This is a genomic window from Mucilaginibacter sp. 21P (genome assembly GCF_019331605.1).
Lineage (GTDB): Bacteria > Bacteroidota > Bacteroidia > Sphingobacteriales > Sphingobacteriaceae > Mucilaginibacter > Mucilaginibacter achroorhodeus.
Map to the genome: position 1 here is coordinate 4,265,860 of NZ_CP063061.1, position 461,373 is coordinate 4,727,232.

Sequence of the window (461,373 nt, forward strand, 5' to 3'; positions counted from 1 at the left end):
GGTTATTTAAATAGCGGTTTACGTTATCGCGGTCATCAATTTGATTTAACAATGATACTGGGTTACGGAAGGTATTACCTTTTGGAAAACCGGCTTCGTAACCATTAAGGTTAAAATAGCGACCCTGATCATCAAATACCGGTACCGTAGGGTTTAGCTGTATAGCTGCACCAATTAAGCTACCATTAAAGCCGGCGTTATCAGATATAGGAGCAAACTGGTCTTTTACGTTTGAAAAAGTTGATTGTAATTCAAACTTAAGCCTGTCGTTAAAGAAAGACTGGCCACCGTTAAAACGGGCATTTAAACGCTTTAAAGCCGAGTTTTTAACAACACCCTGTTGATCGTCATAACCAACAGACGCGCGATAATTACCTGTATTATTGCCACCGCCAAAGCTCACGTTGTAGTTTTGAGAAATAGCTGTGCGGAATATTTGCTTTTGCCAGTCTGTGTTACCTCCATAATCAATACCGCCTTCAGATGCCGGCGCTGCATTTGAACCTACAGCAGCAACCGCTTTAAGGAACTCATCGCGACCAAGCAGATCATAACGGCTTGCAGTGTTAGCCAAGCTGGTGCTTGCTGAGAACTGAACGCCCTGGCCTTTGCGGCCCTTTTTAGTTGTTATCAAAATTACACCGTTAGCACCACGTGATCCGTAAATAGCAGCTGATGATGCATCTTTCAATACCGAAATGTTTTCAATATCATTAGGGTTTAAAAACGCTAATGGGTTACGTGCGGTAGAGCTACCTGCACCAACGCCATAACCACCTGCAGTAGCACCAGAGTTATCCAATGGAATACCGTCAACAACATATAATGGACCATCACCAGCACGGATTGAACCCGCACCACGAATATTAATGGTTGAAGCTGCGCCGGGCTCACCACTTGACGGAGTTACCTGCACGCCTGAGATACGGCCTTGAAGCAACTGGTCTGGCGTAGCAATAACACCTTTGTTAAAATCTTTAGGACTTAATGAAGCCACAGAACCTGTAGCATCTTTAACACGTTGCGTACCGTAACCGATAACTACAACCTCGCTTAAGTTGGTGCTTGCCGACTCAAGGCTTACATTTAATGAAGTTTGACCGTTAATTGCAACTGTAAGCGGCTTGAAACCGATGTAGCTGAAATTTAGGCTTGTTACGCCTGCAGGGACAGATAGTTTGAAACTACCATCAACACCGGTTAGGGTGCCTACCCCACCCGGGGCGCCTACCGATACGCCAATCAATGGCGAGTTGTCTTTCTTGTCGGTAACTTTACCCGTAATGGTTTTGTTCTGGGCCATGGCCGGCTGAACAAACAGGCAAGTTATAGCAAGAAAACAAAATGCGAGTAAGTGTTTAAATTGCATAGTTTGTGGTTTAATTAATAATTGGTTATATAAAGATCTTTATACAAGCGCGTGTTTTTAACGGTTACATCAAGCACCGCACCTATGCGGTAAAACCGCCCGGTACGTTTCGCCGCAATACGGCCTGATAAATTAATTTTACTAAATAATTGGTCTATAATTGAAGCGATTGGTCGCTTTAACGAAAACACGTTTTAAGAATACTTATTAAAACACCTTTTCTATATACAAATATGTAGCTCCTTTTTCCTGATAAACTATAGCCAACCCTTCTTTGAAAAAAAATATAACTTTTTGTTACTTAATATACTGATTTTTAAACACTTAATATTTATAAACACATGAAAAATATAAGCGTTTATGAACCAAAAAAGGCTTTTTTAAAGAAAAATGAGGCTTTAATAGTTATTAAAGTAACAGAAATGCTACAATTTTGAATGCGTTATTCAATGCTATCTACTGCTTTGATATCCATTATCCGTTGTTCAAATAATTCCGGATTTTTTGATTTGGCTTTAATGCGCATTTTATAAACGTAGATGGTGTTTACCGAGTATTCGAGTATCTTGGCTATTGTTTCGTTATCGCTGATGCCCATGCGGATGAGTGCAAATATCCTTAGGTCGGTATTCAATACCTCGTGCTCATGCGGCCATATCTGATCTTTCTCTTCAAACTGAGAATTAAAAACGGCAACAAAATTTGGGAAGATCTTAAGGAATATATGGTCGAAGCTGTGGTATAATGCTTCGCGCTCTTTTTTAATATTTACACCGTTGATAATTGCACGTATCTCGTCATATTTTTTGATGGAAAGCTTGGTTTCTACCGATACCTTAAGTTTTTCTATGTTAAGTATATAACCGGATATGATCTTAAAAAACTGCCCTATGTATTCTTCTTTTATCCTCGTATCCTCAACCAATTGATTATTTACACTTTTCAGGAGTTCATTCTTCTCTTCGATTATACGCTCTTTTTGCTTTAGCTTCTTTAACTGGCTGTATATCATCAACAGGAAAATGATAACCATCGATGCAAGCGCCGCTATCGCCCCCAAATAAGCAAGTATTGTTCTTTTCTCACTTTCGGTATTATTTAACTCCTCGGCAGCAACTACTGGCAGTATGGCACCTATTTGTATTTTACGTTGCCTTGCACCGTAATAGTCGGCATCGGCTTTGGCTAACTGTATAAACTCATAAGCATCTTTTACGTTGCCTGCCTTATAAAGCTGTTCGGCAAGCGTGAAAAGCGCTACCGTCTCTTTAGTAGAAGACCGCACATCTGCGATTGCCGATCGCAAAAGCATCTCCAAACCTTTCTCCTTTTCGCCATTGCTAACATATATTAAACCCAGCGAACAAGTTATCATGGCCCTAAAATGCATGGATATGGGGACGTTAGGTGCAACCAGCTTCCCTAATTCAGTAGAACCCTTTGCATTATCGTTATTGCCAATATGTTTTAACCCTTTGTAGTAAATATTTTCTGCCGAACCGGGCGCAGTTAAATTTATGGCGGAATCTATGTAGGCGTTGGCCGCCTTAATGTAGTCTGGAGTAAAATACTTATCACTATTATACTTGGCCAGATCGCTGTTACAGCGGTACATGATAAAATAATACTCCTTACGCATGCTATCACTAAGCAAACCGGAGTTTATCATTCGCATACTATCAAAGGTCTCTTTGAACATGCCTGATGAAAGCAGGATAAACCCAAGCTTTATTTGGCTGTAGTAAGCCCTGGACATATCATTAATGTAGGTACTGATGTCCCTTAACTTGTTTACGTAAACGTATGCCGAATCATACTGGTAAGATTTGTACTCCTCATATAAAGCCAACGCCAGGTTATATTGCTTAAGATGGTCGGTTATCGAGGTCTGTTCATATTGCTTTCTTAGTTTTTCGATCCGGGCTTCTTTAGCGTCGTCATACGCTTTCTTTTTGCCCAGTTCATTTTTAAGTACTTTAAGCAAACTATCTGCATGCTGGCAGTATGCCATTACAGGAGTAACAAGAAATGCAACAAGTAATAACCTGAAAAACAGTTTCATATATATAATTGGCGGCGGAAAGTAATATCTGCGTTTAAATGGTTGCAAACGGCATTTCCCAATCGTAATAATAACAAATCTGCCCCGAATTAATTCACAACAAAACGTTTTTATTAAAAAGTAAATAAAAAGGCCTGTGCCTTTCAAATTAGGCACAGGCCACTATCATGGTTGTTAAGATTATAGTAATTTCAATTGCCAGGCTTAGCGATTAGTAATCCGCAAGTATGATTATGTCATCACTTATCGGTTCAATCTTTTCGCGGCCTTTTAAAAAGCTTAAACCTACTACAAAGCTAAAACCGGCCACCTCGCCACCCATTTCTTTAATTAGTTCGCTGGTTGCGGTAACGGTGCCACCGGTGGCCAGCAGGTCGTCATGTATCAGTATCCTATCACCTTTTTGAAAAGCATCGGTATGTATTTCAATGGTGGCTGTGCCATACTCTAACTCGTAAACTTTTTGGTTTACCGAATACGGCAGTTTACCTGCCTTGCGCACCGGAATAAACGGTACACCCAGCTTTGTTGCCAACGATAAACCAAACAAGAAACCACGGCTTTCTACACCGGCAATGGCATCAATGCCCATATCTTTCACCTTCTCTGTAAACGCGCTGTTAATGTTTTCACAAAGCACTGGGTCCTTAAGTATTGGGGTTATGTCTTTAAAAATTATTCCTGGCTTTGGAAAATCAGGTATATCGCGGATAGCTGCCTTTATCTGTTGTTCTATCATTTAAAAACTAAATAAGGCTCAATTTTACGCAAAATTTGGGCATCTATAATGGCAATGTTGCTTAAATCATCCATCCCGCTGTAATTGCCGTGTTGGGTTCGATATTCGATAATGGCGTTAACTTGTTTGTAATTAAGGTATGGCATCAATCTTAATTGATCAAAGGTTATAGTGTTAATATTGATCTTGCGTACCTTCTTCGGATCAACCTTTACCTGGTTTTTCATCTCCGTATATTTCAGCTCATCAAGTCCATATACCTCTTTCAATTGCTCTTTGTCTACAAAGCCTCCTAAGCGCTGCCTGTAATTGATAATGCGCTTGGCAAAGGCGGGACCAATGTCTTCTAAATTTGTAAGCCCGGCAGAGTCTGCTGAATTAAGTTCAACTATGCCTGCGGGCTTCACTGTTTCTTTATCTATGATAATAAACGGGGCCAGTCGGGCGTAATCAACCTTGGTTAAACCATATATCTTTTGCAGGTCCTCCGCCTTACGGAAGTGACCGCCTTTAGTGGTGTAGTTTTTGATGATCTGCGCCTGTTTTGCAGTTAAGCCAAGTTTTTGCCAATCGGCGTAAGTGGCACTATTGGGGTCAAATTTAAATAAGGCTGTGGGTGTGGCAGCTTTCTTTTTTTGAGGATTTGCCTTTTCAAGTTCGGCCACGGCGGCTGCGAAAGCCTTTTCATTAATTGTAGTATCTTTGTGGAAGCCTTGATAAATGTATGGCGCTGCTAAGACCAACGCTATTATTATCAGCAATACCAACAAACCGTTCCATTCTTTTTTTGTGATGGAAAATTGCTCCTTAAGCTGCGGTTTCATGTATTGTATAAGGTTAATAAGCCGTTAAAATAGTAATTTTAAGATATTTTTAAGCGTTACCCCTAACAAATGAAAATAATAACCACCGAAGAGTTTGCTAAAGCCACTAAACTGGATAAACTGAAAATGCCCGGGCTGGCAACGCTGTTGATGGAAGTGATGAAGATAAACCAGGTTAATGAGCTTTTTGCCCAGGCACAACCCAAACAAGGCCCCGAGTTTGTGGATGCCATTTTAAAGGGTTGCGGCATCACCATTGATTTTGATGAAAGCGAATTAAAACACCTGCCAAAAGAAGGTGCCTTTATAGCCATTGCCAATCACCCTTATGGTGGTATTGAAGGTATGGTATTGCTTAAAATACTGACCATGGCACGCAGTGATGCTAAGTTGATGGCAAACTTTATCCTAAAAAAGATACCCAACCTGGCTGATTATTTTGTGGCCGTAAACCCCTTTGAGAATGTAGAACATTCATCAAGCATCAGCGGATTAAAGACCACTTTAGAGCTGTTGAACAACGGCACACCTATCGGTATTTTTCCTGCCGGTGAGGTTTCTACCTTTAAGGTAGAGAAACGTGAGGTTACAGACAGATTGTGGCACCCGGTTGTTGGCAAGATCATCGCTAAGGCTAAAGTGCCGGTTGTGCCTATCTATTTCCATGGAAATAACGGCCTGCTGTTTAACCTGCTGAGCATGATACACCCTACCCTGCGTACGGCTAAGCTACCATCAGAGTTATTTAACAAACAGGGTCATACCATTAAGCTGCGTATTGGCAAGCCGATTAAGTTTAATGACATACCTGATAACAACAACAGTGGCAAAATATTAAACTACCTACGTGCCAAAACTTACGCCCTGGGTGCCGGTTTGGAAGAGGAAAAAAAGATCTTTAATCCGCGTAATCTTTTTAAGATTAAGAAACTGCCCGAGGCGATAGTCCCTGAAACACCTGCAGAAAAACTGGAAAAGGAAGTAGAGCCGCTGCGCGAGAATTACCGCGTTTGGGTTGAGAAAAACTACGAGGTTTTTATTGTACCTACGTCAGAGATACCTTGCATTATACGTGAGATAGGGCGTTTGCGCGAGATCACCTTCCGCGAGGTTGGAGAAGGCACCAACAAAGCCACCGACCTTGATGAGTATGATATTTATTATCACCACCTGTTTATCTGGGATACCGAAGGTAAAGCCATTGTAGGCGCATACCGTATAGGCCTTGGCGACGAGATTTTCTACAGCGTTGGTAAAAAGGGATTCTATATCAACGAGCTGTTTAAACTTAAGGAGCAATTTACACCCGTATTGAAAAAAAGCCTTGAGCTTGGTCGTTCTTGGATCCGTAAGGAGTATCAGCAAAAGCCGTTGCCATTGTTCCTGCTTTGGAAAGGCATTTTAAAATATTTGATAGATAACCCACGCTACCGTTATCTGATAGGGCCGGTAAGTATCAGTAATAATTTTTCTGCGTTCAGTAAATCGCTGATAGTGGATTACGTTAACCGCAACCACTTTGACCATGATATGGCGCAACTGGTTAAGCCTCGTAAAAAATTCAAGGTTAATTTTGAGAACGTAGATACCGATGCCCTGATGGCAGCCAGCGATTCTTTCAAAGGCCTTGATGCACTAATATCCGAGGTGGAAACACACAGCATGAAGATACCGGTGTTGCTTCGCCAATACATTGGCCTTAACGCCAAGATCATCAGCTTTAACATCGACCCCAAATTTGCCGATTGCCTGGATGGCTTCCTGGTTTTAGACCTGCAGAAAGTACCGCAGGACATGCTGGAGAAGTTAGGTAAGAATTTATAAAACAAGAGAGGCGATGCATTTTGCATCGCCTCTCTTGTTTTATAGTAATCATGTCATTGCGAGCGTAGCGTGGCAATCTCCAAGGACCAGCATCGGGTCTGCCTATGAGATTGCCGCGTCGCTGCCGCTCCTCGCGATGACATTGTCGGTAAGATAAGTCTTACTATACCCTTATATAAATCTTCTTCTCATCCAATATCTTACCCACACACCAGCATATCAGCATATAGGATACAGCGAACAGCAATGAACCTATAGCGCCGGGGGCTATCTTTTGGAAGAACACATTGTTTACCCAACCTACGGCATTAGTATCGCCAACTTTTATCATCCATAAGGAGATGATCAATACCTCAGATAAAATATAGATAGCCAGTGGGTTTTTACCAACGGTGGTGAAGAACGATGTCCACTTGCCTCTGCTTGCCCTCACCTCAACGAGATAAATAAGTGCAGAGATAATAACCATATCTAAACCGGTTGTAAGCAACGTGAAAGGGCTTGTCCAAAGTTTTTTACCGATCGGGAACACCATGCCCCAGCAAAGCGCCAAGAATATGAATAATGCGCCCATTAATGTTAAACGGGCAATGGTCTCGTAACTCTTGCCCTTTTCCTGGATGAATTTACCCGCATAATACCCAACTATCACGTTTACGATTGCCGGTAAAGTGCTTAATATCCCTTCAGGGTCAAAAGGAACACCTTCCCCGTGATAAAGGTGATCATCGCCCATTACAAACTTATCCAGGTAAGTACCTGCGTTTGTCAACATACCGAAAGGTGCCGATGGGTCGCCGTAAATAAGCAGCAACACCCAATAGCCAACCAGTAAAAACGCACTGATGATAAATATGGAAGTGCGGTTCTTTACAAAATAGATAATTAGGGATGCAAAAATGTAACACAAGCCGATGCGCTGCAGTACACCTAAAATACGTGTATGGCTTATCGGCCTAAAAACCCACCCTTCCGGCGTATGGTTGAAGAACGGGAACCATGACATCAGATAGCCGATAAGGCATATTAACAGTCCTCGCTTTAATACCCGGTAGATAACATCACCGGTGCTTAGGTTGTCAAACTTTTTCATGGTAAAGCTCATGGCATTACCTACCGCAAACAAGAACGACGGGAAAACCAGGTCGGTAGGTGTAAAACCAAACCAAGCGGCGTGCTCAAGGGGTGAAAAAGGTGTTGCGCCGCTACCGGGCGTATTAACAATGATCATGAAACAAATGGTCATTCCGCGGAATACATCCAGCGCGAGAAACCGTTCGGGCTTGTGGGTCATAGTGGGTACAATAATTTATAACAGGGTAAGCAATTGGTATCACAATATATGATTTAATACTGCTGACTGCAACTTACTTTATAAACTTTTTTAAGAAGTTTATAAACCCTATCTCTCGGCAAATGTTACTATTTTTGAACGATGCTCACCATGACCAACCATACGCTTGAGAAATTGGAGCTACTGCTGAAAAGCAGCGGTTACAAGGTGAGGTATGAAAAGGGCAATTTTAAAACCAACGCCTGCCTGCTGCAGAACAGCAAGGTGGTAATGGTGAACAAATTTGCCAACCTGGAAAGTAAAATTGCTGCGGTGGCAGAGCTTGCCCGCACGCTGGAGATAGATTACAACTTGCTCGACGATAAACAAGCTGCATTTTTACACCAACTTAAACAAACCCAACTGCAGCTGTGATAATCACTTTTTTAGGAACCGGAACCTCGCAGGGTGTACCCGTTATAGCCTGCACTTGCGACGTATGCCTGTCTGCAGACAAGCACGACAAGCGCCTGCGCACCTCTATCTTGATAGAAGCCGAGGATAAAACGATCGTAATAGATTCCGGCCCTGATTTTAGATACCAGATGTTGCGTGAGCATGTAATGAAGTTGGATGCTATTGTATTTACCCATGAACATAAAGACCATGTGGCAGGCATGGATGATATACGCGCATTTAATTATAAACAGCAAAAGGCTATTGACATTTACGCTACCGAGCGTGTGCAGCAAGGCCTTAGGCGCGAGTTTTCGTACATCTTTGATAATTTTAAATACCCCGGCATACCGCAGGTAGAAATGCACACTATAGATAAGGAGCCATTCAACATCGGCAGCGTAAATCTTACCCCAATAGAGGTGATGCATTACAAATTGGCGGTTTTGGGCTTCAGGTTAAGGGATTTCACCTATATCACCGATGCAAAAACAGTATCAGATACTGAAAAGAAGAAAATAAAGGGCAGTAAAATACTGGTAATAAATGCGCTGCAGAAAGAAAACCACATCTCGCATTTTACCCTGGATGAAGCGATAGCCTTTGCAAAAGAAATAGGCGCTGAAAAAACCTATTTCACCCACATCAGCCATCGCCTGGGAAAACATGCCGACGTAAACCCACTATTACCTGCCGGCATCGAGCTGGCTTACGATGGACTTAAAATCGAAATTTAATCAACATTATTTTCATCTAAACCGCGGCCGGTTTTGTGCTGCAATTCTTCAATCCGTTTTGATGCATCTGCCTTGCTCAGCGTTTCGTCAAACTCCTCGCCTGCTTCATCAGACAGGGTTTTAAGGTAAGAGTGCTGTGCGCCGGTCATAGGTTCGTGCCCGGTTGTCCACTCATCAGGGTCTTTAACTGTATTTGATCCCTTTATGCCATTATCAAATTCTTCGTTGGTGTTATTTTTATCAGTAGCCATAAAAAATCGTTTTATTAAACAACCTGTTTCTTGGCTAATTGTTTTAGCAATATTACTTCAAAGCTATGTAAACAATATCGTTTAAAATGGCAACGTAGGGGTTGCTGCCCGATGCTTTACGTAATTGCAACCTGCCACGAACGGCCATGCGGCTACCGTTGATGGTTATAAACTGTCCATCGCTGGCTTCAAAGAAACCCTTATGCGTTTGACTATTATATAAGGGACAATCCGGAGAGAAATTTATCCAGAACGCGTGTTTAGCGGCCTTATCAGAAAAGGTGCTGTCGTTTGCAATAGCCGACAGGTTTTTCCCTTGCTGATACGTGCCTTCTACCTCTACAAATTTACCGTTGTAATATTTAAGGCTATCCATTAAATGGCGGTAAGTAGGTTTCCTGCAATTGATATCAGTGATGCAATCGCTGGTAAAAACCTGTGGCTTTTGCTTGCTGCATCCCACAGCCATCAGCACAAAAAATGCAGGTATAAGAATTTTCCAACTGCGCATAGTTAAATGTAAGTGTTTTAATCAGTTAAACACGCACGGTAACAACGGTTTTACGTGTGTAGCAATTTTGTAACAAATTGCTCATTAAACATTATCTTAACCTGCTTTAGATAATTTTGCCCAATTATATACGGAGATGAAATTTTATAGCTTAACACTGCTGGCAATGCTGGCATTCTTTACTTGTTCGGCACAAAAGGTTGTGGATACCGTTCAAAAAGTTATTCCCGGCAGGGAAAACAGCAAAGCACAGGAAAAAAAGCCTTACGTGATTCTGATCTCTGCTGATGGTTTCAGGTATGATTTTGCCAAACGCTACCATGCCGATAACCTGCTGCGCCTGGCCGGTGAAGGCGTAAGCGCATCATCAATGATACCTTCTTACCCTTCAGTAACCTTCCCTAACCACTACGCCCTTGTAAGCGGCCTTTATCCATCGCATTCCGGTTTGGTAAATAACGTTTTTTATGATCGTAAGCGTGATGATCGTTACTCCATGAACAATAAAGACAAAGTGGCTGATGGCTCATGGTACGGCGGTTCACCATTATGGGTGCGTGCAGAGCAGCAAAAAATGCTTTCGGCAAGTTTTTACTGGGTAGCATCAGAGGCAAAGATAAAAGGCATACAACCAACATATTATTACGTTTACAACGATAAAATAAACATCCACAACCGTATACAGGCAGTTGTAGACTGGCTTAAGCTGCCGGCCAATAAACGCCCGCATTTTATTACTTTTTACTTTCCGCAGGTTGACCATGCAGCACACTTGCACGGCCCGGAATCACCGGAGACTGAGCATGAAGTGCATTTTATCGATTCGGCCGTAAACGAGCTGCAAAAAGCTGTGAAAACCACCGGTCTTAAGGATGTGAACTACATTTTTGTATCAGACCACGGCATGACCAGGGTTGATGATAAAAATCCGCTCAGCATCCCGGCATCTATCGATACCTCAAAATATGTTATCTCAGGCGATGGAATCCTGGTTGAGCTTTATGCTAAAAATAAAGGCGACGTTTCAGCAACATATAACGCGCTTAAAAAAGAAGCGAAGGATTACGATGTTTACCTTAAAACCAATACCCCTGCCCATTTACACTACAGCGCTGCCGACGACTGGCAAAACCGAATAGGTGATATATTGCTGATACCACGCTGGCCCAGGGTTTTTAACATTTGGCACAGTGGTAGAGAGATCCACCCCGGCTGGCACGGTTACGACCCGGCTTTGGTAAAAGACATGCACGCTACGTTTTTTGCCTGGGGGCCGGCATTTAAAAAACATTTAAATATTGTACCTTTCCGAAATGTATCTGTATTTAACCTGGTGAGTAACATCCTTGGGATAACACATACCGATAAGATAGATGGCACTGATGACCTATCGAATAAGGTGCTTTTAAAACCAACTAAACAATAAATGAGATTTTACTTAAAACTATTGGTATTGCTTGTAGTGCCTGCGGCAACTATGGCACAAAACCCTGCAGTGGTTAAAAAACATGCCCAAACAGTTGCCAACGCGCTAATCAAAGGCGATTACCAGACCGTAGTAGCACATACCTATCCCAAAGCCATTGATATTGCAGGTGGCAAAACAAAAATGCTGCAAATGCTATCAACCGGTTTATCGCAAATGAAACAGCAGGGCTTTAGCTTTGAAAAGATAAATATAGGCGAACCAGGCAAATTCTATAAAGCCGGCAAAGAGATCCATTGCCTTGTACCGGAAACTATTGTGATGAAAACCAAGCAGGGCCGCTTCCAGGGTACCAGCAACCTGTTGGCCGTGAGCGGAGACCAGGGCAAAAGCTGGACTTTTCTTGACCTAAACCAAGGATCTATAAAGGCGGTGGACCAGATCTTCCCGAATTTTAATCATAGCCTTACTATTCCACAGCCACAGCAGCCAATTAAACTGTAAAGCTATGCAAAAGTACCATACTGCGTATTTGCTTGCCCGCCTGCCAATTGCTTTCAGCATGTTTGGCCATGGCCTGGTGCGCATTCCAAAACTGGAAAAGTTTAGCGCAGGTATGGTTAAATCTTTCGCAGATACAATGCTGCCGGCAGCGCTGGTACAACCGTTTAGTTATGTATTGCCGTTTCTTGAATTGACAACGGGGTTACTGCTGATTGCCGGCTTATTTACCCGTTTTGCTAACATATTAGGCGTGGCCATTATGCTGGCGCTGATATTCGGATCGTGCATGCAGGAACAATGGAACAGCGTTTTCACGCAGATAATTTACGGCGCTTATTTTGCGTTGTTGTACGTATTTGCAGATCATAACAAATTTTCGCTCGATAACTTATTCAATACCCATAAAACTTCAATTGCCGGATGATCAGGCTGCTTTGCCTTTGTGTTGTACTTTTTTGTTCTGTTACCACTTATGCGCAAGACACCGTATTGGTAAAACGCCTGGCAGATAAGTTTGCCAAGGCTACCTTTAACAGTGACTTTAAAACGGTGTTAAGCCTGAGCTACCCGCCGCTGGTAAAATTATCGGGAGGCCGCGATACCATGGAAAAGATAATGCAGGAACGTACTGCAGAACTAAAAGGCCGCGGTGTGATGCAGTTTGATGGTTGGGTGAATGCACCCGGCCCGTTTTACAAAACAGGCGATCAGGTTCATGTGCTTTTCCCAGAAACCGTGGTAATGAAAATGATCAACGGGAGGTACATCAGTCACTCTTACCTCTTAGGTATATCCGAAGATAAAGGCAAAACCTGGACGTTTATGGACGTTGGCAATATGCCGGCTAACGTACTGCAGCACCTGCTGCCTGATCTGAGCAGTGAGATGCAGATACCACCGCCAACTAAACCAACGTTTTTCCCGAGCCAGATCCAGTAGCACAAAACTTGCGCTTTTTAGCTTGTAAATGACAGTGGTTTGGGTGATAATTGTTTAATTTGTTTAAAACCAATAATAGCGGCATGCCCACTCCTATCCCAAAGAAGATATTCAGCCGCCGGCACCAGATATTTGCCGATTTCATGCGCGAGTTAGATAAGCATCTTGATGATATTTTGAGTGAGCGCACAACCGAGATGTTTGAGATACGCGACCTTGCCGAGATCTTACACATCCACCCTACTCATTTAACAAATACCATTAAGCAACTTACCGGTAAATCGCCGTGCTGGTATTTTGAGGATAAGCTGATGAGCATTGCCAAAGAGATGTTGCAGCAAAATATCCCGGTAAAAGAGATAGCTTTTAAACTTACGTTTGATGCATCTAACTTTACCAAATTCTTTAAACGCTTTGAAGGCATCACACCCAAAGAATATAAAGAGCGGTTGATGCTGCAAGCAGAAGTAGTTGAAGGCTGAGCATCACTTTGCGGTTAAATTTACAAACCCGCAAAATCCGTTTATCTTTGATTTTCATTAAAAATTATGGCTACAGAAGTTAAGTGCCCAAGCTGCGGACATGGCTTCCCGATTGAGGAAGTAATGGCCGAGGAATATAAACAGCAGCTAAGGCTGAAGATGCAGGATTACACCCGCCAGAAAGAAGAAGAGTTTCGAAAAAAAGAGGAGCAGTTTAGTAACCAGGCACGCCAGCAGCAGGAGCAATTTGAACAGCGCCTTGCCGGCGAGAAAAAACAGTTGCAGCAGGCCCTTGAAGAAAACCTGCGCAAAAGTATATCTGCAGATTTTGAAACGCAGTTAACCATGCTGCAAAACTCTGTAAATGCCAGTGCTGAAAAACTGAAAGAATCGCGCCAGAAAGAATTGGAGTACCTGCAACGCGAACAGGCACTTAAACAAAAAGAGGAAGAGATGGAAGTTGCCCTGCACCGTAAATTGCAGGAGCAGCGCGCTGATATTGCTGAACAGATACGCAAACAGGAAGCCGAAAAGCATAACCTTAAGGATACCGAATACCAGTTGAAGGTTAAAGAACTTGAAAAGCAACTGGAAGACCAGAAACGCCTGGCCGATGAAATGAAACGCCGGGCCGAACAAGGCTCAATGCAGTTACAGGGCGAAGCGCAGGAACTGATACTGGAAGAACAACTACGCAACTACTTCCCGTTTGATATGATAAGCGAGGTTGGTAAGGGCGTACGCGGTGCGGATTGTGTGCAAACCGTACGTAACCAATTTGGGCAGGAATGCGGGCGAATTATCTACGAAAGTAAACGCACTACCGCGTTCTCTAACGAGTGGATAGAGAAATTAAAGAAAGATATGCGTGCCATGGGGGTTGATGTGGCCGTTATAGTAACGCAATGCTACCCAAAAGGCATGGATTGTTTCGGCGAACGTGATGGCGTTTGGATCTGCAGTTTTGACGAAGTAAAAGCTGTTTCCTACATTTTGCGTGATGGCGTTATTAAGCTGGCCAATATGGCCAAGGCACAGGAGAACAAAGGCGACAAAATGCACCTGCTTTACGATTACCTCACCAGCAGCGAATTTTCTGAGCAATGGAAGGCCATAAGAGAAGGTTATATGAGCATGCGCCTCTCTATCCAAAAAGAACGCGATGCCATGGAGAAAATGTGGAAGGCACGCGAAAAGCAATTGGAAAAAGTTTTACTGAATGCCGCACACATCAAAGGATCTATTGAAGGTATAGCCGGTAATGATATGATACAGCTAAGTTTGGGCGATGAAGATGATACACTGCTTTTAGATTAGTTATTGAAATTTTGTTCTAATTAAATTTTAGCAATTAATTTTCTTAGAAATAAAAATCTTCATTAATTTTACGCATTCGATGGTATTTTAATTATCGGGATCACTAAATTATGTCTACAACTACAGGAGTTAATAAAGTCATTTTATTGGGAGAAGTCTCTTCGCTTCCCGTTACTAAAAACGCTAATCATAATACGGGCTACTGGGCCTTTACTGTTGCTACGCTGGAAATGGTTAAAAAAGGCCGCGATAAGACGGTGCACACCGAAAATCATCAGATAAAAGTTACAGCAGATATCTCACAATATGTTATTGAAAGACTGCAGCCAGGTAATAAGATCTACATCGAGGGCCGAATAGAGACATCTTCTTTTGTTGATAACAAAGGCATTAAACGTTATGATACTTGCATTATAGCAACTAAAATCGAGTTCCCTGAATTGGCTATTGCCAGCTAAGGCTGGTCGCTTTACATTTTCATAACATGGCTGTTTTGCTGAGGTTGAACAAAAACCGTAATTTTGCCGTTCATTGTAAGGAGAATTCCTTAGCGTTTTATGGCAGATATTACCACGTTGTCGCAGCAAGCCCTGCAATTATTGCAGCAGCTTATCTCAATACAGTCATTTAGTAAAGAAGAAGATCGTACTGCCGATCTGATAGAGCAAACCCTAAAAACCCACGGTGTAGGAACGCATCGTAAGCTCAACAACATCTGGGCCTGGAACAAGCATTTTGACGCGAGCAAACCAACCATACTGCTCAACTCGCATCATGATACGGTTAAGCCCAATAGCGGTTACACACGCGACCCTTACGACGCCAAAATAGAAGATGGCAAACTTTATGGCTTAGGCAGCAATGATGCCGGTGGTTGCCTGGTATCACTTATCCACGTTTTCCTGTACTACTACAACCGCACCGATCTTAAGTACAACTTTTGCCTGGCTACCACTGCCGAAGAAGAAATTTCAGGTGTTAATGGCCTCGAATTAATCATCCCTGAATTAGGTGAATTGAGCTTCGGCATTGTAGGCGAACCAACGCTGATGGAACTTGCCATTGCCGAGCGTGGCTTAATGGTATTGGATTGTACTTCATTTGGTATAGCAGGCCATGCCGCCCGTGAAGAAGGCGATAACGCCATCTACAAAGCACTGAAAGACATCGAATGGTTCCGGAATTTCCGTTTTCCTAAAGAATCGGAAGTTTTTGGGCCGATAAAAATGTCGGTGACTATTATCAACGCCGGCTCGCAGCATAACGTGGTACCTGCTACTTGCACCTTTACCGTTGATGTTAGGGTAACCGATGCTTACCGTAATGAGGAAGTATTGGAGATCATCCGCCAACATGTAAACTGTGAGGTTCGCCCTCGCAGCATTCGCTTAAAACCGTCATCGATAGATAAAAATCATCCGTTTGTACAAGCTGGTGTAGCATTAGGCCGTAAAACTTATGGTTCTCCAACAACTTCGGACCAGTCTTTATTGGATATCCCAAGTATTAAAGTTGGCCCAGGAGATTCAGCGCGTTCACACTCTGCCGATGAATTTATTTATGTGGATGAGATCGGGGAAGGCATCGAAATGTACATCAAGATGCTTGATGGGATAGTTTAACTACAGATCAATAGCTCGTGTACGTTTACGTTTTACGTAGTTGCGAATATCTAAAACGATGCCGGCGAAGAAGTAAAATACCAGTGGAAACCCTACCGCCAAAAACGACGAGTAAATAAAAAACAATCTTATTTTGGCGATAGATATATTTAAACGCTCGCCAATGTAAGTGCACACCCCAAAAGAGTAGCGCTCAAAAAAGGTGATTATCCGTTGTAGCATATCAGTTTGGCTTTAAAATTTTAATACCAACGCCGCATTGCAGGCATTTCTTGTAATTGCAGTAGCTATTTTTCAGTTCGATCACCGCTTGCGAATCAAATGCCGAGTTGATCTTGATCCCTAAGTTAACAAAATCATCTGTGATATTGTTCTGTTCAGCCGGTATATTTTCGAGCATCTTTAAAGCGCGGCTTACATAATATTGCAACTTCATGTGCTTGCCATAGCTGAAAAGAAAAAGCACAACCGTGTTCAATATTAGCGTATCAACAGAAGCAGCACCCAGGCTTTTTGATGATGCCTTACTTTCCTTACCAAAGCGATAGTGAGTTTCCCAGTATTCATTAACGCTGATATTGCTGAACAACTCGCGCATTTCCTTTACTTCTTTTATCTCTAAAACTTTCGAAAATAAGTGGCTGGACTGCAATACAAGCGCAGCAAATTGCGCCAGCCGTATTGTTGGAAAATTCTGTGGCCGCATTCGTAAGAATTTCCAGAGATGGTTCTCAACGGGCATTAAGTTGTATTTTTTGCGGAGGAAGTTGTACTCACTCTGCAAAGCTTTGGGGTAAGCTTCTTCCAATTCTCCTTCCAGAAATCCTGCCTGCCCGAAGATCAAAGCTACTACCTGCAGGGCGTTGTTCTTGTGCTTGGCCAGTATATTTTGCGGCAACGATTTGGCCAGCAACTCAAAAGGCAGGGCGTTTACTTTGAAACCGAAATTAGCTGCCAAAAATTGGTAAAATGTCTCTTCCCAATCGCCACGGTTTTGTTCGAGCGAGGCAATAACCGCTTCCGACCGCTTTTCCAATCGCTCTACCAGTATCCGCGTTAACCAGTTTTGCATGGTTATACCATCAACTGTGCTGATGCTGCCCTCGCAGGGAATAATACTTTGTTTACCAAAAACCAGGTTGTGATAGCGGTGGTGCAGGTCTGCAGGTATTCGATCTTTAAGTTCAAGCGTAGGCACACGTTTACCGTCAGCACGCATTAAAGGGATATCGTCAGTGTAAACCACGTGTAGTATCACATTATCGTACGCACTATCAGTGGTATGTCCGTGCCGCTGCCAGTCAGATGATGACAAATGCAATTCAGCATTGCCCGCCCAGGTAGTTTCCCCAACCCTGATACGCGCGTTTTGAAAATCAGGACCGGCATTTTTATTGTGCAAACCCACGGATTGTATCTCCAGCTCTTCACCCTCAGTAGTGCGCAGGTTAATGCGGTTAAACAGCCTGAACTGCCATACATAATGCAAAAAATCTTCGGTGAAAAGCATGAGGGAAGATAAGGAAAATGGAATCAGAATTTACAGGATTTTAGAATTTACAAGATAAAAAACACCTCACCAAAGCTTTTTGCTGACAGGAAACAAGAAAAAGTTATAGCGAGAAACCCAACAATACCGAAAAATGCGACATAGCGCAACGTGCGGATTGCAGAGGCAGTGCTACGGCCTAACCATTACAGCGCGTTACCAAGTAGCGACTTTTCTTTGATGACTTTTTGAGAGAAAAGAAAGTTACATCCACTAACGTTCACAAACTCCTTGACATTCCTAACGAAGCACTAACTAATTAACTATCTTCGTCAAAAACCAGTAAAGACTTATGCCAACCACCCCACCAACAACCCAAAGCCGCATCCGCTCTATTATTGGCGGCTCTTTAGGTAACCTGGTTGAGTGGTATGATTGGTACGTGTATTCGGCTTTCTCGCTTTACTTTGCGGGTGCCTTTTTCCCAAAGGGAAGCCAAACTGCGCAGTTGCTAAATACAGCAGGTATTTTTGCGCTCGGATTTTTGATGCGCCCCATAGGCGGCTGGCTGATGGGAACATTTGCCGATAAACACGGCCGTAAAAAAGCGCTTACGTTTTCTGTTTTGATGATGAGCGCCGGATCTTTAGTGATCGCCTTAACACCTACTTATAAGCAAATTAATGTAGCAGCGCCGATCTTATTGGTGCTTGCACGCATGCTGCAGGGTATTAGCGTGGGTGGCGAATATGGCACCAGCGCCACTTACCTAAGCGAAATGGCCGACAAGAAAAACCGCGGCTTTTATTCCAGCTTCCAATATGTCACCCTCATTATGGGGCAACTGCTGGCATTGGGCGTATTGGTGCTGCTGCAGCGCGTTTTCTTGACCGAAGCACAGCTACATAGCTGGGGATGGCGCATACCCTTTGCAATTGGTGCCGCATTGGCCATTATTGTAATGTATCTACGCAGAAGCTTGCAGGAATCTGCAACCTTTGATGGCGAAACTAAAAAGCCCGAATTACGCGGCACGCTAAAAGCACTCAGCCAGCACCCGCGTGAGGTTTTAACCGTGATAGGTTTAACACTTGGCGGTACTGTAGCCTTTTATACCTTTACCACTTACATGCAAAAATTTCTGGTGAATACCAGCGGTTTTGATAAGGGTGATGCAACACTCATTTCTACCCTAACACTCATTGTGTTTATGCTGTTGCAACCGTTGTATGGCTATGTTTCAGACAGGATAGGCCGCAAGCCCATGCTTAAAGCTTTTGGCATATTGGGCGTTTTAACTACTATCCCTATACTCACTTTTTTGAGCAATACCATTAATTTTTGGCTCGCCTTTGGGCTTATCACCTTCGCGTTAATGGTGGTGAGTAATTACACTTCTATTAACGCCGTTGTAAAGGCTGAGCTGTTTCCGGCGCACATCCGTGCTTTAGGGGTGGGCTTCCCCTACGCTATTGCAGTTTCCATTTTTGGTGGTACCGCAGAATACATCGGCCTGCTTTTTAAGAATTACCATCACGAGGAGTGGTTTTACTGGTATGTTACCTTCTGCATCGGTATTTCGTTAGCTGTTTACTGGCTGATGAATGATACAAAGACACACTCTAAGATTGAAGGGGAGTAGAAAAATAATGGCTATGCGATTCGCCGGATGGCGAAGTAACAATCTCATCGGAATAGCATAAAGAACCACCTATGAGATTGCCGCGTCGCTGACGCTCCTCGCAATGACATAAAGAGAAAAGTGCTAATAGCGGTCTTACTTAGATACCAATCCCGATATGACATTAATACTCAAAGCCACTATGGCAGTGTTAAATGCAAAGGATATAAGCCCATGCATCCAGGCCAGGCGGCGGATGCGGCGGGACGAGATCTCAACGTCGGAAACCTGGAACGTCATGCCGATCACGAAGGAAAAGTAAACGAAGTCGAGATAGTCGGGATCTTTCATATCGCCGGGGAAATCGAGTCCGCCAGCTTCTTTACCAGCGCGATCTTTATTATAATACAAGTGAGCATACCTCATGGTAAATATGGTATGAACCAACCACCAGGATATTACCACTGCTACCATGGCTAATATAATGTACGCTGCCGTTGTTTCCTCCGGAACGTCTTTAGATGATCTTAACAACAAGTAAATAGCCACTAAACTAACTAACGACGAGGCGAGCACCACCAAAAAAATCAGTGTGCGACTGGAATCTTCCAGACTGGCAATTTTTCTGATCTCGCGCGGGTGAGCCCCCAAAATAATCACCCAATCCAGTATAATAATGCTGGTTGCAATGCCTATCCAGGTAATTAAGGTGATCTCTGGAACCGACTTGAGATGCCTCGATAAGAAAAACGCGACCACACCTACCGCTAAGGAAATAATTAAGCGATAATGCGCATCTACACGGAAAATGATCTGTTTGTTGGGCTTGGTGCGGGTTACCATCTGGCTGATATGTGGCCTAATTTAATCTTCTTCAACGATATTGGCAACACGGCCAACCTGCCCATCTTCTAAACGTACCTTTATACCGCGCGAGTGATAGGTTGCACTGGTAAGCAGGTCTTTCACCACGCCGCGGGTAAGCTTGCCGCTGCGCTGGTCTTTTTTAAGGATGATGTCAACCTCCAGTCCGGGATATATGTCTGCTCTGTTGCGTCCGTGCATTTGCTGTGGGATTACACTGATTTTTATGATGATTTCACCGTTTTTCTAACCTAAGACTTCCTGATTCAGGCTCTTGACTTAACGAACCAACCAACTTATCGCATCCTCAACTTTTTTAAAGTCGAAGCTGTTGATCACTTTATCCATGGCTGCACTTATCTGCTCATTCTGCAGGTTGCCAATGCTGCCTTCGTGCGTATGTGCCACGGTTTTCTCAGGATCAAAGTTTCCCTGCTCTATATCCAAACCTATCTGCTTGTATGCATCTCTGAAAGGTGTACCATTCAACACTGCCTTATTAACCTCTTCCACGCTGAACAGGTAAGCATATTTGGGATCATCCAGAATATTTTTATTGACTGTGATATTTTGGAGTATGAAGTTAGCCATTTGCAGGCAATCCATCAGATCTGTAAACGCAGGGAAAAGCAGCTCTTTGAGCAATTGCAATTCACGGTGATAGCCTGACGGTAGATTGGTTGTCATCATTGCAACATCGTTTGGCAGAGCCTGCAGGCGGTTGCATTTGCCACGCATAATTTCCCAAACGTCAGGATTTTTTTTGTGCGGCATAATGCTGCTGCCGGTGGTCAAATGCTCGGGGTAACTCACAAAAGCAAAGTTCTGGCTTAAATACAAGCATTGATCCATTGCCATTTTTGCCAAAGTAGCAGCTATTGAAGACAGTGCCTGCGCAATGATCCGCTCTGTTTTACCACGCCCCATTTGGGCATACACTACATTATGGGCCATACTGTCGAAACCGAGCAACTCGGTGGTCAGGGTGCGGTTTAGCGGGAACGATGACCCGTAACCTGCTGCCGAACCAAGCGGATTTTTATTGGTGATTTTCCAGGCGGCTAAAACCATCTCCAGATCATCGACCAGGCTTTCGGCATAAGCGCCAAACCACAGCCCAAACGATGACGGCATGGCCACCTGCAAATGTGTATAGCCGGGCAGCAGAACATCTTTATGCTCCTCGCTTAGCTGTATCAGTTGTCTGAACAAACTATCCGTTTCGTTTACAACCTGCTGTAGCTGATGGCGAAAAAACAGTTTAAGATCCACCAGGACCTGGTCGTTACGTGAGCGGCCGCTGTGGATCTTTTTGCCAGCCTCGCCAATGCGGCGGGTAAGCAGCAATTCTACCTGTGAATGTACGTCCTCAACGTCATCTTCAATTGCAAAATCTCCTTCTTGTACCTCGTTGTAGATCACCTTAAGTTCGCGTTGTACAAGGGCAAGATCATCATTGTTAAGCAACCCGATCGATGCCAGCATGCGGGTGTGAGCCAATGAGCCTAAAGCGTCAAAAGCCGCCATCTGGTTATCCAGTTCACGGTCTCTGCCCACGGTAAAGCTCTCAACTAATTTATCAACATTGGTGGTTTTTTGCCAAAGTTTGCTCATGCTGCAAATATAGAATTAAATGCGGTTACCATAATTGCGAATCTAAGCAACGTAAAGGTTCTTTCGGCGATAGTAGCTATCAGCCAATTAGTTCTTCGTTAGCAATGGAAGTGAGTTGCATTTACGCCAGTGGATGTTACTTTCTTTTTTTCCGCAAAAAGGAAAGTAACCAAAGAAAACCGAGCCCAAGCGAGCTCATTGATACCAATCTAATAAACAAAATATCAATAAAACTCGCTGCTACGGTAACGCGCTACAATGTTTGTGCTGTAGCAATGCCTGTACTATCCGCACGTTACACTATGCAGCATTTTGTTCGGCGGCGTTTTGTCTGTGCTTTTGTTATTCCAAATCTGTCATGCTGAACGCATGTGAAGCATCTTATCTGCGACTTGTATAAAGTTTAGCAAATTCTTCATTATCACTCAGAATGATGGCGTTTTTAGTTATAAACATAACCCTTTGATTTTCAACCAAACAACCCCTTATCAATAAATTTAGGCCTTGGGATGTTTACATTAAGACGTTCGTTCATTTTCTTTATTACGTAATCAGCCAGTTCGGGTGAGTAGCGTTCATCGTGCTGGTGCATAAAGAACCAAACTGATTGCAAGCCTTGTTCTTTCCATTGAGCTATACGGTCTACCCATTCATCGCAACGGCTATAATCTGTTGTATGTAAACTGTTACCCACAAAACGAATGAATGCATGGGGCGTTGAAAGCATCATGTGCACGCAATCGCGGCGGCCGCTGGCATCGGTAATGATGGAGCCAATGTTCAACCTCCTGAACAGATTAAAAACTGCCTCTCGGTTTTCAGGTACAGCATACCAGTCTTTGTGACGAAGCTCTACATATACGGGCACATCAGTAGGCAAATGCTCCAGGTAAGCTGTTAATTCCGGCAGGCTTTTAGGACTAAAGTTATCGCTCAGTTGCAGAAACATAGGCCCAAGCTTTTCCTCAAAAGCCATAACGCCCTCGTAGTAGGCGGTGGTAATATCATCTGCATTTTTTAACCTGCGGATGTGGCTGATGCTTTGCGAAAATTTTGGACAAAACTTAAAATCAGGATTTGAATCTGCCTTGTTTTTCCACTTAGAGATGGTATCCGGCCCGTAAGTTTGATAAAAGGTAGCGTTCAGTTCAATACAGTTGAAATGCTTAACATATTCATCTAAAAAATTGGCATCCTTTGTTTTGGGCGGATAGATCTGGCCCACCCACTCTTTACGGCCCCATTTGGCGCAGCCTACATGCACTTGCAAAGGCTGTGAGCTATCGGCGCGGGCGAATGTTTCGGTAGTAAACGCCGGATCGGGAGGTAAAGAGAAATCGATATTCGCAAGTTCGTGCTCGGGTACGCGGCCAAATTCCATATCCAAATATTTAGGCCGAAAGATAGTAAACAAAAAAGAGATGGCCCGTAGTTGAACCATCTCTTTTATTTTATCCAGCCTCTTCCCCACCCCTCTCCAGATGAGAGTGGCTTTAAATATCAATTGTCATGCTGAACGTAGTGAAGTATCTAATCGCCGCCGCCTAACGTATAATAGATTCTTCGCTCCGCTCAGAATAACAAATGCTGAGAGGGGGCTCTTACAAAAACATCCCTCCCGATGCTTCGATGCGCTGCGCGTTTATCCAGCGGGCATCCTCGGTGCATAAAAATGCAATTACGCCGCCAATATCGTCTGGTACCCCGGGGCGACCTAAAGCTGTGATAGACGAGATAAATTCGTGCATTTGCGGGTGGCTATCGAAGGCTTTTTTGGTAAAGTCGGTTTCAACGATACCCGGTGCTACCATATTTGCAGCTATGCCGCGGCTACCCAACTCTTTAGCCAGATATTTAGTAAATACCTCTATAGCACCTTTCATGGATGCGTAGGCAGCGTAACCGGGCGTTGCAAAGCGCGTTAAACCGGTTGATAAGTTAATGATACGGCCACCGTCGGCTATGTTATTCAGCAAAGTTTGAGTAAGGAAGTAAACCCCTTTAAAGTGCACATTGAAAAGGTTATCAAAATCTTCTTCAGTAGTTTGTGCAAAAGGTGATGCTGCATCTATACCAGCGTTGTTCACCAGGAAATCGAAACTATCACGTCCCCAGGTATCCTGCAGAGTTTTTACCAACTGATCTTTGAAGCCGGCAAATGTAGATGCTTTACCTGTGTCCAATTGAAGCGCAGCGGCTGTTTGGCCTGCGGCCTGTATCTGGTTTACAACTTCTTCTGCTTCTTCTTTTTTGCTACGGTAGGTAATGATCACATCAATACCTTTTGACGCTACTTTAAGTGCGGCGTTTTTACCAAGGCCCCTGCTTCCGCCTGTTATCAATGCAATTTTGTTTGTGCTCATGTTTGTTATGTGTTTTAATACAATACAAAAGTGAGCACAAATCGTTGCTAAAAAATGGTGACAGGTACAGATAAAATGGTGAACACTACAGTATTTTATTACCGGATAGCCCTTGTCAAACCAGATTAAAAATCGTGATACAGGTTTCTGAAGCTGCTTTTAATACCGAATGTAAGCATCGTGGTCTTTTTATCTGTTTGCACATTTTTCTCCTGGCGGTACAAAGCCCCTAATTCAAAACGAAGGTTGTACTTAGGGTTTAACAAATAAGAGACTGTTCCTTCAGCATAGTATAAGTTAGTATTCAGTCCCTGGCCGATATTAGTGCTGTTTACGGTAGGTACAAGTGGTTTGGTAACATCGCGTCCGGCATTGTCAGCGGCAGTGGCATCCAGTCCGTATTTGGCGTACATCAACTGGCCCTGAAAATCAAAGCGTTTATAAGTATAGTTCATCAAGCCTACAACCTCACGGAAGTTTGCGCTAAGCGGATCACCGAGCGGTTGGCTGTAGAAAGTATATGCACTGATTACCTGCGGGCTGGAGTAAGTGTAAGGCTTAACCGCATCGTACTCCACAAGATAGTTTAAATCCTTTACGCCGAATATATCGGCACCTCTTACACCCAACTGCACACCACCTGTGTTCTTAACATTATTGTTTGCAGCATCTACGGATTTTGTACGATCGAACAGCAACTGGCCATACACTGCATGTTTATCAAATATCTTGTATTTGCCGGTAAAGCCAACCAATGCATTGCCGGGTTGTGATGATGGCCCAAGGCTGCTTGAGAATAAAATCGGGTTAACAAAGTTTACATCAAACCCGCGGCGGTTACCCTGGTCATCCGCTTCGGGGGCTATGTACCCGTTAAAGAAACCAAATGACAGGCTATTATTTACATTGTAATCTAAATAGTGAAAAACACCCCATTTGCGGCGGTTGCTGCCAAAGGTATCAAACTTCGGCAGGGTAAGATCCTGCAGATAGGTCCACATCATCATATACTGAAATTTGCCCACGTTGGCGGTTAAACGCAACAGAGGATAATTGGCGGCGAAATCTGATAACAATATTGAGCGATAACCGTCACCTATAAAGGTTTTATCCTGCCCTAAAGTGATGTTTAACTGCTGTATTGGTGTATAGGAGATAATTGCCGTTGCGTAAGAAAAATCGCGGTAAGATTTTGATAGATTACGATCATATGCCTGACCGGGTACAAAACCTTTCTTACTCACATAGTCAGTATAGTAAGCCGGGAAGGCTGCCTGATTCTCATATCCACTGGTGTAAAAAGAAAACTTTTTACCAACCGTACCACCTAATTGGAAACCACGTGTATTAGTACCTATGCGAGATGTAAAACCGAACCCAAGAGGCTTAAATAATATAGGCTGCTTGTTGGTTTCAGAAAAATCGTGACCAATTGTATTGTCCTGCAAATAATCGGCATAGAATGTCCAATCTTTGTTTCTGATATCCAGTAGATGTTCGTTAAATACTTTTCTTAAGAACCAACTTCTACGACTGCTATCCACACCCATTTGCATCAGCTGATTGTAGCGGTTGCTGATGGTGCTATCTATCAAAAACGGCCTTAGCGATGTATGCATGCTACTGCTTTTGGAATAGATATCCGCATTAAATTTTTGATAGAACTGATATGACTGCGGCAGATATACCGATTGTGCCTTGCCTGTTAAGGCAGTAAACATAATACCTGCGCAAAATGCTATGCTTTTACCTGCAAGCTTTAAGTAGTTGTTTTGCATACGCAACAAATTAAGCGTTATTTATTGTAACATTAAAATTTATACTCGTAGAGAGCCACGATATTTCAGGATTATAGAAACCACAAACAACACCTACATGGTTAAATTCTGTTAAAATTGTTAAACCATGTTAGCATTAAGTTAAAACAAGGCATTATTTATTGATATTTGCCGCAGCTAAACTTTACTGTGGCGCATGCAATACACAAAACTTAACAACTTACTTGGCTGGCTATGCTTTTTAATAGCTACCACCACCTTTATCCTTACTTTAGAACCGTCCGTAAGCTTTTGGGACTGCGGAGAATTTATATCATGCGCTTACCGTTTGCAGGTATCGCATCAGCCGGGCTATCCGCTGTTTGCCATGCTGGGCAAAGTATTTTCGCTGCTATCCATGGGCGATAATACCAAGGTGCCATTTTATACCAACTCCATGGCTGCCATTGCCAGCGGTGCTACCGTAATGTTCCTGTTCTGGACCATTACCGCACTTGCCAAAAAACTGCTTGTTGGCCGCGAAAAGGATTTTGGTAATGCACAAACCACGGTGATAATGGGCGCTGGTTTGGTAGGCGCTTTGGCTTTTACTTTTACCGATACTTTTTGGTTCTCGGCGGTAGAGACCATCGTATTTGCGCTATCTATACTTTGCATTGCAGTTGTTTTTTGGGCAATATTGAAATGGGATGCCCACGCTGATGAGCCCGGTGCCGATAAATGGCTGGTTTTTATAGCCTACGTAATGGGTTTATCCATCGGTATACACCTGCTTAACCTGTTAACCATACCGGCAATTGCTTTGGTGTATTACTTTAGGCGATATAAAAACGCCACGGCATGGAGCGCTTTCCTGGCGTTTTTAACGGGTATTGTAATACTTGGCTTCGTGCAATACGGCATCAGAGGTTATACAATCAAATTTGCAGCTTTTTTTGATCTGTATTTTGTGAACTCGCTTGGAATGGGCTTTGGCAGCGGGGCTATCGTATTCTTCCTTTTATTGATAGGTGTTATCGTGTTCGGCATTGTTTACAGCATCCGCAAAAATAAACCGGTGTTAAACCTGGCATTTTTGTGCATTGCGTTCATCTATCTTGGTTACGGCTCATTTGCCTATATCCCTATCAGGGCTACAGCAAATACCAATTTGAATAACTCGCATCCCGATAATGCTTTTACACTTTATGGCTATCTTAACCGCATCCAGTATGGCGAAAACCCGCTACTTTACGGTCAGTACTTTGATGCGCAGGTAACAGACCAGGTAGAAGGCAGTACCATCTACCAAAAAGGCGAAAAAAAATACGAAGTAGCCGGCAAAACCTTGAGCTACAAGTATGACCATAATACCATACTCCCGCGGATGTACAGCACAGACCCCGGCGACCAGGGATTTTACCGTGGCTGGGGACAGATACCCGAGGGACAAGCACCTACTTTTGCCGATAACATGAAATGGATGTTTAGCTGGCAGATATACCAGATGTATTTCCGCTATTTCCTGTGGAACTACGCAGGCCGTTACAGCGATGTTGACGGGCAGCAAAGCACCGAAAGCATTGATGGCAACTGGACTACCGGTATTTTTGACAGCGGTAAACATCTTCCACAAAATGTAACCAGCAACCCATCTTACACACCGTTGTACGGCATCCCGTTAATTTTGGGTTTAATAGGTTTGGTTTACCACGTTGAACGCCGCAAACGCGATGCGCTGGTTGTGGTGTTGCTTTGGTTTTTTACCGGCCTGGCCGTTGTATTTTACGTGAACCAGCCCTCAGTGCAGCCACGCGAGCGCGATTATTCTTATGTAGGATCGTTCTACGCATTTGCGATATGGATAGGCCTATCAGTAATTGCGCTTACGGATGGTATCCGTAAAAAGGTAGATGTTAAAAAAGCTGCTTACATTGCTACCGCAGTTTGCTTGCTTATTGCACCTGTGTTAATGGCTAAGCAAGAGTGGCGCGGTCATGACCGCTCTACCAAAATGACGGCGCATGATATGGCTTATAACTATCTTATATCTTGCCCGCCCAACGCTATTTTGTTCACCTATGGCGATAATGATACTTACTCGTTATGGTACGACCAGGAAGTTGAGGGCATAAGACCAGATGTACGCATTGTGAACCTAAGCCTGTTTAGCGGCGCCTGGTACATCCGCCAGATGCAGCGGCCTATGAACGCCTCTGCTCCGCTGCCCATTACCATGCCATATAACAAATATAAGGATGGTGTGCGCGATGTGATCTATTACAGCGATGGCGGTATCAAGGGTGCTGTGGAATTAAAAGAGATATTTGATTTTATCACATCTGACGATAAAAGCATGCAGGGCCAGAGCCAGGGAGGCGAATATGTGAACTACCTGCCAACCAAAGACTTTAAACTTACCATTAATGCCGATGATGTAATTAAAAACAAAGTGATATCTCCGGCGCAAAAAGCTCAACTGGCTGATACACTCGAGTGGAAATACACATCAAACTACATCACCAAAGATGATCTCGCGGTAATAGACATCCTGGCGCACAACAACTGGAAACGCCCTATTTGCTTTGCAACTACTGTAGGCACAAACAATTTGATGGGCTTGCAGCAATACCTGTATAAAGAAGGCTTTACCTACCGATTATTGCCGTTAAAAGCTGATACAGCTAATCACGATCAGTTAAGCAAGGTGAATGCCGATGTGATGTATGATAACGTGATGAACAAATTTAAGTTCGGCAAGTTTAAGACCGCGCGATACCTTGATCCCGAATCAACCGGCATGTTCTATCCGGTTCTTACGACTACCTTTCTTGATCTGGCTACTACGCTTTATAACAACGGCCAAAACGATAAAGCACTTAAAGTGCTGCACAAGTTTGATAATGAGTTGCCTGATGACCTGTATCCGTTTATAGACCTGGCAGGCCGTAAAATGTACCTCGCGCAGATGGCCTATAACCTGGGTGATAACAAGTTGGGTAACAAAATGGCTGTAAACATTGATAAATACTTGATGGACCAGTTCGGTTATTTTTACCACCTGTTACAAAGTGATGCGCAACGTGTGCCTTTGCGCGATGTACAGATAGGAATGCAAGTGCTTAATCATTTGGTTGAAAACACCGAGAAAGCACATCAAATTGATCTGCACAACAAACTAAATGCACAGCTACAGGATTACAGCAAGAAGTTTGCGCCTTTAATGGGTGCAGGCCAATAGCAGTTTATAAAAATCTGCGATCAGTTCAGACTGAGAATATAACTTTAGTCATGGTGAGCTTGTCGAACCACCTGTCATTGTAAAAGGTCTTCGACAAGCTCAGACTGACCCTACTTCTTGAAAGCATTAAGATGCCAATGCTTCATTTTCTTTTCTTATCCTTACGGTAAGCATTGCTGCGTTAAGCAAACTGAATATGAAACAGGTGTAATACAAACCAAAGGCAAGCGGTATAACCGCTATCTCAATAACCACAATGATGTAGTTGGGGTGCTTAATATACTTGTAGATCCCTGTTGCCACTGGCGGCGTACCAGGCACTCGGTAAATTCGGGTATTCCAGTAAGTGCCTAAATTGGCTATCACTATGGCCTTTAAGCAACAAAGCAATACAAATAATGCTATGAAATAGTAATTTGCAAAAACTTCATGACGCAGGTTATATTCCACTATCAGGCTGATGATAAAAAGCGTATGCATGGTAACCATATAAGGGTAATGATCGCGGCCGTATTCAACAGCGCCATGTTGCAGTAACCATTTTTCGTTGCGTGATGATACATACAGTTCTGAAAGGCGCTGGCATATCAAAAATGCAATAAAGATGTAGAAAGTCATTTCCGCTTAGTTTTTCATATCCAATAAAAGCATTTCGCTGCTAAAACCAGGCCCCATTGCCAGCATCAGCCCTAAGCCATCAACAAAACCTTGTTTTAAAAAGCGTTCTAACACATATAGAACTGTTACGCTGCTCATATTGCCATTTTCTGTCATAACATTGCGCGTATTAGCAAGCTGTGCTTCATCAATATGAAGTGCGCCCATGTAGGCTTCCAACACTTTGCGCCCTCCGGGATGGAAAATAAAGTTGCTGATGTCGCTTAATTGCACGCCCTGTTTTTTCAAAAACTGATCTATATCATCTTTAATGTATTTGTTGATTATAGTAGGGATATCTTTAGAAAAAACAACCTTAAAGCCATCGTCCCTAAAATCCCAACCCATCACATCAAGCGCATCATAATACAATTTACTGCTGTTGGCTTTCACAGTCAACTGTTTATTGTCTTTGTCATGATTATCGCCAGTTATAATGCAAGCGGCAATACCATCAGAAAAAAGGCTCGAGCCTATAAAGTTGCTTTTACTGTAATCATTTTTAATAAGCGTTAGCGAACAAAGTTCAACTGCCACTAATAACACTACGGCATCGGGGTTGGCTTTGGCTATAGCAGCGGCCCTGGCAACACCCGCAACCCCTCCTGCGCAACCTAAACCCCATACGGGCAAACGGTTAATATGCTCGGGCAACCGCATGTTGTTAATGATGAGGGCATCGATGCTTGGTGTGGCAAGGCCGGTTGTGGATACAAAAATGATATCCGTGAGCTGGTCTTTACTTACGCCTGCTTCCTCAAGGGCTTGTTCTGTTGCCTGTATGGAATATTGCAGTGCAATATCAATATAATCGTTGTTGCGCTGTTCAAAAGTATTGCTTTCGCCATACCATTCAATTGGCTTCACAAAATTACGGGTAATGATACCGGTGTTGTCAAAGGCCTGCAACAAGCGGTCGGCGTGTTCAACATTGCCGGCAAATAAGGCGCGGGCCTGTCCCTTTACGTCTTGCTGGGGAACTTTAAAGGGTAAATTGACGCCCGAAACGGCTTTAATATGAGGCATGTTATTTTTTTAAGGTGATTTCTACAAAGAGATACGTTTAATAACCACCTTTGGTTGACAACATTTGATAGATTGCCGTGTTTTATTTTTATACCACCACCAAATAGTAAAAAAAACCAAAATGCCGGAGCTACCCGATCTTGAAGTATTTAGCCACAACCTGCAAAAGAAACTAAAAGGTAAAATCCTTAAACAGATAACCATGCACACCGCTAAGCTAAACGTTAGCAAGCAGGAATTACAGGACGCTTTAGCAGGTAAAAAACTTACATCTGTTTATCGTGAGGGCAAAGAACTTTATTTTGAATTCGATAAGCAAACAATCCTTGCTATGCACCTGATGCTGCACGGTAAGCTATTTTTCTTTACCGGGAAAAGTGACCAAAAATACAGCATCGCTGAATTGCTTTTTGAAGACGGAGATGGACTTGTGTTAACTGACTTCCAAAAAGCTGCCAACCTCACCCTCAATCCCGAAGAAAAACAGGCACCAGATGCTTTATCAAAAGAGGCCAATGCTGATTATCTTAAAAATATCCTGGCTAAAAAGAAAACCAATATCAAAACCGTTTTACTGGATCAAAAGATCATTCGCGGCATTGGCAATGCCTATGCTGATGAAATATTGTGGGATGCCGGGATATCGCCATTTTCGGTAGCTAATAAAATACCTGATGACAAGATAAAGGCATTGATCAAGTCAGTACACTCGGTACTTACTGATGCGCAAAAACAGATCATCAAACACGATCCGGATATTATTGCCGGTGAAGTGCGAGATTTTATGCTTATCCACAATTCAAAAAAGAAGGCCAGCCCTAAAGGGGCGGAAATAAAGATCGATGCAGGCAGCCGAAAAACTTATTATACCGATGAGCAGCAATTATTTAGTTGATATACAACTATTTACAACTGCCTGTTAGCGAAAATTTTAGGCGCAACGCGCTCCGCTTATTTTCTGCAAAATTAAAACATTTAACCCAAGCCCCATGTTGGTATTGTAACAATTACAAAATAACATGGGAACATTACAACACATAGAACACCAGATATCAGCGCTTAATGACCTGATAAAAATAAACAACGACCGTATTGCGGGCTACCAAAAAGCTTTGGAAGGCACAGACGACAGCGGTTTAAAAACTGTTTTTGAAGGCTACATTGACCAAAGCAAAGGCTATGTTAATGAGCTTAACGATTACATTCATGCGCTGGGAGGATCACCTGCCGACGGTACAACACTTTCCGGCAAATTTTACCATACCTGGATGGACGTGAAATCTGCATTTACAAAAAAAGACAGCCACTCTGTGCTGGCTGATTGCGAATACGGGGAAGATGTGGCCAAGAGCGCTTATCGCAAGGCGTTGGATGATAAAGAACTTATATGGGAAGATGATAAAGTGGTTAGCCTGCTAAACAACCACATGAGTGGACTTAAGATAGCCCATGATGCCATAAAGGCCTTGCGCGATTCAGCGAAACAAGAAGCTTAAGGAAATCGAATGCAACAAGAAAGCCCGTGCAAATTGCATGGGCTTTCTTGTTTGATAACCATATGTTTTATGGTGCCGTAGGTGTTACCGGCGTGGCAGACATTACGCTATCCACAACAAATGTACTTACGCCCCTCCATGGCAGGGTATGCAAATATTCCTTGTAATGCAGTTCTAACATCGCACCGGCGCTCCTATTCAACTTATCGGCTACCTTTTCATCGGTAACAGAGAACATAAACTCGTTTGATGAAATATTGCCCTGTGTTTGCGAACGGATACCGCTTTGTATCAACCTGCCTTCGTAGGTTTTAAATAGGTAACCTTTTTTCACAAAATAGTTCATGGTGCCTGCTTTGGTACCTTCGCCAAATACAAAATAGTACCTGTAATAAAATATGCCACCGAGTACTACTATAAGCACTAAAGTAATAATGGTGATAATGCGTTTCCTGTTCATGTGTTATGTGTTTACAGCCTAACACACAGCAGCATTATAAGTTTACAAAATATTGAACCAACGAGGTAAAATCATCAAATTTCAGGTCGTAATCGTCCGTTGTGCCGAAACCGTAGCTCACAAACACGAAGGGTATTCCTGCCAAACGGCTCTGTTCACCATCGCCAGCAGTATCACCAACATAAACCGGATTTTGTAAACCGTGCTTATCCATCAGCAATTTGATGTTATGGTTTTTTGGCATGAAGTTTACGCCGTGGGCAAGCTCATCTTTTATCAGATCATCAATACCGGCCCAATCAATAAACTGGCGAATGATGCCTTTTGCGCAATTGCTGAGTATAAATAAAGGGTAATGTTCTGCCAGTTGCTTTAAACCCTCGCGCACGCCGGGGTACAAAATGCCGCCTTTCTCGCGAATGAGATTGTGGCGTCTGTCATTAACAGTGCTGTAAATGGCAACGCGCTTATCATGGTCAAACTCGGGCATCAGTATCTCTATCACTTTCTTGCCTTCCATACCCACCATACCGGCCAAAACATCACGGGTGATGGTCTTATCGATCCCCATCTCGTTAAAAACAAGGTTCCATGAATATGCATAGGTGTCAACGGCATCCCACAAGGTGCCGTCCATATCAAAAATTAGGCTATCGGGTTTCTGCATGGACGTGAAAGTAAGAAGATTTTTGGAATGGTGGACTTCTGTACGGAGAGTAAATTTTTAATCAATTCTTCGTTAGGAAAGGCAGTAGATCGTTGATCGGTGGTGGAAGTTACTTTCTTTTTTTCCGCAAAAAAGAAAGTAACCAAAGAAAAAACTCGCTGCTACGGTAACGCGTTACAAAGTTTCTTCTTTAGCAATACCTGTGCTATCCGCACGTTACACTATGCAGCATTTTTCGGTTACGTTCTGTTTTTACTATTCCTTTTATTTTATTTGTCAGCAATAAAGCTTCCGGCGAAGCGGGCAGAACAATGGTGGCCTTGCGCAGCAGCAAAAGCATAGCAATACTTGCGTGAAGCGGGCGGTATGAGCGAACAAGGTAGCGGCAAGATTTTGCAGCCAGTGGTTCTGCTGGCTTGCAGGGCAAAGGCAATATGCGTAGAGAAGCCTCTTTGCTGACTTGATCTTTGATTACTTTGTATCAAGACAAAGTAATCAAAAGCTATGGCACTATTCAATTATCAGTAAATAGTACCATAACAACAGCAATCAGTACCATTGCCTTAGGTAATAGTTCAATATCTTTGTGGTATGAATAAGGCGTTCCCGATTTATGACATTTATTCGTTGGCTGATCATCAGCATAATGATTTGTTGATAAGCCGTTTTGCGCCTTACCTTGTTAAACATCAAAACTTAACTCTGCCGCATAAACACACATTTTATCACGTAGTACTTTTTACAAAAGGCGGCGGCAAACACTCTATCGATTTTAAGTACTTTGAAATAAAGTCCTACCAGATCTATTTCATGGCACCCGGACAAGTACACCGATGGGACTTTGAGGGTGAGGTTGATGGTTATATCATCAATTTTTCGCCGGAGCTGTTTCAGTCGTTCTTACTTCGGCCTGATTATCTCGAAGGTTTTACGTTTTTTAGTGGCAATGTTGATGACGAGGTGATAAATCTGAGCAACACAACCGGCAAAGAGCTTGCAGCTTTATTTGAGAAATTGCTGGAAGAAGCAGATAGGACCAACCGCCCTGATCTTGATATGGTAAGGGCATTGATGCTGCAGTTATTTATTACGGTTGCCCGCGAGGGTTTAAAAGAAGAACACACCGGCGCACCTAACTACAATTATACACTGCTGCAGGGATTTAGAAAACTGGTTGATAAAAACTTTACAACCCTGCGGCTACCCAAAGATTATGCTGCACTCTTATACATTACGCCTAATCACCTGAATGCGCTATGTAACGATATGATCGGAATTTCTGCAGGTGAACTGATACGCAACCGGGTGATATTAGAAGCTAAACGCCTGTTGGTGAACCACAGCATGAACATAAACGAGATAGCCGGCAAACTCAACTTTGCTGATAATTCTTACTTCAGCAAATTCTTTAAAAAATATACCGGCTTTAACCCCGAAGACTTTAGAAAAAACCCCGTAGCACAATGAAAATCAACGATAAAGAGCCCAACGGGTATGTACCAATGATGGTAGGCCTGGTAAAAGCCAAATGCCCGCGTTGTCGCCGTGGCGACATATTTGCCTCACCTACTTATAGCTTTAGCGGACAAAAAATGCATGACCGTTGCTCACATTGCAACCTGTATTATGAGCGCGAACCCGGTTACTGGTATGTGGCCATGTTTGTTAGCTACGCTTTAAACGTTGCAGAGATGGTGACCTTTGCAGTTGGCCTGCATACCCTTACCGGCTCAAACTCGCCATGGTTGTATGTGTGTGTGTTACTGGGTGTGATATTTATACTTTCGCCGTTTAATTACCGGTATTCAAGGGTTATTTTGTTGTACTGGTTAACTCCTGGTTTGCATTACGAACCCGGGCGTGCTTTAGATAAGCCCGTTCAAACCCAACAAGATCGAAATGATAATTAAAGATTTACAAAGCTGCCTATCTTGTGCAGCAGATTGTCCATTTCAAAAGGTTTCGCTATAAAGTCATCGGCACCGGCATCAAGGGCACTTTGCTCAATGTCTTTACTGGCAGATATCATAATTACCGGGATATTTTTGGTTGAAGGCAACGATTTAAGTTTACGGCAAATGTCTCGCCCGTCATCGCCGCTCATCCATATATCAAGCAGAAACAGATCGGGTAGTTCTTCGCGTATATTAAGCACTGTTGAGCCATCAACGGTACTACTAACTTCGTAACCCTCAAACTCAAGAAGCATCTGAACAGCATCTACGATCCCCGGATCGTCATCGGCTATCATAATTCGTTTCGGTCTCTCGCTCATTTTCAGTCCCCTCACTTTTTTGATCTAAAAAGTGAAGGCTGGTTTAACTGTGATCAAATTATTTAGTTTTCGGTTACCACATCTTTGATAACAGGAAGTGAGAAGCAAAAAACAGACCCTTTTTCTTCTTCGCTTTCAACCCACATTTTTCCTCCTTCGCGGCGAATAATTTCGTTGGAAATGTACAATCCCAGCCCCAATCCGGGGAATGTGTGCTGGTTACTTCCGCCTACACGGTAAAACTGTTCAAAAACCTTTTCGAGCTTCTCCTTCGGTATTCCAATTCCAAAATCTTGTACAGTTACAATTACACTATCTTCTTCGCGTCGGGTACCGATAACTACCCTGTTGGCATGCGGCGAATACTTGATAGCGTTGGTTATCAGGTTGGTTAGTACTTGGCCAATTCGTTCTTTATCAGAATAAACCTGCCCGGCTTCCTCAAAATCCATCACCAAAATATGCCGGTTAGTGGTGTGCTGTATATCCTGCACAGTGTCTTGTACAACGGCATTAACATCAAACCATGTTTTGTTGAACAGTATCTTTCCGGAGTTAATTTTGGTAACATCCAGCAGGTCACCTATTAAATTGGTTAGGCGGTTCAACTGGGCATCCATCTTCATCACCATGCCCGCCTTTTTATCCTCACCCTCCTGGGTTAGCATTGCGCCAAGCACTTGTGCATAAGCCTTTACGCTGGTTACCGGTGTTTTCAATTCGTGACTGGCTATCCCAAGAAAATCATCCTTTTGGCGGGCCAGCTGCTTTTGCTCATCAATATCGGTATTGGTACCAAACCATTTCACTATCGCGCCGTCATCTGTAAAAGGCAGCGCACGCGACAAGTGCCAGCGATACTCACCTGCGCTGTTCAATAAGCGAAACTCACACTCAAATAGTTCATTAGTTGCCAAAGCTTGCAGCCATTGGGTGCTGCAACGCTCCCTATCTTCCGGATGCACCAACTGCAGCCATTTATTACCAAAGATCTCCTCAACAGGTAAGCCGAAGTAATGTTTGGTTTGGCGGTTCACATAATCGAGCATGCCGCCGGTATCAAACGTCCACAGCTGGGCGGGCATAAAATCGGTAACAAAAGCAAACTGGCTTATTTGGTCATTCAGTTCATTGTTCTTTTCCTGGAGCGCTATATCTATTTTGGTTTTCTCCGTAACATCTGTACACGAACCAACGTAGCCCGTGAATTTGCCACCAGCATCATACTGTGGGTTCCCGATGGCAATAAACCAGCGGATCTCACCATCATTGCGCTGCATCCTAAAATCTATATCATATACCCGCTGCTTGTTAAGGTCGTGTATAAATTTGCGTGCCGCACGCCCCCTATCTTCTTCTACAATAGCATTTAGCCAACCGGTGCCCAGGGTTTCTTCAATGGATTGGCCTGTCCAATCTGCCCAGGTTTTATTAACATAGGTTATTAATCCTTCGGCATCAGCGATCCACAGGGCAGTAGGCGATGCACTGGTTAACTTTTGCAGTAATTGTTCACTTTGTATCAACGCAACTTTATCGGCCAGTTCGCGCCTCAGATCACGTGCTATTGTTGCACGCCCGCGAGGTGCACCATACGTATCAAATATCATGATGGAGGTAACTTGCACCGGGATAGCCTCGCCAGTAACAAAATGCCTGAAGGTTACACGCCCGCTCCATTTACCACCTTCCAAAAGCGTGGGATTTATTTCTTCATTTAAACGCCTTGCATCATCAGGCATTAAAAACTGCGAATTGTGTGCAACCTTATTACCTTTACCTAACCCCAGCATTGCCTTACCAGAGGCGTTAACATAAGTGACGTTGCCTGATGGCTCTGAGAGACTGATAAAATCTGAAGTGTTATCTATCAACGTAATAAGGCGTCGTTGCTCATCCCGCTCGTTAATTTCCGACCCGATATCAAGCGCGGTACCTGCGAAACGGATGCAGTTACCATTCTCATTAAAATAAGCTTTACCCTTACAACGCAGCCAGCGCGTAATTTTGTCTTCGGCCCCAATTGTTCTGAATTCGATATCGTACCTTCCTTCGCCATCTGGTTTTAGCGCCTGTTGCACAGCCTCGTCAACCAAAGCCTGGTCGTCCGGATGAATATGTTTTAACAGATCGTTGTAATTGATCTCGTCATTTTTTGAAAAGCCAAACAGCTGCTTACACCTGTCATCCCACTTTACGGTATTATTTTGCGGATCAAAGTCCCATGTACCAAAACCTGCCGAATCTAAGGCAAATTGGATGCGCTCTTCGGTATCTGCCAGTTTCTGGCGTGTAAGCACCAACTCCGTAACGTCTGATGCTGTATTTAATATGCCCCAAACCTTACCTTGCTCATCTTTTAAAGGCTGATAGTTAAAGTTGAAATAAAATGTTTTTAGCTCGCCATCTATAAACAGAAATACTTTCTCTGCATTAGCTTCGTAAGGTATACCCGTTGCAAAAACATTTTTCAGGATGCCCACAAAAGGCTGGTTTTCCATTTCAGGAAGCGCTTGCAGAAAAGTTTTGCCTAAAACCGATTCATCTTTGCCCCAAACTTTTAGTATAGACTTATTTACCAGTTGAATAACAAGCTCCGGACCTACATACAGCCCCACGGGAGATGGCGATTCTTCTATAAGCGTACGGAAAATATTTTCGTTCGCAGGTAAATTCAGGTAGTTGTAATCCATCACAGTTTGCGCAGTTAAATGTCCGGGAAGGGAAAATTCAAAGAGAGATACTGCTTAAAACACAATAATAACTTTTAAAGTTGGTTTTTACAATCCATGGTTGTTTTAAAACTATAAAGAATAATTTTTAAGTTAACTATTATGTCTACTGCATTTCTTATTTAAACATAAGAGTTGTCTTTTGCGTGCGGCAATGCTATATTGGCACATATCTACCAAATAAGAACCATGAACACTAATGATAACGGTACAGTGAGCTTTAATGTTACCGATGAAGGTATAGCTACCATCAGTTTCTTTCATCCGTCGCAAAATTCGCTTCCATCCTATTTACTTAAGCAATTGGCTTATGCTGTAGAACAAGCCGGCCGTAACGCTTCCGTGCGGGTTATTGTGCTGCAAAGCGGTGGCGAACGCACGTTTTGTGCAGGTGCAAGTTTTGACGAACTATTTGAGATAAAAGATAAAAATACGGGTGCATCTTTCTTCTCCGGATTTGCCAATGTTATCAATGCCTGCCGCACTTGCGGCAAAATCATTATAGCACGTGTACAGGGTAAAGCCGTTGGCGGCGGCGTGGGATTAGCGGCGGCTGCGGATTACTGCCTGGCAACAGAAAGCGCATCCATTAAATTAAGCGAACTGGCAATAGGTATCGGCCCATTTGTAATATCGCCGGTTGTTATCCGCAAGGTAGGGTTAGCTGCATTTTCACAGCTTACCATCCGCGCAAGCGATTTCCAGACAGCACACTGGGCCTTAGAAAAAGGTTTGTTTAACGAAGTTTATGACGATATACCATCACTCAACGAAGCTGTATTATCGCTGAGCCGTAAGCTGGCATCCTATAACCCGGGTGCGCTTGCAGGCTTAAAGCAAATACTTTGGGAGGGTACCGAGAATTGGGACCAACTGCTTGCCGAACGCGCAGCTATCAGCGGGGAATTGGTGCTTTCCGAATTTACCCAGCAGGCGTTGAATGGCTTTTTGAAGAAGTGATGAGGGAGTTGGAGATTAAATAGTAAACGATAGTGTCATTGCTGTAAAGGTCAATTAATTCGGTAACAGAATTAGCTTTAAAGAATAAAGCAATATTGTTATGCGGAACATTAATAATGACCTTACGTTAAAGCGGAATTATCTGAGCAAATACCGTTTTCTGATCAGCGAATACGAGCAGGTCAAACGCAGGGAACATCCTGTTTATCGCTTTGCCAGGGATTTCTATTTGGCCCATGATACCGATGCCCGAGCGTTTTTGAAATACTACAATCTATTCAAACAATCAGGCAATGAGCTTGATCTGCTTCCGCAGAAGCGCGGGCCGAAGTACGGCAGTCGCAGGCCTTCGCCGGTTGAGGAACAGCAAGTGCTCGAATTGCGGGATAAAGGCTGCAATAAGTTCGAGATCAACAGCCAGCTCAGGCAGAAATCCAATACCTTTACACCATCGCCATCAGGTATTTACAATATTCTGAAGCGCAATGGGCGTAACCGTTTAAAACCGGTTGACAGGGAAATCAAACAAAAGATCGTCAAGGAGCGCATGGGCCAGTTAGGACATATCGATTGCCATCATTTAAGTAAAAGCGTTATACGCGGACAAAACAGAAAACTGTACCTGCTTTGCGTACTGGATGACTACAGCCGCCTGGCATGGGCACAGGTGATGACAGATATCACAGCACTCACTACGATGTTCACCGCGATGCATTGCATGCAGGCGCTCAAACGGGAGTTCGGCATCCAGATGGAGGAGATCATTGCAGACAACGGACCGGAGTTCGGAACGGCTACCAGCATGAACAAGCATAACCACCCCTTTGAGCGTATGCTGGTCGAAACAGGTATCAAAAGAAGATATATGAAACCCTACCGGCCGCAAACTAACGGCAAGGTTGAACGCTTCTGGCGGACGCTCAAAGAGGACTTGATCGAAGATACAGACTTCGATAGCCTCCAGGAGCTGGAAGATGAACTGCTTAAATACCTCGTGTACTATAACTGGGAAAGACCTCATCAGGGTATCGGTGGAAAGAAACCTATTGATATGGCTACCCTAAACAACAAAAAATAATACCTGATTCTGTTACCGAATTACCTAACCCTTACAATTGCGAGATTTCGGATGCACATCGGATTCGCGGCAATCTCATCGTTGGCAGACGAACGCGAAGAGATTGCCGCGTCGTTCCTCCCCGCATGACATTTAAAACCCAAAAGCGCCTTTTCTATCCAGAAAAGGCGCTTTCGATGTATAAAGATGAGATTACCATCTGCGGCCAAAATGGTGGCCGCGGCCGTGAAAATAGTTGTCTCTGTATACTACACGATCAACAACAACCGGGCGGCGGTAGTAACGACGGCCGTAATAAGCCGGGCGATAATAACCACCTACAACAACCGGGCGATTGTAATATACCGGCGCGGGTGCTGGCGCATAAACAGGTGCCGGATCATAATACACCGGAGCTGGTTCATAATATACGTGGCGCACCGGTAAATTAACGCCGATACCGATACTCACTTGTGCTTTTGCAAATTGTGCGCTGGCGGCTAATACAAGTGCTATAATTGAAATTCTTAAGGTTTTCATAACAGTAGTTTTTAGTTACAATTATTTTATCATTTGTTGATATGACCTTAAAAACGGGGCATGGTTTAAAAAAAGTATACTCTTTTTCAGAATATCAGTGTTCATACAACCGCAATCTGCTGCGTAAAGCACTCATTTCCTGTCGCATATCTTCTAACTTGTGTAGCAAATTATTTATGGTAGCTACACCTGCTTCATTAATTTCAAGCTGTGTGTGCAGGCGTACCATGCGTTCAAGTTTTTGTATTTCATCAAGCGGGATGCACTTGGTTTTATTTACCCTGGTAACTTTTACCAAACCAGCATCAGCCAGGTAATCAATAAAGGTGTATTCAACGTTATGGTACACGCAAAAATCGTCAACACTTATTACTTGCTCTGTTTTCATGGTTATTGTAGTTTAGCCAGTTTTTCAAATAAGTCCTTTTGTTCTGCTGTTAGTTTGGTAGGTAACTGTACGTTGTAAGTAAGATATAGATCGCCCGATTGACCATCCTTTTTATAAACCGGCATTCCTTTACCTTTCAACTTTACTTTGGTGCCGCTTTGAGTTCCCGGAGGAACTTTCAATTTAACTTTACCTGTTAGCGTATCAGCGGTGATCTCGCCACCTAAAATGGCGGTGTAAAGATCAAGCGTTATATTTTTATGCAGATCGTTACCGGTACGTTTGAACTCCGCATCTTCCGGTATGGAGAAGGTGATGTACAGATCACCTGCCGGCGAACCGTTTGAACCGGGGCCACCATGCCCTGCTATCTTAATGGTTTGTCCGTTCTCTATACCTGCAGGGATGGTTAAACGGATGTTTTTGCCGTTGACGGTAAGTGTTTGCTTCTTTGATTCCAGCACATCACGCAAGCTAAGCTGTAATTCAGCATTCAGGTCCTGCCCGCGGTAACGTGCGGATTGCCTGCTTTTGCCGCCGCCGCCGCCGAACATCGAGCTAAAGAAATCAGAAAAATCTCCACCGCCACCACCGCCAAAATCAAAGCTTCCAAAATCCTGTGCGCCGCCGCCTTCATAGGTGTAGCCCCGGTTTTGCTGCTGCTGCTTTTGAGCTTGTTCGTAAGCTTCGCCATGCTGCCAGTTTTCGCCATACTTGTCATACTTTTTGCGCTTCTCCGGGTCGCTCAAAACCTCGTTGGCTTCGTTCACTTGTTTAAACTGCTTTTCGGCCTCAGCGTCGTTAGGGTTTACGTCGGGATGGTACTTACGCGCCATTTTACGATAGGCGCTTTTTATTTCCTTGTCGGTAGCAGTTTTTGCTACGCCGAGTACCTTATAGTAATCAATAAATGCCATAGCTAATTAATGTATTACTGTAAACCTGTAAAGTGTAAAAATGTGTGTGCGTTACTGATGTTTTACATATTTTAGATAATAAACAATCAAAGTAAAGTTCGCAGTTAGAGATCATAAACTGATCAAAATGATGCCTTACTTGTGTATTAAAAATGGCAGTGCAATACGTACTATAAGTTTACCGCTACGCTTGCAACGACACTTTTAAACATATAAACCATTTCGAGTTCTCACTGTTATTCTTTATAAATACTTACAACCATGAGAACCATAACCATACCCGGTAATCCAGAAACGCTTGGCGCTATCATGATCCCGAAAACTGAAGGAGAATTTCATGACCACGAAACCGTGCGTATCGTATCATCAGACACAAATGCATCAGTGGAAAAAACTATTTTCCGCATTGTTGATGGCGGCGAGGATAAGTGGGAATTGCAGTTTGAATAAGAAAACTAAAAAAACGTTTAAATTAAAAAGGACGCAAAGTTTAAGCTTTCCGTCCTTTTTTTAAATGCAACAACAGATTTACTCTTTGGTAAACAAATATTCTTTACCGCCCTGTTTAAGCGTAAATTCTCCTTTGGCAGCCCTAAATTCCATAACGATACCCGCTTTATCAAATTCGAAAACACCTTCGGTTTTCGTGGCATCAAGCGGAAATGCCGATTGTCCGGTTGCTTGAGCAATCAAATTAGAACCATCTTTAGTGATGTTGATCTTTAACGGTATTTGCTTACTGCTGTATACGCCAATGTAATCATCCAAACCTTTGGCTACCGTAAAATTTGGCATCTCAAACGGCTCGTTAAAGCTAATGTTATAAACAGCCTGCATTACGCGTGATGGATCAAAACTACCACCATTTGATATGTAGCTTACAGCAAATTTTTGTTCTGGGAAATACGCCAGTTCAGACCGGTACGCATCTATAGCGCCGCCATGCCCATAAACTTTGCGGCCTTTAAACTGTGTAGCAAACATCGCTGAACCGTAATTATCGGTAGACGTTTTCATCAACTCCAGGCTGGCCGGCTTAATTAACTTGCCATCAAACAAGGCCACAATAAATTTATCCAGATCTGCCGGTGTTGATACCATTGATCCTGCACCGGTTGGTATGCTCATATCTGTTTCAGAGAATTTGGTCCATTTACCGCTGTAGGCATATGGTAACGCCTCATTTTTAGCGGTGTTTATTTTATCGCCGTAATAAGTGTCCTTCAATCCGATCTTATTGATTATGCGTTGCTTCACCAGCTCCGGATAACTTTTACCGCTTATTTTCTCTATGATGTAGCTTAACAGTAGAAAGTTGGTGTTGCTGTATTGGCCTTTGGTGCCCGGCTCAAAATCCGGCTTCATGGCGGTTATTCGGGCTAACATTTGCTGGTGCGTTTGCGGGCTTAGCATGTAGCTGAAATATTGCGGATCGTTGGTGAAATTATGCAATCCGCTGTGGTGGTTCATCATCATCCCGATGGTGATCTTAGCGGCGTTCGGAATGGCGGGATAAAATTTATCTAAGGTTGAGGTTACAGACAGTTTGCCTTCTTCTACCAGTTGCATTACCATTACACCGGTAAACATCTTGCTGATAGATCCAATGCGATATTTAGTTTCAGCAGTCGCCGGGATTGTTGAAGGGCTATCGATGGCAGCATAGCCAATACTTTTTTGATATACCAACCGGCCATTTTGCATAATAGCCAGGCTGCCCATGCTCCTGTTATTGGTGGCTAATAAATCTAACAGACTATCTAAACGGGGCTTGTTAACGGTTTGTGCGTTGGTTTTTACCATAGCGCCACATATTATGACAACTAATAAGAGTTTTCTTATCATGACAGGTTTTGCAGTTGGACAACAACATCAAAATTTTGTTACACTTTTTAGGAATTATCAATCTGTAAGCGGTGAATTATCTTTCCTTCAAAATCCCATCGTTATTCTTTGTTCTGCCTGCTCAAAAAATTAAAAATATCCGTTTTATCTAATAACTTTATATTTGCAAAAACCACGAGTGAAGGATGCCGGTCAAAGGAAATCAATTTCGATCTAACAGCTTTAAAGAGGAGAATCAACCACGCGAGGGCGGCGGCAGAAAACCGCAGCGCGAACGGCAGATAAGACAGGCCCAAACCGAGCGTCAGCCAATGTTCGACCTGCGCGATGGCCGCCTTATCAAGATACTGGGTTTATTTTCACTCATTTTATCGGTTTTCTTTCTTATTGCTTTTACATCATACCTGTTTACCTGGCAGCAAGACCAAAGTTATGTGTCTAAAGCCAATGGCGGCTGGAGCAATCTTTTCAAGACCACTAAAGAACTTTTGGAGAACGGTGTTGCCAACCCTATGGTTGATAACTGGCTGGGTAAATTCGGCGCGTTGCTTTCAAACCAGTTCATTTTCGAGTGGTTTGGAGTTGCATCATTCCTTTTTGTGTTCATATTTTTCATTATAGGTTACCGGCTACTATTCAAGATCAGGTTATTCTCGGTAAGTAAAATGCTGGCTTATACGCTATTTAGCATCGTATTTCTTTCGGTGGCCATTGGTTTTGTTCATGCTTTTGTATCAGATTATCCACACTTTGCTGAAGGCAACTTCGGTTTCTGGACAAACCGTTTGCTTGCAGCTCAAATAGGTCAATCCGGCACAGGTTTCTTGCTTATCTTCCTGGCGCTGGCTGTGCTGGTAATAGCCTATAATATTGATTTCAAATTACCCGCCCGTAAAAAGCGACTTAACGACGATATTGCCCCTTTAATAGCACCTGAGCCGGTTGAATTGGAGAACGAAGAAATTTCTATCCCTGTGGAGTGGCCGCGTAACGGCGCCAATAACCGTGTAAAGGACATGCTCGCCGCAGAGGCTGCCGCAAGTGCCGTTGTTGAACCTGTAAGGCAGCAACAGGTAATGCCAACGCCGGTAAACGTAAAACATGAACCTGTTACGTTAACGCCCGAGCCTACAGCAGAGCAGGAAGTTGAGGAGGAGACAGAGATACCGCTAACGGTTAATGTTGAACGCCCTACCCCGGTGATGAGCATTGAAACAAGCGACGATGATAAAGCAAAAGGACTGGTTGATACTTTTGGCATATTTGACCACAAACTGGACCTTGCATCCTACAAACTGCCTACGCTTGATCTGCTGGAGAACTACGGCACCGCCAAGATCTCTGTAGATGCTGATGAATTAGAGGCCAACAAGAATAAAATTGTTGAGACCCTTAACCATTACAACATTGAAATAGATAAGATAAAAGCTACCATTGGCCCAACGGTTACGCTTTACGAAATTATCCCTGCACCGGGTGTACGTATCTCCAAGATCAAAAATCTTGAGGATGATATCGCCCTTAGCCTTGCTGCCTTGGGTATCCGTATCATCGCGCCAATGCCTGGTAAGGGTACTATTGGTATTGAAGTACCTAATCAACACCCTGAAATGGTTTCTATGCGCTCGGTGTTAGCTACCGAGAAATGGCAGAGTAACACCATGGACCTGCCTATAGCTTTGGGTAAAACCATCTCTAATGAAGTATTCATCGCCGATCTGGCTAAAATGCCTCACTTACTGGTTGCAGGTGCTACCGGCCAGGGTAAATCGGTTGGTATCAATGCCATATTGGTATCGCTGCTTTACAAACGCCACCCTGCTGAGCTGAAGTTTGTTTTGGTTGATCCTAAAAAGGTGGAATTAACCCTTTTCCGCAAAATTGAGAGGCATTTCCTGGCTAAACTACCTGATGATGGTGATGCTATTATCACCGATACCAAGAAGGTAGTGAACACGCTTAACTCGCTTTGTATTGAGATGGACCAGCGTTACGATCTGCTTAAAGATGCACAGGTGCGTAATCTTAAAGAGTATAATGCCAAATACGTAAACCGTAAAATAAGCGATCCTGAAAAACACCGCTACCTGCCATTCATTGTGCTGGTGATAGATGAGTTTGCCGACCTGATGATGACCGCCGGTAAAGAGGTTGAACAGCCTATTGCCCGTCTGGCGCAGCTGGCGCGTGCTGTTGGTATTCACCTGGTTATTGCTACACAAAGGCCTTCGGTTAACGTTATTACGGGTACCATTAAGGCTAACTTCCCGGCGCGTTTGGCATTCAGGGTATTATCAAAAATAGATTCACGTACCATTCTTGATGCAGGCGGCGCCGACCAGTTGATCGGTCGTGGTGATATGCTTTTATCAACCGGCAGCGACCTGATACGCTTGCAGTGTGCCTTTGTGGATACGCCGGAGGTAGAAAAAATATCAGACTTCATCGGCAACCAACGCGGCTATCCTACCGCTATGTTATTGCCTGAATATGTTGGCGATGGCGAAGCCGGAAGCGGCCCTAAAGAGTTTGACCCGGATGATCGCGACTCCATGTTTGAAGATGCAGCGCGTTTGATCGTACTCCATCAGCAAGGTTCAACATCACTCATTCAGCGTAAAATGAAGTTGGGGTATAACCGCGCAGGCCGTATCATCGATCAGTTGGAGGCAGCAGGGATTGTTGGGCCATTTGAGGGCAGCAAGGCCCGCGATGTATTATTCCCTGACGAATACAGCCTGGAGCGCCACCTGGAAGAGCTTCAAAAACCGCGGGATTAAACTTATTTACCTGCCAACACTCTAAACCATTACAAAGCATAATGGTTATCAGTGTGCTTATAAATTAAAACCATACATGAAAAAGCTTTTCGCCTGCATCATATTATTTTCCGCCACCGTTACTACCGTTTTTGCCCAAAAAGATACCGAGGCAAAAACCATATTAAATAAACTCAGCAAACAGTATCGCACTTATGATGCTGTTAAAACTGATTTTACTTTGTTAGTAGACAATCAGCAAGCTAATATTAAAGAAACACAAACCGGCACGCTCGTTTCGCGCTCAAAAACCAATAAATACAAGGTTACCATTTATGAGCCGGGTACAAAAAAGGTCAACCAGGAGATCATCAGCGATGGCAAAAGCCAGTGGACTTATCTAAAGGATGCTAACGAAGTGCAGTTAAGCAACGCTGATAACAGCGAAGAAGGCTTTAATCCGGGTAAGCTTTTCACCATTTATGAGAACGGGTATAAATACATATACACCGGTTTGCAAAAAGCCGGTGGCAAAACCTACCAGGTGGTAGACCTTACGCCTACCAGCGAAAAATCGAGCTATTTTAAGGTAAGGCTTATGATAGATAAAGCTAAAAACCAGCTTTACAGCGCACAGATATTTGACAAGAATGGTAGCAAGTACACTTACACACTGCGAAGCTTTACACCTAACGTGAAAGTGAGTGAAAGCACTTTTACATTTGACAAGAAAGCCTATCCAAAAGCGGAGTTGGTAGACCTGCGATAAGTATCAGAGTAATTGCCAATTTTATATTTGACTCGCCCGGTATTTGCTTCGTTCGACCACCCTCTCTGCCGCTTGCAGCAAAGAGGGTAAGAAAAATAGCTACTTCTTTACCCTCTTTTCGCGCATCGAAGAGAGGGTAGACAATCCGCCGCCCCGGAGATGTCTGGGGTGAGTCAACTGCACAAGCGATTTAATATAGATTCATCAATTGATGAGCAAACGCATTTAGGGGTAGCTCCTAAGGAGCAAAGTCACACCCTATGTTTATAATCTACAAAGCGGTTGTCTCTACGGGACATTATCGCTTATCACAATTCCTTGCGATCTTATCCTACTTTGCAGAACATGGAAAACTTATTTCTCATAATTCAGCATTCTATTTTCGGTACTTCCTTCCTTAGCTTGATAATCTGACCTGTAGGGGCTACCGCTTTGTAGAAAACCTTGCTGAAGCTTTTTTGCTCCGTAGGAGCTACACTGCCCGAAATAGCAAGTCGAAAAGACACCTTTGCACATTTTTTTTCTAAAATATTTTCATACCACTCTTTACATCGGTACAAAAAATAGGTTTAGCTCATTTAAAGTTACTTTTTGAGGTTTCGGTTCAAAAACCCCAAAACTACCGTTGCTGAGGGCATTTCACTATATTTGGGATAAACCAAAATACCTGCAATGCATCAGATGAAAGTAACTCCGCAAACTGTTCATGATACTTTGAGCAAACATATATTAGCCGATGGTTTTGACCTTACGTTTGATATGGAACGCAGCCAGGGCGTGCAGATCTACGACGCAAAAAATAATCGTACGCTGTTAGATTTTTTTACCTGTTTCGCTTCGGTACCATTGGGTTACAATCACCCTAAAATGATAAACGACGAGGGTTTTAAAAAAAACCTGATGTTGGCGGCGTTAACAAACCCATCCAACTCAGATATCTACACCGAACAATACGCACAGTTTGTTGATACTTTTGATCGTGTTGGGATCCCTGATTACCTGCCGCATGCCTTCTTTATCGCAGGTGGTTCGCTTGCTATTGAGAATGCCTTAAAAACAGCTATGGACTGGAAAGTGCAAAAGAACTTTGCCAAGGGTTACACCGAAGAAAAAGGCCACCAGGTTTTGCACTTTGAGCATGCCTTCCACGGTCGTTCAGGTTATACGCTGAGCTTAACCAATACGCAGCCGGTGAAAACCAAATGGTTCGCCAAATTTAACTGGCCCCGGGTATCGGTACCAGAGATCCGTTTTCCGTTAACAGATGGTAATCTACAGGATCTGATAGATAGAGAGAAGCGATCTATTGCACAAATAAAACAAGCCTTCGCTGACAATAAGGATGACATATGTGCCATCATCATTGAGCCGGTACAATCTGAAGGTGGTGATAAACATGTACGCCGCGAGTTTTTAGAGCAATTGCGTGTTTTAGCTGATGAAAACGAAGCGCTCCTAATTTATGATGAGGTGCAAACCGGCGTTGGTTTAAGCGGTAAGTTTTGGCTCCACCAGCACTTTGGCGAAAAGGCACGCCCTGATATTATTGCATTTGGCAAAAAGATGCAGGTATGCGGTATTTTAGCCGGCAGGCGTGTTGACGAGGTAGAACATAACGTATTTAATACTTCATCGCGCATTAACTCTACCTGGGGCGGCAACCTGGTAGATATGGTTAGGGCTGCTAAGATCATGGAAATTATTGAGGAGGATAAACTTTGCGATAAAGCTGCCGATACAGGCGCTTACCTGCAACAGCGTTTACATGAGATAGAGGCCAAACATGGCTTGATAAGCAACGTACGTGGTAAGGGCTTACTAACCGCTTTTGATTTTGCCGACAGCGATACTCGCAACCGCTTTATGGATCATGGTTTAGCGCACCAGGTAATGTTCTTAGGTTGTGGTGATAAAACCATACGTTTTAGGCCGGCATTGATCATTGAGAAAGCAGATATTGACGCCGGATTAGATGTGATGGAAAAGATATTGCCTGCATTATAAACATTTTGTAATAATATTGCTACAAGCGCCTTTAAGTACTCTAAAGGCGCTTTTTTTGTATTGTTTGGATAATATAATCAGCGCGTATCGTTATAATAATATATCTAATAACTGCTGTTATTTTCCATCACTTTACATCGTAATATATTGAAGCGAGATTTACAATGAACAGGTATATTGAAAAATTAAAAAAACAACTAACGGAACTTGCCGAAGTTGTCAACTCTTTCCAGTCTGAAGCGGTACAGGTAAAAGTGGTAGAAAGGCTTTTGGACGAAATGATAGAGGCGGAGAAAGGTGAAGCGGAAGGGTCTGAAGTTTTCAATAAACGCGCCAGGCGTGCCGCAGCCGATCATGACGACAATGATGGCACCAACAGCCGGAAAAAACCTGGCGCAACAAAGGTTCTTAACCAGTTGCTCAGCAGCGATTATTTCCGCACACCGCATTCGATATCAGCCATAGCAGAATACTGCCGCGAAAAGTTTAATTCTGATTTCAAAACGTCGGAATTGTCAGGGATTCTTTTAAAGCTTTCAAAGGAAAACAAACTGCGCCGTGAGCGCAACCACGACAGTAACCGTTTTGAATACGTTATTGCATAAAAAATGCCACTGAAATGAGCGGCATTTTTCGTTTACAATTTATGATTAAGTTAAAAATATCCAATGAACTTCTTTGTAATTGTCGACGTTGGTGGAATAGCCGGATTTCTTCACAACAAACAACTTATTTTCTAAGTATGCTTTTTGATAAAATTTCTTTTTAGAATTATAATAAAATGTTCGAGAATCATCATTCTTCTTGTCGCTAAGAAAATCTCTTACTAACTGATCTCGAGAATTTGTTGTTGTTCTATAATCCACTTGGTATTTAGCTTCCACATTAGTAAGCGGTCCTATGTTAGCTGTGTACTTAATAAGTTTATCGCTATTGTTAAGAAAATATAGAACGGTAGCAGCAAACGTAGGATACTCAATATTCGTTTTATAGAAAGGTTCTTGAATTATTTTATAAAATCCTTTTCTCAAAGAAGCTATTCCGTTACGAAGGACGCTTTCAATCGTTTCTCCTGATCCTAAGAAAAAATTTTCAAGCTCAGGTATGCCATTGATTGTAACGTTGCCTTGGACTAAAAGGTCTATGATATTTGCAGCCCTGAACTTTTCGTTTATTGCATTTATTATTTTTGCATCCATTCCGTTGACTTTTAACAATTAAAAAAAACCGTTCCTGATTATTAATCGTTAGAAAACCTATTTCAAATCAAACAGATCATTCACCCCTAATATCTTCCTCGAAGTAAAGCCTTCGCCGTATTTGGCATTAATGCTTTTGCCGAACTCGCGGCCACGGCCGTTTATCTGGTCGATGAACTCGGGCGAAGAGATGTAGGTCTGCGGTTCATCTTTGCTATACTCCTCACTATGAAACTGCGAGCTGTAGGCATAAACGCTTTCTATCTTTTTGTCCCAAAAATCCGTTACATCAACTATGATATCTGGCTTAATATACCTGTCCTGTATAAAATGAAGCACCTGGTTTGGTCGCCATGCTTCCTGGGGCTGGCCCCTATCATCAAACGTTTCAATACGGCGCAGGCCGGCCAAAAAAGCAGAAGCCTCAACCAGTTCGTTAGCCCGACCGTGATCCGGATGGCGGTCATGGTAAGCGTTGGTGATCAGGATATCCGGCTGGTACTTGCGTATCATCGCGATCACTTTAAGCTGGTATTCTTTAGTATTCTCAAAAAAGCCATCGGGCAAAGCCAGGTTTTCTCTAACGGTAAGGCCCAATATTTCGGCAGCTTTTGCAGCTTCTTTATCACGTATCTCGGCAGAGCCGCGGGTGCCTAATTCGCCACGGGTAAGGTCGGCTATCCCAACTTTGTAACCTAATTTAACGTGCTTTAATATCGTTCCGGCGCATCCCAACTCGGCATCATCAGGGTGTACGGGTAAAACTAAAATATCTAATTTCATTTGGCAGAAGAACTTGTATTATCAGCATCGGCAGCCAGCAGGCGCTTAATGCTCTTTTTTACTTTAGATGCTGTGGGTTTAGTAAAAGGAAAGAAGAAATCGACCACGTGGCCTTCCCTATCTACAAGATATTTATGAAAATTCCAGCGGGGTTTTGCCTTTACCTTTCCGTTCGATTTTTTGTCTGCAAGGAACTGGTAAAGCGGATGCGCATGCGGGCCGCGCACCCTTATCTTTTCAAACAAAGGGAAATTGTTACCGTAATTGTGGCAAAAGGCTTCAATAGCAGCGCCCTCGAGTGGTTCCTGCTGGCCAAAATCATTTGACGGGAATGCCAGTATCTCAAAATCCTGATCGGCAAATTCCTTTTTCAGGTCAACTATATCCTGCAGTTGCGGCGTAAACCCACACTGAGAAGCGGTATTAACGATCAGAAGTACCTTGTTTTTATAGTGCGAAAGATTGACAACGTCACCGTCAATTTTCTCAACGGTAAACTGGTAGATGCTTTTACTATCCATTTAATTGTAGTTAGAAACGTATCCCACATTGTTCAGGATAGCTTCAATATCGCGCTCCTCAGAGGCGTTATAAGTCTCTTTAAGATTATGCCCAAATATGCGGGCAACTGATTGAAACAGGAATGCGTTAAAACCACCCTTTAACTCTTTAGCTAACGCAAAGCTGGTGGTACCCGTTTCGCGGCTTACCAATTTTATAAGCACTTCGCCCTGGCTTATGGTAAGGTTTTTTATGTCTTTGTTAAAAAGGTTCTTTACATCACTTTCACAGGCTTTCATCAACTCCTTCTGCTTTTTCTTATCAGCAGTAAGGGCCAGGTCGCGCTGCAACTGGATGTAGCGTTGCGCAGCAAAACGTGCATAAGGCAACACCTTCATCACATTATACTTTAACCTGCGGTAAGCCAATCTGTCAGCCTCGCTGGCAAAAATACGGGTGTCAACAATATTTACCGGCTGCGCCACAATCCAGGGCACCAGTTCGCCGTCAAGTTTGGTCATGTATACCTTAACGGTATCATTCTTGCCAAGGTGTATTGGGGCAGCAGGTTTATCATCCTGCGCCTTAGCACTGCCAAAGGCCAAACAAATGAGCAATAGCGGTAATATTAATTTCATATTTTTACTAACATACAAAATTAACGCATTTTATTTTGTTATTTTATGTTAACCGGCAATAAAAATAATTGTTGCAGGGTTATGATATTTTAAGCCAGTACACGCCAGAGAATGAAAGATTTAGTGATAGACCTTGAAGCCGAAAAGAAGGAGATATTAAAACGCTACCGTGCATTGCTGCGCGCCAGCAAATCTACCCTTCAAAAAGGCGACAAAAGACTGATAAGAAAGGCGTTTGAAATGGCTTTGGAAAGCCATAAAGACATGCGCCGCAAAAGTGGCGAGCCTTACATATACCATCCTATTGCAGTTGCACAAATAGCTGCTGAGGAAATAGGCTTAGGTACCACTTCTATTGTGTGTGCCCTGCTGCATGATGTGGTTGAAGACACCGATGTTACTTTAGAAGATATAGAGCTGGAGTTTGGTAAAAAAGTAGCCAAGATAATTGACGGCCTTACCAAAATATCCGGCGTCTTTGATACCAATAGCTCTTTACAGGCCGAGAACTTCCGCAAGATGCTGCTTACCCTTGCCGATGATGTGAGGGTGATACTGATAAAACTTGCCGATCGCCTGCATAACATGCGTACCATGGAGTTTATGCCAAGGGATAAACAATTAAAGCTATCTTCAGAAACGGTCTACCTGTATGCGCCGCTGGCCCACCGCCTGGGTTTGTACGCCATCAAATCTGAGTTGGAAGACCTATCAATGAAATACATGGAGCGCGAAACCTACCAGTTCATCAAAAATAAGCTGAACGAGAAAAAGGCAGAACGCGAGCGTTTCATCTCTGACTTTATCAAGCCGGTTCAGAAAGTGCTGGAAAGTCAGGACCTGCACGGAGAGGTTTTCGGAAGGCCAAAGTCCATCCATTCTATCTGGAATAAGATGAAGAAAAAGGCCATTCCGTTCGAGGAGGTGTATGACCTTTTTGCCATCCGTATTATTCTGGATAGCGCCCCCGAGAATGAAAAGGCAGAGTGCTGGAAGGCTTATTCTATCGTAACCGATCTTTATCGCCCTAACCCGGACAGGTTGCGCGACTGGATATCATCGCCAAAGGCAAATGGCTACGAATCGCTACATACCACCGTAATGGGGCCGCGCGGACAATGGGTTGAGGTACAGATACGCACCAAACGCATGAACGAAATTGCTGAAAAAGGTTTTGCTGCGCACTGGAAATATAAAGAATCATCAACAGATAGCGGGCTGGACCTTTGGGTACAAAAAGTGCGTGATATGCTTAAAAATCCGGACTCAAATGCGCTCGACTTTCTGGATGATTTTAAGATGAACTTGTTCAGCGATGAAATATTCATCTTTACTCCTAAGGGTGCGTTGATCCAGTTGCCTTTAAATGCCACCGCGCTCGATTTTGCCTTTGAGATACATACTGATGTTGGTGCAAGTTGTATTGGCGCCAAGGTTAACCATAAATTGGTGCCACTCAGCCACAAGCTGCAGAACGGCGACCAGGTAGAGATCATCACCTCCGGCAAGCAAACGCCTAAGGAAGACTGGCTTAACTTCGTGGTTACTGCAAAGGCTAAAGCCAAGATAAAATCGGCCCTTAAGGAGGAAAAACGCAAGATAGCCGAAGACGGCAAGGAGATACTGGAGCGTAAGATGAAGTCGATAAAGCTTACTTACAACTCAGAGAACCTGCAAAAGCTAAGCTACTATTTTAAGCTGCAATCAACCCAGGATCTGTTTTACAATGTTGCCAAAGGGCTAATCGACATTAAAGATCTGCGAGAATACCAGGCATCTGAAAAGGTGATTGAGAACAAGCCGCAGGATAAGATAGAGATCGATCAGCTGCAAAGCCTGGTTAAGAGCATTAAAACCAAAGACAGCGACATTTTGCTGATTGGTGAGGACATGCAGAAGATAGATTACAAGCTGGCTGCCTGTTGTAATCCTATACCCGGCGATGATGTTTTCGGTTTTATTACCGTTGGCGATGGCATTAAGATACACCGCACCAATTGCCCTAACGCTGCCAAATTAATGGCTAACTACGGATATCGTATTGTAAAAGCCCGCTGGACCAACCAACAAGAACTGGCTTTCTTGACAGGATTGCGCATAACCGGTATTGATGATGTTGGCTTGATCAACAAATTGACCACAGTTATCTCACAAGATTTTAAGGTGAATATCCGCTCCATTACTGTTGACAGCGATAACGGCATCTTCGAGGGATCGATAATGGTTTATGTGAACGATACCGATCACCTGGAAAATCTGATCAGAAAGCTGAACCAGGTTAAAGGCATTACCCAAGTTGTGAGGTTTGATTCGGCAGTGGAAAAAGCATCGTAGAAAGAGATACAAGAAACCGAGAGTCAATAAACAAGATAGGTTCGGTATTGAAGATCACCTATTCGTCTTGATTCTTGTAATCTTGATTCTAATTCTTTAACCACCTGATTATTGCCTCTCTTTTTAAAAATAATAATACCTTTGCATTGTTAATTTAACATTATGCCTGTACAGGAAACCATTGCTTTGGTGAAAAAAATTTTTGAGGCCTACCTTGAAAATAAGAGCCTCAGGAAAACGCCTGAGCGTTTTGCCATACTCGAAGAGATCTATTCACGAAACGATCATTTTGATGTGGAATCGCTTTACATCCACATGAAAAATAAAAAGTATCGCGTTAGTCGTGCTACTGTTTACAATACATTAGAGCTTTTGGTATCGTGCGACCTGGTTACCAAACACCAGTTTGGTAAAAACATGGCCCAGTTTGAAAAATCATACGGCTACAAGCAGCACGACCATATTATTTGTATCGATTGTGGCAAGGTGGTTGAGTTTTGCGACCCTCGCATTCAGCAGATACAAAGCATGATGGGCGACATTCTGAAGTTTGATATCAAACACCACTCTTTAAATCTTTACGGCAATTGCACCAAGCTTCGCGATGGCGGAACTTGTGACCGCAGGGCATCGTAACTAAATTCAAAAATCTTATAAAGCTTATTTTCTAATAACTAATTAATGGCTGTTGATGTATTATTGGGCCTCCAGTGGGGCGACGAAGGTAAAGGCAAAATTGTTGATGTACTAAGTAAAGGTTATGACCTTATTGCCCGTTTCCAGGGTGGGCCAAACGCAGGCCACACGCTTGAGTTTGAAGGTAAAAAATTTGTATTGAACACCATTCCTTCGGGCATATTTTTCGATAACACCCTTAACCTTATAGGCAACGGCGTGGTGATAGACCCCATCACCCTTAAAAAAGAATTAGATAAATTAAAAGATGCCGGTCATGATCTTTTGGCTAAAGGCAACCTGGTAATAGGTAAAAAGGCGCATTTGATCTTACCTACCCACCAGTTACTTGATGCTGCTTCTGAAAAGAAAATGGGCGATGGCAAAATAGGCTCTACCCTTAAAGGTATTGGCCCAACGTATATGGATAAAACCGGCCGTAATGGTTTACGTATCGGCGATATTACGCTGCCAAACTTTAAAGAAAAATACCAGAAACTGGTTGATAAACATACTTCAATGTTGCAATCGCTTTACGGCGAGGTGGCCGACTTTAGCGAGCGCGAAGCGGCTTTCTTTGAGGCTATTGAACTGATCAAAAAATTTGAACTGGTTGACTCTGAACAATTGGTAAACAACTACCTAAAAGAAGGTAAAAAAGTATTGGCAGAAGGCGCTCAAGGTACTATGCTGGATATCGACTTTGGCTCGTACCCTTTTGTTACATCATCCAATACAACTACCGCTGGTGCTTGTACCGGTTTGGGTATCGCTCCAAATAAGATTGGCGATGTTATCGGCATTTTTAAAGCGTATTGTACCCGCGTTGGTGGAGGCCCATTCCCTACCGAACTGAATGACCAAACCGGAGAAGAGCTGCGTAAGATAGGCCATGAATTTGGCGCCACTACAGGCAGGCCACGCCGTACCGGCTGGATAGATCTTCCGGCACTTAAATATGCAATCATGCTAAACGGCGTTACTCAGCTGGTAATGACCAAAGCTGACGTATTAAGCGGTTTTGATAAGATATATGCTTGTACGCACTACAATTACCAGGGCGAAACCATCGATTACATGCCTTACGATATCTGCTCTGTTGAGGCCGAGCCTGTTTTAAAGGAGATTGATGGCTGGAACGAAGATCTTACAGGTATAACCGAGCTAAACGAGATCCCTGCCAAATTGCAATCGTACATTGATTACCTGGAAGCAGAACTTGAAGTTCCGGTTAAATACCTTTCGGTAGGACCAGACAGGAAACAGACCCTGGTGTTGCACTAAGTTCTGCTACAATATTGGAAGCCTCGCATTTGCGGGGCTTTTTTGTTTGAAGACTGTGTATCAAACTTGTCATTGCGAGCGATAGCGTGTTAATATCAACGGACAAGCAACTTTAAACTACCAATCACTGGTCGAAGTTTCCAACTTCGACCTAACATATATTAATCTTTTAGCTTAACGGGCAAGGAGAATCCTTGCTACTTTATCATCTAAGTTGAAAACTTCGACCAGTGCACGTGTCTTGATTCTTGACTCTTAAATTCTTGACTCTCTTTTACGCCGGATGTGCCGAGAAGAAGATATGCGTAACCAATCTATCCAAAAGAACCAGGGCGGCGATAATAAGTGCCCCACCGGCCACCTCATTTAATCGGTGCACCAATTTGGGTGATATCTTTTCGCGAAGCTTGTTGGCATAAAAAGCCTTCACGGTATCCAGGCCAAACTGGACAATAAGAACTGTTAAGAACATCACAGCGATCTTTAATGAACGATTATGAACCCCCTCGTGATAAGCGGTACTGGCAACCCCGATAACAACCGTCCAATGGAAAAGGATAGTTGGGTTGAAAATGCACATCAAAAAGCCCTTGAAGAAGTAACCGGCCTTGTTCACTTTGGTGGGTACGGGATTCTTGTAGTCAACGTCCGATTTTTTAAAGATGTAGTAAATACCTATCGAAAACAGGATGATGCTACCGATGATACCGGCTAAGGTTTTATCGTGTGCCGTAACATCAAAGTATTGCGAACCGAAGAGAATGGCGCCAACAAAAACCATATCGCTGCATACTACACCAAGGGCAAGCGCAACACCGGCATGGAAACCCTTGTCGATGCTGGTTTTTATTAAAGCAAAAAAGACAGGGCCTGTAAGAAACGTGAGCACTAATCCAAAACCGATCCCCGAAATAATAGCGTCTATCATTATTTAGGTTTATGTTCCTAATTTGCCCTGAACTTTTAAAAAAATCAGGACACTAATATGCAAATATTAATCTGTTTAACAACAAAAGAGCTTTTGAGATTTAGATTTTGAAAATTTTAGGTTACAGACCCCGAAAAAATATTTATGTTTAGGACTTTATTTCAACCAGTTTTAAACAAACCTGATTATAGACAATGGCACAAGACAACTCCAAGAGTAATGGTTCGGCATTATATACCATTATTACTGTGTTCTTCTTCTGGGGCTTTTTAGCGGCCTCAAACGGTATTTTCATTCCATTTTGTAAAGCGCATTTTAACCTAAGCCAATTTGAATCTCAATTGATCGACTTCACCTTTTATGGTGGTTATTTTATTGGCTCTTTACTATTGTATTTTGCATCTGCAGCAACAAAAGTTGATATTCTGAACAAGATTGGCTACAAAAATGGTATCATTTATGGTCTGTTAATTTCAGCCGTAGGTGCATTGATCATGATCCCTGCCATTAACTCAGGTTCGTTTGCCTTTATATTACTTACTTTCTTCATCATTGCCTTAGGTTTCTCGTTGCAGCAAACTGCCGCAAACCCGTTTGTGGTTGCATTAGGTAGCCCTGAAACGGGTACCCACCGTTTAAACTTTGCCGGTGGTGTAAACAACTTTGGTAGCATATGGGGCCCCGTAATTGTAGGTTTTGTATTATTCGGATCGGCCTCTGCAAAGATTCCGGCTTCAGAAGTTAAGATATCATCTGTGAATACCCTGTACATGATACTTGCCGGGTTATTTATTGCGGTAGCGGCATTCTTTTGGATCTCTAAGTTACCAAGCGTAACCAGCGATGAGAAAATTGAGCCGAGTAACAAGGCTAACAAACCATTGGGAATAATCTTTGTAGCGTTCCTGTTAATATTAGCTGCTACACCATTAGCGCAAGCAACCGGTTTAGAAAAATCGTGGTTTGTTTATGCAGCGCTGTTCATCATCCTTGCAACGCTGGTAGGTTCAGCATCTGCTGCCGGTAAAAGCAAAGAAGGCGGTTGGGGCGCAATGCAATATCCGCAATTGGTTTACGGCATGCTTGCCATTTTCACCTATGTAGGTGTTGAGGTAACTATACAAAGTAACATGGGTTCGTTATTAGAATCGCCAGTATTTGGCAGCTTCAAAACAGACCAGGTAGCACCCTTCATCTCTTTATATTGGGGCAGTTTAATGATCGGCCGTTGGACAGGGGCTATCGCAGCATTCAACCTTTCTAAAACAACTAAGTTCATCCTGACTGTAGTGGTTCCTTTTGTTGCTTTTGGCGTAGTGCTAATTGTAAACAGGATAAGCGGTACTGATGTAAGCATTCTTTATCCTTATGCTATCTGTGTTGCTATCTTGGTTATTGGCTTCCTTATCGGTAACCAAAAGCCGGTACGTACGCTTGCCTTATTTGGCATATTAGGCGCTATTTTTATGGTGATAGGTTTAGTGTCTTCGGGCATGGTAGCCATATTCGCGTTCACTGCGGGTGGTTTATGCTGTTCAATCATGTGGCCGTCTATCTTCTCTTTGTCGGTAACCGGCTTAGGCAAGTACACCAGCCAGGGTTCAGCATTTTTGATCATGATGATCCTTGGCGGGTCTATCATCCCACCGGTACAAGGTATTTTGGCCGATGGTATCGGTATACATAAATCATACATTATCCCGGTTATCGGTTTTGCTTATTTAGCATTCTTTGCCTTTAAAGCAGGTGCTATTCTTAAAAAGCAAGGTATTGATGTAGATAACCTTGAAGCAGGCGGCGGACACTAAGTTTTAGTGATCAGAGATTAGTTGCTCAGAGGTTAGGTTTCCTTGCTTCATTAACTAATCTCTGATCTCCATTCTTTGATCAACTTATGAATAAACCCAGTTTCGAACATATTTTTATGAATCTGGCAACCGACCTGGCCCAACGCTCCCATTGCGTTAAGGCGCAGGTCGGTGCCGTTTTAGCGAAGGATACCCGGATCATTTCTATCGGGTATAACGGCCCCCCTGCGGGCACCCACAACTGCGACGAGGAATGGCCTGATGCAGGATGCGCCCGCGACTCTAAAGGCAGTTGCTCTCTTGCACTGCACGCTGAAGAAAATGCTATCCTTTATGCTGTTAAAAATGGCGTTAATTTAGAAGGAGCTACGCTATACACCACCCTATCGCCATGTTTACCATGCGCAAGGCTGATATTCTCCGCAGGCATTAAAAACGTTTTCTATGATAAATCATATGCCCAATACAAAGGCCTCGCCAGCGATGAAGGCGTTGACTTTCTTAACAAATTTGGTGTAAAGGCAGTGCAGTTTAAGGGGGAGTAGTTTTTCACTTTATACGTAATGTCATTGCGAGGAGCGCCAGCGACGCGGCAACCTAATAGGCAGATCTACGCGTGGTTAACATCTGAGATTGCAGCGCTATCGCTCGCAATGACACATTTGGGCTCAATGACCCAATGACAGCGCAGCAAATGACTCAATTACGAATCAACGATTCAGGCCTTCTACCCTATCCAGTGCAAATTTTAACTGTTGCTCAGGCGTAAGATCGGTGTTATCTAAGATGATAGCATCATGAGCACGTACCAAGGGACTTTCGGCACGCGTAGTGTCCTGATAATCGCGGTGAGCGATGTTTTCATAGATCTCCGCCAATGTCACATCTGGATTTTTAGGATGGATCTCGTCATAACGGCGTTTGGCGCGGACTGCAGGATCAGCGGTCATGAATATTTTAAGATCAGCGTTAGGAAATACCGCTGTACCAATATCACGCCCGTCCATTACAATGCTCTTTGATTTACCCATGCGCTGCTGTTGTTTCACCATTTCGCGGCGTACGGCCTTCAAAGCAGACACCTCGCTTACCTTTTCAGATACCGGCATCTGGCGGATCTCTTCAGATACTTCCTCATCATTAAGCGTGATATGTGTTTCATAATCGCGTGAGTGAAAATTAAGATGAATGTTCTTCAACGCTTCCTCAATCTGCTCTGAATTTTTAGTATCAATGTTGTTTCGCAAAAAATAAAGCGCCACCGCCCTGTACATAGCGCCGCTATCCACATAGATGTAGTGAAGTTTCTTAGCCAGGGCTTTAGCCAAAGTACTTTTCCCGCATGACGAGTAGCCATCAATGGCCACAACTATATTTTTGCTCATCAATTGCGAAGATAAGATTTTCAGTTTGCAGTTTATAGCTTACGATGGGCAGTTTGCAATTGGCGTTTGCAAAAGTTCCTTTTCCACAAAACAACTAATCACTAATCAACCAATCGCTATATTTATCCCCATGAACCTGAACAAAGCAGACCTGCAGCGCGAAGTGCTATACAAAACATCGCGCAGCGGCGGTAAAGGCGGCCAAAACGTAAATAAGGTATCAACTAAGATTGAGCTGCTTTTTAATATCGCAGAATCTGCTTTGTTTACCGACGAGCAAAAGGCTGTTCTGGCAGAAAAACTGCAAGCCCGATTTAATAAAGATGGCTTGGTACAGGTGATCTGTGATGAAGAGCGCAGCCAGTTCCTGAACAAAGAGATAGCATTAGAGCGGTTAGCCGCAATACTTGGCCAGGCTTTACATAAACCTAAGGTTAGGAAACCTACAAAAATGAGCAGGGCCGCTAAAGCGGCCCGTGTGGATAGTAAAAAAAGATTATCAGCCAAGAAGGCAGATCGGCGAGGCGGGTTCGGTGATTAATTAAACCTGTACATCAGCCCGATAGAGCCCCATTGATGCGTTGAATGAACCATCTGTTTGGTATCACGGGTTTGCACCACAACGCCAAGGTCAAGCACTATGCGGTTGCTGGCATAACTAACGCCAAACTGGTTGCTAAAGATAAACGGCTTTTTATCAAGCGTAATTTCCTGCGTGCCTGTAACCGGATGGTCTCTCAGCAAACTGCCTTGGGTGGTTGCATCGTAAGCAACCAGGTTGGCCATGGGCTTATAATAGAAAAACAGTTCGTGTTTATGCAATAAACGACTGTCGCCGTAATAGCTGGCCGTGCTTTGGGTGCTTACTGATTGAAAAAGCTGGTTAAAATTCCCTAACCTTAGCAACGGACCAACACCTGCCCCGGTAAAACCATTACCCAGGTTTACATATCCCGATGCGGTGATATCTACCCATGATGCTCTCGCAAGTAATTTATTTGCTTCCGCATTTAAATTAAGCTCTACATCATTCTGTATCTGGTACTGCCAGGTGTTTAGCTCATAAAAACCAAATGTGTTGTGAATGAATTTCTGAATGGCATACCCGCCCGAAGCCGGGCCAACAACACCTACCCTACCGGTAAGCTTAAGGGTGGTTTCGTTTTTGTACAGGATATTGGCTGATGCGCCAAGGTACAGGTAACCGGCAACAGGCCTATCGATATAATCTGCAGAGGGTAAACGGCCTGATTGTGCGTTGAAAATTTTTTGACCAAGTTCCAAACCAAATACCTTGTTGGCGATATTTTTATTTTGGATACGCGCTGTATCAACTGCTTTGCGATAAAAAAGGAAGAATCCATTGGTGTAATACCGGTCAGATCCCTGCGCCAGGAACGAGTCGTTATCTGATTGAAAACCTATCTCTTTAGTGCGGTTTTGTGCATGCAATGCTGCCGTAGCAAACAAACCGGCAACAGCAAGAATCATAAATTTCTTCATTTAAATCAACTGGGATAATAAACGCTAATGTAATAAAAAAAGCAGGGTAGTGTTCCCTGCTTTTTTATTCGACCAGCAATAACACTAAAGTTTAAAGCCGTATGCGATCCTTACGCCAACGGAATTAAAATTAGCTCCCCTGCTGCCATTGAGGGTTTCATACCTGGCACCGATATCTAATCCCTTGTACACCCAACCTATACCGCCCGTTGCAACTGAATTAATTTGATTTTGGTAAGTCCTTGTAAAAGCAATTCCACCCTCGCCATTAATATAAAATTGTGGTGCAAAAAAGTATTTGAGACCTGCTTTAACGGGTATTACCTGGAAATTATCATTAAATGTTTTTAGCGGCCCGGTTTTTAGATAATTGTAATAGCCCGATGTAAGCGTAAGCGTAAGCTTGTCTGTAAGTCCGTAGTTTAATCGAAGCGTACCGCCATACCCCAGTTTATTGTCCCGATTTTTGGTACCGAGAGCCAACATTGTTTCGGTGCCTACATCAAGCTTAAAGGTGCTTTTGGGTACAGACTGTGCGCGTGTTTCAACAACGCTTGAAAACAAGAAAAATGCTGCTAACGAGAAGATCTTAATGGTGTTCATAATTGTGAATTATTTATTTAGTTCGGCACAATTATAACCTGCGCAAACAAATGATTCTCAATAATTAACTTTTATTAACATAGTTAACAACTTTTAACTATTACATAATATCGGAACGGAATAAAAGCCACCTTCCGGTGGCTTTTATTTACTGAATTGCAGTAGCCTGCGGCGGTGAAGCTTTATCCTTCACCGTTAGGTCTATGGCATTCTTAACCTTTTCATTCAACAGCGCAAGTTTGATCACATCACCCATGTCTGTTACGTAATGGAACTGCAGATCGCGGATGTAATCTTCCTTTATCTCCAGGATGTCTTTCTGATTTGATCTGCAAAGGATGATATCTTTGATATTAGCACGCTTTGCTGCCAATATCTTCTCTTTAATACCACCTACGGGCAATACACGGCCGCGCAGTGTTATCTCACCCGTCATGGCAAGGTGCGGTTTTACCTTGCGTTGGGTAAAGGCCGAAACCAGTGCCGTTAGCATAGTTATACCTGCCGATGGGCCATCCTTAGGCGTTGCACCTGCAGGCACGTGCACGTGTACATCCCACTGCTCAAATAACTTGTATTCGATACCGAACTCGGCCGCATGGGCACGCAGGTAACCCAGTGCTATGGTAACAGATTCTTTCATCACATCTCCCAAACTACCGGTTAAGGTTAGCTTACCATTGCCGGGGCTTAAGCTTGCTTCGATAAACAAAATATCGCCGCCTACAGATGTCCATGCCAAGCCTGTTACCACACCGGCAACTTCGTTATTCTCGTAAAGGTCCTTATCAAATATTGGCGCACCTAATATCTTTTCGACATCTTTTTTGCTCACCTGTGTATTGTAACCTTCTTCCATGGCTATGCTTTTGGCAACCCCACGTACTACCGAACCTATTTTTTTCTCTAAAGAACGCACGCCCGATTCGCGGGTATAATCCTCTATGATCTTCTCCAGCACATCATTTTTGATGTTCACATCTTTGGCGGTAAGGCCATGTGCTTCGCGTTGCTTGGGTACAAGGTGTCGTTTGGCTATCTCGGTTTTTTCTTCAATGGTATAACCATTAACCTCTATGATCTCCATACGATCTAACAAGGCAGGTTGTATGCTGCTAAGCGAATTTGCCGTAGCAATAAACATAATGTTAGACAGATCAAAGTCCATCTCTACATAGTTATCATAAAAAGTGCTGTTCTGCTCCGGGTCTAACACCTCCAATAATGCAGAAGAAGGGTCGCCACGAAAATCGTTGCTTACTTTATCTATCTCATCCAGGATAAAAACCGGGTTGGCTGCACCAGCTTTTTTTAGCGATTGTATCACACGGCCGGGCATAGCACCGATATAGGTTTTTCGGTGACCGCGTATCTCGGCCTCATCACGTACGCCGCCCAGGGCCATGCGTACATATTTACGGCCCAATGCCTTTGCAATTGATTTTCCCAGTGAAGTTTTACCCACACCCGGAGGGCCAACCAAACAAAGGATAGGCGCTTTCATATTATGCTTAAGCTTTAATACGGCCAGATATTCGATGATACGGCGTTTTACCTTATCCAAACCAAAATGGTCTTTGTCTAATATCTTTTGAGCGCGCTTAAGGTCGAAATTGTCTTTGGTGAACTCGTTCCAAGGCAGATCGAGCAGTAATTCCAGGTAATTGATCTGTACCGAATAATCGGCTGCTGCCGGGTTGGTACGACCAAGTTTCTCCAGTTCTTTGGTGAAGTGTGTTTTTACTTCCACGCTCCACTTCTTTTTAGCCGCACGCTTGCGCAGGTTATCCACCTCCAGATCAGGCGTTGATCCGCCCAACTCTTCCTGTATCGTTTTCAGCTGCTGATTAAGAAAATAGTCGCGCTGCTGTTTATCAAGGTCTACCCGTACTTTGGTCTGTATCTGGTTCTTCAGCTCAAGCATTTGCAGATCAAGCGTTAAGTGCTCAAGTACCAGGTTCATACGGTCGCGCAGGTTCTGCGTTTCAAGCAATGTCTGCTTTGCAGTAACCTCGGCGTTCATGTTAGAGGCAATAAAGTTGATCAGGAAGGAGGTACTCTCGATGTTCCTGATAGCAATACCGGCTTCGCTCGGGATATTTGGCGATAGCTGTATAATGCTCATAGCCATATCTTTGATAGATGCGGCAAGGGCCTTAAACTCTTTATCTTCTTTTGGTTTTACTTCTTTTATAGGCTCTATCGAAGCTTTTATGTAAGGTTCGCTCTGTATCTCTTCGCCCAGCCTAAAGCGCTTTTTACCCTGTAATATAACGGTAGTGTTACCATCAGGCATTTGCAGCATCTTGATGATCAACGCTACGGTACCTACCTTGTGCAATTGCTCAAAATTTGGGTCCTCTATATTTACATCCTGCTGTGCAACAACGCCAATTAAGCGATTACCCTTGTTAGCATCGCGTATCAATTTGATGGATTTATCACGGCCTACGGTTATAGGGATAACTACTCCCGGGAAAAGCACCGTATTACGCAAAGGCAGTATAGAAACAATATCAGGCACCTGCTCATTATTCATTTCCTCTTCATCCTCTGATGACATCAGCGGAAAAAATTCAGAATCTTCATTAATGGAGGGCATTGTATTTTTAAAATCAAACGGGTCGTAACTCATTAATCACCTTTCGTGTGTATAAGTATAAATTAACGTCATAATGGCAGTTAAAGGCCAGTGTGCAAGATACAAACGTTAATTATACTGTGAACTTAACTTGCAAATATAAGGTTTCAAGAGCTGTGCCAGTATGCTTTTTTTAATAACAGTTATGAGCCATGCGTTCTACATCGCTTACTTACAGCCACTTACATAAACATACGATAATGACCAGCCCTACAGTTTTATCGCTGGGAATGAAAAAAAGTCAGTGATTTAGCATTAGGTGCTTATCATCGGGCTGTTTTGAGGCGCGGTTTCTTTTGGATCTGCTTTATGTTTTGCGAGGTCTTCGAAATACTTCTTGCGAACCACATGGGTCATTTTATGGTCGCCGGTATGGCTCCACCCTGGTGGCATAATCACATACATCACCTTGTTTTTGATGCCTGGAGCGCGGTAAACATCTTTTGCTAAGGCGATGATCTCGCCAAAATACGCATCCAAAAAGCTGTTCTTTATCATCGGCCTGCTTATGCCATATTCAATCGGGATCGTGATATCCTCCTCGTGATAAGTGCCAAAAGCCCTGTCCCAGATGTTGAGCAGATTACAAAAATTAGTATCCATGTAAACCACGTTGCGGGCATGGTGTACCCGGTGATGTGATGGTGTAAGAATGATTTTATTAAGGAAACCTAAGCGGCCATCTTTAACAATATTCTCGCCCACGTGTATCAGCGTTCCCCAAAAACCATCTATAAACATGATAACGAATAACACCGCAGGATTTACGCCCAATAAGATAGCAATAGACGTGCGTATAAAATCGGCATAAGGCGCTTCCAGGAAAAAGTGGGCATAACTTACGGCCAGGTTCATATCCTCTGGCGCATGGTGCGTGGAATGCAGGCACCAGAACAAACGGATCTTATGTGCAAGAAAGTGATACCAGAAATGGGCAAACTCCCAAATAATGTAGCTGTAAATAAACCAGTACCAGGTAAACGTAGTTTTAAAAAGAGCTAGCGGCAAAAGCCATTTAATACAGAGGCCAACCAACCCAAATGATATCACGCGGCCTACAAAGGCATTAAGCACATAGGTCCAGAAAGATACCTTGTAATTGATAACCTTAAAACGCTTGTAAAAGGCAGCGCGAATGATCTCGAATAAAAGCAGAAATGGGATAATAGGACCAAGTAACGACAGCATCCCGTCATAGGTTAAAAATTTGCTGTAATTACCGGAGCTTACAATGTCCAGCAATCCGCTCAGGTTCCAAAAACCCTTAAAGTTGTCTACTATTGCTTTTAAAAAATCCATAATCGGCCAATTGGTTGCAGCAGGCTTGCTTATATATTAACGTAATTAACTAAGAAATAACATTTAAAACAACACTTGACTGGATTATTTTAAAAATACTATACTTGCTTTTAGATGCTTTTAAGTTCAGGAAAATTGTGTGAACAAATAAATGATCAAAATTTAATTAGCACACATACTAAAATGTTTTATTGTTAGTTATTGGCTTATACGCGTAAACTAAATGAGGCTAACTGCTGTCATCTCTTTAATCCTATTTACATCCATCGAGTCATCGGCGCAAAACGCCTATGTTAAAATGGGGCAGCAGGCGTTTTTGGATGGCAACTTTAAAGCCGCTGTAAAACAGCTTGAAAAGGGCTGTATGATAGATTCTACCAACGCCAATGCCTATTGGATGCTGGGTTACTCATATTATCACAGCCAAAACTACCGCAAATCTATCACATCGTACGACAAGGTAATTTTCATTAATCCTACGGATGCATCGGCTTATTACTACCGTGCGCGCGCCAAAGGTTACATGGGTAAGGATACCTACCTGTCTCCGGCCGAGCGTGAAAAATATTTGTTAGGTGCCATCTTTGACCTCACCAAGGCTATTGCCATAGATCCCTCCGAAAAAGGTAAATGCCTGCAAACACGTGGTATTGCTTACCGCGAGTATGCCGAATTTAAGCTGCAGCCAAATACACACAGCTATGACAAGCCGAGAGCCATTAATTCTTTAAAAGCCTCCATAGCGGACCTGGAAAAAGTGATAAATGACAACCCTAACCGGGCAGATATCGCTACGCTTATAGAGCTGTCTAAAGAGAAATTGGCAACCGCCGTTGGCCATCACTAAAAATTGCCTTTTACCCGGTAATCATTAGCGCCCATTACTTTAACCTGCTGTTTTTTATCAATTGAATAATATTGGCCTGGCAGGTAAACGAGCCTCTCTGAAGTGTTGTAAAGAAAATTGTGCGTATTGTTAACAATGGTAACTGCCGTTATTTTATCTCCCTGCTTTTTGATTACGATCTGGCGCGTTTTTAATTCTGAGTCGTTAGCAGTGTAAACCGTGCTATCAGCATTGTTTTTTACCGTATAGCTATTGCGCCATGCGGGTTTATTGATATCGCTTTCTGCAAAAAGATTAAGTTCCTGCTGCCAGGCTTTAACGTGCACTTTTTTGCTTTCGCTTGTGCCATTGTGCGAAACAGACTTAGTTACTTCGGGGTCAAGTTTCACAAGCCGGGTGGCTTCCTGGTTAAAATAGCCTTTAATATCAAAGTATTTAAGCTCGGCACCGGTCTCTTTAATTTCCGGCTTGTTACAGGCGTAGCCACTGCCCAAAAGCAGCAGCACGCTTGTATTTAATATCGTTTTTCTGACGGCTTTATACCAATACATTACCGGTCATTTCTACAGGGATAGGTACGCCTAAAAGCGTAAGTACGGTTGGGGCTATATCACCTAATTTACCATCTTTTACCTGCTTTACATCGTTATCTATCACTATACATGGTACCAGGTTGGTGGTATGTGCCGTGTTAGGCGAACCATCTTCGTTTATCATATAATCGGCATTACCATGGTCGGCAATGATGATGAACGAATAACCGGTTTTTAAACCCGCTTCAACCACGGCCTGTGCGCAGGCATCGGCTGTTTCGGCAGCTTTTACCACGGCTTCAAAAACACCTGTGTGGCCCACCATATCTGTATTGGCGAAGTTTAAGCATACAAAATCAGGCCAGCCTTGCTCCAGTTCGGGGATGATGGCATCACGTATACCCTCTGCACTCATCTCGGGCTGCAGATCATAAGTTGCCACTTTAGGAGATGGCACTAATAAACGTTTCTCACCCTCAAATTCCTTTTCACGCCCTCCTGAGAAGAAGAACGTTACGTGCGGATATTTCTCTGTTTCGGCAATGCGGATCTGCTTTTTGCCTGCACTTTCTAATACCTCACCTAATGTTTTGCTTAGGTCATCCTTACGGAAAACCACCTGTACGTTTTTAAATGTCTCATCGTATGAGGTCATGGTAACGTATTGGATATCCAGCGGCTTCATATCATACTCCGGGAACTCCCTTTGTGTAAGTGCCTGCGATATCTCCCTGCCCCTATCGGTACGGAAGTTAAAGCAGATCACCACGTCGCCGTCTTTGATAACAGCCACAGGCTCGCCATCCTCATCAACCTTTACAATCGGTTTGATAAACTCGTCAGTAACACCTTCGGCGTACGACTTTTCTATCGAAGCCAAAATATCATTAGTTGGTGCGCCCTCGCCTTTAACCATCAGGTCATAGGCCAGTTTAACTCGCTCCCAGCGATTATCGCGGTCCATTGCATAATATCTTCCAACTGCCGATGCCAAACGTGCAGGCGAATCGGCAATATGGTGCTCCAGGTCGGTAATAAACTTTAATCCGGAGTTAGGGTCGGTATCACGGCCATCCAAAAAGGCGTGGATAAACACCCGTTCCAGGTTCAACGCTTTGGTAGCATCAGTCAAACCTTTTAAGTGATTGATGTGCGCATGTACACCGCCATCACTCACCAGGCCTATAAAGTGCAGGTCTTTATGATTTTCCTGCGCATATTTGAAAGCGTTAAGGATGGTCTCGTTCTGCACAAACTCGTTGTCCAGCACCGCTTTGTTGATACGGCCAAGCTCCTGGTAAACAACACGGCCTGCACCCAGGTTCATGTGGCCTACTTCAGAGTTACCCATCTGCCCTTCCGGCAAACCTACTGCCAGGCCCGATGCTTCTAACTTAGAGTTTGGATATTTAACAAGCGCCTGATCAAAGAACGGCGTGTTTGCGGCTACTATGGCGTTTGAGGCATCGTTACGACCGTAACCCCAGCCATCAAGTATAATTAATACAACTTTTTTATTATCTTCCACAATGCAAATATAAAAGCAACGTTTAAACATTAAACTTAAACATCACCTTTTTTATTGGCGGTGCAACCTTTTAGTGTTTTCAATGTCTAAATAGATCAAATGAAATTACGAAACCTGCCATTACTTACCCTCTTGTTCCTACTGCCCGCAGCAGTGAAGGCAGGCCCCATTGAAAAAATAGCCGAATTGATAAAACAGGGTAACGCCCATGAAATAGCCACTTATTTTGCTGGCAGTGTTGATGTCACCATCGCAAACGAAGCGGGTGTTTACTCAAAGGCGCAGGCGGAGATCATGCTGGATAAGTTCTTTAAAGACAACAAGGCCCATACTATTAAACTGGTGCACAAACTTGTGTCAAACGCCAATTATAACTATGCCGTGCTTGTACTTAGTACCGATAAAGGCAAATACCGCATAGCTTACACGCTTAAAGAGAACGCTAAAGTGATGGAAATCATTGAGATGCGTATTGAAGCCGAAAAAACCTAATTAATTGCTGATTGTTTTTACTTTTGAAACGCTAAAAAGTAAAAAGTTTGGACAAGGAAATTATACACAAATTTATTGTAAATGCCTTAAGCGAAGACGTTGGCGATGGCGACCATACGTCACTCGCTACCATTGAGGCAGGTACACAGGGTAAAGCTAAATTATTAGTAAAGGATACCGGTATACTGGCCGGTGTTGAGCTTGCCGAGGAAATTTTCCGTGAGGTGGACCCTAACCTTAAACTGAATATTTTTTTAAGAGATGGTGCCGAGGTAAAACCAAAAGACGTCGCGTTAGAAGTTGAGGGCGATGCCCAAAGCATTTTAAAAGCCGAGCGACTGGTGCTTAATTGCATGCAGCGTATGAGCGGTATTGCTACGCGTACCCACGACATTGTGAAGCTTTTGGAAGGCACCAATGCCAAAGTACTGGATACGCGCAAAACTACTCCTGGCTTGCGTTATTTGGAGAAATGGGCTGTGCGCATAGGTGGCGGTGTAAACCATCGCATTGGCTTGTACGATATGATACTGATCAAAGACAACCACGTGGATTATTCCGGCGGTATACGCCAGGCTATTGAGAATGCCAACAGGTACCTGCGGCAGACCGGCCGTAAGCTTGTTATTGAGATTGAGGTGCGTAACCTTGACGAATTAGAACAAGTGCTGCAAACCGGCAATGTAAACCGAATTATGCTGGATAACTTTGATTTTGATACCCTGCGCCAGGCCATCAGTATGATCAACGGGCGATACATCACAGAAGCATCAGGCGGTATCACTATTGACAATATCCGTGATTATGCAGATTGCGGTGTGGATTACATATCGGTTGGCGCGTTAACACATTCTGTAAAAAGTTTAGATCTGAGTCTTAAAGCTGTTTAAATTTCGCTGTAGTAATCTTTTTAAGGGCGGTTTTAAGAAACATCAGTAACATTATAATAACTATATTGCAGTTATTAAGGGCAAATTAATAATATTGTAGGCAGATGCTATCAATCTACTCGATTTCGGCGCTTATTCTTGCTTATCTATTCGGTTCTATACCAACAGCAGTTTGGATAGGCCAGGCCTTTTACAATATCGACGTAAGGGAATATGGCAGCGGTAACGCCGGTGCTACCAACACCTTTAGGGTGCTGGGGAAAAAAGCCGGCATACCCGTAATGCTATTAGATATATTAAAAGGCTGGACGGCCACTAACCTTGCCTACATTGTTGGCGTTGGCACAACAGGTGCTTTTCATTCCGTTGCATTTACCAATCTGCAGCTTGCACTGGGCGTAGCAGCAGTAATGGGTCATTTGTTCCCGGTGTTTGCCGGTTTTAGAGGCGGCAAAGGTATCGCAACACTTTTTGGAATGATATTGGCTATTAACCTGCCGGCCGCTTTACTCTGCGTATCCGTATTTATTGTAACATTGCTAATAACACGCTATGTGTCGTTATCATCTATATTGGCAGGTTTTATCTATCCCATCGGTGTAACATTTATTTTTCCGGTGTATGTAAAATCAGTCATAATATACGGTATGTGCATATTTATACTGGTATTAGTGACACATCAAAAGAATATTGAGCGCTTATTAAAGGGTAAAGAGTCAAAAGTTAACTTATTTAAGAAAAAAACAGCCTGACACCCTATGAAAAATCTAAAACTCACACTCGCCGCAGCCATCACAGCTGTAGGCCTTTATGCTTGTTCAACAGTTCCGTTAACAGGCCGTTCACAATTAAGCCTGGTAAGCGATAGCGAAGTAAACCCTGCCGCTGCAGCCAGTTACAGGCAATTATTGTCTGATCCCAAAACCAAAGTAGTTAGCTCCGGCTCTGACGCCCAAAGAGTAAAAGCTATAGGCGGCAGGTTGGCCAACGCCATTGAGCGCTATTTGCAGCAAAACGGTTATGCAGATAAATACCAGTTTGCCTGGGAATTTAACCTGATACAAAGCCCCGAAGTTAATGCCTGGTGTATGCCCGGCGGTAAAGTGGCCGTTTACAGCGGCATATTACCTGTAACCCGCACCGATGCAGGTTTAGCTGTAGTTATGGGCCACGAGATAGGCCACGCCATAGCACGCCATTCTGCTGAGCGTTTATCGCAGCAATTAGCCTTACAAACCGGCGGTGCAGTAGTTGGTGCAGCAACAGGTAATCAATCATCAACCACACAAACAGCCATCAATACCTTGTATGGTGTTGGCGGACAATTAGCTTTATTAAAATACTCACGCGCACAAGAGTCTGAAGCTGATCGCCTCGGCCTTACCTTTATGGCTATGGCGGGTTACAACCCTAATGAAGCTGTAGCCTTTTGGCAACGTATGGCAGCCCAAAGCAAAGGTGGCGCACAACCCGAGTTCTTGAGCACTCACCCTTCTGATGCTACCCGTATTGCCAATATACAACGGTTAATACCGGAAGCTATGAAATATTACAAACCATAATTTATAATATTTAATAAATAAAATAACAAGGCCGCGAAGTATGAACTTTGCGGCCTTTGCGTTTGATAACCCAACCTTCATTTGTACTAATGAGAAAGTCGCGCTCAACCGCTCTCCTTCGGACAAGGGTTTAGTGAGAGAGGCTTTTAAAACACTAATCCATTAAACAGGTTAATAACTGATATGGCATCTGATTCACGTTTTCTTACTGCTGAATGGCGAAACCTAATTATGCTGAATTATGAGGTTGATCCTGCCATTTTAAAACCTTACTTGCCTGCTTACACCGAGATAGACCTTTGGGAAGGCAAATGCCTGGTGAGCATGGTAGGCTTCATGTTTAAAGAAACACGTGTATTGGGTATTAAATGGCCGTGGCATGTAAACTTTGAGGAGGTTAACCTGCGTTTTTACGTGCGGCACTACGATGGCAAGCAATGGAAACGCGGGACGGTTTTCGTGAGCGAAATTGTTCCTAAAAAAATGATCGTACTTATCGCTAACAATCTTTACAAAGAACATTACCGCGCATTGCCTATGCGGCATTCGGTTACCAAGGCCGGGCCGGATCACACCAACTTTCTTTACGAGTGGAAACTAAACGAGCAATGGAATAAAATAGGTGCTACAGTGCGCAACAGCTTAAAGCCCATATTACCCGGCAGTGCGGAAGAATTTATTTTTGAGCACTATTGGGGTTACAATAAGTTAAGCTACACCAAAACCATGCAATACCAGGTTGAACACATCCGGTGGCAGGTAGCAGAAGTGCACGATTATGTTTTTGAAGCTAATATCAAAGAATTATACGGCGAAGCATTTGTGCCATATCTAAACGTTAAGGCTTTCTCCGCTTTTTGGGCCAACGGCTCAGAGGTTGCTGTAAAAGTAGCAGACAAGTTGTTTTTTGCGCCAGTGTTGCCAGATGGATGGTAACATGAAATGTGGGTCAGAGTTTGTCGAAGACCTATCAAAATCACGAGTGGTTCGACGGGCTCGCCATAACGCGATTAATCTAAGCATTCCCCAGCACCTCAAATATTGCTTTTGCTTTTAACATGCATTCATCGTATTCCTTTTCAGCATCGGCGTGGTAAGTTATTGCACTGCCTACATGGAAAGATAAGTATTGCCCGGCAGCGTTATATAGCAACGTGCGTATCACTACGTTAAAATCAAAATTCCCGTCGGGACTAAAATAACCAATGGCGCCGGAATAAACGCCGCGCTTGCTGCGTTCATAACGTTCCATCAATTGCATGGCGCTCACTTTAGGTGCGCCGGTCATGCTCCCCATAGGAAAGGTGTTTTTAATAGCCTGGATATCGCTTACATCGTCCCGCTTTTCGCATATTACGGTTGATACCATTTGATGTACCTGTGCAAAGCTTTGTATCCCATAAAGCTCTTCGGTCTTTACGGTTCCTTCTTTAGCCGAACGAGTAAGATCGTTACGGACCAGATCGACAATCATTACATTTTCCTGTAACTCTTTGGGGTGATTGCGGAGTTCTTCTATCAGGCTTTGGTCAACCAGCGCATCCTCATCACGCCGGGCGGTACCCTTGATGGGTTGTGATATCAGTTTGTTGCCGCGTTTGGCTAAAAACCGCTCCGGCGACGCACACATCACATAATTATCGCCCCATTTAAAAAAGGTTGAAAATGGCGTTGGCGAAACTGCTTTCAATTTATCATAAACAGCCAGGGGATCAATTACAGCTTCTTGGGAGTAAAACTCCTGGCAAAAATTAGTTACGTAAATATCACCGCGCGCAATATGCTGCTTTATCTGCTCTACCGATTCTATATATTCGTTTTTGGAAAAGCGTGGTTTGAAATTAATGGATTGCTGATGTTTGGCATGTACGAGTTCGAATCTCGTTCCGGACACAAACAGCTCAGCCACATCTCCGCCTTCAACCGTAACCTCGTCACCCTTAATTAAGATGATTATCTCCGGAACGAAAAAAAACAGGTCAGGAAAGTTCAGATGATCCGGATTATTTGAGTTGAGCGCTTCTATTTCATTTTTAAGGTCATAGCCAAAAAAGCCCATCAGCCAGCCGGGATTAGCGGCTTTAAAAGCTTCCAACTGCGCAAAGGAATCACCAGCACTCGCTTTCAGGTGCGCTTTAGCCCCGACAGCGATCAAAGTATCAAATTTGCCATACGCATCACTAAACTGGTGGCTATCCATATAGCAGCAGGTATCAAAACCCGCAGCCCATTGCAGGGCTTTCTGTTTAAACGAAGCGATATCGGCAACCTTAGTCATCAGCCAGCAAAAATAGTTAAGCAATGGTGAATGCGGCGTGTTGGTTGGCGTTTATTTTATGATTTTGTGATAATGTAGAGTCAGTCTGATTTCTATGACAAAAGCAAACTGATTTGATAGGGTTGCTGTTTTTTAATGACGGCAAATATTCTGTGAACGATCTTGTTCCTGACAGCGTTCAATGCGCTCATTCGGTTCTTGCCTTCAGCTACTTTACGTTGGTAGTAATGCTGCAGGTCATTTTTAAGTCGGATAGCACTCATGGCAGCCAGATGCAGTACAGATTTGATCGCTTTATCAGCATACGTTGATACCTGGTGCCGTCCCCTTATCGAAGTACCGGAACTATTAGCAAAGGGGACGACGCCACTATAACAAGCCATCTTTCTTGCCTCTGTGATCAGTTCAAAGCCTTCTGTTTTGGCAAGCATCATCCAGGACAATACTTTGCCAACTCCCGGTACAGAACGGATCAGGTTCACCTGCGTGTCCATTTTTTCATCAGCACGAATGACCATTTCGATATCTGTCTCTATCTTTTTGATCTGCTTGCCAATCAGGGCAAGTTGTTCTTGGTTCATTTTCAACAGATATTTGTATATGCCCAGGTGTTTCATCTTGGCGTAGTCATGCTGTTGTTTAAGTAGCTGAACTTTGGTTTTGATCCGGCTGTTACGCTCGGTAAGCAGGATCTTTAGTTTCTGAATGGTTTGAGAGGATGGTTTCCATTGCGGAAGCTCTGCATGGCTTTTCTTAATAAAGGCTGCTATTCTTACTGCATCTATCTTGTCGTTCTTTCCTCTGACAAGACCCAGGCTCTTTTTTAGATGCAATGGTGGTACAACAAAGATGCGATGCCCCGTTTCTTTGAATGCTTCATATAAGTTCCAATTGTAGCGACCTGTATTCTCCATACCGATGATCAGTTGTTCTTTGTAAGAACTGAAGAACTTTTTGATGCTCTTTACCTCATTCTTGATAACAAATGATAATTGCCCCTGTTCGTTACTTACACAGATATCCAATGTCGCGCTGCTCACATCGATACCAACAATTGTTTGCTTTTGCATAATTTTGTCTTGAAGTTTTATTGATCGGGATCATCAACATACTCAACTCCTTGATAATGGGTCTCCAGCCCGAATTTCTATTTGAGTTTCTTGTTGATGAAAAGGGGCAGGGTCTTCTTCAGATTATGAGCCATTAGCTCAGAGCCTAAGTCATAGTTCACCCTGCCTCCTCGCGATCTTTTATCCTACTAAAATAATTATGCAAATCTAAAGGAGCTTGTCGAAGACCTATCAACGTGACGAGCGGTTCGACAAGCTCACCATGAAACAAGTAGCGTCAGTCTGAGCTTGTCGAAGACCTGTCAGAGCGATGAGTGGTTCGACACGTTCACCATGACCAACGGAAACAAAAAATCCCTCTCCGCAAACGCGAAGAGGGATCGTATATTTATTCCCCTTTAGGGGGATAGGAGGCATTACATGTAAGCTCTCTGGTTGTTACCTTCCATCCAGTTAACAAAGGCACGGTTAACTACCTTGTTACCACCAGGAGTTGGGTAATCGCCGCTAAAGTACCAGTCACCCAGGTGATCAGGGCAGGCTTTGTGCAGGTTATCTAAAGTTTGGTAAAGCACATGCACTTCGGCTTTTATATTCGCCGGGGTAATGATCCTTGCAATGCGGTCTGATATTTCCTGATCGGTAAAGGGTGCATAAATTGCCTTCACGTAATTTTCTACGTCTTCTTTAGGCAGGTCACCGCTTGCTTTACACTTGTTGTAAACATCAATGATAACATCTTCCTTGCCCTGTTCTTTTAACAGGCTGACAGCAGCTTCAAAGGCAACGAACTCGCCCATGCGCGACATATCTATACCATAACAATCCGGGTAACGGATCTGTGGTGCAGATGAAACCACCACTACCTTTTTAGGGCCAAGGCGGTCTAATATTTTCAGGATACTTTGCTTTAAAGTAGTACCCCGTACAATAGAATCGTCAAGTACAACCAGCGTATCGGCATCGCGTTTTATCAAACCGTAGGTGGTATCATAAACGTGTGCAACCATTTCGCTGCGGTCGGCATCCTGGGTAATAAAGGTGCGAAGCTTAACATCCTTAATGGCTATCTTTTCTACACGTGGTGCAAGTGCCAAAACCTCTGTTAACTCTTCCTCGCTAATTTTATCGTCCCTATTCAGGAGCCTGTCGCGCTGATATTTTTTTATGTATTTGTGTATGCCTTCAACCATCCCGTAGAACGCTACTTCGGCAGTGTTAGGGATATATGAGAATACCGTATTTTTTACATCATTATTCACTACATCCAATATCTGCGGACATAGCAAACGGCCCAGTTGCTTACGCTCGCGGTAAATTGAGCTATCGCTGCCGCGCGAGAAATAGATACGCTCAAACGAACATGATTTTTTCTCTTTAGGTTCGCTAAACTGGTCTTCGGTTACTACACCGTTCTTTTTAACGATCAGCGCATGGCCGGGTTTAATTTCCTTAATGGCCTCAACCGGGATATTGAAAGCAGTTTGTAAAGCAGGGCGTTCTGAAGCCGCAACTACGATCTCATCATTCTGGAAATAATATGCCGGGCGGATACCTGCCGGGTCGCGCATTACAAATGCATCCCCATGGCCCATGATACCCACAATGGTATAACCACCATCCCAGTTTTTGGCAGACTTTGTTAATATTTTGGCCACGTCAAGATCATTCGCTATCATTTTACTGATCTCGCGGTTATCATTCATGCCCTCGCGTTTGTACTGATCGAACAAGCCTTGGTTCTCTGTGTCCAAAAAATGGCCTATCTTTTCCAGAACGGTAACGGTATCAGCCTTCTCCTTGGGGTGCTGGCCAAGCTCGTAAAGTTGTTGCAACAGCTCATCAACATTAGTCATGTTAAAGTTACCGGCAATAACCAGGTTACGGGTCATCCAGTTGTTCTGGCGCAGAAAAGGGTGGCAGCTCTCAATACTGTTTTTACCGTGTGTACCATAACGCAAATGGCCCAATAACACTTCGCCGGTAAAGCTTACGTGCTCTTTGAGCCATTCGGTATCAGCCATTTTTTCAGGCATCTCCTTCTGTATATCGGCAAACTTCTTCTGTATGTATTCAAAGATGTCGGCCACAGCGTTTGATGCCATCGATCGGTGTCGGCTTATATAGCGTTTACCAGGCTCTATATCCAGTTTAATGGTAGCAACGCCCGCACCGTCTTGCCCGCGGTTGTGCTGTTTTTCCATTAAGAGGTAAAGCTTGTTTAATCCGTACAGCGCAGTGCCGTACTTTTTCTGATAGTAAGAGAGTGGCTTTAGTAAGCGGATAAATGCCACACCGCATTCATGTTTAATCTGATCGCTCATGATTGGGGATGAGCACGCAAATTTACTACTTTAATTTAAATTGCGTTTAAACGCATGTCATTAAATGGTACTTTTTTATGATCTTGATAATTTGGATGGTGACCCCGGACAGATTCGAACTTTCGACCCAACAGTTAAGATACATGGCGTTGCCTGCGGCCCGCGCTATCCGCTCATACGCCTGCAGGCATTAGGCTCAGGGCCGGTATACGCTGCTATCACTAACGCAAGATTGTCTGAATCAGGATTTATAGAATTTTAGAATTGACACCATAACTAAATCAAGTACACAGGCGGCACGCGTGCGCCAGCGGAAGACCCATGAAGATTTATTTCAGAGACCTACCGCTTAGAAGGCAGTTGCTTTTCCAGCCCGTGGTTCTGCCTGATTTGCACAGCAAAGGCCTTGTGCGGCAAAGAAGCCTCTTTGCTGACTTGAATTTTTGCTTCTTTTGTTTCAAGAGGTAACTATATACAACTTAAAACATGTTAGGATGTGAAAAAAATAAACGTTAGCATATTGAAAGCGCATGGCTATTGTTAGTATTTGAAAGTTTCTTTAAAAGTAAAGGAAAATACTTGTAAAGCAATATGCGCATAATTATACAAGTACATTTAAATACTTGTGATTTATAAGCCAAAATATTTGGATATTTACTTGTAATAAAATATCTTTGATTTACAAATCAGTCGCATGTCAATAACACTACAATTAAACAACGAAGAAGTAGAAATACTACTGTCCAAGTATCTGAAAGATTTAGTGGAAATAGATGCTCAATTAAATGAGCTTGAGAAAAGAAAATCTATTGTTAAGGAAAGAATAGAGTCATTTTCAGCTAATAAAAATGTAACTATGCCGACTCTCTCTCGTCCTTCTTCTTTTTCATCAGTTAAAATTCCAAAATTTAAAGAATTAGGTTATGATTTTAGATATAATACGTTGAAAAAGAAATTAAAACGAGTATTTGAAGAGGTCGATAAGGAAATGTCTACGGGTGAAGCTTTAAAACATTATTTGGTAATGTTCCCGTCTGAAAAATCAAAAAACATCAACACATTAACGCAAAGCATTTCAAAGGAGTTAAATAATGGAGCAAGGGATAAAGTGGATTATTATAAATCAGAAATTAACAAAGATGAAAACGGTAAAACAAGGTTCGGGCTTTTGCTCAATTAAATAAAAAAAATCCTCTTGCTCAGTCGCCAAACATTACAAGAGGATTTAAGAAATATCAATTTTAAGATATAGCCCCAGTAGTTCAACGGATAGAACACGTTCCTACTAAGCTCGCGATTCTGGTTCGATTCCAGACTGGGGCTCTTTTCTTAGCTCAAAGGTAAGAAATAATTATTTGTATTGTCAAGTGTTATATTAACTACAAAATTATGTTTAAAGGACTTAAATTTACTGTTGACGGCAAGGATTATACCGGCAACATCAAAGGAGGTGTAGAAGCCATGGCGCAAAGAGCCATCGTGAAACAAATTGAAAACCGTCTTGGCTCGTTGATTAATGACGTTAAACGCGAGGGAGGGGCAATCAATTTCGATTTACAGACTAATAGATTAAGCATTAATAATTGTTCACAAGAACTTATAGACAAAATCAAAGCTACATTTTAATCGCTTTTTAATCTCCCACATCGTCTAAGTTGTTGCAGTTACTTTTCAAGAAAAGAAGTAGACCTTGCGGCAATGAGCATACTAACGTTAATTAATGGCAAATACCTAAAAAGGAGTATGCGCGAAATAAATTCGGCATTATGTTTTGGACGGATCAGTGTTCACGGTGTTCACAAGTGTTCATGGCGTGAACGTGAACACTTGTGCAGGTTTTTGTTAAATTTACATGCATGAAAATTGCCCTTGCCACGCCTCACTTCCCCAAATCAATTGCCGACGGATTAGATAAAGTACAGCAACTTGCTGCCGAAGCTGCTAAGCAGGGCGCTGTTATCGTTTGCTTCCCGGAAACGTTTATCCCCGGCTATCCGTTGATAGAAGCTGACGTACCAAAACCATCGAAAGCGGAACTTAGCGAAGCGCTTAGTAAGGTTTGCGCGATAGCAAAAGCCAATAACATTGCCATTATTATTCCAATGGATTGGTACGAGGGTGATCAGTTTTATAACGTGGCCCAGGTAATATCAGCCGAGGGCGAAGTATTAGGTTACCAAACCAAGAACCAGTTAGACCCATCTGAGGACCAGCAATGGCAGCCCGGTACCCAGCGCCATCTATTTGAGGTGGGAGGACTGAAATTCGGTATCACCATCTGCCACGAAGGTTTCCGTTACCCGGAATCAGTGCGTTGGGCAGCGCGCGAGGGGGCGCATGTGGTGTTTCACCCCCACCTAAGCGGCAGCGACGTAAAAGGCAAACAAATAACAGAATGGTGCAGCCCGGGCAGTCTGTATTACGAGAAAGCTATGATGATGCGTGCGCTGGAGAACACCATCTATTTTGCCAGCGTTGGTTACGCCATGAAATACCAGGAATCAACCTCCGCCATTATTGCTCCTGATGGTGAATGCCTTGCCTACCAGCCGTACGGTCAAGAAGTTGTAATTGTTGCTGAAATCGAACTTGAAAAAGCAACCGGCTTTTTAGGCAAACGGTTTAAGGCTGATTTGTATCAGTAATATAATTACAACCCGCTGATCGATTCAGGTTTTCAACCAGCTCAGGCTGACAATACCGGAGTCATTGATAGCCCCTCGAACCTTTATTTCTTAAGCTCGCCTTCCAACTTATGATTGCCGGTTATATTATTTACTAAATCCTACCATCTTATGTAATACGTAAGGGTTGTAAACCTTGCCACCTTTAATCACCACTTTTACGTTTCTAACTGCGCTGATATTATTAAGCGGGTTTCCATCAATAATAAGGATGTCGGCGTTTTTGCCCGTGCTGATGGAGCCTGTCTTTTGTTCAAGGCCCATCACTTGGGCCGGTATTAGCGTAGCTGTTTTCAATGCTTGTGCAGGCGTCAGTCCTCCTTCTACATATAGCTCTAACTCACGGGCCACACTAAATCCCGGGAAACCCATATCCGTACCAGCCACAACGGGTACACCGTCATCATATAACTTTTTCACCAGCACTTTCATACTATTTAACATAGGCATTAGCATGGCATGCGTGGCAGAATCTTCTCCAGTATTGGCAAATTGCGTTTGCAGTGGCAAAGGCAGCGTATAAAACGCGGGTTCCATTTTTGTAATGTCACCTTTAACATCGCGCAGGGCAAGGTCATAAACACCAATAGTTGGGTCAATTACGGTTTTGTGGTCTTTAATGAATTTAATGTTGCCCTTACTAACAGAATCATCAAAGTTGATCGAACGATCCTTATTTCGTTTCATCAGGCTGTAAACGTACTGGATATGGTTTACCATATTCATACCGGAATCTACCCCACCTTTAAGCGTCATCCCGTTAGGAATGTGGCCGGTTACGGTGAAGCCCTGCTTATGTGCCTCGTCGCATATCACCTTTAAAATAGCCGGTTTTATCGAGCTGTAAATTTTTATCTGATCAAATCCTTTTGCCTTATAAGTGTCAACGGCTTTTACGGCTTCTTCTTTTGTATCAGCTTGGATAATCCCTAACGACATAGGGCCTTTGCCATCAATGATACCGGCCATCAGTATCTTAGGACCAATGCCTTTGCCGGCATCAATCGCATTTCTAATAGCATCAATAAAACCCAGTTCGTTTCCGCAATCTCGTACGGTTGTTACCCCTGCTGCGAGGTAAGCAGGGCCCCATTCGGTCTGTTCAAAATGGGCGTGCATATCCCACAAGCCCGGCATAATGGTTTTTCCTGTAGCATCTATGACGGTGGCACCTTTAGGGATAGCGGTGCCCTTTCCCATACTGGCGATCACACCGTTTCTGAGGAGCAAAATATCACTGGGTACAGATCTACCATTTTCTACATCAATGATGTTTCCACCTTTTATAGCAATAATACCTGAAATCGCTTTTTGTGGCGATGCAGCTTTTGCAAAAGCTGCCATGCCATAACCGGCTGCGCGATTGATAAACTCAGGCAGCAGGCTTTCATATTCCTGGCGCATCATTTCGGTTTTGTCGCCTTCAGCATCAATGGTGAGAATGCAGATCAGTTTGCCATTGGCATCCGTCCAGACTAATTCATTTCCCCAAATCAATCCGCTTATGAGATACCGGTTAAAGGTTAACTGTTTGCTGTTAAAAGACAGGTTATCTGTCCCATCCTTTCTAATCTGCAAAGCACCAAAAGGCAGTGTTGTGATATTAGCCGGCTGCCTTTGCTTATTCCAATATTGCAACAACAATTGCTGCACGGTAGCCGGTGAATAACCTGCAATAGGGAAAGTATTAGGCGCAATAGTTTTAGTTTGTGATGATCCATTTACCTGCACAATAGCCGAGTTACCTTTTATGGCGATCGAGTCATTAACTGTTGAAAATCTCGAAGTATTACCTTTGATTCTGAGTTCGATAGGATCTCCAACAGGATTTACTTTAATGGTGGCCTTTAAGGGAACGGGCGAGCCCCTGTCAACAAATTTAAAATCAACCACATACTTTTTCTGATCTCTGTAATTGTAAACCTTGTAGGTTTCCTTGCCTATGTTTTGCTGAAACTTGTGAAGCAAAAATACGCCGCTATCGGCAGGTAGTTCCTGCGCATAGGTTTGACAAACGATACAAGACAAAAAGATCAGGAAAAGCAGCTTTCTCATTGCGGGTTGGGTTTAACCAAATATAAGAAAGTGGCCCAAGGTATTGATGCTGCATTTGAGAATATCGGGTAAAAAAAAGAAACGCGAAGTATCGCGTTTCTTTTCAGATATTTTGTCAAGTGCGATACATCGCGTTGCCCAAATCCTTACAATTTTTCTCCGTGCTGGCTGATATCCAGGCCAAGCTCCTCTTCTTCTTTTGAAACGCGCAATGGTGATATCATGTTGGTGATCTTAAGCAACACTACCGAACCTACAAAGGCGAATACTGAGGTTGCTATAAGTGCCACCAACTGGATCAGGAACAAATGCGTGTGACCGAAAAATAAACCATCGCCGGTTGTATTATTTGGATTTACATTCTGACTGGCAAATACGCCGGTAAGCATCATACCAACCATACCACCAACACCGTGGCAAGGGAAAACGTCGAGGGTATCATCTATAGAGGTACGTGTACGCCATTCAACTACCAGGTTACTTACCACTGCCGATATAATGCCGATGGCTAATGAATGTGGTACGCTTACAAAACCTGCCGCCGGTGTAATAGCTACCAAACCTACAACAGCGCCAATACAGGTACCCATGGCAGATGGCTTACGCCCACGCAGCATATCAAAAAATATCCAGGTAACGCCTGCTGCTGCAGATGCTGTTGTGCTCGTAGCCAGTGCAGTTACCGCCAAGTGGTTGGCGCCAAAGGCCGAGCCTGCGTTAAAACCAAACCAGCCGAACCATAATAAACCGGTACCTATCATTACATAGGTGATACGCGCGGGCGAGTGGTTTGCCTCATTACGACGCTTAAGGAACAAAGCCGACGCCAATGCTGCCCAACCTGCCGACATGTGTACGACAGTACCACCTGCAAAATCCAGCACACCTAATTTAGCTAAAATACCATCCGGGTGCCATGTGGCATGGGCCAATGGTGAGAATATGAAGATAGAGAACAGTATAAGGAAGATAATGTAAGAATTGAAACGGATCCGTTCTGCAAACGCACCGGTAATTAGTGCCGGGGTTATAATGGCAAACTTAAGCTGGTACATGGCAAACAACAACAGCGGGATGGTTGGTGCTAACTTCCAGCTGGCGTTCCCCAGCATACCCTTCATCATAAAATAAGTGGTTGGATTACCAATAACACCTCCAATACTATCGCCGAAGGCCAAACTAAAACCAAAGATTCCCCACATTACAGTAATGATAACCATACACACAATACTTTGCAGCATGGTTGATATTACGTTCTTTTTGTTAACCATACCACCATAAAAAAACGCTAAACCGGGTGTCATGATCAAAACCAGTGCGGTTGACATTAACATCCAGGCAATATCGCCGGTATTGAAGTTTGGATTTGCTGTTTTATCGAATTCAACAGACGGGAAAATAAACGTTAAAGCTAAAATAACGAGGAGTACACCAAAAGGAAAGTAGCGTTTCATGTTTAAATTGGTTTCGTTTGGTTAAAACGGCCTCAATTTATATATTTTATCAATCTAAACACAAAAAAATTTAAAATATTGAAATTTTAAAGCAGTTTGGTTAATAAATGCGGAAGAATACCAAATATAATTAGCAATAATGCAATTATAGAAGAAAAAACTACTAAATTAGTCGATTTCACAATTTCGTTAGGAACAATCTCAACCCGTTTCAGGAAAAGGTTCAAAGGAATTTTGATATAGTAGAATAAACCTACCACCGTGGTGACCGCACCGGTCGCCATTAAGGCCATTAACCAAGTGTTGTGGGTTTGCTGATAAACGTCATACACTGCAGAAAACACCAAAACCTTACCTGTAAAGCCAGCACTTATAGGGATACCGGTTAACGAGATCATTACCACAACAAAGCCAACTGATATAACCGGGTATTTAAACCCAAGTCCTTTATAATCGCTGATGTTGGTGATATCCTCGTTGTTTTCAAAGTAATTTGCCATCATTAATGCAGCAATGTTTGCCAGGCCGTATACAAAAAGGTAATAGGTTAATGCGGATAAGCCGGTAGCACTAAAAGTCACCACTGCCATTAACGCAAACCCGGTGTGCCCTATACCAGAGTAGGCCAGCATCCTTTTCACACTATTTTGCCAAAGCGCTGCAAAATTGCCCGCTATCATGGTGATGATGCCTGCGGCAGAAAGAACAATTCTTACATTAACAGCCGCCCAATTACTGGTTGTGTTGAGTACTATTAGCGGCGTAATAAAGTTAACCAGCAAAGCAAAACCTGCAATTTTAGGCAGCGTGGATAAATAGGCTGTAACAGGCGTTGCCGCCCCCTCATAAACATCGGGCACATAAAAGTGCACCGGCACCGCCGATATCTTGAATGCTATGCCCAACAAAATTAAACCGGTAGCAAATGCAGAACTTATACCACTTACATGCAAGAGCCCCTGCTGCATTTGCGAAGAAAAAATATCAAGCGTACCGGTGAACGAATAGAGCAATGAAATACCATACAACATCACCGCCGATGCTGCTGCACCAAACAACACGTACTTTAAACCAGCCTCGGTGCTTTTGGCATTGCCACTGCGGTAAGCAGCTAATAGGTACGATGCGATAGACACCATCTCTATGGCCAGATAAATGCTCAGCAAGTTAACGGCCATGATCATTACATGCAAGCCCAGCAACGACCCGGTTACTATGGAATAAAGATCGGAAAGGCCTTTAGTGTGTTGCTTTAACTTGTTGTCCCAAGTAAAAAACATCAGCAGTATAAATGCCAGGACGTCTGTGATCAGCTTAAAACTGATAGCCGGATGGTGCAACATTAGCATACCATTAAAAAGGCGAACGGTAGTATCAGCAGGCAACGTTGCCTGCTGACTTAGTACCTGTAATATCACCAGTAACATACCACCGGTAGCTACCAGGCGGCACATTTTAGCAGAGCGCTTTCCGAATAAAAGATCTGTTACCAGCACCACAACAAATAACGCGGTAAGGTAAAGCTCGGGCACAAAGTAGTGCAGGCTTTGCAGAACGTTATCCAGTTGTGTAGTGATGTTTGGTAAAAGATCTTTCATTAACTATTGTACAATTACTCCCGAGTTTTTAGGGTATTTAACCTGGTATTTTATGCGCAGCTTTTTTTCGTCCTGCGAGTTTAAATTGATTGCGTAGGACAGCTTGCCCGTTTCTTTATCCAGTTTGCCGCCGCTTACTTCCTGCTGATCTACTTCGATACCGGAATTTTGTGAGACCGGTATTTGGTCTTCGATCAGCAGATCAACTGGTTGGCTCTTTCGGTTCTTAATACTTATCAACCAATCACGTGTTTCCTTCCTGTTTGAGCTCAACGCCTGCTTTTCTGTTAGGTCTTTTTGCAAGGTACGGGTTACTATAATATTTTTATCAACGCCTAATGATAAATTAAGGGTATCGTTAGTGGCATTGACATCAATCAGGGATTTACCGATGAATGTTCCTTCAAAGAACAAGTTAGCCTCACCGGATAAGAAATTGTATTTATTCCAATCTGTTAATTGTGCTGTAAGGAAAACATCGGTACTTAATTTGGGGGCGCTGTAATATTGGTAACTTGCTTTTGTATCTATATCGTTGATAGCAACCGAATACTGTTTGCCATCACTTGGGATGCTGTATGGGTTAGCAATATTAAATTCTACATTGGTTTGATTTTCAGTTTGTTGAACCTCAACAGGGTTTGAAGCTGCGCTACTGTTGCCTTTAATCTGAATCGTCATTCCCGCTGCTTTTCCTTGCAGAGATTTCTCTATTCTCTCTGAACTATATGCCGCAACTACCACTTCGTTTAATTGATTTGCAGATGGTTGCAGAGATATGTTCATTACTGTGGATGTTACGGGCCTCTCCTGTTGTTCGTAACCTAAAAAACTATATTGCAGGATTGCGCCGCCATTTGGAATCTGTAGCGAATAATTACCGCCGGCATCTGTAACCGTGCCTATTGATGTACCTTTCACTTTCACGGAAACCCCAGGCAAAACACTTTGGTTATCTGCCACCTTACCTTGCACCCTTGTGACAGAGGACTGCTGCCCGGCATAGTACATATTGTAATTAAGAAAATAAGGTTTAAGCTCGGGTTTGCTGCCGCTGATAGTTGGGTTGCCGGTTGATAGTGTAAGCTTTATATTTTTCCAATCTTCGCCGCTTTGCTGGGTAACGTTCGCTTTATATGAAATAGAAATAGGGCTATTTACATCTTTAGCTCTGATGTCATAAGTTGGATACCAGCTTGCATTATTTACGAGGTAAGTTAACTTAAAAGCCGATTGTACAGGCGCCTTGGCACTTACTGTAACCAAAATATCGCTGGTGGCGTCGCTATTACCTTTGCTCTTTAATATATCTGCAATTTGCTTATCGTAGCGTTGTAGTTGTTTGTTTAGTTCCGATATCTGATCGTTAATGGCCTGCTCCTTCTTTTTATTTTCGGTAAGCCTTGCTGTTTGGAAATCCAGTGCTTGTTTGAGTTTCAAAACATCCAGGTTTGCGTTTTGGCCGGTGATGGTTTGGTTTTTCACCAGCATATTATATTCTTCCTGGTTAATGTTAAGTGATGCGTTAAGCAGGGTCATCTTATCATGCAGTTTTTTCTGGTCTGCCTGTAATCCTTCTATCTGCTTTTGCTTGTTCTGCAGGTTCAGGTAATTCATCTCATGCTTAACCGCCAATATGGTAAAATTACCAGCACCTTTAACCTGTATGCTTTGTACATCGATGTTTGGTGATATATTTTCAAAAACAAGCGTTGATGTACCTGCCGGGATGGTAGTCAGTGCTGTACGAGTTACCTGTGCCCCGTTTAGAAACAGTGTTACTTTTTGTACTTGAGAAATAATTTTTTGCGAATCGTCTGCTGATGCGATGCCTTTTAAAACGATTAAAAGGCAAGTGATAAGTAATAACTTCTTAGTCATGATATTCAGATTTATTACTTACAGGATGCAGTTGATCGATACTTTCCATAAACCGGTATCAAAAAATTATTTCACCTGCAAAAAGCTTACAAATGCCAGCACGGCATCGTTTATTTTACCAAATACCAATGATGGCATAATACCCAACGCTAATGCTAAAAGCGCCAAAGGCAACAAAGCGGCTGTTTCGCGGAAATTGATATCCGTTAAAGCTATTTTCCAGATCTCGCCACCTTTTAATGATACCGTGCCGAAGAACATTCTTTGCAGCGTCCATAACAAGTAGGCGGCACCTAACAGGATACCCACTGCACCGCACACCGCCATCCATTGCGGTAGCAAGCCGTTAACCGAACTTGATTTAAAAGCTCCCGCCAGCGAGAAGGCCTCTGCCACAAATGCCGAGAAACCCGGCAAACCAAGTGAAGCAAAAAAGGCGATCATCACATAAACCGTATAACGCGGCATCAGCGATGCCAATCCACGGAAGTTATAGATATCCCTATCGTGCACGCGGCCGTAAACCACACCTACCAGGAAGAACAACATCGATGATAAAAACCCATGACTGATCATTTGCATAATGGCACCGCTTACACCTTCGGCGGTAGCTGAGGCAATACCAAGCAACACAAAGCCCATATGCGATACGGATGAATAAGCGATCAACCGTTTAAGATCACGCTGCGCCAATGCGTTAAAGGCGCCGTATAATATGGAGATAACCCCTAACAACCCTACCCAAAAAGCCGATGATATAGCTGCATCAGGGAATATACCCATGCAGATACGAATTATCCCGTAACCACCTATCTTAAGCAACACACCCGCTAATACGATAGATACTGGAGTTGGTGCCTCAACGTGCGCATCGGGTAGCCAGGTATGCAGCGGTACAACAGGCACCTTTATGGCAAAAGCCACAAACAACACCACAAAACCAACAGTACGTGCAGGCATGCCCAATATAGTAGCATGACTTAATGTAGAAAACACTGAACCCTGGATATAATTTTTAGGATTCATCATGTGGATGATGTTAAACGTGTGATTGCCTGTTGCAGGATCAGTTACCGATAAGTACAAGCCAACCATTACTAACAGCATAAATACCGAGCCGAACAGGGTATAGAGAAAAAACTTAATGGCTGCATATTCCCTTCGAGCACCGCCCCACATACCGATGAGGAAGTAAAGCGGCAGTAACATTAGTTCGTAAAAAGTATAGAACAGGAAGAAATCCAGTGCGCAGAACACGCCCATCACCGCCATATCCAACAATAAGAACAATGCAAAAAAGCCTTTTAGATTACTGTTGATCTCCCAGGATGATATAGCGGCTACTACCATCACCAAAGCAGACATCACCAGTATGGTTACCGACATGCCGTCTATCCCCACAAAATAATCTATCTGCATTTTACCCATACTACCCAGATCAAGGTTTATCCAAGGCAGCTTTTGTACAAACTGAAACTGTTCTTCGTGGTTAATGCCTCCAAAACCAGCGCCTGTTTTAAAGTTAAGATAGATAACAATGCTAATCACCAGCTGCACCAGCGTTGCCGCCAGGGTAAGGTATTTAAAGCTCGCACGCATGCTCGATGGCAATATCAATACGATGATACCAAACAGTACAGGGGTAAATATAAGGAGCGATAAAAGGTTCATCAGGTCCAGATCATTTTAAAGATAAAAACAAAAGCCAGCACCAGTAACATGCTGTATAAATAATATTGCACCTTGCCACCCTGAAAACGGCGTGCAAAGTTACCTATTGCCTGCACAATGCCCGCAATTAAATGCAGTAAGCCGTCAACAATATTCCTGTCAAACCAGGCTGCGGTGGCGGCCAGCGACGTACCGATCCTGGTAAATAAATGGACAAGTCCATCTACCACCTTTTTATCAAACCAATACAGCAGGTTACTGAACCACATCACAAATTTGACGACAACACGGTTGTAAAACCTATCGATATACCATTCATTATAAGAAATTCGATAGAGCAGTCCAGTTTGCGGAAATGACCATGCATTGCGTTTGCCATACAATGCAAAAGCGGTATACATTACAAATACGGCAAGCAAGTTCACCAGTATAGGGATGATAGTATGGTAAATATTTTCGCGCACCAGGAAATTCGATGGCAGGAAACTTTTATAGATCCAGGCATCTTCGTAAAATACCGGGCTATTTGAGAATAACGGGAACAAACTACAGATTGCTAAAAACACTAACGGCGCTTTGTACAGCCAGTTGCCATCGCCCATATGGATATGGATGTGCGGATTAACTTTCTGCAACCTGAACTCACCGAAGAATACCTTAACCACCAATCGGGCTACGTAGAATGCAGTGAGTACGCTGGTTAGCAGGGCGAAATACGGTACTACAGTAAACACAGCGCTTTTACCTTCGGCCCAAACGAATGATTGTATCAGTATGCCATCTTTAGACAAATAACCCGATGTAAAAACAAAACCTACCAGTGCCAATGCACCAATAATGGTTACGATGAACGTTAACGGTAGCTTTTTGCGTAAACCACCCATGTGCAGGATATTCTGTGGATCGATATCTAAGTTGTTGTCATCCTTGATGTGTTTCATCTGGTGGATAACGATACCGGCTACCAAAAACAACAGGCATTTGAAAAACGCATGCGTTACCAAATGGAACAGCGACGAAGCGTAAGCCCCAACCCCCATGGCCAGCACCATAAACCCTAATTGCGAAATAGTTGAATATGCCAGGACGCGTTTAAGATCATTTTGGGTGAGCGCGATGGTTGCCGCCATAAATGCGGTGAAGCAACCCACGATCGCTAAAATGGTAAGTTCGCTTTCTGTAAATAATGGATAAACCCTGCCTAACAAGAATACGCCTGCCGCAACCATGGTAGCAGCATGTATCAATGCCGAAACAGATGTTGGGCCTTCCATAGCATCGGGCAGCCAGGTATGCAGCGGGAATTGCGCCGACTTAGCAGCGACAGCCAAAAATATCCCGGCAAAAGCCACATACTGCCATACCGTCGGCATAGCGCTATGCGGACCAGCCCACATACCTGCAGCAATGTTTGATAGCTGTACAAAGCCTTCTTTGCCAAATAATGCTTCAATATCAAAAGTACCAAACAAGGTGAACAGGATGATGATAGCCGTTAGGAGACCAATATCGCCTATGCGGTTCATAATGAAAGCCTTTTTGTTGGCCATCACCGCACTTTGGCGGGTAAACCAAAAACCGATGAGCAGGTATGATGAAAACCCTACCAGTTCCCAAAAGGCGTATAGCATTATCAGGTTATCTACCACAACCAGGCCCAGCATACTGAAACAGAAAAGGCTCAGGTAACGAAAGTAGCGGCTGTACCCTTCATCGTCCCTCATGTAAGCAATGGAGTAGATATGCACCGGCAAAGCGATCATTGGTACCAATAGCAGCATCAACACCGATAGGTTGTTGAGTAGTACACCAGCTTGCACTTTAGTAGCTCCAATAATGAACCAGGTAGTTTGCGCGTGTATAACAGGTGCATTCCAAACCGATAAAAAAACTTTAACAGCCAGCACTAAACTTACCACAATGGCCGTGGTTGAAACCAGCGCCGCTATTTTACTTTTATAAAAAACGAGAAGGTTCAACACAAACGCAACAAAGGGCAATGCCACCGCCCAAATGGCGAAGCTTATGGTTTGTGCATCGGTATGTGATAGTATCGGGATCAATTGTTTGTTTTCGCTTTTGCTTTTTTTGCGGCGGCTTTGGTGGTGATTACTATCACGCCTCTATAACTTGCTGGACTGTGTAGCAGCACAGCCGCCGCGCTGTCTTTCAAAACATTAACACTTTCAATATCATTAGGGTTAATGGCTTGTAGCTTAACTTTATCTACCTTTACGCCATCGATGATGTAAAGTGGATCATTGTTAGCAATTGGCAATTTGTTATCATTTGCATCAATTAATGCTTTTGTGCCTTTAGCGCCTGCTTTGGTTGCAACTAATATAACGCCATTTTTACCCTGGTCGCCGTATAATGCAGTCGCACTCGCATCTTTTAAAACACTTACAGTTTCAATATCCTCCGGCTTTAGGGCCTTAAATACCCGGCTATCTACTTTGTAGCCATCCACTACATATAGAGGGTCGTTTAACAATGATGCCGACTCACGCAACTTGATTGTAGTTGTATCCGCACTTGTGGAGTTTTTGGTTGTAACCAAAACCACACCATTTGCGCCTTCGGGGCCATACTTCGATGTTGCCTCCTTATTTTTTAAAATGGTTACACTCTTAACATTAGCGCTGTCTAAACTTTTAAGGTCACCATTATATTTTTTGCCGTCCAAAATTATCAGGGGCTTGTTATGGTCAAAGTTACCTGTTGCAGTCCCAGGCTTAGTAATTTGCGCTCTCACGCCTATCGACGCAAAAAAGCAGATCATCATCAATAATAACTTTTTCATGGTGCAGGTACTTGGTTTAATTCGATATTCAAGGTGGCCGGTATGCGGTTTTTACGAGTGCCTTTAGCCGGTGTAAAACTTACGGACGAAATATCGGCACTGTAAAGTTTAAACAGGGTAAGCAGATCGTCTTCATTTCCACCTATTAATGTTGTACCATCGCTCACTACATAATTAACGCCATCATCTTTACCACGGCGGCTGCGGATATAACGCTTGTAGGCTTTTGACATAGTGCCAAACTTGTACTGGTAAAGCTTTTTACCATACACCTTTGAGGTAACGTTAAGCGTGGTATCGTTATCCTTTGAGCCGACGAACTTTGGCTGTATAAGCGTATCTATTGCCAATATTTTTTCAGGCGCTATATCGCTTACGCTGCCAAAGGTTACTTCCTCGTTGTAAATAAATGATTTTTTTACAGGCAGTGTAGTAACGGGTTTTACCGGAGCACTTGCCATACCATTTGGCATATGCCTGGCCTTTATAAATACCGCACCGGCAGCAGCCTTAGCGCCATACATAGCACGAGCGCTTTTGCGCTTTACAACCGATACTTCTAACACGTCATTCACATTGATATCGCGCAGGTTACCTTCATAAGGCACATCATTGATCAGCACATAGGGTTTTTGTTCTCCCTCCGGAGGATCATTAAAAACCATGCGCTTGTCGGCACCCATGGTTACATATTGAAATTCTTCCTCGGGCTCGGGATCGGGCTCAGCGTAACTGCTACTGCCACCACCACGATGATGACGCCTTTTCTTGGAAGATTTTTTTACCGACAAATGTTTTGCTTTCTTTTTTGAGCTGCTTTTTTTCCGCTGGGCATCCACGCTGCCTACGGTAAACAATACAAGCAATATGATCAACAACCTTTTCATTAGTCTTTTAACTGGTTTATTTTATCAGGGTCGATGGTTTTATATCGCCGATAAACATTTAAAATTATAGCCAATGCAACTGCAGTTGTTGCAGCGGCCAACACAATGGCAAACAACGCAAAAACCTGCCCGCCATTATTTGTGCGATCAAATTTACCAAAGGCCACCAGGTTCAGTATTGCAGCATTCAGCATCAACTCAATACCGATAAGCACCTGTATTGCATTCTTTTTTGATACGATGATAAATACACCGATGCAAAACAGCAGTACGCTTACTATCATAAAATCCTGCTGGGTTATCATGCCTGGTTTGCTCCTTCCCTGCGTGACAGGTGCGCCGCGCCAACCAAAGCCACCATCAGCAAGATGGATATAACCTCAAAAGGCAGTAAGTACCGCGTCATTAAATTAACGCCTATCTCATTTATCCCTGTGCCGTTGATTGGCATAGTAGTGCCAGCCTTAACAGACTCGATTACCCATGGCAGCTGATCTACATGTGCTTTAAATATCACATTGAGCATTATCACCGCAAACAAGCCCGCCAGGAAAAAAGCCGGTGCATTACTTAAACTGATGAACTTATTCTTTTGTACCTCGATCTTGTCCAGCGCCTCTTTACCTGAAAGCATAAAGGCGAACAATATCAAAACTAAAATACCGCCAACATAGATCACTATCTGTGTTACAGCCACAAAATCGGCCAGTGTCAATACATAAAGACCCGCTAAACCAAACAGCGTGACAAAAAACATGAAAATACTTCGCACCAAATTTTTACCGGCAGCAACTACCAACGCAGAGCCGAGAGTGATAAATGCCATTAAGTAAAACAGTATTTTTATCATGCTCATGCTCCACCCTCCTTTGCTTTAAGGGCAGCTGCTTTTGCTGCGGCCTTGGCAGCCTGCTGCTCGTCAAACAAACGGCGTTTTTCTGCAGCATCCTCGGGCGACATATCAGTAAATTCATAATTAAGATCGGCCAGTTGGAAACTTGTTCGATCATACTGATTGGTCATGGTGATACACTCGGTGGGGCAAACTATAGTACACAGACCACAGTACATGCATTTGGCCATGTCTATATCAAACTTAGCCGCATACAACATCTTTTTCGAGCCATCAGAAGTTTCACCGATAACGCCCTCTGTTGATTTTATCGACTCTATATCTATGCAGTTAACGGGGCATATCTTAGCACAAAGGTCGCACACAATGCAATCGTCAATTTCAACATCCAACTGGTAGCGCCCGACCTCCGGCACAGGTAAAGCCTGTTTGGGATATTGGATGGTGTTAGTGCTTTCCTGCTGTTTAAAATAATTATTATCGGTTACAGATATAACCTTACGTTTTGAATTAGACGTAAAAAGGGTTTTCATGGTGAGGGAAAGTCCCTTCCATGCAGTTGTTAAGCCTTTTATCGTTTGTCTAATCATTTATTTGTCTTGAATCATGATGTGCCTGATTAAAGAATTACCATGATCTTCTTTTGTCTTGATTCCTGATTCTTGTATCTTAATTCTCTTCCAATCACATTACCCACAATCGCCATATCCCAGATATCAGCATACATAAAAACGCCAGCGGTGTAAGTACTTTCCAGCAAAGGTTCATGAGCTGGTCTACCCGCAAGCGGGGCAGCGTCCAGCGGATCCACATTTGCATACCCACTAATCCTAACGATTTTATCAATATCCAAAGTATTCCCCAACCTGCGCCTGTAGTCCAGTCGGCCAATTTTGCTGCGCCGATATTGGGCAAAGGTGTATTCCAGGCGCCAAGAAAAAGGATCACCCCTATCATAGATACCAGGAACATCATTGAATACTCGGCCAGGAAAACCAGCGCAAACTGAAGGCCCGTAAACTCAGTATGGAAACCGGCAACAAGTTCTGATTCTGCTTCTGGTATGTCAAACGGCGCACGGTTACTTTCTGCCAGCGATGCAATAAAATATATCACAAAAGCAACCAGTAAATGCGGCGCTTTAAAAACGTTCCATGATAAAATGCCGCCAATATGCGTAACATCCCAAAAGCCAAAAAATTTGACCTGCTCTGCCGATAGCACACCTTGCTGCATAGCAATATCCTGCAGGTTTAATGTTTGCGCCACCATCACAACGGCAATAATGGAAAAGCCTGCAGGTATTTCATAAGAGATGATCTGCGCAGCAGAGCGCATGGCGCCCAATATAGAATACTTGTTGTTTGATCCCCAACCGGCCATCAGTATGCCAAGGGTTTCTATGGAGATGATGGCAAAAACGTAATACAAACCAATGTTGATGTTGGCGGGTATTAAGCCAGGCCCCCAGGGCAATGCCACAAAACCTAAGTAAACACCGATGAAAATGATGACAGGTGCGGCTACAAACAATATCTTATCAGCAGCAGCAGGAATGATTATCTCTTTTTGAGCCATTTTCATCATATCGGCCAGTACCTGGAGGGTACCGTATTTACCGGTTTCCATAGGGCCTAAACGGTTTTGGATAAAGGCACTCACCTTACGCTCGGCATATACACCAAACATGGTAAACAGGGCCACAAAACCAAATAAACCTGCAGCTACGATAAAATATGTAAGATAAAAACTCAAGTCGGTTTGCTAAGGTTGCAAACTTACTAAATGCTATGGATAGTTGACTGTTTAGGTAGTTGTTTTTTAAACCTTATTTAGAACGTTTCTACAAAGTTGACCCTTGCCTAACACTGCCTAACATCAGTGAATGTGCTTTTGATAATACTGCCAAAAAACTCTGAGGCATGCTTATCAAATTCTGCGGTATTATCCATAGTGGTAAAAAACTGTCTGCTTCTGTCTTGTGCGAGGCGTTGTTCCATTTCCGGATGGCGATGGAGATAGTCTGCTAAACTTTGGGCAACGATGTCTCCCTGCCCAACAACCTTGATATGAGAAGGTAAATGTGCTTTTATTTTACCTTGCAGCAATGGGTAATGTGTACAGGCCAGCAAAATGGTGTCTATGTCATTTGATTGGGCCATCAACTCATCCAGATATTGCTTAACAAAGTAATCGGCACCTTCATTTTTATAATCGCCGCTTTCTATCAATGGGACCCATAACGGGCACGCTTGCTGATGCACTTTCAAGTCAGGGAAAAAGTGTTCGATCTCCAGCAGGTATGAACCGGATTGCACTGTTCCATTGGTCCCCAATACGCCAATGTGCCTGGTTTTGGTGTAATCGCCTATAACTTCTGCGGTGGGGCGTATAACGCCTAAAACGCGCTTATCAGGATGGGTTGTTGGCAGATCATTTTGCTGAATGGTACGTAATGCTTTGGCCGATGCGGTGTTACAAGCCAAAATAATAAGCGGGCAACCTTGTGCAAACATCCATTGCACGCACTCCCAGGTGTACTGATGAATAGTGTTGAAAGACCTGTTGCCATAAGGCGCCCTGCCATTATCGCCAAGGTACAGGTAATCATAAGCAGGCAACTTTTCAACTATGGACCGAAAAACGGTTAAACCACCTATCCCCGAATCAAAAATACCGATGGGCCCTTTTGCTGTCATTTGCTCAAAAATAAAAAAAGCGCCCCAATGAGGGGCGCTTTTCAAATTATTTACGCTTAAATTATTTTAAACCTAATTTAGTTTTAACAGCCGGTAAAAGATCATCAGCAGCAGGAGATACAACTAAATAGTCGTTAGTGGTATCTAATACATAACCGTAACCTTTTTCTTTAGCAGCAGCTTCAACAGCACCACGTGCTTTATCGATAAGTGGTTTACCTAACTCGCGTTGTTTAGCTTCTACTTGTTGCTGAGATGATTGTTGGTAATCTTGTAAACGTTTACCGATATCTTGCAACTCGTTCTCAGCAGCAGTACGCTGTGCATCAGTCATGGTAGCTCTTTTTTGCTGGTAAGCCTGACCTTTAGTTTGGTACTCAGTGTTTATAGCAGTAAGCTGATCAACAAATTGTTTTTGATATGCTTCAAGTTGAGTTTTGATAGTTTTGGTCTCAGGCATCATGTCAATTAACTGAGAAAAGTTAATGTGACCAATTTTAGACTGAGCCTGGGCAAAGTTGCCTGCAAATAACATCCCTGCTGCAACTAAAGCAACTTTTAGTAGTTTTTTCATTTTTGATTTTCTGTGTTTAATAATAGTTCTATTGTATAATCTTTACTTGGCCAACACACCCGGTTTTAAACCAAGGCGGGTAATAACCTGATCGCTCTTGTTGTAACGAGGGCTTGCATATAGCATAATAACCTCGCTGTTCTTGTCAAAAATCATGTCTAAATTTTCGCTCTCGGCAACAGCCTGTACAGCTTTAGACACCTTGTCCTGGATAGGTTTAATCAGCGCATTGCTTTTTTTAGACAGATCACCATCCGGACCAAAGATTTGGCGCTGGTAGTCTTTCGCTGCCTTTTCTTTATCTACGATCTCCGCTTCGCGACGTTTCCGCTGCTCAGGCGTCATTAATACCTGATCGGCCTGGTAAGCTTTGTATAACCGCTCTATCTCCTGAAAACGGCCGTCCACATCTTTTTGCCATGATTCTGACAACGCTGCCAATTGCTTCTGCGAAGAAACATATTCAGGCATATGTTTCAAAATATAATCAGAATCCACATAAGCAAAACGTTGTGCAAATGCTGCTGTAAATGCACTGAACGTAAAAAAAAGTACTAAAATTATCTTCCTCATATACGAATATGCAAAATTAATTAAATCCGCCGCTTAAGCTTTGTGAAATTGTGAAGTGGAAGTGACCTTTATTAGCATCAGGCTGGCCAGGTATAGCATCGAAACCATAACCGTAGTCCAAACCAAGCAAACCAAATATCGGTAAGAAGATCCTTGCACCCACACCCACAGAACGCCTTACGTTAAACGGATTAAACTGGCTAAAATTATCCCAAACGTTACCACCTTCAGCAAAAGCTTCCAGGAAGATAGTTGCCGATTGGCTGGCGATAACCGGATGCCTCAACTCTAATGTGTATTTGTTGTAAATGGCATTACCCTGGTTAGTGTTAGCATTTTGGTTTGAACCGATTGGAACGATAGAGAAGTTCTCGTAACCGCGTAAACCAATTATATCTGTACCCTGTAAGTACTGGTAAGTTTGCATACCATCACCACCCAATTTGAAACGCTCAAACGGAGATGTACCTACCAGTTTATTGTATTGACCCAGGTAACCGAAACGCACCTGCGACATTAATACCAACTTACCTGCTATACGGTTAAACCACTGGGCATCAAATTTCCATTTGTAATATTCCACAAAATGGTAGCGCTCCTCCGGCGTTGCAATTTTATAATTGATATTATTGAACAACGAGTACGGCGGTGTTGCCTGTATAGTTAATTTAATGTTTGAACCCTGTGTTGGATAGATAGGTGCATCAACAGAGTTACGACTTAACTCCTGGGTTAGCTTGATGTTGTACGATGTACCATTCTCTAACACGTATCCACGGTAGTTATCCAGATTGTAGTGGTCAAAGTTAAGTGAGTAGTTAAGGCGGAAATAGTTATCCGGCCAGTTTAATACCTTACCTAAAGTTACACCCACACCGTTTATACGTAACCTATTATAGTTAGGGCTCGATTTTGGATAATATTGGCCTGTAGATGATCCTTGCGTGTAAGCTGATAACGCAAAGAAAATAGGTTTTTTACCGCCTAACCATGGCTCAGAGAAAGTGAACGAAAAGTTTTGATAAATACGACCGCTCGACTGGCCACGTAAGCTCAATTTCTGACCATCACCCTTAGGCAGCGGCTTGTAAGCTTTCCAGTTAAATATGTTACGTAACGAGAAGTTGTTGAATGTTAAACCCAGTGTACCCACCAACTGGCCACCACCGAAACCACCTGAAAGCTCGATCTGGTCTGATGGTTTTTCAACTACGTTATAGATCAGATCTACCGTACCATCAACAGGGTTAATGTTAGTTGGTTTTGGTTCTGTTTTCTGCTCGTCAAAGTTACCCAACTGACCGATCTCGCGCGCACTACGTATCAAAAGCTCTTTGTTGAATTTCTGACCAGGTTTGGTACGTATCTCACGCATTACAACCTTATCGTTAGTAACATCGTTACCTTTTAATATAACGCGGTTAATGGTGTATTGCGGCCCTTCGTATATACGGATATCCAAGTCTACTGTGTCATTATAAACACGTGTTTGTACCGGATCTGCGTTAAAAGTAAGGTAACCGTTATTAAGATATAATGAAGATACATCGTCGTTATTTGGGGTAGGGCCTGTTAAACGTTTATTTAACTGATCCTCGCTAAACACCTGTCCTTTTTCTATTGACAGGATACGGGTAAGCAATTCTGCATTGTATGTTGCGTTGCCGGAGAATTTAATGTTGCCGAAGTAGTATTTAGGGCCCTCGTGAACTTTTATTCGCACGTCCACGGTTTTCTCATCATGCATGGTAACCGTATCGCTGATGATCTCTGCATCGCGGTAACCACGCTCCTGCATTTTTTCTATCAACGTTTGCTTATCCTCATCATATTTGTCCTGCTTAAATTTCTTTGAGCCGAAAATATGCCAGAATTTCTTTGGCCTGGTATTTTTAAGGAAACCACGGAGTGTACCATCAGATAACTTGCTGTTGCCTTCAAACGTAACACTATTGATCTTAACCTTACTATGCTTATTAACGGCAACATCCAGGATAACGCTGTTAGGGTCGCCCGGGTCTTTAGTTTGCTTAATGTCTACCGTGGTGTTAAGATAACCTTTCTCATTAAAGTGTTTTTTAATGATAGCGGTTGTAGTACTCAACAGGTTTTCGTTAACAATTTTACCTGTCTTGTCGTTCAGTTTTTTGTTCAGGTCTTCTATCTCACCCTTGCGTAAACCGGTTATATGCAAACGTGATAAACGCGGGCGCTCGGTAACGGCAATATCCAGGAAAATACTATCTCCTTTTATTGCGGTAATGTTAAGTTGCACATCATCAAACAAACCTTGTTTATAAAGGTCTTTTATAACTGTAGCGTTTTGCTCGCCGGGAAGATTGATCTTATCGCCCTTGTTTAGTTTTGATATGGTAAGGATAACATCTTTATCCAGATGCTGTACACCACTAACGGAAACACCACCAATAATATAATCTTTCGGATTAAGATAGCTTAAACTATCTGCCGGAATAGCGCCACCTGGAAGAGCACCACGCTGCCCGCCGCCGGATACTTGTGCCAGCGCCGCAGTGCTTATAAATGATAAGATAAGAGCAAAAAAAACTTTATTCATCCGAATATTTTAGTGGGCTAAAAATAATTTATACAGTTGTTAAAAAGTGTTAAAAGTAAAATTTAATTTACCTGTTCACTGGTTTTGCCAAATCTGCGTTCGCGTTTCTGGTAATCTAAGATGGCTTCAAAAAGGTCTTCACGCCTAAAATCAGGCCATAGTTTTTGCGTAAAATAAAGCTCGGCATACGCAATTTGCCAAAGTAAATAGTTGCTTATGCGGTATTCCCCACTTGTTCTTATTAAAAGTTCGGGGTTGGGCATACCTGAGGTGTATAAATTATCTTCAAACATTTGTTCGTTAATGTCCTCAAGCTGCAACTCGCCGCTTTGTACCTTTGCTACCAATTCCTTTGCAGCATGTACAATCTCTTCTCTTGAGCTATAACTTAGCGCCAGCGTTAAGGTTAAACCGGTATTCACTGATGTTTTTTCAATAGCTGCCTCCAGTTCTCTATGACATTTACCGGGCAACTTATCCAAATCGCCAATTGCATTAAGGCGTACATTGTTTTTCATCAGCTTGGCTATCTCCTTGTTTAAGGTAGATATCAGCAGCTCCATAATTGCGGTAACCTCAAGTTTTGGGCGGTTCCAGTTCTCGGCGCTAAAAGTATAGAGTGTTAGATACTCAACACCCAGGTCACCTGCAGCCTCAACCACATCACGTACAGAAAGCACACCGTTATGATGACCAAACACTCTTAATTTGCCCTTACCTTTTGCCCAACGGCCGTTGCCATCCATAATAACTGCAATGTGGCGGGGTACTCTCTGAAGATCAATCTGGTCTATATAACTCATTTGTTTAACGGTTTACACAGCACCGTTTATGCTGATGTACCTTTTTAACCTGTGGCATTTTACCGTCACAAGATGCACAGTAACCAATGTTATTTTTTTCAGGTGACAAAGGTAAAAACTTAGTTTGTATTATTTTAGTATGGATTAAAAAAGAAATCTGCCTTGTTTTCCACTTTCGGGCTGATAGCCAACAGTTAACGCTAACATAAAAAAAGCGCCGCAACTTTTAGTTACGACGCCTCACACATGGTTTAGGTTAAGAATCTTTTAAAATGCCTGTTTCTGTTTAAGCAGGTCGATATCAGTTTTATCGATGTTTGCTATGGCAAACTGCTGTATGTTGTTAATATTCATTTCATCCAGTGTATTGACCAGGTTTTCATAAATGGAAGTTTCGGCGGGTTTTATCACTACTATTAAGTCTTTGCCTGTGGTTTTCCGTACTTCATCCCGTACCTTAGTAATTGCGCGACGAAGGCCGCTTTTACCGTAATCGGTTATAGTTGCGGGAATCTTTGGATTTTGCGGCTCGCCCAGGTACCATACGGCTTTATTGTTGTTACCAAGGCAGATGGTCATGGTGCGGGATTGTGGTACCGCGCCACTCTCCCCTACCGGCATTACAACATCCATAGCTTTTGGTTTGCTTAGGGTGGTAGTGAGCATAAAAAAGGTTATCAGCAAAAATGCGAGATCAACCATTGCGGTAAGATCAACCCTTAGGGCTGCTTTCTTTGTGCGAACTCTGTTACCGCTTTTCTCGGGGTTTGTGTTTAGCTCGGCCATGGCAATATGGTTTTAAAGGTTAATAATTGGTTTCTTAATTATTATACCGATAAATATACCGCTTTGTTTAATAAAACAAAATATTATTTTGTTTTGTTAAGTTTTGCAGAATTTTAAATATTAGTAGTAACATTTCGATGTTACGAAAGTGTAGGAAATAGTGAGCCCGAAAAAACCATACAGATCTTTAGATTTAAAGTCACCGCGCTGCGAACCTATAATGGCCGGCCCTGCACCAACCTCGCCTGATCGGTCGGCGAGGCGTGCTGCGTTGCTGTTAGGATTAGGAAATGTACGGTATACGCCGCTTACGTCATCCAAAAAATCGGTGTTGGCGTAGCGGTAACCCAGCTCGGCACCTAATGTCCATTTACCGCCGATGTTATATTTAAAACCCGCGCCAAAGGGTATAACCAAGGTTTTTGTTCCATAAGCGGTACCCTCTGTTTCTAATGGCCGCAGATCAACCCTATTACCGTCTAACATAGCTTGCGGATTGTAGGATGTTATACCTGCCCCCAGGAAAACATATGGCGTGTAAATATTTTTGCCTGCATCGGGTATATAGCTCATAAAATGAAAATCCAATATCAGGCTAAGCTCTTTTAATTGATCAGTAAAACTAAGGTTACGCTGCCGAAATTGCTCGATGTGTGATGTGCTGTCGGCACCGCTTATTTGACCGTACACAAAATTAAGGCGAAGCCCCAGGTAGCGGTCAAAATTGCGCTTTACGAATACGCCGCCAAAGCCGCCGCTTGGCTTAAAAGGATTGTTGGTATTAAGGTCGCCTACGTAGGCAGTTGCGCCGGCACTGCCGCCAATCTCCCAGGTTTGGGAACGGGCAACAAAGCTTGTTAATAGCAATAATAGTAAGGCAGCGTATTTGCGCATTAAGTAAAGTTAATAATTACGGGCATCTAAACCCCATAATAACTTTTTCCTAAGTGTAGACAGGTAGCTTTCATTATTAAGCCTGATAAGGTTGAGCTTAAAATCGGCCTTGTAAACCCTAAACTGCATGGGTTTGTCAATGATCGCCGTACGGCTGTCACAAGATACAATATAATTATTGCCGCGATAATCCACATCTATTGATACCCGGCTTGTGTTTGGCAATACCACCGGCCTCACATTTAAATTATGAGGGGCAACCGGTGTTAGGGCTATACTATCAGACTGCGGGAAAATGATAGGACCATTACAGCTTAAAGAATAGGCGGTTGAGCCGGTTGGTGTTGAAACGATGATACCATCGCCCCAGTAGGAGTTTAAGAACTCGCCATCTAAAGCCACATGGCAGGTGATCATGGCCGAGTCATCACGTTTGTGGATGGTAATATCGTTAAGTGCAAAATTATTGTCGCCGAAGATCTTTTCATCGGAATCTATTACCAGTAGTTCACGACTATCTAATGTATATTCTTGATTTACTACCGCATGTATTGCTGCAGCGATATCACTTTTGTTGATGCTTGCCAAAAAGCCCAGGCGCCCAAAATTGATACCAATAACGGGGATGCCGGTATCGCGCACAACGCTCACCATATCTAAAAGGGTACCGTCGCCACCAAGCGTAAGAAATATATCGATATGACCTTTTAAAGCCGAGTCACAATTAAGCACGGTGAACGCCGATGTATCGATGTGGTTCTGTAAATTCTCGTTTAAAAGCGGATGGATGCAAACCTCCACATTATGTTGTAACAAGGTATCAAATACCTGCCTGATGTACGGAAATATAGATGCATCATTGAACTGCCTTCCGTAAACTGCTATTTTCATGTGTGGCTTTTGCTATAGATTGAGGTAGTTCATCAATGAATCATACCTATCCATCGAGTTATCATTGTTATCGGTAGAATTAAAGGTAGCCTTTACCTCGTAACTGTATCGCTGAAAGGTTGCCAGTATGTTTGAAACATCCTGCTTATTCACCTTCAGTGTTACTTCCATACGGGTAGAGTCTGGAAAGGTACGGGTATATGAGCTCAGGATCTGTGCATTATCAGACTCAACCACCTGCGACATGTGTGCCAATGAGTTATTCTTGATATCCACTTCAAGCACAATAATACCGCCCGGCTCTGAACAGGAAGTAAGTTTGGCAAAATACTCTGCCATGCAATTGATACTGATAAGCCCCTGATATTCTTTTTTTTGATTGAGTACAGGCACTATTGTAAGCTGCTGTTCATAAAACAAACGGATAACATCGTAGATGTGCTGCTCCTCTACCACATAAGGGTTTACAAGAGATAACGCAAGTGCACCTATCGGCGTGTTATAATCAGGCTCTTCAATCAGGTCATCTTCACTTACCAATCCCAAAAACTGGTCTTCGTTTACAATTGGCATATGGCGCACACGAAACTCTGCCATACGGTCAAAAACCTTCTGTATACTATCAGAGGTATGTACCGGGGGTATCGCGTCTTCTATAAGCTCAATTGCACGCATATATTATCGTTTTATTTTATCTAAGAAACCCTTAAGATAGGTATTAAATTCCTGAGGGCGCTCCATCATTGGTGCATGCCCGCATTTATCTATCCAGTGCAGTTCTGAGTTTGGCATCAGCTGGTTAAATTCAACAGCTACCTCCGGCGGGGTAATTTTATCATCACGGCCCCATATCAAACAAACCGGCATGGTTATCTTGCGCAGTTCGTCTTTCATGTTATGCCTAATGGCAGATTTCGCCATTGCCAAAATGCGTATAACCTTAGGCCTGTCATTTATGGTTTGGTAAACATCATCTACCAGTTCTTCGGTAGCAATTGCAGGGTCGTAAAATGTGAATTGTACTTTCTCACGCACAAAATCCTTATTCTCACGCCTCGGGAATGATCCGCCAAAGGCATTCTCATATAAACCCGAACTACCGGTTAGCACCAACGCCTTTACATAGCCAGGATGCGCCAGTACATAAATTAAACCCACATGCCCACCAAGCGAGTTACCCAACAGCGTAACATTTCTCAGCTTTTTGAATTTGATAAACTTGTGTACAAATTTAGATAATGCCCTTACACCGGTAGTAAGTATAGGCAATTCATATATAGGCAGCATTGGTATAAGCACCTTATACTCTTTACTAAATTCTTCAACAACATCGTGCCAGTTGCTTAAAGCGCCCATCAAGCCGTGTAAAAGCAAAAGCGGTTCGCCTTCACCAACTTCGATATAGCTAAATCCATGTTCTTGTCTAAGCACCAGCTCCATATAATTGTAAGTAAGTTCTATTTTATCTGTTAAGGCTTAGCCTCAACTGTTGTAAAATTATAATTATAAATACAGTTTCACACCTTTTATAGATAATTAAGCCGTTGACTTTACCCTAAAAGCTGCTTAACCACCTCAGATACAGTTTTACCATCGGCACGGCCGGCAAGCTCTTTATTGGCTACGCCCATTACCCTGCCCATATCTTTTACTGAGGTAACCTCTAACCTTGTTATCAATTCTTGTATGTAACCTTCTATCTCAAAACGCGTCATTTGTTGTGGCAGGTATGGTTCAATAACATACATTTCGGCCATTTCAATATCGTAAAGGTCTTCGCGGCCTTGTGTTTTGTATATGTCTGCAGATTCTTTACGTTGCTTTATCAGTTTTTGCAACACCTTTATTTCTGCTTCCTGTGTAAGTTCTTCGGCTGCGCCTTTTTCTGTTTTAGCCAGAAGCAGAGCCGACTTAATGGCGCGTAAGCCACGCAGCCTATCGGCCTGCTTGCTTAACATTGCCTGTTTGATATCCTGGTCTATTTGTGATATAAGTGACATGGTTCTTTAATTTTAGTCCGGAAGTCCGATAAGTCGGAAAGTCCGGATTGGGTTGTTATATATTTCTTCTTTCGGACTTTCCGACTGCGAACTTTCCGACTTACTTCTTTAAAACATTAGTTGCCGTAGCTTGTGATGTAGGCATTATTAACAGGTCATTGATGTTTACATGCGCTGGGCGCGATACCACGAACCAAATAGTTTCGGCTATATCTGCTGCCTTTAACGGTTCAAAACCTTCGTAAACCTTTTTGGCTCTTTCTTTATCTCCTTTAAAGCGTACTTCAGAAAATTCGGTCTCTACCATACCCGGATGAATAGCCGTTACCTTTATGCCGTGCGACAAAAGGTCTATCCGCATTGATTTGGTAAGCGCATCAACAGCGTGCTTGGTAGCACAATAGACGTTTCCGTTAGGATAAACTTGTTTACCGGCAATAGAGCCGATGTTGATAATATGCCCGCCGCCGTTGGTAATCATCCAGTTTGATACTAATTTGCTTACATAAAGCAAGCCTTTAATGTTGGTATCTATCATAGTGTCCCAATCATCGTAGCTTCCTGCATTAATGGGATCAAGCCCCTGGCTTAAGCCGGCATTATTCACCAGAACGCTAACCTGTCGCCATTTTGACGGTAAACTTTCCAGACTACCGAGCGTATCCTCGCGGTTACGCACATCAAATGATGATACTGCTATTTCTACGTTATATTTATCATTAAGGTGCCCTGCAACTTTCTCAAGCCTGTCTAACCGTCGGCCCGTAAGTATAAGATCGTAACCTTGCTGTGCGAAAGTATGTGCACAAGCCTCGCCAATGCCGGCGGTGGCACCTGTTATTAAAGCTATTTTTGACATAATAGATGTAACTATCGGCAGCGAAATTATGTTTTTATACCGACTTTATTTGTCTTTTTATGGTAAGGATAGTTTGGCGCAAATAATCCATTATGGTATTTGCATGATATTTGGGAAACATTTACTACCGAGATTTGATGCCGTTGGCATTTAGCCTTAACAATACATTTACTATAAATATTACACTATGGAATACAGACAGTTAGGAGGATCGGGCTTGCATGTGCCCGTGCTAAGTTTTGGAACTGCAACCTTTGGTGGCAAAGGAGACTTTTTTAAGGCCTGGGGCAATACTCAATTAGAGGACGCCAAAAAATTGGTTCACTTATGCCTTGATGCAGGTGTAAACTTCTTTGACACCGCCAACGTTTATTCTCGCGGTGTATCTGAGGAGATTTTAGGCCAGGCGCTCGAAGGATTGCGCAATCGCGTTTTGATATCTACAAAAGCAACCTTTCGTATGGGCGACGGCCCCAACGATTTTGGTTCTTCGCGCTATCATTTAACCATTTCTGTTGAAGAAAGCCTGAAACGTTTGAAAACAGACCACATTGACATTTTCCATTTACATGGCTTTGACGGCAACACCCCGGTTGAAGAAACACTGCGCACGCTGGATGACCTGATCAGCGCAGGTAAGATCCGTTATATAGCCTGTTCAAATTTCTCGGGCTGGCATTTAATGAAGTCGTTATCGGTATCTGAGCGTTACGGATGGGCTAAGTACATTGCCCATCAGGCTTACTACTCATTGTTAGATCGTGACTTTGAATGGGAACTGATGCCTTTAGGAATTGACCAAAACGTGAGCACCATTGTATGGAGTCCGCTGGCATCTGGTCAGTTGGGTGGTAAATATCGCCGCGGCCAGGAGTTGCCGAAAGATAATCGCCGCGCGCAGGGCGGCAGCCACGGACCGGAAACAGATTACGAACGACTTTATACAATTGTTGATGCCTTAGACCAGGTTGCCGAAGAAACAGGCAAGTCTGTTGCGCAAGTAGCCATTAACTGGTTATTGCAACGTCCAACGGTTGCCAACATTATTATAGGTGCCCGTAATGAGGAACAACTAAAACAAAATCTGGATGCCGTAGGCTGGAACCTGACTACGGAGCAAGTTAAAAAACTTGATGCCGCCAGCGACCGAGACCCGATCTATCCATACTGGCACCAACGCCAGGATGTAGGGTTAAATCCATTACCGAAGTTTTATTAAAATAAAGAAGGCCCTGCAAATGCAGGGCCTTCTTTTTACCCCGTCATTGCTGTAAGGGTTAGGTAATTCGGTAACAGAATCAGGTATTATTTTTTGTTGTTTAGGGTAGCCATATCAATAGGTTTTTTTCCACCGATACCCTGATGAGGTCTTTCCCAGTTATAGTACACGAGGTATTTAAGCAGTTCATCTTCCAGCTCCTGGAGGCTATCGAAGTCTGTATCTTCGATCAGGTCCTCTTTGAGCGTCCGCCAGAAGCGTTCAACCTTGCCGTTAGTTTGCGGCCGGTAGGGTTTCATATATCTTCTTTTGATACCTGTTTCGACCAGCATACGCTCAAAAGGGTGGTTCATTTTGTTTTGACTTACAGCCGTTCCGAACTCCGGGCCGTTGTCTGCAATGATCTCCTCCATCTGGATGCCGAACTCCCGTTTGAGCGCCTGCATGCAATGCATTGCGGTGAACATCGTAGTGAGTGCTGTGATATCTGTCATCACCTGTGCCCATGCCAGGCGGCTGTAGTCATCCAGTACGCAAAGCAGGTACAGCTTTCTGTTTTGTCCGCGTATAACGCTTTTACTTAAATGATGGCAATCGATATGTCCTAACTGGCCCATGCGCTCCTTGACGATCTTTTGTTTGATTTCCCTGTCAACCGGTTTTAAACGGTTACGCCCATTGCGCTTCAGAATATTGTAAATACCTGATGGCGATGGTGTAAAGGTATCGGATTTCTGCCTGAGCTGGCTGTTGATCTCGAACTTATTGCAGCCTTTATCCCGCAATTCGAGCACTTGCTGTTCCTCAACCGGAGAAGGCCTGCGACTGCCGTACTTCGGCCCGCGCTTCTGCGGGAGCAGATCAAGCTCATTGCCCGATTGTTTGAACAGATTGTAGTATTTCAAAAACGCTCGGGCATCGGTATCATGGGCCAAATAGAAATCCCTGGCAAAGCGATAAACAGGATGTTCCCTGCGTTTGACCTGCTCGTATTCGCTGATCAGAAAACGGTATTTGCTCAGATAATTCCGCTTTAACGTAAGGTCATTATTAATGTTCCGCATAACAATATTGCTTTATTCTTTAAAGCTAATTCTGTTACCGAATTAATTGACCTTTACAATTGCGAGGACCCGGCAGGCGACGTGGCAATCCTCGATACCCAGAGCGGCTCTGTATGTCGGGGATTGCCACGCTACGCTCGCAATGACAAGTTTGGTTTGATACTTATAACTCCTTTATCTTAATGTTTCGGTAATAAGCTTTGTGCCCATGATCTTGCAGGGCAATGTGGCCGGTTTTAGCCATACCATATTCAGGATGGTCTTTCCATTTGCCTTCGGCTTTGCGTTTTTGCCAGTCGGCATCCCAGGCGGTAAACTCCACGATTTTTTTACCGTTCAGCCAGTGCTCAACATGGCCTTTATTAAAAATGATCTTACTGGTATTCCATTGTCCTACCGGCATTATTTTTTTGTTGCCGTTTGCAACATGCATGGCGTAATCCGCACCGGTTTTTTGCCAGTCTTCCAGTTTATCCGGCACCCAGCCTATGTCATCTATTATCTGGTATTCGGGACCAGTTAAATATGCTGCATCATACTTCGGATCCTCAACCACATGGTAAAGCACGCCGCTGTTGCTGCCTTTATCAATCTTCCACTCCCAGGTCAACTCAAAGTTGTCGTATTCCTTATCGGTTACAATATCGCCGCCGGTATCAGTGCCTTTTACGGCGCCGAGGCAAACCAGGGCACCGTTTTCAACTTCCCAGTTTTTAACCGGGCCGGTTTTGTTAAAGCCGTGCCAGCCCGCAAGGTCTTTGCCATCAAAAAGACTTACCCATCCGTTCTTTTTGGCCTGGGCAAAACTTTGTGAGCCTGCGACACATAATAGCGCTGCAAAGCTCAAAATTTTAATATGCTTTTTCATGCTAAGCTTTCTTAATCATTTTCATGTTCTCCGGATCCCAGAGCATCGGGCTGTTCTTGTAGTAACTATCATTACACAATAAAGCTGGTGCGGCAGCGCGGTAACCAAAAACAGCATCTTCGGTAACCTTACCGTTATTGCGGATGGCAGTTATCCAGTTATTCATGTGGTCATACGGCCCACCCAGGTAGCCTTTTTCGGCATTGTAAGTAATTTCCTCAGGAGGAAGTATTTGTTTGCGAGAGCTATTGCTTTGACCTGCTTTACGTAGCTTTTCCAAATAGAATGGATCATCGGAAGCGATGGTTTTATTACGCTTAAGTGTAACACTATCCCATGTTATATCCATAGAGCCTTCGCTGCCCACTAACTTTAAGTATGTGGTACCGCTGGTGCCGTCAACGAAATTACAACGAAGGGAAAGGTTAAATGCCGGGTGAGCAGCAGTTTTACCATAATCAAACGTACCTAACAACACATCCGGCACTTCGCGGCCATCGTTCCAGTAACGCAGTCCGCCCGAAGCGTAGATCTTATTCGGCCCCATCGAATCAGTAATGAAGTGTAAGCTGCTAAAAAGGTGCACGAATAAATCGCCAGCCATCCCGGTACCATAGTCAGTATAATTTCTCCAGCGGAAGAATCTTTTTGAATCGTAAGGGCGTTTTTGTACGTTGCTTACATAAGTTTCCCAGTCCACAGTTTGCGGCGAAGCATCATCTGGTATAGGGTATTGCCAAACCTCAATGGGTGCGCGGCGTGCCCAAAAACCTTCGGCGTAATTAAGCTGACCGATAGCGCCGCTTTTTAAGAGTTCGTGTGCTTTTTCATTGCCTAATGATGATACGCCCTGGCTACCTACCTGGAATACTTTACCAGTTTCTTTTTGGGCCTTTATTACCGCAGGGCCTTCGGCAACCGAGTGTACCATCGGTTTTTCGCAGTAAACGTGTTTACCGGCGTGCATGGCATCAACAGATATTTGCTGGTGCCAGTGATCGGGCGTTGCTATAATAACGGCATCAATATCTTTACGATTAAGTATTTCCTTGTAAACCTTGGTAGTGAAAATATCATTACCCCAGCGCTTTTTAGCATCTGCCAAACGGCCATCGTATAGGTCACAAACGGCAACCAACTTTACACCCGGCACTTGCAGGGCTACAATGGTATCCTGCGTACCCATACCTCCGGCACCAATCAAGGCAATGTTTACCTGATCATTAGGACCAAACGGCTTGTATTCCTTTTTAAGGTAATAGAACGATGGCGTGTTTTTGTCGGCAGCTATAAGACTGCTGCCGGCGGCAACTGCAGCGGTGGTAGTAGCAAGCTTTTTTAAAAAGCCTCTGCGCGACGCTTCAGAATTTTCTTTCATGGTTATCAGTATAGTTTAGTTTGAAATTTAAGGTTTTAAAAGCAAGAACTGCTGAACTGTGAAGATAGAACTTTATGTTAAAAGTGCATAATCAATAGTTTATTTGGATAATTGGCGGTAGGTAAGAGTTAATTATTGCAAACTAATTTGAGTGTTGAGTACCAATGTTAAAACGGTACAAGCTACAAAAATACTTATCTTTACTGCCGAAAACATGAGCAAAACAGTAACTCCATATCAGAACCAGGCTACCAAAAAAGAACAGGTTGCCGATATGTTCAACAATATCTCTAAAACCTATGATTTTCTTAATCACTTTATGTCGTTAGGGATAGATATCATTTGGCGGAAGAAAGCGATAAACGAATTAAAAAAAGACCAGCCCAAGCTGATATTGGATGTTGCTACCGGCACCGGCGATTTTGCATTTGAGGCACTTAAATTGCTTAAACCCGAGAAGATCATCGGGGTTGATATATCTGCCGGCATGCTTGAGGTAGCTAAGCAAAAGATAGCCAAACGTGGCCTTAGTGATAAATTTGAAGTTAAACTTGGCGACTCTGAAAAGCTCCCTTTTAACGATAACGGATTTGATGCGGTTACTGTTGCTTACGGCGTTCGCAACTTTGAAGACCTTGAAAAAGGGCTTACAGATATTAACCGAGTTTTAAAACCCGGAGGCAAGGCCGTAGTGCTCGAGTTTTCTAAACCCAAGGGCTTCCCTGTTAAGCAGCTCTATAACTTTTATTTTAATTATATAACGCCGGGCATAGGCAAGCTTTTCTCTAAAGACGCAAGGGCTTACACTTATTTGCCTGAGTCTGTAGCCGCCTTCCCGGATGGAGAGGCATTTAGGGCGATAATGAACAAGGCTGGTTTTAAAGAAACCAAGGTAAGGCCGCTGCTATTTGGCATCTGCTCCATTTATACCGGCATTAAATGATAAAACTCCGGCTCCTAACCATCATTATACTGGTGTGCTGCAGCAATAAGCTATTTGCGCAAGCCTGGGGTGGGGGCGCCGACCAGAACGATCTCAGTTTCGGTTTTTTATTCTCTTATGTACAAAGCCACTTTGATGTAGTTAAAAAGCCTGATTGGCAAACGCCTTTCCGTGACCCGCAAAACAACAATGAGGCGGTGACCACATTCAGGAAGGCAATTTTTTCACCCTCGTCGCCCGGCTTTGCGGTTGGCTTTATTACCCGCTATAGATTAACCGACCATTTGGAAACAAGGGTAACACCTTCCCTCCTGTTTGCCGATAGAAAAGTGGCTTATTACTATGATAACCCGAATGAAAATGTGGTAAAATCTGTACAAACCACAACCGTTGATTTCCCGCTTCAACTAAAGCTAAAATCTGACAGGATCGCCAACATGCGGGTTTATCTTTTAGGAGGGCTCAAATATTCGCAAAGCATAGGCTCGAAGAAAGACCCAGGCGATAATATTGACCCTACAGAACGATTGCTGCGAAACGTTAAAGGATATTCTTCTTATGAGGTTGGGGCGGGCTTCGATATTTATTTCGAATACTTTAAGCTTTCGCCGGAGATCAAGTTCTCCAACTCCTTTACCAATATGCTGGTACAGGACAACACCCCCTATGCCACCCCGCTCAGCAAACTTGGTTTGCGTACCTTGATGTTCAGCCTTATTTTTGAGTAGGCAGTCGCTTCTCAAAACACACAAACTTCAATCCCGGTCTAAATTGTAAGGTGATCTCACCTTTAAATTCGTAGCCCATTTTTGGGAACAAACGTTGAGTAGCTGTATTCTGGCTATTGGTATCAACACGTAATAAAGGAATCCCCCTCTCCAATGCCAAAACTTCTGCCTGCTGCATTAGTGATGCAGCTATACCCCTGCCCTGGTAACGCGGACTAACTGCTAAACGGTGGGTAACTATCGCTTCTTCGTTGATGTCCATTCCGGCTTGTGCATATTCCGGATATTGCTCTGTAGTGATAGCTGTTACTCCGGCAATTTCATTATCAATCGCAGCGACCCAAAGCTGGATTTCGTTTATATCCTGCTCAAAAACTTGAGGGTTTGGATAGGTATCATCCCATTGCAGGTTACCGCTTGCGCGCATAACAGGTACAACCTCTTTAACCAGTTGCATTATTTGAGGGATATCGGAGATAAGGGCTAAACGAATCATACTAAGTAAAAAGTAAAAAGTCAAAATTAAAAAGTCAAAAAGCCTGGTTAATTAACGCGTCAGTGAGGAAGCCCACCTAAATCCTCTCCTTTGGAGAAGATTTAAATACCCCACCATTAGAAACCTCTCCTTTGGAGAGGGCAGCGTGAGGCCTAATGATTATGTTTTTTATGGATATCCTTCACCAGGCAGAGCTTTTTTATCTCATCAATGCGTATGGGGAAAGGAGCATATTTCAGACGGCCGCCTACCATTTCAGTTACATTATCTGAATGGGCGATAACCTCTTCCGGGTTATCACTTGCTAACAGGCGTTTATACATTCGGTAATCACCCCATTCTATATAGTACACCTCGCCGGGTAATATTTTTTTATCATTGATGATCTTTAATGCAACCCAACAGCCGTTCTCCAGGTAAGGGTACATAGAGTGCCCCCAAACCGGCAGCGCAAAATCACACTCCTCTATTCCTGGGAAGTTCATACGGCCTACAGGTAACGAATCATTGATGTCATTATACACCTCAACGCCTGATGCTGTTGCAATAATGTCATACATAGGTATCCCCTCTTCTGAACGCTGCACTACAGGTTTTTCTGCGGTTTTACGGATACCAAGCTGCTCTCCAAATTTTTCTTTAAAAATCTTGAGTTTTTCAGGATCAATATTCTGTCTGCTTTTGATGATCTCAGTAATTGAGCTTGCTGAATTAAAGCCAAGCGCTTCTGCCAATTCAGTATTATTATTAAAAGCACGGCCTCTTAATTGGTTATAAAGAATTATAAACTCCAGTGTTTCAGGTCGTACCGTTTTTATCTTGTTTGGTTTTAATGAATCTTCCATATCGAATAAAAATATTTAAAGATTTTTTCTTGATTTAAATCAAGAATATTCTTTATATTTGTTTTGTCAATCAGGGCAATATAGTACTAAATAATTTGTCATCCAAAATCCGAATTACAGATATTAAAGAAAATACTATACAAACTGTTTGATAAATTTAAATCAATTTATATGCACATTGTTTACTCCGCACTCAGAACTAAAACAATAAACGGCTCAAAACAGCTATCAAAAAAAGAATTACAGCAACGGTACGAAGGTTATCAACGAGCCTGTGCCAAGTATAGTGGGGAAATCGCTGCCATACAAAAATATCTTCCCGGCTGGTCGCCAAAATTTATTCAATCCCTATAACGCAGGCAACGACGCGATAACAGATCATCTGATAATAACCAACAAACACGCCATGATACGACTTTCACAAAAATTTCGCGACCAACTTTGGTGGCTGATCATTACAGTAGATTACAATTACAGCCGAATCTGTATAGCAGACCACGACCTGACGGACGACACATTAACGCTGTGGCTTGAAGATAAGCAGGACTTTAAAAACTCACTTGATGATTGCCTGAGAATGGAAATCCCCGTAAAATCATTTGCTAAGATCATCAAATGCGAAAACATGAACAGCTACGAAGGCCAAAAGCTGCACCCGAACAAGCAATATGCTTACCGTGCTCGAATACAAATAAACGAGGCTATTGACTGGTATAAACAAGACGCATCATTAGCTGAACAACAATGGGCACGGGAAGCTATGTTGAAAGCAGTGCTTACACAACTAGTAGAGACAGAAGCAACTGCGCATAGGGGCTGGTAATATATATGCCATATAGCATATATTAAATAGCAAGCATGAACTATACATAATGGGTGTATTAAAATGAATTAATTGGTTTTTACCAATTGTTCTGATTCAACCAATTCTTCAACTTCGGCTATGGCTTCTGCAGGGGCACTGGCGTAGTTGAGTTTCCTGAAGCGCCAGATAGCAAAAGCCGGCTCCTGGAAACGGTTGATCAATTTGAAAAATTTGGGGAAATTATGAACTTCATCGAGCAGCACGCCGGTAACAATACCGTTGTTGTCTAATATCTCGCGGATGGTGTACTCTTTATCTTTGGTGATCCAGATCTCAAAGTCGCGACGTATCTCTTCGTTCTTTTCAGGATCAATCTTATCATTAATGCAAACTACTTTATCGCCCGGCCTCATGTGAAGTCAAAATTAGAAATTCAATATTAAAAACCCGTCAGCTCAACATAATGTTTTTGACTTTATTTACACAGGTATTGCTACAAAAAACGTGGTACCTACCATTGGTTCACTTTCGGCCCAGATACGGCCGCCCTGCAACTCGGTAAATTCTTTGCAAAGCAGCAGCCCTAAGCCCACTCCTTTCTCATTGTCGGTACCAAAGGTTGAACTTACCCGGAGGGAGAATAGTTCGGGTAGTTTTTTAGGTGAGATACCAACGCCGTTATCCGTTATACTGATGCGACACTCGTTACCAGCCCGCTCTGCTTTCATGCTTATTTCTCCACCCTTAGCAGTAAATTTGATTGCATTACTTAACAAATTCCGGATCACTAATTGGAGCATATCGGCATCCGCAATAATTCTGATATCCCAATCGAGTTGGGCTGTCAGAATGATGTCTTTCTTGAGTGCAATAGATTTTTCAAGCTCAAGCGTATTAAAGAGGGCGTCTTTGAGGCTGATGTAGCTCAGCTTAACATTTACGCCATCCATTTGGGCTTTTGACCATACCAACAATTTCCCAAGCATATCTATTGTACGGCGGGTTACCTTAAGCAGGTCGCTTTCAACCATACGCCGTTCTTGCGTGTCAAGCCCGTACTCAGTAACCAATTCAAGATAATTTTGAATATTGCTCAAAGGCGACCGGAGGTCATGAGCTATTATTGACATCAACTTGTTCTTTTCCGTATTGATGCGTTCAAGCTCTTGGTTCTGTGCAATTATCTGTATGTTCTTTTCTTCGATAGACTGTGCCTTTATCGATGCCGAGCGGCGCTCGTAATCATAGTTTCTGCGCAGGTAATTTATGGTGTAATAAAGCACTACAACAACCACTAAATAAGCTGACGAAATATCCCAATAACGATCCTCGCGGCTCTTGTAAGTATTGGGGATCAACTTCGGGTAATAATATTCAACCCAGGTTCCTGTTAGTACGATCGCGATATTGAGCAGCATCCAAAACCTTTGCTGGCTTTTTGGCACAACGCAAAAGATCAGGAACATACAAAGCCCCATCAGCAATGCCGTAGGCCCTTGCGTACCAGAATTAATGATAAAGTTGACAAGGAAAAGCAAATTGCCAACAATAGTGAAAACTACCATTGTTGATTTTATCTTACCCTGGTACCTGGATCGATAATAAAGGAACGAGAAGATGGTTAGCGTTACCAGGCTTATGAGAGATACCAACGGTAAACCTATAGCGTAATTGAACGGGACGTTATAGGCAAGCGCAATGATCACCAGGATACACAACGAATGAAATATCCTAACTTCTAAAGGGAACTCGGCCATTGAGCCGGTTAACTTTAGCCACAAACGATTGATGTGCGATAAAAGGTGCAAAGGGGTATTTTTATACACAACAATACAAATAAAAAGCTATACCACTACTGTTATTGTTGTATTTTCAGTTATGTGTTTTTTTGAGGCACTAAAATAAAAGGCATAAAAAAAGCCGGTGATTCCGGCTTTCTTTATCTAAAATGATGTTAGTTGCGACTAAAACTCGAGCGGTTAAAACCAGGCCCGTTATCTTCTGCAACATTAACAGTAATACGTTTACCGTAATAGCTTTGGCCATTCATGCATTTGATGGCTTCTTTTGCTTCGTCATCATTAACCATTTCAACAAAACCGAAGCCTCTGCTTTGTTTGGTTTCACGGTCTTTGATAATTCTAAGGGACTTAACAGGCCCAAAATCTTCAAAAACTGCATTTAGTTCGGCCTCGCTCACTTCCAGCGGTAGGCCACCAATAAATACTTTCATTAAACTCCTTTTCTTTTTTGCAAATATAAGCAAAAAAAGGCGTTTTTTGAGCCCCGAAGGCCACAAATCCTTATTGTAAATTGTTTTTTACAATAATGTGTCAAAGTTACACGTATGCTTATTTTTTTTCTTTTAAACGCAACTCGAATGTCCCTTCCACCCGATAAAACGGAGAATTTGATTTTTCATCTTTTGTTAAAAAGGTAAAGAACGTTCCTTTGGCAAGTGTGTCGTTCTTCATGTAAGAGGTTAAATGGATTACACCTGAGTCGCCGGGTTTGGCGTAAGGTGTTAGCGTGTACTGGTTGGTATGCATAGCATCTTTCATTACCAGTAACTGCCCGCCGGCTACGGCTTTAATAACACTATCTGTAGCTATGCCTTTAGAGCTTATGCCGAAGCTTACATCATGCGCTTTATTAATAGCAGTTAAACCAAAGTAATGGTTATTGCCGCTTTTCAAATTAACAAATGCAACCGAGTCGGTCGCGGCATTAAAAGTGTAAACAGAATCCTGAAGTTTTAAAATAAGTGTACCTGAAGTTGCAAGATAATTATCAGGCGATGTTGCCTTAAGCGCACTATCAGCAGCAAGGGATGCTTTATGATTAAGAACCGCCTGCTCGTTAGTGTCTTTTTGACACGCCGATATGAAGCCCACAAGGAACATCATCAAAACGACATAGCATTTAGTAAACCTTCTTAACTGCATAATAAGATGCAATAAAACTACAAAATCATTATTAATTATCTACAGCGAAAACCCTTACCGCACTGTTTTTAACATTTTTTAACGTTACTGATATAACGGAGTGACTATCATAAAGGTTTGCTCAAAATAATTAAATTTCATCAAATTTTCATTTATTTTTTAGTTAAGCCATTGTTAAAATATTTCGCCAACGGTCACAAATATCCCTTTTGATCCCTGGCTGCCAAAACCATAGTCAATCGCGATGTTGGTTTTAGATACTTTATTCAATTTGATCCGGACGCCGGCACCGTACCCGGGCTGCACTTTCTGCAATTTTGTTCCGGGTTCAGCAGAGAAGGATTCGGCATTACCAAATACAACACCGCCCAGTAACCCGTTTCGGGTAAGGCCAAAACGGTACTCGGCCTCGCCGTAAACCATTTGTGATCCTCTAAAGCGCCCCTGGATATATCCCCTGCCTGTACCGTTATATTGGTCCCATGTGTTGGCAGGCAGATCGAGGTAAGGTGTCTTACCACCAAGCACCAGCCAATTGTAACTCCATAGGGCCAATACGTTGTGAGATTGCTTAGGGAAGCGAAAATATTTCCTTACATCGATGATCAATGATTGCCATGAAGCTGTGCTGCCTAAAAACAGTTTGTTATCCCTGTATTGCATAGCAGCATAGAAACCTTTTGATGGGTTAATGGAATTATCCCTTACATCAAACAAAGCATTGAGCGTTATCCCTGAAGATGTGGTACTGCTTTGCGGGCCGTATTTAGCATAGTCAGATACGATGCCATCGGGATTACCTTTTTCAGAAATGTTGAAGTGGTTATCAAAAATAAACCCGGCACCTGCGTAAAGGTTGCCCACAATGCGCGTAAGTATTGTTTCATAAAAGCGGAACAATGTATAGTCCATCGGATTTTCGTTAGCCGCTTTGGAATCTGTGCCTAAGCCGAACGTGCTTTGCGGATATTTGTAGTATTTGATATCCCCGATAAAATTGAAACGGTCGCCACTTGTCCAGATGTTGGATTGAAGCGGGATGATGATCTGCTTGTTTTGCGTGTAAGCGGAGTTTGAATTAATTGTTGAAATACGCGTATTACCCGGAACCCTGAATGCCACATTACCTGCAAGCGTAACCGCAAATTTGGTTTGCAGCGTGTAACCAACTGCAGGTAGTATCGAAAACACCGGCTTTGAACCGATAACCTTAGTTGGTTCGTTAGTTACATGGCCTTTTTTGTTAAAGATCCCTTTAATGATATCGTAAAGGTCTTTCTGCTGCAGGGTATCGGCCTGGTTGATCTCAAGGGTGTCAGTTATCCTGCTTTGGCTTAGTTTTACTGTACTTTTATCCTGCGCGTAAACCAATATAGGGAAAACGATGATGAACATCGTAGCTGTAAGTATCTTCATTATATTGAACAAGGGTTAGGGGAACCTCCAATTCCGGCGCAAATATAATCCATTTTAAAACAGACTACTTTTCGAGCGCAACAGTTACAGCAAATCTAACTTAAATTTAATCCTAAAAATATTAGCCAAAGCCAAATAAATTTCTTATCTTTGTATATAAATATGCCGTTCGGCATTTTAAGCATAAACAAATCTTTCATGTCTCCAACTATTAGTACCAAACCTTATGGTAAGCGTATTGCTGATTATTTTGAATTTATAAAAGGGCAATATCATTTGGAGGAGGTTCCGGATAAAAAAGATCCTGCTGTAACAACTAAACAAAAGGTTTATGACCGTGAACCCGAGCCCCCTACCCTTACCGGCATGGCACTGTTTTTAGGTTTTACCAGTTTGGAGGAATACGAGGCTTACGAGCAAAAAGGTCATTTTAAAGCCCAGTTGCGAATGGGCAGATTGATGATTGCTGCAGAGTACGAAAAACGGCTTCATTACCAGCCTTCCACAGGTGCCATATTTGCGCTAAAAACTTTGGGGTGGAACGAAAGACACGAGCAATCTGCAACAATTGATCAGCCTAAAAATATCACAATTGCTGTAACCACCACCGGCCCCAAAATAGCAGAAAATGAAAAAGAGGTTAACCTTTAACCAAATCATATGTATGAAAAAACATCTATCCTGTTTAAACAAAATTTTGAAAGTAACTCGCCGGTAGTTGTAAATCAAGGCGGCAGTAACTCGGGAAAGACCTTTGCCATTTTGCAGGTTCTATTTTGTATGGCTATAGCTACACCTAAGCAGGTTATTACGGTTGTGGGGCAGGATATACCTAATCTAAAGGCAGGCGCCCTGCGCGATGCCTTAAGTATTTATGAGGATTCACCCCTACTTAAGTCACTCGTAAAAAACTACAACAAAACCGACCGAGTATAGTAGCAACGGTAATGGGATCTTACTTTCAGCTAAGAAATGATATACTGGATATGAGATTAAGACAAGAATCACAAAACCGTGTCACAGATATAAGGCTGAAAGTCTTGGAAAGCCAGGTTGCCGTTCTGCAACATCAAATAGGTCTCATCAGTTCTCCTGTACATAAATAACAGAGACCGTCATTTCAAAATTAATTACATGAAAAAGTTAAGCGACCAACAGTTGCGCGAACTTGCTTTGGCCTTTGGTTACGATTACTCAGTATTAAAAGCACTCATTATTGTAGAGAGTAACCAAAAAGGCTTTTCTGATACAACAGGCCGCATAATTATTCAATTTGAACCATCCTGGTTCAAAAGACTAAGATCTAACCGGAAAACCAATAATGGCAATTCAATATGGCAAGCTAATAGTGTAGGTGATCAAACAGCCGAATGGATAGCGTTCAACAATGCATTTGCATTAGACCCTGAGGCAGCCATGAAAAGCACATCTATAGGAATGATGCAGATAATGGGATTTCATTACTCAGAAATTGGATTTGATAGCGTTGGCAAGATGTGGGATTTTGCAAAAGTGAGCGAATACAACCAGGTGATAATTACCCTGAAATGGATAAACACTGTGCCACAGCTCAAAGCCGCATTAAAAACTAAAAACTGGCAAAAGGTTGCTTATTACTACAATGGTTCGGCCTACAAAAAATTCGGCTATGATACTAAGCTGGCTAACGCCTACAAATATTTAATAGATCAAAATAATGGATAACAGAACAACCGTGAAATTCGGGGCGATAAATTCGCCTAAACCACAGTGGGCTACCTGGATGTTCAGGTCGGTCGCAATTCTAACAACTGTAATTGCCTTTTGGGTAGGCAGTACTCAATTGTTGGCTGATGAAGCCAAAGTTGAAATAGTGTTGGCCCTCAAATCCGTAGACATGCTGGTTTTGGGTTTTAGTAATTTATTTGGTATAACCCTCCCCGAGAAAACTCAATCTTAATTATGCTTAAAAAAATTTGGCGCTGGCTCACCCAAGCACGAATCAATATTAAAAGTTCTCTATCCTTCGGTAAGGATTTTGCAAACGATGTTAAATCCATAGTCAACAGCCCACTTTTTGACGTGGTCACGGCTTTAACACCATCAGGATTAGATGATGTTGCACTTGCTGCGTTCAGAAAATTTATTGAGGATCTTATAAATCAATTAAACTGGGCAGATAAAAACCTAACAAATAGTGATGAGGTTGAAAAAACAATAATACTTCATTCTTTGTCCGCTGCGGCGGCTTTTTGGAAAGGAAAATTTGAAGAAACGGATTTATCATTGCAAACCACTTTGAGCACTGCACAATTAATTTACGATGGCAGTAAAGTGGATCTGAAAGTTTGAAGAATGTGCCCGGAACGAGATTCGAACTCGTACATCCTTACGAATGCCACCCCCTCAAGATGGTGCGTCTACCAATTTCGCCACCCGGGCTCAAATTATTATTAAGTTGTATACCCCTCTGTGGGGCAACCTCTTATTATCACAACTTTTAGTGCCCGGAGAGAGACTCGAACTCTCAAGAGACAATTCTCAACGGCTTCTGAGACCGCAACGTTTACCAATTTCGCCATCCGGGCATAAAGAGGGTGCAAATATAATTTTTTTAGCGCCACTGCATAATCAAAAGTGAAATAAGTGTTCTAAATTTAGCTACTTAACAAAACATCTACGGTATGCATAAATTCAGAATCACCATTATCTGTGCATTTTTCATTTCAGTTTTTTCCTCACAAGCACAAACGATAATAAATCTTCAGAGTGGCAAAAAAACAAGCATAAGAGGTTTATCGGTTGTGAACGATAAAATCGCCTGGATAAGCGGCAGCGCCGGTACTGTAGGTATAACTAACGATGGCGGTAGTAGCTGGAGCTGGCTGCAAGTAAAAGGCTATGAAAAATCTGATTTTAGAGATATCGAGGCCTTTTCAGATAAAGACGCTGTAATCATTAGCTCAGGCACTCCGGCTTACATACTTAAAACTGCAGATGGCGGTCTAACGTGGACCAAACATTTTGAACAAAGAGATACCTCGTATTTCTTGGATGCAATGGATTTTAAAGATCCTAAACATGGTTTTGTTTTGGGCGACCCTATCAATGGTAAATTTCTGCTGCTGAAAACGGACGACGGTGGTAACAATTGGGTTCCCGCACATTATTCCCCGGGTGCCTATAAAAACGAAGCAGCATTTGCTGCCAGCGGCACGTGTATCCGCGTATATAAAAGCGATATCATGATAGTAAGCGGTGGCTCTAAAAGCAGGCTAATCAGTTCAACCGATAACGGTAAAAATTGGCATTATGTCGAATTACCGCTTACCGATGGAACACCGAGTCGTGGAGCATTTTCGGTTGCCAAAAATGGCGACAAAATTATTATTGTTGGCGGCAACTATGCCAAAGATAAATTGAAAGATTCAGTTGCTGTTATAATAAATAGTACTGAAAACATAAGTAAAGCATCAATGCCAACACTTGCGCCTGAGGGTTTCCAATCCTCTGTTGAGCATCTAAACGGCAATTCTTACCTATCTACGGGCACATCAGGTACCAATATTAGCGCTGATGGCGGCAAGACCTGGAAAAAAATCGATGATAGAAGCTATAACGTTTGCCGCAAGGCAAAAAATGGAAAATTAGTTTTATTAGCCGGAGATAAGGGAAACATTGGCATAATGAAATTTTAATAGTTTGTTTAATAGGCACTTATTGTAAAGTTTACAATTAATTTTACTTATGCCTTGCAGACAATTACAAATACTTCTATATTTGCACCACTTTAACGGAAACGGATAACACAATCCACTAAGTTAAAAGATGATTCCGTAGCTCAGCCGGTAGAGCATAACACTTTTAATGTTGGGGTCCTGGGTTCGAGTCCCAGCGGGATCACTACTAAAACGAAAGAAAGCCTTAGCAAATTGCTAAGGCTTTCTTGTTTCACCAAGTCTGATTATATCGTATTGTTCGACCGTAAATTTGACCATTTGACAACCACCTCACAACGTTTTGACAGGTAAACAAATCACAACATCCCACTCAAACAATTCATAACCACAGATAATAAAGGATATCTAACGTTTAACTATTCTATTAAAGAATAGATTATAACAGCTAATACGACTGCAGCCGCTATGATTTCATAAGAGCTTAGGTTGAGAAATAAAAGGTTTTTCAATTTGTATTTCTAAATAAAACTTATTCGCTTAATCCTGGAAATTCATATTTATCGGTTTAACACTAAACCAACATCAATATACTGCCCACTGTTGGTGTTTTTACAGTGTACCGCCATTATGTTATTTCCTTTTTTATTTAATGCAGATTGGAATGACGGCATCATATCAACATCTTCATAATCACTCGTCCAGCCGTTGAGCTTAGCCACCAGCTTACCATTGATGTAAATTTCGCAGTCTTCATCATGATGAACGCGTAGTTTAAAGTTTTTGAGATTACCGTGCGAAACGTTTCTTAAAGAGAAGTTTCTCCTAAGCCAAATATCAGATGTGTTCCATTCTGTACCAATATGCGCACCTGGTGTGAAGAACGTTCCGAAGCCTCCCTCCCCCTGGCTCCAGACGGATGTATCAGTAGAAGCTGTTGTCCAGTCCGCCTTCGGCATTTTAAATGTGTAGCTCCATTTTGCAGGTTCAGTTTCAGCCGTAGAAAGTATTATAACGTCTTTATTTATTACTTTTTGGTACATCGCCTTTTCGTTTGACCGGCGTATTTTGTCGGCATCTGCTTTAAGCACCCTATCATAGGTCATCAGGCCGTTAAGCTCTATTTCTACGTCGGTTATTTCAGTGTAAACGGCTGCACTTAGACCGTTATATGTTCTAAACTTTGCCAACATGCCGGCAAACTTATCGTATAATGCCAAGTAATCGGTCGTATTTTTCATTGTTACATATTGCGTAAGGTCTTTGCTATTCCAAACCTTCTCAAAAGGCTGAAATCCTATTCCCCCAAATTCACCGCAAACATTTGCCTGAGATTTGCTTCTCGGGTACATCGGTGCCGGGTAAGGATGAATATCATATAAATCGCCCACTCCTACGTTATTAGAGCCGCTCCCTTCGTTAACGATACGGCTCTGATCAAGCCCGCGTACCAATGCAACATATTTTTTGGTGTCATGCTGACCTTGATTTTCATTGAATATCACCCAGGTAACGATGCTGGGTGAATTGTAATGATTTTCAACTAAGCGGGTTAATTCATTGGCGAATGCTTCCTTTTCGGGAGGAGGTGTGCCGAAAGTATAGGAATTTGGCGAAGGCATGTCCTGCCACACCAATAATCCAAGCTTGTCTGCCCAGTAGTACCACCGTTGCGGCTCAACTTTGATGTGTTTTCTCACCATGTTGAAACCCAGCTTTTTTATCATCTCCAGATCAGATCGCAGGGCAGCATCCGTTGGTGCAGTGTATATACCATCCGGCCAAAAGCCCTGATCTAATGGGCCATATTGAAATAACGGTTTATTGTTAAGGTAAAGCCGGTAAAATTTCCCATCGTAACCAATGGAGCTCTTTCGCATTCCAAAATAAGTTTTAACCACATCTACGGTTTTACCGGCATCATCACGCAAGGTAATATCCATATCGTAAAGAAATGGATGATCAGGTGACCATAGATGTGGGTTTTTTAACTTGATCTGTGCAGGAGCAGAAGCGTCACCCCTATATGTTTGAATAGTGTGGCCATTTTCTTTTATTTCGGCTGTAAATTGCGTTTGATCACCAAAAGCAGTTTGTAAGGATAGATTCAGTACTGAATGATCAATGTCCGGAGTCATCTTTACACTTTCAATATGAGTTCGCTGCACCGGCTCTAACCAAACCGTTTGCCAAATGCCGGTGGTAGATGTATACATGATGCCTTGGGGATTGAGTGTTTGCTTTCCACGAGGAAATCCGCCGCCATCTGTGGGATCAAATACCTTTACAGTGATAGTTTGATTGCCTTTAGTAAGAAAATCGCTTACATCAAACGAAAAAGCGTCATACCCGCCCTGATGCTTACCTACAGACTTATCGTTTATAAAAACTTCGCAGTCGTAGTCTACCGCACCGAAATGAAGAATTACACGGCGCCCCTGCCATCCGGCAGGGATAACGAAGTTACGGCGGTACCATAAACGATCATGATGCTCCATTACGCCTGATAAAGCAGCCTCAACAGGAAATGGAACCAAGATCCTTTTACCAAGATCGTTTTTAGGATAAGGCTCGTTTTGCCACGTACCGGGCTTGTATTGCCATATCCCATTCAGATTCATCCAATCTGTCCGTTGCAGTTGCGGGCGCGGATACTCGGGTAATACACTGCCCGTGTCAACATCTTTTGCAAATCTTGTCATTAGCGGCGCTTGTTTAAATTGCCAGCTTTGAGCATAAAGAGACGTTGAGAAAATTAAGGATACAAATAGAATAAACGGATATTGACGAATGTTGAACATTAGAAAACGTAGTTATAAGGAATTAAAAGAATTTGGCCATCAGTAATCAAATGCCGATCAGATCATATGGTATTCTTACCGCTTTGGCCCGATAGTCATTAGGGTCCATTGTTCCGTTAGCGTTAGAACATGGGGTTAAACAACTGCCGTAAAAATTTACGCAGTAAGTGAACACCATCTCGTTATTGCTGTTAAATTGCGGATGGATGGCCGCCTGATAAAAGTATGGGGTGTGTCCCTGCTTGTAATCCGGCATTGAGTATACAACTTTGTTTGTTGACCACCCTGATTTTGGATCGGCGCTAAAACATGTATATACATTGCGTTGTGCAAAATCACACCCAAAGCCGTAATCCATACTGGCAATTACATACTTACCGTTAACCTTTGCTACGCCAAAGCCGCCGTTAGGCACCGAAGCTATTTTTGCAGATGCACCGGTTGTGGGGTTTGATGCCCATGATGATCCATTCCAGAACGTCCAGGAAGAAGGACTACTTTCGGGGAAACGTGCCACATATACATCACCACCATTAGCACCATACACGTATACATAGTTAACGCCGCCGTCGGTAACTTTTACCATACCGTGCATGTACCTTATGGTTGTCTGATTGCTTAGCGCCGGGGTATTAAGTCTTGTAACCGTGTAACTTGGTGCGTTACCCTGGTATATATCATATATACCTTCACTTGTTGGATCAAGGCCATTGCCTTCATCGGCATATACATACACATGGCTTCCAATCTCAATACCACCGCTCGGCCATGTCCAGCTGGTACCCGGCTGTATCGGGAAAAACTGGTTGCCGTATGATGTAGTAATGTTACTGGTTGCAGAAGGCGAAAAATTCCAAACACCATTACTTTGTGCAGGTTGTATTAAATTACTGCACCGGTATGCTATAGGCTGATCTCCGCCGTAACATGGCGTGCTACCATCAGCATTTATGTTATTCCAATACGTATCATTTGTTGGCCACATAACCTTCCCGTTGTTTGCGCCATATGTTAATGGTATGGAAAATACGCCGTCAAAAGCGGTAGAACCGGTTGTTCTCTTAAAGAAATTAGTTAGTTCATTGTCGCGGTAGCTGTCTCTTGCAAACTGATTAAATACCCACCACTGCGAGCTATCATTAACAAAAGTACGTTGCGTTATAGCTGTACCATTTGTGGTAGATCCGTTTTCGTTTGTAAGGGCCAATCCGTTAGATCTGTTAATGATTTTATATGCCCCAAACCCCACAACAACCAGTTGCCACTGTTGATTAGTGCCGCCATGCCAATCGTATTGTGTAAGCACTGTACCTTGCGAACTGTTAGGCGCATCAAGTACCTTTCCGCTGTAAAGGTTTACTATTTTGTAATAACCTGTACCTAAATCTACCACGTTCCATTTTTGCCAGCGCTCCGGCGTTGTGGTTGAAGCAGACCATTGCTGAATTGCCCGTTGATTGTCTTGCTTTTGCCCGAGTGTTGTAAAACCGCCAACTTCGGCAGCAAAACCACTACCTACGTTAACCATGGTATAAGTACCATAAGCGCCGGATATTGCAGCCGTTTTAATGGGGGTTGCGGGTTGTTTAACGTCCGCCCCGGCGTTTTTTTGCAGGTCTTTTGTTTGCTCGGTCTTGTTACAACCTAAAGCAATTAGCACTACTGCTGATAAAGCAATAACAGTAAATTTTAATTTCATAATGTGATGTTTTGGTTAGTAATTATCTTGACGCAGGATTGAATAGGTCATCCTTTCGTTTGGTTTTCAGAACTAAGATCACACAGAATACCTAAGCCACGATTGCGGCCTTAGTCTCATAAAAATTTCGTAACAATAATTGGTTATGCGGTAAATCGTTTAACAATAATAAGCTAAATCGATTTAACAAACAAATATTTCAGAGATATTATTTTTATAATGTTTTTGAAAATTCAGACGAATGAGTAAGTCCGTTACGTCAATAATTAAAAACGGACGTATCTCGCATAAAGGAAAGTGGAAAAGTAGTTTTTGAAAGGATCAGTTTTTTTAAGTATCCGGTATCAACCTTACTGAGTAACCCTTTTTGCTTGCTTTTAGCTATATGCTCATACAATAAGCGACCGGTGAAGACTTCTCCGGGGTGTATCCCATCTAACATATAAATATCTGAAAGACCGATATCTTTTGGAGTAGTAAAGTTGATCACATCAAACCCATTATCGGCCAAACTGCTTTGTATGGCTAAATAATCGTTAAAGAAAGCATTGAATTGTTTGTTAGTGGCAAAGTAAGAGTAGAAATCGTCTGATATTGGCGGTATAAATACGGTTACTTCAGTGCCACTTTGCTTTAAAAGCTTAAGATCATTCAGCAACCTTTTTAACAGCGCCTGGTCTATTTCATAAGGTTCGGTAAAGATGTAATCTTTATCGTCAAGCAACTTCTTGTAATTACCCGGATCTCTGAATACCGGGTCTTTAATAAACTTTGCTATATCTCCGGCATAATGCATACTTCCGTCTCTTCTAAACCCTGTTCCCCTTTCGCCAAGATAACCAAAGCCAAGATGCCGGTTTGGTAACCCGTCGTCTGTTTTTTTGCTTAACTGTGATTTGATGAATAATTGCGATGCCATTGCATGGTATTTTGGATAAGATACTTCATCGCAATGCGGGTTCAAAATTTCGTTATCCGGATTAACGTATAAGGTCTTTTTAATTAAAGAGACATCAAGGCCCAGGATGATCAACTTTGGTTTATGTAATTTTCCGGTTTTGATGTTGTGGAATAAACTTTCTAAATCATTCATATTATTTATGGAAAATCCCATATTATAAAATGAAGATTCGAACGGATGAAACATGACATCTCTAAATTGAAGTACCGTTGACTGGCCAATAATTAGTATATCAGCATTTTTCTTTTGAGCCATCTTCAGCTTATAAAGCGACGGCGAATTATTGAAGAAAGACCGAAAATAATAGGTTTCTCGAGTACTTTTGAGCTGCCCTTCTACCACCTTGTCGACCCCAACGGTTTCCTTATCCACAAAAAAATAATATTCACAAATAAGTGTGTAGCATATAAGTGGGCTTGTGTACAACAAAAATGTAAATGCAAATCTTTTCATTAAAAGTGGAAATAGATGAAAGTTTGATCCACAAATATTCCGAACAACAGAATAAGAAAGGCAACCAGATAATATAAGCCTATGCGTACAGGTTTGCTAAAGCTCGCCACATTAAATTGAAAGTCATTTTGCTGTTGAAACCACTCCCATGCTAAAAAAATAATTAGCAATGGAGTTAACTTTAACAAAAAAAGCGGCGGTTCACCGATGTTAAGGCCAAACAACCTTCTGATATAATTGATGGCCGATGTAACGTCTGGCGATCTGAAAAAAACGGTTGTTACCGAACCCAAAAGGAACAATAAAAAAATAGAAACACCTGATAAGGCGGGTTGCTGTCTTATATGTAAAAGTTTTCTTCTTAATCCTGTATTACGTTTGGATATAATGTGAGGGATAAAGTATAAACCATTTAACAACCCAAATACTATGAAAGTCCAGTTTGGCCCATGCCAAAACCCAATTAGCATTAGCAGCACCAAGGTGCAAAATATGCGCCATAGGGTGCTGCTTCTATTTTTGTACAACATAGGCATGTATACATAGTCGCGAAACCAGGCCGTTAGCGTCATGTTCCACCGGGACCAAGCCTCGCGGGGTGTTTTGGAAAAAAACGGCGTACGAAAGTTAGGACTCAATTTTATCCCTAAAAGTTTACCTGTTCCTATAGCTATATCTGAGTATCCCGAAAAATCGCAGTATATCTGGATGTAAAAAAAGATACCGCCTAAAAGCAGTTCAGCGGAGGACAACGACCTATAATTTAAAAAAATGTAATTAACGTTAACGGCAAGTTTATCTGCAATAACCATTTTCTTAAAAAGCCCATATAATATCTGGCGCATTCCCTCTGCGGCCAATTCATAATTAAATATTCGTTTGCGTTCAAACTGCGGAATCAGATCATTACCCCGCTCAATTGGCCCGGCAAACATCTGGGGAAAAAAACTGGTAAAGTTTAAAAACACGATGACATTTTTGGTAGGTTTTAACTTACCGTGATATATATCAATGTTATAACCCATAGTTTGAAACGTAAAAAAACTTAATCCTATAGGCTGTATAATATTGAGTAAAAGCAGATCGGGTTTAAGGTGGAAGTAGCCGAGTAACTCTACCGAATTCTGTATAAAGAAATTGTAATACTTAAATATAAATAACAGCCCTAAGTTCATTACAATACTCAGGCTCAGAAAAAGCTTACGGTACTTTTTATTCTCATAGATGCTTAAGCCCAATAAAAGTCTGCATAAGAACAAAAGAATATCAGTAAAAGAAATTTAACGCTGAACCAACCATAGAAAAAGTAGTTAGCTGCCAGCAAAAAATATTTTGCTGGCTGTAACTCCTCAGTTTCCAATACGATATGAAAACCACCGGCAAGAAAAATAAATACTCAAAGGAGTTAAAGCTCACCGGTTAATCTTTAAGTTTTAAATAGTTTATGTTAAGCATAATTAGACGAATACAACTTTTTTCAATAAAACGTTTTAGCTATAAAAGTTGAGTATTTGCAATTGCTCGTTGATAATATCACTGCCGTAATTATTATGACGTTAATTGTTTAGGAAGATCTTCATAATCCTATTAAAGAGTATGGCACGCGAACACCCTTTACCTGGTAAAAGTTTGGGTCCATGTAACCGTTGTTTGTGCACACATTTGTGCTGCACGGACTTCCGGATCCGTTATAGTTAAGGCAATACGTTAACAACAACTCACCAAGGCCGTTGTTAAATTGAGGATGTATTGCCGGTGTATAATATTTGGCAACATAACCATTTATCCTATCCTCAATTGTGAACACCTTTTTAGGCGCAGTAAAAGGGCCGAATGGCGTATTTGATGTTGATACATAGATGTTGTGCTGGCTTGGGTTACAGAAGTAACCTATATCCATCTGCATCATTACATATTTGCCGTTCACGTAAGAAATTGCGGTGTTCGCCATCACGTAATCAGTTGTGGCAGTTGTAATTTTTGCTTCTGTAGCTGTGGTTGGTGTAGATTGCCAGCTTTTACCATTCCAGAAGGTCCAGGTCTGCGGGTCAGTTTCGGCAAAACGCGCCACAAAAAGGTATTTTACAACAAATACGCCAATGCTGCCGTAGGTATACACATAACCATCTCCGGGCCTCATCATTCCTTCGGTGTAAGTGATAGGCCCATTCATACCTGCCGGTGTAGTACGAACTGGATTTGGCCAGTTGTTACCAGCTGTTTCAGTAAAATCGTACAATGCCGTTGTAGATGAACCACCAACTGTAGCTTCAAAACAATACATATAAACATGCCCGTTCAACTCAACGCCAACGCCGGGCCAACTGTAAGAAGAATTATGCTCGCCCGGGCTTGGTACAACTTCATATTTGTAGGGCGATGCTGTTGTTATCAAATTGTTGGTTAGCTTATTGTCCCAGCTATGGTTTGCGGGTTGCAACAGCATCGAGTTATGGATATCGAAGATCTGATTACAATTGAAAAGGCCTACCTGATTTAACAGCCTGTCGCTGTAAGTATCTTCTGCAACCCACAATGTACGGCCATCTGCAAGAGGTATACTATTACCCTGGTCAAAAGCTACCGACCCCGAAGTGCGATGAAAGAAGTTGACCACAGCATCATCACGATAAGCCATATCGGGGATTTTGATAACCGACCACATTTGAGATGATTTTTCGGCATACGTTTCCAAAGTGATCAAACCTGTTGTCTGATCAACAGTGGGCGATAAACCACAAGCTTTATTGATCGCCCTGTAACTGTTTTCCCCGGTACTTGAGATCTGCCATATCTGGTCATCATTTGAGTCGTCAGACTGTTGCTGTAGTTGGTAACCGTTATCAACCTTAACAGCTTGCAAAAATTTACCGCTACCAAGGTTCATGATCTTAAAATATCCGTCCGTTACGTTAATTACCCTCCATTGCTGGTGTGCAGCTTCATTATAGGCGCTAAGATCAACATTGCCTCCATTAGCTAACGACAGGTCGGCTATCTCCGCTGTTTGGCCAGATGTAACACTCATGATCTCATAAGTACCAAATGTAACGTTTGGACCAACGCTTAATACTTTGCCCTTGGGGCCGGCTTCTTTATTTAAGCTGTATTTAGCAACGGTGGAAGAAGATACGGCCACCGCGCTTGTATTTTTCTTACAACCCTGATTTAATAGTAAAGCAAAGCTTACCACGCATAGTAAAAAGTTCCTCATAATATAGTTTTGATAATTGAAATCTATCTAAATCAAAAAGTATGAAAGCGCATAAGCACTTCAGCCGGTTAACTTCTTACTTGTTTGTTCACCGGTAATAATTGGCATATCAATATTAAGCTAAATCGATTTAACAACCAAATATATTTTTATATTTATTACAATAACCTTTCTCGGATTTTACCCTCGCTAAATCGATAAATTGAACAAGGAAGCGGATATAGAAATTATGCAGGTGCCATAATTGGTTTACCCGCACCTGTAAGTACGCCAATCTGATCGGCTGTAAGTTTCGTTAAGAAATTACTTACTAATGGAAAGCTATTTCACCTTCACCCATTTTGCAATGGTATATCTGTTGGTTTGATAATTTCCCTTGCGGTTTACCAGGCCTTTCCCATTTTGATATGATAAAGTGATATTATTATATTGTCCCTTATTATAATTAAAGGTAATGCCATCATCTTCAAAAAGGCTTGTTGAGGCTTTATCCCCATAAACATAACAGGTTAACTCAAACCGGCTTTGCGGCGCCACATACTCGAGCGGCTTGGCCAGTGGCAAAATGGTTCCTTCTTTAATAAAAATGGGTAGCTCCGTCAGCCCTGTACTTATAGTATAGGTTTCGCCTCCTTCCATCTTTTTACCTGTGTTAAAATCATACCAGTTGCCTTTTGGCAGGTATACTTTGCGCTCGTCAGCCTTTTCTGTTAGCGGTGCCGCAAGTATTCCGCTGCCTATCATATACTCATCTGATATATTGTATACTTTCTCGTCGGTGGGGTAATCCATAACCAGCGCCCTAAAAGGTGGTATGCCTTTGTAATGATATTCGGCGAAGGCATTATAAAGGTAAGGCAGCAAACTCATCCGGAAATCGAGCAGTTGGCGAACGTCAGCCTCAACCTTGTTGGCATCCGCCATAAGTTCATTGCGATTATTTTTTTCTTTGTTGATCTGCAGCCAGGGTGGATTTTGCAGGTACCATGAATTATAAAGCGCCTGTGCCGATAGTACCGCTGTTTGGCTGCGTCGCATCAGATCTTTAACGGTGTTTGATTCCCTTACCTCCGGAGACCAGATCATCCCGGCAAAACCTGAGTTGGTGATCATCCTTATATATTCGTCATGATCATAAGTGTCACTGTAAATAGCAGCCGGGTAAGATGAAGCAAACGTACTTGATGCCCTTACATCTAAATTTGTTCTAATATTATTACGCTTATAAACATTGTAAATGGCTTTTTGGTACAACAAACCAAATAGCTGGTGCATTTGCTCTCCATCAATACCAGACGGGAAACGGCTAAGCTCCGGGAAACTCCATGTTGCGTTACCGTAACTTAAGTTAGAGTTATCACACTCATCCATTTTAAAGCCTGAGATACCCTGTTTAATAAAAGTATTCTCATGATAATCCGCGAAAAGTTTGCTTGCGGCTTTGTCGGCAAAGTCGGGCACCAAACCATTCCATACCAGATAATTACCGGATCTGTTTTTCAATGGTGTATACAAAGGTGATGCAGCATTAACAAATGCATGCTCCCACAAATTAATGTGATAACCCTGCAACGTCATGCTGTCTATCAAGTTTTGAGGGTTTGGGAAAAAATCTTTATTCCATACATAGGAGCAAGAATAAGCGGTGGTTTGCCAGCGGGGCTCTAAGCCCAGCACATCTACCGGTATATGATGCTGACGAAAATAAGCTGCAGTTTTCTTAACATCAGCCTGCTTAAAATCGGCTTTTACGCGATATTTTACGCCTAAACCCCAAATGGCCGGTATTGCTCCGCCACCAGAAAACAAATTATAGCGTTGCATAGCGCTAAGCAGATCGGGTCCCTCAAATACATATATCTCCACACCTTTTGCTCCGGGAATATCTGCGGCAACCATACCGCCCGAGCCACCTTTATTAGCATAAAGGTCTTCAACGGAGTTGCCACCATTAGTTTGACGGGCAGTTATAACAGCTCCGGTATTTTTTGATGTGGTGCCGCAGTAAAAGGTTGTATAACGCGACGTATTGATAAGTATGCCATAACCCTTATTAGATAAGTATAGCGTTGTTGGTCCGTGTGTATAGCCCAGATCATTTAAGGGGTTATCATTAACTATTGGCTTTTTGCGTAAACCGCGCTGGTTAAACGAACCTATCTGCAAGCCAAAACCATAGAGCTGCTCATCACCATCTAAAGGCACTTCAACAACAACACCGCGATCATTGATGGTTGCAACTATATTGTTAATATCAAAAGGTAGCTTTCCTGCAGGTAATTGCTGCATAGCGTTCACTTTCGGTTTTTCCTCACAAAAGCTATAGGGGTTAAATTTATCAGGCTGGCCAACACTTATTTTCTTAACCCCGGGCGCTACCTCTGTTACCTGCATTTTTTGGCCAATGGCGGGCTCTTGTAATAAACAAGTTAATAGTAACAATGCAAGTAGCCTTGGGTAAGTAAATATCATGTTGGTCATAATTTAAGTTTGGCGCTAAAATATCGATTTAGCATTCAATAAAACAAGATTATATTTATATAGTTGGACTTTTAAATCAGTGTGATCCCTTTAGGATCACTTAAAGATCAATTTAGTTAACAAAGTGCGATTTCGACATAAACTTAACTTATTGATAATCAAATTGAATTTCTAAAGACTATAAAAATCATTTTGCTAAATCGATTTTATAAGCTAATTTGCTTCAAATTGTTATCCTATGTTTAAATCACTTTACGTTTTCATTTTGTTTTCAATCTGCGCTATTAATGCCTTTGCGCAAAACAGCAGTGCATTAAAATGGAAACTATTTCCGCAAGATGAGCATAATTACACTGGGCAGCAAGTATCATCTATTGGGTTTTCTGCTCCCAACTGGATCGATGGCGTAGTGCCGGGCACTGTTTTTTATGCATACGTAAAGGCCGGAAAAGAAGCAAACCCCGATTTTGCCGACAATATATACAAGGTTGATAAAGCAAAGTACAACAGGCCGTACTGGTACCGCGCAGAATTTAGCGTAAAGCCTGAGGGTAATAGAACCTGGCTAAACTTTAATGGCGTACACAAACGTGCTGAGGTTTATTTTAATGGCAAACACATAGGTACAATACAAGGTATTGTGCAACGCGGCAGGTATGATGTAACCGATCTTTTAAATAGCGGCAAAGCAAACGCAGTTGCGGTATTGATCATCCCGCCCGATGCCAGTTTTGGTTTGGCAAATCGCCAGGCGCCCACTTATCTAAGCAGCGGCAGCTGGGATTGGATGCCTGCAGTGCCGGGCTTAAATAGCGGCATTACCGATACGGTTGCCCTTACTACCACAGGCCCTGTTATAATAGAAGATGCGCAGGTGAAAACCAAACTCATCAATAATAAACTTGCGGATCTTAATGTAAATGCATGGATAAAAAACAGCACCGATAAACCTGTAAGCGGCAAGCTTAATGTAACCATACAACCCGGAAATATCGTACTTAATAGTGCAATGGTTACCATTGCGCCTAACGCAAGCCAAACCGTAAATTTTGATGAAAACGCTTATGACCAACTAAGGATCAAAAACCCGCTTTTATGGTGGCCAAACGGATATGGTAAACAAGATCTTTATACATGCAAGGTTAGTTTTAGCCAGGATAACAAAAGCCTATCTGATATCCACACCCAGCGTTTTGGTATCAGAAAGGTATCGGCAGATACAACCAGTGTTAACGGCCGGTTAAGGGTTTACGTAAATAACGTGCCTATACTGCTTAAGGGCGGCAACTGGGGCATGAGTGATTACATGCTTAAGGTACGTGGAAAGGATTATGAACCGCGCATTCGCATGCACAAAGAGATGAATTTCAATATCATCCGCAACTGGACGGGTGAAGTAACCGATGAGGCTTTTTATCAATATTGCGATAAATACGGCATCATGGTTTGGGACGATTTCTGGCTCAACAACTTTGGCCCTATCGATAGCATTAACAACTTTAAGGTAAACGCTATAGAGAAGGTAAAAAAATACCGTCAACATCCATCAATAATCATATGGTGTGGCGCCAACGAAGGACTGCCTGGCGGCGATACTACGGGTGCCTTAAGCATGGCCATTAAAAATGCCATAAGGGATAATGATGAAGGCCAGCGACTGTATATAGCTCGTTCAAATGCGGGTACAACCAACCCAAATTTCTCTATCCACGGCGGTAGCCGCAATTTATCGGGTAGTGGTAACTGGAGCAATTCCGACCCAAAGGTGTATTTTACTGATCCGCATAACGGCTATCTCTTTTCCAAAGGTTCATGGGGCATGCGAAGCGAACTGGGTACAGCAACCTTTGTGAATATTGAAAGCTTTAAAAAGTTTATGCCCAAAGATTACTGGGTACCTCCTACACCGCAAACTGTTGATAGTAAGGATAACATGTGGGCCAAGCACTACTTTAGCACCAATGGCGATCTGGGCGGGGGCGCTGCCCCGGCAAAATATGTTGCAGACGTCAATCGCAGTTACGGGCAGGCCACATCAATTGAGGAATTTTGTAAAAAATCCCAGATGCTTAACCTGGAAACAATGAAAGCCATGTTTGAAGGCTGGAATGACCATATGTGGAACGACGCAACAGGTATGCTGATATGGATGAGTCAATCGGCCTATCCATCTATGATATGGCAAACTTATGATTATTACTACGACCTTACAGGAGCTTACTTTGGCGCTAAAGTGGCTTGCGAACCGGTACACATCCAATGGAATGCTGCAACAAATTCTGTTAAAGTAATCAACAATAGAGCCTATGCCATAAACAAACTTACGGCCAACGCAGAAGTATACGGCCTGGATGGAAAACTCATTCCGGGGTATTCAACCACAAAAATGGTTAATGTGCCTATGTCATCAGCAACTGAAGCATTTAGTGCTTTTACAGGCAAGGACACTACTGCCTTACCCGAGATCTATTTCATGAAGCTGAAACTTACAGACAACGCCGGGAAATTGGTATCAGAGAACTTTTATTGGATAGGTAAAAAACACCTTGATTATCGCGCATTTGACAAGATGGCTAAAGTTGGATCTTTGCTTGATATTAGTAAAGGTTTGGTAAGCGGCGCCGAAAATAAGGATAACAAGTTGATCACCTATGTGGTAACAAATAAGTCTAAAAACAGCGCTGCGTACGGTGTAAGAGCCCAGTTGTTAAATACCAAAGGCCAACAGATCTTACCTGCCTTAATAAGCAACAGCTATTTTAGCTTAATGCAGGGAGAAAGCAGAAAAATACAAATAGAAGTCGACGCTAAACAACTGGCTAACGGCTACAAACTTGATGTTAAAGCTTACAATAATTAGGCAGCTTGGGAGTTTTAATGAAATGTTATGCAAGGTTTTACAGATATAATCATCAGGATATTCAGCGTTACAGCTATCCGCTATTTTGTAATTGCGGGCGTACCTTTTCTTATATTTTACGTATTCTTCAAGGGCCGTTTTGAGCGATCGAGGATACAGAAAAAAAGGGCAGCTGATGTTAAAGACTTTCTGCGCGAAATACTGCACTCGATGCAAACTACCGCAGTTTTTACTATCATAGCCTTGGTACTGTTGTTTACACCGCTTCGTGATCATACCCTTATCTATAGCAAAGTAACTGATTATCCAACCTGGTGGATCCCGGTGAGCCTGGTAATAAGTCTCATTATCCATGATACTTATTTTTATTGGATGCACCGCTTACTTCACCACCCGGTTTTGTTTAAATACACGCACCTGGTACACCATAAATCTGTAACACCTTCGCCGTGGGCTTCGTATTCTTTCCATTTTTTTGAAGCCTGGACAGAGGGTTTTGTACTGGTTGTATTAGCATTTACGCTGCCTATGCACCCCATCACAATAGGGTTATTTACGGTGGTGGGCTTTATCATCAATGTTTATGGGCACCTGGGCTTCGAGATAGCCCCTAAACGATTAAGGAACTCAATGTGGTTCAATATCATCAATACTTCAACCTATCACAACTTACACCATAGCAAGTTTAGAGGCAATTATAGCCTGTATTTCAGACATTGGGATAAGCTGATGAAAACCGAAAATCCGGATTACGAAAAGGAATACGACAAGATACAGGCCCGCCGGTTTGGAGCGGACGAAGCTATTCACCAACAGCCTTTGAATGCTGCAGAGACGATTCGCGAATATTCAGGTTAGTCGACAGGGTTATTTTTTGAGTGGTAGGGCTGGCATTAGCATCCAGTTTCTTGAGCATTAAACTTATCACATGATCGGCCAGGGCCTCTATAGGCTGTGCAATAGCACTAACAGGCGGCGAATGCAATTTAAATACGTCATAATCATCAAATGATACTACGGCAACATCTTCAGGCACTTTTAAACCCAGCTGCCTGATTACCTTAAGGCCGCAGGTACCAATATGATCCGTACCAAAAAGAATGGCATCGATGCCCGTGTTCTTCTTCAAAAATGCCATTAATGGCTCAGTGATCAGTGCTTCATTCCTGTTAAAGTCTATTTCTTTAAGCAAAGGTTTTAGCTTGGCATCTTTAAGCGCACTTTTGTAACCGGTAACGCGATCCATCATTTGGCTTTGCGCTGATGAAAAGGTTATTAAAGCAATATTACGATAACCCTGCTGCACTAAGTGCTGGGTAGCATTGTACATGCTAAACGCATTATCAACTATTACATGATCTGTATCAATATCCTGCAAATAGCGGTCAAACATCACCACCGGCTGCCCACTGCCAAGCAACTCTTTCACATCCTCCTCAATGCCCTCGGGTGGCGATATGATGTAGCCGTCTACATGCCGGTCCCTAAACATGCTGATCAGCTCGCGGGTGCGCTCGGTATCATTATCGGTACTGCAATAAATTATACGATAACCATTTTCGTACGCCCTGTTTTCTATCAGGCGGGCAATACTGGCAAAAAACGGGTTTGATATATCCTCAACCATCAGCCCGATGATGTTTGATTTACCGGTACGAAGGCTTTTTGCAAGCGAGTTAGGCTTGTAACCTACCTCTTTAACCAATTTTTGTACGCGCTCTACCAACTCCTCACTAATCCGTTTCTCCTGTGCCCTTCCGTTAAGAATAAATGACACTGTTGTTTTTGAAATATTAAGTGTATTGGCAATATCAACGATAGATACTTTTTTACTCATACTAAACCGATTTATGATGCAATGTAAATTTTATTTTCGGGTTACAAAAATAATGAGACAGCGGGCCGGGATTATGAAGTTTTTCTGACCCTATGATAAGTGATTGCAAAAGCGAAGATAACCAGGTAACAAATTATTGGAAGCAAGTATGCGGTAGCTACATTTTTATTGGCTATAAGGCCCATTAACGGAGGGAACAACGCCCCTCCTACAATACCCATAACAATAAATGAGGCCCCCTGCTGTGTATGCCGGCCCAGGTCTTTTAAACCCAGGCTAAAGATCGTAGGGAACATGATGCTGAAGAAAAAGTTGATCATGATCAATGCGCCAAAGGACACCCAACCCATTTGTTGTGATACGACGATGCACATTACTATATTGCAAGCAGCAAATATAGCAAGTAATTTACTTGGCCTGATGTAACCCATCAGATACGTGCCGACAAACCGGCCAACCATCATCATAAATATACTAAAGGCGAAGTAATTAGCTGCGCTTGCATCGCTTAAGTGCATTACTTCGTGGCCGTAATTAATAAAATAGGCCCAGGTGCCTCCTTGCGCAGCAACGTTAAACAACTGGGCAATAACGGCAAACACGAAATGCTTATGCTGAAAAAGCTTTTTGGCGGGATCAAGACTATCTACCACCGCCATAGTATCGGTAGCAACGATGTGCGGGTCGGTTAGATTTTTGGGCACCTTAACAAATACAAACGATAAGCCTACCAATGTGATCACCAGGCCGATACCAATGTATAGATATTTGACGGCCACTAAATCATTAGTGTGCCCGGCTTCTGCGCGCAAAATAAAATAACTCCCTATAAGCGGGCCTATAACCCCACCTACCCCATTAAATGCTTGTGCAAAGTTAAGGCGCCTGTCGCTGGTGCGCTGGTCACCAAGCGATGCAATAAAAGGATGCGCAACCGCCTCTAAGGTTGCCAGGCCGCACGCAAGGATAAAAAGAGCGACTCTGAAAAACGTGAAGGACTGCGCATCAGCTGCAGGAACAAAAAGGAATGCCCCGCAGGCGTAAAGAAACAACCCAAGCAAAACACCTGGTTTATATCCAAAATGTTTCATGAACAGGCCCGCCGGTATACCCATTACGCCATATGCCCCAAAGATGGATAGCTGCACCAAACCCGAGCGGGATTTAGAAATGTGTAACACATTTTGAAAATGCTTATTCAACACATCGCCCATGGTCATGGCTACTCCCCACAGCAGGAACAATGAAGTTACAAACGCAAGTATGATATAATACCGTTTCTCGGTAAAGCGAGGTATAGCTTCCATTGCGGTTTCAAATAATTGGGTATACAATTATAACATTATGCCGCATGGTTAACAAGCTTGTACAGGTATTAAACTACTTTAAATGGCGATTATTTTTGGTTTACCGAAACTGAAAACGGCTTGTCAGCTTCAGCTAATCCTCTTTTATAAGCAGGTTTAGCACCCATTTTAAACACCATTTTCCCGCCTTTCACAATATCGGCGTGGCTTAACCAATTATGGGTATAAACTTTACCATTTAGCGTTGCCGACTGTATGTAAACATTTTCATGTTGGTTATCATCTGCCTGTATCACAAATTTCTTACCGTTCTCAAGCGTCAGCGTTACCTTCGGAAAAACCGGGCTGCCTATCACATATTGATCTGTACCGGGGCAAACGCTGTAAATGCCCAAAGCACTTAATACATACCAGGATGACATCTGTCCCTGGTCCTCATCTCCCGGATAGCCGTTTTCGGTTGCATTGTAAAGCTTGTCAGTTACTTTGCGTGCATAATATTGCGATTTCCAGGGTTCACCTGCATAATTATACAGGTAGATCATGTGCTGTATCGGCTGGTTACCGTGAGCATATTGACCCATCTTTATCAGCGCCATCTCAGTCATTTCGTGTATCACAGATCCATATTCGCCGGGCACAATGGTAGATGGTTGCGAGAATACTGAATCTATTTTTGCAGTAAAGTTTTTATTTCCGCCCATCAAGTTGATCAGGCCATTTATATCGTGAAAAACAGACCATTCCCAATGCCAGGCGTTACCCTCAGTGTAAGGGCCACCCCAGGCAAGCGGATCAAACGGCTCAACCCATTTGCCTTTATCATCCTTAGCTCGCATAAAACGTGTGCCTGGGTCGTACAGGGTTTTGTAGTTATACATGTTTTTGCCAAAGGCATCCATATAAGTTTTGTTACCCACTGATTTTGCAAGCGTGTACCCGCAAAAATCGTCATAGGCATATTCTAAAGACTGAGCAGTTGCCCCTAAAGTTTGCTGTGAGTAAGGAATGTATCCATTTTCGTTATAGAATTGTGCATGGCCGCGCCCATTAGCCCCTCCCCATGGCCCTTTATTGTTTGCCTCATGCGAATAGGCTTGCAGCGCTTTTTGAGGGTCGAAAGTGCGGATGCCTTTAACCCAGCCATCGGCCAGTAAAGATATGGCATGGTTACCCAGCATCCCTCCGGTTTCTGACGGGAAGGACCAGGCCGGAAACCAACCGCATTGTTCCTGGGCAGCCAGCAGTGCCTGCATGTACTCGCCTTCCATTTTAGGGTGCAGGATGGTATTAAGGGGGAACTGTGCCCTGAAAGTGTCCCAAAAACCGTTATCGGTATACATGTAACCGTCATGTATCTTGCCATCATAAGGACTAAAATAATACGGCTTGCCTTGTTCATTCAATTCAAAAAAGCGATGCGAGAACAGGTTGGCGTGGTAAAGGCAAGAGTAAAAGGTTGCACGCTGGGCTTCGGTACCGCCCTCCACCAAAACCCGGTGAAAGAGTTTGTTCCAAATTTTATTGGATGCGGCACGGGTGGCATCAAAAGTTTTAAAGCCACCTAACTCTTTGTTCAGGTTAAGGTGCGCCTGATCCGGACTTATGTAAGATGAGGCTATCTTAGCCTCAACAACTGTACCGGGTGCAAACTCAATGTATGCGCCACGGCCTTCGCCTTCATCTGTTTTATTGTTAGCTTTTATAGTGCCCTTTTTATTTTCCCATGTACCATAGCTTTTGATCGGCTGGCTAAAAACGATCTCAAAATAGTTTTTGAAGTTAGCGGGTGCCCAACGGCAATTGTTTACCCAGCCAACGATCTTATTTTCTTCGGGAATGATCTTAATAGCGCTTTCTTTAGTATAACCATCCAATACCAGGTGGGCGGCACCCTGTGCAGGAAAGCTGAAACGCAGGTGTGCACCACGCTCTGTTGTGGTCATCTCGGTGGTTATACCGTTATCAAGTTTTACCTTGTAGTAATCGGGTTGCGCTACTTCATTGCTGTGTGAAAATGTTGCTGCACGGTCTTCATCAGTTACAACTAACTTCCCGGTTACCGGCATAAGCGAAAACACGGCATAATCATTTACCCAGGAACTGCACTGGTGCGATTGCTGAAAACCGCGAATTTTGTTCTCAAAGTATTGATATTTCCATCCGTCGCCGTTTTTGCCTGTTTGAGGTGTCCAGGTGTTCATGGCGAACGGAACACTGGTTGCAGGATAGGTGTTACCGTATGATAACTCGTATTTGCTGTTAGTCCCCTGGCGGGTATTAGCGTAATGTACCAGATCTGAGGTTTGGGCCGCTACCGTTTGGGCTGCCAATGTTAACGTTACAGATAAGCCGAGGATCGTATGTCGATTAAATAACATGTTGAAGCTTTAGAAAAGATAATATCCGGGGCCCATCACCCCGGAAACTTATCCTCATTTTATATTAACCAATTAAAAAGTACGCAATTTTAGAATGTTACCTGCACACCAAGGTTTGCTATACGCTGATTTGGGTAAACATCACCGGCAGAGCTGGTGGCCACCTCAGGGTCTTGCTGATACTTGTTGTAGTTACGCCAGGTAAAAAGGTTGTACGCGCTGATATAAAGACGTGCATATTTAAAGTGGAAAGGCAATAACCTGCTTGGAAATTGATATCCCACATCCACGCTTTTTAAACGTATATAATGTGCATTTATCAACCAGTAATCTGATAAATAGTTACTTGGGCTGCTAACAGATAAAGGATCAGTTGTTAAGCTCGGGAACTGTGCCGTAGCTGCAGTTGACGGTGTATAACGCTCCTGGTGAATGGGTTGAAACTGACTTTTAAACGGCTCAACACCGGTACCTACAACAGCAAAGCTGTACCCAAAAGCACCTTGCAATAAAGCGTTAATGCTAAAACCTTTATACGCTATACCCAGGTTTAAACCTACGTTAGTGTTAGGCACGTTAGGGTTCCCGATAGGCCCCTGGTCAAACTTGTCTATCTTCCCGTCGCCGTTGGCATCCAGATATTTTAGGTCACCCTCTTGTATGCGTGCACCGTTACCAGGGGTTGCCGGCTTATCCTGCGCTGGCACATTCGGATCGTTTATTTTTGCAACATCCGCAGCTGTGTAATAACCTATAAATTTATAACCAAATATCTGCCCGATAGGCCGGCCTGTCTGGCGTAGTCTTTCGTAGGCCGGTTGCGCCTCGCGCATCTCCAATATCTTATTTTTTGCGTACGAGAATACTAAGCTGGCGTTATACTGTAGCTGACCAACCCTGTCCTGGTAGGTAATTTGTGCTTCAAAACCACGATTTAACGATTTACCCGCATTTACAGCCGGCACACCAACACCAAGTACATTTGGTATGTCGCCAGGTATGATCAATTGGTTATAACGTATGTTTCTAAAGTACTCTAATGTTACAGCCAACTTGCTGTGAAACATATTGGTTTCAATTGCAAGGTTGAACTCCTTTTGAGATTCCCAGGAAACATTGGGGTTAGCTAAAGTGCCTTCGTAGTTACTGCCGGTTGGGTTATTGTTTGTACCAAAGTTGTAACCACCACCATTTTGATAAAATTGAGAGTAAATATACCTTGAGCCGCCGATGGCATCTGAGCCTACAATACCGTATGAACCACGTAGTTTTAGATATTGTATAAAACTCACATTTCTTTTAAAGTAATCTTCATTACCAATGTTATAACCAAAAGATACAGCCGGGAAAAACCCGTAGCGCTGCCCTGATGCAAAACGGTCGCTACCGTTTACTGCCCCGTTAAAATCAATCAGGTACGTTTCTTTATAACCGTAGCCCACTTTTAAAGACTGACCACGGAATTTTGCCGGGGCATCTGCCTGGTTATTATCCTGGTATTGGTTATACAATAACAAACCGCTTACACGATGCGCTCCATCAAAAACGCGATCGTAAGTAGCAAATGCCTGTAAATTAACCCTGGTAACATAGGCATCTGTAGCTCCTTCGAGGTTATAATCAGATAATACGTATTTGCCGCGCGGGTCAAGCGTGTAACTGCCGTTATTGGGGTTATAATGATAACTCGGCGGGTTAAAGGTCTCAGCGCCGGAGTTATTATAACGATATAACTTTTTGGTGTACTGCTCAATGCTCGAGTATGCCAAACGGCCGGTCACGGTTAATCCCGGTGTCAGGTCATCCAGTTTTTCTGAGACATCAAATAACGAGTTAAAATCGGTACGTGTGCTTCTGTCATAACCGCCATTAGCAAGCCTCGCATTAATGGTACTTAATTGAGAAGGTGTATTTACCCATGAGTTGCTGTTAAATTGCGAATAATTAAAAGCATAACTGCCGTTGGGGTTTAGGAAAGGCGCAGAAAACGGCGTCACCTTCCTAAAATCATATATCTCACTTAAAATATTAGAAGTGTGCGGCTGATTAATGATACCAAACCTTGCACTAAGATCAAGCCTGATAGAAAGGTTTTTATTTGCCTTCATATCCAGGTTTGAACGGAAATTGTAACGTTTATAATCGTAGTTACTGTTTATTTGATTTAAGGGATCAGAAAAGTCTCTTAACAGACCATTCTGGCTTAACATACCGCCTGTAATAAAATACTTAACATTGTTTGTACCACCCTGCAGATCAAGGTTAGTGTTCTGTTGATAAGTATAATTTTTTAAGATGGCTTTGTACCAGTTAACATCAGGGTGGCCGTAAGGATCTGTCTTATTTTTAAAGGCTGCAAGATCAGCATCTGTAAACGAAAGAATGCCATTTGAAATACCATAGGCTTTGTTGTAGTTCGATTCAGCCTCGTTCATTAATACCGCCGTTTGGTACGCATCCAGGAAATTTGGGATTTTTGTTGGCGATTGCACACCAGACTCGATCCTTAAATTAACAGCCGGTGGGCCTGTTTTACCGCGGCGTGTGGTGATAACCAATACACCATTTGCTCCTTTAACACCATAAATAGCAGTAGTTGCGGCATCCTTCAATATAGTAATGGTTTCAATTTCGTTAACGTTGATCTGCTGCAACTGGTCTGCCTGGTATTCTACGTCGTCTACAATAATGAGTGGCGTATTAGATCCGTTAATAGAGCTTAGACCGCGGATGTAAAATGAAGCTGCATCTCTACCCGGTTGCCCCGAAGTTTGTTGCGAGAAAAAACCCGGTAACCTGCCCGATAATGTATTCTGTACGTTTGCTGTAGGCACTGTGCGGACCTCCGAGGCATTTATCTGGCTTACAGAACCGGTAGAGGTTATACGCTTTTTGGGCTGATAGGCCATAACTACCACCTCATCCATATCAAGGCTGTTGGCTTGCAAGATAACATCGATAACGCTTTGGACGCCGATTTTAACTTCCTGCGGCGAAAAGCCAACGTACTTAAATACAAGCACGTTTGACGTGCCCCTAAGCCGTATGGCAAACTTACCGTTTGAGGTAACCACCGTTACGTTTGCAGGTACACCCTTTTCATAAACCGTAGCCCCCGGCAAAACACCCGTGGCATCTTTTACGGTACCGGTAATTAGCCTGCCCTGGGCAAAAAGCACAACGGGCAAAAGCAGCAGTATAAAGTTTAACAGTATAATTTTTTTCATGATAAGTTCTTGATTCTGATCATTTGGTTAGGGGTTGATTACCATCCCGGGTTTTGTTTCAGATTTGGGTTTTTAAGCGTTTCATCATACGGAATGGGGTAGAAATACATTGACGGGGCCTTAAACTTAGGTGTAAGTACCGTACCGTACGCATAATTGAAACCCGCTGCCGTGTTGGTTATAGTTACACCCCTTACAGGCTGGTTCATTATAGTTTCGGCAATTTTCCAGCGGCGGATATCAAAGAAACGGTTCTCTTCAAAAGCCATTTCCAGGCGTCGTTCGTGCCTTATCACATCACGCATCTGATCTTTAGTTAAACCTGCCGGCAGCTGGTAAGGATTTAACCCTGCGCGTTGTCTTATCTTCTCCACCGCAGCGTATACCGAAGCATCCGGCGCACCTAAAACCTCGTTTTGAGCTTCGGCATAGGATAAAAGGATATCAGCATATCTAAAGATCATCCAATCTTCAGGGGCGCTTGCATAGTTACTGGCGTTTTCATACAAAGCCATAAACTTGCGCATGTAATAACCTGTAGCTGTTTGCTGTGTACCAACGTTAGGCTTTCCCGGGGCACCTTCATAAGTCAATACCGAAGAACCCAACCATCTTGCTCCGTTAAAAAACACAGTATAGCCCAAGCGCGGATCTCGGCCTGCATAAGGGTTGGCTGGATCATAACCGGACGCTGCATCTGTAATAGCTAAGCCGTTGGCCATAGGGAAGGCATCTACCAGATTTTGTGATGGACTTGTTTTGCCCTGCCCCAGCGGACTTGTATTGAAGCCCAATGGGCCGTTATTACTTTCAACCGTGTTGGTGAGCCCATTCGGCCTCTGAAAAATAACCTCGGTATTTGTTGGGACCTGTGTGATAAAGGCATTCCTGAAATCAGCAACCAGCGAATATGCGTTCAGGTCCATCACAGCTTTTGCTGCTGCTGCTGCCTTTTGCCAACGGGTTGCATCGTAAGAAGCGTAGCCTGTAAGCGCATTTGAACCATCAATGTTGCCACCGTTGTAGAGCGGGCTGGCGGCATAAAGCAAAACCTTTGCTTTAAGCGCCAGGGCCGCACCATTTGTTACACGTTGTGAATAGGCCGCAGGTTGTGCAAGCGGTGCTGTAAATAAAGTGTCTTTAATGGCGTCACACTCATTTACTATATAATTTACGCATTCTTCAAAAGAGCTTCTTGGTAAAGAGACGTTATCTTCTAATGTAAAAACTTTGTCACCAACGATTGGGACACCGCCGTAACGTTTAAGCAAATTGAAATAAGTTAATGCTCTAATGAACCTTGCTTCACATCTCCAGGCAAACTTCATTGATATGCCGGCCCTTAGCTGGTCCTTAACCGGAACAATGCCGATATTTGTTATAAAGATGTTTGCCTGCCTTATGGCCTTGTAACTATCTCCCCAAATATTATCACCCGGGAAAAAATTAGTAGCGTTATAAGAGGCGGTGGCCATATTATAAACATCGGCAGTCGCATTATTAACTGATGATACCGCATCATCACTGGCCGCATCAAGATAATCTGAATTTGCAACGCGGTTATGCCCCGGTTTAATGGTTGCATAAACGCTGTTTAAATAAGCATACGCGTTTGTACCAAGCGAATCGTCTTTATCAAAAACAAAACCTATAGTACGCTGCTCGGCAGGGACCGGCTCATACTTTTTGCAGGCTGCCATCACTGTTATAGCCATAACAGCTGCTGATATTTTAATAGATACTCTCATGTTATTAGCTGTTTACAGTTTTACACTTACACCTGCGTTTAATACTCGTTGAATTGGATAAACCGCCCCGTTTACCTCCGGGTCGATCCCTTTATAGCCTGATACCGTTAACAGGTTCTCTCCGTTTACAAAGAACCTGAGGTTAGATACATTAAATTTAGAAGTGATGCTATGCGGAAGGGTATATCCAATTTCGGCGTTTTTAAGCCTGATATAATTACCTGAATGAATGTAATAGGTAGACATAGCAGAATTATTAGCATTGAAACCGGCGCTTAGGCGTGGAGATGTTGCTGTTGCAGCTGTCTCCGGTGTCCATCTGTTAAGTATCGAGTTGTAAGCCTGCCCGTAAGGCAAGGTTCCAAAAAGTCCCTTTCCATTAAAGCCCTGTGTTATGTCGCCTTGCGTAAAGGCTATCTGCCTGTTGGTAACGCCTTGTAATAAAACACTTACGTTAAAGCCCTTGTAATTAAACCCAAAGTTTAAACCGTAATAAACAAGCGGTTTTAAGCCCCCTATCGCAGATACATCGTATTGGTCTATCACGCCGTCACCATTAAGGTCTTTATATTTGATATCTCCGGCTTGGGGTTTGTAGCCACCTGCTGTTATGGTTGGGCTGGTATTTGCCTCCTGTTGTGTCTGGAAAAAGCCCAGAGCAGTATAGCCATAAATAGCCGTAATTGGCTTGCCCGTACGTACCATCCATGGGTAAGCTTGTTTAAGTTCGTCAAAATACACCTGCTTGGCCGACGATATGCTTGCATTACCCGTAACAAAATAATTGAAATCGCCCACATGGCTTTGATGAGTAATAGTCAACTCGCCGCCAGTCATCCGGTTTATACCTAAATTTTCTGCCGGATAATTTGACCCGAGCAATAAATTACTTGCTCCCCTTGAGCGTAGCAGATCATAATATTTGTTGTTGTAATAATCAGCGGTAATGGCTAACGTATTGTTAAACAAAGTTATATCAGTACCGATGTTAATTTTTTGTGCTCGCTCCGGGTTGATATTAGGATTAATAACACCGTTTACTTCTCCGTAACCGCCGCCGTTATTGTAAGCGGTACCTTGTGGGTACCCCCCACCGCTTCCGGAATCATAAGTGCTTCTGTAAGAATAATATCCGGTGATATCTACATTCGCATTACCTGTGTTACCATATGAGGCGCGCCATTTCCAAGAGTTTATCCATGATAAATTGTCTTTAATAAAGCTTTCGCGGCCCATTTGCCAGCCTATACCACCGGCGTAGTACCAGCCAAAACGATGGCCTGGTGCATACCTGTCATCACCACTATTATTTACGGTACCTGTGATGTAGTATTTATTATCATAGTTGTATGAAAGCTGCAATGCCCTATTCTGAAAAAACCTTGGAAGGTCATATGTAAGAACAACAGACCTAAAATCATAGAACAGCATGGCGTTCACATTATTTTTGCCAAAGCTGTTGTCGTAATTAATGGCTCCCTGGGCATAAGCGTATCTTGAGTTTGATACGTTATTAAAACCGTTGCTTTGAGTACGCGGGTTGCCATACGCTGTATAGCTGCTATCTGCAGGCTGAAATTGATAAACAGCATTTTGTAAGCTTCTGTCGATATAGTTCTGCGAGTTAATAGCAAAGTTCCCTTTTCCGCGCAGTGATAAACCTTTTAACGTATTTCCCATATCATACTTAAGGTTTACGTTGGCCAATATGTCGTGATTTTGCGTGTTGGTATAGCCAGAATATTGGCTTAGCGCCAATAAGTTATTACTGAAGTAGTCAATATTGCGACCACCAAAAGTTCCGTTCGGATTATATATAGGGTAAGCGTTATTTGGCGTGCCGTATAAGCGATCAAGCAGATTCGCAAAAATGCCGCCTCCCTGGCCCGGATATGTGATGGTTTGCGTACGGCCAAAAAGCTGCAGATCTATGTCGAAGTTTTTTGCCGCTGTTATGCTTACATCAGAATTTAAGATGTAGCGGCTTAAGTTGGTATTGGTATTAAACGATAATGAAGGATCCGTTTTTAATATACCTTCCTGGTTAAAGTAGCTCAATGATACAGAATAGCGCGCAACGCTGCTACCACCGGTAATATTTAGCTTATAGTTGCGCATAGGCGCATTTTTACGAAGTAGCGTATTAAACCAGTTAACATCCGGGTGGCCGACAGGGTCTGTATGGTTACGGTAGGCATCAAAGTCGCTTGTGCTGTAAAGCGGAACTTTACCATCATTTTGCAGGGCCTCATTAATCAAATAAGCGTACTGATACGCAGGGATAGGTGTAGGCAACCCAAGGGACTGCTGAATACCATACTGGCCGGTAAAAGAGATCACGGTACGCCCCTGCTGTGCTTTTTTTGTGGTTACGAGTAGTACTGCGTTTGAGCTGTTAACACCGAGCAAAATAGTTGACAGGCCATCCTTTAATACAGAAACTGATTCGATGGTTTCCGGATCAATGGATGATAGCTCTCTCTGCACACCATCAATAATTGTTATAGGGGCTTGTGCACCATTAAAAGTATTTACTGCACCGCGTACCTGAAGATCAAACTGGCCGTTGTTGTCATCGCTTTTAATATTATGCTGGCCAACGTAGTTGAAAAGAAATGCCGAATTTGTTGGCGATGTTGCCTGCGGATTTGGAAAGCCGCTATTTTGCTTGGTATATAGGCCCGCAAGCTGTCCCGGTAAGGCGTATGTATAAAGTGAAGCGGGCGTGGTTGTAAGTTGGTTGGTGTAAACAGTAGATACGGCAGCAAGGTTATCATCCATATTTACCGTGTTATATAACACGTCTAACTTGGTTGGTTGCTTCAGAAACTGATCTGACAACTGTACTGCAATACTGTCTTTGTTACCAACTTTAAATTGGGCAACATTAAACCCGGCTTTTTTGAATCTCAGTTTTGCACCTTTTTGTGCGTTAATGGTAAAAAATCCTTTACTATCGGTACTAACGGTGTCTTTAGTATTTACAACCATTATCGTTACGCCCTTTAAAGGCACGTTGTATTGGTTAGCAACCACACCGCGGATGGTACGCGTATTCTGTGCATGTGCTACTACTGCCATGCAGGTGATAACAGTAAGCAAAATACTTTTTATACAATATTTAAATCGCATCAGATAAGGGTTTAAAGCTACTTTTGGGCATAAGCCAGGCTAAGCAGCTGAATTTTTTGCTTTAATTTTTGATGTATTACAGGCTTATTAATTTGTTAGTCGCAAACAAACTTTATTTTAAAAGGCACATCGGTATTACCATAACCAACCCTCAATGTTCCAGCCTTATTGGTTATATAGTAATCCATATCTGTAAGCGTTTGCCCCGCCGTCAGGTTAAAAAACTTTCGGGGCCAAAACGTTATCTGAAACTGGTTCGGGTTTGTCTCCATTAGTTTAGTATCGTCCGTTTGTGAGCAGATGCTTATGCTTTTGCCGTCGCTGGTATGCCCGGTTGCACATATGTACAGATCATGTACCCCCTTCAATTTGGTATCAACCAGCGCATTGTTGTATGAAATGGCTTGATAATCATTATCCAGCGCTCGTGTTGGGTTCAGGGTGGTAAGCGAGGGATTACAGAAATCTACCAGGTCCCCGGTTCCCTTCACCTCAAGGCAGTCGGCAAACTTAACCGGCGATAAAGTAATATCAGTATCTCCTATCCCGTCATTATCGTTACAAACTACATAGCCTAATTTTACTGAAGTATTAGCTCCATCAACGCCCACCTTCATTTGGATATTGAATACTGCGTGAGGATTTTCATTTGGAACAGTGCTGATTGCGCTTGTGGTCCAAAAGGGCACCCATTCCATGTCATCAAGATAATTTGGGCCGATACCAAACCTGTTCTTCATCCTGGTTGCCCAGTTCTCTCCATTTTTGGCGCCACCTGCAACAACATTAGAAGGGATTGGCACAAAAGTTCCTGTTCCCTTATCGCCCGAGTAAGTGATCTTCACATTTTGGTTTTGCCCAAGTTTCCAAGCCCGCGGCGCAAGTATGCCGATCACTATCCGTGCGGTATACGGCCCAAGATTTGTCTGGAAGTTCATATCGAGCTTCGCCGTGATCACATCACCTGCATTGGCGCTTAATGGCTGATCAAGAGAGTTAATAAAAAACTCGCAATTGCTTAGAAGCAGGATGAGCATCCCAAGCGTAAAATTTCGCAGTAACTTTTTGCGTGAGCTACGTAAACGTTTTATCATATCAATTGCGTTAATTGGTTCTTTTTAATGTGTACTTGTAAAGATTTTTGTCGCAACCGGGGCTAAAGGTCAGCGTTATACGTTTATCACCATTTACTGTTGGGGTGAGAAACGTAGATTTCACCGGCGTTTGCGAGCCATCTGCAGTAAGGCTGATATCAAACGGGTACTGCGGATCGTTAAACTTATACTGGCCATTTGTGGCAACCATAAAAGGCACAGGATTTTCTATGGTATACTTACCATCCGTAAAAGTTATCTTAAAATCAGCCAAATGGGTCATACCGTTTGGCAGGTTCATCAGCTCCAGCCCGTTTTGCGTAGCTGATGCGATAATCCAGGTACCATTGATACTTTTATTGCTCTCAGTTGCTTCGGGCACCAGTTTATCCGTTTTACAAGCAACAACAGACAGGAGGTAGATCACCATCCCCAAGGCTGCAAATATGTTTTTATTTACCATAGTTTTTAGTGTTAAGATCAATAACCCGGGTTTTGTAACGTTACAGTTGATTTGGCAACTTCACTTGCCGGCAGCGGCCATAAGTACAATGCACCTTTAAAGCCATGTTTACGAACATTAATGCGCTTGTAAGCTTTTACATTGCCGGCACCATCACGTTGCACTTCCATCCCTGTAAATTGAGCGTTTTGGGTATCACCAAGTTTCCAGCGACGGATATCCCAGAAACGATGTCCTTCAAACGCGAGCTCCAAACGGCGCTCGTTCTGGATAACCTTGCGCATATCATCCTGTGATAAGTTACGAGGTAAAGCATATGGGTTTAAACCGGCACGCTGCCTTATCTTTTCAATTGGGCCGTAAGCTTGCGCGGGGCCTTCGTATTCATTAATAGCTTCCGCATAGCTTAACAAAACCTCAGCATACCTTATTAGCGGGATACAGCGATTAGTTGACTTAAAGGCGTTTGGAACAGCTGCCGGATCAAGCATTTTTGCACCGTAATAGCCTGTTTTTGTACCGGTGTAAATAGCATCGAGCCCCGCTCCCTGCCCATTAACGGTGTAAATATTGATCGGAGATGGCGTGTTAGATGCAACTGTGATCCATTTTGATTGATCGTGAAGTATCGAGTTCTCTAATCTTGGGTCGCGGCCATTATATGGATTATTAGGATCATAAGTCGAAGCAGGGTCTGTAATAGCTAAACCATTTGCCATAGGAAATGCATCTACAAATTCCTGATATGGAAAACCTCCACCTTTACCCCCACGAGATGGTGGCAGATATAGGCCCTCCAGGTCAGTATTTGACTGCTTCATCGCCTGCCAGATGTATTCAGGGTTATATCGTTGTGTAAAAAGATATTGGAAACCATAACCCGGTGGGGTATTATTCAATACCAGGCTGTACACGCCCATTAGCGCGTTAGCCGCATCGGCCGCCGCCTTCCAACGTTGTTTATCGTAATCAGTATAGGCTACCACGCTGGCAAGCTCCGGCTTTTGACTTTTAGCCATACTTAGCGGGGTTTCAACGCTTCCCGGCTTATCATCATTAAACAACGGGCTTGCAGCATATAGCAATACCCGCATTTTTAAGGCCTGGCAAGCCCCACCAGATGCCCGGCCATACAATAAAGCAGTTTGTTGAAGCGGAAGAGATTTTGCAGCAAGGTCACATTCTGATACGATGTAATTTACACAGTCGGCATAGGAAGCTCGCTTAACATTGATCTTATCTGTATAATTATAAACAGTGTCACCTACCAGCGGCACACCACCGTAATGTTTCAGCAGGATAGAATAGTACCATGCACGTAAAAAACGCGCTTCTGCCACTACTTCAATCTTTGTAGCAGCTCGTAACGGCGACTTGCCTACGTTTCTCATAAACACGTTAACAGCCCTTATCTGGGCGTAACATGTAGTGTAGGCATCATCTGTTACAGTATTAGGATCAACAGAGCCATTGGCAAATGCAATGGGCGTTGTAGCACTATTATCATAAGGCTCTGCCTCGTCAGACGCCACATCCAAGCCTCCGTTTGAAAACCTTTTAGAATCTTCACTGAATCCTATTTGAGTGTAGATGTTAGATAAGAAAGCTATTGTTTTTACGCTATCGCTAAAAACAGATTGCTGCGTAAGGTCAGAGATCTGCGTCTGCTCAAGGAAACCTCCTTTTTTACAGGAGAACATTGCATAAGCAAGTACAAATAAGAAGATGATTTTGTAAAGTTTCTTCATATCATAATTTAATCAAAAGATGATTTAAAGAGGAGGGCAAACAACCGTCCGCTTATAATTGGTATCTCAAAAATAATCTATAAAAACGATTTAGCAAATTTTTTTATCAGATTTTTGAATTTTATTTCGTTTTTACAAACCTGTAATCTAATAGTGCAGATTTAAGTAAAACCGACGATTTAAACACTTACAAAAATGTGATATTGGTAACGAAGCAATCAGATCTGCTTATCAAAGAACCGGCGGAAAAACAACATCTGGTAATTAATGGAATTACTCCAATACTCCCACGTATGCCCACCGGGCCTAACCGTATAATCGTGAGGTATTTTTGCAGCTAATAATTGCTCGTGAAAGGCATTGTTTATGCCAAAGAAAAAATCATCACTGCCGCAATCAAACACTATCTTTAACGCACCCGGTTTAAGCTTGCCAACCATCCCGGTAGCGCTATGGTCTAACCAGCTTTGGGGGTCTTTATCGTATTCGCCAAGAATTTGATTAATGGCGAAGTCTTTTTTATAAGGCCTTAGGTCCATACAACCGCTCATAGATCCCATAGCACCATATACGTCCTGATGGTTTATACCCATAGTTATCGCACCGTGGCCACCCATGCTTAAGCCGGTGATAGCTCTTCCGCTCCTGTTCCTGATCGTGGAAAAGTGATCATCCACATAAGCTACAAGTTCTTTTGATACATAGGTATCAAACATCCAGTATTTATTTACCGGGCTATCAATGTACCAGCTTGCAAAAGCACCGTCCGGGCAAACTATAAGGCAATTGTATTGGTCGGCCAAAGCTTTTACGGCCGGGTCTTTGGTAACCCAATCTGCGTAATTACCACTAAAGCCATGTAACAGGTATACTACCGGGTAGCTGCTGCTTTTGTTATATTTAGCAGGGGTTATCACAACTGCTTTTATATCGCGCTTCATGATGCCACTATGGATAGTAACCGTATCAACCCCGGCAGCCCGTGTATTTAAGAACAAAAATACCAACGGTATAAAGAGTAGCTTACTTAAAATTCTGATTGACATGATAAGATTAATTAATGCGTGATATGGTTATTTTATGGCTAACCGGTTTGTTTATCCTGTAAATTTCATCCAACAGTACATTCTGTTCTTGTTGCCAGGCTTCTCTTACAGTTTTATATTGTGATAAGGTGTAGGTAGGTTTGTTACCCGCTACGAAAGGATCTTTACGGGCAAGTAAATTTACAGTGTCCATAGCAGCGCGGTTATCTGCATGAAGCAACCCACGTTGCATCAGTACGTTGTATTCTATAAAGGCGTGGTTACGCAGGCGGCGTTCCAATTCCCAGCGCTCCTCATTCATTTGCATTATCTGCATGGCCTGCTGATATTGCGGGGTGCCTGTTTGTTCGGCAAGGTTTATGCCCTTAGCAAACTGGTCGGCTGGCCATACTCCTATTTTTTCGCCATCGATCAACAGGTTGTAATTGCCGGCTTGCAAATTTTTTACAGTCAGCACTTCACGGTCAAGCTCCTGCATGATGGGCACAATTTTAACAGCCTCTGCCTGCCGTTTTTTATTACCCCATCCATGCGAAACAGTATCCAACGGATAAGGAAGCGATTTAGCCAGATAATCAAAGCTGATGTCGCCTGCATTTGCATTCAATCTGGTGATCTTGCAATTATCGGCCTTAAGCACTTTTTTGTTTGCTGCATCTACCTCTACATCGGCAACTGGTTTATTTGTTAAACCCTGATCTTTAAGAAATAAATAAGCCATTACCATATGACCGTCGTTGTCAGGGTGTATCCTATCATTTGGCGTTAAACTAAAAGTTGGATTTTTAACCTGTTCACGCTTGTTTATTTCCGTCATTGGTCTGTTAAAGTCAACAAAGTCCCAATTATTCTTTCGTGCAGCCTGTTCCTGAAATTCGGCTACCTTAAGTAGCGCGGCACTTTTACCACGATAAATGTTATTAGGCGTGGCATACGTAAATTCATCGTAAGGAGACGATGCGATGATGATAGGCCTGATATTGCGTCTATTAAGCAGTTTCCCCTCTATTTCGTGGTAGTATTTTATAGACGTATCTAAACGGGTTTTAAATGTTTGCTCCGCATTTGGATAAAACCACTCAAAATAACCCGTATCATTCATTCCCCAGGTAAGCGTAACTACGGTAGGGTTACGGCGTAGTACATCATCATCAAAACGACGAGCGATCTGCTTCGCTACATCGCCGCCAATGCCAACATTGTAGCAAGTGATACGCATATCCGGGAAATGCGTCATATAATATAACCAGATATATGAATGATAGTGCCCACCATCCGTTATACTGTTGCCTACAAACGCAACTCTATCACCGTTTTTAAAAGGCGCTATAATTTGTGACTGGGCGTAAACGTTTGATGTAAATAAAGCTGCAGCGCCACAAAGCAATGCCTTCTTCCAAATTTTAAGTTTCTTACTCACAACTTCCGGTTAAGTGTTTAATTGTATTATCCAACCAGTTTTTACTGGATATTCAGGTTATTTGATAACTCCCCAGGTATGCGAGGGTGTATTACCCATCACTAATTTTAGCGTGCCCCCTGCGGTGATATCTTTGTAATCGATAAAGCAATTGTTGTATGGTTTACCATTTAGCTCCGCGCTTTGGATATAGATGTTCTGCGGCGAATTATTTTGCGCTATGATGGTAAAATCTTTTCCCTTAGCGTATTTGCTATCAAGCTTTATGGCGATCTTATTAAACACCGGGCTGGTGATCTCTTGCCTGGTGCTGCCCGGGCAAACCGGATGCAAGCCCATTGCAGATAAAATATACCAGGCAGACATCTGGCCAACATCTTCATTACCCACCAAACCTTCAACGCTGTTGTGATATGCGCGTGAACAAACAGCCCTGGTCCATTTTTGCGTTAACCAGGGTGCTCTAAGTCGATTAAATAAGTAAGGTACATGATGCACAGGCTCATTAGCATGGTTATAGTAATCGTTCCACATCATGTCCTGAGGCGTTTTATCAAAAAAGTTTTCCAGGTCGGCAATCACTTTTGCATTTCCACCCATAAGTTTAGTCATGCCTTCCACGTCATGAGGTACAAACCATCCCTGCTGATAGGGATTGCTTTCGATACTGCCGTACCATTGCTTTAAACGGCCTTCGGATGGCCATGGAAGCCAGTTACCTTCCTTATCTTTTGGCCTGAACCAGCCTTTGCTTTCATCAAAGATATTTTTGTAAGATGCGGAACGGCGCAGGTACTTCTCATAACCCTGCATGTTACCGGCCGCTTTGGCCAGTTGTGCGGCACACCAATCAGTATATGCATACTCCAAAGTGTACGAGATGCTTAACGGCTCGGGCGTAAAACCTTTTTCGCCATTGCCAAATTTATCCACAGAACTGGCTGATAACTCGTAGGCCTTGTTCAGATCATAACCGCGGATGCCTTTAGCGTAGGCATCTGCAATTACAGACACCGCAGGATTACCCAGCATACAGCCGCTATAGGCATTTAAAAGCTCCCAACGTTCTAAATAATTACGGCATTTTTCCTGCGCCAAACTTATTAATGAATTAATTTCATCATTTACCAAACCCGGATTGATGATGCTCTGTAAAGGCATCTGGCTGCGGAAAACATCCCAACCACTAAAAATGGTACGTTTTTTAAATGTTGTTGAATAGTGCGGTTTGCCATCGCCTCCGGGGTAGCGGCCATCAACATCTGTTATAATGCGCGGATCAAGCATGCTGTGATACATGGCTGTATAAAAAACAACCTTCTCTTCCCTGCTTCCACCATCCACAGTTACCTTGGATAACGCTGCATTCCACAAATCAACGGCCTGCTTATACACGCCATCAAAGTTCCAGTCTGTTATTTCTTTTGCAAGGTTATTGCGTGCACCTTCAATGCTTACAAAAGAGATCCCGGCCTTCATCAATACAACTTCGTTAGCTTTGGTGGCAAACTCCGTGTAAAAACCCAGGTGCTTCCCATGCTTTTCTTTAACGCCTTTTAAAATAGCCGCCTGCGCAATGCGGGATTGATATTTAGCCGACGTGACATCCTCCAATTTACGGCCCCAGTTATCCGGGATATCGGCACTCCAAACGCCTTGATTTTTCAGGGGTTTACTGAATTCGGCATGGAAATAAACGGTGTAATCGGCATGGCCCTCACCATCACCCCAGCCACCGCCTTCCGGTGTGCATTTCATCCAGCCTTCTATTGCATGGCTGTTAACCACTTTTACGTACTGCAATACAGATGTACCACCTACCCTGCGGGCAAGATCGATTTGTATGCGGGATTGTTTATTTTGCGGAAATGTAAAGCGGAGTATACCGCTATGCGGAGCAACCGTCATTTCGGCTTTAACTTTATTGGCCAGTGAAACTGAATAGTAACCGGCAGAGGCCTTTTCACTCGATTTGACCAAACCGCTGCGATAGCCGCCGACAGGGTCTTTCAACGTGCCCGAACTGGTGTGCAATTTGCCAGTCGTAGGCATCACCAGAAAATTCCCAAGGTCGCCGTTCCATCCGGCGCCGCTCATTTGTGTAAAAGCGAAACCCTCTATGCTTGTATGTTCATAGCTGTAACCGGGGGCATTGTCGCCGCCTGTTATGGTATTCGGGCTAATTTGCACCATTCCGAAAGGCACATCTGCACCTGGAAAAGTCTTACCCAGACCATGATAAACGCCTGCCGCGGCAGTACTTGTGCTGGCCCCTATAAAAGGATTAACGAAGCTTGCCGGCGACTGTGCAAAGTTTGTAGTGCTGCAAAACACAACCAAACAACAGCTTATCAAGGTTTTAAATTTCATCAACAGTAGAATAAACAGGACAGGTTGTTAATAATTGGCAGTTACAAATTTATTAAATAAAACGTTTTAGCAAAATTTATTTCAGTCGTGGGTATTTGTGTTACAATTGAAATCTCACGGTGCGGAAACCCATATGCGGAACTTCAAAGTGCAATTGCCTTGCCCCAGCTGTTGTGACAATCTGTTGGAGATCTTTAACAGTACGCCCATCAAGCTCAACCAAAGCGGCCGCTTTAAATTTAAAATTTACAGTAACGTTTTTAGCACCGGTAGTACCTTCGGCATTAAGGAAACGGATATCTACATATGAGCTACCTGCGGTAGCAGATGTTAGCACCAGGCCGGAGTTGCCTGCATCTACTAATGACTGCTTACCGGCCAATTTACTGCCCGCTACTGCTTTTAATGGCTCGTTCCATCCTGCAGATGTTGACCAAATTCCTGCCTTTTCCCAGTCACCTTTGTGCGGTATTATTGCGTAATGTAAAGTAGTTGGTCCATCAGTAAAATAGTCGCGTCCCCATAGGCCCATCCCGGAATATTGGGTCACTAATCCCAATGGAAAATTCTCACCATGCGTATAGCTTGTGGTATGGTCTGTTAGTAAAGCCATCCCATAATCACCGCGCGCATCCGTAACATCAACCCAATTAAGGATCACATTATTTTTGATACCATCCCAACTATTAAAAAAAGTGTTGTTCAGTTTACTTTCAGTAACTTCAAATGGGGCATTTTTATAAACCTTTTGGCCGGCTAAATTCAACGGAAACACGGTCACCAATTTATTACTATCGTTATAAAAGGGCTTTTTGTAATCCGTCCATTTATAATTTTTGCGATCAACATCCTCGCCTACCGCAACGTTCCTGGTCCAGTTGATGTTTACCTGCATATCTATTACAGGTGAGCTTTGCGACAGCCGGATAATCTGGGTAAACGCCGTACCGGCAATACTTCCTTTAACCTGCACAACAGAACGTAGTGCGCCGTTCTCAATGATCTGTACATCAGCTTTGTTATCGATAGACTTCTTTAATCCGCCGTTGTTGTAGAAATTACCGCGCAGGGTGTTAAAGCCGTTACGATCGTTTTTATCGATCATTTCCTTATTGTATTTCTTAAGGATAAGGCTCACAATGCTTCCGCCTTTCTCAGGGTCGATGACCAGTTTGTAAAGATCTGTTTCGAGCCGGATCTTACCATCAGCAAGTTTACTGGCTATGCTGCCCTCGCTTTTTATAGTACTCTCTCTTAAATGATAAGACTGAAATCCAAACGCAGGTACCGAAGCATTGATAAATACGCTATCCTTCACCACTTGAGACTTCACAAGTTTCCCCGAGGCATCTTTTACAGCTATGTTCTTATCCCGCAGTTGTAAGGGGATAGCCACAGCAACCAACTGCGCTCTTGCTTTGCCCTGTGTATTATAGATAGTAAAAACATCGCTTTTTGATGCAGCAGTGCCGTTTACCATATTATTTGCCAGATAATTGGTGTTGCCGGTCCACTTGATAACTTTATCTGCCCAGGTATCTCCTTTATCACCATTATAAGGCACTATCCAGCAATCATGGTGCTGGGATAGCAGCAACGTGCGCCATGCGCTATCTACCAATGGAGTCGGCCAGGCAGTACCGTTACTAAGCTTGTTGATCACCAAAATTTTCTCAGCAGTCAACATATTATTCTCTGCAGCGCGTACGCGTTGTGCAATCTGCTGTGTTACCTGCGATCCCCAAACCAAGCTAACCAGTATATCTTCCTGGCTTACCTTCCAATCGGTACGCTTATCGTTACGCGTTACGTTCTCAAAATAATTACGCCAGGTAGTGTAGATATTCCTTTGGCCTACACTGTCAGCCTTCCCCAGGAAAGGACCGCCTTTCCAGCCGGCGTCCTGTAAGGTCATGCCGATCGGGCTTGTAATACCATATTTACGTACGGCATCAATGTACTTTGTCGAATTGTTCCAAGCAATGGTTTGCCAGGTTGAATTGGGTTCTAATTTTTCAATGGCGTACCGCGGCGACGTAACTATTGTACTGCCATCAGGCCCTATCCAGTTAACCAACTCGCCGCCAAAGGCACGGGTATAGCCGCCAAAACAAGTATTTGGATTTTTTAGAGATGCATACCTGAAACCATAAGATCTTAAAATGGCCGGCAGTGCGTTTGTAAAACAAGGTTCTTCAGACGAGTAAGTTTCAAAGCTGATACCAGGGAAATAGCTCCGTAATTTTTGCATGCCGTAGCCCAACTGCCTTATAATACTCTCACCATCAATATTATACATATAAGGTTGGCCGTAAGCAGGGTTTACATATTCTATGCGCGCACTGCCGGCTGACTGATCTTTCATGAGCGATTGCAGATCCGCAAAAGCCTGGGGATCTATTTTAGAGGCCCTGTCCCAGGTTTCGGGTTCTATTTCGAGGTTTATTTTCCAAAAGGCGTGCTTGTTCAGCATATCGGCCATAAAACGCGTGTTCCAATCCGGATAATGGCCCCAAACACCGCCATGATAGCCATCTATATACCACGCCTTTTGCGCAGAAGCATTTATGCCGGAGCAAAGTAGTATTGCCGTTAGTAAAGCCTTCAGCTTCCTATTTTTGAGTAAGTGCATGTTGTTGTGTAGTTACCGCCGTTAGCTCAACTTTGCGGGTAACAGGTTTATTGATAAGGTAAATTTGGTTGGTGAGCAGATCCATCTCTTTTTGCCAAGCATCACGCACGGGTTTGAGGCGCGCCTGATAATATGTGTTTAAGGTTGCGCCAACAAAAAAGTCTTTTTTTGCATATTTCTGCAACGAGTCAACAGTGGCTTCGCCATCGTTATGCAGCAAGCCATGGGGTTTCATGATAGAGTATTGCAGCCACCAGTACTCGCGCAGGCGCCGCTCAATTCCCCAACGTTCTTCATTTAAATGCATTACCGCCAAGGCTTGCTGGTACTGTGGGGTGGCTGGCATCCCGGCAAGGTTTATCCCTGCCATAAGTTGCGCACCGGTGTACGAGCCTAAGTACTTTCCATCGATCTTAAGTAGGTAATTGGATAGCGTTGGTAAGTTTTTAACCTGCAACATTTCCTGATTAAATTCCATTTGAAAAGGCACCAGTTTTAAACCATCCGCCTGTGACCTTGGCTGGTTGCCCCCTCCCCTGGGTATTGTATCAACAGGGTAAGGCAGTGAGTTTGCTTTGTACCAATAACTTAAACCATCAGCGTTGCTGATCAGGTTGCTGACCTGGCAATTTTCGGCCTTCACAGTCTTCGTTTCTGCATCAATAGTAACATCAGCAACTTTTTTGCCGGCAAGCCCTTGAGCCTTTAAGAACAAATAAGCCATTACCATGTGACCATCATTGGTTGGATGGATACGGTCTACACCCTCCATTGTAAAAGATGTATCACGCAATTGTTGTTGCCGGTTAATGGCTTGCATAGGCTCATTAAAGCTTAAAAACTCCCATTTATTAACCTCAGCGGCTTTCTTCTGAAAATCTATTACCTGCAGTATGGCCTCGTTCTTTTTGTACAGTGCAATAAATTTGATCCTGGCCTGCTCATCATACGGTGTAGAACCCAGCATAACCTTACGCACCTCGGGGTGGGCCCTTAAATGCTGCTGTATGCTTTGGAAACTTTGATAAGAACGCGCTATGTTGGTTTTGTAATTAGAATCGGCTTTTGCGCCTTTATACCACTGGTAACCGGTATCGTTCATACCAAAGCTTAGCGTCATAACTGTAGGATGATGTGCAAACACATCGTCGTCTAAACGCTCATCTATTTGCCTGGCTACATCACCGCCTATGCCTGCGTTAAAGCAATCGATGCGCATGTTGGGCATACGCGTCATGTAGTATAACCATATGTAAGAATGGAAATGCCCGCCATCAGTAATACTGTTGCCGGTAAATACCACCCTGTCGCCCGCCTTAAAAGGCTTTATTTGCTGTGCAATGGTGCTAAAAGGCACAATCAACACCCCAACTATAAATACCAGAATCAAACGCCTGTTCATAAATCGATTTAGCTATCGGATAAAAAGAAAGCCTATTTCAGGGCTTTTTTGATTTCTATTTCGGCGAGCGGTTCCATCACTTTGTAACCTGCCATATTAGGGTGAACACCATCAACACACAACTCTTTCCTTAGCTCTTTTTCGGGGCCAACCATGGCCGAATAATAGTCGATATAGCCAAGGTGATTTTTTGCAGCATATTCTTTAAGCATGGCATTCAATTTCATTATCGGTTCACGCGGATCTAAGCCGGGATGCCAGGGAAAACCTTTAGCCGGTATAACCGATGATAACACAACCTTAATACCGGCAAATTTGGCCAACTCTGCCATTGAGAAGATGTTACCTGCAACGTTTTCTATTTTTGATGGCCCCGTGTTTTCGGCAATATCATTAATACCTGCTAATATCACCACTACTTTAGGTCTAAGGTTAATAACATCTTCGCGGAAACGTACCAGCATTTGTGGCGTGGTTTGGCCTCCAATACCCCTGTTTACGTAAGGTTTCCCTTTAAAAAAGTCGGGATCGGTATTTATCCAACCTTCGGTGATAGAGTTACCCATAAAAACCACACGCTTTTCGCCTGCTGCAGGGGCAGGAAGTTTGGCATTATCTTCTTCGTAACGTTTAAGCCATGGCCAGTCTTTATGGACACGCTCCTCTATCATTTTTTGAAAGTTTGCCCAGGCTTCGGCTTTTTTTTGCTCTTCGGTTTTCTTTTGCTCATCAGTCTGTTGTGCATGTGCTTGCGTAGCAAATGCCAGTAACAGGCAAACCATTAGTTTGCGGGCTTTTAATTTCTTAAAGTTAAGTATCATTTAAGTAAAGGTATATAACAGGAATATCAGCCAAATATATTCAACTAAATTGTTTTAGCAAATTAATATAGAACTTTAATGGTCACAATTTAGTTGCAGTAATTCATTCAAACTTTAAACGTATAAAACGCGGGCGGTATAGTTGTGGATGAATTTTAAGATCATTGATAAAATCAAGCGAATTGATGTTGTAGCTGATCAATAGTTCGTTTTTGCCTGATAAAGTTGGATGAGCCTTTGCGTTATAAACAACAAATGTGCTTTTAATAAGATCCGGCTTGCAATCCCATATCTTAATAACAGGCCCCCAAGGGCCGGTAAGTTTATTAGCCAGGCGCATCCCAATATTGGTACTCATAGCATCTACCTGGAAAATCATCGCATATCGCCCATCAGCCAGTTGGGTAATGCTAAGTTCGTTTGAAACACGGTTGGTTATATTGGCCAACTTGCCCATGTTTGCGCTCCAGCCCTTACCGTCCCAAAACTGCCATTGGCTGTATGTTTCAAAATCTTTAGGTAACACCCTGGCAAGTACCAGGTTCTTTGCCCAATCGCGTACGCCGTATACATATATGTATCCATCCGGATCTTTTGCGCCAGCGCTTTTTGTATTGGCATAGATACCGGCGCCAAAAGAGCCTACACCGTTACCCTGCTCATCCTTAAGGTATAATGGAGAGTCCATTTGTTTTACAGTTTTAAAATTTGGGGCCTCGTTGGGCTTTAGTCTTAACAGCGTATTGCCTATCTCCCTAAAACCAAAGGCTTCATCGCTTACATTGTGCATGCGATAACCAAAAATATACAGCAAACCATTACCTTCAGTGTTTACAAAGCCATCGCCAAGCCAATAATAATCACCTTTCTTAGTTTGGGGCGTAGCGGGGGAAAACGATGATTCGTCCTCACCATTTTTTGTTTTCTCCCAGTAGAATGACATTTGCGTCTCATCGGGTTTACCGCCTTTTAGCAACGCTAAAGAATTGTGTATCATTTTATAACCGGGCTGCATGGTGCCATCTTTTACTTCGCCGATCATAGTATCGCTAAAGATGAATAGCGTTTTACCGTTATTACCCGCAGGCCGCGCCTCTGCCCCATTCAAGGGAATCGTGTATATACCATCTCCCCCAAACCAACCATGTGTACGTTTAAGCAATGATGACCAAGCAGTATCTGCCTCAACAGTAAACTTTACAGATTGCTCGTCTAATCCGGCATCCTGCTGCTGCGCCATAACAGATGTGGTACAAACCATTAGAAAAACCGATATTTTGAGCTTTAATGAGATCATAGGTTAGCAAACTGGTGATGCGTATCTTATAAAGATACAAATGCCGTTTTACAACGCAACAAATGCAGCAACGTTATTGAGGCACAATCTACAAAAAAGCAAATTAATATCAATTTTTATAAAGCTAAATCGTTTTTATTATATTGCGCATTCAAAATTACAACTACACGGCCGCACAGGCCCCAACCAATTTTATGAGAACCTTTTACCATACTAAGGCATTTTACAGCGCTGCTGCTCTTGCTGTGTGTTTATTAACTCAGCCCGCATTGGCTAAAGTTCTACCTGCAGCTTGTTTTACTGATAACATGGTTTTGCAGCAAAAAGCAAAAGCAAACGTTTGGGGGACAGCTAAACCCGGCAGCAAATTAACCATCATCCCCACATGGGACAAAAAAGCTTACCAGGTAAACGTTGCAGCCAACGGTAAATGGACTGCTAAAATTGCCACGCCATCTTACGGAGGCCCGTACCAGATAGCCTTTGATGACGGTGAAAAACTAACGCTAAATAATGTTTTAATTGGGGATATATGGTTATGCTCTGGGCAATCTAACATGGAGATGACGGTTGGCAACGGGTTTGGAGGCGTGTTAAATGCCATGCAGGAAATTGCCGATGCAACCAAGTACGGTGATATCCGTATGATAAAGATCGACAACAAAACAAACTTTCAGCCTCAGCAAGAAGTGCCGGTGAAATGGGGTTGGCGAGTGTGTAACCCTGAAAATGTTAAGGAATTTTCTGCGGTAGCTTATTTTTTTGCAAGAAAAATATATCAGGAAAAACATATACCGATAGGATTGATAAGTGATAACTGGGGCGGCACTGTTGCGGAAGCCTGGACGAGCGGTACTTCGCTGAAAACAATGCCTGAGTTTGCTGACTTTGTAAAAGCAGCTGAAGGTGGCTTGACACAAAACGATATCGAGAATCGCTATAAAACCGAAGTACGCCACTGGATAGACCGAAGCCGTACCGATGACCCCGGCTATAAAGGTACCACTGCAACCTGGGCGCAACCTGATTTTAACGATAGCAATTGGCCTAAAATGCAACTACCCAACTTTTGGGAACAAGCAGGTTTGAATAATTACGACGGCAGCGTATGGTTTAGAAAAGAGATAAATGTTCCCGCCGAATGGGCAGGGAAAGATCTTAAACTTAATTTAATGGGTGTGGATGATTATGACGTTAGTTTTTTTAACGGGCAGGAAGTTGGCCACACTGAGATGTTCTTTTATCCCCGCAATTACACCGTACCCGTTAATCTGGTAAAGGCCGGCAAAAATATAATAGCAGTACGCGTTTTTGATAACGGCGGTTTGGGCGGCATCAACAAAGGTCCCTTAACTTTACAATTGGCAAATGATCCGGCAAAAACCCTGGATCTTGCAGGTGAGTGGACCTACCAGAAAGCGTTGCCATTAGCCAGGTTAGAACAGCCACCGGTGCTGGCAAATTCTGCCAATCGCCCTACGCTTATTTATAATGCCATGATAAACCCGATCTTAGATTTCAATATAAAAGGGGTTATCTGGTACCAGGGCGAGAGCAATGCCGACAGGGCAGAGCAATACAAAACACTATTCCCGTTACTTATTAACGACTGGCGCAACAAGTTTAAAAACCCAAATCTTCCGTTTTACTTTGTGCAGATAGCCAATTACGATTGTCATGACCAGCCGGTTGCTGCAGATTGGCCCGAACTTAGGTTTGCACAATTGCAAACGCTAAAGCTACCCAATACCGGTATGGCTGTAACAATTGATATAGGGGAAGCTACCAACATCCACCCCCGAAATAAACAAGATGTTGGATCAAGACTCGCGTTAATTGCCCTTGCTAAAAATTATGGCGTTAAGGTTCCATACAGCGGGCCGTCTTATTCATCGCTCCAAACAAAAGATAACCGTGTAGTGCTCAGCTTTACCAACACCTCGGGCGGGTTAACAAGCAAAGGCTCAGCGGCATTAAAAGGGTTTTTTATAGCCGGGGCAGATAAAAAATTCTATTCTGCAGATGCCACCATTAACGGTAATACCGTAACGGTAAGCAACAGCTTAGTTAAACAGCCGGTTGCGGTAAGGTACGATTGGCAGAACAACCCTGATGGAACGCTTTATAACGGAGCCGGCCTGCCAGCATCGCCATTTAAAACCGACGACTGGCAAAATATAAAGCTCGATCCTCAAAAGCAGTAATAGCACGCTTGTTTTTTATACCCCTCTTAGTAAATCAGAAAGCCTTAGCAAGTCGCTAAGGCTTTGTTATTACATGGGTATTCTCTTAAACAAGTAAGTGTAAATTATAGCGAAGGTTAATAACGTATCCTAAACTGATAACTGCCAGAATTAATTTTGTAAGTACTGCTATTTCTTACTACCACATTGTTTAAGTATACCTTTGCTTGCGCGCCATTGGGTATGGTTACCGTGGCAGTTGAATTTGCCGGTATGGTAACCTTGTAGATCACGTCCTGCCCTTTCCTTTCCCAGGCAGATATGATCTTGCCGTAAGGCCCGTTATGCGAAGCAGTAAAGTAATTTAAGCCTGAAACAAAATTTGGTTTAAGTAAAACGTTCTTAAAGCCGGGATGCGTTTCATCGGGTAGTATGCCACCCAAGCCTTTAAAAAACCATCCCCCTATTTCTCCAAACATCATGTGGTTCAGTGAGATGTCTCGCGTTGCCTGTATGTTCCAATTCTCGTAAAGGGTTGTAGCTCCGTTAACTATCCACCAACCCCATGATGGATATGTATCCTGTGATGCCAGTTTGTAGGCCGTCTCAGCTTGACCGTTATTGCTTAAGGCATTTAAAATTGCTTTGGCGCCTAATACGCCTACGTCGATATGCAAGTTATCCTGCGCCACCCGTTTGGCAAGATTTGCGGCTACACGGTTACGATATTGCTCGGGCACTATGCCCCACTGCAGAGCCATACTTAATTCTGTTTGCACGCCGCTGCCATAAATAGCGGTTGTGCTGTTGAAATACTTGTTATTGATAGCGTTTTTAATGCGAGCAGCTAATGCCAAGTAATGCTTATAATCATCTTCCTTACTAAGTAATTTTGCAGCCTTGGCCAGTATAGTTGCATCTACATAAAAGTAAATGGAAGATGTATACTCCAGCGAAGAGGTTGATTTTACAGGAACCCAGTCGCCGCGGCCAAAGGTTGTAAGCCCTTGCGGACTGATACCATCCACGTAGTTCACATACGCACGTATATTATTGTAATTATCGGCAAGTGCTTTGCTGTCGCCGTAAAACAGGTAAAGGTTCCAGGGGATTATCGCAATGGTGCTCGTCCAATCGGTGCCGTTGGCTGTGCCGTAACCCCAGCCACCCGTTGGTATAATATCCGGCAAAACACCGTTGGGCTGCTGCTCGTCGCGGTGGTCTGCCAGCCATTTTTCATATATGGTTATACCATCAAAATTGAACAAGCCTGTCTCCACTGCAAAATGCCCATCTCCCGTCCAACCGTTTTTTTCGCGTTGCGGACAATCAGTAGGGTAACCAAAAAGATTTGACAGGTAGGAGTTGTTAGTTGCCCACCATAACCTGTTTATCAGTTGATTTGAGGAATTGATGGTACCCACCGGCGCAACATCACTGTGCATAAAATAACCGGTTACGTCATCCTGCTTCAGATCTATAGGTTCGCTGCTGGTTATCTCAACATATTGAAATCCCTTGTAATTGAACTTGGGCATAAACTCAACAGGCCCTCTACCATTAAGGATAACAATGTCAGTACCGAAAGGATCGCTCTTATCTTTTGGACGGTAATAAACATCAATGTTAGACAGATCCACATGGCCATTAGGATGCAAGCGCTCGCCGTGCTTTATGCGCACGATGGTGCCCGCTGCTCCATTCAATTTTACCTTTGTAACGCCTGATACATTACGACCCAAGTCAACCACATAAGTGGTATCATCAAATTTCTTTATTGATTTTGCCTTTATCTCGTCCACGTTGCGTATAGGCTGCATCAGCTGACTAACAATTTGCTTTGAAGGTGCTGCTCGCAGCCCTGCTTCCTTCCAGTTCTTATCGTTATAATTTGCTGTGTTCCATCCGGGCAATTCCAGGCGACTATCATAATGCTCGCCGGTATAAATGCTATTGAATATGATCGGGCTATCATGCGTTTTCCAACTATCATCTGTGGCAATGGTAGCAGTTGTGCCATCGGTGTAGGTTATCCTGAGATCCATGCAGAAGGTTGGCCGGTTACGCCATGGGGCGCGGTCAAAATCCCATACGGCAAGTGATTGCATGTTATACCATCCATTGCCCAGTAAAACGCCTATCGCATTTTTGCCTTGCTGCAATTGGTCGGTAACGTCATAACTCACATAAAGCGTGCGCCTGTCAAACCGGGTGTACATCGGGTCTAACCGATGGTTGCCTACCTTTTGGCCATTCAAGTAAAGTTCATAAAGGCCTCCAACTGCTATGTAAGCCCTGGCCGACCTGATCTTCTTTGTTGCAGTAAACCCTTTTCTGAAATACGGCGCAGGCAGGGTGTTGATACTACCCATATCACTTATCCACGAGCCTTTCCAATTGTTTATACCCATCAAGCCTGTCTCAAAGCTACTTATGCGGCTATCCGGTAATTTAGCGCCGGCTTTATCCCAAGTCCGTACAAGCCAAAAATATTTAGTGGATGGTTGCAAGGCTTTGCCCTGGTAAGTGATATTACTGATAGCGGAAGCTATCTTGCCCGAATTCCATGCTGATGGCTTGTTGGCTAACTGCGCAGAATCGGTACCGACCAACACCTGGTAAGCAGATTGTGCAGCACCTGCCCTGCTATCTTCCATTTGCCATGCAAGGCGCGGGTGCTCGCTATCAACACCTATTGGCGCTACCAAATGCTCACATTGCAGGGCTACCGTGCTTTGGGCAAAGGTCTGCGTAAATATCAGCGTGGTCAAAGAGCATATAAAGGCAAAAGAAAAAGTAAATCTGTTCAAAATGAGCTCCTGTTTTAATGGATGGATAATTTCGCCAACAATTTACACAACATTAAAACATCTTGTTTATTTGGCATCAGTAATGTTACCTGCATTTAAGGGTAAACCTGTCGCAAATTTTTATGAACTAACTTCCCCATAAATGCAACAACACTTAACAAAAGCAACAATTTCTCTTAATTTATTATTAACAAAGCTTTTAAGCGTTTTAGATACTTTTGCGCGTTACAACGTTTCTATTAGGATATGAAAAAATTTTCCGGATACATTTCTCTCGTTGCGTTATTATTTTCTGCCGCGGCAGGTGCGCAATCGCTTACAATAAACAACGGGCACAGCCATAACGATTATCATCAGAATATACCCTTCTTGCAGGCTTACTATGCCGGCACGGGTTCTATAGAGGCTGATGTTTATTTGTTTGAAGGCAAGTTATACGTTGCACACGAAAAAAAGGAAATTGCGCCGAACCGTACTTTGGAGAATTTGTACCTTAAACCGCTTGCTGAACGCTTTCAGCAGAACGGCGGCAAGCCCTATGCAGACGCCGCCATGCACCTGCAGTTGGTAATAGATATTAAAGAAGACCACGAGCATGTGATCCCCGAGCTCTTAAAGGAAATAAAGCCCTACATGCAGATGTTTAACAGCACAGTAAACCCCAACGCTGTTAAAATTGCATTAAGCGGCGATATGCCCGCCCCTGCAAAGTTTGGCGATTACCCGGATTACATTTACTTTGACGGCCGGCCTAATATCCCTTACACAACTGAACAGCTAAAGCATGTAGCCATGATAAGCGATGCCTTGGGCAATTATACCCATTGGAACGGCAAGGGCACGCCTACCCCACCAGATTCTATCAAACTTAAAGGATTGGTTAACGCAGCGCACGCCATGCGTAAACCTTTCCGTTTTTGGGCCACGCAAGATAGCCCGAACACCTGGATCCAATTGGAAAAACTTGGTGTGGACTGGATAAACACCGACCACCCGCAGCAACTGCATGATTTCCTTATCAATCGTAAAAAACTGGAATATGTTAATCCAAAGCCCTATAGCATCTATCCGCCCACTTATAAATCTGATGGTGCTAACAAAAAGGTGAAAAACGTGATCTTGCTGATAGGTGATGGAATGGGCCTGGCACAGATACAGGCGGGGCTAACCGCCAATCACGGTCAGTTGAATATGTATCAATGCCGCAGCATTGGCTTTTCGCAAACCAAAGCAGCAAACTCCGATAATACCGATTCTGCAGCGGGTGCCACAGCAATGGCCAGTGGTGAGAAAACCGATAACCGCTACATCGGCGTTGATGCGCAGGGAAAACCCTTAGCTAACCTGCCCGATGTTCTTAGCCAAATGAAGATCAAGAGCGGCATTATCAGCTGTGGTGATATTACAGATGCTACACCGGCAGCTTTCTATGGCCATATTTCAGAACGCGATTCTTCGCAAAAAATAGCGGCCGACTTTGTGAACGGAAATGTGGATGTTTTGATCGGCTCAAACCAGCGCTCGTTTATGCAAAACAGGGATGCCCGTTTGATGGACAAAATAAAGGCAAAAGGCTATCAACTATTTACATCACTTGCAGAGGCCGAAGCTTCTGATAAAGGCAAACAGATCGTATTGCTGAAAAATGAAGATACGCGGCCCGTTAAAGATGACCGTGGCGATATGCTAAAGCAATCTTTACTGCATACCATTAAGGTGTTGCATCAGAACAAACCCGGCTTTTTTATTATGGCCGAGGGTGCGCAGATAGATTACGGCGGCCACGCTAACGATCTGCCTTACATGGTTACCGAACTGCATGATTTTGACCGCACCGTGGGCGAAGCGCTTAAGTTTGCTGATGAGGATGGCGAAACACTGGTGATAGTAACTGCCGACCATGAGACAGGCGGACTTAGTTTGCTGGATGCCTCAACCGCTAATGGAATGGTGTTAGGCAACTTTAGCACTAACGATCATACCAGTATCAACGTACCGGTATTTGCCTACGGGCCACATTCGAGGGAGTTTATGGGCACTTACCAAAACACGGAGATCTACCACAAGATTTTGTCGCTATTGAAAGGTAAATAACAGATCAAACATTAAAAGAAAGGTCCGGAGAATTAGCTTCTCCGGACCTTTTAATTTAAAGTAGCTGCGTTTACGAATGTTGCGTCGCCATTATTTTGCGGGCCATGATCAAAGCTAATAAAGTAAGCGTTGCAGCGGCTGTTAGGTAATAACCCACATACTGCAAACCGTAGCTATTAGCCAGCTTTGTTGCCAGGTAAGGCGTTAAAGATGCGCCCAAAATACCTGCCAGCGTAAAAGCCAGCGATGCACCGGTATAACGTACCGATGCCGGGAATATCTCTGCCAGGGCCGTACCAATGGGCCCGTAAGTTAGGCCCATCAGGAACATACCTGTTGAGAGAAACAGGGTTGTAACCACTCTATCGTGCGATGAAAAGAACGGGGCAAACACCAACCCGAATACCATGATACATGCACTGGCCAAAATCAGCATGCGGTTTCGGCCAAACCTGTCTGCCACTACAGCCGATAGCGGTATACCCGCACCGAAAGCCAGCATGGAAATCATTTGCATCACCAGGAAATTATTTTTACTGAAGTTGAGTTTGGATGTACCCCAGCTTAAGGTGAATACCGTCATGAGGTAAAAAAGTAGAAATGTAGTTATAGTAGCCAGCGTGCCTAAAGTAATAGCTTTGGTATGCCTGGTGAAAACATCGGCAAAGGGCACCTTAGAGCGTTCGTTATTATCTATCACTTTGGTAAACTCAGGTGTCTCGGTGATTTTTAAACGTACGTACAAACCAAGCAATATCAGTACAGCGCTCGCGATAAAGGGGATACGCCAGCCGAAATTGATAAAATCCTGGTCGCTCATCACCTTTCCTAAAATATAAAACGTAGCGCTCGAGAGTAAGAAACCAATAGGCGCCCCCAACTGCGGGAACATGCCATACCAGGCCTTTTTATTTGCAGGTGCATTTTCTGTAGCCAGCAGAACAGCGCCACCCCACTCGCCGCCTAAACCTAAACCCTGCCCAAATCTGAAAAGCGCCAGCAGCAAAGGTGCAAAAATACCGATGCTGTCATATCCCGGCAACAGACCAATGGCAACGGTTGAAGGCCCCATGGTCATCAGCGCTGCAACCAGGGTAGCTTTACGCCCTTTCCTGTCACCAAAATGCCCGAACAACGCCGCGCCCAAGGGCCGTGCGAAAAAGGCCAGCGCAAATGTGGCTAATGATTCCAGCGTTGCCGAAGTAGGATCTGATGAATGAAAAAATAACTTGGGAAACACCAGCACTGCTGCGGTGGCGTATATGTAAAAATCGAAAAACTCGATAGTGGTGCCAATGAGGCTTGCCAGCAAAATACGGCCTGCCGAATTTGCAGAGGAGGCTTGTGGGTTCATGAACCAAACATATCAAATTAGATATAATTCACAAACACAGACGGATTGCCTTTTAACAGCTTAAATCTATCCTTTGGCCTTGGTAACGGTATGCCATATTTTAAAGCAGTTCTCATAAACGCCTTCAGCATCACGGATGATGAGCGAAACGTTTTCCTTCCGCGCCGGAAAGTGCAGATCAACCGAACGATAGATCTGTTGCAGCAGGTTGCCTAAACGATGCTCAACCTCAAAACGGGAGATGGAAATTACAATTTGATTAGCTACGGCGGTTACATGGCCATGAGCGCCCAGTTCTGCTTTTAAAAGACCTGCAATAGATGTGCAAAGGTCGGCCAGTGGTGAAAGTTCTAATGGATTCATGTTAGATAAGGATTTAAAGTAACCTGAAATTTGAACGTTCGTCCTTTAAACAAATATAATTATTAACAGCATATTCCCAAACAAATCCAGAGTAAAATAACCTATCGGTTTTACCATTAACTATCCTGTTTATCACATCGGCAAGTGTTGCCCCGCCACCCGGCAAAGCATCACAAAAAAGTTTAAAATATCCGCGGCTCACAATCGTCTTCACTATAATGTATACACCTCTCTTAGCTTTACATTCGGCAACGCGCTGGCTGGTGCTTTTGTTTGTCATAATTATGTTAATCCGCTCTTTTTGGGCGCTTAGGGCCAATACTAAATACACGTTGTGGGATAACCGCCTGCGTGTTATTACTTCATCAGTGTTGCATATCCAATTAGTATTTGGTGTATGGCTTTACATCATCAGCCCGGTTGTAAGTTATTTCTGGCAACACTTTAAACAGGCGGTGCACATGCGCGAGATCAGGTTCTTCGGGATGGAGCACGTGTTTATGATGCTGGCTGCAATCATCATCATGACCATTGGGAGTGTTAAAGTTAAACGACAGCCCACTGACCAGTTGAAATTTAAAACCCAGCTTATCTGGTTCAGTATAGGGCTGTTGATCATATTTACGTCCATCCCCTGGGCATTTTCTCCGCTCATCCACCGCCCCTGGATAAGAAATTTTTAAATTATTATTAACAAGTGCGGTTTCTGGTGTTTATGGCCTTTTGTTTGCATAGGTGATTATATGAGGGATAAAGTACTTGTAATTGAGGATGAGCCGGTAATTGGCGAAATGATGTGCATATTACTGGAGATAGAAGGCTATAAGGTGATTAGTTTAAGTGACACTGCATCGGCAATGCGAAAGCTTAAGAATGAGGAGGTTGCCCTGGTAATGCTTGATCTTAACCTTGCAGGTGAGGATGGACAACAAGTTTGCCGCTACATTAAGGAGCAACCGGATCTTAAACACACGCCGGTGGTGCTGGTTTCGGCTTCGCCTGACCTGCCACAAATTAAAGATAAATGTGGTGCAGACGATTACCTGAGCAAACCATTTGAGCTGCCGGATTTTGTGGAAAAAGTTAAAAGATTCACCGGTTCATCAAGTAACGTTGCCTAAACAAGATTTAGCGCAACTCATGATATACATTATCAGCCGATAAGGTGATAAACAAGAACGCCCCGGCAAAATTGCCGGGGCGTTCTTGTTATGTGATATACCCGTCGATCTATTTGCTTAAACGCGGGCGTTTAGGCTTAAAGTCTGATGAGGATGATCTGTTATCGTTATTGCGGTTATAGCTGTTACCACTATTGTAGTTGCGACTGTTACCATCGCCACTACCGTAGCTTTTATTACCGTAGCTGTTGCCACCACCGTAACCGCTATTATTAGTACGCGGCGGAAAACGCTTTTGAGAGGCCCTGTTACCGTTAACCGGCGCAGGCTTTTCTTCGGCAATGCGCACCTCTAATTTGCGGTCGCCAAATTCTTTGCCGTCTAAAGCCTCAATGGCCATCTGAGCGCCTTCGGCATCTTTCATGTGTATAAAGCCGAATCCTTTGCTTTGCTTGGTAAATTTATCGCGTACGATAGTAAGGATATCAATATCACCATGTGGTCCAAATAATTGGGCCAGGGACATTTCGTCCATTTCGCGTGGGAAACCCACCACAAATAATTTTGTCATAAGTAGAATACTGCGCCAAAGGTACGTTAAAACAACCTAATTTAAAACAGCAAGGCCCGCTTTTACGCAGGCCCTGTAAATATATGAATAATATATAACTATTTTACTTTCAGTAGCTTACCTGCAATGTCCTCCCAACGGTAAAAATGAAATGTTTTATCATCGCTCATGGCTACAAATAAGCCATGTTTAAAGGTATCATTCAGGGGTACGTTAACTACATCAGAGCCATCGCTTTGGCGGGCGGCCACGGGCACAACTTTTACAAGCTGATGCTCAAATTGATTCGCCGATGTACCTTCTCTGCTAAAAACCTGGAAACGGTTTGCCCCCTGGTCTGACACCAGGATGTAGCCAGTGCTGTCACCGGTTTTGTCGATGGAAATTCCTTCATGATCTGCTGCAAAACCGGTTGTACCAAAAATAGATAATTGCTTGTTGCCTTTATCAGGGTCGGCATAATACTGGCGTACGCCTACCTGTTCATCAGAGTAGTAAACATAGCCTAACTCATTATCCACCGCAATAGATTCTATTTCCTTTTTGCCGCTGTACTCGCCAAACTTACGTACTAATGATGCCTTTACGTTGCCGGTACCATCATCCTGTAATAAGTACTGCCAAATGTAACCGCCGGTTTTAGGCCCGCTTTTACGGCCCACCATGGCATACATTTTACCATCCTTAGCAGTGTAAATAGCAATACCCATCAGGTCGCGAAACTCAAAACCGTTCTCACCAACAAACATCTCAATCCCGCCGTTGTCAACCGGCTTCATATCGGGTACCGAGAAAATCCGCAGCTTGTGCGTCATGCGCTCGGTAGTGATCGCAATATCTGTAGGCTTGCCGTTAAGCATCAAGCCGTAAGCCAGGTCAACATTATTAGGGCGTTTTAGGCCACGCACAACTTTGTCTGCAATGATCTTGCCTTGCAGATCAAAAACATAAAGCGCACCGTCGGCATCCTTGTCTGTTCCAATTACCAGGCTTTTTGCCGGTTCTGCTTTGTTCACCCATATAGCCGGATCGTCAGTATCGTACTTAACCGGCTCAGTTATCACAACAGGTTTAACTTCATTGGGGTTAACCTGTGCATGGCATGCCACTGCCGTAATTGACAGAACCGACAACAGCGTGGCCATGCTTAAAAGATCTTTCTTCATTATTACAGTTTAGTTCCGTAAGCACCCATGTAAGTAGCAGGCTCCGGCGAGGTGTAAGTTATACCGTTACTCATCACGATACCCGTTTTGTAGAAACGTGTAAAACCGGTAGTGCCCTTACCCAATACAGGTGAATTACCTTGCAGATGGAAATCCCATGCAGTGTTAAAATCAGGACTTGTCACGGCATTGCTCAGCGGGTAATTGATGAATTTCGGATCGTTATCACCTGCTGTTGTTCCGCGTACATCATGCGTACCGCCTGTAACAACATCGTTTTTACCTACCTGAAATTGGTTAACGGTAGTTTGATCAAAACCGTAGTACCAGTTGTAATCGTTTTTAGAACGCGCATCTTCAACCTTTTTAGGATCGCGTTTGATACCGAAACGGGTGTTGGCAAACAAGTTGTTATAAAGATCGGCACGTACGGTAGCTTCTAACCAAACCGAACCACCTTTAGCAGTTGGCCTGCGCCAGCCGGTGTTAACCATGGTGTTGTTGTACGCTATGATGTATGCCTGCGGGTTACGGTCGCCACTGTTTGATAATTTGAGTGCATTGGTGTTACAGCTATAAACAAGGTTAAAGCCAACATCGGCCAAACAGCCCGATTTGAAGTTCATGGCCTCGCCGCCGGTTACGCCGGTAGTGTAAAAAACGTTGTTGGCAAAAATGATCTTACCACCTTCAATATAGGTGCAATCTTCCTGGAAATTGCGGATGATGCTGTTGGTAACCACCAGCTTGCCATTTACGTTCGAGAACCAAAGTGCAGGCAGGTTTTCACCGGCCGTAGCTTTGTAAAGACCCATTTTTACAGATGTGGAAGCATCAGATGTGGTGTTGCCGCCATACTCCAATATCGTGTTATCCAAAACCAGTTCGGCACAGGTTGGTGCGGCTAATATACCACCCCATAGCTTGCCAAATTTGTTATCCGGTGTGCGGTAAGCATCGCTAACGGTAAACTTTACCGGGTTGCCTGCAGTACCTAACGAATACAGGTTACCTTTAACAACAACTTCAGGTTTGGCAGTTGCATCCATCAAAACGGTTACACCTTCCTCTATGGTAAGCGATTTTCCTTCGGGGATGATGATGTCGCCTTTTATCTCGTGCACGCTGTTCTTTGCCCACACGCCAGATACCTCGCCCATGGCAGAGCCATTTTGTGGCGATGTATCTACATCAATGTTTGCCTTTTGGCAGCCGCTAAATGCCATAAGGGCAATGGTTGCAGCGGTTAATAGTTGTTTAAATTTCATGATGATATGCTTTTGTTTGATAACTGCTTCTTAATTGAATTTATACCTTAAACCTAACAGGTAGCTTTGGCCGTAGTAATCGGCACGGATAAGCGTTTGGTTATTTTTCACCAGGTCTTCTTTTATTTTATCATTGGCAGGGTTAGTACCTTTTATAAAGAATTTAGCCGGTGTGTTAAGTACGTTGTTTGCCTTAATGAACACGCTGAAGCTTTTCGCAAAGCGTTTCTCCGCAGAGATGTCCATTTGGATGAAACCTTTCTGCCACAGATCGTTATCCAGGAACTGCGATACTGTGTTGATGCGTTCGCCGGTGTATGCACCTGCCACCTGCGCATCCCAGCCCTTTTTGGTGTCTTTATACAACAAGGCAAAGTTTGCAATGTGATTAGACTGGCCGTAAAGCGGACGCGTTTGGTTAACTAAAAATGCTTCAATATCGCCTGTAGTTGGGTTTATCCTTCTTGATGTTTTTGGCGTAACGATACGCGAGTGGGTGTACGTGTAGTTTGCCTTTACACCTATTTTATTAAAAAACTTAATGTAGTCAAGTTCTATACCGTAGTTTTTAGCAGTTCCAAAGTTACCCGGGCTGTAGTACACATCCTGACCACGGGTTGCATCCGGCTGAAAGGTGTACTCTATAGGGTCTTTGATACGTTTGTAAAAGGCACCCACCAGTAACTGCTCTGATGCACCCGGAAAAAGTTCGTAACGCAGATCGTAGTTATCTGCAAGGGCGCGTTTCAAATTAGGGTTACCGCGCTCCTGGTATTCTTCGTTAACAATCTTGCTCGGCACTATCTCGTAAAAACCCGGGCGGTTAAGGGCTCGGTAGTATGACGCGTGTAATTGGGTTTTATCGGTAAAGCGATACTTAACAATTGCGCTTGGCAATACATCCGTGTATATCTGGCTGCCGTTCGGTTTGGTCTCACCTGCCGGGAAAAGCAGATTATAACCCTGGTTGGTATGCTCAACGCGCGCACCAGCAGTTATGTCCCATTTATCAGTATTGTATTTGAACATACCGTAACCGGCAGAGGTTTTTTCAGATGCATCATATGTAAGCGGGTTGGCAACTGCACCCGTAGGGTTGGTCACTACCAGGTTTAGCTGAGTGTAGTTTTGGAAATCAACACCATATTGCTTGTTGGCATCGGCTGCCAAAGGTGCCAGCGTGTAGTTGTTGTAAAAGCTACTACGTTGCTTATCCCGGTATAAACCACCTACAACAACATCTAACCTATCGGTGGTATTAGTACCTTTAAATATATTGTAAGTAAGGTCTAAGTAACCTGCTTTGTCTTCATCTGTATTACGTTCCCAGCGGCGCTGCACCGGTGAAGTATTTACCAATGATGTGCGTTTATCTACAAAATTTTGCTCTATTCCGTTTAAGCTGATGGTAGTATTATCAGGCACCTCGTTACGCGCTGAAGAATACACTGCAGACCATTGCACCTTAAATTTATCATCAAAAAATTTGTGATCACCATGCAGGGTGCTATTATATATCTGCTGTTTGGTTAAACGGCTACGCGTGGTATATGTTAGCTCGGCGTTGCCATTTGCAGGGTCATACACGCCATTGTATGTGGTACCGAGGGCATCGCGCAATTGCTGATTTTGCAAGTTGAAATAAGCATTGTACAGGCTTATCTTGTTGTTTTTATCAAACACGTAATCAACCTTTCCATGCAAACCTAAACGCTTCTGCTGTTCAGAGTATTCGCGGTAGCTTTTGCTGGTGATAACGGCATATTTATCTGTACCCGTATTTGACGAATTATAGAAGGTACTATTGCTACCGCGGTAGGTATTTTGGTAGCTGCCGGCCAATATTACGCCTAACTTGCCATCTAAAAAGCGCTGGCCGATTGACATGCTGCCCACAACGTTAGGAGCAGGTTTCTTACTGGTGTAATCAAGCGTTCCTTTGGTAAAATCAGCCTGGGTTGCGTTGTAATTACGGCCATTTAGCTCATACGGAGATTTATCCCTGATGCCAGATGAATTATAGCTGGTAAAGTTTCGGTCAAAAAATAACTGGTTATAACCGGTTGCAATATTGGCGTTCACCTGGAAATGGTCTGGTGCGCTTTTCATCACCATGTTGGTAACACCACCAATGGCGTCACCTTCAAGGTTTGGCGTTAGGGATTTGTGTACTTCCAGGCGATCTAAAAGGTCAGAGGGGAAAAGGTCGAGCGGTACGTAACGGTATTTGTTATCAGGGCTTGGCAGCTTTACGCCGTTTACCAAAGTATAATTGTAGCGTTTATCCATACCGCGGATAATGGCAAACTGTCCGTCGCCGTTGCTGTTACGCTCTATCGAAACGCCGGATACGCGCTGCATTACGTTAGCTACGGTAAGATCCGGCGATACTTCTATAGCCTTGCCTGATACAATGTTCATGATCTGCGTGGCGTTCTGCTCAATGCGGCGTGCATCACGGTCATTTGAGCCGCCGGTTGTTGAACGCACAACAACCTCGTTAAGATCTGTTGAAGCGCTCTCCATATAAAATTTAAAGCGCTCGTTATCTTCTTTAAGAATAGTTATCTCCTGGCGAATGGTTTTGTAGGTTAGATAACTGATACGGATGGTAGCCTTGCCTGGTTCCAAGCCCTTTATTTCAAAGGAGCCGTCAAGGCCGGTGGTAGTTGCCTTTCCTTTGTTCTCTAAAACAACGGTAGCGCCTACCAGCACCTCGCCCGATTGTTTATCATATACACGGCCCTTTATTTTTGTGGCGCTGGCTACGGTAGCGCAAAAAAGCAATGGCAATAAGATCTGTAAAAGTTTGTTCATTGTTGTTGGGTTTCGTCAATAGTTTTTTGATGACGCTGCAAAGGTGTGTATACGCCCAAATACAAATGAAATTTTGACCGTTACCAAAAGGCAACAGCGTTACAAGTGCCGTATACCGAAAGGCAACATAAGTTTAAAAGTAAATGATATTCAATTACTTATGATAAATAAAAACCGCCATTATGGTTTTATTATCGTTACATTAAGAAAATGTTAACTGCTTTAAGATGTGGTTATACGGCTTTGTGGAGAGGTGATTGTAACGGTGGAATGGCTTAAATAATCTTTTACGTGTTGTTGTTGTTTTATCTTCTTGGAGACTTACTCACCCGGTCTACGTTACGCTGGACTTCTCTCTCTGCTGCCAGCAGCAAAGAGGGAAAAAATACATCTTTACTCTCTTTTCGTGCAGCGAAGAGAGGGTCGACAAGCGCCAGCAATGTCGGGGTGAGTCGATATGAAAGCGATATTTATAAAGCCTCTACAATGTTTGTATAAACGCCGACAAATTATCCCCCTGCTGGATATTCAGTTTTTTACGAAGGCGGTAACGGGACACACGTAAGCTGTCTGTAGATATGCCTAAAAGAGTAGCTATATCGGCAGAGTCAAGATTCATCTTGATAAGAGCTATCAGGCGCATATCGGCAGATGTAAGTTCCTGACTAAAGGCCCGCAGGCTATCAAAGAATTGCTGGTGCACCTGCTCAAACGCTACGGTAAACTCGCGCCAGTGCTGCTCATGGTTAAAATTCTCATTTATCTCAGCTATCAGCTGCTGCATCTGCTTTTTCTGGTCGCGGCGGTCGTCTTTCACCATCGCCTGTAGTTTGCTGCGCATCTGTTCCAAAAACTGGTTGTTTTTGATCAGATTGAGCGTATGGTTTGATAGCTCGCGGCTTTTAATATCAAGTTGCTGTTTAAGTCCCTGTTCTTCCAGTTGTTGGTTCTTAAATTCTAACTGCATCACTTCGTGTTCTGCAGCTTTCTGGCGGGCAAGCAATTGTTGGTCGCGCAATTTTAAACGCTGCCTGCTAAAGATCACTATCCCCAAAATAACCAACAAAACTACCACTACGGCCACGGCTACACCAATAATGCGATTAAGCTTGCGTATGTTGTTCAGGCGTGCTATTTCATCGCTCTTTTTGTTAAAATCATACAAAACCTGTAAAAATGTAGTTTGCTTTGCCCCATCAAGGGAATATACCTCAAGCGAATATCTCCTGCTTAGTTCCGAATAATGATACGCGCTATCCGTTTGCCCCATCAACTCAAAGGTTTTGCCCATATCTTTTGTGCATGATGCCATTTGGTAAACGTTGCCCATTTGGCTTGCCAGTTGCAGGGCATGGCGGGTTTGCAACAGGCTTTCTTTGTACTTGCCCGTTTTGCGCAGTATATCCCCTAAATTGTTTATTACTTCTATACTTCCTACCTCATTATGCTGGTCGCGGTATAATTGAAGTGACCTGCTAAAGCTTACATAGGCAGAATCAAACTTTGCCAGATCTTCATAAATGCTGCCCAGGTTCTCATATATTTTGGCAGCACCCTGCTTAAAATTAGCCTGCTGATATTTTAAAAGCGCCTGGTTTTGGTAATAAAAGGCACTATCATACTTACGCGTTTTCTCGTAAAGGTGCCCTATGCTGCCCAATACCTGTGCCTGCCCCTTAATATCGTTTTGACGTGTGTAAATGGCCAATGCCCTGTTATAGTACGTACGCGACCTGTCAGTCTGTTTGTTATAATAATACAACAAACCCATATCGCCCATGTTAGCTGCTGATAGTAATGGTTGTTTAGCTTCGGTAAAAAGCTTATCGGCGTGCAGGTAAAAATCAAGGGCCTGGCTGTAATGCCCCTGATTGTAACAGATAGTGCCCATTTGTTGCAGGCATAATCCTTCGCTTGTTTTATCCTGTTGCTCCTGTGCTTTAGCGTATAGCTGCCTCAGCATGATCAGCGCGCTATCCGGGTGCTTTTGTGCCAACACTTTTGCTGCCTGCAGGTTAACGCTTTGCGCACGCAACTCCAAAGTTATTACACAAACCAATAATAAAGTGGAAAGATATTTCAGCATCAGCAAATTGCTTCGTTAACAAGTGGCGTTGCAAAATAAGCGGTTACATATTAAATTAATGTTAAGCAACCGGCGCTTATAAACATATATGAAAATGCCGCTATGCCGTTTTTAAGCAGGATATTTATTTGATAATGATGAACGATTACTACATTTGAGCCCGGTTGAAGCATATTATTTACAATATCGCACTGACCCTAACCGTTTAAAACTGAAACAAAACAGCAAAAGAATGAAGTTTTTAAAAGCGATCTACCTTCCATTACTTATTGCAGCTTCGGTAGCTATACTACCGGCTTGTAAATCAAAGAAACCAATAGTACAGGCCCCGCCGCCACCGCCGCCGCCAAAGGCAGCACCAGCACCAGCGCCAACCCCGCCGCCGCCACCGCCTGCACCAGCTCCGGCACCGGCCCCACCAGATTATAACTTTAAGAACATACAGTTTGAGTTTAACTCAGGCATATTAAAAACTACCGCCTACCCGATATTAGATAAGGCCGTTGCCGAAATGAAAAAGGATGCATCTGTCAACTTCCAGCTTAACGGTAACTCATCTGCAGAGGGCAGCGAACAACATAACATGGATCTTTCAGTAGAGCGTGCCAACTCGGTAAAAACTTACCTGGTTAATAGCGGCATTGATGCCAGCCGCCTGATAGTAAAAGGCTTTGGCGAAAGTAAGCCATTGAACGGTAACAAAACAGAAGAAGAACGCGCTGTTAACCGCCGCGTTGAGATACAAAAACTATAATTGTTTTTGATTAATCAAAACGGCCCGTGCTTGGTAAAGCACGGGCCGTTTTTGCTTTACAACCCGGTTGATTTTGTTACCTTTAAAATCAACATTCAACTTAGCCTTTGAAACAAGACATCTATAACAAGCTCCATGCTGAAGGGCTGCTAAACGACGATAGCCTTCAAAAACTTAAAATCCGCGACGAAACGCCCCTTTTATCCATACACCGGGAACTTAACGTTATCATGTACCTGGGCGTGGTGCTGCTTACCGGGGGTTTAGGAACGCTTATTTACAAAAACATTGATACAATTGGCCATCAGGCGGTATTAGGTATCATAGCGATGATCACCGTAGGCTGCTTTTATTACTGTTTTAAGCACAAAAAGCCTTTCAGCAAACAGAAAATGCCCTCACCTACTATGGGCTTTGATTACGTTTTGTTATTAGGTAGTATCACATTGGTCATATTTATCGGTTACCTCCAATATCAATACAATGCATTCGGTATAAATTATGGCCTGGCCACTTTTGTACCTATGGTGCTGTTGTTTTATATCGCTTACAACTTTGATCACCTGGGCATTCTCAGCATGGCAATAGTAAACCTGGGCATCTGGATGGGGGTATCTATCACACCAAAGACCTTGCTGATGATGGGTGAATTTAATACGCCGAAACTCATCAACACTTATTTGGTTTTGGGCGCGATTTTACTTTCTACTGCATATCTCAACGCTCGTTTGGATATCAAAAAGCATTTCAAATTTAGTTACCAAAACTACGGTACACATATAGTTTTCGTAGCGCTCATTGCAGGTTTCTTTCACTATTTTGAGCAAAGCCTGTCGCTGGTTTACGTTGCGGTAGTGTTTACATTTGCAGGTTATATGTATAGGGAAAGTTTTAGAGAGCGTTCATTCTATTTTATAATGATATCGATAGTTTATGGCTACATCGCTTTATGTGGGCTCGTAATTAAGATATCGGTAGATGCCAAGCTGGACGGTATGGAATTTTTCTATTTGTTGCTGATGGTATTCATCGCATCTGTAATAGGGCTTATCATATTACTCGTTAACATTAATCGTAAACTAAAAGCCGATGATCATATATAATAAACTATGGCTTGATAATTTACGAGTTGTTAAAATGGTACAATCTGATCATGAGTCTGGATACATTAGCAAGGATGAGTTGACTGCCATAAAACAACACTATCACGTAGGTTTTTACCTGCCTAAAATAGTTGGTCGTGTAGGGTTCTTCATTCTTACTTTAATTGCTCTTGCACTTATAACAGTATTGTTGAGTTTAGCAACCGGTTGGACAGGTTTCTTTGAATCTCCCTACTGGTGGTTGTTTCTCAGCTTTGCTTACTATACCTGTACCGAATTGATGACACGTACAAACAACTACTTCCATTCGGGCATTGACAATGCCTTGCTGTATTACAGTGCCGGGCTATTTACTTTTGCCATTGTATGGATCTTTAGCAACCCGCGGTATGGGGCGTTTGGAGAGATACCACAATTTATCATTCTGCTCGTTGCTGCTGTTTTGCTTACACTTCGCTTTGCGGATGTTTTAGTGGCTGCAGGCAGCTGCGTTTGCTTTTTTAGTCTGATTTATTTCAGTTGGACAAAACTGGGAAGCTTTGGTATGGCTACTATGCCTTTTTTAATGATAATTGTTGCAGCCACGGCCTACTATCTGCTTAATAAAATGCGCAGGAACGATAAGCTTGCTTATTATCATACATGTATTGATGTTGCGCGTTGCGTAGCTTTAATAGTATTTTACCTTTCCGGTAATTACTTTGTAGTAAACAAGTTAAATAATCTTTTACACCATCTTGCTGATAACAATACCTACGTAAGGTTAGGATTTTTCTTTTGGGTGTGGACCATGTTGATGCCTGCGGTGCTGGTAGCAATAGGTATTCGCAGTAAAAGTAGTTTTTTGCTGAGGCTTGGACTACTGATAACGGCTGCAGCGGTAGCTACATTCAGGAATTACTTTCATCTGCTGCCTATTGAAGTAATGCTCACCATTGGCGGCGCAATACTGCTATTGTTAGCCTACACTGTTATCAGGTATTTAAAGCAGCCAAAACATGGCCTAACCTCGGCTCAACTGGAAAAAGCAAAAGATTGGGACAGATTAAATATCGAAGGCTTTGTAATAGGCCAAACCGGATCATCAATTACAACCACTAACGCAGCACAGCAAACGCCTTTTGGCGGTGGCACAGGTGGTGGCGGCGGCTCAAGCGGAAGTTTTTAAAACCGTTATTTCTTCAACAAATCGGCTGGGCTGACCGGGTTGCTTAACAACTGACCAAATAGTTCCCATCGCTTTTGCGGGTTACTGGTTTTACCGCCATTGCGTTCGATGTAGTCTTTTACAAGATCCTGGCCGTAGTTGTAGTTGATAACGTAGCTGCGATATTTTTTAATAAAATCCATTGATTTATCAGCAGTTTCATCATTCATGAGGCAGTATTTACGCAGGTAGTTACGTGCCTTGCTGGGGCTCATGGTATCGTTTATTAAACCGCGGGCGGCTTCGTTACGGGCGTAGTTCAAGCGGTTCTTGATGGCAAGGGCTTTAAAATACAGGTCGGCACCGGCGGTATCCAAACCGGCCATCGGCAACAACACACTCTTGGCAAACTTCACTTTTTCATCGCCCGGGAAAGCCATCTCAATACCGAAGTTTGCGCTTCCCTCGGCTATTAATGATTGCGGACTGAATAGCGGATATAAAGATATTTCAACCCATCCCCTGTCGTGATACAGGTTTTTCTCTAACAGCATGTTATAAACATGGTGACCGGGATAGCTTTCATGGCTTCCTACGTCAATGGCCCTGTCGATAAATATTTTAATATCGGTGTTGATCTGCACATCACTTTTATAATTGCCTTTGTACCAGTTATAGCCGTTCCACGGTTTATCATTTACCAGCTCAAGTGTTAAACTTTCGCCTACGGGCAGTTTAAAATGTGCGATAGTACGTTTACGCGCTTCGGCTATAGCGGCCTTCATCACCGGTTCAATTTTATCCTTCGGGATGACAAACTTATTAGCCAGTTTCTGAAACCTGTCGTTCACGTTTCCTTTGCCCGGCAGGATGCTGTCCAGTTTATCTAACTCAGCCTTAAAATACTCCTCGGCATAGGCGGGCGCGGCAACGCCGAATAGCTCTTTAGATTCCTCGTCAAACGAAATGGACTCACCGGCAAAATTGCGAACGCGGCGGTTAAAGGCCATCAACTGGTTGTAGATCCAGCGTGCACGGATACGGTTAGAGTCTATTTTGGCATCATCACCGGCTATTTTTATGCTGTTCATCAACTCGTTGATGGATGCCAGGATACTATCGCGCGGAAAATCGTCTTTATCAACCTTTTCGGTAAGTTCTTTAGGTTTCAGGGAGTCGGGGCCGTAGTAGGCATCTACAAAATCTTTGTCGTACTGGCCGATAGTGAGGCCAAGGGTAACATATTGCTGGGCCAACTTATTCAGTTTTTTTCCTTCAACACTATCTGATGCTCTTTGCTTGCACGAAAGCGCGAACAACACGGGCACCAGTAACAACAATTTCTTCATACGGTAGCTTTGTAAAATGTGCTGCAAGGTAACAAATCCATTTCATTTAAGGTTTGTACCAGTTTTCAACGATGTGGTGAATGTCAAACTTTAGCGCTAATAACCATCCTGCTTTGCATTTAAAGCACAGATACCCTATCATTGCGAAATATTATCTACTGTTCTAATAATCATGACTCAACAAAAAGGATTTACTACCACCCTGCTCCACGCCGACCGTTTACGCAAACCTGAATTTGGCGCTTTGCACCAGCCTATTCACACTGCCGTAACGTGGGGCTTTGATGATGTGCAGGACCTGGTGAACGTATTTCAGAATAAGGCTAAAGGGTTTGCTTATTCGCGCCAGGGTAACCCCACCACGGCAGCGTTGGAGAGCAAGATAACCATGATGGAAAAAGGCATTGCCACGGTAAGTTTTTCTACCGGTATGGCAGCCATAATGGCAACTGTCTTCGCACTGGTAAAAGAGGGAAGCCATATTATTGCCAGCTCTTTTTTATTTGGCAACAGCCGAAGTGTGCTTACCACCTTTACTGAAATGGGGCTTGATATCAGCTTTGTTGATGCCACATCTGTTGAGAACGTTAAGGCAGCCTGCAAGCCCAACACCTGTATGGTTTTTGCTGAGACCATTGCCAACCCGGCTACTCAAATTGCCGACCTGCAGGCCATAGGCGACCTTTGTGAAGAAAAAGGATTGATCTACGTGGTAGATAACACCATGACCTCGCCATATATATTTACACCTTATGATGTAAAGGCATCTTTAGTAGTAAACTCGCTAACCAAATACATTGGTGGGCACGGTAACGCACTCGGTGGTGCGGTGACCGATACCGGCCTGTATAACTGGGCTAATTACTCCGGCATAGCCGAGGTGTTGCGGCAGCAAATTAAACCGGAACTTTTGGGCATTACGCAGATCCGCAAACGGGGCCTGCGCGATGGTGGTGGTACACTTGCCCCTGAAGCTGCACACAACCTATCGGTAGGTGCAGAAACACTTGCATTGCGCCTGGAGCGCTCATGCGGTAATGCCATGGCTTTGGCCGAATATCTGGATAGCCACCCGTTGGTTGACAAGGTTTACTACCCGGGCCTGCCGGACCACCCGCAGCATGAGTTATCAAAAAAATTGTTCCGCCTGCATGGTGGGTTGATGAGCTTTGCGTTGAAAGATGGTGTAGATGTTTTTGCCTTCCTTAATAATTTAGAGGTGGTTATCAAAAGCAGTAACCTGGGCGATACCCGCACGCTGTCTATCCCGGTTGCGCAAACTATTTTCTTTGAGTTGGGTCCGGAACGCCGCGCCGAAATGGGCATCCCTGAAGGTATGATCCGTTTATCTGTAGGTATTGAAGACCGCGAAGACCTGCTTAACGACTTTAAGAAAGCATTTGATGCCATTTCCTGAACAATACCGCGCCCGGCTGGTTTAATTATAAACTGGGAAAGCCATGGAGAAGTTCAATCTTAATATTAAATACAACAAAAAGAACTTAGCGCTGGAGGTAAAGGAATATTTGCATCACAGCCATCAGCGTTGTAAGATCGAGGTTTTTCAGGATGAAAAGTTACTGGTTAGCTTTAATCCGGACGACCATGAAACGCTATCGGTTTGCCAAAACCCCGCGCAGTTGGATAATAAACTGGTGCATTTGATAGCTGATAAAATTGAAGAGAAAATAGATTTGTTGGGATAGAATAAGCTAAAGTTCGTCAGTCTGAGCTCGTCGAAGACCTACCTGCGCGATACTGGTTCGACAGGCTCACCAGGACAGCAGAGATAATAAGAAAGCCAGCGCAATGCGCTGGCTTTCTTATTACTAAAACGTGTCATTGCGAGGAGGAACGACGTGGCAATCTCCTCGCGTTCGTCTAAACGCCATGAGATTGCCACGCTACGCTCGCAATGACACTTAAAAATAAATTACAGATCCGTTGCTCCCGGCTTTTCAGCAAGGGCCTTCACCATTTCATCGGCAACCGGATCAGCGGAAAGGCCGTAACCATTAACCAGCACGCCTTTCATGTTATATTTTTCTGATGAAATAGCATAAACTATTGCCTCATCATCAGGGTTTGAATCGCCCTCAAAACGGTAATGCTTATCAACCACAAAATCTTCGGGATGCAGTTGTAATTGGTTACCTGCGCATTTAAGGCAGTTCTCAGTAAGGTTAAAATCTTCGGTATATCCTTTCTCGCGAAGGTTATTGATCACTTCGCTTACGGTGGTCATCTGTTTCATAAGTACAAAATTGCAATTAAAATTATCTGCTAACTGCTACTGTTTTTACATTGTGAACGGGCGCAGCGGCACGCGATGTGTTATCGCATTTACCTAATAGCGTGTAAATAATAATAAAGATAACAATTGTAGACAAACACCCGCCGCCAAGTTTTTTAGCACCCCAGGCAGCAATTAATGCACGGAAAAATTTATTCATGCCTTTTTAACACCGAAATGGGGTAGATGGTTTGGCATAAAAGAATTTTAGGGTGGCGTGATCAATTTACATTTTTTAACTCACCCCAACATCGCTGACGCTTGTCGACACTCTTTTCGCTACACTAAAAGAGGGTGAAAGGTTTAATCTCTTTGCTGCTTGCAGCAGAGAGGGTGGTCGGTAAAGCGTAGACCGGGTGAGTCCACCGGTCGAGAGGCTCTTACGCGACTATACCCCTCCCTGCCTGTGCTCTCAGCCAACGCATCGCTCCCAAGGGAGGGGATTAATATATTTAATCAGATATTACACCAATACGTCCACTTGATGGTAAGCTGCCTGTTTTTAATAGTAAAGGGCGATGGGATAGAATTATCGCCGTAAACAATGAACAGGTCTGATGCCGGCTTGTAGCGCCATTGTAACCTGCTATTGATGTTCATGTTACGCGCCTGCTCATTGTATTGTACAAATGTTGTAAAGTACAAGGTATTGGTAAATGTAACATCAGCACGCGGACCAATCAACCAAAATTTATTACGACCGTATGGCGCGGGCAAATGCAGGTCGTTGTATGAAACATTAACCAGCAAATTAACATAAGGCTGAAAACGGTAGCCCACCTGCCCTATCAGCGTGTTTTTGGTTCCGTTATCGTAATAGCCACCGCGCGCGGCCTCAACCAGGTAAGTAAATACGCTCTGCGGTTTCGATGTATATTGTATATCAATCGTGCTCCAGTGGTTTTCAAAACCTGTTGGCAACGGGGTTTTACCGGTGTTGGTTGGGTCAAACGGCTGTAGCAGTTTCACATAATCATTTAATCCTGATACCGTTAGCGTTGCCCTGTTCCGGAAGGTGATCAAATAGCTTAGGATGGTCTCGTTATCAGTAGGCTTGTAACGCTCATCAAAAAAGTAAGTGCCGCTTATCTGTGGCCCGTGCGATAGGATGATACCATTCTTAGGCAAAAAGTTATGTTGCAGCAACGGCGCAAGTTTATTGTAGCCTTTCCGCGGTACGTAGCCCGATTCTGCATTGTAGTTTCGGCCAACATACTGTTGCTGCAGGGCTATGGTCCAGTATTTACTCAGGTATTGCAGGTTAGCCGCCTGCACATAATCGTGCCCGCTTACACCCGGACTAAATGATTTAAGCCCCAAAAGCTTACCCGTCCATTGGTTATTTGATGATGCCAGGTTATATTCCACGCCCAGGTTTCGGTTGTAGGCCGATCCTTTGCTATCCGGGTTTGGGGCGCTGCCAGTTGCATCTTTATTTACGAACATGATACCGATGTTTGATCGGGAAAATACCCTGCGCTGCAAGGTAACCACACCAAAGTTTTGTGCCGATAGGTTATCCGAGCTTGATTGGCCTGTCTGGATATCCATTACCCCCACCCGCCAGTTCTTATCTATTTTACCTGTTAACCTTGCCCCTCCGCGGATAGGCGCATTTAAACCCACCCTGCGCGAAAAGAAAGGCCGAATATCCGCATAGCCAAAGTTGGCAAACAGGTCGCCGTTCTCTAAAAAGAACTGCCTTTTCTCCGGGAAGAACAGCTCGTATCTGTTTAGATTGATCACCTGCTGGTCCACATCCACCTGTGAGAAATCAGGGTTAACGGTAAGGTCGAGGTTGAGTGATGAAGTGAGGCCTATCTTTACATCTCCCCCTATTTCTTTACGCCAAACAGCATCTTTATTATGCTCAAAATCCTTAGTAATACCACCCAGGGCGTACGGGATAAGCGAAATGTTATGCGTTGCCACAGGAGGTGCCTCGTCCCAAACCAATGTACCGGTATAAGCCAAAGCCGCTGTCGGGAACTGCCGCGGAACAGGTGCCCAGGCCGATTTTTCGGTGCTCTTCAGGTCGTTACGACTAAAGTTGATGCCCCACTCTTTGATGCCTTTTTTGTAGCGGATACTTTTAAACGGGATAGCGGCTTCAAAAACCCACTTATCGGGGTAGGTCTTTACAACTGAGTACCATTTATTGTCCCAGCTCAGGTCAACCTTGCTCCCCTCAAACATTATCCCGTCCCACTGTGCACCAACGGCATTAGCGCCAAAAGTGAAGCCATCCGTACGGGCATCAAAGGGGTCCATAAAAAAAATAAAGTTATCGTTCTTCAGAAAACTGAAATCGCGCTTAAGCGACTCCACCATATAGCCCGGCGTGGGCGTATAACAAACTGCCGAAATGTAAAAGTTGTTATCATCATAGGCCGTGCGCACAACCGTATTTAAATTAGCGTAGCTGGTATCCATAGGTAATACCATGTAAAACCTGCCGGTGCTATCGGCGTTAAGCCAATCGCTCTCATCAAGCAAACCATCAATTTTAATGGCACCTTTTGCCCGTTTAATATGCAATTGATAATTAGCGTTCTTTTTCTGCGCGAGGGCGGCATTGCAAAGCAGCACAACGCCAAGCAGCAGTATCAGTTTAAGTTTAGTCAAAATTGGTACGGTAACAGTGTGAGATAATACCAGCGCCTTTGGTGGGGGCGATACACAATAATATTGATAATGCATTACACTACCTAATTAGTGGGGTATAATCTTTTAAACCATACACGTTATTGTTACATTAGCACCCTTAACAATTAAGCGGTTATGAGCAACCTGCAGCATGCTTTCGGCAATATTGATATTTACTTGTTCGACCAGTTACTGAAAGGCACTTTTGATAACTGCCCGGATATTTTAGATGCAGGCTGCGGTGGCGGAAGGAATATTATTTATTTTCTGCAAAATGGTTTTAACATACATGGTATAGACCCCAACGCCGAAGCTATTGAGCAGGTAAAACAAATGGCTGCAATACTTGCACCTACGCTGCCTGCAGATAATTTTAAGGTTGCTGCTGCAGAAGCATTACCTTATGAGGATAACATCTTTGACCTGGTTATCAGCAGCGCCGTGTTGCATTTTGCCAATGATCATAATCATTTTGATGCCATGCTACGGTCAATGTGGCGGGTGATAAAGCCGGGCGGTTACCTTTTTGCACGCCTGGCATCAACTATTGGCATTGCTGACAAAGTACAGGAGTTGGGTAATGGCCGTTATGTACTGCCCGATGGTTCGCAACGCTACCTGGTTGATGAGGGTATGCTGATGGAATACACCGTTGACCTTGGGGGTGAATTATTTGAGCCGATAAAAACCACCAATGTACAAGGCTTGCGCTGTATGACCACCTGGTGCCTGCGAAAGACAGGTAACAAGCAGCAACCTTCGCCAGCTAAAAAGCCGTCAAAAACCCTGTTTTAAATTATTGCTTTAGCCATTGCAGATCGCACTCCAGGTTTTTGTCCCAATTGCCGGTGCGGGCGGCAGCATCGTAAGTTGACTGCAGGAACTGTAACAATGTTGCTTCCGGGTCTGCCGATTGCTGTACAACTTCATAAGTAATCATAAACTCGCCCATCTCGCCGCTATAAAATGCCTGCGGAGGGCTGACTTCCTGCTTGGCAAATTCATCAGGTGTTGGGTAGCAGTAGGAATAAAATACCGGCTGCGGAAAGGCTTCGCTGCCCGGCCAAAAACCGCATGAACTTACCTCGTGCGAATATGCTTCCTGCATTACCTCTACCGGCATATTTGGCGCACCACCGGGATGCTTAGGCGCTTTGCGGCCACTGAAACGGGTCACTGCCAGATCAAAAGCGCCCCAAAAGAAATGTACCGGACTGCACTTGCCCAAAAAACCTGCTCTAAATCTTGTAAACACATTATTGATACTCACCAGTGCCTGCCAAAGGGTATGCATAGCCTCGGGGTTATACAAACATGGTGCAGTATTTTCTGCAAAAGGAATAGCCGTTTGCAACTCGTTTGGTACGGCATAGATCTCCACGTTAACACATACGGCCTTCAGCTTATCCATCAGCGTATGATAAAAATCGGCAATGGTGGCTGCCCCTAACGAGCCTGTACATTTACCACCTGTGCTGGTTGTAATGTGCAGCTGATGGTTCACCAGGTCGAGATCTATCTGAAAAATACCATCCTCGTAAGGGATGCTTCCGGTAGTTAAGCCATTAGCGCTCACATACAAAGTAACCTGCCAGGAGTGGTTTATCCAAGGCGATTTTTTCAAACGTACCTTGCCTATCATCTGCGTCCACATGTGTACGGTGGCAATGGTATCTTTCAGGTAATGAAAATCAAGAACAGGCCAGTTGTGTGTTGATTTGCTCATAATGGTACTACAAGTGAGGGGGAGGAATTGTTGGAGCCTCACCCCAACCCCTCTCCAAAGGAGAGGGGCTTTGTCTTTACCCTCTTTTCGCGCAGCGAAGAGGGGGTCGACAAGCGTAGCGGTGTCGGGGTGAGTTAATTGACGAGTTGACTCACCCCGTCCCTATTGCTATCGGGATGCGCGACCCTTTCTGCTACGCAAAGAGGATGAGGAAATAAGCCATGTCATTGCGAGGAGTCCCGATGGCTATCGGGACGACGTGGCAATCTCCTCGCGTGGCACTAACGCGATGAGATTGCCGCGCTATCGCTCGCAATGACACGGTTCTTTTTTACACGTGTCTTTCTTAAGAAGGATTGGCGTATGCCTAAAAAAGCAATGGGCCTTGCGGCCCAATTACTTTAGTTAGCAGTTTAGTAGTTTGATGCCGCGGGTAGATTCGAACTACCGTGTAAGGTTTTGCAGGCCCTCACCTATCCTCTCGGTCACGCGGCTTAAAATTTTCAGAAGCCTTATTTATTAGGCTGCGGCGTAGTTCTCAGGTAAGGTTTCACCTCTTTGAAACCTTTAGGGAACTTAGCCGGAATATCTTCGGTTTTTATGGCCGGTAACACTACCACATCCTCACCGTCTTTCCAATCGGCCGGGGTAGCAACGCTGTGGTAAGCGGTTAACTGCAACGAATCTATCACCCTTAAGATTTCCTGAAAGTTGCGGCCGGTTGATGCCGGGTAGCTAATGATCAGTTTGATCTTTTTGTCGGGACCGATGATGAACAATGAACGTACGGTAGCCGTTAGCGAAGCATTAGGGTGGATCATATCATAGGCCTCAGAGATCTTACGGTCCTCATCGCCGATAATGGGGAAAGTTACCTCTACGTTCTGCGTTTCGTTAATGTCGTTGATCCAGCCTTTGTGCGATTCAACGTTATCAGTGCTTAAAGCAAGCACCTTTACGTTACGTTTCTCAAATTCGTCTTTTAATGCAGCCGTTTTTCCCAACTCGGTAGTACATACCGGGGTATAATCGGCAGGATGCGAGAAAAGTACCCCCCAGCCATCGCCAAGGTATTCGTAAAGGTCAATTTCGCCTTTTGATGTTTGCGCCTTAAAGTTTGGGGCATCGTCGCCAATTCTTAAACTCATGGTTCTAATTTTTTAAGTTGAATATTTAAACAGCTTTTAAATAAGCCTGCTATTGGTAAAATAGTTTCAATAATATATCCGGAAGTAAGCGATAGATGGGCTGTAACAGTGATATCCTGCGGCAATGCAGGTCGTTTAAATCAGCTTATCTGTCTCAGTACTAATTAGTACAAAGCAGGAATTAGCACCTTTTACCAAGCGGTACAGGTTGCTAAGACTTCGCAGGGCCCTTCCCTCGGTCTTTCTGGATAAGTATATTTAAAGAACGATAACGATACAAAAATAAATAAAAACTACAAATTTGGTAGTCTTTTATTTAAAATATTATAAGTTATTGATAATGAGGGATAAATATTTAAGAATAGCAATACTGACAATTTTTTGTCAGCGTTCACGGTGTTCACAAGTGTTCATGGCGTGAACGTGAACACCTGTAAAAGCCGCTTTAACGACAGTTGATAATGGCAATTTGTCCCATATCAGCTTAAAAACAGAAGGCGATGCGATCAATTGCATCGCCTTCTACCCTAAGACTAACATATAACTAAGCCTATTTGCCGTTCAGTTTTTTGATCAACTCTACCTCTTCAGGCTTGTAAGGAGTACCATCCTTGCGGAAAATATCATGGAACCACTCTTTGGGTTCGCCGCCATTTGGCATTGGGGTGTCCCAGGCATAAATGGTGTTGGTTTTACCGGCTACGAAGCCCCAGTTAAGCGCACCAACATTCTCTTTCTTTAACATGGGCATAACCGTTTCAAAGCGACTGTTGCGCGTGCGGGCCATGTATTCGGTACAGATCAACGGCCTGCCGTGTGTTTTCAGCATCTGGATGGTTTTCAAATGCGAAGGCTCCTCAGTGTAATCGTGGTAAGTGATCACGTCAGAATTTAACGCCTGGTAAGCGTTTAGCTTCTCAAACGACCAATCCCACAAACCAACAGATAGCGGCTGTGAAGGGTTTACCGCTCTTGCCCAGGTAAACACTTTTACCAGCAGGTCCATTGAGGCATCTTTCTTTTTAGAGTTGCCCGGCTCGTTGTAAAGGTCCCAAAGCAATATGCGTTTATCGTTTTTAAAGGCGGTCATTACGTCGGTTACGTAAGCTTTTAGCATAGCTTCCTGGCCAGGCGTACCCAGGCGGTTACCCGGATCCTGCAGCCAACCTGAATTATGTACGCCGGTTTTTGGCGCAGGCTGTTTACCAATTTTTGCATCAGCGTTCCAGCAATCATCAAAAAAAACAAACATGGTTTTAATATGGTGCTTATCTGCAATGGCTAAATAATCGTCTATGCGTTTTTTAAAGCCGGGTTTACCCTGTTGCCAGGCAAGACTGTATAAGAACACACGCATAGTATTAAAGCCTATCCCCTCCGCGTAGCCTAATTCTTTGTCTATGGTTTTAGGATCAAAGCTATCAGCCTGCCACATTTCTAACTGGTTGATAGCCGTGCTGGGTATAAAATCAGCGCCGCTCATCCATTTGTGTTGCGCATACCAGGTGTTTGCTTTAGCCGCCGGCCATACTTTGGCTACCGGAGCGTTTTGTGCAATTGTATTAACAGAAGTGGTGCTGATAAATGCCGCAGCAAGGGCTGTTAACAAAGTAAATCTCATAAGTTTTTAAATTGGTAGCGGTAAACTTATAAAAAAATGTCAATAGTACATATATCATAAGAAAACAGATCTGTTGAATCAGCAATATTTGTGATATTAAAAATATTGATAATCATAAAAGTTGTAAAACACTTAAATTAAGTAGCTTGTCGTCTTAAAATATATAGTATTTTTACACGGTTAATTTTAATAACCAAACAGAAAAGCAAACGTATACACGCGATAGTTTTAGCCGATTGAGTTTCGATTTTGTGAGCATGACGAATTGATCAACCCCTCATAAACCAAGGGTTAATCAATTTTACGAAACAAGAAATTCTTGTTTCCCTGCTCGAAATTTTAAACAACAAATAGTTGTACTTGCGGCTTTGGCATATTATTTACAATAACACGGCGTTACAGAATGAATTTTTGATAATTGCGTGAATGACTTTGACAGACGGACATACTTTTGACGGTGAGAGCCTGTCTTATATAGCACATCTTATAGATAACAAGGACATTGGTATTTGGGAGTACCACAACCAAAGCAAAGAGCTTAAATGGTCTAAGGGTTTTTATAATATGTTGGGTTATTCGCCCGGAGAAATTGAATGTTCAAACAATTATTTCTTCGATCATTTACTTTATTACCAGGATAAAGATGCATTCATCAAAGCCACTTACTCCCCAAAACATGATGGTCCACGCGTAGCTCATATCCGCCTGCTTACCAAAAACCAAGGTTACCAATGGTTTGAAAGTACAACTCATCGCCGCGACACAGGTAATGGTAATGTGATGTATGGCTTTCTCACCAACATCAACGCCATAAAACTTGCGCAGGCAAAAAGCGCCGAAAGCGAATTACAGGCTCTTGAGATAGGCCGTATTGCTAAGATAGGTTTGTGGGAGATAGACAGCCGAAGCATGGAGCTTAAATTTAGCCCGGAGGTATATGACATCTTTGAGCTGAGCAATCATATCAAATTAAGCGTTCCGGAAGCCATTGAATTCTTTTTACCACAATATCGCCCGCTGCTCGAAGATGCAGTTAACCAGGCACTAACACTCTGCAAGCCATATGATATTGAGGTTGAGTTCCGTACAGCTAAAAACAATATTATTTGGGTTAAATGCAGGGCTGTACCCGTATTAGACGAACATGGCCGCTGTATCATTTTACGTGGCACTTTCCAGGATATTGATAACATAAAACGCCGTGGGCTTACGCTGCAATCGTCCATTAACCTGCTTGACGATCAAAATAAACGACTGCAAAACTTTGCCTACATTGTATCGCACAACCTGCGGTCACATGCAGGTAACCTCAAATTTATGGTAGATCTGTTTGAGGAGAGCGACCTTCAGGAAGATCGTACAGAGATCTTTCAGCACATCAAAACCATCAGCCAAAGCCTAAGTTCAACCATGAGCCATTTGGAAGAGATAGTACGGATGCAGGCCGAGGTATCAAAAGGTACCAAGCTGGTTGAATTTCAAAAGATCTACGATAACGTAACACTGGCTTTGCAAAACAATATCGAAGCTTCGCATGCCGAAATACATGTTAATTTTAATGAAGCGCCGGCCATAAACTATGTGCCTGCTTACCTGGAAAGTATCCTGCAAAACTTTCTTACCAACGCCATAAAATACAAACACCCAAACAGGCATCCGGTAATCCATATTGCTACTTACAAAAGCGGCAACAACATCTATCTGGTTTTTGATGACAACGGTTTAGGCATCGACCTTGATCGTTATGGCGATCAGCTATTTGGGATGTACAAAACCTTCCATCAAAATTCTGATTCTAAGGGGATTGGCCTTTTTATGACGCGCAACCAAATTGAGGCACTTGGCGGTACCATTAACGTAGAAAGCACAGTTAATGTTGGCACAAAATTTACTGTTAAACTGGTATAAGTTTAAAATATTGATGAGTAGTGAAACCAAATTTGTGAGGGTAGGCATTGTTGACGACGACAAGATTTTTAGATATGGTTTTAGGAAACTGACGGAAATTAAAGGCCTTTTTAACGAAATACTCGAATTTAGCAACGGAAAAGAAGCTATAGATTATTTGAAAGACCCCAACAACAGCAATCATTTACCCGATGCCTTGTTTGTTGATATTAACATGCCCATCATGGATGGATGGGAATTTAATGATGCATTTGGGGAAATAAAATCCCAATTACCTAAATCCATCACCTTGTATAACATTAGTTCATCAATTGATATCGAAGATATTAGCAGGGCAAAAAAAAATCCGCTGGTAGCGGATTATCTTTTGAAACCTTTGGATGAAAATTACCTTGCCGAAATTGCCGGTAACCTGCAAGGTTCGGGCGATCAGGTTAATTACAACTGAGCTTATTCTACTCAATATAGCTTTCCAAAATCTTAAAGCCCGAGTTTGTTTCCAATTCTACTTTGTCGATGGTTTTCGGCAGCAGAATACAGTCACCCATTTTTACAGGATAAGCAAGATCATTGTGTTTTAGGGTGTACTCGCCCTCAACGCATACATGTATCACAAACGAATCTAAATTTGAGTAATCCTTTGTCGTTCCGTGTGTTGCATCTAAAACGTTGGTGGTAAAGTACGGGCAGCTAACCACGTGTACGGTCTCATCTTTTTGAGGCTGATATATGGTTTTATATTCATCATAGTGCTTGTAATCAATGGCTGCCAAAGCTTCCTGAGTATGCAATTCGCGTTTATTCCCTTTATCATCCACACGATCAAAATCGTAAATGCGATAGGTAATATCTGATGTTTGCTGTATCTCGGCAATCAACAAGCCTTTACCAATAGTATGCACGCGGCCGGCAGGTAAAAAGAAAACATCTCCTGCTTTCGCTTCTTCGCGGTTAAGGATATCCATAATGTGGCCGCTATTTAAAGCTTCAACATATTTTTGCTCATCCATTTCCTGGTTAAAGCCGGTGATCAATGTCGACCCTGGATCAGACTCTATAATGTACCACATCTCAGTTTTACCAAAAGAATTGTGGCGTTTTTTTGCAAGCTCATCATTAGGGTGTACCTGTACGCTCAGATCATCATTGGCGTCAATAAATTTTATCAGCAACGGGAACGTGTTACCAAAATGCTTATACACCTTCTCGCCCACCAGCTCAGCCTGGTACTGTTCCAGCAGATCGGCCAGGGATTGGCCTTTCAGCTCGCCGCTGTCAACCACAGATACGTCAGACTTAACGCCTGATATTTCCCAGGTTTCACCGCAGTTTGGCAGGTCGCCGATATTCTTATGTAAATAGGTTTCAATTTTATGGCCGCCCCATATTTTATCTTTAAAAATGGTTTTAAATTTTAGCGGGTATAATGGAGTTGACATGGCAGTGTTGTTATTTGGCGGCTAAGTTAACAGAGTTTGATGAATAACCACAAATGATATACGTTATTAATACGAGGATGTTTTAGTTAAAAAATGTTAAGTATTTAATAGTCGGCTTTAACATATTTACATTAGTGCAAACCATAACCGTATGCTGTACAACTACATAACAATTGCCTGGCGTAACCTTTCAAAAAATAAGCTCTTTTCGTTCATCAACATCTTTGGCTTATCTGTAGGTATAGCCTTTACCATGTTGATTGCTGCTTATGTTTGGCACGAGTGGAGCGTAAACCATGATCTGCGGAATGCCGACAACCAATACATTATACAAAGCGAATGGAAAGACCCATCATTGGGTTATGAACTTACGGCACTGGCTGACATGCCGAAAGCGCTTAAAGAACAATATCCTAACCTGGTAGCCAACTATTACCATTGGGATGGAGTAAGCTCTACGGTATCAAAGGGCGACCTGCATTTCCGCGAAAGTTTGCAGGTTGGCGATAGTACCTTTTTAAGCATGTACGGCTTTAAAATGTTGCACGGTGACGCAGGTACTGCACTTAACCAGCCTTTTACTGCGGTTATTACCGAACAAACGGCTGTTAAATACTTCGGCACAACGGATGCTGTTGGCCAAACCTTAAGTATTGAGAACTTCAAAGGAAGCAAGCATGATTTTATGATAACCGGGGTGATGGCAAAGTTTGCCAAAAACTCTGTAACCAATGTGATCGAGACCAGCAACAGTTCAATATTCCTGCCGGCCTCAGCAGCCAAATTTATGGGCCGCAGCCTGGACGGCTGGAACAATACTGCATTGGTTGGTTTGATAGAACTCAAAAACGGTATAAAGCCCAAAGACCTTGATGGGCCAATGCGCAGCCTGATCAAGAAAAATGCACCGGAAAACATCGCGGCCAACCTAACGCCGAAAATTGTACCGCTAAAATCTTTTTATCTCGAGTTTGGGAATGGCGTTGTTAAGAAAATGCTTTTCACGCTATCATTTATCGCGCTGTTCATCCTGCTGATGGCGGTTATCAATTTTGTGAATATCTGCATTAGCCGGTCATCGCAAAGGATGAAAGAAATGGGCATACGCAAGGTTTTGGGTGGTTTACGCAAACAATTGATATGGCAGTTCTTAACAGAGTCGATAGTGCTGGTACTCATCGCCACTGTTTTAGCATTTGGTATCTATGTATTGGCAAAACCTTATTTCGCTAATATATTGGCTACAGATATAGGCGGCCTTTTCTCTTTCCCGCTGTATTCCTATTTCATTATGATAATTTTTGCCCTCCTGATCGGATTGGTAGCAGGCATCTACCCTGCCCTTGTACTATCAGCACTTAAATCGGTTGATTCGCTCAAAGGGAAACTTAACCAGGTAAAAGACAATGCTTATTTCCGCAAAGGGCTAATCGCCTTTCAATTCACTACAGCCTGCGTGGTATTAATATCTGCTATCGTTATATCTAAGCAGATCTCATTATTCTTTGGAAAAAACCTGGGATTTGATAAAGATTACGTAGTGTACGCACAGGTGCCACGAGATTGGTCGAAACCCGGCGTACAAAAGATGGAGGACATTCGCAGGCGACTTGCTGAGCTGCCACAGATAAAAAGTGTAAGCCTTTCATGGGAAATACCGGACGGTGGTGCCAGCGGTGGCGTACAAGCGTATAAAACTACTGATAACCCCAACCAGGCATTTAATGCAACGACATTACTTACCGACAATACGTATGCGGAAACTTATAGCCTATCAATGAAAGCCGGTAAGTTTTTTAAGCCGCAGTACATTCAAGCAGATTCGAACCTGGTGGTGATAAACGAAGCGCAATCAAAAGCTTTAGGCTTCGGCTCACCTGCCGAGGCAGTTGGCAAGCAGTTTAACAGCGTGGGAATGAATGCGCCGATGACCATTAGCGGCGTGACCGGTGACTTTATATTCGGCGGTATGGGCAGCAAAACCGGGCCTATCACATTCATGAATGTGAACGGTACGCCTTTTTACAGGTATTTTTCTATCAAGCTTCGCCCCGGCAATATGGAGCAAAACCTTGCAGCCGTGCAGAAGAAATGGGCCGAAGTAATGCCCGGCGCACCCTTTGAATATAACTTTATAGATGATATGCTGGCAAAAATGTATAAAACCGAACTGCAGCTTAAAAAGGCATCGTACCTGGCAACAGGCCTGGCTATCATCATTGTGCTGCTTGGTGTACTGGGATTAATATCGCTTAGTATCCAAAAGCGTACAAAAGAAATTGGGGTGCGTAAAGTATTGGGGGCAACCGAGAAAGATGTAGTAATACTATTCCTCAAAGATTTTACCGCAACAATTGTTTTTTCTGTTGTGCTGGCTTGCCCGCTGGCCTATTGGTTAATGCATACCTGGCTTAACGGCTACGCTTATAAAGTAGCGTTAACGCCGCAGCCTTTTGTAATAGCATTTGTAGCATTATTAGCGTTAACATCTGTATTGATAAGCTTGCAAACTGTTAAGGCGGCACTTGCCAATCCTATAAAAAGCTTACGAACGGAATAGCGCGGCTGCCTTCAAAGATTATGACGTTTTCTTGTTTATCTGCGGATGCCAAAACTTCAATTTGAGATAAAATACCGCTATACTTGTAGTACTTTATCTGCTACCTATGAATGAAGTAACCCTGGCCGAACTAAAAGCCGTACCCGCCCTGCAAGAAGTACCAGACGACCAACTACAATGGATGCTGGATAACGGCCAAACCGTAGAAATAAAGGTTGGTGAACGCATTTTTGAGAAAGGGCAATCGCTTGATAAAACCTATGTGCTGATAGAAGGCCGCATCCGCATTTGGGCCGACCAAAACGGCAAAGTACGGGAGATAACCGTTATACAACCCAATACGGTTACGGGCTACCTTCCATTCAGTCGCGGACAAAAAACGCCCGGCTATAGCGAAGCCATACGCGATTGCCGTATCCTGCTGATCCCAAAAACAAAAATTCAGGAAGGCATCAAATTAAATTACGAGCTTACGGAAGCACTGGTACATGCTATGACCAGCCGCGTTCGTGATTTCACTTCGCTGCAGCAGCAAAACGAAAAAATGTTTGCCTTGGGCAAACTATCTGCAGGTTTGGCTCACGAGCTTAATAATCCGGCATCGGCAATTACCCGCGGCGCATCGGCATTACAATGCCAGGTGCAGCACCTGCCTGCACTTTTTAAAGATGTTGCCGCTATCAACATGCTGCCTGAGAAGATCGACAGCGTTAATAACCTGCTCATCAGTAAAACAGATGGCGCAGACAGGCCGATACTCACCATGATGGAACGTGCTGATAAGGAAGATGAATTGACCGATTGGCTGCTTGATCACAATATTAAAGACCTTGATATTGCTGAGAATTTTGTGGAGTTCGGTTTCGGCGTATCCGATCTGGAACATCTGAACAGTTGTACGCCATCGCCAAAGCTGGATGTGGTTTTGGCCTGGATGAACAACTATTTGCTGCAGGAAAAAATGGTGGCTGATATACGTGATGCTTCACACCGTATCTCAGAGTTGGTGAGCTCGGTGAAAACCTTTACCCACATGGACAGGGACACCGACCGCCAGTGGTTAGATATCCACGCAGGTATCCGTAACACCCTTACCATGCTAAACTACAAGTTACGCAAGGCAAAAATTGAGATTAAGGAAGATTTTGATACAACGCTACCTCAAGTTAAGGCCCTTGCAGGTGAACTCAACCAGGTTTGGACCAACCTGATAGATAATTCGATTGATGCGCTGGAAGGTCGCGAAGGTGGCCAGCTGGAAATACGTACCAAAAAGGATGGCGAGTTTGTTTGCGTTTATATCAAAGATAACGGGCCGGGAATACCGGCAGATATCCAGTCGCAGATATTTGACCCGTTCTTTACCACTAAAGAAATGGGTAAAGGTACAGGTTTGGGGCTTGATGTAGTTACCCGGATTATTCGCCAGCATAACGGCACAGTAAAGGTAAAATCGGAGCCGGGCAATACCGAGTTTTCTGTTTGTTTTCCTATAAATGATAACTAAGCACTTACATGAGCAACCCTATTATATTTGTTATTGACGACGACCAGCAAGTGCTGCGCGCCATAAGCCGCGATCTTAAAACGCAGTACCGTGATCATTACCGGGTGCTGAGCACGGCATCGGCCAAAGAGGCGTTGGGTAGCTTGCTTGATCTTAAAAACAAGGGCGAAACTGTAGCGCTTTTCTTATCAGACCAGCGCATGCCGGAAATGGATGGAGTTGACTTTCTGTGCCAAACCATGCAGTATTTCCCCAATGCTAAACGGGTACTGTTAACCGCCTATGCCGATACTGATGCTGCCATCAAAGCCATCAACGAGGTAAAACTGGATTATTATTTAACCAAACCATGGGATCCGCCCGAAGAAAAGCTGTACCCGGTAATTACCGACCTGCTTGAAGACTGGAAGGGCGTTTACAAACCCGATTTCCACGGCATTAAAGTTGTTGGATACCAGTACTCGCCCAAATCTCATGATATCAAGGAATTCCTCTCGGGCTATCTGGTGCCTTATCAATGGCTCGATGCCAATACCGAAGAAGCTAAATCGCTCATTAAATTGAACAACCTGGAGGCTAAAGACCTGCCTGCAATTATTTGTGCCGATGGAGCAGTAATGAAGACGCCAACGGTAAAAGATATTGCCGGCAAGATAGGCTTAACGCAATCAGCCAAAAACGAACTGTACGACGTGGTGATCATAGGTGCTGGTCCCGCAGGGCTTGCAGCTTCTGTTTACGGGTCATCAGAAGGATTGAAAACATTATTGATAGAGAAAAAAGTACCGGGCGGACAGGCTGGTACAAGCTCTCGTATCGAGAACTATCTGGGGTTTCCATCGGGCCTCAGCGGTGCCGATCTTACCCGCAGGGCCATTACGCAATCATCAAGGTTTGGTACAGAGTTTTTATCGCCGCAGGCCGTTAAGGAAATTAAAACCACAGGTGCCTACAAAACCTTGGTGCTGGATGATGATACAGAAGTGATCACCAAATCCGTCATCATCACTACCGGGGTTGATTACCGCCAGTTAACGACTAAGGGCATAGATAAGTTCACCGGTGCAGGCATCTATTACGGTGCCGCCATGACAGAGGCTGCATCCTGCAAAGACAAACACGTTTATGTTGTGGGGGGCGGTAACTCTGCCGGGCAGGCAGCTATGTACCTGTCTAAATTTGCCAAAGAGGTTTTTATTTTGATCAGGAAGCCGTCACTTAACGAGACCATGTCGTCTTATCTGATCGATCAGATTGGCGGCCAACCTAACATCAAGCTGATGCCTTGTACCGAAATTACCGAGGCGATGGGGGGCGAAAACCTGCAGCAACTGAGCATTAAAGATCTTAACACCGGTGAGACCAACACAGTTGATGCCGATGCCTTATACATTTTCATCGGTGCCAAACCGTATACCGAATGGCTGTGCAACGACATACTGGTGAACAACCGAGGCTTTATTGAAACTGGTCGCGACCTGCACCTTTGCCCGGATTTCGCCAAGAAGTGGAAGAATGACCGCGACCCTTACCTGCTGGAAACAAGCTGCCCCGGCATATTCGCGGCAGGCGACGTACGCGCCGGAGCAATGAACCGTGTAGCATCCGCTGTAGGCGAAGGCTCAATGGCTATTAGTTTTGTGCATAAGTATTTGAACGAGGTGTAAGTAAAAATCTTGTCATTGCGAGGAGCATCAGCGACGTGGCAATCTCAGAGGACAAGCACATTCGATCTGCCGATTAAATTAGTTCTTCGTTAGGAATGGCTGTGGATTATTCTCGCCAGTGGATGTTACTTTCTTTTTTTCCGCAAAAAAGAAAGTAACCAAAGAAAAAACTCGCTGCTACGGTAACGCACTACAACGTTAGTGCATTGGCAATGCCTGTGCTATCCGCACGTTACACTATGCAGCATTTTTTCGGTTGCTTTGGGTTCATCGATGAAGCTCATTTTCCTCATTCTTCTTTTATTTGGTCTTCTTTTTATTGTCAGCAAAAAAGCTTCGGACGAGAGCGGACAGAACAATGATGGCATGTGAGCTTGAAAGGGCATAGCAATACTTGCCTGAAGCGTGTGGCATTAGCGAACGAAGTGGCGGCAAGATTTTGCAGCCCGTGGTTCTGCGCGCTTGCAGGGCAATGGCTTGTGCGCGAAGAAGCCTCTTTGCTGACTTGATCTTTTGCTTCTTTTGTATCAAGACAAAAGAAGTAGCCCCTGCGGCAATGAGCAGACTAACTTAAATAAACTACAAAATTAGCGTGTGAGATACCGAAACAAGTTCGGCATGACGGTTTGATAACAATAAAAGTAAAAAGGGCGCCAAGCATCGCGCCGAGCAGCCCTTAGGTATTAATCACAGTTGGTCTTAAATCTCTTTTACAGGATGTAAAACATCTTGGATTTGCTATAGCCGCCTGCAGCTACCGCCAATTCGTATTTTTCTTTTTCTTTGAGCATCTGCATCACATCACGCTCTATCGTGCGCGATATGGTAATGGTTGGTGTATCGGTAGGTTTGTTCTCAAACGGGTCCTGAAGGTTAATGGCCATGCTTTCAATCAAAAAGAAAGATGTTGCTATGGCAATTACTAATGGTATCTCGGCAACGCCAAAAAACTCTATCAAACCAAAAGGCAGCAACAACACAAATAGCAATACAGAGAAGTGAATGTAAGCTGCATACGTAGCCGGGAACACCGTATTCTTGATCCGCTCGCAGCCACCCATCTCGTTGCTGAAACGGGTAAGCGTCTCGTCCATAGCTACTTGTTGAAACTCGTTTATCCAACCTAATTTATAAGCACTGCGCATATCTGCACCCTGCAGTTCAAGAATGGCTACCGGCACGTTATCGTATTTGCTGATGTAATCGATGTCCTCTTTACTCAGGTACCTTTCAAGGTCTTGCAGCGGGTCCTGGCGGCGCAGGTTACGGCTTAGGGCAAAGCACCAGGCAACCTGCCGTTTGGCCACCCTGTCTACAAAGGCTTTTTGTTCGCCTTCCAGGAAAGGCGCATCTACAAAGGTGAGTAACTGGCGGGTAAAGCTGCGCACATCGTTCACGATAGCGCCCCAAAGCGTTCGTGCTTCCCACCAGCGGTCGTACGCCTGGTTTGATTTAAATGCCAGCAGCAGAGATATTACAGTACCAAGAATAGTTGGCACCGCAATAGGAATGGATATTCTTGTGACATGAAAGTTATGATACATGATTGCAATAAGCACCGAATACACGGTTACCAGGATCATTTCCTTTTTTATCTTGCCGAGTACGTATAGTACAGGGATATTTTCTTTTAATAACATAGGACAGACGTTTCTAAGGGTGTTACATTTCTGTTAACTCTTCCTGTGGCTCGTGCACAACTTCAGCTTCAGGTTGTTTGATATGGGCATAAGTGCGATTATCGGTACTAATGACCGGCAAGCCGCTGCGTTTAACCAGCAAAGCAGGATCAATGCTGGAGCGATGGATAGGGTTAAACTCGCCACCTTCCAGTTCTATCACCGCATCAACCTCATTAGCTTCAATAAAGGTTTTAAACATGCTAAGTGTACTGCCGTACAGGAATTCGATCTTCACGTTGTTGATCTGCTGATATTCCTTACGTAAGGCCTCCATCCGGCTAAAAAACTCGTCGCTTACCTGCTCGTACTCGCGGCTGCGGCGACTAAGCATCATCACATCGGTTATAGAATCTGAAAGTTTAAAAACATGCACGAATATGAGGTTCAGCTCCTCATCCTTAAAACGGCTGCATATAGTCGGTATACAATCTAAAGATGAAGCTTTGTAATCAGTTGGGATGAGGATCGTTTTCATAGTAGCGTGTTTTAATGAAACATCAAACTTTACTATGCAATACTACCTTGCACCCATTAGAAGGGGTTAAGACAATTCTTAGAAGCTGATTAGAATTAAAAATTTAAATTTTAATGATTTTCGCTGTAAAACTGCAATATCTGCCGGTAACTATTAGCGGACTCTAATAGCTGGTGGTAATTCATTAGAAATTTATTAGAGCGAATAGCGCGTTGACTAAGTCAAATAGTCGCTCTTGCATTGACTCACCCCGACATCGCTCGCGCTTATCGACCCTCTCTACGCAAGCGCAAAGAGGGTAAAAAAATTAACGAAATCTTTACCCTCTCTGCTGCGCAAAGAGGGTGGTTAAATGCGGCGCAGACCAATGAGCAAACTACGCCACAGGCAGGGTCACCTGTATCTCAGTACCTTCCTGCTCTTTTGAGCGTATGCCGATAGTACCATTATGCAGGCGTATGATATTTTGAGTAAGCGGCAAGCCTATGCCATAGCCATGAAAATCTGAAGTGTTTGAAGCGCGGAAGAACGGAACAAATACATAAGCCTGCTCCTCTTGTGGTATGCCTATACCCCTATCTGTTACGCTGATAACAATGCGCCCGGTGTATGACGATAACTGCACACCAACCGGACTATTGTTTGAGTATTTGCAGGCATTAGAAACAATGTTACTTAGCGCCAAACGCAACAAATTAATGTTTCCGTGTGTGTAAAGCATATCTTCATCCTCCGGGAGATTGGCAAAATCAAGATCGATAATGCTGCCAGGATTGGTTTTCTTTACCGATTCTGCTACCTGTAAAACCAATTCGTCAATACGTATACGCTGCCAGTGCTGCTTTTTGCCATCAAAGCCGGTTTGCGCAAGGCCGAGCAAGCCTTCCAATATGCCTGTAAGCTTTTCAGCCTCTTCCATAATGGTTTGTACCGATTGCCTGCCTTGTTCATTCACTTTATTGCCGCTAAGCAATAACTGTGTTTCGCCAGAAATGATGGTTAAAGGTGTACGTAACTCGTGCGATGCATTGCTTACAAAATTGTTCTGAGTTTCAAAGGCGGTCTCCAAACGGGTAAGCATGTTGTTGAAGGTGTGTACAAGCTCCGTTATCTCATCCTTTCCTTTCACTTCATCCAACCGCATGTGCAGGTTATTGGCGGTGATGTTTTTTACCCCTTTGATTATATTGCGCACAGGCTGTACGGTAAAATAAGAAAAGGCCTTGCCTGCTACATACGCCAGCACAATGAAGATAAGAAATACAAAAATGAGCACCCGTTTTAGCTGTGCTAACTCTTTAAAGCCATATGGATCACTTGCTGATACAATGACGATGTATTTGCCGCTTTCCTTCTCAAACATTCGCCCTGCGTAAAAATTATTATGGCTGATGTAACGTGCTTTTTTGCCGGATAAAACTGTGCTATAAAACTCGTTAGGTAGGCCTTCTAAACGCTTAAAACCGGGTTTGGCTGCCGAGTCGATCTTAGTGATACTTTCTGTTTCATTAGCCAGTTTTTCCAGGTACTGCTGGCGTACATGTTTATAGGCGTAAGAGTCTTTATCCGGGTCAATATTGGTTTCGGCGGCAAGATTTACGCGGGCCTCAAGGCGTTTAAAAAAATCTTCGAAATTAAATTCAGATACAAAGTAGAAGATAGAGGCGTTGAGCAACAAAAGCCCAACTGTTGATATAGCAACAAAAAGAAGCGTTATTTTAGTTTGCAGCTTCATTAGCGTTCTCCGGCTTAAACATATAGCCCATACCAAAAATGGTATGTATCAGCTTGGTATCATAGCCGTTATCCAGCTTTTTGCGTAGGTAGTTCACATACACATCCACTACGTTGGTGCCCATGTTAAAATCAATGTCCCACACGTTCTCTAAGATCTGTATGCGGGATAGCACCATGTTTTGGTTTTTAATAAAATACTCTAAAAGATGATACTCTGTGGCTGTAAGGCTTATTGGCTTATCATTACGCTTAACCACTTTTGATGTGGTATCTACCTCAAGGCCGCCTACGCTGATAACCTTATTTTGCTTACCGCCGATCTTACTTCGACGTACCAAAGTATGTATGCGGGCTTCAAGCTCCGGAAACTTAAAAGGCTTAGCCAGGTAATCATCTGCGCCTGCATTAAGGCCGGTAACTATATTTTCTGTGCTCGAAAGCGCAGTTAGCATCAGTATAGCAACAGTTTCATTCTCTTTGCGTATCTCCTTACAAACCTGTATGCCGTTCATACCCGGCAGCATAATATCCAGTAAAATAATATCAAACTGATGCGCCTTGGCCATCTCCAAACCGGTGGTACCGTCGGCGGCAACGCTAACCTCCATACCGGCTTCGGTAAGGCCGCGAACAATTAATGAGACCAGTCCGGGTTCGTCTTCAACAAGCAGTACTTTCATTTAAGTGGTTTTGAGGTATAACCCTGACCACAAAATAAAGGTTTTATACTAATAATTGAACACCACCTCCGCATAATCTTGATGAGTATTTGAAATATCCGCAGCCATTAAACACAAAACAGCCATACCTCCCCCGAAGTATGGCTGCGAATTTTTATAAGGTTTAGTAACAACACTGCTAAAGTAGCGCATTGTTGTAAACCTGATTTTCCCTTATTTCCCCTAAATAAAGGGTAATTTTACCCTTTCTGTTAAACGGGTACTTGTATGCATACTTTTGTGCCCCTTCCGGGCAAAGAATGGTACTTGATGGTCCCTTTTATATATTCAATACGGCTAAGAATGTTCTTAAGTCCTATCCCATTTGCGTGCGAGTGAGTATCAAAGCCAACACCATTATCTTTAATAATTGCTGTTATCAGTTTTTTGGTTTGCCTGAGCTCTATGTTAAGCTGCGTGGCCTGGGCATGCTTTATCACGTTATTGATCGTTTCTTGTATAACCCGGTATAGCATCGTTTCAACGTTACTTTCCAGTTTATCCTTAAAGCCAGATGTTTCCAAACTTATTCTTAATTTATCGGAATCTATCTTTTCAATAAAGTTTTTAAGATCTGACGCCAATCCCGATCTGCGGGATGTGCTTGGCATCATCTGGTGCGAAATTACCCTCACTTCCTTGCAGCTTTCGTCTACCAGCGCCAGTGTGTTTTCTGCCAAAAAACGATCTTCCTGCCGGGTAAAATCTACCCTTTCAAACAATCCGTTGAGATTCATTTTCACTGCGGAGAATAATTGCCCAACACCGTCGTGCAGATCGGCCGCTATTCTTGTACGTTCGTGCTCTTCGGCATCGAGTACCGCTTTGGTCATTAGTTCCTGGTGGGTTATCACCTGTGCCTGTAACAGTGCCTTTTGTTTAAGCTTGTTACGATTATAGATCAAAACTGCTATGATGAACGCCACTATCAGTAACCCGGCAATCATGGTAATGGTGGTTTTTTGTTTACTGATGGATAATTTTTGAATGGTGTTTTCTTTTGCCAGTAATTTAATGGTCTGTTCCTTTTTTTCCGTTTGATAGCGCGTGTTCATCCGGGCTATCTGCTCGTTGCTTTTTTCGTTTACCAAAGCCAGGCTGGCTATCTGATAATTTTGATGTGCATCAAGCGCTTTTTTATAATCGCCTGTTTGCTCGTAAACCGTGCTTAGCAATTGCCAGGCATTTCTTTGCCCTTGCTTAAACTTGCTTTCGATAGCGTACTTGATACTTTGCTTAAGCCACTTTAATGCAACGGAGTATTCCTTTTTTTGGTTATGGATAGCCGCAATGTTTAAGTACGTATCGCTAATCTGTTTTTTATCATTAAAAAACTGGTCTATCTCCAATACCTTTTGTTGGTACTGTAAGGCTTTGTCGTAAAGCTTAAGCTCGGTATAGCAGTTAGCCATGTTAGAATAGGCTTGTGATAATCCCCGCTTGTTCGCTTCACGATTGCAGATCTTAATGGTTTCATCGTCATACTGCAGTGCTTTATCGTACTTACCGGTAGACCCGTAAACATTTGCCAGTATTTGCATAGCATTTACAACAACGGTTGGATTATCGATACGCCTTGCAAGTTCTAAAGCTTCCAAACCATATCTTTCCGATTCCTTGTTGTTTTGGTTATCAAAATAAACCCAGGCCAGGTTGGCCATGGATGCTGCTATGCCTTGCTCATCTTTGTATCTCTCGCGTATGCGCAGGGCCGCCAAATGGTTTTTGATCGCTTCGCTGTAGTTACCTGTTTGCCAATGATAAATACCCAAGCCATTGTACGCCTTTGCGGCTGCAAGCGGCAACTTATATTGCTTTGCTATTTGCAGGCATTGCTGACTGTAAAAAAATAAAGAATCAAACTTACCCTCCAGCGAGCATCTTACCGCATCAAATGAAACAATATTGGCCATGCCCATTTTGTAATTGAGCTGCTTAACAAGCGTAGCAGAGGTATCGATGTATTTTGTTGAGGTGGCAGGGTCTATTCGCTGCAGCGCTACCGCTATTTGGTAATAAATATCAGCCTTGGTGCTATCAACTTTGGTTGATGATAAAAGCCTTAGTTTAAGACTATCAATACTGCGGTTTTGCCCATACAGGGCAACCGGCAAAAATAAGGTTAAAACCAATAGCAGCTTTCTCATTGGGGCATAAGAATAACTTCTAAAGGTAACGAAACCGAAGTGAACTGCAAACAACAATTTAGGGTAAACCGCTATCTACGATTGCTTTAGCGTTTGTTTACGCAGTAAATTGATAACCACGTATGCCCCGATCATTGCAGGGAAAAACAACAAAAACGATCGCTGTAAAAGTGTAAAGATGGAAATAAGCGAAGCTGGCACTATTTTACCAAACAGCGTTGATATAAAACCTTCGGCGAAGCCACTGCCCCCTGGTGTAGGTGCAAAGTAGATCATAAACTGGATCAGTATCTGTATAGATATAACCTGTACCAGGTTTGCATTAACACCCAAGCCCAATAAAATTACCCACTGCATGCAGTATTTGTTCATGTATAGTGCGGTAGTAATAACTAAGCTCAGCGGGAACAAGAACGGATGCTGCCTGATGATGACGCTGCAGCTTTGCTGATACTTACTGATGCCTTGAAAAGAATTATCTGCCCATTTAGCAAGCTTCTCTTTTCGTTTAGGGAAGATCTTTGAAAGCCCGTTGGCTATTTGTTTTATTGCGGAACCAACCCAAAGCGGTTTCCAAAAGGCAAGTAAAAATGCCAATAGAAATAAAAGAAAAAAACTGAAACCGTACCTGAGCATAGCAGGTACTATGCTACCTACTTCTGTGGTATCCATCAGCATTATAGCAACGAAACCGGCAAGCGGCATAAATATGAGTGTAGCACCCATGTTTATTAAGCTGATGGCAAAGGCATCAACAAATTTTACACCGTTGCTGGTGTAAACAAATATCTGCGCCGGGCCGGCACCTCCGTGCGCAGGCGTTACCGCGCCCATAAACATGTTGGCGAAGTTTGCCCTGAAACTAACCCAATGTGATACACCGGGCGCCAATTTTTGCACGTAAATGTGATTACGCCAGCTGCCGAGCATCAGGTCAACAAACAGCATCACAAAACAAATTGCAATATATTTATAAGATATATGCTGCAGGGCCTTAACGGTATCGCCTGTGTTGTTATAAAAAAATACGGCAGCTATGGTAGCTACAGTGATTAGGGCAAACCAAAGGCTGCCTTTGATGATTACCTTTTTGTTGAATACGTTCTTAGCTTCCTGCTTTTCGGGACCTGCGGATTGCGGATTGGATGTCATCAACTACAAAAATATAAAAGGAATTTGCTTACGGCCGTTTTGTTAAGCGTTTTTTAAATATTTTCTGACAAGGCGCTTGCCAGGTATCTCAATATATAAATAAACAATTGATGAACAAGCAATTAAAAACACTATATAAAAATATAGAGCAGTTAACGGATTATTTAACTTGAACCAATTGTTAAATAAGGTATATAGTGGTAGCTGCAAAATGTAAATGCAGTAACTTATCTCGCCCAAAAAAACTAATAACGAGTGATTGAATATTTTAGCAAAAAATCCTCGATTAAGGGATAAGAACAATATAAGCGGTGCAAAAAACAACACCAACAACCCATTGTGAAAGTTTACAGCCCAATCAAAGCCATGCAACTGCATCCACCTGAGCCACGCAATGCCCAAAATAAAAACCAACATTAAAGCCAGCAGGGGCTTATCAGAACGCAAATATTCCGATTGTAAGAACCGAAGGAAAACCAAGCCTGTAAAATTGCCTGCCAAAAACTCGTTTAAGTGTACAAAAGGATGGTAGTAAATAAAATTATGGTATATCTCCGTTCCGTTATTATGTAAACCGAGCAGGTAGTTAATTATCTGCGATAGCATCCAAAAGCCCACAATAAATACCCCTATTTTAAAAATTCTGTTTTTTAAAAAAAATAAATTTAGCAGCAAAGGGTAAAGCAGATAAAATAATAACTCTACAGACAATGACCAGTCTGGCAAGTTATATGATGGCAAAAATCTGGGTAAAAACGATTGAATCAGCAATGTTTCACTACCGAGCTTTGTAGCTTCAACTTGGGGCTTAGTCACAAGCAGCGCCAAAATAAGTGCTGTTATGTAAACCGGGTATATTTTGGCCAAACGGTTTAGGTAATAATTCTTGAAGCTAATACCACTCTGTTCGCGCCCGTACGCCACTATCATTACAAAGCCCGATAATACAAAAAAGTAACTCACACCTATATAACCAAAGCTAATGAGTGTGGTTAGCCCGGGCAAATTGAAAGGGAACACCCCATTACCAAAATGGAAAACCACAATTAATATCGCAGCTAAAAATCTGGTAAAGGTTAACTGTTCTATCCTCATTTAAACTCAGCTAAAATAAAGGTTCGCCTTCTGAACTTTTTGGCGTGATGCCCTTCCACTTCAAAATACTATCGAACAGGTCTGCGGTGCGTGCAGGGAAATCTTTCCAGCCCTTTTGGTTATAGATCAGTGGCACATGGATATGATGGCGGTGTAATGATCCGTGCGAGCCTTTATGTTCCGGGTACTCCCAAAAATCGCGAAGGTCGTAACCTACGGTGGCACTTATTACAATATCTCCGGCCCTGCGGCTGCGGAATAATTGATAGATCTGGAATACGGCATCCGGATAATCTGTCTCAAATGTTTTAGCCAATATATCGCGGTGGCCTGTAGCTTCTATTTTACCGCCATATTTTAAAACGTCCGCTGTTAAAGGTTCGTAGGTAAATACGTCATCCTTAACGGCTATCCTGGCTTTACCATAACGGTTATGAACAATAAATGTGTTTTCGTCATCGCCGCGGTAAATAGCAAAGTCAACTGCATCTTCTTTCAATAACAATTCGAGCTTATCGCCCCCCATGGCCTGCAGTATCTCCGTCTCGCGTAATACATGGTCGCCTTTGTGGTTAAGCAAGTGTATGGCACCAAACGAATTGCCCGAAATGAAGACTGCGCTTTTAGGGTTAGTCTTCCATATCACAGGATAATAAACAGCTTTTAATCCCTGCGCGGTCATCCAATCGCCAAGGTCGAGGTGTTTGGTGGTTGGCGTAAGGCCGTGGTCTGATGTTAACACAAAGAGCGTATCGTCCCATCTGCCTTGCTTTTCTAACTTAGCGCGCACTTCGCCCAGACTGCGGTCTACGATTTTATAAGCCTCAACAGTGCGCTCATCGCGGATGTGGTGATAGTGCGAATCCCAGTCAACACTCGGGAAAACGGCGAACAGGAAATCAAAATCTTTACCGCTATTCAGCATCTCCATTACACGGCCGTGGCCTTGTATATCAACAGGGTGATGACGGAGTTTAAAGTGTGCCTTCATGTAAAGCGGACCTTTACCCTTTTTACCCAGATCATACTCATCCGGCACGTTGCGGGTTATCATATTATAAACGTTATATGATTCACCCATCAGCTCAAAAAGTGTTGGCTTATCTGCAGGCATATCTGTGTTAAACCACGCTGCCTCGGGCCCGCAATAGCTGCGCATGGCCATTTTGTTAAAACGCGTACGCTTAAACTCTTTTTTATCAAACCAGCGTATACCCGTAATATCCATAGTGCCGGGAAAATGCCCGGTTAAAAATGGCAGGTAAGCCGGCCCCGTTGTTGAGGGAAAGCAGGTTGTAGCCTTACGGTAAGTCCCCTCGTTAATGACACGCTGAATATTAGGAAGATGGCCTTGTTCTAACAGTTCTGGAAGCACCTCTGCATGGGCACCATCCACCAGGTAAAACAGTACCCGCTTTTTGCTTTGCATTGATACTTGTAGTTAAAAACCGATAGTTGAAATTAACAACTACGTTAAATGAACCACAAAAATAACCAAATATTATAAATGTGCGTGTTTAGTTTACCAACTCCAAGATTGGTGTTGGCACTTAACCGCATTTTTATTTATTATTGCCATATTGATTAAACCGAATACGTGAAGAGGCTTTTTGCGATAGTATTTTTGATAATTTACCTTTTTAACTGGGGTGGATATTTGCTGCTGCAAAATTACATGGTTGCCCGCGCCGACAGGCACATGAACGACCTGATAAGCCAGAACCTTTACGACCCAAACTCGCTCATAGAAGTTAAAGTAAAACAAAATCTTCCGGGTATTTTTGAGTGGACGGATTACAAGAATGTTACCGGCCAGCTGCAATTAAAAAATGCCTGTTACAATTACGTAAAGCTAAAATTCACTAAGGACACGCTCTACGTAATGTGTGTACCCAATTACGAGAAAACCAAATTGGTTAAAAGCAATATCATTTACGCTAAAGAGCTAAATGATATCCCCGCCGATAAAAAGGCTGATGATTCTTCTGCTAAAAAGAACGGGCAGGATAGCAAATACGACCATCTCATATTAAGTATGAATTTTAGCGTCGCGGAAGATCGCTGTATTGCATCAACCATCCATCTTGATAACCCTTTTAAAGATCCTTTGATTTCACTTCCCGGTCAGCCTCCTGAGTTTTTGAGTTAATATTATTTATTCATTATTTCCTCTTTTCGTTGATCGGCACATGCTGCCCCGATTGAAAACGCCAGGTTTTAACTTAAAAATTCAGTTAAATGAAATTCTATTTTAATTATATTTTGATGGCGATTGCAGTTGCATTTACGTATACAGCAAACGCCCAAACCGTTACTAAGGACACGCTGAAATTAGACAGCGTTTTAATAAAAGAAACCCGCAGCAAATACCTGCCAGAAGTATCCGGCCAGTACATTTTCTCCGGGAAAAAAACCAATATTATTTATCCTGATGCAGGCAAGGCTAATTTGACCGGTAACAATGCCCGCACCTTATTTTCGCAGGTGCCCGGCATTAATGTTTGGGAGATGGACGGCGCAGGCTTGCAGCTTAATATTGGCACTCGCGGTACGGATATACACCGCTCAATTGAAACCAACATTCGCCAAAACGGGTATAACACCAACTCGGATGTGGTGGGCTACCCCGAAAATCATTACAACCTCCCCTTCCAGGCTATTGGCGAGGTGCAGTATGTGCGTGGCGCATCATCGCTGCAATTTGGCAGCCAGTTTGGCGGCATGGTAAATTTCAAGATAAAACAACCGGATACTACCAAGGCTTTCGGTATTGAGAGTGAGCAAACAGCCGGAAGCAACCGCTTCTTTAATTCTTATAACGCAGTAGGCGGTAAAGTGGGCAAGGTAAGTTATTACGCTTACTTTGATGCCCGCAGCGGCGACGGCTGGCGGCCAAATGCTACCTTTAATTATCGCGCTTATTATGCCAACATCAAATATCAGTTCAATGATAAAGGAAGCCTGTCATTCCAGTTCTCAAGGTCTGATTACGTGCAGCAAATAGCTGGTGGATTAACCGATGCTATGTTTACGGCCAACAGCAGGCAAAGCACGCGTTTCCGCAACTTTTTTATGCCTGCTATCAACATCCCGGCAATTGTGTTCAACTACAATTTCAGCCCAAATACCAAACTGGAGATCATCAGTCACGCGCTGTTTGGCGAGCGTAGCAGCGTGCAATACATTGCCGGCTCAAATGTGGCAGATACCGTTAATAAAACGCTTAACACTTACAACCCTCGCCAGGTTGATCGCGACCATTACAAAAGCTTTACTACTGAAGCGCGTTTACTAACTGATTATAATATTGGCAGCGTTCGCAGCACACTTACAACCGGCATCAGGTATGCAGATGGTTCTACGCATCGCCAGCAAAAGGGTGTTGGCACAACCGGCACCAATTACGACCTGAGCATTGTAAAGGATTACGGCATCGACCTCGACCTGAACGCTATCAATTATGCTGCCTTTGCAGAAAATATCTTCCGTTTAACGGATAAGTTTTCGGTAACACCCGGCGTACGGTTTGAAGGGATTAAAACCACTATCAACGGTGTGGTAAATAACCGCAATACCAATGTAGATTATAAACGCGACCGCACTTTCCCATTGTTCGGCACAGGCATGCAATATCAGGTAAGTAATACAACGCAGATCTATGGCAACTTTTCACAAGCTTATCGCCCATATATTTACGCAGCAGTTACCCCTGCAGATCAGCTAACTTTGGTTGACCCGAATATGAAGGACAGCAAAGGTTACAATGCCGATCTGGGCTACCGAGGTAAAATTGGGCAGGCCTTAACTTTTGATGTGAATGGCTTTTTCGTGCGATATAATGATCGTGCGGGCACTTTAACAGTGCAGGATGCAGGCGGTGCTAACCACCTATATTTAACTACCGTTGGCAACGCCGAAGCAAAAGGTGTTGAAGCTTATACCGAGTTGTCTTTAATACGCGGTTTCGACACCCAGGCATCCAGCGACCTGCGCTTTTTCAACACACTGGCCTATACACATGGCAGGTATATAAGCGGCAGCATTAACAATAACGGTAACAACACCAGCCTTGTTGGCCACAAATTAGAAGGTACGCCAGACTGGACCAACCGTACCGGACTTACTTACATCAACGGTCACATTACATCAACCGTTTTATTTAGCTATGTAGGTAAGCAATTTAGCGATGTCAACAACACGTTGTTTAACCCAACGGGGGCATCCGGTATAGTGCCAGCCTACAAATTGGTCGACCTCGCATTTAACTACCGGTTCCTCAAAAACTATCATGTAAACTTTAACGTGAATAACCTTACCAACCAAAAATACTTTACCAGGCGGATAAATATGTACCCTGGTCCGGGCATTTTGCCGGGCGATGGTATATCGTTCAACGTTGGGTTTGGGGTTAAGATATAATTTAAGATAAAAGGTGAAAACTAAAAGGCGAAAGGTTTTAAACACCTTTCGCCTTTTTTATATTCTAACAAAGAACTTTTACCTTTAAGCCTTGTCAATATATTTCTTCACCATCGCCAGCAACTCGTCTACATCAAATGGTTTTTTAATGTAGGCATCGGCAAGGCCGGCTTCGGCTATTTCTTTGACATTGTTAACGGCCGATAATATGATTATGGGTATATGGCTGGTTTTTGGATCTGATTTTAGCTGTTTACTTATCTGCTGTCCGCTGGCATCGCTGGCCCAATCAGTAAGCCAGTTATCAAGCAGTATTAAGTTGGGATTAATATCAGGCAGTGATTTTAATATCCTGGAATTGTCTGAAGCAATTACCTCGTATCCATCACCTTCCAGCACGTATGTAACGGTATCTCTAATATCCCTGTCATCTTCAATAAGCAAAATCTTCTTAGCCATATTTCATCAATATATATTAATAGGCCCTTCAGAGGCTATTATAATAACATCACCGAAATACTTTTGTTTAGTTGGATAACTTAATTTAAGCGTTTTTGCACTTTAACAACGGCTGGTTGGTAAAGCAATGCGGGCGAGATATGGTTAAAGTATTTATAATGCTGGGATTGGCGATGCGCTTTCAATTTAGCAGGATCTGTCCACTCTTCCTGTAAGTAAAAATGAGAAGGCTCTTCCTGCGATTGATAGATCTGGCAATTGATACAGCCATCTTCCTTTAAAGATGCCAAAACCAGTTTGCGTAATTCGGCACCTAATACAATTGCGGCATCTCTGCGGCATGCCAACGCAGCAACTACACTGATACTCATAATAAAGGCTAATTGATGTATTTTAAAAACGCCCTGATGGGCCTTTTAGTTCGGTATTAGCTTGTAAATTTTAGGATACACAAGAGAGAATTTAGTTATCCGACGCATTCTACTCACCCCGACATCGCTATGCTCGTCGACCCTCTCTGCTTCGCAAAGACGGTGAGCTGCAGCTCTTTTATTTATAAAATAATTCTATCAACCTTTTTGCTTCGCGAAGAGGGTTGCGCATCCCGAAAGTTATCGGGACGGGGTGAGTCAAGCTCTACGCTGTAAAATTTTATATCTCTCCATCCAGATTGTAACACTCCCGGCACCTTGCCTCGTAGGTTTCTTTTTCGCCCAAAAGTATCTGGCTCTCGTTGGGAACAAGACGGTATGAATACATGGCCTGTCCGCCACATTTCATGCAAACCGCATGCAGCTTGGTAACAGCATCGGCCATGGCCATTAGCTGAGGCATGGTACCAAATGGCCGGCCTTTAAAATCCATATCCAGCCCTGCTATAATAACACGGACACCTTTATTGGCTAAGGTTTGGGCAACCTGTGGAAGCTCGTCATCAAAAAATTGTGCCTCGTCTATACCTATCAATTGTACATGATCAGCAAGTTGTAAAATATCTGCAGCTTTGCTTACAGATTTTGACGGAATTGAATTGGCATTGTGCGATACAACAGCTTGTTTATCATACCTGATATCGGCTGCCGGACTGAAGATCTCAACCTCTACTTTAGCAATACGTGCGCGTTTTACACGCCGTATAAGTTCTTCGGTTTTACCAGAAAACATTGAACCACAGATAACTTCGATGCTACCCCCAACCTCATTTTTTCTTCTGAAAACATCCTCGTTATACACTTGTTTCAATTTTTAGTGGAGGGCTAATATCAGAATTTTGTAGTATTTTTGGTAAGCATTTTTCCTAACATCTAAAGCCATATGAAGCAGCAGGAAGTATTTAGAAAGACCGGCGCAATAATCAAAGAACTTTTAGACCAGTACGAGTATTTGCAGGAAACACAAGACGACCTGAATGATCTGGAACTTGAACTTTTTGTTGCTAACACTCATTTTTTAAAGGATCATGCTGAAATTTTAAGAAAGCTTAACATGCAACGCTCGCAAGAGCAAAAAGCACTGCCACCTGCAGCAGAAGAAAGGAAGCCTGCCCCGCAGCCGGCACCTGCGCACCAGGATGAGCAGGCAGCACCACTGCCTGCCATACCACTGCCGCCTGCACCGGAACCGGTTGTTGCACAAGCACCGAAACCCGAGCCTGCTGCACAACCACAGCCCGAACAGCAAACTACCAGGTTTAACCTGCCAAAGCCCGACTTTTTTAGGCCTCAACCTAAAGTTGAAACACCACGCCAGGAAATACCTGCCCCTGAAATTAAACGCCCTGCCGGCGAACCTAAATATTTTGAACCGGTAGTACAGCCTGTAAAACCAGTTGCAGAAAGAGCGCCATATATTGTTCCGCAGCCTGTTGAGCCTGATCCTGCTAAAGCTGAGTCTGCTGAAGATACTCCTGTGCCAAGCATTAATTTAGATGCAGAAAGGGATGCCGACACTTACTCTTTTCAACGTGAAGAAACAGGTACCATAAAGCATACCCTCGAAATCGACGAAGCTGATACATTTTCTGATGAAACGACTGAACCGGAGCATCAAACTACCGCGGCGGAGGAATTAGCTGCAACAGTAGAAACCCAGCCGCGCGAAACAGAACAAGCTGATGAGACCGAGCGACCAAACATAGTGCCCACTAATCCTGAGCCGGTAATTGATAATACACCAAAGACTGCCTCAGAACAAACCCCCGAAATCCCTAAATTTGAGCAACCTGTTGCGGCACACCAACCTGCACAAAATGAACCTGTTGTGGGAGCAGAGGAACCACAACGGCCGCTTACCTTAAACGAGCGCTTGCGTGCTCAACAGCAAGGCAATAATACCGCCGTACCAAGTCAGCAAAAGCAGGAAGCCCCGATAACTGATCTTAAATCGGCCATTAGCCTTAATGATAAATTGCTGTTTGTAAAAGATCTTTTTAACGGCTACAGCCTGGCTTACAGCGAGGCTATTGAAATAGTAAACCGCTTCGGCAATTTTGAAGAAGCAGACCGTTTCCTGAAAACCAATTACGTAACCAAAAACAACTGGGACGATAAAAAGGCTACTACCGAAAAGTTTTACGCATTATTAAGAAGGCGTTACGCGTAGTTAATTCCCATCCTGTTACTATCCAATTTTAGCAGGATAAACAGCAGCGTGGTAAAGCTCCAAAGTGATGAACCGCCATAGCTGATGAATGGCAGCGGGATACCTATAACAGGCATATAACCTATAGCCATGGCAATATTGATGGTTACGTGGCAAAAGATGATGGAGGCAACGCCGTAGCCATAAATTCGGGAGAATGGCGACCGCTGTCGCTCGGCTATCACAATTATACGCAGCAGCAGGAAGAGGTATAAACCCAGAACAGTGATAGAGCCTGCAAAACCCCACTCTTCGCCTACGGTACAAAAAATAAAGTCGGTGCTTTGAGCCGGCACAAAGGAGTATTTTGTTTGTGTGCCCTGCAGATAACCCTTACCCCATACACGACCAGAACCGATAGCTATTTTTGATTGATTTTGATTGTATCCTACGCCACGCTTGTCGTTATTTAGCCCCAGCACCTCATCTATACGGGCACGCTGGTGTTTTTTTAAGCCGTTATAATAAAGCGGCTTCACCACAAATACAAAGCCGATACAAGCTACCAACCCTATCACCAAGCCTACCGATAGCTGCCTGCTCCGCCTTAACATTAGTAACAACATCACTGCCAGCGCCACCAAACCAACAACAATGAACCAAACGTTAACTAACAACGCGAGTACAAAAAGTGTAGCTACCAAGCCTACCACAATAAGGAAGTACCCAGATAAGCCCTCACGGTATAGTACAAATATCAGCGAGCAGAACACCAACGTTGATCCATCATCCGGCTGCAGTTTAATCAATATCATAGGCAGTAAGATGATCCCGCCTGCTATGAGGAATGATTTGAACTCCGTGACCTTAACATTTGTAGAACTGAGGTATCGGGCAAGTAATAAACACGTGGCAAACTTGGCAAATTCCGAGGGCTGTAGCCGGAAACCTCCTCCCAGGTCAATCCAGGCCTGGTTACCACCCACGTTGCGCCCTACTACCAGCACAGCCAACAGCAATAATACCGTTATTACGTAAAATGCCGGCGCCAATGCCGTCAGGAACCTGCTCTCTAACAGTAAGATCACAATACCTATAATGAGTGCCGATATGATGTATATCAGTTGCTTTCCATACTCGGTACTAAGATCAAAGATGCTGGTTTTGGTCTCATCATAAACCGCAGCATGGATATTGAACCAGCCGATGGTACATAAAGCCAGGTAAATAAGTACGGTTAGCCAATCCACATTAAAAAAGAAACTACGTTGATTATTCATCATCCCTCCTTTTTGGCAGCATGGCTATTGAACGTTCTTGTGTTTTAGCCGCCTGCTTGTTTGTAGCAGCTTTAAGCTCTATTTGTTTCTTGGCTGTATCAGCAGCAGCTTTTTTTAATGAGTCGCGTTTAACTCGTCTCAAACTATCCGCGCGCTGACGCGCCTTTTCAGCAGGAGAACCGGGTATTTCGGGCAGTAGATTTTTATTAATATAATACTCAGGATATATACCCGAGGCACGTTTACTAATGCTTCCCTTCAAATACTGTTCAACAATAAAACTGGCTATCGGTGCTGCCCATGTAGCACCCTGCCCCGAGTTTTCTACAACCACCGCAATTGCAATTTTGGGGTTATCGCGCGGAGCGAAAGCTACAAATACCGAGTTATCACCCTTATTCTTTACTTCAACCGTACCGGTTTTACCACACATGATTATTCCCGGTATTTTTGAACTGGATGCAGTACCAAACTCTACCACGTTCTGCATCCCGTTTATCACCGGATTAAAATATTGTGAATCAATACCCACATAATTTTTCTCCGTGTACTCTTTTCTTATCACCCGCTGGTCGCCTATTGATTTGATCAAGTGCGGCTTGTAATAAAAGCCACGATTGGCAATAGTTGCCTCTATGTTTGCCAGTTGCAAAGGTGTAGCCAATAACTCACCCTGACCGATAGCTAATGAGATTACCGTGCTTGATCGCCAGCCATTTTTGCCGTACATCTTATCGTAGTAAGATGCTTTAGGCAGATTACCCCGATTTTCAGCAGGTAAATCAAGATGCAGCCTGCTGCCCAAGCCAAACTTAGCCACGTTGTTACGCCAATTATTATATGCAGTATCAGTTTTGCGGCCGCCTCCCATGCGATTAACCAACCTTTCGAAAACCATATCGAAATAACCATTACAAGAGTGGGCAACCGCACTTGCGAGGTTAACATCGCCATGCACCTCTCCATGGAAACATTTAACGCGGCGATTACCCGCAATGTAATAGCCCGGGCAATGATAGATGGTTTGGGGCGTGATCACACCTTCCTGCATGGCTACCAGCGCGCTCAAAGGCTTAAAGGATGAACCGGGAGGATAATACGCTTGTATCGGCCTAACAAAGAAAGGCTTGTAAGGGTCTTTGTACAGAATTCCCGCATTATGCCCGCGCTCCTTACCCACAAGCAGGTTTGGGTCATAAGTTGGAGTGCTTACAAAGCAAAGTATCTCGCCTGTTGATGGTTCGATGGCTACAATACTACCAATCTTATTCTGCATAAGCTTTTCGCCAAGCTTTTGAATTTTGGTATCCAATGATGATATCAGACGGTCACCCGCTACTGCTGCCGTGTCATAAGCACCATTGGCATAAACACCCTTGGGTACGTTGTGCGAATCATATAACATGTTGCGAACCCCGCGCTGGCCGCGCAGAACATTCTCGTATGACTTCTCTACCCCGGTTATACCTACGTAATCTCCCGGATTATAATATCCGTTAGAACGTTTGATAATAGCATCGGTAGCCTCACCAATGTAGCCAAGGAATTGCGCAGCGCTGGAATCGGGATATGTACGCACCGGCCTTTGCACGGCATCAAAACCTGGAAATTCTGATAAGCGTTCTTGAAAGGAGGCGTATTGCTGTGCAGAGATCTGCTTCTCAAATACCGAAGAGCGGTAAGGCGAGTATTTTCGTGCTTTGATGATGCGTTTATCAAAGCCGTCTTTGTCAATATTAAGAAGTTTGCAAAATTCTACGGTATCAAAAGCCTTTACCTGTTTGGGCACTACTGTGATATCATACACACGCTCGTTCTCCACCATTATTTTGCCATTACGGTCAAGTATGGGGCCACGGGCCGGGTATTGTATCAAACGGCGGATAACATTGTTTTGGGCATACAGATAGTAACGGTCGTCAACCACCTGTATGTAAAAAAGCCTGGCCAGCAGTACCAGTATAAACACGATGAATATGCCCGCAATAACGTAGCGTCGGCCAAAGTAACTATTCATTTACGCTCTTTCTTTCTGAAAAACAATAAGCCCGATATCAGCATCAAAAATACTGTAAATACTGAACTCAATAAAAAGCGGCTTAGTGTATAATCGATCTCTGAAATTCTAAATACTTCTAAATTGAAAAGGAAGAAGTGATGGAACAACGTAAGGATAAGTGCGTAGGTAAAAAACCACCTGAAGCCCATAATGCTTAAAGTAGGTTCGGGCTCGTTATCAAAACCATCTTTTTGTACGGTAATGCTTATAAATAACACTCTTACTAAAGCCAGCAGCGTACAGGCCGCAGCGTGCAGGCCGGGCGTATCGTAAAAGGCATCTATGGTAAGCCCCAACAGGAAAGAAAGCGCAAACAGCAGCAGGTTTGGTGTTTCAAACGGCAACAGCAGGATAAATAAAATGTACAGGTATGGCGTAGCCAGGTTGTACAGCGTTATATTCTTTAACAGCAAAGCCTGTAAAAGTACCAGCACTATAAAGCGCACCAGGTTAGTAAGGATAATTCTACTCATCTTTCTTCTCCTGGCCTTCTAAACCCGCTTGTTCTTTTGCAAATTTGTTAACTACTACATCCACATATTCCAGCTTGCTGAAATCAACTGCAAGGCCCACTTCTAAATTAAGAAAGAAACCTGTGCCTTTTGCTTTAAGCCTGCTCACTTTACCCAAAGGTATACCCGCCGGGAAAAGCGAAAGGTCTGAGGTAAGCACAGGTTCGCCTACTTTGGGTTGGGCATTGTTTGATACATCTACCAGTAAAGCCTTGTGCGGGTTCATATCATCGCCCCATTGCAGGTAGCCTATTTCTTTATTGTATGCCAGCATACCGCTCACCCGCGAGTCTTTATGCAATAGCGATTGTACAATGGCCAAATGCTCGCCTACAAAGGCAACCTTACCAACAACGCCGTTGGCATTTATCACCCCCATACCTTTTTCGATACCATCGCGGCTGCCCCTGTCGATAGTGAGGTAGTTATTGCGTTTGTTGATAGAGTTATTGATCACCTTGGCGGCAATATATTCATACTGCTGTTTATAAATAGTATCAATAACTGTTTTACGTGCAACGGTATCTACGTATTTTGACGATTTAAGCTGATTGCGCAATGCAGCATTTTCTCGAGCTAATTGGTCGTTCACTTCCCGGAGCGACAAATAACCCTTCAATTCATCAGCGCGCGCATACAAACCGCCAGTGATCTGGTTAGTGCTATTGATTACAGAAGCTTTTTGGAAAGAGTTGTATTTGACGTAAATGATCAGCGATGCGATCTCAAATATCAGGAACAGGAAGAATGCGTTGTACTTGGTGATAAAAATCAGGAGGTTACGCATGCTTCTGAAGGAGTGAATTAGTGAATAAGTGATTTATTGAATTGATAGTATTATTCACTAATTCAATAAATCACTCAATCAGTCATTGAAAAAATTATTGCATTAAAAATTTAAAGTTACCGATGTTCTTAAGTGCTGTACCGGTACCTCTTACTACGGCGCGTAATGGGTCTTCGGCTACGTGTACAGGCAGTTTTGTTTTGGCAGCTACGCGTTTATCCAAACCACGTAATAATGCACCACCACCGGTTAAATATATACCGGTTTGATAAATATCTGCAGAAAGCTCAGGCGGAGTGATCTCCAGCGCTTTCAATATCGCTTCTTCAATTTTAGAGATAGATTTGTCAAGGCAGTGTGCGATCTCGGTGTAAGATACCGTGATCTGCTTAGGCACACCTGTCATCAGGTCGCGGCCTTGTACGGCAAAGTCCGCAGGTGGTTCTGATAGCTCAGGCAATGCAGCACCTACTTCAATCTTTATCTTTTCGGCAGTACGGTCACCGATCATGATATTATGCTGGCGACGGATATATTGTACAATGTCTGAGTCAAAGTTATCTCCCGCTACGCGGATAGATTGATCACAAACGATACCTGAAAGGGCGATAACCGCGATCTCTGTGGTACCACCACCGATATCGATGATCATGTTACCCATTGGTTCCTCAACATCAATACCTATACCTACGGCAGCAGCCATTGGTTCATATATCAAATATACTTCTTTGGCACCTGCAATTTCGGCGCTATCGCGTACAGCACGTTTTTCTACCTCGGTGATACCTGATGGGATACAGATAACCATACGCAGCGACGGGAAGAACCAGCCTTTACCCTGGTTGATCATTTTGATCATCCCGCGGATCATCAGCTCGGCAGCGTTAAAGTCGGCAATCACACCGTCTTTAAGCGGGCGTACCGTGCGAATGTTATCGTGGGTCTTACCCTCCATTTGCATGGCCTGGCGACCAATGGCGATCACTTTATTAGTTGTACGATCAAAAGCCACAATTGAAGGTTCATCAACTACAACCTTATCGTTGTGTATAATAAGGGTGTTTGCAGTACCCAGATCAATTGCTATTTCCTGTGTGAAAAAATTAAATAAACCCATGTGGCTGTATTTTCAATATTTTGCAAAGTTAGTAATTAACAAACCTATTTATTACGAAATCGTACCGAACCGTGTTAATTTCGATAATAAAAACCAATTAGTTAATAATAACTCTATTTTTTAAAAATTAGTGTCGGTGACAGAGATTAGTTAATGAGAGATTGGAGAATAGTTGATTGTAATTTGGCTATGCCTGATCTCTAATTGACTAATCTCCAATCACTAAAATTAATGTTTAAAGTGGCGCACCCCGGTAGTAACCATGGCAATACCTTTTTGATTACACATCTCTATCGATAGCTTATCGTTTATTGAACCGCCCGGCTGCAATACTGCAGTAATACCGGCATCTGCACCTATCTCAACACAATCAGCAAACGGGAAGAAAGCATCTGAAGCCATTACCGCACCCTTAACGTCAAACCCAAATTCTGCTGCTTTCACCAAAGCCTGTTTCAAGGCATCTACACGTGATGTTTGGCCAACACCGCTGGTAACCAGCTGATTATTTTTAGCGATAACAATAGTGTTTGATTTGGTGTGTTTCACCACTTTGTTGGCAAAATGCAAATCTTTCAATTCCTGTTCGGTTGGCTGCTTAGCTGTTACGGTGGTCATTTGTGCAGGGCCCTCAACTGTGTTGTCTTTATCCTGCTCAATAACGCCGTTCAATAAAGTTTTGAATTGTTTGGCCGGCAACTCAACCGGTTGGCGAACCAGGATAATACGGTTCTTTTTAGCTTTTAAAATTTCTACGGCCTCGTTAGTAAATGCTGGTGCAATAAGCACTTCGTAAAATATCTTATCAATTTCGGTTGCTGTTTCAGCATCGATCTCGTCATTGGCTATGATAACACCACCAAAGGCCGAAACAGGATCACACGCCAAAGCATCCACCCATGCATCTTTAATGTGCTGGCGCGAGGCAATACCACATGCATTGGTGTGTTTTAATATGGCAACGGTTGGCTCGGTGAATTCGTCTATCAGGGCCACTGCTGCGTCAACATCAACCAGGTTGTTGTATGATAGCTCTTTACCATTCAGCTTGTTGAACATGGCATCCAGGTTACCATAGAAAGTACCTTTCTGATGCGGATTTTCGCCGTAACGTAGAACCTGGCTTTTTTGAACGCTTTGTTTAAACACCGGCATCGGTTCGCTGCTATCAAAGTAGCGGAAGATGTGTGTATCGTAATTTGATGATATGTTGAATGCTTTTTGAGCAAACCGGCGGCGTTGGTCAATGGTAGTTCCGCCGTTTTGTGTTTTCAATATCTGCTCCAATTCGCTGTAATCGTCTTTTGAGGCAAGGATCACTACGTCTTTGTAATTCTTAGCTGCCGCGCGGATCAAAGAGATGCCGCCGATATCTATCTTTTCGATAATATCCTCCTGGCTTGCGCCTGAGTTTACGGTCTCTTCAAACGGGTAAAGATCTACAATCACCAGGTCAATTTCCGGTATCTCATACTGAGCTAATTGCTGCTCATCACTGTTAAAACTTCTGCGCGCCAAAATGCCACCAAATACTTTTGGGTGCAACGTTTTTACACGGCCGCCCAGTATAGAAGGATATGAGGTAAGGTCCTCAACTGCAATAACATCAACACCAAGGTCACGAATAAAAGTTTCGGTACCACCGGTAGAGTAGATCTTTACACCAAGGCGGTTCAATTCATGAATTATTGGCTCAAGATTGTCTTTGTAATAAACGGAGATGAGAGCGTTTTTGATTTGAACAGAATGACTCATTACAACAAGGAATTTTTGAGCCGCAAAGGTACGCATTAGTGATTAGAGATTAGTGAGTTGAGGTTAGTTTTTTTGTCTTAACTTCAATTCACCGGATTTTAAGAATTGTTAGGATTATAGAACCGGACCAATGAATTTGATAGTAAGAGACTGTGGTTTAAAACAGTGCAATAATGTGATTTAAAACAAATCAAATCAACACCTTAGTTGTTTACCAATAGTATTAATCACCATAAATATGCAAACCCACAATCCGCTCGATATCGTAGAGATACCGTTGAGCAAGACAAAAATGGCACTAACACTTTCCGGTTCAGCGGTATTAGTAGCAGCCGGTATATGGGTTATGAGTAACGCTCACAAATTCGGTAGCAGTCATTTATTGATAACTACAATTGGTATTGTATGCACTGTATTTTTTGGCATAGTTGCTTTGTATATTGTGAGCAAATTGTTTGATGCCCGGCCAGGTATGATAATAGACAACGATGGCCTTACCGATAACTCCAGTATGTTCGCCGTTGGCTTTGTACCCTGGGAGGATGTTTTAGGATTTAATGTTGTAAATGTTGCGAGCCAAAAATTTATTATGGTATTGGTAGACGATCCTGATGGCTACATCCGTCGCCAGCCAAATGCCCTTGCCCGCCGAACGGCGTCGCTTAATTATAAAATGTATGGGTCGCCTGTGGCAGTAACATCCAATGCTTTAAAAACGAAGTTTGATGATCTGTACAATGTGTTGAAAGAGCGTAGACCTAATCTTTGATCAACAAATCTCTAATACCTTACGACTTCATCTTTTTCAACAACCCCTCTATCACTTTAGGGAAATGCTGATGTTCTAATTGTTGGCCTTTAAATTTCACCATTTCCAGCGTATCACCAGGCTCTATCTTAAAACGCGACTGGTGTATGATCTCACCTTCATCAAACTCCGCATTGGTAAAATGGATGGTTATTCCTGATTCTTCTTCTCCCGCGGCCAAAACAGCTTTGTGCACGTTATCGCCATACATTCCTTTACCGCCAAATTTGGGCAACAAAGCCGGGTGCAGGTTGATGATCTTGTTAGGAAAAGCTGCCAGCAAAGATTGCGGAACCAACCAAAGGAAACCGGCCAGTACAATCAAGTCAACCTGCAGGTTTTTAAGCAGGTTAATAATATCATCGGTTTGGTAAAACTCGTGGCGGGTAAAAATATGCGAGGGTATCTCAAAATTATCCGCACGTTGCAATACGTAAGCCTGCGGATTATTGGTAAGTATCAATACCACTTCGGCATCGTTATGCTTTTTAAAATGCTCCATTATTTTCTGAGCATTTGACCCGGACCCCGAAGCAAAAATGGCGATTCTCTTTTTCAAAATAAGTGGTAGCTTTTATACTGCAAAATATAAAAATTTATCAATTTATTATTTGGTGGATGTCCTTCTTCTCACAAATCCCCATTTGAATATCCTCCGCCTGTCTGTAGTTGAGTAATAATTTTGTATATCGCCTGTCTCAAGCACTAAAGAATATTCTCCAAGATTGGCTATACGCGAGTTGGCAAAGGGCTGGTAGGGTTTTCCTGTTGAGTCGGGCTCGGTGATATTTGCATTTAAGAACAAGCGAGTATCACTCAGGTTCCAAGTCCCGTTGGCCGTATTGGTAGCGCAGGCAAAGTTTACAAAGTTACAGCTTCCGTCTTTGTTGAAAGTAAAGGTTTGCACAGTATCACATACATAGGTGGTATCGCCAAGCTGGGTATCACCGATATAATCCAACTGGGTTAACGAGCCCAACTGCCAGTAACCGGTAGTCAGCAGGGTGCTAATGTTATCGGTATTATCGCGCTTGCAGGAGTTAATGATGATACACATCACCATTAACGAAGCTACAAGCGGATAACGCATTTTCTTAATCATACCTGTGCAAAGATAATTTTATTTCAAAAGCAGCATTAGTATAACTGCACGCAGCAACAATTATTTTAAGTTGCAACGCTTTTAAACACGGCAACGATATATTTGCCTTATGCGCATACCCTACCATGAATTAGCCGCCCGTTTTAAACAGATATTACTTAGCATTGGTTTTACCGACGACAAAGCAGAAATATGTGCTGATGTTTTTGCAGGCAATAGCCGCGACGGCGTACATAGCCACGGATTATACCGCTTTCCTACTTTTGTAGAGTACGTTAAAGAGGGCTTGGTGCTGCCCAATGCCGAGCCTTCGCTCATCAATACACTGGGTGCTATTGAGCAATGGGATGGCAACCTTGGTCCGGGAATATTAAATGCTAAACATAGCATGGCGAGGGCCATCCTGTTAGCGCAATCAAATGGTATTGGATGCGTAACCCTCAAAAATACCAACCATTGGATGCGCGGCGGAACTTATGGATTGCAAGCAGCCGAGGCGGGCTTCATCGGCATTTGCTTCACTAACACCATCGCCAACCTGCCGCCCTGGGGCGGTACGCAACCTCGCCTTGGTAACAACCCGCTTATCATAGCGGTGCCACACGCGGGAGGACATATTGTGTTGGATATGGCCATGTCGCAATACGCTATGGGAAAACTTCAGAAATATGAAATGGATGACAAGCCCCTGCCGCAGCCCGGCGGTTACGATGCTGCCGGGAATTTAACTACCGATGCATCTGCCATACTGGCCAGCAAACGTGCCTTGCCTATAGGATTCTGGAAAGGCTCGGGGCTTTCATTGGTGTTAGACATTTTGGCAACCATCCTTAGCGGCGGGCAATCTACCGCAGTAATCACAGAAGCAAGGCGCAAAGAAAGTGGTGTGTCGCAGGTATTTATCGCCATAAAACAAGATAGCCGACAAAATGAAGCGTTGATAGATCATATACTCGAATACACTAAAAGTGACGAAAGCGGCAGCGAGATATTATTCCCGGGAGAAAACATGCTTCGCACACGTGAGCAAAGTATGAATGAAGGCGTTTGGGTTGATGAGGTGATTTGGAATAAAATAAGCGCCCTTTAGGCGCTTATTTTATTTCTTTTTATCATGCAGGATAACAAACACATCTTCGTTATCTTTTTTCATGAGGTATTTCTCTCGCGCAAATTTTTCCAGTTTGGCTTTATCTGAGCTGAGCTCGTTAAGGTCATTTTTGACTTTCTCCGTTTCGGTTTTATAAAACCCCTGCTCCTGTTTAAGCTTATTCAGCTGCTGGCGATACTCATATTGAGAGAACACATCGTTCTTGTCAAAAAATACCATCCATATCACAAAAGCCACCGTTACCAGGAAAAATTTATTCTTGATAAGATCTAAAAGGCGTTTCATTTTTAACGAATCTAATTTCACTTTAAAGCTAAATTTTTTTTAAATGCAAAACAAGTTTTGCGTTGGAGATTAGAGATTTGTGATAAGAGATTAGGGGATTCCCCAATTCTAAACCAACACCTAATCTTTAATCTCTTATCTTTAATTAACTACTCCTATTAACTTAACTACCTGCGTCCGCTCATGCCGCTGCCACCGCCGGTTTTTGAACCTGCCTTACGGTTGCCGGCACCACCGCCCTGACGGCTTTCGCCATTGGCGCGTTTGTTTCCGCTACGGCTGTTGCGACCGCGATTACCACTGCCGCCGTTTCTGCCACCGCGGCCTTCGCCAGCAGGTGCTTTGCCTTTAACTGCAATGCTTACAGCCTTGCCGGTCATCCTGGCGTTCATCAGTTCGATACTCAGCGGGTAAGGGTGCCCTTCTTCTACAGGCACATTTTTGCCGATAAGCTTATAAATATCCTTTAGATATTCTATTTCCTCTTCTCCATCACAAAAAGACATGGCTATACCGCTAGCCCCTGCCCTACCAGTACGGCCAATACGGTGCACATAGGTTTCGGGTATATTCGGCAGCTCGTAGTTTACTACGTGGGTAAGCTCGTCAATATCAATACCGCGTGCTGCAATATCAGTAGCTATCAAAACACGCGTGCTACGGTTCTTAAAATTAGTTAGCGCCCGCTGCCTTGCATTTTGCGATTTATTACCGTGAATTGCTTCAGCAGTTATGCCTGCCTTATGCAGGTCTTTAACAACTTTATCGGCACCGTGTTTGGTACGCGTGAACACCAGCAGGGTTTTAATATCCTTATCTTTAAGAATATGAATCAACAGGTTCTTCTTGTTGCTTTTCTCTACAAAATAAACAGCCTGCTGTATAGTATCGGCAGTTGATGACACCGGCGCAACCTCCACTCTTTCAGGATTATTCAATATCGAATCTGCCAGTGATTGGATCTCCTTTGGCATGGTGGCCGAGAAGAACAATGTTTGTCTTTTTGCAGGCACCTTGGCGATGATCTTTTTTACATCGTTCACAAAACCCATATCCAGCATGCGGTCAGCTTCATCCAGTATCAACATTTTTATCTGGTTGATGTGGACATAACCCTGGTTCATCAAGTCGAGCAACCTACCGGGTGTTGCAACCAGTATATCTACACCTTTACGTAAGGCATCAACCTGCGGGTTTTGCGATACGCCGCCGAAAATCACGAGGTTCTTTAAACCCGTATTCCGTCCGTAAGCCGTAAAGCTGTCGCCAATTTGTATGGCCAGTTCGCGGGTTGGGGTAAGTACAAGTGCTTTTATAGATTTTTGCTCGCGGTGCTGTTGTTTATCATTAAACAGTAATTGCAAAGTTGGGATAGCAAAGGCAGCTGTTTTACCTGTGCCTGTTTGGGCACAACCTAAAAGGTCGCGGCGCTGCAAAATGTATGGGATAGCCTGTTGTTGTATTGGGGTGGGGCTGGTATAGCCTTCTGTTTGTAAAGCCTTTAAAATAGGCTCAATTAATTTAAGATCGGTAAATAACATTTATGTATTGTGCAAACGCCAAACCTAAGGGCGCTGACTTTTTTCTAATGGAGAGTATTAATTATGATTACAGCCGATTCATCGGCACTGCCGCAAAGATACGCTTTTTTATCTGCTTAACAGATTTGTTATTGAGCCCGCTGCTGCAGCAATTTTTTATGCCGACGGCTGCTTAAAAAACCATCCAGCAGTATCAGCCCCAAACCAATCATGATTGATACATCTGCAGCGTTAAAAATGCCCGTTTGCAAAGGGCCAAATTTGAGGTGTAAAAAATCGGTAACAGCGCCATGCTTAATACGGTCGTACAAGTTACCCACGCCACCGCCAATACAGCAGATGATACCAATAGACGTCAACGGTGTTAAATTCTTTTTAAGGATAACGTAAAACAAACCACCAAGCAGCGCCAAAATGGGTAAAAGCGTGAGCAGCATAAACCTGAAAGGCTGAACCAACTTTGCGCCTAAACTTAAAAAGGCACCTGTATTTTCTACATGCAGCAGGGTTACATGCCCATCAAAAAAACGGTATTGGTCGTAGATATTGATATGCTCGCGCATCATTGATTTTGTAACCTGGTCGCAACTGATGTTTAGTGCAAGCAAGGCAATAATGGCGAAAACACGGTAAGCACCTTTCAACTTCATTTCGGCAGCGAAGGTAGTAAATCAAAAAAGCCTTTCAAATTTGAAAGGCTTTTTCTATTGTCATCGGCATCCCGATAGCTATCGGAGCCGGTCTGTTATTTCATTGAGTTGATAAAATCATCAAACAGGTAACGGCTATCATGCGGGCCCGGAGATGATTCTGGGTGATATTGTACCGAGAAAGCTTTTTTACCTTTTACGCGGATACCTTCTATTGATTGGTCATTCAGGTTTACGTGGGTAACTTCTACTTTGTCTGATGCCCTTACAGCTTCCTGCACCACACCAAAACCGTGGTTTTGTGAGGTTACTTCGCAATGGTTGATGATCACATTTTTAACCGGGTGGTTTAAACCGCGGTGGCCGTTAAACATCTTTTTAGTTGGGATATCGTTAGCTAAAGCCAGCAACTGGTGACCAAGGCAAATACCAAACATCGGTTTTTCTGAAGCCAATACCTTTTTTACGGTATCTATAGCGTATGGCATAGCCGATGGGTCGCCCGGGCCGTTAGAGATAAAATAACCCGATGGTGCAAAATCCTTTTCCATTTCTTCAAAGGTGGTTTTTGCCGGGTAAACCTTTGCATAAACATCACGATCATCAAAGTTGCGCAGGATGTTTTTCTTAACACCAAGGTCGAGCACGGCTACGCGATAGGTAGCATCTTCTTTACCAAAAGTATATGTTTCTTTAGTTGATACCTGTGATGAAAGCTCCAGGCCATCCATTGAAGGTACTTGCGCCAATTTAGCTTTCAATTCTTCAACATCTAATATCTCAGATGAGATAATAGCGTTCATGGCACCCTTATCGCGTATGTGGCGAACCAGTTGGCGGGTATCCACATCAGAAATGCCTACCAGATTATGCTGCTGAAAATAATCCTGTATCGATTCATCAGCCTGTTTGCGACTGTAAGCGATGTTATAGTTTTTACAAACCAGGCCGGCGATCTGTATCTGTTCAGATTCAACCTCTTCACTAGCTATGCCGTAGTTACCAATATGCGCATTGGTTGCTACCATAATTTGCCCAAAGTAAGATGGATCGGTAAAAATTTCCTGGTATCCGGTCATGCCGGTGTTAAAGCAAATTTCGCCCGTGGTTGTGCCTATCTTGCCTGCGGCTTTACCATGAAAAACGGTACCATCTTCCAGTAATAATACTGCCGGTAACTTGGTGAAATGATTCATTTAGCAAAAAAATTGAAAGGGTTAAATATTCGGATTTTCTGGCTCGAAGCTCCGTGAAAAGAAAGTAAAGGGCTGAAGAAAAATACCTCTTTATTCACGCCGCAAAAGTAGAGAAAAGTTTGCGGGTTTCCGCATCAATTTTCAATTTTTATGGCAGAGCATTCGGCTTTCATTTGGCGCGACGCGTATTCCTGAAATCTTTCGGTAAAATCTTTCACGTTTTTCCCGTTATTACCCCAGGATGTAATAGATGACCGCTTCTTCAAATCACAGATACTATTTATTAACACCCGGTCTGCATCGACGATAAGAGTAACCTGTTCACCCCAACTTCCGGAAAAAAAACTTCTATCGGTACGCACTACGCACACGGTTCCGTTGAACCTGCCATGCCACTTTAGTTCTTTTAAAACCTGAAGGGTGACCTCCTTCAAATCTTTTTTACATAAGGCAGCCGGAATAACTTGTAGTCTTAGTCTATAATTTTGTAACCAGAAAAAAAAGATGGAAACAATTACAGAGATTGAAAGGACCTCTACGTGTTTTGTATTAAACTCAAGATGTTCATCATTGATGCACCTCCATAAATAAAATACAGGCAACATCACCGTTGGCATTAAGCAATAGATCACAATCCCAAAATGGTCAAACTTTTCCCATGGTGTTAATGGTAACCGTTCGGTTTTAATAGCTTCCTGATATTGCGCTTTGGTCATTGGTTTTCGTCTACTAATATATGCTACATCTAAATAATTAGCTAAAGCGATTTTTAAAAATCATATCCTACCTTTGCCTTACAAAACCAAACGATACCATGTCGGTAAACAAAGAGATAAAGCGCATCACTACGCATACGCTGCAGGAGATGAAGAATCGCGGCGAAAAGATAGCTATGCTTACAGCTTATGATTACTCAATGGCTGCCATAGTTGATAACGCAGGTACGGATGTAATACTGGTGGGCGACTCAGCAAGTAACGTAATGGCCGGGCACGAGACCACCCTGCCTATTACCTTAGACCAGATGATCTATCACGCTTCATCTGTTGTGCGTGCTGCCAAACGTGCACTGGTAATAGTAGACCTTCCATTCGGTTCATATCAGGGTAACTCGAAAGAGGCATTGGCATCTGCCATCCGCATCATGAAAGAATCCGGCGCGCATGGTATCAAGTTAGAGGGTGGTATAGAAATAGCAGAATCCATCAGCCGTATACTTACCGCAGGTATTCCCGTTATGGGGCACCTGGGTTTAACCCCGCAATCAATATATAAATTTGGTACCTACACCGTACGCGCCAAAGAAGAGGCCGAAGCTGCCAAACTAAAAGAAGACGCCAAAAAGCTGGAGGAGTTAGGTTGCTTTGGTGTTGTGCTGGAAAAGATCCCGGCTAAACTGGCTGCAGAAGTAAGTAAAAGCCTCAACATCCCAACAATAGGCATTGGTGCAGGCCAGCACTGCGATGGCCAGGTTTTGGTGATACACGATATGCTGGGTATCAACAAAGGATTTAAACCCCGCTTCCTTCGCCAATATGCAGATCTATTTGATGTGATGAACAATGCCATTGGTAATTATGTTACTGATGTAAAAGCTAAAAATTTCCCTAACGAGAAAGAGGAGTATTAGCAGTTTCGCTGGTTCATGGTGAATAGTTGATAGTTCATAGCAGCTAAACCATGGGCCATGAATCATTAACCATGAACTTAAAACAACACACCTACATAAACAAAGACATTACTGATGCCGACGTGCTTTACGAGGACAATCACCTGATTGCCATTAATAAGCGCGCGGGCGATATTGTACAGGTTGATGAAACCGGTGATGAGCCGCTCGATGAGAAAGTTAAGCGTTACATCGCTGCTAAATACAATAAGCCAAATGGGGCTTTTTTAGGCGTAGTGCATCGTTTAGATCGCCCGGTGAGCGGTGTTATCCTGTTTGCAAAAACCAGCAAAGCTTTAGACAGGATAAACAAAATGTTTAAAAACCGCGAAATGCATAAAACTTATTTTGCCATTACCCGCCAGCAGCCCCAACCGCCTGCCGGTAACCTGGTGCATTGGCTTGTAAAAAATTCGCAGAAGAACGTAACAAAGGCACATGACAAAGAAGTGCAAGGCAGCCTGCGGTCTGAATTGAACTATAAACTTGTTGGACAGCGCGATGGGTATTCTGTAATTGAGGTTGACCCGATAACCGGCCGACCGCACCAGATCCGCGTGCAATTATCTACCCTGGGCTGCCCAATAGTTGGCGACAATAAATATGGCTACCCCCGCGGCAGCCTGCGCAAAAGTATCTGCCTGCATGCCCGCCGCTTAAAATTTATCCACCCGGTAAAAAACGAACCTATAGAGATAGTTGCCAGCCTACCTAAAGATGGTTTTTGGGACAAGTTTGAGGACTTAATACCTTAAGCAGTCAGCCGCTTTCAATCGGGCCGGCGGTCGATGAAACGTTTTAATTAACTGACTGATCTTTAATAAAGTTTTTGACGGCATCTACGAAAGCGCTGTTATTTTCATAATAAAGCAAGTGACCACCATCTATTTTTACCACCTTTTGATTAGGGAATTTAGCCAGCTTGTAAGTATTAGGGCCAACAGCATGGTCGTTGGTTCCTGTTATTACTAAAACTGGTACATTAATATCTGGTGTTATGGTGTTGTAATCTTTAAAATATTCCGGGTAGGTCATTTTTTTGGTCTTATCCAAAACGGGCGCAAGAATTTTGTAGGCAAAATCGTTTGTCCGGGGATGCAGAGAATCTAACTTATCAAAAACACCAATCGTTTTAATACTGTCCGTAAGTAGTTTATACCCAAGATGCACTTTGCTTAGCTTGGCCCTAACAGCCATATCGCCCGCAAAAAGAGAATCTGGGTTCTTTGCCTTAATTACAGTATCCTTTCCTAATAGCTTGTACCCGTAGCTAATTTGCTCGGCCAACGCATCCGGACTAAAGAAGTAAAGAGCAGAATTAACTAAAATAAGCCCTTTTACGTGTTGTGGGTATTTTTTGGCATAGTTAACCATTATTACTCCGCCAAATGAATGGCTCATCAGGTACATTTTATCAACCCCGAGTTTAGCTCTTACATCATCCATATCTTTTAACAAGCGGTCCATGCTGTAATCCCTGGCGTTCTGCGCGCTGCCACTCCCCCGCTGATCCATATATATCATTGTAAGAAAACCTTCCAGCTTATTACCACCCAACTGTTCAAAAGATAAATAACCGCCACCGGGGCCACCGGGTACAAACATGCAAACATCCCCTTTGCCGGATACCTTTACAGGTAAGCTAACATGATCAGAAGTAACAAAATTGAACTGTTTGTTTTCCAGCTGTTTCTCCTGCTTCGGTTTACATGCCTGGCAAAGCATCATCGTAATACAGGCAAACAAGACTATCTTTTTCATAAGCTAAAAGTTATTTTCCGTCTTTCTTTGGTGGAGCAAACATGGCTTGTTTAATATATTTAACAGGCGCACTGCCATAGCTCAGGAACTTTTCGTTAAAATCTTTAACCTTAAACTTGTCGCCTTGTTTTTTTTGCCAATCCTGGTAAAGCTGGTTTATTTCTTTGTAACCGGTAAAATAACTGGTTAACTGTACGCTACTTACACTTACGCGTTTCCATTTACCCTGTGCTTCTGCCTTTTGCTGAAAGGCTTCTTTGGTAAGCATCTTCACCGCCTCATCTTCGCTCATGTTGCCGGTGTGCACGCTGTAATCCAATATCGTGTTACATACCGAACGCAGGTGCCATTTATACCACATCAGGCGCATCTCCGGCGCGTTATTACCGAAACCCGCGTCAATCATCTCCTGTTCGCTAAATACAGCCCAACCTTCAACCATGGCGCCGTTACCCAAAATAGATTTGATCATGCTTGGTGCCTTGTTTGCGTACACCAGTTGCGTGTAATGGCCGGGGATAGCTTCATGTATGCAGAGGATCTGCAGAATATAATTATTGTATTCGCGGAGGTAGCTTTCTGCGCGGTCTGCAGGCCAGCCTTGCAGGCTACCCACGTTATAGTAAGTATTTCCGTTTTTATCATACGGGCCGGGCGCGCTTACAGATGCACCTGCAACACCAGCCATATAAGCAGGTTCTTTACGTACCACTAAAGGTTTGGTTGGGTCAAGCGTTACCAGGTCTTTAGCCTTTATAAAAGCGGTCAGTTTAGGTATCTCCTTCTCTATAGCCGATTGGAAATCAGCCGGCTTAACGTGATCAGCAGACAGCGTATCTATCAACCTGCTTATCATCTCCAGCGAATCTTTTGGCGCCGCCTCCGTTTTAAAATACTTTGGCCAAAGCTGCCGGCTTATTTTAGCCATCTCCTTATGCAGGAACTTTTTACGTTCCACCGCAGCGTTGTAAGTTTGCTGGGCAGTACCTTCAGCTTGGATATCATACTTGAATTTTGCTTCGTAAAGTTCTTTCCCCAACCTAAAACTGCGTGGTTTAGGGTTTTTCATTGCCTTCAAATAAGCCACATATCCTTTAATAGCTGTTGCTGATAGTTTTGCACGATCTGTAATTTGTTTTTGTTCTGCATCAGGTAGTTTGCTTTTCTTAAGCGAATCGGCAAGGTCACTTTCAAAAATGCTAAGTCCTCCCTCGTTTTGCTCAATAGCCAGATCGGTAAGTTCTTTAACCGGGTTTTTTAATTGTGTTTCAGCAGCCTTGTAGTAAGCTGGAATATTTTCCATGCGTTGATAAAAGCTGCGGAGGCGCTTTTGCAAAGGCTCATAATGTTCATTTAAGATAAAAGCAAAAGTACCTGTAACGTTGTAAGATGATGGGTCCCACTCGTATGACCTTAACTGCTCAATACCCCACTGGGTTGATTCCAGTTGGTTCTTCATAATAGCATGGTCTATCTTATTATTATCTGTAAGCAGGCTGGGCTCGTAATGGCTTAATGAATCCAGCTGCACTTTGGCAAACTTTAGCTGCTGCTCACGTGCCTTTGGTCCGGGTACCACAAGTACACTATCATATTTATGGTAACCTACGGATGTAGCCCAATCCGGGTTTATCTTCCATAACTCATCCAAAAAATGATCTTCGTATCGGGTAAATGTGCCGTCGTCTTTTAAACCATTATCAATGGCACTACCGCCGTCTTTTTTACAAGCGGTAAAAGCGGTTACGTAAAGCGCAAGCAGGAGTAGTTTTTTAATCACGGTGGTGGGTTTTGCTTTAAGCGATAAACTTAAAAATTGATTACGACAAATCAAACCTGTAACCTATTTGTTAGGCTTTAAAAACAATGATATGAGTGAGCAGCACGATATTTTAATAAAAGAACTGATCAAATTACTCGAAGGCGGCGGCGCGCATGCTACACTTGAAGATGCGCTTGAGGGCATACCAGCCGACAAACTGGGAATAAAACCACATGGATTACCTTACAGCATTTGGCAACTGGCCGAACATATTCGTATTGCACAATGGGATATGTTGGAGTTTAGTAAAGATGCCAACCACCAATCGCCGAAATGGCCTGATGACTATTGGCCTAAAGAAGCAGCGCCCGAAAATCCGGGGGATTGGGATAAAACGATCGAAGCCATTAAAGCGGACCGCAAAGCTTTTATAGAACTATTGAGGAGCGGCGATATTTATGCTGCCATACCACACGGTGATGGACAATCCATCCTGCGAGAGGCCTTGCAGGTGGCAGATCATAACTCTTACCATACTTCAGAGATCATCCTGTTGAGAAGATTACTGGGGATATGGAAATGATAGTTTGAGGGATCGATATAAAGTCGAGTACTGGTCGAGGTTTATAACTTCGACCTAAAATTTTTTCAAGGATTCTCCTTGATAATTGAGCTGAAAGCTTAGAACACCATTGGTCGAAGTAAAGCTGCGCTAAACTTCGACCAATGGTAGTTAGTATTTTTGTTACTTCAAAATCAACGTCCCCAACCTATTTCAAGCCTTTCACAAATGTGACTATGCTTGTAACCAGTTCTGGTTTTAAGGGAAGGTCGGGTTGGTTATAGGTAGCCATGTTTTTCTCCCGGTCTGCAGGCGCTTCTTTCAACACGTGGTTCATGTTTGGAATGATGACCAATTGTGCATCCGATTTAGCTTTTTTCAGCAGCTCGGCTTCGCTGACAGGTACCTGAATGTCTGTAGTACCTTGCAGGATGAGCACCGGTACTTTAACCTTTTTAATTTCCCTTGCAGGGTTATACCTGAACCACGACATCAGGTATGGCTGCACGTCAGGACCTGCAATAGCATATATTTTAGGATCGATATTAGGTGTAAACTTACCCTTCTTTAAGCTATCGAGCATTACTTTAAAGTTATCCTGGATAAACTTCGGCTGGGCCTTCATTTGCTCTGTTACAATAAGATCAGCAGAACGGCCAGCACCGGCAACCGAGATCAATGCCTTTACAGGTTGATCGCGCACAGATAAAATACCGATCAACGATCCTTCACTATGGCCCAACACGATCACTTTAGAAAAGCGCTTATCATCAGCCAATAACTGTACTAAACCCACGGCATCATCCACGTAATCTTCAAAACGCAATTCCTTTGGCTTTGTAGAGCTTACGCTTTGGCCAACCAGGCGTTTATCGTACCGTACTGTTGCAATACCTGCCTTGCCCAAGTCGTTTGCCAGCATTTTGTAGGCATTGGTGTTCATTCCCAGTTTTGGACTATTGCAATCCCTGTCTGTAGGGCCAGATCCTGCTATGATCAGTACTACAGGCACCTTGTCTTTAGCATCGGCAGGCATGGTAAGCGTACCCGAGATAGAGCCGCTCAGCGTTTTTAAAATAATTGGCGACTCTTTAAGCGACGGATCCATTTGCATAGCGGTTGTCGCCTGCTCAACATAAGGACTAAGCAACAAACCGACGAACTTGCTTTGAGCGTCAAGAGAGATGTTAAGGTTGAAAATAGCGTTATCAAAAGTAGCTTTATAAACGGCAAGCGGTACGCTAAACTTTACCAGCTCAGTACTTTTTAGATCACCTAACTGGGCCTTTAGCTGCGTGGTAGTTGATGAGAACTTATCCAGTGGCAGCGCGGCCTTCATCTGGCTGCTAAACATATTAAATATACTATCAGGCTTACCGGCATTGTAATACTGCCTGAATTTGTTTGCAGCCATTGTGAAATTAGCCGGTGCCGTTTGTGCAAGTGCCACTACAGTAAGGCACATGGCAAGCATTGAAACGAATAATTTTCTCATCTCCACTTATAAACTTCTAAAATATCAACGCACGAAAATAATAATTTACAAAGGTATTGACGCAACTTTATGCTAAAGCAACATTTCTGATACAATTGGCGTAAAAAAGCGAAAAATCAGTATTACAAAACGCTTTTTTGTTGTTACATTTAACTTTTTAACTGACACTATACTAATTAATTTCTACTAAACTATTAATGAATTTCAAAAACGGATGCTTATTGGTGGCATTCCTGCTATGTATTAATTTTTGTTACGCCCAAACCGGTATCACATTTTTAAGGGGTACCGTTTTAACACAGAACAATCAGCCTGCTGACGGGGCTACCGCTATACTTCTGCATCTGCCCGATTCCACTGTAGCCACATCTGCCCTGGTAGACGAAAGAGGTGCTTTCCAATTCAATAATATTAAACCCGGGAGCTATACCATACTGGCAACCATGCTGGGTTATAAGCGCACGTATACACAACCTTTTTACATTGCCGCCGGCAAATCTGTTTCGCTTGCACCATTAAAGTTGGCTGCAACCAATACGCAGTTAAAAGATGTTACAATTACTGCGCGCAAAGCATTTGTGGAAGTTAAGCCGGGCAAAACCATCATCAATCCATCGGCAAGTATTATTGCAGACGGGCAATCGGCATTAGATATTTTAAGGCAATCTCCCGGTGTAAGGGTTGATAACAACGATGCCATCAGCGTTAGCGGCAGGCAACAAGCCCTGGTGCTGATAGACGGCAAACCCACCAACCTTACAGGTACCGATCTGGTAGCATTATTAAAAAGTACGCAGGGAAGTAATATCGATAAGATGGAACTGATAACCGGGGGCTCGCCTAAGTACGATGCAGCGGCGGGTGGTATTGTCAATATCGTACTCAAGAAAGGTAATAACATTGGCACTAATGGAACCATTACCCTTGGCGCCGGTTATGGCAGGTACTACAAAGGCAATAGCGGGATCAGCTTTAACAACCGCACTAAAAGCTACAACATTTTTGGTAACTATAATTTCGCTGCCAACAAATCATATAAAAACTTCAACACTGACCGCGGTATAGATTACAACGGGTTGCAGAGCAACTACAACACCGCTTACCGCAGCGTTTCTGAAACGTTTAGCCATAACTTTAGGCTGGGTACAGATTTCTTCATCGGCGAAGGGCAAACCATTGGCTTTTTGGTTGCAGGCAACATCAATAACGCAAAATTTAATAAAGCCAACACCCTTAGCATCTTCAATAATAATGTTAAAGATTCTACAGTTTACGCCAACTCAAACCTAAATCGCGATATCAATACCTTTACATATAACCTTAACTATAATGGCAAGGTTGATGAAACTGGCGGGGTAATTTCCGCCAGCCTTACGCATACCCGTAACAGCCGTGCATCCAACGAGTACATTAATAATACTTTCTATAATGCTGCCGGGGCGGCCTACCGTAACCCGCTCTTGCTACAAAACCTTTCTCCTACCAAGGTGGGTATCTGGTCGGCTATATTAGATTATACAAAACCGCTGGGTAAAACCGCCAAACTTGATGCAGGGGCAAAATACAGTTATACCAAAACAGATAATAACCTCATATTTGGTCCGCTGGTTAACAACGTTTACACCATTGATACCACCTTTAGCAATCACTTTATCTATACTGAAAAAATTGCTGCAGGTTACATTAATTACAATGCCAAATTCGGCAAAACTGATATAAGCGCCGGCGTTAGAGGCGAATACACCAATTCAAGAGGCGACTCATATCGCGAGCAATCGCCAAACAACCAGCATATAACCGCCAGAAATTACTTTAACCTGTTCCCAACAGTCCAGGTAGAATACCATCATGATGATAAGAACGATTACGTGTTGAACTTTAACCGCGGTATAACCAGGCCGGCGTATGATAAGCTTAATCCTTTCCTGTCGTTTATTGATCTGTACAGTTACCAGGCAGGTAATGCTTATTTAAGGCCGGTATATGCCAATAGCATCAGCCTTACGCATACTTACAACCAGGAGATAAGCACCCGTTTGTACGCAACCTTTGCAAGCGGTGCCGCTTTTCCTTTCTATCAGCAAAACGATGCTACAAAGGTTATCATTAATACCGATGTAAACCTGGGCCGCACGCAAACGCTTGGGGTTGCTTTTAGTGCTCCCATAAAATTCACCAGTTGGTGGAACAGTTCTTATGACATTGATGCATCGTACCAGCGATACATTGCCGACCCAAAATACGGCGATTTTGATCAAAGCGTGGGTGATGTTCTGATCAACACCACGCAAAGTTTTAAGTTGGGTAGTAAACTGGCTGCTGAACTTTCTGGCTACTACGAAACGCCGACAGTTTACGGTATAAATAACTTTAAAGCGGTTTACTATGCCAACGCCGGTTTAAGTATGCCCGTTCTTAACAAGATGGGTAAACTAAGCTTCACCCTTTTAGATATTTTTAAGACCCGTCGTGACCGGGCTTATACCAACTATCAAAACTTAAATAGAAATACTGTCGATTGGCGCGAGTATCGCATCTTGTCTGTAAACTTCAGCTATCGGTTTGGTAAAACATCCGTTAAGGGTGCCGTTCGCCATAAAACTGGAAATGAGGATGAGCAAAGGAGAATTGGGGGTAATTAATATTTAAAGAGCTATTACCTTACAATAACTTCAACTCCGGATACTTGCCTTTAATGCGGGTTACGAAGTATTTGCCTAATGATTCTGAACTGATGAATTTTTTGTAGGTGGATGGCCTGATCCCGAAATATTGCCATACGTCACTATGCTCCCTAAACTCCAGTTCGAGGATCTGCTTTTTGGCATCATAACCAACACTCTCTAAAGCCGATGACTGTACCTTACGCCTGTACATATAAATACAACATTGCTAAAAAATTATGGTTTGGATAAATTAGCCTGCGTGGCCGCTTAAAGCGCTGCAGATGATAACAAAAAGCACAATAAAAGTAATGACAGTGTACAGGTGGTCTTTCTCTAAGATAAACCCTATGGCCGAAAATAACACCCTTACTACGGGCGTGGCTATGAGCATGATAATGCCTAATTGAATAATAGCCCTGCCCCTTCCTGTGAATACGCCGTGTATAATGCCCTGGCCTGTCTGTATAAAATCAGGCACGCCATTAAACTGATGATAATCGGCCGTGGTATGGCCATGCCTGTAAAGATACACACAACCACCTATAAAAACCGTTAGCATTGATATTAGGACTCCTGCACGGAGCACCCAGCCAATAACAGCCTGCATATCTTTATCCTTAAAGTTTTTAAACATGGGGGTGGTATTACTCAAGTATATCCACGCCGAAATTAAGCCTTATAATATGGCCTGCCAACTTTAATGTTAACCTACCGAGTAGATAGACTTTATGTAATCCACCGCCAAAAGGCTAATCTGTAAGCAGTTTTTACTATTTTCGCAACCTCAAACCGGTAAACAACAAATGGATTATCAATTTAAAGATATAGAGAAAAAGTGGCAGCAGTTTTGGGCCGAGAATAATACTTTTAAAGCCGAGAACAACACCAATAAGCCAAAGTACTATGTGTTAGATATGTTCCCCTACCCATCTGGTGCGGGGCTGCATGTTGGCCATCCGCTGGGCTATATCGCTTCTGATATTTTTGCGCGGTATAAACGCAACAAAGGTTTTAACGTGTTGCACCCGATGGGGTATGATAGCTTTGGCTTACCGGCAGAGCAGTACGCCATACAAACCGGGCAGCACCCGTCTGTTACCACCGAGGCAAACATTAACACCTACCGCCGCCAATTAGACCAGATTGGTTTTTCTTTTGATTGGAGTCGCGAGGTGCGTACCAGTTCGCCGGATTACTACAAGTGGACACAGTGGATTTTTATGCAGCTATTCAATAGCTGGTATAATAAAGATGCCGATAAAGCTGAAAGCATAGATAAACTGGTAGCCTATTTTGAAACCAAAGGATCGGCAGGTATAAACGCTGTTTGCGACGAAGATACGCTTGTTTTTGATGCCGATGAATGGAAGGCTTTACCAGAAAAAATACAGCAGCAGGAATTGTTAAAATATCGCCTTACCTACTTGCGCGAGAGCACCGTTAACTGGTGTGCCGCCTTGGGTACCGTACTGGCTAACGACGAAGTGAAAGACGGCTTTAGCGAGCGCGGCGGTTACCCTGTTGAGCAAAAGAAAATGATGCAGTGGAGCATGCGCATTACGGCCTATGCCGAGCGCCTGTTACAAGGCCTTGATACCATTGACTGGCCCGAGCCGTTGAAGGAAATGCAGCGCAACTGGATAGGGAAGAGTGTTGGTGCAAGTGTGAAGTTTCCGTTGGAGAGAGCGGCAAGCGAGCATTTTAGTGCGGAAAACGATCCGGCATCCGGCTCCTCACATCCGGCTCCTTACATCGAAGTTTTCACTACCCGTGTTGATACCATTTTTGGTGTTAGCTTTTTGGTGATAGCACCTGAACACGAATTGGTTGCAGAGTTGACTACTCCCGAACAAAAGGCGGATATTGATGCTTACATCGCCCAAACAAAAAAGAAAAGCGAGCTTGACCGTATGGCCGATACCAAAACCGTATCGGGCGCTTTTACCGGTAGCTATGTTACCAATCCGCTTAACGGTGCTAAGATACCGGTATGGATAGCAGATTATGTTTTGGCAGGCTACGGTACCGGTGCCGTAATGGCTGTACCAAGCGGAGACCAACGCGACTATCTTTTCGCTAAGCATTTTGACCTGCCGATCATCCCGATCATCGATATCCAAAATATCGGGACCGAGGCAGACCCTACCAAGGAAGGTAAATATATTAATAGTGATTTCATAAACGGTTTAGGTTACAAAGAAGCAACTGCAGCCGTTGTTGCCAAGCTGGAAGAAGTTGGTTTAGGTAAAGCCAAAGTGAATTTCCGCATGCGCGATGCGATATTTGGCCGTCAGCGTTACTGGGGCGAACCGGTACCGGTTTACTTTAAAGATGGCTTACCGCAGCTGATAGAAGAAAGCGAATTGCCTTTGTTATTGCCGGAGATAGACAAGTACTTACCAACCGAAACCGGCGAGCCACCGTTGGGTCGCGCTACTGATTGGAAGTATAAACCACAAGTCTCCCCTATTGGGGGAGATTTAGAGGGGGCCTACGAATACGAGCTAAGCACCATGCCGGGCTGGGCAGGCAGCAGTTGGTACTGGTATCGTTATATGGATGCTAATAACAACACGGAGTTTGCATCAGAAAAAGCGATCGAGTACTGGAAAGATGTTGACCTGTACATTGGTGGCAGCGAGCACGCTACCGGCCACTTGCTGTACAGCCGTTTCTGGAACAAGTTTTTGAAAGATATTGGCAAAGCCATTGAAGAAGAGCCTTTCAAAAAGCTCATCAACCAGGGCATGATACAGGGTCGCAGTAACTTTGTTTATCGTTTAATTGACGAGGAAGGCAGAGGTACAAACACCTTCATATCCCATGGTTTGATCAAAGACCATAAGACTTCTCCGTTGCATGTAGACGTGAACATTGTGGAGAACGATATACTAAACATCAATAAATTTAAAGCCTGGAGGGAGGATTTTGCTGATGCTGAATTTATCCTTGAAAATGGAAAATACATTTGCGGTATTGAAGTGGAAAAAATGTCGAAATCAAAGTTCAACGTGGTTAACCCGGATGATCTAATCGAGCGTTACGGTGCGGATACCCTGCGTATGTATGAGATGTTTCTTGGTCCGCTGGAGCAGAGCAAACCCTGGAACACCAATGGTATCGAGGGTGTGTTTAAATTCCTGCGTAAATTCTGGAGATTGTTCCATGATGCAAACTGGAATTTCTCAATATCAAACGAGGCTCCCACTAAAGCGGAACTGAAAGCGTTGCACAAGATCATCAAAAAAGTAGAAGATGATATCGAGCGTTTCTCGTTCAATACTTCAGTATCCAGCTTCATGATCGCTGTAAACGAGCTTACTGATCTCAAATGTAATAAACGCGCCATCTTGGAAAACCTGGTGATCGTGCTGGCACCCTATGCGCCGCATATTGCAGAAGAACTTTGGTCGCTGCTGGGTAACTCAGCAGGCTCAATTTCAACTGCAGCTTATCCAAAATTTCAACCGGAATACCTGGTTGAGGATGACTTTGCGTATCCTATCTCCTTCAACGGTAAGGTTCGTACCAACATTAGCCTGCCCCTAACAATGGAGCCCGCCGATGTTGAAGCCGCAGTACTGGCCCACGCCGACGTGCAAAAACACCTCGACGGCAAAGCACCTAAAAAAGTGATCGTTGTTAAGGGCAGGATTGTGAACGTGGTTGTATAGATCTCGTCGCGAGTAAACAACGCTAGAAGATTGCTGCGTCGCTGTCGCTCCTCGCAAAGACATAATTTATAACCATTTACTGGTCGAAGTTTAGCGCAGCGTAACTTCCGACCTAAAATCTGTTAAGCTTACAGCTTAACACGCAAACAGGATGCTTGCAATATTTTAGGACGAAGCTAAAAACTTCGACCAGTGGAGGATTATGCCTTGTAAGAATGCTGTGAGATTTTCACATTCACTTCTTCACTCATTACGTCGTTCACTCAATACACTCACCACTAAGTGTAACATCTACATTACATCATTAATAATTTTCTAATTTCTGCAGATACAGCTGTAACATTTTCAGCAATTTCGCCTCAAATTACGAAAACGCTCAAAAATTTATGAAACGAATACTTTTACTTATAATAGTTGTTTGTGCTGCACTCAAGGCTAACGCCCAGATACCTATGGGCGGCGGCTCAAGTATTGTGGGCAAAATTTCCGGAAGGGTTATCGACTCGTTAACCAAAAAACCGGTAGATTATGCTACTGTAAGCTTGTTCAGAAGCGGTGCTACCACCCCCATGAACGGTGTACTAACCGATGGGAACGGTAACTTCCAACTTAACGGTATCAAAACCGGTAAATACAAGATCACCATTTCCTTTATCGGTTATCCGGCAAGGACTTTTGACCCGGTTGAAACAACTGCAGCCAAACCCGATAATAACATGGGTACCATCCTGCTAAAACCAAGTGCCACTGCCCTTAAAGAAGTGCAGATTGTTGGTCAGCAGGCACTTGTAGAAAACAAGATAGATAAGATCGTTTATAATGCTGAAAAGGATGTAACATCTACAGGTGGTAACGCTACGGATGTATTGCAGAAAGTGCCATTGGTATCGGTTGATATGAATGGTAACGTTGCTATCCGCGGTGACCAGAACGTTCGCGTTTTGATTAATGGTAAACCATCAGGTGCAACTTCTGCCAGCTTAAGCGATGTATTGAAAACCATCCCTGCAGATCAGATCAAAAACATTGAAGTAGTTACTTCTCCATCAGCTAAATATGATGCTGAGGGTTCTGGTGGTATCATCAACATCATCACAAAAACTAAAAATGCATCTGGCATCAGCGGTTCTGTGAGCGGTGGTGTAGGTACACGTCAAAATAACGGTAACATCAACTTAAATTACAATAAAAACCGTTTCAATTTATCTGCTAACATTGGTGGTAACTTAACATGGCCACAAACCATGACCACAGATTTTGAGCAGACCATTAACACGCCTGCTACCGCAAACAAAGCAGCGGTGAACCAGCTTAACAAAAACTTTCTTTCAAGCGAAACGAAAAGACACGGTGTGAGGGGAACGATAACTGCGGGTTACGAGTTTAACGGTTTCAATAGTATTAACAGCACCCTGGCTTTAAATGATGGTGGTTTTAACACTAATGGCGGTGGTAACTATAATATTACTGATTTCATTAATCCTGCTAAATCTTTGGCCTACATTGGCATCAACTCTAACCGCAATAAATTCAGCGGATTCGACTGGAACCTGGATTATACACACAAATTCAAAAAAGAAGGTCATGAGATAACCTTTTCCGGTCAGTGGAGCCATAGCATCATCAAAACCGACTATAACAACTTATTCCAGGGTTTACCAAACACAGGAAAAGGTGCGCCGCAGCCAAGCCAGGCAGGTAATAACGATGGTAAGAACGACGAATATACCTTACAAGGCGACTATGTTTTACCGATAAATAAAACCCTGAAATTAGAGGCAGGTGGTAAAACCATACAAAGGCGCATCAACAGTGATTATAACATTTATTCAGTAGACTCGCTTGGTAATAACCCTATTATTGATCCACTGAACTCAAACCTGTACAATTACAAACAAAACGTTTATGCAGGTTACGGCGTGTTCACCATTACATTGCCAAAGAGCTACTCGGTGTTGGCAGGTTTCAGGTACGAGAATACAAAGATAGCAGGTGACCCGCAAACGCCTTATGCAAGCGGCGCAAATCAACAAGAACTTAAACCTTTTGATGCCAGCTACAATACTTATATTCCGAGCCTTACCATACAAAAAGTTATAGGTTCAAACACGTTTAAATTATCATATAGCAAACGTATCCAGCGCCCAAGCTTACAGGTGTTAAATCCGTTCATCAATAGGTCAAACATTCAGGCTCAATCTGTAGGTAACCCTAACCTGGCGCCGGAAGTATCGCAAACCGTTGAATTGAACTATAATACCTTCATTAAATCATCAGTGTTAAACTTCTCGGTTTATTACAAGAGAACAAATGATCTGATCGAAGGATTAGCGCAACCTATTACGGATTACATCCAAACAGGTGCGAAAATTGATACCGTAATTGGTACACGTACCATACAACGTAACGCTGCATTGAACAACTCATGGGGAGCAAGTTTCTTTGGTTCGGTTACGCCATTTAAACCTTTAACTGTACGCGCAAGTGTTAACGTATTTACTTACAACCCTACCGTTTATTCGGAATTTGCAAACTTTATCAATCCGGATGCGATCAAAACGCAGTACATGTACACCATGTTCGGTAGCGCAACTTTGAATTTACCTAAGAACATCATCTTTGAAGCTTTCGGTTTCATGAACTCACCGCGCCGTACAATACAGGGCTCAAGCCCATCGTTTGGTATCTACGCTTTTGGTATCAAGAAACAATTCATGAACAAGAAGGCTTCACTTGGTTTCAATACTGTACAACCATTTGCAGTTAACAAATCATTTAACCAAAACATATCAAGCCCGGGTTTCAGCCAGATATCAAAAACCCAGTTTCCTTTCCAATCATTTGGTATAACGTTTAGCTACAGCTTTGGTAAAATAAGCTTTAAACCGGCTAACCCTACACAAAAGAAGAAAGGTGTTAACAACGATGACCAGATCCAGGGCGGCGACCAGCAAGGTGGCGGCATGGGCGGCGGCAACGGCGGACGTTAATCAATAACACTTTAATAAAGAAAGCCCCGATAGTTTTACTATCGGGGCTTTTTCATTCTATAGAGTCATTGGCATTAATTCTTATACATCCAGTGCATCATAAACAACAACCTTATCCCAAAGGTGGCTGCAATCTTTTATAAATTGCTGATGAATGGGGTGGCTTTGGTAAGATGCCTGGCCTTCCAGATTTTCGAAGAACATCAGTTCTGATACTGCCCAGCTATTGTCCACTACATCGCGCTTTTCGGTGCTGGCAACAACGCCAATGCGCAGCTCTTTGATGGTCTCTATTTTACGAAGGGTCTTTAATCCGGCGATGATCTTATCGCGATCGTCTACCGAACCCGGATTTTTTAACCAAAAGAAAACATGGTGTACAATTGGATATTTATTATTCATGGCAGTTGGTTTTATAAATGATGGCATGGCTGATGCAATAGCTGTGCCGGCTGTTACTGCAGCAGCAGTAGCGATGAATTTCCGTCGGGTGGTTTTCATATCGGTTAAGGTTTAACAATCTGGTTGCTGGCATTTTTCGTCGCTGAACTCCGGCTCAAATGTACTGTGGGTAATGGATAGATGTTCCAGCTTGTGGCGCAGGTCATGCTTTATTTCGTCAAACATGGCCATATGTTCCGGGCTGATGACCAAATGAGCAGTTAGGGCATTTTCTGTAGTGCTCAAGGCCCAAACGTGCATATGGTGTACATCTACCACCCCCTTTCCTTTAAGTAATTCAGCTTTTATTTTTTGCAGGTCGATATCTTTCGGAACCCCGTCCATTTCAAGGCGAAGACTATCTTTAAGCAAACTCCATGTGCCTACCAATATCACCACACCGATAATGATACTTACCGCGCTATCCAACCAGATAAACCCTGTAAAGTAAATGATCACCCCAGAGATTACAACCCCTAATGATACAATGGCATCCACTGCCATGTGCAGGTAAGCACCTTTTACGTTGAGGTCGCTGTCTTTATCTTTCACAAAAAGCCATGCGGTAAAACCGTTTACACCAATACCTGCCAAAGCAACCCATGCAATAGTACCACCGGCGATTGGCTCGGGGTGGATAAAGCGCATAACGGCTTCATAAATGATGAAGCCGACAGCAACTACCAAGATCACAGCGTTAAAAAACGACACGATGATAGTAGACCGTTTGTAACCATAAGTATAGTTCTTGTTTGATTTTGCCTTGGCCAGTTTAAAAGCCAGCAGCGCCAACGCTAATGAAGCCACATCGCTTAAGTTATGCCCGGCATCTGTAAGCAGCGAAAGTGACCCGCTGATCAAACCGTAGATCACTTCGATAACTACAAAAGCCGAATTAAGGACAATTCCCCAGATAAAGGCGGCATTAAGATGGTCAAGCTTGGGTGTATGATCGTGATGATGGTGCGAATGGTCGTGACTGTGCATGTGCATATACAAATGTGCAAATTAATAGTCTTAATCAGAATTTACAGGATTTAAGAATTTACAGAAAATACCTGTAAGTGTTCACGTTCACACCATGAACGCTCTTGAACACCGTGAACGCTGACGCATTCTTGTCAGTAACCAATTAGAAATCATTTGCACATCTGATTCCGATCGCTATCGGGACTGCACATCTATTGATGATGGTAAGGCTCGCCCTTGATAATGGTATAAGCGCGGTACAGTTGCTCAACAAAAAACAGGCGCACCATTTGGTGGGAGAAGGTCATGCGGCTAAGCGAAATTTTATCATTTGCCCGCTGGTAAACCGAATCATGGAAACCATAAGGGCCACCCACCACAAACACCAAATTGGCCGACGAAGTTACCGACCGCTTGTTGATGTAATTGGCAAACTGTACCGATGTATATTCGGTACCACCCTCATCAAGCAGGATCAAATGATCTTGCGGAGTTAACTTCTTCAGGATCATTTCCGCCTCTTTTGTTTTCTGCTGGTCCTCGGTAAGGGCCTTGGTATTTTTAAGTTCGGGCAGGTCATGTAGTTCCAGCTTGGTGTAGTGTTTAAGCCGCTTAACATACTTTTCAATACCTTCTTTTAAGTAAGCATCTTCGGTTTTGCCAACGGTAATAAACGTGATTTTCATGCCCTGCTGTAACTATTTAAATGGATATGTTATCTTATTGTTGTAAAATTGAAGCTGCAAAAATACCTATAAAATCTGTGCAACAAACCATTATAGCCAATTACGAAGAAGCTGCGAACAAAGCGCGCCGGCAGGCCGATCACTACAAACAGCAAGCTAATACTTACTCACTGATGCGCTTAGGCATTTTTGCCATGATGATTTTTGTGGTTTACATTACCGTGCAGCAAGATAGCTTTGTGGTGTTAGGCGTTGGCACTGTGTTGCTACTGGCTGCATTTGTTGCACTTGTGGCCCAACAAGGTAAATACGAGCGTTTACGTGATTATCACCTCGACCTTGAGCGAGTAAACCTTAACGAGATCAACAGCCTGCAAACCGGCACCAACCTGTATGACAACGGCCAAAAGTATAGCAATGAAAAGCATTTCTACACTTCTGATCTGGATATTTTTGGGAATGCCTCGCTGTATAACCTCACTAACCGTGCAGCTACATCTGCCGGTAACGATAAACTTGCCGGCTGGTTAAGCGCGCCTGCCAATAAAGCGACAATACTGATCCGTCAGGAAGCGGTGCAGGAAATAGCCGCGAATAATGATTGGAAGGTTAACACGCAAACCAAGCTGTTATTCGCCGCTAAAGAAGATACAGACCAAATGAAGCAGCTGCTTGCGTATCTTAAAACGCCATTGCATTTAACCGGCGAGAGGTGGTTAAGCATTTACATAAAAATAGCGCCATACCTCCTGTTTGGGATGCTGCTTGCCGGTGCTTTTTTATCACCTTATTTTACAATTATCGCTATCCTGTTAGGGCTGGTAAATATGTCCATCCTGGTTGCAAAGGGCAGTTATATATTAAAGGCCGGGGCCATTGCCGGTAAAATAAGCGATGTGCTGGCCAGCTACGCCGTTGTATTTAATGCTATAGAAAGTAAGCAATGGCAATCGCAAAGATGTGCGGAACTGTATGAGAAATTAAAGGTTAACCAAACATCAAAAAATATAACGGAACTGTCTAAACTCATCAACAAACTCAGCTATAGCTTAATTATGATAGTTGGGTTCATACTTAATGTGTTTTTCCTGTGGGCTTTAAAACAGATCATCCTTATAGAAAAATGGAAGCGTAATAACCAGCAAAATTTTGAGGAAGCCTTTGATGTTATCGCCGAATTTGAAGCATTTATAAGCCTTGCGGTGCCGGCCATTAACTACCCTGACTGGGTTTACCCGGTAATTGCCGATACGGAAGGCTACACCCTTACGGCTAAGCACATTGCCCACCCGCTTATCCGCGGCAACCGCGTTGATAACGACTATGAGCTGCAGGATGCATTTAAAATAGATATTATCACGGGCTCTAACATGGCAGGCAAAAGTACGTTCCTCCGTACCATTGGCATCAATACGGTTTTAGCTTTGAGCGGCGCGCCGGTTTGCGCTGCAGAAATGGAAGTTTCGGTAATAACTATCGTGAGCTACATGCGTATCAAAGATTCGCTGAATGAAAGCACGTCAACGTTTAAAGCCGAACTGGACAGGCTGCAGATGCTGCTGGCGGCTGTTGAGCATGAGCACAGGGTTTTCTTTTTGATAGATGAGATGCTGCGCGGCACTAACTCCATGGATAAATACCTGGGCAGCAAAGCGGTTATTGAGCAGCTTATCGCAAAAAAAGGTGTAGGCATGGTTGCCACCCACGACCTGCAAATTGCCCGACTGGAAGACAAATACCCTGATTATGTACGCAACTACTATTTCGACATACAGGTAATAGAAGGCGAAATGCTTTTTGATTACAAGCTTAAACACGGTGAGTGCAAAACCTTTAATGCCTCGCTCCTGCTTAAGCAGATCGGTATAAATGTGGAGGCAGAGTAAAAGCAACGAGGCTTTAATTCCCTCCTCGGGGAGGGGTGCGGCAGACAGAAGCGATGGCAGGGAGGGGTTCCTACGCCAAATTATTCTTAGCTCTTATACATCCGTCGGTAAAATCTCCCACCGCTAAAAACGCTTTATTTAATTTCCCGGCTATTACTTTCACCGACATTTTACCTCCATTTGCCTAATAACGCTAACGCTGAGGGCTGTTTTGATACAATTTTGTGTTGTAAACAAAAACCCACAGTCATGATACATTTATTAACCATACCAGCCTTAGCAACCGTAATAGCTTTTGTTGCACAGGCCATTACTTTGATCGGCTTAATAGGCAGGTATATATTTTAGCTGATGCTTTTGGCAGGGCTATTGCTAAATCTCCTTTAAAACTACAGCTATGAAAAAAGGAGATACCGTTCACTGGAAATGGGGTTCGTCAGAAGCCGAAGGCACTATCGAAAAGAAACATACCTCAACCACTACCAAAACCATTAAAGGCTCAACTGTAAAACGTAAAGCAACAGAAGATGAGCCTGCTTACGAAGTAAAGCAAAAAGATGGCGGCAAAGTGCTAAAATCTGAAAGCGAATTAAAAAAAGGTGGAAAGTAACAAATGATATGCCGACAGTTGCCTATAAAGCACTTGCCGGCATTTGAATCTCTCTTACCCACACCTAAACTTTAATCAATTTTTAATTTATTTTTTATGCCGCTGTAGCTGCGATGTGGTAAATACACTGCATATTTACAGTATGGCAAACCAACCTATTATCACGGTAACCAACCTGGTTAAAAGCTATGGCGACTTTGAGGCGGTAAAAGGCGTAAGCTTTGAGGTTTACGAGGGTGAGATATTTGGTTTATTAGGCCCTAACGGTGCCGGTAAAACCACCACACTCGAGATCATTGAAACGCTGCGCGAAAAAACCTCCGGCAGTGTAATTGTTGATGGTTTCAATATTGAAAACGATGCCGGCGAGATCAAGAAACGCATTGGTGTACAGTTACAGGCTGCAGGCTATTATCCCAACCTCAATCTTTCAGAATTGATAGTACTTTTCTCAGGCCTTTACGGGGTAAACAAAACCCCGGCGGAAATGCTGGAAAAGGTTGCGCTTACAGATAAAGCCAAAGCAAAATTTAAAGATCTTTCGGGCGGGCAGAAGCAACGTTTTTCCATTGCCACAACGCTTATCAATAATCCACGCATCATATTTTTGGATGAGCCAACAACCGGCCTCGACCCACAGGCCAGGCGCAATCTTTGGGACCTGATACGCGAGATACGCGATAATGGAACAACGGTGGTGATCACTACCCACTACATGGACGAGGCAGAAGTACTTTGCGACCGTGTAGCGTTTGTTGACGGCGGACACATTATTGGGATTGATACCCCCGACCATTTTATAGACCAATTGGTTGCAAAAGGCTTTGAACGCAAAAAGCAAGTAAAAGCCGCTAACCTTGAAGATGTATTCATCAACCTTACCGGAAAGGAATGGCGGGAAGGATAAAGCCTGCGGCGCAGTTGGCAATTTTGAGTTTGCAGTTAGCGCCCAAACTTAGCCAATGACCCAATGAACAATTGAACCAATCAACTAATGAACCAAAAATATAGTAACACCCGCGCTACACTTGCCATTGCAAGGGCAAGTTTCCGCTCCATATTACGTAGTCCGTCTGCTGTAGTGTTTAGCTTGGCTTTCCCGCTGATATTTATCGTAGTGTTTGCTAACATTGGCGGTGGCGGCATGTCGGTAGATGTTGGTGTAGCCAAAGGCTGTGATACAACCAGTGTTATTTACAAAGCACTTGCTAAGAATAAGATCATCCACCTGATAAAGGATCAATCAGCAGATGAGATGAAAAAAAACCTGGCAAAGGGCAGCATTGATGCGATATTGGACCTTAAGGTGAACAAAGATGCCTTGTCGATAAATCCTCTTGCACCAGCAATCCCTCGAAAAGCGCCGTTTGAAGTTAATGTTCAATACAGTCACGCATCAGCAGATAAAGGTGCTGTTTTGAAATCAGCATTAAATAACATTTTCTACCAGATACAATCCGTACAGGTAAAAGAGATCCAGAAATTGTCGCCGGTACCTATTCCTAAGGCTGTAGACCTGAAGGAAACCATCGTAACCGGCCGCGAATACAAATACATCGACTTTATATTGCCTGGTCAGTTAGGTTTTTCATTATTAAGCAGCGGGGTATTCGGTACGGCCTTCGTATTCCTAAGCTTACGCATCATGCTGGTAATCAAAAGGTTCTTTGCCACCCCGGTAAAACGCTCAAGCATTGTTTTGGGTGAGGCCATTGCGCGTATCGTTTTTGCCTTACTTGGCGCACTGTTTATTATTGTGATCGGGCACTTTGTTTTTGGCTTTACATTGATACACGGCATTACCACAGTGCTTAATATGCTGGTGCTTTGCACCATTGGGCTGATTATATTTATGGGTTTCGGTTTTACAATTTCGGGCATCGCCAAAAACGAAAGTTCTATACCGCCCATTTCCAATATCATCACAATGCCGCAGTTCCTGCTATCCGGAACCTTCTTTTCCGTAACAGCATTTCCGGTTTGGCTGCAGCATTTGAGTAACGTGCTGCCATTAACACACCTTAACAACGCCATGCGTAAAGTGGCTTTTGAGGGAGCAGGTTTAGGCGATGTTACCCATCAATTGTTCATATTGCTCCTATGGGGTATAGGAGTTTATGCTGTAGCGGTTAAAACTTTTAAGTGGGAATAATCAATCATATGAATAATACTTTGAGACGCGTGTTACCGCGTCTTTTTTGTTTGGGCCAAGCTCACTGTTAACATAAATTTAATATTAAGCATACTATAATTAACATCCAGCTAACATTAGGGAAATAGCTTTGCATTATCAAACTATTAAGATAATGTTAAAAACCACTATCAAGATTTGCTTAATTACCACGCTGTTAATATTTAACTCACGTTATGTTAACGCGCAAGATTCAAAATTAGGCACATGGGGTATTGCTACCATTGTAATGCCGGGCGATAGTGCCCATCGTTGGGGTGGTTATTCCGAATTTCAGTTGCGTACCAACGGTGTCGGCTTTAGTCAGTTCCAGTATTACGAGGCCAAAGCAGGTGTAAGCTATGACATCGATAAAAACTTTATCGCCCTGTTAGGCACGGGCACCTACCACACTTATAATTATCTTGATATTGCTGATGGCCCAACTATTAACGAGTTCAGGGTTTGGGAGCAAATGACCATTAACCAGTTTCTTACCCCTTTAAAATTTGAGCACCGTTACCGCGTAGAGCAACGCTGGTTGGATGGCAATTACCGCAATCGTTTCCGCTACAGGCTTAATATGTTCATCCCGTTAAACAATGTGAAGATCGTAGCCAAAACGTGGTTTATTTCCGTTTTCGACGAGATTTTCTTTAACAACAAAGCACCAAATTTTGAGCGGAACAGGGTCTCAGCGGCATTAGGCTATCAGTTTGATAAAAAGTGGATAGTACAGGCCGGCTGGATAAACCAGCGCAACTATACCACCACTACCAGCAGTGCCAAGAACAATATCATGCTAACGCTGATGTACCGCATTAACCGCAAAAATAGCCCTGAGCGCGAACACCTGCCAACCACTTCAGATTAAGTAATTGTTACAAATGTAAATTAAGGTTGGTATTTCTTTATTTTGCGCTTAACTTAGCCCACCAATTTAGTATAGTAACACTCAAATAAATACGATAATACACTATGAGCTTGATAATTGATGTTCATGCGCGCCAGATACTTGATTCGCGCGGTAACCCTACGATAGAGGTAGATGTTTTAACCGAGAACGGTGCCCTTGGCCGTGCTGCTGTACCATCAGGTGCATCAACAGGTGTGCATGAGGCTGTTGAGCTTCGCGATAATGATAAAGCTGTTTACATGGGCAAAGGCGTTTTAAAAGCCGTTGAAAATGTGAACGAGAAAATAGCTCCTGAATTGAGAGGTGTTGATGTATTTGAACAAAATGCTATCGACAGCCTGATGATCAAATTAGATGGTACCGAAAATAAAGGTAACCTGGGTGCAAATGCCATTCTGGGTGTTTCATTAGCTGTAGCTAAAGCTGCTGCACAGGAAAGCCGCCAGCCTTTGTACCGCTACATTGGCGGTGTAAATGCTAACACTTTGCCAATCCCGATGATGAACATTGTTAACGGTGGTTCGCACTCTGATGCGCCTATCGCTTTCCAGGAGTTCATGATCATGCCGGCCGGTGCTTCTTCATTCTCTGAAGCATTACGTTGGGGTACCGAGGTTTTCCATAACCTTAAAAAGATCCTTCACGACCGTGGTCTTTCAACCGCAGTAGGTGACGAAGGTGGATTTGCACCAACTTTTGAAGGTACCGAAGATGGTGTTGAAACCATTCTTAAAGCAATTGAAAAAGCAGGTTACAAACCGGGTGTTGATATATTCCTGGCGTTTGACTGTGCCGCCTCTGAGTTTTACAAAGACGGTAAATACGACTACACCAAATTTGAAGGCGACAAAGGCGCTATCCGTACCAGCGCTGAGCAAGCAGATTACCTTGCTGAATTAGCTGCTAAATATCCTATCATCTCTATTGAGGATGGTATGGCAGAAGACGATTGGGAAGGCTGGAAAATGCTTACCGATAAAATTGGTGATAAAGTACAGTTGGTAGGTGACGATTTGTTTGTAACCAATGTAAAACGTTTACAACAAGGTATTGATGCCGATACTGCAAACTCTATTCTGGTTAAGGTAAACCAAATTGGTTCGTTAACTGAAACCATCAACGCGGTTAGCCTGGCACAAACACACAGCTACACTTCAGTTATGAGCCACCGTTCTGGTGAGACTGAAGACGCTACCATCGCCGACCTTGCTGTTGCCCTTAACTGCGGTCAGATCAAAACCGGTTCAGCATCACGTTCAGACAGGATCGCTAAATACAACCAGTTACTACGTATCGAAGAAGAATTAGGCGAGAACGCACGTTTCATCGGCAAAAACTTTAAATACGTTAAAAACAGAAAATAATCTGTAATAGGATTTTTGATATTGAAGCCTCGGACTTGTCCGGGGCTTTTTGCTTCTCAAATGCGTCATTGCGAGGTACGAAGCAACCTCCGAACTATACAGAGCGACCAGCATATGTAGAGATTGCTTTGTACCTCGCGATGACGCGTGAGTTGGACGATAAAAAAACCCCGATAGCTTTCACTGTCGGGGCTTTCATCTTTTTAAAGTTTAATGGAATTTATGCCTTCTTAGCAGGTACTTTTTTAGCTTTTGCTTTCGGTGCAGCTTCTTCTTTAGCTTCATCTACAGGCTCTGCAGCGGCAGCAGGTGCTTCTTCAGCAGCAAGCGCTTCAGCAAGGTCGGCCTCGTTGAATAATGGCAGATCTTTAAGGATCAGGTACCAGTTGATGATCTTTTTGATATCTGATGAATAAACCTTTTCTTCATCATGATCCGGCGCTACTTCAAAGAAAAACGCTCGAAGTTTTTTACCGTCGTCTTTGGTTGCAGGCACGGTAACCGATTTCATTTTTTCAAAAATATCGGTCAACTTAATATCGTCCTCTAAGCCAAAAATGGTTATTTCGCTTAATGCAGCCAGTTTTGCAGTCGCCACGTTGGCTACCAGCTTGGTTTTTTTATCGTCAAGGCTCTCCAGCACATAACCGGTTTTATTTTGTGCAAGCGCTTTCCATAAGCCCGGTTTGCCGGAAACGGCTACAATTCCGTGTAAATTCATTCTTTATGTGATTGGTTGATCAGGTTACTAAGCGATTAGTTTCTTATGAAAACTAATCTCCGGTCAACTGATCTCTAATTAACTATCCCTCAATAACCTCTATACCTAAAATTTTATCGCCCTGGCGTATATCGTCAACAACGTCAACGTTCTCAACTACTTTACCAAACACGGTGTGGTTACGGTCAAGATGGGCTGTATTATCGCGGCTGTGGCAGATAAAAAATTGAGAGCTACCAGTGTTACGGCCGGCATGTGCCATTGAAAGTACGCCGCGGTCGTGGTATTGGTTATCGCCTGTAAGTTCGCAATCAATACGTTTGCCTGAGCCACCTGCACCTGTACCGGTTGGGTCGCCGCCTTGAATCACAAAGTTAGGGATAACACGGTGAAAGGTAACGTTATCGTAAAAACCCGATTTTGCCAGGCCTAAAAAGTTGGCTACTGTGTTTGGTGCATCTTTGTCGAAAAACTCAACGGTCATGTCACCTTTTTCGGTTTTGATTATTGCTTTGCTCATGATTTTCAAATTTAAACAGGTGGCAAAGGTAAGTAATTGAGGTGAAAGGTAAAAGGCGAAAGGCTAAAGGTTTTGGTTAACAGTTATTTGTTAAATAGTGAGGTGGTTATTAGTTTATCACTATTCAACATTCACTCTCGGGCGATAAACTCATGCGCCTGCGGGCATTTGGCGCTGGGCCGGTATCCGTTTCCATCCCGAGGTACGAATCAATCTCTACTCAGGACAGACCGCTCTATAAAGTTCGGAGATTGCTTCGTACCTCGCAATGACGCGCAGGATTTTTATATTATAAGAGCATTAACGGGGCATAATACCTTATTCAATTAATCGTTACATTAGCACATCAACATGCTAATTAAAAAACACCTTTTTGCTTTCGCTTTTCTCCTTTTGGCGCAACTTACAAGGGCATCATCCATCCTTATCCCTATGGACGATCAGCAGAAAGATCACCTTAAATCATACGGTATTGCTTTCTGGACTTTGAAAAATGGCGAAGCGGTTGACTGGCTGCTTAATTACCGGGGCGGTAGCTTTATGATGAAGTATGCCAAAGCGTTGGAGGATGAATGCAAGATCCGCGGTGTAAGCTATGAAGTTATTGCCGATGCAAAAGCCACTGAGATTGCCACCGAGGTAAGTGATCCATCTGTAAACATGGACCTGGTTAAATTGGAGAAAGCGCCTAAGATGGCTGTGTATTCGCCTAAGAATAAGTTACCCTGGGACGATGCTGTTACCCTGGTGCTCAAATATGCAGAAATACCTTACGACGTAGTTTACGACGAGGAAGTTATACGCGGCGACCTTGCCAAATACGACTGGCTGCACATGCACCACGAAGATTTTACCGGGCAGTTCAGCAAATTTTATGGGGCTTATAAATACACTCAATGGTATAATGATGATGTAAAAGCACAAAACGCAATGGCTGCCAAATTGGGTTTCAAAAAGGTGTCGCAAATGAAGTTAGCGGTTGCCCAGCACATTCGTGATTTTTGCGCAGGTGGTGGCTTCTTATTCGCCATGTGCAGCGCTACGGATACTTTTGATATTGCGCTGTCGGCTGCTAATACAGATATCTGTGAGAATATGTTTGACGGTGACAACGCCGACCCTAACGCCCAGCAGAAACTGGATTTTACCCAAACATTTGCCTTTCAGAATTTTACGCTCGATCAAAATCCTTTTTCGCATCAATTTGCGGATATTGATGTTACCCCTACCCGCCAGGTTGACCGTACTCGGGATTTCTTCACTTTATTTGATTTCTCTGCCAAGTGGGATGTGGTGCCCAGTATGCTAACGCAAGACCATGACAAGGTGATCAAAGGATTTATGGGCCTTACCACGGCCTACAATAAAAGCAAGTTAAAACCCGGCATCACCATTATGGGCGAAATGAAAACCGGCAATGAAGCGCGTTATATTCACGGCGAATTTGGCAAGGGCCAGTGGACATTCTACGGCGGCCACGACCCCGAAGACTACCAGCACGCAGTAGGCGACCCTCCTACTGATCTTAAACTGCACCCCAACTCGCCCGGCTACCGGTTGATATTGAATAACGTTTTGTTCCCGGCAGCTAAGAAAAAGAAACAGAAAACGTGATAACAGTTAGCAGTTTGTAGTTGGCAGTTTTAAGCTATTAAATCCAACCGGAACTGCAAACTGAAAACCGCCAACTGAGAACTAATTATAAAACGTCCAGGCTACGCCGAATTTCAGGATCCTGTCTAACTGCGGGTAACGGTTAACTGTGTAGAAACCGTTGCTGAATAAGCCCTGGTTTACATAATCATACTGGATAAATATATTGGTGCGCTCTAAGGTTGCCTTAAAGAAAACACTCGCTACCGGGTAAGATGTAAAGGTTACATCCTGGCCGTTGTAGAACTGCCCAATGCTCAGCGCGTATGACGGAGCCACGTAAGGTGTATTATATCGTACGTTTACACCAAATTGCGATTTAAGGGTAAATATCTGCGCTTTGTAATAAAGGCTGCTAAAAGTATAAACTTCTGGTGTGCGTAACAGGCTGGCGTTATCCGTTTTTTGGTAAACCACATAGTTATCAAAGTTAAATTTGCGCCAGTGCAGGTTTTTGCCAATGCTTATCTTGAGCAGGTTTATTGCCGAGCCATATTGTTGGGGTGCGGCATCGATACCATTAGGCTGCGATGCAAAATACAAGTAATCGTTTAGCAAAAAATACTCAGCTTTAAGATCGAGCTCAAGGGCGTCATTAATATAATTGAACGATAGATTTGTGACCTTTTGATTTTTAAAATCGTTATTAAAGATAAAATGGTTTGATATCCAGTTGGTGTATACCATGCCCGGCGAGCTGCTTTGCTGATAAGCACCCAGTAATATTCGCCCGGTTTTGCGCCCACCGGCAAGTGTTAGCTTAGCATCATACAAAAAGTCGCCAAAGTTGCGCCCCTGGACGATCTGTTGCACATCGCCCTCCAGGTAGATCCTGTCGCTAAAACGATAACCCAGTTTGCCTTTAAGGGTTATGTTCTGGAAGGTCTCGTTTTGTTTTCTGTCGGGCTGTATTACTTTCCGTCCAAATTGGTTGATGACGGAGTCTGCAACAAATTGGCTTACTTTGTAAAAATCCTGCGTAAGGCCAAGGTCGAGCTTTAGTTCATTTTTGCTGATCTTACCGGATTTGCCACGTAGGTAGAAGCTGTAAGAGAAATCGTTCTGCAGGTGAAACACGTTGAGTGAATCGCGCGAGCGGGCAGCCGTAAAATAATAATCAGGGAAGGCGCCATATTGGTCTAACCCATTTTGCAGGTAATTGTATTTGCGTTGGTTAGCGTAAAAGGTATAACCTATTCGTTGCGTTGGCAGCACGTTGGCTGTACCGGTTTTGCCTTTGTTTAAACTATCAATACGGCCCAGGTAATAAAACTGCTTAACGTACAGCCCTGTACTTTTCCAGTTGGCATAGCTGCTTGGCAAGCGCACGGGTTCGCCGGTTTTATCAAAAGATGAGTTGGCGCTTTTAAATATGGTATCCTTTAAAATAGAGCCCGTTTCCGGCGATTTCAGGTTATTGAATAAAAAATTAGCAAGTAAATTATAGCGCTTGCTTTTACTATGATACCAGCTAAAAATGCCCGCAGTAAGATCGCTTACATTTTGGGAAATAATGTTGTTGGTAGAATAATAACCTTTTGATCCGTTAAAGTTAAGAATGAAGCCAATGTTCCAGTTGGGCTTTATGTTTTGGGTATGCAGTGTCTTAAAAATCTGCTCTTTAGTGCCGCCAATTGTGCTATATAAAGAGAGCAATGTGTATGGCGCACGGGCATTAAAATAATTCAGGTCCTGCGGGTTGACCATGTAGGCATCGAGCGCGTGAAGGCCTTCGTCAAAACCGATTGTCTTTCGGGGACTAAACAGCAGGTCTCGTGCAGCTGTGCCCGGGTAGCCCAAGCTTATCTTTGGATTGCGCGGCTGGTTAAGCGGACTATAATTCTCAAAATTTACCAAGCCGGTATCCAGCGGAAAAAGCTGTATACTATCGGCCAGCAGGCGCTCGCTGGTTACCTTAATGTACTTAGAGTTGAACACAACAGAGTCGTGCTTATTCTCCTCGCGCTTACGTAATGAATCCAGGTTGTCTGATGCATTTGAGCGCGCGCGCATCTTAGTGGTATCACGACTGTACACCGGCTGATCGGTACGCTGGCCGGGGAACCGCGGATTTGTGATCTGCGCAAAGGCACCCTGCGCAGCAGCACATATCAATAAAATAAAAAGGTATTTAAGCTTATTCGCCATTAAAGCCCTGCAATAAGTTCTTTTAAAATCAATGTCAACTGTGGTTCAGCGGCTGTTGCCACTGCCAGTATCTCCTCAACCGATACAGGTTTCAACTCCGCCGGGAAACCCTCATCAGTTAAAACAGAAATAGCAAAAACCGGTAAACCCATGTGGTTCGCAACAATAACCTCTGGCACGGTGCTCATGCCAACGGCATCGCCACCAATAATGCGCAGGTACTTGTATTCGGCACGGGTTTCCAGGTTAGGGCCGGTAACCGCAACATAAACTCCTTTATGGCAGGTAATATTGTTTTGTTTCGCAATAGCAAGGCCTTTATTTATCAGATCGTATCTATAGGGCTCGCTCATATCCGGGAACCGCGGACCAAGGTCGCTATCATTACGGCCTATCAGCGGGTTCATGGGCTGCAAGTTTATGTGATCTTCAATGATCATCAGGTCGCCTTTTTTAAAATCCGGGTTTAGCGACCCGCTGGCGTTTGATACAAACAGCGTTTTAATACCCAGCATCTTCATCACCCTCACCGGGAAGGTGATCTGCTGCATATTGTAACCCTCGTAATAATGCAGGCGGCCCTGCATAGCTACTACCTTTTTACCGCCAAGCATGCCAAATATCAGCTTACCTGAATGAAACTCGAGCGTAGAGATGGGAAAATCAGGAATATTAGAATACATCAGTTGTTTTTCAACCTCAATTTCCCTAACAAGTCCCCCAAGTCCGGTACCTAAGATAATGCCTACCTCGGGTTCAAAATCACCTATTCGGCTTTTAATATATGATGCAGTATGGTTAATATTGTCTAACATAGTCTGTAATTATTTTATCAAATTGAGGCTGCGCCTGGTTTAAAAACTTAAGGCCTATGGGCTGCACGTAAACCTGCAGGTCCTTAAGTTCGTCAAGCGTTAAACGCTGTGCATCTTTTTCTGTTGTTATCACAAGTTTTTTTGCTGATGTACAGGCCTCAAAATCATCAGCAAGTTTAGTTATATTTTTTGTGGTAAACTGGTGATGATCGGGATATTTGTGATGAATTATGTGGGATGTAAAAGTGCGGATATAGCTTAACAGCGGCGCGGTATTGGCAATACCTGTAAGCAGGAACACCGTTGTATCTTCATCTAACTCAACTTGCTGTTCGTTGCCATTCAAAGCCTTAAGAGACTGATAGGTAATGCTGCTAAAAAATAAAGGCTGCGTGCTTAATGGGGTCAGTTTGTTGTAACAGCGCGTCATGTTGCTTTCATTGATAGAAGTGGGGCATTTGGTTACCACCATTACATCAGCCCGCCAGCGGCCGCTAAATGGCTCGCGCAGGTTACCGGCAGGTAATACAAATTGTGGTTTTTGTAAGTTGCTGTAATCAAATAACAAAATATTTAAACCTGCTTTTACAGCGCGGTGCTGGTAAGCATCGTCCATGATAATAACATCATGTTTTTGCTGCAGCTTTTCAATGCCCGTTACCCTTTTCTCGCAAACGGCAACGGCAACATCCGGGAACTTTCGTTTAAATTGTAAGGGTTCGTCACCTACCTGGCTGGCGGTGGAAGTGATGCTTGCTTCCAGAAAACCTTTGGTCTCGCGGCCATATCCCCTGCTTAACGTCGCGACCTTATTTCCGTCCTTAAGCAAAGCGATCAAGTGTTCTGTCATAGGGCTTTTACCCGCACCGCCAACCTCCAGGTTGCCTACGCAAATAACAGGCATATCAAATGCACGGCTTTTAAAAAAGCCTGCATCATACAGCCAGTTGCGTATGGTAACTACAAAACCATATACTACAGAAAAAGGCAATAATAACCAACGCAGGTATTGCATAGCCGGTAAAGATAATTAATACCGCGATGATTTGTTTATGCCGAATTTTACAGCTGTTTATGCTACGCCGTCTTCTTTTAAGCGGGTTAACAGTTCATCCAGGTCAACCTCAGCAAACGAGGTTGATGAATCTGAGATACCATAAGGAATGATCAGTTTATTATTATGGATGATAGATCCGCAAGAGTAAAGCACGTTTGGTACATAACCTTCGCGCTCATCGCTATTTGGTACCAATAGCGGTTCCTTTAAACGACCGATCTCTACAGCAGGGTCATCCAACTTTAACAAGCTTGCACCAAGTACATAACGGCGCATAGGGCCTACACCATGGGTTATAACTATCCAGCCATCCTTGGTTTCAATAGGCGAACCACAGTTACCTATCTGTACAAACTCCCAGGTAAAGGCGGGTTTTTGCAACAGATCAGGTTTTTCCCATATGTTGATCTTATCAGAGTACATGATGTAGTTGTTGCAGCCATCAATACGCGATATCATGGCGTAACGGCCGTTTATCTTTCGTGGGAACAGCGCCAAGTTTTTATTTTGTGCACCGGCACCGTAAAGCGGCATGATCTTGAAGTTATAAAAATCGTTGGTTTGCAGCAGCTTAGGCATTATCAGCGAGCCATCATAAGCGGTATAAGTAGCATAGTAAACAGATGTGCCGTCCTCATGTGCAAACTTCACAAAGCGCGCATCCTCTATACCTTTACGTTCGTACTCAGAGATAGGGAAAATTACCCTGTCAGATATATCGGTATCCATCGAGAAAACGATCTCGTAATAAGAATCGGCCAGCCAAAGTATTTTGTCGTACTCCAGGCGCTTCATATCATCGTCCTGCAGTTTCTGCGAATCCATGATGATGCGACGCAGGTTGGCATATTCAAAGTGATGATCGAGTTTTGACTCCAGCTCATTAAGCACATCGATACTTATTTGCGTAATAGCAGCTTTCTCAAAAAACAGTTTCTTGTTGTAAACCGCGTTTCTTACTATTTCTGCCTCATCAATGTAGCTTCCGGCAGGTTGCACAGTTATGCGGTTGTCCTTATCTATCATTGCACGGCGGAAAGTGATAGAAGAGATGTGTCCCTCTCCCACCGCCCTAAAGCTGATGATCAGGCGTTTTTGGCCATCCTCCAATTCAGTCTGGTCAGGGTCTTCAATAACAGAGGGGTTAAAGAACGCCGCCGATTCGATAGAATACTCGTGCGTAAAGTATGAGCCCATCAGAAGTTTCCGATAAACGGAAAGGCTATCGAAATCGATCCCTAATTCAATAAAAAGCGGCTTTAACTTGCTGCAATGGCGATTAAGCACACGGGTTATATTACGGTGGCGTTTTGAATATTCTTGTAAAAGTGGCGAGATAATGCCAAAGGCAGTTTCCTCGCTAATGCTCATTACTCTTTCAATAACTTCCTTGGCACGGCCGTTGCCATTAAAAAAAAACCGTGCAATTACACGCTTCGGATCGGGGTTAACTCTTATCGGTTTGCGTTCTACGGAAAGTCTCATACGTATAAAAAGTGCGTTTACTCAATAACACACGCTTTTGTAAATTGATTTGAACAATTTAAGAAAGGTTAAATTTAAGCTGTTATACCAGTTAAATCATCCTGTTTCTTTTAATTAAGTAGCTCTTTAAAATGTGATCATACCCCTGGGAGATATCGGCATCTATCAGCTCTACACCATATTGTGCACACTTAAGCGCTAACTGATGACGATAGTTTTTTATAGCGTCGCGATAGGTATCGCGCACCTGGTTTGGGTGTATGCGGATCTCACTACCGGTTTCCATATCTACAAAATGATGCGGCCTGTTATCGAAACCGAAATCAAGCTCATGCGCCTTATCCATCACATTAAATATCAGTATCTCATGCTTGCGGTAGCGTAAATGTTGTATGGCTGCAAATAGCGCCTGGCCTTTCTCCTCGCTCATGCCATTCTCCAGCATATCGCTAAAGATGATCACCATCGACCGCTGGTGGATATTATTAGCGATGTAATGCAGCGTTTGGCTGATATTGGTCTCCGTTTTTTGCTTCTGCTGTTCAAAAGCGCTTTCTAACTGCGCAAACAAATAGAATAGGTGTGCCGATGTAGACCTTGCCTCACTTATCCAATCCATCTTATCAGAAAACAGGCAAAGCCCGAACGCGTCCCTTTGCTTTTTAAACAGGTACATGAGCGATGCAATGGCGTATACCGAGAATTGCAGTTTGCTTTGACCAATTGCCGGAAAGTTCATAGAGGAAGAAGTATCCAGCAGCAGGTAACAGCGCAGGTTAGTTTCTTCTTCAAACTGCTTTACAAAAAGTTTATCGGTGCGCGCAAATAATTTCCAGTCTATGTTTTTTACCGATTCGCCGCTATTATATAAACGATGCTCAGCAAACTCCACAGAAAAACCATGGAACGGGCTTTGGTGCAGGCCGGTTATAAAACCTTCTACTACTTGCCGTGCAAGCAGTTCAAGATTGGCCAGTTGCCGAATCTGTTGATCGTTACTGAGTTGAGGCATGGTTAAATATATTCTGGACTCAAATTAAGAGAATTTGAGTCCAGCTTAAAAACGCGTATAAATGGCAGTTTGTATCACGTGGTTAAAAAAGTATGCTTCTGCTTGCTTAACGTACTGGTTTAAGTAACCTACTTCAACATCTATCTTTTTGTGCAGACGATACCCGAAAGCCACGTACGCCCGGTTTTGATCAAAGAAGTGTTTATTTACTTTTTCTTTATTCTGCACGTTTACAAATATCTCGTTCTGTAAGCCTATGAACGGCCCTTTTACAAAGGTTGAATCTTTTTTGAACGGGATAACCGCCCTGGCAAAATAACGCAAGCGTTGCGAAAAGTAATGATCATTGCGGTTGGTGGTGTTGCCCAAAAATCGCTGCTCTAACCTGAATCGGTGCTGCAGGGTGGAGATCTTACCGATTTTGTTATTGATGATCAATTGCTGCCAGGTACGGCTCTCGGGCCTAAAGGTTTTGCTGCCTGCTGCATCGCGACCGTTAGTGGTTATATATGCATAACCCAGAGCCGCCATTTTGTTGCCGTCAAAGTAATAGTTCACGGATGGGCGTAAAAGAATGTGTTGCAGATACTTGAACTCATCAAACGACCGGAATTGCGCATCAAAGGACAGTCCCCAATGTTGACCAAAGCGCTGGGTATGGAACAAAGCACCCCAACCGGAGAAACGGTTGTCCTGCGCAAGTAATTTTACCGGAGATAGTAGTATGAGAAACAGGAATATCCTGATTAGCTTTTTCATAGTTTATTGTTGGAAAGCTAATATAGAAAATCCCCGTTTTGTTTGGACGGGGATGAGGGATAAATCTTGCTGTGGAATTAAATGCCGAAAGCAATTAACGGTTTCTTATTGTATTTGAGTGCCGCGCTATGGCTCGAAATGAAGCGTCTTTGATAAGAATGTTTAATCCTTAAATCTTACCAGGTTCTTTCTGCCAATATCATACACCAGCCTGAAAGCCTCCTGGTTGCTGCTGTAGCCCGGCGAATTGTGCAAACTAAATATGAATTGCCCGCGTAGTCCTTTGGCAACAAACGGTGTAATAATAAAATCGAGGCGGTTGTAAGTTTTAAAACGATAGTAAGCGTCACCATACTCAATATGGTGACCATCACCTTTGTAAAACTCATCGTATAAAGCTACACGCCAGTAACTTAAATAAGCATTGGCTACAAAGCCCTTAGGTTTCTGAAAGCCATCAACACCACGTATGCGCTCTAAAGACATCATGCCACCGGCTTCAATATTCAATGAATCCAGGAAAGTTTTGTGGCTGAAGTTTGCACCAAGTTTTAATTGGATAGCACCATTATCTTTGATATGATCATTCGGCTCCGGCGTTGCACTCCCCGCATCATGAAGCATAAAGGTATAATGTGAAACATACAATGGGCCATTTAACCATGGTTGGTATTTACCTGAGAACCCAAAGAGAAACTGCTCACGATCTGTAGCCGTTTGCCGGCTTACCCAATCTATCCAGACAGTTTCTGTAAAATGCTCGTTTTTAAATCGCGTTAGCATCCCCTCAACGTTGGGCCGGTAGTAACGCAACGTATCGTTAAGCATGGCACGCGGATAATCGGTAAGCAACCCCTCGCGCGAGAAAGCACCGATATAGAACAACCAGTTCTTGTTGGTAAAGCTGTAATAAATAGTAGGATCCACTTTTACAAAAAATGGCTTACCGCCAAACTCATGCAGCATATTTGCACCGGCGATAAAGTGGTTGTTGCTATCAAGGTTGAAGCCAAGATCAATAGTTGTACGAACGCCCGAGTAAGTGCGCGACCGCTCAGGAAATTCCTTGTATTCGCGGTTATCAAAAAATCCGAAACCGTTTAAATGGAAGTCAACATTTTGTGCTTTCGCAGCAATTGTTGTCAAGATAAGGAAGAACGATAGTAGTTGTAATTTTTTTATCATCGGTGTGGGCTATTCAACAATTAATTTTATAAAACGGCTATTCCTGCTGCCGGTAAATGGTTCTGTACGCAGCGAAAAAAACAGGTCGTATTTGCCCGGCTTTTGCGGTGCAATGGCTGTAATTTTGTAAAGCGTGCTTTGGCCTTTTTGCAAATTGATGTGGTTAAAATCGCCGCCTGCTTGTTGCACATCAACTGGTGTAGTGTGTATAAAAAAGCAGGTTTCAAGAAAAACCGAGTGTTTTGCGCCAAGGTTGGCAAAGTTAATTGCGAAGGGATATGGATTGGTTATAGTTAAGTCAAATTGTAATTTTTGGCCGGGCTTTGCTTTCACCTCTTTGGTGTTCACTGCTATGTTCACTTTTTGATAAGTGCGCACGTCATCTACCCAGCCACCAAACCAGGTACCTGCTTCGTTCTGTATGGTATCCCGGGTTACAGCAGGGTTATTCCAGTTTAAAAGTAAATAGATGCGCTTATGCTGCAGGCTATCTTCAATAGGCCACAAACTGAATTGGGTGCGGCGGTAATCGCGTGCATCATAGCTCATGCCTTTGGTGGTATTATTATAGAAATCGTACTTGCTGGGGTTCTGGAAACCTTCGCTCATGATCACATAATGATCGCCCGCTTTCTGCTTAACCAAATGCGCCCAATCTTTAAAGCCATAGTAGCTTTTAAACTGATCAACTTTGCGTAACCAGGCCGGGCCAAATATAAGGCAGGCCCTTAACACAAATATGAACACCAAATTTACAGCGGCCAGCCTCATTAGCCAGGTATATGTTTTACCGGCTTCGTTTATGGATATCAGCGCCAGTATCACCAGCGGGACAAATGCAATCAACGTCCAGTGTGGTTCAACAATACCTTTCAAACTATTAAGCAGGAAAAAGATGAACGTCGCTGCGGCGTTTACAACAAGTCCGCGTTTAAAAGGATCAGTAGCTTTGTTGCGGAATGCGGCGTAAAATATAAACCAGCCGATGAACGGGCCTCCCATTGCCAGTTGCGCTGGGATGTAGCCTAATGTTTGGTCGATGCGATAACCCGCCTCAGAACGATCGAACAAGTGATAGGTGATAGTTGGATAACCATGGTTCACCTGCCATAATATATGCGGCAAAAAAAGCAAGGTGGCAACCGCTGCCATCAGCCAGAAACTTTTACGCTTAAGCAGAGCCGGATTTGAGATAATGGTAAACCCGATGACCAATACTGCATGGTACTTGCTATACAGCAAGCATGCGATGATCAGCGCCAGCAGCAGGGTAAGTTTGATGTTATCGTCCTCGAGATACTTTTTATAGAAGTAGAAGAATAATACCGTGAACAGAAAAAGTGGCACATCAGGCGTGGTAGTAAAGCCGTATATGTTAAAGATAAAAGTACCGGCAATGATAAGATTAAACCACAATCCCCTTACCCCATATTGCCTAACTACAAGCCATATGGTATAAAGTGCTATACTGCTGCAGCAAACGGTTAGTAAACGTACGCCAAATTCGTTTTGGAACAGTGCGTATCCCAGTTTGATGAATACCGCCACCATAGGCGGATGATCGAAATATCCCCAGGCTAAAAAACGCGAATAGATCCAGTAATAAGCTTCGTCGGCATGCAGTTCGAGTGTGGCAGACTGGATGATATTAAACACCGTCCAGCACAAAATAAAGTACCATACCGATCTGTTGTTTTGACTAACCGCCGTGCTATCCATCGGCTACAAATGTAAAATAAATTGACGCAAGCAATACATAGTTTATATAGGTGATTATTCTAAATTTGATGATACAAATACAACGATGATGATTGACAAACAACTTGAAATTGTGCGCAAAACGCGCTTAAGCATATTGAATATTCTAACCGAATTCAGCCTGGAGCAGTTGAACAAAATACCCGCAAATTTTAACAACAATATCATCTGGAACCTGGGGCACATGGTAGCCACACAATATAAGATATGTTACCTAAAAGCTGGTTTGGATGATATGATTGATGATAATTTTTACAAGCGTTATGAATCTGGCAGTAAACCGGAAGGCCCGGCAGATGAGCGGGAATACGCGTTGATCAAATCATTGTTCATCACCAGCCTTGATAAACTGGCAAGCGATTATGAAGCAAAAATTTTCGGTAATTACCCTACCTGGACAACCCGCTACGGTGTAGATATCAGCAACATCGATGAAGCACTTGCTTTTTTACCTTTTCACGAGGGATTGCATAACGGTTATATTATGGCTATGAGAAAGGTGGTGTAGATAACGTCAGCTATCAATTACAAAGACAAAATTACTGCTTGCAAATCATCGAGCCTTTTAAATCCTTTATCCATAGTAAATAGAGGAAGATCGTAATATATTGCAGTAGCAGCAATTATTGCGTCCGGAAGCTTTATCTTGGTTTTCGCCCTGATTTCAATTGTTAGCTCCTTAATAGCAGGTTCAATGTCAACCATATGGCATTTAGATAGGAAGTCGCGCAACAGATCTTTATCAGTTACTGACAATCCTGAAAAACTTAAAACCTCAATTTCTGATATGACCGAAACGAAAAGACTTCTGCCGCTTAATAAATCTTGAACTTCTTCAACACCATTGAATAAGTTAATTATTAAAGATGTGTCTAAAACGATGTTATTGCCACTCATTGCGGGTCTTGAGTTGATAAGCTAAACCATCTTCGCCAAATTTCACCTTCCCAAAGTACTTCTTAAGATCGATAGCTTCCTTTTTCGTGGCAAGCTTGTTCAACTCTTTATCCAATTGGCTGCGTGTGGTGTTTTTGTCTATCTCTATTACCTTGCCCATATCCAAATATAATTAATAAGCATAACACAACAAAGCCCGACGTTTGCCGGGCTCTGCTTATTCTATTGTAAAAGCTTAAACTCCTAATAACAATCTTGCAGGGTCTTCCAGTAATTGTTTAACCCGTACCAGGAAGCTTACCGATTCGCGGCCATCGATAATACGGTGATCGTATGATAAGGCCAGGTACATCATCGGGCGGATAACCACTTGTCCGTTTACGGCTACCGGGCGTTCAACAATGTTGTGCATACCAAGGATAGCAGATTGTGGTGCATTGATGATTGGAGTCGACATCATTGAACCAAATACACCACCATTGGTGATGGTGAAAGTACCGCCAGTCATTTCGTCGATGGTCAGTTTATTTTCGCGGGCTTTACCTGCTAAAACAACAATGGCCTTCTCAATTTCGGCAAGGCTTAAGCTATCAGCATTGCGGATAACCGGAACGACCAAACCTTTAGGTGCAGATACGGCGATAGAAACGTCAGCAAAGTTGCTGTAAATGATCTCTTCACCCTCAATACGGGCGTTAACGGCAGGCCACTCTTTCAAAGCTTCGGTAACTGCCTTAGTGAAGAACGACATAAAGCCTAAGCCAACGCCATGTTTCTCTTTAAATTTATCTTTGTATTTACCGCGCAATTCCATAATAGGCGACATATCAACCTCGTTAAAGGTGGTTAACATCGCAGTTTCGTTTTTAACGGCAACCAAGCGCTTAGCAACCGTTTTACGAAGTGAAGACATTTTTTCGCGGCGGTCTGTACGTGCACCAGTTGCTTGAGGAGCAGCAGGAGTTGAAGCAGCCGGTTTTTGACTTTCAACTTTTGACTTTTGACTTTCCACCTGCGCGCCAAGTGCATCACCTTTAGTGATACGGCCATCAACACCTGATCCGTTTACGGACGCAGGATCAACACCTTTCTCGGCTAATATTTTGGCAGCAGCAGGCGATGGTGTGCCTGATGCATAAGTAGTACCTTTTGATGGAGCCGCTTGCGGAGACTCATTCACTTTATCAGCAACCGATGGGGTAACCTGTACAGGCGCAGCACCAGCGGCAGCACCTTCAATTTTACAAACTACGGCACCAATGGCAAGGGTGTCTCCTTCATTAGCCAAAGTTTTTAAAGTACCGGCTTTCTCTGCAGTCAATTCAAAAGTTGCTTTGTCTGATTCCAGTTCGGCAATGGCTTCGTCCATTTCAACGGCTTCGCCATCTTTTTTGATCCAGCGTGATAAAGTTACCTCTGTTATAGACTCACCAACCGGCGGAACTTTTATCTCTAACGATTCACCGCCGCCAGCCTGTGGTGCAGGTGCGTAAGCGTTTGCAGGATTTTCCGGGCTATCTGCAGTGGCTGGTTTGTTGCCGTCGGCAGTAGTAGCAGGTGCGCTGTCAGCAGCCGGCGCGCTTGCTGCAGCACCACCTTCTTCAATGGTAGCCACAACAGCACCAATGGCTAAGGTATCGCCTTCGGCAGCTGCAATTTTTAAAGTTCCGGCCTTTTCTGCGGTAAGTTCAAAGGTTGCTTTGTCTGATTCTAATTCAGCAATCACTTCGTCCATTTCTACTTGGTCGCCATCCTTCTTTTTCCAGGATGCCAGGGTTACTTCGGTAATGGATTCGCCTACCGGCGGAACTTTTATTTCTAAACTCATATTAGTATTGATAGTAGTTGTAGTTTTCTATTTAATTGAGAGCGGGATTTTGGTGCGGGGTGCCGGATAATTCTATTACCGGGATCTGGCACCACTCACCGTCACTCAAAGATCAATCTGCTCCGGCGTTAGCCATTTTTTCAGTGGTTTTCTCGATCTTTTCTTTTACCTTTTTGCCTGCAGGTGCCTCAAATGCCTTTGAAACGATGTGCGCCTGTTGTGCAGCGTGCTGCTTAGCGAAACCGGTTGCAGTACTGCTACCTTCCAAGCGAGAGATAACATTTAAGTTAAGATACTTATCATCATGGAACTTACGGCAAATGTATGGCCATGCACCCATGTTCTCCGGTTCTTCCTGTACCCAGATAAATTCGGTAGCGTTTTCGTATTTAGCTTTAACCTTCAATATCTGCTGAACCGGCGTAGGGTACAATTGCTCTACGCGTACAATGGCAACGTCTTTACGTTTATCAGTCTGTTGTTTTTCTAACAGGTCGTAATAAACCTTACCGGTACATAACAATACGCGTTTAACCTTCTTGATATCAACATAACTGTCATCGATCAACTCGTGGAATTTGCCATTGGTAAACTCCTCAAGCGGCGACATACAATTAGGGCTGCGCAGTAAGCTTTTTGGTGTAAAGATGATCAACGGCTTGCGGAAACTGCGGTGCATCTGCCTTCTTAAAATATGGAAGAAGTTTGCAGGTGTGGTACAATTGGCAACCTGTATATTATCATCGGCACAAAGCTCTAAGAAACGCTCAACACGTGCTGATGAGTGCTCCGGGCCCTGGCCTTCGTATCCGTGTGGCAATAACATTACCAAACCATTACCGCGTTGCCATTTAGTTTCTGCGCTTGCAATGTATTGGTCAACGATGATCTGCGCGCCGTTAAAGAAATCGCCAAATTGCGCTTCCCAAATGGTTAGGGCGTTAGGGTTGGCTAAAGCATATCCATATTCAAAACCAAGCACACCGTACTCAGATAATAATGAGTTATAGATGCTTAATTTAGCTTCATTATTGATGTTCTCAAGCGGCGTGTATTCGTCTTCAGAATCAGCAAGCGTTAACACAGCGTGGCGATGCGAGAAAGTACCGCGTTTAACGTCCTCTCCACTTAACCTAACCGGGAAACCTTCTTTTAATAAGGTACCGTAAGCTAATTGCTCGCCCATAGCCCAGTCAAACACTTTGGTTTTGTTAACCATAGCCTGGCGGTCTTCAAACAATTTCTCTATTTTTTTGAAGAACACCTTATCTTTAGGCAAGGTAGTAAGCGTATTACCAATTTCGCTGATCACTTCTTCACTTACAGATGTATCCGGCGTGCTGATGAACTCGCTGTGGTTAGCCAGGTGCAAACCTTTCCATGCGCCTTCAAACATCGGGATGGTATCAGTAAACCTGTCTGCTGCTTTTGCCTCATCAAGCATTTGCTGTAACTCGGCACGGAAGTTTTTCTCCAGTGTTTTTACGTAACCTTCATCAACCGTTTTATCTGCAACAAGCTTTTTGCTGTAGATCTGCAACGGATTAGGGTGTGCCTCAATAGCTTTGTATAATACCGGCTGGGTGAATTTAGGTTCATCAGCCTCGTTGTGGCCATAACGGCGGTAACACAAGATGTCGATAAACACATCCTCGTTAAACACCTGGCGGTATTCCATCGCCAGGTTAACTACGTAAGCCAATGCCTCAACATCATCACCATTTACGTGGAAAACCGGTGATAATACTGTTTTTGCAACATCGGTACAGTATGTACTTGAACGGGCATCTTTATAGTTCGTAGTGAAACCTATCTGGTTATTAATAACCAGGTGAATGGTACCGCCTGTGCTGTAACCATCCAGTTTTTCCATTTGCAATACCTCGTAAACAATGCCTTGTCCGGCAACGGAGGCGTCGCCATGTATCAATATCGGCGCAATCTTAGAATGGTCACCGTTGTACTTAAAATCAATTTTTGAGCGGGTGATACCTTCAACAACCGGGTCTACTGCCTCCAGGTGCGAAGGGTTAGGGCAAAGGCTTAAGTGAACCTTTTTGCCTTGCTTGGTTTCCACATCCGTAGAATAACCTAAGTGGTATTTAACATCACCACCAAATGATTGTGATGAATCGTAATTTTTCCCTTCAAACTCAGAGAATACCTCTTTATAGGTTTTCTCCATGATATTTGTCAGCACGTTTAAACGGCCGCGGTGAGCCATACCGATGATAAACTCCTCGATACCCAGCTCAGAGCCTTTCCTGACAACTGAATCCAGCGCTGGGATCAGTGCCTCGGCACCTTCTAATGAGAAACGCTTCTGGCCCAAAAATTTGGTACCTAAAAAGTTCTCGAACACAACCGCTTCGTTCAATTTTGAAAGCATTGCTTTTTTCTCATCTACAGAGAAATTTGGCGTGTTGCGTTTTTTCTCCATCCTGTCCTCAAACCATTTTAGTTTTATCGGATTGCGGATGTAAGTATACTCTGCACCAATGGCCTGGCAATAGGTTTGCTCAAGCAATTCGCGGATATCGCGCAGTTTGGCGGGGCCTAAGCCAACTTCAACACCAGCGTTAAATACGGTATCCATATCGGCTTCGCTTAAACCAAAGGTTTCAAGCTCTTTGCCGGGAAAGTATTTGCGACGCTCGCGTACAGGGTTGGTTTTAGAGAATAAATGGCCGCGTGAACGGTAGCCATTTATCATATTTAGAACGTTAATTTCTTTTTGAAAATGCTCCGGAGTTTCGGCTCCGGCCGCACCGCCAACAACAGCATTATCCTGCCCAAACTGAAATCCTTCGAAGAATTTTTGCCAGCTATAGTCTACTGATTCAGGGTCTTGTTTGTAGGCTTCGTATAATGAGTTGATGTGGTCAGCGTTGCCGCTGTTTATATAATTTAGGCGATCCATGAGATAGCTATGTTGTAAGACGTTGCAAAACTAAGCATAATAGTACAATATGCCATATTTATATGTTATAACTTTTTAGCCATAACTATAGTTTGATAAAAGAAATATTTAAAGGTTTAGGCAGGCTGTAAATATTTAAACCGGCAGCTTTAAACTGAGGTGGAAATACCGTCGGCAGCGGGTGCCCAGGTACTAATGTAGTCATCGTCAGACTGCGCCGATTTTGCAGCGTTAAAAAAACGGTTGCTCTTGGTATCGTTACCCACCCCTGCCATAAAAGCCCAATTGCCCCAATTGCTGGCCGGCGAATAATCTATCAGTGTTTCCTCAAAATAGAGCGCTCCCTTTGTCCAGTCAACCTGCAGGTCTTTTATAAGATATGCTGCTACTGCCTGCCGTGCATAATTACTGAGGTACCCGGTGGCGTTTAACTGATGCATGGCAGCATCAATGTAAGGCTCACCTGTTTGGCCGTTCTTCCATCTCTCAAACAGTTCATCCTGGTTATCGGCAATATCAGGGGCACTACCAAAGCCTTCTGATCTGAAAAACTGCTGACCGTGCTTTTTAAACATAAAGCGGAAATAATCCCGCCAAAGCAGTTCCAGCATCAGCGGATCAGCATTTTGCAGGTTGTTCTCTTTTTGATGATTAAGCACTTCCCAATAAACCTGGCGGGGCGAGATGCAGCCAACAGCAAGCCAGGGCCCAAGGCCGGATGAGTTGGGCTGATTTATTATAGAAGCATTTGATAAATACTGGCGCAAACGTTTAAGCGCCTCAGTTTCCCCACCGGTTATTTTTTCACCGGCACGCGGATCGTCTACAGGCTGCACGATGCCTAATTCTTCGAGTGTCGGCAATTCACCGGGATCAATGGTCTCCGGTACAAGTATCTTCTCGGGTGTTGTAACTACAGGTCTTACCGTGCTATCTCGCTCCACCTTTTTTTTAAAGGTTACAAAGCTATCGGGGATATCTTTTATAGGGAAAGGCAGGTCTTCTTTGTGATACATGGTATGGCCGATGAAGTGCTTTAGGTTAAGCTGCTTTTTCCAAAGCGCTTCCTCTACCCTTTCAGATATGGATGTTTCATCAGGTGCAACTTCGCGATGATGGTACACCTCGCTGATGTTAAATTCTTCGGCTAATTGAACAAGCACTTCAGCAGGGTCGCCGGTACGGATAAGTAACTCTGCCCCCATTGCGCGCAGGTTATTACGCAGATCGGCAACAGCTTCAAGCAAAAATCGTGTGCGGAAAGCACCGGTTTTAGTGCCACCGTTTATACCGGTTTTAAAGTAGAAAGGATCAAAGATAAATACCGGCAAAACGTTATCAGCCCGGCGTACCGCTTCTGATAATATCTCATTATCGCGGATGCGCAGGTCATTTCTAAACCAAACCAGTATCGTCTTTTCACTCATATGAACTACTAATCTAAACTTATTTAGATTGATTACAAAGATGCCGATTATTTATTTCTCCTGCACTTTTCGCTGCAATATTTGACATCGTCCCAACACTTTGCCCACTTTTTTCGCCAGGTAAATGGTTTATTACATACAAGGCAAATTTTTGAAGGAAGATTCTGCTTATTGCCTTTAAAATCCACGGCTATTGCTTTTTGGTCTGTTTGCTAACACAGGCCTCAGCAATGTGTTTTAGTGCTATTGGCAAAAGCCGACGGCATAACGTTGAATGAATACTTTTTACGTTTTTGTCGCCTTGAACACTACTGTTATCTTATTGTAAAACTAAAGCATCCTTTACACCGTTATTAATCAGTAGGTAAGATTTATGCTTACCTTTATACATAATCAACAAGAGTAAACATGGCAACTACAGAAAGCATCCAAAAAGCCTATATCGATTACGTATTAACGGAAGGACAGCAGCCTAAATCTGTTTACGTTTTTGCAAAAAGGAATAAAATGGCCGAGGAAGAATTTTACCGCTACTTTGGCTCGTTTGACGCTGTTGAACAAAGCGTATGGACAGACCTGATGCAGAAAACGCTTAACGAGATCCGTGGCCAGGAGATCTGGTCACAGTACAGTGCACGCGAAAAGGCCTTGTCTTTCTTCTACAGCTTTTTTGAATTGCTTAAGGGCAACAGGAGTTTTGCTGTTTACAGTATCAAAAAGCAGCGCAGCATTGGCACCCCAAAGGTGCTTGAGCCTGCGAAGGAAATTTTTGAAGAATTTGCCATTAGTATTCTTAACGAAGGTTTGGAATCGGCTGAACTCAGCGACCGTAAATTTTTTAGTAAACGGTATAAGGATGCGCTATGGGTTCAATTCGGCTTTGTACTCAACTTTTGGATAAATGACGATTCGGCAGGTTTTGAGAAGACCGATGAGGCTATTGAAAAAGGCATTAACGTAACATTCGATTTGTTTCAGCGTTCGCCGATAGATAACTTATTTGAATACGGTAAGTTCCTGGCGAAGAATGGTGGATTGAAGGAGAAAATGGGGTTTTAAGTTAACTCATTCCGCGGCACTTTGTGCTTACGCACCCTACTCCGCAAAGAGGGATGGCTTATGAAGAGATTTGTCATGCTGAACTTAGGTAAGCATCTATCACCAACGTGAAAAGCGAATACCAGATTCTTTGCTCCCGCTCAGAATGACATATATATTTAGAATACTTTTAAGCGCAACAAAGAAAGCGGAATCTATACGGCGGCTGGCGGAGATAGCCGGGTGAGTAAATAGTTTAACAATATACTAATCATTTGAGCACCAGCTTACCTTACCGTGCTGCCATATTTGATATGGATGGCACAATTGTAAATAACACACCGTTTCATTTTAGGGCGTGGCAGCAATTATTTAAGCTGCACAATTTGCCAGAACTAACAAAGGAAACTTATCTCAACCAGATAAGCGGTGTTCCTATCATCAACACAGTACACCAGTTCTTTGGTAGCAAAGCAGATGAAGAATTTGCCAAACAACTGGCCGATGAAAAGCAGAAGCTATACCAAGAAGCTTTTAAACCATTTCTACAGCCATTAACCGGACTTGAAAGTTTTTTATCAGAGCTGAAAAAAGCAGGCATTAAGATCGCACTGGCTACGTCATCAAATGAGAATGATATTGATTTTATCTTCCATGATGTTGCTATTGGTAAATACTTTGATGTGCTGGTAACCGGCGGCATGGTCAATGAGCCCAAGCCGTCGCCACAAATATTTTTAAAAGCGGCTCTACAATTGAATGTTGATCCTCATGCTTGTGTAGTTTTTGAAGATTCGTTGGCAGGTTTGCGTGCGGGTAAAAACGCAGGCATGAAGGTTGCTGGTATTACCACAAGCCATAAAGCCGATGCGATAAGCGGGCTTGCAGATATAGTTTTTGATAATTACAGCGAATTAAACCTGCAAAAGCTGGCAGCTTTATTTAATTAAAGTTCAGCCTTGATGCTCAGCCGGTCTACGCTACGCTGGACCACCCTTTCTGTTACAAGCAGCAAGGATGGTAATAAGGAATATATCATCCTGCATACGCTCATGTAGAACGGACGGTAGATCCGCGGACTGGCGGAGATGATGGGGTGATTAAATATTTGAGGATATTAACAAATGAACGACGAAAAAGCTAAAGAGCAAAACAGTATACCAACCAGTAAAGTGGAGCGTAGTGCCAAGTTTGTAAAAACCGGCTTTAAAATAGGCGGCAACTACATTAAGCATTACTCCAAAAAATTATTTAATCCGAATCTGGATCGTACCGAACTGAATGAGGACAACGCCACAGACATTTATCAATCCCTTAGCGAATTGAAGGGTAGCGCACTAAAAGTTGCGCAAATGCTGAGCATGGATAAAAACCTGCTGCCGCAAGCTTATGTAAATAAGTTCAGTCAATCGCAATACAATGCACCGCCTTTATCCGGGCCGCTCATTGTACAAACATTTAAAAAATACTTTGGCAAAACTCCGGACCAGATCTACGATAAATTCAATATCCACTCTACCAATGCAGCCTCAATAGGCCAGGTACACCAGGCTGAGCTTAACGGCAAAAAACTTGCGGTAAAAATACAATACCCCGGGGTTGGTGATTCTATCTCATCAGATCTTAAACTGGTTAAGCCCTTTGCCTTCCGCATGCTGGGTATGAGCGAGAAGGAACTGGACATCTACATGAAAGAGGTAGAGGAACGCCTTTTAGAAGAAACTGATTATGAGCTTGAGATCCGTCGTTCTATCGAGTTTTCTATCGCTTGCAAAGTTTTAAATAACGTGGTATTCCCGGACTATTATCCTGACCTATCCAGCAAACGCATCATCACCATGGACTGGCTTGATGGCATGCACCTGAAGGAGTTTTTGGCTACCGATCCGTCGCAGGAGTTGCGTAACAAAATCGGTCAGGCCCTGTGGGACTTTTATAATTATCAGCAACACGAATTGCGGGCAGTACACGCCGACCCGCATCCGGGTAACTTTATGATCACCACAAATAACAAATTAGGAGTTATAGATTTTGGTTGCATAAAAGTAATGCCCGATGATTTTTATTACCCGTTCTTCTCGCTCACATCAACAGACTTGTTCAAAGACAAGCAGGAAACTATAAAAGCGTTCAGGCAACTGGAAATGATCTTACCTAATGATACCCCACAGCAAGTAGAGTTTTATCATGATATGTTTAAACAAATGATAAGCCTGTTTGCCAAACCATACATCACCAGTACGTTTGATTTTAGTGATAAAAAGTTTTTTGACGACCTATTTGGCTTTGGCGAAAAGATTTCAAAAATGCCGGAGTTTAAACAAGCGCGTGGCGTAAAACATTTTATATACGTTAACCGTACCAACTTTGGGCTCTACAATATCCTGCATGATCTTAAGGCATTTGTTAAAACAGATACCTACAAACCACAGGTTGAGAAAGCAACAGCTTAAAACATTTAGAAAAACAGGCCGTTGCCTGCTTTTTTTTAGATCAAGCTTTTTTCTAACTTAATTAGCAACAGCCATCACCGCACCTGCTAACCCAAGTAATACGGCAAACACCCAGCTGATATCAGACCGGGTTGCCCAGATCTGTACATCCGTTAAGCGACCGGTGTGTGCAAAAGACTTTGCCCTGTTACGGCAAAATACAGCAAAACCGGCAATTGCCAGCACTGTAACAGCACAGGCGGCAATCAAGAAAATCTCAAAAGTAGTTGTAAACATCATCTCAAAGGCTCCTTTACAATTGGTATGTTAACAAACGGTTAAACTCAGCCATTGGTTTTGTAAAATAGTTGTTATAGAAACCCTAACAGTTGTATCTGTCATAAAACAAGATTGTAAGCTGCCTGTTCTCAAAATCATAATATTTAAACAATACTTTTAGCAGATCTAAATGGATAATAAGAACATACTGATAACGGGCGGTACCGGGTTAATTGGTAAGCATTTAACTAACGCTTTGTTGGAGAAAGGGTGCAAGGTAAGCCTGCTATCGAGGAAAGCGGGTGACAACCCAAAAGTTAAGACTTATACCTGGGACGTTGATAAACAAGAAATAGATCCCGATTGCATTACCGGAATAGATACCATTATTCACCTGGCAGGTGCCGGCATAGCTGATAAACCCTGGACTGATGAACGAAAAAAAGAAATCGTTGATAGCCGCACAAAGTCTATCAGACTCATCTATGATCTGATGAGGAAAAAATCTCATCAGGTAAAAACTGTTATCTCTGCGTCGGGTATCAATTATTATGGCGATAGCGGCGATAAACTACTTGAAGAAAGCGACCTGCCTGCAAACGATTTTGTTGGTAACTGTTGCGTGGAGTGGGAGAAGGCTGTAGATGAAGGCGTAGAATTTGGTCTGCGGATAGTTAAATATCGCACCGGCGTTGTTTTAACGCAAGAAGGTGGTGCACTACCAAAACTGGCAACTCCTGTAAAGTTATATGTGGGTTCGCCATTGGGTAATGGTAAACAATGGGTGCCGTGGATACACCCGCAGGACGTTACCGATATGTACCTTTATGCTTTAGAAAGTACTGAACTGGCCGGAGCTTTTAATATGGTTGCGCCAAATCCGGTAACTAACAAAGCGCTTACAAAGGCGGTAGCTAAACAATTGGAGAAACCCCTTTGGGCGCCAAATGTGCCGGCGTTTTTAATAAAATTATTGTTTGGCGAAATGGCTTCGCTGGTATTGGGAAGCACGCGCGCCTCAGCCCAAAAGATCCAAGACAATGGTTTTACGTTCCGATACCCCGATGTAGAATCGGCTTTAAAAGAAATTTATGGATAAAAAACAGCCAATAAGCATATTTTGGTTTCGTCGCGATCTGCGAATAGATGATAACGCCGGCCTATACCATGCCTTAAAGGGCGAAAACCCTGTTTTGCCCCTGTTTATTTTCGACCGCGAAATACTTGATGATCTGGAAGAAAAAGATGATGCCCGTGTAACTTTTATAGTTGAAACACTTGAGGACTTAAACAAAGAGCTTCATAAACATCAAAGCAGCCTGCTGGCAGTTTATGACAAGCCCGACTATGCCTGGAAAGAGCTGATCTCCGAGTATAACATCAAAGCTGTTTATACTAATCATGATTATGAGCCTTATGCCAGTGAGCGTGATGCCGAAATAGAAAAGCTGTTTAAGAAACACGACATTGAATTTAAGACTTTTAAAGACCAGGTTATATTTGAAAAGGAAGAGGTAACCAAAGATGATGGTAAACCTTACACGGTTTTTACGCCTTATAAAAACAAATGGACGCAAAAACTTAAGCCTTTTTACCTTAAAGCTTACCCCACAACAAAATACTTACACAACCTTTACAAGTTTAAAGCGCCTGCCATGCCCACACTTAAAAAGATGGGCTTCGAAAAAAGCAACCAAATTTTTCCTGATAAGAACTACAAGGATGCAATTGCAGATTATGGCAAAAAGCGCGATTTTCCGGCATTGCAAGCTACATCGCGCGTGGGGATGCACTTGCGCTTTGGTTCCGTGAGCATACGCCAGTGTGCTACTGATGCCAATAAGGCGCACGACAAAACCTGGTTGAATGAGCTGATATGGCGGGAGTTTTACTCCATGATACTTTATCATTTTCCTCAAACGATGAACCATGCCTTTAGGCCTGAATATGACCGCATCCGCTGGGAAAACGACGAAAAGCAATTTAAGGCCTGGTGCGAAGGCAAAACCGGATACCCATTGGTTGATGCCGGTATGCGCCAGCTTAATGCCACTGGCTACATGCATAACCGCGTGCGCATGGTTACGGCAAGTTTTTTAAGCAAAGATCTACTGATTGACTGGCGCTGGGGCGAACGCTATTTTGCCAGCAAACTGCTGGATTATGAAATGGCCAGTAACGTTGGTGGCTGGCAATGGGCTGCAGGCAGCGGTACCGACGCTGCACCGTATTTTAGGATATTTAACCCGGAAAGCCAGGCTAAAAAATTTGATCCTAAAATGGAGTACATAAAAAAATGGGTTCCGGAATATGCCGACTTCAGCAAATATCCAAAACCCATTGTAGATCATACTTTTGCACGCGAACGCTGCCTAAAGGCATTTAAAGCTGCGCTAAGTAAATAATTATGGTTGTGTAACCGATGCTATCTGCACTTCAAAGTGTAGTACTGAGTTAGCAGGTATACCTGCACTTTGCTGAGCTGTACCGTAACCTAATGCAGAGGGGATAAACAGAGACAAAGATGTGCCTGTGCTTCCATACTTAAGTATAGCGGTTTTGAATCCATCAATTAAGCTATAAGGTGTTAATGTTGTAGCGGTAGTTTGGGATGACTGATCAAAGTTGGTACCGTTCAATAAACTTCCAACGTAAGTTGCGCTAACGTTAGAGTATTGCGTGATCTCCCCAACAGAACCTGAACCCTGGGTAACAACTTTGTAATAGAAACCTAACGGGTCTTTTGTGTAGCCGGTTAAATTATTTGCTGTAAAATAATTTTTTATCACTTGGTCATCATAAGCAGCCTGATCTTTTATTACATGCACATACATGTCAAGGCTTTGATTACCTGCTATACGGCCGCTTGCTGTAATACTTCCTACGCCAAATCCGCGTACGCCATAAGCAAGGCGCGAGGGTATAAGAACCTGAATGTTAGCCCCCGGATACTTTAAAAGGTTATGAACAGCTAACTGCGCACCCACGGGAAAATAAAATCCCGTAGTAGTATTCACGCTTGTCATGTAGCCCAAAAAACCGTTGTAATGGTTGGCTATTGTATCAGTACTTACATACTTGCCATCCATCGATTTTAAGGTATAAACAACAGACACCTGGTCTTGGTATTTTAGCGAATCGGGGCCGGTGCCCGGCGTAGTGGGGCTAATTAATTTGTAATATAAACCCGTTGCACCATCGCCTATCAGCGTCTCGTCTTTGGTAAACCCGGTTAATGCATTGGCAGATATATAAGCTTGTATTTGCTGGTCATCATACTGCTGTATATCAGGCAGATTATTATCATTCTTTTTACACGCGGTTAAACCAGCAAGGGCAAGTACTAAAAAGGTAAAAATTCTTTGTTTCATTAAAATCAGTTCGTTACATCTAAAAGTTCAACCTCAAAATCGCATACCGAATTCTTCGGCAGTCCAAGGCTATCCTGGGCATATGGGCCGTAAGCATAACGCGAGGGCGAGAGGATACGTATTTTACCACCCTTTTTAATTAGCGGGATGGATAGCTTCCACGCCCTCAGTGTTTCACCTAAGGCAAAAGTGGGTTTAAAATTATTGCTTTGGCCAAATATCTTACCGGTTGTTAAGATCTTGGCGGTATAATTTACTGTTATGCGGGTTGAGTTGGTATACAAGTCATTACCAGTGCCGGGTGCCGATACTATACAATATATACCCGTTGGCACGTCAATGCTGTCTACCTGTACTACCTGGCTGCGTAAGTTATTGCTGTTAATGTAATCCTGTATGATACCATCATCTATTACAGCCTGCGATCTTTCTTCTGCAACAGCATCAAAACCTTTTTTGCATGATGCAAAACAAGCGGCAAACAGCAACAATATCAACAGCGCCCTATTCATGTAATTTATAACGACAAAGTTATCGTTTTATATCGCAAAAAATGCAGGTTAACACTTTTTAACACTCTTGAGGGATGCTGCCGCAATATCAGGGTTTGTAATTAAGGGTAAGCTGGTTTATTTTCCTCAGCATTTCGGTCAGATATGCCCGGTCGGCCTCGCTGATATGCGCATTAAGATAATTATTAAATTGCTTGACAACGTTTTTTGCTATCTGCCTTTTTTCTTTACCCAGGTCTGTAAGGTAAATTTTAACCGAACGTTTATCGCCCTGGTTAGAAGCCCGGTAAATTAGGCCGGCTTGTTCTAACTGGTTAAGCATGCGTGATAAACTGGTTGATTTTAAGCCCAGCAATGCTGCAGCTTGCGAAACAGTGGTACCCTCCTCATCAATATTAATGAGCAGGTAACCTATAGATTGCGTAAAACCAAACTCGGTAACTGTTTGGTTATACCGGTTAGCAACGGTTTGCCAAACTATTTTCAGGAAATAGTCAATAGTTTCCTGCTGTTTTACATTGCTTCGCATAGGGCACAAACTTAATATTTTAAATGAATACTATGTAGTTCATAGATATTAGTTAATGGTGAATAGTAAAATAATCAAACCCCACTGCATTCACCTAAGCAACACTATTTTGAATTTTTACTTTTGAATTTTCACTTTACCCTCAATACCCAACCGTTGTATCATCCCCTCGCGGATCGGCGCCACCCTCGTATCCGTGCGGGGTAACCAATATAGCGTCAACCCTGCCTATAGCACCACGGCGGCTAAGCTTGTATCCTTTTTCCTGCAGCTTTGCTTTTGTCGCTTCGGTGAATGCACCATCCTCTGACTGCACATCATCAGGGAACCACTGGTGATGGAAACGTTTTGATGAAACCGCCTGCTGCATGGTCTGGTTAAACTCAAGTATATTCAATATAGTCTGGAAAACTGACGTGATGATAGTAGAGCCGCCTGGTGTGCCTACAACCATAAATAATTTACCGTTTTTTTCTACAATGGTAGGTGTCATGCTTGATAACATGCGCTTGCCGGGCTGTATACTATTAGCCTTGCCGCCTATTAACCCATACATGTTAGGCACACCGGGTTTAGAGCTAAAGTCGTCCATTTCATTGTTCAGCAAAAAGCCGGCACCGGCAACAAAAATGTGCGAGCCAAAAGTATCGTTAAGCGTTGTAGTGATTGATACGGCGTTACCATCCTTATCAACAATAGAGTAATGTGTAGTTTGGTCGCTCTCGTAACCTATAAAACTACCCGGCTGTATGGCCGTGCTTGGCGTGGCAGCATCCCAGCTAAAATTCTTCATCCTTGCGTCAATGTATCTGGGGTTGATAAGGCTATCCACGGGCACTTTATAAAAATCGGGGTCGCCCAGGTATTTAGACCGGTCGGCATAAACACGCCTCTCGGCCTCCACTATCAACCTAACGGTACTATCAGCGTTAAAACCCCACCTGCGTAGCGGGTATTTTTCTACCGAATGAAGCAACTGCACCAAAGCTATCCCTCCGCTTGATGGCGGCGGCATAGTAATAACCCGATATTGTTTGTAATTGCTTGTTACAGGTTCGCGCCAAACCGAATGATAATTTTTTAGATCATTCCTGGTAAAAAGTCCCGCACCTTTTTGCATTTCTGTGATGATCAGATCGGCAGTTTTACCTTCATAAAAGCCGGCACGCCCTCTGTCCCTTATTTGTTCCAGTGTACGCCCCAGATCCGCCTGAACCAAAATATCGCCCTGTTGCCAACCGCCTTGCTTGATCAAATAGCTTTTGCCGGGATTAAGCTTAGTAAATTCATCCGCAGCACGGTTTAGGTCTGATGCTAATCTTTTGGTGATTGGAAAACCCTTTAAGGCAAGCTCTACTGCGGGTTGCACCAGATCGGCCCATTTAAGCTTACCATATTTTTTATGCGCCTCGTATAAACCGTCTACAGAACCCGGCACCCCAGATGCTTTGTGCGTGTACAAACTCAGATCGGGTATGATGTTGCCGTTAGCATCCTGGTACATTTTCTCCGTAGCTTTTGCAGGCGCCATTTCCCTAAAATCAAGCGTATTGATCTCACCTTTACCAGAACGATAGACCATAAAGCCACCACCGCCGATGTTGCCCGCCTGCGGGTGTGTTACAGTCAAAGCAAACTGCACAGCCACAGCTGCGTCAACCGCATTACCGCCTTTTTTCAGTATCTCCACCCCAGCTTTTGATGCATCGGGATAAGCACAAACCACAACGCCATTTTTATAAGATGTTATAGATGGTTGCGCCAGTGCGGCACCTGTTGTGCCTATCAAAAGTAGACTTATATATGCTATTGTATTTCTCAAATTCATCTTTGATAGCTTTTGGGCAATTTATGTTATTGTAGCTTTAAAGCCCATGGCTTTTTTCATTTTTTAAGCTTTATTCTCAGCGGTATAAGTACAGCGACAGAAGTTTTGCATTCCAAATTAGCATAAATAAAGCTTTTAGCCGTTATGAGGTGATATATAAACTAATCACTACTTGCATCTTAATATGAAAAAGATCTTACTTTCCTTAATAGCACTTTGCTCATTTGTGCTGATTACAAGTTCCGTAAAAGCCCAGGATTATAAAACTGCTGTCGGCCTAAAATTTGGCGGCTATGAGAACGGGCCTTCTGTAAAATATTTTTTGAATGAGGGTACAGCAATTGAAGGCGTTATTGGTATACGCAGCCATGGCGTTGTGTTCTCCGGCTTGTATGAATTGCACCAACAGGCTTTTAACACGGCAGGTTTAAAATTCTACTACGGCTTTGGTGCGCACCTGGGCAGCGTGGGCAGCGGCGTTTACAAACGTTTTGGCGGTGATGACCAAGTATATAACGATAGCCATATCCTGTTAGGCGCAGACGGTGTACTGGGCTTGGAGTATAAGATTGAACAAGCACCGATAGCTATCAGCCTTGATCTTAATCCACGTGTAGAATTAGCTACCGGGCCATTCTTTGATGTAGCACCCGGGCTTGGCGTTAAATATACTTTCTAAAAAAGCTATTTTAACAAAAGAGCCGCCCAAACAGGCGGCTCTTTTGTTAATGGAGTACCACTATCTTGCGCGAATATTGTTTATCCCCAAGTTTAATGTTTACCACGTAGGTGCCAGGTACAAGTGCTGATGTATTGATATCGGCATTAAAATTACCTGTTGTTATTTTCCTATTGCTTTGATATACCGTTTGCCCGGCGCTGTTTATCAATGACAACCGAAGATCGCCTCCTTGCGTTGTGTTAAAAACCACATTGACGTAATCATCAGCCGGAACCGGAAAAACCGTTAATCCTATTTCAGACTTATCAGGATTTTTAGCCACCAGCCGGAAATCAAACCCATCAGACTGGGCAACGCAACCTGTGCCAAGCGTTAACTGAACAGTGTAAATACCCCCCTTAAGTGGCGTATACTTTTGATTAGTAGCGCCTGCTATAGTTTCGCCATTTAAAAACCATTGCAATTCACCGGAAAGGTTTACCTGCAGATCATCCCCATTTTGGGTTATTACCGGCTTTGCAACCGTAACCGGGGCTCGCTGTGTTGATGCACAGCCGGGGCTGCGAAGCTGTATATCATAAAAATAATAATACATGCCCTTGTAATAAGCCGTATCGGTTTCAGGTGCACTTGATGTTGCACTATTCCCTGTTAGCTTAACAATGTTGCCGGCAGTAAACGGATAGCTGATACCTGACCCCTTATTTCTGTAAAGTGAAGCACCGTTCAAATAACTTGGCGTTATGGTGTAATTGCCTGCTGCAGGCAGTACTAAATTTAATGTGTAAACTCTTCCCTGGTCAAGCGGATCATCGGCCAATTCAACCGCAGGCAAATTAGGAGCAGTAGTAGTTGTACGGGTTTTTGCAACATTTATGGTTGTTGTTGAAACCACTTCGCCATTATCATTTGTTGCCGTAAAGGTGATTTTGCCCGATGTACCTATGTATAACCGCGCACTCTCAATAACCATAGGTGCCTGCGTGGTAAACCTTACACCTGGCGAAAATTGATTGTAACCACCCGCCGGGCCGGCACTTTTAGTTGTTAGTCCAATCTTTGCACTAAAATCATTTAACCCTGCATAGAAAGTGTTATTTACAGGTGCTGTGGTAATAGTAGCAGGTGAGCCGGTGCCTAATGGTAGTGTACTGTTTGCTGCCGCATACCAAAATATTTGCCCATCACCACCGCCGCTCAACTCATAAGATTTTGTGTTGATACAGTAGTAAGCCTGCAGATTGGATCCATCCACAGACGGAGGTGTACCAACTTCAATAGTTCCGGTTACCGAATTATTTGATGACAATGGATCACCCGGAACGTTAGTGGTTGCTGTAACCGTGTAATCGCTGCCGGGACGGGTATTAAATTTACCGCTAAAAGTAAAGTCCTCCTCTTCATCCGGATCAAGCGTGCCCGTATAGGTCTCACTGAAATTGGTTATTGCACCATTAGGTGCAGTAACCCTTGCCGTTACTGGGATATCGGTTATGGTGGTGCTGCCGAAGTTCTTAAGCCTTACCTTTACGGCCACGGATGATGCACAGGTAACACCTTCAAGGCTATTTACAATGGCCGTTGCACCTGCATCAACAGATGGTTTTAAGATCTGTACAAGATAATCCTGGGTTTCGCCCTTAGCATAATTACCACATGGGGTTATTGTTGAAGCATCGTTGGTTTCGCTTAAAACTATTCGTAAAAGTGTGGTATTCCCTATCGAGGCCGAAATAGGCACGGCAATATTTCCTGAGAAGCTTGCAGTTCCGTTTATAACAGTTGAAGTTGCTACCGTTTCATTGGTATCAAATACGCCATTGCCGTTCCAGTCTATAAATATCTTGGCTATTTTGTTAAAATTACCGCCGCACGTACCTAATGTGATGCTGAACGGATAAGTTTTCCCCACTTCCAGTTGCGCCGTTAAGTTGGTGTTATCAATATAACTGGTACATCCGGCAGTGGCGGTTTTATTGATGTTGGCGAGGGTAAAGTTACTGATCTTAGAATCAGCACTTGACAGCGGTGCCGATGCACAATACGGGCTGCCTCCAATGCCGGTAGCTATTAAAGCATAAGCCTGGCTGCCCGATTTTAACGTTCCCTTATGTGTTATGGTTATGGTGTATTTTTTCCCGGGAATGGCATCAGAAATGTAAACCTGTTCAATATTATCTCTGATATTATCTCCCGTGGTAGCTGCTGCCGAAGGATTATCCGGCGTGAGCACCCAGGGTGAATAAGTGGTTTGGCCGTCGCTTACGCGAATGTCAAGGTCATTCACCAATTTAGGTGTACGGTTGTTGATCACCCCGTCTGCAGTTGGTGTACCTTCCGGATCAGTCCATGATATAGAAATTTCAAGCGGCCCAACACCCGAAGCAGTAACTTCAAGCGTGCGGGTTTGTCCCTGTGCCAGCACTTCTTCGTTTATCAGGCTTTTAAACTTACTATCAGTTATAGCTTGCGCTGCAGCTTTCATGTCCAGTAATCCCCATCCATAAACATAATCCGGACCAACATTCCCTGCATCAAATGCAGTATGGCAAGCTAACCCTTTAAGCGTTGCTGCGCGCATAAGGGCACCACCGTTTTTTTGAGCGTAATACTCCTGCAACAAATAAAGAGAACCGGTTACGTTAGGCGCCGCCATTGATGTACCAGACGAGTAGTAATAAAAACTGGGATTACTTGTTCCGGTTGAAAGTATCTGTTCGCCGCAGCCAACAATATCCGGTTTAACACGCCCATCATCCGTCGGCCCCCAGCTACTAAAAGCCGATATGGATATATCCTGCCTGCTGCCTGGTCCGTTTGGCAATTGCCCCACCGAACCTACCGTTAAGATGTTTTTGGCAGTACCTGTTGTGGTGATAATATCATAACCATCATTACTGCTGATGGTTGATGGGCGCGGCCCCTTGTTCTCGAAGGTAGGATCTGTTCGGCTTTTATAGCCATAGTAGTTTATACCGACAGCAGGGCCGTTGCTGGTACGTGAGTTACCTGCCGACTCTACTATTAAATAATACGGTGCATTATACGCTATCTGGTCCCAGTCGCGGGTACGTGAGTCATAAAAGCCAAACAAATAATCTTCGTTATCGCCGGGCAAACCGTACCATTCCCAGCGTTGGTCGGTACTGTTATAATCCCAGCCACCTACGTCACCATAAGAGTGGTTTGATAGTAACAGCCCTGCAGCCGCGCCGCTCATTTCTGAAACATCGTTATCAAAATCCCATGACGATAAGGTGGAAGCATCAAAGGCCATACCTTTAGCAGGCGCATATACACCTTTCGCCAGCATGGTACCAGCTACGTGTGTAGAGTGATCTGCAACGCCGGCAGATGAATTGTTTAAGGTGATGTTTTTACCAGCAAACTCTCGATGCCCGGCATAAACGCTGCCACCATCCCAAATACCCAGCTTACCATTTAAAAAACTGCTGCTGCCAGACAGGTTGAGATTAAGCGAACCACCCGGCTGCACCGTATTAGTACCGGTTGTTGCCGCAGCGATAGTATTGTTGTGGGTTGATAAAAATATAGGAAATCCGCGCCCATCAAGCCCTTGCAGTATCACCAGGTTGCCGGCTTTGTTAATTCTTTTTACCGGCCAGCCATTTTGTTTAGCCAGTGATACGGCTTTAGCGTAACTTGCTGTAAAGTTTTGCTTAGCCTGAACTGATATAGCGTTAAGTTTTTGTGTATTAGTGATGGGCAAAGGCAATTTTTGCCCCATAACATTAGCTGTACAGGCCGTTAAAACAATAATGGCTATAAGGGCCAGGTACTTTTTCAAAATAAGCGCGGGTGTTTAGCGGCTTAAATTTATACCTTTTTCATGAAGTTTTAGCAATGGCTCAAAATTTGCCTTATGTATAACAGTTATCAGCTATAAAGCTTTAGTAAGCATTCGAGCAACTATTTAAAACGAAGCTCTTCGTTAACCGACCTCGAATTGGGTAAAAATTTTCCCACAATGGGAAATATGTTACCTTTTAACATTATAAAAAAATATAGAACTAAGTCGAAAAACGATTACAAATAAAAAAGGAGCGCTATCGTTAGCGCTCCTTTTTTTTCAATGTATTTATTAAGACCTTCTCATTGGCGGGGTCAAATTCAATTGTTTGATAATACCGTCTACCACCTTAGGTATATCATTCATCGTCCTCTTAGGATTTTGTAATTCCCCTACGCCGTAACCACGCCATACAATTTGTTGGGTACGGGCATCTATCAGGTCAATGATAATTGTGCCTTCTTTATATTGAACTTTTTGGGTGTAGCCCGGCCCGTATAAACCGCCGTAGTAACCTCTCCAGCCCCATGGGCGATAGAAGCCACCCCAGCCCCAGCCATAACCCCAGCCCCAACCACCACCGTAGTAAGGATAATAGGTTTCCCATTTTGTGCCGCGGCCGGTAACCGTTGCATAACGTACTAAAAGATCAGGGTTTTGTTGTTGCGGAACCAAGCCTTTGGCAATCAATGCCTCTTTGGTTGCTTCCTGTATGCGGCCGTTACCTATTTCATTTAAAGGGCGCCACTGCTTGTTTGGCGATTGCATAGGCCCTGTAAGTGCAAATGTACGGTAACCGCTTAAGTTGGTTTTGTTGGCTGCTGCAGTGTAATAGTTGTAGCTGCTGCAGGCAGATAGTGTTGATACAAATGCTACTACCAACACCAGGTAGATATATCTTTTCATGACGTCAATAAAATTTATAGTCTATTAGACTGAAAGTAATGCAAAGGTTTAACCAATTTATGCTTTATAGAAAAAATATTTTAGGTTAGATATTTCCCTACTATCGGCATGCGCCTGCCCATGCCAAACGCCTTTGGCGATACCCTTAAAATTGGTGGTGTTTGGTAACGTTTATGTTCGGCAATATTCACCAAACGCAGCACTTTACGCACAGTTGCCTCATCAAACCCTTGTTTGATGATCTCTGCTGATGAGCAACGATGTTCAACATACTGCGACAGTATGGCGTCCAGTATATCATACTCCGGTAATGAATCTGTATCCTTTTGATCGGGCCTTAACTCTGCAGAAGGCGGTTTGATGATCGTATTCTCCGGAATGATCTCTCTTTCGCGATTAATATAGCGCGCTAGTTGGAAAACCTGCGTTTTAAAAACATCGCCAATAACTGATATACCACCGCACATATCGCCATACAAGGTACCATAACCAACTGCCACCTCACTTTTATTAGATGTATTCAGCAATATATAACCAAACTTATTGGTCATGGCCATCAGCAGAATGGCGCGGCTACGCGATTGAATATTCTCTTCGGCTATATTAAACGGCAGATTTTTAAACTGCGGATGCAAGGCTTCCTCAAAGGCATCAGTGATTTTGGCAATAGCGATCACTTCAGATCTGCAACCCAGGTTGTTCACCAGGTCTTCAGCATCTTTGAGAGAGTGATCGGTAGAGAATTTTGAAGGCAGCATTACTGCCATCACATTGTCAGGCCCTAAAGCTTCTGCTGCCAGGGCACAAACCACGGCAGAATCTATCCCGCCGGATAAGCCCAGGATAGCTTGCTTGAAACCGGATTTTTGAAAATAATCCTTAATACCTAACACCAGGCCATCATGTATCTGCTGTATGTCGCTATCTCTATTAGCTTTTAAAGTAGTTTGATGCTCAAAGGTGATATCACCTTCATCGCCCAGATCATAATATGCCAAATGCTCAACAAAGTAAGGCATCTCATCAACAGCTTCGCCTGCACGGTTAAAAACCAGCGAGCCACCGTCAAATATCAGTTCTGTTTGTGCACCCACATGGTTAACGTAAAACAGCGGCAAATTATAGCGGCGGGCGTTGTCGCTTAAAATGGCAATACGCTCTTCGTCGTGGTTGTAGGCAAAAGGTGATGCAGCAATATTGATCATCACATCCGGGTTCTGTTTGATAAGCTCATCCATCGGCCGAGTAATGTAAAGCGGATTCTCAATGGTATTCCAAAGATCTTCGCAAATGGTTAGTGCTATGCGCTTACCCTTAAAATCAATACAATTAAAAGATGTTGAGGGCTCAAAGTAGCGGTATTCATCGAAAATATCGTAATTAGGCAATAGCGCTTTGTTAACAACAGCCTTAACTTCACCATTTTCAATAAAGTACGCCGAATTGTTAAGGTCCTTCCCTTCGGGATTATGGTTGGGCGTTGGCAGGCCAATTATGCAGGCTATATCTTCGCACTCAGCGGCAATATTTTGGGCAGCGGCATCGCATAGTTCAATAAACTCTTTAAATTCTAAAAAGTCGCGAGCCGGGTAACCGCACACACACAGTTCAGAAAAAACCACCAGGTCGGCACCGTTTTGCTTGGCCTGTTTAATAGTATTTATGATCTTACCGGTGTTCGATTCAAAATTACCAATATGGTAGTTCAACTGTGCTAATGCTAATTTCATAGTTTGGATATAACTGCGCGTGCGTGGGCCGCGTACAAATAAAAAAATTATTTTTGCTAAAACGTCAATAACGATGCCTTATTCCTTTAAAACAACCGTCATTTATGCAAGTTTTGCTTTTTGCCTCGCCTTTAGTGCATGCAAACGCCGTAAAGATATAGACGTTAGCAACATACCAGTAACGGTTAAGATAGAGCGCTTTGATAAAGATTTCGACCAAATGCGCACGAAACCCATGGACCAGCAGGCGGGTGTACTTTATACCAAATATGGTAAATTCTACCAGGATTTTATTGAAAGGGTGCTTAAAGCCGGTAGTGCACAAGACACGGCTTACTTTTCGGTTTTAAGACAGGTATTTGCAGGGAAGGCCTACCTGGACCTTAAGCATGACGTTGACGCAGCCTACCCAAATATGGATAAACAAAACGCTGAACTTACAGACGCTTTTAAGCGGATAAAATATTACTTCCCCAAAAAGAACCTGCCAAAGGTGTACGCTTACTTCTCGGGCTTTCAGGCGCAAACTACCATAGGTGATGGTTATTTTGGCATAGGCCTGGATCTTTTTTTAGGAGCCGACTCCAGATTTTACCCGGCATTAACGCAAAACTTCCCGCATTATATATCACGCAGGTTTACACCGGACAATATTACACCGCGGGTGGTGGAAGGAATTGCACGTGAAGATATGTTCCCCGAGAACGACGCTGACAACTCGCTGCTGGCGAAAATGATCTACAATGGCAAAATCCTGTACTTTATGGACCAAACGCTCCCTAACGTACCAGACTCAACTAAGATTGGTTATACTAATAAGCAATTGAAATGGTGCGACGATTTCAAGGGAAATATTTGGGGGTATTTTTTAGAAGAAAACCTGCTTTACGAAACCGATTATCAGAAAATACAGAAATATTTAACGGAAGCACCATTTACCCCGGGACTGGGTGACAATAATGAATCGGCACCCAAATTGGGCGTTTGGACGGGATGGCAAATTGTGAGGGCCTACATGGATAAACACCCTGACGTTACACTACCCCAGCTAATGGCCGACCGCAACGCACAAAAAATACTCAACGAATCTAAATACCGGCCTAAAAATGCTAAAGAATAAAGCTTACTTTTATTGATAGTACCCACCAATTAAATAAATCATTTAAATGAGAGCAATTAACCCATGGATAAACTTTAACGGCAATGCCGAAGAAGCATTCAACTTTTACAGGTCCGTTTTCGGAGGCGAATTCAGCAAGATCGTTCGGTTTAAGGATCTGGCAAGCGAAGAATTCAAGATAGACGAAAAGGACGAGAACAAGATAATGCACATTGCCCTGCCAATCGGCAAGCAAAACGTATTGATCGCTAATGATGTGCCCGAATTTATGGGCCCTGTAAATGAAAGCGAGAACCGTTCAAAAATTGTGGTGAGCACCGAAAGCCGCGATGAGGCCGATAAGATCTTTAGCGGACTATCAGCAGGCGGTGAGGTGGAAGGCGATATTGGCGATACCCCATGGGGCACTTATGCCGGCATGTTCAGGGATAAGTATGGCATCGAGTGGATAGTTGAGTTTGACGAGAGTTTGTAAACCTTGTCAGTTATAGCTTGTCGATTATCTGCTCAATTGTGCTTAATGCTGCTCAGATTACCGCGCTACCACTCGCAATGGCACTGGGTTTTAAAACAAAAAAGCGCCACCGTTTTCGGTAGCGCTTTTAATATTTAAAGACGATAAATTTACTTCATTATAGCGAATACGGCTCTTAGTACGAAGATAGTACCAACTACCATAAGTATATTACCAACTGCAGATGCAAGTTTAAAATCGGCAAAGCGGATGAAAACACCTACCAAACCAATAGCTACAGCAATAATTAAAGCTATATAATGTTTCTCTGAATTTGCGTTTTGAGTTGATTGTGCCATTACAAAATTATTTGTCGCAAAAATATAAATGTTTGTTGAAAAACAGATAGCTATTAAGAATTAATTGCCTTTTCTTTTTTGCTCCAACCTTGCGGCAGGTTTTCCTCAATTTCAATGTTCTCAAATTCGGCACTGGCGCGTGATCCAACTACCTTTGCCCAGGCAGCCATTTTAGATATACCCTCTTTTAGGCTTACATTTTTATTTGCACCAAATACTCCGGCAGCTTTTGAGTGGTCGCTATGCGCGTGCATCACTTCTTTACGGGCTTCAAGGTGGGTAACTTTAGGTTCAACACCTAATTCATCAGCCACTACCTGCACCAGCTCATTTACTGTGTAAGGCTTGTCAGCGCCAACGTTAAATACCTCGTTGTAGGATGCAGGTACATTTACGCAATTGGCAATATGCGGTGCAACGTCATCAATATAACTAAACGCGCGGGTTTGTTCGCCATCGCCAAAAATGGTCATCGGCTTTTCCTGCATTATCTGGTTCATGAAGATACCTATTACGTTACGGTATTTATCACCGATGTTCTGATTCTCGCCATAAACGTTATGCGGGCGGAAGATCACATAATTTAAACCAAACATATGGTGAGCTGCCTTAAGGTCCATCTCAACAGCATATTTAGCTACACCGTAAGGATCTTCTGGCTGTGGTACCATGCTTTCCAGCATTGGCAACTGGCCTGCGCCATATACCGCAATTGATGAGGTAAATATAAAACACTTTACTTTATATAATACCGAAAGGTTGATAAGATTGACCGAGCCAATAAGGTTATTATTATAATTAAACCTGCGGATAAAGTGCGATAAGCCCTCGGCTGCATAAGCTGCCAGGTGGTACACATAATCAAATCTGTGCTTCTCAAAAAGGCTTTCTAATAAGGCGACATCATTGATTGAGCCTTCAACAAACTCTACTCCTGCCGGTATATGGTCTTCAAAACCTCCGCTAAGGTCATCAAGCACTATAACTTTATGCCCAAGTGCTAAACAATGCCTTGCCACGTGCGAACCGATAAAGCCGGCACCGCCGGTTACTAATGAAGTGATCATAACTAATGTGGTATCTTAATTTACTTACTATTGTTTGTGTAAATATTTGCAAAAACCAGGCCGCCAACACCGCATCTTGTAAACCTCTATACTACAGGCACAAACGCTTTTACAATATCAATACGTGTTGATTTAATTTCCCGTTTTGTTCAAAAACATGGCGAGTTTACACGGTATAAAATTATGCTTATTTAACTATTTAACAAGTTTTTTTACTGCCCTGCCGGTGCTGCCTCAATCTGCTTTGGCACTATAGTTGTAATTTCTTTAATATCATTTACTTAAACAAAAAACATCATGGGCTTAATAAGATTTATAGCGATTGGCGCAGCGGTAGGTTTAGGCGTTAACTACCTAATGAAAAAAAGAGACGAGGATGGCCGCTCTGTATTGGATGACCTGAGAGAAAAAGCACCTGAATGGTTTGATAAGGCCAAAGAGTTTGCTGCAGATAAGGTTGATATGGCTGCTGAAAAAGTAAGATCGTACAACGGTTAAGAACTCAAGATAAAATTGGAGCCCCCTGCTTTGCAGGGGGCTTTTTTATGTTCAAAAATCCTGCGATTAAGTATAGCTTAACAGATTATTAACCATTGTTTAACTACTCAAATTTTCACTTAAATTGAAACAATTTTTATTACAACGATATGATTTACACATATATTTAAAGATTATTTCTTAACCTTTGATCTACATTAACCGAATTACAGACAGTGTAGCAACTTGTGGCGTTTATTGCGAAAAAACGCATGCTCATACTGCTACCAAAGCTTCTTTTAGCCAGCAGATAGATGATTTTTTTAGCAAATTGTTTAGCACTGCTGATTTTCCTGCCCGCTGGCATTGCGGCAACTGGACAGATTTTCACGGATGGTTATACATTGTTTCTGATCTGAGTATATGGGCGGCATATTTTGCGATACCTATCCTGTTATTAAAACTCGTTCGCAAACGTAAGGACCTCCCCTTCCACAAAATATTTTTGCTTTTTGTGGCCTTCATATTATTATGCGGCACGACACACTTAATTGATGCAGGTATTTTTTGGTGGCCTGCCTACCGTTTTAGTGCGTTGGTAAGGTTTATCACAGGCCTTGTTTCTATATTTTCTGTTTATGCACTTAACCGCATAATCCCACTGGCAGTTAACATACGCACGGTAAAAGACCTGGAAGATGAAATTGAAAAGCGCCGCGAGGTAGAAGAAAAACTTGCTGCCAGCGAATTTTTGCTATCAGAGGCTGGCCGCATAAGTCGTGTTGGAGGCTGGGAAACAGACCTTACAACCCATAAGCGCACCTGGAGCAACACTGTATATGATATTTTCGAGATACCGCACAATATCGATCTGGATAAACTTGAACTTACCGACTATTTCTTCGGCAGTAACCTTACCAAGGCTCAAAATGCTTTGCGTGAAGCAATAGAAAACAACACACGCTGGGACCACGAGCTGCAAATGAAGACCGCGAGAGGTAATGTTATCTGGGTACGATCGACCGGGGAACCGCTGTTAGATGAGAATGGCAAAGTGGTAAAGCTACGCGGGATATTTATGGATATAGACCGTTATAAACAAACGGAATTTGCACTCAACAAATCACTTGAGCTAACCTCTTTAAATAATCAGCAGCTTAAAAACTTTACACACATCCTTTCGCACAATATCCGTAACCACGCCAGCAATATGGCGCTCATCTCATCCTTAGTGGATACGGACAGCCTTGATGTAAATAACAAAGAACTTTTTGATAAGATGAGCAATGTAAGCGCAGCGCTTAATGATACGCTTGAACACCTGTCTGAAGCGATACGCATCAAAGATACAGTGATACAACGGGAGGTGCTTAACATAGGCATAGAGTTGAAGAAGGTGCTGGATATCTTTCAATCCGACCTTAACTTTAATAATGCGAAGATTGAATTACAGTTAGATGTAGAAATGATAAGCTTCCCACGCATTTACCTGGAGAGTATTTTAACTAACCTTATTTCTAATGCTATTAAATATCGTGATACGCAAAGGCCGCTGCTTATCACTATAAAAACCTATAAAAACGATAAACTTGAAACCGTTTTGGAATGCGTTGATAACGGCGTTGGCATAGACCTTAAACTACACGGCCAAAAAATATTCGGCTTGTACAAAACCTTCCACGACCGTAAGGATGCGCATGGTGTCGGTCTGTTCCTGGTTAAAACACAGATAGAATCACAAGGCGGAAAAATTGAAGTAGAAAGTATACCGGGATCCGGATCAACCTTTAAAATAATATTCTGATGAAAAAAATAAATGTTGCGTGTGTAGTTGATGATGATGAAATATACACCTTTTCAGTAAAGCGAATTATTGCCAAAGCAGACATTGCCGATAAAACTATCTTTTTCCATAACGGGAAAGCGGCACTCGATTTTATAATCGAGAACATGAACAACAACGGGGAGTTGCCGGACCTGATATTGCTTGATCTGAATATGCCGGTGTTAGATGGCTGGCAATTCTTGGATGAATTTGCAGCGGTGTTACCCGGCTTAAATAAAAAAATTACTGTTTACATTGTAAGCTCATCAATAGACCAGGACGATTACCGCAAAGCAAAACAAATTGAGTTAGTAACAGACTTTGTGGTTAAGCCGTTAACGGTAGATCATTTGCATGATATTTTAACCATGCTGCATGCATAAACAAGCAACCCCGCCTTCGCGGGGTTGCTTCACACTAAAGAGTCCTCTTACTACTCCCTGTCGTCATAAAACCCAGGAGCAATTGCTACAGACAGCAATGTCTCCATGTGTTTGTCCAACAGCTTTCTCCACCAAAACTGGTAATTACGGGGGTAAACAACCCTGTCATGGTGGTCTTTGCGGCCCAGTTCCTCAAGCGCAAGTATTTTGTACATTACCTTGCGCGAGTGGTCTACCACCGCGTGCGACCGTTTGGTGTAACCTAATACCTGGTTAATTTCGCGATTTGTTTTACCCAGCAGGATCAGGTTAAAAATGTCAATGTGGTGCGTTGAAAATCCCTTAGTTTTAAGGGTTGGTCTGGTTGAAAAAATGGCGTTAGTTTTCATGGCTTTACTTCTCCTTTACTTTTTCTATTCTACTTTAATCACAGTAAATTCAGTACGTCTGTTAAGCTGTCTGCCGGCAGGATTATCCTTGCCGTTTGGTAGTGTGTTAGGTGCAATCGGGCGGCGCTCGCCGTATCCTTTGGCATAAATACGGTCTTCTGCAACGCCCATGCTAATGATGTAGTCTACACAAGCTTGTGCGCGGCGCTGCGATAGTGCCATATTGTATTTGTCGCTGCCTTTAGAGTCGGTATGGGCAGCCAGTTCTACCTTTATTTTAGGATTATCCTTCATAATGGTTACCAGTTCGTTCAATACCGTTTTTGATTCCGGGCGAAGGGTGGCTTTATCATAATCATAAAGCACATTGTTGATCACAATAGGTTTGTCTTTCTTAAAGGCTTGCAGGCATATATCAGGGTTGAACAAGGTGTCGCCCTGCATTTCGCGGCCAGCTGCCGGCACCGGTAGTACTTTAGTGAAGTATCCCTCTTTCTCAAGCACCAGGTTGTAGGGCCTGCTGGTTTTTACATTAAAGCTGTAGCGTGCCGTTTTATCTGTTACCAGTGATTTGATGGTTTGCTTACTTAACGAATCGACAAAGCTTACCTTAACACCGGCAAGTGCCTTACGGGTATCGCAATCAACCACAAGGCCGCTTAGTGTGTGGCGCTTGTCATAAGCCTCAAACAGGTTTAAACAGCAGTCAGATTCCCTGTCAGAGCTGATGTAAAATTTATTGGCATTCGCAGGGTCGGGTACGTAATAGAGATCGTCTTTGGCAGAGTTCATTGGGTAGCCCATGTTTACCGGAGTACTCCAACTGCCATTGTCATTCATCGTTTCAAAAAAATCGAAACCGCCTAAGCCGGTAAAGCCTTTTGAGCTGTAAACCAGGCGTTTGTTCTGCACATCGTAATAAGGCGCCTGCTCATTTTGGCTGGTATTTACGGTTGATCCCAGGTTTGTAGAATTAACCGGACTTCCGTCGCCGCCCAGGTCGGCTACCCAGATATCGTCGCCACCGTAGCCCCCGGGCTTGGTAGATACAAAGTACATTTGTTTGCCATCGGTAGTGATATAGGGTTGTATAGAGTTAAAGCCATCGGCATTAACATTAGCATTTAATTTTTCAGGCGCACCCCAAACACCATCGCTACCTTTGCGGCTGGTATAAATAGCATAGGTTGATTTGCTGCCCACCTTAAACCAGCGCGTGAAATAGATATGCTGCCCATCGGGTGTAAGGGCTGGCGTGCCATATTCAAGCTCTTTGCTTTTCATACTGCCATCATCTTTAAACTGCACCTGCTGTGGCTGCCCGCTGCCATCATTCCTAAGCATGTAAAGCCTGTTCACATGCGTTTTCTCATCCTTAGCAAATCTCGATGACGTGAAGTAACTCATGCCATCTTTCAAGTACATGGCGTAGTCAGATCCATCAGAGAACCATGGGCCTTTGCGTTTTGCAACATCTATCAGTAATGGATATTTATATTGTTCCTTTGCAAACCGGCAATTGGTGATCTCTTTATCGGCAATGGAACGGTACTTTGCATCGCCTTTGTAGCTGGTATTAAAATCGGTAAGCTGTTTTATGGCTTCATCAAAATGCTGGTTGGCACGCAGGCATACACCATACCACAGGCGGCTCAACGGAAATTTTGCTTCGTCGCCTTCTTGTAATACACGGTAATACCACGGTTCGGCTTCCAGGTAATTTTCGTATCCACGGTACGATTCGCCCAGTTGATAGGCGATGTAGGTTTTGTCGCTAACCTTGCCATCCTTTGCTTTAGCGGTTTTTCCACCACCGCTATATGGGATGGATTGCTGCGTAATAAGGCTCATACCTTCGGCTGCCTTGCGGTAGTAGTAAGCAGCTTCGTAATAGTCCTTATTGTTAAAAGCTTTATCGGCAAGCGCGCGCGGGTTATCCTTGCTGTACTGGGCATGTACAGGTGCTATTGCCGCAATTAATAATAATATGGTTAATAGTTTTTTCATAAGCGATAAGATTATAACCTTGGGCAAATAGGTTCCGGCTCCTGTATGCGTCTGCGGAATACGTAGCTGATGGATAACTCAATGCCACCCTGGCCAAAAGCCGAACGGGTTTGCGTGGTATTGAAATCATAGCTCGCGCCAATGATCATATTATTAAAATGGTAACCTACGTTAGCTATGGCAGCATCTTTAAAGCGGTACATGGCGCCCAGTATAAGCCCTTTATCTGCATCAACCTTAAATTCGCTATAGGCACCTGCTGCTTTCTCTTCTGCTTTTTGTTGTTTCATGTACACGGCATGTGGCACAAGGTCAAAACTCTCGTTTATTTTTAAGCGGATACCTGCGTGGGCAGTGTAGCGCATCGGTAAACGCTGTGCGGTACTGGTATTTGATGCCGTGGCAATGGGATCTTTTGAACGGGCCAGGTGCGATACACTGAACCCACCGAAGAAATTGGCATTGTGTGATGGGTCTCCATCATAGTAGAAAGCACCCGCGCCGGCATCAAACACGGTGGCATTGGTATTAAGGAAGTTCTCGTTGCTTGGCAGTGATGGGTCAAAACCACTGGCAGGGTTAAACTGGCTTCCGTATTGCGCTTTGTTGGCATCAAAAAAGCGATTGATAACACCTGCCTGCACGCCAAAGCTTACCTTCTTGTAACCGTCGTTGGATACAGCGATGTTGTAAGAGAACGAGCCATAGGCCGAAAAGTAATTATAACCGATGTCACCCGCAGCCTGGTTGAGGATATTAACCCCAACACCAACCCTGTCGGTAGGGCGAAAATCGGCAGAAACGGCACCTGTTTGGTAGGCATTGTTGATGGATGCATATTGGTTCTTGAAATTCCCGGTTATACGCGTATCTCCGTTAAAAACCCCTGTTAAAGCCGGGTTAAGGTACATGGGATAGGCATAATACTGGGAAAAATGCGGATCTATCTGTGCAAAGAGGCGGTTGGCTGCTCCTATCTGGAGCAGCACCGCTATCATTACTATTATCTTATTTTTCATGTGAATAGATTTAGAGAGGTTATCTGATTAGTGTTACGGTACCTTTTTTCCTGACTACCTGCCCGCTGTTAAGCGTTACATCTGCGTAGTACACGTAAACGCCAACCGGTTGCGCACGGCCTTTATAGGTGCCATCCCAACCTGCAGCCTTGTTGGTAGTGCGGAACTGTTGTTCGCCCCACTGATCATACACCGCAAAGGTTAAGCTCTTGATGTTGGTACCGTACACATACAGCACATCGTTATTACCGTCGCCATTTGGTGTAAAGGCGTTTGGTATAAATATGCCGTCGCCAAACGGATTAGAGCTGGTGCCGGTAACCGCGTTGGAGTTTGCACTTAATTGACAGGCACTTGCACCCAGTGCACGTACCACAATGGTAACCGATTGGTTAGGGTTTAGCCCGCCAACAGTGTGCGTTAAACCATTAGCGCCAGAGCTTGGTGCTATGTAAGTAGCACCATTGTCCAGGCTTAACTCGTAGCCTACTGCACCAGGTATGGCGCTGTAAGTAAAGGTTACGCTTGATGTGGTAGTGGTTTGTACGGTTACCACCGGTGCAGGCAGCGGGCCTAACACCTTAACGGTAACCGCTGCACGTGTTGCAGATACGCAACCTGTAGGTGTACTTACGGCCTCTACATAGTAGGTTGTGGTATTGGTTAATACCGGCGTAGTGAAGTTAGCACCTGTGAACAGCGCCGTTCCACCTGTTGCATCAGCGTACCATTTTAAAGTGGTGCCTGCTTCTGATGTTGCAGTAATGGTGGTGCTGGTATTAGGGCAAATTTCCGTACCGTTTGCAGATGCTACCGGTACAGCCGGGCCCTGATTAACGGTAACCGTTACCTGTGTACGTGTGGCTGAAGGGCAGCCATCTTCATTAAGTGCTTCTACATAATAAATAGTATTGGCATTTAATACCGGCGTAGTGTAATTAGTACCGGTGAATACGGCAGTGCCTCCGGTAGCAACGGTATAGAATTTATAAGTAAAGTTCGGCTGCGCACTGGTAACGTTCAGCACCGCACTGGTACCTGCACAGGTTGTTACCGGCACATCGTTAGCTATAACCGGTGGCGTAGGTGCCGGCCTTGTGGTTACTTGTACCATGGCCAGGTTGCTGCTGCTGCAACCGTTGCTGTTAAACGCAGCTACATAAAAATTGGTAGTTGCTGTAATAGCATCTGTTACATAGGTTGGCCCCGTAAACAATACGGTAGTTTGTGCCGGCGAGCTGTACCATTTGTAAGTGATACCATTTTGTGGAGCGGCCACACTTAGCGTAGCGCTGCTACCAAAGCACACGGCAACATTTGTTGCCGTAACGGTTGGATCCGGAGGCAGCGGACTAACGGTAACCGTAACCGGTGTACGGATTGATGGGTTACAGTTGACTGCGCTTGCAGCTTCAACATAATAGGTTGTTGTTGCAGAAATATTTACTGTGTACTCGGTACCTGTGTAAAGCAGTGTGCCACCTGTCGCAGCGCTGTACCATCTGTAAACCAGATCGGCTTGCGGGTTAGCAATACTGATGGTGAAGTCGCTACCATCGCAGGCTACCAAACCACCTGCCGGTGCCTGTACCTGCGGCGGATTTGGTGCAGGTGTAACAGTGATATCTGCACGGGCGCGGGTTGCACTTGTACAGGTTCCTCTCACCGCCTCAACAAACAGCGATACGTTTGCAGTTACATTGTTAAGCGTATAGCTCGTACCTGTAAATACCGGCGTGGCCGAAGTTACATCTGTATAGAAATTATATTGCTGACCGGCTACCGGGTTGTTAACGCTGATAGTTACTGATCCGCCACTACAAACTGTAGTGTTAGTTGCGTTAAGCATAGGTGCATCTATAACTCCGGTTACAGTAACGGCTACGGCTGTGCGGCCACCATTGTTGACACAACCGCCAGCGTTGTTCACAGCTTCAACATAGAAAGTTGTGTTTTGGCTGATCGGCGCAGTGGTAACAGTTGCACCTGTGTAAACAATAGTGCCTGCAGTTGCAGTGGTGTACCAATTGTAGGTAACACCTGCATCTGGGTTGGTTACGCTTAAAGTTGCAGTGCCGCCTGTACAAACCTGTACGTTAGCTGCATCTACACCCGGTTTAGCCGGGCGCGGATTTACAGTAACGGTAGCTGTTGTGCGCGATGGGCTTGTACAGGTTCCGTTGCTTAATTCAGCGTAATAAGTACTGTTGGCAAGCGGCGTTACGGTGTAGCTTGCGCCGGTGAATAAAAGCGTGCCATTTGTGGCAGCATTATACCAGCGTACTGTACCTGTACCTGCGTTTGTAACGGTAAAGGTTACGGTTTCGCCGGCGCAGATAGTTGCTGCAGTTTGGTTTAGTGTTGGGTTAACCGGTGATGGCGTTACGTTTGCAGTTACCGCTACACGGTTAGGGTTAGCACAACCGTTTGATGTGCGGCTGCTGCCTACATAATAGGTTGTTGTAGCATTAAGTACCGGTGTGGTAAAGCTTACACCCGTACCTGCTACTATGTTGCCGGTAGCACTGGTGTACCAGGTGTAAGTAACACCTGCCTTAGGGTTGTTAACAGTAAATGTTGCTGTTGAACCCGAGCAAATATTTACAGTTGATAGATTTACTATAGGGGCATCAACCTGTTTGCTTGCGTAGTAAATATCAGCTGTGTTAAACACGGCTGCCACTGCACTGTTCAACCTTATTTCGATGCGATCAAAGGCAGCTTTTGGCGCAAACCTGATAATAGCGGTACGGCCACCGGCAAGCACTCGCAAACCGATAAGGCTGCTGCTCAGGTTTATCCTGTCGCCGTTATATGTACCACCGTTATAAGATGCTATCTGTAATTGGTTAAGCACCGTTGCCGAAGCAATAGTAGCCGGGATAGCTATCTTAACTGTAACACTATCACCTGCCAGGCCGCCATCGCTGAAGATCAGTTGCTGGGCCACATACGAGCCAAGCACCGCTACCGGCATGTTTAGGCGGGCAAAGTTTGTAGTGTCGGTATCTATGGAGTTATTAGGATTAGTTATTGAACATCCAACACACAGCAATCCGCCGTTTACATCTGTTAATTGAGTTGATGCGAAATCACATGATGTTGAGAATATCGGATTTACCGTAACAGTTACCGGCGTGCGCGATGCACTGGTACAACCTGTTGCCGTTAACACTGCCTCTACATAGTATGTAGTATTGGCTGTTAATACAGGGGTAGTGAAGGTTGCCCCGGTAAATATTGCGGTACCACCTGTTGCAGAGGTATACCATTTAAAGGTAGCACCCGCAGTGGTTGATGAAGCTGTAAGTGAAGCGGTTTGGCCTGATGAGATCTGTCCGCCAGCCGGGGTAATGGTAACTGTTGGATCAGCCGGTGTAGGGTTAACATTAACCTTAACCTCAGCCCTGGTTGTGCTAACGCAAGTGCCTGAAGCAGCCTCCACAAAATAAGATCTGCTGGCAGTAAGCTCAGGCGTTACAAATGTGGCGCCGGTAGCTACTGGTGTTCCACCTGTGGCAGTAGTGTACCAGTTAAAGGTAACGCCCGGCTGGGTTGAGCTTGCAGTCAGCGTAGCTGTAGAACCTGAACAGGTTTGTACGGTGCTTTGCTGCACGGTTGGTACCAATGGGGTAGCAGTTACATTAGCTGTAACCTGCGTACGTGCCGAACTACCGCATCCTCCCGCAGCCTGTGCTTCTACGTAATATGTGGTATTAGCGGTAAGCGGGCCGGTCGTAAAGCTGTTACCTGTTGCTAAAGGTGTACCACCTGTTGGCGTAGCGTACAACGCAAAGGTTACACCGTTTACGGCGGTAGCAGTAAATGTTGCAGGCTGACCTGAGCAGACAGTTACCGTTGGCGCAGCTACCACCGGCGCATTAGGAGCCGGCGTTACGGTAACTACTATCGGAGTACGAACGGCCTGAGCACAACCGTCGGCTGTGCGGCTTGCTTCTGCATAATAAGTAACATTTGATGTAAGTACAGGTGTGTTAAAAGTTGCACCTGTTGCCACCGGCGTACCGCCTGTTGCAGTTGTATACCATTTAATGGTAACGTGGCTTGGGGCGGTTGCGCTTAGTGTTGCTTGCGTTCCGGCGCAGGCGGTAACACTTGCAGCTGTTACCGTTGGCGCAGCAACCGATTGTGCCGCATCATAAATATTTAATGCGGTTAAAACGCCGGCAACGCCGGAGTTCAACCTTACCTCTACCCTGTCGAAATCTGCGGTAGCTTTAAATGCCACGCGGAAACGGCTGGTGTTGTTTAATAAAGTGATGGTAAGTAATGCACCGTTAAGAGCTGTTCTATCATTATTAAAGGTAGCGCCATTGTATGTAGCTAAACTTATTTGCGATAGTACGCCTACGCTTGCAAGGCTGCCCGGGATACCCATTTCCACAATAATGCTATCGCCTGAACGGCCAATATTGGCAAACCTCAAGGTCTGATCGGCATAGCCGCCCAAAACTCCGATAGGTACATTTAATTGAGAAAATGTGTTACGGCCGTTATCAACGGCACCGTTTGCGTTTGATATACCACATAGCGCACATAGCAGGCCGCCACCAACTGTATTGGTTTGTGCAATTGCCGCACCACAAGGCACAGGGTTGGTAGACGTTGAGTTAAGCGTAATTGCACCCGGTGCCCTTGTTGCAGATCTCACACCGGCTTGCGTAACGGCTTCTGCATAGTAAGTAGTTGGTGCAAATACCGACGGCGTGTTAAATGTTGCGCCGGTATATACGATTGTACCGCCGGTTGGCTGCGTGTACCAGTTAAAGGTAACGTTAGGTGTGGTTGATGATGCCACCAAAGTTGCCGATGTACCCGGATCTACCGCTTGGGTTGGCGGTACTACCGTTACATTAGGCACCACAACCGGTGTTACCGTAACCGATGCCGGTGTACGGTCTGGTGATGGGCAATCGCCTAATACTGCTTCGGCATAATATGTTTTGTTTGCCGAAAGTGCAGGTGTAGTGAACGTTGCACCCGTGAACACCGGTGTGCCGCCGGTTGCCGCCTCGTACCATTTGATAACCGTACCTGTAGCACCGGTAGCCTTAAATGTAGCAGTTTGGCCGGCGGTAATGGTTGTGGTTGGTGGTACAACTGTTGGTTTAGAAGGGGGATTGTTTACAGTAACTGTTATAGGATAACGCACCGGGCTAACGCAGGTACCGCGGCTATACTCCACATAGTAAGTAGTAGTAGCAGTTAGGTTAGCGGTGGTATAAGATAGACCTGTTTTAAGCGCAGTGCCTCCGGTTGGGTTGGCAAACCAGCTGATGGTACCGGTAGTAGGCGCCGTAACAGTTAGCGTTGCCGGACTACCGCTGCATATTTGCGGCGAGCCATTACCAAATACCGGTTTAGGGAACTGCTGTACAGCATAATAAACATCAAGCGCGGTAAGCAAACCTGCAACACCCGCATTTAAGCGGATCTGCACCCTGTCGTAATTACCGGTTGCAGGGATGAAAACACCGTAACGGTTACCCGGACCTAATAAGCGCAGTGTAAGTAAATTATTATCAAGCGTGTACCTGCCTACCTGTGTACCACCATTGTATAACGCCACCGAGATCTGGCCAAGCAAACTTACATCCGCCAAACCGACGGGTGAGCGGAAAACAAGCTTCACAGTATCGCCCGCGAGGCCCGGTTGTTGGAACACGAGGTTTTGTTCCTGGTAACCGCCCAATAAACCCGCTATTACGTGCAAAGTTGAAGCAGTGGTTGTATCTGCATCTGTAGCAAGTGCGCCATTTTCAACAAAACAGCCAACGCAGAGGCCGTTAGTATTACTTGTTTGCACGTTTGCAAACGAACATGGCGAATTATTATTGATGTTTACGTTGATGGTGATGGATGTTCGCGCTGCTGATTCGCAACCCGCTGCGTTAAATGCAGCCACATAATAGGTTGTATTGGTAAATAAAGCAGGCGTGGTGTAAGTATTGCCGGTAAATACAGGGGTGGCTGCGTTGGCAGATGTATACCACCTGTAAGTAACTCCTGTTTGGGCATTGGTTACACTGACGGTTGCAGTTTGGCCAGCCGTAATAGTTTGGTTGCTTGCAGCCAGTGTTGGGTTAGCCGGTTTGGGCGATACTGTAACGTTTGCCTGCACACGGGTGCCGCTTTCGCAGCCAGTTGCACTTACAGCCGCGGCATAATAAACTGCATTTGCAGTTAAAGCAGGTGTTGTAAAATTAATACCTGTGTAAACAGGTGTGCCGCCTGTTGCTACGGTATACCAGTTGTAAGTTTGCCCCGCCACAGGCGTAGCTATTGAAAGTATAGCCACATCGCCGGTACAAATAGTTACATTGTTGGCCGTTAGCGTTGGCACTGCAGGTAGCTCACTTAGCGTGGCAGTAACTTGCGTACGTGTTGGGCTTGGGCAAGCGCCACCTGTGGTAGCCTCTGCAAAGTAAGTTGTTGTGGCGTTTATTGCAGGTGTAGTAAAGCTGTTACCTGTTGCTAATACCGTGGTGCTGGTAGCCGTTGCATACCATTTTATGGATACGCCCGTAACCGGGGTAGCGGTAAAAGTGACCGTTCCACCGGGACAAACAGACAAGTTATTATTAGCGACAACGGGTGCAGCCGGTACTGGATTAACAGTCACGGTTACCTTTGTGCGCTCAGATTCATCGGTACATCCGTTGCGCATGGCCGAAACGTAGTAGCTTGTTGTAGCAGCAAGCACACCTGGTGAAAATGTTGTACCTGTGAACACTGCGGTACCGCCGGTTGGCTGGGTATACCATTTAAACACAGTATTAGGCACTGCAACAGCCGTTAATGATACCGGGCTGCCGGCACAAACATTCGCGTTATCAGTGACTACGTTGTTGAATCTGATCACAGGTCGTGGTATCAGCTTTTCGGCCTCAAATAGGTTCAGGCTTGATAGTACATTGGCAATACCGCCGCCAAGGCGCAGTTGTACCCTGTCAAATGCCTTTGCAGGCGCATAGGTTACGGTAAACCTGCGGCGACCGTTCACCAGATCGAGCAAACGGAGGTTGATCAACGCTGAATTAAAAACAACAGCATCATTATTGTAAGTATTGCCGTTGTAGGTTGATATAGAAATGTTGGCCAGCACACCCGCATCTATCAGCGCAGGCGGCAAAGCCATAGTAAGGCGAACTGAGTCGCCTATGGTTGATAATCGTTCATAAATAACGGTTTGCTGTGCGTAAGCCCCTACTGCAGCTATGCCTGCATTAAGGGTTGATGCCGTATTGATGTTACCATCAATAGCATTTTGTGGGTTGGCAACGCCCCCCACATCAACACCAAGGTTAAGCAACCCTGCTGATATCCCATGCAATTCGTCGAACGCGTTGTTACAGGCAACGTTTGCCGGCCCGTTGTAAAAGGCGTCGTAAACGTAAATGCTGCTTAGTGCGCCAACCAGGCCACCACCGAGGGTAATGCGTATCCTGTCGTAAGTTGCTGTTGGTGTAATGCTAAGCTGTAACTGGTTGTTGTTGCTTAAAGCTGTTAAAAGGGTATTAGCAGCAATAGCTCCGCCCACAGGTGTATTGCCATTGTAAGCGCGAATAGTTATGCGCCCCAGCACCGTAAGGTCCAGCAAATTATCGCCTGTGCCCAGTTTAACTGTTACAGGCGTGTTAGCGGCAACCTTGGCTGCACCGGGAAATATAAGTTCCTGGTAGGTTGATGCGGCTACACCTACCCCAACCCTAATTACCGAGTTGGTTTGCAGGTTGCCGTCAACGGCAAGTGCGGCGTTGTCAACAACACAACCGAGACACAAAATGTCGTTACGGCCGCTTTGCTGTGTTGTAGCGAAGTTGCGCTGCGCAATTACATTGAGAGTAGTACAAAGCAGTAGTAGCAGAACGGCTACAAATCTGCTAAAGTAGGTAGAGGTTTTCATGCATAGAGTGTTAGGTTTGATCTTGATCCTAATTACGCTCTTGAAAACCGAATAACCTTAAAGCACTTTGTTCATTTACTGGTCAGCTTTACCATTTTATTCACAAAAAGAGTGGTCTATCCATTTTGTTCATTATTTTAGCTGCTCAGAGAAAAAAACTTATTCCAATGAATTGCATTGGCGGGAGCCAAAGCTAACTGATGTAATTGCACAGATTTAACAAGTCAACGCTTAAAACATCAATTCATTATTTATTAATCTAAAACACCAAAACAAATGAGTGAATCTTTTTTCCCTGAAGGAAGCATCCCTGTTATTGAAGCCGACCAGATGATCGCTAATTGGAAAGCATTCCTTACCGACCAGGAGCCTGACTTTGACATCCGGTCATTCCTTATCCCCATTGCAAGTTTTACTAACATTGTACAGTTTAATCCTGATGCAGAGGCTGTACGAGTGCACATCGGTCTTGAGATCGCCGACGATCCAACCTCTGCAAAACTTATTTTTATTCCGGTAGTGGATGGCAAAGAAGTCCGTCGTATTATCATGCCTCAGGGACAGCCCGGATCCGGTACCGAGGTTGAAGGTGGTGATGGAAGTCAAAGCAACACTTACGACATGAGCAAATCTTGCCCACCTTATTGTACGGAAGAACCTCCAGTAGAATAATCAGGCTAATCGAGACTATCAGCTACTTTGATAATTATCTTTTTGCCGACAGTTTTTTGATTTTAAGGGGATGATGTATATAGCTTTAATTATCTTTAGGCCTTGCACATCCCCTTTTTATGTTCGACTTTTATTCCACGTATATTGTACCAATCAGCGCGCTTATACCCATCTTTATTGGCTTAAGAAATTATCTTTGTTTACCCGCACCATTTAAACTTCTTCTGTTTTTTACCATTGCAGGCAGTTTGTTGAATTTGATTTCCCTTATCATGATGGCTCATCACTATCACACAGTGGGCTTATTCCATTTCTATACTATACTTGAATTTACTTTCATTACACTTATCTTCAGCTATGTCTATGATAAGCGATGGCGGCCATATATGTATTTTATGGTAGCCATCTTCGATATTTTTTGTGTTATTAATTATTTCTTCATTCAAAATAAAATAGAGTTTAACACCTACTCGCGGCCAATTTGCGCATTTATAATAGTAGCGTTTTGTATGGGGTATGTGATCAAAAAAGGCGCGGACGAAAAAAAATGGACAGACGATAATTTTAATTGGATTAACGCCGGGCTTTTGATGTATTACGCAGTTGGGTTCATCATTTTTATTTTTTTTAACTTTTTTTTAGAACGAAACATATTTACCGATATAGTATGGACATTTCATGATACTATATTAATCATAGAATATGTTTTATTTGCAATAGGTTTTAGCAAATGCAGATCACAAATAACGATAACACAGCCGTCCTGATCATTCTTGCCATGGTGGGCGTGTTCATTTTCGTCTCCGCCTTTATCATTTATTCAGTCCGAAATCAAAACAAACTGCTTAGGCAACGCCAGGAATTTCAACAGGCGCAAATAGAGCACCAGAAAGAGTTGCTGCGTGCCACCATTGAGATGCAGGAAGCTGAGCGCAAAAGAATAGGGCAAGACCTGCATGACGATGTAGGCTCAACCATATCGGGCCTGAGATTGCTTATAGAGATGTTTAAACCTACCGGAAAAGATGACGATAGCTTTAAAGAGTTTTCCAGATCAAGCAAAACCATCATTGATAAGATAGTTAAAGATGTGAGAAACATCTCACATAACTTGTCGCCTACTACCCTACGCTATTACGGTCTGTCAGCAGCTGTTGCAGAGCATTGCACCATGATCAGTCAATCCGGCAAACTAAACATTGATTTTATAAACGAAGCTGAACAGGAACTTTCTGAGTTACCCATCAACACAGCAACAGCACTTTACAGGGTTTTAGAGGAATTGCTTAACAACACCATCAAACATTCTGGCGCAAGTGCTGCTGTTATAACGGTCAAAAGAAGAGACAATATCCTGCTATTAGACTATGCGGATAATGGCAAGGGCTTAACGGTAAGCCCTGAGATATTTAAGAAAGGGATGGGTATGCAGAACATTGAAAGCCGACTGCTCAACATCAACGCAAGTTACAATATTCCGCTATTTGATAACCAAGGATTTAACATTGAGATAAGTTACCCTATCCCATCTCCTAAAACTGTTTAACCCCAATGAACAGGCGGATAAATATTGCTGTAATTGATGACCAAAACCTGTTCAGGCAAAGTTTGGCCGTTTTAATAAATTCGGTCGATACCTTTAATCTGGCCGGTGAATATCAAGGTGGTAATGATTTTATAAGCGCTTTAGAAGCAATTGCCGAAAATATTGACGTAGCTATTGTTGACTTGGATATGCCGGATATGAACGGTATAGAGCTCAATAAATATTTACAGGCAAATTATCCGGCGATAAAAGTGGTAGTCCTTACTGGTCACGCCAATGAAATGCTGATAACCCAGATGATCAACAGCGGCGCTGCGTCGTATCTGCTTAAGAATTGTGAAGCTTCAGAACTCATTTACACGATCGAAGCTGTCAATAAAAATGGTTTCTATTTCAATGCTGAAGTAAAGCACGCCCTTAAAAATACCAATCTGCAACGCGCTGTTTTAACTAAAAGCATGAATCAGTTACCGGCTAAGCTTACCCGGCGCGAACTTCAGGTGCTGGAATTAATATGTAAAGATCGCAACAATACGGAAATAGCTGATAAGCTGTTCCTTAGCGTCCGCACTATTGAAGGTCATCGCAACTCTCTAATGAACAAAATTGGTTGCCAAACCATTGCCGGACTGGTTATGTTCGCTTTAAAACATCAACTGGTTGATCTTTCCATTTAGAAACCACGTAGAATTACGTGATTTACAGTTTTTCTCGGCAGCTCTACTGTTAAAATCCAACCTTTTAGAGTTAATTTTTAACCTATTAGAAATATTATATCAATTTAAGCGAAAATATATCATTACAGATTATAGTATTCAGCAATTCATTTTCTTCGATATTATTGCCATCCTTTTTGTATAACTTGTTTAACTATATTTACGTACAAACCAATTATTCTGAAAAGTTTTAATAATTTAATCGGAAAAGCGTAGATGGATATCATATTTATAACAAATCAGATTAAATTTGATATATTGAACACAGGTGGCATGCCAGCCCAATACCCCTACAACTTGCTGGCTAATACACCGTTAACAAAAGTTGGCTATAACAGCGCTGAGCGCTGCCGCCTGCTTGAGCAACGGTTGCATCAAATTGCCTTAGATTATAATACCGGTAGAAGAATAAGTGCCGGAGATGTTTCTGAAGAACTGACTGTACGCGAGTGTATAAAACTGGTTATTGCATAAAAACATGTTAACGTCCATCTTACTCTTAGCTTATGACGTCATTTTTACCACAATATTATGAACTACTGAAGCGAGCTGTTATCGCAACATCGGGATTAAGTAATATTACCCCGCATGATTGCCGCATTATAGCAGCTGACATTATTAGGCATACCAAACAAAGCGTAAGCGAAACTACGCTTAAGCGTGTATTTGGTTTTGCTTACAGCAAGTTTAAGCCATCAATTTTCACAATTGATGTAATGGCAAAATATTGTGGATTTAAAGGTTGGGAAGATTTTTGCCACAGCCAGGAAGTTAAACCTAACAAAACCACACTATATACCACGCCTGATTGGGACAGCTTAAACCTAAACGCCCAAAAGATCACCAATTTTACATTACAGGTACTTCGCAATAAATCTGGCATACCGTATAGTCAAACCATCACCAGGCGTATTGTATCAGACCATCTGGACGATTTTGTAAATAACCATTATTCTGCTACGGTGCTTGCTGCACCAGCCGGTCACGGTAAAACCATAGCACTTTGCCATTGGATAGAAGAACGCTTGTTAAACAACGGAGCAGGCAACAATCAGGATGTTGTACTGTTTTTTAGTACCAGCGCATTGATGAACGCCTTTTTAAGCGGGCAGGATATTAACCACTGGCTGCTTGCCTTACTTGGTTATACTGCTAATGACGATGTTGCTGCGATGCTAAACCAACAGCGCGAAAAGGGCGGCAATTTTTACCTGATCATAGACGCCTTTGATGAGCATGTTTACAAACCAGAACAATATAAATTACTGCAGGCGCAATTATTGGATATTTTAGCATTGTACCAAGGTTCATCCTGGTTCAAACTCATCGTTACCATGCGCTCATTCACTTGGATAAACAACAGGCACGAGTTTAACCTTAACGATGAAAACTGGTTTATCAGGTTCATAGGCGATGAAAACAGCGCGCTGAACGTTCCCTTATTTGATACCGGCGAAGTGAGGCAACTGGCATCAAAAATAAACCAGGGAAACACTAACAATATTTCTACAGATATAGCCCTTCAATTTAGCCATCCGCTTTATTTTCAATTTTACTATAAACAAAACTCACAAAACTTTTGCCTTAATAACATCAGTCAGGTATGCATGTATGAGCTTGTTTCAACATTTATACTTAATAAAATTTATATGGGCCAAAGCTCGGCAGAGAAAATGCTGCTTATACAAGGCCTGGCTGATGAAATGGACATTGCCAGCGGTAACTTTACGGTGCCGCGCGCAAAGGTTAATGGTTTAATTAAGCTTTACTACCAGGCGTATCATGAACTACTGAGTATTGGATACCTTCGTGAGATCAATAAAAGCACGGGCTTACACTATAATTCATTTATTGAATTTACTAACCAGTATTTCCAAAATCATGCTCTGGCCAAGTCATTGCTATATAATAACAATTCTATTTTTGACGAGAGCCTGATAGCACAGATAAACAACCTGTTTGAAACTAACGCCCAAAAAGTGCCCGTACTACAGTGGTGTGTGCTTTATGCATTTAAAGCCGGGCAGCATTGCAATTTTGATCTGCTTACGCACGCTAAATTAAGCTTAACTGAAAAGGCAGACCTCATCAACTTTATGGGTGATATGTTTTCCGAACAATGCGCCACCCAAGGGCAAAGCGAATCGTTAAGATCCTTCTTCAGACAAGACTGCAGTCCGGAGCTTTTCAACTACTTCTTCGGGCTCGAATTCATCAGCCTAAAATATAAACGAACCTTGCAAGGCTTGCTTAAATTTAATTTGAGTAACCGCAAAAAAGCGCTTATACATACTGCCTTAGCGCTTACGGCTATTTTAAGGTTCGACATGAACGAACTGGAAGAATGCATTGTAAAGCTCAAAGCCCTACCATCAGAAAGCTTTAACCGCTTTGCTATAAATCCTGTTAAATGCCTGGATGCTATCTACAGTTTTCTGAAGACAGGCGAAATAAAACGTGATGTTGGACAGGAGCTGACAAGGTTTTACTTTAATCCACCAAAAGAGGGTAACTATTTTACCAATACTGCTTCGCATGATATGCTGTTCCTTTTAGGCGCTTACACGCTTATCATCTTTCAAAAGCCACTTAAAACACTGCGCTATATCAGTACGTTGGAGAAAAATTACAAAAATCCTAAGGTATCAGCACAACATGGCTACTCATTTATTATCGGCCTGATAAAAGCGGACTGCTACTACAGGCATGGCCGCACCGTTGAACTTTCAGAGAGCTACCAGCTTTATAAGGCGCTTTACAGGCAAAGCCCGGAAACTTTTACAGATTATATGAAGACTGCCTTTTACGCTCTTCGCATAAAGATCAATCTTTTAGAAAAAGACTACATCCATATCATTGATAATACAAGGGCATTTATGGATGTGGCAGGTCAGCATAATCTTTCAAAGTGTATCATGCTGGGAACCATCGTCAATAACACGGAACTTGTTAATGTTTATCCGGAATTTTATAAACAGTGCCGTTATGAATTTTGCAAACTAAGCAGAGAACTTGGCTTGTTAAAAGAAGTTATCTTTCCGGAAATGACTATTGTTCAGCATTAAAGCTCTGCATGCACCCCACGTGTAATTAATTTGTTACAATTAGAGGATTAGCTATCTTTGCCGAAAACATAACTCTCAAATGACGTTTAGTATGAACCGTGCAACCGCAGCACGTAACGCTATATATTTCCTTTGGTTTAGCATTAGCCTTTTCCTTGTTATTAAAACTGTTTGTTCGCATCAATCGCTTAATAACTACCTTATATTTAAGCATAATTTTCTGAACGTAACGCAACAACTAAATCTTTACGTTCAACAACCAGAATATTACTATGACCGTAATCATTACGGCCCGGTATTTTCGCTGCTAATAGCCCCGTTTGCCTTATTGCCAGATAGTATTGGGGTTGTGCTTTGGGTGTTTTTTAACGCTTTCTTTCTATTCCTGGCTATCAAAAAACTTCCGATCAAAAGCAACCTGTCTGACTATATATTGTTGCTATGCACTAACGAATTAGTTGGATCATCGCTTTACTTTCAGTTCAACCCCAGTATAGCTGCATTTATTATTTTCACCTTTTACTTCATCAACACCAAACAAGATTTTTGGGCAGCACTCATGATCATGTTAGGCACCATGACTAAACTTTATGGCATCGTAGGCCTGGCTTTTTTCTTTTTCTCTGATCACAAACTGAAACTTATAAGCAGCCTCATATTTTGGTCGGCAGTATTGTTTGTGCTGCCGATGGCGATATCATCTCCGGCATTTATTGTGCGAACCTACCGCGATTGGTATTATGACCTTGTGGCGAAAAACACAGAAAATATGTCCTCAGAGATGCAGAATATCTCTGTACTTGGGATGATAGCAAGAGTATTTAAAATCAACAACCTGAACAACCTGGCAGTGATAGCTCCTGCACTTTTGCTTTTCCTGCTGCCTTACTGTCGGATCAGCGCTTATCGTTATACCCGTTACCGCTTATTGCTACTTGCCTCTGTATTGATATTTACAGTGATCTTCAGTAGCTCAGCAGAATCGCCAACTTATGTTATTGCTTTAACTGGTGTAGGTATCTGGTTCATGAACCTTAAACGGCCGGTAACCAAATTTGAGATATTCTTACTGGTGCTTGCTATAATTTTAACGAGCTTTTCTACTTCAGACATCTTCCCGGAATTTTTGACCAAGAATTATGTGAACCCTTACCGCCTAAAATCGCTACCCTGCCTTATTATCTGGCTTAAAATAATCTGCGAAATGCTAACACGTAATTTTGAAGCCGAAGAGAGAATTGTAAACGCATCGTAAGGATTACATGAGATATAATGTGTGATTAAAATTTTATCTATATTAGTAACTTAAATGTTACAAAAATTTAAAATAGCTGTATCACTTGCTTTTTAATTACCGTAATGTTTAAATAAAGTATTAATCACCCTATCTAATAAACCCGATGCCCACCCGCAAATTAATATCTGTAGTTGTGCCTGCACACAACGAGGAAGGCAATATTAGTGAACTTACTAACCATATTATAGATTTATTTAAGCCACTTGATTACAGTTACGAACTGATATTTGTGGACGATGGCAGCGAAGATAACACGCTAAACGAGATCAAGCTTAATGCTCGCCTGCAAAGCAACGTTTATTATGTTGAGCTTTCAAGAAATTTTGGTAAGGATTATGCCCTAAAGGCCGGGCTTGCCCTTGCCAAAGGTGATGCAGTAATAACCATTGATGCAGATATGCAGCACCCGCCCCAGCTTATCAAAAAAATGCTCAACTATTGGGAAGATGGTTTTGATGTAGTTTATACTTACCGCGAAACAGCGAACAAGCATGCACAGATTTACCAGCGCATAACATCTAAACTTTTTTATAAGGTTATTAACGCCCTTTCTGACGTTAAATTAGAAAATGGTATTGCCGACTATCGTTTAATAGACACAAAGGTTGTTAAGCAACTAAAAGAACTTGATGAATCTGAGATATTCTTTAGAGGGATTGTAAAATGGGTTGGTTTTAAACAGATAGGCTTCCCATACACGCCATCTAAAAGGCACATGGGCAACGCGAGTTATTCGTTTTTTAAGCTGCTCAAATTCGCCATTGGTAATATTATGGCCTTTAGTCCGCGCCCATTGTATGTATCAGCCGGCATAGGGCTTGGTTTTGCAGCATTAGCTATTTTATATTTTCCATATATATTGATCAGTTACTTTGAGGGGTATGCAGTACCCGGCTGGGCCTCTCTTATCGCTTCTATTGAGTTTTTGGGTGGCATGCAATTGTTCCTGCTCAGCGTCATCGGCATTTATGTGGGTAAAATATTTGCGCAATCTAAGAACCGACCAAGCTACATTATTCGGTCAACAAATGTAGTCACAGCGGCACGTCAAGAATTGGATTTCCCGCTTAACTGATGATCTTACTTGGTTTTGATCTTGAAGAGTTTGATCTGCCTATTGAGCTTGGCAAGGAAATAAATTTTGATGAACAATTAGCTGTCTCAACAATTGGCAATGCCGCGGTGCTGGCATTATTGAAAAAATATAACATCAAAGCCACCTTCTACTGCACGGCTAATTACGCTGACCACAAGCCGGATGTGATAAAGCAAATAATAGCAGATGGGCACGAGGTGGCTTCTCACGGATATTACCATTCCGCTTTTGCTACCGAAGATCTTTTGCGGTCGCGACTAAGATTACAGGAAATTACCGCCGACGCGGTTACAGGATTCAGGATGCCGCGCATGATGCCGGTTGATGAGGAAGAAATATCTAAAGCAGGTTACGTTTACAACTCATCATTAAATCCTACCTGGCTACCGGGGCGTTATAATAATTTTGATCAGCCTCGCACATACTTTTATAAAAGTGGAGTATTGCAACTACCGGCTTCCGTTTCGCCGTTGTTACGCATACCATTATTTTGGTTGAGCTTTCATAACCTGCCCATGTGGCTGCTTAAAAGCCTTTGTTCTTCAACCTTAAAAAAAGACGGCTACCTCAACGTATATTTCCATCCCTGGGAATTTTTTGATCTTCCAACAAAGCCACAATATGGCCTGCCCTCTTATATTGTCAGGAATTCAGGGCAAAAACTTCTGAAAAGGCTTTCCGAGATTATAGAATGGGCACAGAGCAAACAAATTGCATTTGGCTGCACCGTTGATTTTGTTGAAACGTTGATAAGATAGATCTGCTTATCTTATCTTTGTAAGGCACCATATATTTCCGCAGACAGCAAACCGCTACCACCCCCGAAATGCTGAACGATCTTTACTTTTGTGTTTATCGCAATAAATTCCTCCCGCAAGTTTGCTTCAGATTCAGCTTCAACACCTGCGCCAATTAATACCACATTATGTTTGGTTAGCATAAAAGCTTTAACAGCTTTGTCATCACTCTGGCAGCCTGTGGCATGCCACTCCGGGTTATTGTTGATCAGCCTTACAACTGTCGCCAGAATATCCGGATGGCGGCATACCACCAATATCTCACACTTTTTCATCATCAAAATTCCATTGGTACTTCCATTAACAAAAACTCAGCGTCGGTTTCAGCAGTGATCGAAAACTGATCAGTATCCCAGATCCCTAAACCATCGCGGGTGTTCAGTAGCACATTGTTTACGTTAACATCCCCCTTTAAAACAAAAACGTAAACGCCCTGTCCCGGTTTGTGCATTTTATATTCTGTTGTTATGCCTTTATTAAATTCGCCGAGGTTAAACCAGGCATTTTGGTGGATCCATACCCCTGCATCATCCGGGTTTGGTGATAATACCTGCTGCAATTTATTATGGCGGTCTTCAGCCTGCAAAGTAAGCTGATCATACCGTGGTTCCACATTACGCTTATTAGGGAACACCCATATCTGCAAAAACTTTACCTGGCTGTTAGCTGCTTTATTGTACTCGCTATGATAAATGCCAGTGCCTGCGCTCATCACCTGTATATCCCCGTTTTTGATCACAGCAACATTATCCATGCTGTCGCGATGTTCCAAGTCGCCCTCCAACGGTATGGATATGATCTCCATATTATCATGCGGGTGTTCGCCAAAACCTCTGCCACCGTCAACACTATCATCATTCAAAACTCTCAGGGCGCCAAAATTTATCCTTTCGGGATTGTAATAGTTAGCGAAACTAAATGTATGATGACTTTTTAACCAACCATGGTCTGCAAAACCACGGGTTGCTGCTTTATGCAATACTGTTTGTGCCATTGTAATTGTTATTTGTTGATACAAAGGTACAAGCCGTTGCACTGCTTGCACTTAATGTAGGTTAAGTGTGAGGTTAAAAAATATTTGTCGAATAAATGATTGGCTTAAAAGAAAAAAATCGCCCTTGCGGGGCGATTTAAAATTAGTGGAGAATATCGGAGTCGAACCGATGACCTCTTGCATGCCATGCAAGCGCTCTAGCCAGCTGAGCTAATCCCCCGTGTGGGCTGCAAATATATCATTATGTAAGTAAAATGGAAAAGAATTTTTAGTGCGGATATCCGTTTACTCAACATTATCTTTCATATTCTCCTCTTCAAGGTCAAGCCGGTTCTCTATCAGGCGGATCACATCATCATCAAAGCCTTCCTTTTTGCGGAAGTAATGGAGTTTACTCCTCTCTTTTTCGGTAACGGCTGTCATGATGCGTCTATATTCCTTAACCAGTTTGTTGGCCCACTCTCTTTCGCCATCACCTTTTACAGAACACTCCAGCAGATCAATCTTATTTTTAACAAACTCGTACTTATGCAATAGCAATGGGTTGCTTTGCATTTGGCTATCGTATTTTTCGTCCATTTCTGCCACGGCAGTATTCATTAATTTTAATTCAATCTCTACTATCTGCTGGTCGTCTGGTCTTTGATCGATACCTTTATCCGGTTTCACGACCCTTATCACCCACGGGAGTACCAACCCCTGCCCCACCAAGGTTACAACGATGGTAACAAAGGTGATGAACAGTATTAAGTTGCGATGGGGAAATGCCTTTCCGTTTTCAAGCAGCAAAGGAATTGATAGTGCCGATGCTAATGATACTACACCACGCATACCTACCCACCCAACGATCAAGGGATTACGCCAGCCCGGATTGCTTTGTGCAACTGTAATGTAGCGGCCCATAAAACGGGTAAATACCCCAGTAAATATGCCGGCAACCATCCTGGCAACTATCACCACTAAAGATATTACCAATGCAATTACAAGCGCAGTACCCATAGCAACAGAGCCAATGCCTTTTGCTATATCCGGCAATTGCAATCCTATCAAAAAGAAAACAACAGCATTCAATATAAATACAATTGACGACCATAGCGCCCCCGACCGCAGCCTGCTGCTATGCGAAAAAACAAAGTGATTTTGGTAGGCGATAAACAAGCCCCCGCTAACAACTGCTAATACACCTGATGAGTGAACCGCCTCTGCAGTAATATAAATGATATAAGGTATAACCAAGGAAATGGCTATGTCCAGATCAACCGTTGTGGGCAGCCATTTATATATGGCGTAAAATATCAATCCGAACAAAAGCCCGATGAAGATACCCGACATAACTACCAGTATAAAACCACCTGCTGCTGCCCCCCACGTAAAGTGATTGGTTAAAATTGCCGCCAAAGCAAACCTGAATATGGTTAAGCTAGTAGCATCATTCAGCAAACTTTCACCTTCTAATATGGAGACCATGCCTTTAGGCAGCTTTACGTATTGCAAAACAGCCGTGGCGGCTGCGGCGTCGGGCGGAGATATAATAGCCCCTAACAAAAATCCCTGCTCCATAGTAAAGCCCGGAATAAGCCAATGGCTTACAAACGCTACGGCAATTGCTGTGAAAAGTACGAAACCTATAGACATACCACTGATGATACGGCGCCAACGCCATAACGCCTTTAACGACATATTTTGCGCAGCATCATACAATATAGGCGGCAGTATCACCAGAAATACAAGATCAGAATCGATATGTATGATAGGAACAGCGGGAATAAAGCTGATCAATAAGCCCGCAAGGGTTAAAAAAATAGGGTAGGCAATCTTCAATCTGTTGGCCAGCAGAACCAATAATGATACGCTGAACACAAGCCCAAGGCACAGCACTAAAACCGAGTGAGTATTTTCCAATGGAGGTGAATTTTGGTTTAAGATAATCAAATATACATCGTGATGCATCACTGCGAAAGATACTGGACTAAATAACAGACAACGACTATGAAAAGTTTATAAAAAAGTAAAGCCCCTGATGGGCAGGGGCCTTTACTAACCAATTATAAACCTAAATTATGAGAAGACTTTTTATTAAATTTTAATAGTGTAAAAGTAACACTATCTTTTAAATCAGAAAATAAATTTTGTAATTAAATTGTAACCTTTTGATTTGCAACCTAATTATTTTATCGCTCTCGCAACGATGAAGCAAATATATTAACATTCATCAAAATAATCATAATTTTTTCAATAAAAACTTAAAATTTATCATATAAAAAGCCGAGATAACTTGTTATTAACATTAATTTAACCAATAAATAGTAATAAATGTTTAATAAAGTGATTGATTTGCTAATTTTTATATCATTTTACGTGCTAAAGCTGCATAATTGATCAGTTTAAATCATAAATAACCAAAAAATTTAAAAATAATAGCGTTTGGTCGTAAATACTTCCCTATAATAGAAGATTACAATACAACCTTACACTTGATTATTCAAAACCGAACACATTTATAATTGATTTGCATCATTTTTTTAATGTTGAGAGTACATTTTTGATCACGTGGTATTGCTAATACTAAAAACCCATTTCTGAAACGGTTTAAAATCCACTCAAATTATCTAATATCAACGTTCACTTAGATATTTTTCACTTCTCGCAATTTTTTTTCTCCGATTTGGAATTTTTGGCATTCAATTGGAACAGCATATATCAAACAACGTTACTATGGCTATCGATAACATTATTGAGAAAAACGGCGACGAAAAGGAATGGGACAACCCAGGAGAGCCGGAGAAAACCTCAGACAGCCGCGACGAGGAGCAAGTGGAAAGGCAACACAGAGAGGCAAAACGCAGGCACGATAATTTGACTGAGAACCAGGACGAAGAAGAAGACAAAAACAAAGACAAATAACTATAACTGAATATAAAAATACTTGAACTATGAAAACTCAAAAAACAGCAACAAGCAAATTAGTTAACCGTTTCGATAAAGAGCTAATGAACATTTTGATGAGTGATCTAAAAGCGATCAAATCAAAAAAAGCAGCTTAATGATTTAAAACATCTACACTAAAACTAAAACAAAAACACTCACAACAAAATATTTACCTATGAAAACCTACAAACAAGCTACCAGCAAATTAGTTGCGCGTTATGATAATGAGTTAAAGAACTTGTTGATGGAAGACCTAAAGGCTTTCAGAGAGCGTAATCAATTCTCAAGCAACAAACAGAAGGCTGCGCAACAACAGTTGTCAGCTGCCTGATCTACCATATATCATCTATTCTATTTTAAACATTTCACCTTTGAGAGACTTAAGGCTCGGCTACCAGATAGCGGAGCCTTATTTTTTTGAAGCATACTTCAAAATAAGCGAAGCAGTTTTAGCAGATGCGCCGGGCAGGCCCATCCGCTCATCAAGAAGATCGTAATTACGTAGCATTTCAGTCCGATAAAGATTGTCGTTCAGTAACTTATTCAGCTCTGTAGCGATAACCTTTGGATTACAATCCTCCTGTATTAACTCTTTCACCACCAGTTTATCCATAATAAGGTTTACAAGTGATATAAATTTAATCTTTACCAGCATGCGCGCTATGCCAATGGTTAAAGCATTTCCTTTATATAAAACCACCTGTGGCACGTTAAACAAAGCGGTTTCTAAAGTAGCAGTTCCGGATGCGACCAGCGCAGCTTCGGCATTGCAGAGAATATCATAAGTGCTATCGAATATAACGGGCACGTCGGCACCGTTCAGATATTGCGAATAGTAATCAGCATAAAAGGAAGGCGCACCTGCAACAACCAGCATAAAATCCGGAAACCTTCTGGCAGCAGCTGCCATATCAGGCAGTAAGCGACTGATCTCTTGTTTTCTGCTACCGGGAAGCAAGGCAATGATCTTTTTATTTTGGAGATTATGCTTCTCTCTAAAATCAGGATCAGGGGTAAATGCATCAACAGCATCAAGCAGCGGGTTACCGACGTAGTCGATATCCATTCCCCACTCCTTATAAAACTGCACTTCGAATGGTAAAATACAGAACAGATGGTCTACAATGCGTTTGATTTTTAAGACACGTTTTTGATTCCAGGCCCACACTTTTGGTGAGATGTAATAGCAAACCAGCAAATTATTTTGCTTTGCAAACTCCGCTATCTTCAAATTAAAACCCGGAAAATCTATTAATACGAGAACATCTGGCTGATATTGCAATATATCTTGCTTACAGGTGCGTAGGTTTTTGAGGATCGTTTTCAGATTAAACAGCACTTCTACAAAACCCATAAAGGCCATATCGGCGTAGTATTTTACCAGGGTGCCACCTTCGGCCTGCATCAGGTCGCCGCCAAAGTATCTAAAATCTGCATCAGCATCGCGCTCCTTCAATGCTTTCATCAAGTTTGCCCCGTGCAGATCGCCCGAAGCCTCTCCGGCCACCAGGTAGTACTTCATACTTAATGAAATTTGAATATCGCAATTAACAACATGCACACAAAAGTGGTCATCATAATTCCGCGCGAGGTTAGATCGAAATGTTTACGGGCAAAATAACGCAGCATAACCAGGTTTAAGCCTATGGCTATTAGGTAAGGGATTGCCGGCTTATCCATAATAATGGCATCATTCTTTAAAAATATTACAAAAATGAGCCATAACACAATTGGCGGCAATGCAGCCAGGCCAATTCCCAGTAAAGTGCTGTTACGATTAAACATTAAATTTCCAGCTGTTTAATACAGGTATTGCATGGTGGGCGGTCATATCAAATTGTACAGGTACTACGCTTGCATAATTATGATCTAAAGCCCATACATCAGTGTCTTCACCATTATCGTTGTTCTGAAAAACACCGGTAAGCCAGTAATAAGGTCGGCCGTGCGGATCGTTACGTTCGTCAAATTCTTCGGCCCACTTGGCGTTAGCCTGCCTGCAAACTTTTATGCCTTTTATTTGAGCGCCCTGCGGAAAGTTAACGTTAAGCACCGTACCGATAGGTAACCCCTGCGCTAAAACTTGCGAAGCTATTTCCTTAACAAATTTTATGCATGGCTCAAAATCGGCCTGCATGGTATAATCATCCAAAGAAAAGCCGATAGACGGTATGCTCTCAATAGCGCCCTCAACCGCGGCCGACATAGTACCCGAGTAAAGCACGTTGATAGAATTGTTTAAACCGTGATTAATGCCCGATACACACAGATCGTGCCGCTGACCTTTAAAAACCGAGTTGACGGCAAGCTTTACACAATCAACCGGCGTACCGCTGCAGCGGTAAGTCTCAATACCATCGTAAAGTTCTATTTTATCCAGGCGAAGCGGTTTACCGATAGTGATAGCATGCCCCATGCCCGATTGCGGACTATCCGGCGCTACTACCACTACCCTGCCCAGGGCTTTCATGGCGTGCATCAAGGCTTTTATGCCCGGCGCGGTTATACCATCATCGTTTACTACCAGTATATTAGGTTGCTTGCTTTTCATCGCCACAAAAATAGCGATAATACAAGCTACATAACAGTCGTATTTTAAATAATGCGGTTAACACCAGGGATGCGCACCACTAAGCCGCCCAGTGAAAAGCTGATGATAATGCCAAGCGGCGCAACTACCAAAAGCTTATAAATAGGGTCGACCTGCCAATTGATCAAAAGCATTGACAATGAAATCAATACAAAGGGATGCAAAATATAAACAGCAAATGCGGAGCGCGACAAACCCCTCATAAATTTAGATTGCGTATTCCATGTATGCTTGCAGATACAAAGCAATGCAACAATTATCGCCACCCCTGTAAACTGCTCCCAAAAAGCATACATTGCAGCCTCTAAATGCAAGCCCCCGTTAAACCATTCTGTCGGATTGTTCAACGTCACTTTGATGGCATACATTGCAGGAAACCCAATAAAGATAGTTGCCACAGCAAACCATGCCATCAATTTCCCCTGTTTATATTCCGTTTGCGCCAGCCAGTTATTGTTTGCCGCAATGAGGCCAAATACAAAGAGTAAAATGTATTACGCAAAATGCCCCAATTGGAAACCAAAAGGCTGTAATGTCCATCCTATCGGGAAAATAATACGCACCAAAAAGGTTATGATCCAAAGCACTCTGCAAATAACAGCATCATTGGTATGGAAGGTGTTTTAAATACCGGCGGCTTATCACCTGCCAATCTAATCACAAGCACGTATACTATATTGAATAACAGCAATGCCCATACAAACCAAAGCACACCAAATTGGATCCAGCCATCATATCCGGTTAAAAATTGCATAAATGTTATTGGATGCTTACCGGCATACCGGTACACCATAAAATTCATGATGGGGGATAAAATGAACGCATAGAAAACTAATGGAACACCAAAGCGCAACAACCTATCGCTCAAAAAGCGCAGCACACCTTTTTTATAATATGATGCCGGTACAAACAATGCCGACAGCAAAAAGAAACAACCCATAAAGAAGGATTGGTACGGCTACAAACAAGGTCATGGGGTATTACGGCAGCGGCCTTTGCAGTTTTCTCTGCATAATACCAGCGACCCGGTGCGCCATAGGTTATAAAGGCGTGATGTAAAATTACCAGCACTGTGAGCGCTACCTTTATATTATCAACGTATACGATCTTAGGTTTTGAAGGTTGGCCCGCGGCCTGTGTTTGCGGCATGTTGGCGCCAATATAGAGAAATTACTCCACTTTGAAATTAAGCTGATTTACCCATATCGCATCACGGTCAAAATTGCTTTTGAAGTTGTTAACAATGTAAATTTTATCAGCTGCAACCGCCTTGTGGTAGACTTCTTTGCCGTTGATAATAACCTTAATCGGTTTAGTCAAATCAACCATCTTCGGGCTTATCTTTAGGGCTACCTCCGCTGCACAGGATGTTTGCAGCGTAAAGACGTTGTTTGTGTAAGAAGCTTTTACAACGGCGCTTTTAAGAGGCTGATAGTAATTATCGGTATACCACTCGCCTTGTCTTTCAAGGAAATAACGATATGTAACTTCAAATGGCTTATACCAATTAGTGCTTTGGCTAATGGTATCTGCCTTTAAAACAGTTAGCCAATCGCAGGAATTATAGGGGCTATTTTGCGTAGTCTCTAAAAAGATGGTGTGTTGATAAGCGTCACGGATATTTGCCTTCATAAACTTGTCGGCATTGGGCGCGTCAATTGCCAAATGCTTATCCCAATGCTCGTACCCTTGATATTCTTTATAGCTAATGCGGTTGTCAAACGTCTTAATCGAATCTATGATCTGTCGGTTGACGTCTATTCTTCTTAAAGCATCCCTATCTGAATGCACCTCGTAAAGCGATCGGTTTTGAATATTCCGGATATAATAATCATGCGCAAAAAGGTTCTTAAACATAGTGTTGTAAGCCACCACCGCCGCAAACTGGCTCGGCTCATAAACACCTAAACCTATTGCACCATCGGCACCGTCTGAGTGGCCAAAAGCATAAACACGATTATCATCAATATTTAACACCTGTTTAAGCGCCGCCACAATGTTGGCCAGCCTCTGATAAGTAAGATTGAATTGATACGGCCCGTCCCCTTTACGAAATATGCCACCCCAAGTAAAACCTTTGGATTTATCTGCCAGCGGCTGTATCACTATGTATTTATTCGCCTTCAGCGGATCGGCAAGTACACCCTCATCTGCATCAGCCAGGCTATCAATAAGGTTGAACTTGCTTACCGATACCGCACCATGTAACTGAAACACACAGGCAGAGCGTTGTGTGTTTTTATAATTCGCAGGCACGTAAACCCGCAAAGGTATTGCCCCCAATACAGTATCCTGGTAGTAAAACTTGTAATTACAACCTGTTTTGTTTAGAACAGGGTATTGGTTGTAACCAGCCAATAGTTTTGTAGCTTGTTCGGCATTTATTGCCTTATCAGCCGCAATCCTATCTATAATTTTCGAATTTTGTGATTTCGGTAATTCGGGGAGGTCTTTTTGTGCGAAACCGAAAAACGGCAGCATAAAAAACAAGAAGATAAGGATCTGGATTTTCATGTTAATAGTTTAGTTAAACAAGAGACATGGAAATGGACAAAACGTTGCATAAAAAAAGCCACCCCGGTTGAGATGGCTTTTAATGATATTCTGGATTTACTATAAGTAAGCTATCTAAATACCTCGGTTTGCTTTTTAACCATTACAGAACTTAACTCCGCCATTAGAATCACAAACATGCGAAGCCGTGTCGCATGCAGGAGACTGCATTTCAATTGTACTACCATCATTACAAGTGTAAATTACAGTGTGAAATTTACCTCCAGAAACGTTTTTCATCTCTTCTCTCGTAAGTTTTTTTAGATTTTTCATGCTTTGTGGGTTTTATTTTGCTTGAAACTACAAATACCGTATAATAAAAGCAAATAAAACTCAAAGCAAATCTTATACTAACTTCTACAATATCAGGAATTTACAAAGTCCAAAATATCAGCATTGATTGTAGCTGCCTCGGTAGTAGGCATGCCGTGCGGGAAGCCTGGATAAGTGATCAGCTTACCGTTCTTTAAAAGTTTAATGGCTTTTTTTGCCGAGTTATCGATAGGCACTATCTGGTCGTCTTCTCCATGTAATACCAGTACCGGTATTTCAACACTTTTCAGATCTTCGGTAAAGTCTGTTTCAGAGAAAGCCTTTATACCATCATGGTGGGCAAGCACGCTTCCCATCATGCCCTGTCTCCACCAGTTTTTACGTATACCTTCAGAAGTTTTAGCCCCTTCACGGTTGTAACCATAGAATGGAATGGTAAAATCCTCAAAATATTGCGGCCGGTTAAAAGCCGTGCCCTGGCGTATCTCATCAAAAACAGACAAAGGAACACCATCCGGGTTAGCTTCGGTTTGCAGCATTAAGGGAGTCACAGCGCTTATCAATACTGCTTTAGCTACAATGCCTTTTCCATATTTAGCTACATATTTGATCACTTCGCCGCCGCCGGTTGAATGGCCTACGTGTATGGCATCTTTCAGATCAAGAAAATCGTAAAGCTCGGCAGCATCGTTTACATATGTTTCCATATCGTTACCTGTAGCCGTTTGGGTTGATCGGCCATGGCCCCTACGGTCATGTGCTATTACCCTGTAACCTTTCTGAGAGAAGAACATCATTTGTGCATCCCAGTCATCGCTTGATAATGGCCAGCCATGGTGAAAAACAATTGGTTGCCCTTTACCCCAGTCCTTGTAATAGATCTCGGTTCCGTCTTTAGTTGTAAATTTCATAGTTTTTGAAATAAGTAGAAATGATTAATTGAGGTTATAGTTAAAGTTTGTAACATCAGGTAACAATAAATCCTGATGCGTCAATTAAAACTTTCAAATATTCCTCACGGCTCTAATTTAATCAAAAAATAAAGGCCTTGCGGCCTTTACATTATTAAATTATAAACTCTTTAACCAGTCTATTAATCCTTCGCGGGTTTTACCGGTTTTTTGCTGAAGACGGCCAAGGGTTTCATCATCTTTACCTTCTTCCCATTTAAGGTCGTCATCAGTAAGATCTGCGTATGCCTGTTTGATCTTACCTTTCAACTCGTTCCATCCGCCTTTTAATTCTAATTTGTCCATTGTGTGTTTCTCCTTAATTTAGATGTATAAGAGGAACAGACAGGAGGGATGTTAGTTTGCGTCAAATGAAAGTATCGCGGTTACTTTTTTGGCAAATACTTCAAATTTAACATCGGGCAAAAAATTTATGCAGTAATAATGCTGCCCATCTTCAGATAGCTCACTTAATTCCCATTGCTCATCTCGAAGCGCTCTCTGTACATAACATCAATGGTATCAAAATCACTATCCCATCTTCATAAATTGCAGCATAGTTATCTATCTAACAACCAGAAAAAACTACAGAAACACCTCTTACTGCGCCGTTATTATGAGAGTTAGATAGAAAATAAAGAACCAGTTCCATTTTATGATTTGAGTACTTAACGCTTTTGCAATTAAAAGCATTATGCAGATCAACATGAACATCCTCCTTCTCAAAACTTGAAAAATCATCAAACAGTTCAGTAGTGGTTAAGTCTATTTCCATCTTGATTCCTGATTCTCAAATTCCTGTTTCTTTCCTTACAACGCTCCCGCCTTTATCTCATCCACCACAGCCGGATCAAGTAGTGTCGAAGTATCGCCCAGGTTAGAGGTATCGCCTTCGGCAATTTTGCGCAAAATTCTGCGCATGATCTTGCCCGAGCGTGTTTTTGGCAGGCCGCTTACAAACTGGATCTTATCCGGTTTGGCAATAGGGCCTATGATGCGCGATACGGTCATTATGATATCCTTACGGGTTATCTCTTCATCGCCGTGTTTGCCGGGGCTTACCACAAAAGCGTAAACACCCTGGCCTTTAATATCATGCGGGTAACCAACAACAGCACTCTCCACAACGGTACTATGCATATTTATGGCATTCTCCACTTCGGCAGTACCAATGCGGTGGCCCGACACATTCAGTACGTCATCCACACGGCCGGTTATACGATAATAACCATCATCGTCGCGCAGGCAGCCGTCACCTGTAAAATACAAGTTCTCGTAAGTTGCAAAGTAAGTTTGGCGGCAACGTTCATGGTCGCCATAAGTGGTACGCAGCATGCCGGGCCACGGGAATTTGATACAAAGGTTGCCGCTTACGCCGTTACCTTCAATCTCTTTACCCTTCTCGTCAACCAAAATTGGTTGCACACCAGGTAGTGGCAAGGTTGCGTAGCCGGGCTTGGTTGGCGTAACACCTGCAATAGGCGAGATCATGAAACCGCCGGTTTCAGTTTGCCACCAAGTATCAACAATTGGGCATTTACCATGACCGATCTTTTCATCGAACCAGTGCCATGCTTCCTCATTGATAGGCTCACCTACTGAGCCTAATTTTGTTAACGAACTCAGATCTTTTCCCGCAACTACCTCATCACCAAAACTCATCAACGAGCGAATGGCCGTAGGCGCGGTGTATAATATATTTACTTTATATTTCTCAACAATATCCCAAAACCGACCGGCATTTGGCCAGGTTGGGATACCCTCAAACATCAGCGTAGTAGCACCCTGGCTAAGGGGTCCGTAAACAATATAAGAGTGGCCGGTTATCCAGCCAATATCAGCTGTACAGAAGTAGACCTCTCCAGGCTGATATTGAAACGCGTTGCTGAAAGTGTAGCCCGTGTAAACCATGTAGCCTCCGCATGTATGCACCACGCCTTTTGGCTTACCGGTTGAACCTGAAGTATATAGAATGAACAGCATATCTTCCGCGTCCATTTCTTCAACCGGGCACTCAGGGTTGCCTTGCGTTTCAACTTTTTTTACCTCATCTTCCCACCAAACATCACGGCCTTTAATCATTGATACAGGGGTGTGGCTGCGGGTGAGCACTATCACACGCTTAACAGAAGGGCACTGTACCAACGCATCATCAATGGTTGATTTTAGCGGAACTTCTTTGGTTCCACGATAGCTACCATCTGCAGTTACAATGATATTGCAATCTGCATCCTTAATACGGTCTGCAATGGATTGTGCCGAGAAGCCACCAAAAACCACCGAATGGATGGCACCTATACGGGCGCAAGCCAAAACGGCAATAGCCAGTTCCGGAACCATTGGCATATATATACAAATGCGGTCGCCGCGTTTAGCGCTGTTATTTTTAAGCACATTGGCAAACTGGCACACCTTATCATGTAACTGCCGGTAAGTCAATACGCGATGATCTTCAGTGGGGTCATTAGGTTCCCAGATAATGGCAGGCACGTCGCCGCTCTTCTCCAGGTGGCGGTCAAGGCAGTTCTCGGTGATGTTAAGTTTGGCTCCTTTAAACCATTCCACTTTAGGTTCTTTAAAGTTCCATTCTAAAACCTTATCCCATTTTTTGCGCCATTGAAAATTGCCGGCTATTTCTTCCCAAAATTGCTCAGGCTGCTCAACGCTTTTTCGCCAGGCGTGCTGGTACTCTTCAAATGATTTAACTTGCATAATGTGGTTATAATGGTGTGCGTAAATTAGTTATTTTTAAGAAAAAAGCTAATTCATATTATAAGCTTTTTAAAAAATTTTAAAAAGCCTATTTCAGCACTTATTTTTTTGCTAAAAGGTTTTACTGATGCTAATATGAGGATATTTTGATGACAAACGCAAATCAAATCCTCATAAACAGAAGTATCCGTATAGATTTTTCGTTTTGGCGGTGTATTAATTTCTAGGATAAACTTAAAGCAAACGTTTGCGCTATTTTTAGGAAAGATAAAAAATATGTAACCCGTTTTTACAAGACGCGTCTTATTATATATGAAATTAAAAACCATTTTAACCTGCATTTACGCATTTGTTTGTGCCGGTTTTGTGAAGGCCCAAGCTCAGGTTTTAGATACTATGGTAAATACCGGGACGTATAGCCTGCATTTTCATATCATTAAAGGCAAGGGCTTGCCTATCCTGTTTGAATCGGGTGGTGGTGATGGTGGCGCTGTTTGGGATGGCATCACAGCAATGCTTCATAAAAATCTAAATGCAACTTTAATAACATATGACCGCCCTGGCTTTGGTAAAAGCGGACTGGACACCAATAAGGTTGGTGTTATAAACGACATAGAAGGGCTTGAGGTTGGATTGAAGAAGTTAGGTTTTGATAAGAGGTTATTTATGGTGGCGCATTCGCTTGGCGGGAGTTACACAATGGTATTTTCGGCCCGACATCCCGGCTTGATAAAAGGAGCAATTTTTATAGATACCAGTACACCTTGTTATGTAACGCCTCAAAAATCTCAAGAGGTTTTGGCCTCATACGCTACAAAAATGGACTCCTTTAAAAGAGAACTACCGGGCGTGTACTACCTGCTTAAAAGTTACGCAGAGACGGGCTTAAGAGCCGCCGAAGCCGCGCCAAAAGCAAAAATGCCGATAACGGTTATCGGGTCAGATGTACCGCCATTCAAAAGTTCGGATAACCTGGCCTGGAAAAATTGTTTAAAATTGTTTGCCACAGAACGTTATAACCGGAAATACATTCTGGCGAAAAATACTCACCACTATGTTTTTTTAGATAATCCGCAATTGGTAGCAGATGAAATTGTTACGCTTTACAGAAAAGTACAAACCAGGTAAAGCGAAGCCGTAATTGATGTTGATAATATTTTTAAATATTTTGTTTACACTATTGCCTTTTTCACTTAAAAGCCTGATATTTGCAAACTCTTTTTAGAAGAAGGGTAAATAAAAAATATTTGTCATGTCAAGAATTTGTGATTTAACAGGAAAAGGTTACATGAATGGCCACAACGTTTCTAACTCAAACGTTAAGACCAAACGTAAATTTTATCCTAACTTAAAACTTAAGAAGTTTTATATACCTGAAGAAGATAAATGGATCACTTTAAAAGTATCTACTTCTGCTATTAAAACAATCAGCAAAAACGGTATAACTGCTTGTATCAACAAGTTTGTAAAAAAAGGTTCAATATAATTGCAGCCAGCGATTGGGAGAGCAGTGATGTTCACCGAGACCTGTAGCAGATAAAAAATACATCAAGATGGCTAAGAAAGGTAACAGAGTTCAGGTAATTTTAGAGTGCACAGAGCACAAAACTAGCGGCATGCCAGGTATGTCTCGCTATATTACCACCAAGAACAAAAAAAATACGACTGAGCGTTTAGAGTTGAAAAAATTCAACCCTGTATTGCGTAAAGTAACAGTTCACAAAGAAATTAAGTAATTTGGTTGAAGTTTAACCGTTAATAGGTTTACTATTTCGATTATACTACAACGTAAAAACATAATAACATGGCAAAGAAAGTAGTTGCAACCCTGAAAACAGGTAAAGGAAAAGAATTTTCAAAAGTTATTACAATGGTTAAGTCGCCACGTACCGGTGCTTACTCATTCAAAGAGCAGATCGTTCCAAACGATAACATTAAAGATGCTATTGCAGGTAAACTGTAATCACTTTTGATAAAAATATAAAAGCCGTCTTGTTTACAACGAGAGGGCTTTTTTTGTTATAAGTTCGTCTGGAACCAGAATTTACAGAATTAAAGAATTTACTTAATGCTTTACCTCTTCAAATTCTGATAGATAAATAAATTCTGAGAATCCTAAAATTCTGTAAATTCTGATCACGTATGGGATTATTTGATTTTTTTAAAAAGAAAGAAACCACGCAGGAAGAGAAGCAGGTACTGGATGCCGGCCTCGAGAAAACTAAAGACAGTTTCTTTTCTAAAATAACAAAAGCTGTTGCAGGCCGCTCAACAGTAGATGATGACGTGCTGGATGATCTGGAGGAAGTACTGGTAACATCAGATGTAGGCGTTACTACTACCTTAAAGATCATTGAGCGTATACAGGCCCGAGTTGCGCGCGATAAGTATGTAAGTACATCTGAGCTGAATACCCTTCTTAAGGACGAGATACAAAAGCTGCTTGCCGAAAACAACAGCAATGATTTTCGCACCCTTGAATACGGCGACCATAAGCCCTATGTAATAATGGTGGTTGGGGTAAATGGCGTTGGCAAAACCACTACCATTGGCAAACTTGCTCACAAACTAAAGCAAGCGGGTAACCAGGTTGTATTGGGAGCGGCAGATACCTTTCGGGCGGCAGCAGTTGACCAGATCAAACTTTGGGGTGAGCGCGTTGGCGTTAAAGTTGTAGCGCAGGCCATGGGCAGCGACCCTGCTTCTGTAGCTTTTGATACCCTGCGCTCGGCCGTAGCCAATGGTGATGATGTGGCAATTATTGATACTGCCGGTCGTTTACATAATAAGGTTGGCCTGATGAACGAGCTAACCAAGATCAAAAACGTGATGCAGAAGGTTATCCCAGGTGCTCCGCATGAGATCTTATTAGTTCTCGATGCCTCAACCGGACAAAACGCCATTGAGCAATGTAAACAGTTCACAGAAGCAACGGCGGTTAATGCGCTGGCATTAACGAAGCTTGACGGTACCGCAAAAGGCGGCGTGGTGATAGGTATATCAGACCAGTTTAAGATCCCGGTTAAATACATCGGCGTAGGTGAAGGTATTGATCACCTGCAGTTATTCGACAGGCAGGAGTTTGTGAATAGCCTGTTTAATTAAGTAAATAAGGATTTGTCATTGCGAGGAGGTACGACGAAGCAATCTCGTCGCTTGCAGATCATTAACGCGAGGAGATTGCCACGCTATCGCTCGCAATGACATAGTGAGATATAATGAGGACTAAAGAAATAAGTAAGCAACTAAAGCCAACAGCTAAGCCACGGGTAAACGTAGTCACTTTAGGTTGCTCTAAAAATATTTACGACAGTGAAGTGCTGATGGGCCAGCTTAAGGGCAACGCCTTTGATGTGGTGCATGAAGCTGATAAAGTTGGGCAAAACGACATTGTGGTGATCAATACCTGTGGCTTTATTGATAATGCCAAGCAGGAATCTATCGATACCATTCTGCAATACAGCGAGCTTAAAGAGCAGGGCAAAGTGGGTAAGGTTATCGTTACCGGTTGCCTTAGCGAACGCTATAAACCCGAGCTGGAAGCCGAAATCACCAATGTTGATGCCTATTTTGGTACTAACGATCTACAGAATATTTTACAAAATATCGGCGCCGATTATCGCCACGAATTGATTGGCGAGCGTTTGTTAACCACGCCTTCGCACTTTGCATATTTTAAAATTGCCGAGGGTTGTAACCGCCCATGCTCTTTCTGTGCTATCCCGCTAATGCGTGGTAAACATGTAAGCACACCAATAGACCAATTAGTTAAAAATGCGGAGAGCCTGGTTGCCAATGGCACCAAAGAATTGATATTGATTGCACAAGATCTGACTTATTACGGCTTAGACCTATACGGCAAACGTAACCTGGATGAGTTATTACGCAGACTGAGCGATGTAAACGGTGTAGAATGGATAAGATTGCAATACGCCTATCCCGCAGGTTTCCCGATGGAAGTACTGGAAGTAATGAACGAGCGCGACAATATCTGTAAATACCTGGATATGCCGTTGCAGCATATCACAGATAACATGCTGAAATCGATGCGCCGTGGGCTGACCAAGCAAAAAACTATTGATGTAGTGAACGAGATCCGCGACCGGGTGCCTAACATTGCTATGCGTACCACATTAATTACAGGCTATCCCGGCGAAACCCAGCAGGATTTTGAAGAAATGGCGCAATGGGTTGAGGATACCCGCTTCGACCGCTTGGGTTGTTTCACTTACTCGCACGAGGAAAAAACCCATGCCCACACTTTGGTTGATGACGTACCTGAGGAAGTAAAACAGGAACGCGCTGATGCAATTATGGAAATCCAGCAAGGTATCTCTTACGAGAAAAACCAGGAGAAGATAGGCAACACCTACAAGGTGTTGATCGACAAGAAAGACGGCGGCTATTTTGTTGGCCGGACAGAGTATGATTCGCCCGAGGTTGATAATGAGGTATTGATAGATGCCAGCGTGAATTACGCAGCACCTGGTACTTTTGTTAATGTAAAGATAAACAGTGCCGAGGACTTTGACCTTTATGGACAAATTGTAAAATAAAACCGTTTGCAGCGGCGCCTTGTTGGTATTCAGATATTAAAATCTAATTTCGACGATTAACTTTGAATAGGGTAACGCTTTGTTGCCTGGCATTAGACTCACCCCGACTACACTACGCTGGTCGACCCTCTCTGCTCAGCAAAGAGGGTAAGAAACGAAATCCCTCTTTACGCGCAGCGAAGAGAGGGTGGTCGAGCGATAGCGATGACCGGGTGAGTTGATTTAAGCCATGCATTTACAATGTTGCCGCCAAATTGACGATAAATGGAAGCTGCCTGTATTGACTATAAAGACACGGGGTTATTCTCCCAAACGGTGATCGATTACCTGGAAGATGTCCCGGAGTTACGTTCATTTTATGGTTACAGGCCAACGCTACAGGGCTTTGCTGAGTTTTTCGATAACAAAAAGGTTACTGCAAACCGCACCTTACTTGCCGAGGTTTTAACTGAACAATACTTCGGTAAAGGTGCCGATTTCCGTCAGTTAGAATCACAGGAGCATGTTAAAGCCCAGATCGGACTTCTTAAAAACGATAACACCTTTACAATTACTACCGGTCACCAGCTCAATATATTTACCGGCCCGCTTTACTTTATTTACAAGATTGTAACGGCCATAAAGCTTTGCAGCCAGCTTAAAGAAGCTTTCCCTGACAAAGACTTTGTGCCTGTATATTGGATGGCTTCTGAGGACCATGATTTTGCCGAGATCAATTACACCAACATCGGTGGCAAAAAAGTGCATTGGTGGTATGAGGCTGCCGGCGCAACCGGCCGCATCAACCCCGATACCATGCGCCAGGCCATTAATCAATACAAGGGTGTTTTAGGTATTGACGGGCACTCATCTGAATTGGGCGAGATGGTGGAAACCGCCTACACCAAATTTGATAAGCTTGCTGATGCTACCCGCTACTTGGTAAATGCTTTGTTTGCGCGTTATGGGCTGGTAATAATCGATGCCGACGACCGCAGGCTTAAAGCCGAATTTGCACCAATAATTGAGCGCGACATTATAGAGCAGAACAGCTTTAAAAATATCAGCGCCGCCAACATCAAACTGCAGCAACTGGGCGTGCATATACAGGTTAATCCACGCGAGATAAATTTCTTTTACCTTAAGGATCAGCTTCGAGAACGCATCGTGTTCGAAAACGGCCGCTACGCGGTGATGAATACCGACATCACCTTTACCGAAGATGAGCTTAAGCAGGAATTACAAGCAGCGCCGGAGCGCTTTAGCCCCAACGTGGTAATGCGCCCTTTATACCAGGAGTGCATACTGCCTAATGCAGCCTATATTGGCGGTGGTGCCGAGGTGGTTTACTGGCTGGAGTTAAAATCGAACTTTGATTTCTATGGAGTCGATTTTCCGGTGCTGATCCTCCGCAACTCCGGGTTGGTTATCCGCAAGGAAACTGCTGCCAAAATTAAAAGCATGGAGCTCTCTCCTACACTGTTGTTTAAAAGCACCGACGAGATCAAAAACGATTGGGTGAAGAAACACAGTAACCATGACCTGAGCCTTAACGAGGAATGGCGCGAGTTTGAGCGTACGTTTGAAAAAATAAAACTGGCCTCGCATAAGATAGACCCTACCCTGCCCCCATCGGCAGCGGCCATACAAGCAAGACTGAAACATGCCATTGGCAATTTTCAGAAGAAACTCGTAAAAGCCGAAAAGCGCAATTATCAAACTCGTCTTGAGCAAATAGAACATATAAAAGAAGACCTATTTCCAAAAAACAGTCTGCAGGAACGTAACGAAAATTTTGGTTTGAGCTACGTAAAATGGGGACAGTTGTTTATTGACGAACTGGTGCGCAACTTTGAGCCTTTAGATTTTAAATTTACAGTGCTAACGGAGTAGCGGTTTCTCCAGAGGTTTATTATCTTAGAGGCAAACCTAATGTATGAAAGTCGCAATCATCATTCTTATCGTACTCTATTTTCTTATCAGAAAATCAAAAAGCAAAACAGGTGTTAGCAAGCGTCCTTTAACAGGAAAACCATCTCTTGTAATTTCAAATGATAAAATAATACTGATAAGCAATGCTACTTTGGATGAAGTAAAAAAGGCTTTAAAGGACTTTTGTAATCAGTATAATCAAGAGGATTATGCTGCGCTGCCAAGAGTTTACTCATTATTTGGATCAGAGTATACAGTAACCTTTCCATACAATATCGATCTAACTACATTTTGTTTTGCTGTAAATTATTTAGCTTATCCGGTAGACATCAAGTGGAAAGCCGAAATTCATGGTTGGTCAACCGTCAGCAAAAATGAGGGAATTGATCAGGAGGATTTAGAGGGTAAAGTTTGTATGTTCTACCTGGTGGATGATAAAGAATATGACAACGTTTATCTCACATCGTCAGACAATTTTTGCTACAAAATTCCTTTTACAAACTTCAAACCGAAAGCAATAACTCCACCCATTGAGCTTTTCAGAAATCTTCCTCAAAAGTTGGCAGATTTAAGTCACTTGCCTTACGAAGATATTGAGTAGCACCCATCATTATTTAGCAGCGCCAGCGTTATGACTGTTTATGATTAACATGAACATTCAAAATATCACCTTCGGCAGTGGCTGCTTCTGGTGCACCGAGGCAATTTTCCAAAGTGTTAAAGGCGTCGTTTCGGTCAAATCGGGCTATATGGGTGGTACGGTGAAGTATCCTACCTATATGGAGATTTCGAATGGCAACACCGGCCATGCTGAGGTAGTACAAGTGGAATTTGATGGCGATATTGTTTCACTGGACGAACTCTTGCTGTTTTTCTTTAAAACTCACAACCCGACAAGCCTTAACCGCCAGGGTGGCGATATCGGCACACAGTACCGCAGTGTGATCTTTTATCATGATGACAGGCAAAAGCGCGCGGCTGAGGCCATGATGAAACGCCTTGCCGATGAACAGCTTTTTGATAAACCTATCCTTACAGAAATAAGCCCGGCATCTGAGTTTTACCAAGCCGATAATCACAATCAAAACTATTACATTACAAATCCATTAAAGCCATACTGTACCGTTGTTATTCATCCCAAATTGAATAAGTTTGTGAAAGAATTTACGGATAAAATAAAGCCCGAATTACTGTAAGGGCTACAAGCTTTCGTTATGAAAAAAAGTATCGGTCTGGTGTGCGCAAGTGCAATTTTATTAGCTGCCTGCTCTCCACCAAAACAAACGCAACAAGGTATTTCATTAGCCAATGGCGGCAAGGTGTGGGCCTCTTTGTGGCAGCAGCGCGCTGCAGAATATAAAGCACTTTGTTTCCAGGCCTATAATTTGGCTAAATTAAGATTAGATGAAGCACTGGCTAAGTCTTCGGGCAATAACAAACCCATGGCCGTTGTAACAGATATAGACGAAACTTTGTTAGATAACAGTCCATACGACGCCATGCGCGCTTTGAATAACCAGGAATACACATTAGATACCTGGAAAACCTGGACGGCAAAGGCTGATGCTGATACCGTACCAGGCGCGCCTGCATTTTTTAAATATGCGGCATCAAAAGGTGTTCAGGTGTACTACATCACCAATCGCGACGAAAGCGAACGGGAAGGCACTACAAAAAACCTGCAGAAATATGGCCTTCCGTATACCGATGCCGCACATATCTTTCTAAAAAACGGCCCATCAAGCAAGGAAGCGCGCCGCCAGCAGGTTGCAGCTAAATGCGATATAGTTTTACTGTGCGGAGATAACCTGCCGGATTTTGACAAGGTTTACGATGACAAACGCCCGGAAGCAGAACGTACGGCTGCCACCGAGCGACTGAGAAAAGAATTCGGAAGCAGGTATATTGTAATCCCTAATCCATCCTATGGCGATTTTGAAAGCGCATTGTTCAAATACAATTACAAACTCAGCGGCGCCCAAAAAGATTCCGTTATAAAGGCGAATATCAAGTTAGAAAAGCAATAATCAGGCAGCCCGATTTGTGTCAGGCTATTTTATTATTCACCATTTTGATAATTTCTTTTTCTGCTTCTACAGCGGCATTTTCCAGTTCAGCTCCCTTACTCAAAACTTTGGCAACATAAGCCTTGTCATTATAACCTGATGCGTTAATTTTCACATTCATAAAAGCACCTAACACTGCAGACCGCGCACATAAGGCAGCCACACCTGCATCCGTAACAGAATTTGGATTTCCACCCTCAACCATTGCTTTAATAAGGCCGAAACTTTCTACTGCAACCTCCATCACTTTAAAGGGAACTTCAATGGCATACTTTGTTGCAGACTGAATGGAGGCTGTACGTGCAGCTTTTTCATCGTCGGTTGATTTAGGTAGCGAGAAAGCTTCCATGATCTGGTTAAAAGCAGCTGTATCCTTATCTACCAGGCTCAGCAATTCATCTTTATAGCATTGCCCCTGCTCTGCCCAGTTGCTAAACTCTTCCCATCGGCTGTCCCAACCTTTTTTGTGAGATGAAAGATTAGCTACCATGGTAGCTAATGATGCCCCCAATACACCCAGGTAAGCCGATATGGAACCACCACCAGGGGCGGGGCTTTCACTTGCCGTTTCATCAGCGAAACCGGTTAAACTCATGCCGATCAATTTACTGTCGGCCTGATCTTTCAAAAGGTATTCGATGATCCTCTCTTGCGGATTGAATGGGCCCAACTCATCCAGCCCCATTGATTTAATGGCGATTTTCACCAACTCGCTTTCGCTAACGCCTACCGATCTTTTTTGTTTCCTCAGAAAGTATTTGCCTGCCTCAAGCATCGCCTTAAGCGGTATTAAACCTACCAGTTCGCTGCCTGTAACACGGATGCCTCGCTCGTTAGCTTTCTTGCAAACCTCGTCAAAGGCCATGTGCACAGGCGTAACCTCAATATTGGTCAGGTTCATAGATATCTGCGCAATACCGTATTCTTCAATATACCAGCCAATCGCCTTTACACTTTTAAGCGAACCGGGGATGCTTTTGGGTTTACCGTTCTCGTCGGTGACGATCTTACCTGTTACCGGGTCGCCCTCACGCATGGTGCGGCCAGCCTCGCGAACATCAAAGGCTATTGCGTTTGCCCTACGGGTTGAGGTAGTGTTTAAGTTAACGTTGTATGCAACCAAAAAATCGCGTGCACCAATTACCGTAGCACCACGTTTCACATCATTTTCCGCCGGGCCAAAATCAGGCGCCCATTCGGGCTGTTTGATCTTCTTGAAGAAACTCTCGTATTCCCCCGCACGGATGATAGATAAATTGCTGCGGCTTTTATTGGGTTGTGCGTATTCATACAAATAAGCAGGTATTTGTAACTGCTCGCCAACACTTTTGGCCAATTTCACGGCATACTCAGCCGTTTCTTCCATGCTGATATTGGCAATAGGTATCAGCGGGCAAACATCAGTTGCACCCATACGTGGATGCTCCCCTTTTTGCTTGCTCATATCAATTAGCTCACCAGCTTTTTTAATGGCCCTAAAAGCGGCCTCTATCACCTGCTCGGGTTCGCCAACAAAAGTTACCACCGTACGGTTGGTAGCCTTGCCTGGGTCAACATTTAACAAACGCACACCATCAACAGATTCAACCTCATCGGTTATCTGTTTGATGATGCCCATATTTACCCCTTCGCTAAAGTTGGGTACGCATTCAATTAATTTCTTCATATTATGATTTCATTGAGTCATTCTTTAATTCCCTCCCTTGGGAGGGGTGCGCCGGGCTGTGTTATGGCGGGGAGGGGTTCCTGCATTTGCAAACCGTAATAACCCCTTCCTACACCTTCCCGAGGGAAGGAATCGCACAAGCCCTACGCTTTATTTCCGCCAGTCCACACTGCCACCGGCTTCATCTTTCCCTGGTAATATAAGATCTCCCGGTAATCGGCGCATGGGTAAGATTGCATATCTGCCACCATACCAGGCGATAATATACCACGGTTGTTTATTTTTAGCGCCGCTGCTGCACGGTAAGTTAACCCTGCGAATACTTCTGCAGCGGATAGCTTTTCTGCGGCGCTCATTACGGCAGCTTGCATCAGCAGGTCGCCCATGGGTGCCGAGCCTGGGTTCCAGTCGCTGGCAAAAGCGAGGCAGGCACCTGCATCAAGCAACTTGCGGGCAGGCGGATAATTCATGCCTAAGCCTAACGATGCACCGGGCAAGGCCACGGCCACCGTATCACTCTCCGCTAGTAATTTTATTTCGGCTTCGCCGGATGCTTCCAGGTGATCGGCAGAAACAGCACCAACCTCAACCGCTACCTTACTACCGCCCATGGTAAACTGATCTGCGTGAACGGTAACATCAAACCCCAATGCTTTGGCTTTAGTTAAATAATTCAACGCGTTATCGGCACTAATGGCGCTTTGTTCGATAAATATATCAACCCTGTTACTTAATTGTTCATTTTTTATTTTAGGCAAAAGCTCATTCAGGACCAAAATCAAATATTCCTCCTGCGAACCACTAAAATCATTAGGTACCATGTGCGCAGCCAGGCAGGTGGGTATCAACTTAGCTTTAGTTTGTGCAGATGCCGCTTTAATCGCACGCAGCTGTTTCAACTCATCCTGTACAGATAGGCCATAACCACTTTTTACCTCTATGGTAGTTAAACCTTCATTAAGGTGCCGGTTAGCACGTTGTATGAGAGTTTCGGTCAGTTCCTGCTCGGTAGCTTTGCGGGTTTGGGTAACCGTATCCCAAATACCGCCCCCGGCATTGGCTATCTCCAGGTAAGTTTTACCTGCAATGCGCATGCTGTAATCCTTAGCCCGGTTACCGCCAAAACAGATGTGCGTATGGCAATCTACAAAGCCGGGCAACAAAACCTGCGGCCCGGTAATTTCTTCATTTTGTGCCGATGGGTTGGCTTTTCGCAGTTGGTCAAAATCGCCAATGCCTAAAATAATTCCGTCCTCAGTTAATACACCGCCGTTAGGGATGATGCTTAGTTGCTCATCGCCAAGCGTACCTTTAAGCGGCAAGCCATCAAGCGGTAATATTTGTGTGAATGGGCCTGTTAGTTTCATGTATTATTTACTTACGTCATTGCAAGTGTAGCGTGGCAATGACGCGTTTGTTTTTATCGTCTTTTATTAATGACTCAATGACTTAACGCCCCAATGACTCAAATCACCACACCTTTAATCCAAACCTTTCACCCCATTCAGCAGCTTTATCATAACCTGCATCTGTGTGGCGGAAGATACCCATGGCCGGATCGTTATGTAGCACACGTTTAAGGCATTCTGCGGCGCGCTGCGTGCCATCGGCCACCACCACCATACCCGCGTGTTGCGAATAGCCAATTCCCACACCACCGCCATGATGGAATGAAACCCATGTTGCTCCGCCCGAAGTGTTAGCCATCAGGTTAAGCAGCGGCCAGTCTGATACTGCGTCCGTGCCATCTTTCATCGCCTCTGTTTCCCTGTTGGGTGAAGCCACGGAGCCACAATCCAGATGGTCCCTGCCGATCACTATCGGTGCCTTTACTTTTCCGGTTGCCACGAGGTCGTTAAATATCAGGCCCGCTTTTTCCCTCTCGCCCATGCCGAGCCAGCAAATGCGCGCAGGCAAGCCCTGAAATGCCACTTGCTTTTGCGCTTTCTCTATCCAATTGATAAGCGCAGTATTATCAGGGAATGCTTCCATCAAAGCTCTATCTGTTGTATAAATATCTTCGGGATCGCCGGATAATGCCACCCAGCGGAACGGTCCTTTACCTTCGCAAAACAGCGGCCGAATGAATGCGGGCGTGAACCCCGGGAAATTAAAAGCATCGGGTTCACCGCCCTGGCGTGCAAACTCGCGCAGGTTATTACCATAATCGAAAGTGATTGAACCTCTTTTTTGCAGTTCCAGCATCAAACCAACATGGCGGGCCATGCTTTTTAGCGACAATAATTTATATTGTTCGGGATGTGCTTTACGTAGATCAACTGCTTCGTCCAAACGCAGACCGTTCGGCACGTAACCATTTATCGGGTCGTGCGCCGATGTTTGATCGGTAAGCATATCCGGCACTAAACCATCAGCTATCAATTTCTCAAGCATATCGCCTGCATCGCTAACCAGGCCTACTGACAAGGGTTCGCTTTTCGCCATTGCATCTTTCGCCCAGGCAATAGCTTCATCGTATGAATGGGTAAGTCGGTCGATATACTTACTTTCAATACGTTTCTGAATGCTGCTTTCATCTACATCGGCACCCAGGAAAACTGCGCCTGCCATGGTAGCTGCCAATGGCTGTGCGCCACCCATACCGCCCAAGCCCGCGCTAACAATTAGTTTACCACGCAGATCACCATTAAAATGCTGGCGTCCTGCTTCAACAAAGGTTTCATAAGTGCCTTGCAAAATACCCTGCGTTCCGATGTAGATCCAGCTGCCCGCAGTCATTTGGCCGTACATCATCAAGCCCTCAGCGCGCAGTTTATTAAAATGCTCCCAGGTAGACCATGCCGGCACCAGGTTACTATTAGCTATCAGCACACGTGGCGCCTGCGGGTGCGTGCGTACAATACCCACCGGCTTGCCTGATTGTACCAGCAACGAATGGTTCTCATCCAGTTCCAATAAGATCTCAATGATCTTTCTCAACGATTCGGGGTTGCGTGCTGCCTGGCCTATACCACCATAAACTACCAGTTCATCCGGGTTTTCGGCCACCTGTTTATCCAGATTATTCAAAAGCATACGTAATGGCGCCTCTGTTTGCCAGCTTTTAGCATGCAAACGGTTACCTACCGGCGCCTTGTAATGCGGATGGTTGGCGTAAGTATCAATAAATTCCGAACTCGTCATCGTCATTTAAATTAAGTTTATGGTTTTGGCCGGTTTGGTTGGCCAAGGATAAAAACTGCCCGCTTGTAATGAGTTTATGCAGGGCATTAATATCCGTAGCAAAGATCCTGTCCTCTTTTATCGCAAGCACATGTTCGCGCACCAATTGATAGCACGCCTCTATCATATTGGTCGATTGCAACGGCCTGCGAAACTCTAAAGCTTGTGTGGCATACAGCAACTCTATGGCCTGTATATATTCTATGTTATCGATGATCTGATGTAGCTTTCGCCCACTGATGGAACCCATGGAAACATGGTCTTCCTGTCCAAGCGAAGTCGGTACGCTGTCGGCGCTCGCCGGGAAGCAAAGCGTTTTGTTCTCGGTTACCAAGGCCGCAGTAGTATATTGCGGGATCATCAAGCCGGAATTTAAGCCGGCATCACTGGTCAATAATTTGGGTAAACCGTATCGTCCTTCACTCATCAAGTAACAACGACGGTCGGCAATGTTGCCTAATTCTGCTGCCGCGATGGCTGCGTAATCCAAAGGAATAGCCATGGGCTGCCCGTGGAAGTTGCCGCCACTGATGGTGTCGTCGGCATTAAAAACAATTGGGTTATCGGTAACGGAATTCAGTTCAATTTCCGTCATTTCCTTTAAATGCAGCCAGGCATTGCGCGATGCACCATGTACCTGCGGCATACAACGTAAGGAGTATGGGTCCTGCACGCGGTCGCAGTCTGCATGTGAGCTGCCAATTTCTGACCCTTGCAGCATAGCAGCCAGGCGTTTAGCCACATGTTTGGTACCCTTATACGGGCGAATAGCATGCAGGCGCTCATCAAACGGCTTAGCCGACCCCATCAAGCCCTCTAACGATACTGCACCGATGATATCAGCTGTGTCCAATATATTCTTTAAGCGCTCCACGCCTTTCACTGCAAAAGCAAGTATGAATTGCGTGCCGTTGATCAGTGCTAATCCTTCTTTAGGCCCAAGCGTTAACGGCTGTAAGCCATTATCTTTTAAAACCACATCAGCCGGTTTACGATTTCCATCAACCAGCACCTCTCCCAAACCGATCAAAGGCAGGAAAAGGTGTGACAATGGTGCCAGATCGCCTGACGCACCAACTGAACCTTTCTCCGGCACAACCGGTATCACATTATTTTCGATATGCCAGATAATGCGCTCCAAAGTTTGCAAGGCAATACCTGAGAAGCCCCGAGCCAAGGCATGTACTTTGGTAATGAGCATCAGTTTAGCGGTCTCTTCGGGAATTGGGTTGCCTACGCCTACGCTATGGCTTTTTAAAATGTTACTTTGCAACAAACTGGTATCCTGCTCAGAGATGCGCGTATCACACAGCGGACCAAAACCAGTATTTATTCCATATACAGCTTCTGTACCATGAGCTATCTTTTCCACCTCGCGCCAGGATGTTTCAATGCGGATTTTAGCATCCTCACCGATTATTCCCTTTACCCTCCCCGCAGCAATATCAAGGCAAAGGCCAACACTTAAATGATCTATGCCGTAATTAAATATTTTCATTGGAGATAGCAGCTTTAAGTTTATCGCCTACGTGGCCGGAAAGGTTGTAAGCGCGAAATGTATCTTCCATGGCGGTGATGGCAGGCAGCAGGTGTTCTATCTGTGTATCACTGGCTGCAAGCTCGGTCATGCTGGCGCTGATGGCATCCCATATGGGGAGGATCTGTTGCAGCAGGTCTTTACCTTTTTCGGTAAATTGTACCAGCTGGCGGCGGGCATCGTCGGGGTCGGCGGTGGTCTCCACCAGGTTGCGGTTTTTGAGGTTGGTGATGAGTTGACTCGCCGCCGGGTGCGATACCTCGGTTTTATCGCTCAGTTCTTTTATCGACAGCGAATCATTCTGTGACAATAAATAAAAAACCGGGAACCAACTGGCATCAAACTCAATGCCCTCGTTCTGATAAATGCGGTTTATTTCGCTCAAGAAAGCCTCGCTTAAACGCCTTAAGCGACTGCCCAAAACCAGGTAACCTAAATTCTGATACAAATTCATAATGCAATTTATATAAGCGCTTATATAAATGCAAGTTTATTTGTTCCACAAATTGATAAAGATTTATTGCTCTGTTGGTTGAGAGTTACAGTATGAGTAAATTTTGAGGATCTTTCCATCTCCCCCAAATTCATAAACGTCACATGAATGAACCAGGTTAACTGTTTTTCCTTCGCGGATAAATTCGGCACGACCGTAGATCGAGATCTTATCTCCGCCGTTCACAAGGCCAAACATCTCAAACTTGGTGGTGATGGTTTTAAAATACTCAGCTACCGATCTGCAGAACTTAAGTACTTCAGCTCTCCCGGTGATAGTCATTTTCTCTTCGTAAATCTGCCATTCTATATTTTCGGCGAGGTGATCCTCAACCTCATCAAATTTTCCACCCGATAAAAGTTGTACAACTTCTGTGTTGCTTTTCATTTTGCGTTCTATTTATCAAAATATTTCTTCACTGTTAATTTACGTACAATATCGCCGCTTGACAAGCACCTTTATGCATTTAAAGTGTCTGTTTCAATGTATCACCCTTTTTACACCGTTAAAGCATATTTGTAAAGGTTTAAATTACATTTGCTGCATGAAAAAATACGCTTTAACACTAATACTTGGCTTATTAGCGATAACGAGCTTCGCTGAAAGTATCGATACATTAAAAAAGAATGGCTATACGCTGATCGTATCCGGCAACGATGTTAATTTTGATAAGGCTTTGCGTCAAAAATTGATCACTACTTTTTTTGAGGTTTATCCGGGCATTGTTAAAGAATATAACAAGAATAGCCTTAAGACAGTAAACCTTTTCATTGACACCGCCTACCACGGCGTTGCTGCTACCGATAACGGCCGCGTGGTTTTTAGTGCTTATTACATGACTAAACATCCTAATGATATTGATGTAGTTACCCACGAAGTGATGCACATAGTGCAAGATTATGGCAATACAAACGGCCCATGGTGGATCACAGAAGGCATTGCGGATTATGTGCGTAACGAGTACGGCATTGCTAACCAGGCGGCCGGTTGGAAACTACCCGATTACAAACCCACTCAAAATTTTGATAACAGCTACCGTATAACCGCTCGTTTCTTTACCTGGATAGAAAAACACGTGAAGAAAGGCACTATAAAAAAGCTTGACGATATTATGCGCAAACACACCTACAGCGAAAATACTTTTAAGCAACTGACAGGTAAAACTGTAGAAGAGTTATGGAGGGAATACGCTGCCAATCCAGTACTATAATTTAAGAGCGGGGAGCCGGGATTTTAGATCGTATTTGCTGACGTTGAGCTAAATTATGCAAAACCTTCTCTCTACATAAAAAAGCATTGATGGCATAATTATTGGTTAACTAATAAGTAAAAAATCTATCATGAAAAATATCACAAAATTACTATTAGGAACCATTATAGTAACTGCTGCAGCATGTAGCGGTACCGGAAGCAAGGGCACAGCAGACACGGATAGCTCAAAAAGTGTGATGAGCAACAGCACCGATGCTGCCATAGACAGTAACAAGAAAGAGCTGGAATCAAAAGATTCTACTGAGCTAAAAGATGATGCGAAATTTATGGTTAATGCCGCTAACGGAGGTATGCTTGAAGTTACCCTCGGTAAACTTGCACAGCAAAAGGCATCATCAGCACAAGTAAAGGAATTTGGTGCCATGATGGTTTCCGATCACTCAAAAGCTAATGATGAGCTTAAAGCGTTAGCAGGTACCAAAGTGATCACGCTGCCTGCCATTTTATCAAACGATAAACAAAAAGATGTGGACGAGATGGCTAAATTGAGTGGTGCCGACTTTGATAAAAAATACATCGACTACATGGTGAAAGACCACAAAGAAGATGTAGAAGAATTTAAAAAGGAAGCCACTGATGGTAAGGATGCAGAGATCAAGGCTTTTGCAGCCAAACACGTGCCTATTTTGCAGCACCATTTAGAAGCTGCTGAAAAAGCACAGGCAGCAGTGAAAAAATAAGTATTAGCCTCTGCTTTAATACGAGGTATATAAAACAGCAAGAGCCGCAAATGCGGCTCTTGCTGTTTATAAGTATGATGTTCTTATTAATAGTGATATCTCACAAAAGCTTCCATGGCTGCATACTCTGCCATACCTAATTTATCGTATGATTGTGCAGTTTCGCGGTTACGGTCTTCTGCGCGTACCCAAAACTCGCGTGCATCATCGCCCGGGAAAACAGGGCGGTCTTTTTGCGATTGATGCTTAAAAATGGCGTTACGTTTGCGGATAACCTCGGCAGGTGAAAGTGGTACGGCCATTTCGATCTCGTAAGTAGGGAATTCCTGCCATGCACCGCGGTACATCCAAACCCAGCAATCCTTTACCCAATCTTCGGTTTCGCGCAGGCGGCGTAACGATTCAATGATGATGTTGAAACAAACCACGTGCGTACCATGCGGATCGGCAAAGTCGCCGGCAGCGAAAACCTGGTGTGGTTTTATTTTTTGCAACAGCTCCATTGTAAGCCTGATATCTTCTTCGCCAACCGAGTTTTTTTGCGTTTTGCCGGTTTCATAAAAAGGCAAAGCCTGGAAATGGATATTGCTGTCAGGCAAACCTGCGTAGCGGGCACCGGCAATAGCTTCTGTTTTACGGATGAAGCCTTTTACATCGCGTATCTCAGGTGTGTCTATCTGGTTGGGCTTTTTGCTTGTCATAAACTCGCGCATCTCAGCGTACGTTTTTTTCATTGCTGAAACATCTTCGCCTACGCTCTCTTTAAAGTCGATAGCAAATTCAACAAAGCGCAAAACATCATCGTCCCAAACGGCTGTGTTGCCTGATGTTTGATAGGCCACGTGCACATCGTGCCCCTGGTCTACCAGGCGAATAAATGTGCCACCCATTGATATTACATCATCATCAGGGTGCGGAGAGAATACGATAGAACGTTTGCGTGCAGGTTCAGCACGTTCAGGGCGCTGGCTGTCATCTGCACCCGGCTTACCGCCCGGCCATCCCGTAATGGTGTGTTGTATCTGGTTAAATATATCGATGTTTATCTGGTAAACGGGGCCCTTATCTACGGCCAGCTGCGCCATACCGTTGTTATTATAATCTTCCTCCTCCAGTTTAAGGATAGGTTTGTTCACGGCGCCAGAAAGCCATATAACGGCCTTTTTGATCAACCTCTCGTCCCAAACGCAATCTTTAACCAACCAAGGCGTATCAAAACGAGTAAGCTGCGAAGCTGCATCAACATCCAATACAAATTCTACGTGATCTGATAATTGCAGGAAAGTTGCCGGCACCTCGCTTGATATCTCCCCCTCAACTGCCTGGCGAATGATCGGCGCTTTTTTAGCGCTCCAGGCCATCAGGATAATTTCACGTGCCTTAAAGATGGTACCCACCCCCATGGTAATAGCTTTGGTAGGCACATTCTCTTTACCACCAAAGTCGCGGGCAGCATCACGGCGGGTAAGGTCATCCAAAGTAACTAAACGGGTACCGGAGTTTGGTGCCGAACCCGGCTCGTTGAAACCAATGTGACCGGTACGGCCTATACCTAATATTTGCAGGTCTAAACCACCAAGTTCTTCTATCTTATGCTCGTAAGCCAAACAAAAAGCAGCAACATCATCCGGAGCAAGCGTACCATCAGGGATGTGTACATTGGCTTTATCTACATCGATGTGATCGAATAGGTTTTCGTTCATGAAGGTAACGTAGCTTTGATCAGCATCCGGCTTCATGGGGTAGTATTCGTCAAGGTTAAAAGTGATCACATTTTTAAAAGATAACCCTTCCTCTTTGTGCAAACGCACCAATTCAGCATATACCCTTATCGGGGTAACACCGGTAGCTAAACCTAATACGGCTTTTTGGCCTGCTGCCTGTTTGCTACGGATAAGATCGGCTATGCGTTGTGCAACTGCAATTGAGGCTGCCTTTTGGTCGGAGTAGACCGTAACCGGCAGCTTCTCGTACCGGGTTTCTTCTAATAAATTTAATCTTGCCATAATGGGGGTTTATTTGTGTTGAATATCTTAAAAAAATCAGGTCAAAAAAAATCCTCACTTAAAAGTGAGGATTTACAACCAATAAACTAAAATTGTTGCCCTTTCTCAAGGACGAATACGCTATATCATATGATAGGTTTAATAACTTCATCAGTGCAAACTTAGTAAATGTGTAAACATTAAGCAAAATACTTTTTAAAAAAATTTAAAAAGCTGATCTGAGTGCTTGTTCAAGGTCTTTTATCAGATAATCCGGTTCTTCCAGACCAACATACATTCGTATCAGCTGATGGCGCAGGTTCTGCTCATCATAATCGTTTATGCTTACCCCCGCAACAGCAGGTATAATTAAACTCTCGTGCCCTCCCCAGGATACCGCCATTAATACATGTTTGAGGCCGTTACAAAATGCTTCGATCTTTTCTATCGAAGAACCCTTGAGCGTAAAGCTGAATAAGCCCCCGCAACCTTGCATTTGCTGTTCGGCAAGCTCGCGTTGCGCGAATTCCTCATCAAACGGCCAGAGTACCTTGTCTACCCGGGGGTGTTGCTTAAGCCAGGCAATAACCTTTTTAGTTGTTTCAAAACTGCGCTCCAGACGCAAGGGTAGCGTGCGCAATCCCCTGATAAGTAGCCATGCCGAATGTGGTGAAAGCGCAGCACCGGTATTTAAAAACTCATGATCAAATATCTGTTTGATCAATGCTTTGCTACCAGTTAGCACGCCCGCCACCACGTCAGAGTGCCCGCCAATATATTTGGTTGCCGATTGCGCTACCAGATCGATCCCCAACTTTATGGGCTGTTGATATAATGGTGTACAATAGCTATTATCTATCATGGTGATGATATTGCGCTGCTTTGCGATAGCCGCAACGGCGGTAAGATCCTGCAGATCATAACTAAAAGTATTGGGGCTTTCCAGATAGATCAGCCTGGTTTTAGGCTGTATAGCTTGCTCGATATTTGCCGTATCGGTACCATCAACAAAGGTAGTGCTGATGCCGTATTTGCTGAGGAAGTTGTTGAAGAGTTTGATGGTCCAGCTGTAAGGATTTTCTATAGATACAATATGGTCGCCGTGTTTAAGCAGGGCAAGTATGGGCACAGTGATAGCCGCAATACCGCTGCCGAACACTAAAGCATCTTCGGCACCATCAAGTGCAGCCAGCTTTTTTCGCAGGATGTTCAAAGTGGGGTTTTGCCCACGTGAGTACAGCGTTGCCTCAAATTCATCTGTAAGCGCTTCCCTAAAACCGGCAACCGTTTTAAAGGTAAAATTACTGCTTTGGATAATTGGCGGCGCTACGGCATTAAAGTATTGGTCGCGCTCTTCGCCAAGTTCGTTCAGGATATAAGAAATGTCCATTATTTACTCAGGTTGAATGGTTTTTGGTTTGCGAGCGCCCAGGTAATAAATGCCCAGCCCCAGGGCATAGGCAGCGAGGCACCAGAAAGCTGCGAATGGATTTTCTTTAAACGTGATGAAGATATTGATGGTGACAAACCAATAAGCCAATATAAAGATCACCGGGATAAGCGGAAACCATTTAATGGTGTAAATGCCGCTGGTATCGAGGTCTTTTGTACGCTTGCGTAAAATAAAGATAGTTAAGGCGCAAAGCGAAAGCCCGATGGTATCAAAGAACATCACATACTTAAGCATCTGGCTAAATGAATCTACAAAGAAAAGGATGATTAATGCCGCAGCTACAAACACCGTCATCCCGAATTCCTGTACCTGTGTCTTGGGATTTACACGCTTAAAAATCTGCGGTAGTATGCCGTCTTCGGCCATGGCGTAGTAAACGCGCGGATTGGCCAGGATATTCACATTTACATACCCAAGCACGGAAACGAACATCAGTATAGATGTGATCTTGTATCCAGTTGGCCCGAATATTACCCCTGCCAGCTTAGCTGCCAGTGTGTGCGTTTGTTGCAGCCCGCCAATGCCTAAAACAGCATAATAAGCATAATTGATAGCCAGGTATAATGCTATGACCGTACTGATGCCAAATACAATGGCTTTTGGGATGTTAGTTTTTGCATTAATGATATCGCCACCAAAATTGATGGTTTGCTGGTACCCTCCGTAAGTAAAAAATACCGCCACCAGGCTAAGGCCAAATGCAGTTATCATGTTGCCGCCCTGCGCAGGAGCTGCTGCAACTACCGGAGCGGTAGCGTCACTTTTAAAAATAGCGGTGCAAAGCACCAAAACAGCAACAACCTTGAATATGGTAAGCACGTTTTGTGCGCGTGCACTCATCTTTATGCCCAAAAAGTTTATAACGTATAACACAAGTACTGTTAAAATAGTGGTAAGCTTTGTACCAACCTGGTTTTGCAAACTGGCAGGCAACAGGATAGGATTAATATATTCGGCGCCCAGCAAAGCGACGGCTGCCACAGATGATGCATTACTTATAACCAGAACCCAGTTGATCATGAACGCAAATGCCGGGTGATAACAATACGAAAATACCTTATAAAAACCACCGGTAGTTGGGTAGCGTGCGCCTATCTCCGCAAAAGTAAGTGCGCCGCATAAGGTCACCAACCCGCCAAATATCCAGGCCCCGAAAAATATCCATGCGTTACCGGCCTTTACAGCTACATCGCTTGGGCTGCCAAATATGCCCATACCAATCACCAGGCTAATTACAATCATGCTGAGGTCAAAGCGGTTAAGCCGTGGTTGGATACTCATTATTACCTATGCGTTTATTTTTTAAATTTATATTTTATATTTATTGCAAATTATAGCAAAAAGCCTTTACTTAGATAGCTGAAGCTACCGCGCCTTATTAAACTATTGTGAAGCAATTTAAACAAATATTACTTACGGGTATATTGATGTTTGCGTTTAAAGCTTATGTTTTTTCACAAGCTCGTAAAACGCATTATGCTTCTGCAAGGGCACAAAAACAAGTGACTCCTCCGCAGCGCCAGCAAGGTAGTGCACAATTAAAAGCTTTTCAGCAATTGGCCGCTGATGCCAACGTTTCATTCACTTTTCCGCAAGGCTTCAAAGAGCTAAAAGCGCCTAACAACGAGGATGTATCGTTTGACTACGCCATGGAATTACCAGGTAAAGAGTTTGAGATATGGTTTAGGGTGCGTTCGCTTAAAGAAAACTGGGCTGCTTACGAAAAAACCACCGTTAGCTATGCTGACAGGCCGGATAACCCCGACTCTTTATACATAGCTATGGGTAAGGCGCAGGCTACAGCTTTTGCCGGCGATAATCCCATTCTTTCACGCAGTATTCCGGCTAACATGGTAGCGCGTTACAATGGCGATGCCGGGCGCTCTTACATGATAAACTTACCCGACGAAGCGTTGACCAAACATTACCGTTATGCTTTATTATTAACGTTGCAAAAAGATCATACCGGCAGCATTATGGTGGTTTGTTTCTCTAACCAGCGTGGGCCCGAGTTTTTTAAGAACATTGACAAAGCCAGCAACTGTATCAAATTTAAGCCCTGATTTTCCTGGTGTTAATATGTTAAGATATTTAGATGCGATTTAAGTATTCGTATCTTATTTTTGCAAATAGCGCATTATGCGCCTTCCAATTTTATTATGGCAGAGAATGTAAATTATAACGACGATAGTATCCGTTCGCTCGACTGGAAAGAACATATCCGTTTAAGACCGGGCATGTACATTGGTAAGCTTGGCGATGGCTCTGCTTATGATGATGGGGTATATGTTTTGCTGAAAGAGATAGTGGATAACTCTATCGATGAGTTTGTGATGGGATCGGGCAGGACCATCGAAATCAATATGAGCGATCACAAAGTCTCTGTACGCGATTATGGCCGTGGTATACCATTGGGCAAGGTGATAGATTGTGTATCTAAGATCAACACCGGTGGTAAATACGATAGTAAAGCATTCCAGAAATCGGTTGGTTTAAATGGTGTAGGTACTAAAGCTGTTAATGCACTTTCTACTAACTTTATTGTTCAGAGTTACCGCGATGGACGCACTAAAATTGCTGAGTTTGAGAAAGGTGAGCTGGTTCGCGAGGATCCGGAAAAAGATACCACCCAGCGCAACGGTACTGCCATAAACTTTATGCCCGATAACAGCATTTTTCGCAACTACCGCTTTATCCCGGAGTTTGTGGAGAATATGATATGGAACTACGTTTTCCTTAACTCGGGGCTTACCATCAACTTTAACAACCAAAAATATTTTTCGGAACGCGGCCTTTATGACCTGCTTACCCGCAATGCTGACGCCGAAAACCTGCGCTATCCGATCATCCACCTTAAGGGTGAGGATATTGAGATAGCCATGACGCACGGCCAGTCATATGGCGAAGAATATTATTCATTTGTGAACGGCCAGCACACCACCCAGGGTGGTACGCACCAGGCGGCCTTTCGCGAGGCTGTGGTTAAAACCATCAGGGAATTTTACAAGAAAGAGTTTGATGCAGCCGACATCCGCGCATCGATAGTGGCTGCAATTGCAGTTAAAGTACAGGAACCGGTTTTTGAATCGCAGACCAAAACCAAGTTGGGCTCGCAAAATGTTGGCCCGGATGGGCCGTCGGTGCGCGGTTTTATCAACGACTTTCTAAAAAAAGAACTCGATAACTATCTGCACAAGAATCCTGCAACAGCAGATGCATTGCTAAAACGCATATTGCAATCAGAACGCGAACGTAAGGATATTGCCGGCATTAAAAAACTTGCTAACGATCGCGCCAAAAAAGCATCGTTACACAACCGTAAACTGAGGGATTGCAAACTGCATTTTGATGATAATCACGAGCGTAAGCAGGAAACAACGCTGTTTATCACCGAGGGTGATTCGGCCAGTGGATCGATCACCAAATCGCGCGATGTAATGACGCAAGCGGTATTCAGCCTAAAAGGCAAGCCCCTCAATTGCTTTGGTTTAACCAAAAAGGTGGTTTACGAGAACGAGGAATTTAACCTGTTACAGCACGCCCTTAACATTGAGGATGGCATTGATGCATTAAGGTACAACAACATTGTTATAGCAACTGATGCCGATGTGGATGGTATGCACATCCGCCTGCTGCTGATGACCTTCTTCCTGCAATTTTTCCCTGACCTGGTAAAGGCGGGGCATGTTTCCATCCTGCAAACGCCATTATTCCGCGTACGTAACAAAAAAGAAACTATTTATTGTTACAGCGACGAAGAGCGACGCAACGCCATTGCCAAACTGGGCAACAAGCCCGAGATAACCCGATTTAAAGGTTTGGGCGAGATATCGCCGGAGGAGTTTGGTCTGTTCATCGGTAAAGACATGCGCCTTGATCCGGTGATCCTTAAAAATGCCGACATTAAAGCGCTGCTTGAATACTTTATGGGTAAAAACACCCCAACCCGCCAACAGCACATTGTAAATAACCTGCGCGTGGAGAAAGACGACGAAAGCGTTAACCCGCTGGTTGCCGAAAAATCTGACGATGTGGAGTTAACTGTAGCGGTGTAAAGCATGAGAGATGCTAAGTATGTTTTATTTATCATCGAATATTTGTAAATTAGAACATGACTAAAGATAAAGTAATTGCAACGGTGAACGAGATGCCAACCAATTTCGATTTGGATATGCTTGTGGAGAGATTGATTTTGATTGACAAAGTAGAAAAGGGATTAGAACAGGCCGATAACGATGTTCTTACTTCTCACGATGAAGTCAAGCAATTGGTGAAAACATGGTCCAAATAAGCTGGACATCTTTAGCTATAAGTGATTTACAAAGCATTTACGATTATATTGCTAAAGATTCTATCACATACGCAGGAAGATTTATAGATAAACTAATTGCACGAGTTGATATACTGGAAGCGCATCCTGAATCTGGAAGGATTGTTCCTGAATTTGACAATCCTGCTATTAAAGAATTAATTGAAGGGGCCTATCGAATTATTTACAGGTTAGTTAACGAAGAAAAAGTTGAAATAATTCGCGTGCACCATTCTGCACGATTGTTAAAATAATAAATAACACTTATCTTGTATCCCCCATTCTTAAAAGAGCGGGGGATTTTTGTTACCAATAAAACAAAGCCCTCTCCTTTGGAGAGGGTTGGGAGAGGCTCAATGACAAACCACGAAATAAAAATAGATTTTAACGAATACGACTCGATCGGTGATTTAAACATACCTGATAAATTACTTTGCGAAGAAGCGGTGAAGGCTTTAGAAACTTCACACTCACCCTATTCAAAATTCAGAGTTGGTGTTGCGGTGCTGTTGCAAAGCGGCACCGTTTTACATGCCAGCAACCAGGAAAACGTAGCCTACCCATCAGGGCTTTGTGCCGAGCGGGTGGCCCTGTTCCATTGGGGAACATCTCATGCAGATGACCCTATTGTAGCCATGGCTGTTACTGCCCATACTGACGAATTTGAACTCACCAAGCCCATAACATCTTGCGGTGCCTGCCTGCAGGTAATGGCCGAATGTGAGAAAAGGCAACACCAACCGTTCAGGATATTGTTATATTGCATTGACGGCCCCGTGTGGGAAGTGAACGGCGTACAAAGCTTTTTGCCTTTCATGTTTTTTGAAGACCGCCTGATACAACAACCATCGCTATGAAAAAGTTAATTCTGTTACTTGTTCTGGCCTTTGCAGGCTTAGGCGCATACGCGCAAAAAGGTTTTCCGTTTGATAATGAGATCCGCGATTTCAAACAACAGGACAGTCTAAAGTTTCCGCCGAAGAATGGTATTTTGTTCATTGGCAGTTCATCGATACGTAAATGGACTGATCTGGAGCAGCGCTTTGCAGGCAAAACCATAATCCGCCGTGGTGTAGGCGGCTGCACCATTGAGCAATTGGTAGATTACTATACACCCTATATTATGTATCCCTATCAGCCGCGTAAAATATTTATTTACGCCGGGGAGAACGACATTGCTGCAGGAAAAAGCGGCGAATTTACTGCACGCCAGTTTTACCAGCTATGGGCAATGATCAAACAGAACCTGCCAAATGCAGAGATCTATTACATGTCTATAAAGCCAAGTCCAAGCCGGGCCAAGTACTTCGCTGAGGTTAGCAGGGCTAACACGCTTATTAAGAATTTTATAAAAGGTAAGCGCAAAAGCCATTACGTAGATGTGGCATCCGTTATCCTTAACCCCACAACCCAGCAACCGGATACCAGTTTATTTGAAAGCGACATGCTGCATTTAAACAGTAAAGGTTATGATAAATGGCAGGCGGTGTTAATGCCGCTGGTGAAATAATAAAATTATGTCATTGCGAGGAGCGCCAGTGACGTGGCAATCGCCTCGCGTTCTATACGTGCGAGGAGATTGCCACGCTATCGCTCGCAATTGTAAAGGTCAATTAATTCGGTAACAGAATTAGCTTTAAAGAATAAAGCAATATTGTTATGCGGAACATTAATAATGACCTTACGTTAAAGCGGAATTATCTGAGCAAATACCGTTTTCTGATCAGCGAATACGAGCAGGTCAAACGCAGGGAACATCCTGTTTATCGCTTTGCCAGGGATTTCTATTTGGCCCATGATACCGATGCCCGAGCGTTTTTGAAATACTACAATCTGTTCAAACAATCGGGCAATGAGCTTGATCTGCTCCCGCAGAAGCGCGGGCCGAAGTACGGCAGTCGCAGGCCTTCTCCGGTTGAGGAACAGCAAGTGCTCGAATTGCGGGATAAAGGCTGCAATAAGTTCGAGATCAACAGCCAGCTCAGGCAGAAATCCGATACCTTTACACCATCGCCATCAGGTATTTACAATATTCTGAAGCGCAATGGGCGTAACCGTTTAAAACCGGTTGACAGGGAAATCAAACAAAAGATCGTCAAGGAGCGCATGGGCCAGTTAGGACATATCGATTGCCATCATTTAAGTAAAAGCGTTATACGCGGACAAAACAGAAAGCTGTACCTGCTTTGCGTACTGGATGACTACAGCCGCCTGGCATGGGCACAGGTGATGACAGATATCACAGCACTCACTACGATGTTCACCGCAATGCATTGCATGCAGGCGCTCAAACGGGAGTTCGGCATCCAGATGGAGGAGATCATTGCAGACAACGGCCCGGAGTTCGGAACGGCTGTAAGTCAAAACAAAATGAACCACCCTTTTGAGCGTATGCTGGTCGAAACAGGTATCAAAAGAAGATATATGAAACCCTACCGGCCGCAAACTAACGGCAAGGTTGAACGCTTCTGGCGGACGCTCAAAGAGGACCTGATCGAAGATACAGACTTCGATAGCCTCCAGGAACTGGAAGATGAACTGCTTAAATACCTCGTTTACTATAATTGGGAAAGACCTCATCAGGGTATCGGTGGAAAGAAACCTATTGATATGGCTACCCTAAACAACAAAAAATAATACCTAATTCTGTTACCGAATTACCTAACCCTTACAGCAATGACATAATTTTTAAGCCCCCCTTTCTCGAAGAGAAGTTGGGGGACTTTATCCCAACAACAGAAAAGCCCCATAAAGGGGCTCATCTCACACTCAAACACTAAATAAAAATCAACTAAAAACGCTGTACACGTTTGTTATTTTCCAGCCGTTACCGGTGTTGGCAATGGTTACATAATTACTGCGGGTAAAACCGTTGTATTTCATATCCACTTTCACAACGGCTATGTGGCTGTTACTTTCAACCACTTCGGTATTGGTGGTGCAGGTTTGCTCAACGTTTTTCTGCTCCTTTAAAAAGTCGGTCATTTGTTTTTTGTCGAAACTCACAATTGATTTGCCCCTTAGTATGCTAAATTTAGCCGAAGCATCAACCACCTGGTTAAGCCCTTCGATTTTGCCGCGGGTCATGGCATCCAGGTAAGTATTAATAGCGTGTACACGGGTTAAATTTACGGCCGGTTCGTCGGCTTTTGCAAAGCTACATGTAATCATTAAAGCTACTACTGCGGTTAGGTTTCTTAAAGTTTTCATGGTATAAAAGTTTTGGTTTTAATTCTTGCTTGTTTATCTATAAGATGTGGTCAACTCGCGTTTCGTTACACTCCTAAATGTTAAAATGGCTTATTTAACAAACATTTAACATCCCGCGCCGAAAATTTATATTTGAGATGATGATTGATTACACAACCGTAATACAGCAGTATGGAGAGAACGGCGACAAAACCGGATGGACGTTCGTTATCATACCTTCCCACATCGCCCAAGAAATATTGCCTGGTAATAAAAGGGCTATGCGGTTACGTGGTTATCTGGACGAGTATCCTGTTTCGGGTATGTCAATGTTGCCTGCAGGTGAAGGTAATTTTATCCTGGCGCTTAAAGCAGAGGTACGCAAAGCCATCCGCAAAGAGCGCGGTGCGATGTTGCGCTTGAGGTTGGAACACGACAAGGATTTTAAACTGGAGATGCCTGCTGAATTACTGGACTGTTTTGAGTTTGAACCGCCCGAAGCCCTTGCCTATTTTGATAGTTTATCCAAATCACATCAGGGCTACTTTTTCAAGTGGATAAATGATGCTAAAACAGAGCAAACCCGCGCCAGCCGCATAGCAGCAACCATCAGCGCAGCAAATAGAAGAATGGATTACGGGGCGATGTTAAGGGAATTGAAGAAGTTGAGAGAAGGCTGATCTCGATATTCATCTTACTGTTAATATGTGCACAAAATCAGCAAAAATGCGCCTTGGCATATCTTTACATTCTCTTATCTTTACCCATCCGCATTAATTTTAGCTGTATAAATGAGCGAAGATATAAGCAATACTGATACTCCCGAAAATAACGAAGAAAACGTACTTCATAACGTAACCTCACTCAACGGGTTATACGAGAACTGGTTCCTGGATTATGCTTCTTATGTGATCCTTGACCGCGCCGTGCCGCATATTAATGATGGCTTAAAGCCTGTGCAGCGCCGTATTTTGCACTCGCTGAAAGAGATGGACGACGGACGTTTCAATAAAGCGGCCAACGTTATTGGTAACACTATGAAGTACCATCCGCATGGCGATGCTTCCATCGGAGATGCCATGGTACAGATAGGCCAAAAAAACCTGCTGATAGATTGCCAGGGTAACTGGGGCGACCCGATAACCGGCGACTCGGCAGCGGCACCACGTTACATAGAGGCCAGATTATCCAAATTTGCGCTGGATGTGGTATTTAACCCCGATACTACCGTTTGGCAGGCCAGTTATGATGGCCGTAACCGCGAGCCCATTACCTTGCCTGTAAAATTCCCCTTGTTATTAGCGCAGGGTGCTGAGGGCATTGCAGTTGGCTTGGCTACCAAAATTTTGCCGCATAATTTTATTGAGCTACTGGATGCATCCATTGGTGTATTACGTGGCGAGCGCCCTAATCTGGTGCCGGATTTCCCGACAGGTGGTATGGCTGATGTGTCGGCATACAACGACGGGCAGCGTGGTGGTAAGGTGCGGGTGCGTGCAAAAATTGTAGAGCGCGATAAAAAGACACTTGCCATTACCGAGATACCCTTTAGCACCACTACCGGTGGATTAATAGACAGTGTTATATCTGCCAATGACAAAGGCAAGATCAAGATCAAAAAGATAGAAGATAACACTGCCAAAGATGTAGAGATAGTTGTGCACCTGGCACCGGGTATTTCGCCTGACGTTACTATTGATGCATTGTACGCCTTTACCGATTGCGAGGTATCCATATCGCCAAACACCTGTGTGATACAGGATGATAAACCACGCTTCATGAGCGTGAATGATATGCTTACCGAGAGCACTCACTTTACCAAAGATCTGCTAAAACAGGAATTAGAGATACGGCTGAAAGAGCTGATGGAAAAGATTTTCTTCAGCTCATTGCTCAAAATATTTATTCAGGAAGGCATGTACAAGCATCCTGATTACGAAAGCTCATCAGACTTTGAAATGGTGTTAAGCGTGTTAAACCGCTTGTTTGAGCCATTCTTTGCGCAATTTTATCGCGCAATTACACCTGAGGATTATAAAAAGCTTATTGATAAGCCGATGAGCAGCATTACCCGCTTTGACGTTAAGAAAACGGACGAGCAGATCAAAGGGTTGGAAGCGGAGATCAAAACGGTTAAACATCACCTAAAAAACCTGGTGGATTACACCATTGCATGGTTTGAAAAACTAAAAGAGAAATATGGCAAAGGCCGCGAACGTAAAACCGAACTGCGCACCTTTGACCGTGTAGAAGCCTCGCAAGTGGCTTTAGCCAACGTTAAGCTGTATGTAAATAAGGTTGACGGTTTCATCGGCTCTGGTTTAAAGAAAGATGAGAACGTGGAACTGGTTGGCGAATGCTCTGATATTGATGATATCATCGTTTTCCGTAACGATGGCCGCTTTATTGTAACCAAAGTACAGGACAAGGTTTTTGTGGGTAAGGATATCGAACACGTAGCTGTGTTTAAGAAAAATGATGAGCGCACCGTTTACAACATGATCTATAAAGACGGGCAAAGCGGTATTGCTTACATTAAGCGTTTCTCTGTAACCGGCATAACACGCGATAAGGAATATGACCTTACCAAAGGCACCAAAGGCTCTAAAATGCTTTATTTCACCGCCAATCCAAACGGCGAGGCGGAAGTGGTGAACATACAATTGAAACCACACTCAAAGCTTAAGAAATTACAATTTGACGAAGATTTTGCGCTTATCGCTATCAAGGGCCGCGGATCTATGGGTAACATCGTCACCAAGTATCCTATCAAGAAGATAACGCTCAAGAGTAAAGGTATATCTACACTGGCCGGACGAAAGATATGGTATGATGATATCCTGAAACGTCTTAACGCTGATGGACGTGGTAAGTACCTGGGTGAGTTTGATGGCGATGACCGCATACTAACCATAATGCCTAATGGTGTTTATGAACTTACCAGCTTTGATCTTAATAATCACTTTGATGATAAGATGATCCTTATCGAGAAGTATGACCCGGCGAAGGTCTTCTCGGTGGTGCACTTTGAAGGAAAATCAAAGAACTACATGATTAAACGCTTCGTGTTCGAGAACGTGGCTATTGGTAAGCAAACCAGCATCATTAGTGATGAAAGCGGATCTAAGCTTGTCATCATCTCTGGTGCATCGCAGCCGGTTGTAAAAGTAGATCAGCTTAAGGGCAAAACCGCTATTGAGGAAACGGTGGAGCTGAACCTGGCCGATCTGATCGATGTGAAAGGCATGAAGGCCATGGGTAACCGTTTATCGGTACACCAGGTAAAAACTGTGGAACTGATAGCCGAGCACGACGATGAGGGAGATGTACCCGACCCGGCACCGGATTCTGTAGAGGATACTGAAATTGTAATTACCCCTGATGAAAAGAAAGTTGCTGATGCAGAACCTGCAGATACACAATCTGACCCCATTGCTAACGTTGTAGAAGAGGAAACTAAAACGGCTGAAAATCCTGCTGCGGAACAACCAAAGAAAAAGGTTGACCTGGAGATAACCAACCCCGATGATATTGACATGAACGGACAGTTAGACTTGTTTTAAACCACAAACACCATATGCTAAAACGTATACTTGCGTGTTGCATGCTTGCAATGGCCTGCAACACCATTACCCTTGCCCAAACTGCAACGCATACTTTCGCTTTAGGCGATAAAGATTTTCTGCTCGATGGTAAGCCTTTTCAAATGATATCCGGCGAGATGCATTACACGCGCATCCCTAAAGAATACTGGCACGAGCGCATGAAAATGGCCAAGGCTATGGGTCTTAATACCATAGGCACCTATGTGTTTTGGAACGCTCATGAGCCGGTGCAGGGCAAATACAATTTTGAAGGCGAGAATGATATAGCCGGCTTTGTACGTGCCGCAAAAGAGGAAGGCTTATATGTAGTGCTGCGACCCAGCCCTTATGTATGTGCTGAGTGGGAGTTTGGTGGTTACCCATGGTGGTTGCTTAAAGACCGCAACATGAAGGTACGCAGTAAAGACCCTGCCTTTATAAACGCTTACCGCAACTACATGATGGAAATAGGTAAGCAACTTGCGCCGCTGCAGGTTAACCATGGCGGTAACATCCTGATGGTGCAGATAGAGAACGAATACGGTTCTTACAGTAACGACAAGGAATACCTGGCCCAGAACGAAAAGATCTTCAGAGATGCCGGTTTTGATGGTTTGTTGTTTACCTGTGATGGCCCGGGCCAGATGCCGGCAGGCTACCTGCCCGGCTTTTTACCAGCAGTTAACGGCGAGGACAATCCTGCAAAGGTTAAAGAACTGATCAATAAATACCATGACGGTAAAGGGCCATATTACATTGCAGAATGGTACCCGGGTTGGTTTGATAGCTGGGGTAAAGCACACAGCCGCAGCAATGCTGATGAGGATGCCAAAAAGCTTGACGAAGTATTGTCAGCGGGCATCTCTATCAACATGTACATGTTCCATGGCGGCACCACGCGCGATTTTATGAATGGCGCAAACATGAACCGAAAAGAACCTTACTCGCCGCAAACATCGAGCTATGATTATGATGCGCCCCTTAACGAGGCAGGTGACCCTACGCCCAAATTTTATAAGTTAAGAGAAGTTATCGCCAAACATTTGCCTGCCGGGCAAACCTTGCCGGATGTGCCGCAAAAGCGCCGCCGTACCTATGCTTTAGAAGTGACTAAAGTAACAGGCGTAGCAAATTTATTTAACAACCTCGGTACTCCTGTTGAAAGCGAAAAGCCTATGAGCTTTGAAGACCTTGATCAAGGTTATGGTTTGGTGCTTTACCGCACTACGTTGGCCAATGCAACCGGTGGACTGCTTAAAATCAAAGAAATGCGCGATTACGCTACGGTTTATCTGAACGGTAAACGTGTTGCTGTATTAGACCGTCGTTTGGCACAAGATTCAGTTCAATTAGATGGAGTGACGGCTAACAGCGTACTTGACATATTGGTAGAGAACAATGGCCGGATTAACTACGGGCCATTCTTAACAGATAACCGTCAGGGAATCACCGAAAAGGTTACGCTTGCTGATAAAGAACTACTGGGTTGGAAGATGTATAAATTCCCGTTAACTACACCTGCAGGGTTTAAGTATGTGCCCGCCCAAAATGAAGGTGAGCAATATCCGGCCTTGTACCGCAGCACGTTCTCACTTAAAGGTGTTGTAGACACTTATTTGGATATGCACGGCTTTGGTAAAGGGGTGGCCTTTATCAACGGCCATAACCTGGGTAAATATTGGAATATTGGCCCACAGCAAACATTATTTGTACCTGCTGCATGGTTAAAAAGAGGAACTAATGAAGTAGTAATTTTTGATGAACTCAATAGCGGACATAAGCAGATAAGCACCATCGATCATCCCGTGCTGGATGAACTCATGAAAAAATAGGCATAAAAAAAGGCATCCAATGGATGCCTTTTTTTATTGTGTTTTGTGCTGATTATAAGATTAGGATCAAAACTAAAATGATGATGATGATAGCACCTATTGAAAGGTAGATACCACCGCTACCCATTGCTTGTGCTTCTTTCTTTAATTCTTTAAGCTCACCTTTTAATTCTTTTTTGTCAGCTTTAGTTAACTGCGATTTGTCCATCGCTTTAATTTCCTCAACGCGCTCTTTAATTTCCTCGCAACGTGCAATACGTTGTTCTTTGGTCATGTTAGCAGCTGCTTCTTTGTACATCTTTTCAGTGTTGATAGTACCTGCATTTGCGCTAAAGGTGAATGTTGTTAACAACATCGCGATGGCGAATAGATAAAATTTTGTTTTCATAGCTTAAAATATTGTAATGAGTGATTTTAAACTGATAAGTATTTAAACACACAAAAAGTTTTAATGAGCATTAAAAAAAATGCAAATTAAATGCTAATAAAGTATGCTGATTCAAATACGTGGCCTACGGCAACCTTCTGTATTGCCTCTTTTTCCTTAATGTCTTTAACTCCATCAGCAGAGTCGGCGCAGCCCAGCCACGGTTCAATACAAACAAAATCAGCACCGGGTTTTGACCATACGCCCAGATAATTAAAATGTGGGAATTCAACAGCCAAAGTTTTATCATGCCTGGTACTTTTAATGGTCACCAACCTTGATTTAAGACCTTTAAAAACCAGTGCATCGTTGGCAAAAAGTTCGCGCTTTAAATGCAGTTTTTTACCGTCAAGGGCAACAGGCGTTGTTTCGCCGGTGAATTGGCCGTCGGCGTTTAACAAATGGGCATGCAGATCTTCCGGCGTTTCAAACTCAAGATAGTAGTCTTCGTATGCTTCGCCCGTATTAAATGGCACATTAAAGGCTGGATGTCCACCTACTGAAAAATATACCGTTTGCGTATCCCTGTTGATCAATTTATAGGTAATGCGTAAGGCATTATCTATTAATGTGTACAAGACCTGAAAATCAAATTTGTAAGGATAAACCTCAAGTGTATGATCTGAATATGGAAGAGAGAAGCCTGCGTGCTCACTATCGCCCTCCAATACTAAAAATTCAGATTGGCGGGCAAAGCCATGCCTGTTCATTTTATAGGTTTTACCATCTACATGCAGCTCGTTATTTAACAAACCACCTACAATAGGAAAAAGGTTTGGCGCATGGTAAGCCCAAACATCAGGGTCGGCCTGCCACATATGTTCTACTCCGGTTTGTTTGTTTACAAGCGAGGTTAATTGTGCACCCTTGGCATCTATAGTTGCCCTTAGGTATTCATTTTCAAGAATGGTCATGGTTATGTGAGCGTTTAAAAAGCTATTAACAATCCTTATTGGATCTGGTTTCAAAGGTGAAAGTGCAAATAAAATTGGACGAGACAGCTATAAACAACAAAAGCCTCCAAATATGGAAGCTTTCGTTGTTATGTGATAGTAGTGGGCTTATGAGCCGCTTAATGCTGCTGCACCGCTTACTATCTCGGTTAATTCTGTAGTAATAGCCGCCTGGCGCGCCTGGTTGTAAGAAAGTTTAAGGGCTTTCAACAAGTCGCCGGCGTTCTCGGTTGCTTTGTCCATAGCGGTCATGCGGGCACCATGTTCAGATGCGTTTGAGTCTAATACCGCACGGTATAACTGGATCTTAATGTTTTTAGGGATCAGTTGCTCTACTATTTCCTCTTTTGATGGTTCAAGAATGTAATCAACCTGGCTTTCCGGAGTTGCTTCCTTTTTAGTGGCAAAAGCTTCTTTCTCGTTCTTTTCAGGTTTTGGCACCGGCAGCAATTGCTCGGTTATCAAAAACTGCGTTGCTGCGTTTTTAAAATGGTTGTAAACCAGCTCAACTCGGTCATACTGGCCATTAACAAAACCCTTCATTATCTCATCGGTAATTTTTGATGCGTTAATGAAGTTAAGATCAAGGTAAAGGTCGTTATGGTTACCTACCACATTGTATTTGCGGCGGGTATAAAAATCATGGCCTTTTTTACCAATGGCTACGATAGATACGTTACCCGCTTTCATTTGGGCATTGTATTTATCGTTGATAAGATTATTGGCAGCCTTGATGGCATTGGTATTAAATGCACCAGCCAAACCACGGTTTGAGGTTACTACTATCACCAATACGCGTACCGGCTCGCGCTCCTGCAGGTAAGGTGATGCACCATCTTCTAAACTTGCAGAAAGGTTAGCCAACAGGTCTTTCAATTTGCTGGCGTATGGGCGCAATTGTACAATGGCATCAGTAGCCCTGCGCAACTTAGCCGCCGAAACCATTTTCATGGCCTTGGTGATCTGCTGCGTTGAGTTTACAGACGCTATCCTGTTTCTTACTTCTTTTAAATTAGCCATTCGTTGTTTTGAGTATCAAGTATCGGGTATCAAGTATCAGGATCTTGGCCCTGCTTGCTTCCCTACTTTCAAAATTTATGTAGTGTATAAGGTATCAAAACAGTGTCTTGATACCTCATACTTGCTACTAAGTACTAATTAGTAATTCGCTGATATTTCTTTAGCTACGGTTTCTAACACGCCGGTTAGCTGATCGTCAAACTTACCTGCTTTAAGGGCTGCAAGCACCTCCGGGTGGCGCACCTCTAATTGGTTGGTAAATTCTTCTTCAAACTTACGGATCTTGTTAACCGGTACGTTACGCATTAAGTTCTTGGTACCAATGTAGATGATGGCAACCTGCTTTTCTACTGATACCGGAGAGAACTGGCCCTGTTTAAGGATCTCTACGTTACGTGCACCCTTATCAATTACAGATTTGGTTGAAGCGTCAAGGTCTGAACCGAATTTAGAGAATGCCTCTAACTCGCGGTATTGTGCCTGGTCAAGCTTTAAGGTACCTGCTACTTTCTTCATTGATTTGATCTGCGCGTTACCACCCACACGTGATACCGAGATACCTACGTTGATGGCCGGGCGGATACCTGCAAGGAACAAGTTAGACTCCAGGAATATCTGACCATCGGTAATAGAAATTACGTTGGTTGGGATATACGCAGATACGTCACCTGCTTGTGTTTCAATGATAGGCAATGCCGTTAATGAACCACCACCTTTAACAATGCCCTTGATAGACTCTGGCAGATCGTTCATTTGCTGAGCGATACTGTCGTTAGAGTTGATCTTAGCGGCACGCTCTAACAAGCGGCTGTGAAGGTAGAATACGTCACCAGGATAAGCCTCACGGCCCGGTGGGCGGCGTAGTAACAATGATACCTCGCGGTAAGCAACAGCCTGTTTAGAAAGGTCATCATAGATGATTAAAGCAGGGCGACCTGTATCGCGGAAGTACTCACCAATAGCTGCACCTGCAAACGGAGCAAAGAACTGCATGGTAGCAGAGTCTGAAGCGTTTGCTGCAACTACGATAGAGTAAGGCATTGCACCGTTCTCTTCTAATGTACGCACGATGTTAGCTACGGTAGAAGCTTTCTGGCCACAGGCAACATATATACAGATCACAGGTTTACCTGCGTCATAAAATTCTTTTTGGTTGATGATGGTATCGATACACACCGCAGTTTTACCTGTTTGGCGGTCGCCGATAACCAACTCGCGCTGGCCACGGCCGATTGGGATCATCGCATCGATAGCTTTGATACCGGTTTGTAACGGCTCGGTAACCGGCTGGCGGTAGATAACGCCCGGTGCTTTACGCTCCAGAGGCATTTCGTAAGTTTGACCGGCGATTGGGCCTTTACCATCAATTGGAGTACCTAAAGTATCTACAACACGGCCAAGCATGCCTTCGCCTACGTTGATAGATGCAATACGGTTTGTACGTTTAACGGTATCACCTTCTTTAATATCGTCTGATTTACCTAACAATACCACACCCACATTATCTTCTTCAAGGTTAAGTACGATACCTTGTAAACTGTTACCAAACTCAACCAGCTCACCTGACTGAACTTTGCTTAAACCGTAAACGCGTGCAATACCATCACCCACCTGGAGTACGGTACCCACTTCTTCTAATTCAGATTCTGACTTAAAGCCGGCTAATTGCTGACGCAGGATAGCTGATACTTCGTCTGGTCTTACCTCTACCATTTTAAATTTATTTAGAGTTTATTTTTCTGTTATTATAGTGCCTTAGCGGCAAAATCTTTTCTTAATTGATTTAGGGCGCTTTGTACGCTGGTATCCAGTTGCCTGTCGCCAACGGTTAGTACAAAACCACCTATTAAAGCTGCATCCACTTTGGTTTTAAGCTGTATGGTGCCGCCAATAGCTTTCTGCAACTCATCAGTAATAACCTGTTTGTTAGCCGCAGACAACGGGGTAGCAGATACAACAGTAGCTTTAGTAATGTGCTTAGCTACGTTATACAGGTTAATGTATTCTTTAGCTGTTGCATAAAGCACTTCGCCACGGCCTTTGTTCACCATCAGTTTAAAAAAGCTGATAGTAATGCTGTTTACTTTACCCCCAAATATGGCATCAAGAATCTGTACCTTTTTCAGTTGCGGAACAATTGGATTGCTCAGTACTGCCTTAAGTTCAGATGATGCTTTAAGTGTTTGAAGAAAAGTATCCATATCGGCTTTGATCACATCAACAACATTTTGCTCCTGTGCAAGCTCAATAAGCGATTTGGCGTACCTGATTCCTATGGTTACTTCTGACATAGTATTTTAGTAGTGAGTGGTGAGCATTAATTGGTGATTAGTTACCTAATCTCTAACCTCTGGTCACTAATCTCTAATTATAATTTCACTTCTTTTAGCAGTTGTGATACAAGCTCGTCCTGCTTTTGCTGGTCTTGCAATTGGTTTTGTAATATCTTTTCAGCAACCTGTATTGAAAGTTGTGCTACCTGATTTTTTACATCAGCCATTGCAATAGCTTTCTGGTTGTTTATCTCAACACGTGCAAGCTCAATCTGGCGTGCGCCTTCTTTATGGGCAGCCTCTTTAGCATCAGCTACAATTTGATCTTTAATTTTCTTGGCTTCAGAAAGGATAAGGTCGCGCTCGGCACGGGCTTGTTTTAACAATACCTCGTTCTCGTTAGTAAGGCGGCTCATTTCTTCTTTAGCAGCTTCGGCTTTAAGCAAAGCATCTTCTATAGAACGCTCACGATCATCAATAGCGCCCATGATAGGTTTCCATGCAAACTTGCCAAGCAGGAAAAACAGCACTAAGAACGATACGGTGGTCCAAAAAACTAAACCAATCTCAGGAGTTACTAATTCCATGTTTTGTTTTATATATGAGTTTTAATGTCAATTTTAATAACCGTACCTGCTGCCAACCGCTGCAAGTACGGTTAAAATTTGTTTCCGGGCGGCGGATTAACGTAAGCCCAGGAATGATACAACCACACCGAACAGAGCAGCACCCTCGATAAGAGCGGCAGCAATGATCATCGCAGTTTGGATTTTTGAAGCAGCTTCAGGCTGGCGAGAGATACCTTCCATCGCTTTACCACCTACCTGACCGATACCGATACCAGCACCGATTACTGCTAAACCTGCACCTAATGCAGCAATACTTCCAATCATTGTTTTAAATTTAAAGTGAATATATGTTATATAGTTATTTACAATTATTAATGGTGATGCTCTTCAATGGCAGTACCTATGAACAGCGCTGTTAACAGCGTAAAGATGAAGGCCTGCAATGCAGCAACCAGCAACTCTAACACATCCATGAACACCACAAACGCAACTGATACCGGAGCAATGGCAACGCTTTTGAACACAAATATCAATGATATCAAGCTCAATACGATAATGTGACCTGCTGTGATGTTAGCAAACAAACGGATCATTAACGCAAAAGGCTTAGAGATAATACCTACCAACTCTACCGGCCACATGATAGGGTACAACCAAACCGGTACGTCTGGTGCAAAAATGTGTTTCCAGTAGTATTTATTACCATTTACGTTAACGATGATAAGCGTGATAACAGATAGTACAAACGTTACCGCGATGTTACCCGTTAAGTTTGAACCACCCGGAAAGAACGGGACCAAACCAATTAAGTTATTGATCCAGATAAAGAAAAACACGGTTAACAACAAAGGCATAAAGCGCTGATATTTGTAACCAATGTTTGGGCGGGCTATATCATCACGCACAAACAGGATGATAGGCTCCATAAAAGATTGCAAACCTTTTGGCGCCTTACCTGCGCGTTTCTTATAAGCTGCAGAAACACTAAGGAATATAATTAATAACAGCACTAAAGAGATCCACATACTCACCACGTTTTTGGTGATAGAAAGATCGATCAGTTTTTTATGCATGTTAAGCATGTTGGCACCTGCAGTAAGCTCCTCGCCCGGGCCAACAATTGCAATTTTATCTTTAACTAAACGGTAGGTGTAATATTTACCAGGATAGTCGGCATGGCCGTGCTCAAAGTGAGCAGATGAAAACATCTCGAAGCCCTGGTCAGTATAAAGAATAACCGGCAAAGGCACGGTAGTATGGCCCCATAAGTGCCAGCTATGCGAATCGGCAATGTGTTCAAGTATTACCTCACTTGGGCTAAACTCTTTTTCTGTGTTTGTTTCTTCGGCAGCCACGGCATGTTCTTCATGCTGTATAGCAAAAGTTTTACAAGAGATAAACGTTAAAAAAACGCCTAAAATGAGGCTTAAAGCTATTTTTTTTGAATTCAAAATATGGCTTAAATACATTGAATGAGTGTTTTTTACTTTCAATTTTGGTTGCGCAAGTTACACAACAAAACGTAAACTTCAAAGGCAGTATTTAAGAAATATAAATAAGCAAAATCGATCAAAAAAATGGTGTGATCGATGTGTATTTTTGACACAAAAATCAACGCAAAAGCCATACATCCGAGCATCTTTACAATGGTAGTTGCCAGGAAGGTTTGGGCATATAAATTGGGTTTTATACGCTGTACGGCCAATATTGAACCAATTACTATAAAGGTAAAGGCAGTAATGAAGAAGAAAAGCACCCAGAATTTTGGTACCAGCCAGGCCCTGCCAAGGAACGCCGGAATAGCAGCAAGCACTGCCACAAACAGCACAAATTGGAGTAAAATTTTTTGCGCTTTCAATTCCTTACTGCTCTAATAACCAGGTATAACGAAACAAAAACGCCTGCCAGTGCCAGCGTAGCAGTAACCCATTTGGTTTGGTGAGCGGCAGACTCATCTATCTTATAACCTACAAAGGTAAATACGCCTATAACCACTATCATTTGTACGGCAAGCCCGGTGTATTTTGCATAAGCGTTAACCTGGCCTCCGCCTCTACTGTTATCCTTTATTTCGTTTTCTTCCATCAGGCAAATTTATTAAACCTTTGCATAATGTTTGTTATTTTAGCGAGGCATTTACTTTGGCCGGGCAACCTTTAATGAACCGCTAACACTTGAGAGAAAATTCTACGTTATACACATCTCGTTTCATAAGGTATGCAGCATTTGCGGTAGTACTTGCTATTGCCGCATGCTCGCTCGAAAAACAAAGCGCTGTTAACCGTGGCCTCCAAAACCTCACGGCCAAATACAATATCCTTTTTAATGCTAACGAGATATTGCGCGCCAAGCAGGAAGCTTATGCGCAGGCTTATATTGACGACTACAGCGAACTCCTGAGCGTTTACCAGGATACCACGGCCGGCATGGACCAGCCCGACCCCGACCTGGATGCCGTAAAGAAACGCGCCAATACCATCATCAGTGTTAAAGAGCAAAGCCATTATTTGGGCGACGCCTATATGCTTTTGTGTAAAGCAAATTTTTTAGATGGCAATTATTTTGACGCGATTGAGTACGCCAATTACGTTATCCGCTCTTATGGCACACAACAGCCCGATCTTCGGCAGGAAGCATTGGTTTATAAGGCGCGTGCGCTTTTATATATCAGACAACCAAACGATGCCAAAACAGCTTTAGATACTGCGTTACGAAACGTTAATCCTAAAAAGAACATCACCGCCGATGTTTACGCCAGCAAATTGCAGTATGACATTAACGTGCAGGAATACACCGATGCTGAAGCCATGGCCAAGCTTGCCATAGAATATGCCAACAACAGCCGCCAGCGCTTACGCTGGACCTACATTTTAGGCCAGTTGCAGGAGTTGAACCATAAACCGGCAGAAGCTATTGAAAGCTATAATCGGGTAGCAAAAAGTAATGCTTTGTTTGATATGGCCTTTAACGCCAACCTTAACCGCATACGTATTGAGGAAGGGCAAACCGGTGTAAAACTTACCCGTACCGCAAGGCTGCGCTCACTTTTGAAGAACCAAAACAACAAGGATTTTGCGGATCAGATCTATTACCAGATAGGCGAGCTGCAATATGCTGATGGTAATGTAGATGAAGCCCTTAAAAGCTATGCGCAATCGGTGAAGGTGAATACCAAGAACCAAACACAAAGAGGCCTCTCCTACCTGCGCAGTGCTGATATCTATTTTAAAAACAAAGCCGACTACGTACGTGCTAAAATATATTACGATAGCACGCTGGCTAACCTGCCGCCTAACTACCCACGTTACATCACGATCGCTAAAAAGGCCGATAACCTGCAGGTGTTAGCCGATGCCCTGCAAGCCATAGCTCACCAGGATACGCTACAAATGCTGGCCAAGCTTGATGAAACCGCGCGAACGCAGCGTATCGATAAAATGGCGGAGGCTCAGGCTTTAAAGCAGGCGCGCCAGGCTAACATTGCTATAAGTGCACAGGCCCGCAATACCGTAAACGTTAATGAGCCGCCTGCAGAAAGCACACCAACAGGTACTGCGTTCTATTTCAACAATGCCAATGCGGTGAGCCAGGGTTTTAGCAATTTTAAAAGAGTTTGGGGTAACCGTAAACTGGAGGATAACTGGCGCAGGGCAAACCGTGCAAGCAGTAACATCACGCAGAACAACACCGTAACGCCCGTTAATACTGATCCTGATATAGTGGCTAATGATCCTGCAAGTCCCGGCAATGCGGGTAATATTGCTGCTACTAATTACAAACAGCAGATATTACAGGAACTGCCGCTCAATGCGCAGTTGATGGCCCGGTCAAACAGGATCATCCTGGATGCTTACATGGATATCGCTAATTTTTACCGCGATATTTTAGATGACAAGAAAGAGGCTATCATTGCATTTGAGAAAGTATTAAGCCGTTTCCCGGCGAATGACAACACACCTGCTATCTATTACAATTTGTACAGGCTTTATACCGATACCAGGGATGAACTATCCGCAAACAGGTATAAAGATCTGCTGGTAAAAAACTATCCGCAAACACCTTTTGCCAAAACCATCCTCGATCCTGAATATGCCCGCCATGTAGCAGATGAAGATAACGGTTTTGCCATGCTCTATAATAAGGTGTATGATCTGTATGCAGCCAGGAAATATGCCGATATGATAACCTCTGCGGATGCTTTGCTGGCGCAATATCCAAATAACCGTTATGCAGCCCAGGTTTATTACCTGCGTGCTTTTGCTGCGGCGCATCAGGAGCCACTTACTCCATTTGCAAATGACCTGCAGCAAATTGCAACGCGCTACCCCAATGATAAGCTGATAACGCCGTTGGTAAATCAGCACCTGGCTTATATTGCAGCCAATCAAACTGAACTGGCCCAGCGTAAAGTGGTGTTGAGCGACCGCGACGTTACCGATCCTTTGTTTACCCTACCGATAGTTTATCAGCAAAAAACAGAGTACCGTGTACCTGCCGAAAAGATAGAGGTAGTGCCTGATGTACGCAAACCGGAGGAGCTCGCCGTAAGTACGCCAGAGCCCGTTATTAAAGAAAAGGCATCTGAAATAACCAAAAAAGAATTAAAGCCTATAGCCAAACCTGCTGAGCAGCCCATGGCTGAAAAACATGCAGAACAGGGAGTTGTAGGTAAACCGGAGCCGGCCACACCAACTGTAACGAAACCAAAATACAACACATCAATATTTAGTAAGCGTGATAGCACAAACTATTATTTTGTAGTAAATGTTAGCTCGGGTACAACTAACCTCGCATCTTCGCGTTTTGGAATTGGGCAATTTAACAGGGTCAACTTTGAAGGTAATACCATCAAACATCAACTTAAGGCCGTTGGCGCCGATAACCAGCTGATATACGTTGGCAGGTTCTCCAGCTTAAACAATGTTAAAGATTATGCCCGTAACATTATCCCGCTGATGCCTGATATTATGAAGGTACCTAAGGACAAATACAGCTTTTTTATCATAACACAAGAAAATCTGGATAAATTAGCAGACAAAATTGCATTAGATAGTTACTACCAGTACTATCAGGAGAATTACTAAATGAAACCCACAAAAAATAAACTTACACAGCAAGACATCAGAGGATATAACTGGGCCATCTGGCGCTTATTTATCATAGGCTTTAGCTTGTTTGTAATAGCCTTATTGCTGATAGCCTTCCAGGTGTTTGGTCCGCTGCCATCATTCCGCGAGTTGGAGAACCCTAAAAGCGACCAGGCATCAGAAGTGATCTCTTCTGATAAGGAGATATTAGGTAAATATTATATCAAGAACCGCACAAGCGTAACATACAAGCAGATATCGCCCAACGTAATAAATGCCTTGGTTGCTACAGAGGACTCGCGCTTTTTTGAGCACTCCGGTATCGATTTTCAGCGTACGTTTACCATTGTACTGTATAACCTGGTAGGTAAAAAACAAGGTGGAAGTACCATCACCCAGCAGCTGGCGCTTAATCTGTTCTCAGAACGTTCACGCAATCCATTTAAGCGTGTAGTACAAAAATTGCAGGAATGGATAACCGCTGTTAAGCTGGAACGTAATTACACCAAAGAAGAAATTCTAACACTCTACCTGAACACGGTAGACTTTGGTGCTTACAATACCTATGGTATCAGTTCGGCAGCACGCACCTATTTTAACACCACGCCGGATCAGCTTACCGAAGACCAGGCTGCCTTGTTAATAGGCATGATCAACGGGCCGGGCATCTACTCGCCTATCAACCATCCGGATAATGCACTTAAACGCCGAAACTTTGTACTTCGCCGTATGGCAGAGGAAGAAAAAATTAGCCAGGGCCAGGCTGATGAATTAAAAGCGAAGCCTTTGGGTTTAAAGTTTAATCCTATCAATCATAATGATGGTATAGCGCCATACTTCCGTGCTGTGCTTAAAAAGGAAATTCAAAAAATACTGGTTGATAAAGCCATTTTTAAGCCGGATGGTGTTACACCTTATGATCTTGACCGCGATGGCTTAAAGATCTATGTGACCATTAACGCCACCATGCAAAAGTATGCCGAAGAAGCGCAAAAGGAATACATGCGCAACTTGCAGGCGCAATTTAATGCCCACTGGCGCGGTATAAGTCTATGGAAAACCATACCAACCTTTAAATCATTGCTGGATAAAGGCATGAAACGATCAGACCGTTACATAGCGGCCAAGCAACTGAACAAGTCTGACGAGGAGATCAAAGAAGAATTTAACACACCCGCCAAAATGAACCTGTTTACCTGGCGAGGTGATATTGATACTACAATGAAGCCGATCGATTCTATTGTGTATTGTAAAATGATGCTGCGTAACGCCATGATGAGTATGGACCCAACCACCGGCTACATAAAAGCTTGGGTTGGCGGCACCAATTTTGAACACTTTAAATATGATCAGGTTAAGATGGGTACCCGCCAGGTTGGCTCAACCGCTAAACCTTTTACATACGCAGTGGCTGTTGAAAATGGTTTCTCTCCATGTATGCAGGTTGCTAACGAACCTATAACTATCACCGGTTACGGTACACCATGGTCGCCGCGTTCATCGCCGAGCGAGACTGTTCCTGGGGTAATTACCCTTCGCAAAGCTTTGGCACGTTCGCAAAACTGGGTTACCGCCTATGTAATGAACGAGGTGAAACCGCAGCCGGTTGCAGATCTGATCAAAAAAATGGGTATTACCAGCAATGTACCGCCCTATCCTTCTATATGTTTAGGAACGTTTGATGCATCAGTATTTGATATGACAGGTGCTTACTCGGCATTCTCTAACCAGGGCGTTTGGACGGAGCCTACCTATCTTTTACGTATTGAGGATAAGAACGGCAACGTACTTTACAATAATTCGCCACGCGTAGTGCAAGCTATGAACGAGCAAACTGCTTATGTAATGACCTACATGCTTAAAGGTGTTATTGAAGAGGGTACCGGCTGGCGCCTGCGCGGAACTTATAAGTTGACCAACCCAATTGGTGGTAAAACTGGTACAACCAATGACAACTCTGACGGTTGGTTCATCGGCATTACACCGCAATTGGTTACCGGTGTTTGGACGGGCTGTGAAGACCGCGATATCCACTTCCGGTCGACCAGATTGGGCGAGGGTGCCAATACTGCCCTGCCTATATTTGCGCTGTACATGAAACGGGTGTATGCCAACCCTGAACTGGGCATTAAAAAGAACGTTGACTTTGTTCTGCCAAAATCCGGCTTATCAATAACGCTTGATTGTAACGCCTACAGCCAGCAACAAACCGGGCAAACAGAGGTAGACCAGAAGTTAGATTTTTAGCCCCCCTGCCCCCTGAAGGGGGAGTTATTGGGAAGGGTTCAACTTTATTCCCCCTTTAGGGGGTTAGGGGGCCAATGGAAAAATTCGATTACCGAGACGCTTTAAAAAATATACCGCATAAGCCGGGTGTATATCAGTATTGGGATACCGATAATGAATTGATATATATTGGCAAGGCTAAAGACCTGCGTAACCGTGTGGGGTCTTATTTTAATAAGGATACGCAGATAAATGCCAAGACCAGGGTGCTGGTGTCTAAGATCCGTAAGATCACATTTACTATCGTTGATACGGAAGTGGATGCATGGTTGCTGGAAAATGCTATGATCAAGAAGCATCAGCCGCGCTATAACGTGATGCTGAAGGATGATAAGACCTATCCATGGATCATTATCAAGAACGAGAATTTTCCACGCATTTTCTGGACACGCCGCATCATTAAAGACGGTTCTAAATATCTGGGACCATACGCATCGGTAAGCATGATGCATACTATTCTGGGGCTCATCAAAGAAACTTATCCCCTGCGTACCTGCAGCCTTGCCTTAACTCGTGAGAATATCGACAAAGGTAAGTTTAAGGTTTGCCTGGAGTACCAGTTGGGCAACTGTAAAGGGCCTTGCCAGAACTACCAATCAGAAGAAGACTACGACCGTGGAATTGCTGAGATCACCGACGTTTTAAATGGTAAAATAGGCAACGTGGTCCGTAACCTGAAACGTGACCTTGACGAAGCAGTTGCCGATCTGAATTTTGAACTGGCCCATCGCCTTAAACGTAAAGCTGAGCTTTTGGAGAATTACCAAAGTAAATCAACAGTGGTAAATTCTTCCATTACGGACGTGGACGTTTTCAGTATTGCATCAGAGGAAAAATATGCCTTTGTGAATTATTTAAAGGTAATGAACGGTACCATCATTCAAACGCAAACCATCGAGCTTAAAAAACGCCTTGATGAAAGCGACCAGGAATTGCTTGAGATAGCCATCGGCGAGTTCAGGACACGTTACAACAGCACCTCAAAAGAGATCATCGTACCGTTTGACATCGATTTAGAGGATACCCGAATCAAATTCACCGTTCCCAAACTTGGCGAGAAGAAAAAACTTCTTGATCTATCGCAAAAGAATGTTCAATTCTTTAAAAAAGAGAAGATCGACCAGTATGAAAAACTGAACCCCGAGATTCGCACGGAACGTTTATTAACGCAGATGATGAAGGACCTGCGCATGAACCAGTTGCCGCGCCACATCGAGTGTTTTGATAACTCCAACTTCCAGGGTAAGTATCCCGTATCGGCGATTGTTGTTTTCAAAGATGGCAAGCCTTCTAAAAAGGATTACCGTTTCTTCAACGTAAAAACCGTTGAGGGGCCAAACGACTTTGCCACCATGGAAGAAGCTGTTTTCCGCCGCTATCGCCGCACGTTAGACGAGGATACCGGCTTGCCGCAACTCATCATTATTGATGGTGGTAAAGGCCAGCTTTCGTCGGCTTTGAAGAGTTTGAGACTTTTGGGGATAGAGAAACAGGTAACTGTTATCGGTATTGCCAAGCGGCTGGAAGAGCTTTACTACCCGGGCGACCAGTACCCGATGTACCTGGACAAGAAATCAGAAACTTTAAAGATCATTCAGCAACTGCGCGATGAAGCCCACCGCTTTGGCATAACCGCCCACCGCAAAAAACGTGATAAAGGAACACTCGCTACCGAACTGGAGCTTATACCGGGCATAGGCAAAACAACTGCAGAAAAGCTTTTAAAATACTTTAAGTCCGTAAAGAAAATACGTGAAGCTAATGAGACCGAACTACAGGAAGTAGTGAACCTAAAACAAGCTAAAGCCATTGCCGCCTATTTTAATCCGGCTGTAAGCGAGCAGAAGGCCGGAGGGTTTTTGCCGTAGAGCAATATAAATTTATATGTCATTGCGAGAAGTGCAGCGACGCGGCAATCTCCTCGCGTTTAAAACGTGCTTACTAAGAGATTGCCACGCTATCGCTCGCAATGACCTTTTAACAAAAAAAGCCCCGCCTTTGAAACAAGCGGGGCTTTGTATTTTATGATCAATTGGCAACTAATCTCTTATCACCAATTAACAGATCTCTATCACTAATATTCCCAAAGGTTTAGCTCCCAATCCATCAGGCTCTTTTTGATCCTGTCGCTTTCGTAGAGCTTATCAATGCCTTGTGCGTAATCACGGATACGTTCGTCCTTATCATTAGATTGCTTGACGATGTAGCTGGTAAAAATTCGCTTTACAAAGCAGTCGTCAAAGCTTAGGCCTGTAGCATCGTTATTCCGACTAACCGCCTCTTTAGTAGCCAGTATGGCGCGTGCTTCGGGGAAATAGATCCAGAAAGCTGGTTGGTAATCGAGGTCGATACCGGCGGCTTTTGGTTTTATCAAAGGTGCTATACCAACAATACGCGGCTCAAAAATTGAACGCTGCTTATCAAAAACCCAATCTTCTTTAATGCGGAACTTAACAACGCTATCCGGGTTAAACTCACCCGCTTGTACCACAGAACCTATTTTGTTACCGTCTTTGTCAAACTTGTCAACTACAGCGCTATCAGCCATTTTGCTGCGTGCTTGAGCACCGCTTAAGGGCCTGCTAAAGCTATCGCCGTTAGGGTCGTCTTTAGTTGGTGAAGGATCATAAGCTGTCAGCTCACCTGCATCAATAGCATTCATCAAAACATCTATCAAACGCATTTTTGGTGAAGCCATGTATTGGTTCATCTTTTCGCGGATGTCTATCTCTCTCCAGATACGTTTTGCAAACATCACGTCAGCCTCGCGGAGGTTGGCGTATGGCGTAACCTTAGCGCTAAGGATATTGTTCTTTTTATAATAACCATCCAGCGGGCGATCAAAAGGCTTTTTCTTTGCAGTATCAGGCTGTAAACCGGCACTTGTACCAACACCCGCACCTGAAACAGATGTAGGTGCAGCCTGCCTTGTGGTAGCTGCTTTGGTAGTACGTTTGGTTGTTCTTTTTCGCTGCGCAACAGAAACGCCGCAAATCAGGCAAAGTAAAACAACGATGTAAGTCTTTTTCATAATCCTAAAATTAATTAGCCTGCAGCACTATCCCATCTAATCCACGTTGGGTACCATCGGGACCAACGGCTACAATATCTTTGAATACCACGGTTGAACCAGGAGTAATACCCGACAGTGCAGATTTCATTGCACCCGATAACTCTCCGCCGTTGGTTGAATTGATAATTGCATCCTGGCGTGGTTTTATTACTATCATAGTGAAACGTGTTACGTTAAACTTGGCATCAAAATCAAAGTTTTCCAACTTAGCAAACACACGGTCTTGCGAACGCAGGTTAGCTGCACTGGTATTACCCCCGCTTTTGCCCGCAAACATGGCTTTAGGGTCAGGAATGCGTTTTACGCGGAATTCTGATGTTCCTAAAACTGTACCCTTGTCGCCAGTTACCGTAACCTTCGCAGTTCCTATTGAGCTAACAGTAGCAGTATAATGACCACCGGAACCACTTAACGAACCACCACTCATGCTCACTTTCAGTTGGTCTTTAGCAACGCCGGGCGCAGAAACCGAAAGAGGGTTTGGCACACCAATATAAAGCACATTCATTTTATCTGGTGATACTACTGCCGATGGTTTTGCGACCATATAACTGCCACTAACGTTGTAAGGTTTTGGAGGTTGCCCATCATTACTTTTAACCATTATTTGCCCGGTCCAGGTGCGTAAACCTTCACCACTTGTTCCAACTGTATAAGTACCAACTCCATCTACGGTTGGTATTTTTGATCCACCGACAGTGATGTCGGGGTTCGATTTTGAGTCGTAAGCAGTTAAGTAAATCTCCGCTTTGTACGGTTGACCTGCCAGTATATAACTGCTTGGTGCAACTGCCACCGCTTTGAATTTATCAAGCGTTACAACAGCTTGGTCAACTTCACCTAAGATCTTTTTTACTATCTCGTTCTCAGCGTTCTTGGTATCAGCCTGTATTTTAGCCAAAGTAGTCAGGGTTGCACCCAACGGAATACCATCACCAAAATTAGCTTCCTGCCATGTTTTTTTGATATCGCCACGTTTAGGCGGGTCAACAGCATTCAACGAGAAGTTAACGCCTGCACGTTCACGCTCAGGTAAGATATTGATCAGCTTCTCGCGTGTTGCATCGATCTTAGCGCGCAGCTGGTCTGCGTTTTTCTGATCTATCATGATGTGTGCCGAAATATCAAGGTTATCCCTTTGAGATACATCGTTAATATCAGGATTAATGCCGCCGCCGGCCTCGGTAAGTTTGGCCTTTAATGTTTCTATGTAGCTATTCAAATCATTGGCAATTGCACTGGCTTGTTTAGCTTTATCATAGATGGGCTTAGCCCTTTCCGGTTGTTCTTTAAGTTTGGTAGCTTCAAAAGCCGAATAAGCGTTATCGATACCCGTGGTAACGTTCACCCTCGATTTATCCAAACTCAACGTAATATTTCTGAAGGCATCTAACAGGCTGTCTGGCACGTTTAAGGCAATTAAGCCTAATAGTACCAGGTACAAAATACCTATCATCCGCTGCCTTGGGGTTTCTTTACCTCCCGCCATACTGTATATTTATCAGTTTATGCTTCTGTTAAAAATTTGATTAGTTAACTCGCGGTTGGTTCATAGCAGTAAGCATATTACCATATATCGCGTTAAGCGATGCCAGGTTTTTAGCTAAGCGGCCTACCTCTTCTTTAAACTGTTTCGAATCTTCTAATGATTCATTAAAGTTGTTCATGGTAAGCGACAGGTTCTGATAAAACTTGTTCATTGATTTCAAATGCGCGCTCGAATCCTGTAGCTCAAGCTCATAAACTGCATTTAGTGACGACAGGTTTTTAGCCAGGTTATTTACCTGCTCGTGGTAAGCTTTGGTATCAATGTTTGTATTGGCCATTTCTGCCAGGTTAGCAGATGCTTTGTCAAAAGCATTGCTCAGGTTATCATAGCTTGCAGTTGCTTGTTTTACTTTATTAGTGTAAGCAATAGTTGCATCGCCTGCGTCGGTAACGCGTGATATTGCGTTAACTTTATCACCAAAGGTTCTCAAACCGTCGCCAAGGCTGCTGATCAATTCCGGCCCTATCTTGGCATCCTCAAGCATTTTATCTAAAGCTGCTGTGTTTGAAAAGTTTGATGTTGCAACAGCAGCAGGGCGTGCTGTTACTTTCGGCAATTCGCCGTTATAATCTTCATCCAACTCGGGATAAGCACGTGTCCAATCAATCTCTTTATCTTCACGCTGAAAACCTAATAATAAGAATAATAATGCCTCAACTGTTAAACCACCGGCAATAAAATAGGTTGAACCCGGTAAGTGAAGGATCTTGAACATCAAGCCGACAATTACAATAGATGCACCCCATGATACGATGTTGCCAATTCCGTACGGTTTTTTCTTCCCTGCCATAATCTTTTTTGTAGTAGTAGATTTATAAGTTTGTTTTGTTTTCGTTTATCGTCTGTCGCGGATATCCCTGCCCATATAATCGGTAACACAACGGAAACCGATGTATGATTTGGCAGTATCCTGGTACTCAAAGCTGCGTGTGGAGTTTTGTAAGAAATATCCTATATCCTTCCATGAGCCGCCACGTACCACTTTTCGTTTTATAACTTCAGCGTCGGCAGCTTTGGCCTCGTAGTTAAAGGTTGGGTTTAGGTCGTGCACAAAGGTTGATGCAGATTCATCATAAGCTGATGAGGTCCATTCGGCAACGTTGCCCGCCATGTTGTACAAGCCAAAATCATTAGGGAAATATGAGCGTACGTTAACGGTGTAAGCGCCGCCATCATCCGTATAATTGCCACGGCCGGGTTTAAAGTTGGCCATTAAACAACCTTTAGCATTTTTAATGTAAGGGCCGCCCCAAGGGTAATCTGTACCGATACGGCCACCGCGTGCTGCATACTCAAACTGCGCCTCGTTAGGCAGGCTGTATGGGCTGTTAGGCGGCAATTTACGCCTTTGCTTTGCAGCATCGCTTAAGCGGGTACGCCATACGGTAAACGCCCGTGCCTGGCGCCAGGTAACACCCACAACGGGATAGTTACGGAAGGCAGGGTGCGAGAAGTAACCCTCAACCATCGGCTCGTTGGCAGCGTACGAAAAATCGTTAAGCCAAACCAATGTATCGGGGTAAACACCAACGGTATCGCGGATGATGAAATCCGAACGGCGTTTGTTCCTGTCGTTGCGGTAATTTGATGCCTCACGCAGCGACATGATGGCATAATTATATTTCAACAAGCGGATATCGATCTCGTTACGATCAAATATGCGGTCATCGCCCTGATAATAAAGTCCCTGAAGCTTTTGTTGGTTAGCTGAAGCATTTTTGCCCCTTGAGCTGAATACCGGATTTTTAGCTACGTAATCCCAGTTAATGTATTTGCGGCCATTAGGATCGGCTGGCGCTCCCTTTTTTGGCTGATAGTAATACTTTTGATCATTAAGGTAATTGGTGATAGCAATTGAATCGCGAACCCAGAATACAAACTGCTTGTACTTGGTATTGGATATCTCTGTCTCGTCCATAAAGAACGGTGAAACGGTAACCTGTTTGGTCTGCGCGGTTTGCGCAAAGGTTACATCCTGGTCTGTTTGGCCCATTAAAAAGGTACCACCTTTAATGTAAACCATGCCATAAGGCGTTGTAGCCCTGAAAGAACGCTGCTTAACACCGGTTACCTCACCGTTGTTGCCGCCACCGCCACCAATACCGCAACCGGTTAATACAGCACCGGTTAAAACTGCAATCACAAAGTATAATTGTTTCATTTTGTATCCAAAATCAGTATTACGCTTTAATTTTTCAAAAAAAATACCGCAACGCCCCGAATATATTAAATTTAATACTACGCCAGACCAATTTTTCCATTTTAACGGTAGGTATCTCTACCCTTATTTAATTAACTTACAGGCTGGCTGTTATAAAAAACGGTGAAAATTATTACCCTTAAAGAATAATCATTTTCACCGTTATACGACTGTCTGTGCGGAAAGTTGCACTCCGCAACAGTTAATTATTTATTTACTTGTTTCACGTACTGCTCGATAGCCATTGTCATTGACGGAGCGGCAGGTGTTGGGGCAGGAATATCCAATATTAAGCCCGCATCAAGTACAGCTTTATGCGTGGTTGCACCAAAAGCGGCTATGCGGGTATTATTTTGTTTAAAATCAGGAAAGTTCTTGTAAAGCGACTGAATGCTGGATGGGCTAAAGAAGGCAATTACATCATAAAACACTTCTGCCAGGTCACTAAGATCACTGCACACGGTGCGGAAAAGCACTGCAGGCGTAAAGTTGTACCCGTTATCTAACAAAAACTTCTGGGTCTCTTCTGCTGCCACATCAGAGCATGGGTAAAGGAATTTTTCTGACGAGTGTTTTTTCAAAACCTCGGCCAGGTCGGCAGCGGTTTGTTTACCAAAGAAGATCTTACGCTTACGGTATTGGATGTATTTTTGAAGATAAAGGGCGATGGTTTCTGAAAGACAGAAATATTTCATTTCTACAGGCACTTCAAAACGCATTTCCTCACAAATACGGAAGAAATGATCGGCAGAATTGCGGCTGGTAAAAATAACGGCGGTAAAATCGGCTAGGTTAATTTTTTCCTTGCGGAAGTCCTTGGCAGGCACGCCTTCTACGTGAATAAAAGACCGGAAATCGATCTTAAGGTTAAGCTTCTTAGCCAGTTCAGCGTAGGGGTTTTTGTCGTTCTCAGGTTTCGGTAACGTAACTAATATACTTTTAACCTTTTTCTTTCTGTCTTCCAATGCCATTTTATCTACCTAAATCCAATATTAAGCGCCTTTATCAGTATTAATATAGGGCAAATTTCGAGGGCACAAAGATACACAAATAAATAAAACTTATGAAATCGGAAATTTGTTATGATGCTCACGCTGCTGCGTAGGTACTGCCAAACAAATATGATGATAACCAGCGCTAGGGTAATAATCAGCAACAGCGGAATAAAAGCATCGGCTATTAAGCTAAAACACACTGCCACAGGCAAAAACACAAAGGTGATATTAAAGTAAGTAAGCGACAGGGTAGCTATATAATCATCAACCAGTTTGCTAATGTCAAACACAAACCCCAAGAACTTAAGTACTAAAAATTTAACTGCAAATAACGCAATGATAACAATAGACAGGGTTAGAAAGAGTTGCACACCAGATATGGTGTAATAAACCTTGTAATAACCCGTGGTGAGTAAATAAAGGAACATCCCTGAGGTAAGCCCGAAAAGAATGAACAACCCAATGAACGTCCAGGCGTTAATGGGGCTCTCCTCCTTGCCTGCCGGGCCCGCAGCCTTGCGGTGATAAAAAGACTGGAAAACATTGCTCACATCCTTCGTGGAGGCAATATTTAAACCGGCGGCAAACAAAAGCAATACCATAATAACCCCAATGACCCATATATCCCTTGACGGGCGGTTGCGGCCATAACCTTGTTTCATGGATGCTTTGGTAGAAAGATTGAGGAACAGGTCGTTTTTATAAGCATTGGCTTTTAGGATGCTATCTACAAAAGCGTTTGGGCGGTTAGGGTCAGGCGCGGAGATGTAACGTTTGGCCAGCGAATCTGACACAAATTGCTCGCGCAGGGCTGATGCCCTCGCTACCGAATCTAAAAACGGCAGGGGACCAGTAAAACGCGGCCTGGGTTTTACTACAGGTGTATCAACGGCTACCTCGCCGGTATCTGCACTTGTTTGAGCATGTACTGCAGAACAAGCCAGGGTAATCAATACAAATACTATAAGCCAGCGTAACAGAGCCATTTGGCGCAAAGTTATTGTATTTATTGTAAGGTTGAATACAACATATTACACAGCAATTAAAATAATATGCTGATTTTTGCGCCATGGGAGGCATCTATATTCATATTCCGTTTTGCAAACAGGCCTGCCATTATTGCGATTTCCATTTCAGCACATCCTTGAAATATAAGGACCAGATGCTGGATGCCATGCTGCGCGAACTGGAGCTGCAAAAGGATTACTTGCATGGCGAAACCATCGAGACCATTTACTTTGGCGGCGGCACCCCTTCGGTATTATCTGCCGATGAAATAAACAGTTTAATCAACCGCATAACGCAATTACACAGCGTTAGCGGCAATGCCGAGATAACGCTCGAAGCTAATCCCGATGACCTTGGCAGAGAGAAAATAAATGCGCTGCGCAAAACGCCTGTAAACCGTTTCAGTATAGGCATACAATCTTTTTTTGATGACGACCTCGCGTGGATGAATCGCGTACATAGGGCACAAGAGGCAGAGGCTTCGGTTAAACGTGCGCAGGATGCCGGTTTTGAAAACATTACAGCCGACCTGATCTACGGCTATCCGTTGCTAACTGATAACAAATGGAAGCAAAACCTGGACACCATGTTTGGCCTTGATATTCCGCATATATCAGCCTACAGCATGACGGTTGAACCGCAAACCGCGCTGGCAGCGTTCATCAGTAAAAAGAAGCAGCCGCCCATGGATGAACAGCAAAGCGCAGCACAATTTGCTGATATGCTTGATGCTATGCAGAGCAAAGGCTTTGAGCAGTATGAGATCTCTAACTTTTGTAAGCCCGGGCATTATAGCAGGCATAACTCTAATTATTGGAAGGGCGTAAAATACCTGGGCATTGGCCCTTCCGCCCACTCTTTTAATGGCGAAACGCGCCAGTGGAACATCGCCAACAATGCCAAATACTTGCAAGCTTTGGGCGGCAACACCATTCCTGCGGAGATAGAAACCCTAAGCGAAGCCGACCGCCTCAACGAATACATCATGACATCGCTGCGCACCATGTGGGGATTGGATCTTAGCAAACTGGACAGTATAGCCGCTGGCGCTTCATCTGCTTTAATTAAAGTTGCTGAGGATCATATCTCGCAAGGCAAAGTTTTGAATACCGGCAACATACTTACGCTGACTTCAGAAGGCAAATTATATGCAGATGCAATAGCCGCAGAGATGTTTTTTTAAGTCTTGAACCTTGCTTGGACTGATTAAAGGATCTACATAATTTGCCAAAGCTGTCATGGTGAGCCTGTCGAACCACTCAAAAAGCTGCATATCCTTGATAACCTTTTGCAGACAATCACATTTATGTGCGAAGTGTCCCCGTACGAATCATTCATCAAAACGGATTACTCCAATTAGCTATCACTCACACCTTTTCAGAGTTTGAAACAAGATGCCTTTATAAAACTGCTGCACGGTTATCGGCGTATCTTCTTCTATAAAACAAGATAACCTCAAAACAATAATGAAAAAATTGATCATCGCCGCACTTGCTTTAGTAGCTACTGCAATTGCGCCAAACACTTTCGCTCAAACTAAAATGGTTGGTGGTGCACCAATGTACCCAACCAAAGATATTGTTGACAATGCTGTTAACTCTAAAGACCACACTACTTTGGTAGCTGCGGTTAAAGCTGCCGGTTTGGTAGAAACTTTAAAATCAGCCGGTCCGTTCACCGTGTTTGCACCAACCAACGAGGCTTTTAACAAATTGCCAAAAGGTACAGTAGAAACTTTGTTAAAACCTGAAAACAAAGAAACGCTAACCAAAATTTTAACCTACCACGTAGTGGCCGGTAAATTAAGCGCTATGGATATAGCTAAACAAATTAAGGCTGGTAACGGTGTTGCCGAATTAAAAACCGTTAGCGGTGGCACTTTAAAAGCAATGGCCAAAGGCAAAAGAATATATCTGGTTGATGAAAAAGGTGGTAAAAGCTGGGTAACTATTCCTGACGTTAACCAAAGCAACGGTGTGATCCACGTAGTGAACGCTGTGTTAATGCCTAACTAATTTGATTGGCAGAAATTAATTTGCAGATACGTTAATGAGCAAGAGCCGTTACTGAATACTGCTAATTCAAAGAGAAGCCCGCACGGTTTGACCGTACGGGCTTTTTTGTCAGCCGAATTTAAAATTGAGTTAAGCTGATGTTTGCTCATCATTAAATAATTAATTTTGGGCGATTTATAATCTGTAAATATGAGTTTGTCCCTTATACAAATAGACAGAGTTGACAATATTACAAAAGAAGACTTTGTTAATAACTACTTAAAACCGCGCAAACCGCTGGTTATAAGTAAAGCAACAGAAACCTGGCCTGCTCTGCAAAAGTGGACATTTGAATACCTTAAGGAAGTGGTTGGCGATAAAACCGTGCCTTTGTACGATAGCTCTAAAGCAGACCCTTCAAAACCCATCAATGCTTCTGCAGCCGAGATGAAGTTTGGCGATTATATAGACCTTATTCAAAAAGGCCCTACAGACCTACGTATATTTCTATTCGACCCTATTAAACATGCCCCTGACTTGCTTGACGATTACCGTTCACCATCTGACCTGATGGGTGGTTTCCTGGATAAATACCCAAATATGTTTTTCGGTGGGCAAGGTTCGGTAACTTTCCTGCACTATGATATTGACCTGGCGCATATTTTCCATACGCACTTTAACGGTCGTAAGCACATTATTTTATTTGATAATAAATGGAGCGAACGCCTGTACTGCATCCCTTTTGCTACCTATGCATTAGAGGATTATGATATAGCCAATCCCGATTTTGAAAAGTTCCCGGCGCTTAACGGTATAGAAGGACAGGAAACCATTCTTGAACATGGCGAAACGCTGTTTATGCCTACCGGCTTTTGGCACTGGATGAAGTACCTGGATGGATCTTTTTCCATATCGCTGCGTGCCTGGGATAGTTCATGGGCCATTAAAGCCAAAAGCTTATATAACCTTACCATACAGCGCAAGTTTGATGATATCATGAAAAAGAACTTCAAAAGCCGTTATATGGATTGGAAAGAAGAACTCGCGGTTAAACGCGCCAATAAAGCCTTGGCCGAGGGTAAGCCTTATTAGATAAAAGACAGAAGAGTCAGATCTCAGACTCACAACGCCCGACTTTTTAAGCCGGGCGTTTTTTTTCCCTCTTTTCGCGCAGCGAAGAGAGGGTGGTCGCGCGTAGCGCCGACCGGGTGAGTTATTTCGCCGGCTTACTCACCCCGCGACACTTCGTGCGCGACCCTCTCTACTACGCAAAGAGGGTTGAACCGCCACGCCTTTTTAAGAGGGATTGGGACAAGCCCGTAAACTTAACACCCTTTTAACTCCAACCCAACATCTAAACCCGTTATTTGGCCTATTGGCATGAGGTGTATTATTACATTACCTTCCGTTTAACGTTAATGTTTATGAGTTTTAAGCTTTCCGCTATCGATACCGTTGATACCATTAACCCGCAGGACTTTCAGAACAATTACCTCAAGCCGCGCCGCCCGCTTATTATTAAAGGCTTAACCCGTAATTGGCCCGCCCGCGAAAAATGGACGCCGGAATACATGAAAAGCGTAGTGGGCAATAAGGTTGTCCCATTATATGATAATTCTAAGGCTGACCCGTCTAAACCTATCAACTCGGCCGCAGCAGAGATGCCCTTTGATGAATATATTGATCTTATCCGCTCGCAACCTACCGAACTGAGGATCTTTTTCTTCAATATATTTAAAGAAGCGCCGCAGCTTTTAAAAGATATTGTTTTACCAAAGGATCTGATGGGTGGCTTTATAGAAAGCATGCCGGCCATGTTCTTCGGCGGATCAAACTCTGAGACTTTTTTACATTACGACATCGATCTCCCCCATATTTTTCATACCCATTTTGGCGGACGTAAGCATGTGATCTTATTTGAACATAAATGGAAAGAGCGCCTGTACTGCCTGCCAAATGCCACTTATGCTTTGGAAGATTACGACGTTTTAAACCCTGATACTGAAAAATACCCATCCCTTAACGGCATCCCAGGCACCGAAGCTTACCTGGAGCATGGTGATACCCTGTTTATGCCAACAGGCTATTGGCACTGGATGAAATACCTTGATGGATCCTTCTCACTTAGTTTGCGCGCCTGGGACAGATCATGGGCAATAAAGGCAAAAAGTTTATACAACCTTACTATTCAGCGAAAGTTTGATGATGTGATGAAAAAGAACTTCAAAAGCAGGTACATGGATTGGAAAGAAGAGCTTGCCATAAAACGGGCCAACCAGGCTTTGGCAGATGGAAGACCATATTGAGTGAAAGAGATAGAGGGTTAGATTTTAAACCCACGGGCCTGACTTTTTAGGTTGGGCTTTTTTTATTAACCTTCTTTTCGCGGCGCGAAGAGAGGGTAGTCGAGCGTAGCGAAGACCGGGTGAGTCCCCCCTCTCCATTACTGCAAAAAAGCCTTTCAAAATGAAATGCTTTTTCGAGCATGATTTTAACCGACCGGTATGAAAAAGGCTCCCATCTTATTTAAAACAGCTTTTTTAAAAAATTATTTGATAGGGCATCCTTTTAGCGTAATGGCCTGCAAACGGTGCAACCGTTTATTAACTATACTAAAATGGAAGACGAACGAATAATTGTGAGGATTGCCCAATCCTCTGACTGTATCTACGCTCAGCAAATTTCTGAAGAAACCGAACGCTCGGCCATTGCAAGGGGCTCGGGAATATCTAAAAGGTCTATAGCATCTATCCTTGATAAAATGAACAATGGCCGTGCCGTGGTAGCCGTATCCCCGGATGGTAAATGGGCAGGTTTCTCTTACTTTGATGTTTGGGACAACGGCAAATTTGTATCAAACAGCGGGCTTATCGTCTCACCCGACTTTAGGCAGCACGGCGTGGCCCATCAGATAAAGGAGATGGTATTTAATCTTTGTCGCGAGGCTTATCCAAAGGCACAGGTATTTTCCATTACATCCGGCATCGCCATCATGAAAATGAATACCCACCTGGGGTTTGAGCCTGTAACCTATGCAGAAATTGCCCGGGAAGAAGCGTTTTGGCAGGGCTGCAAAAGCTGCGTTAACTACAATATTTTAAACAGCAAGCAAGGCCGTAACTGTTTGTGTACTGCCATGCTCTACACACCATCAGAAAACTAAGCAATACAAAAATGATACAAGCATTAACAGATACCACAGGCAAAAGGCAGCACAGCAGTTTAGGCCACGAGGCCGTTATGCTGCTTAAAAAACTGATCAGCACACCATCGCCCAGCGGCGACGAATTTGAAACTGCAGATATTATACAAGCTTATTTAGAGAACCATGATATTACTACTCATCGCCTGCACAACAATGTTTGGGCTTTTAACCGCCACTTTGATAAAAGCAAGCCAACCATCCTACTTAATTCGCACCACGATACCGTTAAGCCAAACGGTGCGTACACTAAAAATCCCTACTTTGCGCAGGTAACTGATGGCAAGCTGTATGGCCTCGGCAGTAATGACGCAGGCGGCTGCCTGGTGTCGCTAATGGCTACCTTTGTACATTTTCATAACGAGCGCGACCTAAGCTATAACCTTTGCCTGGTTGCCAGCGCCGAAGAAGAGAATTCCGGCAAGCATGGTTTAAGCGAGGTGCTGCCAAATTTAGGCGAATTGAGCTTTGCCATTGTTGGGGAGCCTACCCAAATGCAGATGGCCACTGCCGAAATGGGCAACATGGTGCTCGATTGTACCTGCTAGGGTGTTGCCGGCCATGCTGCCCGCAACGAGGGTACCAACGCGCTTTACAAAGCATTAACAGATATTAACTGGTTTGCCAATTACCATTTCCCTAAGCAATCGGCTTTTATGGGGCCGGTTAAAATGACGGTAACGCAGATAGATGCAGGAATGCAGCATAATATCATCCCGCATGAGTGCCATTTTACAGTTGACGTGCGCTTGAGCGACTGCTATAAACCCACTGAAGTGCTGGACATTATTAAACAGAACACTACCTGCAGCGTTTGTGCCCGCGAAGGAGTGTTAACCGCTTCATGCATTGATAGCATCCACCCGATAGTACGCACCGGGGCAGCAATGGGTCTGCGCAGCTATGTATCTCCTACAAGCAGCGACCAGGGTTGGTTATCCATCCCATCACTAAAGATAGGCCCGGGCGATTCGGCACGATCGCACATGGCTGATGAGTATATCTACCTGGATGAGATCCATCAGGGCATCGACACTTATATCAATCTGCTCAACGGCATGATCTATTGCCTTGTGAATAATCCCAGATAACCCTTTGCGTCGTTGCGAGGTACGAAGCAATCTCCGAACCATAAAGGTTCGCCCTGAAGAGCAAAGAGATTGCTTCGTACCTCGCAACGACGCGTTATTAAGAACGCTTTAAAGTACTTGGATAGTTTATTCTGTAAATCCTTAAATCTTGGTAATTCTGATTCAGACCTTTTTTAACTCGTGTGGTCACAAACAATTACCCACTTACCGTTTACCTTTTTAAACCAAAGGGTAAAGTAGCCGCCGGGATTATCCTTTTCGCGGGCAAGGCTCCAGGCACCCATCACAAATGCATCGGTCTTGGTCAGCAATTCAATTTTATCTAATCTAAAGGTTAACTTACCCATGGCGGCTTTATCAGGATAACCTTTTTTATAATTATCTAAAGCCTGCTGCCAGCCGTAGGTTGGGCCTCGCTTGCCGATAAATACCAGCGAATCTGATTTCCAGTAGCTTTGCATAAAACCATCCAGATCGCCGTTGCTCCAGTCAATTTGCTGCTGGTGCATTACCCTGGCAATAGCTTGCTTTTCCTGCGCAAAGCAGTAACAGCACATCATTATAAATAGTGATAATAGTGTAAGTTTTTTCATAAACTAAATATAAGTGTTAGTTGTCAATTACCGTACTTCAAGGCTCTTAAACTATACTTTCGGTTTAATAAAGTTCACGTTTAAACAATTGTTAACAAATGGTTAATGCACTTATTATAAATTTAACATTGCATACAGCAAATCCTTGTTAGCTTTACACGATTTTCTGATCAACACGATATGAAAGATAACGTACTATGTTTTGGCGAGGTTTTGTGGGATGCATTTGGCGAAGAAAAGAAAGCCGGTGGCGCACCAATGAATGTAGCCAGGCACCTGGTTCAGCAACACGTTAACGTAAGCTTTGCCAGCCGCGTAGGTAAAGATGAATCGGGCAAAGGCCTGATCACCTTCCTTAAAGAAAACAAGCTGCACTCAAACCTTATACAAAAAGACAATAATCTGCCCACCTGCGAAGTTACGGTTGAGTTAGATGCTAAAAACCAGGCTACCTATATTATTCCTGAGCCTGTATCCTGGGACAACATTCAGTTAGATAAAAACCTTACAGAAGAGGCAAAAAATGCTTCTATAATCGTATTTGGCAGTTTAGCCAGTCGTGGTAAAACTACGCGCAATACGTTGTTAAGCCTGCTTGAGGAAACACAGGCGCTTAAAGTATTTGATGTAAACCTGCGGGCACCTCATTATAACGTTGCAGATATTGAAACCCTTGCGGCCCGGGCTGATGTTATCAAAATGAACGAGGAAGAAGCAGAATTGCTGATCCACGGCGGTAACGGCCAGCTAAAAGAGAAGATAGTAGAGTTTCAAAAGAAATATCATACCCAAACCATTTGCGTTACCAAAGGCGAAAACGGGGCTATTATCTGGCATAAGCACGAGTTTTATGAGCAGCCCGGATTTAAAGTTGAAGTTGCCGATACCGTTGGTGCAGGTGACGCTTTTTTAGCCACACTTATTGCCGGCATTATTGACAAACAACCGATGGACAAAGTATTGGTGGAAGCTTGCGCCATAGGCTCATTTGTTACAAGCAAACGCGGCGCAAACCCGGTGTATGTTCGTGATGAGATAACTGCCATTCGCGAAAGCTGATCTGGCAAATGTCATAACAGGTTAACAATTCTGTTTTAAGGGTGCCTATCTTAAACTTTTAAGATTAATAATCCGTTACTTTATAACAGAAAGGGTAAACTATGCGTGGTTTTGGGTTTTCTAAATTTATACCAAAACAGATCCCCAAAGGCGGATTTGACGAATTACTGAAATTATTTCTTGAATTGCTGAACTACACCGCCGGTGACGCCGGTGAGGCTTTGGCATGGCTAAATGAATTAGATAAGCAATACAACATCACCAATGACGAATATGGCATGGGTGATTTTATTGACGAGCTGAAGCATAAAGGATATCTCGACGAAAATAAACAGGACGGCAGTTTCAGCATCACCGCCAAGGCCGAACAAAGCATCAGGCAATCGGCGCTGGAAGAGATCTTCGGCAAGCTGAAGAAATCTGGAAAAGGTAACCACCGTTCGCCGCAGAGCGGACAGGGTGATGAGCGTAACGCCGAACGCCGCGAGTTTGAATTTGGCGACAGCCTGGACCAGATAGACATGACACAGTCTATCCACAATGCCCAGGTGAACCACGGTATCACAGGTGATTTCATGATGACCGAGCGCGACCTGGAAGTAGAGGAAATGGATTACAAAACCCTTACTTCTACCGTGCTGATGATCGATATATCGCACTCCATGATCTTGTACGGTGAGGACCGGATAACGCCGGCTAAAAAGGTTGCAATGGCATTGGCCGAGCTTATACGCACTAAATACCCCAAGGATACTTTAGATATTGTGGTATTTGGTAACGATGCCTGGCCAATTACGCTGCAGGATCTTCCGTACTTACAGGTTGGCCCATACCATACCAATACGTACGCAGGTTTAGAGCTGGCTACCGATATGCTTCGCCGCCGTAAAACGCATAACAAGCAAATTTTTATGATAACCGATGGTAAGCCAACCTGCTTAAAGGAAGGTAACCGTTATTATAAAAACAGCATTGGGCTGGATAAAAAAGTGGTGAACAAAACGCTGAACATGGCGGCACAATGCAAACGCCTTAAAATACCTATCACCACCTTTATGATAGCCAAAGACCCCTACCTGCAGCAGTTTGTACGCAAGTTTACCGAAACGAACGGTGGCCGCGCGTTCTACAGCTCGCTTAACGGTTTGGGCGAATACATTTTTGAGGATTACATAAAAAACAGAAGAAGAACTGTTCGTTGATGTGCAGATGTGCAACTTTCAGATGTGCATATGAAGGACACCAATGAATAAATGAACCATTGAACAAATGAACTATACAGAAATAAAAAACCTTGGTCAGCTTAAAGAATCGGGCTATGTAAGCCGGTCGGTAAAGGATGAATTGAGGGCCAACCTCATTAAGCAACTACAAAAAAAAGAAGGTGGCTTTGAAGGCATCGTAGGTTTCGAGGATACGGTTATACCCGATCTGCAAACTGCCATCCTCTCGCGCCATAACATATTACTGCTGGGTTTACGCGGGCAGGCTAAGACGCGTATTGCCCGCCTGTTGGTAAACCTTCTTGATGAGTATATACCTTATATAGAAGGATCAGAACTGTTTGATGATCCGTTGGCGCCTATCTCATGGTACGGCCACGAAACAGTAGAGAAGCACAAAGATGCTACCCCTATTGCCTGGCTTCACCGCAGTGAGCGTTATACCGAGAAACTGGCAACGCCTGATGTTACCGTAGCCGACCTGATTGGCGACGTTGACCCTATTAAGGCAGCCACCATGAAACTGACCTACTCTGATGAGCGCGTTATACACTTCGGGCTAATCCCGCGTGCGCACCGCGGTATCTTTGTGATCAACGAGTTACCCGATCTGCAGGCAAGGATACAAGTATCACTTTTCAATATACTGCAGGAACGCGATATACAGATCCGTGGTTTTAAATTACGCTTACCTTTAGATATCGAGTTCGTGTTCACAGCCAACCCGGAGGATTACACCAACCGTGGTTCAATAGTAACGCCGCTTAAAGACCGTATCGAAAGCCAGATATTGACCCACTACCCGCGGTCTGTTGAGATCTCGCGCAAGATAACTCAGCAAGAGGCCTTATTAACACCCGAGCAGCGCGCTACGGTAGAAGCCGATGGCCTGGTGAAGGACCTGGTTGAGCAGATTGCCTTTGAAGCACGTGCATCAGAATATATCGATAAAAAATCAGGCGTATCGGCGCGTTTAACTATCGCATCGTTTGAAAACCTGATCAGCAATGCCGAACGCCGTATGATCATCAACGGTGAGAAATCAACCTTTGTTCGTATCTCCGATTTCCTTGGCGTTATCCCTGCCATTACCGGTAAAATTGAGCTGGTTTACGAGGGCGAATTGGAAGGCCCCGGCAAAGTAGCCAACATTCTTATTGGTAAAGCCATTAAAAGCCTTTTGCTGCAATTCTTCCCGGACCCGGAGAAAGCAAAAAAATCAAAAGCACCAAATCCTTATGCCGAGATCGTTAACTGGTTTGGCGATGGAAATACGGTTTCACTAATTGACAATCTGCCGTTAGCCGAATACAAAAAGCTATTAAATGGAGTAGCGGGATTAAAAAACCTGGTTAAAACTTTCCATCCCCGTCTCAGCGAAAACCAGCAATTGCTATTGATGGAGTTTGTGCTGCATGGCCTGGCTGAGTTCTCTCAACTGAATAAAGGTTTCTTAGATAATGGCTTTGCATTTTCAGACATGTTCAACAGTTTGTTCAACCTGGAGCCGGATGACGATGATGATATAGACCTGGACGACAGGTATTAGTCTACTAAAGCCCTCCCTAACCGGGAGGGCTTTTTGTTTGTCAGTCTGAGCTTGTCGAAGACCTTTACCCGCGATGAGTAGTTCGACAAGCTCACCATGAAAAAGAAAAGTAAGGAGAAACTTTTTTGTCAGTCTAAGCTCGTCGAAGACCTTTACCCGCGATGAGTGGTTCGACAAGCTCACCATGACAATAAAGCAAGGAGAATTGAATAGGCTTAACCACCAATAATTAATACCTTTGCAATACCTATGCTGCAGGCCTTTTACATCATCATCATACCCTTAGTACTTTTAGCTTTAGACTATTACATTCTGCAAGGTCTGCATGCAGCATTCCGCAAATGGCCTATCACGCGCAAGAAATGGTTTTTGGTAGTTTACTGGTCGTTCTCAGTTTTCCTCATTACCGGGATGATGGCAAGCGTTTACCTCAACCTGAGTGTAGGCGTGCGCGGAGCCCTGCTTTTGTTATTTTTCCTAATGCTGATCTTTAAACTGTTTTATGCCTTATTTATCATTGTTGATGATATTCGAAGGGCAATAAAACGCATTATCAGGAGAAGAAAGAAACGCCTTGAGAAACCCCGATCAACACCTGATGATTGGTTTGCTGAAGAGATCCCACGCTCAGATTTTTTGATGAAAGCAGGGATATTAGCCGGGGCCTTACCCTTGTATTTGTTGAAGCACAACATGTCTAAAGGCATTTACGATTACCAGGTTAAAAATGTGACCCTTTACCTGCCCAATTTGCCCAAGGCCTTTGATGGGTTACGCATTGGGCAAATATCTGATATCCACTCCGGCAGCTTCCATAGCGTGCACAACATGCAGGGCGGTGTTGAGTTGCTGATGCAGCAAAAGGCCGACATGATATTTTTTACGGGCGACCTGGTAAACGGCCGCACCGAAGAGGTGAACCGGGTAGTGCCGGTTTTCCAGAAGGTACGCGCACCGCTGGGTGTTTATTCCATCCTGGGCAATCATGATTACGGCGATTACGGTACCTGGCCCTCGCCGCAGGATAAGCAGCGCAACATGCAGGATATGTACCAGGCGCACAAAACCATCGGCTGGGACCTGCTTGTAGACCAGCACCGCCGCATAAAGGTAGATGGTGAGGAACTTGGTATTTTGGGCATTGGCAACTGGGGCGAATTAAGCCGTTTTCCCAAATATGGTAAAATGGAAAAAGCCGTTGCCGGCACGGATGACCTGCCGGTGAAACTGCTGCTCTCGCATGATCCATCACATTGGCGTGCGGAGGTGATCCCAAAATATCCGCAGATAGATGTAATGTTCTCCGGCCATACCCATGGTATGCAGTTTGGTGTGCGCACCAATGATTTTCAATGGAGCCCTATCGAATACGTTTACTCTGAATGGGCAGGCCTTTATCGCGAAAAACACCAGCAAATTTATGTGAATGTGGGCTATGGCTTTTTAGGTTACCCCGGCCGAATTGGAATATTGCCGGAGATTACGATATTTGAGCTGAAAGCCGCAGCTGATCCAGATTACAAAGCTTAACAAGCCGGCCTGCCATTCATGAAGAAAATTTTCGCCAGCGCCTTTGATTTTTTGCTCTTCAGTAATATATTCATGGCGTTGTGTGCGGTTGCACAGGCACTGGTTACTTTCCACCTCATTGATGCGCAGCCAATTCATACGGTAACTGCGCTTTTGTTCACGTCTACACTGGGTATATATAATTTCAGCATTCTTTTAAGCAAGCCTAAGCATCCCGAAAAGTCGCCATACAGGCGGGTGCGCTGGTTTTTTGCGCATTACCGGCTAATGGTAACCTTTACCATGATATCACTGCTCTCGCTGGTACCGCTGTTCTTTCTGCTATCCATGGAGTCGCGTATATTGCTGGTTTTCCTGGCGGTATTGTCCTTTTGCTATAGCCTGCCCCTGTTCACCGTTGGCGAGCAAAAATTCGGGCTTCGCAATATTCCGGGCCTAAAGCCTTTTCTGATAACCCTCGTTTGGACGCTTAGTTCCGTCCTGCTTCCTATACTGGAGGCACAAGAAGCTCATATAGCAGATGTTTCAACCCGCGATATTACCATCCTTATTGCTAAACGTTTTTTGTTAATAGGTGCTTTAACCGTCCCTTTTGATATCCGCGACCTGTTTCAGGACAGGCAGTTTGGCCTCAAAACCATAGCAGTGGCATGGGGTGAGAAAAATGCTTACCTGTTTTGCCAGTTGCTATTGGCCGGTTACATTGTATTGCTATTTATGCTGCGCAACAACGGTTTCTCACCAGATTTTTTTGCGCTGGCGCTAACGGCGGTATTAATGGGATGGCTCATCTTTCGATCCAAGTGGGAGAAAAACGAATATTACTACTTCTTTTACCTGGACGGCGTTTTAATACTGCAATACGTAATGCTGATAGCATTTAACTTTCTATTTGCCAAATTGTAAGCATGGCAAAAGGCAATTACGATAACGCAGCTGTATTCTACGACAGGCTTGCGCGGATGGTGTTCGGTGATAGCCTTACCAAAGCCCAGGTATATATCTTAGAGCGCATTCCTGCTAATGCAAAAATTCTGATAGTTGGTGGGGGTACCGGTTGGATACTGGACGAGATCACAAAAATTAACCCTGCGGGATTGAATATTACATACGTAGAAATCTCTGCAAAGATGATGGCCCTATCGCGCAAACGAAACCTTGGCGACAATAAGGTAACCTTTATTGCGCAAGCCATTCAGCAGGCAGAATTGAATAACGATTTTGATGTGGTGCTAACACCTTTTTTGCTCGATAACTTTTCGGAAGAGCGTTTGCCTGCAATTTTTGATCCTATTCATAAAGCGCTTAAGCCATCAGGTCTATGGCTTTACGCCGATTTCCAGCTTACGGGTAAACTATGGCAAAACCTGATGCTGAAAAGCATGTTGCTATTCTTTAAAGTGTTATGCGGCGTAGAATCATGGCAATTGCCAGATGCAAAAGGGATGTTTGCCCGGCAAGGATATAAAAAAATAGAAGAGCGAGATTTTTACGGGCGGTTTGTGGTTAGCAGAGTGTATAGGAAATCCAAATAAAATGTATTTGCGAGGCTTCCGATAAATATCGGGAGCTGCGGCAATCTCGTCGCACGCTATAAGATTGCCGCGCTATCGCTCGCAATGACATCTCGTAAGTTAATAAACAAACTTATACCCAATACCTCTTACAGTTTGCAGGTAAGCAGGCGAATCAGGATTATCTTCAATTTTTTTTGCGGAGGCGAACAATGTGCATGTCCAGTGTGCGGGTATTTACATCTGCATTGTAACCCCAAACTTCCATCATCAGTTCCTCGCGGTTGATAACCTTGTTCTTGTTTTTAAGGAAATATAACAGGATGCGGTTTTCCAGGATAGTAAGCTCTATTTTACGCCCGTCCTTGATCAGCAAGTGGGTATTTGGCTGGTGCTCCATATTGCCAAACCTGTGCGATTCTGTTTTTTCGCTGTTCAGCGAAAACTTGATCTTGCTCTCTATCATTGCCACCAAAACATCCATGTTAAACGGTTTGGTAATGTAGTCGCTAACGCCAAAGTTATAGGCATCTATCTTATCGATATCCTGCGCTTTGGCAGTAGTCATGATCACCAGTTTATCAAAGCCTTTTTCGCGCAGGCTGGCACAAACTTCTGAGCCTTGTTTACCAGGCAACATCCAGTCGAGCAATACAATATCCGGCTGTTCTTCCAGTATCATTTTCTCAGCAGTTTCGCCATTGTTGCTTTCCAACACCTTGTAACCTTCACTTTGCAGGCGCTCGCCTACTAAGAACCTAAGGTTCTCATCATCCTCAACCAGCGCTATTTTAATTTCCTTGTTCATTTTTCTGTGTGACTAACTATTTGTCTAATGGCAATGTAACTGTAAATGTTGAGCCCTCGTTTATTTTACTTGCAACGGTTATGTCGCCGTCCATAAAGTTAACCAGTTCTTTACAAAAAGCAAGGCCTAAACCTACGCTGCCATTTTGGTTATACTGGTTCTCTATGCGGTAAAACTTTTTAAACACATCGCCCTGTTCAGCCTTGGCCATACCAATACCTTTGTCGGCAAATTTTAATACAACATTGCGGCGCTCTTGTTTGATATCAATATGCAGCTCCTTTTTGCCAGGATGCGAATATTTATAAGCATTCTCCATCAGGTTTTGGAAAATGCTGCCTAATAATACCGGGTCGGTATTAAAAAGCTCTATCCCTTCAATATTATAGCTTAATTTAAAATCCGGGTATTTGATCTTAAAGGTGTCGATATAACCCTGCGCAAACTCTTTTAAATTTATCGCCTCCCGATGGATGGTTATCGATCGGTTCTCCAACTGCGTAAACGATAGCAGCTTATTCATCAGATCGTTCAGCTTATCGGCTTCTTCGTCCAATATTTTACCGTAGTGCCTGCGCTGGCGTTCGCTTAATTCCGCATCACCCTTAAGGTTTGAGCCTGCAATTTTTATCACACTCACAGGCGTTTTAAACTCGTGGGTAAAGTTGTTAATGAAATCGTATTGCAGCTTAAATATTTTAAGGTTAATGTTTAGGTTTCGATAGATCAACCAGGTTATCATCACCATAAAAACATATATAAGCAGTACAATTGCTCCTATAGGCAAAAACCGCCTGTCTATTTCCCTGTTCAGGTGTTCTTTTGATGATGAGAAATACAACTTAAAGTTTGAGAATGCTCCTGTGAGTGCTGCTTCCGTTATCTTTTTGCCGCCGTCAACATCCAGTGGGTCGTAAACTACGGGTTGGATAGTAACCTGCTGGTAGAGCTCGGGATGCGTATTTTTCACTTTCAGCTTGTTAGCATCCAGCAGAAAGGTCATCATATTTTGTTTGTAGAACGCCTTACTTTCGCTTTTACGTAACAAGGATTGATAGATCTTCACATCCTCCCGACGTGGGATATTCATGTAGCTTATCTTATCCGGGTTTACATCGTAAAATGTACGGAATATCTCGTCCTGCGTTGGCAGCCGTGTAGTATCAGCAACGGTAATAAAGTGATTAAGTTTAAGCGCCATGTGCTTAAAGTCATCCTCGTTAACAAAGGCCATATCCCTTATGCCACGTACCTTGCCGCGTTTAAATTTGTATTGATAGATGGCTTTTACAGATATGCCCCGGTTATTGGTGAAGGTAAAGTTGGTTGGTTTGCTGCCTATCTGCAGGTCATAAAATAATATCCGGCTTACAAAGGGGTACATTTTAAATACGGTGGCCGAATAATTTGCCGCTGATGCCGAATCTAAAAAGCCCTGGTAAGAAGTGATCTCTGGGATCTTCAGCTGGAAAAAATCATTATATGGCTTTGAGGTTTGATCGAGCACCTCCACTTTTTTTGACGAAAATTCATTTTCTACATACTTGGCAGTAAGGTTATAAGAAATGATAACGCCTATTACAAAACTCACCGTTATCAGCACCATTGATGCCGTAATCAGTGTAAAGTTTTTGCGGTATATATTCTTAGGGGCTTTCATGCCAGGTTAGCGTTTAACCTGTAAGTTGCTGCTCAGAAAATTTTCTATCTCGGTGTACATCTCTGTCCGGTTATGCTCGCTCTTGAAATAGGCCCGTTCATTTTCTTTAAGTCGATAGATCACCGGCACATTACGCTTCTTCAATTCACGTACAAATTGGTTAAGCTCGCTGATATTGGCGCGTGGGTCTTTCGCACCCTGGAATATCAGCAACGGACTTTTGATCTTATCGGTATGAAAAACCGGCGAAATGGCACGCAACTGCTCAGCATCGGTCTCCGGATTACCTACCATTTCGTAGGTCATTTTAAGGTATGGTTTAAAAAACGGCGGAGCGTCTTTTAAATACGTGAAGAAATTGATAAGACCATACTTCACAACAGCACAGTTATACATACCCTGGTGAAACGATACGCCGTATAAGGCAGAAAAACCACCGAAACCACCACCAAAGATGGCTATCTTTTTAGGGTTGGCAATTTTGTTGGCAATAAGCCAGTTTACCCCATCAGTGATATCCTGCTGTATTTTACCGCCCACCTGTTTAAAGCCGGCTTTCCTGAACGCCTTGCCATAACCCGCGGAGCCACGGTAATTCACCTGGAACACGGCGTAACCCCTGTTAGCTAAAAATTGCACTTCGGCGTCATATCCCCAGGAGTTACGGCCCCAGATATTATCATGCGGCATTACAACTACCGGTAGGTTCTTCATTTCCTTACCTTTTGGTACGGTCAAATAACCGCTAAGCTGTAATCCGTCGCTTGCCTTGTAAGTGATAGGCTTCATGTCGCAAAGTTCAGTAGGCAGCATCTCCGGGTTAGTATCCCCTATTTTGGTTAGAGAACCTGTATTTTTCTCGTACAGGTAATAAGAACCCGGATTTTTATCAGTGTAACCCAAAACTATAAACTTGTTCTCACTGCTGTCGCGGTCAACAAGTTCTATATTATTGCCGGCTATTTTTTTGCTCAGGTTGGCGTAAAGTTTGGCAACTTCTTGGTCAAGGAAATACTTTGCCGGCCTTGCAGCGTCCCATGCCACAGCCTCAATACGGCGCTTGGTTTTGGAGTAGCTTACGTCCATCAGGTCGGCCTGCTCGTTGGCGTATATCACGCGCTCCTGCTGGCCGCTGCTCGCATCTATCTCAATCAAAGCCGTTTTATCGCGGTTAACATTTGATAGCGCGTAGAAATTATTGGTTTCCCCTGCAAAGGCAATAGGCTCAACCTTATCGTTAAAATTATTTTTGATGATGGTTTTAAACGGAGCATCATCATTAGGGCGAAAAAGCAAGCTTTCGTTTACACCATCTGATACCTTTACCAGGCGTATACGTCCATTAGGATCAGGATACCACTTGGTGATATTGCCTGGGTTTAGCAGATAGGGTTTTAATTCTCCTGTTTTAACGTTTAAGCGGTAAACATCAAAGTTAACCGGGTCGCGCTGGTTCATAGCAACCGTAACAACATCAGGCTGCTGGCGGTTGCGGTTAATTATGCGAATGCGGGTTTTATCCAGGTCAAGCAGTTTTTTTAACTGTTGGGTAACCACATCAAGTGTGTAAACCTTAAACTGGTCGCTGGCAATGATATCTTGTGTAAGTACTATCTGGTTGTTAAACGTCCAGGTGTAATCACGTACAGAGTAATCGGTAAAATTGGTGGCCATGGTCTCGGCGCCGGTGGCCAGCGTGCGTACGTAAATGTTTTGTTTATCTTTATAGGGCTTTAAGTAAGATATGTATTTCCCATCGGGCGATATCTTAAAAAAGCTTTTCTCCGGCGTTTTAAAAAACTGGTTAACCGGTATCTGCCTTACGTTATTTTGCTTGCAGGCACAAAAAAACAGTACGAGGGCTAAAAAAAATACGGATCTTATGCGGCCTTGCATTTACTTATATCAAATAAATTAAGAGTGCTGAAATTAAATAATTTACTCATAGGTTAGCTAAATGTCACTACAATTTTACCCTGTTGCCGCGTTATAGATGTAGTACTTTTACAATGGAAAAATATAAAAAATAAATGAAGCCGCTATACTTGCTTGCATTACTTTTAACGCTTTGCTGCACATACACTTACGCGCAGGATAACGACCTTTTATTGGCACAGCAGTACATAGCAAACGGTGAACAACAGAAAGGTTTGGATGTTTACGCCAAACTTTTTAAGCAAGACAACCAATCCTACTTTCAGCAATATTTTAGCGCCCTTATAACTTCCAAGAAACTGGATGATGCCGAAACCATCGCAAAAAAAATGGCCCGAAAATATCCAGGCAACAGGATCTATCTAATCGCCCTAAGCACGCTTTACAAACAACAGGGCAACGCCGCAAAGGCTGATGAATTATTTAACGAGATGCTTAAAGCGCTGCCTGCCGACCGAAACGGCATATCAAACTTTGCGCTGCAATTTTACCAGACAGGCAATGCCGATTATGCCATTAAAATATTTGAGCAGGGCCGAAAGATATTGAAGGATGATAACGCCTTTACGTTTGAGCTGATAGCCATGTACCGCTTTAAACGGGATAAGATTGGGCTAACGGATGAGTACCTTAACTTTTTACCTGCCAACCCAATTTACCTGCCCCAGGCAGAAAGTACGCTGGCTTCATTATATGATGAGGCCGACGATTACGATATGCTGCGAGTTGAGTTGCTTAAGCGCATACAAAAAGAACCGCAGCAAGTAGTGTTCACCAGGTTGCTTACCTGGCAGTTTTTGCAGCAAAAGCAATATGATATGGCGCTTAATCAAACGTTGGCCCTTAGCCGCCGAACCAATGATGATGGCACTGATGTGATGGAATTGAGCCGTACACTGGTTGATAACCATGCTTATGATGAGGCTATACGCGGTTATGAATTTGTTATCGATAAAAACGACAAGACCAACGCCAACTACGTTGACGCCAAAATAGAACTCATCAATACAAAAAATTTAAAGATAACTGCCGGTAAATACACGCAGGCCGACCTGCTTAGTCTCGAGAAAGATTACAACAGCTTGCTTGCCGAGTTTGGCAAAAAACCGGGGACGGTGTTTGCCATGCAAAAGCTTGCCAACCTGCAGGCCTTTAAGCTCCATAAGTTACCGGAAGCGCAGGCATTGCTCGAAGATGCCACTAAAATACCCGGCGTACGCCCCGAGCAGCTTGCCTCCTGCAAAATTGACCTGGCCGATGTTTACTTGCTGAACAAACAACCTTGGGAAGCTACGTTATTGTACAGCCAGGTAGAAAAGGATTTCCCTAACACAGCGTTGGCACAAGATGCCATGCTACGCAACGCTAAACTGGCCTACTATACCGGCGATTTTGTTTGGGCGCGCCGCCAACTGGATGTTTTAAAGAGTGCCACAACCCAGCTGATAGCTAACGATGCACTCAACCTTTCGTTATTGATATCAGATAACTTAAATGCCGATAGCGCCGCCAAAGCATTAAAGATCTACGCCCGTGCAGACCTGCAGATATTTGCCGAACAGCCGGCTAAAGCCCTGCAAACCCTTGATAGCATAAACAAGCTTTACCCCGGCAACATATTGGAAGCCGATGTGCTGATGGCGAAGGCCCGCATCAAAATACAGGAAAGGGATTACACAAGTGCGATTACGCAACTTAAGGAGATAGCCGAGAAACACAGCTTTGATCTTTGGGCCGATGACGCCGTTTTCATGTTAGGCGATATTTACGAAACCCAGTTAAAGGATACTAACCTCGCTAAAACGTATTTTCAAAAGATCATTACCGACTATCCCGGCAGCCTTTGGATAAATGATGCGAGAAAGCGTTTCAGGGCTTTACGCGGGGATAAAACGGATGGTGCATGACGTAAATCTTACAGCGTTGCAATTTGACTTTTCCAAAACCCGCTTCGCTTAAGGATATCAGAATCAACTGTGTTAAAACCTTGAATTAACTTTAATAACTGTTCTTTCGTGTAATTCCCATCTAAGTATGCACCTTCACCGTTTTTTTCAAGTACATCATTAACGAAATTTCTATAGAGCAAAAGACATTGCGCAAGTTGTTCTATATTTTCGTTAATAATATCTATCAACTCAAAGTTCTGCTCATGGTCTAATAAGACTATCTTGTCGTCATTAGAATCGTCTATGGCTATCAGATTACCACCGCCATCAGTTCCCAGCATCCAAAAAGACTTTGATCTTTCATTTTTAAAGAATCTGGGAAACATTTGTGTTAAAGTCAAAAATTTACCCTTACTAAGTCCATCGAAATTAAGAAACGGCGCTGCACTGTCGGGGAAACCAGCTTGCAGAAATAGCTTGGTGTGCTTGTTTACGGTGGATTGTTCAATTTGAAATTTATCAAACTCAAGCCAAGAATCGATTTGAGGATTAAAGCCGCTACTTAACCAAGCACTTTTAAATTCCGAGGAGTTCATGTTTTAAATATATCTAAAATCATATTTTTATAACGCCCAAATTGTAATTTTACCTCATGATAGTTTACAACGATACCGTTATTTTAGATGACACTGCCGAGCAGGAATGGCTTACCTGGATGAAGGAAACTCATATCCCCGAAATAATGGCAACCGGTTGCTTTAGCTCTTATCGCATACTCAGCATCATCGATTCGCCTAACGATGGCGTAACCTATTGCGTGCAATATAATGCCGATAGCATTGAGCAATTCCAGGAATATTACAACAAACACCTATATAAGTTTAAAGAGATGCACGAACAACAATTTGCAGAGCGCTTTGTATTGTTCAACACTTTAATGAAAACCATCGACTAAATGACTATTACCGACACCATTATTCCCGGTGCTTATATTTTTGAACCTAAAGTACATGGCGATAACCGTGGCTACTTCATCGAAACGTTTAACCGTAAATATTTTGTAGAAAAAGGTATTGATGTCGATTTTGTACAGGATAATCAGTCTGTATCTCACAAAAACGTGGTAAGGGGCTTACACGCACAAAAAGGCCCGTTTGAACAAGGTAAATTAGTACGTGTAATAAAAGGCGCCGTGATAGATATAGCACTTGACGTGCGTATTGGTTCACCAGCTTACGGCAAGCACATTGCTGTTGAGCTTACCGCCGAGAATAATAAACAATTTTACATACCACCGGGCTGTTTGCATGGTTTTGTGTCTTTAGAAGATGATACCATCTTCGCCTATAAGGTTACCAACTACTTTGATAAAGAATCTGAAACCGGCATGATCTGGAACGATCCTGAACTTGCCATAGGCTGGAGCATTAACCAAATGGATGCAATAGTTTCTGACAAAGACCAATTACTTCCGGACTGGAAGTCATTTGAGAGCCCGTTCGTATTTTAGGTAAAACAGGCCAAATCTGCATTTAAAGCCACATTATTACAATGTGGCTTTTTTCGCTTAAAAACAAAACAACAACTCACAGGAATATTTTTAATATATCTTAATTATTTGTTAACGCCTATAACTTTAATTTCCTAACTTTCGTATACAATAATAGCTGGCCGGCTATCACTAAACTAATTTAATTCATTACTTACTAAACACGTATGAAAACTAATTTTATGTTCCGAACCGGCGCAGCTGCCGTGTTCGCGGCCACCCTATTGTTTGCTTGTACTAAAGAGAACAGTAAAACTACCACAACCGGCACTGATAAGAATGGCGTATCTGCCACAGTTTTAAAAAACATCTCTGACCTGGGCTTTAGTACCGACCAGGTGCGCAAAGTAAATAACGGGTACCTGGTTGAAGGGGATATAGTATTAACCGACGAAAATTTAGCCGAAACCAGCACCAGCCCCAACGTACGCATAGCCGAAACTGAGCAATACCGTACTACCAACCTGGTAAAAAACCTGCCGCGTACCGTTACAGTATCTATCTCTAACCTGCCTACTGTTTACGGAACGGCAACCCAAAATGCCATTGCGCGTTACAATGCTTTAAATTTAAGGCTTAAATTCCAGTTTGTGAGCAGCGGTGGTCAGATCCAGATCATCGGCTTTAACGAAGGCCCGAGTGGCGGCTACATTACCTTGGGTTCATCGGGCTTCCCTACCAAACAGGGTAACCCTTATGGTCAGATCCAGATGAACACCAATTCACAGGCATATGGTACCAATCCTGATGTAAACTACCTGACTTCTGTATTACAACACGAGATGGGCCACTGTATTGGTTTCCGCCATACCGATTACTTTAACCGTGCATTTAGCTGTGGCGGTACTGCAACTAACGAGGGTGCATCAAACGTGGGCGCAGTGCTTATCCCTGGTACACCATCAACTGCTGATGCAGGTTCATGGATGCTGGCCTGTTCAAACGGCGGCGACAGAACATTCAATACAAATGATAAGGTAGCTTTAGATTACTTATACTAAGCCGAAATATAGCTTTGATAAATCTTAGCAAGTGCTTTACTTTAAAGGGGAATTTTGTTCCCCTTTATTTTTACCCCATGCCCAAGCTTTTTGCCTGCTTTGTTTTACTGTTCGCCACTATCACGTTTGCACTTGGGCAACAGTTGCCAAAGGATGCGGTAATGAGCAAAACGTTCGGTGCTGCGGGGAAAGCTGCTGCTATAGAAAGTAAAAACATCTATCTGGTAAAAACAACAAACCCAATAGCCGGGGTACCTGGGACTAAAGTCTTAAGACGACTTGCTTTTAATTATTATGTTGTAGCCTCCGATAAAAATCTGACAACCGGAGGGGCAATTGCTTCTGTAAGCCCTGCAAATAACATCTGGAAAGCCGACGATAACCTTATCAATGTTTATCAGCGCTCGCCACAGAAAAAAGTGACGGTCACATTGGCAACCAAACAAAAGAATGCTGCCCCGACCTTCTCAACCGTAAAAATAAAATTAGCTGATCTTCCTCAGATACTAACTGACACCACTATCACAGCAGCCACACTTGTACGAAAGCCTCACACAGAACTTACCATCAACGATCTTGATCTCGGCGAGAATAACATCGATGCCATTGCAGCATTGTACCCCACCATCAACGGCTCAGGCATTAAAGTAAGTGTAAAAGAAGAGCAGTTTGACAAGGATGATCTTGATCTGCTTGGCCGCACTTTTAAGTCGATCGATCTGCCGGAAAACAATTCTGCGCATGCCACCATCATGGCTACGCTTATTGGTGGTAGCGGCAATTCATTCATCAAAGGTAAAGGTGCTGCACCTGAAGTTAATTTGACCTCCTCTGATTTTTCGCGGTTACTGCCTGATACCATTACCGCGTTCAAAGATTTCGGTATCGGTTTGCAGAACCACTCTTATGGTACGGGTATCGAGAACTTTTACGGCATTGAGGCTGCAGCCTACGACCAGCAGATCTATGAAAGCGATACCCTGCTACATGTTTTTTCATCCGGCAATATTGGGACAACAGCGCCTTCAACGGGTATTTATTCGGGCATCAGCAATATGGCTAACCTATCGGGTACGTTTAAACAAGCCAAGAATGTGCTGGTAGTTGGTGGTACAGGCTTGACCGGCATACCTGAAGACATGAGCTCCGCTGGCCCGGCTTACGATGGCCGCGTAAAACCCGAATTGGTTGCCGATGGCGAAGACGGCACCTCCGGCGCAGCAGCATTGGTTAGTGGTAGTGCGGCTTTGCTTAAACAGGCCTACCGCTTAAAATATAACCAATCAGCACCATCAGCGCTGATCAAAGGCTTATTGATAAACACTGCAGATGATATTGGTAATGCAAACGTTGATTTTAAAACCGGCTTTGGCAAGCTTAATGCGTTGGAAGCACTCCGCAGCTTAAACGCAGGTGATTTTAAAACAGGAAGCCTGCAGCAGGGTAGCACAAACACTTTCCAAATAACCATTCCTGCCAATTGCTATTCGTTTAAAACGACCTTGACATGGGCCGATCCGGCGGCTGATATCAACGCGGCAAACGCTCTTGTGAATGATCTTGATATGAAAATAACGGGCCCTGATGGCAAAACTTATTTGCCCTGGGTACTGAGTTACTATCCTTCAGCTGATTCCCTACGCGCCTTGGCAAAACAAGGCCGCGACTCGCTCAACAACGTAGAACAAATAACCTTACAAGCACCCCAGGCCGGTGTTTACACCATTAGTGTCTCGGCGAAGCGTATTAAAGCCGGCGATCAGAAATTTTTCATCAGCTTTCAAAGCAAATTGTCAGGGCAATTTGAATGGATCTCACCAACTGCTTTGCGCCCGCTAATACCCGGCGAGGACGCCTACTTGAGATGGCAAAACACTTATGCAAACGCAAACGGCACGCTTAGCATTAGTTATGATAAAGGGCAAACCTGGCAACAGCTTTCAGCTGCGGTTGATCTTAGCCAACGATATTTCAAATGGCAGGTGCCCGATGCGTTCACGCAAGCACGAATAAAAATGCAGATCGGTAACAGTGTTTTCACCAGCACCGACTTTGTTATCTCTGCGCCGAGAACCGTGCAGGTAGGTTTCAATTGCACTACAGGCCTGCTGCTGCACTGGAACCCGCAGCCCAATGCAACAGGTTATAATATTTATACCATCAATAACAACCGCCTTGTACAGCTTAAGTCGGTTACAGATACTTCGTCAATCATACTTCCCCAGCAACAAACTTCCAGGTATTATGCGGTAAGCGCTGTCGGCTCCGGTTTTGAGGGAATCAAAAGCTACACCATAGATGCTACGGCGCAAGGTGTTGGCTGCTATGTAAGAACGCTGATAGCCACGCCTGCTAACAAAACCCAGATAACGATTGATCTTTCTATTGGCAGCACACAAGGCCTTGCGTCCATCACCTGGCAAAGGCTTACCGGTAAAGACAGCTACACCACCATCGGTAAAACAAGTGTAAAACCTGCTGCATTCAATTATAACTTTATCGACAATAATCCCCAGGCTGGCCTCAATTATTATCGCGCGGTACTAACCAAGACTGATAACAGCGTAATTTACTCTGACCTTGCCAGTGCAACCCTATTGCAGGTAAACCAGTTCATCATGTATCCTAACCCGGTGAGCACTCAACTTAACATAATTGCCGGCGATACACAACCCTACACGCTAACCCTTTATGATATGGCCGGCCGCAAGGCATTTAACGCCAACTTTAACAACTTCCAAAACCAGATAACACTTACTGTACTGCCCGGGGTTTATGTAGGCATTATCACGCTTAACGGCAAAATCTTATATTCCAGCAAAATTGTTAAGCTGCCGTAACAATTAACCTTGCTATTGCTCTAAAAGCAGAATTTAACACTTTTTAACATGCTGCACCTATATTACTAAGTTTTTAGTTATATCTTGCAGCATCAAATCCTAAGTATGAAAGTCACAATTATGGCACTGGTGTTATACCTGTGCTCTCTAACTGCGCTTGCGCAGCAATCTCCACCTTACTCTGTAAAGGGAGCGGCTATTGACAGCGTGGTAAACGCCAAATTAACCAATGCTTCCATCAGCGTGTTAAACGCAAAAGATTCAACCTTAGCTAAATTTACCCGCGCAAAAGCCGACGGTACATTCAGTATCACCGGACTTAAAAAAGGTAAGTTTATATTACTGATGACCTATCCCGGTTACGCCGATTACGTAGAGCAGTTCTCGCTCGATTCTGTAAAGACAACACACAACTTTGGCCGTGTTACCATGGATCTTAAATCGCGGTTGCTAAAAGAGGTAATTGTAAAAGGGACGGTAGCAGCCATCAAAATAAAAGGTGATACCACCGAGTTTAACGCTAAGGCATTTAAAATTGAGCCTAACTCAAAGGTAGAAGACCTGCTGCGCCAATTACCCGGCATACAGGTAGATAAAGATGGAAAGATTACTGCGCAAGGCCAAAGCGTACCAAAGGTTTTGGTAGATGGCGAAGAGTTTTTTGGTGACGACCCGACGCTGGTAACCAAGAATATCCGAGCGGATATGGTAGACAAGGTGCAGTTATATGATAAGAAAAGCGACCAGGCTACCTTTACCGGAATTGATGATGGGCAAAAGACCAAAACCATCAACATCAAACTAAAAGAAGATAAAAAGAACGGATACTTTGGTAAAGTAAATGGCGGTGCGGGCACAGATGGTTACTATGAGACCCAGGCCCTCTTTAACATGTTCAGGGGCAAAAAGAAATTCTCTGTTTATGGCACTATCAGCAACACCGGTAAAACGGGCTTAGGTTGGGAAGATAACAACAGATTAGGCACACAGGAAGGTATGACTTTTGGCGATAACGGAGATATCTACATCACCGGCAGCGGAGACGATCTCGACTCGTTTGACGGCCAATACAGAAATTCAGGCTTGCCGATTGCGCGTACAGGTGGCGTGCATTACGATGCAAAGTGGAATGGTGACAAGGAATCGATAAATGCCAACTACAAGATCGGTTCGTTAACCGTTGACCAGGTGCAAAGTTCCCTGTCTCGTAATACCCTATCAGACAGTTTGGTGATCGGTAATAATTCGAGCCAAACCAGCCATAATTACATGTTCAGGCAAAAGGCGGATGCAACTTATAATATTAAATTAGACACCACCTCAAACCTTAAACTATCTGTTGACGGTACCATCAAAAACTCTCAAACATCTACTACGGATAAGTCTTCCTCATTCAGAAATGATACGTTGATAAACGACCAGAACAGAAGGTTAAATAACGAATTGGATGGAAAGATATTTAATGCAACAGCTTTTTATACAAAAAAGCTTAAAAAGCCGGGGCGTACTTTATCAGTTAACGTAACAGGCGGTATCAATGATAGCAAAGCAAATGGCAACTTATACTCGCAGATTAACTACTACAACAAGAACGGCTCAGGCGCGGTAGACAGTGCCAAATTAATAGATCAGTATAAAACGAACGACCTGAGGAGTTCGAAATTTTTAACTAATATCACCTACACTGAGCCGTTAGCCAAGGGATTATCTCTTGTATTTAACTACGGCATAAGTATTAATAATAGTGATGCGGATAGAAAATCGTTTAGCCAGTCCGCGCCCGGTAGATACGATGTATTGATAGATTCGCTTAGCAGTGATTATAAGTTTAATCAATTAAGTAACCAGGTGGGCGCTATATTCAATCTAAAAAAGGGTAAGCACAACTTAAATTTTGGTACCCGTGTAGCTGACCTTCGTTTTAAGCAAGTAGCTACATTTATGCAAAACGGCGGTGTTGCCGACAATATTTTAGAACGCCATTTTACCAACTGGAACCCTCAGTTAAGTTACCAATGGCGTTTCTCGTCCCAGGGTTCTTTCAGGTTTAATTATAACGGTAATCAAAGGCAGCCATCTATAGACCAGATACAGCCGGTGCGTATCAACAACGATCCGCTGAACATAACAATTGGTAATCCTAATCTCAAGCCGTCTTTTAACCACCAATTTAACATCGGTTTTAATAATTACAAGGTTTTAACAGAGCAATACATCTCATTGTACAGCGGCTTTACCTTTAATCAAAACCCAATTGTTAACAATATCACTACCAGCACTACAACTGGTAAGAACACTATTGAATACGAAAATTTGCCCGGCAAATCGCCGTTAAACTATTATGGCGGTTTATACCTGGGTAGAAAATTGGGTTTTTGGGGCATCAATATCGGCGGCAATTTCGGTTTTAATGGCCAGGAGTTTTATAGCTTTAAAACCGATGATGTTACCGGTAAACGATTGAACCGCACCACATCGAATAGCTTTAATGGACAGCTTGAAATAAGTAAATACGTGCAAAAGAAATACTCGTTCAGTTTAGCTGCCGGGCCGGAATTTACGAGAGGGCAATCATCGCTAAGCCCAAACATTAACAACAATAGATATGGTTTCACCGGAAACGGACGCGCATCAGTCAATTTGCCTTTCAAAATACTGATTGCTACTGATGGAAATTATACCTACACGGGAGCTGCACAATCTTTTGGAACAGATTTTAGACAGTTTATCTGGAACGCCAGCATAGCTAAATCATTCTTCAAGTCTGAGAATTTAAAATTTATAGTAAGCGGTAACGACTTGTTAAACCAAAATTCTGGTTTTAACATCAATTCAAATGGTACCAATTACAGTGAAACTCGTACCAATAACATTAGAAGGTACTTCTTATTTACAGTATCATGGGATTTTAATAAAATGGGCGGCGGAGCGCCTGCAAAAAAATAAGATGAAAAATTTATTGATAACCTTTATAGCTTCGCTGTTTTGTAGCAGTTTGTTTGCACAGGCAAATGCACACTTTACCACAACAGGCACAGTGGAGTACGAAAAACGCGTAAACATGTATGCCATTATTAAAAAGCGTTTGGGTAATGATGAAGGCGGCTTTGCTTCACAGGCGTTTGAGAATTATAAAAAAACGCAGCCGCAGTTTAAATCCCTTAAAAGCACTTTAACTTTTACAGGAAACAAAACGTTATTTACACCCATACCACCTGCAGAAGCGGGTAACAACTGGTTTGGCGACATGCCTGAATCAAAACAGCAGAATGTGATTTACACAGACCTTAATACCAATGTTGCCACGGCATCTAAAGAAGTTTTTGAAGAGAAATTTCTGTTGAAGGACACCTTACGCAAGATCAATTGGAAAATTACAGATGAGACCCGCGAAATTGCGGGTTACAATTGCCGCCGTGCCAATGCGCTGATCATGGATTCGGTTTACGTAGTGGCGTTTTATTCTGATGAGATCCCGGTATCTGGCGGGCCGGAATCTTTTACTGGCCTACCGGGCATGATATTAGGGCTTGCTTTACCGCACGATAATATTACCTGGTTTGCTACCAAAGTTACAGATATGCCGATAGCCGAAAACCAGATGAAGGTGCCTGTTAAAGGCAAAGCAACTACCTACAAGGGCTTTGAGGCTACCATGAAAAAGGTGATGAAGGATTGGGGCACCTGGGGGCAATCATACCTCAAGGTATTCCTGTTATAGCTAAGCGATACCTCTTTGAATTACATCAGCCGCATGCTTTTTAAGTATGCGGCATTTTTTTGTGCGCTTTGCAGCGGTGTTTCTTTGTAAAAACGGCTCTGCTCTACAAAAAAGTACTGCATACCAGTGTCCAACCCTGCTGCAATAAACTTAGGGAAATTGATGATACCCTGACCCAGATCGCAAGCAGATTCTTCTTTACTACCTTGTGGTAAGCGTTTTTTCAGCACATCGCGCATGTGTGCCATTGTAAAACGGCCTTTGTTTTTGTGCATGTATGCGTAAGGGTCGGCACCCTCGGCAACTGCGTAGTAAACATCCATTTGATAATGAACAAGTGCTTTGTCCGTATTTTTTAGTAGCACATCAATAGGTAATTGTCCATCAACAGGTTTATACGGATAATCGTGCGGATGGTAACCAAACTGCAGGCCGTGTTTCTTGCAGATTGCACCACGCTGATTAAAATCTTGTGCGAAATTTTTAAACGCATCAATGCTTTTTTGCGGGCCCAACCATGGGCATACCAGGTACTTCATACCTATTTCGGCGGCTTGCCCGGCTAACTTATCAAACTCCTGCAAACTGCAGGGGTTATAATGCGAACTTATCAGTTGTAACCCAAATGCGCCTGCAAGCTTTCTGAAGTCTTTATTGCTATATCCCCAGAATATACCTTTATCACTGCCGTAGCTTTCAATTTGCTTATAGCCCATTGCGCCAAGTTGCTTAAGCGTACCGGCCGGGTCGCGTTCCATATCTTCCTTTACCATGTATAACTGGATGCCTAAAGCTGGTTTCTTATGCCCAACTACCGTATCAAAGGCCATTGCCGGCGATGCTGCCAGTGCGGCCAACATGCCCGCGCTGTGTATAAAGTTTCTTCTGTTCATATGGTTGTATCTTTCTTTTTGTCATTGCGAGGAGCGTAGCACCGTGGCAATCTCATCGCGTTTATTTACATGCGACGAGATTGCCGCGCTACGTTCGCAATGACACGCGTGAGTACCTTACAAGTCCCTCACAATTACTTCACCCGTCTTTTTATCTTTAAGGATAAGCTTGCGTTCTCCGTGCGGCAATATTTCTTCTTTTATGAGATAGTATTGTTCATCAAACTCTGCGAATTTGGCACCATTGTTATCATCAGTACGGCCACGCCAGTCGTCAATTTCGACAGGCTCCCATAAACCGCTTTTGGCTGATGCGTAGGCCGCATCAATAATGGCATTTACCACGTAACCATCGTAAAAACTCTCAAAAGGATCGCGCTTTTGCTCAATAGCCTCGAACATATCGGTAAACATGTGATTATAACCCAATTCGTTCACCTCATCCCCAACCGGGAATAGCCAGCCGGTGTTGCTTTCGGCTTTTTCAGCAACGTATCCGCCTTCTTTTCCAGTACTGAACATATCAAAGCCGGTGCGCAGGAAGTTATTGATCCAAATAGTCCCTTCGGTACCCATTACTTCATCGCGCAGGTCCATACCTCCCCTAAAGCACCAACTTACTTCAAACTGACCGATAGCGCCGTTTGCATACTTTACCATGCCTATAGCATTATCTTCGGCATCTATGGGATGTACCTGTGTGGCTGCCCAGCACATCACCTCAACCGGGCGAACATCTTTACCGATATAATTACGGGCGATCTCTATGCAATGGCATCCAAGGTCCACAATGGCCCCGCCACCGCTTTGCTCTTTATTCCAGAACCAGTTGCTGTGCGGGCCTGGATGTGCCTCGCGGCTTTTGGCCCAAAGTATACGACCCAGGCTTCCCCCTTTAACGCTCGCTAATGATTTACTGAATTTTGGGGTATAACAAAGATCCTCAAGATAACCACCCATAATGCCAGCCTTCTCTACCATATCCAGCATTTGCTTAGCTTCTGCAGCGGTACGGCCGAGCGGTTTTGTACATAGTACGTGTTTGCCCGCTTTAGCACAAGCTTCAACAGCAGCAAGGTGCAGATCGTTAGGTAATGATATCACTACGACATTTACTTCGGGGTTATTAACAACCTCTTCTAAACTATCGCTGTAAACAGGCAATCCATAATCGGTTGCAAATGTCCTGGCCTTTTCAATATTTCGGGAGTATACAGCATGTAATTTATCGATACGGCGATGACCGATCAATGAATCTGCATAGAACCTGGCTATAAAGCCGGAGCCGAGCATAGCGATTTTCATAACGATAAAAGGAAGTGGTTTATGCCGTCAAGATAGCTTTAGAGCGGCAGATATGCAAGCGCATGAATTTATTTAGTCCTGAATATTGAGTTGGCTGCTTTCAATAAAAGCTTTTATAGCTAATACAGCTTCACTGTCCTTGTTATCCAGGTCCAATTCGTTTAAAGATTTAAGATAGCCCACCAATTTCTCTGTTTTGTTGGCATCAGTTACGGCGAAACCCATTAACCATTGCTCAAAACTCTTTTCGTCGGTAGTTTGGTTTACAAGAGTGATAACATTAGTGTGCCGCTCGTCGGCCTGTATGCGTTTGTAGAGTGCATCGATGATCTTATCACGCCCCTCTAACAATTGTATAAAAGTTCCTTCAGAGTAAAGCAATACGCCCGAAATATTTACTGCTGCATTGTGTATGCGAGAACTATGCAAAATATCAAGCAATTGGTTCTCATGCATAGGATAAGCCGATTTACTGATGTAGACAATAGTTTTCATGATGCACGTGGATGCCTCAATATTAATAAAAATATTCGGGGAGGCAAACTTTTGTTAGTCCGAAAGCGACGGCAAACCTGCGTTGGTGACAAAAATGTGTCAGCGTTCACGGTGTTCACAAGTGTTCATGCCGTGAACGTGAACACATGCGGTGAGGGGTAAATTATGAGCAGTGAGTAGAAAAAGTAAGCCAAAGTAAGGCCATAGTAGGGTACTTGGGGGCCAAAGCAGATACGTACGGTGACCTTGGAGGCCTTGCGAAACGTCTATAAACAAGAAAACCCCATGAACGATGTTCACAGGGTTTCTGATAAAAGTTGGCACCGACCTACTCTCCCACATTTTACTGCAGTACCATCGGCTCTGGCGGGCTTAACTTCTCTGTTCGGAATGGGAAGAGGTGGACACCGCCGATATAGGCACCTGAAGATCCTTTGTTAGTATTTAGTAGTTAGTATCAGGTATCAAGACCTTTACCAACACTGCTAACAAGATTTTATATGTTTATGATTTTCGCATGCTTTGTATCTATATACTTGATACTATATACTCGCTACTATCATCAAACAATGACATATTATTGAAAGAAGTAATTTTTAGAGAAAACAACAGCAATTTCTTCTGTTAGAGAAAGCTTCGGATAATTAGTATTACTCGACTTTGATGTCACCACCTTTATATCTGTAACCTATCAACGTAGTAGTCTGCTACGATCCTATAAGGAAGTCTCATCTCGTGGCTAGTTTCGCACTTAGATGCTTTCAGCGCTTATCTATTCCCAACGTAGCTACTCTGCAGTACACCTGGCGGCATAACAGATTCACCAGAGGTTAGTCCAACCCGGTCCTCTCGTACTAAGGTCAGCCCCACTCAAACTTCCAACGCCCACAACAGATAGGGACCGAACTGTCTCGCGACGTTCTGAACCCAGCTCGCGTGCCACTTTAATGAGCGAACAGCTCAACCCTTGGGACCTTCTCCAGCCCCAGGATGTGACGAGCCGACATCGAGGTGCCAAACCTCCCCGTCGATATGAGCTCTTGGGGGAGATCAGCCTGTTATCCCCAGCGTACCTTTTATCCTTTGAGCGATGGCCCTTCCATGCAGAACCACCGGATCACTATATCCGTCTTTCGACCCAGCTCGACTTGTCTGTCTCACTGTCAAGCAAGCTTATGCTATTGCACTCCGCGTACGGTTACCAAGCGTACTGAGCTTACCTTTGAAAGCCTCCGTTACCTTTTTGGAGGCGACCACCCCAGTCAAACTACCCGCCAAACAATGTCCCCGACATGATCGGGTTAGACACCAAATACAGAAAGGGTGGTATTTCAACGTTGGCTAACCTACTCCTAGCGAAGCAGGATCACAGCCTCCCACCTATCCTACACATCCTGTATCCGATATCAATGTTAAGTTATAGTGAAGGTGCATGGGGTCTTTCCGTCCCGTTGCGGGTAACCGGCGTCTTCACCGATACCACAATTTCACCGAGCTCATGGCTGAGACAGCGCCCAGATCGTTACACCATTCGTGCAGGTCGGAACTTACCCGACAAGGAATTTCGCTACCTTAGGACCGTTATAGTTACGGCCGCCGTTTACTGGGGCTTCGATTCAATGCTTCGCCTTGCGACTAACATCCCCTCTTAACCTTCCAGCACCGGGCAGGTGTCAGGCCTTATACGTCATCTTTCGATTTTGCAAAGCCATGTGTTTTTGTTAAACAGTCGCCTGGGCCTTTTCACTGCGGCTGACATTGCTGCCAGCGCCCCTTCTCCCGAAGTTACAGGGCCATTTTGCCGAGTTCCTTAGCCATGATTCACTCGAGCACCTTAGGATTCTCTCCTCGACTACCTGTGTCGGTTTACGGTACGGGTTTTTATAACCTGAAGCTTAGCGGGTTTTCTTGGAAGTCTGATTACCTGAACTATCCCGTCCCCCGAAGGTTCTGAGTACTATCAGCTTTCAGCAAGGTCTGCGTACTTAACTACAAACCCTATACCTACGGCCTTTAACGAACTATTCCGTCAGTTCGCGTCAGTTTCACTACTCCGTCACCGCATCGCAGTTATAAAAAGTACTGGAATATTAACCAGTTGTCCATCGGCTACGCCCTTCGGCTTCACCTTAGGCCCCGACTAACCCTGATCCGATTAGCGTTGATCAGGAAACCTTAGTCTTTCGGTGGGCGGGTTTCTCTCCCGCCTTATCGTTACTTATGCCTACATTTGCTTTTCTATAACCTCCACAGTCAGTTGTCCTTCCTGCTTCACCGGCATATAGAATGCTCCCCTACCAGATACATTACTGTAAATCCATAGCTTCGGTATAACGCTTAATGCCCGTTTATTATCCATGCCCGATCGCTCGACTAGTGAGCTGTTACGCACTCTTTAAATGAATGGCTGCTTCCAAGCCAACATCCTAGCTGTCTGTGCAATCGGACCTCGTTAGTTCAACTTAGCGTTAATTTGGGGACCTTAGCTGATGGTCTGGGTTCTTTCCCTCTCGGCCATGGACCTTAGCACCCATAGCCTCACTGCAGTGTATATTAAATAGCATTCGGAGTTTGTCTGGATTTGGTAGGATTTGACTCCCCCGCACCCAATCAGTAGCTCTACCTCTATCTAACTTTACCACCACGCTGTTCCTAAAAACATTTCGGGAGTACGAGCTATTTCCCAGTTTGATTAGCCTTTCACCCCTACCCACAGATCATCCGGAAACTTTTCAACGTTTATCGGTTCGGTCCTCCAGTACCTGTTACGGCACCTTCAACCTGTCCATGGGTAGATCACAAGGTTTCGCGTCTACCCCCTCTGACTATACGCCCTATTCAGACTCGCTTTCGCTTCGGCTGCGTGGCTTAACCACTTAACCTTGCCAGAGAGGAGTAACTCGTAGGCTCATTATGCAAAGGCACGCCGTCACGGAACAAGTCCGCTCCGACCGCTTGTAAGTACACGGTTTCAGGTTCTATTTCACTCCCCTGTTCGGGGTTCTTTTCACCTTTCCCTCACGGTACTGGTTCACTATCGGTCTCTCAGGAGTATTTAGCCTTACCGGATGGTGCCGGCAAATTCCCACAAGGCGTCTCCAACCTCGCGGTACTCAGGATACCACTATCTTACTATTACTTACCCGTACGCAGCTATCATGCTCTATGGCAGGGTTTTCCCACCCCTTTCCGGTTCATTTTAGTAGTCATATTGTGGTCCTATAACCCCGGCTATGCCGTAACATAGCCGGTTTGGGCTTCTTCCATTTCGCTCGCCACTACTCTGGAAATCACTGTTGTTTTCTCTTCCTCTGCTTACTTAGATGTTTCAGTTCAGCAGGTTTGCGCATTTATGCAACTATTCTTCAAATAGTTAGGTTTCCCCATTCGGAAATCACCGGATCAATTCATATTTGCTGATCCCCGGTGCTTATCGCAGCTTATCACGTCCTTCATCGCCTCTGAGAGCCAAGGCATCCCCGTGTACCCTTTCTTACTTTCTTCTAATATCATTGCTGCTTTTGCTCAGCACGATACGATTTTATTATTTCGAGTCGCTTTTCTTGAGTAAAGATCTTTTGATTAAGGACAAAGGACCAAAGTCTTTTATCTTTTATTTTTTTTTCTTTCATCTCTGAAAAGACGTCCCTACTGTTGTCTTCTCTTCAATTTACTTCTTCCAATATGTCAAAGAACGTTTTGCTTTAGTATCAAGCCGCTAGTATCAGGTATCAAGACTAATCTTGCTACTATATACTTGCTACTTGTTACACTTAGCATGGTGGAGAATAACGGATTCGAACCGTTGACCCCCTGCGTGCAAGGCAGGTGCTCTAGCCAGCTGAGCTAATCCCCCTTTCAGATGTTTTTAGTATCAAGTCGTTAGTATTTAGTATCAAGACGTTTTCTTGCTACTTTATACCTGCTACTTGCTACCTTCACCTCGTAGTCCCGAGCAGATTTGAACTGCTGACCCCTACATTATCAGTGTAGTGCTCTAACCAAGCTGAGCTACAGGACTGTGTGTTGTGTACAATCTTGCCACTTTTAATGGTTTTACCACCACTGATGGCTTCATCTTCCGGGTTTGTGTTTCATTATAATAAGAAAAGATAATGCAGGTAACAGCAGTGCTGTTATGTTTAACAAAGTAGTTAGCGGGATAATGCTCCAGAAAGGAGGTATTCCAGCCACACCTTCCGGTACGGCTACCTTGTTACGACTTAGCCCCAGTTACCGACTTTACCCTAGGCGGCTCCTTGCGGTTACCGACTTCAGGTACTTCCAGCTTCCATGGCTTGACGGGCGGTGTGTACAAGGCCCGGGAACGTATTCACCGCGTCATTGCTGATACGCGATTACTAGCGAATCAACTTCACGGGGTCGAGTTGCAGACCCCGATCCGAACTAATGAATGGCTTTAAGAGATTGGCATCCTGTTGCCAGGTAGCAGCCCTCTGTACCATCCATTGTAGCACGTGTGTAGCCCCGGACGTAAGGGCCATGATGACTTGACGTCGTCCCCTCCTTCCTCTCTATTTGCATAGGCAGTCTGTTTAGAGTCCCCATCATTACATGCTGGCAACTAAACATAGGGGTTGCGCTCGTTGCGGGACTTAACCCAACACCTCACGGCACGAGCTGACGACAGCCATGCAGCACCTAGTTTCGTGTCCCGAAGGACTGAGACGTCTCTGTCTCATTCACTAACTTTCAAGCCCGGGTAAGGTTCCTCGCGTATCATCGAATTAAACCACATGCTCCTCCGCTTGTGCGGGCCCCCGTCAATTCCTTTGAGTTTCACCCTTGCGGGCGTACTCCCCAGGTGGAACACTTAACGCTTTCGCTTAGACGCTGACCGTATATCGCCAACATCGAGTGTTCATCGTTTAGGGCGTGGACTACCAGGGTATCTAATCCTGTTTGATCCCCACGCTTTCGTGCCTCAGTGTCAATGACACCATAGTAAGCTGCCTTCGCAATTGGTGTTCTGTGACATATCTATGCATTTCACCGCTACTTGTCACATTCCGCCTACCTCTAGTGTATTCAAGCCCATCAGTATCAAAGGCACTGCGATAGTTGAGCTACCGTCTTTCACCCCTGACTTAATAGGCCACCTACGCACCCTTTAAACCCAATAAATCCGGATAACGCTTGGATCCTCCGTATTACCGCGGCTGCTGGCACGGAGTTAGCCGATCCTTATTCTTACCGTACATTCAGCTTCGTATACATACAAAGGTTTATTCCGGTACAAAAGCAGTTTACAACCCGTAGGGCCGTCTTCCTGCACGCGGCATGGCTGGTTCAGGCTTGCGCCCATTGACCAATATTCCTTACTGCTGCCTCCCGTAGGAGTCTGGTCCGTGTCTCAGTACCAGTGTGGGGGTCATCCTCTCAGATCCCCTAAACATCGTAGCCTTGGTAAGCCGTTACCTTACCAACTAGCTAATGTTCCGCATGCCCATCTTAATCCTATAAATATTTGATCATTCTATGATGCCATAAATTGATTTTATGCGGTGTTAATCTCTCTTTCGAGAGGCTATCCCCTGATTAAGGTAGGTTACATACGTGTTACGCACCCGTGCGCCACTCTCATGAAAAGCAAGCTTCTCAATCCCGTCCGACTTGCATGTATTAGGCCTGCCGCTAGCGTTCATCCTGAGCCAGGATCAAACTCTCCATTGTAAAATGTGTTGTTTGTATCCAGACCCTATTAACTCAATCAATAGAAATCTGTAAAAATATTATTCTCTTACATTATCCCTATCTACTTTCATCTCAGCTTCCGAAACCTTGGGTTCGTTCTTCCGCTGTTACGCTGCATTCTTTATCTTTTCTATTACCTTTAAGAACTTATCGCTTCACCTCACGGATCCGCTTTCTATATTTTCAGCCGTTGCGGCCTCAACATTTCAATCTTTTATTCTTAGAAAACCCTTGTGGCTTTCTCCTTTCTTCGTTTTCCTTCGTTTCCGAAGCGGCTGCAAAGGTACAACCTTTTTTCTCTTTCGCAAATATTATTTTAAAATAATTTTTGCTCCGTTTTTCAATCCTACTCGAGGTTCTTTTCCCTCTTTCGCGGGCTGCAAAGATGCGAACTTTTTACCATTCGTGTCAAGTATTATTTTCAACTTTTTTTAAAGCTTATCTTGTACCCCTCTCTACATCCATTACCTTCAAAAAACAACCGCCATCACTCTCGTTCTTGCGGGCTGCAAAGGTAGCAGCTTTTTGTTGGTTTGCAAACTTTTTTTAAATTTTTAAAGTTTGTTTTTCTTTTCAGAGAACGTCCCGCTTCCCGATAGTTACCTTGATCGTTTGCGGGCTGCAAAGGTACGCAAGGTTTTCATTTTTGCAAACATTTTTACCGACTTAGCGTTAGTGTACCTTTAACACGCTGATGATGAGCAACAAAAAGTTATCTAAGCTCCATATATAACGCTATTGCCCGATGCAGCGTCGCCCTATACCCTCTCCAAAGGATAGCTCCTTTAAAATGGCCATAGCTATATATGTATCTTCACAATCTTTTAGCTGCTTTAAAAATCATATAATCCTTTAATCATAAGATTCAAGGTGCGATATGTAGTAGATGGAATTTAAAGCGTTTTTAATGGTTATTGGCTACGGACGCTGCGTTAGCGATGATAGCGTATACCGGCCGGTGGTTAAGGCCTGCAGGCGTATGAGCGGATAGCGCGGCCCGTCAGTCAGCGGGAACGCCCATATATATATAACTATATAGCTGCACTGATACAGGCAACCCTGGAAAACACAGTTCGCGGTAGTCTATGTATATAATATAAGGAAGAATAATTTGAGGCGGCAATCATACAAATGCTGGGGCAACGTTAAAAGATGTTAAATGCGGGGTATACATATATATAGTATGTAAGTAACCAACTATCTTAGTAGCCTAAATAAATAATTGCCCATTCTGTACTAATAACTTATCTTTGCAAAATGTTTAAAAAACTGACCCGTATATTCTTAGTCGGTATTATAGCTGTTAGTGTGTTGGCGGCTGGTTGTAAAAGCCAGTACGATAAACTTAAGGCAAGTAATGATAACGCTAAGAAATATCAGGAGGCTATTAAGTATTACAACAAGAAGGACTACGCTAAAGCGCTTGGTTTATTTGAAGACCTTGCCCCGCGTTACCGTGGCCGTACCGAGGCTGAGGATCTTTTTTATTACTACGCTTATACAAACTACAGGCTTAAGGATTATACATCAGCCAGGTACCACTTTAAAAACTTTGCTGATTCATACCCGTCAAGCCCTCGTGCTGAGGAGTGCCGCTTCATTGCTGCTTACTGTTTTTACCTCGATTCGCCTATTTATTCATTAGACCAGGAGAATACGGAGAAAGCTATTGAGGCTTTACAATTGTTTATTAACCTGTATCCTAAAAGCGACCGTGTAACTGAAGCCGGTAAACTGATACAGAACCTGCGCGATAAGCTTGAGCAAAAAGCTTATGCTAATGCAAAGCTTTATTTGACCATAGGCGATTACCTGTCGGCCGTTATTGCGTTTAACAATACACTGCGTGAGTTTCCTGATACCAAATATGCAGAGGAGCTTGAATATTTAACTATACAAGCGCAATATAAATATGCAGGTATCAGCTATGAGATAAAACAGCAAGAGCGCTACCAGCAGGCTATAGATTATGCAGAACAGTTTACTGAAAAGTACCCTAACAGCAAATTCCTAAAAAGCGCGAACGACTATATTAGAGATAGCCGCTATGGCATTGAGCGTAACAAGCGTGTGCTTGCCCAGGCTGCCGTAGACAGAAAGTTTGCAGAGAAAATGATGAGCAAGGATACTACAAAGACCACCCCGCCATCAATTAAAGACAGAACATTCCAAAAAATACCATAAGAACTAATATATTAATAGCAATATAAAAGATATGAGCGCTAATAACACAAACAAACCTGCTGTAGCAAGCAGCACAGTAACCCGCGACCTGCGTGAGCTGGATGTTAAGACAGACAACATCTATGAATCTTTGGTGATCATGGCTAAACGTGCTAACCAAATATCAAATAACATTAAAGAAGAGTTACACCAAAAGCTGTCTGAATTTGCTTCATCAAACGATAACCTTGAAGAGGTGTTTGAGAACCGCGAGCAGATAGAGATATCTAAACACTACGAAAAAATGCCTAAACCTACTTTAGTAGCTGTGCAGGAGTTTTTAGATAACAAGATCTACTACCGTAACCCGGCTAAAGAAGCTAAAGAATTATAAGCCGCAGGCTAATTCAAAAGTTTAAAAGTCAAAATTCAAATTGCAAGGTTTACCTTCTTTTGAATTTTGACTTTTTATTTTTTACTTTAAATGATGTTAGAAGGTAAAAACATTTTATTGGGAGTTAGTGGCAGCATTGCGGCTTACAAGGCCGCTACGTTGGTGCGGCTGCTTATTAAGGCCGGCGCCAATGTAAAGGTTGTGATGACCCCGGACAGTACTAACTTTATTACCCCTCTTACCTTATCTACCCTATCAAAAAACCCTGTACACACCCAATACTTTGACCCCGAAACCGGTGAATGGGATAACCATGTGGATCTGGGTCTTTGGGGTAATGCCATGATCATTGCGCCGGCAAGTGCCAACACGATGGCTAAGATGGCCAATGGCTTGGTTGACAACCTCCTTACTGCTGTATATCTATCAGCTAAATGCCCGGTATATTTTGCCCCAGCAATGGACCTTGATATGTGGAAGCATACCGCTACGCGAGATAACATTGCACAACTGCAATCGTTCGGGAATATATTGATACCGCCAGGAAGCGGCGAATTGGCAAGCGGCTTGTACGGAGAAGGCCGCATGGCTGAGCCTGAAGAGATAGTTGCTTTTTTAGAGGCCGATATCAGAAAAAAGCTTCCGCTGGTAAACAAAAAGGTATTGGTTACAGCGGGCCCTACTTATGAAGCGATTGATCCTGTACGTTTTATTGGCAATCATTCTTCAGGAAAAATGGGCTTTGCTTTAGCTGACGAGCTGGCATCACAGGGGGCTGATGTTATTTTAGTAGCCGGGCCAACCGCGCAAAAAAGCGAGTATAAAAGCATTAAACGCATTGATGTAACCAGCGCTGCCGAGATGCTTGATGCCTGCTTGGAGAACTTCGATAGTGCCAACGCCTGCATCATGTGTGCGGCCGTGGCAGATTACACACCGGCACATGTGGCGCAGCAAAAGATAAAAAAGACCGAAGATCAGTTTAATATCGAGCTTAAGAAAACAACGGATATCCTTAAAACGCTCGGCCAGCAAAAACGTGATGACCAGGTTTTGGTTGGTTTTGCACTGGAGACCAACAATGAGGAACAGCACGCCATTGATAAGCTGAAAAAGAAAAACCTGGACCTAATTGTATTAAACTCTTTAAATGACAGTGGCGCGGGTTTTAAAAGTGATACCAACAAAGTAACTTTGATAGACCGCCATCTTAATAAAACCACCTTTGAGCTCAAAAGTAAAACAGAGGTAGCAAACGATATATGCTTAGCGGTTGTAGATCTACTAAATAAATGAAGAGACTTTTAACCTTAACGTTGCTTGCCATGTTTTGCTTTACAAAGGCAAACGCCCAGGACTTAAACGCACGTGTAAAGGTTGTTGCTCCAAAAATACAGGTTACTAATACCCGCATCTTCCAAACATTGGAGCGCGCTATGCGCGATTTTTTAAACGGCCGGAAGTGGAGCGCCGATGACATTGCTCCCAACGAGCGTATAGATTGCAACTTTGTATTAAATATCACCAATTGGGACGGCAGCAGCAGCTTTAGCGGAGAGTTGCAGGTACAATCATCAAGACCGGTTTATAACGCCACCTATACCACTACCCTGCTGAACATAAATGATAAGGATGTAGATTTTACCTATACCGACGGCCAAACTATTGATTACACCGACCAGAATTTTCAAAGCAATCTAAGTTCTGTAATGGCATTCTACGCTTACATTATTGTAGGCATGGATTATGATTCGTTTGGCAAATTTGGCGGCACGCCTTATTTCTTAAATGCGCAAACGGTTGCCATAAACGCACAAACTTCATCTTATCGCGGATGGAAGGGATTTGATAACAGCAACGTTAACCGCTACTGGCTGGTTGAGAACCTCAACAATAAGATCTACAATAACCTGCGCGAGTTTATCTATAACTATCACCGCAATGGTTTGGATATGATGGCTGATAACGTTGGCAAGGCCCGCAAATACATCAGCTCGATACTGCCGGTGCTCACCGAAGTAGACCGAAAACGCTTAGGGTCATACTTCCCCTTGGCTTTCTTTACGGCCAAGAATAACGAATTGGTTTCCATTTTTAGCGGTGCGGCACCACAGGATAAAATTGCAGCCATGAATATCCTCAACGCGGTTGACCCTGCAAACGGCACCAAATATCAGTCGCTCAGCGGCAGGTAAGTTCAATGCATTTTATTTACCGGCGCTTAAAATTTCGCTACCACATCTGCGTTTATCAACCATTAGCTATCTTTATACCTTTTAAACATTGATATAAGTATGAACAAAAGATGGGTGTTGAAAGATGCGGCAGATGCCGAAACGGCGAAAAATTTAGCCGCGGATCTTAACATCAGCACCATACTTGCCAATATACTTGTACAGCGCGGCGTTACCAGTTTTGAAGAAGCCCGGTATTTCTTTCGCCCAAGCGAGCTTCATCTGCACGATCCATTCCTTATGGCAGACATGGAAAAAGCCATAGCCCGCATTGATGAAGCCATCGCCCGAAATCAAAAGATCTTGGTTTATGGTGATTACGATGTTGACGGCACAACGGCTGTCGCATTAGTATATAGCTTTTTCAGCAAACGTTACAGCCGGATAGCGTATTACATCCCCGACCGTTATAAAGAAGGTTACGGCATATCCACACAGGGCGTTGATTATGCAGCCGAAAACGGCTTTAGCCTTATCATTGCCTTGGATTGCGGCATCAAGTCAGTTGATAAAATTGCTTATGCCAACACTTTGGGCGTTGATTTTATCATCTGTGATCACCACTTGCCTAGCGATGAACTTCCGGCTGCTGTTGCCATATTAGATCCTAAACGCCCGCAATGCAATTATCCTTACAAGGAACTTTCGGGCTGCGGCATTGGCTTTAAGCTGGTGCAGGCCTACGCCGAAATACATAGTATACCCTTTGAAGAAGTAGCGGAATATTTAGACTTAGTTGCCATAAGCGTTGCCTGCGACATCGTACATGTAACCGGCGAAAACCGTGTATTGGCGCATTTAGGTTTGGCTAAGATAAATGCAGCCCCGTGCGTGGGCGTTAAGATGCTGATGGAGGTGGCAGGAAAATCAAAGGATTACAATATCTCTGATGTGGTCTTTCAGTTAGGCCCGCGCATTAACGCCGCTGGCCGTATCGACGATGCCAAGCATGCTGTGCAACTATTGATTGCCTGCCATGAAGATGACGCACGTGAAAAGGGCGACCTGATAAACTTACGTAACGTAGAACGCAAAGGTCACGACCAGCAAATTACCGACGAAGCCTTAAGCATTATTGATAATGATGATGTTTTGATCGCCCGCAAATCAACCGTGGTTTTTAATGATAACTGGCACAAGGGTGTAATTGGCATTGTAGCATCAAGGCTTACTGAAAAGTACTACCGCCCTACCGTGGTACTCACCCGCTCAAATAGGCACGTTGCGGGTTCGGCAAGATCGGTTTTGGGTTACGACCTTTATGAGGCGCTTTGCGGTTGCAGCGACCTGCTCATCCAGTTTGGCGGGCACAAATATGCCGCCGGGTTAACTATGGAGCCGGAAAATGTTCCTGCCTTTATCGAAAAATTTGAGCAGGTTGTAAGTTCTACCATTCCGGATGAACTTTTGGTGCAGCAGATCAGTATTGATGCAGAGATCGATCTGGCAGACATAGAGCCCAAATTTTTCAGGATACTGAATCAGTTTGCACCTTTCGGGCCTGAGAACATGGCGCCGGTTTTCATGACCAGAAATGTGTATGTTAGCGGTGCAGCCGGTTTAGTTGGCGGCAAACACATTAAAATGTTTGTGATGCAACCGGGTTCGCCAAGTTTTAGTTGCATAGCCTTTAACCAGGGCGAGCTTTTGCCAGAGCTAAAGAACGGTATAGCGTTTGATATTTGTTATACCATTGAAGAAAACGTATGGCGCGAACAACGCAGCATACAACTGAACATAAAAGGAATTAGATTAAAATAAAAAGTCAAAGGTCTACGCAAAAGAAGCCCCTATTTTGAATTTTTACTTTTGACTTTTTAATTCTCAACATATGATATTACGTGCCGAGCATTTAATAAAAAAATATAAGCAGCGTACCGTTGTAAACGATGTAACGTTCAACGTATCGCAGGGCGAGATTGTGGGTTTGCTTGGGCCTAACGGTGCCGGCAAAACTACTTCCTTTTACATGATAGTGGGTTTGATAAAACCTAACGAGGGTAAGATCTTTCTCGAAGATGAAGAAATAACCACCGACCCGATGTATCGCCGTGCCCAAAAAGGTATTGGTTATCTGGCCCAGGAGGCATCTGTTTTCCGTAAGCTTTCTGTTGAGGATAACATCAAAGCCGTGCTGGAGATGGGCAAAATGAGCAAAGAAAAACAGCGCGATAAATTGGAAGAATTGATAGACGAGTTTAGTTTACATAAAGTGCGCAAAAACCGTGGTGACCTGCTATCAGGCGGTGAACGCCGCAGAACTGAAATTGCGCGTGCCCTTGCTGCAGAACCTAACTTTATTTTACTGGATGAGCCTTTTGCCGGTGTAGACCCTATTGCTGTTGAGGAGATACAATCTATGGTTGCCAAGCTGAAGCACCGCAACATCGGCATTCTCATCACTGACCACAACGTGCAGGAAACCCTAAGCATTACCGACCGTGCCTACCTGCTTTTTGAGGGAAAGATATTGGAATCAGGCGTGCCGGAGGTGTTGGCCGAAAACGAATTGGTGCGTAAAGTTTACCTGGGTGCAAACTTTGTGCTTAAAAGAAAAGTATTTCCTCAGTAACTTATATATTTGAGAAGTTCATAGCCAATAGATCATGGTTCATGGTAACGCTTAGCAGCCATGAACTATCAACCATGAACCATAAGCCAACAGTATGACCATTTTCAACTCTGTATTTACCTGGTTCATGAAAAAGCGTATCCACCAGATAGAGCTTTTTATGAAATACCCTAATGAAGTACAGGAAGAATGGTTTGAGCAACTTGTTGCCGGTGCAGAGAATACAGAATGGGGAAAGAAATACGGCTACAAAAGCATTGAGAACCTTGCCCAATTTAAAGAACGGGTACCTATTCAAACTTATGATAGCCTAAAGCCCTACATAGAGCGGATGCTTAAAGGTGAACAAAACGTGCTTTGGCCATCAGAGATACGGTGGTTCGCAAAATCATCGGGCACCACAAATGATCGCAGCAAGTTTATCCCGGTAAGTGAAGAGTCGCTGGAAGAGTGCCACTTTAAAGGCGGTAAGGATATGCTTACGCTTTACTTTAACAACCGCCAGAACGCGCGCATTTTTACGGGGAAGAGCTTAACGCTTGGCGGGAGCCACCAGGTGGGGCAGTTAAATACCGACACTTTTTTTGGCGACCTATCGGCAGTGATCATGAAAAATCTACCCCTTTGGGCAGAGTTTTACCGTACCCCACATCTGGATATTGCCCTTTTAGAAAATTTTGAGGAAAAGATAGAAAAGATGGCTTACGCTACCAAAGATGTAAATGTAACCAGCATCAGCGGCGTACCTACCTGGAATTTGTTGCTGTTTAAACGCATCCTTGAAATAACCGGTAAAAATAATTTGTTGGAAGTTTGGCCAAACCTGGAGCTTTACTTCCACGGCGCTGTCGCATTTACACCTTACCGCGAACAGTTCAGGAAGCTGATCCCCAAAACTGATATGTATTACCTGGAAACCTATAATGCATCTGAGGGTTTCTTTGGTATACAGGACCTTGAAAAACCGGGCGACATGCTTTTGATGCTTGATTATGGTATCTTCTATGAGTTTTTACCGTTAGAGAACCTGCACGATGAGAACCCACAAACGCTTACCCTCGATGAGGTTCAACTCAATAAAAACTACGCGCTCATCATCAGTACTAATGCCGGTTTGTGGCGATACATGATCGGCGACACTATTAAATTTACATCGCTTTCGCCCTTCAGGATACAGATAACCGGTCGTACCAAGCATTTTATCAATGCCTTTGGCGAAGAGGTGATCATTGACAATGCAGAACGAGCCCTTGCCGAGGCCTGCTCTAAAACAGGTGCTATCATACGTGATTATACTGCGGCGCCGGTTTATTTCAGCGATAATGAGTGTGGCGCGCACGAATGGCTGATCGAGTTTGAAAAACACCCCGCAGAATTTGAACGCTTTGTTGACCTGCTTGATGAAACGCTCCGCAAAGTAAATTCTGATTATGACGCCAAGCGTTTTAAAGATATGGCCCTACGCAGACCACTGGTGCGTTCGGTGCAGCCAAACACCTTCTTTAACTGGATGAAAAACCGAGGCAAAATAGGCGGGCAGCATAAAGTACCGCGCTTAGCCAACACCCGCGAGTATGTAGACTCTATCCTGGAGCTTACAAATTCTCCAATCATCAATAATTAAATTTTGGTGTTGCGTTAATGCTAATGGATGCGTAATGATATAAACTAAACTTTATATGAAAAATTATCTGTTCATCCTGGCACTGATCATTACTCTTTCAGCATGTAAAAAAGACAACGCTATTAAATCAACGCCCGGCGAAGTGGTGGGTACCTGGGAACTTAAAACCTATATGACAGGTTGGATACAACCACAAAGTTACAATCCCGGCAACGGAGACAGGTACATTTTCAGATCTGACAAAACCTACACCAAATACCTTAATAATAAGGTTGAAAAACAAGGGACCTACACGCTTAGCTTTACCAGTGAACAAGAAGGCACAAAGTTTGGTAAAATAGTCTTGACTAATCCGGATTACGCTGACGTCTTCAGCATTAAGGAGAATACATTTATCATCGGTACATCCGCTGCGGACGGGCCGAGCTGGGAGTATACACGCATAAAATAATGTTATTTTATAAATCGTAGCTGCACAAATTTTATGCGGCTCCTGTCGTGCGTATAGGTTACGTAAACGTTGCCTGTTTTATCAGCAATAATGGCGGGATAGCTATATTCCCCTTTGTCGTGTTGTTCAAAGGTGTACAGGTCTTTCCAGTGTTCGCCGTCTTTAGAGACAGCTAATTTAAGAACAGATCGTCCCTCCCACCAGTTTTTGCCGGCTGTAAGCGGGTTGTATACCAGCAATTGGTAACCTTTTACGGTTACGGCATCACTGCCGGAGTTTGGGTTGGGCAGAGCCGTTGAGGTAGATTTGCTCCAGGTTTTACCGTCATCATTAGACCAGTTTTGTACGATAACATTTTGTTTGCTGCGCGATAACAACTGCAATTTTTGTTTAGAGTACCTTAAAATGGATGGCTGGATAAGCTGAAATGTATCACAATCAATATTTATCTTCTCCCATTTTTTTAAAGCGGCATCAGATCTTTCCAAATGGATTTGCCAAGTTTTCTCATCAGAGCTTTCTGTACTTGATGGGTAAAAGATATCTCCGTTAGCCAATTGCACCGGCTTATTTTTGATAGGCCCAAAAAAACCTTTTGGCAAAGCTGTTGCCGCCGACCACGTTTTGCCATCATCATTCGATGTTTTATACACCGCCCACCACTCACGTGGGTTGGGGCCTATTTTATAGTGAAGGTAAAGGGTACCGCTGGCTGCTTTAAATAGAACCGGGTTCCAGCAAGCATATCTTTTACCATCCGGCTGTATGCCATCAGCTACTTTCACGGGAGATGACCATTTTGTTCCGTCGTTTTCGGCCGTCCATATACAAACATCCGGATTACTTTCCTGGGTTCCGCCAAACCACGCGGCTAATAATTTCCCGTTTCCCAGCTTTACAATGGTAGATGCGTGGCAAGCCTTAAAAGGCGCATCGGTAAAAATATATTCGTCCTTTACAATCTCAACTTTTTGAGCGTTGGCTTCATGCAAACCAGCAAAAAGCCCAATCAATAAACCGAAAACAAAGTATCTTCTCATACAAGCTTAATTATGAATTGTAGCCCAGGGTTGTGGCTTTGAATATGGTAATAGCCTCAAGCGCCGCCTTTACATCGTGTACCCGTAGTATATTGGCTCCTTTCATTAGCGCTACGGTGTTAAGTGCAGTCGTTCCGTTCAGCGCTTCTGCAGCCGTAGCGCCTAATAAGCCGTAGATCATTTTCTTTCTGGAGATACCCGCCAATAATGGTAATTGCAAGCGTTCAAACTCCTGCATCCTGTTCATCAAAGCATAACTATGTTCCGGCTTCTTTGCAAAACCGAATCCCGGATCGATGATGATATCATGCACACCTAATTGCTTAAGCGCGTATATTTTTTTAACAAAGTAATCGTACACCTCGGCAAACACATCGTCGTATTCGGCTAAAGCTTGCATATTTTGAGGATTACCTTTCATGTGCATCAATATATAAGGCACCTGTAAACTTGCAACGGTTGCAAACATATTCTCATCTAAACTGCCCCCGCTAATATCATTAATGATATGCGCCCCTGCTTTGATAGCCGTTTCCGCTACGTTAGCCCTAAAAGTATCTATAGAAATAACCGCTGCCGGAAATTCTTTAACGATGGCTTCAACAGCCGGTAATAGTCTATCAGTTTCTTCCTGTATGGATATATCCGCAGCACCCGGTCGGGACGAATAAGCGCCTATATCTAAAAAGTCGGCCCCTTCGCTCAACATGTTCCCCGCTTGCTGTAAAATGGCATCAGTCTCAGTCTTACGACTATCGGCAAAAAAAGAATCGGGCGTGGTATTGATAATGCCCATCACCTTTGGCAAGGTCATATCAATCAATTTGCCGCCGGCATTTATGGTCGTCTTTTTCTGAAAAAATGTATCTTTAGCCAATGTTTTGTTGAATTTTAACCGTTAAAATGTTGTAAGGTTACAAAGTTGTAAAGTTATCCACTTTAATAAAATGTTCCTATTAATTCACAGATCAAAAACATTTCAGCCAAATAAGAAAGATTCCAATAAATCAAAAATGACTAATCAGTATCGAATTTTAGGCTCAAGTCTTATAAAATATAATCAAGCAGGTATAATGATTTTTTCAATGCTTTTGATAATCGTTAACTATTTTCTGGTGTCTTCTTCAATTTTTTGGTTGTTTCTGTTAGGAATGCTTACGATTGTTAACTTAATTTGGTATTCATTTAGCAGCGTAAAATGGGATGAGGAAAACTTTGTCATTGAAAAATTTTTAAGGAGAAAAATAATTCCATCTTATAAATTTAAATATGTGAAAAGAATATCCTTTAATCTTTTCTTGATAAGATTCACCGATGGCCAATTCTACTATTTTGGCGAATTTCGATCTGTTTTCGAAAATTCTGCTGACACGACAAAGAAAATTCTTGCGAGGATTCGTTGTTGAAATCGATTCTCGTTAATTAAACCCAACTTTAAAACATTACAACCTCTTGAGCAATACAGCAGAAGAATTTGACGCAGTTATTAACGTTTGCCGCAGTCTTTTTATTAAAAAAACCCGCGATTACGGTACCGCCTGGCGTATTTTAAGGTTACAATCTATCACCGACCAGATATTTATTAAGGCGCAACGCATCCGTACGCTCGAAGAAAAACAGGTATCAAAAGTTGGCGATGATATTACCGGTGAATATATAGGCATTGTAAACTATTGTGTGATAGCCATGATGCAACTGGATTGCGGGCCGGAAACTCCTTTAGAGCTGAATCCTGATGAGGTAGAAGCGATATTTGACAGTAAGGTTAAGGAAACCCGCGACCTGATGTTCGCCAAAAACCACGATTACGGTGAGGCATGGCGCGAAATGCGCATCAGCTCACTTACCGATCTGATCTTGATGAAACTGCTGCGTGTAAAACAAATAGAAGACAACCAGGGCCAAACACTGGCATCTGAAGGTGTAAAAGCCAATTACCAGGATATGCTAAACTACTCCGTATTTGCGTTGATAAAATTAGGGATTAAATGAAAAACGGATCAATTTGGTTTTGCAGGATCGCTGTTGGCTTACTTTTTATCTTCTCAGGGTTGATAAAGGCAAACGACCCGCTTGGTTTTTCTTATAAGCTTGAGGAATACTTTGAGGTATTCCATCTCACAGCGCTAAACAATCTTGCATTAAGCATGGCAATTGTACTTTGCGCCCTTGAAATGATATTGGGCTTTGCCTTGCTGATAGGCGCGCGGGCTATTAAGGTAGTTTGGGGGCTGTTGCTGCTGATCATCTTTTTCGGATTCCTTACTTTTTATTCCGCCTTTTTCAAAGTTGTACAAACCTGTGGTTGCTTTGGCGATGCTATACCGTTAACACCCTGGGAATCTTTCGGTAAAGACATGGTGTTGCTGTTGCTGGTACTGGTGCTATTTCGCAACCGTAAAACTATTAAACCTTTACTTAGCGCCAAGGCGGGAGACCGGGCAATTGTTGCCGCAACGGTATTAGCATTGGGCTTTGGCTTGTATACCTATAATTTTTTACCGGTTGTAGATTTTCTTCCGTACAAAGTTGGGGCAAATATTTTAGAGGAGATGAAAACGCCGCCGGGCGCTAAGCCGGATGAGTTTGAAATTACCTACACACTTGTAAATAAAAAAACGAAAGACTCTAAAAAGATCACTGACAAAGAGTACATCAAAAGCGGTATCTGGAAAGATACTAATTGGCAAGTACAAGGCACCCCGGAGAGCAGGCTGGTTAAGAAAGGTTTCGAGCCCAAGATAAGGGACCTGAACATTCAGGATGCGCAGGGTAATGATTACAATCAGGAATTGTTAAGCACTCCGTTCTATAGCTTGGTTATTGTAGCCTACGATCTTTCGAAAACGGACCAGGACGCGGTTGCAAAAGCAAACGCCTTAGCTGCAAACCTGATACAAAACTACAACACAAGGGTTATATTCCTTACCGCTAACGCGCCGGAACAAGCGCAGCAGTTTGCCAAAGAACACAAATTGGTTAGCGAACTGTTTTACGCTGATGGCGTGCCGCTAAAAACCATGGTGAGAAGTAACCCCGGCATCATGTTGTTGAAAAACGGTACTGTTGTAAACAAGTGGCATTACCACAACATGCCGAAGTATGAAGATCTGGTTAAAAATTATCTATCAAAATAAATGGGCCTTATATTTTTAGTTGGATTTATGGGTTGCGGCAAAACCACTATGGGCCGTAAATTATCTGCAGCTTTGGAGTACGATTTTATCGATCTTGACCATAGGTTTGAAGAACAGACCGGCACTCGCATCTCCGATTATTTTACCGAACATGGCGAAGAAGCTTTCCGTAAGCAGGAATCGAAAATACTTAAGGAAACCATTTATCCGGAAAATGCCGTTGTATCAACCGGTGGCGGGTTACCCTGCTTTTTTAACAATATGGATTGGATGAATGCCAGGGGCCAAACCGTTTACATGAAGCTGACACCTAAAATGCTGGCTTCGCGTTTAGAGAATGCTAAAACACCCCGGCCGGTTCTGCAGGGCAAAAAGGGACAGGAACTTGTTGAATTGATAGAAACTAAACTTGCCGAACGCGAACCGCATTATAGCAAAGCGTCAGTAGTAGCGGATAGCTTCGCAGATCTTACGCCTGAAAATATTATGTATTTGCTGGCTACAAATAAATAGAGAATATCACATCAAATAAACCGCGTCTTCCTCGCCTTCAACATTGATCACAACGTCAATATGTTGTTTGATTACGGTTGAGAGCGCCATACCGGCATAGTCTGTTGTTACAGGGAAGTTTTTATGATTACGGTCTACCAAAACCACGGTACGCAGCTTCTTTAATGGCACATCTAAAAAAACGCCGAAACCATATGCAAGCGTTTTACCGCTATTCAAAACATCATCAACCAGGATGATAACTTTGTTAGCGCAGTCTTCTACTTTAAAATTAGTATTTGCATGCAACTGGCTGCTTTGCTTATCCAGCTCTATGCTAAGCAATTGAGTTTTAAACGGCGCAATGTTGTCCAGCACTGCCTTTAAACGTTCGGCAACATGGTTACCTCGTGGAAGGATGCCGGCAATAATTACCTCTTCTTCATCAAAATTATCCTCCAGCACCTGGTAAGCAATGCGATCTATCTTTTGCTGTATCTGCTGACTATTTAATATGAGGATCTTTCTGTCTGGCATGGTTGAATTGTTGTAATGTTGGAACGTTTAAAGGTTGTAAAGTTATTAGATTATATATTATAAAACTAACATTCCAACCTTATAAGATTACAACATTTCAACCTTTTATATACGGATAATAAACAAAGTTTGCCCCTTCAGGTACTATCACAAACAGGCACATAAAATCATTGGGATTTTTATAACTGCTTAAAAAACGTTCTTTCAGTTCGGGCTTGATAATGCCGCGGTCTACAAACTCTTCAATTGTTGAGGCATGTATGCTCCATTCGGTGTTCAGTTCGTTGCGGTCAAGGATCACCTCACCCAGCTTAACTTCGTGCTGATGGGCCACAAATATCGGGGTGGCAGATAAGCCCTCGACCATAATATCAATGGCAACCTCCTTTATAGAATCATTAAAAAATTTAATATCGCGTTCAAGGCTTACCAGTGGGCTTTGCTTCTGCTCTTTTTTCTCACTGCTTCCTCTGTCCTGGTTAAAAAGATCTTCCGTATTCATAGTTCATTCCTCGGTTTTTGGTGGCTGAGGTTTTGTATTTTTTGGATTGAATCGTGGTTTAAAACCCATTTTAGGCCCAACCTCTGCGGCTGGTTTAATTTCGATGTCTTCATTATCAGCTTCCTTGGTTCTCTCGCTAACAGAATCAAGGTCATCTGCCTTTATTTCCATAGGAACCTCCTGTTCAAAGGTATCTTCTTTTTTGGGTGCCATTTTCGCCGCGTTAAATCTTGGTTTAAAACCGGCAGGTTTCGGTGCAGGGGATGCTTCGGCAGGTGGATCATCCGGAGCTGGTGTGTGGATGGGTTTATCTTCTACCGGCTTGGTTTCTGCAACCTGCTCTTCTGCCTTAGGTGCCATCTTTGCAGCGTTGAACCGCGGTTTAAAGCCTGCGGGTTTTGGTGTCGCAGATATTTCGGCAGATGGAACAATCTCCGGCTTATCTTCGTTAGCAGGTTCACCTGCTTTAGGCGCTATGGTTTTGGCATTAAAACGCGGCTTAAATCCGGCAGGTTTAACGGCCGGCGTAGCTCCCTCTGTATTTGATTGTGCCGTAGTGTCAGTTGCCGTTTTATGTTCAGCCGTTGGTTCAGTTATAGCTTCAACAGGCTTAGCAGTAGCAGCACCTGCTTTAAAGCGCGGTTTAAAACCAACATTGGCAGCAGCTGGTTCGGTGAGAGATTCAACAATGGTTTGTTCGGCCAGGCGGTTTTCAATTACCACTTTTTCCTCTTTCACTTCGGGTGCCAGGCGATATTGCAATCGCAATTTATTGAACCAGTATTTCTTGGTATGGTCGAAACTCTTTTCGCCCATTGCTTCGTAATGTTCTTTAAATTCAGAGAACAGCCCTGGCTCTGCTGATTGCATGGCCGTTAGGTCTATCTTCTTTTTTCTAAAAAACTCTTCGAAAGTCATTTATGCAATTTGATGATTTATTGATTTGACAATTTGAAGATTGACAGTCATATTCAAATTGTCAAATCTTCAAATCGACTCAATTACAACTGAACGTCAGTATCCAGTTGGTTAAAGCGGATACCTTTATCGGTTTGGCTCCAGTCGGCACGCTCCTCATCGGAAGCATTTAAGAGTTTTGGGAACCACTCCAGCGGGAAAGCTTGTTGCTTACCATCTTCTTTCTCCACAAAAAGTAAACCATTGGCAAAGGTTACTTTAACCTTTTTCTCCTGCTTGCGTGTTGATAGTAAAGGCATGTTGTTAGATTTGAAAATTACTTAAATTTGAAAATCTGAAGATGCAAGTAATTTTCAAATCGTCACATCTTCAAATTTTCAAATCGGCAAATTACTCCGCCATGTTATGATAAACCGCCTGCACGTCGTCGTCTTCCTCTAAACGGTCAACAATCTTCAATACATCGGCAGCTTGTTCTTCTGTAACATTAGTTGTTGAAAGCGGGATGCGTTCCAGTTTGGCAGATTTGGTTTCGATACCCATTTCTTCCAAAGTCTTCTGCATTTTACCAAAATCTTCAAAAGCGGTATGGATAACGGCAACATCATTTCCTTCCTCATCGGCCTCCACAAAAAGATCTTCCAAACCGGCATCAATTAGTTCAAACTCCAGTTCTTCCAGATCACGCTCTCCGGGATCAAACCTGAAAACTGATTTACGCGCAAATACAAAATCCAATGAACCTGTTTTACCTAATGTACCACCGTATTTTGTAAAGTAACTGCGCACATTGGCTACGGTACGGTTTGTATTATCAGTGGCGGTCTCTACCAAAATAGCTACACCGTGTTGGGCATAACCTTCGTAAACCAACTCATCATAATCCTTCTCATCGCGGCTTGTGGCACGCTTAATAGCGGCCTCTACCCTATCTTTAGGCATATTAACAGCCTTAGCATTTTGCACCGCGGTGCGCAGTCGCGAGTTGGTAGTAGGGTCGCCGCCACCCGCTTTAACAGCCATCACTATCTCCTTACCCAGTCGGGTAAACTGCACCGCCATTTTGGCCCAGCGCTTAAATTTTCTCTCTTTCCGGAATTCGAATGCTCTTCCCATTTTGCCCCCCAGCACCCTAAAGGGGTAGCTGGACTTTTTTTTATTGTTATACCATTAAAACCTCTTATCCCCTTAAGGGATCAGGGGCTCTAAATTACGTTTTTTAAATTAGTTAGCATATCTTCCGTCATCTTTGCAAGATCGTATTGTAACTGCCAGCCCCAGTCCTGTTGTGCCTGGCTATCATCTATCGATTTTGGCCAGCTATCGGCTATGGCCTGGCGCGGGTCGTTATCAGCATAGCTCATTTCAAATTCAGGCATTAGTTTCTTTATTTCCGCAGCAATTTCTTCGGGTGTGAAACTTATACCTGCCAGGTTATAGCTTGAGCGGATTGTGATACTCTCTGCCGGCGCATCCATTAAAGTAAGCGTAGCGCGGATGGCATCATCCATATACATCATTGGCAAAGCCGTTTGCGCCGATAAAAAACCTTGATATTTTTTATGCTTTAATGCCTCATGGAAAATATGCACGGCATAATCTGTTGTACCACCGCCGGGGTTAGCACGCCAGCCAATAAGGCCCGGATAACGCAAGCTGCGTACATCTAATCCATATTTTTCAAAATAATATTCGCACCAGCGTTCACCTGCAAGTTTACTGAAACCATAAACCGTGTTAGGATCCATTACGCAATATTGCGGTGTGTTGTACTGCGGAGAATGTGGGCCAAACACTGCGATAGAGCTTGGCCAAAAAACCTTCTGCACTTTAAACTCAACGGCAAAATCAAGCACATGCAAAAGGCCGGTCATATTTAAATCCCATGCCATTTTAGGCTTCTGCTCGCCAACGGCAGATAGTATTGCCGCAAGCAAATAAACCTGTGTTGGTTTATGTTTATCAAACAGGTGATGCAGGTTATCTTTATCCAGCACGTTTGCATACTCAAACGGGCCGGTATTGCGCAAAGCATAATTAGGGCTATTGATATCTGATGCAATTACATTTTCTGCACCATGAATTGCTCTTAAAGCAGCTACCAGTTCGGTGCCTATTTGGCCGTTGGCGCCGATCACGAATATCTTTTCGGTCATTCAAACACAGTTTGCAGCAAATGTAGGAAATTGAAACTAAAGGCAGAGTTTTATGCATTATAAACGACCAACCTATCTTAATGTTTACAAATGCCATCATAGATATTATACTAAAACAGTAGACTTTTTATTAGCTGGTTAGCGAAAAAAACCGCATATTTGGAATATTTAATAAACAATTTATACGTAAACAAACAATGAAAGTCGCAGTAGTTGGTGCTACCGGCCTGGTAGGCACTAAAATGTTGCAGGTTCTTGATGAACGCAACTTCCCCGTTACAGAATTAATTCCCGTTGCATCCGCTAAAAGTATTGGTAAAGAGATCACTTTTAAGGGTAAGCAATACAAGATTGTTTCTGCCGAGGATGCGATTAAGCAAAAGCCTGATGTTGCTATTTTTAGCGCAGGCGGAAGCACTTCATTAGAGCAGGCCCCTTTGTTTGCAGAGGCGGGTATCACGGTAATAGATAACTCATCTGCATGGCGTATGGACCCAACCAAAAAGCTGGTTGTACCTGAAGTTAATGCTGATGTTTTAACTGCCGAAGATAAGATCATAGCCAACCCAAATTGCTCAACCATACAAATGGTAGTGGCTTTAAAACCACTTCACGACAGATATAAAATCAAGCGCGTTGTAGTATCAACCTACCAATCGGTAACAGGTACAGGCGTTAAAGCGGTTGACCAATTATTTAACGAGCGTAATGGTGTTGATGGACCTAAGGTTTACCCTTACACGATCGACCTTAATGTTATCCCTCAGATAGACGTGTTTACCGAGAATGGTTACACCAAAGAGGAGATGAAAATGATACTGGAGACCAAAAAAATAATGGGCGACGACAGTATTGCGGTTACTGCAACTACTGTACGTATCCCGGTTATGGGTGGCCACTCAGAATCAGTGAACATTGAGTTTGCTCACGAATACGACTTGAGCGAAGTTCGCGAAGTATTAGCCAACGCACCTGGTGTTGTGGTGGTTGATGATATTGCCAACCTTAAATATCCAATGCCGCTTGATGCGCATGATAAGGATGAAGTGTTTGTAGGCCGCCTTCGCCGCGACGAAACGCAGCCAAATACTTTAAACTGCTGGATTGTATCAGATAACCTGCGTAAAGGTGCTGCCACCAACGCCGTACAAATTGCAGAATACCTTGCATCAAAGAATTTGATCGGCCAAAGCGTAGCCGTTTAGAGATTTGCGATTGAAGGTTAGAGATTAAACCTTCGTATTTAAATAAAAAAGGGATAGCCGGTTGGCTGTCCTTTTTTTATTCCTTGTCATTCTTAGCGATAGCGAAGAATCTGATCTTTACATTCCAAGTTACAAACCATCAATCTCAATTTTCTTAAAACCATAGAAATATTCACTTGTAGTTAATAGTAAATAACCTATTAAAAACAAATATTATTATGGCTGATTTAAGCAATAAAAAAGTAGCAATACTTACAGAAGAAGGATTTGAGCAGGTTGAATTAACCAGCCCAAAAGAAGCATTAGAAGCTGCGGGTGCCACCGTACACATTATTTCGCCAAAAAGCGGAAAAATTAAAGCATGGAACCATACCGATTGGGGGATAGAGGTAGACGTTGATAAAGAATTGAGCAACGCCAGCCCCGATGATTACGACGCACTGGTTTTGCCGGGTGGTGTTTTAAACCCCGACAAGTTGCGCCAGAACAAGGAAGCAGTAGCATTTGCCAAAGCATTTTTAGATGCCGGTAAACCGTTGGCCGCTATCTGCCACGGGCCGCAATTATTGATAGAAACAGGTGAACTGAAAGGCCGTCGCATGACCTCATATCCATCGCTACAAACCGACCTTAAAAACGCAGGCGCGGATTGGGTAGATGAAAAAGTTGTAACCGATAACGGTTTGGTAACCAGCCGCACGCCAGACGACCTGGATGCCTTTAACGCCAAAGCAATTGAAGAAATTGCTGAAGGGGTGCATGCATAGTCATGCACTGGTATGATTAATAAATAATCAATGTTATTGCGAGGATTCCGATGAATACCCGGAAACGCGGCAATCCCGGAGGCAAGTCTCCAAGACAATCCTGTGAGATTGCCGCGCTTCGCTCGCAATGACATTTTTTGTTTATCAGAGCGAACCTTTACCTTATCTTTGCCGCATGCCTCAACAAAAAGCCGTTATTATAGGTGCAGGTGTGGCGGGTATTGCTACGGCTATCCGTTTAGCTGTTAAAGGTTACGAGGTTGAGATTTTTGAGGCCAACAGCTACGCTGGTGGCAAGTTATCTCAGTTTGAGCAGAACGGTTACCGCTTTGATGCCGGGCCCAGCCTGTTCACCATGCCGCAGTATGTTGACGAGTTATTTCAACTCGCAGGTAAAGATCCCCGCCAATACTTTAATTACCAAAAACTTGATGTAGTCTGCAATTACTTCTACGAAGATGGTACGCGACTGCATGCGTATGCCGATACCGAAAAGTTTTCTGAGGAGATAGCAAATAAAACCGCCGATTCTGCCCAAGCGGTGGTTAAACATTTGGCCAACAGCCGGGATATTTACGAGATCACCAACCATGTTTTTTTAGAGCGGTCGCTGCATCGCTTGCAGACCTATCTTCGCTGGGATACTATTAGGTCAATATTCAGGCTACCGCAGATAGATGCCATGCGCACCATGCATAAAGCCAATACCAATGCCTTTAAAGATGCGCGCGTAGTGCAGTTTTTTGACCGGTATGCTACTTATAACGGTTCTAACCCGTACCATGCACCTGCCACGCTAAATGTTATCCCCCATTTGGAGCATCATTTTGGCGCCTGGTTCCCGGAGGGCGGCATGTACGCCATAACCCAAAGCCTCGTTAAATTGGCAGAGGAATTAGGTGTAAAATTCACTTACAACACTGCGGTTGATAAAATAATTACTGAAGGAGAAAAGATTAGAGGCGTACAGATAAAAGAAAAAGTGGTAAAGGCTGATATAGTCATATCAAACATGGATGTTTGGTTCACCTACAAAAAGCTGTTAGCAGACCGTCCAAATCTGCATCCTAAAAAAACGCTCGAACAACAACGAAGCAGTTCGGCTTTGATATTTTATTGGGGTGTAAAAAAGCAATTTTCCGAGCTTGACCTGCACAATATATTCTTCAGCGCAGATTACAAGGCCGAATTTGAACACATCTGGCAAAAGCAAAGCATTTATCAAGATCCTACGGTTTACCTTAACATCTCGTCAAAATTAAAACGGGATGACGCGCCAACCAACAGTGAGAACTGGTTTGTGATGATAAACGTACCTGCCAACAGTGGGCAGGAATGGGATAAACTGATAGCCGAAGCGCGAACTAACATTCAGGCCAAACTTTCACGATTGCTAAAAGAAGACATTAGTAAACTTATAGAAAACGAAAGCATCCTTGACCCAAGAAGCATCGAGCTAAAAACCTCATCATACAAAGGCTCCATTTACGGCACCAGCTCAAACAACCAATTTGCCGCTTTTTTAAGGCACGCAAACAAATCATCCAAAATTAAGGGGCTGTATTTCTGCGGTGGAAGTGTACATCCTGGTGGTGGTATACCGCTGTGCCTACTGTCTGCTAAAATTATGGCAGATCTGGTGTAAACTTTTTACTCCGGGCAGTTATCCTTACGGCGAGTATCCACAATGTAAATGATCTTCCAGCCTTGCGATGTTTTCATCAACTGGAAAAAATTAACGCCGCAATGGCTAAACTGGCTACCGAGATAAAATTTATAAGGTGTCCAAACGCTGGCTAAAGCGCCATCAATTTTCATATCGCCCCAAGTAATACGTTCGTCGTAAACATCTTTGTGCGGTGTACCTACTTGCTTCACAAAGTCGTCCCCTTTTTCAGTGATCAATACTGTTGTACCATCTTTTTTGTTGGTAACGCTTTGTAGCACCATATCCTTATGAAATGCTGAACGCAACATGGTACTGTCACCTTTGCGCATACCATCGAAAAGCGTGTTGATTGTTTTCTTGATATCCTCTTTGTCTGTTTGGGCAAATGCTGAAAAGAAAAAAATTGTAAGAATAATTAAGGTAATTAATTTTCTCATTGACGTTGTGATTGGTTAAGACAAGTTAACAAAATAACAACACGCCATTAACTACTCGCCAAATGGTACAATTCCTACTCGCAGTTACAGACTCTTCTCCAATCTTGACTCATGACTCTGAAAGTCCTGATTATCCCTCAATTAGTTTTCCTTCACCATTCTTTCCAAGGCATCAATCCACTTAGGTTCGGCGTTAAGGCTTTCTACCAGTTGTACGTGTTCGCCGCCCAGGGCTTTAAATTCGTCGCCGTATTCGTAAGTTACTTCAAAAACAGTTTCGAGGCAATCGCTTACAAAGGCAGGGCAAAATACCAGTAGTCGCTTTTTACCTTCTTTGGCCAGGTGTTCTACCACTTCGCTGGTGTAAGGCTGTACCCATGGGTCGCTCCCCAGGCGAGATTGAAAGCAAACTGTGTATTTTTCTTTAGGCAGGTTCATTTTTTCAGCTATCAACCTGGCAGTATCGTGTGATTGTGCAGAATAACACAATTTGTTGGTATCGTTTAAAGTATCGCAGCATCCGGCTTTTTGCAGGCAGTAGCTACCGGTATGGTCGCACTTTTTTAGCTGGCGCTGAGGCAAGCCATGGAAGCTGAACAATATATGATCATAATTATCCGGGTTATGGCGACGGGCATTATCTGCAAAGGTTTCGATCATCAAGTCATCATTATGGAACGAGTTGATGAAAGTGATCTGCGGAACAGTTTGCCAATCCTTTACAATTCGCATCACTTTTTCATGCACCGATCCTGTACTGGCAGACGCATACTGCGGAAACAACGGAATAACAAGGATATCGCCTATCAAAGCTTCTTTCAGCCTTGCCAATGCGGAATCAATAGATGGGCTTTGATAGCGCATGGCCAGCTCAACCACGTAGTTATCACCGAGGCGTTCCTGAAGCATTTTTTGTTGTAACAGGCTGTAATGCAATAGTGGAGAGCCAGTTTCCTTATCCCAGATAGCCTGGTATAATTTAGCCGACTTAGGCGCCCTGAACGGAACGATGATGGTTTTAACCAAAAAAGTGCGCAGTACCGGGTTAACATCAATAACCCGTGGATCCATCAAAAACTCATCAAGATATTTACGTACATCCGCTGTTGACGGACTATCAGGTGTACCTAAATTAACCAGTAAAACTCCCTTTTTTGCCATAATGATATAGGCTGCAAATGTACAGAAAAAAGCCCTAACCAGTTGTGACGGCGCTTATTATTGCAAAATGATGATAGCACCAAACAGGGGAAAAATTGCAACCGATTATACAAACAATTAATTGTGTTTTGGTGGTTCCGGTGCTTTCCATAACTTCCACCAGGGCAGCCAGGGCGACTCATGGTGCTCATAATGGTAGCCAAAAAAATAGCAGGTAAAAAAGGCTACCAAATGGTTGCGAGGTAAACTGCGCGATTGATGCTTGTTGTCATGTTCGCCTTTGTGAGGCAAATAAGTACCAAAGTAAAAAAGTTGCAGGGTACTCAACAATGATGGTACTACCCAAAACAGCAGCAGATTAGCCTGCGGAAGCCAAAGTTTTAAAATATTAAAAACTACGGCCATGATAACTATCTGCCATATCGACAAATAATTACGGATAAATTGTACGTACCATTTAAAAAAGTTACCATCGTGATAATCAGGGTCATCATGGGTATGCACATGGCTGTGATGTAAATGGTGTTTATTATACAGCTTTGGGTACCAAAAAGATGCATAAAGAAATGTACTGATAAACCCTATTGCCTTATTTATCCATGGCTTGGGCGCTATTGAACCATGCATGGCATCATGCGCAGTAATAAATAGCCCCGTGTACAGATGCATCTGCAACAAGATAAACAGGTAAAGCACAGGGTTGCTGAAATCAACCTGCCATTGCATCAGCAGAATAATTGATGCAGCCCAGCAGCCCAGCACCAAAAGGGCTACTAATAGACCGATATATGTAGGTGATTTTTGCAAAGTCAGTTTTGTAATAGTAAAGGCAAAAGCTGTTCCGTTATTTCACGCGCTTGCCTTGTTTATTAATATAGAACCATTTATCACTTTCCCAAACCGAATGGCCCTCACCAAGTTCAACCGTTTGACAGTCGTTACTTACTTTAGCCAAGCCCTTTTCAAAAGGGAATGCGCAGCCGAATTGTGGTTTGATAACGATATTGCCGGCAGTATCGGCATAGCCTATCCTTTTATTGTCGTCAATAGCGCGGTAAAAACCTTCACTCTCATAATCCGGGCCATTATCAAAAGGGAAAGGCTTAAACAACACCTCCTCTTTGCGATTAATGGCAACCATTTCAGATCCTTTTATTACAAATGCGAGATTTTTAAAAGTATCGGTAAAGCAAAGCTGGTATTTGCCGAGTGGTATAACGGTATCATGTTTGGCATTCACATACCCCTCAAGGTTACCCGAAGGATCCGTCACTTTGTAAAGATCGCCTTTCGAACCGTATTCGCAGGCAGATAATATGATAAGTATCAGTGCCGGCAATTTCCTCATATTAATATTTTTCCAATTCGGCCTTCACCTTTTGCATCAGCCACATCGGTGTAGATGTAGCGCCGGCAATACCTACCTTATCATTAGGTGAGAACATATTAGCGTTTAACTCCTCAATAGAAGAAACGAAATAGGTATTAGGGTTATGCTTTTTACATACTTCGTACAGGACTTTACCGTTAGATGATTTTTTACCCGATACAAAAACTACCTTATCAAACTTAGTGGCAAATAGCGGCAGGTCTTTATCGCGGTTACTTACCTGGCGGCAAATGGTATCATTGGCTTTTACCTCATAACCCCGGTTAAGCAATTCGTCTTTTACGCTGTAAAATTTATCCATGCTTTTGGTAGTTTGGCTATACAGCGTAAAACTTGCAGGTAATTCGGCATCGTCCAACTCGCTTATATCCTGAAAAACCAGTGCATCGCCGTTTGTTTGGCCTTGCAGACCAATAACCTCGGCATGGCCATGTTTACCAAAAATGAGGATGTTTTCTTTATTATCGTAAGATGATTTGATGCGGTTTTGCAATTTTAAAACCACAGGGCATGAGGCATCAATCAGCGTAATGTTATTTTCTAAAGCAGTACGGTAAGTTTCCGGAGCCTCGCCATGTGCACGGATCAGAACCTTCTCGTTGCGCAGGTCTTTAAGATCTTCGTGACCGATAATCTTAAGTCCCTGTGCTTTTAAGCGTTCAACTTCTTCATCATTGTGTACAATATCGCCCAGGCAATACAGATACCCATCTTCTGCCAAAATCTCTTCGGCCATATCAATAGCGTAAACCACCCCAAAGCAAAAGCCCGAGTCTTGATCTATCGTAACCTGTAAGTTGTAAGAGCCCATTTGTGCAAAAATACTAATGCTAAATTGTAAACGCTAAACCTTAAACGTTAATTTCTTAAAATAGTGTTAGATATTCTTTGGTGTAGGTTAAAGTCGATCTGAGTTTGTTGATTTCCAATAGCTGCAAGTGTTTCGATAGGACCAGCATGACGTACAGGATATTTAACCGATCAAATTTAACAATCCAAAAAACAGAAACTGAGTTATAAGCAGCACGAGCGCAGCAAAATTCTGTTTTTTAAAGCCGAACGATTCAAACAAGCTTAATAGCAAAACACTTACACCAAACCAGCATCCATAATTTTTAAGGGGTATTGTGGCAGTTTCCCAACTCCAATAATCAAATTTGATAGCGACTGGCTCTATCAAAACATCAAGCAAGACCAATAAAGCCGCTCCAATAATTATCCTGATAAAGGGGTTTCTCAAGCGGCTTTGTCGCATGGCTACGCCTGCGCTGTAAATTAACAAAAACCAATTTACGCCTATCAACAATGGGATATCTAAGAGCTTAAATCCTAAAGTTTTACCATAATTGTAATCGCCGAAAAGCCAATGTTTATGCACGCCTACCCACTCGGCAGTAAAGCCAAGGGCTGCAATCAAAAGCACGAAGAACAGAAATTTCCCATCAAGCCATTTGTGAGATAAAATAATCACCACCAGCATCAATAATAAGTGATACGGTACTAATTGTTTAAAAAGCGGCTGGAATGCCGGAATGGCAAAACCTACCAGTCCCACTACATGGAACAAGGCGATAACAATAATGGCAACTTTAGCCGGTTTTACGATATCTTTCTGCCTTTCCATACGGTTGTTTTAGTAAGACGTTGCTGTATTGATGTTACGCCAATGTGCAGCAAGGCCAGCATTTGCAACGGATGCCATAAAAAATTGCGCCAGGCGCTTTGTCCGGCTAATAGTGAGATCATCAACCGGGCTGATAAGATCAATGTTACCGCCATTGATATTAAACCAGGTTTACCGGTAGCTATCACCATCACAGGCCCACCTATAATAATAAGCAGGTATAACGAAAAGCCGATGATGTTGTAATTAAAAGCCGCCAGAAAGTTTTTACCAAAGCCATTTAAAGCCTCGTTATAACTTTTGTACATGCGGCAACTGATCATACCGTTTGCCAGCAACGCTTCACCATTTAGTTTGGATGATTTGACCAGCTTCATGATCTCCACATCTTCCACCACTTTGTCTTTCACCAACTGGTGCCACTGGTATTCGCGGTAAACCGATGCATCAAACATCATAAACTGCCCGCTTGCTGCAGATAGCGCTGCGCTGCGAACAAGGTAAACCGACCGTAACGGCAGTAAATTAAGTAATATGTAATGCATTAGTGGTACAGCCACCTTTTCGCCCGTGCTGCGCATTTCCTGGTTGGTGAATAAACTTAGTAAGCTTAAGCTGCGCAGGTTCATGCGGTGGATAGCGCTATTAAGCAAACCATTGTACACTTTTTCATCAGCGTCTAAAAACATGAGGTACTTGCCCGTGGCTAATTGCGCCAGCTGGAAACACGCGTAATTTTTACCCAACCATCCTTCTTCAAGCGGTTGGCCTTTTACTACCTTAAATTTTGGATGCGTTGCCGCGAAAGTATCGCAAATAGAAAAGGTATTATCGGTAGAGTTATCATCTAACACGATCACCTCGTAATCCTGATAGTTTTGCTGGTCAATAGACTGAAGCAAGGTTAATATATCTTCTGCCTCGTTACGTGCAGGAATTAAGATAGAAACTTTATCCTGGTAATGCCGACTGATACGCGGCAGTTTGGGGTTTGATACGAAGTTGAACAGCGTTACTGTAAACCTAATGATCAAGAAAAAGAAAGTCACGTAAAGGGCTATGATCACTTTATACAGTTAATTTGGTTTGCTGCGCCAGGGCATCATTGTAGTGTTCCTGATAAGCTTGCTGTAAATCTATTACGTCAGCGCCGGATTTTTGTTCGGCTATTGTTTTTAAATAAACGCTGGCAGTTGGCTTTTTGTACTGCAAGTTCTCCACAAATGTTGCTGAAAAAATGATTTGATGCTTTGCTCCCGATCTTTCCGCTATCCGAATAATGCCTTTTTCAAACGCCATAGCATCCACAAAGTTAGAATGCAACTCGCCCTGCGGAAAAATGAGGACGAGACTATCCGGTTCCTTTAATAGTTCGACAGCATAATTTATACTTTTTATGGCATCCCTCGAACCCTTGCTTACAGAGAACGCCCCCAGGTATTTAAAAAAGCCGATCTTCTTCACCGTTTCTTCCAGCACCATTACATGAAACTGCTTTTTTAAAAGTTGGTGGTTAATATAATACATCAAAAATCCATCCCACCAGCTAAAATGGTTGGCTATCAACAACACGGACTTTGATCTGTCGACCGGAATATCGTTGAATTTTACCTGCTCAAAATTTTGAGCCACTATCCGCATGACATAGTTATGGAAAAACCACTTGATCAACTTATTCTTTTGCGGATATATCATAGGCCTTTAGTGCTCTACATTTACCTGTGCGGCAAGTGCTTGTTTATGAAAGGAATTTATCTTTTCAGACAACTCGCTAAAGCTTACCTCGCCGGCTACCCCACAATCAAATAAATGGAAATAAACGGATGGTTTAAGGCTTTCGAAATAATCTATCAATGCGCAATTGTAAACAATTTGGCATGGGCCTTTAATATTCCGTAGTAGCAACTCGATGCCACGTTCAACCTTAATTTCGGTAGTATGGTTTGATATCAGCTCGCCCTGCGGGAATACTACTACCAGGTTTTCGGGGTTTGCCAGCAGGCCTGCTGCATATTGCAGAGACTTGATCATCTCGCGCGATTGCCGGTTGATGGAAAAACCACCAAACAGGTTCAGCAGCATCCGTTTTTGCAGGTGATCTTCCTGCATCATAATGTACAACTTGCGGTGCAGGTGCCAGTATGCTAAAAAATTACCCCAAAGCCCGTCCCACCAGCTAAAGTGGTTGCATAATAATAGTATAGAGTGCCCTGGTTTGGGGGTAAACGGCATTACCTCTAACCGGTTAAAAGCTTTACGCATGCGATAGCGCATGTATTTTGCGAACCAGTTACTAAAAAGATTTACTCTGCGGGCTGGGATCATTGTGGTAAATTAACTAAATATTCGTCCAGTTGTTTGGTAACCAACCAGTGGCCCATATCTACCTCATATACATGGGCGTTTTGTAAACTGCTTATAAAAGGTAAC

Annotated in this window: 405 protein-coding genes, 8 tRNA genes, 3 rRNA genes, 2 pseudogenes and 1 riboswitch (2 of these 419 cut by a window edge); of the genes and pseudogenes, 169 read left to right on the forward strand and 249 right to left on the reverse strand. The window is 43.4% G+C overall.

Annotation, left to right across the window (positions count from 1 at the left end):
- The 4 genes from INP83_RS18985 to INP83_RS19000 form a co-directional block, all read right to left on the reverse strand.
- Positions 1-1,369: the beginning of a SusC/RagA family TonB-linked outer membrane protein gene (locus tag INP83_RS18985; protein WP_219125508.1), read on the reverse strand. Its footprint begins 1,661 nt before the window's first position; only the first 1,369 of its 3,030 coding nucleotides appear in the window; the start codon lies at positions 1,367-1,369; its stop codon lies beyond the left edge, outside the window.
- A 442-nt stretch (positions 1,370-1,811) separates the two neighbouring features.
- On the reverse strand, positions 1,812-3,431 hold the full coding sequence (locus INP83_RS18990) for a DUF6377 domain-containing protein (RefSeq protein WP_219125509.1): 1,620 nt from the start codon (positions 3,429-3,431) through the stop codon (positions 1,812-1,814).
- 211 nt (positions 3,432-3,642) lie between these two features.
- Entirely contained in the window at positions 3,643-4,170 is a 528-nt protein-coding gene (locus INP83_RS18995; RefSeq protein WP_219125510.1) for an adenine phosphoribosyltransferase, read from the reverse strand.
- Positions 4,167-4,994: a helix-hairpin-helix domain-containing protein gene (locus INP83_RS19000; RefSeq protein WP_219125511.1), complete on the reverse strand. Its 828-nt coding sequence runs from the start codon at positions 4,992-4,994 to the stop codon at positions 4,167-4,169. Before INP83_RS19000 ends, INP83_RS18995 begins: the two co-directional genes overlap by 4 nt.
- Before the next feature lie 69 nt (positions 4,995-5,063).
- On the opposite strand from INP83_RS19000, the gene INP83_RS19005 reads away from it, so the two are divergent.
- Positions 5,064-6,818 (forward strand): lysophospholipid acyltransferase family protein, encoded by a 1,755-nt coding sequence (locus INP83_RS19005; protein WP_219125512.1) that lies wholly within the window; start codon positions 5,064-5,066, stop codon positions 6,816-6,818.
- A 163-nt stretch (positions 6,819-6,981) separates the two neighbouring features.
- Here the strand turns inward: INP83_RS19005 and INP83_RS19010 are convergent, their stop codons facing one another.
- Positions 6,982-8,112, reverse strand: coding sequence for an acyltransferase family protein (locus tag INP83_RS19010; protein WP_219125513.1), 1,131 nt, complete (start codon positions 8,110-8,112; stop codon positions 6,982-6,984).
- A gap of 150 nt (positions 8,113-8,262) precedes the next feature.
- Here INP83_RS19010 and INP83_RS19015 point away from each other — a divergent pair, with 150 nt between their 5' ends.
- Entirely contained in the window at positions 8,263-8,526 is a 264-nt protein-coding gene (locus tag INP83_RS19015) for a hypothetical protein (RefSeq protein WP_315898392.1), read from the forward strand.
- Complete coding sequence (locus INP83_RS19020; protein ID WP_219125514.1) at positions 8,523-9,284, forward strand: MBL fold metallo-hydrolase; 762 nt, start codon at positions 8,523-8,525, stop codon at positions 9,282-9,284. Before INP83_RS19015 ends, INP83_RS19020 begins: the two co-directional genes overlap by 4 nt.
- Here INP83_RS19020 and INP83_RS19025 read toward each other — a convergent pair.
- A complete protein-coding gene (locus INP83_RS19025) occupies positions 9,281-9,535 on the reverse strand; it encodes a DUF3072 domain-containing protein (protein ID WP_146270751.1) in 255 nt (84 codons plus the stop codon). The two genes, INP83_RS19020 and INP83_RS19025, sit on opposite strands and share 4 nt — an antisense overlap.
- A 52-nt stretch (positions 9,536-9,587) precedes the next feature.
- Entirely contained in the window at positions 9,588-10,046 is a 459-nt protein-coding gene (locus tag INP83_RS19030; RefSeq protein WP_219125515.1) for a hypothetical protein, read from the reverse strand.
- A 136-nt stretch (positions 10,047-10,182) separates the two neighbouring features.
- Here INP83_RS19030 and INP83_RS19035 point away from each other — a divergent pair, with 136 nt between their 5' ends.
- From INP83_RS19035 to INP83_RS19070, 8 genes are all read left to right on the forward strand, one after another.
- Positions 10,183-11,472, forward strand: a complete 1,290-nt coding sequence (locus INP83_RS19035) for an ectonucleotide pyrophosphatase/phosphodiesterase (protein ID WP_219125516.1) — start codon at positions 10,183-10,185, stop codon at positions 11,470-11,472.
- Positions 11,473-11,976, forward strand: coding sequence for a hypothetical protein (locus INP83_RS19040; protein ID WP_219125517.1), 504 nt, complete (start codon positions 11,473-11,475; stop codon positions 11,974-11,976).
- Between the two features lie 4 nt (positions 11,977-11,980).
- Complete coding sequence (locus INP83_RS19045; protein WP_219125518.1) at positions 11,981-12,400, forward strand: DoxX family protein; 420 nt, start codon at positions 11,981-11,983, stop codon at positions 12,398-12,400.
- Positions 12,397-12,915, forward strand: coding sequence for a hypothetical protein (locus INP83_RS19050; RefSeq protein WP_219125519.1), 519 nt, complete (start codon positions 12,397-12,399; stop codon positions 12,913-12,915). The genes INP83_RS19045 and INP83_RS19050 overlap by 4 nt, the downstream gene beginning before the upstream one ends.
- An 83-nt stretch (positions 12,916-12,998) precedes the next feature.
- Positions 12,999-13,397: an AraC family transcriptional regulator gene (locus INP83_RS19055; protein WP_219125520.1), complete on the forward strand. Its 399-nt coding sequence runs from the start codon at positions 12,999-13,001 to the stop codon at positions 13,395-13,397.
- A 66-nt stretch (positions 13,398-13,463) separates the two neighbouring features.
- Positions 13,464-14,714 carry a DUF2130 domain-containing protein gene (locus INP83_RS19060; protein WP_186458733.1) on the forward strand — a complete coding sequence of 417 codons (1,251 nt, stop codon included), beginning with the start codon at positions 13,464-13,466 and terminating at the stop codon, positions 14,712-14,714.
- A 110-nt stretch (positions 14,715-14,824) separates the two neighbouring features.
- Positions 14,825-15,172 (forward strand): single-stranded DNA-binding protein, encoded by a 348-nt coding sequence (gene ssb, locus INP83_RS19065; protein WP_219125521.1) that lies wholly within the window; start codon positions 14,825-14,827, stop codon positions 15,170-15,172.
- Between the two features lie 99 nt (positions 15,173-15,271).
- Entirely contained in the window at positions 15,272-16,336 is a 1,065-nt protein-coding gene (locus INP83_RS19070; RefSeq protein ID WP_219125522.1) for a M20 family metallo-hydrolase, read from the forward strand.
- On the opposite strand, the gene INP83_RS19075 is transcribed toward INP83_RS19070, so the two are convergent.
- Together INP83_RS19075 and INP83_RS19080 are read right to left on the reverse strand one after the other, a co-directional pair.
- Complete coding sequence (locus tag INP83_RS19075; protein WP_146270769.1) at positions 16,337-16,558, reverse strand: PspC family transcriptional regulator; 222 nt, start codon at positions 16,556-16,558, stop codon at positions 16,337-16,339.
- 1 nt (position 16,559) lies between these two features.
- A complete protein-coding gene (locus INP83_RS19080) occupies positions 16,560-17,846 on the reverse strand; it encodes a DUF2851 family protein (protein WP_219125523.1) in 1,287 nt (428 codons plus the stop codon).
- A 331-nt stretch (positions 17,847-18,177) separates the two neighbouring features.
- Between INP83_RS19080 and INP83_RS19085 the strand changes: the two genes are divergently transcribed.
- Complete coding sequence (locus tag INP83_RS19085; RefSeq protein ID WP_219125524.1) at positions 18,178-19,467, forward strand: MFS transporter; 1,290 nt, start codon at positions 18,178-18,180, stop codon at positions 19,465-19,467.
- Positions 19,468-19,602: 135 nt separating this feature from the next.
- On the opposite strand, the gene INP83_RS19090 is transcribed toward INP83_RS19085, so the two are convergent.
- The 6 genes from INP83_RS19090 to INP83_RS19115 all read right to left on the reverse strand — a co-directional run bounded on the left by INP83_RS19090 (position 19,603) and on the right by INP83_RS19115 (position 26,065).
- The gene (locus INP83_RS19090) at positions 19,603-20,289 is read right to left on the reverse strand and encodes a DUF1345 domain-containing protein (protein ID WP_219125525.1); all 687 of its coding nucleotides are present in this window, start codon (positions 20,287-20,289) and stop codon (positions 19,603-19,605) included.
- A 21-nt stretch (positions 20,290-20,310) separates the two neighbouring features.
- Positions 20,311-20,511: a YwbE family protein gene (locus tag INP83_RS19095; protein WP_117394332.1), complete on the reverse strand. Its 201-nt coding sequence runs from the start codon at positions 20,509-20,511 to the stop codon at positions 20,311-20,313.
- Between the two features lie 78 nt (positions 20,512-20,589).
- Positions 20,590-21,924 (reverse strand): argininosuccinate lyase, encoded by a 1,335-nt coding sequence (argH, locus tag INP83_RS19100; RefSeq protein WP_219125526.1) that lies wholly within the window; start codon positions 21,922-21,924, stop codon positions 20,590-20,592.
- 469 nt (positions 21,925-22,393) lie between these two features.
- Positions 22,394-23,305 carry a DUF72 domain-containing protein gene (locus INP83_RS19105; protein WP_219125527.1) on the reverse strand — a complete coding sequence of 304 codons (912 nt, stop codon included), beginning with the start codon at positions 23,303-23,305 and terminating at the stop codon, positions 22,394-22,396.
- 220 nt (positions 23,306-23,525) lie between these two features.
- Positions 23,526-24,287: an SDR family oxidoreductase gene (locus tag INP83_RS19110; protein WP_219125528.1), complete on the reverse strand. Its 762-nt coding sequence runs from the start codon at positions 24,285-24,287 to the stop codon at positions 23,526-23,528.
- A gap of 125 nt (positions 24,288-24,412) precedes the next feature.
- Positions 24,413-26,065: a gliding motility protein RemB gene (locus INP83_RS19115; protein WP_255563193.1), complete on the reverse strand. Its 1,653-nt coding sequence runs from the start codon at positions 26,063-26,065 to the stop codon at positions 24,413-24,415.
- Positions 26,066-26,261: 196 nt separating this feature from the next.
- Between INP83_RS19115 and INP83_RS19120 the strand changes: the two genes are divergently transcribed.
- Complete coding sequence (locus INP83_RS19120) at positions 26,262-29,285, forward strand: DUF2723 domain-containing protein (RefSeq protein WP_219125529.1); 3,024 nt, start codon at positions 26,262-26,264, stop codon at positions 29,283-29,285.
- A gap of 126 nt (positions 29,286-29,411) precedes the next feature.
- Here the strand turns inward: INP83_RS19120 and INP83_RS19125 are convergent, their stop codons facing one another.
- Complete coding sequence (locus INP83_RS19125) at positions 29,412-29,903, reverse strand: isoprenylcysteine carboxyl methyltransferase family protein (protein ID WP_219125530.1); 492 nt, start codon at positions 29,901-29,903, stop codon at positions 29,412-29,414.
- A 6-nt stretch (positions 29,904-29,909) separates the two neighbouring features.
- Entirely contained in the window at positions 29,910-30,968 is a 1,059-nt protein-coding gene (locus INP83_RS19130) for a type III polyketide synthase (RefSeq protein ID WP_219125531.1), read from the reverse strand.
- 121 nt (positions 30,969-31,089) lie between these two features.
- Between INP83_RS19130 and INP83_RS19135 the strand changes: the two genes are divergently transcribed.
- Both INP83_RS19135 and INP83_RS19140 read left to right on the forward strand, forming a co-directional pair.
- The gene (locus INP83_RS19135; RefSeq protein WP_219125532.1) at positions 31,090-31,863 is read left to right on the forward strand and encodes an Fpg/Nei family DNA glycosylase; all 774 of its coding nucleotides are present in this window, start codon (positions 31,090-31,092) and stop codon (positions 31,861-31,863) included.
- Positions 31,864-31,987: 124 nt separating this feature from the next.
- Positions 31,988-32,464, forward strand: coding sequence for a PA2169 family four-helix-bundle protein (locus INP83_RS19140; protein WP_219125533.1), 477 nt, complete (start codon positions 31,988-31,990; stop codon positions 32,462-32,464).
- 67 nt (positions 32,465-32,531) lie between these two features.
- Here INP83_RS19140 and INP83_RS19145 read toward each other — a convergent pair whose 3' ends face one another.
- Both INP83_RS19145 and INP83_RS19150 read right to left on the reverse strand, forming a co-directional pair.
- Positions 32,532-32,924, reverse strand: coding sequence for a hypothetical protein (locus INP83_RS19145; protein WP_146273373.1), 393 nt, complete (start codon positions 32,922-32,924; stop codon positions 32,532-32,534).
- Positions 32,925-32,958: 34 nt separating this feature from the next.
- On the reverse strand, positions 32,959-33,591 hold the full coding sequence (locus INP83_RS19150) for an HAD family hydrolase (protein WP_146273374.1): 633 nt from the start codon (positions 33,589-33,591) through the stop codon (positions 32,959-32,961).
- A gap of 102 nt (positions 33,592-33,693) precedes the next feature.
- On the opposite strand from INP83_RS19150, the gene INP83_RS19155 reads away from it, so the two are divergent.
- From INP83_RS19155 to INP83_RS19165, 3 genes are all read left to right on the forward strand, one after another.
- Positions 33,694-33,933, forward strand: coding sequence for a hypothetical protein (locus INP83_RS19155; protein ID WP_219125534.1), 240 nt, complete (start codon positions 33,694-33,696; stop codon positions 33,931-33,933).
- Between the two features lie 249 nt (positions 33,934-34,182).
- Complete coding sequence (locus tag INP83_RS19160; RefSeq protein ID WP_219125535.1) at positions 34,183-35,058, forward strand: AraC family transcriptional regulator; 876 nt, start codon at positions 34,183-34,185, stop codon at positions 35,056-35,058.
- Complete coding sequence (locus INP83_RS19165; RefSeq protein WP_255563194.1) at positions 35,055-35,501, forward strand: DUF983 domain-containing protein; 447 nt, start codon at positions 35,055-35,057, stop codon at positions 35,499-35,501. The genes INP83_RS19160 and INP83_RS19165 overlap by 4 nt, the downstream gene beginning before the upstream one ends.
- Here INP83_RS19165 and INP83_RS19170 read toward each other — a convergent pair.
- Entirely contained in the window at positions 35,498-35,866 is a 369-nt protein-coding gene (locus tag INP83_RS19170) for a PleD family two-component system response regulator (RefSeq protein ID WP_219125536.1), read from the reverse strand. The two genes, INP83_RS19165 and INP83_RS19170, sit on opposite strands and share 4 nt — an antisense overlap.
- A 62-nt stretch (positions 35,867-35,928) precedes the next feature.
- Positions 35,929-38,559 carry a PAS domain S-box protein gene (locus tag INP83_RS19175; protein WP_219125537.1) on the reverse strand — a complete coding sequence of 877 codons (2,631 nt, stop codon included), beginning with the start codon at positions 38,557-38,559 and terminating at the stop codon, positions 35,929-35,931.
- A gap of 228 nt (positions 38,560-38,787) precedes the next feature.
- Here INP83_RS19175 and INP83_RS19180 point away from each other — a divergent pair, with 228 nt between their 5' ends.
- On the forward strand, positions 38,788-39,558 hold the full coding sequence (locus INP83_RS19180) for an enoyl-CoA hydratase/isomerase family protein (protein WP_219125538.1): 771 nt from the start codon (positions 38,788-38,790) through the stop codon (positions 39,556-39,558).
- A gap of 100 nt (positions 39,559-39,658) precedes the next feature.
- Positions 39,659-40,636 (forward strand): integrase core domain-containing protein, encoded by a 978-nt coding sequence (locus INP83_RS19185; RefSeq protein WP_219125539.1) that lies wholly within the window; start codon positions 39,659-39,661, stop codon positions 40,634-40,636.
- A gap of 192 nt (positions 40,637-40,828) precedes the next feature.
- On the opposite strand, the gene INP83_RS19190 is transcribed toward INP83_RS19185, so the two are convergent.
- From INP83_RS19190 to INP83_RS19200, 3 genes are all read right to left on the reverse strand, one after another.
- On the reverse strand, positions 40,829-41,155 hold the full coding sequence (locus INP83_RS19190) for a hypothetical protein (protein ID WP_219125540.1): 327 nt from the start codon (positions 41,153-41,155) through the stop codon (positions 40,829-40,831).
- A 94-nt stretch (positions 41,156-41,249) separates the two neighbouring features.
- Positions 41,250-41,543, reverse strand: coding sequence for a chaperone modulator CbpM (locus tag INP83_RS19195; RefSeq protein WP_219125541.1), 294 nt, complete (start codon positions 41,541-41,543; stop codon positions 41,250-41,252).
- Between the two features lie 2 nt (positions 41,544-41,545).
- A complete protein-coding gene (locus INP83_RS19200; RefSeq protein ID WP_219125542.1) occupies positions 41,546-42,460 on the reverse strand; it encodes a DnaJ C-terminal domain-containing protein in 915 nt (304 codons plus the stop codon).
- Between the two features lie 261 nt (positions 42,461-42,721).
- Here INP83_RS19200 and INP83_RS19205 point away from each other — a divergent pair, with 261 nt between their 5' ends.
- Positions 42,722-42,910, forward strand: a complete 189-nt coding sequence (locus tag INP83_RS19205; RefSeq protein WP_146273381.1) for a hypothetical protein — start codon at positions 42,722-42,724, stop codon at positions 42,908-42,910.
- 78 nt (positions 42,911-42,988) lie between these two features.
- Here INP83_RS19205 and INP83_RS19210 read toward each other — a convergent pair whose 3' ends face one another.
- Positions 42,989-44,263, reverse strand: a complete 1,275-nt coding sequence (locus INP83_RS19210) for a serine hydrolase (RefSeq protein ID WP_219125543.1) — start codon at positions 44,261-44,263, stop codon at positions 42,989-42,991.
- Between the two features lie 227 nt (positions 44,264-44,490).
- On the opposite strand from INP83_RS19210, the gene INP83_RS19215 reads away from it, so the two are divergent.
- The 4 genes from INP83_RS19215 to INP83_RS19230 all read left to right on the forward strand — a co-directional run bounded on the left by INP83_RS19215 (position 44,491) and on the right by INP83_RS19230 (position 50,442).
- Positions 44,491-47,085, forward strand: a complete 2,595-nt coding sequence (locus tag INP83_RS19215) for a DNA translocase FtsK 4TM domain-containing protein (protein ID WP_146273383.1) — start codon at positions 44,491-44,493, stop codon at positions 47,083-47,085.
- Positions 47,086-47,161: 76 nt separating this feature from the next.
- Entirely contained in the window at positions 47,162-47,833 is a 672-nt protein-coding gene (locus INP83_RS19220; protein WP_219125544.1) for an outer membrane lipoprotein carrier protein LolA, read from the forward strand.
- A gap of 672 nt (positions 47,834-48,505) precedes the next feature.
- Positions 48,506-49,837: an L-lysine 6-transaminase gene (gene lat / locus INP83_RS19225; protein WP_219125545.1), complete on the forward strand. Its 1,332-nt coding sequence runs from the start codon at positions 48,506-48,508 to the stop codon at positions 49,835-49,837.
- A 164-nt stretch (positions 49,838-50,001) separates the two neighbouring features.
- A complete protein-coding gene (locus tag INP83_RS19230) occupies positions 50,002-50,442 on the forward strand; it encodes a hypothetical protein (RefSeq protein WP_219125546.1) in 441 nt (146 codons plus the stop codon).
- 45 nt (positions 50,443-50,487) lie between these two features.
- Here the strand turns inward: INP83_RS19230 and INP83_RS19235 are convergent, their stop codons facing one another.
- Genes INP83_RS19235 through INP83_RS19250 form a run of 4 tightly spaced genes read right to left on the reverse strand, consistent with a single transcriptional unit; the run spans position 50,488 to position 52,958 of the window.
- Positions 50,488-51,036 carry a hypothetical protein gene (locus tag INP83_RS19235; protein WP_219125547.1) on the reverse strand — a complete coding sequence of 183 codons (549 nt, stop codon included), beginning with the start codon at positions 51,034-51,036 and terminating at the stop codon, positions 50,488-50,490.
- Positions 51,037-51,093: 57 nt separating this feature from the next.
- The gene (bshB1, locus tag INP83_RS19240; protein ID WP_219125548.1) at positions 51,094-51,819 is read right to left on the reverse strand and encodes a bacillithiol biosynthesis deacetylase BshB1; all 726 of its coding nucleotides are present in this window, start codon (positions 51,817-51,819) and stop codon (positions 51,094-51,096) included.
- On the reverse strand, positions 51,816-52,340 hold the full coding sequence (locus INP83_RS19245; protein ID WP_219125549.1) for a glutathione peroxidase: 525 nt from the start codon (positions 52,338-52,340) through the stop codon (positions 51,816-51,818). Before INP83_RS19245 ends, bshB1 begins: the two co-directional genes overlap by 4 nt.
- Entirely contained in the window at positions 52,341-52,958 is a 618-nt protein-coding gene (locus tag INP83_RS19250) for a DUF4294 domain-containing protein (protein ID WP_219125550.1), read from the reverse strand.
- Positions 52,959-53,069: 111 nt separating this feature from the next.
- On the opposite strand from INP83_RS19250, the gene INP83_RS19255 reads away from it, so the two are divergent.
- The 3 genes from INP83_RS19255 (at position 53,070) to INP83_RS19265 (ending at position 57,251) form a co-directional block, all read left to right on the forward strand.
- On the forward strand, positions 53,070-55,292 hold the full coding sequence (locus tag INP83_RS19255; protein WP_146273391.1) for a bifunctional (p)ppGpp synthetase/guanosine-3',5'-bis(diphosphate) 3'-pyrophosphohydrolase: 2,223 nt from the start codon (positions 53,070-53,072) through the stop codon (positions 55,290-55,292).
- A 162-nt stretch (positions 55,293-55,454) separates the two neighbouring features.
- Positions 55,455-55,928: a Fur family transcriptional regulator gene (locus INP83_RS19260; RefSeq protein WP_146273392.1), complete on the forward strand. Its 474-nt coding sequence runs from the start codon at positions 55,455-55,457 to the stop codon at positions 55,926-55,928.
- A 45-nt stretch (positions 55,929-55,973) separates the two neighbouring features.
- Entirely contained in the window at positions 55,974-57,251 is a 1,278-nt protein-coding gene (locus INP83_RS19265) for an adenylosuccinate synthase (RefSeq protein WP_219125551.1), read from the forward strand.
- Positions 57,252-57,525: 274 nt separating this feature from the next.
- Here the strand turns inward: INP83_RS19265 and INP83_RS19270 are convergent, their stop codons facing one another.
- Positions 57,526-58,179, reverse strand: coding sequence for a LysE family translocator (locus INP83_RS19270; protein ID WP_146273394.1), 654 nt, complete (start codon positions 58,177-58,179; stop codon positions 57,526-57,528).
- Positions 58,180-58,373: 194 nt separating this feature from the next.
- Here INP83_RS19270 and INP83_RS19275 point away from each other — a divergent pair, with 194 nt between their 5' ends.
- Positions 58,374-59,987 carry a sugar MFS transporter gene (locus INP83_RS19275; protein WP_146273395.1) on the forward strand — a complete coding sequence of 538 codons (1,614 nt, stop codon included), beginning with the start codon at positions 58,374-58,376 and terminating at the stop codon, positions 59,985-59,987.
- An 86-nt stretch (positions 59,988-60,073) separates the two neighbouring features.
- The gene (locus tag INP83_RS19280; RefSeq protein ID WP_219125552.1) at positions 60,074-60,532 is read left to right on the forward strand and encodes a dCMP deaminase family protein; all 459 of its coding nucleotides are present in this window, start codon (positions 60,074-60,076) and stop codon (positions 60,530-60,532) included.
- Positions 60,533-60,697: 165 nt separating this feature from the next.
- On the opposite strand, the gene cmk is transcribed toward INP83_RS19280, so the two are convergent.
- Complete coding sequence (gene cmk / locus INP83_RS19285; protein WP_219125553.1) at positions 60,698-61,372, reverse strand: (d)CMP kinase; 675 nt, start codon at positions 61,370-61,372, stop codon at positions 60,698-60,700.
- Positions 61,373-61,502: 130 nt separating this feature from the next.
- Here cmk and arfB point away from each other — a divergent pair, with 130 nt between their 5' ends.
- Positions 61,503-61,913 (forward strand): alternative ribosome rescue aminoacyl-tRNA hydrolase ArfB, encoded by a 411-nt coding sequence (gene arfB / locus INP83_RS19290; RefSeq protein WP_146273414.1) that lies wholly within the window; start codon positions 61,503-61,505, stop codon positions 61,911-61,913.
- Here arfB and INP83_RS19295 read toward each other — a convergent pair.
- From INP83_RS19295 to INP83_RS19310, 4 genes are all read right to left on the reverse strand, one after another.
- A complete protein-coding gene (locus INP83_RS19295) occupies positions 61,910-62,875 on the reverse strand; it encodes a lipid A deacylase LpxR family protein (protein WP_219125554.1) in 966 nt (321 codons plus the stop codon). The genes arfB and INP83_RS19295 overlap by 4 nt on opposite strands.
- Positions 62,876-62,959: 84 nt before the next feature.
- Positions 62,960-63,478 carry a hypothetical protein gene (locus INP83_RS19300; protein ID WP_219125555.1) on the reverse strand — a complete coding sequence of 173 codons (519 nt, stop codon included), beginning with the start codon at positions 63,476-63,478 and terminating at the stop codon, positions 62,960-62,962.
- 148 nt (positions 63,479-63,626) lie between these two features.
- Positions 63,627-66,080 carry an endopeptidase La gene (lon, locus tag INP83_RS19305; protein ID WP_255563195.1) on the reverse strand — a complete coding sequence of 818 codons (2,454 nt, stop codon included), beginning with the start codon at positions 66,078-66,080 and terminating at the stop codon, positions 63,627-63,629.
- Positions 66,081-66,374: 294 nt separating this feature from the next.
- The gene (locus INP83_RS19310; protein ID WP_219125557.1) at positions 66,375-67,418 is read right to left on the reverse strand and encodes a sterol desaturase family protein; all 1,044 of its coding nucleotides are present in this window, start codon (positions 67,416-67,418) and stop codon (positions 66,375-66,377) included.
- A gap of 223 nt (positions 67,419-67,641) precedes the next feature.
- Between INP83_RS19310 and INP83_RS19315 the strand changes: the two genes are divergently transcribed.
- The gene (locus INP83_RS19315; protein ID WP_146273402.1) at positions 67,642-68,265 is read left to right on the forward strand and encodes a tetratricopeptide repeat protein; all 624 of its coding nucleotides are present in this window, start codon (positions 67,642-67,644) and stop codon (positions 68,263-68,265) included.
- On the opposite strand, the gene INP83_RS19320 is transcribed toward INP83_RS19315, so the two are convergent.
- Both INP83_RS19320 and gpmI read right to left on the reverse strand, forming a co-directional pair.
- Positions 68,262-68,816, reverse strand: a complete 555-nt coding sequence (locus INP83_RS19320) for a hypothetical protein (protein WP_219125558.1) — start codon at positions 68,814-68,816, stop codon at positions 68,262-68,264. The two genes, INP83_RS19315 and INP83_RS19320, sit on opposite strands and share 4 nt — an antisense overlap.
- Positions 68,803-70,356, reverse strand: coding sequence for a 2,3-bisphosphoglycerate-independent phosphoglycerate mutase (gene gpmI, locus INP83_RS19325; protein ID WP_219125559.1), 1,554 nt, complete (start codon positions 70,354-70,356; stop codon positions 68,803-68,805). The genes INP83_RS19320 and gpmI overlap by 14 nt, the downstream gene beginning before the upstream one ends.
- A gap of 69 nt (positions 70,357-70,425) precedes the next feature.
- Here gpmI and INP83_RS19330 point away from each other — a divergent pair, with 69 nt between their 5' ends.
- The 5 genes from INP83_RS19330 to INP83_RS19350 all read left to right on the forward strand — a co-directional run bounded on the left by INP83_RS19330 (position 70,426) and on the right by INP83_RS19350 (position 74,206).
- Entirely contained in the window at positions 70,426-70,818 is a 393-nt protein-coding gene (locus INP83_RS19330; RefSeq protein WP_219125560.1) for a DUF4783 domain-containing protein, read from the forward strand.
- 47 nt (positions 70,819-70,865) lie between these two features.
- Positions 70,866-71,708: a carboxylating nicotinate-nucleotide diphosphorylase gene (gene nadC / locus INP83_RS19335; RefSeq protein WP_219125561.1), complete on the forward strand. Its 843-nt coding sequence runs from the start codon at positions 70,866-70,868 to the stop codon at positions 71,706-71,708.
- A 104-nt stretch (positions 71,709-71,812) separates the two neighbouring features.
- Positions 71,813-72,460 carry a glycerol-3-phosphate 1-O-acyltransferase PlsY gene (gene plsY / locus INP83_RS19340; protein WP_146273407.1) on the forward strand — a complete coding sequence of 216 codons (648 nt, stop codon included), beginning with the start codon at positions 71,813-71,815 and terminating at the stop codon, positions 72,458-72,460.
- A 6-nt stretch (positions 72,461-72,466) separates the two neighbouring features.
- Positions 72,467-73,270, forward strand: coding sequence for a M48 family metallopeptidase (locus INP83_RS19345; protein WP_146273408.1), 804 nt, complete (start codon positions 72,467-72,469; stop codon positions 73,268-73,270).
- A 183-nt stretch (positions 73,271-73,453) separates the two neighbouring features.
- Positions 73,454-74,206: a YqjF family protein gene (locus tag INP83_RS19350; RefSeq protein ID WP_219125562.1), complete on the forward strand. Its 753-nt coding sequence runs from the start codon at positions 73,454-73,456 to the stop codon at positions 74,204-74,206.
- Positions 74,207-74,285: 79 nt separating this feature from the next.
- Here the strand turns inward: INP83_RS19350 and INP83_RS19355 are convergent, their stop codons facing one another.
- The 3 genes from INP83_RS19355 to INP83_RS19365 form a co-directional block, all read right to left on the reverse strand.
- Positions 74,286-75,548 (reverse strand): anthranilate synthase component I family protein, encoded by a 1,263-nt coding sequence (locus INP83_RS19355; protein WP_219125563.1) that lies wholly within the window; start codon positions 75,546-75,548, stop codon positions 74,286-74,288.
- A gap of 92 nt (positions 75,549-75,640) precedes the next feature.
- Complete coding sequence (locus INP83_RS19360; protein ID WP_146273464.1) at positions 75,641-76,618, reverse strand: IS110 family transposase; 978 nt, start codon at positions 76,616-76,618, stop codon at positions 75,641-75,643.
- Between the two features lie 416 nt (positions 76,619-77,034).
- The gene (locus tag INP83_RS19365; RefSeq protein ID WP_219125564.1) at positions 77,035-78,942 is read right to left on the reverse strand and encodes an amidophosphoribosyltransferase; all 1,908 of its coding nucleotides are present in this window, start codon (positions 78,940-78,942) and stop codon (positions 77,035-77,037) included.
- A gap of 64 nt (positions 78,943-79,006) precedes the next feature.
- Here INP83_RS19365 and INP83_RS19370 point away from each other — a divergent pair, with 64 nt between their 5' ends.
- The 5 genes from INP83_RS19370 (at position 79,007) to INP83_RS19390 (ending at position 81,587) form a co-directional block, all read left to right on the forward strand.
- Positions 79,007-79,204, forward strand: coding sequence for a hypothetical protein (locus INP83_RS19370; RefSeq protein WP_219125565.1), 198 nt, complete (start codon positions 79,007-79,009; stop codon positions 79,202-79,204).
- A 432-nt stretch (positions 79,205-79,636) separates the two neighbouring features.
- Positions 79,637-80,122, forward strand: coding sequence for a hypothetical protein (locus INP83_RS19375; protein WP_219125566.1), 486 nt, complete (start codon positions 79,637-79,639; stop codon positions 80,120-80,122).
- Between the two features lie 71 nt (positions 80,123-80,193).
- Positions 80,194-80,265 (forward strand) — tRNA-Ser (locus INP83_RS19380).
- Positions 80,266-80,331: 66 nt separating this feature from the next.
- On the forward strand, positions 80,332-80,568 hold the full coding sequence (locus INP83_RS19385) for a hypothetical protein (RefSeq protein ID WP_219125567.1): 237 nt from the start codon (positions 80,332-80,334) through the stop codon (positions 80,566-80,568).
- A gap of 230 nt (positions 80,569-80,798) precedes the next feature.
- A complete protein-coding gene (locus INP83_RS19390; RefSeq protein ID WP_219125568.1) occupies positions 80,799-81,587 on the forward strand; it encodes a carbon-nitrogen hydrolase family protein in 789 nt (262 codons plus the stop codon).
- Between the two features lie 126 nt (positions 81,588-81,713).
- On the opposite strand, the gene INP83_RS19395 is transcribed toward INP83_RS19390, so the two are convergent.
- From INP83_RS19395 to INP83_RS19510, 24 genes are all read right to left on the reverse strand, one after another.
- On the reverse strand, positions 81,714-83,681 hold the full coding sequence (locus INP83_RS19395) for an amidohydrolase family protein (protein ID WP_219125569.1): 1,968 nt from the start codon (positions 83,679-83,681) through the stop codon (positions 81,714-81,716).
- Between the two features lie 146 nt (positions 83,682-83,827).
- A complete protein-coding gene (locus INP83_RS19400; RefSeq protein ID WP_219125570.1) occupies positions 83,828-85,135 on the reverse strand; it encodes an ammonium transporter in 1,308 nt (435 codons plus the stop codon).
- 86 nt (positions 85,136-85,221) lie between these two features.
- The gene (locus INP83_RS19405; RefSeq protein WP_219125571.1) at positions 85,222-86,733 is read right to left on the reverse strand and encodes an NADH-quinone oxidoreductase subunit N; all 1,512 of its coding nucleotides are present in this window, start codon (positions 86,731-86,733) and stop codon (positions 85,222-85,224) included.
- A gap of 3 nt (positions 86,734-86,736) precedes the next feature.
- Positions 86,737-88,614: a mucoidy inhibitor MuiA family protein gene (locus INP83_RS19410; RefSeq protein ID WP_219125572.1), complete on the reverse strand. Its 1,878-nt coding sequence runs from the start codon at positions 88,612-88,614 to the stop codon at positions 86,737-86,739.
- A 66-nt stretch (positions 88,615-88,680) separates the two neighbouring features.
- The gene (locus INP83_RS19415) at positions 88,681-90,285 is read right to left on the reverse strand and encodes a NuoM family protein (protein ID WP_219125573.1); all 1,605 of its coding nucleotides are present in this window, start codon (positions 90,283-90,285) and stop codon (positions 88,681-88,683) included.
- Positions 90,285-92,348, reverse strand: coding sequence for an NADH-quinone oxidoreductase subunit L (locus INP83_RS19420; protein WP_255563196.1), 2,064 nt, complete (start codon positions 92,346-92,348; stop codon positions 90,285-90,287). Before INP83_RS19420 ends, INP83_RS19415 begins: the two co-directional genes overlap by 1 nt.
- Positions 92,345-93,088 (reverse strand): TonB-dependent receptor plug domain-containing protein, encoded by a 744-nt coding sequence (locus tag INP83_RS19425; RefSeq protein WP_219125574.1) that lies wholly within the window; start codon positions 93,086-93,088, stop codon positions 92,345-92,347. Before INP83_RS19425 ends, INP83_RS19420 begins: the two co-directional genes overlap by 4 nt.
- Complete coding sequence (locus INP83_RS19430) at positions 93,085-93,975, reverse strand: hypothetical protein (protein WP_219125575.1); 891 nt, start codon at positions 93,973-93,975, stop codon at positions 93,085-93,087. Before INP83_RS19430 ends, INP83_RS19425 begins: the two co-directional genes overlap by 4 nt.
- Positions 93,975-94,280, reverse strand: a complete 306-nt coding sequence (gene nuoK / locus INP83_RS19435) for an NADH-quinone oxidoreductase subunit NuoK (protein ID WP_219125576.1) — start codon at positions 94,278-94,280, stop codon at positions 93,975-93,977. Before nuoK ends, INP83_RS19430 begins: the two co-directional genes overlap by 1 nt.
- Positions 94,277-94,801, reverse strand: a complete 525-nt coding sequence (locus INP83_RS19440; RefSeq protein WP_255563197.1) for an NADH-quinone oxidoreductase subunit J — start codon at positions 94,799-94,801, stop codon at positions 94,277-94,279. The genes nuoK and INP83_RS19440 overlap by 4 nt, the downstream gene beginning before the upstream one ends.
- Positions 94,802-94,827: 26 nt before the next feature.
- Positions 94,828-95,361 carry a 4Fe-4S binding protein gene (locus INP83_RS19445; protein WP_255563198.1) on the reverse strand — a complete coding sequence of 178 codons (534 nt, stop codon included), beginning with the start codon at positions 95,359-95,361 and terminating at the stop codon, positions 94,828-94,830.
- Between the two features lie 151 nt (positions 95,362-95,512).
- Positions 95,513-96,583: an NADH-quinone oxidoreductase subunit NuoH gene (nuoH, locus tag INP83_RS19450; protein ID WP_219125579.1), complete on the reverse strand. Its 1,071-nt coding sequence runs from the start codon at positions 96,581-96,583 to the stop codon at positions 95,513-95,515.
- Between the two features lie 107 nt (positions 96,584-96,690).
- Positions 96,691-97,527 carry a glutamate racemase gene (murI, locus tag INP83_RS19455; protein ID WP_146272933.1) on the reverse strand — a complete coding sequence of 279 codons (837 nt, stop codon included), beginning with the start codon at positions 97,525-97,527 and terminating at the stop codon, positions 96,691-96,693.
- A 61-nt stretch (positions 97,528-97,588) separates the two neighbouring features.
- A complete protein-coding gene (locus INP83_RS19460) occupies positions 97,589-98,101 on the reverse strand; it encodes an OmpH family outer membrane protein (RefSeq protein ID WP_146272932.1) in 513 nt (170 codons plus the stop codon).
- A gap of 42 nt (positions 98,102-98,143) precedes the next feature.
- Entirely contained in the window at positions 98,144-98,674 is a 531-nt protein-coding gene (locus INP83_RS19465) for an OmpH family outer membrane protein (protein ID WP_146272931.1), read from the reverse strand.
- 16 nt (positions 98,675-98,690) lie between these two features.
- Positions 98,691-101,249, reverse strand: coding sequence for an outer membrane protein assembly factor BamA (gene bamA / locus INP83_RS19470; RefSeq protein ID WP_219125580.1), 2,559 nt, complete (start codon positions 101,247-101,249; stop codon positions 98,691-98,693).
- Between the two features lie 62 nt (positions 101,250-101,311).
- The gene (locus INP83_RS19475; RefSeq protein WP_146272929.1) at positions 101,312-102,052 is read right to left on the reverse strand and encodes an isoprenyl transferase; all 741 of its coding nucleotides are present in this window, start codon (positions 102,050-102,052) and stop codon (positions 101,312-101,314) included.
- Between the two features lie 267 nt (positions 102,053-102,319).
- Positions 102,320-102,838, reverse strand: coding sequence for a biopolymer transporter ExbD (locus INP83_RS19480; protein ID WP_219125581.1), 519 nt, complete (start codon positions 102,836-102,838; stop codon positions 102,320-102,322).
- 120 nt (positions 102,839-102,958) lie between these two features.
- Complete coding sequence (locus tag INP83_RS19485) at positions 102,959-103,732, reverse strand: DUF6089 family protein (protein ID WP_219125582.1); 774 nt, start codon at positions 103,730-103,732, stop codon at positions 102,959-102,961.
- A 9-nt stretch (positions 103,733-103,741) separates the two neighbouring features.
- A complete protein-coding gene (locus tag INP83_RS19490; RefSeq protein WP_146272926.1) occupies positions 103,742-104,623 on the reverse strand; it encodes an NAD kinase in 882 nt (293 codons plus the stop codon).
- Positions 104,624-104,635: 12 nt separating this feature from the next.
- Complete coding sequence (locus INP83_RS19495; protein ID WP_146272925.1) at positions 104,636-105,298, reverse strand: CBS domain-containing protein; 663 nt, start codon at positions 105,296-105,298, stop codon at positions 104,636-104,638.
- Between the two features lie 3 nt (positions 105,299-105,301).
- The gene (locus INP83_RS19500) at positions 105,302-106,063 is read right to left on the reverse strand and encodes an alpha/beta fold hydrolase (RefSeq protein WP_146272924.1); all 762 of its coding nucleotides are present in this window, start codon (positions 106,061-106,063) and stop codon (positions 105,302-105,304) included.
- Positions 106,064-106,173: 110 nt separating this feature from the next.
- Complete coding sequence (locus tag INP83_RS19505) at positions 106,174-106,623, reverse strand: GatB/YqeY domain-containing protein (RefSeq protein WP_146272923.1); 450 nt, start codon at positions 106,621-106,623, stop codon at positions 106,174-106,176.
- 100 nt (positions 106,624-106,723) lie between these two features.
- Complete coding sequence (locus INP83_RS19510; protein WP_219125583.1) at positions 106,724-107,482, reverse strand: SDR family oxidoreductase; 759 nt, start codon at positions 107,480-107,482, stop codon at positions 106,724-106,726.
- A gap of 187 nt (positions 107,483-107,669) precedes the next feature.
- On the opposite strand from INP83_RS19510, the gene INP83_RS19515 reads away from it, so the two are divergent.
- Complete coding sequence (locus INP83_RS19515) at positions 107,670-108,701, forward strand: aldo/keto reductase (RefSeq protein ID WP_146272921.1); 1,032 nt, start codon at positions 107,670-107,672, stop codon at positions 108,699-108,701.
- 86 nt (positions 108,702-108,787) lie between these two features.
- On the opposite strand, the gene INP83_RS19520 is transcribed toward INP83_RS19515, so the two are convergent.
- From INP83_RS19520 to INP83_RS19530, 3 genes are all read right to left on the reverse strand, one after another.
- Positions 108,788-109,765: an integrase core domain-containing protein gene (locus INP83_RS19520; protein WP_219125584.1), complete on the reverse strand. Its 978-nt coding sequence runs from the start codon at positions 109,763-109,765 to the stop codon at positions 108,788-108,790.
- A 163-nt stretch (positions 109,766-109,928) separates the two neighbouring features.
- Positions 109,929-110,633, reverse strand: a complete 705-nt coding sequence (locus INP83_RS19525) for a DUF1080 domain-containing protein (protein ID WP_219125585.1) — start codon at positions 110,631-110,633, stop codon at positions 109,929-109,931.
- A gap of 1 nt (position 110,634) precedes the next feature.
- On the reverse strand, positions 110,635-112,011 hold the full coding sequence (locus tag INP83_RS19530; protein ID WP_219127752.1) for a Gfo/Idh/MocA family protein: 1,377 nt from the start codon (positions 112,009-112,011) through the stop codon (positions 110,635-110,637).
- 214 nt (positions 112,012-112,225) lie between these two features.
- On the opposite strand from INP83_RS19530, the gene ubiE reads away from it, so the two are divergent.
- The gene (ubiE, locus tag INP83_RS19535) at positions 112,226-112,954 is read left to right on the forward strand and encodes a bifunctional demethylmenaquinone methyltransferase/2-methoxy-6-polyprenyl-1,4-benzoquinol methylase UbiE (protein ID WP_146272918.1); all 729 of its coding nucleotides are present in this window, start codon (positions 112,226-112,228) and stop codon (positions 112,952-112,954) included.
- Positions 112,951-113,682, forward strand: a complete 732-nt coding sequence (locus INP83_RS19540; RefSeq protein WP_146272917.1) for an outer membrane beta-barrel protein — start codon at positions 112,951-112,953, stop codon at positions 113,680-113,682. The genes ubiE and INP83_RS19540 overlap by 4 nt, the downstream gene beginning before the upstream one ends.
- Here the strand turns inward: INP83_RS19540 and INP83_RS19545 are convergent.
- Positions 113,669-114,178, reverse strand: a complete 510-nt coding sequence (locus INP83_RS19545; protein ID WP_219125586.1) for a GNAT family N-acetyltransferase — start codon at positions 114,176-114,178, stop codon at positions 113,669-113,671. The two genes, INP83_RS19540 and INP83_RS19545, sit on opposite strands and share 14 nt — an antisense overlap.
- A 152-nt stretch (positions 114,179-114,330) precedes the next feature.
- Entirely contained in the window at positions 114,331-115,023 is a 693-nt protein-coding gene (locus INP83_RS19550; protein WP_219125587.1) for a S24 family peptidase, read from the reverse strand.
- A 274-nt stretch (positions 115,024-115,297) separates the two neighbouring features.
- On the opposite strand from INP83_RS19550, the gene INP83_RS19555 reads away from it, so the two are divergent.
- Complete coding sequence (locus INP83_RS19555; RefSeq protein WP_219125588.1) at positions 115,298-115,846, forward strand: hypothetical protein; 549 nt, start codon at positions 115,298-115,300, stop codon at positions 115,844-115,846.
- Between the two features lie 68 nt (positions 115,847-115,914).
- On the opposite strand, the gene INP83_RS19560 is transcribed toward INP83_RS19555, so the two are convergent.
- The 5 genes from INP83_RS19560 to INP83_RS19580 form a co-directional block, all read right to left on the reverse strand.
- The gene (locus INP83_RS19560) at positions 115,915-116,241 is read right to left on the reverse strand and encodes a hypothetical protein (RefSeq protein WP_146272913.1); all 327 of its coding nucleotides are present in this window, start codon (positions 116,239-116,241) and stop codon (positions 115,915-115,917) included.
- 66 nt (positions 116,242-116,307) lie between these two features.
- Positions 116,308-117,654 (reverse strand): sensor histidine kinase KdpD, encoded by a 1,347-nt coding sequence (locus tag INP83_RS19565; protein ID WP_255563199.1) that lies wholly within the window; start codon positions 117,652-117,654, stop codon positions 116,308-116,310.
- Positions 117,655-117,782: 128 nt separating this feature from the next.
- The gene (locus INP83_RS19570) at positions 117,783-118,061 is read right to left on the reverse strand and encodes an RNA-binding protein (RefSeq protein WP_146272911.1); all 279 of its coding nucleotides are present in this window, start codon (positions 118,059-118,061) and stop codon (positions 117,783-117,785) included.
- A gap of 118 nt (positions 118,062-118,179) precedes the next feature.
- Complete coding sequence (locus INP83_RS19575) at positions 118,180-118,773, reverse strand: hypothetical protein (RefSeq protein WP_219125589.1); 594 nt, start codon at positions 118,771-118,773, stop codon at positions 118,180-118,182.
- Positions 118,774-118,947: 174 nt separating this feature from the next.
- On the reverse strand, positions 118,948-120,189 hold the full coding sequence (locus INP83_RS19580; protein WP_219125590.1) for a hypothetical protein: 1,242 nt from the start codon (positions 120,187-120,189) through the stop codon (positions 118,948-118,950).
- Between the two features lie 198 nt (positions 120,190-120,387).
- Here INP83_RS19580 and INP83_RS19585 point away from each other — a divergent pair, with 198 nt between their 5' ends.
- The 5 genes from INP83_RS19585 (at position 120,388) to INP83_RS19605 (ending at position 122,520) form a co-directional block, all read left to right on the forward strand.
- The gene (locus INP83_RS19585) at positions 120,388-120,840 is read left to right on the forward strand and encodes a DNA-packaging protein (RefSeq protein ID WP_219125591.1); all 453 of its coding nucleotides are present in this window, start codon (positions 120,388-120,390) and stop codon (positions 120,838-120,840) included.
- A gap of 9 nt (positions 120,841-120,849) precedes the next feature.
- Positions 120,850-121,125 carry a hypothetical protein gene (locus INP83_RS19590; RefSeq protein WP_219125592.1) on the forward strand — a complete coding sequence of 92 codons (276 nt, stop codon included), beginning with the start codon at positions 120,850-120,852 and terminating at the stop codon, positions 121,123-121,125.
- Positions 121,126-121,323: 198 nt separating this feature from the next.
- The gene (locus INP83_RS19595) at positions 121,324-121,893 is read left to right on the forward strand and encodes an N-acetylmuramidase family protein (RefSeq protein ID WP_219125593.1); all 570 of its coding nucleotides are present in this window, start codon (positions 121,324-121,326) and stop codon (positions 121,891-121,893) included.
- Positions 121,886-122,128 (forward strand): hypothetical protein, encoded by a 243-nt coding sequence (locus tag INP83_RS19600; RefSeq protein WP_219125594.1) that lies wholly within the window; start codon positions 121,886-121,888, stop codon positions 122,126-122,128. Before INP83_RS19595 ends, INP83_RS19600 begins: the two co-directional genes overlap by 8 nt.
- Positions 122,129-122,130: 2 nt before the next feature.
- Complete coding sequence (locus INP83_RS19605; protein WP_219125595.1) at positions 122,131-122,520, forward strand: hypothetical protein; 390 nt, start codon at positions 122,131-122,133, stop codon at positions 122,518-122,520.
- Between the two features lie 6 nt (positions 122,521-122,526).
- On the opposite strand, the gene INP83_RS19610 is transcribed toward INP83_RS19605, so the two are convergent.
- Both INP83_RS19610 and INP83_RS19615 read right to left on the reverse strand, forming a co-directional pair.
- A tRNA-Leu gene (locus INP83_RS19610) sits at positions 122,527-122,610 on the reverse strand.
- 62 nt (positions 122,611-122,672) lie between these two features.
- A tRNA-Leu gene (locus INP83_RS19615) sits at positions 122,673-122,756 on the reverse strand.
- Positions 122,757-122,972: 216 nt separating this feature from the next.
- Here INP83_RS19615 and INP83_RS19620 point away from each other — a divergent pair.
- Positions 122,973-123,866 carry a YCF48-related protein gene (locus tag INP83_RS19620; protein WP_219125596.1) on the forward strand — a complete coding sequence of 298 codons (894 nt, stop codon included), beginning with the start codon at positions 122,973-122,975 and terminating at the stop codon, positions 123,864-123,866.
- A 132-nt stretch (positions 123,867-123,998) separates the two neighbouring features.
- Positions 123,999-124,071, forward strand: a tRNA-Lys gene (locus tag INP83_RS19625).
- 334 nt (positions 124,072-124,405) lie between these two features.
- On the opposite strand, the gene INP83_RS19630 is transcribed toward INP83_RS19625, so the two are convergent.
- The 6 genes from INP83_RS19630 to INP83_RS19655 all read right to left on the reverse strand — a co-directional run bounded on the left by INP83_RS19630 (position 124,406) and on the right by INP83_RS19655 (position 135,454).
- Complete coding sequence (locus INP83_RS19630) at positions 124,406-126,547, reverse strand: glycoside hydrolase family 2 protein (RefSeq protein ID WP_219125597.1); 2,142 nt, start codon at positions 126,545-126,547, stop codon at positions 124,406-124,408.
- Positions 126,548-126,692: 145 nt separating this feature from the next.
- Positions 126,693-128,345, reverse strand: coding sequence for an RICIN domain-containing protein (locus INP83_RS19635; protein WP_219125598.1), 1,653 nt, complete (start codon positions 128,343-128,345; stop codon positions 126,693-126,695).
- A 259-nt stretch (positions 128,346-128,604) separates the two neighbouring features.
- The gene (locus INP83_RS19640) at positions 128,605-129,759 is read right to left on the reverse strand and encodes a D-alanyl-lipoteichoic acid biosynthesis protein DltD (protein ID WP_219125599.1); all 1,155 of its coding nucleotides are present in this window, start codon (positions 129,757-129,759) and stop codon (positions 128,605-128,607) included.
- On the reverse strand, positions 129,759-130,934 hold the full coding sequence (locus INP83_RS19645; protein ID WP_219125600.1) for an MBOAT family protein: 1,176 nt from the start codon (positions 130,932-130,934) through the stop codon (positions 129,759-129,761). Before INP83_RS19645 ends, INP83_RS19640 begins: the two co-directional genes overlap by 1 nt.
- A 401-nt stretch (positions 130,935-131,335) precedes the next feature.
- On the reverse strand, positions 131,336-132,973 hold the full coding sequence (locus INP83_RS19650; RefSeq protein WP_219125601.1) for an RICIN domain-containing protein: 1,638 nt from the start codon (positions 132,971-132,973) through the stop codon (positions 131,336-131,338).
- A 321-nt stretch (positions 132,974-133,294) separates the two neighbouring features.
- Positions 133,295-135,454: a TIM-barrel domain-containing protein gene (locus tag INP83_RS19655; RefSeq protein ID WP_219125602.1), complete on the reverse strand. Its 2,160-nt coding sequence runs from the start codon at positions 135,452-135,454 to the stop codon at positions 133,295-133,297.
- A gap of 238 nt (positions 135,455-135,692) precedes the next feature.
- On the opposite strand from INP83_RS19655, the gene INP83_RS19660 reads away from it, so the two are divergent.
- Together INP83_RS19660 and INP83_RS19665 are read left to right on the forward strand one after the other, a co-directional pair.
- Complete coding sequence (locus tag INP83_RS19660) at positions 135,693-138,314, forward strand: sugar-binding domain-containing protein (protein ID WP_219125603.1); 2,622 nt, start codon at positions 135,693-135,695, stop codon at positions 138,312-138,314.
- Positions 138,315-138,341: 27 nt separating this feature from the next.
- A complete protein-coding gene (locus tag INP83_RS19665) occupies positions 138,342-139,172 on the forward strand; it encodes a sterol desaturase family protein (protein WP_219125604.1) in 831 nt (276 codons plus the stop codon).
- Here INP83_RS19665 and INP83_RS19670 read toward each other — a convergent pair.
- From INP83_RS19670 to INP83_RS19745, 16 genes are all read right to left on the reverse strand, one after another.
- Positions 139,117-140,151: a LacI family DNA-binding transcriptional regulator gene (locus tag INP83_RS19670; protein WP_219125605.1), complete on the reverse strand. Its 1,035-nt coding sequence runs from the start codon at positions 140,149-140,151 to the stop codon at positions 139,117-139,119. The genes INP83_RS19665 and INP83_RS19670 overlap by 56 nt on opposite strands.
- Before the next feature lie 71 nt (positions 140,152-140,222).
- Entirely contained in the window at positions 140,223-141,458 is a 1,236-nt protein-coding gene (fucP, locus tag INP83_RS19675; RefSeq protein WP_219125606.1) for an L-fucose:H+ symporter permease, read from the reverse strand.
- 89 nt (positions 141,459-141,547) lie between these two features.
- Positions 141,548-143,839 (reverse strand): GH92 family glycosyl hydrolase, encoded by a 2,292-nt coding sequence (locus INP83_RS19680; RefSeq protein ID WP_219125607.1) that lies wholly within the window; start codon positions 143,837-143,839, stop codon positions 141,548-141,550.
- An 89-nt stretch (positions 143,840-143,928) separates the two neighbouring features.
- Positions 143,929-147,066: a TonB-dependent receptor gene (locus INP83_RS19685; protein WP_255563200.1), complete on the reverse strand. Its 3,138-nt coding sequence runs from the start codon at positions 147,064-147,066 to the stop codon at positions 143,929-143,931.
- Between the two features lie 38 nt (positions 147,067-147,104).
- Positions 147,105-148,814 (reverse strand): RagB/SusD family nutrient uptake outer membrane protein, encoded by a 1,710-nt coding sequence (locus INP83_RS19690; RefSeq protein WP_219125608.1) that lies wholly within the window; start codon positions 148,812-148,814, stop codon positions 147,105-147,107.
- A gap of 12 nt (positions 148,815-148,826) precedes the next feature.
- Complete coding sequence (locus INP83_RS19695) at positions 148,827-151,895, reverse strand: SusC/RagA family TonB-linked outer membrane protein (RefSeq protein ID WP_219125609.1); 3,069 nt, start codon at positions 151,893-151,895, stop codon at positions 148,827-148,829.
- A gap of 146 nt (positions 151,896-152,041) precedes the next feature.
- Complete coding sequence (locus tag INP83_RS19700; RefSeq protein ID WP_219125610.1) at positions 152,042-153,040, reverse strand: DUF4961 domain-containing protein; 999 nt, start codon at positions 153,038-153,040, stop codon at positions 152,042-152,044.
- 10 nt (positions 153,041-153,050) lie between these two features.
- Positions 153,051-153,503: a DUF5004 domain-containing protein gene (locus INP83_RS19705; RefSeq protein ID WP_219125611.1), complete on the reverse strand. Its 453-nt coding sequence runs from the start codon at positions 153,501-153,503 to the stop codon at positions 153,051-153,053.
- A gap of 17 nt (positions 153,504-153,520) precedes the next feature.
- Positions 153,521-155,251 (reverse strand): RagB/SusD family nutrient uptake outer membrane protein, encoded by a 1,731-nt coding sequence (locus INP83_RS19710; RefSeq protein WP_219125612.1) that lies wholly within the window; start codon positions 155,249-155,251, stop codon positions 153,521-153,523.
- A gap of 218 nt (positions 155,252-155,469) precedes the next feature.
- Positions 155,470-156,297 carry an alpha/beta hydrolase family protein gene (locus tag INP83_RS19715; protein ID WP_219125613.1) on the reverse strand — a complete coding sequence of 276 codons (828 nt, stop codon included), beginning with the start codon at positions 156,295-156,297 and terminating at the stop codon, positions 155,470-155,472.
- 7 nt (positions 156,298-156,304) lie between these two features.
- Positions 156,305-157,717 (reverse strand): SGNH/GDSL hydrolase family protein, encoded by a 1,413-nt coding sequence (locus INP83_RS19720; RefSeq protein ID WP_219125614.1) that lies wholly within the window; start codon positions 157,715-157,717, stop codon positions 156,305-156,307.
- A 57-nt stretch (positions 157,718-157,774) separates the two neighbouring features.
- Positions 157,775-160,087, reverse strand: a complete 2,313-nt coding sequence (locus INP83_RS19725) for a GH92 family glycosyl hydrolase (protein ID WP_219125615.1) — start codon at positions 160,085-160,087, stop codon at positions 157,775-157,777.
- Positions 160,088-160,187: 100 nt separating this feature from the next.
- Positions 160,188-162,719, reverse strand: coding sequence for a glycoside hydrolase family 38 C-terminal domain-containing protein (locus INP83_RS19730; protein WP_219125616.1), 2,532 nt, complete (start codon positions 162,717-162,719; stop codon positions 160,188-160,190).
- The gene (locus INP83_RS19735) at positions 162,700-164,121 is read right to left on the reverse strand and encodes an SGNH/GDSL hydrolase family protein (protein ID WP_219125617.1); all 1,422 of its coding nucleotides are present in this window, start codon (positions 164,119-164,121) and stop codon (positions 162,700-162,702) included. Before INP83_RS19735 ends, INP83_RS19730 begins: the two co-directional genes overlap by 20 nt.
- 32 nt (positions 164,122-164,153) lie before the next feature.
- On the reverse strand, positions 164,154-164,942 hold the full coding sequence (locus tag INP83_RS19740) for an SGNH/GDSL hydrolase family protein (protein ID WP_219125618.1): 789 nt from the start codon (positions 164,940-164,942) through the stop codon (positions 164,154-164,156).
- 103 nt (positions 164,943-165,045) lie between these two features.
- Positions 165,046-166,239, reverse strand: a complete 1,194-nt coding sequence (locus INP83_RS19745; RefSeq protein WP_219125619.1) for a DUF4185 domain-containing protein — start codon at positions 166,237-166,239, stop codon at positions 165,046-165,048.
- 194 nt (positions 166,240-166,433) lie between these two features.
- Here INP83_RS19745 and INP83_RS19750 point away from each other — a divergent pair, with 194 nt between their 5' ends.
- The gene (locus INP83_RS19750; protein ID WP_219125620.1) at positions 166,434-168,443 is read left to right on the forward strand and encodes a sialate O-acetylesterase; all 2,010 of its coding nucleotides are present in this window, start codon (positions 166,434-166,436) and stop codon (positions 168,441-168,443) included.
- A gap of 116 nt (positions 168,444-168,559) precedes the next feature.
- On the opposite strand, the gene INP83_RS19755 is transcribed toward INP83_RS19750, so the two are convergent.
- Complete coding sequence (locus tag INP83_RS19755) at positions 168,560-171,232, reverse strand: alpha-L-rhamnosidase (protein ID WP_255563201.1); 2,673 nt, start codon at positions 171,230-171,232, stop codon at positions 168,560-168,562.
- Between the two features lie 246 nt (positions 171,233-171,478).
- Here INP83_RS19755 and INP83_RS19760 point away from each other — a divergent pair, with 246 nt between their 5' ends.
- Entirely contained in the window at positions 171,479-173,326 is a 1,848-nt protein-coding gene (locus INP83_RS19760; protein WP_219125621.1) for an alkaline phosphatase, read from the forward strand.
- Positions 173,327-173,396: 70 nt separating this feature from the next.
- Here the strand turns inward: INP83_RS19760 and INP83_RS19765 are convergent, their stop codons facing one another.
- From INP83_RS19765 to INP83_RS19775, 3 genes are all read right to left on the reverse strand, one after another.
- Positions 173,397-174,680, reverse strand: coding sequence for an MFS transporter (locus tag INP83_RS19765; protein ID WP_219125622.1), 1,284 nt, complete (start codon positions 174,678-174,680; stop codon positions 173,397-173,399).
- A gap of 66 nt (positions 174,681-174,746) precedes the next feature.
- Positions 174,747-175,043: a hypothetical protein gene (locus INP83_RS19770; RefSeq protein ID WP_146272874.1), complete on the reverse strand. Its 297-nt coding sequence runs from the start codon at positions 175,041-175,043 to the stop codon at positions 174,747-174,749.
- Positions 175,044-175,056: 13 nt separating this feature from the next.
- Complete coding sequence (locus INP83_RS19775) at positions 175,057-175,323, reverse strand: hypothetical protein (protein ID WP_219125623.1); 267 nt, start codon at positions 175,321-175,323, stop codon at positions 175,057-175,059.
- Positions 175,324-175,327: 4 nt separating this feature from the next.
- Between INP83_RS19775 and INP83_RS19780 the strand changes: the two genes are divergently transcribed.
- Together INP83_RS19780 and INP83_RS19785 are read left to right on the forward strand one after the other, a co-directional pair.
- A complete protein-coding gene (locus tag INP83_RS19780; protein ID WP_219125624.1) occupies positions 175,328-175,726 on the forward strand; it encodes a hypothetical protein in 399 nt (132 codons plus the stop codon).
- A 60-nt stretch (positions 175,727-175,786) separates the two neighbouring features.
- Positions 175,787-176,164, forward strand: coding sequence for a response regulator transcription factor (locus INP83_RS19785; protein ID WP_146272871.1), 378 nt, complete (start codon positions 175,787-175,789; stop codon positions 176,162-176,164).
- Between the two features lie 109 nt (positions 176,165-176,273).
- On the opposite strand, the gene INP83_RS19790 is transcribed toward INP83_RS19785, so the two are convergent.
- From INP83_RS19790 to INP83_RS19810, 5 genes are all read right to left on the reverse strand, one after another.
- Complete coding sequence (locus tag INP83_RS19790; protein ID WP_219125625.1) at positions 176,274-176,735, reverse strand: RNA-binding protein; 462 nt, start codon at positions 176,733-176,735, stop codon at positions 176,274-176,276.
- A gap of 98 nt (positions 176,736-176,833) precedes the next feature.
- Positions 176,834-177,901, reverse strand: coding sequence for a phytase (locus INP83_RS19795; RefSeq protein ID WP_219125626.1), 1,068 nt, complete (start codon positions 177,899-177,901; stop codon positions 176,834-176,836).
- Between the two features lie 2 nt (positions 177,902-177,903).
- A complete protein-coding gene (locus INP83_RS19800; protein WP_219125627.1) occupies positions 177,904-179,169 on the reverse strand; it encodes a right-handed parallel beta-helix repeat-containing protein in 1,266 nt (421 codons plus the stop codon).
- 30 nt (positions 179,170-179,199) lie between these two features.
- Positions 179,200-181,986: a TonB-dependent receptor gene (locus INP83_RS19805; RefSeq protein WP_219125628.1), complete on the reverse strand. Its 2,787-nt coding sequence runs from the start codon at positions 181,984-181,986 to the stop codon at positions 179,200-179,202.
- 481 nt (positions 181,987-182,467) lie between these two features.
- Positions 182,468-184,072, reverse strand: coding sequence for a tetratricopeptide repeat protein (locus INP83_RS19810; protein WP_219125629.1), 1,605 nt, complete (start codon positions 184,070-184,072; stop codon positions 182,468-182,470).
- 232 nt (positions 184,073-184,304) lie between these two features.
- Between INP83_RS19810 and INP83_RS19815 the strand changes: the two genes are divergently transcribed.
- The 3 genes from INP83_RS19815 (at position 184,305) to INP83_RS19825 (ending at position 187,097) form a co-directional block, all read left to right on the forward strand.
- Entirely contained in the window at positions 184,305-184,826 is a 522-nt protein-coding gene (locus INP83_RS19815) for an OmpA family protein (protein WP_219125630.1), read from the forward strand.
- Between the two features lie 107 nt (positions 184,827-184,933).
- A complete protein-coding gene (locus INP83_RS19820; protein ID WP_219125631.1) occupies positions 184,934-185,929 on the forward strand; it encodes a DUF2157 domain-containing protein in 996 nt (331 codons plus the stop codon).
- Positions 185,916-187,097: a hypothetical protein gene (locus tag INP83_RS19825; protein ID WP_219125632.1), complete on the forward strand. Its 1,182-nt coding sequence runs from the start codon at positions 185,916-185,918 to the stop codon at positions 187,095-187,097. The genes INP83_RS19820 and INP83_RS19825 overlap by 14 nt, the downstream gene beginning before the upstream one ends.
- Positions 187,098-187,102: 5 nt before the next feature.
- Here the strand turns inward: INP83_RS19825 and INP83_RS19830 are convergent, their stop codons facing one another.
- The gene (locus INP83_RS19830; protein WP_219125633.1) at positions 187,103-188,425 is read right to left on the reverse strand and encodes a hypothetical protein; all 1,323 of its coding nucleotides are present in this window, start codon (positions 188,423-188,425) and stop codon (positions 187,103-187,105) included.
- 172 nt (positions 188,426-188,597) lie between these two features.
- On the opposite strand from INP83_RS19830, the gene INP83_RS19835 reads away from it, so the two are divergent.
- A complete protein-coding gene (locus INP83_RS19835; protein WP_219125634.1) occupies positions 188,598-189,842 on the forward strand; it encodes a cystathionine gamma-synthase family protein in 1,245 nt (414 codons plus the stop codon).
- A 43-nt stretch (positions 189,843-189,885) separates the two neighbouring features.
- Positions 189,886-190,131 carry a hypothetical protein gene (locus tag INP83_RS19840; protein WP_219125635.1) on the forward strand — a complete coding sequence of 82 codons (246 nt, stop codon included), beginning with the start codon at positions 189,886-189,888 and terminating at the stop codon, positions 190,129-190,131.
- 227 nt (positions 190,132-190,358) lie between these two features.
- Here INP83_RS19840 and INP83_RS19845 read toward each other — a convergent pair whose 3' ends face one another.
- The 3 genes from INP83_RS19845 to INP83_RS19855 form a co-directional block, all read right to left on the reverse strand.
- Positions 190,359-190,679 (reverse strand): phosphoribosylpyrophosphate synthetase, encoded by a 321-nt coding sequence (locus tag INP83_RS19845; RefSeq protein WP_219125636.1) that lies wholly within the window; start codon positions 190,677-190,679, stop codon positions 190,359-190,361.
- A gap of 22 nt (positions 190,680-190,701) precedes the next feature.
- A complete protein-coding gene (locus INP83_RS19850; protein WP_186458795.1) occupies positions 190,702-190,878 on the reverse strand; it encodes a hypothetical protein in 177 nt (58 codons plus the stop codon).
- A 296-nt stretch (positions 190,879-191,174) separates the two neighbouring features.
- A complete protein-coding gene (locus tag INP83_RS19855) occupies positions 191,175-193,343 on the reverse strand; it encodes a carbohydrate binding family 9 domain-containing protein (protein ID WP_219125637.1) in 2,169 nt (722 codons plus the stop codon).
- Positions 193,344-193,499: 156 nt separating this feature from the next.
- Between INP83_RS19855 and INP83_RS19860 the strand changes: the two genes are divergently transcribed.
- Complete coding sequence (locus INP83_RS19860) at positions 193,500-194,159, forward strand: class I SAM-dependent methyltransferase (RefSeq protein WP_219125638.1); 660 nt, start codon at positions 193,500-193,502, stop codon at positions 194,157-194,159.
- A 1-nt stretch (position 194,160) separates the two neighbouring features.
- On the opposite strand, the gene INP83_RS19865 is transcribed toward INP83_RS19860, so the two are convergent.
- The 4 genes from INP83_RS19865 to INP83_RS19880 all read right to left on the reverse strand — a co-directional run bounded on the left by INP83_RS19865 (position 194,161) and on the right by INP83_RS19880 (position 197,859).
- On the reverse strand, positions 194,161-195,090 hold the full coding sequence (locus INP83_RS19865) for a DUF5996 family protein (protein ID WP_219125639.1): 930 nt from the start codon (positions 195,088-195,090) through the stop codon (positions 194,161-194,163).
- 424 nt (positions 195,091-195,514) lie between these two features.
- A tRNA-Cys gene (locus tag INP83_RS19870) sits at positions 195,515-195,585 on the reverse strand.
- A 17-nt stretch (positions 195,586-195,602) separates the two neighbouring features.
- Positions 195,603-196,238 carry a peroxiredoxin gene (locus INP83_RS19875; protein WP_219125640.1) on the reverse strand — a complete coding sequence of 212 codons (636 nt, stop codon included), beginning with the start codon at positions 196,236-196,238 and terminating at the stop codon, positions 195,603-195,605.
- A 142-nt stretch (positions 196,239-196,380) separates the two neighbouring features.
- A riboswitch (SAM riboswitch) is annotated at positions 196,381-196,493 on the reverse strand.
- Between the two features lie 295 nt (positions 196,494-196,788).
- The gene (locus INP83_RS19880) at positions 196,789-197,859 is read right to left on the reverse strand and encodes a cellulase family glycosylhydrolase (RefSeq protein WP_219125641.1); all 1,071 of its coding nucleotides are present in this window, start codon (positions 197,857-197,859) and stop codon (positions 196,789-196,791) included.
- A gap of 426 nt (positions 197,860-198,285) precedes the next feature.
- Between INP83_RS19880 and INP83_RS19885 the strand changes: the two genes are divergently transcribed.
- Both INP83_RS19885 and INP83_RS19890 read left to right on the forward strand, forming a co-directional pair.
- The gene (locus INP83_RS19885; RefSeq protein WP_219125642.1) at positions 198,286-199,767 is read left to right on the forward strand and encodes a PAS domain-containing sensor histidine kinase; all 1,482 of its coding nucleotides are present in this window, start codon (positions 198,286-198,288) and stop codon (positions 199,765-199,767) included.
- Between the two features lie 13 nt (positions 199,768-199,780).
- Positions 199,781-200,215, forward strand: a complete 435-nt coding sequence (locus INP83_RS19890) for a response regulator transcription factor (protein ID WP_219125643.1) — start codon at positions 199,781-199,783, stop codon at positions 200,213-200,215.
- A 7-nt stretch (positions 200,216-200,222) separates the two neighbouring features.
- On the opposite strand, the gene INP83_RS19895 is transcribed toward INP83_RS19890, so the two are convergent.
- Positions 200,223-201,206, reverse strand: a complete 984-nt coding sequence (locus tag INP83_RS19895) for a type I phosphomannose isomerase catalytic subunit (RefSeq protein ID WP_219125644.1) — start codon at positions 201,204-201,206, stop codon at positions 200,223-200,225.
- 151 nt (positions 201,207-201,357) lie between these two features.
- On the opposite strand from INP83_RS19895, the gene INP83_RS19900 reads away from it, so the two are divergent.
- From INP83_RS19900 to INP83_RS19910, 3 genes are all read left to right on the forward strand, one after another.
- Positions 201,358-203,766 (forward strand): ABC transporter permease, encoded by a 2,409-nt coding sequence (locus INP83_RS19900; protein ID WP_219125645.1) that lies wholly within the window; start codon positions 201,358-201,360, stop codon positions 203,764-203,766.
- A gap of 106 nt (positions 203,767-203,872) precedes the next feature.
- Positions 203,873-205,273, forward strand: a complete 1,401-nt coding sequence (locus INP83_RS19905) for an ATP-binding protein (protein WP_219125646.1) — start codon at positions 203,873-203,875, stop codon at positions 205,271-205,273.
- Between the two features lie 8 nt (positions 205,274-205,281).
- Positions 205,282-206,940 carry a response regulator gene (locus INP83_RS19910; protein ID WP_146272850.1) on the forward strand — a complete coding sequence of 553 codons (1,659 nt, stop codon included), beginning with the start codon at positions 205,282-205,284 and terminating at the stop codon, positions 206,938-206,940.
- A gap of 710 nt (positions 206,941-207,650) precedes the next feature.
- Here the strand turns inward: INP83_RS19910 and INP83_RS19915 are convergent.
- From INP83_RS19915 to INP83_RS19950, 8 genes are all read right to left on the reverse strand, one after another.
- Positions 207,651-208,580, reverse strand: a complete 930-nt coding sequence (locus INP83_RS19915; RefSeq protein WP_219125647.1) for a bestrophin family protein — start codon at positions 208,578-208,580, stop codon at positions 207,651-207,653.
- Positions 208,581-208,602: 22 nt separating this feature from the next.
- Complete coding sequence (locus INP83_RS19920; protein WP_146272848.1) at positions 208,603-209,097, reverse strand: hypothetical protein; 495 nt, start codon at positions 209,095-209,097, stop codon at positions 208,603-208,605.
- 376 nt (positions 209,098-209,473) lie between these two features.
- A complete protein-coding gene (locus INP83_RS19925) occupies positions 209,474-210,832 on the reverse strand; it encodes a HAMP domain-containing sensor histidine kinase (protein WP_146272847.1) in 1,359 nt (452 codons plus the stop codon).
- On the reverse strand, positions 210,816-211,514 hold the full coding sequence (locus INP83_RS19930; protein ID WP_219125648.1) for a response regulator transcription factor: 699 nt from the start codon (positions 211,512-211,514) through the stop codon (positions 210,816-210,818). Before INP83_RS19930 ends, INP83_RS19925 begins: the two co-directional genes overlap by 17 nt.
- A 251-nt stretch (positions 211,515-211,765) precedes the next feature.
- Positions 211,766-213,700, reverse strand: coding sequence for a sensor histidine kinase (locus INP83_RS19935; protein ID WP_219125649.1), 1,935 nt, complete (start codon positions 213,698-213,700; stop codon positions 211,766-211,768).
- A gap of 75 nt (positions 213,701-213,775) precedes the next feature.
- A complete protein-coding gene (locus INP83_RS19940; protein WP_219125650.1) occupies positions 213,776-214,852 on the reverse strand; it encodes a lysylphosphatidylglycerol synthase transmembrane domain-containing protein in 1,077 nt (358 codons plus the stop codon).
- A gap of 42 nt (positions 214,853-214,894) precedes the next feature.
- On the reverse strand, positions 214,895-215,947 hold the full coding sequence (locus INP83_RS19945; protein WP_219125651.1) for an acyltransferase: 1,053 nt from the start codon (positions 215,945-215,947) through the stop codon (positions 214,895-214,897).
- A gap of 10 nt (positions 215,948-215,957) precedes the next feature.
- Complete coding sequence (locus tag INP83_RS19950; RefSeq protein ID WP_219125652.1) at positions 215,958-217,376, reverse strand: alkaline phosphatase family protein; 1,419 nt, start codon at positions 217,374-217,376, stop codon at positions 215,958-215,960.
- A gap of 168 nt (positions 217,377-217,544) precedes the next feature.
- Between INP83_RS19950 and INP83_RS19955 the strand changes: the two genes are divergently transcribed.
- Complete coding sequence (locus INP83_RS19955) at positions 217,545-218,096, forward strand: hypothetical protein (RefSeq protein WP_219125653.1); 552 nt, start codon at positions 217,545-217,547, stop codon at positions 218,094-218,096.
- A gap of 89 nt (positions 218,097-218,185) precedes the next feature.
- Positions 218,186-220,366 carry a TonB-dependent receptor domain-containing protein gene (locus INP83_RS19960; protein ID WP_219125654.1) on the forward strand — a complete coding sequence of 727 codons (2,181 nt, stop codon included), beginning with the start codon at positions 218,186-218,188 and terminating at the stop codon, positions 220,364-220,366.
- Positions 220,367-220,450: 84 nt separating this feature from the next.
- On the opposite strand, the gene INP83_RS19965 is transcribed toward INP83_RS19960, so the two are convergent.
- The 3 genes from INP83_RS19965 to INP83_RS19975 all read right to left on the reverse strand — a co-directional run bounded on the left by INP83_RS19965 (position 220,451) and on the right by INP83_RS19975 (position 222,058).
- Positions 220,451-220,825, reverse strand: a complete 375-nt coding sequence (locus INP83_RS19965) for a PleD family two-component system response regulator (RefSeq protein WP_219125655.1) — start codon at positions 220,823-220,825, stop codon at positions 220,451-220,453.
- 80 nt (positions 220,826-220,905) lie between these two features.
- Positions 220,906-221,196 carry a putative quinol monooxygenase gene (locus INP83_RS19970; protein WP_219125656.1) on the reverse strand — a complete coding sequence of 97 codons (291 nt, stop codon included), beginning with the start codon at positions 221,194-221,196 and terminating at the stop codon, positions 220,906-220,908.
- A gap of 280 nt (positions 221,197-221,476) precedes the next feature.
- On the reverse strand, positions 221,477-222,058 hold the full coding sequence (locus INP83_RS19975; protein ID WP_219127759.1) for a thymidine kinase: 582 nt from the start codon (positions 222,056-222,058) through the stop codon (positions 221,477-221,479).
- Between the two features lie 81 nt (positions 222,059-222,139).
- Here INP83_RS19975 and INP83_RS19980 point away from each other — a divergent pair, with 81 nt between their 5' ends.
- Entirely contained in the window at positions 222,140-223,426 is a 1,287-nt protein-coding gene (locus INP83_RS19980; RefSeq protein ID WP_219125657.1) for a hypothetical protein, read from the forward strand.
- Here INP83_RS19980 and rodA read toward each other — a convergent pair.
- The 6 genes from rodA to purH form a co-directional block, all read right to left on the reverse strand.
- Complete coding sequence (gene rodA / locus INP83_RS19985) at positions 223,417-224,685, reverse strand: rod shape-determining protein RodA (RefSeq protein WP_146272836.1); 1,269 nt, start codon at positions 224,683-224,685, stop codon at positions 223,417-223,419. The genes INP83_RS19980 and rodA overlap by 10 nt on opposite strands.
- Complete coding sequence (gene mrdA / locus INP83_RS19990) at positions 224,678-226,702, reverse strand: penicillin-binding protein 2 (protein ID WP_219125658.1); 2,025 nt, start codon at positions 226,700-226,702, stop codon at positions 224,678-224,680. Before mrdA ends, rodA begins: the two co-directional genes overlap by 8 nt.
- The gene (locus INP83_RS19995; RefSeq protein ID WP_219125659.1) at positions 226,699-227,217 is read right to left on the reverse strand and encodes a rod shape-determining protein MreD; all 519 of its coding nucleotides are present in this window, start codon (positions 227,215-227,217) and stop codon (positions 226,699-226,701) included. The genes mrdA and INP83_RS19995 overlap by 4 nt, the downstream gene beginning before the upstream one ends.
- Positions 227,210-228,043 carry a rod shape-determining protein MreC gene (gene mreC / locus INP83_RS20000; RefSeq protein WP_219125660.1) on the reverse strand — a complete coding sequence of 278 codons (834 nt, stop codon included), beginning with the start codon at positions 228,041-228,043 and terminating at the stop codon, positions 227,210-227,212. The genes INP83_RS19995 and mreC overlap by 8 nt, the downstream gene beginning before the upstream one ends.
- Before the next feature lie 94 nt (positions 228,044-228,137).
- Complete coding sequence (locus tag INP83_RS20005; protein WP_067054626.1) at positions 228,138-229,160, reverse strand: rod shape-determining protein; 1,023 nt, start codon at positions 229,158-229,160, stop codon at positions 228,138-228,140.
- A 228-nt stretch (positions 229,161-229,388) separates the two neighbouring features.
- Positions 229,389-230,915, reverse strand: coding sequence for a bifunctional phosphoribosylaminoimidazolecarboxamide formyltransferase/IMP cyclohydrolase (purH, locus tag INP83_RS20010; RefSeq protein ID WP_219127761.1), 1,527 nt, complete (start codon positions 230,913-230,915; stop codon positions 229,389-229,391).
- Between the two features lie 238 nt (positions 230,916-231,153).
- On the opposite strand from purH, the gene INP83_RS20015 reads away from it, so the two are divergent.
- Complete coding sequence (locus INP83_RS20015) at positions 231,154-231,684, forward strand: STM3941 family protein (protein WP_219125661.1); 531 nt, start codon at positions 231,154-231,156, stop codon at positions 231,682-231,684.
- A 19-nt stretch (positions 231,685-231,703) separates the two neighbouring features.
- On the opposite strand, the gene purN is transcribed toward INP83_RS20015, so the two are convergent.
- Positions 231,704-232,282 carry a phosphoribosylglycinamide formyltransferase gene (gene purN / locus INP83_RS20020; RefSeq protein WP_146272831.1) on the reverse strand — a complete coding sequence of 193 codons (579 nt, stop codon included), beginning with the start codon at positions 232,280-232,282 and terminating at the stop codon, positions 231,704-231,706.
- 48 nt (positions 232,283-232,330) lie between these two features.
- Positions 232,331-232,825 carry a DUF5004 domain-containing protein gene (locus tag INP83_RS20025; protein ID WP_219125662.1) on the reverse strand — a complete coding sequence of 165 codons (495 nt, stop codon included), beginning with the start codon at positions 232,823-232,825 and terminating at the stop codon, positions 232,331-232,333.
- 109 nt (positions 232,826-232,934) lie between these two features.
- Between INP83_RS20025 and yiaK the strand changes: the two genes are divergently transcribed.
- Complete coding sequence (gene yiaK, locus INP83_RS20030; protein ID WP_219125663.1) at positions 232,935-233,915, forward strand: 3-dehydro-L-gulonate 2-dehydrogenase; 981 nt, start codon at positions 232,935-232,937, stop codon at positions 233,913-233,915.
- A 9-nt stretch (positions 233,916-233,924) separates the two neighbouring features.
- On the opposite strand, the gene INP83_RS20035 is transcribed toward yiaK, so the two are convergent.
- The 5 genes from INP83_RS20035 to INP83_RS20055 all read right to left on the reverse strand — a co-directional run bounded on the left by INP83_RS20035 (position 233,925) and on the right by INP83_RS20055 (position 238,324).
- A complete protein-coding gene (locus tag INP83_RS20035) occupies positions 233,925-234,221 on the reverse strand; it encodes a septum formation initiator family protein (RefSeq protein ID WP_219125664.1) in 297 nt (98 codons plus the stop codon).
- Between the two features lie 167 nt (positions 234,222-234,388).
- The gene (locus INP83_RS20040; RefSeq protein ID WP_219125665.1) at positions 234,389-235,762 is read right to left on the reverse strand and encodes a DEAD/DEAH box helicase; all 1,374 of its coding nucleotides are present in this window, start codon (positions 235,760-235,762) and stop codon (positions 234,389-234,391) included.
- Positions 235,763-235,890: 128 nt separating this feature from the next.
- The gene (lspA, locus tag INP83_RS20045; protein ID WP_219125666.1) at positions 235,891-236,412 is read right to left on the reverse strand and encodes a signal peptidase II; all 522 of its coding nucleotides are present in this window, start codon (positions 236,410-236,412) and stop codon (positions 235,891-235,893) included.
- A gap of 95 nt (positions 236,413-236,507) precedes the next feature.
- The gene (carA, locus tag INP83_RS20050; RefSeq protein ID WP_219125667.1) at positions 236,508-237,608 is read right to left on the reverse strand and encodes a glutamine-hydrolyzing carbamoyl-phosphate synthase small subunit; all 1,101 of its coding nucleotides are present in this window, start codon (positions 237,606-237,608) and stop codon (positions 236,508-236,510) included.
- A gap of 134 nt (positions 237,609-237,742) precedes the next feature.
- Positions 237,743-238,324 carry a hypothetical protein gene (locus INP83_RS20055; protein WP_219125668.1) on the reverse strand — a complete coding sequence of 194 codons (582 nt, stop codon included), beginning with the start codon at positions 238,322-238,324 and terminating at the stop codon, positions 237,743-237,745.
- A 98-nt stretch (positions 238,325-238,422) separates the two neighbouring features.
- Here INP83_RS20055 and panB point away from each other — a divergent pair, with 98 nt between their 5' ends.
- Together panB and INP83_RS20065 are read left to right on the forward strand one after the other, a co-directional pair.
- Positions 238,423-239,238 (forward strand): 3-methyl-2-oxobutanoate hydroxymethyltransferase, encoded by an 816-nt coding sequence (gene panB / locus INP83_RS20060; RefSeq protein WP_146272823.1) that lies wholly within the window; start codon positions 238,423-238,425, stop codon positions 239,236-239,238.
- Between the two features lie 71 nt (positions 239,239-239,309).
- Positions 239,310-240,032, forward strand: a complete 723-nt coding sequence (locus tag INP83_RS20065; RefSeq protein WP_219125669.1) for an RluA family pseudouridine synthase — start codon at positions 239,310-239,312, stop codon at positions 240,030-240,032.
- A 43-nt stretch (positions 240,033-240,075) separates the two neighbouring features.
- Here INP83_RS20065 and INP83_RS20070 read toward each other — a convergent pair whose 3' ends face one another.
- Positions 240,076-241,038, reverse strand: a complete 963-nt coding sequence (locus INP83_RS20070; RefSeq protein ID WP_219125670.1) for an alpha/beta hydrolase — start codon at positions 241,036-241,038, stop codon at positions 240,076-240,078.
- A gap of 10 nt (positions 241,039-241,048) precedes the next feature.
- Positions 241,049-242,818, reverse strand: a complete 1,770-nt coding sequence (locus INP83_RS20075) for a DUF885 domain-containing protein (protein WP_255563202.1) — start codon at positions 242,816-242,818, stop codon at positions 241,049-241,051.
- Between the two features lie 91 nt (positions 242,819-242,909).
- Here INP83_RS20075 and INP83_RS20080 point away from each other — a divergent pair, with 91 nt between their 5' ends.
- The gene (locus INP83_RS20080; RefSeq protein WP_219125671.1) at positions 242,910-243,383 is read left to right on the forward strand and encodes a DinB family protein; all 474 of its coding nucleotides are present in this window, start codon (positions 242,910-242,912) and stop codon (positions 243,381-243,383) included.
- A 187-nt stretch (positions 243,384-243,570) separates the two neighbouring features.
- Here the strand turns inward: INP83_RS20080 and INP83_RS20085 are convergent, their stop codons facing one another.
- Entirely contained in the window at positions 243,571-244,857 is a 1,287-nt protein-coding gene (locus INP83_RS20085; RefSeq protein ID WP_219125672.1) for an alpha/beta fold hydrolase, read from the reverse strand.
- 197 nt (positions 244,858-245,054) lie between these two features.
- Here INP83_RS20085 and INP83_RS20090 point away from each other — a divergent pair, with 197 nt between their 5' ends.
- A complete protein-coding gene (locus INP83_RS20090; RefSeq protein ID WP_219125673.1) occupies positions 245,055-247,499 on the forward strand; it encodes an outer membrane beta-barrel protein in 2,445 nt (814 codons plus the stop codon).
- Between the two features lie 19 nt (positions 247,500-247,518).
- Here INP83_RS20090 and INP83_RS20095 read toward each other — a convergent pair whose 3' ends face one another.
- Together INP83_RS20095 and INP83_RS20100 are read right to left on the reverse strand one after the other, a co-directional pair.
- Positions 247,519-247,734: a KTSC domain-containing protein gene (locus INP83_RS20095; RefSeq protein WP_146272818.1), complete on the reverse strand. Its 216-nt coding sequence runs from the start codon at positions 247,732-247,734 to the stop codon at positions 247,519-247,521.
- Positions 247,735-247,773: 39 nt separating this feature from the next.
- Positions 247,774-248,157 (reverse strand): DUF1634 domain-containing protein, encoded by a 384-nt coding sequence (locus INP83_RS20100; protein WP_146272817.1) that lies wholly within the window; start codon positions 248,155-248,157, stop codon positions 247,774-247,776.
- Between the two features lie 169 nt (positions 248,158-248,326).
- Here INP83_RS20100 and leuS point away from each other — a divergent pair, with 169 nt between their 5' ends.
- Positions 248,327-251,197, forward strand: coding sequence for a leucine--tRNA ligase (gene leuS / locus INP83_RS20105; RefSeq protein WP_219125674.1), 2,871 nt, complete (start codon positions 248,327-248,329; stop codon positions 251,195-251,197).
- Positions 251,198-251,583: 386 nt separating this feature from the next.
- On the forward strand, positions 251,584-254,187 hold the full coding sequence (locus tag INP83_RS20110; RefSeq protein ID WP_219125675.1) for an outer membrane beta-barrel family protein: 2,604 nt from the start codon (positions 251,584-251,586) through the stop codon (positions 254,185-254,187).
- An 81-nt stretch (positions 254,188-254,268) separates the two neighbouring features.
- Here the strand turns inward: INP83_RS20110 and INP83_RS20115 are convergent, their stop codons facing one another.
- The 3 genes from INP83_RS20115 to rlmH all read right to left on the reverse strand — a co-directional run bounded on the left by INP83_RS20115 (position 254,269) and on the right by rlmH (position 256,283).
- Complete coding sequence (locus INP83_RS20115; RefSeq protein WP_219125676.1) at positions 254,269-254,688, reverse strand: Dabb family protein; 420 nt, start codon at positions 254,686-254,688, stop codon at positions 254,269-254,271.
- 12 nt (positions 254,689-254,700) lie between these two features.
- Positions 254,701-255,621 (reverse strand): cation diffusion facilitator family transporter, encoded by a 921-nt coding sequence (locus INP83_RS20120; RefSeq protein WP_255563203.1) that lies wholly within the window; start codon positions 255,619-255,621, stop codon positions 254,701-254,703.
- Between the two features lie 188 nt (positions 255,622-255,809).
- Positions 255,810-256,283, reverse strand: a complete 474-nt coding sequence (gene rlmH, locus INP83_RS20125) for a 23S rRNA (pseudouridine(1915)-N(3))-methyltransferase RlmH (protein WP_146272812.1) — start codon at positions 256,281-256,283, stop codon at positions 255,810-255,812.
- Positions 256,284-256,303: 20 nt separating this feature from the next.
- On the opposite strand from rlmH, the gene INP83_RS20130 reads away from it, so the two are divergent.
- From INP83_RS20130 to eno, 6 genes are all read left to right on the forward strand, one after another.
- Positions 256,304-258,169 carry a DNA mismatch repair protein MutS gene (locus INP83_RS20130; RefSeq protein ID WP_219125678.1) on the forward strand — a complete coding sequence of 622 codons (1,866 nt, stop codon included), beginning with the start codon at positions 256,304-256,306 and terminating at the stop codon, positions 258,167-258,169.
- A 397-nt stretch (positions 258,170-258,566) separates the two neighbouring features.
- The gene (locus INP83_RS20135; protein ID WP_219125679.1) at positions 258,567-258,779 is read left to right on the forward strand and encodes a DUF2945 domain-containing protein; all 213 of its coding nucleotides are present in this window, start codon (positions 258,567-258,569) and stop codon (positions 258,777-258,779) included.
- A gap of 142 nt (positions 258,780-258,921) precedes the next feature.
- Positions 258,922-259,686 carry an ABC transporter ATP-binding protein gene (locus tag INP83_RS20140; RefSeq protein WP_219125680.1) on the forward strand — a complete coding sequence of 255 codons (765 nt, stop codon included), beginning with the start codon at positions 258,922-258,924 and terminating at the stop codon, positions 259,684-259,686.
- Between the two features lie 87 nt (positions 259,687-259,773).
- Complete coding sequence (locus INP83_RS20145) at positions 259,774-260,931, forward strand: ABC transporter permease (protein WP_219125681.1); 1,158 nt, start codon at positions 259,774-259,776, stop codon at positions 260,929-260,931.
- A gap of 154 nt (positions 260,932-261,085) precedes the next feature.
- Positions 261,086-261,823, forward strand: coding sequence for a DUF2490 domain-containing protein (locus tag INP83_RS20150; protein ID WP_219125682.1), 738 nt, complete (start codon positions 261,086-261,088; stop codon positions 261,821-261,823).
- A gap of 104 nt (positions 261,824-261,927) precedes the next feature.
- Complete coding sequence (gene eno, locus INP83_RS20155; protein WP_146272806.1) at positions 261,928-263,229, forward strand: phosphopyruvate hydratase; 1,302 nt, start codon at positions 261,928-261,930, stop codon at positions 263,227-263,229.
- A gap of 220 nt (positions 263,230-263,449) precedes the next feature.
- Here the strand turns inward: eno and INP83_RS20160 are convergent, their stop codons facing one another.
- Together INP83_RS20160 and INP83_RS20165 are read right to left on the reverse strand one after the other, a co-directional pair.
- Complete coding sequence (locus INP83_RS20160) at positions 263,450-263,950, reverse strand: DUF5606 domain-containing protein (RefSeq protein WP_219125683.1); 501 nt, start codon at positions 263,948-263,950, stop codon at positions 263,450-263,452.
- 82 nt (positions 263,951-264,032) lie between these two features.
- Positions 264,033-264,470 carry a peptidylprolyl isomerase gene (locus tag INP83_RS20165; RefSeq protein ID WP_117393756.1) on the reverse strand — a complete coding sequence of 146 codons (438 nt, stop codon included), beginning with the start codon at positions 264,468-264,470 and terminating at the stop codon, positions 264,033-264,035.
- A 351-nt stretch (positions 264,471-264,821) separates the two neighbouring features.
- Here INP83_RS20165 and INP83_RS20170 point away from each other — a divergent pair, with 351 nt between their 5' ends.
- The gene (locus tag INP83_RS20170; RefSeq protein ID WP_370630578.1) at positions 264,822-266,084 is read left to right on the forward strand and encodes an asparagine synthetase B; all 1,263 of its coding nucleotides are present in this window, start codon (positions 264,822-264,824) and stop codon (positions 266,082-266,084) included.
- A gap of 81 nt (positions 266,085-266,165) precedes the next feature.
- On the opposite strand, the gene INP83_RS20175 is transcribed toward INP83_RS20170, so the two are convergent.
- From INP83_RS20175 to INP83_RS20210, 8 genes are all read right to left on the reverse strand, one after another.
- Positions 266,166-268,271, reverse strand: coding sequence for a putative porin (locus tag INP83_RS20175; RefSeq protein WP_255563204.1), 2,106 nt, complete (start codon positions 268,269-268,271; stop codon positions 266,166-266,168).
- Positions 268,271-269,086: a purine-nucleoside phosphorylase gene (locus INP83_RS20180; RefSeq protein ID WP_219125684.1), complete on the reverse strand. Its 816-nt coding sequence runs from the start codon at positions 269,084-269,086 to the stop codon at positions 268,271-268,273. The genes INP83_RS20175 and INP83_RS20180 overlap by 1 nt, the downstream gene beginning before the upstream one ends.
- On the reverse strand, positions 269,070-270,101 hold the full coding sequence (gene lpxK, locus INP83_RS20185) for a tetraacyldisaccharide 4'-kinase (RefSeq protein ID WP_219125685.1): 1,032 nt from the start codon (positions 270,099-270,101) through the stop codon (positions 269,070-269,072). Before lpxK ends, INP83_RS20180 begins: the two co-directional genes overlap by 17 nt.
- A 57-nt stretch (positions 270,102-270,158) precedes the next feature.
- Positions 270,159-271,628, reverse strand: coding sequence for a glycoside hydrolase family 130 protein (locus INP83_RS20190; RefSeq protein WP_219125686.1), 1,470 nt, complete (start codon positions 271,626-271,628; stop codon positions 270,159-270,161).
- A gap of 91 nt (positions 271,629-271,719) precedes the next feature.
- The gene (locus INP83_RS20195; RefSeq protein ID WP_146272800.1) at positions 271,720-272,640 is read right to left on the reverse strand and encodes a DUF58 domain-containing protein; all 921 of its coding nucleotides are present in this window, start codon (positions 272,638-272,640) and stop codon (positions 271,720-271,722) included.
- Positions 272,641-272,685: 45 nt separating this feature from the next.
- Positions 272,686-273,399, reverse strand: a complete 714-nt coding sequence (locus tag INP83_RS20200; RefSeq protein WP_219125687.1) for a DUF2490 domain-containing protein — start codon at positions 273,397-273,399, stop codon at positions 272,686-272,688.
- Between the two features lie 162 nt (positions 273,400-273,561).
- The gene (locus tag INP83_RS20205) at positions 273,562-274,584 is read right to left on the reverse strand and encodes a hypothetical protein (RefSeq protein WP_219125688.1); all 1,023 of its coding nucleotides are present in this window, start codon (positions 274,582-274,584) and stop codon (positions 273,562-273,564) included.
- 9 nt (positions 274,585-274,593) lie between these two features.
- Positions 274,594-276,303, reverse strand: coding sequence for a glycosyltransferase family 39 protein (locus INP83_RS20210; protein ID WP_219125689.1), 1,710 nt, complete (start codon positions 276,301-276,303; stop codon positions 274,594-274,596).
- Positions 276,304-276,388: 85 nt separating this feature from the next.
- On the opposite strand from INP83_RS20210, the gene INP83_RS20215 reads away from it, so the two are divergent.
- Positions 276,389-276,850 carry a DinB family protein gene (locus INP83_RS20215; RefSeq protein ID WP_255563205.1) on the forward strand — a complete coding sequence of 154 codons (462 nt, stop codon included), beginning with the start codon at positions 276,389-276,391 and terminating at the stop codon, positions 276,848-276,850.
- A gap of 17 nt (positions 276,851-276,867) precedes the next feature.
- On the opposite strand, the gene INP83_RS20220 is transcribed toward INP83_RS20215, so the two are convergent.
- The 6 genes from INP83_RS20220 to INP83_RS20245 all read right to left on the reverse strand — a co-directional run bounded on the left by INP83_RS20220 (position 276,868) and on the right by INP83_RS20245 (position 283,602).
- A complete protein-coding gene (locus INP83_RS20220; protein ID WP_219125690.1) occupies positions 276,868-277,239 on the reverse strand; it encodes a type II toxin-antitoxin system VapC family toxin in 372 nt (123 codons plus the stop codon).
- Positions 277,226-277,399 carry a hypothetical protein gene (locus INP83_RS20225; RefSeq protein ID WP_186458794.1) on the reverse strand — a complete coding sequence of 58 codons (174 nt, stop codon included), beginning with the start codon at positions 277,397-277,399 and terminating at the stop codon, positions 277,226-277,228. The genes INP83_RS20220 and INP83_RS20225 overlap by 14 nt, the downstream gene beginning before the upstream one ends.
- Positions 277,400-277,474: 75 nt before the next feature.
- Positions 277,475-279,067 carry a 2-oxoglutarate dehydrogenase complex dihydrolipoyllysine-residue succinyltransferase gene (gene odhB / locus INP83_RS20230; protein ID WP_219125691.1) on the reverse strand — a complete coding sequence of 531 codons (1,593 nt, stop codon included), beginning with the start codon at positions 279,065-279,067 and terminating at the stop codon, positions 277,475-277,477.
- A 112-nt stretch (positions 279,068-279,179) separates the two neighbouring features.
- Positions 279,180-281,987, reverse strand: coding sequence for a 2-oxoglutarate dehydrogenase E1 component (locus INP83_RS20235; RefSeq protein ID WP_219125692.1), 2,808 nt, complete (start codon positions 281,985-281,987; stop codon positions 279,180-279,182).
- Between the two features lie 149 nt (positions 281,988-282,136).
- A complete protein-coding gene (locus tag INP83_RS20240) occupies positions 282,137-283,414 on the reverse strand; it encodes a DASH family cryptochrome (protein WP_146272791.1) in 1,278 nt (425 codons plus the stop codon).
- A 47-nt stretch (positions 283,415-283,461) separates the two neighbouring features.
- On the reverse strand, positions 283,462-283,602 hold the full coding sequence (locus tag INP83_RS20245; protein ID WP_146272789.1) for a DUF2256 domain-containing protein: 141 nt from the start codon (positions 283,600-283,602) through the stop codon (positions 283,462-283,464).
- 220 nt (positions 283,603-283,822) lie between these two features.
- Here INP83_RS20245 and INP83_RS20250 point away from each other — a divergent pair, with 220 nt between their 5' ends.
- From INP83_RS20250 to INP83_RS20260, 3 genes are all read left to right on the forward strand, one after another.
- Positions 283,823-284,473 (forward strand): TetR family transcriptional regulator C-terminal domain-containing protein, encoded by a 651-nt coding sequence (locus INP83_RS20250; RefSeq protein ID WP_219125693.1) that lies wholly within the window; start codon positions 283,823-283,825, stop codon positions 284,471-284,473.
- 254 nt (positions 284,474-284,727) lie between these two features.
- A complete protein-coding gene (locus tag INP83_RS20255; protein WP_219125694.1) occupies positions 284,728-285,402 on the forward strand; it encodes an HAD family phosphatase in 675 nt (224 codons plus the stop codon).
- A gap of 174 nt (positions 285,403-285,576) precedes the next feature.
- On the forward strand, positions 285,577-286,905 hold the full coding sequence (locus INP83_RS20260; RefSeq protein WP_219125695.1) for an AarF/ABC1/UbiB kinase family protein: 1,329 nt from the start codon (positions 285,577-285,579) through the stop codon (positions 286,903-286,905).
- Positions 286,906-286,962: 57 nt separating this feature from the next.
- On the opposite strand, the gene INP83_RS20265 is transcribed toward INP83_RS20260, so the two are convergent.
- On the reverse strand, positions 286,963-287,184 hold the full coding sequence (locus tag INP83_RS20265) for a hypothetical protein (RefSeq protein ID WP_146272781.1): 222 nt from the start codon (positions 287,182-287,184) through the stop codon (positions 286,963-286,965).
- Positions 287,185-287,353: 169 nt separating this feature from the next.
- On the opposite strand from INP83_RS20265, the gene INP83_RS20270 reads away from it, so the two are divergent.
- Complete coding sequence (locus tag INP83_RS20270; protein ID WP_219125696.1) at positions 287,354-288,262, forward strand: TIGR01777 family oxidoreductase; 909 nt, start codon at positions 287,354-287,356, stop codon at positions 288,260-288,262.
- On the forward strand, positions 288,255-289,568 hold the full coding sequence (locus INP83_RS20275; RefSeq protein ID WP_219125697.1) for a deoxyribodipyrimidine photo-lyase: 1,314 nt from the start codon (positions 288,255-288,257) through the stop codon (positions 289,566-289,568). Before INP83_RS20270 ends, INP83_RS20275 begins: the two co-directional genes overlap by 8 nt.
- On the opposite strand, the gene INP83_RS20280 is transcribed toward INP83_RS20275, so the two are convergent.
- From INP83_RS20280 to ggt, 4 genes are all read right to left on the reverse strand, one after another.
- The gene (locus tag INP83_RS20280) at positions 289,569-290,534 is read right to left on the reverse strand and encodes an FKBP-type peptidyl-prolyl cis-trans isomerase (RefSeq protein WP_219125698.1); all 966 of its coding nucleotides are present in this window, start codon (positions 290,532-290,534) and stop codon (positions 289,569-289,571) included.
- A 5-nt stretch (positions 290,535-290,539) separates the two neighbouring features.
- Positions 290,540-291,046 (reverse strand): FKBP-type peptidyl-prolyl cis-trans isomerase, encoded by a 507-nt coding sequence (locus INP83_RS20285; RefSeq protein ID WP_146272774.1) that lies wholly within the window; start codon positions 291,044-291,046, stop codon positions 290,540-290,542.
- A gap of 88 nt (positions 291,047-291,134) precedes the next feature.
- Entirely contained in the window at positions 291,135-291,575 is a 441-nt protein-coding gene (locus INP83_RS20290) for a MarR family winged helix-turn-helix transcriptional regulator (protein WP_146272772.1), read from the reverse strand.
- Positions 291,576-291,717: 142 nt separating this feature from the next.
- Positions 291,718-293,403: a gamma-glutamyltransferase gene (gene ggt, locus INP83_RS20295; RefSeq protein ID WP_219125699.1), complete on the reverse strand. Its 1,686-nt coding sequence runs from the start codon at positions 293,401-293,403 to the stop codon at positions 291,718-291,720.
- Between the two features lie 184 nt (positions 293,404-293,587).
- Between ggt and INP83_RS20300 the strand changes: the two genes are divergently transcribed.
- The gene (locus INP83_RS20300; protein WP_146272768.1) at positions 293,588-294,082 is read left to right on the forward strand and encodes a hypothetical protein; all 495 of its coding nucleotides are present in this window, start codon (positions 293,588-293,590) and stop codon (positions 294,080-294,082) included.
- A gap of 46 nt (positions 294,083-294,128) precedes the next feature.
- Here INP83_RS20300 and INP83_RS20305 read toward each other — a convergent pair whose 3' ends face one another.
- The 3 genes from INP83_RS20305 to INP83_RS20315 form a co-directional block, all read right to left on the reverse strand.
- A complete protein-coding gene (locus INP83_RS20305; protein ID WP_219125700.1) occupies positions 294,129-297,893 on the reverse strand; it encodes a S8 family serine peptidase in 3,765 nt (1,254 codons plus the stop codon).
- A gap of 294 nt (positions 297,894-298,187) precedes the next feature.
- Entirely contained in the window at positions 298,188-298,802 is a 615-nt protein-coding gene (locus INP83_RS20310) for a DUF4136 domain-containing protein (protein WP_219125701.1), read from the reverse strand.
- A gap of 80 nt (positions 298,803-298,882) precedes the next feature.
- Positions 298,883-300,532, reverse strand: coding sequence for an NAD+ synthase (locus tag INP83_RS20315; RefSeq protein WP_219125702.1), 1,650 nt, complete (start codon positions 300,530-300,532; stop codon positions 298,883-298,885).
- A gap of 73 nt (positions 300,533-300,605) precedes the next feature.
- Here INP83_RS20315 and gldB point away from each other — a divergent pair, with 73 nt between their 5' ends.
- Positions 300,606-301,652 carry a gliding motility lipoprotein GldB gene (gene gldB, locus INP83_RS20320; protein WP_219125703.1) on the forward strand — a complete coding sequence of 349 codons (1,047 nt, stop codon included), beginning with the start codon at positions 300,606-300,608 and terminating at the stop codon, positions 301,650-301,652.
- Between the two features lie 46 nt (positions 301,653-301,698).
- The gene (locus INP83_RS20325; protein WP_219125704.1) at positions 301,699-302,127 is read left to right on the forward strand and encodes a VOC family protein; all 429 of its coding nucleotides are present in this window, start codon (positions 301,699-301,701) and stop codon (positions 302,125-302,127) included.
- Positions 302,128-302,276: 149 nt separating this feature from the next.
- Here INP83_RS20325 and INP83_RS20330 read toward each other — a convergent pair whose 3' ends face one another.
- Positions 302,277-302,465, reverse strand: a complete 189-nt coding sequence (locus tag INP83_RS20330; protein ID WP_146272756.1) for a hypothetical protein — start codon at positions 302,463-302,465, stop codon at positions 302,277-302,279.
- A gap of 53 nt (positions 302,466-302,518) precedes the next feature.
- Positions 302,519-303,532, reverse strand: coding sequence for an NAD(P)-dependent oxidoreductase (locus INP83_RS20335; protein WP_219125705.1), 1,014 nt, complete (start codon positions 303,530-303,532; stop codon positions 302,519-302,521).
- A gap of 297 nt (positions 303,533-303,829) precedes the next feature.
- Here INP83_RS20335 and INP83_RS20340 point away from each other — a divergent pair, with 297 nt between their 5' ends.
- The 3 genes from INP83_RS20340 (at position 303,830) to INP83_RS20350 (ending at position 306,217) form a co-directional block, all read left to right on the forward strand.
- Complete coding sequence (locus INP83_RS20340; RefSeq protein WP_146272752.1) at positions 303,830-304,030, forward strand: YtxH domain-containing protein; 201 nt, start codon at positions 303,830-303,832, stop codon at positions 304,028-304,030.
- A gap of 187 nt (positions 304,031-304,217) precedes the next feature.
- Positions 304,218-305,813 carry an ATP-binding protein gene (locus tag INP83_RS20345; RefSeq protein WP_219125706.1) on the forward strand — a complete coding sequence of 532 codons (1,596 nt, stop codon included), beginning with the start codon at positions 304,218-304,220 and terminating at the stop codon, positions 305,811-305,813.
- Positions 305,813-306,217 carry a response regulator gene (locus INP83_RS20350; protein WP_146272748.1) on the forward strand — a complete coding sequence of 135 codons (405 nt, stop codon included), beginning with the start codon at positions 305,813-305,815 and terminating at the stop codon, positions 306,215-306,217. The genes INP83_RS20345 and INP83_RS20350 overlap by 1 nt, the downstream gene beginning before the upstream one ends.
- Positions 306,218-306,267: 50 nt before the next feature.
- Here the strand turns inward: INP83_RS20350 and INP83_RS20355 are convergent, their stop codons facing one another.
- From INP83_RS20355 to INP83_RS20370, 4 genes are read right to left on the reverse strand one after another with little or no spacing between them, the layout of a single operon-like run.
- Positions 306,268-306,606 carry a hypothetical protein gene (locus INP83_RS20355; protein WP_219125707.1) on the reverse strand — a complete coding sequence of 113 codons (339 nt, stop codon included), beginning with the start codon at positions 306,604-306,606 and terminating at the stop codon, positions 306,268-306,270.
- Positions 306,607-306,630: 24 nt separating this feature from the next.
- Positions 306,631-308,613 (reverse strand): OmpA family protein, encoded by a 1,983-nt coding sequence (locus INP83_RS20360; protein WP_219125708.1) that lies wholly within the window; start codon positions 308,611-308,613, stop codon positions 306,631-306,633.
- Positions 308,614-308,624: 11 nt separating this feature from the next.
- Complete coding sequence (locus INP83_RS20365) at positions 308,625-309,632, reverse strand: PorP/SprF family type IX secretion system membrane protein (RefSeq protein ID WP_219125709.1); 1,008 nt, start codon at positions 309,630-309,632, stop codon at positions 308,625-308,627.
- A 19-nt stretch (positions 309,633-309,651) separates the two neighbouring features.
- Positions 309,652-317,559 (reverse strand): gliding motility-associated C-terminal domain-containing protein, encoded by a 7,908-nt coding sequence (locus INP83_RS20370; RefSeq protein WP_219125710.1) that lies wholly within the window; start codon positions 317,557-317,559, stop codon positions 309,652-309,654.
- A gap of 276 nt (positions 317,560-317,835) precedes the next feature.
- Between INP83_RS20370 and INP83_RS20375 the strand changes: the two genes are divergently transcribed.
- The 8 genes from INP83_RS20375 (at position 317,836) to INP83_RS20410 (ending at position 326,709) form a co-directional block, all read left to right on the forward strand.
- On the forward strand, positions 317,836-318,231 hold the full coding sequence (locus tag INP83_RS20375; RefSeq protein WP_219125711.1) for a hypothetical protein: 396 nt from the start codon (positions 317,836-317,838) through the stop codon (positions 318,229-318,231).
- A gap of 730 nt (positions 318,232-318,961) precedes the next feature.
- Complete coding sequence (locus tag INP83_RS20380; protein ID WP_219125712.1) at positions 318,962-319,777, forward strand: sensor histidine kinase; 816 nt, start codon at positions 318,962-318,964, stop codon at positions 319,775-319,777.
- Between the two features lie 5 nt (positions 319,778-319,782).
- Positions 319,783-320,454 carry a response regulator transcription factor gene (locus tag INP83_RS20385; RefSeq protein ID WP_146272736.1) on the forward strand — a complete coding sequence of 224 codons (672 nt, stop codon included), beginning with the start codon at positions 319,783-319,785 and terminating at the stop codon, positions 320,452-320,454.
- A gap of 255 nt (positions 320,455-320,709) precedes the next feature.
- The gene (locus tag INP83_RS20390; protein ID WP_146272734.1) at positions 320,710-320,967 is read left to right on the forward strand and encodes a hypothetical protein; all 258 of its coding nucleotides are present in this window, start codon (positions 320,710-320,712) and stop codon (positions 320,965-320,967) included.
- A gap of 32 nt (positions 320,968-320,999) precedes the next feature.
- Positions 321,000-323,558, forward strand: a complete 2,559-nt coding sequence (locus INP83_RS20395) for a hypothetical protein (protein ID WP_219125713.1) — start codon at positions 321,000-321,002, stop codon at positions 323,556-323,558.
- Positions 323,559-323,649: 91 nt separating this feature from the next.
- Positions 323,650-324,813 carry a glycosyltransferase family 87 protein gene (locus INP83_RS20400; RefSeq protein ID WP_219125714.1) on the forward strand — a complete coding sequence of 388 codons (1,164 nt, stop codon included), beginning with the start codon at positions 323,650-323,652 and terminating at the stop codon, positions 324,811-324,813.
- A 145-nt stretch (positions 324,814-324,958) separates the two neighbouring features.
- Positions 324,959-325,930, forward strand: a complete 972-nt coding sequence (locus INP83_RS20405; RefSeq protein WP_219125715.1) for a glycosyltransferase family 2 protein — start codon at positions 324,959-324,961, stop codon at positions 325,928-325,930.
- On the forward strand, positions 325,930-326,709 hold the full coding sequence (locus INP83_RS20410; RefSeq protein WP_219125716.1) for a polysaccharide deacetylase family protein: 780 nt from the start codon (positions 325,930-325,932) through the stop codon (positions 326,707-326,709). Before INP83_RS20405 ends, INP83_RS20410 begins: the two co-directional genes overlap by 1 nt.
- Positions 326,710-326,720: 11 nt before the next feature.
- Here INP83_RS20410 and INP83_RS20415 read toward each other — a convergent pair whose 3' ends face one another.
- The 4 genes from INP83_RS20415 to INP83_RS20430 form a co-directional block, all read right to left on the reverse strand.
- Positions 326,721-327,026 (reverse strand): hypothetical protein, encoded by a 306-nt coding sequence (locus INP83_RS20415; protein ID WP_219125717.1) that lies wholly within the window; start codon positions 327,024-327,026, stop codon positions 326,721-326,723.
- Positions 327,026-327,742, reverse strand: a complete 717-nt coding sequence (locus tag INP83_RS20420; RefSeq protein WP_219125718.1) for a pirin family protein — start codon at positions 327,740-327,742, stop codon at positions 327,026-327,028. Before INP83_RS20420 ends, INP83_RS20415 begins: the two co-directional genes overlap by 1 nt.
- A gap of 146 nt (positions 327,743-327,888) precedes the next feature.
- Positions 327,889-327,962: transfer RNA gene (locus INP83_RS20425), tRNA-Ala, on the reverse strand.
- Positions 327,963-328,027: 65 nt separating this feature from the next.
- Positions 328,028-329,644: a Na+/H+ antiporter gene (locus INP83_RS20430; protein ID WP_219125719.1), complete on the reverse strand. Its 1,617-nt coding sequence runs from the start codon at positions 329,642-329,644 to the stop codon at positions 328,028-328,030.
- A gap of 813 nt (positions 329,645-330,457) precedes the next feature.
- Between INP83_RS20430 and INP83_RS20435 the strand changes: the two genes are divergently transcribed.
- Positions 330,458-330,646: a hypothetical protein gene (locus tag INP83_RS20435; RefSeq protein ID WP_186458793.1), complete on the forward strand. Its 189-nt coding sequence runs from the start codon at positions 330,458-330,460 to the stop codon at positions 330,644-330,646.
- 199 nt (positions 330,647-330,845) lie between these two features.
- A complete protein-coding gene (locus INP83_RS20440) occupies positions 330,846-331,001 on the forward strand; it encodes a hypothetical protein (RefSeq protein WP_186458792.1) in 156 nt (51 codons plus the stop codon).
- A 78-nt stretch (positions 331,002-331,079) separates the two neighbouring features.
- On the opposite strand, the gene lpxB is transcribed toward INP83_RS20440, so the two are convergent.
- The 10 genes from lpxB to acs all read right to left on the reverse strand — a co-directional run bounded on the left by lpxB (position 331,080) and on the right by acs (position 339,748).
- A complete protein-coding gene (lpxB, locus tag INP83_RS20445; RefSeq protein WP_219125720.1) occupies positions 331,080-332,192 on the reverse strand; it encodes a lipid-A-disaccharide synthase in 1,113 nt (370 codons plus the stop codon).
- A 2-nt stretch (positions 332,193-332,194) separates the two neighbouring features.
- Positions 332,195-332,455 (reverse strand): hypothetical protein, encoded by a 261-nt coding sequence (locus INP83_RS20450; RefSeq protein ID WP_219125721.1) that lies wholly within the window; start codon positions 332,453-332,455, stop codon positions 332,195-332,197.
- Entirely contained in the window at positions 332,448-333,221 is a 774-nt protein-coding gene (gene surE / locus INP83_RS20455) for a 5'/3'-nucleotidase SurE (protein WP_219125722.1), read from the reverse strand. The genes INP83_RS20450 and surE overlap by 8 nt, the downstream gene beginning before the upstream one ends.
- A 44-nt stretch (positions 333,222-333,265) precedes the next feature.
- Positions 333,266-333,751 (reverse strand): acyltransferase family protein, encoded by a 486-nt coding sequence (locus tag INP83_RS20460; protein WP_219127773.1) that lies wholly within the window; start codon positions 333,749-333,751, stop codon positions 333,266-333,268.
- Positions 333,752-333,831: 80 nt separating this feature from the next.
- Positions 333,832-334,200 (reverse strand): acyltransferase family protein, encoded by a 369-nt coding sequence (locus tag INP83_RS20465; RefSeq protein WP_219125723.1) that lies wholly within the window; start codon positions 334,198-334,200, stop codon positions 333,832-333,834.
- A gap of 230 nt (positions 334,201-334,430) precedes the next feature.
- The gene (locus tag INP83_RS20470; RefSeq protein WP_219125724.1) at positions 334,431-335,774 is read right to left on the reverse strand and encodes a hypothetical protein; all 1,344 of its coding nucleotides are present in this window, start codon (positions 335,772-335,774) and stop codon (positions 334,431-334,433) included.
- Between the two features lie 404 nt (positions 335,775-336,178).
- Positions 336,179-336,997, reverse strand: a complete 819-nt coding sequence (locus INP83_RS20475; RefSeq protein WP_219125725.1) for an alpha/beta fold hydrolase — start codon at positions 336,995-336,997, stop codon at positions 336,179-336,181.
- A gap of 159 nt (positions 336,998-337,156) precedes the next feature.
- Complete coding sequence (locus INP83_RS20480) at positions 337,157-337,342, reverse strand: CsbD family protein (protein ID WP_146272703.1); 186 nt, start codon at positions 337,340-337,342, stop codon at positions 337,157-337,159.
- Positions 337,343-337,604: 262 nt separating this feature from the next.
- Complete coding sequence (locus INP83_RS20485) at positions 337,605-337,811, reverse strand: hypothetical protein (RefSeq protein ID WP_219125726.1); 207 nt, start codon at positions 337,809-337,811, stop codon at positions 337,605-337,607.
- A 35-nt stretch (positions 337,812-337,846) separates the two neighbouring features.
- Positions 337,847-339,748, reverse strand: coding sequence for an acetate--CoA ligase (gene acs, locus INP83_RS20490; RefSeq protein ID WP_219125727.1), 1,902 nt, complete (start codon positions 339,746-339,748; stop codon positions 337,847-337,849).
- 312 nt (positions 339,749-340,060) lie between these two features.
- On the opposite strand from acs, the gene INP83_RS20495 reads away from it, so the two are divergent.
- The 10 genes from INP83_RS20495 (at position 340,061) to INP83_RS20540 (ending at position 348,242) form a co-directional block, all read left to right on the forward strand.
- The gene (locus INP83_RS20495) at positions 340,061-340,876 is read left to right on the forward strand and encodes an alpha/beta fold hydrolase (protein ID WP_219125728.1); all 816 of its coding nucleotides are present in this window, start codon (positions 340,061-340,063) and stop codon (positions 340,874-340,876) included.
- Between the two features lie 124 nt (positions 340,877-341,000).
- Positions 341,001-341,234, forward strand: coding sequence for a 50S ribosomal protein L28 (gene rpmB / locus INP83_RS20500; RefSeq protein WP_095705630.1), 234 nt, complete (start codon positions 341,001-341,003; stop codon positions 341,232-341,234).
- Positions 341,235-341,301: 67 nt separating this feature from the next.
- Positions 341,302-341,484, forward strand: coding sequence for a 50S ribosomal protein L33 (gene rpmG, locus INP83_RS20505; protein ID WP_022830075.1), 183 nt, complete (start codon positions 341,302-341,304; stop codon positions 341,482-341,484).
- 68 nt (positions 341,485-341,552) lie between these two features.
- Positions 341,553-341,711, forward strand: coding sequence for a DUF4295 domain-containing protein (locus INP83_RS20510; RefSeq protein WP_095705631.1), 159 nt, complete (start codon positions 341,553-341,555; stop codon positions 341,709-341,711).
- 179 nt (positions 341,712-341,890) lie between these two features.
- Complete coding sequence (ftsY, locus tag INP83_RS20515; protein ID WP_219125729.1) at positions 341,891-342,853, forward strand: signal recognition particle-docking protein FtsY; 963 nt, start codon at positions 341,891-341,893, stop codon at positions 342,851-342,853.
- Positions 342,854-342,966: 113 nt separating this feature from the next.
- Entirely contained in the window at positions 342,967-344,304 is a 1,338-nt protein-coding gene (rimO, locus tag INP83_RS20520; RefSeq protein WP_146272696.1) for a 30S ribosomal protein S12 methylthiotransferase RimO, read from the forward strand.
- A 264-nt stretch (positions 344,305-344,568) separates the two neighbouring features.
- The gene (gene bshC, locus INP83_RS20525) at positions 344,569-346,176 is read left to right on the forward strand and encodes a bacillithiol biosynthesis cysteine-adding enzyme BshC (protein ID WP_146272694.1); all 1,608 of its coding nucleotides are present in this window, start codon (positions 344,569-344,571) and stop codon (positions 346,174-346,176) included.
- Between the two features lie 43 nt (positions 346,177-346,219).
- Positions 346,220-346,816, forward strand: a complete 597-nt coding sequence (locus INP83_RS20530) for a hypothetical protein (protein WP_146272692.1) — start codon at positions 346,220-346,222, stop codon at positions 346,814-346,816.
- A gap of 49 nt (positions 346,817-346,865) precedes the next feature.
- Positions 346,866-347,411, forward strand: coding sequence for a peptide-methionine (S)-S-oxide reductase MsrA (gene msrA, locus INP83_RS20535; RefSeq protein ID WP_146272690.1), 546 nt, complete (start codon positions 346,866-346,868; stop codon positions 347,409-347,411).
- Positions 347,412-347,429: 18 nt separating this feature from the next.
- A complete protein-coding gene (locus INP83_RS20540; protein ID WP_146272688.1) occupies positions 347,430-348,242 on the forward strand; it encodes a 5'-nucleotidase, lipoprotein e(P4) family in 813 nt (270 codons plus the stop codon).
- A 19-nt stretch (positions 348,243-348,261) separates the two neighbouring features.
- Here INP83_RS20540 and ftcD read toward each other — a convergent pair whose 3' ends face one another.
- The 6 genes from ftcD to INP83_RS20570 all read right to left on the reverse strand — a co-directional run bounded on the left by ftcD (position 348,262) and on the right by INP83_RS20570 (position 355,547).
- Complete coding sequence (gene ftcD, locus INP83_RS20545) at positions 348,262-349,947, reverse strand: glutamate formimidoyltransferase (protein WP_219125730.1); 1,686 nt, start codon at positions 349,945-349,947, stop codon at positions 348,262-348,264.
- A 143-nt stretch (positions 349,948-350,090) separates the two neighbouring features.
- Positions 350,091-351,314 carry an imidazolonepropionase gene (hutI, locus tag INP83_RS20550; protein ID WP_219125731.1) on the reverse strand — a complete coding sequence of 408 codons (1,224 nt, stop codon included), beginning with the start codon at positions 351,312-351,314 and terminating at the stop codon, positions 350,091-350,093.
- 103 nt (positions 351,315-351,417) lie between these two features.
- Positions 351,418-353,091, reverse strand: coding sequence for a urocanate hydratase (gene hutU / locus INP83_RS20555; protein ID WP_219125732.1), 1,674 nt, complete (start codon positions 353,089-353,091; stop codon positions 351,418-351,420).
- Positions 353,069-354,628 carry a histidine ammonia-lyase gene (hutH, locus tag INP83_RS20560; protein WP_219125733.1) on the reverse strand — a complete coding sequence of 520 codons (1,560 nt, stop codon included), beginning with the start codon at positions 354,626-354,628 and terminating at the stop codon, positions 353,069-353,071. Before hutH ends, hutU begins: the two co-directional genes overlap by 23 nt.
- On the reverse strand, positions 354,615-355,121 hold the full coding sequence (locus tag INP83_RS20565) for a MarR family winged helix-turn-helix transcriptional regulator (protein ID WP_219125734.1): 507 nt from the start codon (positions 355,119-355,121) through the stop codon (positions 354,615-354,617). The genes hutH and INP83_RS20565 overlap by 14 nt, the downstream gene beginning before the upstream one ends.
- Positions 355,122-355,184: 63 nt before the next feature.
- Positions 355,185-355,547 (reverse strand): nuclear transport factor 2 family protein, encoded by a 363-nt coding sequence (locus tag INP83_RS20570; RefSeq protein WP_219125735.1) that lies wholly within the window; start codon positions 355,545-355,547, stop codon positions 355,185-355,187.
- A gap of 157 nt (positions 355,548-355,704) precedes the next feature.
- Between INP83_RS20570 and INP83_RS20575 the strand changes: the two genes are divergently transcribed.
- Together INP83_RS20575 and INP83_RS20580 are read left to right on the forward strand one after the other, a co-directional pair.
- Positions 355,705-356,370: a basic secretory family protein gene (locus tag INP83_RS20575; RefSeq protein ID WP_219125736.1), complete on the forward strand. Its 666-nt coding sequence runs from the start codon at positions 355,705-355,707 to the stop codon at positions 356,368-356,370.
- 130 nt (positions 356,371-356,500) lie between these two features.
- Complete coding sequence (locus INP83_RS20580) at positions 356,501-357,112, forward strand: DUF4142 domain-containing protein (RefSeq protein WP_219125737.1); 612 nt, start codon at positions 356,501-356,503, stop codon at positions 357,110-357,112.
- Between the two features lie 86 nt (positions 357,113-357,198).
- Here INP83_RS20580 and nagB read toward each other — a convergent pair whose 3' ends face one another.
- From nagB to INP83_RS20595, 3 genes are all read right to left on the reverse strand, one after another.
- On the reverse strand, positions 357,199-359,118 hold the full coding sequence (gene nagB, locus INP83_RS20585) for a glucosamine-6-phosphate deaminase (RefSeq protein WP_146272670.1): 1,920 nt from the start codon (positions 359,116-359,118) through the stop codon (positions 357,199-357,201).
- Between the two features lie 205 nt (positions 359,119-359,323).
- Positions 359,324-360,487 carry a PLP-dependent aspartate aminotransferase family protein gene (locus INP83_RS20590; RefSeq protein ID WP_219125738.1) on the reverse strand — a complete coding sequence of 388 codons (1,164 nt, stop codon included), beginning with the start codon at positions 360,485-360,487 and terminating at the stop codon, positions 359,324-359,326.
- A 3-nt stretch (positions 360,488-360,490) separates the two neighbouring features.
- Positions 360,491-361,831: an APC family permease gene (locus INP83_RS20595; RefSeq protein WP_146272666.1), complete on the reverse strand. Its 1,341-nt coding sequence runs from the start codon at positions 361,829-361,831 to the stop codon at positions 360,491-360,493.
- 107 nt (positions 361,832-361,938) lie between these two features.
- Between INP83_RS20595 and INP83_RS20600 the strand changes: the two genes are divergently transcribed.
- From INP83_RS20600 to INP83_RS20630, 7 genes are all read left to right on the forward strand, one after another.
- The gene (locus INP83_RS20600; RefSeq protein WP_146272664.1) at positions 361,939-362,613 is read left to right on the forward strand and encodes a hypothetical protein; all 675 of its coding nucleotides are present in this window, start codon (positions 361,939-361,941) and stop codon (positions 362,611-362,613) included.
- 96 nt (positions 362,614-362,709) lie between these two features.
- The gene (locus INP83_RS20605; RefSeq protein ID WP_219125739.1) at positions 362,710-364,605 is read left to right on the forward strand and encodes a DNA topoisomerase IV subunit B; all 1,896 of its coding nucleotides are present in this window, start codon (positions 362,710-362,712) and stop codon (positions 364,603-364,605) included.
- Positions 364,606-364,661: 56 nt separating this feature from the next.
- Positions 364,662-364,841: a hypothetical protein gene (locus INP83_RS20610; RefSeq protein ID WP_219125740.1), complete on the forward strand. Its 180-nt coding sequence runs from the start codon at positions 364,662-364,664 to the stop codon at positions 364,839-364,841.
- Entirely contained in the window at positions 364,829-365,113 is a 285-nt protein-coding gene (locus INP83_RS20615; RefSeq protein ID WP_219125741.1) for a type II toxin-antitoxin system RelE/ParE family toxin, read from the forward strand. Before INP83_RS20610 ends, INP83_RS20615 begins: the two co-directional genes overlap by 13 nt.
- Before the next feature lie 102 nt (positions 365,114-365,215).
- Positions 365,216-365,716, forward strand: a complete 501-nt coding sequence (locus INP83_RS20620; RefSeq protein ID WP_219125742.1) for a cytidine deaminase — start codon at positions 365,216-365,218, stop codon at positions 365,714-365,716.
- Positions 365,713-366,369, forward strand: coding sequence for a GDSL-type esterase/lipase family protein (locus INP83_RS20625; protein WP_219125743.1), 657 nt, complete (start codon positions 365,713-365,715; stop codon positions 366,367-366,369). Before INP83_RS20620 ends, INP83_RS20625 begins: the two co-directional genes overlap by 4 nt.
- Before the next feature lie 149 nt (positions 366,370-366,518).
- Complete coding sequence (locus INP83_RS20630; protein WP_219125584.1) at positions 366,519-367,496, forward strand: integrase core domain-containing protein; 978 nt, start codon at positions 366,519-366,521, stop codon at positions 367,494-367,496.
- 150 nt (positions 367,497-367,646) lie between these two features.
- Here the strand turns inward: INP83_RS20630 and INP83_RS20635 are convergent, their stop codons facing one another.
- Complete coding sequence (locus INP83_RS20635) at positions 367,647-368,069, reverse strand: nuclear transport factor 2 family protein (RefSeq protein WP_146272656.1); 423 nt, start codon at positions 368,067-368,069, stop codon at positions 367,647-367,649.
- Between the two features lie 137 nt (positions 368,070-368,206).
- Here INP83_RS20635 and INP83_RS20640 point away from each other — a divergent pair, with 137 nt between their 5' ends.
- The 3 genes from INP83_RS20640 to INP83_RS20650 all read left to right on the forward strand — a co-directional run bounded on the left by INP83_RS20640 (position 368,207) and on the right by INP83_RS20650 (position 373,464).
- Positions 368,207-368,728: a YdeI/OmpD-associated family protein gene (locus INP83_RS20640; RefSeq protein WP_255563206.1), complete on the forward strand. Its 522-nt coding sequence runs from the start codon at positions 368,207-368,209 to the stop codon at positions 368,726-368,728.
- Between the two features lie 111 nt (positions 368,729-368,839).
- Positions 368,840-371,611: a DNA gyrase/topoisomerase IV subunit A gene (locus tag INP83_RS20645; RefSeq protein WP_219125744.1), complete on the forward strand. Its 2,772-nt coding sequence runs from the start codon at positions 368,840-368,842 to the stop codon at positions 371,609-371,611.
- 14 nt (positions 371,612-371,625) lie between these two features.
- On the forward strand, positions 371,626-373,464 hold the full coding sequence (locus INP83_RS20650; protein ID WP_219125745.1) for a beta-galactosidase: 1,839 nt from the start codon (positions 371,626-371,628) through the stop codon (positions 373,462-373,464).
- Between the two features lie 52 nt (positions 373,465-373,516).
- Here the strand turns inward: INP83_RS20650 and INP83_RS20655 are convergent, their stop codons facing one another.
- The 10 genes from INP83_RS20655 to INP83_RS20700 all read right to left on the reverse strand — a co-directional run bounded on the left by INP83_RS20655 (position 373,517) and on the right by INP83_RS20700 (position 380,791).
- Positions 373,517-373,852 carry a hypothetical protein gene (locus tag INP83_RS20655; protein ID WP_146272650.1) on the reverse strand — a complete coding sequence of 112 codons (336 nt, stop codon included), beginning with the start codon at positions 373,850-373,852 and terminating at the stop codon, positions 373,517-373,519.
- 86 nt (positions 373,853-373,938) lie between these two features.
- The gene (locus tag INP83_RS20660; RefSeq protein WP_146272648.1) at positions 373,939-374,805 is read right to left on the reverse strand and encodes an aldose 1-epimerase family protein; all 867 of its coding nucleotides are present in this window, start codon (positions 374,803-374,805) and stop codon (positions 373,939-373,941) included.
- Positions 374,806-374,952: 147 nt separating this feature from the next.
- Positions 374,953-375,864: an ATP synthase F1 subunit gamma gene (atpG, locus tag INP83_RS20665; protein WP_219125746.1), complete on the reverse strand. Its 912-nt coding sequence runs from the start codon at positions 375,862-375,864 to the stop codon at positions 374,953-374,955.
- A 138-nt stretch (positions 375,865-376,002) separates the two neighbouring features.
- The gene (gene atpA / locus INP83_RS20670) at positions 376,003-377,577 is read right to left on the reverse strand and encodes a F0F1 ATP synthase subunit alpha (RefSeq protein WP_146272645.1); all 1,575 of its coding nucleotides are present in this window, start codon (positions 377,575-377,577) and stop codon (positions 376,003-376,005) included.
- 32 nt (positions 377,578-377,609) lie between these two features.
- Entirely contained in the window at positions 377,610-378,155 is a 546-nt protein-coding gene (gene atpH, locus INP83_RS20675) for an ATP synthase F1 subunit delta (protein WP_146272643.1), read from the reverse strand.
- A 77-nt stretch (positions 378,156-378,232) separates the two neighbouring features.
- Positions 378,233-378,724, reverse strand: a complete 492-nt coding sequence (gene atpF / locus INP83_RS20680) for a F0F1 ATP synthase subunit B (RefSeq protein WP_146272641.1) — start codon at positions 378,722-378,724, stop codon at positions 378,233-378,235.
- A 96-nt stretch (positions 378,725-378,820) separates the two neighbouring features.
- Positions 378,821-379,030, reverse strand: coding sequence for an ATP synthase F0 subunit C (gene atpE, locus INP83_RS20685; protein ID WP_091171878.1), 210 nt, complete (start codon positions 379,028-379,030; stop codon positions 378,821-378,823).
- A 47-nt stretch (positions 379,031-379,077) separates the two neighbouring features.
- Positions 379,078-380,175: a F0F1 ATP synthase subunit A gene (gene atpB, locus INP83_RS20690; RefSeq protein WP_219125747.1), complete on the reverse strand. Its 1,098-nt coding sequence runs from the start codon at positions 380,173-380,175 to the stop codon at positions 379,078-379,080.
- Positions 380,176-380,195: 20 nt separating this feature from the next.
- Positions 380,196-380,564: a hypothetical protein gene (locus INP83_RS20695; protein WP_219125748.1), complete on the reverse strand. Its 369-nt coding sequence runs from the start codon at positions 380,562-380,564 to the stop codon at positions 380,196-380,198.
- Positions 380,561-380,791: an AtpZ/AtpI family protein gene (locus tag INP83_RS20700; protein WP_146272637.1), complete on the reverse strand. Its 231-nt coding sequence runs from the start codon at positions 380,789-380,791 to the stop codon at positions 380,561-380,563. Before INP83_RS20700 ends, INP83_RS20695 begins: the two co-directional genes overlap by 4 nt.
- An 89-nt stretch (positions 380,792-380,880) precedes the next feature.
- Between INP83_RS20700 and INP83_RS20705 the strand changes: the two genes are divergently transcribed.
- The 3 genes from INP83_RS20705 to uvrC all read left to right on the forward strand — a co-directional run bounded on the left by INP83_RS20705 (position 380,881) and on the right by uvrC (position 387,947).
- Complete coding sequence (locus INP83_RS20705; RefSeq protein WP_219125749.1) at positions 380,881-383,790, forward strand: tetratricopeptide repeat protein; 2,910 nt, start codon at positions 380,881-380,883, stop codon at positions 383,788-383,790.
- The gene (locus tag INP83_RS20710) at positions 383,791-386,040 is read left to right on the forward strand and encodes a penicillin-binding protein 1A (protein WP_219125750.1); all 2,250 of its coding nucleotides are present in this window, start codon (positions 383,791-383,793) and stop codon (positions 386,038-386,040) included. It abuts the gene before it with no gap.
- A gap of 74 nt (positions 386,041-386,114) precedes the next feature.
- Entirely contained in the window at positions 386,115-387,947 is a 1,833-nt protein-coding gene (gene uvrC / locus INP83_RS20715) for an excinuclease ABC subunit UvrC (protein ID WP_219125751.1), read from the forward strand.
- 206 nt (positions 387,948-388,153) lie between these two features.
- Here uvrC and gldN read toward each other — a convergent pair whose 3' ends face one another.
- From gldN to INP83_RS20745, 6 genes are all read right to left on the reverse strand, one after another.
- Entirely contained in the window at positions 388,154-389,110 is a 957-nt protein-coding gene (gene gldN / locus INP83_RS20720) for a gliding motility protein GldN (protein WP_219125752.1), read from the reverse strand.
- 10 nt (positions 389,111-389,120) lie between these two features.
- Positions 389,121-390,641, reverse strand: a complete 1,521-nt coding sequence (gene gldM, locus INP83_RS20725; protein WP_219125753.1) for a gliding motility protein GldM — start codon at positions 390,639-390,641, stop codon at positions 389,121-389,123.
- Positions 390,642-390,681: 40 nt separating this feature from the next.
- Positions 390,682-391,491 (reverse strand): gliding motility protein GldL, encoded by an 810-nt coding sequence (gene gldL, locus INP83_RS20730; protein WP_219125754.1) that lies wholly within the window; start codon positions 391,489-391,491, stop codon positions 390,682-390,684.
- A gap of 45 nt (positions 391,492-391,536) precedes the next feature.
- Complete coding sequence (locus tag INP83_RS20735; protein WP_219125755.1) at positions 391,537-392,862, reverse strand: SUMF1/EgtB/PvdO family nonheme iron enzyme; 1,326 nt, start codon at positions 392,860-392,862, stop codon at positions 391,537-391,539.
- Between the two features lie 245 nt (positions 392,863-393,107).
- Complete coding sequence (locus INP83_RS20740; RefSeq protein WP_146273420.1) at positions 393,108-393,872, reverse strand: uroporphyrinogen-III synthase; 765 nt, start codon at positions 393,870-393,872, stop codon at positions 393,108-393,110.
- A 5-nt stretch (positions 393,873-393,877) separates the two neighbouring features.
- Positions 393,878-394,882 (reverse strand): DUF4271 domain-containing protein, encoded by a 1,005-nt coding sequence (locus tag INP83_RS20745; protein ID WP_219125756.1) that lies wholly within the window; start codon positions 394,880-394,882, stop codon positions 393,878-393,880.
- A gap of 83 nt (positions 394,883-394,965) precedes the next feature.
- On the opposite strand from INP83_RS20745, the gene hemW reads away from it, so the two are divergent.
- From hemW to INP83_RS21430, 7 genes and pseudogenes are all read left to right on the forward strand, one after another.
- Positions 394,966-396,087 carry a radical SAM family heme chaperone HemW gene (hemW, locus tag INP83_RS20750; protein ID WP_219125757.1) on the forward strand — a complete coding sequence of 374 codons (1,122 nt, stop codon included), beginning with the start codon at positions 394,966-394,968 and terminating at the stop codon, positions 396,085-396,087.
- 283 nt (positions 396,088-396,370) lie between these two features.
- Positions 396,371-396,919 (forward strand): fasciclin domain-containing protein, encoded by a 549-nt coding sequence (locus INP83_RS20755; RefSeq protein WP_219125758.1) that lies wholly within the window; start codon positions 396,371-396,373, stop codon positions 396,917-396,919.
- 189 nt (positions 396,920-397,108) lie between these two features.
- Complete coding sequence (locus INP83_RS20760; RefSeq protein ID WP_219125759.1) at positions 397,109-397,990, forward strand: cupin-like domain-containing protein; 882 nt, start codon at positions 397,109-397,111, stop codon at positions 397,988-397,990.
- A gap of 332 nt (positions 397,991-398,322) precedes the next feature.
- A complete protein-coding gene (locus INP83_RS20765; protein WP_219125760.1) occupies positions 398,323-399,204 on the forward strand; it encodes a cupin-like domain-containing protein in 882 nt (293 codons plus the stop codon).
- A gap of 311 nt (positions 399,205-399,515) precedes the next feature.
- The gene (locus INP83_RS20770; RefSeq protein ID WP_219125761.1) at positions 399,516-400,061 is read left to right on the forward strand and encodes an N-acetyltransferase; all 546 of its coding nucleotides are present in this window, start codon (positions 399,516-399,518) and stop codon (positions 400,059-400,061) included.
- A gap of 11 nt (positions 400,062-400,072) precedes the next feature.
- Positions 400,073-400,648, forward strand: a complete 576-nt coding sequence (locus INP83_RS21425; RefSeq protein WP_370630579.1) for a M20/M25/M40 family metallo-hydrolase — start codon at positions 400,073-400,075, stop codon at positions 400,646-400,648.
- 12 nt (positions 400,649-400,660) lie between these two features.
- Positions 400,661-401,191: pseudogene (locus tag INP83_RS21430) on the forward strand (peptidase dimerization domain-containing protein); the annotation flags it as partial.
- Positions 401,192-401,364: 173 nt separating this feature from the next.
- On the opposite strand, the gene INP83_RS20780 reads toward INP83_RS21430, so the two are convergent.
- Complete coding sequence (locus tag INP83_RS20780) at positions 401,365-401,784, reverse strand: DUF4440 domain-containing protein (RefSeq protein WP_219125762.1); 420 nt, start codon at positions 401,782-401,784, stop codon at positions 401,365-401,367.
- A gap of 180 nt (positions 401,785-401,964) precedes the next feature.
- Here INP83_RS20780 and INP83_RS20785 point away from each other — a divergent pair, with 180 nt between their 5' ends.
- From INP83_RS20785 to INP83_RS20810, 6 genes are all read left to right on the forward strand, one after another.
- Complete coding sequence (locus INP83_RS20785) at positions 401,965-402,843, forward strand: carbohydrate kinase (RefSeq protein ID WP_146273429.1); 879 nt, start codon at positions 401,965-401,967, stop codon at positions 402,841-402,843.
- 101 nt (positions 402,844-402,944) lie between these two features.
- Positions 402,945-404,045: a VWA domain-containing protein gene (locus tag INP83_RS20790; protein WP_219125763.1), complete on the forward strand. Its 1,101-nt coding sequence runs from the start codon at positions 402,945-402,947 to the stop codon at positions 404,043-404,045.
- A gap of 67 nt (positions 404,046-404,112) precedes the next feature.
- Complete coding sequence (locus tag INP83_RS20795) at positions 404,113-405,615, forward strand: sigma 54-interacting transcriptional regulator (RefSeq protein WP_219125764.1); 1,503 nt, start codon at positions 404,113-404,115, stop codon at positions 405,613-405,615.
- Positions 405,616-405,864: 249 nt separating this feature from the next.
- Complete coding sequence (locus tag INP83_RS20800) at positions 405,865-407,145, forward strand: metallophosphoesterase (RefSeq protein WP_219125765.1); 1,281 nt, start codon at positions 405,865-405,867, stop codon at positions 407,143-407,145.
- 18 nt (positions 407,146-407,163) lie between these two features.
- Complete coding sequence (locus INP83_RS20805; protein WP_255563207.1) at positions 407,164-408,051, forward strand: hypothetical protein; 888 nt, start codon at positions 407,164-407,166, stop codon at positions 408,049-408,051.
- 2 nt (positions 408,052-408,053) lie between these two features.
- On the forward strand, positions 408,054-408,680 hold the full coding sequence (locus tag INP83_RS20810; RefSeq protein WP_219125766.1) for a bifunctional 2-polyprenyl-6-hydroxyphenol methylase/3-demethylubiquinol 3-O-methyltransferase UbiG: 627 nt from the start codon (positions 408,054-408,056) through the stop codon (positions 408,678-408,680).
- A 99-nt stretch (positions 408,681-408,779) separates the two neighbouring features.
- On the opposite strand, the pseudogene INP83_RS20815 reads toward INP83_RS20810, so the two are convergent.
- From INP83_RS20815 to INP83_RS20825, 3 genes and pseudogenes are all read right to left on the reverse strand, one after another.
- Positions 408,780-409,467 (reverse strand): annotated as a pseudogene (locus INP83_RS20815) (response regulator transcription factor).
- Between the two features lie 16 nt (positions 409,468-409,483).
- Entirely contained in the window at positions 409,484-411,127 is a 1,644-nt protein-coding gene (locus INP83_RS20820) for a sensor histidine kinase KdpD (RefSeq protein ID WP_219125767.1), read from the reverse strand.
- Between the two features lie 6 nt (positions 411,128-411,133).
- On the reverse strand, positions 411,134-413,023 hold the full coding sequence (locus tag INP83_RS20825; protein WP_219125768.1) for a S9 family peptidase: 1,890 nt from the start codon (positions 413,021-413,023) through the stop codon (positions 411,134-411,136).
- Positions 413,024-413,157: 134 nt separating this feature from the next.
- On the opposite strand from INP83_RS20825, the gene INP83_RS20830 reads away from it, so the two are divergent.
- Positions 413,158-414,969, forward strand: a complete 1,812-nt coding sequence (locus tag INP83_RS20830) for a tetratricopeptide repeat protein (protein ID WP_219125769.1) — start codon at positions 413,158-413,160, stop codon at positions 414,967-414,969.
- 8 nt (positions 414,970-414,977) lie between these two features.
- On the opposite strand, the gene INP83_RS20835 is transcribed toward INP83_RS20830, so the two are convergent.
- The gene (locus tag INP83_RS20835) at positions 414,978-415,547 is read right to left on the reverse strand and encodes a hypothetical protein (protein ID WP_219125770.1); all 570 of its coding nucleotides are present in this window, start codon (positions 415,545-415,547) and stop codon (positions 414,978-414,980) included.
- A 56-nt stretch (positions 415,548-415,603) separates the two neighbouring features.
- On the opposite strand from INP83_RS20835, the gene INP83_RS20840 reads away from it, so the two are divergent.
- The 6 genes from INP83_RS20840 to INP83_RS20865 all read left to right on the forward strand — a co-directional run bounded on the left by INP83_RS20840 (position 415,604) and on the right by INP83_RS20865 (position 424,062).
- Positions 415,604-415,906 (forward strand): DUF4286 family protein, encoded by a 303-nt coding sequence (locus INP83_RS20840; protein WP_219125771.1) that lies wholly within the window; start codon positions 415,604-415,606, stop codon positions 415,904-415,906.
- On the forward strand, positions 415,907-416,461 hold the full coding sequence (gene rfbC / locus INP83_RS20845; RefSeq protein ID WP_219125772.1) for a dTDP-4-dehydrorhamnose 3,5-epimerase: 555 nt from the start codon (positions 415,907-415,909) through the stop codon (positions 416,459-416,461).
- A gap of 206 nt (positions 416,462-416,667) precedes the next feature.
- Positions 416,668-417,501 carry a M57 family metalloprotease gene (locus INP83_RS20850; RefSeq protein ID WP_219125773.1) on the forward strand — a complete coding sequence of 278 codons (834 nt, stop codon included), beginning with the start codon at positions 416,668-416,670 and terminating at the stop codon, positions 417,499-417,501.
- 77 nt (positions 417,502-417,578) lie between these two features.
- Positions 417,579-420,341, forward strand: coding sequence for a S8 family peptidase (locus tag INP83_RS20855; RefSeq protein ID WP_219125774.1), 2,763 nt, complete (start codon positions 417,579-417,581; stop codon positions 420,339-420,341).
- 105 nt (positions 420,342-420,446) lie between these two features.
- A complete protein-coding gene (locus tag INP83_RS20860) occupies positions 420,447-423,287 on the forward strand; it encodes an outer membrane beta-barrel family protein (RefSeq protein WP_146273441.1) in 2,841 nt (946 codons plus the stop codon).
- 1 nt (position 423,288) lies between these two features.
- Complete coding sequence (locus tag INP83_RS20865) at positions 423,289-424,062, forward strand: GLPGLI family protein (protein ID WP_219125775.1); 774 nt, start codon at positions 423,289-423,291, stop codon at positions 424,060-424,062.
- 20 nt (positions 424,063-424,082) lie between these two features.
- On the opposite strand, the gene INP83_RS20870 is transcribed toward INP83_RS20865, so the two are convergent.
- From INP83_RS20870 to INP83_RS20905, 8 genes are all read right to left on the reverse strand, one after another.
- Positions 424,083-424,955 (reverse strand): sugar phosphate isomerase/epimerase, encoded by an 873-nt coding sequence (locus INP83_RS20870; RefSeq protein WP_219125776.1) that lies wholly within the window; start codon positions 424,953-424,955, stop codon positions 424,083-424,085.
- Positions 424,956-425,072: 117 nt separating this feature from the next.
- Positions 425,073-426,260, reverse strand: a complete 1,188-nt coding sequence (locus INP83_RS20875; protein WP_219125777.1) for a Gfo/Idh/MocA family protein — start codon at positions 426,258-426,260, stop codon at positions 425,073-425,075.
- 72 nt (positions 426,261-426,332) lie between these two features.
- Positions 426,333-426,755: a BLUF domain-containing protein gene (locus INP83_RS20880; protein ID WP_186458833.1), complete on the reverse strand. Its 423-nt coding sequence runs from the start codon at positions 426,753-426,755 to the stop codon at positions 426,333-426,335.
- A 315-nt stretch (positions 426,756-427,070) separates the two neighbouring features.
- Positions 427,071-427,182, reverse strand: a 5S ribosomal RNA gene (rrf, locus tag INP83_RS20885).
- A 198-nt stretch (positions 427,183-427,380) separates the two neighbouring features.
- Positions 427,381-430,258 (reverse strand): 23S ribosomal RNA (locus INP83_RS20890).
- Positions 430,259-430,534: 276 nt separating this feature from the next.
- Positions 430,535-430,611, reverse strand: a tRNA-Ala gene (locus tag INP83_RS20895).
- Between the two features lie 90 nt (positions 430,612-430,701).
- Positions 430,702-430,776 (reverse strand) — tRNA-Ile (locus INP83_RS20900).
- 153 nt (positions 430,777-430,929) lie between these two features.
- Positions 430,930-432,449, reverse strand: a 16S ribosomal RNA gene (locus INP83_RS20905).
- The 16S, 23S and 5S rRNA genes sit together here with 2 tRNA genes alongside, the layout of an rRNA operon.
- 1,278 nt (positions 432,450-433,727) lie before the next feature.
- On the opposite strand from INP83_RS20905, the gene INP83_RS20910 reads away from it, so the two are divergent.
- The 8 genes from INP83_RS20910 (at position 433,728) to INP83_RS20945 (ending at position 441,908) form a co-directional block, all read left to right on the forward strand.
- Positions 433,728-434,654, forward strand: coding sequence for an outer membrane protein assembly factor BamD (locus INP83_RS20910; protein WP_146272588.1), 927 nt, complete (start codon positions 433,728-433,730; stop codon positions 434,652-434,654).
- A gap of 31 nt (positions 434,655-434,685) precedes the next feature.
- On the forward strand, positions 434,686-435,027 hold the full coding sequence (locus tag INP83_RS20915; RefSeq protein ID WP_146272587.1) for a DNA-directed RNA polymerase subunit omega: 342 nt from the start codon (positions 434,686-434,688) through the stop codon (positions 435,025-435,027).
- Positions 435,028-435,120: 93 nt separating this feature from the next.
- Complete coding sequence (gene coaBC, locus INP83_RS20920; protein WP_219127777.1) at positions 435,121-436,323, forward strand: bifunctional phosphopantothenoylcysteine decarboxylase/phosphopantothenate--cysteine ligase CoaBC; 1,203 nt, start codon at positions 435,121-435,123, stop codon at positions 436,321-436,323.
- Positions 436,320-437,222, forward strand: coding sequence for a DUF4835 family protein (locus INP83_RS20925; protein WP_219125778.1), 903 nt, complete (start codon positions 436,320-436,322; stop codon positions 437,220-437,222). Before coaBC ends, INP83_RS20925 begins: the two co-directional genes overlap by 4 nt.
- Before the next feature lie 99 nt (positions 437,223-437,321).
- Positions 437,322-439,022 (forward strand): single-stranded-DNA-specific exonuclease RecJ, encoded by a 1,701-nt coding sequence (gene recJ, locus INP83_RS20930; protein WP_219125779.1) that lies wholly within the window; start codon positions 437,322-437,324, stop codon positions 439,020-439,022.
- 70 nt (positions 439,023-439,092) lie between these two features.
- On the forward strand, positions 439,093-439,833 hold the full coding sequence (gene lptB / locus INP83_RS20935) for an LPS export ABC transporter ATP-binding protein (protein ID WP_146272626.1): 741 nt from the start codon (positions 439,093-439,095) through the stop codon (positions 439,831-439,833).
- A gap of 94 nt (positions 439,834-439,927) precedes the next feature.
- Entirely contained in the window at positions 439,928-441,457 is a 1,530-nt protein-coding gene (locus INP83_RS20940; protein WP_219125780.1) for a GH3 auxin-responsive promoter family protein, read from the forward strand.
- A gap of 55 nt (positions 441,458-441,512) precedes the next feature.
- The gene (locus INP83_RS20945) at positions 441,513-441,908 is read left to right on the forward strand and encodes a hypothetical protein (RefSeq protein ID WP_219125781.1); all 396 of its coding nucleotides are present in this window, start codon (positions 441,513-441,515) and stop codon (positions 441,906-441,908) included.
- A gap of 2 nt (positions 441,909-441,910) precedes the next feature.
- Here the strand turns inward: INP83_RS20945 and INP83_RS20950 are convergent, their stop codons facing one another.
- Positions 441,911-442,948, reverse strand: coding sequence for an exo-alpha-sialidase (locus INP83_RS20950; protein ID WP_219125782.1), 1,038 nt, complete (start codon positions 442,946-442,948; stop codon positions 441,911-441,913).
- Positions 442,949-442,958: 10 nt separating this feature from the next.
- On the reverse strand, positions 442,959-443,825 hold the full coding sequence (gene folP, locus INP83_RS20955; RefSeq protein ID WP_146272575.1) for a dihydropteroate synthase: 867 nt from the start codon (positions 443,823-443,825) through the stop codon (positions 442,959-442,961).
- Positions 443,826-444,400: 575 nt separating this feature from the next.
- On the opposite strand from folP, the gene INP83_RS20960 reads away from it, so the two are divergent.
- The 3 genes from INP83_RS20960 to INP83_RS20970 are packed head-to-tail and all read left to right on the forward strand — an operon-like array spanning position 444,401 to position 446,598.
- Positions 444,401-444,940, forward strand: a complete 540-nt coding sequence (locus INP83_RS20960) for a DUF1599 domain-containing protein (protein ID WP_219125783.1) — start codon at positions 444,401-444,403, stop codon at positions 444,938-444,940.
- Positions 444,937-446,085 (forward strand): BT_3928 family protein, encoded by a 1,149-nt coding sequence (locus tag INP83_RS20965; protein WP_219125784.1) that lies wholly within the window; start codon positions 444,937-444,939, stop codon positions 446,083-446,085. The genes INP83_RS20960 and INP83_RS20965 overlap by 4 nt, the downstream gene beginning before the upstream one ends.
- Complete coding sequence (locus INP83_RS20970) at positions 446,086-446,598, forward strand: shikimate kinase (RefSeq protein ID WP_219125785.1); 513 nt, start codon at positions 446,086-446,088, stop codon at positions 446,596-446,598. It abuts the gene before it with no gap.
- A gap of 6 nt (positions 446,599-446,604) precedes the next feature.
- On the opposite strand, the gene INP83_RS20975 is transcribed toward INP83_RS20970, so the two are convergent.
- The 6 genes from INP83_RS20975 to INP83_RS21000 all read right to left on the reverse strand — a co-directional run bounded on the left by INP83_RS20975 (position 446,605) and on the right by INP83_RS21000 (position 450,690).
- A complete protein-coding gene (locus tag INP83_RS20975) occupies positions 446,605-447,114 on the reverse strand; it encodes a phosphoribosyltransferase family protein (protein ID WP_146272567.1) in 510 nt (169 codons plus the stop codon).
- 97 nt (positions 447,115-447,211) lie between these two features.
- Positions 447,212-447,616: a hypothetical protein gene (locus INP83_RS20980; RefSeq protein WP_146272565.1), complete on the reverse strand. Its 405-nt coding sequence runs from the start codon at positions 447,614-447,616 to the stop codon at positions 447,212-447,214.
- A 3-nt stretch (positions 447,617-447,619) separates the two neighbouring features.
- Positions 447,620-448,534 carry a hypothetical protein gene (locus INP83_RS20985; RefSeq protein ID WP_219125786.1) on the reverse strand — a complete coding sequence of 305 codons (915 nt, stop codon included), beginning with the start codon at positions 448,532-448,534 and terminating at the stop codon, positions 447,620-447,622.
- An 83-nt stretch (positions 448,535-448,617) separates the two neighbouring features.
- A complete protein-coding gene (locus tag INP83_RS20990; RefSeq protein WP_219125787.1) occupies positions 448,618-448,833 on the reverse strand; it encodes a DUF2442 domain-containing protein in 216 nt (71 codons plus the stop codon).
- Between the two features lie 91 nt (positions 448,834-448,924).
- Positions 448,925-449,650 (reverse strand): YebC/PmpR family DNA-binding transcriptional regulator, encoded by a 726-nt coding sequence (locus tag INP83_RS20995; protein WP_146272559.1) that lies wholly within the window; start codon positions 449,648-449,650, stop codon positions 448,925-448,927.
- Between the two features lie 89 nt (positions 449,651-449,739).
- Positions 449,740-450,690, reverse strand: coding sequence for an NAD-dependent epimerase/dehydratase family protein (locus INP83_RS21000; protein ID WP_219125788.1), 951 nt, complete (start codon positions 450,688-450,690; stop codon positions 449,740-449,742).
- A gap of 197 nt (positions 450,691-450,887) precedes the next feature.
- On the opposite strand from INP83_RS21000, the gene INP83_RS21005 reads away from it, so the two are divergent.
- The 3 genes from INP83_RS21005 to crtD all read left to right on the forward strand — a co-directional run bounded on the left by INP83_RS21005 (position 450,888) and on the right by crtD (position 454,307).
- Entirely contained in the window at positions 450,888-451,895 is a 1,008-nt protein-coding gene (locus tag INP83_RS21005; RefSeq protein WP_219125789.1) for an aspartate-semialdehyde dehydrogenase, read from the forward strand.
- Between the two features lie 218 nt (positions 451,896-452,113).
- Entirely contained in the window at positions 452,114-452,662 is a 549-nt protein-coding gene (locus tag INP83_RS21010; protein ID WP_146272553.1) for a type 1 glutamine amidotransferase domain-containing protein, read from the forward strand.
- A gap of 175 nt (positions 452,663-452,837) precedes the next feature.
- Positions 452,838-454,307, forward strand: a complete 1,470-nt coding sequence (gene crtD, locus INP83_RS21015; protein WP_219125790.1) for a 1-hydroxycarotenoid 3,4-desaturase CrtD — start codon at positions 452,838-452,840, stop codon at positions 454,305-454,307.
- 5 nt (positions 454,308-454,312) lie between these two features.
- Here crtD and INP83_RS21020 read toward each other — a convergent pair whose 3' ends face one another.
- The 10 genes from INP83_RS21020 to INP83_RS21065 form a co-directional block, all read right to left on the reverse strand.
- Positions 454,313-454,768: a nuclear transport factor 2 family protein gene (locus INP83_RS21020; protein ID WP_219125791.1), complete on the reverse strand. Its 456-nt coding sequence runs from the start codon at positions 454,766-454,768 to the stop codon at positions 454,313-454,315.
- A 141-nt stretch (positions 454,769-454,909) separates the two neighbouring features.
- A complete protein-coding gene (gene hemH / locus INP83_RS21025; RefSeq protein ID WP_219125792.1) occupies positions 454,910-455,929 on the reverse strand; it encodes a ferrochelatase in 1,020 nt (339 codons plus the stop codon).
- Between the two features lie 117 nt (positions 455,930-456,046).
- Positions 456,047-456,736: a fatty acid desaturase gene (locus INP83_RS21030; RefSeq protein ID WP_255563208.1), complete on the reverse strand. Its 690-nt coding sequence runs from the start codon at positions 456,734-456,736 to the stop codon at positions 456,047-456,049.
- Positions 456,737-456,773: 37 nt separating this feature from the next.
- A complete protein-coding gene (locus INP83_RS21035; protein ID WP_219125793.1) occupies positions 456,774-457,277 on the reverse strand; it encodes a WG repeat-containing protein in 504 nt (167 codons plus the stop codon).
- A gap of 1 nt (position 457,278) precedes the next feature.
- The gene (locus tag INP83_RS21040; protein ID WP_219125794.1) at positions 457,279-458,130 is read right to left on the reverse strand and encodes a 4-hydroxy-3-methylbut-2-enyl diphosphate reductase; all 852 of its coding nucleotides are present in this window, start codon (positions 458,128-458,130) and stop codon (positions 457,279-457,281) included.
- A gap of 162 nt (positions 458,131-458,292) precedes the next feature.
- The gene (locus INP83_RS21045) at positions 458,293-458,943 is read right to left on the reverse strand and encodes a carotenoid biosynthesis protein (RefSeq protein WP_219125795.1); all 651 of its coding nucleotides are present in this window, start codon (positions 458,941-458,943) and stop codon (positions 458,293-458,295) included.
- Positions 458,919-460,010: a glycosyltransferase family 2 protein gene (locus tag INP83_RS21050; RefSeq protein WP_219125796.1), complete on the reverse strand. Its 1,092-nt coding sequence runs from the start codon at positions 460,008-460,010 to the stop codon at positions 458,919-458,921. Before INP83_RS21050 ends, INP83_RS21045 begins: the two co-directional genes overlap by 25 nt.
- 1 nt (position 460,011) lies before the next feature.
- A complete protein-coding gene (locus INP83_RS21055; protein WP_219125797.1) occupies positions 460,012-460,638 on the reverse strand; it encodes a lysophospholipid acyltransferase family protein in 627 nt (208 codons plus the stop codon).
- A gap of 6 nt (positions 460,639-460,644) precedes the next feature.
- Positions 460,645-461,268: a lysophospholipid acyltransferase family protein gene (locus INP83_RS21060; protein ID WP_219125798.1), complete on the reverse strand. Its 624-nt coding sequence runs from the start codon at positions 461,266-461,268 to the stop codon at positions 460,645-460,647.
- Positions 461,265-461,373 carry the 3' end of an alpha/beta fold hydrolase gene (locus INP83_RS21065; protein WP_219125799.1) on the reverse strand. It continues 710 nt past the right edge of the window, so only the last 109 of its 819 coding nucleotides appear in the window; its start codon lies off the right edge, out of view — the gene reads right to left on this strand; the stop codon is at positions 461,265-461,267. Before INP83_RS21065 ends, INP83_RS21060 begins: the two co-directional genes overlap by 4 nt.

Excerpts from the sequence above, each read along its gene's own strand:
- INP83_RS18990 (WP_219125509.1), bottom strand. The coding sequence starts at position 3,431 with ATGAAACTGTTTTTCAGGTTATTACTTGTTGCATTTCTTGTTACTCCT.
- INP83_RS18995 (WP_219125510.1), bottom strand. The coding sequence starts at position 4,170 with ATGATAGAACAACAGATAAAGGCAGCTATCCGCGATATACCTGATTTT.
- INP83_RS19000 (WP_219125511.1), bottom strand. The coding sequence starts at position 4,994 with ATGAAACCGCAGCTTAAGGAGCAATTTTCCATCACAAAAAAAGAATGG.
- INP83_RS19005 (WP_219125512.1), top strand. The coding sequence starts at position 5,064 with ATGAAAATAATAACCACCGAAGAGTTTGCTAAAGCCACTAAACTGGAT.
- INP83_RS19010 (WP_219125513.1), bottom strand. The coding sequence starts at position 8,112 with ATGACCCACAAGCCCGAACGGTTTCTCGCGCTGGATGTATTCCGCGGA.
- INP83_RS19015 (WP_315898392.1), top strand. The coding sequence starts at position 8,263 with ATGACCAACCATACGCTTGAGAAATTGGAGCTACTGCTGAAAAGCAGC.
- INP83_RS19025 (WP_146270751.1), bottom strand. The coding sequence starts at position 9,535 with ATGGCTACTGATAAAAATAACACCAACGAAGAATTTGATAATGGCATA.
- INP83_RS19030 (WP_219125515.1), bottom strand. The coding sequence starts at position 10,046 with ATGCGCAGTTGGAAAATTCTTATACCTGCATTTTTTGTGCTGATGGCT.
- INP83_RS19035 (WP_219125516.1), top strand. The coding sequence starts at position 10,183 with ATGAAATTTTATAGCTTAACACTGCTGGCAATGCTGGCATTCTTTACT.
- INP83_RS19040 (WP_219125517.1), top strand. The coding sequence starts at position 11,473 with ATGAGATTTTACTTAAAACTATTGGTATTGCTTGTAGTGCCTGCGGCA.
- INP83_RS19045 (WP_219125518.1), top strand. The coding sequence starts at position 11,981 with ATGCAAAAGTACCATACTGCGTATTTGCTTGCCCGCCTGCCAATTGCT.
- INP83_RS19050 (WP_219125519.1), top strand. The coding sequence starts at position 12,397 with ATGATCAGGCTGCTTTGCCTTTGTGTTGTACTTTTTTGTTCTGTTACC.
- INP83_RS19055 (WP_219125520.1), top strand. The coding sequence starts at position 12,999 with ATGCCCACTCCTATCCCAAAGAAGATATTCAGCCGCCGGCACCAGATA.
- INP83_RS19060 (WP_186458733.1), top strand. The coding sequence starts at position 13,464 with ATGGCTACAGAAGTTAAGTGCCCAAGCTGCGGACATGGCTTCCCGATT.
- ssb (WP_219125521.1), top strand. The coding sequence starts at position 14,825 with ATGTCTACAACTACAGGAGTTAATAAAGTCATTTTATTGGGAGAAGTC.
- INP83_RS19070 (WP_219125522.1), top strand. The coding sequence starts at position 15,272 with ATGGCAGATATTACCACGTTGTCGCAGCAAGCCCTGCAATTATTGCAG.
- INP83_RS19075 (WP_146270769.1), bottom strand. The coding sequence starts at position 16,558 with ATGCTACAACGGATAATCACCTTTTTTGAGCGCTACTCTTTTGGGGTG.
- INP83_RS19080 (WP_219125523.1), bottom strand. The coding sequence starts at position 17,846 with ATGCTTTTCACCGAAGATTTTTTGCATTATGTATGGCAGTTCAGGCTG.
- INP83_RS19085 (WP_219125524.1), top strand. The coding sequence starts at position 18,178 with ATGCCAACCACCCCACCAACAACCCAAAGCCGCATCCGCTCTATTATT.
- INP83_RS19090 (WP_219125525.1), bottom strand. The coding sequence starts at position 20,289 with ATGGTAACCCGCACCAAGCCCAACAAACAGATCATTTTCCGTGTAGAT.
- INP83_RS19095 (WP_117394332.1), bottom strand. The coding sequence starts at position 20,511 with ATGCACGGACGCAACAGAGCAGACATATATCCCGGACTGGAGGTTGAC.
- argH (WP_219125526.1), bottom strand. The coding sequence starts at position 21,924 with ATGAGCAAACTTTGGCAAAAAACCACCAATGTTGATAAATTAGTTGAG.
- INP83_RS19105 (WP_219125527.1), bottom strand. The coding sequence starts at position 23,305 with ATGGAATTTGGCCGCGTACCCGAGCACGAACTTGCGAATATCGATTTC.
- INP83_RS19110 (WP_219125528.1), bottom strand. The coding sequence starts at position 24,287 with ATGAGCACAAACAAAATTGCATTGATAACAGGCGGAAGCAGGGGCCTT.
- INP83_RS19115 (WP_255563193.1), bottom strand. The coding sequence starts at position 26,065 with ATGCAAAACAACTACTTAAAGCTTGCAGGTAAAAGCATAGCATTTTGC.
- INP83_RS19120 (WP_219125529.1), top strand. The coding sequence starts at position 26,262 with ATGCAATACACAAAACTTAACAACTTACTTGGCTGGCTATGCTTTTTA.
- INP83_RS19125 (WP_219125530.1), bottom strand. The coding sequence starts at position 29,903 with ATGACTTTCTACATCTTTATTGCATTTTTGATATGCCAGCGCCTTTCA.
- INP83_RS19130 (WP_219125531.1), bottom strand. The coding sequence starts at position 30,968 with ATGCCTCATATTAAAGCCGTTTCGGGCGTCAATTTACCCTTTAAAGTT.
- INP83_RS19135 (WP_219125532.1), top strand. The coding sequence starts at position 31,090 with ATGCCGGAGCTACCCGATCTTGAAGTATTTAGCCACAACCTGCAAAAG.
- INP83_RS19140 (WP_219125533.1), top strand. The coding sequence starts at position 31,988 with ATGGGAACATTACAACACATAGAACACCAGATATCAGCGCTTAATGAC.
- INP83_RS19145 (WP_146273373.1), bottom strand. The coding sequence starts at position 32,924 with ATGAACAGGAAACGCATTATCACCATTATTACTTTAGTGCTTATAGTA.
- INP83_RS19150 (WP_146273374.1), bottom strand. The coding sequence starts at position 33,591 with ATGCAGAAACCCGATAGCCTAATTTTTGATATGGACGGCACCTTGTGG.
- INP83_RS19160 (WP_219125535.1), top strand. The coding sequence starts at position 34,183 with ATGAATAAGGCGTTCCCGATTTATGACATTTATTCGTTGGCTGATCAT.
- INP83_RS19165 (WP_255563194.1), top strand. The coding sequence starts at position 35,055 with ATGAAAATCAACGATAAAGAGCCCAACGGGTATGTACCAATGATGGTA.
- INP83_RS19170 (WP_219125536.1), bottom strand. The coding sequence starts at position 35,866 with ATGAGCGAGAGACCGAAACGAATTATGATAGCCGATGACGATCCGGGG.
- INP83_RS19175 (WP_219125537.1), bottom strand. The coding sequence starts at position 38,559 with ATGGATTACAACTACCTGAATTTACCTGCGAACGAAAATATTTTCCGT.
- INP83_RS19180 (WP_219125538.1), top strand. The coding sequence starts at position 38,788 with ATGAACACTAATGATAACGGTACAGTGAGCTTTAATGTTACCGATGAA.
- INP83_RS19185 (WP_219125539.1), top strand. The coding sequence starts at position 39,659 with ATGCGGAACATTAATAATGACCTTACGTTAAAGCGGAATTATCTGAGC.
- INP83_RS19190 (WP_219125540.1), bottom strand. The coding sequence starts at position 41,155 with ATGAAAACCTTAAGAATTTCAATTATAGCACTTGTATTAGCCGCCAGC.
- INP83_RS19195 (WP_219125541.1), bottom strand. The coding sequence starts at position 41,543 with ATGAAAACAGAGCAAGTAATAAGTGTTGACGATTTTTGCGTGTACCAT.
- INP83_RS19200 (WP_219125542.1), bottom strand. The coding sequence starts at position 42,460 with ATGGCATTTATTGATTACTATAAGGTACTCGGCGTAGCAAAAACTGCT.
- INP83_RS19205 (WP_146273381.1), top strand. The coding sequence starts at position 42,722 with ATGAGAACCATAACCATACCCGGTAATCCAGAAACGCTTGGCGCTATC.
- INP83_RS19210 (WP_219125543.1), bottom strand. The coding sequence starts at position 44,263 with ATGGTAAAAACCAACGCACAAACCGTTAACAAGCCCCGTTTAGATAGT.
- INP83_RS19215 (WP_146273383.1), top strand. The coding sequence starts at position 44,491 with ATGCCGGTCAAAGGAAATCAATTTCGATCTAACAGCTTTAAAGAGGAG.
- INP83_RS19220 (WP_219125544.1), top strand. The coding sequence starts at position 47,162 with ATGAAAAAGCTTTTCGCCTGCATCATATTATTTTCCGCCACCGTTACT.
- lat (WP_219125545.1), top strand. The coding sequence starts at position 48,506 with ATGCATCAGATGAAAGTAACTCCGCAAACTGTTCATGATACTTTGAGC.
- INP83_RS19230 (WP_219125546.1), top strand. The coding sequence starts at position 50,002 with ATGAACAGGTATATTGAAAAATTAAAAAAACAACTAACGGAACTTGCC.
- INP83_RS19235 (WP_219125547.1), bottom strand. The coding sequence starts at position 51,036 with ATGGATGCAAAAATAATAAATGCAATAAACGAAAAGTTCAGGGCTGCA.
- bshB1 (WP_219125548.1), bottom strand. The coding sequence starts at position 51,819 with ATGAAATTAGATATTTTAGTTTTACCCGTACACCCTGATGATGCCGAG.
- INP83_RS19245 (WP_219125549.1), bottom strand. The coding sequence starts at position 52,340 with ATGGATAGTAAAAGCATCTACCAGTTTACCGTTGAGAAAATTGACGGT.
- INP83_RS19250 (WP_219125550.1), bottom strand. The coding sequence starts at position 52,958 with ATGAAATTAATATTACCGCTATTGCTCATTTGTTTGGCCTTTGGCAGT.
- INP83_RS19255 (WP_146273391.1), top strand. The coding sequence starts at position 53,070 with ATGAAAGATTTAGTGATAGACCTTGAAGCCGAAAAGAAGGAGATATTA.
- INP83_RS19260 (WP_146273392.1), top strand. The coding sequence starts at position 55,455 with ATGCCTGTACAGGAAACCATTGCTTTGGTGAAAAAAATTTTTGAGGCC.
- INP83_RS19265 (WP_219125551.1), top strand. The coding sequence starts at position 55,974 with ATGGCTGTTGATGTATTATTGGGCCTCCAGTGGGGCGACGAAGGTAAA.
- INP83_RS19270 (WP_146273394.1), bottom strand. The coding sequence starts at position 58,179 with ATGATAGACGCTATTATTTCGGGGATCGGTTTTGGATTAGTGCTCACG.
- INP83_RS19275 (WP_146273395.1), top strand. The coding sequence starts at position 58,374 with ATGGCACAAGACAACTCCAAGAGTAATGGTTCGGCATTATATACCATT.
- INP83_RS19280 (WP_219125552.1), top strand. The coding sequence starts at position 60,074 with ATGAATAAACCCAGTTTCGAACATATTTTTATGAATCTGGCAACCGAC.
- cmk (WP_219125553.1), bottom strand. The coding sequence starts at position 61,372 with ATGAGCAAAAATATAGTTGTGGCCATTGATGGCTACTCGTCATGCGGG.
- arfB (WP_146273414.1), top strand. The coding sequence starts at position 61,503 with ATGAACCTGAACAAAGCAGACCTGCAGCGCGAAGTGCTATACAAAACA.
- INP83_RS19295 (WP_219125554.1), bottom strand. The coding sequence starts at position 62,875 with ATGAAGAAATTTATGATTCTTGCTGTTGCCGGTTTGTTTGCTACGGCA.
- INP83_RS19300 (WP_219125555.1), bottom strand. The coding sequence starts at position 63,478 with ATGAACACCATTAAGATCTTCTCGTTAGCAGCATTTTTCTTGTTTTCA.
- lon (WP_255563195.1), bottom strand. The coding sequence starts at position 66,080 with ATGCCCTCCATTAATGAAGATTCTGAATTTTTTCCGCTGATGTCATCA.
- INP83_RS19310 (WP_219125557.1), bottom strand. The coding sequence starts at position 67,418 with ATGGATTTTTTAAAAGCAATAGTAGACAACTTTAAGGGTTTTTGGAAC.
- INP83_RS19315 (WP_146273402.1), top strand. The coding sequence starts at position 67,642 with ATGAGGCTAACTGCTGTCATCTCTTTAATCCTATTTACATCCATCGAG.
- INP83_RS19320 (WP_219125558.1), bottom strand. The coding sequence starts at position 68,816 with ATGTATTGGTATAAAGCCGTCAGAAAAACGATATTAAATACAAGCGTG.
- gpmI (WP_219125559.1), bottom strand. The coding sequence starts at position 70,356 with ATGTTTAAACGTTGCTTTTATATTTGCATTGTGGAAGATAATAAAAAA.
- INP83_RS19330 (WP_219125560.1), top strand. The coding sequence starts at position 70,426 with ATGAAATTACGAAACCTGCCATTACTTACCCTCTTGTTCCTACTGCCC.
- plsY (WP_146273407.1), top strand. The coding sequence starts at position 71,813 with ATGCTATCAATCTACTCGATTTCGGCGCTTATTCTTGCTTATCTATTC.
- INP83_RS19345 (WP_146273408.1), top strand. The coding sequence starts at position 72,467 with ATGAAAAATCTAAAACTCACACTCGCCGCAGCCATCACAGCTGTAGGC.
- INP83_RS19350 (WP_219125562.1), top strand. The coding sequence starts at position 73,454 with ATGGCATCTGATTCACGTTTTCTTACTGCTGAATGGCGAAACCTAATT.
- INP83_RS19355 (WP_219125563.1), bottom strand. The coding sequence starts at position 75,548 with ATGACTAAGGTTGCCGATATCGCTTCGTTTAAACAGAAAGCCCTGCAA.
- INP83_RS19360 (WP_146273464.1), bottom strand. The coding sequence starts at position 76,618 with ATGCAAAAGCAAACAATTGTTGGTATCGATGTGAGCAGCGCGACATTG.
- INP83_RS19365 (WP_219125564.1), bottom strand. The coding sequence starts at position 78,942 with ATGAGCGATCAGATTAAACATGAATGCGGTGTGGCATTTATCCGCTTA.
- INP83_RS19370 (WP_219125565.1), top strand. The coding sequence starts at position 79,007 with ATGGTACTTTTTTATGATCTTGATAATTTGGATGGTGACCCCGGACAG.
- INP83_RS19375 (WP_219125566.1), top strand. The coding sequence starts at position 79,637 with ATGTCAATAACACTACAATTAAACAACGAAGAAGTAGAAATACTACTG.
- INP83_RS19385 (WP_219125567.1), top strand. The coding sequence starts at position 80,332 with ATGTTTAAAGGACTTAAATTTACTGTTGACGGCAAGGATTATACCGGC.
- INP83_RS19390 (WP_219125568.1), top strand. The coding sequence starts at position 80,799 with ATGAAAATTGCCCTTGCCACGCCTCACTTCCCCAAATCAATTGCCGAC.
- INP83_RS19395 (WP_219125569.1), bottom strand. The coding sequence starts at position 83,681 with ATGAGAAAGCTGCTTTTCCTGATCTTTTTGTCTTGTATCGTTTGTCAA.
- INP83_RS19400 (WP_219125570.1), bottom strand. The coding sequence starts at position 85,135 with ATGAAACGCTACTTTCCTTTTGGTGTACTCCTCGTTATTTTAGCTTTA.
- INP83_RS19405 (WP_219125571.1), bottom strand. The coding sequence starts at position 86,733 with ATGAAAGATCTTTTACCAAACATCACTACACAACTGGATAACGTTCTG.
- INP83_RS19410 (WP_219125572.1), bottom strand. The coding sequence starts at position 88,614 with ATGACTAAGAAGTTATTACTTATCACTTGCCTTTTAATCGTTTTAAAA.
- INP83_RS19415 (WP_219125573.1), bottom strand. The coding sequence starts at position 90,285 with ATGAACCTTTTATCGCTCCTTATATTTACCCCTGTACTGTTTGGTATC.
- INP83_RS19425 (WP_219125574.1), bottom strand. The coding sequence starts at position 93,088 with ATGAAAAAGTTATTATTGATGATGATCTGCTTTTTTGCGTCGATAGGC.
- INP83_RS19430 (WP_219125575.1), bottom strand. The coding sequence starts at position 93,975 with ATGAAAAGGTTGTTGATCATATTGCTTGTATTGTTTACCGTAGGCAGC.
- nuoK (WP_219125576.1), bottom strand. The coding sequence starts at position 94,280 with ATGATAACCCAGCAGGATTTTATGATAGTAAGCGTACTGCTGTTTTGC.
- INP83_RS19440 (WP_255563197.1), bottom strand. The coding sequence starts at position 94,801 with ATGGCATTTATCACTCTCGGCTCTGCGTTGGTAGTTGCTGCCGGTAAA.
- INP83_RS19445 (WP_255563198.1), bottom strand. The coding sequence starts at position 95,361 with ATGAAAACCCTTTTTACGTCTAATTCAAAACGTAAGGTTATATCTGTA.
- murI (WP_146272933.1), bottom strand. The coding sequence starts at position 97,527 with ATGACAGCAAAAGGGCCCATCGGTATTTTTGATTCGGGGATAGGTGGT.
- INP83_RS19460 (WP_146272932.1), bottom strand. The coding sequence starts at position 98,101 with ATGAAAAAACTACTAAAAGTTGCTTTAGTTGCAGCAGGGATGTTATTT.
- INP83_RS19465 (WP_146272931.1), bottom strand. The coding sequence starts at position 98,674 with ATGAGGAAGATAATTTTAGTACTTTTTTTTACGTTCAGTGCATTTACA.
- bamA (WP_219125580.1), bottom strand. The coding sequence starts at position 101,249 with ATGAATAAAGTTTTTTTTGCTCTTATCTTATCATTTATAAGCACTGCG.
- INP83_RS19475 (WP_146272929.1), bottom strand. The coding sequence starts at position 102,052 with ATGAGTTATATAGACCAGATTGATCTTCAGAGAGTACCCCGCCACATT.
- INP83_RS19480 (WP_219125581.1), bottom strand. The coding sequence starts at position 102,838 with ATGGCCGAGCTAAACACAAACCCCGAGAAAAGCGGTAACAGAGTTCGC.
- INP83_RS19485 (WP_219125582.1), bottom strand. The coding sequence starts at position 103,732 with ATGCGCAAATACGCTGCCTTACTATTATTGCTATTAACAAGCTTTGTT.
- INP83_RS19490 (WP_146272926.1), bottom strand. The coding sequence starts at position 104,623 with ATGAAAATAGCAGTTTACGGAAGGCAGTTCAATGATGCATCTATATTT.
- INP83_RS19495 (WP_146272925.1), bottom strand. The coding sequence starts at position 105,298 with ATGCGTGCAATTGAGCTTATAGAAGACGCGATACCCCCGGTACATACC.
- INP83_RS19500 (WP_146272924.1), bottom strand. The coding sequence starts at position 106,063 with ATGGAGCTGGTGCTTAGACAAGAACATGGATTTAGCTATATCGAAGTT.
- INP83_RS19505 (WP_146272923.1), bottom strand. The coding sequence starts at position 106,623 with ATGTCACTTATATCACAAATAGACCAGGATATCAAACAGGCAATGTTA.
- INP83_RS19510 (WP_219125583.1), bottom strand. The coding sequence starts at position 107,482 with ATGTCAAAAATAGCTTTAATAACAGGTGCCACCGCCGGCATTGGCGAG.
- INP83_RS19515 (WP_146272921.1), top strand. The coding sequence starts at position 107,670 with ATGGAATACAGACAGTTAGGAGGATCGGGCTTGCATGTGCCCGTGCTA.
- INP83_RS19520 (WP_219125584.1), bottom strand. The coding sequence starts at position 109,765 with ATGCGGAACATTAATAATGACCTTACGTTAAAGCGGAATTATCTGAGC.
- INP83_RS19525 (WP_219125585.1), bottom strand. The coding sequence starts at position 110,633 with ATGAAAAAGCATATTAAAATTTTGAGCTTTGCAGCGCTATTATGTGTC.
- INP83_RS19530 (WP_219127752.1), bottom strand. The coding sequence starts at position 112,011 with ATGAAAGAAAATTCTGAAGCGTCGCGCAGAGGCTTTTTAAAAAAGCTT.
- ubiE (WP_146272918.1), top strand. The coding sequence starts at position 112,226 with ATGAGCAAAACAGTAACTCCATATCAGAACCAGGCTACCAAAAAAGAA.
- INP83_RS19540 (WP_146272917.1), top strand. The coding sequence starts at position 112,951 with ATGATAAAACTCCGGCTCCTAACCATCATTATACTGGTGTGCTGCAGC.
- INP83_RS19545 (WP_219125586.1), bottom strand. The coding sequence starts at position 114,178 with ATGATTCGTTTAGCCCTTATCTCCGATATCCCTCAAATAATGCAACTG.
- INP83_RS19550 (WP_219125587.1), bottom strand. The coding sequence starts at position 115,023 with ATGGAAGATTCATTAAAACCAAACAAGATAAAAACGGTACGACCTGAA.
- INP83_RS19560 (WP_146272913.1), bottom strand. The coding sequence starts at position 116,241 with ATGAGGCCGGGCGATAAAGTAGTTTGCATTAATGATAAGATTGATCCT.
- INP83_RS19570 (WP_146272911.1), bottom strand. The coding sequence starts at position 118,061 with ATGAAAGTATTTATTGGTGGCCTACCGCTGGAAGTGAGCGAGGCCGAA.
- INP83_RS19575 (WP_219125589.1), bottom strand. The coding sequence starts at position 118,773 with ATGCAGTTAAGAAGGTTTACTAAATGCTATGTCGTTTTGATGATGTTC.
- INP83_RS19580 (WP_219125590.1), bottom strand. The coding sequence starts at position 120,189 with ATGAAGATACTTACAGCTACGATGTTCATCATCGTTTTCCCTATATTG.
- INP83_RS19585 (WP_219125591.1), top strand. The coding sequence starts at position 120,388 with ATGTCTCCAACTATTAGTACCAAACCTTATGGTAAGCGTATTGCTGAT.
- INP83_RS19590 (WP_219125592.1), top strand. The coding sequence starts at position 120,850 with ATGTATGAAAAAACATCTATCCTGTTTAAACAAAATTTTGAAAGTAAC.
- INP83_RS19595 (WP_219125593.1), top strand. The coding sequence starts at position 121,324 with ATGAAAAAGTTAAGCGACCAACAGTTGCGCGAACTTGCTTTGGCCTTT.
- INP83_RS19600 (WP_219125594.1), top strand. The coding sequence starts at position 121,886 with ATGGATAACAGAACAACCGTGAAATTCGGGGCGATAAATTCGCCTAAA.
- INP83_RS19605 (WP_219125595.1), top strand. The coding sequence starts at position 122,131 with ATGCTTAAAAAAATTTGGCGCTGGCTCACCCAAGCACGAATCAATATT.
- INP83_RS19630 (WP_219125597.1), bottom strand. The coding sequence starts at position 126,547 with ATGACAAGATTTGCAAAAGATGTTGACACGGGCAGTGTATTACCCGAG.
- INP83_RS19635 (WP_219125598.1), bottom strand. The coding sequence starts at position 128,345 with ATGAAATTAAAATTTACTGTTATTGCTTTATCAGCAGTAGTGCTAATT.
- INP83_RS19640 (WP_219125599.1), bottom strand. The coding sequence starts at position 129,759 with ATGAAAAGATTTGCATTTACATTTTTGTTGTACACAAGCCCACTTATA.
- INP83_RS19645 (WP_219125600.1), bottom strand. The coding sequence starts at position 130,934 with ATGAACTTAGGGCTGTTATTTATATTTAAGTATTACAATTTCTTTATA.
- INP83_RS19650 (WP_219125601.1), bottom strand. The coding sequence starts at position 132,973 with ATGAGGAACTTTTTACTATGCGTGGTAAGCTTTGCTTTACTATTAAAT.
- INP83_RS19655 (WP_219125602.1), bottom strand. The coding sequence starts at position 135,454 with ATGACCAACATGATATTTACTTACCCAAGGCTACTTGCATTGTTACTA.
- INP83_RS19660 (WP_219125603.1), top strand. The coding sequence starts at position 135,693 with ATGTTTAAATCACTTTACGTTTTCATTTTGTTTTCAATCTGCGCTATT.
- INP83_RS19665 (WP_219125604.1), top strand. The coding sequence starts at position 138,342 with ATGCAAGGTTTTACAGATATAATCATCAGGATATTCAGCGTTACAGCT.
- INP83_RS19670 (WP_219125605.1), bottom strand. The coding sequence starts at position 140,151 with ATGAGTAAAAAAGTATCTATCGTTGATATTGCCAATACACTTAATATT.
- fucP (WP_219125606.1), bottom strand. The coding sequence starts at position 141,458 with ATGGAAGCTATACCTCGCTTTACCGAGAAACGGTATTATATCATACTT.
- INP83_RS19680 (WP_219125607.1), bottom strand. The coding sequence starts at position 143,839 with ATGTTATTTAATCGACATACGATCCTCGGCTTATCTGTAACGTTAACA.
- INP83_RS19685 (WP_255563200.1), bottom strand. The coding sequence starts at position 147,066 with ATGAAAAAAATTATACTGTTAAACTTTATACTGCTGCTTTTGCCCGTT.
- INP83_RS19690 (WP_219125608.1), bottom strand. The coding sequence starts at position 148,814 with ATGAGAGTATCTATTAAAATATCAGCAGCTGTTATGGCTATAACAGTG.
- INP83_RS19695 (WP_219125609.1), bottom strand. The coding sequence starts at position 151,895 with ATGGCAGTAGTAGCACATGCACAGAATACGCGTACCATCCGCGGTGTG.
- INP83_RS19700 (WP_219125610.1), bottom strand. The coding sequence starts at position 153,040 with ATGATAAAACGTTTACGTAGCTCACGCAAAAAGTTACTGCGAAATTTT.
- INP83_RS19705 (WP_219125611.1), bottom strand. The coding sequence starts at position 153,503 with ATGGTAAATAAAAACATATTTGCAGCCTTGGGGATGGTGATCTACCTC.
- INP83_RS19710 (WP_219125612.1), bottom strand. The coding sequence starts at position 155,251 with ATGAAGAAACTTTACAAAATCATCTTCTTATTTGTACTTGCTTATGCA.
- INP83_RS19715 (WP_219125613.1), bottom strand. The coding sequence starts at position 156,297 with ATGTCAATCAGAATTTTAAGTAAGCTACTCTTTATACCGTTGGTATTT.
- INP83_RS19725 (WP_219125615.1), bottom strand. The coding sequence starts at position 160,087 with ATGAAATTTAAAACCTTGATAAGCTGTTGTTTGGTTGTGTTTTGCAGC.
- INP83_RS19730 (WP_219125616.1), bottom strand. The coding sequence starts at position 162,719 with ATGCACTTACTCAAAAATAGGAAGCTGAAGGCTTTACTAACGGCAATA.
- INP83_RS19735 (WP_219125617.1), bottom strand. The coding sequence starts at position 164,121 with ATGAACAGGCGTTTGATTCTGGTATTTATAGTTGGGGTGTTGATTGTG.
- INP83_RS19740 (WP_219125618.1), bottom strand. The coding sequence starts at position 164,942 with ATGATACTTAACTTTAAGAAATTAAAAGCCCGCAAACTAATGGTTTGC.
- INP83_RS19745 (WP_219125619.1), bottom strand. The coding sequence starts at position 166,239 with ATGATCTCATTAAAGCTCAAAATATCGGTTTTTCTAATGGTTTGTACC.
- INP83_RS19750 (WP_219125620.1), top strand. The coding sequence starts at position 166,434 with ATGAGAACCTTTTACCATACTAAGGCATTTTACAGCGCTGCTGCTCTT.
- INP83_RS19760 (WP_219125621.1), top strand. The coding sequence starts at position 171,479 with ATGAAAAAATTTTCCGGATACATTTCTCTCGTTGCGTTATTATTTTCT.
- INP83_RS19765 (WP_219125622.1), bottom strand. The coding sequence starts at position 174,680 with ATGAACCCACAAGCCTCCTCTGCAAATTCGGCAGGCCGTATTTTGCTG.
- INP83_RS19770 (WP_146272874.1), bottom strand. The coding sequence starts at position 175,043 with ATGAATCCATTAGAACTTTCACCACTGGCCGACCTTTGCACATCTATT.
- INP83_RS19775 (WP_219125623.1), bottom strand. The coding sequence starts at position 175,323 with ATGACAAACAAAAGCACCAGCCAGCGCGTTGCCGAATGTAAAGCTAAG.
- INP83_RS19780 (WP_219125624.1), top strand. The coding sequence starts at position 175,328 with ATGTTAATCCGCTCTTTTTGGGCGCTTAGGGCCAATACTAAATACACG.
- INP83_RS19785 (WP_146272871.1), top strand. The coding sequence starts at position 175,787 with ATGAGGGATAAAGTACTTGTAATTGAGGATGAGCCGGTAATTGGCGAA.
- INP83_RS19790 (WP_219125625.1), bottom strand. The coding sequence starts at position 176,735 with ATGACAAAATTATTTGTGGTGGGTTTCCCACGCGAAATGGACGAAATG.
- INP83_RS19795 (WP_219125626.1), bottom strand. The coding sequence starts at position 177,901 with ATGAAGAAAGATCTTTTAAGCATGGCCACGCTGTTGTCGGTTCTGTCA.
- INP83_RS19800 (WP_219125627.1), bottom strand. The coding sequence starts at position 179,169 with ATGAAATTTAAACAACTATTAACCGCTGCAACCATTGCCCTTATGGCA.
- INP83_RS19805 (WP_219125628.1), bottom strand. The coding sequence starts at position 181,986 with ATGAACAAACTTTTACAGATCTTATTGCCATTGCTTTTTTGCGCTACC.
- INP83_RS19810 (WP_219125629.1), bottom strand. The coding sequence starts at position 184,072 with ATGCTGAAATATCTTTCCACTTTATTATTGGTTTGTGTAATAACTTTG.
- INP83_RS19815 (WP_219125630.1), top strand. The coding sequence starts at position 184,305 with ATGAAGTTTTTAAAAGCGATCTACCTTCCATTACTTATTGCAGCTTCG.
- INP83_RS19825 (WP_219125632.1), top strand. The coding sequence starts at position 185,916 with ATGATCATATATAATAAACTATGGCTTGATAATTTACGAGTTGTTAAA.
- INP83_RS19830 (WP_219125633.1), bottom strand. The coding sequence starts at position 188,425 with ATGAAGAAATTGTTGTTACTGGTGCCCGTGTTGTTCGCGCTTTCGTGC.
- INP83_RS19835 (WP_219125634.1), top strand. The coding sequence starts at position 188,598 with ATGACTCAACAAAAAGGATTTACTACCACCCTGCTCCACGCCGACCGT.
- INP83_RS19840 (WP_219125635.1), top strand. The coding sequence starts at position 189,886 with ATGGAGAAGTTCAATCTTAATATTAAATACAACAAAAAGAACTTAGCG.
- INP83_RS19845 (WP_219125636.1), bottom strand. The coding sequence starts at position 190,679 with ATGAAACAGATGACCACCGTAAGCGAAGTGATCAATAACCTTCGCGAG.
- INP83_RS19850 (WP_186458795.1), bottom strand. The coding sequence starts at position 190,878 with ATGAATAAATTTTTCCGTGCATTAATTGCTGCCTGGGGTGCTAAAAAA.
- INP83_RS19860 (WP_219125638.1), top strand. The coding sequence starts at position 193,500 with ATGAGCAACCTGCAGCATGCTTTCGGCAATATTGATATTTACTTGTTC.
- INP83_RS19865 (WP_219125639.1), bottom strand. The coding sequence starts at position 195,090 with ATGAGCAAATCAACACACAACTGGCCTGTTCTTGATTTTCATTACCTG.
- INP83_RS19875 (WP_219125640.1), bottom strand. The coding sequence starts at position 196,238 with ATGAGTTTAAGAATTGGCGACGATGCCCCAAACTTTAAGGCGCAAACA.
- INP83_RS19880 (WP_219125641.1), bottom strand. The coding sequence starts at position 197,859 with ATGAGATTTACTTTGTTAACAGCCCTTGCTGCGGCATTTATCAGCACC.
- INP83_RS19885 (WP_219125642.1), top strand. The coding sequence starts at position 198,286 with ATGACTTTGACAGACGGACATACTTTTGACGGTGAGAGCCTGTCTTAT.
- INP83_RS19890 (WP_219125643.1), top strand. The coding sequence starts at position 199,781 with ATGAGTAGTGAAACCAAATTTGTGAGGGTAGGCATTGTTGACGACGAC.
- INP83_RS19895 (WP_219125644.1), bottom strand. The coding sequence starts at position 201,206 with ATGTCAACTCCATTATACCCGCTAAAATTTAAAACCATTTTTAAAGAT.
- INP83_RS19900 (WP_219125645.1), top strand. The coding sequence starts at position 201,358 with ATGCTGTACAACTACATAACAATTGCCTGGCGTAACCTTTCAAAAAAT.
- INP83_RS19905 (WP_219125646.1), top strand. The coding sequence starts at position 203,873 with ATGAATGAAGTAACCCTGGCCGAACTAAAAGCCGTACCCGCCCTGCAA.
- INP83_RS19910 (WP_146272850.1), top strand. The coding sequence starts at position 205,282 with ATGAGCAACCCTATTATATTTGTTATTGACGACGACCAGCAAGTGCTG.
- INP83_RS19915 (WP_219125647.1), bottom strand. The coding sequence starts at position 208,580 with ATGTTATTAAAAGAAAATATCCCTGTACTATACGTACTCGGCAAGATA.
- INP83_RS19920 (WP_146272848.1), bottom strand. The coding sequence starts at position 209,097 with ATGAAAACGATCCTCATCCCAACTGATTACAAAGCTTCATCTTTAGAT.
- INP83_RS19925 (WP_146272847.1), bottom strand. The coding sequence starts at position 210,832 with ATGAAGCTGCAAACTAAAATAACGCTTCTTTTTGTTGCTATATCAACA.
- INP83_RS19930 (WP_219125648.1), bottom strand. The coding sequence starts at position 211,514 with ATGAAAGTACTGCTTGTTGAAGACGAACCCGGACTGGTCTCATTAATT.
- INP83_RS19935 (WP_219125649.1), bottom strand. The coding sequence starts at position 213,700 with ATGAGAAAGCTGCTATTGGTTTTAACCTTATTTTTGCCGGTTGCCCTG.
- INP83_RS19940 (WP_219125650.1), bottom strand. The coding sequence starts at position 214,852 with ATGACATCCAATCCGCAATCCGCAGGTCCCGAAAAGCAGGAAGCTAAG.
- INP83_RS19945 (WP_219125651.1), bottom strand. The coding sequence starts at position 215,947 with ATGAGGATAGAACAGTTAACCTTTACCAGATTTTTAGCTGCGATATTA.
- INP83_RS19950 (WP_219125652.1), bottom strand. The coding sequence starts at position 217,376 with ATGCAAAGCAAAAAGCGGGTACTGTTTTACCTGGTGGATGGTGCCCAT.
- INP83_RS19960 (WP_219125654.1), top strand. The coding sequence starts at position 218,186 with ATGAAATTCTATTTTAATTATATTTTGATGGCGATTGCAGTTGCATTT.
- INP83_RS19965 (WP_219125655.1), bottom strand. The coding sequence starts at position 220,825 with ATGGCTAAGAAGATTTTGCTTATTGAAGATGACAGGGATATTAGAGAT.
- INP83_RS19970 (WP_219125656.1), bottom strand. The coding sequence starts at position 221,196 with ATGAGTATCAGTGTAGTTGCTGCGTTGGCATGCCGCAGAGATGCCGCA.
- INP83_RS19980 (WP_219125657.1), top strand. The coding sequence starts at position 222,140 with ATGAAGCAGCAGGAAGTATTTAGAAAGACCGGCGCAATAATCAAAGAA.
- rodA (WP_146272836.1), bottom strand. The coding sequence starts at position 224,685 with ATGAATAATCAACGTAGTTTCTTTTTTAATGTGGATTGGCTAACCGTA.
- mrdA (WP_219125658.1), bottom strand. The coding sequence starts at position 226,702 with ATGAATAGTTACTTTGGCCGACGCTACGTTATTGCGGGCATATTCATC.
- INP83_RS19995 (WP_219125659.1), bottom strand. The coding sequence starts at position 227,217 with ATGAGTAGAATTATCCTTACTAACCTGGTGCGCTTTATAGTGCTGGTA.
- mreC (WP_219125660.1), bottom strand. The coding sequence starts at position 228,043 with ATGCGTAACCTCCTGATTTTTATCACCAAGTACAACGCATTCTTCCTG.
- INP83_RS20005 (WP_067054626.1), bottom strand. The coding sequence starts at position 229,160 with ATGGGTTTATTTAATTTTTTCACACAGGAAATAGCAATTGATCTGGGT.
- purH (WP_219127761.1), bottom strand. The coding sequence starts at position 230,915 with ATGAGTCATTCTGTTCAAATCAAAAACGCTCTCATCTCCGTTTATTAC.
- INP83_RS20015 (WP_219125661.1), top strand. The coding sequence starts at position 231,154 with ATGCAAACCCACAATCCGCTCGATATCGTAGAGATACCGTTGAGCAAG.
- INP83_RS20025 (WP_219125662.1), bottom strand. The coding sequence starts at position 232,825 with ATGATTAAGAAAATGCGTTATCCGCTTGTAGCTTCGTTAATGGTGATG.
- yiaK (WP_219125663.1), top strand. The coding sequence starts at position 232,935 with ATGCGCATACCCTACCATGAATTAGCCGCCCGTTTTAAACAGATATTA.
- INP83_RS20035 (WP_219125664.1), bottom strand. The coding sequence starts at position 234,221 with ATGAAACGCCTTTTAGATCTTATCAAGAATAAATTTTTCCTGGTAACG.
- INP83_RS20040 (WP_219125665.1), bottom strand. The coding sequence starts at position 235,762 with ATGTTATTTACCGATCTTAAATTAATTGAGCCTATTTTAAAGGCTTTA.
- lspA (WP_219125666.1), bottom strand. The coding sequence starts at position 236,412 with ATGAAGTTGAAAGGTGCTTACCGTGTTTTCGCCATTATTGCCTTGCTT.
- carA (WP_219125667.1), bottom strand. The coding sequence starts at position 237,608 with ATGAATCATTTCACCAAGTTACCGGCAGTATTATTACTGGAAGATGGT.
- INP83_RS20055 (WP_219125668.1), bottom strand. The coding sequence starts at position 238,324 with ATGACCAAAGCGCAATATCAGGAAGCTATTAAAACCGAACGGTTACCA.
- panB (WP_146272823.1), top strand. The coding sequence starts at position 238,423 with ATGTCGGTAAACAAAGAGATAAAGCGCATCACTACGCATACGCTGCAG.
- INP83_RS20065 (WP_219125669.1), top strand. The coding sequence starts at position 239,310 with ATGAACTTAAAACAACACACCTACATAAACAAAGACATTACTGATGCC.
- INP83_RS20070 (WP_219125670.1), bottom strand. The coding sequence starts at position 241,038 with ATGAAAAAGATAGTCTTGTTTGCCTGTATTACGATGATGCTTTGCCAG.
- INP83_RS20080 (WP_219125671.1), top strand. The coding sequence starts at position 242,910 with ATGAGTGAGCAGCACGATATTTTAATAAAAGAACTGATCAAATTACTC.
- INP83_RS20085 (WP_219125672.1), bottom strand. The coding sequence starts at position 244,857 with ATGAGAAAATTATTCGTTTCAATGCTTGCCATGTGCCTTACTGTAGTG.
- INP83_RS20090 (WP_219125673.1), top strand. The coding sequence starts at position 245,055 with ATGAATTTCAAAAACGGATGCTTATTGGTGGCATTCCTGCTATGTATT.
- INP83_RS20095 (WP_146272818.1), bottom strand. The coding sequence starts at position 247,734 with ATGTACAGGCGTAAGGTACAGTCATCGGCTTTAGAGAGTGTTGGTTAT.
- INP83_RS20100 (WP_146272817.1), bottom strand. The coding sequence starts at position 248,157 with ATGTTTAAAAACTTTAAGGATAAAGATATGCAGGCTGTTATTGGCTGG.
- leuS (WP_219125674.1), top strand. The coding sequence starts at position 248,327 with ATGGATTATCAATTTAAAGATATAGAGAAAAAGTGGCAGCAGTTTTGG.
- INP83_RS20110 (WP_219125675.1), top strand. The coding sequence starts at position 251,584 with ATGAAACGAATACTTTTACTTATAATAGTTGTTTGTGCTGCACTCAAG.
- INP83_RS20115 (WP_219125676.1), bottom strand. The coding sequence starts at position 254,688 with ATGAAAACCACCCGACGGAAATTCATCGCTACTGCTGCTGCAGTAACA.
- INP83_RS20120 (WP_255563203.1), bottom strand. The coding sequence starts at position 255,621 with ATGCACATGCACAGTCACGACCATTCGCACCATCATCACGATCATACA.
- rlmH (WP_146272812.1), bottom strand. The coding sequence starts at position 256,283 with ATGAAAATCACGTTTATTACCGTTGGCAAAACCGAAGATGCTTACTTA.
- INP83_RS20130 (WP_219125678.1), top strand. The coding sequence starts at position 256,304 with ATGGATATGTTATCTTATTGTTGTAAAATTGAAGCTGCAAAAATACCT.
- INP83_RS20135 (WP_219125679.1), top strand. The coding sequence starts at position 258,567 with ATGAAAAAAGGAGATACCGTTCACTGGAAATGGGGTTCGTCAGAAGCC.
- INP83_RS20140 (WP_219125680.1), top strand. The coding sequence starts at position 258,922 with ATGGCAAACCAACCTATTATCACGGTAACCAACCTGGTTAAAAGCTAT.
- INP83_RS20145 (WP_219125681.1), top strand. The coding sequence starts at position 259,774 with ATGAACCAAAAATATAGTAACACCCGCGCTACACTTGCCATTGCAAGG.
- INP83_RS20150 (WP_219125682.1), top strand. The coding sequence starts at position 261,086 with ATGTTAAAAACCACTATCAAGATTTGCTTAATTACCACGCTGTTAATA.
- eno (WP_146272806.1), top strand. The coding sequence starts at position 261,928 with ATGAGCTTGATAATTGATGTTCATGCGCGCCAGATACTTGATTCGCGC.
- INP83_RS20160 (WP_219125683.1), bottom strand. The coding sequence starts at position 263,950 with ATGAATTTACACGGAATTGTAGCCGTTTCCGGCAAACCGGGCTTATGG.
- INP83_RS20165 (WP_117393756.1), bottom strand. The coding sequence starts at position 264,470 with ATGAGCAAAGCAATAATCAAAACCGAAAAAGGTGACATGACCGTTGAG.
- INP83_RS20170 (WP_370630578.1), top strand. The coding sequence starts at position 264,822 with ATGCTAATTAAAAAACACCTTTTTGCTTTCGCTTTTCTCCTTTTGGCG.
- INP83_RS20175 (WP_255563204.1), bottom strand. The coding sequence starts at position 268,271 with ATGGCGAATAAGCTTAAATACCTTTTTATTTTATTGATATGTGCTGCT.
- INP83_RS20180 (WP_219125684.1), bottom strand. The coding sequence starts at position 269,086 with ATGTTAGACAATATTAACCATACTGCATCATATATTAAAAGCCGAATA.
- lpxK (WP_219125685.1), bottom strand. The coding sequence starts at position 270,101 with ATGCAATACCTGCGTTGGTTATTATTGCCTTTTTCTGTAGTATATGGT.
- INP83_RS20190 (WP_219125686.1), bottom strand. The coding sequence starts at position 271,628 with ATGAGACTTTCCGTAGAACGCAAACCGATAAGAGTTAACCCCGATCCG.
- INP83_RS20195 (WP_146272800.1), bottom strand. The coding sequence starts at position 272,640 with ATGCCTCAACTCAGTAACGATCAACAGATTCGGCAACTGGCCAATCTT.
- INP83_RS20200 (WP_219125687.1), bottom strand. The coding sequence starts at position 273,399 with ATGAAAAAGCTAATCAGGATATTCCTGTTTCTCATACTACTATCTCCG.
- INP83_RS20205 (WP_219125688.1), bottom strand. The coding sequence starts at position 274,584 with ATGATAAAAAAATTACAACTACTATCGTTCTTCCTTATCTTGACAACA.
- INP83_RS20210 (WP_219125689.1), bottom strand. The coding sequence starts at position 276,303 with ATGGATAGCACGGCGGTTAGTCAAAACAACAGATCGGTATGGTACTTT.
- INP83_RS20215 (WP_255563205.1), top strand. The coding sequence starts at position 276,389 with ATGATGATTGACAAACAACTTGAAATTGTGCGCAAAACGCGCTTAAGC.
- INP83_RS20220 (WP_219125690.1), bottom strand. The coding sequence starts at position 277,239 with ATGAGTGGCAATAACATCGTTTTAGACACATCTTTAATAATTAACTTA.
- INP83_RS20225 (WP_186458794.1), bottom strand. The coding sequence starts at position 277,399 with ATGGGCAAGGTAATAGAGATAGACAAAAACACCACACGCAGCCAATTG.
- odhB (WP_219125691.1), bottom strand. The coding sequence starts at position 279,067 with ATGAGTTTAGAAATAAAAGTTCCGCCGGTAGGCGAATCCATTACCGAA.
- INP83_RS20235 (WP_219125692.1), bottom strand. The coding sequence starts at position 281,987 with ATGGATCGCCTAAATTATATAAACAGCGGCAACGCTGACCACATCAAC.
- INP83_RS20240 (WP_146272791.1), bottom strand. The coding sequence starts at position 283,414 with ATGAGTGAAAAGACGATACTGGTTTGGTTTAGAAATGACCTGCGCATC.
- INP83_RS20250 (WP_219125693.1), top strand. The coding sequence starts at position 283,823 with ATGGCAACTACAGAAAGCATCCAAAAAGCCTATATCGATTACGTATTA.
- INP83_RS20260 (WP_219125695.1), top strand. The coding sequence starts at position 285,577 with ATGAACGACGAAAAAGCTAAAGAGCAAAACAGTATACCAACCAGTAAA.
- INP83_RS20265 (WP_146272781.1), bottom strand. The coding sequence starts at position 287,184 with ATGATGTTTACAACTACTTTTGAGATTTTCTTGATTGCCGCCTGTGCT.
- INP83_RS20270 (WP_219125696.1), top strand. The coding sequence starts at position 287,354 with ATGGATAATAAGAACATACTGATAACGGGCGGTACCGGGTTAATTGGT.
- INP83_RS20275 (WP_219125697.1), top strand. The coding sequence starts at position 288,255 with ATGGATAAAAAACAGCCAATAAGCATATTTTGGTTTCGTCGCGATCTG.
- INP83_RS20280 (WP_219125698.1), bottom strand. The coding sequence starts at position 290,534 with ATGAAACAAAGAATTTTTACCTTTTTAGTACTTGCCCTTGCTGGTTTA.
- INP83_RS20285 (WP_146272774.1), bottom strand. The coding sequence starts at position 291,046 with ATGAATAGGGCGCTGTTGATATTGTTGCTGTTTGCCGCTTGTTTTGCA.
- INP83_RS20290 (WP_146272772.1), bottom strand. The coding sequence starts at position 291,575 with ATGCGAAGCAATGTAAAACAGCAGGAAACTATTGACTATTTCCTGAAA.
- ggt (WP_219125699.1), bottom strand. The coding sequence starts at position 293,403 with ATGAATTTGAGAAATACAATAGCATATATAAGTCTACTTTTGATAGGC.
- INP83_RS20300 (WP_146272768.1), top strand. The coding sequence starts at position 293,588 with ATGAAAAAGATCTTACTTTCCTTAATAGCACTTTGCTCATTTGTGCTG.
- INP83_RS20310 (WP_219125701.1), bottom strand. The coding sequence starts at position 298,802 with ATGAAAAGATATATCTACCTGGTGTTGGTAGTAGCATTTGTATCAACA.
- INP83_RS20315 (WP_219125702.1), bottom strand. The coding sequence starts at position 300,532 with ATGAAATTAGCATTAGCACAGTTGAACTACCATATTGGTAATTTTGAA.
- gldB (WP_219125703.1), top strand. The coding sequence starts at position 300,606 with ATGCCTTATTCCTTTAAAACAACCGTCATTTATGCAAGTTTTGCTTTT.
- INP83_RS20325 (WP_219125704.1), top strand. The coding sequence starts at position 301,699 with ATGAGAGCAATTAACCCATGGATAAACTTTAACGGCAATGCCGAAGAA.
- INP83_RS20330 (WP_146272756.1), bottom strand. The coding sequence starts at position 302,465 with ATGGCACAATCAACTCAAAACGCAAATTCAGAGAAACATTATATAGCT.
- INP83_RS20335 (WP_219125705.1), bottom strand. The coding sequence starts at position 303,532 with ATGATCACTTCATTAGTAACCGGCGGTGCCGGCTTTATCGGTTCGCAC.
- INP83_RS20340 (WP_146272752.1), top strand. The coding sequence starts at position 303,830 with ATGGGCTTAATAAGATTTATAGCGATTGGCGCAGCGGTAGGTTTAGGC.
- INP83_RS20350 (WP_146272748.1), top strand. The coding sequence starts at position 305,813 with ATGAAAAAAATAAATGTTGCGTGTGTAGTTGATGATGATGAAATATAC.
- INP83_RS20355 (WP_219125707.1), bottom strand. The coding sequence starts at position 306,606 with ATGAAAACTAACGCCATTTTTTCAACCAGACCAACCCTTAAAACTAAG.
- INP83_RS20360 (WP_219125708.1), bottom strand. The coding sequence starts at position 308,613 with ATGAAAAAACTATTAACCATATTATTATTAATTGCGGCAATAGCACCT.
- INP83_RS20365 (WP_219125709.1), bottom strand. The coding sequence starts at position 309,632 with ATGAAAAATAAGATAATAGTAATGATAGCGGTGCTGCTCCAGATAGGA.
- INP83_RS20370 (WP_219125710.1), bottom strand. The coding sequence starts at position 317,559 with ATGAAAACCTCTACCTACTTTAGCAGATTTGTAGCCGTTCTGCTACTA.
- INP83_RS20375 (WP_219125711.1), top strand. The coding sequence starts at position 317,836 with ATGAGTGAATCTTTTTTCCCTGAAGGAAGCATCCCTGTTATTGAAGCC.
- INP83_RS20380 (WP_219125712.1), top strand. The coding sequence starts at position 318,962 with ATGCAGATCACAAATAACGATAACACAGCCGTCCTGATCATTCTTGCC.
- INP83_RS20385 (WP_146272736.1), top strand. The coding sequence starts at position 319,783 with ATGAACAGGCGGATAAATATTGCTGTAATTGATGACCAAAACCTGTTC.
- INP83_RS20390 (WP_146272734.1), top strand. The coding sequence starts at position 320,710 with ATGGATATCATATTTATAACAAATCAGATTAAATTTGATATATTGAAC.
- INP83_RS20395 (WP_219125713.1), top strand. The coding sequence starts at position 321,000 with ATGACGTCATTTTTACCACAATATTATGAACTACTGAAGCGAGCTGTT.
- INP83_RS20400 (WP_219125714.1), top strand. The coding sequence starts at position 323,650 with ATGAACCGTGCAACCGCAGCACGTAACGCTATATATTTCCTTTGGTTT.
- INP83_RS20405 (WP_219125715.1), top strand. The coding sequence starts at position 324,959 with ATGCCCACCCGCAAATTAATATCTGTAGTTGTGCCTGCACACAACGAG.
- INP83_RS20410 (WP_219125716.1), top strand. The coding sequence starts at position 325,930 with ATGATCTTACTTGGTTTTGATCTTGAAGAGTTTGATCTGCCTATTGAG.
- INP83_RS20415 (WP_219125717.1), bottom strand. The coding sequence starts at position 327,026 with ATGATGAAAAAGTGTGAGATATTGGTGGTATGCCGCCATCCGGATATT.
- INP83_RS20420 (WP_219125718.1), bottom strand. The coding sequence starts at position 327,742 with ATGGCACAAACAGTATTGCATAAAGCAGCAACCCGTGGTTTTGCAGAC.
- INP83_RS20435 (WP_186458793.1), top strand. The coding sequence starts at position 330,458 with ATGGCTATCGATAACATTATTGAGAAAAACGGCGACGAAAAGGAATGG.
- INP83_RS20440 (WP_186458792.1), top strand. The coding sequence starts at position 330,846 with ATGAAAACCTACAAACAAGCTACCAGCAAATTAGTTGCGCGTTATGAT.
- lpxB (WP_219125720.1), bottom strand. The coding sequence starts at position 332,192 with ATGAAGTACTACCTGGTGGCCGGAGAGGCTTCGGGCGATCTGCACGGG.
- INP83_RS20450 (WP_219125721.1), bottom strand. The coding sequence starts at position 332,455 with ATGTTTAATCGTAACAGCACTTTACTGGGAATTGGCCTGGCTGCATTG.
- surE (WP_219125722.1), bottom strand. The coding sequence starts at position 333,221 with ATGAAAAGCAAGCAACCTAATATACTGGTAGTAAACGATGATGGTATA.
- INP83_RS20465 (WP_219125723.1), bottom strand. The coding sequence starts at position 334,200 with ATGGGTTGTTTCTTTTTGCTGTCGGCATTGTTTGTACCGGCATCATAT.
- INP83_RS20470 (WP_219125724.1), bottom strand. The coding sequence starts at position 335,774 with ATGAAAATCCAGATCCTTATCTTCTTGTTTTTTATGCTGCCGTTTTTC.
- INP83_RS20475 (WP_219125725.1), bottom strand. The coding sequence starts at position 336,997 with ATGAAATTTACAACTAAAGACGGAACCGAGATCTATTACAAGGACTGG.
- INP83_RS20480 (WP_146272703.1), bottom strand. The coding sequence starts at position 337,342 with ATGGACAAATTAGAATTAAAAGGCGGATGGAACGAGTTGAAAGGTAAG.
- INP83_RS20485 (WP_219125726.1), bottom strand. The coding sequence starts at position 337,811 with ATGGAAATAGACTTAACCACTACTGAACTGTTTGATGATTTTTCAAGT.
- acs (WP_219125727.1), bottom strand. The coding sequence starts at position 339,748 with ATGCAAGTTAAATCATTTGAAGAGTACCAGCACGCCTGGCGAAAAAGC.
- INP83_RS20495 (WP_219125728.1), top strand. The coding sequence starts at position 340,061 with ATGAAATTAAAAACCATTTTAACCTGCATTTACGCATTTGTTTGTGCC.
- rpmB (WP_095705630.1), top strand. The coding sequence starts at position 341,001 with ATGTCAAGAATTTGTGATTTAACAGGAAAAGGTTACATGAATGGCCAC.
- rpmG (WP_022830075.1), top strand. The coding sequence starts at position 341,302 with ATGGCTAAGAAAGGTAACAGAGTTCAGGTAATTTTAGAGTGCACAGAG.
- INP83_RS20510 (WP_095705631.1), top strand. The coding sequence starts at position 341,553 with ATGGCAAAGAAAGTAGTTGCAACCCTGAAAACAGGTAAAGGAAAAGAA.
- ftsY (WP_219125729.1), top strand. The coding sequence starts at position 341,891 with ATGGGATTATTTGATTTTTTTAAAAAGAAAGAAACCACGCAGGAAGAG.
- rimO (WP_146272696.1), top strand. The coding sequence starts at position 342,967 with ATGAGGACTAAAGAAATAAGTAAGCAACTAAAGCCAACAGCTAAGCCA.
- bshC (WP_146272694.1), top strand. The coding sequence starts at position 344,569 with ATGGAAGCTGCCTGTATTGACTATAAAGACACGGGGTTATTCTCCCAA.
- INP83_RS20530 (WP_146272692.1), top strand. The coding sequence starts at position 346,220 with ATGAAAGTCGCAATCATCATTCTTATCGTACTCTATTTTCTTATCAGA.
- msrA (WP_146272690.1), top strand. The coding sequence starts at position 346,866 with ATGAACATTCAAAATATCACCTTCGGCAGTGGCTGCTTCTGGTGCACC.
- INP83_RS20540 (WP_146272688.1), top strand. The coding sequence starts at position 347,430 with ATGAAAAAAAGTATCGGTCTGGTGTGCGCAAGTGCAATTTTATTAGCT.
- ftcD (WP_219125730.1), bottom strand. The coding sequence starts at position 349,947 with ATGAAGAAATTAATTGAATGCGTACCCAACTTTAGCGAAGGGGTAAAT.
- hutI (WP_219125731.1), bottom strand. The coding sequence starts at position 351,314 with ATGAAACTAACAGGCCCATTCACACAAATATTACCGCTTGATGGCTTG.
- hutU (WP_219125732.1), bottom strand. The coding sequence starts at position 353,091 with ATGACGAGTTCGGAATTTATTGATACTTACGCCAACCATCCGCATTAC.
- hutH (WP_219125733.1), bottom strand. The coding sequence starts at position 354,628 with ATGAAAATATTTAATTACGGCATAGATCATTTAAGTGTTGGCCTTTGC.
- INP83_RS20565 (WP_219125734.1), bottom strand. The coding sequence starts at position 355,121 with ATGAATTTGTATCAGAATTTAGGTTACCTGGTTTTGGGCAGTCGCTTA.
- INP83_RS20570 (WP_219125735.1), bottom strand. The coding sequence starts at position 355,547 with ATGAAAAGCAACACAGAAGTTGTACAACTTTTATCGGGTGGAAAATTT.
- INP83_RS20575 (WP_219125736.1), top strand. The coding sequence starts at position 355,705 with ATGAAAAAATACGCTTTAACACTAATACTTGGCTTATTAGCGATAACG.
- INP83_RS20580 (WP_219125737.1), top strand. The coding sequence starts at position 356,501 with ATGAAAAATATCACAAAATTACTATTAGGAACCATTATAGTAACTGCT.
- nagB (WP_146272670.1), bottom strand. The coding sequence starts at position 359,118 with ATGGCAAGATTAAATTTATTAGAAGAAACCCGGTACGAGAAGCTGCCG.
- INP83_RS20590 (WP_219125738.1), bottom strand. The coding sequence starts at position 360,487 with ATGGACATTTCTTATATCCTGAACGAACTTGGCGAAGAGCGCGACCAA.
- INP83_RS20595 (WP_146272666.1), bottom strand. The coding sequence starts at position 361,831 with ATGAGTATCCAACCACGGCTTAACCGCTTTGACCTCAGCATGATTGTA.
- INP83_RS20605 (WP_219125739.1), top strand. The coding sequence starts at position 362,710 with ATGGCAGAGAATGTAAATTATAACGACGATAGTATCCGTTCGCTCGAC.
- INP83_RS20610 (WP_219125740.1), top strand. The coding sequence starts at position 364,662 with ATGACTAAAGATAAAGTAATTGCAACGGTGAACGAGATGCCAACCAAT.
- INP83_RS20615 (WP_219125741.1), top strand. The coding sequence starts at position 364,829 with ATGGTCCAAATAAGCTGGACATCTTTAGCTATAAGTGATTTACAAAGC.
- INP83_RS20620 (WP_219125742.1), top strand. The coding sequence starts at position 365,216 with ATGACAAACCACGAAATAAAAATAGATTTTAACGAATACGACTCGATC.
- INP83_RS20625 (WP_219125743.1), top strand. The coding sequence starts at position 365,713 with ATGAAAAAGTTAATTCTGTTACTTGTTCTGGCCTTTGCAGGCTTAGGC.
- INP83_RS20630 (WP_219125584.1), top strand. The coding sequence starts at position 366,519 with ATGCGGAACATTAATAATGACCTTACGTTAAAGCGGAATTATCTGAGC.
- INP83_RS20635 (WP_146272656.1), bottom strand. The coding sequence starts at position 368,069 with ATGAAAACTTTAAGAAACCTAACCGCAGTAGTAGCTTTAATGATTACA.
- INP83_RS20640 (WP_255563206.1), top strand. The coding sequence starts at position 368,207 with ATGATGATTGATTACACAACCGTAATACAGCAGTATGGAGAGAACGGC.
- INP83_RS20645 (WP_219125744.1), top strand. The coding sequence starts at position 368,840 with ATGAGCGAAGATATAAGCAATACTGATACTCCCGAAAATAACGAAGAA.
- INP83_RS20650 (WP_219125745.1), top strand. The coding sequence starts at position 371,626 with ATGCTAAAACGTATACTTGCGTGTTGCATGCTTGCAATGGCCTGCAAC.
- INP83_RS20655 (WP_146272650.1), bottom strand. The coding sequence starts at position 373,852 with ATGAAAACAAAATTTTATCTATTCGCCATCGCGATGTTGTTAACAACA.
- INP83_RS20660 (WP_146272648.1), bottom strand. The coding sequence starts at position 374,805 with ATGACCATTCTTGAAAATGAATACCTAAGGGCAACTATAGATGCCAAG.
- atpG (WP_219125746.1), bottom strand. The coding sequence starts at position 375,864 with ATGGCTAATTTAAAAGAAGTAAGAAACAGGATAGCGTCTGTAAACTCA.
- atpA (WP_146272645.1), bottom strand. The coding sequence starts at position 377,577 with ATGGTAGAGGTAAGACCAGACGAAGTATCAGCTATCCTGCGTCAGCAA.
- atpH (WP_146272643.1), bottom strand. The coding sequence starts at position 378,155 with ATGTCAGAAGTAACCATAGGAATCAGGTACGCCAAATCGCTTATTGAG.
- atpF (WP_146272641.1), bottom strand. The coding sequence starts at position 378,724 with ATGGAATTAGTAACTCCTGAGATTGGTTTAGTTTTTTGGACCACCGTA.
- atpE (WP_091171878.1), bottom strand. The coding sequence starts at position 379,030 with ATGATTGGAAGTATTGCTGCATTAGGTGCAGGTTTAGCAGTAATCGGT.
- atpB (WP_219125747.1), bottom strand. The coding sequence starts at position 380,175 with ATGTATTTAAGCCATATTTTGAATTCAAAAAAAATAGCTTTAAGCCTC.
- INP83_RS20700 (WP_146272637.1), bottom strand. The coding sequence starts at position 380,791 with ATGGAAGAAAACGAAATAAAGGATAACAGTAGAGGCGGAGGCCAGGTT.
- INP83_RS20710 (WP_219125750.1), top strand. The coding sequence starts at position 383,791 with ATGAAACCCACAAAAAATAAACTTACACAGCAAGACATCAGAGGATAT.
- uvrC (WP_219125751.1), top strand. The coding sequence starts at position 386,115 with ATGGAAAAATTCGATTACCGAGACGCTTTAAAAAATATACCGCATAAG.
- gldN (WP_219125752.1), bottom strand. The coding sequence starts at position 389,110 with ATGAAAAAGACTTACATCGTTGTTTTACTTTGCCTGATTTGCGGCGTT.
- gldM (WP_219125753.1), bottom strand. The coding sequence starts at position 390,641 with ATGGCGGGAGGTAAAGAAACCCCAAGGCAGCGGATGATAGGTATTTTG.
- gldL (WP_219125754.1), bottom strand. The coding sequence starts at position 391,491 with ATGGCAGGGAAGAAAAAACCGTACGGAATTGGCAACATCGTATCATGG.
- INP83_RS20735 (WP_219125755.1), bottom strand. The coding sequence starts at position 392,862 with ATGAAACAATTATACTTTGTGATTGCAGTTTTAACCGGTGCTGTATTA.
- INP83_RS20740 (WP_146273420.1), bottom strand. The coding sequence starts at position 393,872 with ATGGCATTGGAAGACAGAAAGAAAAAGGTTAAAAGTATATTAGTTACG.
- INP83_RS20745 (WP_219125756.1), bottom strand. The coding sequence starts at position 394,882 with ATGGCTCTGTTACGCTGGCTTATAGTATTTGTATTGATTACCCTGGCT.
- hemW (WP_219125757.1), top strand. The coding sequence starts at position 394,966 with ATGGGAGGCATCTATATTCATATTCCGTTTTGCAAACAGGCCTGCCAT.
- INP83_RS20755 (WP_219125758.1), top strand. The coding sequence starts at position 396,371 with ATGAAAAAATTGATCATCGCCGCACTTGCTTTAGTAGCTACTGCAATT.
- INP83_RS20760 (WP_219125759.1), top strand. The coding sequence starts at position 397,109 with ATGAGTTTGTCCCTTATACAAATAGACAGAGTTGACAATATTACAAAA.
- INP83_RS20765 (WP_219125760.1), top strand. The coding sequence starts at position 398,323 with ATGAGTTTTAAGCTTTCCGCTATCGATACCGTTGATACCATTAACCCG.
- INP83_RS20770 (WP_219125761.1), top strand. The coding sequence starts at position 399,516 with ATGGAAGACGAACGAATAATTGTGAGGATTGCCCAATCCTCTGACTGT.
- INP83_RS21425 (WP_370630579.1), top strand. The coding sequence starts at position 400,073 with ATGATACAAGCATTAACAGATACCACAGGCAAAAGGCAGCACAGCAGT.
- INP83_RS20780 (WP_219125762.1), bottom strand. The coding sequence starts at position 401,784 with ATGAAAAAACTTACACTATTATCACTATTTATAATGATGTGCTGTTAC.
- INP83_RS20785 (WP_146273429.1), top strand. The coding sequence starts at position 401,965 with ATGAAAGATAACGTACTATGTTTTGGCGAGGTTTTGTGGGATGCATTT.
- INP83_RS20790 (WP_219125763.1), top strand. The coding sequence starts at position 402,945 with ATGCGTGGTTTTGGGTTTTCTAAATTTATACCAAAACAGATCCCCAAA.
- INP83_RS20795 (WP_219125764.1), top strand. The coding sequence starts at position 404,113 with ATGAACTATACAGAAATAAAAAACCTTGGTCAGCTTAAAGAATCGGGC.
- INP83_RS20800 (WP_219125765.1), top strand. The coding sequence starts at position 405,865 with ATGCTGCAGGCCTTTTACATCATCATCATACCCTTAGTACTTTTAGCT.
- INP83_RS20805 (WP_255563207.1), top strand. The coding sequence starts at position 407,164 with ATGAAGAAAATTTTCGCCAGCGCCTTTGATTTTTTGCTCTTCAGTAAT.
- INP83_RS20810 (WP_219125766.1), top strand. The coding sequence starts at position 408,054 with ATGGCAAAAGGCAATTACGATAACGCAGCTGTATTCTACGACAGGCTT.
- INP83_RS20820 (WP_219125767.1), bottom strand. The coding sequence starts at position 411,127 with ATGAAAGCCCCTAAGAATATATACCGCAAAAACTTTACACTGATTACG.
- INP83_RS20825 (WP_219125768.1), bottom strand. The coding sequence starts at position 413,023 with ATGCAAGGCCGCATAAGATCCGTATTTTTTTTAGCCCTCGTACTGTTT.
- INP83_RS20830 (WP_219125769.1), top strand. The coding sequence starts at position 413,158 with ATGAAGCCGCTATACTTGCTTGCATTACTTTTAACGCTTTGCTGCACA.
- INP83_RS20835 (WP_219125770.1), bottom strand. The coding sequence starts at position 415,547 with ATGAACTCCTCGGAATTTAAAAGTGCTTGGTTAAGTAGCGGCTTTAAT.
- INP83_RS20840 (WP_219125771.1), top strand. The coding sequence starts at position 415,604 with ATGATAGTTTACAACGATACCGTTATTTTAGATGACACTGCCGAGCAG.
- rfbC (WP_219125772.1), top strand. The coding sequence starts at position 415,907 with ATGACTATTACCGACACCATTATTCCCGGTGCTTATATTTTTGAACCT.
- INP83_RS20850 (WP_219125773.1), top strand. The coding sequence starts at position 416,668 with ATGAAAACTAATTTTATGTTCCGAACCGGCGCAGCTGCCGTGTTCGCG.
- INP83_RS20855 (WP_219125774.1), top strand. The coding sequence starts at position 417,579 with ATGCCCAAGCTTTTTGCCTGCTTTGTTTTACTGTTCGCCACTATCACG.
- INP83_RS20860 (WP_146273441.1), top strand. The coding sequence starts at position 420,447 with ATGAAAGTCACAATTATGGCACTGGTGTTATACCTGTGCTCTCTAACT.
- INP83_RS20865 (WP_219125775.1), top strand. The coding sequence starts at position 423,289 with ATGAAAAATTTATTGATAACCTTTATAGCTTCGCTGTTTTGTAGCAGT.
- INP83_RS20870 (WP_219125776.1), bottom strand. The coding sequence starts at position 424,955 with ATGAACAGAAGAAACTTTATACACAGCGCGGGCATGTTGGCCGCACTG.
- INP83_RS20875 (WP_219125777.1), bottom strand. The coding sequence starts at position 426,260 with ATGAAAATCGCTATGCTCGGCTCCGGCTTTATAGCCAGGTTCTATGCA.
- INP83_RS20880 (WP_186458833.1), bottom strand. The coding sequence starts at position 426,755 with ATGAAAACTATTGTCTACATCAGTAAATCGGCTTATCCTATGCATGAG.
- INP83_RS20910 (WP_146272588.1), top strand. The coding sequence starts at position 433,728 with ATGTTTAAAAAACTGACCCGTATATTCTTAGTCGGTATTATAGCTGTT.
- INP83_RS20915 (WP_146272587.1), top strand. The coding sequence starts at position 434,686 with ATGAGCGCTAATAACACAAACAAACCTGCTGTAGCAAGCAGCACAGTA.
- coaBC (WP_219127777.1), top strand. The coding sequence starts at position 435,121 with ATGTTAGAAGGTAAAAACATTTTATTGGGAGTTAGTGGCAGCATTGCG.
- INP83_RS20925 (WP_219125778.1), top strand. The coding sequence starts at position 436,320 with ATGAAGAGACTTTTAACCTTAACGTTGCTTGCCATGTTTTGCTTTACA.
- recJ (WP_219125779.1), top strand. The coding sequence starts at position 437,322 with ATGAACAAAAGATGGGTGTTGAAAGATGCGGCAGATGCCGAAACGGCG.
- lptB (WP_146272626.1), top strand. The coding sequence starts at position 439,093 with ATGATATTACGTGCCGAGCATTTAATAAAAAAATATAAGCAGCGTACC.
- INP83_RS20940 (WP_219125780.1), top strand. The coding sequence starts at position 439,928 with ATGACCATTTTCAACTCTGTATTTACCTGGTTCATGAAAAAGCGTATC.
- INP83_RS20945 (WP_219125781.1), top strand. The coding sequence starts at position 441,513 with ATGAAAAATTATCTGTTCATCCTGGCACTGATCATTACTCTTTCAGCA.
- INP83_RS20950 (WP_219125782.1), bottom strand. The coding sequence starts at position 442,948 with ATGAGAAGATACTTTGTTTTCGGTTTATTGATTGGGCTTTTTGCTGGT.
- INP83_RS20965 (WP_219125784.1), top strand. The coding sequence starts at position 444,937 with ATGAAAAACGGATCAATTTGGTTTTGCAGGATCGCTGTTGGCTTACTT.
- INP83_RS20970 (WP_219125785.1), top strand. The coding sequence starts at position 446,086 with ATGGGCCTTATATTTTTAGTTGGATTTATGGGTTGCGGCAAAACCACT.
- INP83_RS20975 (WP_146272567.1), bottom strand. The coding sequence starts at position 447,114 with ATGCCAGACAGAAAGATCCTCATATTAAATAGTCAGCAGATACAGCAA.
- INP83_RS20980 (WP_146272565.1), bottom strand. The coding sequence starts at position 447,616 with ATGAATACGGAAGATCTTTTTAACCAGGACAGAGGAAGCAGTGAGAAA.
- INP83_RS20985 (WP_219125786.1), bottom strand. The coding sequence starts at position 448,534 with ATGACTTTCGAAGAGTTTTTTAGAAAAAAGAAGATAGACCTAACGGCC.
- INP83_RS20990 (WP_219125787.1), bottom strand. The coding sequence starts at position 448,833 with ATGCCTTTACTATCAACACGCAAGCAGGAGAAAAAGGTTAAAGTAACC.
- INP83_RS20995 (WP_146272559.1), bottom strand. The coding sequence starts at position 449,650 with ATGGGAAGAGCATTCGAATTCCGGAAAGAGAGAAAATTTAAGCGCTGG.
- INP83_RS21000 (WP_219125788.1), bottom strand. The coding sequence starts at position 450,690 with ATGACCGAAAAGATATTCGTGATCGGCGCCAACGGCCAAATAGGCACC.
- INP83_RS21005 (WP_219125789.1), top strand. The coding sequence starts at position 450,888 with ATGAAAGTCGCAGTAGTTGGTGCTACCGGCCTGGTAGGCACTAAAATG.
- INP83_RS21010 (WP_146272553.1), top strand. The coding sequence starts at position 452,114 with ATGGCTGATTTAAGCAATAAAAAAGTAGCAATACTTACAGAAGAAGGA.
- crtD (WP_219125790.1), top strand. The coding sequence starts at position 452,838 with ATGCCTCAACAAAAAGCCGTTATTATAGGTGCAGGTGTGGCGGGTATT.
- INP83_RS21020 (WP_219125791.1), bottom strand. The coding sequence starts at position 454,768 with ATGAGAAAATTAATTACCTTAATTATTCTTACAATTTTTTTCTTTTCA.
- hemH (WP_219125792.1), bottom strand. The coding sequence starts at position 455,929 with ATGGCAAAAAAGGGAGTTTTACTGGTTAATTTAGGTACACCTGATAGT.
- INP83_RS21035 (WP_219125793.1), bottom strand. The coding sequence starts at position 457,277 with ATGAGGAAATTGCCGGCACTGATACTTATCATATTATCTGCCTGCGAA.
- INP83_RS21040 (WP_219125794.1), bottom strand. The coding sequence starts at position 458,130 with ATGGGCTCTTACAACTTACAGGTTACGATAGATCAAGACTCGGGCTTT.
- INP83_RS21045 (WP_219125795.1), bottom strand. The coding sequence starts at position 458,943 with ATGGAAAGGCAGAAAGATATCGTAAAACCGGCTAAAGTTGCCATTATT.
- INP83_RS21055 (WP_219125797.1), bottom strand. The coding sequence starts at position 460,638 with ATGATATATCCGCAAAAGAATAAGTTGATCAAGTGGTTTTTCCATAAC.
- INP83_RS21060 (WP_219125798.1), bottom strand. The coding sequence starts at position 461,268 with ATGATCCCAGCCCGCAGAGTAAATCTTTTTAGTAACTGGTTCGCAAAA.